At 69.6% G+C, this 461373-nt stretch carries 433 protein-coding genes, 2 tRNA genes and 1 riboswitch (2 of these 436 only partly in view); of the genes, 246 read left to right on the top strand and 189 right to left on the bottom strand.

Annotation, left to right across the window (positions count from 1 at the left end):
• Positions 1-366: the end of a tryptophan--tRNA ligase gene (gene trpS / locus OG905_RS16275; protein ID WP_328670295.1), read on the top strand. Its footprint begins 648 nt before the window's first position; only the last 366 of its 1014 coding nucleotides appear in the window; its start codon lies beyond the left edge, outside the window; its stop codon occupies positions 364-366.
• A 126-nt stretch (positions 367-492) separates the two neighbouring features.
• The gene (locus OG905_RS16270; protein ID WP_328670294.1) at positions 493-1074 is read left to right on the top strand and encodes a 2'-5' RNA ligase family protein; all 582 of its coding nucleotides are present in this window, start codon (positions 493-495) and stop codon (positions 1072-1074) included.
• Positions 1075-1089: 15 nt separating this feature from the next.
• Here the strand turns inward: OG905_RS16270 and OG905_RS16265 are convergent, their stop codons facing one another.
• Positions 1090-1845: a decaprenylphospho-beta-D-erythro-pentofuranosid-2-ulose 2-reductase gene (locus OG905_RS16265; RefSeq protein ID WP_328670293.1), complete on the bottom strand. Its 756-nt coding sequence runs from the start codon at positions 1843-1845 to the stop codon at positions 1090-1092.
• 225 nt (positions 1846-2070) lie between these two features.
• On the opposite strand from OG905_RS16265, the gene OG905_RS16260 reads away from it, so the two are divergent.
• Positions 2071-3060: a YihY/virulence factor BrkB family protein gene (locus OG905_RS16260; RefSeq protein ID WP_328670292.1), complete on the top strand. Its 990-nt coding sequence runs from the start codon at positions 2071-2073 to the stop codon at positions 3058-3060.
• On the opposite strand, the gene OG905_RS16255 is transcribed toward OG905_RS16260, so the two are convergent.
• Positions 2956-4164, bottom strand: coding sequence for a D-alanyl-D-alanine carboxypeptidase family protein (locus OG905_RS16255; protein WP_328670291.1), 1209 nt, complete (start codon positions 4162-4164; stop codon positions 2956-2958). The two genes, OG905_RS16260 and OG905_RS16255, sit on opposite strands and share 105 nt — an antisense overlap.
• A gap of 121 nt (positions 4165-4285) precedes the next feature.
• On the opposite strand from OG905_RS16255, the gene OG905_RS16250 reads away from it, so the two are divergent.
• From OG905_RS16250 to OG905_RS16240, 3 genes are all read left to right on the top strand, one after another.
• A complete protein-coding gene (locus OG905_RS16250; protein WP_328670290.1) occupies positions 4286-4537 on the top strand; it encodes an SCO4848 family membrane protein in 252 nt (83 codons plus the stop codon).
• Positions 4538-4548: 11 nt separating this feature from the next.
• A complete protein-coding gene (locus tag OG905_RS16245) occupies positions 4549-5997 on the top strand; it encodes a metallophosphoesterase (RefSeq protein ID WP_328670289.1) in 1449 nt (482 codons plus the stop codon).
• Between the two features lie 168 nt (positions 5998-6165).
• Positions 6166-7719 (top strand): ABC transporter substrate-binding protein, encoded by a 1554-nt coding sequence (locus OG905_RS16240; RefSeq protein ID WP_328670288.1) that lies wholly within the window; start codon positions 6166-6168, stop codon positions 7717-7719.
• A gap of 15 nt (positions 7720-7734) precedes the next feature.
• On the opposite strand, the gene OG905_RS16235 is transcribed toward OG905_RS16240, so the two are convergent.
• Positions 7735-9252, bottom strand: a complete 1518-nt coding sequence (locus tag OG905_RS16235) for a sensor histidine kinase (protein ID WP_328670287.1) — start codon at positions 9250-9252, stop codon at positions 7735-7737.
• Positions 9249-9935 (bottom strand): response regulator transcription factor, encoded by a 687-nt coding sequence (locus OG905_RS16230; protein ID WP_328670286.1) that lies wholly within the window; start codon positions 9933-9935, stop codon positions 9249-9251. The genes OG905_RS16235 and OG905_RS16230 overlap by 4 nt, the downstream gene beginning before the upstream one ends.
• Before the next feature lie 158 nt (positions 9936-10093).
• Between OG905_RS16230 and OG905_RS16225 the strand changes: the two genes are divergently transcribed.
• A complete protein-coding gene (locus OG905_RS16225) occupies positions 10094-12547 on the top strand; it encodes an MMPL family transporter (protein ID WP_328682390.1) in 2454 nt (817 codons plus the stop codon).
• 32 nt (positions 12548-12579) lie between these two features.
• Here OG905_RS16225 and OG905_RS16220 read toward each other — a convergent pair whose 3' ends face one another.
• The 5 genes from OG905_RS16220 to OG905_RS16200 form a co-directional block, all read right to left on the bottom strand.
• A complete protein-coding gene (locus OG905_RS16220; RefSeq protein WP_328670285.1) occupies positions 12580-13281 on the bottom strand; it encodes a TetR/AcrR family transcriptional regulator in 702 nt (233 codons plus the stop codon).
• An 11-nt stretch (positions 13282-13292) separates the two neighbouring features.
• Positions 13293-13700, bottom strand: coding sequence for a thiol-disulfide oxidoreductase DCC family protein (locus OG905_RS16215; protein ID WP_328682387.1), 408 nt, complete (start codon positions 13698-13700; stop codon positions 13293-13295).
• Between the two features lie 5 nt (positions 13701-13705).
• Positions 13706-14149, bottom strand: coding sequence for a hypothetical protein (locus OG905_RS16210; RefSeq protein WP_328670284.1), 444 nt, complete (start codon positions 14147-14149; stop codon positions 13706-13708).
• A gap of 295 nt (positions 14150-14444) precedes the next feature.
• Positions 14445-16958: a DUF4132 domain-containing protein gene (locus OG905_RS16205; protein ID WP_328670283.1), complete on the bottom strand. Its 2514-nt coding sequence runs from the start codon at positions 16956-16958 to the stop codon at positions 14445-14447.
• Positions 16959-17064: 106 nt separating this feature from the next.
• The gene (locus OG905_RS16200) at positions 17065-17994 is read right to left on the bottom strand and encodes an SMP-30/gluconolactonase/LRE family protein (protein ID WP_328670281.1); all 930 of its coding nucleotides are present in this window, start codon (positions 17992-17994) and stop codon (positions 17065-17067) included.
• A 77-nt stretch (positions 17995-18071) separates the two neighbouring features.
• Between OG905_RS16200 and OG905_RS16195 the strand changes: the two genes are divergently transcribed.
• Positions 18072-18515, top strand: a complete 444-nt coding sequence (locus OG905_RS16195; RefSeq protein WP_328670279.1) for an Lrp/AsnC family transcriptional regulator — start codon at positions 18072-18074, stop codon at positions 18513-18515.
• Between the two features lie 75 nt (positions 18516-18590).
• Here OG905_RS16195 and OG905_RS16190 read toward each other — a convergent pair whose 3' ends face one another.
• The 6 genes from OG905_RS16190 to OG905_RS16165 form a co-directional block, all read right to left on the bottom strand.
• Positions 18591-19130: a hypothetical protein gene (locus OG905_RS16190; protein ID WP_266486803.1), complete on the bottom strand. Its 540-nt coding sequence runs from the start codon at positions 19128-19130 to the stop codon at positions 18591-18593.
• A 135-nt stretch (positions 19131-19265) separates the two neighbouring features.
• Positions 19266-20024 carry a succinate dehydrogenase iron-sulfur subunit gene (locus tag OG905_RS16185; RefSeq protein WP_328670276.1) on the bottom strand — a complete coding sequence of 253 codons (759 nt, stop codon included), beginning with the start codon at positions 20022-20024 and terminating at the stop codon, positions 19266-19268.
• Complete coding sequence (gene sdhA / locus OG905_RS16180) at positions 20024-21778, bottom strand: succinate dehydrogenase flavoprotein subunit (RefSeq protein WP_328670275.1); 1755 nt, start codon at positions 21776-21778, stop codon at positions 20024-20026. Before sdhA ends, OG905_RS16185 begins: the two co-directional genes overlap by 1 nt.
• Positions 21779-21798: 20 nt before the next feature.
• A complete protein-coding gene (locus tag OG905_RS16175; RefSeq protein WP_328670273.1) occupies positions 21799-22290 on the bottom strand; it encodes a succinate dehydrogenase hydrophobic membrane anchor subunit in 492 nt (163 codons plus the stop codon).
• Between the two features lie 8 nt (positions 22291-22298).
• A complete protein-coding gene (sdhC, locus tag OG905_RS16170; protein WP_266486808.1) occupies positions 22299-22679 on the bottom strand; it encodes a succinate dehydrogenase, cytochrome b556 subunit in 381 nt (126 codons plus the stop codon).
• Positions 22680-22845: 166 nt separating this feature from the next.
• Positions 22846-23382 carry a 2-oxo-4-hydroxy-4-carboxy-5-ureidoimidazoline decarboxylase gene (locus OG905_RS16165; RefSeq protein ID WP_328682386.1) on the bottom strand — a complete coding sequence of 179 codons (537 nt, stop codon included), beginning with the start codon at positions 23380-23382 and terminating at the stop codon, positions 22846-22848.
• A gap of 338 nt (positions 23383-23720) precedes the next feature.
• On the opposite strand from OG905_RS16165, the gene OG905_RS16160 reads away from it, so the two are divergent.
• Positions 23721-25262, top strand: a complete 1542-nt coding sequence (locus OG905_RS16160; RefSeq protein ID WP_328682385.1) for a beta-N-acetylhexosaminidase — start codon at positions 23721-23723, stop codon at positions 25260-25262.
• 46 nt (positions 25263-25308) lie between these two features.
• On the opposite strand, the gene OG905_RS16155 is transcribed toward OG905_RS16160, so the two are convergent.
• Both OG905_RS16155 and OG905_RS16150 read right to left on the bottom strand, forming a co-directional pair.
• On the bottom strand, positions 25309-25740 hold the full coding sequence (locus OG905_RS16155; RefSeq protein WP_328682384.1) for a type II toxin-antitoxin system VapC family toxin: 432 nt from the start codon (positions 25738-25740) through the stop codon (positions 25309-25311).
• Positions 25741-25745: 5 nt separating this feature from the next.
• Positions 25746-25976 carry a FitA-like ribbon-helix-helix domain-containing protein gene (locus tag OG905_RS16150; RefSeq protein ID WP_328670267.1) on the bottom strand — a complete coding sequence of 77 codons (231 nt, stop codon included), beginning with the start codon at positions 25974-25976 and terminating at the stop codon, positions 25746-25748.
• Between the two features lie 183 nt (positions 25977-26159).
• Here OG905_RS16150 and OG905_RS16145 point away from each other — a divergent pair, with 183 nt between their 5' ends.
• Together OG905_RS16145 and OG905_RS16140 are read left to right on the top strand one after the other, a co-directional pair.
• Entirely contained in the window at positions 26160-27137 is a 978-nt protein-coding gene (locus OG905_RS16145) for a DUF4328 domain-containing protein (RefSeq protein ID WP_328670265.1), read from the top strand.
• Between the two features lie 236 nt (positions 27138-27373).
• The gene (locus OG905_RS16140; RefSeq protein ID WP_328670263.1) at positions 27374-27958 is read left to right on the top strand and encodes a hypothetical protein; all 585 of its coding nucleotides are present in this window, start codon (positions 27374-27376) and stop codon (positions 27956-27958) included.
• Between the two features lie 28 nt (positions 27959-27986).
• Here OG905_RS16140 and OG905_RS16135 read toward each other — a convergent pair whose 3' ends face one another.
• The gene (locus OG905_RS16135) at positions 27987-28373 is read right to left on the bottom strand and encodes a hypothetical protein (RefSeq protein WP_328670261.1); all 387 of its coding nucleotides are present in this window, start codon (positions 28371-28373) and stop codon (positions 27987-27989) included.
• A gap of 404 nt (positions 28374-28777) precedes the next feature.
• Between OG905_RS16135 and OG905_RS16130 the strand changes: the two genes are divergently transcribed.
• From OG905_RS16130 to OG905_RS16110, 5 genes are all read left to right on the top strand, one after another.
• A complete protein-coding gene (locus tag OG905_RS16130; RefSeq protein ID WP_328670259.1) occupies positions 28778-37453 on the top strand; it encodes a golvesin C-terminal-like domain-containing protein in 8676 nt (2891 codons plus the stop codon).
• A gap of 123 nt (positions 37454-37576) precedes the next feature.
• Positions 37577-38062 (top strand): hypothetical protein, encoded by a 486-nt coding sequence (locus tag OG905_RS16125; RefSeq protein WP_328670257.1) that lies wholly within the window; start codon positions 37577-37579, stop codon positions 38060-38062.
• Positions 38063-38165: 103 nt separating this feature from the next.
• Entirely contained in the window at positions 38166-38717 is a 552-nt protein-coding gene (locus OG905_RS16120; RefSeq protein ID WP_328670255.1) for a hypothetical protein, read from the top strand.
• Positions 38702-39187, top strand: a complete 486-nt coding sequence (locus OG905_RS16115; RefSeq protein ID WP_328670253.1) for a DUF1877 family protein — start codon at positions 38702-38704, stop codon at positions 39185-39187. Before OG905_RS16120 ends, OG905_RS16115 begins: the two co-directional genes overlap by 16 nt.
• 92 nt (positions 39188-39279) lie before the next feature.
• Positions 39280-39828 carry a hypothetical protein gene (locus OG905_RS16110; protein ID WP_328670251.1) on the top strand — a complete coding sequence of 183 codons (549 nt, stop codon included), beginning with the start codon at positions 39280-39282 and terminating at the stop codon, positions 39826-39828.
• Positions 39829-39891: 63 nt separating this feature from the next.
• Here the strand turns inward: OG905_RS16110 and OG905_RS16105 are convergent, their stop codons facing one another.
• On the bottom strand, positions 39892-40191 hold the full coding sequence (locus tag OG905_RS16105) for a DUF397 domain-containing protein (protein ID WP_328670250.1): 300 nt from the start codon (positions 40189-40191) through the stop codon (positions 39892-39894).
• Complete coding sequence (locus OG905_RS16100) at positions 40172-41026, bottom strand: helix-turn-helix domain-containing protein (protein ID WP_328670248.1); 855 nt, start codon at positions 41024-41026, stop codon at positions 40172-40174. The genes OG905_RS16105 and OG905_RS16100 overlap by 20 nt, the downstream gene beginning before the upstream one ends.
• A gap of 196 nt (positions 41027-41222) precedes the next feature.
• On the opposite strand from OG905_RS16100, the gene OG905_RS16095 reads away from it, so the two are divergent.
• The 10 genes from OG905_RS16095 to OG905_RS16050 all read left to right on the top strand — a co-directional run bounded on the left by OG905_RS16095 (position 41223) and on the right by OG905_RS16050 (position 48505).
• Positions 41223-41426: a hypothetical protein gene (locus OG905_RS16095; protein WP_328670246.1), complete on the top strand. Its 204-nt coding sequence runs from the start codon at positions 41223-41225 to the stop codon at positions 41424-41426.
• Complete coding sequence (locus OG905_RS16090) at positions 41426-41836, top strand: ATP-binding protein (protein ID WP_328670245.1); 411 nt, start codon at positions 41426-41428, stop codon at positions 41834-41836. The genes OG905_RS16095 and OG905_RS16090 overlap by 1 nt, the downstream gene beginning before the upstream one ends.
• A 49-nt stretch (positions 41837-41885) precedes the next feature.
• On the top strand, positions 41886-42758 hold the full coding sequence (locus OG905_RS16085) for a hypothetical protein (RefSeq protein ID WP_328670244.1): 873 nt from the start codon (positions 41886-41888) through the stop codon (positions 42756-42758).
• 28 nt (positions 42759-42786) lie between these two features.
• Positions 42787-43290 (top strand): DUF1877 family protein, encoded by a 504-nt coding sequence (locus OG905_RS16080; protein WP_328670243.1) that lies wholly within the window; start codon positions 42787-42789, stop codon positions 43288-43290.
• A gap of 346 nt (positions 43291-43636) precedes the next feature.
• Positions 43637-44554: a L,D-transpeptidase family protein gene (locus OG905_RS16075; RefSeq protein ID WP_328670241.1), complete on the top strand. Its 918-nt coding sequence runs from the start codon at positions 43637-43639 to the stop codon at positions 44552-44554.
• Positions 44555-44649: 95 nt separating this feature from the next.
• Complete coding sequence (locus OG905_RS16070; protein WP_328670240.1) at positions 44650-45102, top strand: hypothetical protein; 453 nt, start codon at positions 44650-44652, stop codon at positions 45100-45102.
• Positions 45103-45171: 69 nt separating this feature from the next.
• Positions 45172-45732 carry an RNA polymerase sigma factor gene (locus OG905_RS16065; protein WP_328670239.1) on the top strand — a complete coding sequence of 187 codons (561 nt, stop codon included), beginning with the start codon at positions 45172-45174 and terminating at the stop codon, positions 45730-45732.
• Positions 45733-45735: 3 nt separating this feature from the next.
• The gene (locus OG905_RS16060; RefSeq protein WP_328670238.1) at positions 45736-46491 is read left to right on the top strand and encodes a hypothetical protein; all 756 of its coding nucleotides are present in this window, start codon (positions 45736-45738) and stop codon (positions 46489-46491) included.
• A gap of 263 nt (positions 46492-46754) precedes the next feature.
• Positions 46755-47510 carry an RNA polymerase sigma factor gene (locus tag OG905_RS16055; protein WP_328670237.1) on the top strand — a complete coding sequence of 252 codons (756 nt, stop codon included), beginning with the start codon at positions 46755-46757 and terminating at the stop codon, positions 47508-47510.
• Entirely contained in the window at positions 47510-48505 is a 996-nt protein-coding gene (locus OG905_RS16050) for a hypothetical protein (protein WP_328670236.1), read from the top strand. Before OG905_RS16055 ends, OG905_RS16050 begins: the two co-directional genes overlap by 1 nt.
• A gap of 259 nt (positions 48506-48764) precedes the next feature.
• Here OG905_RS16050 and OG905_RS16045 read toward each other — a convergent pair whose 3' ends face one another.
• Positions 48765-49631: a L,D-transpeptidase family protein gene (locus OG905_RS16045; protein ID WP_328670235.1), complete on the bottom strand. Its 867-nt coding sequence runs from the start codon at positions 49629-49631 to the stop codon at positions 48765-48767.
• A gap of 201 nt (positions 49632-49832) precedes the next feature.
• On the opposite strand from OG905_RS16045, the gene OG905_RS16040 reads away from it, so the two are divergent.
• The gene (locus tag OG905_RS16040; RefSeq protein ID WP_328670233.1) at positions 49833-51413 is read left to right on the top strand and encodes an acyl-CoA mutase large subunit family protein; all 1581 of its coding nucleotides are present in this window, start codon (positions 49833-49835) and stop codon (positions 51411-51413) included.
• A gap of 151 nt (positions 51414-51564) precedes the next feature.
• Complete coding sequence (gene leuE, locus OG905_RS16035) at positions 51565-52218, top strand: leucine efflux protein LeuE (protein WP_328670232.1); 654 nt, start codon at positions 51565-51567, stop codon at positions 52216-52218.
• On the opposite strand, the gene OG905_RS16030 is transcribed toward leuE, so the two are convergent.
• Positions 52205-53614, bottom strand: a complete 1410-nt coding sequence (locus tag OG905_RS16030; RefSeq protein WP_328670231.1) for an FAD-dependent monooxygenase — start codon at positions 53612-53614, stop codon at positions 52205-52207. The genes leuE and OG905_RS16030 overlap by 14 nt on opposite strands.
• A 29-nt stretch (positions 53615-53643) precedes the next feature.
• Here OG905_RS16030 and OG905_RS16025 point away from each other — a divergent pair, with 29 nt between their 5' ends.
• The gene (locus OG905_RS16025) at positions 53644-54300 is read left to right on the top strand and encodes a TetR/AcrR family transcriptional regulator C-terminal domain-containing protein (RefSeq protein ID WP_443044074.1); all 657 of its coding nucleotides are present in this window, start codon (positions 53644-53646) and stop codon (positions 54298-54300) included.
• A 159-nt stretch (positions 54301-54459) separates the two neighbouring features.
• Here the strand turns inward: OG905_RS16025 and OG905_RS16020 are convergent, their stop codons facing one another.
• Positions 54460-55779 carry a polysialyltransferase family glycosyltransferase gene (locus OG905_RS16020; RefSeq protein WP_328670228.1) on the bottom strand — a complete coding sequence of 440 codons (1320 nt, stop codon included), beginning with the start codon at positions 55777-55779 and terminating at the stop codon, positions 54460-54462.
• Positions 55779-56759: a glycosyltransferase family 2 protein gene (locus OG905_RS16015; protein WP_328670226.1), complete on the bottom strand. Its 981-nt coding sequence runs from the start codon at positions 56757-56759 to the stop codon at positions 55779-55781. The genes OG905_RS16020 and OG905_RS16015 overlap by 1 nt, the downstream gene beginning before the upstream one ends.
• A 187-nt stretch (positions 56760-56946) precedes the next feature.
• On the opposite strand from OG905_RS16015, the gene OG905_RS16010 reads away from it, so the two are divergent.
• The 12 genes from OG905_RS16010 (at position 56947) to OG905_RS15955 (ending at position 70995) form a co-directional block, all read left to right on the top strand.
• Entirely contained in the window at positions 56947-58272 is a 1326-nt protein-coding gene (locus OG905_RS16010) for a DUF6716 putative glycosyltransferase (protein WP_328670223.1), read from the top strand.
• A gap of 50 nt (positions 58273-58322) precedes the next feature.
• Positions 58323-59615, top strand: coding sequence for an acylneuraminate cytidylyltransferase (locus OG905_RS16005; RefSeq protein WP_328670221.1), 1293 nt, complete (start codon positions 58323-58325; stop codon positions 59613-59615).
• Between the two features lie 12 nt (positions 59616-59627).
• Positions 59628-60551 (top strand): N-acetylneuraminate synthase family protein, encoded by a 924-nt coding sequence (locus OG905_RS16000; protein ID WP_328670219.1) that lies wholly within the window; start codon positions 59628-59630, stop codon positions 60549-60551.
• A gap of 234 nt (positions 60552-60785) precedes the next feature.
• Entirely contained in the window at positions 60786-61868 is a 1083-nt protein-coding gene (locus OG905_RS15995) for a hypothetical protein (protein WP_328670218.1), read from the top strand.
• A 173-nt stretch (positions 61869-62041) separates the two neighbouring features.
• A complete protein-coding gene (locus tag OG905_RS15990) occupies positions 62042-63265 on the top strand; it encodes an amidohydrolase (RefSeq protein ID WP_328682382.1) in 1224 nt (407 codons plus the stop codon).
• A 240-nt stretch (positions 63266-63505) separates the two neighbouring features.
• The gene (locus OG905_RS15985) at positions 63506-64564 is read left to right on the top strand and encodes a BMP family lipoprotein (RefSeq protein ID WP_328670216.1); all 1059 of its coding nucleotides are present in this window, start codon (positions 63506-63508) and stop codon (positions 64562-64564) included.
• Positions 64565-64820: 256 nt separating this feature from the next.
• Positions 64821-66359 (top strand): ABC transporter ATP-binding protein, encoded by a 1539-nt coding sequence (locus tag OG905_RS15980; RefSeq protein ID WP_328682380.1) that lies wholly within the window; start codon positions 64821-64823, stop codon positions 66357-66359.
• Complete coding sequence (locus tag OG905_RS15975; RefSeq protein WP_328670213.1) at positions 66356-67462, top strand: ABC transporter permease; 1107 nt, start codon at positions 66356-66358, stop codon at positions 67460-67462. Before OG905_RS15980 ends, OG905_RS15975 begins: the two co-directional genes overlap by 4 nt.
• Positions 67459-68730, top strand: coding sequence for an ABC transporter permease (locus tag OG905_RS15970; protein WP_328670210.1), 1272 nt, complete (start codon positions 67459-67461; stop codon positions 68728-68730). The genes OG905_RS15975 and OG905_RS15970 overlap by 4 nt, the downstream gene beginning before the upstream one ends.
• Positions 68727-69128, top strand: coding sequence for a cytidine deaminase (locus OG905_RS15965; RefSeq protein ID WP_328670209.1), 402 nt, complete (start codon positions 68727-68729; stop codon positions 69126-69128). Before OG905_RS15970 ends, OG905_RS15965 begins: the two co-directional genes overlap by 4 nt.
• 95 nt (positions 69129-69223) lie before the next feature.
• Positions 69224-70501, top strand: coding sequence for a thymidine phosphorylase (locus OG905_RS15960; RefSeq protein WP_328670206.1), 1278 nt, complete (start codon positions 69224-69226; stop codon positions 70499-70501).
• A gap of 176 nt (positions 70502-70677) precedes the next feature.
• Positions 70678-70995 (top strand): STAS domain-containing protein, encoded by a 318-nt coding sequence (locus OG905_RS15955; RefSeq protein WP_328670204.1) that lies wholly within the window; start codon positions 70678-70680, stop codon positions 70993-70995.
• A 7-nt stretch (positions 70996-71002) separates the two neighbouring features.
• Here the strand turns inward: OG905_RS15955 and OG905_RS15950 are convergent, their stop codons facing one another.
• The 3 genes from OG905_RS15950 to OG905_RS15940 all read right to left on the bottom strand — a co-directional run bounded on the left by OG905_RS15950 (position 71003) and on the right by OG905_RS15940 (position 74184).
• The gene (locus tag OG905_RS15950) at positions 71003-72013 is read right to left on the bottom strand and encodes a sigma-70 family RNA polymerase sigma factor (RefSeq protein WP_328670203.1); all 1011 of its coding nucleotides are present in this window, start codon (positions 72011-72013) and stop codon (positions 71003-71005) included.
• 67 nt (positions 72014-72080) lie between these two features.
• Positions 72081-72710 carry a L,D-transpeptidase gene (locus OG905_RS15945; protein WP_328682379.1) on the bottom strand — a complete coding sequence of 210 codons (630 nt, stop codon included), beginning with the start codon at positions 72708-72710 and terminating at the stop codon, positions 72081-72083.
• Between the two features lie 205 nt (positions 72711-72915).
• Entirely contained in the window at positions 72916-74184 is a 1269-nt protein-coding gene (locus tag OG905_RS15940) for an MFS transporter (RefSeq protein WP_328670202.1), read from the bottom strand.
• Positions 74185-74246: 62 nt separating this feature from the next.
• Here OG905_RS15940 and OG905_RS15935 point away from each other — a divergent pair, with 62 nt between their 5' ends.
• Positions 74247-75200, top strand: a complete 954-nt coding sequence (locus OG905_RS15935) for a LysR family transcriptional regulator (protein ID WP_328670200.1) — start codon at positions 74247-74249, stop codon at positions 75198-75200.
• A gap of 192 nt (positions 75201-75392) precedes the next feature.
• Here OG905_RS15935 and OG905_RS15930 read toward each other — a convergent pair whose 3' ends face one another.
• Entirely contained in the window at positions 75393-76073 is a 681-nt protein-coding gene (locus OG905_RS15930) for an alpha/beta hydrolase (RefSeq protein ID WP_328682378.1), read from the bottom strand.
• Between the two features lie 262 nt (positions 76074-76335).
• Here OG905_RS15930 and OG905_RS15925 point away from each other — a divergent pair, with 262 nt between their 5' ends.
• The 3 genes from OG905_RS15925 to OG905_RS15915 all read left to right on the top strand — a co-directional run bounded on the left by OG905_RS15925 (position 76336) and on the right by OG905_RS15915 (position 78849).
• Positions 76336-77490: an adenosine deaminase gene (locus OG905_RS15925; RefSeq protein WP_328670198.1), complete on the top strand. Its 1155-nt coding sequence runs from the start codon at positions 76336-76338 to the stop codon at positions 77488-77490.
• Between the two features lie 125 nt (positions 77491-77615).
• On the top strand, positions 77616-77999 hold the full coding sequence (locus OG905_RS15920; protein WP_328670197.1) for an ATP-binding protein: 384 nt from the start codon (positions 77616-77618) through the stop codon (positions 77997-77999).
• Between the two features lie 94 nt (positions 78000-78093).
• The gene (locus OG905_RS15915) at positions 78094-78849 is read left to right on the top strand and encodes a hypothetical protein (protein ID WP_328670195.1); all 756 of its coding nucleotides are present in this window, start codon (positions 78094-78096) and stop codon (positions 78847-78849) included.
• A gap of 34 nt (positions 78850-78883) precedes the next feature.
• On the opposite strand, the gene OG905_RS15910 is transcribed toward OG905_RS15915, so the two are convergent.
• From OG905_RS15910 to afsQ1, 5 genes are all read right to left on the bottom strand, one after another.
• Complete coding sequence (locus tag OG905_RS15910; RefSeq protein WP_328670194.1) at positions 78884-79084, bottom strand: PspC domain-containing protein; 201 nt, start codon at positions 79082-79084, stop codon at positions 78884-78886.
• A 93-nt stretch (positions 79085-79177) separates the two neighbouring features.
• The gene (locus OG905_RS15905) at positions 79178-79750 is read right to left on the bottom strand and encodes a VanZ family protein (protein WP_328670192.1); all 573 of its coding nucleotides are present in this window, start codon (positions 79748-79750) and stop codon (positions 79178-79180) included.
• Between the two features lie 80 nt (positions 79751-79830).
• A complete protein-coding gene (locus OG905_RS15900) occupies positions 79831-80451 on the bottom strand; it encodes a hypothetical protein (protein WP_443044073.1) in 621 nt (206 codons plus the stop codon).
• Between the two features lie 5 nt (positions 80452-80456).
• The gene (locus tag OG905_RS15895; protein WP_328670190.1) at positions 80457-82013 is read right to left on the bottom strand and encodes a HAMP domain-containing sensor histidine kinase; all 1557 of its coding nucleotides are present in this window, start codon (positions 82011-82013) and stop codon (positions 80457-80459) included.
• Between the two features lie 40 nt (positions 82014-82053).
• On the bottom strand, positions 82054-82731 hold the full coding sequence (gene afsQ1 / locus OG905_RS15890) for a two-component system response regulator AfsQ1 (RefSeq protein WP_175257369.1): 678 nt from the start codon (positions 82729-82731) through the stop codon (positions 82054-82056).
• Between the two features lie 259 nt (positions 82732-82990).
• On the opposite strand from afsQ1, the gene OG905_RS15885 reads away from it, so the two are divergent.
• Complete coding sequence (locus tag OG905_RS15885; RefSeq protein WP_328670169.1) at positions 82991-83725, top strand: SigE family RNA polymerase sigma factor; 735 nt, start codon at positions 82991-82993, stop codon at positions 83723-83725.
• Between the two features lie 453 nt (positions 83726-84178).
• On the opposite strand, the gene OG905_RS15880 is transcribed toward OG905_RS15885, so the two are convergent.
• Positions 84179-84883 (bottom strand): uridine kinase, encoded by a 705-nt coding sequence (locus OG905_RS15880; protein WP_328670167.1) that lies wholly within the window; start codon positions 84881-84883, stop codon positions 84179-84181.
• A 54-nt stretch (positions 84884-84937) separates the two neighbouring features.
• Here OG905_RS15880 and OG905_RS15875 point away from each other — a divergent pair, with 54 nt between their 5' ends.
• Complete coding sequence (locus OG905_RS15875; RefSeq protein WP_328670165.1) at positions 84938-85330, top strand: hypothetical protein; 393 nt, start codon at positions 84938-84940, stop codon at positions 85328-85330.
• A 100-nt stretch (positions 85331-85430) separates the two neighbouring features.
• Here the strand turns inward: OG905_RS15875 and OG905_RS15870 are convergent, their stop codons facing one another.
• From OG905_RS15870 to deoC, 3 genes are read right to left on the bottom strand one after another with little or no spacing between them, the layout of a single operon-like run.
• Positions 85431-86345: an aldehyde dehydrogenase family protein gene (locus OG905_RS15870; RefSeq protein ID WP_328670163.1), complete on the bottom strand. Its 915-nt coding sequence runs from the start codon at positions 86343-86345 to the stop codon at positions 85431-85433.
• Positions 86338-87786: an aldehyde dehydrogenase family protein gene (locus OG905_RS15865; RefSeq protein ID WP_328670162.1), complete on the bottom strand. Its 1449-nt coding sequence runs from the start codon at positions 87784-87786 to the stop codon at positions 86338-86340. Before OG905_RS15865 ends, OG905_RS15870 begins: the two co-directional genes overlap by 8 nt.
• A 5-nt stretch (positions 87787-87791) precedes the next feature.
• Positions 87792-88739, bottom strand: a complete 948-nt coding sequence (deoC, locus tag OG905_RS15860; protein ID WP_328682375.1) for a deoxyribose-phosphate aldolase — start codon at positions 88737-88739, stop codon at positions 87792-87794.
• A gap of 123 nt (positions 88740-88862) precedes the next feature.
• Here deoC and OG905_RS15855 point away from each other — a divergent pair, with 123 nt between their 5' ends.
• Entirely contained in the window at positions 88863-89498 is a 636-nt protein-coding gene (locus tag OG905_RS15855) for a PH domain-containing protein (protein ID WP_328670160.1), read from the top strand.
• Between the two features lie 428 nt (positions 89499-89926).
• On the opposite strand, the gene OG905_RS15850 is transcribed toward OG905_RS15855, so the two are convergent.
• From OG905_RS15850 to OG905_RS15840, 3 genes are all read right to left on the bottom strand, one after another.
• Positions 89927-91606, bottom strand: a complete 1680-nt coding sequence (locus tag OG905_RS15850; RefSeq protein ID WP_328670158.1) for a phospho-sugar mutase — start codon at positions 91604-91606, stop codon at positions 89927-89929.
• A 391-nt stretch (positions 91607-91997) separates the two neighbouring features.
• Positions 91998-92828, bottom strand: a complete 831-nt coding sequence (locus OG905_RS15845; RefSeq protein ID WP_328670156.1) for a purine-nucleoside phosphorylase — start codon at positions 92826-92828, stop codon at positions 91998-92000.
• A gap of 102 nt (positions 92829-92930) precedes the next feature.
• Positions 92931-93368, bottom strand: a complete 438-nt coding sequence (locus OG905_RS15840) for a gamma-glutamylcyclotransferase (protein WP_328670154.1) — start codon at positions 93366-93368, stop codon at positions 92931-92933.
• 164 nt (positions 93369-93532) lie between these two features.
• Between OG905_RS15840 and OG905_RS15835 the strand changes: the two genes are divergently transcribed.
• The gene (locus OG905_RS15835; protein WP_328670153.1) at positions 93533-94972 is read left to right on the top strand and encodes an NAD(P)H-quinone dehydrogenase; all 1440 of its coding nucleotides are present in this window, start codon (positions 93533-93535) and stop codon (positions 94970-94972) included.
• 191 nt (positions 94973-95163) lie between these two features.
• Positions 95164-96081, top strand: a complete 918-nt coding sequence (locus OG905_RS15830) for a DeoR/GlpR family DNA-binding transcription regulator (protein ID WP_443044072.1) — start codon at positions 95164-95166, stop codon at positions 96079-96081.
• 565 nt (positions 96082-96646) lie between these two features.
• On the opposite strand, the gene OG905_RS15825 is transcribed toward OG905_RS15830, so the two are convergent.
• Together OG905_RS15825 and OG905_RS15820 are read right to left on the bottom strand one after the other, a co-directional pair.
• Positions 96647-97246, bottom strand: a complete 600-nt coding sequence (locus OG905_RS15825; protein WP_328670149.1) for a TetR/AcrR family transcriptional regulator — start codon at positions 97244-97246, stop codon at positions 96647-96649.
• 113 nt (positions 97247-97359) lie between these two features.
• Entirely contained in the window at positions 97360-99114 is a 1755-nt protein-coding gene (locus OG905_RS15820) for an acetyl/propionyl/methylcrotonyl-CoA carboxylase subunit alpha (RefSeq protein WP_328670147.1), read from the bottom strand.
• A gap of 356 nt (positions 99115-99470) precedes the next feature.
• On the opposite strand from OG905_RS15820, the gene OG905_RS15815 reads away from it, so the two are divergent.
• Positions 99471-99926, top strand: coding sequence for a hypothetical protein (locus OG905_RS15815; protein ID WP_328670144.1), 456 nt, complete (start codon positions 99471-99473; stop codon positions 99924-99926).
• 122 nt (positions 99927-100048) lie between these two features.
• Here the strand turns inward: OG905_RS15815 and OG905_RS15810 are convergent, their stop codons facing one another.
• The 4 genes from OG905_RS15810 to OG905_RS15795 form a co-directional block, all read right to left on the bottom strand.
• The gene (locus OG905_RS15810) at positions 100049-100657 is read right to left on the bottom strand and encodes a nucleoside triphosphate pyrophosphatase (RefSeq protein WP_328670142.1); all 609 of its coding nucleotides are present in this window, start codon (positions 100655-100657) and stop codon (positions 100049-100051) included.
• A gap of 20 nt (positions 100658-100677) precedes the next feature.
• Complete coding sequence (gene mmpB / locus OG905_RS15805) at positions 100678-100806, bottom strand: morphogenic membrane protein MmpB (RefSeq protein ID WP_266486898.1); 129 nt, start codon at positions 100804-100806, stop codon at positions 100678-100680.
• 190 nt (positions 100807-100996) lie between these two features.
• Complete coding sequence (locus OG905_RS15800) at positions 100997-101203, bottom strand: acyl-CoA carboxylase epsilon subunit (protein ID WP_328670139.1); 207 nt, start codon at positions 101201-101203, stop codon at positions 100997-100999.
• A 14-nt stretch (positions 101204-101217) separates the two neighbouring features.
• Complete coding sequence (locus tag OG905_RS15795) at positions 101218-102801, bottom strand: acyl-CoA carboxylase subunit beta (RefSeq protein WP_328670137.1); 1584 nt, start codon at positions 102799-102801, stop codon at positions 101218-101220.
• 109 nt (positions 102802-102910) lie between these two features.
• On the opposite strand from OG905_RS15795, the gene OG905_RS15790 reads away from it, so the two are divergent.
• The 5 genes from OG905_RS15790 (at position 102911) to hutH (ending at position 109054) form a co-directional block, all read left to right on the top strand.
• On the top strand, positions 102911-103768 hold the full coding sequence (locus OG905_RS15790) for a biotin--[acetyl-CoA-carboxylase] ligase (protein ID WP_328670135.1): 858 nt from the start codon (positions 102911-102913) through the stop codon (positions 103766-103768).
• A gap of 108 nt (positions 103769-103876) precedes the next feature.
• Entirely contained in the window at positions 103877-105109 is a 1233-nt protein-coding gene (locus OG905_RS15785) for an adenylate/guanylate cyclase domain-containing protein (protein WP_443043951.1), read from the top strand.
• Between the two features lie 271 nt (positions 105110-105380).
• Entirely contained in the window at positions 105381-106175 is a 795-nt protein-coding gene (locus OG905_RS15780) for an enoyl-CoA hydratase/isomerase family protein (RefSeq protein WP_328670133.1), read from the top strand.
• Positions 106176-106248: 73 nt separating this feature from the next.
• Positions 106249-107412, top strand: a complete 1164-nt coding sequence (locus OG905_RS15775; RefSeq protein ID WP_443043950.1) for a diguanylate cyclase domain-containing protein — start codon at positions 106249-106251, stop codon at positions 107410-107412.
• A gap of 100 nt (positions 107413-107512) precedes the next feature.
• On the top strand, positions 107513-109054 hold the full coding sequence (hutH, locus tag OG905_RS15770) for a histidine ammonia-lyase (RefSeq protein WP_328682369.1): 1542 nt from the start codon (positions 107513-107515) through the stop codon (positions 109052-109054).
• A gap of 51 nt (positions 109055-109105) precedes the next feature.
• Here hutH and OG905_RS15765 read toward each other — a convergent pair whose 3' ends face one another.
• Positions 109106-109378 carry a hypothetical protein gene (locus OG905_RS15765; RefSeq protein WP_328670132.1) on the bottom strand — a complete coding sequence of 91 codons (273 nt, stop codon included), beginning with the start codon at positions 109376-109378 and terminating at the stop codon, positions 109106-109108.
• A gap of 107 nt (positions 109379-109485) precedes the next feature.
• Between OG905_RS15765 and OG905_RS15760 the strand changes: the two genes are divergently transcribed.
• From OG905_RS15760 to OG905_RS15745, 4 genes are all read left to right on the top strand, one after another.
• The gene (locus tag OG905_RS15760) at positions 109486-109848 is read left to right on the top strand and encodes a hypothetical protein (protein ID WP_328670130.1); all 363 of its coding nucleotides are present in this window, start codon (positions 109486-109488) and stop codon (positions 109846-109848) included.
• A gap of 202 nt (positions 109849-110050) precedes the next feature.
• On the top strand, positions 110051-111313 hold the full coding sequence (locus OG905_RS15755) for a L,D-transpeptidase (RefSeq protein ID WP_328670128.1): 1263 nt from the start codon (positions 110051-110053) through the stop codon (positions 111311-111313).
• A 70-nt stretch (positions 111314-111383) separates the two neighbouring features.
• Positions 111384-112373, top strand: coding sequence for a GNAT family N-acetyltransferase (locus OG905_RS15750; protein ID WP_328670126.1), 990 nt, complete (start codon positions 111384-111386; stop codon positions 112371-112373).
• 136 nt (positions 112374-112509) lie between these two features.
• Positions 112510-112869 carry a DUF1330 domain-containing protein gene (locus tag OG905_RS15745; RefSeq protein ID WP_328670123.1) on the top strand — a complete coding sequence of 120 codons (360 nt, stop codon included), beginning with the start codon at positions 112510-112512 and terminating at the stop codon, positions 112867-112869.
• Positions 112870-112878: 9 nt separating this feature from the next.
• Here the strand turns inward: OG905_RS15745 and OG905_RS15740 are convergent, their stop codons facing one another.
• The gene (locus OG905_RS15740) at positions 112879-114444 is read right to left on the bottom strand and encodes a glycosyltransferase family 87 protein (protein WP_328682367.1); all 1566 of its coding nucleotides are present in this window, start codon (positions 114442-114444) and stop codon (positions 112879-112881) included.
• Positions 114445-114544: 100 nt separating this feature from the next.
• Entirely contained in the window at positions 114545-114829 is a 285-nt protein-coding gene (locus OG905_RS15735) for a hypothetical protein (RefSeq protein WP_328670122.1), read from the bottom strand.
• Between the two features lie 466 nt (positions 114830-115295).
• On the opposite strand from OG905_RS15735, the gene OG905_RS15730 reads away from it, so the two are divergent.
• Together OG905_RS15730 and OG905_RS15725 are read left to right on the top strand one after the other, a co-directional pair.
• Positions 115296-115733, top strand: coding sequence for a PaaI family thioesterase (locus OG905_RS15730; protein ID WP_328670120.1), 438 nt, complete (start codon positions 115296-115298; stop codon positions 115731-115733).
• 440 nt (positions 115734-116173) lie between these two features.
• Complete coding sequence (locus tag OG905_RS15725; protein ID WP_328670118.1) at positions 116174-116335, top strand: hypothetical protein; 162 nt, start codon at positions 116174-116176, stop codon at positions 116333-116335.
• 405 nt (positions 116336-116740) lie between these two features.
• Here OG905_RS15725 and OG905_RS15720 read toward each other — a convergent pair whose 3' ends face one another.
• Positions 116741-117295 carry a hypothetical protein gene (locus OG905_RS15720; protein WP_328670116.1) on the bottom strand — a complete coding sequence of 185 codons (555 nt, stop codon included), beginning with the start codon at positions 117293-117295 and terminating at the stop codon, positions 116741-116743.
• Positions 117296-117385: 90 nt separating this feature from the next.
• Here OG905_RS15720 and OG905_RS15715 point away from each other — a divergent pair, with 90 nt between their 5' ends.
• On the top strand, positions 117386-117898 hold the full coding sequence (locus tag OG905_RS15715) for a PadR family transcriptional regulator (protein ID WP_328670114.1): 513 nt from the start codon (positions 117386-117388) through the stop codon (positions 117896-117898).
• 259 nt (positions 117899-118157) lie between these two features.
• On the opposite strand, the gene OG905_RS15710 is transcribed toward OG905_RS15715, so the two are convergent.
• The gene (locus tag OG905_RS15710) at positions 118158-118463 is read right to left on the bottom strand and encodes a hypothetical protein (protein WP_328670112.1); all 306 of its coding nucleotides are present in this window, start codon (positions 118461-118463) and stop codon (positions 118158-118160) included.
• Between the two features lie 719 nt (positions 118464-119182).
• Between OG905_RS15710 and OG905_RS15705 the strand changes: the two genes are divergently transcribed.
• Complete coding sequence (locus OG905_RS15705) at positions 119183-119956, top strand: polysaccharide deacetylase family protein (protein WP_328670110.1); 774 nt, start codon at positions 119183-119185, stop codon at positions 119954-119956.
• Between the two features lie 420 nt (positions 119957-120376).
• Here the strand turns inward: OG905_RS15705 and OG905_RS15700 are convergent, their stop codons facing one another.
• The 3 genes from OG905_RS15700 to OG905_RS15690 form a co-directional block, all read right to left on the bottom strand.
• The gene (locus tag OG905_RS15700) at positions 120377-120715 is read right to left on the bottom strand and encodes a hypothetical protein (RefSeq protein ID WP_328670108.1); all 339 of its coding nucleotides are present in this window, start codon (positions 120713-120715) and stop codon (positions 120377-120379) included.
• Positions 120708-121373: a peptide-methionine (S)-S-oxide reductase MsrA gene (gene msrA, locus OG905_RS15695; RefSeq protein ID WP_328670106.1), complete on the bottom strand. Its 666-nt coding sequence runs from the start codon at positions 121371-121373 to the stop codon at positions 120708-120710. Before msrA ends, OG905_RS15700 begins: the two co-directional genes overlap by 8 nt.
• Positions 121374-121466: 93 nt before the next feature.
• Positions 121467-122570: a hypothetical protein gene (locus tag OG905_RS15690; protein WP_328670103.1), complete on the bottom strand. Its 1104-nt coding sequence runs from the start codon at positions 122568-122570 to the stop codon at positions 121467-121469.
• A gap of 107 nt (positions 122571-122677) precedes the next feature.
• Here OG905_RS15690 and OG905_RS15685 point away from each other — a divergent pair, with 107 nt between their 5' ends.
• Entirely contained in the window at positions 122678-123823 is a 1146-nt protein-coding gene (locus OG905_RS15685; protein ID WP_328670101.1) for a cystathionine gamma-synthase, read from the top strand.
• Positions 123824-123928: 105 nt separating this feature from the next.
• On the opposite strand, the gene OG905_RS15680 is transcribed toward OG905_RS15685, so the two are convergent.
• The 4 genes from OG905_RS15680 to OG905_RS15665 form a co-directional block, all read right to left on the bottom strand.
• Positions 123929-124120 (bottom strand): DUF1059 domain-containing protein, encoded by a 192-nt coding sequence (locus OG905_RS15680; protein ID WP_328670100.1) that lies wholly within the window; start codon positions 124118-124120, stop codon positions 123929-123931.
• A gap of 86 nt (positions 124121-124206) precedes the next feature.
• Complete coding sequence (locus OG905_RS15675) at positions 124207-124458, bottom strand: hypothetical protein (protein WP_328670098.1); 252 nt, start codon at positions 124456-124458, stop codon at positions 124207-124209.
• Positions 124455-124931, bottom strand: coding sequence for a sigma factor-like helix-turn-helix DNA-binding protein (locus tag OG905_RS15670; protein ID WP_328670096.1), 477 nt, complete (start codon positions 124929-124931; stop codon positions 124455-124457). Before OG905_RS15670 ends, OG905_RS15675 begins: the two co-directional genes overlap by 4 nt.
• Positions 124932-124963: 32 nt before the next feature.
• Positions 124964-125476, bottom strand: coding sequence for a MarR family winged helix-turn-helix transcriptional regulator (locus tag OG905_RS15665; protein WP_266486929.1), 513 nt, complete (start codon positions 125474-125476; stop codon positions 124964-124966).
• 147 nt (positions 125477-125623) lie between these two features.
• On the opposite strand from OG905_RS15665, the gene ilvA reads away from it, so the two are divergent.
• The 3 genes from ilvA to OG905_RS15650 all read left to right on the top strand — a co-directional run bounded on the left by ilvA (position 125624) and on the right by OG905_RS15650 (position 129013).
• A complete protein-coding gene (ilvA, locus tag OG905_RS15660) occupies positions 125624-126853 on the top strand; it encodes a threonine ammonia-lyase (protein ID WP_328670092.1) in 1230 nt (409 codons plus the stop codon).
• Positions 126854-127118: 265 nt separating this feature from the next.
• Positions 127119-128156, top strand: a complete 1038-nt coding sequence (locus OG905_RS15655; protein ID WP_328670089.1) for an ATP-binding cassette domain-containing protein — start codon at positions 127119-127121, stop codon at positions 128154-128156.
• A complete protein-coding gene (locus OG905_RS15650) occupies positions 128153-129013 on the top strand; it encodes an ABC transporter permease (protein WP_328670087.1) in 861 nt (286 codons plus the stop codon). Before OG905_RS15655 ends, OG905_RS15650 begins: the two co-directional genes overlap by 4 nt.
• Here the strand turns inward: OG905_RS15650 and OG905_RS15645 are convergent, their stop codons facing one another.
• The gene (locus OG905_RS15645) at positions 129014-129745 is read right to left on the bottom strand and encodes a response regulator transcription factor (protein ID WP_328670085.1); all 732 of its coding nucleotides are present in this window, start codon (positions 129743-129745) and stop codon (positions 129014-129016) included.
• A gap of 287 nt (positions 129746-130032) precedes the next feature.
• Here OG905_RS15645 and OG905_RS15640 point away from each other — a divergent pair, with 287 nt between their 5' ends.
• Positions 130033-130404, top strand: coding sequence for a hypothetical protein (locus tag OG905_RS15640; protein WP_328670084.1), 372 nt, complete (start codon positions 130033-130035; stop codon positions 130402-130404).
• An 81-nt stretch (positions 130405-130485) separates the two neighbouring features.
• Here the strand turns inward: OG905_RS15640 and greA are convergent, their stop codons facing one another.
• Both greA and OG905_RS15630 read right to left on the bottom strand, forming a co-directional pair.
• Positions 130486-130983 carry a transcription elongation factor GreA gene (gene greA, locus OG905_RS15635; RefSeq protein WP_142213983.1) on the bottom strand — a complete coding sequence of 166 codons (498 nt, stop codon included), beginning with the start codon at positions 130981-130983 and terminating at the stop codon, positions 130486-130488.
• A 186-nt stretch (positions 130984-131169) separates the two neighbouring features.
• Positions 131170-131574, bottom strand: coding sequence for a DUF4307 domain-containing protein (locus OG905_RS15630; protein WP_328670081.1), 405 nt, complete (start codon positions 131572-131574; stop codon positions 131170-131172).
• 108 nt (positions 131575-131682) lie between these two features.
• Between OG905_RS15630 and mca the strand changes: the two genes are divergently transcribed.
• Together mca and OG905_RS15620 are read left to right on the top strand one after the other, a co-directional pair.
• Positions 131683-132564, top strand: a complete 882-nt coding sequence (gene mca / locus OG905_RS15625) for a mycothiol conjugate amidase Mca (protein WP_328670080.1) — start codon at positions 131683-131685, stop codon at positions 132562-132564.
• Positions 132557-132811 carry a hypothetical protein gene (locus OG905_RS15620; protein WP_328670079.1) on the top strand — a complete coding sequence of 85 codons (255 nt, stop codon included), beginning with the start codon at positions 132557-132559 and terminating at the stop codon, positions 132809-132811. Before mca ends, OG905_RS15620 begins: the two co-directional genes overlap by 8 nt.
• Before the next feature lie 149 nt (positions 132812-132960).
• On the opposite strand, the gene OG905_RS15615 is transcribed toward OG905_RS15620, so the two are convergent.
• Positions 132961-136170, bottom strand: a complete 3210-nt coding sequence (locus OG905_RS15615) for a tetratricopeptide repeat protein (RefSeq protein ID WP_328670078.1) — start codon at positions 136168-136170, stop codon at positions 132961-132963.
• 145 nt (positions 136171-136315) lie between these two features.
• Between OG905_RS15615 and OG905_RS15610 the strand changes: the two genes are divergently transcribed.
• Positions 136316-138328, top strand: a complete 2013-nt coding sequence (locus tag OG905_RS15610; RefSeq protein ID WP_328670076.1) for a thioredoxin domain-containing protein — start codon at positions 136316-136318, stop codon at positions 138326-138328.
• A 165-nt stretch (positions 138329-138493) separates the two neighbouring features.
• Here OG905_RS15610 and OG905_RS15605 read toward each other — a convergent pair whose 3' ends face one another.
• From OG905_RS15605 to trhA, 3 genes are all read right to left on the bottom strand, one after another.
• Entirely contained in the window at positions 138494-139129 is a 636-nt protein-coding gene (locus tag OG905_RS15605) for a TetR/AcrR family transcriptional regulator (protein WP_328670075.1), read from the bottom strand.
• A gap of 5 nt (positions 139130-139134) precedes the next feature.
• The gene (locus OG905_RS15600; protein ID WP_328670073.1) at positions 139135-140667 is read right to left on the bottom strand and encodes a DHA2 family efflux MFS transporter permease subunit; all 1533 of its coding nucleotides are present in this window, start codon (positions 140665-140667) and stop codon (positions 139135-139137) included.
• 142 nt (positions 140668-140809) lie between these two features.
• A complete protein-coding gene (trhA, locus tag OG905_RS15595; protein WP_328670070.1) occupies positions 140810-141487 on the bottom strand; it encodes a PAQR family membrane homeostasis protein TrhA in 678 nt (225 codons plus the stop codon).
• A 276-nt stretch (positions 141488-141763) separates the two neighbouring features.
• Here trhA and OG905_RS15590 point away from each other — a divergent pair, with 276 nt between their 5' ends.
• Complete coding sequence (locus tag OG905_RS15590; protein ID WP_328670068.1) at positions 141764-143587, top strand: phosphoenolpyruvate carboxykinase (GTP); 1824 nt, start codon at positions 141764-141766, stop codon at positions 143585-143587.
• Positions 143588-144034: 447 nt separating this feature from the next.
• Here OG905_RS15590 and OG905_RS15585 read toward each other — a convergent pair whose 3' ends face one another.
• The 7 genes from OG905_RS15585 to OG905_RS15555 all read right to left on the bottom strand — a co-directional run bounded on the left by OG905_RS15585 (position 144035) and on the right by OG905_RS15555 (position 150231).
• Complete coding sequence (locus OG905_RS15585; protein ID WP_328670067.1) at positions 144035-144418, bottom strand: SCO4983 family protein; 384 nt, start codon at positions 144416-144418, stop codon at positions 144035-144037.
• Positions 144419-144508: 90 nt separating this feature from the next.
• Positions 144509-145720 (bottom strand): pyridoxal phosphate-dependent aminotransferase, encoded by a 1212-nt coding sequence (locus tag OG905_RS15580; protein WP_328670065.1) that lies wholly within the window; start codon positions 145718-145720, stop codon positions 144509-144511.
• A 358-nt stretch (positions 145721-146078) separates the two neighbouring features.
• On the bottom strand, positions 146079-147197 hold the full coding sequence (gene dnaN / locus OG905_RS15575) for a DNA polymerase III subunit beta (protein WP_328670063.1): 1119 nt from the start codon (positions 147195-147197) through the stop codon (positions 146079-146081).
• A gap of 81 nt (positions 147198-147278) precedes the next feature.
• Complete coding sequence (hemC, locus tag OG905_RS15570) at positions 147279-148214, bottom strand: hydroxymethylbilane synthase (protein WP_328670061.1); 936 nt, start codon at positions 148212-148214, stop codon at positions 147279-147281.
• Between the two features lie 159 nt (positions 148215-148373).
• Positions 148374-149024, bottom strand: a complete 651-nt coding sequence (locus OG905_RS15565) for a DUF4360 domain-containing protein (RefSeq protein ID WP_328670059.1) — start codon at positions 149022-149024, stop codon at positions 148374-148376.
• Positions 149025-149265: 241 nt separating this feature from the next.
• Positions 149266-149499 (bottom strand): chaplin, encoded by a 234-nt coding sequence (locus tag OG905_RS15560; protein ID WP_324976459.1) that lies wholly within the window; start codon positions 149497-149499, stop codon positions 149266-149268.
• Positions 149500-149820: 321 nt separating this feature from the next.
• Positions 149821-150231, bottom strand: coding sequence for a rodlin (locus OG905_RS15555; protein ID WP_328670058.1), 411 nt, complete (start codon positions 150229-150231; stop codon positions 149821-149823).
• 416 nt (positions 150232-150647) lie between these two features.
• Between OG905_RS15555 and OG905_RS15550 the strand changes: the two genes are divergently transcribed.
• A complete protein-coding gene (locus tag OG905_RS15550) occupies positions 150648-151289 on the top strand; it encodes a vitamin K epoxide reductase family protein (protein WP_328670057.1) in 642 nt (213 codons plus the stop codon).
• A 102-nt stretch (positions 151290-151391) separates the two neighbouring features.
• Here OG905_RS15550 and OG905_RS15545 read toward each other — a convergent pair whose 3' ends face one another.
• Complete coding sequence (locus OG905_RS15545) at positions 151392-151802, bottom strand: rodlin (RefSeq protein WP_328670056.1); 411 nt, start codon at positions 151800-151802, stop codon at positions 151392-151394.
• A 233-nt stretch (positions 151803-152035) separates the two neighbouring features.
• On the opposite strand from OG905_RS15545, the gene OG905_RS15540 reads away from it, so the two are divergent.
• Entirely contained in the window at positions 152036-152275 is a 240-nt protein-coding gene (locus OG905_RS15540) for a chaplin (RefSeq protein WP_328670055.1), read from the top strand.
• Between the two features lie 152 nt (positions 152276-152427).
• Here the strand turns inward: OG905_RS15540 and OG905_RS15535 are convergent, their stop codons facing one another.
• The gene (locus OG905_RS15535; RefSeq protein ID WP_328670053.1) at positions 152428-152619 is read right to left on the bottom strand and encodes a hypothetical protein; all 192 of its coding nucleotides are present in this window, start codon (positions 152617-152619) and stop codon (positions 152428-152430) included.
• A gap of 744 nt (positions 152620-153363) precedes the next feature.
• On the opposite strand from OG905_RS15535, the gene OG905_RS15530 reads away from it, so the two are divergent.
• Positions 153364-153864 (top strand): DUF5949 family protein, encoded by a 501-nt coding sequence (locus OG905_RS15530; RefSeq protein WP_328670052.1) that lies wholly within the window; start codon positions 153364-153366, stop codon positions 153862-153864.
• 79 nt (positions 153865-153943) lie between these two features.
• Here the strand turns inward: OG905_RS15530 and OG905_RS15525 are convergent, their stop codons facing one another.
• Positions 153944-154183, bottom strand: coding sequence for a chaplin (locus OG905_RS15525; protein WP_328670051.1), 240 nt, complete (start codon positions 154181-154183; stop codon positions 153944-153946).
• Positions 154184-154404: 221 nt separating this feature from the next.
• On the opposite strand from OG905_RS15525, the gene OG905_RS15520 reads away from it, so the two are divergent.
• A complete protein-coding gene (locus tag OG905_RS15520; protein WP_328670049.1) occupies positions 154405-155283 on the top strand; it encodes a S1 family peptidase in 879 nt (292 codons plus the stop codon).
• Between the two features lie 66 nt (positions 155284-155349).
• Complete coding sequence (locus tag OG905_RS15515; RefSeq protein ID WP_328670047.1) at positions 155350-155979, top strand: alpha-ketoglutarate-dependent dioxygenase AlkB; 630 nt, start codon at positions 155350-155352, stop codon at positions 155977-155979.
• Between the two features lie 3 nt (positions 155980-155982).
• Here the strand turns inward: OG905_RS15515 and OG905_RS15510 are convergent, their stop codons facing one another.
• Both OG905_RS15510 and OG905_RS15505 read right to left on the bottom strand, forming a co-directional pair.
• Positions 155983-157578 (bottom strand): N-acyl-D-amino-acid deacylase family protein, encoded by a 1596-nt coding sequence (locus OG905_RS15510; RefSeq protein WP_328670045.1) that lies wholly within the window; start codon positions 157576-157578, stop codon positions 155983-155985.
• 8 nt (positions 157579-157586) lie between these two features.
• On the bottom strand, positions 157587-158867 hold the full coding sequence (locus OG905_RS15505) for an amino acid deaminase (RefSeq protein WP_328670043.1): 1281 nt from the start codon (positions 158865-158867) through the stop codon (positions 157587-157589).
• Between the two features lie 246 nt (positions 158868-159113).
• Between OG905_RS15505 and OG905_RS15500 the strand changes: the two genes are divergently transcribed.
• From OG905_RS15500 to OG905_RS15485, 4 genes are all read left to right on the top strand, one after another.
• Complete coding sequence (locus OG905_RS15500) at positions 159114-160202, top strand: sugar kinase (RefSeq protein WP_443044071.1); 1089 nt, start codon at positions 159114-159116, stop codon at positions 160200-160202.
• Positions 160199-160978 (top strand): IclR family transcriptional regulator, encoded by a 780-nt coding sequence (locus OG905_RS15495; RefSeq protein ID WP_328670041.1) that lies wholly within the window; start codon positions 160199-160201, stop codon positions 160976-160978. The genes OG905_RS15500 and OG905_RS15495 overlap by 4 nt, the downstream gene beginning before the upstream one ends.
• The gene (locus tag OG905_RS15490) at positions 160975-161385 is read left to right on the top strand and encodes a RidA family protein (protein WP_328670039.1); all 411 of its coding nucleotides are present in this window, start codon (positions 160975-160977) and stop codon (positions 161383-161385) included. The genes OG905_RS15495 and OG905_RS15490 overlap by 4 nt, the downstream gene beginning before the upstream one ends.
• A 100-nt stretch (positions 161386-161485) precedes the next feature.
• The gene (locus OG905_RS15485; protein ID WP_328670037.1) at positions 161486-162958 is read left to right on the top strand and encodes a GntP family permease; all 1473 of its coding nucleotides are present in this window, start codon (positions 161486-161488) and stop codon (positions 162956-162958) included.
• An 84-nt stretch (positions 162959-163042) separates the two neighbouring features.
• Here the strand turns inward: OG905_RS15485 and OG905_RS15480 are convergent, their stop codons facing one another.
• On the bottom strand, positions 163043-164371 hold the full coding sequence (locus tag OG905_RS15480) for a M14 family metallopeptidase (protein ID WP_328670034.1): 1329 nt from the start codon (positions 164369-164371) through the stop codon (positions 163043-163045).
• Between the two features lie 322 nt (positions 164372-164693).
• On the opposite strand from OG905_RS15480, the gene OG905_RS15475 reads away from it, so the two are divergent.
• Positions 164694-166025, top strand: a complete 1332-nt coding sequence (locus OG905_RS15475; RefSeq protein WP_328670033.1) for an Nramp family divalent metal transporter — start codon at positions 164694-164696, stop codon at positions 166023-166025.
• 13 nt (positions 166026-166038) lie between these two features.
• Here the strand turns inward: OG905_RS15475 and OG905_RS15470 are convergent, their stop codons facing one another.
• The 5 genes from OG905_RS15470 to OG905_RS15450 all read right to left on the bottom strand — a co-directional run bounded on the left by OG905_RS15470 (position 166039) and on the right by OG905_RS15450 (position 171949).
• Complete coding sequence (locus OG905_RS15470; RefSeq protein WP_328670032.1) at positions 166039-167334, bottom strand: PQQ-like beta-propeller repeat protein; 1296 nt, start codon at positions 167332-167334, stop codon at positions 166039-166041.
• A gap of 68 nt (positions 167335-167402) precedes the next feature.
• Entirely contained in the window at positions 167403-169028 is a 1626-nt protein-coding gene (locus OG905_RS15465) for a chitinase (protein ID WP_328682363.1), read from the bottom strand.
• Positions 169029-169267: 239 nt separating this feature from the next.
• Positions 169268-169705 carry a hypothetical protein gene (locus OG905_RS15460; protein ID WP_328670031.1) on the bottom strand — a complete coding sequence of 146 codons (438 nt, stop codon included), beginning with the start codon at positions 169703-169705 and terminating at the stop codon, positions 169268-169270.
• Positions 169702-170244 (bottom strand): hypothetical protein, encoded by a 543-nt coding sequence (locus OG905_RS15455; protein ID WP_328670030.1) that lies wholly within the window; start codon positions 170242-170244, stop codon positions 169702-169704. Before OG905_RS15455 ends, OG905_RS15460 begins: the two co-directional genes overlap by 4 nt.
• A 247-nt stretch (positions 170245-170491) precedes the next feature.
• Positions 170492-171949, bottom strand: coding sequence for a hypothetical protein (locus OG905_RS15450; protein WP_328670029.1), 1458 nt, complete (start codon positions 171947-171949; stop codon positions 170492-170494).
• A 406-nt stretch (positions 171950-172355) separates the two neighbouring features.
• On the opposite strand from OG905_RS15450, the gene OG905_RS15445 reads away from it, so the two are divergent.
• The 18 genes from OG905_RS15445 (at position 172356) to OG905_RS15360 (ending at position 188784) form a co-directional block, all read left to right on the top strand.
• Positions 172356-173234, top strand: coding sequence for a hypothetical protein (locus OG905_RS15445; RefSeq protein ID WP_328670028.1), 879 nt, complete (start codon positions 172356-172358; stop codon positions 173232-173234).
• Between the two features lie 120 nt (positions 173235-173354).
• Positions 173355-174068 carry a Flp pilus assembly protein CpaB gene (gene cpaB, locus OG905_RS15440; protein WP_324977847.1) on the top strand — a complete coding sequence of 238 codons (714 nt, stop codon included), beginning with the start codon at positions 173355-173357 and terminating at the stop codon, positions 174066-174068.
• 7 nt (positions 174069-174075) lie between these two features.
• The gene (locus tag OG905_RS15435) at positions 174076-175371 is read left to right on the top strand and encodes an AAA family ATPase (RefSeq protein ID WP_328670027.1); all 1296 of its coding nucleotides are present in this window, start codon (positions 174076-174078) and stop codon (positions 175369-175371) included.
• Positions 175368-175781: a TadE family protein gene (locus OG905_RS15430; protein WP_328670026.1), complete on the top strand. Its 414-nt coding sequence runs from the start codon at positions 175368-175370 to the stop codon at positions 175779-175781. The genes OG905_RS15435 and OG905_RS15430 overlap by 4 nt, the downstream gene beginning before the upstream one ends.
• A gap of 4 nt (positions 175782-175785) precedes the next feature.
• Entirely contained in the window at positions 175786-176148 is a 363-nt protein-coding gene (locus OG905_RS15425) for a TadE/TadG family type IV pilus assembly protein (protein ID WP_328670025.1), read from the top strand.
• A 29-nt stretch (positions 176149-176177) separates the two neighbouring features.
• The gene (locus OG905_RS15420) at positions 176178-177515 is read left to right on the top strand and encodes a CpaF family protein (protein WP_328670024.1); all 1338 of its coding nucleotides are present in this window, start codon (positions 176178-176180) and stop codon (positions 177513-177515) included.
• Positions 177516-177532: 17 nt separating this feature from the next.
• On the top strand, positions 177533-178471 hold the full coding sequence (locus tag OG905_RS15415) for a type II secretion system F family protein (protein WP_328670023.1): 939 nt from the start codon (positions 177533-177535) through the stop codon (positions 178469-178471).
• An 8-nt stretch (positions 178472-178479) separates the two neighbouring features.
• Complete coding sequence (locus OG905_RS15410; protein ID WP_328670022.1) at positions 178480-179355, top strand: DUF5936 domain-containing protein; 876 nt, start codon at positions 178480-178482, stop codon at positions 179353-179355.
• 70 nt (positions 179356-179425) lie between these two features.
• Entirely contained in the window at positions 179426-180772 is a 1347-nt protein-coding gene (locus OG905_RS15405; protein WP_328682360.1) for a sensor histidine kinase, read from the top strand.
• Positions 180773-180786: 14 nt separating this feature from the next.
• Positions 180787-181866, top strand: coding sequence for a response regulator transcription factor (locus OG905_RS15400; protein ID WP_328670021.1), 1080 nt, complete (start codon positions 180787-180789; stop codon positions 181864-181866).
• Positions 181867-182099: 233 nt separating this feature from the next.
• A complete protein-coding gene (locus OG905_RS15395) occupies positions 182100-182345 on the top strand; it encodes a hypothetical protein (RefSeq protein ID WP_266486991.1) in 246 nt (81 codons plus the stop codon).
• 8 nt (positions 182346-182353) lie between these two features.
• Positions 182354-182926 carry a pilus assembly protein TadG-related protein gene (locus OG905_RS15390; protein ID WP_328670020.1) on the top strand — a complete coding sequence of 191 codons (573 nt, stop codon included), beginning with the start codon at positions 182354-182356 and terminating at the stop codon, positions 182924-182926.
• 31 nt (positions 182927-182957) lie between these two features.
• On the top strand, positions 182958-183572 hold the full coding sequence (locus tag OG905_RS15385) for a hypothetical protein (protein WP_328670019.1): 615 nt from the start codon (positions 182958-182960) through the stop codon (positions 183570-183572).
• Positions 183573-183575: 3 nt separating this feature from the next.
• Entirely contained in the window at positions 183576-184202 is a 627-nt protein-coding gene (locus tag OG905_RS15380) for an OmpA family protein (RefSeq protein ID WP_328670018.1), read from the top strand.
• Between the two features lie 157 nt (positions 184203-184359).
• Complete coding sequence (locus tag OG905_RS15375) at positions 184360-186027, top strand: polymorphic toxin-type HINT domain-containing protein (protein WP_328670017.1); 1668 nt, start codon at positions 184360-184362, stop codon at positions 186025-186027.
• Positions 186024-186914: a hypothetical protein gene (locus tag OG905_RS15370; RefSeq protein ID WP_328670016.1), complete on the top strand. Its 891-nt coding sequence runs from the start codon at positions 186024-186026 to the stop codon at positions 186912-186914. Before OG905_RS15375 ends, OG905_RS15370 begins: the two co-directional genes overlap by 4 nt.
• Positions 186872-187936 (top strand): phosphotransferase, encoded by a 1065-nt coding sequence (locus OG905_RS15365; protein ID WP_443043949.1) that lies wholly within the window; start codon positions 186872-186874, stop codon positions 187934-187936. The genes OG905_RS15370 and OG905_RS15365 overlap by 43 nt, the downstream gene beginning before the upstream one ends.
• Before the next feature lie 95 nt (positions 187937-188031).
• Complete coding sequence (locus OG905_RS15360) at positions 188032-188784, top strand: hypothetical protein (protein ID WP_328670014.1); 753 nt, start codon at positions 188032-188034, stop codon at positions 188782-188784.
• Here OG905_RS15360 and OG905_RS15355 read toward each other — a convergent pair.
• On the bottom strand, positions 188777-189136 hold the full coding sequence (locus OG905_RS15355) for a DUF192 domain-containing protein (protein ID WP_328670013.1): 360 nt from the start codon (positions 189134-189136) through the stop codon (positions 188777-188779). The genes OG905_RS15360 and OG905_RS15355 overlap by 8 nt on opposite strands.
• Before the next feature lie 106 nt (positions 189137-189242).
• Between OG905_RS15355 and OG905_RS15350 the strand changes: the two genes are divergently transcribed.
• Both OG905_RS15350 and OG905_RS15345 read left to right on the top strand, forming a co-directional pair.
• The gene (locus OG905_RS15350) at positions 189243-190031 is read left to right on the top strand and encodes an A24 family peptidase (protein ID WP_328670012.1); all 789 of its coding nucleotides are present in this window, start codon (positions 189243-189245) and stop codon (positions 190029-190031) included.
• A gap of 58 nt (positions 190032-190089) precedes the next feature.
• On the top strand, positions 190090-190485 hold the full coding sequence (locus OG905_RS15345; protein WP_328670011.1) for a cupin domain-containing protein: 396 nt from the start codon (positions 190090-190092) through the stop codon (positions 190483-190485).
• 27 nt (positions 190486-190512) lie between these two features.
• Here the strand turns inward: OG905_RS15345 and OG905_RS15340 are convergent, their stop codons facing one another.
• Positions 190513-191667: a winged helix DNA-binding domain-containing protein gene (locus OG905_RS15340; RefSeq protein WP_328670010.1), complete on the bottom strand. Its 1155-nt coding sequence runs from the start codon at positions 191665-191667 to the stop codon at positions 190513-190515.
• A gap of 440 nt (positions 191668-192107) precedes the next feature.
• The gene (gene mgrA / locus OG905_RS15335) at positions 192108-193145 is read right to left on the bottom strand and encodes an L-glyceraldehyde 3-phosphate reductase (RefSeq protein WP_328670009.1); all 1038 of its coding nucleotides are present in this window, start codon (positions 193143-193145) and stop codon (positions 192108-192110) included.
• Positions 193146-193353: 208 nt separating this feature from the next.
• On the opposite strand from mgrA, the gene OG905_RS15330 reads away from it, so the two are divergent.
• From OG905_RS15330 to OG905_RS15305, 6 genes are all read left to right on the top strand, one after another.
• Positions 193354-194115, top strand: a complete 762-nt coding sequence (locus tag OG905_RS15330) for an isoprenyl transferase (RefSeq protein WP_328670008.1) — start codon at positions 193354-193356, stop codon at positions 194113-194115.
• Positions 194116-194411: 296 nt separating this feature from the next.
• Complete coding sequence (locus OG905_RS15325) at positions 194412-195734, top strand: PhoH family protein (RefSeq protein ID WP_328670007.1); 1323 nt, start codon at positions 194412-194414, stop codon at positions 195732-195734.
• Positions 195735-196140: 406 nt separating this feature from the next.
• The gene (locus OG905_RS15320; protein WP_328670006.1) at positions 196141-196833 is read left to right on the top strand and encodes a transglycosylase SLT domain-containing protein; all 693 of its coding nucleotides are present in this window, start codon (positions 196141-196143) and stop codon (positions 196831-196833) included.
• A 118-nt stretch (positions 196834-196951) separates the two neighbouring features.
• Positions 196952-198301 (top strand): AI-2E family transporter, encoded by a 1350-nt coding sequence (locus OG905_RS15315; RefSeq protein WP_328670005.1) that lies wholly within the window; start codon positions 196952-196954, stop codon positions 198299-198301.
• Positions 198302-198547: 246 nt separating this feature from the next.
• On the top strand, positions 198548-201910 hold the full coding sequence (locus tag OG905_RS15310) for an outer membrane protein assembly factor BamB family protein (protein ID WP_328670004.1): 3363 nt from the start codon (positions 198548-198550) through the stop codon (positions 201908-201910).
• A gap of 14 nt (positions 201911-201924) precedes the next feature.
• Positions 201925-203172 carry a hypothetical protein gene (locus OG905_RS15305; protein WP_328670003.1) on the top strand — a complete coding sequence of 416 codons (1248 nt, stop codon included), beginning with the start codon at positions 201925-201927 and terminating at the stop codon, positions 203170-203172.
• A 66-nt stretch (positions 203173-203238) separates the two neighbouring features.
• Here the strand turns inward: OG905_RS15305 and OG905_RS15300 are convergent, their stop codons facing one another.
• On the bottom strand, positions 203239-203772 hold the full coding sequence (locus tag OG905_RS15300) for an alkyl hydroperoxide reductase (RefSeq protein WP_328682358.1): 534 nt from the start codon (positions 203770-203772) through the stop codon (positions 203239-203241).
• 5 nt (positions 203773-203777) lie between these two features.
• Positions 203778-204347: a peroxiredoxin gene (locus OG905_RS15295; protein ID WP_328670002.1), complete on the bottom strand. Its 570-nt coding sequence runs from the start codon at positions 204345-204347 to the stop codon at positions 203778-203780.
• 189 nt (positions 204348-204536) lie between these two features.
• On the opposite strand from OG905_RS15295, the gene OG905_RS15290 reads away from it, so the two are divergent.
• The 3 genes from OG905_RS15290 to OG905_RS15280 are packed head-to-tail and all read left to right on the top strand — an operon-like array spanning position 204537 to position 208101.
• Complete coding sequence (locus OG905_RS15290) at positions 204537-205061, top strand: PadR family transcriptional regulator (protein WP_328670001.1); 525 nt, start codon at positions 204537-204539, stop codon at positions 205059-205061.
• Positions 205058-205744, top strand: coding sequence for an ABC transporter ATP-binding protein (locus tag OG905_RS15285; protein WP_328670000.1), 687 nt, complete (start codon positions 205058-205060; stop codon positions 205742-205744). The genes OG905_RS15290 and OG905_RS15285 overlap by 4 nt, the downstream gene beginning before the upstream one ends.
• On the top strand, positions 205741-208101 hold the full coding sequence (locus tag OG905_RS15280) for an ABC transporter permease (RefSeq protein ID WP_328669999.1): 2361 nt from the start codon (positions 205741-205743) through the stop codon (positions 208099-208101). The genes OG905_RS15285 and OG905_RS15280 overlap by 4 nt, the downstream gene beginning before the upstream one ends.
• 81 nt (positions 208102-208182) lie before the next feature.
• Here OG905_RS15280 and OG905_RS15275 read toward each other — a convergent pair whose 3' ends face one another.
• The 6 genes from OG905_RS15275 to OG905_RS15250 form a co-directional block, all read right to left on the bottom strand.
• Positions 208183-208614: a hypothetical protein gene (locus OG905_RS15275; RefSeq protein ID WP_328669998.1), complete on the bottom strand. Its 432-nt coding sequence runs from the start codon at positions 208612-208614 to the stop codon at positions 208183-208185.
• A gap of 5 nt (positions 208615-208619) precedes the next feature.
• Entirely contained in the window at positions 208620-208994 is a 375-nt protein-coding gene (locus OG905_RS15270) for a roadblock/LC7 domain-containing protein (protein ID WP_328669997.1), read from the bottom strand.
• Positions 208995-209036: 42 nt separating this feature from the next.
• Entirely contained in the window at positions 209037-209972 is a 936-nt protein-coding gene (locus OG905_RS15265; protein WP_328669996.1) for a MarR family transcriptional regulator, read from the bottom strand.
• A gap of 222 nt (positions 209973-210194) precedes the next feature.
• Complete coding sequence (locus tag OG905_RS15260) at positions 210195-211169, bottom strand: hydrogen peroxide-inducible genes activator (protein WP_328669995.1); 975 nt, start codon at positions 211167-211169, stop codon at positions 210195-210197.
• 131 nt (positions 211170-211300) lie between these two features.
• A complete protein-coding gene (locus tag OG905_RS15255; protein ID WP_328669994.1) occupies positions 211301-211525 on the bottom strand; it encodes a hypothetical protein in 225 nt (74 codons plus the stop codon).
• Positions 211522-212457: an SPFH domain-containing protein gene (locus OG905_RS15250; RefSeq protein WP_328669993.1), complete on the bottom strand. Its 936-nt coding sequence runs from the start codon at positions 212455-212457 to the stop codon at positions 211522-211524. Before OG905_RS15250 ends, OG905_RS15255 begins: the two co-directional genes overlap by 4 nt.
• Before the next feature lie 249 nt (positions 212458-212706).
• On the opposite strand from OG905_RS15250, the gene OG905_RS15245 reads away from it, so the two are divergent.
• Positions 212707-214926, top strand: a complete 2220-nt coding sequence (locus OG905_RS15245) for a transglycosylase domain-containing protein (RefSeq protein WP_328669992.1) — start codon at positions 212707-212709, stop codon at positions 214924-214926.
• A 63-nt stretch (positions 214927-214989) separates the two neighbouring features.
• Here the strand turns inward: OG905_RS15245 and OG905_RS15240 are convergent, their stop codons facing one another.
• From OG905_RS15240 to OG905_RS15225, 4 genes are all read right to left on the bottom strand, one after another.
• Positions 214990-216474, bottom strand: coding sequence for a catalase (locus OG905_RS15240; protein WP_443043948.1), 1485 nt, complete (start codon positions 216472-216474; stop codon positions 214990-214992).
• Between the two features lie 87 nt (positions 216475-216561).
• Positions 216562-218412: a SpoIIE family protein phosphatase gene (locus tag OG905_RS15235; RefSeq protein WP_328669990.1), complete on the bottom strand. Its 1851-nt coding sequence runs from the start codon at positions 218410-218412 to the stop codon at positions 216562-216564.
• Between the two features lie 351 nt (positions 218413-218763).
• On the bottom strand, positions 218764-219441 hold the full coding sequence (gene fomD / locus OG905_RS15230; protein ID WP_328669989.1) for a cytidylyl-2-hydroxypropylphosphonate hydrolase: 678 nt from the start codon (positions 219439-219441) through the stop codon (positions 218764-218766).
• A gap of 59 nt (positions 219442-219500) precedes the next feature.
• Positions 219501-220895: a class II fumarate hydratase gene (locus OG905_RS15225; protein ID WP_328669987.1), complete on the bottom strand. Its 1395-nt coding sequence runs from the start codon at positions 220893-220895 to the stop codon at positions 219501-219503.
• A gap of 106 nt (positions 220896-221001) precedes the next feature.
• On the opposite strand from OG905_RS15225, the gene OG905_RS15220 reads away from it, so the two are divergent.
• A complete protein-coding gene (locus OG905_RS15220) occupies positions 221002-222522 on the top strand; it encodes a ricin-type beta-trefoil lectin domain protein (protein WP_328669985.1) in 1521 nt (506 codons plus the stop codon).
• Between the two features lie 163 nt (positions 222523-222685).
• Here OG905_RS15220 and OG905_RS15215 read toward each other — a convergent pair whose 3' ends face one another.
• Complete coding sequence (locus OG905_RS15215) at positions 222686-224353, bottom strand: fumarate hydratase (RefSeq protein ID WP_328669982.1); 1668 nt, start codon at positions 224351-224353, stop codon at positions 222686-222688.
• 259 nt (positions 224354-224612) lie between these two features.
• On the opposite strand from OG905_RS15215, the gene OG905_RS15210 reads away from it, so the two are divergent.
• On the top strand, positions 224613-225269 hold the full coding sequence (locus OG905_RS15210; RefSeq protein ID WP_328669980.1) for a DUF1707 SHOCT-like domain-containing protein: 657 nt from the start codon (positions 224613-224615) through the stop codon (positions 225267-225269).
• Between the two features lie 152 nt (positions 225270-225421).
• Positions 225422-225775, top strand: coding sequence for a WhiB family transcriptional regulator (locus OG905_RS15205; RefSeq protein WP_328669977.1), 354 nt, complete (start codon positions 225422-225424; stop codon positions 225773-225775).
• A 96-nt stretch (positions 225776-225871) separates the two neighbouring features.
• Here the strand turns inward: OG905_RS15205 and glpX are convergent, their stop codons facing one another.
• On the bottom strand, positions 225872-226903 hold the full coding sequence (gene glpX / locus OG905_RS15200) for a class II fructose-bisphosphatase (protein WP_328669976.1): 1032 nt from the start codon (positions 226901-226903) through the stop codon (positions 225872-225874).
• A gap of 132 nt (positions 226904-227035) precedes the next feature.
• Between glpX and OG905_RS15195 the strand changes: the two genes are divergently transcribed.
• Positions 227036-227551: a DUF4245 domain-containing protein gene (locus OG905_RS15195; protein ID WP_443044070.1), complete on the top strand. Its 516-nt coding sequence runs from the start codon at positions 227036-227038 to the stop codon at positions 227549-227551.
• A 63-nt stretch (positions 227552-227614) separates the two neighbouring features.
• On the opposite strand, the gene OG905_RS15190 is transcribed toward OG905_RS15195, so the two are convergent.
• The 3 genes from OG905_RS15190 to xseA form a co-directional block, all read right to left on the bottom strand.
• Positions 227615-228205 (bottom strand): malonic semialdehyde reductase, encoded by a 591-nt coding sequence (locus tag OG905_RS15190; RefSeq protein ID WP_328669972.1) that lies wholly within the window; start codon positions 228203-228205, stop codon positions 227615-227617.
• A 131-nt stretch (positions 228206-228336) separates the two neighbouring features.
• Positions 228337-228579: an exodeoxyribonuclease VII small subunit gene (locus tag OG905_RS15185; protein WP_328669969.1), complete on the bottom strand. Its 243-nt coding sequence runs from the start codon at positions 228577-228579 to the stop codon at positions 228337-228339.
• 29 nt (positions 228580-228608) lie between these two features.
• A complete protein-coding gene (gene xseA, locus OG905_RS15180) occupies positions 228609-229817 on the bottom strand; it encodes an exodeoxyribonuclease VII large subunit (RefSeq protein ID WP_328669967.1) in 1209 nt (402 codons plus the stop codon).
• Positions 229818-229913: 96 nt separating this feature from the next.
• On the opposite strand from xseA, the gene OG905_RS15175 reads away from it, so the two are divergent.
• Positions 229914-230930 (top strand): 4-hydroxy-3-methylbut-2-enyl diphosphate reductase, encoded by a 1017-nt coding sequence (locus OG905_RS15175; RefSeq protein WP_443043947.1) that lies wholly within the window; start codon positions 229914-229916, stop codon positions 230928-230930.
• Between the two features lie 30 nt (positions 230931-230960).
• Positions 230961-231701 (top strand): polyphosphate--glucose phosphotransferase, encoded by a 741-nt coding sequence (ppgK, locus tag OG905_RS15170; protein ID WP_328669964.1) that lies wholly within the window; start codon positions 230961-230963, stop codon positions 231699-231701.
• A 148-nt stretch (positions 231702-231849) separates the two neighbouring features.
• Here the strand turns inward: ppgK and OG905_RS15165 are convergent, their stop codons facing one another.
• Complete coding sequence (locus tag OG905_RS15165) at positions 231850-232431, bottom strand: DUF6542 domain-containing protein (RefSeq protein WP_328669961.1); 582 nt, start codon at positions 232429-232431, stop codon at positions 231850-231852.
• A gap of 182 nt (positions 232432-232613) precedes the next feature.
• On the opposite strand from OG905_RS15165, the gene ychF reads away from it, so the two are divergent.
• The 3 genes from ychF to OG905_RS15150 all read left to right on the top strand — a co-directional run bounded on the left by ychF (position 232614) and on the right by OG905_RS15150 (position 234434).
• Positions 232614-233702: a redox-regulated ATPase YchF gene (gene ychF / locus OG905_RS15160; protein ID WP_328669959.1), complete on the top strand. Its 1089-nt coding sequence runs from the start codon at positions 232614-232616 to the stop codon at positions 233700-233702.
• Between the two features lie 199 nt (positions 233703-233901).
• On the top strand, positions 233902-234183 hold the full coding sequence (locus tag OG905_RS15155) for a type II toxin-antitoxin system Phd/YefM family antitoxin (protein WP_328669957.1): 282 nt from the start codon (positions 233902-233904) through the stop codon (positions 234181-234183).
• Entirely contained in the window at positions 234180-234434 is a 255-nt protein-coding gene (locus tag OG905_RS15150; RefSeq protein WP_328669954.1) for a Txe/YoeB family addiction module toxin, read from the top strand. Before OG905_RS15155 ends, OG905_RS15150 begins: the two co-directional genes overlap by 4 nt.
• Positions 234435-234621: 187 nt before the next feature.
• On the opposite strand, the gene OG905_RS15145 is transcribed toward OG905_RS15150, so the two are convergent.
• The 4 genes from OG905_RS15145 to OG905_RS15130 form a co-directional block, all read right to left on the bottom strand.
• Positions 234622-235071: an SRPBCC family protein gene (locus OG905_RS15145; RefSeq protein ID WP_328669953.1), complete on the bottom strand. Its 450-nt coding sequence runs from the start codon at positions 235069-235071 to the stop codon at positions 234622-234624.
• Between the two features lie 90 nt (positions 235072-235161).
• The gene (locus OG905_RS15140; RefSeq protein WP_328669951.1) at positions 235162-235488 is read right to left on the bottom strand and encodes a DUF4326 domain-containing protein; all 327 of its coding nucleotides are present in this window, start codon (positions 235486-235488) and stop codon (positions 235162-235164) included.
• Between the two features lie 18 nt (positions 235489-235506).
• Positions 235507-236046 carry a PaaI family thioesterase gene (locus OG905_RS15135; protein WP_328669949.1) on the bottom strand — a complete coding sequence of 180 codons (540 nt, stop codon included), beginning with the start codon at positions 236044-236046 and terminating at the stop codon, positions 235507-235509.
• Positions 236047-236166: 120 nt separating this feature from the next.
• A complete protein-coding gene (locus OG905_RS15130; RefSeq protein ID WP_328669948.1) occupies positions 236167-236463 on the bottom strand; it encodes a putative quinol monooxygenase in 297 nt (98 codons plus the stop codon).
• A gap of 118 nt (positions 236464-236581) precedes the next feature.
• Here OG905_RS15130 and OG905_RS15125 point away from each other — a divergent pair, with 118 nt between their 5' ends.
• Both OG905_RS15125 and OG905_RS15120 read left to right on the top strand, forming a co-directional pair.
• A complete protein-coding gene (locus OG905_RS15125; protein WP_328669946.1) occupies positions 236582-237541 on the top strand; it encodes a GlxA family transcriptional regulator in 960 nt (319 codons plus the stop codon).
• A gap of 108 nt (positions 237542-237649) precedes the next feature.
• A complete protein-coding gene (locus OG905_RS15120) occupies positions 237650-238813 on the top strand; it encodes a thiolase family protein (RefSeq protein WP_328682356.1) in 1164 nt (387 codons plus the stop codon).
• A 12-nt stretch (positions 238814-238825) separates the two neighbouring features.
• Here the strand turns inward: OG905_RS15120 and OG905_RS15115 are convergent, their stop codons facing one another.
• Positions 238826-239509 (bottom strand): hypothetical protein, encoded by a 684-nt coding sequence (locus tag OG905_RS15115; protein ID WP_328669944.1) that lies wholly within the window; start codon positions 239507-239509, stop codon positions 238826-238828.
• 52 nt (positions 239510-239561) lie between these two features.
• Here OG905_RS15115 and OG905_RS15110 point away from each other — a divergent pair, with 52 nt between their 5' ends.
• Complete coding sequence (locus OG905_RS15110) at positions 239562-240047, top strand: cupin domain-containing protein (RefSeq protein ID WP_328669942.1); 486 nt, start codon at positions 239562-239564, stop codon at positions 240045-240047.
• Here OG905_RS15110 and OG905_RS15105 read toward each other — a convergent pair.
• A complete protein-coding gene (locus OG905_RS15105; protein WP_328669940.1) occupies positions 240032-241135 on the bottom strand; it encodes a pyridoxal-phosphate dependent enzyme in 1104 nt (367 codons plus the stop codon). The genes OG905_RS15110 and OG905_RS15105 overlap by 16 nt on opposite strands.
• A 191-nt stretch (positions 241136-241326) precedes the next feature.
• Between OG905_RS15105 and OG905_RS15100 the strand changes: the two genes are divergently transcribed.
• Both OG905_RS15100 and OG905_RS15095 read left to right on the top strand, forming a co-directional pair.
• Positions 241327-242901 carry a S8 family peptidase gene (locus tag OG905_RS15100; protein WP_328669938.1) on the top strand — a complete coding sequence of 525 codons (1575 nt, stop codon included), beginning with the start codon at positions 241327-241329 and terminating at the stop codon, positions 242899-242901.
• Between the two features lie 969 nt (positions 242902-243870).
• Entirely contained in the window at positions 243871-244566 is a 696-nt protein-coding gene (locus OG905_RS15095) for a DUF4190 domain-containing protein (protein ID WP_328682354.1), read from the top strand.
• A 34-nt stretch (positions 244567-244600) separates the two neighbouring features.
• Here OG905_RS15095 and OG905_RS15090 read toward each other — a convergent pair whose 3' ends face one another.
• Positions 244601-245959, bottom strand: coding sequence for a glycoside hydrolase family 18 protein (locus OG905_RS15090; RefSeq protein WP_443043946.1), 1359 nt, complete (start codon positions 245957-245959; stop codon positions 244601-244603).
• A 155-nt stretch (positions 245960-246114) separates the two neighbouring features.
• On the opposite strand from OG905_RS15090, the gene OG905_RS15085 reads away from it, so the two are divergent.
• The 6 genes from OG905_RS15085 to OG905_RS15060 all read left to right on the top strand — a co-directional run bounded on the left by OG905_RS15085 (position 246115) and on the right by OG905_RS15060 (position 252873).
• Positions 246115-246867: a GntR family transcriptional regulator gene (locus OG905_RS15085; protein ID WP_328682350.1), complete on the top strand. Its 753-nt coding sequence runs from the start codon at positions 246115-246117 to the stop codon at positions 246865-246867.
• A 159-nt stretch (positions 246868-247026) separates the two neighbouring features.
• Complete coding sequence (locus OG905_RS15080) at positions 247027-248736, top strand: purine-cytosine permease family protein (protein ID WP_328669935.1); 1710 nt, start codon at positions 247027-247029, stop codon at positions 248734-248736.
• A 197-nt stretch (positions 248737-248933) separates the two neighbouring features.
• Positions 248934-249113: an SPOR domain-containing protein gene (locus OG905_RS15075; protein ID WP_142213897.1), complete on the top strand. Its 180-nt coding sequence runs from the start codon at positions 248934-248936 to the stop codon at positions 249111-249113.
• Between the two features lie 52 nt (positions 249114-249165).
• Entirely contained in the window at positions 249166-249597 is a 432-nt protein-coding gene (locus OG905_RS15070; RefSeq protein WP_328669932.1) for a (deoxy)nucleoside triphosphate pyrophosphohydrolase, read from the top strand.
• A 128-nt stretch (positions 249598-249725) separates the two neighbouring features.
• Entirely contained in the window at positions 249726-250142 is a 417-nt protein-coding gene (locus OG905_RS15065) for an ATP-binding protein (RefSeq protein ID WP_328669930.1), read from the top strand.
• Positions 250143-250311: 169 nt separating this feature from the next.
• Complete coding sequence (locus OG905_RS15060) at positions 250312-252873, top strand: SpoIIE family protein phosphatase (protein WP_328669928.1); 2562 nt, start codon at positions 250312-250314, stop codon at positions 252871-252873.
• 14 nt (positions 252874-252887) lie between these two features.
• Here OG905_RS15060 and OG905_RS15055 read toward each other — a convergent pair whose 3' ends face one another.
• The 5 genes from OG905_RS15055 to OG905_RS15035 all read right to left on the bottom strand — a co-directional run bounded on the left by OG905_RS15055 (position 252888) and on the right by OG905_RS15035 (position 257141).
• Positions 252888-253277 (bottom strand): hypothetical protein, encoded by a 390-nt coding sequence (locus tag OG905_RS15055; protein ID WP_328669926.1) that lies wholly within the window; start codon positions 253275-253277, stop codon positions 252888-252890.
• 73 nt (positions 253278-253350) lie between these two features.
• Positions 253351-254127 (bottom strand): succinate dehydrogenase/fumarate reductase iron-sulfur subunit, encoded by a 777-nt coding sequence (locus OG905_RS15050; RefSeq protein ID WP_328669923.1) that lies wholly within the window; start codon positions 254125-254127, stop codon positions 253351-253353.
• Positions 254124-256052, bottom strand: coding sequence for a fumarate reductase/succinate dehydrogenase flavoprotein subunit (locus OG905_RS15045; RefSeq protein ID WP_328669921.1), 1929 nt, complete (start codon positions 256050-256052; stop codon positions 254124-254126). The genes OG905_RS15050 and OG905_RS15045 overlap by 4 nt, the downstream gene beginning before the upstream one ends.
• 18 nt (positions 256053-256070) lie before the next feature.
• Positions 256071-256892 (bottom strand): hypothetical protein, encoded by an 822-nt coding sequence (locus OG905_RS15040; RefSeq protein WP_328669919.1) that lies wholly within the window; start codon positions 256890-256892, stop codon positions 256071-256073.
• A gap of 9 nt (positions 256893-256901) precedes the next feature.
• Positions 256902-257141, bottom strand: a complete 240-nt coding sequence (locus OG905_RS15035) for a hypothetical protein (protein ID WP_324986346.1) — start codon at positions 257139-257141, stop codon at positions 256902-256904.
• A 320-nt stretch (positions 257142-257461) separates the two neighbouring features.
• On the opposite strand from OG905_RS15035, the gene OG905_RS15030 reads away from it, so the two are divergent.
• The 15 genes from OG905_RS15030 (at position 257462) to OG905_RS14960 (ending at position 276039) form a co-directional block, all read left to right on the top strand.
• Positions 257462-259825 carry an ABC transporter family substrate-binding protein gene (locus OG905_RS15030; RefSeq protein WP_328669912.1) on the top strand — a complete coding sequence of 788 codons (2364 nt, stop codon included), beginning with the start codon at positions 257462-257464 and terminating at the stop codon, positions 259823-259825.
• Between the two features lie 285 nt (positions 259826-260110).
• Positions 260111-261985 (top strand): translational GTPase TypA, encoded by a 1875-nt coding sequence (gene typA, locus OG905_RS15025; protein ID WP_328669909.1) that lies wholly within the window; start codon positions 260111-260113, stop codon positions 261983-261985.
• A 398-nt stretch (positions 261986-262383) separates the two neighbouring features.
• On the top strand, positions 262384-264024 hold the full coding sequence (locus OG905_RS15020) for a peptide ABC transporter substrate-binding protein (protein ID WP_328669907.1): 1641 nt from the start codon (positions 262384-262386) through the stop codon (positions 264022-264024).
• A gap of 171 nt (positions 264025-264195) precedes the next feature.
• Complete coding sequence (locus OG905_RS15015) at positions 264196-265128, top strand: ABC transporter permease (protein WP_328682348.1); 933 nt, start codon at positions 264196-264198, stop codon at positions 265126-265128.
• The gene (locus OG905_RS15010; protein ID WP_328669905.1) at positions 265121-266074 is read left to right on the top strand and encodes an ABC transporter permease; all 954 of its coding nucleotides are present in this window, start codon (positions 265121-265123) and stop codon (positions 266072-266074) included. Before OG905_RS15015 ends, OG905_RS15010 begins: the two co-directional genes overlap by 8 nt.
• A gap of 14 nt (positions 266075-266088) precedes the next feature.
• Positions 266089-267147 (top strand): ABC transporter ATP-binding protein, encoded by a 1059-nt coding sequence (locus OG905_RS15005; protein ID WP_328669902.1) that lies wholly within the window; start codon positions 266089-266091, stop codon positions 267145-267147.
• Positions 267140-268288 carry an ABC transporter ATP-binding protein gene (locus OG905_RS15000; protein WP_328669899.1) on the top strand — a complete coding sequence of 383 codons (1149 nt, stop codon included), beginning with the start codon at positions 267140-267142 and terminating at the stop codon, positions 268286-268288. The genes OG905_RS15005 and OG905_RS15000 overlap by 8 nt, the downstream gene beginning before the upstream one ends.
• Positions 268289-268433: 145 nt before the next feature.
• On the top strand, positions 268434-268946 hold the full coding sequence (locus OG905_RS14995) for a SigE family RNA polymerase sigma factor (protein ID WP_328669897.1): 513 nt from the start codon (positions 268434-268436) through the stop codon (positions 268944-268946).
• Positions 268939-269604: a hypothetical protein gene (locus tag OG905_RS14990; protein ID WP_328669895.1), complete on the top strand. Its 666-nt coding sequence runs from the start codon at positions 268939-268941 to the stop codon at positions 269602-269604. The genes OG905_RS14995 and OG905_RS14990 overlap by 8 nt, the downstream gene beginning before the upstream one ends.
• A gap of 59 nt (positions 269605-269663) precedes the next feature.
• Positions 269664-270236 (top strand): tetratricopeptide repeat protein, encoded by a 573-nt coding sequence (locus tag OG905_RS14985; protein WP_328669892.1) that lies wholly within the window; start codon positions 269664-269666, stop codon positions 270234-270236.
• A gap of 172 nt (positions 270237-270408) precedes the next feature.
• On the top strand, positions 270409-272040 hold the full coding sequence (locus OG905_RS14980) for a peptide ABC transporter substrate-binding protein (protein WP_328669889.1): 1632 nt from the start codon (positions 270409-270411) through the stop codon (positions 272038-272040).
• Positions 272041-272112: 72 nt separating this feature from the next.
• On the top strand, positions 272113-273036 hold the full coding sequence (locus OG905_RS14975; protein WP_328669887.1) for an ABC transporter permease: 924 nt from the start codon (positions 272113-272115) through the stop codon (positions 273034-273036).
• Positions 273029-274015, top strand: a complete 987-nt coding sequence (locus OG905_RS14970; RefSeq protein ID WP_328669885.1) for an ABC transporter permease — start codon at positions 273029-273031, stop codon at positions 274013-274015. Before OG905_RS14975 ends, OG905_RS14970 begins: the two co-directional genes overlap by 8 nt.
• Before the next feature lie 10 nt (positions 274016-274025).
• Positions 274026-275000 (top strand): ABC transporter ATP-binding protein, encoded by a 975-nt coding sequence (locus OG905_RS14965; RefSeq protein WP_328669883.1) that lies wholly within the window; start codon positions 274026-274028, stop codon positions 274998-275000.
• On the top strand, positions 274993-276039 hold the full coding sequence (locus tag OG905_RS14960) for an ABC transporter ATP-binding protein (protein WP_328669882.1): 1047 nt from the start codon (positions 274993-274995) through the stop codon (positions 276037-276039). Before OG905_RS14965 ends, OG905_RS14960 begins: the two co-directional genes overlap by 8 nt.
• Before the next feature lie 59 nt (positions 276040-276098).
• On the opposite strand, the gene OG905_RS14955 is transcribed toward OG905_RS14960, so the two are convergent.
• From OG905_RS14955 to OG905_RS14935, 5 genes are all read right to left on the bottom strand, one after another.
• Positions 276099-277217 (bottom strand): ABC transporter ATP-binding protein, encoded by a 1119-nt coding sequence (locus tag OG905_RS14955; protein ID WP_328669881.1) that lies wholly within the window; start codon positions 277215-277217, stop codon positions 276099-276101.
• A 13-nt stretch (positions 277218-277230) separates the two neighbouring features.
• Positions 277231-278304 carry an ABC transporter ATP-binding protein gene (locus OG905_RS14950; RefSeq protein WP_328669879.1) on the bottom strand — a complete coding sequence of 358 codons (1074 nt, stop codon included), beginning with the start codon at positions 278302-278304 and terminating at the stop codon, positions 277231-277233.
• 9 nt (positions 278305-278313) lie between these two features.
• The gene (locus OG905_RS14945; protein ID WP_328669877.1) at positions 278314-279291 is read right to left on the bottom strand and encodes an ABC transporter permease; all 978 of its coding nucleotides are present in this window, start codon (positions 279289-279291) and stop codon (positions 278314-278316) included.
• A gap of 78 nt (positions 279292-279369) precedes the next feature.
• Positions 279370-281160 carry an ABC transporter substrate-binding protein gene (locus OG905_RS14940; RefSeq protein ID WP_328669875.1) on the bottom strand — a complete coding sequence of 597 codons (1791 nt, stop codon included), beginning with the start codon at positions 281158-281160 and terminating at the stop codon, positions 279370-279372.
• Positions 281161-281250: 90 nt separating this feature from the next.
• Positions 281251-282291, bottom strand: coding sequence for an ABC transporter permease (locus OG905_RS14935; RefSeq protein WP_443043945.1), 1041 nt, complete (start codon positions 282289-282291; stop codon positions 281251-281253).
• Between the two features lie 415 nt (positions 282292-282706).
• On the opposite strand from OG905_RS14935, the gene OG905_RS14930 reads away from it, so the two are divergent.
• Positions 282707-283726: a hypothetical protein gene (locus OG905_RS14930; protein WP_328669873.1), complete on the top strand. Its 1020-nt coding sequence runs from the start codon at positions 282707-282709 to the stop codon at positions 283724-283726.
• A 244-nt stretch (positions 283727-283970) separates the two neighbouring features.
• Here the strand turns inward: OG905_RS14930 and OG905_RS14925 are convergent, their stop codons facing one another.
• Positions 283971-286103, bottom strand: a complete 2133-nt coding sequence (locus OG905_RS14925) for a S9 family peptidase (RefSeq protein WP_328669871.1) — start codon at positions 286101-286103, stop codon at positions 283971-283973.
• A gap of 156 nt (positions 286104-286259) precedes the next feature.
• Between OG905_RS14925 and OG905_RS14920 the strand changes: the two genes are divergently transcribed.
• The 8 genes from OG905_RS14920 to OG905_RS14885 all read left to right on the top strand — a co-directional run bounded on the left by OG905_RS14920 (position 286260) and on the right by OG905_RS14885 (position 293847).
• Positions 286260-286454 carry a hypothetical protein gene (locus OG905_RS14920; RefSeq protein ID WP_142213873.1) on the top strand — a complete coding sequence of 65 codons (195 nt, stop codon included), beginning with the start codon at positions 286260-286262 and terminating at the stop codon, positions 286452-286454.
• 49 nt (positions 286455-286503) lie between these two features.
• Entirely contained in the window at positions 286504-287391 is an 888-nt protein-coding gene (gene mshB / locus OG905_RS14915; protein WP_328669867.1) for an N-acetyl-1-D-myo-inositol-2-amino-2-deoxy-alpha-D-glucopyranoside deacetylase, read from the top strand.
• Positions 287388-287762 carry a DUF6113 family protein gene (locus OG905_RS14910; RefSeq protein ID WP_328669865.1) on the top strand — a complete coding sequence of 125 codons (375 nt, stop codon included), beginning with the start codon at positions 287388-287390 and terminating at the stop codon, positions 287760-287762. Before mshB ends, OG905_RS14910 begins: the two co-directional genes overlap by 4 nt.
• Positions 287763-288067: 305 nt before the next feature.
• Positions 288068-290272 carry a hypothetical protein gene (locus OG905_RS14905; protein ID WP_328669862.1) on the top strand — a complete coding sequence of 735 codons (2205 nt, stop codon included), beginning with the start codon at positions 288068-288070 and terminating at the stop codon, positions 290270-290272.
• 155 nt (positions 290273-290427) lie between these two features.
• Positions 290428-291357: an ABC transporter ATP-binding protein gene (locus tag OG905_RS14900; RefSeq protein WP_328669860.1), complete on the top strand. Its 930-nt coding sequence runs from the start codon at positions 290428-290430 to the stop codon at positions 291355-291357.
• Positions 291354-292094, top strand: coding sequence for an ABC transporter permease (locus OG905_RS14895; protein ID WP_328669858.1), 741 nt, complete (start codon positions 291354-291356; stop codon positions 292092-292094). The genes OG905_RS14900 and OG905_RS14895 overlap by 4 nt, the downstream gene beginning before the upstream one ends.
• Positions 292091-293245: a sensor histidine kinase gene (locus tag OG905_RS14890; RefSeq protein ID WP_328669856.1), complete on the top strand. Its 1155-nt coding sequence runs from the start codon at positions 292091-292093 to the stop codon at positions 293243-293245. Before OG905_RS14895 ends, OG905_RS14890 begins: the two co-directional genes overlap by 4 nt.
• The gene (locus OG905_RS14885; RefSeq protein ID WP_443043944.1) at positions 293242-293847 is read left to right on the top strand and encodes a response regulator; all 606 of its coding nucleotides are present in this window, start codon (positions 293242-293244) and stop codon (positions 293845-293847) included. Before OG905_RS14890 ends, OG905_RS14885 begins: the two co-directional genes overlap by 4 nt.
• 156 nt (positions 293848-294003) lie before the next feature.
• Here OG905_RS14885 and OG905_RS14880 read toward each other — a convergent pair whose 3' ends face one another.
• Both OG905_RS14880 and OG905_RS14875 read right to left on the bottom strand, forming a co-directional pair.
• Positions 294004-294867 carry a transglutaminase-like domain-containing protein gene (locus OG905_RS14880; protein WP_328669854.1) on the bottom strand — a complete coding sequence of 288 codons (864 nt, stop codon included), beginning with the start codon at positions 294865-294867 and terminating at the stop codon, positions 294004-294006.
• A gap of 17 nt (positions 294868-294884) precedes the next feature.
• The gene (locus OG905_RS14875) at positions 294885-295880 is read right to left on the bottom strand and encodes a GNAT family N-acetyltransferase (protein ID WP_328669852.1); all 996 of its coding nucleotides are present in this window, start codon (positions 295878-295880) and stop codon (positions 294885-294887) included.
• Positions 295881-295994: 114 nt separating this feature from the next.
• Here OG905_RS14875 and fdxA point away from each other — a divergent pair, with 114 nt between their 5' ends.
• Both fdxA and OG905_RS14865 read left to right on the top strand, forming a co-directional pair.
• Positions 295995-296315, top strand: a complete 321-nt coding sequence (fdxA, locus tag OG905_RS14870) for a ferredoxin (RefSeq protein WP_266487120.1) — start codon at positions 295995-295997, stop codon at positions 296313-296315.
• Between the two features lie 91 nt (positions 296316-296406).
• Entirely contained in the window at positions 296407-297501 is a 1095-nt protein-coding gene (locus OG905_RS14865; protein WP_328669850.1) for a bifunctional succinyldiaminopimelate transaminase/glutamate-prephenate aminotransferase, read from the top strand.
• Positions 297502-297569: 68 nt separating this feature from the next.
• Here OG905_RS14865 and OG905_RS14860 read toward each other — a convergent pair whose 3' ends face one another.
• Both OG905_RS14860 and OG905_RS14855 read right to left on the bottom strand, forming a co-directional pair.
• On the bottom strand, positions 297570-298076 hold the full coding sequence (locus OG905_RS14860; RefSeq protein ID WP_328669848.1) for an ATP-binding protein: 507 nt from the start codon (positions 298074-298076) through the stop codon (positions 297570-297572).
• Positions 298077-298353: 277 nt separating this feature from the next.
• The gene (locus OG905_RS14855) at positions 298354-299301 is read right to left on the bottom strand and encodes a hypothetical protein (RefSeq protein WP_328669847.1); all 948 of its coding nucleotides are present in this window, start codon (positions 299299-299301) and stop codon (positions 298354-298356) included.
• 39 nt (positions 299302-299340) lie between these two features.
• On the opposite strand from OG905_RS14855, the gene dapE reads away from it, so the two are divergent.
• Positions 299341-300429: a succinyl-diaminopimelate desuccinylase gene (gene dapE, locus OG905_RS14850; RefSeq protein WP_328669845.1), complete on the top strand. Its 1089-nt coding sequence runs from the start codon at positions 299341-299343 to the stop codon at positions 300427-300429.
• Positions 300430-300499: 70 nt separating this feature from the next.
• Positions 300500-301258: a TIGR00730 family Rossman fold protein gene (locus OG905_RS14845; protein ID WP_328669843.1), complete on the top strand. Its 759-nt coding sequence runs from the start codon at positions 300500-300502 to the stop codon at positions 301256-301258.
• 123 nt (positions 301259-301381) lie between these two features.
• Here OG905_RS14845 and folP read toward each other — a convergent pair whose 3' ends face one another.
• On the bottom strand, positions 301382-302242 hold the full coding sequence (folP, locus tag OG905_RS14840; protein ID WP_328669841.1) for a dihydropteroate synthase: 861 nt from the start codon (positions 302240-302242) through the stop codon (positions 301382-301384).
• A gap of 101 nt (positions 302243-302343) precedes the next feature.
• Here folP and OG905_RS14835 point away from each other — a divergent pair, with 101 nt between their 5' ends.
• Both OG905_RS14835 and OG905_RS14830 read left to right on the top strand, forming a co-directional pair.
• Positions 302344-302697, top strand: coding sequence for a hypothetical protein (locus OG905_RS14835; protein WP_328669840.1), 354 nt, complete (start codon positions 302344-302346; stop codon positions 302695-302697).
• Positions 302694-303290: a DNA-3-methyladenine glycosylase I gene (locus OG905_RS14830; protein ID WP_328669838.1), complete on the top strand. Its 597-nt coding sequence runs from the start codon at positions 302694-302696 to the stop codon at positions 303288-303290. The genes OG905_RS14835 and OG905_RS14830 overlap by 4 nt, the downstream gene beginning before the upstream one ends.
• A 6-nt stretch (positions 303291-303296) precedes the next feature.
• Here the strand turns inward: OG905_RS14830 and OG905_RS14825 are convergent, their stop codons facing one another.
• Positions 303297-304097 carry an enoyl-CoA hydratase/isomerase family protein gene (locus tag OG905_RS14825; RefSeq protein ID WP_328669836.1) on the bottom strand — a complete coding sequence of 267 codons (801 nt, stop codon included), beginning with the start codon at positions 304095-304097 and terminating at the stop codon, positions 303297-303299.
• A gap of 323 nt (positions 304098-304420) precedes the next feature.
• On the opposite strand from OG905_RS14825, the gene OG905_RS14820 reads away from it, so the two are divergent.
• Positions 304421-304588 (top strand): DUF3117 domain-containing protein, encoded by a 168-nt coding sequence (locus OG905_RS14820; protein ID WP_003966491.1) that lies wholly within the window; start codon positions 304421-304423, stop codon positions 304586-304588.
• Between the two features lie 101 nt (positions 304589-304689).
• Here the strand turns inward: OG905_RS14820 and OG905_RS14815 are convergent, their stop codons facing one another.
• On the bottom strand, positions 304690-305367 hold the full coding sequence (locus OG905_RS14815; protein WP_328682341.1) for an O-methyltransferase: 678 nt from the start codon (positions 305365-305367) through the stop codon (positions 304690-304692).
• Between the two features lie 131 nt (positions 305368-305498).
• On the opposite strand from OG905_RS14815, the gene sigE reads away from it, so the two are divergent.
• The 5 genes from sigE (at position 305499) to OG905_RS14790 (ending at position 310328) form a co-directional block, all read left to right on the top strand.
• Entirely contained in the window at positions 305499-306269 is a 771-nt protein-coding gene (gene sigE / locus OG905_RS14810) for an RNA polymerase sigma factor SigE (protein WP_328669107.1), read from the top strand.
• Entirely contained in the window at positions 306266-307192 is a 927-nt protein-coding gene (locus OG905_RS14805) for an anti-sigma factor family protein (protein ID WP_328669106.1), read from the top strand. Before sigE ends, OG905_RS14805 begins: the two co-directional genes overlap by 4 nt.
• A 92-nt stretch (positions 307193-307284) precedes the next feature.
• Positions 307285-308931, top strand: a complete 1647-nt coding sequence (locus OG905_RS14800; RefSeq protein ID WP_328669104.1) for a S1C family serine protease — start codon at positions 307285-307287, stop codon at positions 308929-308931.
• A 138-nt stretch (positions 308932-309069) separates the two neighbouring features.
• On the top strand, positions 309070-309516 hold the full coding sequence (locus OG905_RS14795) for a sec-independent translocase (protein WP_328669101.1): 447 nt from the start codon (positions 309070-309072) through the stop codon (positions 309514-309516).
• Between the two features lie 119 nt (positions 309517-309635).
• Positions 309636-310328 carry a hypothetical protein gene (locus OG905_RS14790; protein ID WP_328669100.1) on the top strand — a complete coding sequence of 231 codons (693 nt, stop codon included), beginning with the start codon at positions 309636-309638 and terminating at the stop codon, positions 310326-310328.
• Between the two features lie 49 nt (positions 310329-310377).
• Here the strand turns inward: OG905_RS14790 and OG905_RS14785 are convergent, their stop codons facing one another.
• The 3 genes from OG905_RS14785 to OG905_RS14775 are packed head-to-tail and all read right to left on the bottom strand — an operon-like array spanning position 310378 to position 313434.
• A complete protein-coding gene (locus tag OG905_RS14785) occupies positions 310378-311511 on the bottom strand; it encodes an Mrp/NBP35 family ATP-binding protein (protein ID WP_328669098.1) in 1134 nt (377 codons plus the stop codon).
• A 44-nt stretch (positions 311512-311555) separates the two neighbouring features.
• Complete coding sequence (locus tag OG905_RS14780; protein ID WP_328669096.1) at positions 311556-312149, bottom strand: DUF1003 domain-containing protein; 594 nt, start codon at positions 312147-312149, stop codon at positions 311556-311558.
• On the bottom strand, positions 312142-313434 hold the full coding sequence (locus OG905_RS14775) for a magnesium transporter MgtE N-terminal domain-containing protein (protein ID WP_328669094.1): 1293 nt from the start codon (positions 313432-313434) through the stop codon (positions 312142-312144). The genes OG905_RS14780 and OG905_RS14775 overlap by 8 nt, the downstream gene beginning before the upstream one ends.
• Before the next feature lie 174 nt (positions 313435-313608).
• Between OG905_RS14775 and OG905_RS14770 the strand changes: the two genes are divergently transcribed.
• Positions 313609-314373 (top strand): hypothetical protein, encoded by a 765-nt coding sequence (locus OG905_RS14770; protein WP_328669092.1) that lies wholly within the window; start codon positions 313609-313611, stop codon positions 314371-314373.
• 215 nt (positions 314374-314588) lie between these two features.
• Here OG905_RS14770 and OG905_RS14765 read toward each other — a convergent pair whose 3' ends face one another.
• Both OG905_RS14765 and OG905_RS14760 read right to left on the bottom strand, forming a co-directional pair.
• Positions 314589-315101 (bottom strand): hypothetical protein, encoded by a 513-nt coding sequence (locus OG905_RS14765; RefSeq protein ID WP_328669090.1) that lies wholly within the window; start codon positions 315099-315101, stop codon positions 314589-314591.
• A gap of 13 nt (positions 315102-315114) precedes the next feature.
• On the bottom strand, positions 315115-316230 hold the full coding sequence (locus tag OG905_RS14760; RefSeq protein ID WP_328669088.1) for a magnesium and cobalt transport protein CorA: 1116 nt from the start codon (positions 316228-316230) through the stop codon (positions 315115-315117).
• Positions 316231-316675: 445 nt separating this feature from the next.
• On the opposite strand from OG905_RS14760, the gene OG905_RS14755 reads away from it, so the two are divergent.
• From OG905_RS14755 to OG905_RS14740, 4 genes are all read left to right on the top strand, one after another.
• Positions 316676-317266: a suppressor of fused domain protein gene (locus OG905_RS14755; RefSeq protein WP_328669087.1), complete on the top strand. Its 591-nt coding sequence runs from the start codon at positions 316676-316678 to the stop codon at positions 317264-317266.
• Positions 317267-317367: 101 nt separating this feature from the next.
• A complete protein-coding gene (locus OG905_RS14750) occupies positions 317368-318006 on the top strand; it encodes a DUF6758 family protein (protein WP_328669085.1) in 639 nt (212 codons plus the stop codon).
• 108 nt (positions 318007-318114) lie between these two features.
• Positions 318115-318978 (top strand): PHP domain-containing protein, encoded by an 864-nt coding sequence (locus OG905_RS14745; protein WP_328669084.1) that lies wholly within the window; start codon positions 318115-318117, stop codon positions 318976-318978.
• A 44-nt stretch (positions 318979-319022) separates the two neighbouring features.
• Positions 319023-319628 carry a MarC family protein gene (locus OG905_RS14740; RefSeq protein ID WP_328669081.1) on the top strand — a complete coding sequence of 202 codons (606 nt, stop codon included), beginning with the start codon at positions 319023-319025 and terminating at the stop codon, positions 319626-319628.
• Positions 319629-319708: 80 nt separating this feature from the next.
• On the opposite strand, the gene OG905_RS14735 is transcribed toward OG905_RS14740, so the two are convergent.
• Entirely contained in the window at positions 319709-319846 is a 138-nt protein-coding gene (locus tag OG905_RS14735) for a hypothetical protein (RefSeq protein WP_328682851.1), read from the bottom strand.
• Positions 319847-320034: 188 nt separating this feature from the next.
• Between OG905_RS14735 and OG905_RS14730 the strand changes: the two genes are divergently transcribed.
• Positions 320035-320934: an NYN domain-containing protein gene (locus OG905_RS14730; RefSeq protein ID WP_328669079.1), complete on the top strand. Its 900-nt coding sequence runs from the start codon at positions 320035-320037 to the stop codon at positions 320932-320934.
• Here OG905_RS14730 and OG905_RS14725 read toward each other — a convergent pair.
• A complete protein-coding gene (locus OG905_RS14725; RefSeq protein WP_328669077.1) occupies positions 320925-321779 on the bottom strand; it encodes an alpha/beta fold hydrolase in 855 nt (284 codons plus the stop codon). The genes OG905_RS14730 and OG905_RS14725 overlap by 10 nt on opposite strands.
• Before the next feature lie 107 nt (positions 321780-321886).
• On the bottom strand, positions 321887-323953 hold the full coding sequence (locus OG905_RS14720) for a DEAD/DEAH box helicase (RefSeq protein ID WP_443043943.1): 2067 nt from the start codon (positions 323951-323953) through the stop codon (positions 321887-321889).
• A gap of 296 nt (positions 323954-324249) precedes the next feature.
• On the opposite strand from OG905_RS14720, the gene OG905_RS14715 reads away from it, so the two are divergent.
• Positions 324250-324975, top strand: a complete 726-nt coding sequence (locus OG905_RS14715; protein WP_266487158.1) for a ferritin-like fold-containing protein — start codon at positions 324250-324252, stop codon at positions 324973-324975.
• 136 nt (positions 324976-325111) lie between these two features.
• Here the strand turns inward: OG905_RS14715 and OG905_RS14710 are convergent, their stop codons facing one another.
• The 4 genes from OG905_RS14710 to OG905_RS14695 all read right to left on the bottom strand — a co-directional run bounded on the left by OG905_RS14710 (position 325112) and on the right by OG905_RS14695 (position 326938).
• Complete coding sequence (locus tag OG905_RS14710) at positions 325112-325381, bottom strand: hypothetical protein (protein WP_328669072.1); 270 nt, start codon at positions 325379-325381, stop codon at positions 325112-325114.
• Between the two features lie 170 nt (positions 325382-325551).
• The gene (locus tag OG905_RS14705; RefSeq protein ID WP_142213842.1) at positions 325552-325779 is read right to left on the bottom strand and encodes a DUF3107 domain-containing protein; all 228 of its coding nucleotides are present in this window, start codon (positions 325777-325779) and stop codon (positions 325552-325554) included.
• Between the two features lie 123 nt (positions 325780-325902).
• Positions 325903-326574, bottom strand: coding sequence for a TetR/AcrR family transcriptional regulator (locus OG905_RS14700; protein WP_328669069.1), 672 nt, complete (start codon positions 326572-326574; stop codon positions 325903-325905).
• A gap of 145 nt (positions 326575-326719) precedes the next feature.
• Positions 326720-326938, bottom strand: coding sequence for a hypothetical protein (locus tag OG905_RS14695; protein WP_328669068.1), 219 nt, complete (start codon positions 326936-326938; stop codon positions 326720-326722).
• A gap of 123 nt (positions 326939-327061) precedes the next feature.
• Here OG905_RS14695 and OG905_RS14690 point away from each other — a divergent pair, with 123 nt between their 5' ends.
• From OG905_RS14690 to moeZ, 7 genes are all read left to right on the top strand, one after another.
• On the top strand, positions 327062-328027 hold the full coding sequence (locus OG905_RS14690; RefSeq protein WP_328669067.1) for an alpha/beta fold hydrolase: 966 nt from the start codon (positions 327062-327064) through the stop codon (positions 328025-328027).
• A gap of 8 nt (positions 328028-328035) precedes the next feature.
• Positions 328036-329337 carry a DUF3152 domain-containing protein gene (locus OG905_RS14685; RefSeq protein WP_328669066.1) on the top strand — a complete coding sequence of 434 codons (1302 nt, stop codon included), beginning with the start codon at positions 328036-328038 and terminating at the stop codon, positions 329335-329337.
• 251 nt (positions 329338-329588) lie between these two features.
• Positions 329589-331268, top strand: a complete 1680-nt coding sequence (locus tag OG905_RS14680) for a DUF3492 domain-containing protein (protein ID WP_328682339.1) — start codon at positions 329589-329591, stop codon at positions 331266-331268.
• Between the two features lie 86 nt (positions 331269-331354).
• A complete protein-coding gene (locus OG905_RS14675; RefSeq protein ID WP_328669065.1) occupies positions 331355-332683 on the top strand; it encodes a hypothetical protein in 1329 nt (442 codons plus the stop codon).
• Between the two features lie 152 nt (positions 332684-332835).
• Positions 332836-333795, top strand: a complete 960-nt coding sequence (locus OG905_RS14670; RefSeq protein WP_328669064.1) for an NAD-dependent epimerase/dehydratase family protein — start codon at positions 332836-332838, stop codon at positions 333793-333795.
• A complete protein-coding gene (locus OG905_RS14665; RefSeq protein WP_328669063.1) occupies positions 333783-334535 on the top strand; it encodes a spherulation-specific family 4 protein in 753 nt (250 codons plus the stop codon). The genes OG905_RS14670 and OG905_RS14665 overlap by 13 nt, the downstream gene beginning before the upstream one ends.
• Positions 334536-334599: 64 nt before the next feature.
• Complete coding sequence (moeZ, locus tag OG905_RS14660) at positions 334600-335778, top strand: adenylyltransferase/sulfurtransferase MoeZ (RefSeq protein WP_328669062.1); 1179 nt, start codon at positions 334600-334602, stop codon at positions 335776-335778.
• A 58-nt stretch (positions 335779-335836) separates the two neighbouring features.
• Here moeZ and OG905_RS14655 read toward each other — a convergent pair whose 3' ends face one another.
• The 3 genes from OG905_RS14655 to OG905_RS14645 all read right to left on the bottom strand — a co-directional run bounded on the left by OG905_RS14655 (position 335837) and on the right by OG905_RS14645 (position 342116).
• A complete protein-coding gene (locus tag OG905_RS14655) occupies positions 335837-337432 on the bottom strand; it encodes an alpha/beta hydrolase (protein WP_328669061.1) in 1596 nt (531 codons plus the stop codon).
• A gap of 45 nt (positions 337433-337477) precedes the next feature.
• A complete protein-coding gene (locus tag OG905_RS14650; RefSeq protein WP_328669060.1) occupies positions 337478-339046 on the bottom strand; it encodes an alpha/beta hydrolase in 1569 nt (522 codons plus the stop codon).
• 253 nt (positions 339047-339299) lie between these two features.
• On the bottom strand, positions 339300-342116 hold the full coding sequence (locus OG905_RS14645; RefSeq protein WP_328669059.1) for a lysylphosphatidylglycerol synthase domain-containing protein: 2817 nt from the start codon (positions 342114-342116) through the stop codon (positions 339300-339302).
• A gap of 215 nt (positions 342117-342331) precedes the next feature.
• Here OG905_RS14645 and OG905_RS14640 point away from each other — a divergent pair, with 215 nt between their 5' ends.
• From OG905_RS14640 to nudC, 6 genes are all read left to right on the top strand, one after another.
• A complete protein-coding gene (locus OG905_RS14640) occupies positions 342332-342682 on the top strand; it encodes an MGMT family protein (RefSeq protein ID WP_328669058.1) in 351 nt (116 codons plus the stop codon).
• Positions 342683-342858: 176 nt separating this feature from the next.
• Positions 342859-346536, top strand: a complete 3678-nt coding sequence (locus tag OG905_RS14635; RefSeq protein ID WP_328669057.1) for a UvrD-helicase domain-containing protein — start codon at positions 342859-342861, stop codon at positions 346534-346536.
• A gap of 65 nt (positions 346537-346601) precedes the next feature.
• Positions 346602-347450: a hypothetical protein gene (locus tag OG905_RS14630; RefSeq protein ID WP_328669056.1), complete on the top strand. Its 849-nt coding sequence runs from the start codon at positions 346602-346604 to the stop codon at positions 347448-347450.
• A gap of 56 nt (positions 347451-347506) precedes the next feature.
• Positions 347507-350905 (top strand): ATP-dependent helicase, encoded by a 3399-nt coding sequence (locus OG905_RS14625; RefSeq protein ID WP_328669055.1) that lies wholly within the window; start codon positions 347507-347509, stop codon positions 350903-350905.
• A 10-nt stretch (positions 350906-350915) separates the two neighbouring features.
• Entirely contained in the window at positions 350916-352313 is a 1398-nt protein-coding gene (locus tag OG905_RS14620; RefSeq protein WP_328669054.1) for a dipeptidase, read from the top strand.
• Between the two features lie 47 nt (positions 352314-352360).
• Positions 352361-353308, top strand: coding sequence for an NAD(+) diphosphatase (gene nudC / locus OG905_RS14615; RefSeq protein ID WP_328669052.1), 948 nt, complete (start codon positions 352361-352363; stop codon positions 353306-353308).
• A 13-nt stretch (positions 353309-353321) separates the two neighbouring features.
• Here nudC and OG905_RS14610 read toward each other — a convergent pair whose 3' ends face one another.
• Entirely contained in the window at positions 353322-353564 is a 243-nt protein-coding gene (locus OG905_RS14610) for a mycoredoxin (RefSeq protein WP_328669050.1), read from the bottom strand.
• Between the two features lie 44 nt (positions 353565-353608).
• Here OG905_RS14610 and OG905_RS14605 point away from each other — a divergent pair, with 44 nt between their 5' ends.
• The 5 genes from OG905_RS14605 (at position 353609) to OG905_RS14585 (ending at position 357580) form a co-directional block, all read left to right on the top strand.
• On the top strand, positions 353609-355915 hold the full coding sequence (locus tag OG905_RS14605) for an ATP-dependent DNA helicase UvrD2 (RefSeq protein WP_443043942.1): 2307 nt from the start codon (positions 353609-353611) through the stop codon (positions 355913-355915).
• 159 nt (positions 355916-356074) lie between these two features.
• Entirely contained in the window at positions 356075-356404 is a 330-nt protein-coding gene (locus tag OG905_RS14600) for a hypothetical protein (RefSeq protein WP_328682335.1), read from the top strand.
• Positions 356405-356576: 172 nt separating this feature from the next.
• Positions 356577-356945, top strand: coding sequence for a WhiB family transcriptional regulator (locus OG905_RS14595; protein ID WP_142213804.1), 369 nt, complete (start codon positions 356577-356579; stop codon positions 356943-356945).
• On the top strand, positions 356942-357265 hold the full coding sequence (locus tag OG905_RS14590; protein ID WP_328669045.1) for a hypothetical protein: 324 nt from the start codon (positions 356942-356944) through the stop codon (positions 357263-357265). Before OG905_RS14595 ends, OG905_RS14590 begins: the two co-directional genes overlap by 4 nt.
• 114 nt (positions 357266-357379) lie before the next feature.
• Positions 357380-357580 (top strand): hypothetical protein, encoded by a 201-nt coding sequence (locus tag OG905_RS14585; RefSeq protein ID WP_266487192.1) that lies wholly within the window; start codon positions 357380-357382, stop codon positions 357578-357580.
• Positions 357581-357644: 64 nt separating this feature from the next.
• Here the strand turns inward: OG905_RS14585 and OG905_RS14580 are convergent, their stop codons facing one another.
• Entirely contained in the window at positions 357645-359009 is a 1365-nt protein-coding gene (locus tag OG905_RS14580) for an ABC1 kinase family protein (RefSeq protein WP_328669042.1), read from the bottom strand.
• 65 nt (positions 359010-359074) lie between these two features.
• Positions 359075-360220 carry a ThiF family adenylyltransferase gene (locus OG905_RS14575; RefSeq protein ID WP_328669040.1) on the bottom strand — a complete coding sequence of 382 codons (1146 nt, stop codon included), beginning with the start codon at positions 360218-360220 and terminating at the stop codon, positions 359075-359077.
• 210 nt (positions 360221-360430) lie between these two features.
• Here OG905_RS14575 and OG905_RS14570 point away from each other — a divergent pair, with 210 nt between their 5' ends.
• The 4 genes from OG905_RS14570 (at position 360431) to OG905_RS14555 (ending at position 364240) form a co-directional block, all read left to right on the top strand.
• Positions 360431-361033: a M48 metallopeptidase family protein gene (locus OG905_RS14570; protein WP_328669037.1), complete on the top strand. Its 603-nt coding sequence runs from the start codon at positions 360431-360433 to the stop codon at positions 361031-361033.
• A 108-nt stretch (positions 361034-361141) separates the two neighbouring features.
• A complete protein-coding gene (locus OG905_RS14565; RefSeq protein WP_328669035.1) occupies positions 361142-362770 on the top strand; it encodes a TerD family protein in 1629 nt (542 codons plus the stop codon).
• A 14-nt stretch (positions 362771-362784) separates the two neighbouring features.
• On the top strand, positions 362785-363465 hold the full coding sequence (locus OG905_RS14560) for an AIM24 family protein (protein ID WP_328669034.1): 681 nt from the start codon (positions 362785-362787) through the stop codon (positions 363463-363465).
• A gap of 19 nt (positions 363466-363484) precedes the next feature.
• Positions 363485-364240, top strand: coding sequence for an AIM24 family protein (locus OG905_RS14555; RefSeq protein ID WP_328669032.1), 756 nt, complete (start codon positions 363485-363487; stop codon positions 364238-364240).
• Between the two features lie 72 nt (positions 364241-364312).
• Here OG905_RS14555 and OG905_RS14550 read toward each other — a convergent pair whose 3' ends face one another.
• Positions 364313-364834 carry an NUDIX hydrolase gene (locus tag OG905_RS14550; protein ID WP_328669030.1) on the bottom strand — a complete coding sequence of 174 codons (522 nt, stop codon included), beginning with the start codon at positions 364832-364834 and terminating at the stop codon, positions 364313-364315.
• Positions 364831-366261, bottom strand: coding sequence for a zinc-dependent metalloprotease (locus OG905_RS14545; RefSeq protein WP_328669028.1), 1431 nt, complete (start codon positions 366259-366261; stop codon positions 364831-364833). Before OG905_RS14545 ends, OG905_RS14550 begins: the two co-directional genes overlap by 4 nt.
• A gap of 191 nt (positions 366262-366452) precedes the next feature.
• Between OG905_RS14545 and OG905_RS14540 the strand changes: the two genes are divergently transcribed.
• The 4 genes from OG905_RS14540 (at position 366453) to OG905_RS14525 (ending at position 369642) form a co-directional block, all read left to right on the top strand.
• Complete coding sequence (locus OG905_RS14540) at positions 366453-367586, top strand: SDR family oxidoreductase (protein ID WP_328669027.1); 1134 nt, start codon at positions 366453-366455, stop codon at positions 367584-367586.
• Positions 367587-367665: 79 nt separating this feature from the next.
• Positions 367666-368127 carry a molybdenum cofactor biosynthesis protein MoaE gene (locus OG905_RS14535; RefSeq protein WP_328669026.1) on the top strand — a complete coding sequence of 154 codons (462 nt, stop codon included), beginning with the start codon at positions 367666-367668 and terminating at the stop codon, positions 368125-368127.
• A 136-nt stretch (positions 368128-368263) separates the two neighbouring features.
• The gene (locus tag OG905_RS14530; protein WP_328669025.1) at positions 368264-368434 is read left to right on the top strand and encodes a hypothetical protein; all 171 of its coding nucleotides are present in this window, start codon (positions 368264-368266) and stop codon (positions 368432-368434) included.
• Positions 368435-368553: 119 nt separating this feature from the next.
• A complete protein-coding gene (locus OG905_RS14525) occupies positions 368554-369642 on the top strand; it encodes a YlbL family protein (protein ID WP_328669024.1) in 1089 nt (362 codons plus the stop codon).
• A 153-nt stretch (positions 369643-369795) separates the two neighbouring features.
• Here OG905_RS14525 and OG905_RS14520 read toward each other — a convergent pair whose 3' ends face one another.
• Positions 369796-370353, bottom strand: a complete 558-nt coding sequence (locus OG905_RS14520; protein WP_328669023.1) for a PPA1309 family protein — start codon at positions 370351-370353, stop codon at positions 369796-369798.
• 136 nt (positions 370354-370489) lie between these two features.
• Between OG905_RS14520 and OG905_RS14515 the strand changes: the two genes are divergently transcribed.
• The 4 genes from OG905_RS14515 (at position 370490) to OG905_RS14500 (ending at position 375951) form a co-directional block, all read left to right on the top strand.
• Positions 370490-373402: a UPF0182 family membrane protein gene (locus tag OG905_RS14515; RefSeq protein ID WP_328682333.1), complete on the top strand. Its 2913-nt coding sequence runs from the start codon at positions 370490-370492 to the stop codon at positions 373400-373402.
• Between the two features lie 62 nt (positions 373403-373464).
• Positions 373465-373538, top strand: a tRNA-Met gene (locus OG905_RS14510).
• Positions 373539-373740: 202 nt separating this feature from the next.
• On the top strand, positions 373741-375810 hold the full coding sequence (locus OG905_RS14505) for a tetratricopeptide repeat protein (RefSeq protein WP_328669021.1): 2070 nt from the start codon (positions 373741-373743) through the stop codon (positions 375808-375810).
• A gap of 67 nt (positions 375811-375877) precedes the next feature.
• A tRNA-Met gene (locus OG905_RS14500) sits at positions 375878-375951 on the top strand.
• A 109-nt stretch (positions 375952-376060) separates the two neighbouring features.
• Here the strand turns inward: OG905_RS14500 and OG905_RS14495 are convergent.
• Positions 376061-376477, bottom strand: a complete 417-nt coding sequence (locus OG905_RS14495) for a Fur family transcriptional regulator (protein ID WP_328669019.1) — start codon at positions 376475-376477, stop codon at positions 376061-376063.
• A gap of 126 nt (positions 376478-376603) precedes the next feature.
• On the opposite strand from OG905_RS14495, the gene OG905_RS14490 reads away from it, so the two are divergent.
• Entirely contained in the window at positions 376604-378076 is a 1473-nt protein-coding gene (locus OG905_RS14490; protein WP_328669017.1) for a catalase, read from the top strand.
• Between the two features lie 61 nt (positions 378077-378137).
• Here OG905_RS14490 and OG905_RS14485 read toward each other — a convergent pair whose 3' ends face one another.
• Together OG905_RS14485 and hisN are read right to left on the bottom strand one after the other, a co-directional pair.
• On the bottom strand, positions 378138-378539 hold the full coding sequence (locus OG905_RS14485; protein ID WP_328669015.1) for a CBS domain-containing protein: 402 nt from the start codon (positions 378537-378539) through the stop codon (positions 378138-378140).
• Between the two features lie 160 nt (positions 378540-378699).
• Positions 378700-379500 carry a histidinol-phosphatase gene (gene hisN, locus OG905_RS14480; protein ID WP_328669012.1) on the bottom strand — a complete coding sequence of 267 codons (801 nt, stop codon included), beginning with the start codon at positions 379498-379500 and terminating at the stop codon, positions 378700-378702.
• A gap of 173 nt (positions 379501-379673) precedes the next feature.
• Here hisN and OG905_RS14475 point away from each other — a divergent pair, with 173 nt between their 5' ends.
• Positions 379674-380339 (top strand): TetR/AcrR family transcriptional regulator, encoded by a 666-nt coding sequence (locus OG905_RS14475; RefSeq protein ID WP_328669010.1) that lies wholly within the window; start codon positions 379674-379676, stop codon positions 380337-380339.
• Here the strand turns inward: OG905_RS14475 and OG905_RS14470 are convergent.
• The 4 genes from OG905_RS14470 to OG905_RS14455 all read right to left on the bottom strand — a co-directional run bounded on the left by OG905_RS14470 (position 380305) and on the right by OG905_RS14455 (position 383930).
• A complete protein-coding gene (locus tag OG905_RS14470) occupies positions 380305-380628 on the bottom strand; it encodes a DMT family transporter (protein WP_328682331.1) in 324 nt (107 codons plus the stop codon). The two genes, OG905_RS14475 and OG905_RS14470, sit on opposite strands and share 35 nt — an antisense overlap.
• A 93-nt stretch (positions 380629-380721) precedes the next feature.
• Positions 380722-381735, bottom strand: coding sequence for a ribosome small subunit-dependent GTPase A (gene rsgA, locus OG905_RS14465; protein ID WP_266487215.1), 1014 nt, complete (start codon positions 381733-381735; stop codon positions 380722-380724).
• Positions 381736-381741: 6 nt separating this feature from the next.
• Positions 381742-383082 (bottom strand): 3-phosphoshikimate 1-carboxyvinyltransferase, encoded by a 1341-nt coding sequence (aroA, locus tag OG905_RS14460; protein ID WP_266487216.1) that lies wholly within the window; start codon positions 383080-383082, stop codon positions 381742-381744.
• Between the two features lie 131 nt (positions 383083-383213).
• Positions 383214-383930, bottom strand: a complete 717-nt coding sequence (locus tag OG905_RS14455) for a M50 family metallopeptidase (protein ID WP_324982794.1) — start codon at positions 383928-383930, stop codon at positions 383214-383216.
• 49 nt (positions 383931-383979) lie between these two features.
• Between OG905_RS14455 and OG905_RS14450 the strand changes: the two genes are divergently transcribed.
• From OG905_RS14450 to def, 8 genes are all read left to right on the top strand, one after another.
• On the top strand, positions 383980-384795 hold the full coding sequence (locus OG905_RS14450; RefSeq protein WP_328669005.1) for an SOS response-associated peptidase: 816 nt from the start codon (positions 383980-383982) through the stop codon (positions 384793-384795).
• A gap of 55 nt (positions 384796-384850) precedes the next feature.
• Complete coding sequence (locus OG905_RS14445) at positions 384851-385486, top strand: alpha/beta hydrolase family protein (RefSeq protein ID WP_328669003.1); 636 nt, start codon at positions 384851-384853, stop codon at positions 385484-385486.
• 236 nt (positions 385487-385722) lie between these two features.
• Entirely contained in the window at positions 385723-386388 is a 666-nt protein-coding gene (locus tag OG905_RS14440) for a sigma-70 family RNA polymerase sigma factor (protein ID WP_266487700.1), read from the top strand.
• Positions 386385-386705, top strand: coding sequence for a mycothiol system anti-sigma-R factor (rsrA, locus tag OG905_RS14435; RefSeq protein WP_328669001.1), 321 nt, complete (start codon positions 386385-386387; stop codon positions 386703-386705). The genes OG905_RS14440 and rsrA overlap by 4 nt, the downstream gene beginning before the upstream one ends.
• 170 nt (positions 386706-386875) lie before the next feature.
• The gene (locus OG905_RS14430) at positions 386876-388300 is read left to right on the top strand and encodes an HD-GYP domain-containing protein (RefSeq protein ID WP_328668999.1); all 1425 of its coding nucleotides are present in this window, start codon (positions 386876-386878) and stop codon (positions 388298-388300) included.
• The gene (locus tag OG905_RS14425; protein ID WP_443043941.1) at positions 388297-389589 is read left to right on the top strand and encodes an HD-GYP domain-containing protein; all 1293 of its coding nucleotides are present in this window, start codon (positions 388297-388299) and stop codon (positions 389587-389589) included. The genes OG905_RS14430 and OG905_RS14425 overlap by 4 nt, the downstream gene beginning before the upstream one ends.
• Before the next feature lie 105 nt (positions 389590-389694).
• Positions 389695-390675 (top strand): tetratricopeptide repeat protein, encoded by a 981-nt coding sequence (locus OG905_RS14420; RefSeq protein WP_328668995.1) that lies wholly within the window; start codon positions 389695-389697, stop codon positions 390673-390675.
• 59 nt (positions 390676-390734) lie between these two features.
• Complete coding sequence (def, locus tag OG905_RS14415; RefSeq protein ID WP_328668993.1) at positions 390735-391364, top strand: peptide deformylase; 630 nt, start codon at positions 390735-390737, stop codon at positions 391362-391364.
• A gap of 32 nt (positions 391365-391396) precedes the next feature.
• Here def and OG905_RS14410 read toward each other — a convergent pair whose 3' ends face one another.
• Positions 391397-392365, bottom strand: a complete 969-nt coding sequence (locus OG905_RS14410) for a GlxA family transcriptional regulator (RefSeq protein WP_328668990.1) — start codon at positions 392363-392365, stop codon at positions 391397-391399.
• A gap of 82 nt (positions 392366-392447) precedes the next feature.
• On the opposite strand from OG905_RS14410, the gene OG905_RS14405 reads away from it, so the two are divergent.
• A complete protein-coding gene (locus tag OG905_RS14405; RefSeq protein WP_328668989.1) occupies positions 392448-392762 on the top strand; it encodes a hypothetical protein in 315 nt (104 codons plus the stop codon).
• A gap of 14 nt (positions 392763-392776) precedes the next feature.
• Here the strand turns inward: OG905_RS14405 and rox are convergent, their stop codons facing one another.
• From rox to OG905_RS14375, 6 genes are all read right to left on the bottom strand, one after another.
• A complete protein-coding gene (rox, locus tag OG905_RS14400) occupies positions 392777-394201 on the bottom strand; it encodes a rifampin monooxygenase (protein WP_328668988.1) in 1425 nt (474 codons plus the stop codon).
• 274 nt (positions 394202-394475) lie between these two features.
• Entirely contained in the window at positions 394476-395432 is a 957-nt protein-coding gene (locus OG905_RS14395; RefSeq protein ID WP_328682329.1) for a ribonucleotide-diphosphate reductase subunit beta, read from the bottom strand.
• Between the two features lie 113 nt (positions 395433-395545).
• On the bottom strand, positions 395546-397912 hold the full coding sequence (locus OG905_RS14390) for a ribonucleoside-diphosphate reductase subunit alpha (protein ID WP_328668986.1): 2367 nt from the start codon (positions 397910-397912) through the stop codon (positions 395546-395548).
• A 126-nt stretch (positions 397913-398038) separates the two neighbouring features.
• Positions 398039-398164: riboswitch (cobalamin riboswitch) on the bottom strand.
• Between the two features lie 272 nt (positions 398165-398436).
• Entirely contained in the window at positions 398437-400062 is a 1626-nt protein-coding gene (gene mctP / locus OG905_RS14385; RefSeq protein WP_328668984.1) for a monocarboxylate uptake permease MctP, read from the bottom strand.
• Positions 400059-400313 (bottom strand): DUF3311 domain-containing protein, encoded by a 255-nt coding sequence (locus OG905_RS14380; RefSeq protein ID WP_328668983.1) that lies wholly within the window; start codon positions 400311-400313, stop codon positions 400059-400061. Before OG905_RS14380 ends, mctP begins: the two co-directional genes overlap by 4 nt.
• Positions 400314-400664: 351 nt before the next feature.
• Positions 400665-401429 (bottom strand): GntR family transcriptional regulator, encoded by a 765-nt coding sequence (locus tag OG905_RS14375; RefSeq protein ID WP_328668980.1) that lies wholly within the window; start codon positions 401427-401429, stop codon positions 400665-400667.
• A gap of 285 nt (positions 401430-401714) precedes the next feature.
• Here OG905_RS14375 and OG905_RS14370 point away from each other — a divergent pair, with 285 nt between their 5' ends.
• The 6 genes from OG905_RS14370 to OG905_RS14345 all read left to right on the top strand — a co-directional run bounded on the left by OG905_RS14370 (position 401715) and on the right by OG905_RS14345 (position 409414).
• Positions 401715-402998, top strand: a complete 1284-nt coding sequence (locus OG905_RS14370; RefSeq protein ID WP_328668978.1) for an extracellular solute-binding protein — start codon at positions 401715-401717, stop codon at positions 402996-402998.
• A gap of 76 nt (positions 402999-403074) precedes the next feature.
• Positions 403075-404070 carry a carbohydrate ABC transporter permease gene (locus OG905_RS14365; protein ID WP_328668975.1) on the top strand — a complete coding sequence of 332 codons (996 nt, stop codon included), beginning with the start codon at positions 403075-403077 and terminating at the stop codon, positions 404068-404070.
• The gene (locus OG905_RS14360) at positions 404067-404924 is read left to right on the top strand and encodes a carbohydrate ABC transporter permease (protein ID WP_328668974.1); all 858 of its coding nucleotides are present in this window, start codon (positions 404067-404069) and stop codon (positions 404922-404924) included. Before OG905_RS14365 ends, OG905_RS14360 begins: the two co-directional genes overlap by 4 nt.
• A gap of 10 nt (positions 404925-404934) precedes the next feature.
• On the top strand, positions 404935-406482 hold the full coding sequence (locus tag OG905_RS14355; RefSeq protein WP_328668972.1) for a glycoside hydrolase family 3 protein: 1548 nt from the start codon (positions 404935-404937) through the stop codon (positions 406480-406482).
• A gap of 73 nt (positions 406483-406555) precedes the next feature.
• Positions 406556-407602 carry an SIS domain-containing protein gene (locus tag OG905_RS14350; protein ID WP_328668971.1) on the top strand — a complete coding sequence of 349 codons (1047 nt, stop codon included), beginning with the start codon at positions 406556-406558 and terminating at the stop codon, positions 407600-407602.
• Positions 407603-407941: 339 nt separating this feature from the next.
• Complete coding sequence (locus tag OG905_RS14345) at positions 407942-409414, top strand: PAS domain-containing sensor histidine kinase (RefSeq protein WP_328682327.1); 1473 nt, start codon at positions 407942-407944, stop codon at positions 409412-409414.
• Positions 409415-409574: 160 nt separating this feature from the next.
• On the opposite strand, the gene OG905_RS14340 is transcribed toward OG905_RS14345, so the two are convergent.
• Together OG905_RS14340 and OG905_RS14335 are read right to left on the bottom strand one after the other, a co-directional pair.
• Positions 409575-409832 carry a WhiB family transcriptional regulator gene (locus tag OG905_RS14340; RefSeq protein WP_003953983.1) on the bottom strand — a complete coding sequence of 86 codons (258 nt, stop codon included), beginning with the start codon at positions 409830-409832 and terminating at the stop codon, positions 409575-409577.
• A 319-nt stretch (positions 409833-410151) separates the two neighbouring features.
• Positions 410152-411120: a diacylglycerol/lipid kinase family protein gene (locus OG905_RS14335; RefSeq protein ID WP_328668352.1), complete on the bottom strand. Its 969-nt coding sequence runs from the start codon at positions 411118-411120 to the stop codon at positions 410152-410154.
• A gap of 70 nt (positions 411121-411190) precedes the next feature.
• Here OG905_RS14335 and OG905_RS14330 point away from each other — a divergent pair, with 70 nt between their 5' ends.
• Positions 411191-411610 carry a hypothetical protein gene (locus OG905_RS14330; protein WP_328668351.1) on the top strand — a complete coding sequence of 140 codons (420 nt, stop codon included), beginning with the start codon at positions 411191-411193 and terminating at the stop codon, positions 411608-411610.
• Between the two features lie 34 nt (positions 411611-411644).
• Here the strand turns inward: OG905_RS14330 and OG905_RS14325 are convergent, their stop codons facing one another.
• From OG905_RS14325 to OG905_RS14315, 3 genes are all read right to left on the bottom strand, one after another.
• Positions 411645-412586 (bottom strand): RNA polymerase sigma factor SigF, encoded by a 942-nt coding sequence (locus OG905_RS14325; RefSeq protein ID WP_443043940.1) that lies wholly within the window; start codon positions 412584-412586, stop codon positions 411645-411647.
• Positions 412583-412996 carry an anti-sigma regulatory factor gene (locus OG905_RS14320; protein WP_266487247.1) on the bottom strand — a complete coding sequence of 138 codons (414 nt, stop codon included), beginning with the start codon at positions 412994-412996 and terminating at the stop codon, positions 412583-412585. Before OG905_RS14320 ends, OG905_RS14325 begins: the two co-directional genes overlap by 4 nt.
• A gap of 241 nt (positions 412997-413237) precedes the next feature.
• Positions 413238-413498, bottom strand: coding sequence for a UBP-type zinc finger domain-containing protein (locus tag OG905_RS14315; protein ID WP_328668350.1), 261 nt, complete (start codon positions 413496-413498; stop codon positions 413238-413240).
• 57 nt (positions 413499-413555) lie between these two features.
• Between OG905_RS14315 and OG905_RS14310 the strand changes: the two genes are divergently transcribed.
• Positions 413556-415151, top strand: coding sequence for a Na+/H+ antiporter (locus tag OG905_RS14310; protein ID WP_328668349.1), 1596 nt, complete (start codon positions 413556-413558; stop codon positions 415149-415151).
• Here the strand turns inward: OG905_RS14310 and OG905_RS14305 are convergent.
• Positions 415133-416071, bottom strand: coding sequence for a 1-aminocyclopropane-1-carboxylate deaminase/D-cysteine desulfhydrase (locus OG905_RS14305; RefSeq protein WP_328668348.1), 939 nt, complete (start codon positions 416069-416071; stop codon positions 415133-415135). The genes OG905_RS14310 and OG905_RS14305 overlap by 19 nt on opposite strands.
• Positions 416072-416081: 10 nt before the next feature.
• Positions 416082-416660: an N-acetylmuramoyl-L-alanine amidase gene (locus OG905_RS14300; RefSeq protein ID WP_328682324.1), complete on the bottom strand. Its 579-nt coding sequence runs from the start codon at positions 416658-416660 to the stop codon at positions 416082-416084.
• Positions 416661-416916: 256 nt separating this feature from the next.
• Here OG905_RS14300 and OG905_RS14295 point away from each other — a divergent pair, with 256 nt between their 5' ends.
• The 4 genes from OG905_RS14295 (at position 416917) to OG905_RS14280 (ending at position 420318) form a co-directional block, all read left to right on the top strand.
• On the top strand, positions 416917-418341 hold the full coding sequence (locus OG905_RS14295) for a family 2B encapsulin nanocompartment shell protein (protein WP_328668347.1): 1425 nt from the start codon (positions 416917-416919) through the stop codon (positions 418339-418341).
• 94 nt (positions 418342-418435) lie between these two features.
• Positions 418436-419467, top strand: coding sequence for a family 2 encapsulin nanocompartment cargo protein polyprenyl transferase (locus OG905_RS14290; protein ID WP_328668346.1), 1032 nt, complete (start codon positions 418436-418438; stop codon positions 419465-419467).
• A 37-nt stretch (positions 419468-419504) separates the two neighbouring features.
• Positions 419505-419825 carry a hypothetical protein gene (locus OG905_RS14285; protein ID WP_328668345.1) on the top strand — a complete coding sequence of 107 codons (321 nt, stop codon included), beginning with the start codon at positions 419505-419507 and terminating at the stop codon, positions 419823-419825.
• A gap of 49 nt (positions 419826-419874) precedes the next feature.
• Positions 419875-420318: a DUF6304 family protein gene (locus OG905_RS14280; protein WP_328668344.1), complete on the top strand. Its 444-nt coding sequence runs from the start codon at positions 419875-419877 to the stop codon at positions 420316-420318.
• A gap of 59 nt (positions 420319-420377) precedes the next feature.
• On the opposite strand, the gene OG905_RS14275 is transcribed toward OG905_RS14280, so the two are convergent.
• Both OG905_RS14275 and snpA read right to left on the bottom strand, forming a co-directional pair.
• Positions 420378-420842, bottom strand: a complete 465-nt coding sequence (locus tag OG905_RS14275) for a group II truncated hemoglobin (RefSeq protein WP_328668343.1) — start codon at positions 420840-420842, stop codon at positions 420378-420380.
• A gap of 80 nt (positions 420843-420922) precedes the next feature.
• Positions 420923-421591 (bottom strand): snapalysin, encoded by a 669-nt coding sequence (gene snpA, locus OG905_RS14270; protein WP_328668342.1) that lies wholly within the window; start codon positions 421589-421591, stop codon positions 420923-420925.
• Positions 421592-421783: 192 nt separating this feature from the next.
• Here snpA and OG905_RS14265 point away from each other — a divergent pair, with 192 nt between their 5' ends.
• The 3 genes from OG905_RS14265 (at position 421784) to OG905_RS14255 (ending at position 425093) form a co-directional block, all read left to right on the top strand.
• Positions 421784-422746 (top strand): LysR family transcriptional regulator, encoded by a 963-nt coding sequence (locus tag OG905_RS14265; protein WP_328668341.1) that lies wholly within the window; start codon positions 421784-421786, stop codon positions 422744-422746.
• 100 nt (positions 422747-422846) lie between these two features.
• Positions 422847-423806, top strand: coding sequence for a hypothetical protein (locus OG905_RS14260; RefSeq protein ID WP_328668340.1), 960 nt, complete (start codon positions 422847-422849; stop codon positions 423804-423806).
• 111 nt (positions 423807-423917) lie between these two features.
• Positions 423918-425093 carry a low temperature requirement protein A gene (locus OG905_RS14255; protein WP_328668339.1) on the top strand — a complete coding sequence of 392 codons (1176 nt, stop codon included), beginning with the start codon at positions 423918-423920 and terminating at the stop codon, positions 425091-425093.
• A gap of 108 nt (positions 425094-425201) precedes the next feature.
• On the opposite strand, the gene sodN is transcribed toward OG905_RS14255, so the two are convergent.
• The gene (sodN, locus tag OG905_RS14250) at positions 425202-425597 is read right to left on the bottom strand and encodes a superoxide dismutase, Ni (RefSeq protein WP_215095254.1); all 396 of its coding nucleotides are present in this window, start codon (positions 425595-425597) and stop codon (positions 425202-425204) included.
• Between the two features lie 150 nt (positions 425598-425747).
• Here sodN and sodX point away from each other — a divergent pair, with 150 nt between their 5' ends.
• Complete coding sequence (gene sodX, locus OG905_RS14245) at positions 425748-426167, top strand: nickel-type superoxide dismutase maturation protease (protein WP_324973142.1); 420 nt, start codon at positions 425748-425750, stop codon at positions 426165-426167.
• On the opposite strand, the gene OG905_RS14240 is transcribed toward sodX, so the two are convergent.
• The gene (locus OG905_RS14240; protein WP_328668338.1) at positions 426071-426700 is read right to left on the bottom strand and encodes a CGNR zinc finger domain-containing protein; all 630 of its coding nucleotides are present in this window, start codon (positions 426698-426700) and stop codon (positions 426071-426073) included. The two genes, sodX and OG905_RS14240, sit on opposite strands and share 97 nt — an antisense overlap.
• Positions 426701-426792: 92 nt before the next feature.
• Between OG905_RS14240 and OG905_RS14235 the strand changes: the two genes are divergently transcribed.
• Entirely contained in the window at positions 426793-427542 is a 750-nt protein-coding gene (locus OG905_RS14235) for a class I SAM-dependent methyltransferase (RefSeq protein ID WP_328682322.1), read from the top strand.
• 103 nt (positions 427543-427645) lie between these two features.
• On the opposite strand, the gene OG905_RS14230 is transcribed toward OG905_RS14235, so the two are convergent.
• From OG905_RS14230 to OG905_RS14220, 3 genes are read right to left on the bottom strand one after another with little or no spacing between them, the layout of a single operon-like run.
• The gene (locus OG905_RS14230; protein ID WP_328668337.1) at positions 427646-428407 is read right to left on the bottom strand and encodes an amino acid ABC transporter ATP-binding protein; all 762 of its coding nucleotides are present in this window, start codon (positions 428405-428407) and stop codon (positions 427646-427648) included.
• Between the two features lies 1 nt (position 428408).
• Positions 428409-429359: an amino acid ABC transporter permease gene (locus tag OG905_RS14225; RefSeq protein WP_328668336.1), complete on the bottom strand. Its 951-nt coding sequence runs from the start codon at positions 429357-429359 to the stop codon at positions 428409-428411.
• 43 nt (positions 429360-429402) lie between these two features.
• Complete coding sequence (locus OG905_RS14220; RefSeq protein WP_328668335.1) at positions 429403-430362, bottom strand: ABC transporter substrate-binding protein; 960 nt, start codon at positions 430360-430362, stop codon at positions 429403-429405.
• A 530-nt stretch (positions 430363-430892) separates the two neighbouring features.
• Between OG905_RS14220 and OG905_RS14215 the strand changes: the two genes are divergently transcribed.
• From OG905_RS14215 to OG905_RS14205, 3 genes are all read left to right on the top strand, one after another.
• Complete coding sequence (locus OG905_RS14215) at positions 430893-432110, top strand: NAD(P)-dependent malic enzyme (RefSeq protein WP_328668334.1); 1218 nt, start codon at positions 430893-430895, stop codon at positions 432108-432110.
• A 226-nt stretch (positions 432111-432336) separates the two neighbouring features.
• Positions 432337-433302 (top strand): zinc-binding dehydrogenase, encoded by a 966-nt coding sequence (locus OG905_RS14210; protein WP_328668333.1) that lies wholly within the window; start codon positions 432337-432339, stop codon positions 433300-433302.
• A gap of 33 nt (positions 433303-433335) precedes the next feature.
• A complete protein-coding gene (locus tag OG905_RS14205) occupies positions 433336-434748 on the top strand; it encodes a glycoside hydrolase family 5 protein (protein ID WP_328668332.1) in 1413 nt (470 codons plus the stop codon).
• Here the strand turns inward: OG905_RS14205 and OG905_RS14200 are convergent.
• Complete coding sequence (locus OG905_RS14200; RefSeq protein WP_328668331.1) at positions 434726-435571, bottom strand: MBL fold metallo-hydrolase; 846 nt, start codon at positions 435569-435571, stop codon at positions 434726-434728. The genes OG905_RS14205 and OG905_RS14200 overlap by 23 nt on opposite strands.
• Before the next feature lie 71 nt (positions 435572-435642).
• Between OG905_RS14200 and OG905_RS14195 the strand changes: the two genes are divergently transcribed.
• Both OG905_RS14195 and OG905_RS14190 read left to right on the top strand, forming a co-directional pair.
• A complete protein-coding gene (locus tag OG905_RS14195; RefSeq protein ID WP_018571396.1) occupies positions 435643-435852 on the top strand; it encodes a helix-turn-helix domain-containing protein in 210 nt (69 codons plus the stop codon).
• Entirely contained in the window at positions 435852-436415 is a 564-nt protein-coding gene (locus tag OG905_RS14190) for a Clp protease N-terminal domain-containing protein (RefSeq protein WP_328668330.1), read from the top strand. The genes OG905_RS14195 and OG905_RS14190 overlap by 1 nt, the downstream gene beginning before the upstream one ends.
• A gap of 355 nt (positions 436416-436770) precedes the next feature.
• On the opposite strand, the gene OG905_RS14185 is transcribed toward OG905_RS14190, so the two are convergent.
• The 3 genes from OG905_RS14185 to OG905_RS14175 all read right to left on the bottom strand — a co-directional run bounded on the left by OG905_RS14185 (position 436771) and on the right by OG905_RS14175 (position 441591).
• Positions 436771-438744, bottom strand: a complete 1974-nt coding sequence (locus OG905_RS14185; protein WP_328668329.1) for a collagenase — start codon at positions 438742-438744, stop codon at positions 436771-436773.
• A gap of 1037 nt (positions 438745-439781) precedes the next feature.
• Positions 439782-440732, bottom strand: coding sequence for a PadR family transcriptional regulator (locus OG905_RS14180; protein ID WP_328668328.1), 951 nt, complete (start codon positions 440730-440732; stop codon positions 439782-439784).
• 1 nt (position 440733) lies between these two features.
• Positions 440734-441591 (bottom strand): DUF4097 family beta strand repeat-containing protein, encoded by an 858-nt coding sequence (locus tag OG905_RS14175; protein ID WP_328668327.1) that lies wholly within the window; start codon positions 441589-441591, stop codon positions 440734-440736.
• A 152-nt stretch (positions 441592-441743) separates the two neighbouring features.
• Between OG905_RS14175 and OG905_RS14170 the strand changes: the two genes are divergently transcribed.
• Positions 441744-442550: a hypothetical protein gene (locus tag OG905_RS14170; RefSeq protein WP_328668326.1), complete on the top strand. Its 807-nt coding sequence runs from the start codon at positions 441744-441746 to the stop codon at positions 442548-442550.
• Between the two features lie 64 nt (positions 442551-442614).
• On the opposite strand, the gene OG905_RS14165 is transcribed toward OG905_RS14170, so the two are convergent.
• Entirely contained in the window at positions 442615-442797 is a 183-nt protein-coding gene (locus OG905_RS14165; RefSeq protein WP_014176503.1) for a DUF6104 family protein, read from the bottom strand.
• A gap of 485 nt (positions 442798-443282) precedes the next feature.
• Here OG905_RS14165 and OG905_RS14155 point away from each other — a divergent pair, with 485 nt between their 5' ends.
• The 4 genes from OG905_RS14155 (at position 443283) to OG905_RS14140 (ending at position 450072) form a co-directional block, all read left to right on the top strand.
• Positions 443283-443666: a CU044_2847 family protein gene (locus tag OG905_RS14155; protein WP_328668325.1), complete on the top strand. Its 384-nt coding sequence runs from the start codon at positions 443283-443285 to the stop codon at positions 443664-443666.
• The gene (locus OG905_RS14150) at positions 443663-445663 is read left to right on the top strand and encodes a VMAP-C domain-containing protein (RefSeq protein WP_328668324.1); all 2001 of its coding nucleotides are present in this window, start codon (positions 443663-443665) and stop codon (positions 445661-445663) included. The genes OG905_RS14155 and OG905_RS14150 overlap by 4 nt, the downstream gene beginning before the upstream one ends.
• A gap of 94 nt (positions 445664-445757) precedes the next feature.
• Positions 445758-446771, top strand: coding sequence for an AAA family ATPase (locus OG905_RS14145; protein ID WP_328668323.1), 1014 nt, complete (start codon positions 445758-445760; stop codon positions 446769-446771).
• A 4-nt stretch (positions 446772-446775) separates the two neighbouring features.
• Positions 446776-450072 carry an SAV_2336 N-terminal domain-related protein gene (locus OG905_RS14140; protein WP_328668322.1) on the top strand — a complete coding sequence of 1099 codons (3297 nt, stop codon included), beginning with the start codon at positions 446776-446778 and terminating at the stop codon, positions 450070-450072.
• A gap of 76 nt (positions 450073-450148) precedes the next feature.
• On the opposite strand, the gene OG905_RS14135 is transcribed toward OG905_RS14140, so the two are convergent.
• The 4 genes from OG905_RS14135 to OG905_RS14120 form a co-directional block, all read right to left on the bottom strand.
• A complete protein-coding gene (locus OG905_RS14135) occupies positions 450149-454003 on the bottom strand; it encodes a multifunctional oxoglutarate decarboxylase/oxoglutarate dehydrogenase thiamine pyrophosphate-binding subunit/dihydrolipoyllysine-residue succinyltransferase subunit (RefSeq protein ID WP_328668321.1) in 3855 nt (1284 codons plus the stop codon).
• A 289-nt stretch (positions 454004-454292) separates the two neighbouring features.
• Positions 454293-455417 carry a HAMP domain-containing sensor histidine kinase gene (locus tag OG905_RS14130; RefSeq protein ID WP_328682321.1) on the bottom strand — a complete coding sequence of 375 codons (1125 nt, stop codon included), beginning with the start codon at positions 455415-455417 and terminating at the stop codon, positions 454293-454295.
• Between the two features lie 5 nt (positions 455418-455422).
• Positions 455423-456160: a response regulator transcription factor gene (locus OG905_RS14125; protein WP_266487303.1), complete on the bottom strand. Its 738-nt coding sequence runs from the start codon at positions 456158-456160 to the stop codon at positions 455423-455425.
• 91 nt (positions 456161-456251) lie between these two features.
• A complete protein-coding gene (locus OG905_RS14120; RefSeq protein WP_328668320.1) occupies positions 456252-456935 on the bottom strand; it encodes a spermidine synthase in 684 nt (227 codons plus the stop codon).
• A gap of 291 nt (positions 456936-457226) precedes the next feature.
• Between OG905_RS14120 and OG905_RS14115 the strand changes: the two genes are divergently transcribed.
• Complete coding sequence (locus tag OG905_RS14115; protein WP_328668319.1) at positions 457227-458045, top strand: rhomboid-like protein; 819 nt, start codon at positions 457227-457229, stop codon at positions 458043-458045.
• On the opposite strand, the gene OG905_RS14110 is transcribed toward OG905_RS14115, so the two are convergent.
• Positions 458001-458516, bottom strand: coding sequence for a hypothetical protein (locus OG905_RS14110; RefSeq protein WP_328668318.1), 516 nt, complete (start codon positions 458514-458516; stop codon positions 458001-458003). The two genes, OG905_RS14115 and OG905_RS14110, sit on opposite strands and share 45 nt — an antisense overlap.
• A gap of 130 nt (positions 458517-458646) precedes the next feature.
• On the opposite strand from OG905_RS14110, the gene lon reads away from it, so the two are divergent.
• Entirely contained in the window at positions 458647-461061 is a 2415-nt protein-coding gene (gene lon / locus OG905_RS14105; RefSeq protein ID WP_328668317.1) for an endopeptidase La, read from the top strand.
• Positions 461062-461117: 56 nt separating this feature from the next.
• Here the strand turns inward: lon and OG905_RS14100 are convergent, their stop codons facing one another.
• Positions 461118-461373: the end of a trypsin-like serine peptidase gene (locus OG905_RS14100; RefSeq protein WP_328668316.1), read on the bottom strand. It continues 620 nt past the right edge of the window; 256 of the gene's 876 nt are visible here — the last part of the coding sequence; its start codon lies beyond the right edge, outside the window; the stop codon is at positions 461118-461120.

Raw genomic sequence — 461373 nt, 5'->3', positions numbered from 1 at the left:
CCGAAGGCGACCGCCAAGAAGGTCAAGAGCGCGGTCACGGACACCGACACCGTCATCCGCTTCGACCCCGTCGGGAAGCCGGGCATCTCCAACCTGCTGACCATCCAGTCCACCCTCACCGGCAAGACCATCGCCGAGCTGGAGGCGGAGTACGAGGGGAAGATGTACGGGGCACTGAAGACGGACCTTGCCCAGATCATGGTGGATTTCGTCACTCCGTTCCGTACCCGTACGCAGGAATATCTGGACGACCCCGAGACGCTGGACTCGATCCTGGCCAAGGGCGCGGAGAAGGCCCGCGCGGTGGCCGCCGAAACCCTGGCCTCGGCCTTCGACAAGGTGGGGTTCCTGCCGGCGAAGCACTGAGTACGCACAGTTGCGTACCGATTCGTCACCGAATCAGCACTGTGTCCAAGGCCTCTGGCCACACCGGCGGTGCAGCCGCCACACTGGCGGCTGCACACCTAGCTACCGACGACTGAGGAGAACGACGTGGGGACCGTAACGCTCGGCGTTTCGATCGCGGTCCCGGAGCCCTACGGCAGCCTGCTCCAGGAGCGGCGCGCGGGCTTCGGTGATCCCGCCGCGCACGGCATCCCCACGCACGTCACCCTCCTCCCGCCCACCGAGGTCGACGCCGAGGCGCTCCCCGCCATCGAGGCGCATCTCGCCGCGGTCGCGACGACCGGCCGCCCGTTCCCGATGCGGCTGTCCGGCACCGGAACCTTCCGTCCGCTCTCGCCCGTCGTCTTCGTCCAGGTCGTCGAGGGCGCGGCGGCCTGCTCCTGGCTGCAGAAGCGGGTGCGGGACGCCTCAGGGCCGCTGGTGCGGGAGCTGCACTTTCCGTACCACCCGCATGTGACCGTGGCGCACGGCATCGCCGAGGAGGCGATGGACCGGGCGTACGAGGAGCTGTCCGAGTACGAGGCGGCCTGGACGTGCGCCTCCTTCGCGCTGTACGAGCAGGGCGCGGACGGCGTGTGGCGCCAGCTGCACGAGTACGCCTTCGGGGGCGGCATCGCGGCCGTCCCCTGTCAGGGCGCCCCGGTGGACGAGCCCGCCGCCACCCCCTGACCCCTGCTGCCCCGATCAGAGTGGCAGTCTGCGGAACAACGGACGCGGCAGATGCCGCAGCCCCGACATCACCACACGCATCGCCCCCGGCACCCACACCGTCTCCGACCTGCGCCGCAGCCCGAGCTCAATGGCCGCGGCGACCGCCTCGGGGGTGGTGGTGAGCGGCGCGGCGGGCAGCCCGGCCGTCATCTTCGTCCGCACGAATCCGGGGCGTACGACCATCACGTGCACACCCGTCCCGTGCATCGCGTCGCCCAGGCCCTGCGCGAAGGCGTCCAGGCCGGCCTTGCTCGATCCGTAGATGAAGTTCTCCCGGCGGGCGCGCTCACCGGCGACCGAGGTGAGCGCGACCAGCGAGCCGTGCCCCTGCTGCTGCAGTGCCGCCGCGCACACCAGAGAGGCCGAGAGGGCCCCCGTGTAGTTGGTCTGGGCGACGCGGACGGCCGCCGGGGGATCGGACTCGTCGTTCGCCTGGTCGCCGAGTACGCCGAAGGCGAGCAGCACCATGTCGATGTCGCCCTCCGCGAAGACCTTGCCCAGTACCTCCTCGTGGGAGCTGGGGTCCAGGGCGTCGAAGGCGACGGTGCGGACGTCGGGCCCGAGGGCACGGAGCGCGCTTGCCGCGTCCTTGAGGGACGGCGCGTGGCGGCCCGCCAGCCAGACCGTGCGGGTGCGGCGGGCGATGAGGCGCCGGGCGGTGGCCAGCCCGATCTCCGACGTGCCGCCGAGGACGAGCAGGGACTGAGGGGGGCCGAAGGCGTCCTTCATGGCTGGTGTCTCCTTGCAGGGAGGGGCGGCTCAGGGGAGCGTCGCGCGGGGAGCCGGGGCGGCGATGGCGTCGGTCCTGTGGCGGGTGTCGGCGGCCATGGCGCTGACCGTATCGCCGCGTATGCCTCAATTCGGCAATGCCTCACGGGTCCGCCGGAAATGGGTGATTAAACGATTCTGGGGACCCGGGCGCTGGTGTTGCCGCGTGGAGGGTACGCGTACGACATGGACTGGCTGATCAAGCTCCCCGTCATCGGACCGCTCGCCGTCCGGCTGATGCGCACCCACGCCTGGCGTTCGTACGAGACGCTCGACCGGGTGCACTGGACGCGGCTCGCCGCCGCGATCACCTTCATCAGCTTTCTCGCGCTCTTCCCGCTGATCACCGTGGCCGCGGCGGTCGGTGCGGCGCTGCTCGACCAGAAGCAGCTGACCAAGCTCGAGAACAAGATCGCCGAGCAGGTGCCGGGCATCTCCGACCAGCTCGACATCAACTCCCTGGTCAACAACGCGGGCACGATCGGACTGGTCGCCGGCGCGCTGCTGCTCGTCACCGGCATCGGCTGGGTCGGCTCGCTGAGGGAATGCCTGCGGGTCGTCTGGGAGCTGGACGACGAGGAGGAGGGCAACCCCGTACTGCGCAAGCTCAAGGACGGGATCATCCTGCTCGGTCTCGGCGCGACCGCGCTCGCCTCGATCGCGGCGTCGGGCCTCGGCTCGACCGCCGTCGGCTGGAGCGCCGACCGGCTCGGCATCGACAAGGGCGGAGCCGGAGGCGTACTGCTCCAGGTCGCGGGCATCGGGATCGCCGTCGTCGCCGACTTCCTGCTGCTGCTGTATCTGCTGACACTGCTGCCGGGTGTGCAGCCGCCGCGCCGCCGCCTGATGGTGGCGGCGCTGCTCGGCGCGGTCGGCTTCGAGCTGCTCAAGCTGCTGCTCGGCGGCTATATGCGGGACGTCGCCTCGAAGAGCATGTACGGCGCCTTCGGCGTCCCGGTCGCCCTGCTGCTGTGGATCAACTTCTCGGCGAAGCTGCTGCTGTTCTGCGCCGCGTGGACGGCGACGCAGAGCAAAGAAGCTGTCGAAGAGCCAAGCGGCGACGCGGCGACGCTAGCGACGGCGCAGCGGCCAGCGGCGGTTGACGAGGTAGACCCCGGCCGCCAGCACCACCAGCGCCCCGCCCGTGACGGCGAGCGCGATACCGATGCCCCCTGAGCTCTCCTTAGCGGCGACCGTCTTGGCCGGTGCGCCGTTGTTGGCCGGTTCGTTGCCGTTGGAGGCAGGCGTTGTCGCGGACCTCGGCGCGACCAGCTCGCCGACCGGAGTGACCTTCCCGGCCGCGGCGAAGCCCCAGTCGAGCAGCCGTCCCGCCTCCTTGTAGACGGCCTGGCCCTCGCCGGAGTCCGGGTTCATGACGGTGACGAGCAGCACCTTGCCGTTTCGCTCGGCGACACCGGTGAAGGTCGCGCCGGCGTTGGTGGTGTTGCCGTTCTTGACGCCCGCGATGCCCTTGTACGGGGACATGCCGTAGTCGCCGGTGAGCAGGCGGTTGGTGTTCTGGATCTCGAAGGTCGCGCGCGCCTTGCCCGGCTTCTGCTCGCCGGGGAACTTGGCGCTCGCCGTCGAGCAGTACTCGCGGAAGTCCTTCTTCTGCATGCCGCTGCGGGCGATGAGGGTCAGGTCGTACGCGGAGGAGACCTGGCCGGCGGCGTCGTAGCCGTCGGGCGATACGACATGCGTGTCGAGCGCCTGGAGCTCGTCGGCGTGCGCCTGCATGTCATGGACGGTCTTGGGAACGCCGCCGTTCATCTCGGACAGCACATGCACGGCGTCGTTGCCGGAACGCAGGAAGACGCCGAGCCACAGATCGTGGACGGAGTACGTCTGGTTCTCCTTGACCCCGACCAGGCTGCTGCCCTCGCCGACGCTCGCGAGCTCCTTCGGGTCCACCTTGTGGATCTCGGTCTTGGACAGCCGGGGCAGCACGGTGTCCGCGAACAGCATCTTGAGCGTGGACGCGGGGGGCAGCCGCCAGTGCGCGTTGTGGGAGGCCAGCACCTCGCCGCTCTCCGCGTCCGCGACGATCCAGGACCGGCCGCTCAGATCCTTCGGCAGCACGGGCGCGCCCGGGCCGAGGCTGACCTGGGTGCCCGCCCTGCCCAGTTGGGTCCCGCCGACGGTGGACATGGAGGCCGGCGGATTCGGGTGTTGTTTGCCTGCCTTGTTGTCATGGCCGTCGGCCGACGCGGGCGCGACGGCGAGTGCGGGCAGCAACGTGGCGGCGGTGACCGTCAGCGCGGTCTTCTTCAGAGCAGACACGGACGAGAACGTACAGGGCCGAGAAGGAAATATGCTCATCAGCTCGATGACCCGCCGGGAGGACCGCCGGGACAGCCCACCCCGAAGAACCCGGTCGCAGGACGGACGCGATACTGAGTCCATGAAGCTCAGCCGCCCCGTCTCCTGGTTCCTGCTCGCGTTCGGGGTGTGGAGCTGGTTCATCTGGATCACTTTCGTCAAGAACCTGTGGAAGGACGGCAGCGGGCTCGCCTTCGACGACGCGGGTGACCCGACCGGGTACTTCTGGGTCCATCTGCTGCTCGCCATTACGTCCTTTGTTCTGGGGACGATCGTCGGCGTGATCGGGTTGCGTGGCGTTCGGGCGTTGCGGCGAGAAACGCCTCAGGAATAGGGGAGCGGTCCGTGCTGGTGGTCGTCCTGCTCGTAGTGGTCGCGGTCGTCGCCCTGTTGGCGGGCGTGCACTGGTACGTCTGGCGACGGCTGGTCCGCGACACGACGGCGCGCGGGGGCGTGGCGCGCCGGGTGGGCACGGCGGCGATGTGGGTGCTGCCGCTGCTGTCGGTGGCGGCGCTGGTCTCGGGGCGGGCGGGGGCGCCGTTCTGGCTGGAGCGGGTGGTGGCGTGGCCGGGGTATCTGTGGCTGGCGGTGCTGCTGTATCTCGTGCTGGGGCTGGTGGTGGGGGAGCTTGTGCGGCCGCTGCTGCTGCGCCTGGGCGGGGTGAGTTCCCCCGCCCCGCCCCTCCCCGAAACCGGTGGCCAGGGCCCCCGGACCGCTGAGCCGTCGCTGCCCGCGCACTCCGCCGCGGGCAGTGCCGATGCGGTCGGCCGTACGCCGGTCGGCGCGGACGCGCACACGGGTGCTGCCCGTACCGACGCGGCGTCCGTGGGGACGGCCCCCGCCGAAGCCCGCACGGGTGCGACCGCAACGGCTCCCGCCGGGGCAACCCGTACAGACGCGACCGAGGCGTCCGCCGGGGCGGCTCGTACCGACGCGGCCGCAGGCCCCGGTGCCGGCGGGCAACGTACCCTCTCGCGGCGACTGTTCGTCTCGCGTGTCGTCGGCGGCGCCGCCGCCGCCGTCGCCCTGGGGACCGTCGCCCACGGGACCTACGGCGTCCTCCGTGGGCCCCGCGTGAAGCGCGTCACCGTTCCGCTCGCCCGGCTTCCGCGTGCCGCCCACGGGTTCCGGATCGCCGTCGTCAGCGATATTCACCTCGGGCCGATCCTGGGGCGCGGGCACACCCAGCGGATCGTCGACACCATCAACGCCACCTCCCCCGACCTCGTCGCCGTCGTGGGTGACCTCGTCGACGGCAGCGTGGCGGACCTCGGGCCCGCCGCCGAGCCGCTCGCGCGGCTCACCTCGCGCTACGGGTCCTTCTTCGTGACCGGAAATCACGAGTACTTCTCCGGCGCCGAGGCGTGGGTCGACCACGTCCGTGAGCTCGGGCTCAGGCCGCTCCAGAACGAGCGCGTCGAGATCGGCGGCTTCGATCTCGCCGGCGTCAACGACGTCGCGGGCGAGAGCGAGGGCGACGGTCCCGATTTCGGGAAGGCGCTCGGCGACCGGGACCGTTCCCGCGCGTCCGTGCTTCTCGCGCATCAGCCCGTCGTCATCCATGACGCCGTCGAGCACGGCGTCGACCTCCAGCTTTCCGGCCACACCCACGGTGGCCAGCTCTGGCCGGGCAACTATCTCGCCGCCCTCGCCAATCCGACCGTCGCCGGGCTCGAACGGTATGGAGACACCCAGTTGTACGTGTCGAGGGGAGCGGGCGCATGGGGCCCGCCCGTGCGAGTCGGGGCGCCCTCGGACATCACCGTCGTACAGCTCGCCTCCCGCCACGCATAACCGCCGCATGTCCTCCACATGGCGCAGGAATGGCTTTGGCATAGCCCAGGCATAGCTGTTGTCACAGTTGTCGGTGAGCCATAAAACCACCCTTCCTCTGGTGAAGGCCCCTGTGGTTGGCTGAGCGCCTTATCACGAACAGGGGTGGGCGTGAAGAGGAGCTTGGCGATGCAGTCGATCCGTCTGCGGATACTCGTCACTTGTGCGGTGGTCCTGGCCGCGGCCGTCGGAGGCTGGCAGTTATTACCCTCCGAGGAGGAAAGCAGGGCAACGATCACTGTCGGCACCACTGATGTGGTCACATCGCTCGATCCCGCGGGGGCGTACGACGCGGGCTCATGGGCCATGTACAGCAACGTCTACCAGTCGCTGCTGACCTTCAAGCCGGGCGGCGTCACGCCGGTCCCCGACGCCGCCCGCGACTGCGACTTCGTCGGGGTGACGCTCAAGACGTTCCAGTGCGAGCTGCGCGACGACCTCACCTTCGCCAACGGCCGCAAAATCACCGGCGAGGACGTCAAGTACTCCTTCGAGCGGATGCTGCGCATCAAGACGGACGTCGGCCCGCAGCCTCTCTTCTCCACGCTGAAGAACGTCACGGCCAGGGGCCAGACGGTCACCTTCAACCTCCGTACGCGCGACGCGACCTTCCCCCAGAAGGTCGCCACCGGGGCGGGCTCGATCGTCGACCGCAGCCAGTACCCGGACCAGAGCCTGCGCGAGGGCGAGAGCGTGGACGGTTCGGGACCGTACGTACTGAAGGCGTACGAGCCCGGGGTCAGGGCGCGGCTCGTGCCGAACCCCAAGTACAAGGGCGCGCTGACGAAGACCGGCGGGCCGGTACTGATCCGCTACTTCGAAGGGTCCGACCAGCTCGCGGAGGCATGGAAGGCGGGACAGCTCGACGTGACCCACCGTCAGCTCCCAGCGAAGCTGATCGCCGGTCTCGACCCGGGCGATTCGGGCATGCGCGTCAGCGTGGCGGACACCGCCGAGATCCGCAATCTCGTCTTCAACGTACGGCCCGGCTCCCCGATGGCGAAGAAAGCCGTGCGGCAGGCGGTCGCGTGGGTCATCGACCGCCCCAAGGTGGTCACTTCGGTCTATCACGCCACGGTTCAGCCGCTGTACTCCCTGATCCCGCAGGGGACCCTGGGGCACACCAACCCCTTCTTCGACGCGTATCCGAAGCCCAGCGCGAAGGAGGCCCGGGAACTGCTCGACGACGCCGGGATCCAGACACCGGTGAGCTTCACCCTGGTGCACCGCGCCGACAGCGGCCCGGCGCAGGAGGCGGCCGAGCTGCGCCGACAGCTGGAGGCGACCAAGCTGTTCAAGGTGAAGGTCGTCGCCGAGGACTGGAAGGTCTTCCAGAAGGGATACGGGGCCGGCAAGTACGACGCGTACACGATCGGCTGGATCCCGGACTTCCCGGACCCCGACAACTTCACCCAGCCGCTCGTCGGCAAGGACTCCACTCTGCGCAGCGGCTACGAGAGCAGGACCGTCGACCAGCTGATCGCCTCCACCCAGCAGTACGGCGAGCGCCCCCGCGCCACCGAGGACTTCAAATCGATCCAGCGGGAGATCGCCAACGATGTGCCGCTGGTGCCGCTGTGGCAGAAGAAGGACTACGTACTGAGCAGTGGGGACATCAGCGGCGCGCAGTACCTGTCGGACGGCACCGGCGTCTGGCGGCTGTGGGAACTGGGCTGGATCTGAGGGCCCAACTGGCCTCTACGTCTTGACCGTACGGGCGGCGGCCGGGAGCGTGACCGTCACCGCGAGGCCGTCGCCCGGCGCCGTCCTGACGGTCACCTCGCCGGCGTGCGAGGCGACCACGGCCTGCACGATCGCCATTCCGAGGCCGCTGCCCGCGGGCCCGCTGCCTTCACCGCCCGCGCGGAAGAAGCGGTCGAAGATGCGGTCCGCGTCCTCGGGGGTCATGCCGGGACCCTCGTCCGCGACCCGCAGCCGGACCGCGCCGGGACCGTGACCGCCGCCGTCCTCGCGCTCCAGCTCCACCCGCAGCGGCGCGTCGGCCGGGGTGTGGGCGCGGACATTGGCCAGCAGATTGCCGACCACCTGCCGCAGCCCCGACTCGTCGCCCTGCACGATCATCGCGCCGTTCGCCGAGACCGCGAGCGGGCGCTGCGGCTGCTGGGCCCGCAGATCGTCCGCAGCGTCCCGCACCAGTCGGCTCAGATCGACCGTGCACACGCGCAGTTGGGGCTGCTGGTCGAGGCGGGCCAGCGTCAGCAGCTCCTCGACGAGCCGCCCCATCCGGTCGGCCTCCGCCGTCATCCGGGCCAGAGCGCGGGCTCGTTCGGCGGGCTCGCGCAGCATCCCCTTGTCGTACAGCTGGAGATAGCCGCGTATCGCGGACAGCGGTGTACGCAGCTCGTGCGAGGCGTCCGCGACGAACCTGCGCAGCTGGGCCGCGCTGTGTTCGCGGGTCTCGAAGGCCGACTCGACCTGGTGGAGCATGGAGTTGAGGGCGGTCCGCAGCTGCTCGATCTCGGTGACCGGATCCCGCCCGGCGGGCACGCGCCGGGTCAGATCGCCCTCCGCGATGGCGGATGCCGTCTCCACCATGTCCTCCAGCGGCCGCAGCCGGTGCTTGGCGCCGAGCATGGTGAGCAGCGCGAGCAGCGCCAACAGGACGGTGCCGAAGGCGAGATCGAGTTTGAGCGCCTTCTTCATCGAGGAGTGCACGGACCCGGTGTCGGTCGCCAGGACGACCACCGTGCCGTCGCCGAGACTGGTCGCGACCGTGCGACAGGGATCTCCCGCCACACTCACGTCCCGCGGGCCGGGGGAGTTTGCGAGCGCGGCCGGATCGTCGACCGCGGCGGCGAGTTCACGCTGGCGCTCGGTGGGGGCGATGCCCGCGAAGGAGATCGGCTCACGGTTCGCGTCGACGGCCACCATGATCGTGTCGGAGCGCGGCAGACCGCCCGCCCCCGTCTTGCCGAACTGGGCAGCCAGCTCACTGATGGCGCTGATCGTCTCGATCTCTTTCTGAGTGAACCCCGTCCGCTGCAGCGCCGTGCGGCTGCCCATCAGCTCGGTGTCCACGCGGTCCAGCAGAAAGTGCCGCATGCCCATCAGGCTCACCGCGGTGGCCGCGACGATGCCGAGGGTCAGCACGCACACGTTCACCAGGGTGAGTTTGGCGCGCAGGGAGTGGATCGCTCGGTGGTGGTGCCTCGCGCGGGCCCCTATCCAGCGCTTGGTGCCCGTCCAGCACCTCATGCCAGCCCGTATCCGAAGCCCCGCCGGGTGGTGATCAGCGGTGGCCCGAGGGGATCCAGCTTGCGTCGCAGATAGCTGATGTAGGTCTCGACGACGGTCGACTCGATCTGGTGCTCGTACTGCCAGACATGGCGCAGCAACTGCTCCTTGGGGACGATGCGCCCGCCGTTGCGTACGAGGAAGCGCAGCAGCGCGTACTCGGTGGGCGTGAGCTGCACCGAGCGGCCCGCGCGGCGCGCCGCGTACGTCGCGTCGTCCAGTTCGAGATCGCCGTAGCGCAGCGGCGGCCGTGCGGGCAGCACATCGGCGGGCCGGGTGCGGCGCAGCACGGCCCTGATGCGGGCCACCACCTCGTCGACGTTGAAGGGCTTGGTGATGTAGTCGTCGCCGAAGCCGAGCGCGCCGACGATCTCGGCGGGCGCGTCGCGCGCGGTGAGGAAGACGAGGGCCGTCTCGGGCTGCGCGTCGCGCAGTTCACGCCCCAGCGCGCGCCCGTCGCCGTCCGGGAGCATGACATCCAGCAGCGCGACATCGGGACGCGTCTGCCCGGCCAGCTGTCGCGCCTGCCGTACGCTTCCCGCCGTAATCACCTCAAAACGGTGATAGCGCAGGGCGATGGCGAGGACGTCGGCGATGCTCGGCTCGTCCTCGACGACCAGCACGGTCGCTCCCTCGTGGTCCATGTCCTCAGTATCGGTCTGATCCCGCGCGGGGGACCGGTCACTGTCTGGGAGTTCCTTGAGAGTCATGGCCGCGCCACGCCACGGGCCGTCTCCACGGCCGATTCTGAAGACCGGCCCGGGGGAGACGGAACGACGAAGGGGCAGGAATCGTGGCGGCATTGGCACGCTGGTGCTATCGGCACCGGCTGGTGGTCCTGGTGCTGTGGGTGGGGGCGCTGTTCGGCCTGGGGGCCGCGGGCAGTTCGGCGGGCACCGACTACTCCAACAGCTTCAGCCTTCCGGACACCGACTCCACACACGCGTACGACCTGATGGTCAAGGCATTCCCGGAGAGCTCGGGCGACACCGACACGGTGGTGTGGCGGGTCTCCGAGGGCTCCGTGCGCGATACGGCGGTACGGGAGCGGATCGAGCCCGCGCTCAAGGAGATCGCGGGCATGAAGGGCGTCGGTGACGTCGCGAGTCCCTACGGCCCGGCGGGTGCGACGCAGATCAGCGAGGACGGGCGGATCGCCTACGCCCAGGTCACCTTCGCCGAGCAGGCCAACGGCGTGCCGAAGAAGCTGGTCGAGGACGTCGTCGACACCGCGCAGGACGCCGAGCGGGCGGGCCTCCAGGTCGAGCTGGGCGGGCAGGCGATCGCACGCATCCAGGAACCGCCCACCGGCACCGCCGAGATGGTCGGCATCGCCGCCGCGGCGGTCGTGCTGTTCCTGGCCTTCGGCTCGCTCTTCGCGATGGTGCTTCCGCTGGTGATCGCCATCTTCGGGGTCGGCACCGGAATGCTGTCGACGATGCTGATCAGCCACGCGACGGATGTGCCCGAAGTGGCCCCGCTGCTCGGTTCGCTGATCGGTCTCGGCGTCGGCATCGACTACGCGCTGTTCATCGTCACACGCCACCGCAAGGGCATTCTGCGGGGCATGGCGCCCGAGGACTCGGCGGTCACCGCGCTCAACACCTCCGGGCGCGCGGTGCTGTTCGCGGGCGGCACGGTGTGCATCGCACTCGCCGGAATGCTCGTGATGAACATGCGGTTCCTCGACGGCGTCGTGATCGCCACCTCGCTGACGGTCGTCCTGAGCGTGCTGGCCGCGATCACACTGCTGCCCGCGCTCCTCGGCGTCCTGGGCATGCGCGTACTGAGCAGGCGCCAGCGGCGCAGGCTCGCCGCGAACGGCCCCGAGTCCGTCGAGCCGGGCGGCGCCGCCGCCCGCTGGTCCGCGACCGTGCAGAAGCGGCCCAGGTCCATCGCGCTGGTCGCGGTCGTGGTGATGGCCGCGCTCGCGATCCCCGTGCTGTCCCTGCGGCTCGGCGCGACCGACCAGGGCAACCACCGGAAGGACACCACCACCCGGCAGGCGTACGACCTGCTCGCCGAGGGCTTCGGCCCCGGCTTCAACGGTCCGCTGCAACTGGTCGCGAAGGACGCCGAACCGGCCGCCGTCCAGAGCCTGGTGGGCAAGGTGCGTGCCACGGAAGGTGTGGCGCAGGCCGTCGCGCTGCCCTCGCAGCCGGGCTCCGGCATCACCGTGATCCAGGTCGTCCCCACTTCATCGCCGCAGTCCGAGCAGACGGACCAGCTGATCGACACCCTGCGCGACGAGGTCATCCCGCAGTCGGGCGAGGAAGTCCATGTCGGCGGAGTCACCGCGATCTTCAAGGACTTCGCGGCGGTGACCGGCGACCGGCTGCCCTACTTCGTCGGGACGATCATCGCGCTCGGCTTCCTGCTGCTCCTGATCGCGTTCCGTTCACTCGTCGTTCCGCTGACCGCCGCCCTGATGAACCTGATCGCGGCCGCGGCCTCCTTCGGCGTACTGGTCGCGATCTTCCAGTGGGGCTGGGGAGCGGAGGCGCTCGGCCTCGGCAAGGAGGGCCCGATCACCGCCTTCCTGCCGGTCATCATGCTGTCGCTGCTGTTCGGCCTCTCGATGGACTACCAGGTCTTCCTGGTCAGCCGGATGCACGAGGAGTGGGTGCATACGAAGGACAACGCGCGGGCGGTACGGGTCGGTCTCGCCGAGACCAGCCGGGTCATCAACTGCGCCGCCCTGATCATGATCTGTGTCTTCAGCGCCTTTGTGCTGAGCGGTGACATGGAGGGCGCGATGGCGGGCATCGGGCTCGCGGCGGCGGTCGCGCTGGACGCGTTCATCCTGCGTACGGCGCTGGTGCCTGCGGCGATGCATCTGCTCGGGAGGTCCAACTGGTGGCTGCCGGCGGGTCTGGAGAAGCGGCTGCCGCATCTGGCGGTGGAGCCGAGTCAGGACGCGCCGGAGTTCGCTGTCTCCGTGCCGGGTCCACGCTCCGAGCGGAGGGCCGGGGCAGGCACAGGGGCGGGCGGGTCCGTCGTGCACGGCTTCGTCCGTACGGAGTCGGGCGAGCCGGTCGCGGACGCGATCCTCACCCTCGTCTCGCCGGGCGGAAGCCAGGTCGACCGCGTGGAGTCGCTGGCCGACGGCTCGTACATCCTGTCCGCTCTGGCCGGTGGCGCGTACATGCTGGCCGTGACGGCGGGCATCCATGAGCCCTGGGTACGCCACATCATGATCGGCGGCGATCCGCTGGTCCACGACGTGGTCCTGTCGGACCTGGGCGTGAGCCGCTGAGCGATCCGGGCCCGGGGCTCCGGGCCCGGCTGCTACTTCTTGCGGGCGGCTACGGTCTCGGCCATCCCGGGCAGGAAGTCCGTGAACAGATCGTGCACTTCGTGTACGAGCGGTCGCAGCACCCGGAAGCGGGACAGCGCGACACCGCGGGTGGTCAGCCGGGCGCCGCGTTCTGCCAGCCGCCTGGTGCGCTCGCGGCCCTCCGAGCGGTCGAAGACCCAGTACAGGACGAGTCCCATCTGGGACAGCCACATCAACTCGGGCAGGGCGTCGACGAGTTCGTCGGCGACCTTGGCCTTGGAACCGGCCAGCACCTCGCGGTGGATGGACAGGGCCGCCTCGCGGGCGTGCTCCGACTCGGGGGAGAACGGGCTGAGCGGGCTCTGAGGGTCGGCGGCGTTCTTGAAGAACTGGGCCGCGAACTCGTGGTACGGCTCGGCGATCTCCAGCCAGGACGTCAACACCCCGGCGAGACGGGCCTCCAGGTCCGTCTCCCGGTCCAGGATGGGCCGGACCGCCGCCTGGTGCTCGGCGCCGATCCGGTCGTAGAAGCCCTGGACGAGGTGTTCCTTGGAGGCGAAGTAGTAGTACGCGTTCCCCACCGAGACACCGGCCTCTTTGGCGATGGACCGCATCGTCGTCCTGTCGTAACCGCGCTCCTGGAAGAGACGGAGCGCGGTCTCGAGGATGAGCGTGCGGGTCTGCTCGCTCTTGGGGGCCTTCACTTCTGTCACGGTGTCCGAGCCTAACCGGGAACGGAGCACCGGTCGTCGCAGGGCGTACCGCCGGCCCCTCCCGCCGCGGTCGCCTCGCGGTACTTGGACGCCGCGAGCATCGTCACCCGTACGAACGGCAGGCCTGCCGGGGTGGCGAGCCAGTGGGCCCTTGGACGGTACTCGGCCAGCGCCCAGAGGCAGACGATCCAGGCGGCGGGGCCGGTGTAGATCTGGCCCCTGTCGCCGATGACGGTGATCTCCCGCAGGGTCGCGGTGTGGTCGAGGCGCGGGTACCTGCGCCGCGCCTCGGCCGACCCCGCGGGCACCAGGTCCAGCGGTACGAGCTGCTTCTGCCGCCGCAGCCAGCTGCGCAGGTGGACGCAGAGGGAGCACTGGGCGTCGTACAGGACGGTCAGTCCCCGGACCGGGGTGCCCATCGCGCTCACGCCCCGGTGGGACCGGCGGCGGGCGCGGCCCACGGGCCCGGGCCCGCCTGGGTCGTCCAGCCCTGGGGCCCGACCGGCGGAGTCTGCTGGCGCTCCATCACTCCGCGCCGACGGATCTTGTTGAGGACCCAGACATTGCCGAGGTGCATCACGCCGAGCACGAGGAGTACGACGCCGAGCTTGACCGAGAGCGCCTCGAAGAGCCCGCGGGCGTCCTCGACGGCATCGGCCGCCTTGAGGTAGAGGGCGACGAAGCCGAGGTTCACGAGGTAGAAGCCGACCACCAGGAGGTGGTTGACGGCGTCGGCCAGCTTCTCGTCCCCCTGCAGGACGCTGGCGATGAAGATGCGCCCGTTGCGGCTCAGGGTCCGCGCGACCCAGATGGTGAGCGCGACGCTGGTCAGCAGGTAGACGACATAAGCAACAACAGTGAGGTCCATCCCCCACCCTCCCTTGAACGTGTTCAAAAGCTGGCAGTCATGACTGTAGACCTCCTTTTGAACATGTTCAAGCGATGGGTGTGGCGGGGCCCGGAGTCGGTCGGGCGGTCGGCTGGGGCTAGGGCGTGTTTTAGAAGTCGCGCCTGCCCCGCGACGCCTGGCACGCACACTCGCGGTGTTGTCGGAGTCGCCCAAGTACGTCCAGTACGAGGGCGATCCTCCGCCTTGCGATTGCACGCACCAGACGCCGCGGGGCCCGCCCTGCGGGCGGACGGCGCTACTTCTAAAACACGCCCTACGCGTCGCGCCGCAGTTGAGCCGTGATCGTGCGGTCGGTGATCCTGGCGTCGTCCGCCAGCACAAACGCCGTCGACAGGATCAGCGACAGCAGTCCGCCGTCCTCCTCGAAGGGCAGAAAGAGCCGCTCGCCGCCCGCGCCCGCCGCCGAACGGTCCACCACGATGCGCAGATACGCGTCATCGGACTCCATCAGGACGTTCCCCGAGCCCAGATGGATCTTGTACGTGTGCAGCTCGCCGCGCACCCTCAGGAACCGGTCGGTGAGCTCCACGCGATCGGCGATCCAGGTCCGCGGCAACAGCCGGGCCAGCGACTGGCGCCGTATCAGAGCCGACTCGGTGAGCTCGCCGAACGCCCATCGCTCCCAGTACCCGTCGTGCGCCCGCTCCTCGCCGCCGTCGCGCCACTGCGGATCCGCCCCGATCGACGCGACTGTCACGAACAGGTCGGCGTCCCGCATCGCCTCGGTCAGCACCAGCGGCGGAACGGCGGCGAGCTCGGCGAGCTCCCACGGTCCGCGCGCCCCGCGTCGCCGCTCGAAGCGCAGCTGGTCCGTGGAGCACAGCGACGCCAGTCCGCCGTCCGACTGCTGCTCGACCAGTTCGACACAGAACCTGGCGCGCCAGAACTCGCCCTCGCTCAAGGTCAGTTCACCGGCGCGCGGCAGCTCCCGCACCATCTCGGCGGCGTATCCGTCGCTGAAGTACCCCAGGTGGTTTCCGGCCCAGCCGCGCTCCACCAGCAGCGCCTTCGCCTGGCTGTAGCGCAGGATGTGACCGGCGAAGCGGTTGGAGTAGGTGCGGGTTCCCTCCTCGGCGGGGGCGAGCGGATAGGCCTCCCGGAAGCCCTGCTTGAAGGGCTGACGCAGCTCGCGCTCGGTGAGCTCCTCGCGCCAGGTCCCTGTCTCCTCGGCGTCAGCCCGGACCGGATGCCACAGCCGCAGCACGGCCCCGTCCGTCACGGGGACGGCCGTACCGTCCGCCCCGGCCAGTGCCCAGCCGCCCGCCGTACGCTCCGGCAGTCCGGCCACCCACTGCTCGCCGTCGTCCGCGCTCGCCTCCCAGATCAGGGTGCGGGCCAGGGTGCCGGTCACCGGATGGTCGATGTAGTGCCGCTCCCAGTCGGCCGCCGCCCATCGGGTGCCCGCCATCAGATGCTCTTCCAGCCGCGCGCGCTCGACCGGCATCAGTGTGCGCAGCTGCTTCAACGCGGCCCGGATGTCGTTCAGTTGCTCGCCGTACTCCTCGCGGACCGCTTTCGGCGCGGACTTCAGCACCTGGCCCTGCGGCCCCCGGAAGGACAGCGCGGGTGTCCCGGAGGCGGTGACCGACAGGACCGCTGTGTAGTCGCCCAGCGCCTGTTCGCGGATACCGCGCGCATCGAGGCCCACGGACGGCACGGCTCGCTCCCTGAGCATCGACGGGGTGATCCCGCCGCGCTCGGCCACGGCCTGCAGCGCCGCGGTGATGCCCTTGAGCACGGTGCGGTTGCGGATCTTGCGCTGCAGGCGGCCGAGCCAGTCGACGGCCTGCTCGCCCTGTATTCCGCCGAAGTCGCCGAGGACCGCGACCGCGGTCGTGGCCATCTTGCCGTTGCGGCAGTAGCCGCCGGAACCACCCGTACCCGTACCGGAGTTGAGCGCGACCGCGCCGACCGCGGGCACCACCCAGTCCGCCCCGATGTCCGCCGCGGCCCACAGCAGCCCGCGCACCAGCCGGGTGTTGCCCTCCGAGGAGATCCCCGGCCAGGTGCTGCCACTCACCCAGGCGGGCGCAGCGACCCGATGCTCACGCTGGTCGCCCATCCCTTCCAGCAGCGCCCGCACCGTCTCCCCGCCCCGCTGCGTGCCCGCCAGGAGGACCCCGGCCTGCCTGCGCCACCGCTTGGTGGCGCGCACCTGGCCCTGCGCCGCGCAGTGCTCCAGGAACGCGGCGACCCCCGGCCCGGCGAGCAGCTTCGGATGCTCCGTGCGCATCCGCGGCCCGAACTCGTCCTCGTCGTCGAGCAGGACCGGCGAAAGCCCCGTGTCATCGGAAGCCTCCGGCCCGATGAGGGCGTCCAGCCGAGCCCGCATCGTGAAGTTCTCGGATCCCTCGTCCTGCCCTCCCCAGGCCGACAGGGACACCTGACGCGCGGCCCGCAGCAGCCGCCGGTCGTGGCTGCCCGCCTCCTTCGCCGCGGCCAGCGGCAGCCGGGCGAGCGCCCCGAACTGCCGCAGCAGCTGCCCCGGATCGACCAGCGCGTCCGCCCCCACAAGGCGCCGCAGCAGCGTGTCGGCCTCCGCGGCGGTCCAGCCGAGGCGCTGCTCCGAGAGCCAGGGCACCGCCCAGTCGTCGGCGCGGTCCGCCCCGCCGTGGCACAGATTGCGGTGTATCCACAGCGCGGCCCGCCGCCGCTGGTCGAGGGTCAGGGACTCCAGCAGCTCCCGCACGGGCGTACCCCCTTGGATGCGCTGACGCACCCCCGCCTCGTACAGTCTGGTCTCCAGGCCGTCCGTCGTCACCGTCATCGTGCCGGTCCCCTCCCCGAGCTCAACTCCTCCTGACGGTACGGGCCGCCACTGACAGCCGGGTCGGCGGACCCGAATCGCCGCACTCCCGGCACCGCCGCCGAAGCTACGGGCGACGGATCCGCGCAGCCCCCGTCACCGACATCACCAGCGAGTACAGACCCGTCGTCGCCGTAATGAACAGGCGGTTGTTCTTCGGGCCGCCGAAGGCGATGTTGGAGACCGCCTCGGGGACGCGGAGCCTGCCGATCAGGGTGCCGTCCGGGTCGTAGCAGTGCACTCCGCCGTCCATGGCCGCCGCCCACAGGCGGCCCTCGTCGTCGAAGCGGATGTTGTCGAAACGGCTGACGTCGTCCGTCACTTCGGCGAACACCTTGCCGTCGGAGAGGGTGCCGTTCTCGCGTACGTCGAAGACGCGGATCTGGCCGGCGCGGGTGTCGGAGACGTACAACTGCCGCTCGTCGAGCGAGAAGACCAGGCCGTTCGGGCCGCCGAAGCCGTCGGCGACCAGCTGGACCTCGCCCGTCGCCGGGTCGGCGCGGTAGACGTTGCACGCGCCGATCTCGCTCTCGGCGCGGATTCCCTCGTAGTCGCTCGTGATGCCGAAGTCGGGGTCGGAGAACCAGACGGAGCCGTCGGACCGTACGGCCGCGTCGTTCGGGCTGTTGAGGCGCTTGCCCTCGAAACGATCGGCGAGGACGGTGATCCTGCCGTCGGGTTCGGTGCGGGTGACGCGGCGGTTGCCCTGCTCGCAGGAGATCAGCCGGCCCTCGCGGTCGAGCGTGTTGCCGTTGCTGTGCCCGGCGGGGGAGCGGAAGAGGCTGATCGCGCCGGTGGTCTCGTCCCAGCGCAGCATGCGGTCGTTGGGGATGTCGCTCCAGATCAGCTGCCGCCAGGCGGGCAGATACAGCGGGCCTTCGGCCCAGCGGCAGTCGCCGTGGAGCTGCTCCAGGCGCACGTCGCCGTTGGCGCAGCGTCCGGTTCGGAAGCGGTCGTCCAGGATCTCGTATATCGAGGCTTCGTCGATGGTGGACATGGTCAGGCCCTCCAAGCATTCAACTGAATGAGCTTCGGCCTGACATGCATATCCCGGAATGAGGTATGGTCGCAAGCGTGGATGACACTGACCGTGAGCTCGTGGCCCTGCTCCAGGAGGACGCCACTCAGGCATACGCGGCGCTGGGCAAGGCCGTTGGCCTCTCGGCGGGCGCGGCGCACGAGCGGGTGAGGAAGCTGCGTGAACGCGGAGTCATCCGCCGTACGACTGTGGAGGTGGACGCGGCCGCGCTCGGGCAGGGCGTGCTGGCCTTCGTCATGGTGGAGTCGTCGGCGTGGATGGGGGAGTCGGGGGCCGCGTTCGCCGCCATCCCGGAGATCCAGGAGGCGCACATCATCGCGGGCAGCGCGTCGGTGCTGGTGAAGGTGCGTACGGCCACGACGGAACAACTGCAGGACGTGCTGCGCCGGTTGTACGCGATCGACGGAGTCAGCGGCACTCAGGCCACGGTTTCCCTGGAGACGTTCTTCGAACGTCCCGTCTCCCCACGGGCGGGCTGACCCGACTCCCAGCCCGCCCGTCAGTGGCGGCATCTGCTCCTTGGCGTACCGGAGCTGACCCAAAACGCGTGACCGCTACATGCTGGCGAGCGAACGCGCGTAGTTGATCTGCCCCATGACCTGCTGGAACGTCTCCGGTCCACGCGCCGGGATCATCGTCGAGTGGTGCTTGCCGCCGCTCGTCACCGTGACCTGGATGAAGCCCGTGGTCTTCTTCTCCTTCATCAGCAGGAACAGCAGCCCCAGCAGGCAGAAGATGAAGAAGATGACCGCGAGCACGATGGCGTGGGTCGGCATCTTCTCCTCGGTGTGCGACATGTCGGTGGCGTTCCACACCGAGCCCCGCAACGGCAGCGTGCCCGCGGGAGTCACGATCGAGTCGCCCATGACACTGATGTCACCGATCGACACCAGCGGCGCCCCGCCCATCGCGGCCGGGGCCCCGGCCGGTACGGGGAGAGCGGGCTGCGTCTGGCTGTAGTCGGGAGCCTGATTCGGATACCCGTACCCCGGCGCCTGGTTCGGGTAGCCGTAGGCCGGCGTCCCCGGAGGCTGCGTCGGCCCCCACTTGTACTCGGGCTCTCCGTCAGCCGCGTACGGATTGGGCTCGCTCATGGTCTCGTCCCCGCTTTCCTGCTGCTCATGTCAGACGTTCCCCGATCCTGCCAGGTATCGCCTCGCCCGGTGAACCCCGGGCACCAAAGGGCCCCGCCTCATACGAAGTTGAGACGGGGCCCCGGTACCGTTCGGTCAGAAGCGACGCGTGATCAGCGCGCGCTTGACTTCCTGGATCGCCTTGGTGACCTCGATACCGCGCGGGCAGGCGTCCGTGCAGTTGAACGTCGTGCGGCAACGCCACACGCCGTCCTTGTCGTTGAGGACCTCCAGCCGCTGCTCCCCGCCCTCGTCACGCGAGTCGAAGATGAAGCGGTGCGCGTTCACGATCGCCGCCGGGCCGAAGTACTGGCCGTCGTTCCAGAACACCGGGCACGAGGACGTGCACGCGGCGCACAGGATGCACTTGGTGGTGTCGTCGAAGCGCTCGCGGTCCTCGGCGGACTGCAGACGCTCGCGCGTCGGCTCGTTGCCGGACGTGATCAGGAAGGGCATCACATCGCGGTACGCCTGGAAGAACGGCTCCATGTCCACGACCAGGTCCTTGAGGACCGTGAGGCCCTTGATGGCCTCGACCGTGATCGGCTTCTCCGGGTTGATGTCCTTGATCAGCGTCTTGCAGGCGAGCCTGTTCTTGCCGTTGATCCGCATCGCGTCGGAGCCGCAGATGCCGTGCGCGCAGGAGCGCCGGAAGGTCAGCGAGCCGTCGACGTCCCACTTGATCTTGTGGAGACCGTCGAGCACACGCTCCTTCGGGTCGATCTCGATCTGGAAGTCCTGCCACTGGGCCTCGTCGGAGACCTCGGGGTTGAAGCGGCGGATCCGGAAGGTGACCGTGATGTAGGGCGAGGCGGCGGCTTCCGCCTCCACCTTGTCCAGAGTCGGGGTAGCCATCAGTACTTACGCTCCATCGGCTGGTAGCGGGTCTGGACGACCGGCTTGTAGTCGAGACGGATCGACTCGACGCCGTCGTCGCCCACCTCGCGGTACGCCATGGTGTGGCGCATGAAGTTGACGTCGTCGCGGTTCGGGAAGTCCTCGCGGTAGTGACCGCCGCGGGACTCCTTGCGGGCCAGTGCCGAAACGGCCATGACCTCGGCCAGGTCGAGCAGGTTGCCCAGCTCGACGGCCTCCAGCAGGTCCGTGTTGAAGCGCTTGCCCTTGTCCTGGATGGACACGTTCAGGTATCGCTCGCGCAGCTCGCCGATCTTCTCGACCGCGGTCTTGATCGTCTGCTCGGTGCGGAACACCATGACATTGGCGTCCATGGTCTCCTGCAGCTCGCGGCGGATGTCCGCGACCCGCTCCTTGCCGGTGGCGTTGCGCAGCCGCTCGACCTGCGCCTCGACCAGCGAGGCCGGGTTCTCCGGCAGGTCGACGTAGTCGTTCTTCGCCGAGTACTCGGCGGCGGCGATACCGGCGCGCTTGCCGAACACGTTGATGTCGAGAAGCGAGTTGGTGCCCAGGCGGTTGGCGCCGTGCACCGACACGCAGGCGACCTCACCGGCGGCGTACAGGCCCGGCACGACGGTGGTGTTGTCGCGAAGGACCTCACCCTTGACGTTGGTCGGGATGCCGCCCATGGCGTAGTGCGCGGTCGGCTGGATCGGGATCGGGTCCGTGTACGGCTCGATACCGAGGTACGTACGCGCGAACTCGGTGATGTCCGGGAGCTTGGCGTCCAGCTGCTCCGGCGGCAGGTGGGTGAGGTCCAGGTAGACGTGGTCGCCCTCGGGACCGCAGCCGCGGCCCTCGCGGATCTCGGTGTAGATGGAGCGCGAGACGACGTCGCGCGAGGCGAGGTCCTTCATGACGGGCGCGTACTTCTCCATGAAGCGCTCACCGTCCTTGTTGCGCAGGATGCCGCCCTCGCCGCGGGCGCCCTCGGTGAGCAGGATGCCCATGCGCCAGATGCCCGTCGGGTGGAACTGGAAGAACTCCATGTCCTCCAGCGGCAGTCCGCGCCGGTAGCAGGCGGCCTGCCCGTCACCGGTCAGCGTGTGCGCGTTGGAGGTCACCTTGAAGAACTTGCCGGTGCCGCCCGAGGCGTAGATGACGGCCTTCGCCTGGAAGATGTGGATCTCGCCGGTGGCCAGCTCGAACGCGACCACGCCCGCCGACTTCTTGACGCCGTCGACCTCGATGATCAGCTGGTCCAGGACGTAGAACTCGTTGAAGAACTCCACGCCTTCCTTGACGCAGTTCTGGTACAGCGTCTGGAGGATCATGTGGCCGGTGCGGTCCGCGGCGTAGCAGGACCGGCGGACCGGGGCCTCGCCGTGGTTGCGCGAGTGACCGCCGAAGCGGCGCTGGTCGATGGTGCCGTTCGGGGTGCGGTTGAACGGCAGGCCCATCTTCTCGAGGTCCAGGACCGCGTCGATGGCTTCCTTCGCCAGGATCTCGGCGGCGTCCTGGTCGACCAGGTAGTCACCGCCCTTGACCGTGTCGAAGGTGTGCCACTCCCAGTTGTCCTCCTCCACGTTGGCGAGCGCGGCGGCCATGCCGCCCTGCGCGGCGCCCGTGTGGGAGCGGGTGGGGTAGAGCTTCGTCAGCACGGCGGTACGGCTGCGCTTGGTCGACTCGATGGCCGCGCGCATGCCCGCGCCACCGGCGCCGACGATGACGGTGTCGTACTTGTGGATCTTCATTGGTCTCGTCAGCCCCGGCTTTAGCGGATGTTCGGGTCGAAGGTGAAGATCACCAGCGTGCCCAGAAGGATGGTGAACACCGTGGCGGTGTACAGCAGGCCCTTGAGCCACAGGCGCGTGTTGGCGCGCTCGGCGTAGTCATTGATGACGGTACGCAGGCCATTGGCGCCGTGCAGCATCGCGAGCCACAGCATCAGCAGATCCCAGACCTGCCAGAACGGGGACGCCCAGCGGCCGGCCACGAACGCGAAGCCGATCTTGGAGACGCCGCCGTCCAGCACCAGCTGGATCAGCAGGTGGCCGATGACCAGGACGACCAGGACGACACCGGACAGGCGCATGAAGAGCCATGCGGCCATCTCGAAGTTGCCGCGGGTCGCCCTCGGGGTCTTGCCGGTGCGCTTGCGCGGGGCCTCGATGTACGGGGCCGGGTGGTCGACGTCGTAGGGGCTCGTGCCCTCGACGGGGCCGACGGCGGAGGTGGTGTCGGCGACTGCGTTGTTCGAAGACATTGTCTGGCTCAGCTCCCGAACAGTTCACGAACGGCGTGGCCGAGCACCGGGTACAGGGCGCCCACCATCAGCACGAACCAGATGACCATCACGATCCAGAACATCCGCTTCTGGTAGCGCGCGCCCTTGGACCAGAAGTCCACGGCGATGACACGCAGGCCGTTGAGCGCGTGGAAGAGAATCGCGGCCACGAGGCCGTATTCGAGCAGCGCGACGATCGGCGTCTTGTACGTGGCAACGACATCGTCATACGCCTCGGGGGAGACGCGGACGAGAGCGGTGTCCAGCACGTGTACGAACAGGAAGAAGAAGATGAGGACGCCGGTGACTCGATGAGCCACCCAGGACCACATTCCTTCCCGGCCGCGGTACAGCGTTCCAGCCGGCACGGAAGAACCCTCCGAAAGCGGGGATTGGGGCCATGCCGGCTTCTCTGTCGGTCTGGCCCGGCCGGGTACGGTCCACCGGCCCCGGCCATCGTAGCGACGACTTGTCGGTTCGCTCGCCCGGGGTCCGTAGGTGTGATCAAACAGGCAACAAACAGCCTCGGACGGGCTATCGGGAAGCCCCCGCGACGTCTGATTCCGGATGGTTGGCCACTACATGCGCCAGTCGGGAGCGGGCGAGGCCGCGCAGCTGCTCGGCCGAGACGGCCCGCTCCTCGTCCCGTTCGTGGCCGAGCCGGGCGCGGATTCCGGCGAGCACCTGGTCGAGGTACTCCTCGGGCCGGGATCCGTCGAGGCTGATCACGAAGGCGTGGCCGAAGCGGCTCTCGTACGCGGCGTGGGCGGCGGCCAGCGCGGTGTGCGCCGCCTGGGGCGCGCCCGGGTGGAGACCGGCGGAGGACTCGCCGGCGAGGGCCTCGGAGAGGTCGGCCTGCGAGAGGTCGTAGCTGGCCTCGTCGGCTGCGGCGAGGAGGGCGTCGACATCGGGGTAGGGGCGGTGGACGACCAGCCGCTGGGCCCAGCGGTGGCTGCCGCAGCAGGCGAGAAGGGTCGCTTCGGCCGAGTCTGCGGCCGCGGTGTTGAAGCGCTCGAGACCGGGTTCACCGCCGCGCTGGCCGGGAAGGCGGGGCGAGAGCGTGGCCGGTATGGCCGAAGAGGCGAGCGCATGCCGGGTGTGGTGGAGTGTCGGCGGTCGCTTCGGGAGGCCGGCGTGGGATTCGCTGGACAGCGTGGGCTCCTCGAAAGGGACAGCAGGACGGCTGGGAAGTGTGGGGTGGATGAGTCGTAACGCTATCCGTGGCTGCCGGAAGCTGTCCGACGGATGCGCGATTTTCACCCGGACGGGAGAGTTTCGACTCCTGTGATGGACGATGGTGGGGATGGTTCGCGGTAGTTACGCCAGATATTGGAGGTATCCGGGTGGTACGGCACTTTGGGTGTGCCAGGTTCACGGGCGTCTTCCTCGCCGCGGCAGCGGCCTTCTCGATGACGCTGACCGGCTGCTCGAGCGACGAGCCGTCCACGACGGCAGGCCAGACGCGGGGCGGAACCAAGGCCCCCGCCGCCGTGAGCCCGTCACCGAAACCAACACCCTCCAGGACCTACCCCCTCTCCCGGGCGCCCGCCACCATCCCCGCCGTACGCACGCACGAGGCGGCGCGCGGGCCGGGCTGGCGCCCGCGGCCCGGCGGAGGGGTCGTCGTCGCCAAGGGCAGCGAGGCGCTCGCCGACGAGGCGCGGCTGCTCGCCGACGAGCTGAAGCTCGGCTACCGCGGCGCCGTCGCCGCCCGCGCCGGCGATGTCGAGCTGGCGCTCGGGGCCGGGGGCGCGCGCGAGTCGTACACGGCCCTCACCAGCGGCGGACGGGTCAGAATCACCGGACCCGACGAGGCGGGTGTCTTCTACGGGACCCGGACCCTCAAGCAAGCGGTGAAATCGGGCGGAGCGATGCCGGAGGGCGTCGTACGCGACCGGCCCGACCGGCCGCAGCGCGGCCTGATGGTCGACATCGCCCGCAAGCACTTCTCCGCCGCCTGGATCGAGGCCCGGCTGCGCGAGATGGCCGACCTCAAGCTCAACCAGCTCGGCCTGCACTTCTCCGACGACCAGGGCTTCCGTATCGAGTCGGACTCGCACCCCGAGATCGTCTCCAGCCGGCACCTGACCAAGGCGGAGGTCCGCCGGATCATCGACCTGGCCGCGCGGCTGCACATCACGGTCATCCCGGAGATCGACTCCCCGGGACACCTCGGCGCGGTGCTCGCCGCCCATCCCCAGCTCCAGCTGCGGGACGCCGCGGGCAGGCCGGTGCGCGGGGCGATCGACATCGGGCAGCCCGCCTCGGCCGAGATCGTGGATGAGCTGCTGAAGGAGTACGCGGAGCTGTTCCCCGGCGCGTACTGGCATCTCGGCGGAGACGAGTACCAGGCGCTGGTCCGGCGGAACCCGGAGGCGTCCTTCCCGCAGCTGGCGGCACTCGCCCGCCAGAAGTACGGCCCGCAGGCACGGGTTCAGGACCTGGCGACGGCCTGGGTGAACGACCGCGCGGCGGTGGTGCGCCCCCTGGGCAAGAAGCCCAAGGCATGGAACGACGGGTTCTTCCGCGGCGGCGTGGTCAGGGCGGACAAGGACCTCGAGGTCGAGTACTGGACGGGCAAGGAGATCGGGGCCAGGCCACCGCTGGAGTACCTGCGCGAAGGCCGACGGCTCGTCAACGTCAACGACGAGTACCTGTACTACGTGCTCGGCCAGCCGCAGACCTTCGTCTATCCGACGGGTCGGCGGATCTACGAGCAGTGGACACCGTTCGTGATCCGGGGCACCCAGCCGGTGCCCCGGAAGTACTCGTCCCAGATCCTGGGCGGCCGCTTCGCGGTCTGGTGCGACCTCGCCAACTCCCAGACCCAGGAACAGGTGGCACGCGGCATCGCGATGCCGCTGCGGGCGACGTCCCAGAAACTGTGGGACCCGCGGACGCCGGGGCGGAGCTGGCAGCAGTTCCAGGAGCTGGCGCGGAAGCTGGGCTGAACTGGGGCCGGGCGCCCGCTGGGTCCGGCGTCCTTCGCGGGCCGTGTCAGTTGCTCCCGGGCGGGGACGACGGGGGAACCGTCTTCTCGTTGAACACCTCTACCAGGCACTTGGCCTGCTTCGCTCGTGCGCCGTCCTTGATCCGCCCGTCGCTGGTCACCAGCGGCACGTCGAAGCCTTCGGCCAGCGCGACGTAGGTGGCGTCGTACGCCGAAAGGTTGGCGTAGAGCTCGCGCACACGCGGCAACAAGGGCACGTGCTCGAGCCGTCGGACCGGCAGGACCGCAAACGCAGCAAGTGCGTCGTCCAGCTCACCCTCGGTCAGCTTGCCGCCTCGATGGCGTCCCAGCAGCGCCGAGGTCACTTCGACATCGACCAGATAAGGAGCGAGCAGTCGCTCCCCCTGGACGCGTGTGCGCAGTGCCTCGCCCACAGGTCCGGCATCGGCCAGCAGCATCACGAGCGCCCCGGCGTCCATGACGATCACTCGTGGCGCCTTCCCCGGTCGATGTCTCGCAGCACATCGCCCGTGGACAGCCGGGCCGTGGCCCGCTCCCGGATGCGGGCGACCACGTCCTCGAGGGCCGGGGTGGCGGCCTCCTGCTCAAGCAGGGTCCTCGCGTACGCCTGCAGGGACTGCCGGTTTCGGGCAGCTCTTATCTTCAGCTCGGTGAGTGCTTCCTCGGACAGATCCCGCACGTAGAGAGTGGCCATGCAACAAGAATAGTCGCAGTGCCAGCATTCTGCTAGCACGATTGGCGGGTGGCGCCAGAGGCCACGCGGCATCGCGATGCCGCTGCGGGCGACGTCCCAGAAACTGTGGGACCCGCGGACGCCGGGGCGGAGCTGGCAGCAATTCCAGGAGCTGGCGCGGAAGCTGGGCTGAACTGGGGATTCATGGTGGACGGCACCGGCCGCTGCGGCATATCGTCCGCGGGCGACCGCTTGCCGTACGGCCCGGTCTCCGCGACGCCTCTGGGGAGGGGCGTCTTCTCACCCGTGGGGGGCCGCTCGGCCATGCTCTGCTCGAAATGCCGGACCGACGCGGCGGCGACCGCCGAAGGACTCTGCCAGGCCTGCTCTGTCGGTACGGTCGACATCACACCGCCCGGGCCGTGGGCCGGGGGTGTTCTGCGTTCTCCGGTGGGCATCTCGTACGCCGTCGTGGCGCTGCTCTGCCTCGTCGTCGCGACCGACCTCTTCTCCCTCGTGGCCGCGGTCGGTCTGCGGAACCTGACGGCCACGGCCTACTCGGACACGGACCTGGAGCAAGCCACGTCGCTGATGGATACCGCGGGAGTCACTCAGGGGATCGCGCAGCTCGCCACCCTGTTCGTCTTCCTCGGTTGGTTCCAGCGGGCCCGGAACAACGCCGGTGTCTTCGCGCCGGATCTCCAGCGGCGCGGTGCGGGGTGGGCGACCGGAGGCTGGTTCGTCCCGTTCGGGAATCTCTACATCCCGCGCGCGATCACCGCCGACATCTGGGCGGCGAGCCGGCGGGACCCGTACGGAACGGGGAAGCAGGAGCCGCACACCGTCGTCAACGCCTGGTGGACCGCGTGGCTCGCCACGAATCTGATCAATCCGGTCGCGGGCAGACAGTACGCCTCGGCCGACACTCCGGACGCCTTCAGAGCGGGCGCGGACGTCTTCGTCCTCGGGGGAATCCTCGACATCGTGGCCGCGCTGCTGGCGATCGTCGTCGTCCGCAGGCTGACGCGCATGCAGAACGCCAAGGCGGCGCACAGGCGGAGCGGGTCTCGAAGGAGGCCGCGGTGTGAGCCCGCCCGGGGTGTGCGGGCCCACACCAGTCTTGGGTCGCGGCGGTCCCAACAGGGCGCTCTGCAGGCCGAGTTCCAGGTGGCCGGAATGTAACAGAGTTGTGGCGCATATGTGTGTGCTCGGCACGCGAATGTGTTCCGGATCGGATCGCCGAGACTGTGGCGGCCAGGGTGCCGGAGGGAGTACTTTTCGCCAAGCGGCCCGAGGCTGTACCCGGGGACCTTTCTTCCGATTCCTGGAAGGAATGGGTATTCCCGGCCGGCGCAGTGACGCATTCGAGCCACGGGGCGCAGTAAGAGGAAGTACTGCGTCCGCGATGGGAGGCGTCCGTGGCGTCGAAGAGCCTGAGGGAACTGATCGCACAGGCGGATGAGCGAGGCCTGGCCGCGAGCGGGCTCGCCTGCCTGGACCGCTGTCTGCCCGTGCTCGCATCCGAGGCCGACGCGCTGCGTCCGCTCTGGGCCGGTCTGGTGGAAGGCGAGGAGGACTGGTCGGGACGGCTCGCCGAGGCCAGAGCGAGCATGGAGAGCGCCGCCGTCGAGGACGAAGCCGCTGCCCTCGTACGTCAGATGCTGGGCGCCGCGCCCTCCGAGTGGGAGGCGGACCCCCTGCGGGAATGGGCGGACGACTGCTCCGTCGCCGCGCTCGAACTCCACAACCGCTTCGACGCGGGCTCGGGCGCCGACGAACCCGCCGCTGCCGACGTCGTCGACGTACTCACGCGCTGCCGCGAGGGCGAGCCGGACGGAGCGGGACCGCTCGTCGCCGGTGAACTGCGCCGCCAGATCCAGATCCTGGAGATCCTGGCCGACGCACAGGGCGGCGTCGGGCTGCGCCAGGCGCTGGATGTCTCGATCGAGGGCCAGCGCGTGCTGCGCGCGGTCGTCTCGCGACGGGCGCGCGTCAAGCGCTGAGGCGCCGGTTCGAGGGCGAGTCCGGGGGTCAGTGCTGCCCGGTCGGCAGTTGACCGGTGCAGGTGGCTCGTCCGTAGCTGCCTGACGCGGTGGCGAGTTGTACGTGCTTGCCGCGGACGGCGAGCGAGCAACTGGCCTGGCCGCCCTTCTCGTTCAGGACGAGGGCGATGGTCGGCGCCTTGCCCAGCGGTACCTGGACCGTCTTCTTCCAGGGCAGCGCAACGCGCTTCTCCACGGTCGCCTTGCCCGACTCGCTGCGCGCGAGGTACGAGAGCTCGGCCGTGCCCTGTCCGGTCACCTCGTAGGTCACCTCCGCGGTCGGGACGGCACGCGGCTTGGGCTTCTCGTCGGTGTTGAGGAAGCCGTACCCGATGAGCCCGCCGCAGGCGAGCAGTGCCACGGCGGCGATGGCCACTCCGCGCCGGTCCGGGCCGCCGCTCTTTCCGGCGTCAGCCGGGCTCGTGGCTTCAGTTGATTCAGCGGACTCAGTGGACTCAGCGGATTCAGGCGATTGTGTGGATGGCATGAGGCACCGGCTTTCAAGGAATTGACTCTCTTCGGAACCGGGCGTTTATACACGACGCGACCCGCTCGGCGCGAGCGAGCGGAAGAAACGGGCGAATCGACGCTCTTTTCAGGGGTCAACTGTCCCGATTGTCCAAGGGGTTGACTGGACGTCACTCCAGTGACTAGAAATCACGCCGCCACGTCCGTGAACTGGCAATTCGCGGTTCGTGGAGCAATGAGTCACGCCGACCGGAAACCTCCGGGTCGGCTCATTCGGCGTGCCCATTTCGCATGCGGCGAATTGGCCCGCCGATGCGGAAGGGTAACGAGGTGAAAGTTCCGTACGGGAGATATATCTCCTGTCTAGTCGTGTCGGCGATAGCGGGAACGCTGCTGCCGCAGGTCGCGTATGCGGCCCCGGCGTCGTCGTCGAATGACGACGGCAAGGGCATTGTCGACACCGTCAAGGGCTGGTTCTCGGACGACGACGAGGAGGCTGACAAGCCGCCCGTCGGCGGCAAGCTGGAGATACCCAGCCGGGAGAAGCTGCCCAGGGGCAAGAAGCTTCCGAAGGCCAAGCGGGTCAAGGAGCTGACGAACCGCCGTACCCCACAGGCGCGGTTCTGGCAGCTGTCGGACGGCCGGGTCGAGGCGGAGCTGTCGGCCGTTCCGGTCTCGTACAAGTCCGGGAAGTCCTGGAAGCCGATCGACACGGCGCTGAGGCCGACGACGGAGAAGGGCTTCGGCTTCGCCAACACGGCGAACACCAGCCGGAGCTGGTTCGGCTCCGACGCCGAGAAGCTGCTGCGTTTCGGAGCGCCGAACGGCCGCTCGGTCACGATGGGCCTGAAGGGTGCCGGCAAGTCGCTGAAGCCGCAGGCCAAGGGCGAGACCGTCACGTACAAGGACGCTGTTTCCGGCGCGGATCTGCAGTACGTGGTGGGCCGGGGACAGGTCAAGGAGAACATCGTCCTGGACGCGGCTCCGGCCGGCCCGGTGTCGTACACCTTCACGCTGAACACCGACGGCCTGACGCCGAAGGCCCGCAAGGACGGTTCGGTCGCGCTGTTCGGTGAGCTCCCGAACACTCCGGTGATGGTCATTCCGGCGCCGTACATGACGGACGCCAAGAAGGACGCGCTGTCGCCGACCGGTGGTACGTACTCCACCAAGGTCAGCCAGAAGCTGGCCCGCGACGGCGAGAACTGGAAGCTGACTCTCACGCCTGACACCAAGTGGCTGGCGGCGAAGGAGCGTCAGTACCCGGTGGTGATCGACCCGACGATCACCATCGCGCCGTCGCCGACGGACTCGCAGGACACGATGGTCCTGTCCGACCAGCCGTCGGTGAACTTCAACACCACGTGGAAGCTCTCCGCCGGCAAGACGGACACGGGCATCGCGCGCTCGCTTATTCAGTTTCCGCTGAGTGAGATCCCGGCGGGTGTGAAGGTCGATGCCGCGCGGCTGGGGATGTACTACGACCAGTCGCACACCACCAACGCCAACGCGGTGACCATCGAGGCGCACCGGGCGACGGGTTCGTGGACCGAGGCGGGTGCGAACTGGTCCAACACCAGTGCGCTGGTGGGTGAGCTGTCCGGCACCACCGTCCAGCAGGACGACGGGGACACCGGTACGGCGGCGGTCGGCGAGTGGCCGGGAGGCACCACCACCGGTGGGGCCGCGACCAATGACGACTTCGCCTACAACAAGAACGCGCTCACGGGCGAGAAGTACACCTGGCAGCCGCAGGTCCCGGAGACCGACTCCTACCGGGTGGATGTGCACTACCCGGCGGCCTCCGACGCGGCCACGGCCGCCCCGTACACCGTCACGTACAACGGTGGCACGAAGAACTACACGGTCAACCAGACCGGGACCGGTGGGGTCTGGAAGACCCTGGACGCCGCCGAGTACAGCTTTGCCAAGGGCAACGCGGGCAAGATCGTGCTGGGTGACACCGGCAGTTCGACCACGCGCAACCTGGCGGACTCGATCCGGCTGGTGAACCCGGCACAGATCGTGAAGCCGGTCGGCAAGTACAACGTGTGGCACGACTTCCCGGTCGCCGACACCGTCCAGAAGTGGGTGTCCGGTACCGCCCCGAACTACGGGTTCGTACTCAAGGCCACCGACGAGTCGGGCACCGCGCCGACCGGCGGCCCGCGCTACGAGGCGGGCGACGGCAACACCTACGGCGGCGAGACCTCGACCATTCCGCGGCTGACCGTCACCTACGGGAAGGTCGGCACGGCGCTGAACTCCCCGACCGTGGTGCACGGCACGGGCCCGGAGCTGTCCTGGCCCGCGTACAGCAACACAGGCGGCGCGACGAACGACGACATCGTCGAGTACCAGCTGCACCGCTCCACGCAGCAGGTCTTCACACCGTCCGCGGCGACCCTGATCGCCCCGATCGCGGCCACGGCCACGAGCTACACGGACACCACCGCGGTGCCGACCCCGGACTCCAGCTCCAGTGAGATCGGGAAGTCGTACTTCTACCAGCTGGCGGTCAAGACCAAGGGCGGTGAGCTGCTCGGCTCTCCGACCCGGGTGGTGGGCATCCCGAAGGCCGGCCGGACGATGAAGATCATCCAGGCGGGTCAGACGGACACCACGCTGTCCTCGCAGCAGCCGACCACCAACCAGAACGCGATCCAGTCCTTCGGCGTGGGCCAGACCTGGCTGAGCGTCGGCAACAACTCCACCACGTACGGCAAGACGCGTGCCGTGCTGAAGTTCCCCACCACCGGCATCCCCACCACCGCGACGGTGCTGGAGAACAAGATGTACATGTGGGGAGCGGAGACCACCAGCACCACCAATGGTGCGATCTACGAACTCCACGCGCTGACCCGGGACTTCACCGACACGACGGCGACGTGGAACAACGCGACGGCGACGACTGCGTGGACCACGCCGGGCGGCGACATGTCCGCCACCGTCTCGGACACCGTCCCGCAGATCACGGACGAGGTCGGGCGGCACTGGTGGGATGCCACCGGCCTGATGCAGTCCTGGGTCAAGACGCCCACGGGCAACAAGGGCGTGGCCGTCAAGCTGAAGGACGAGACCACCACCGGCCCGCAGGAGCGCACGCTGTTCCTGTCGTCGGAGGCCTCGGACCCGCAGCTGCGTCCGTACATGCAGGTCATCTACGTCGACTCGACGACCGAGGACACGTACTACGCGCCGACCACTCCGGCGCGGATGACGCCGAACTCGCAGTACACGGTGGACTTCACGGTCACCAACACCACCGCGACCGCGTGGGCCGCCGGTGAGCGGCAGCTGTCGTACACCTGGAAGCTGCCCGACGGGACCGATGTCACCACCGGCGGCAACCAGCTGTCCACCGCGATCCCGGCCCTCCTGCCGGGCAAGTCGGCCACCATCCAGGCGCAGGTCAAGACCCCCATCAACTCCGATGAGGGCAACAAGCGCCTGGACTACGTGCTCGGCTGGGACATCAAGAAGGTCGCCGACGGCACCTGGCTGTCCGCCGGTACCGGCGCCATCCCGTCGCTGAAGCAGAACGTCACCGTCGAGGACCCGACCTCCAACACCCTGGGCCTGGAGAAGTTCTACGGCTACACGGGCAAGAACACCGGCGCGGGTGCGAGCATGATGAACAACCTCGCCTCCGGCAATGTGGTGTGGTCGTACAACGCGTTCAACAACCCCGGCCGTGGTCTGAACACGTTCTTCCGGCTGGCCTACAACAGCCTGGACACCTCCGACACGGTCTCCGGCTACGGCTGGTCCTTCCAGGCATCGGGCCCGATCCGGCTCGGCGCGCCGCTGGAGTTCCACCCCAAGCCCAACCCCACCGAGGTGCGGCTGCCCGACGGCGACGGCACCACCCACGTGTTCCGCTGGGACTCGGCCACGAGCTCGTGGAAGGCGCCGGCCGGTGTGCACTACAAGCTGGCCGCCAAGGCAGGTCTGGACTGCACCCCGACCAAGGACCCGATCCCGGACGCCTGGACGATGACCCGGCCGGACGGCAGCCGCTTCCTGTTCGGCTGCGACGGATACCTGACCTCCACGGTGGACAAGAACGGCAACACCATGCTGTTCACCTACGAGGAGCGGAAGTCCAACAACAAGCCGACCAAGTTCCTGACGTACATCACCGACCCCGCGTCGCGGCAGACGCTGACGGTGGACTACTTCAAGAAGGGCGACAACTCCTACGAGTACGTCTCGAGCACCGGCACCATCGCCACGGGCTCGAACCTGACCAACTCCAAGATCTACGACCACATCAAGTCGGTCACCGACGTCTCCGGTCGTAAGATCAACTTTTGGTACACCGACAAGGGTCTGCTCGGCCAGTTCACCGACGGCGTGGGCTCTTCGCAGCCGAAGGTGTTCAAGTTCGTCTACGACGCCACGCAGGGCAACAAGAACGTCAAGATGGTGACGGCCACCGACCCCCGGGGCAACGCCACCAATCTGGACTACTACGCCCCGCAGACCGGCGACGACCCGAAGTACCACTGGTGGACCAAGACCATCACGGACCGGCTGAACAACAACACGACGTTCGCCTACCAGGCGGACCCGACGAACACGAATTTCACCGACACCAAGGTCACGGACTCCGAGTCGCACTCCACGGACTACGTCCTGGACGACTTCGGCCGCCAGGTGAAGGCCACCAACGCCAAGTCCGAGACAGTGGACATGTCCTGGGACGCGGACAACAACGTCATCCTCATGAAGGACGCGAAGGGCGCCCAGACCACCTGGACGTACGACCCGAAGACCGGCAACCCGCTGACGATGAAGGACGCGGAAGCCAACAAGAACGGCACCGCGGCGACGGTCTACACGTACCAGACCCGTGCGGACGGCTTCTCGGCCGATCTGTTCACCAAGACCTCTCCCGAGGGCCGCAAGTGGCAGTTCGGCTATGACGCCTTCGGCAACCTGAAGACGGTCACCGATCCCAAGGGTGTCGCCACCACCTCGGTGCCCGACGACTACACCACCAAGTACGACTACGACGGCTACGGGCAGTTGACCAAGGCCACCGATGCCAACGGCAACGCCACCGTCAACTCCGACTTCGACGTCATGGGCTACCCCAAGACGATCACCGACGCGGAGAGCCACGCCACCTCGTTCGTCTACGACGAGCGCGGTCAGGTCACCTCGGTGACCGACACGCTGGGCACCACCACCACCCAGACCTACGACGCCTTCAAGCGTCCGCTGGTCAACAAGCTGCCCAAGGACCAGGCGCAGGGGGTGTTCATCACCACCCCCGCTCCGCTGTACGACGCCAACGACAACGTCACCACCAGCACCGCCGCGGACGGCGTGGTGTCCACCGCGGTCTACGACTCCGCGGACCAGGTGACCGAGGCGACCGGCCCGGACAACAACCTGAGCGGTCGCACGACGCACTACACCTACGACAAGGTCGGCAACCTCAAGACCACGACCGAGCCCAAGGGCGTGGCGACGACCTCCGTCCCGGACGACTACGTCACCACCAACAACTACGACGAGATCTACCAGCTCATGTCGGTGGTGAACGCCAAGGGTGACAAGGTCTCCTACGAGTACGACAACGTCGGCAACCCGGTCACGGTCATCGACCCGAAGAGGAACGCCACCGCCGACACGACCGACTACACCTCCAAGACCGCGTACGACCTCAACCACCGCGTGACCAAGGTCACGGACGCGGCCGGCAAGTACACCACCACCACCTACGACAAGGACTCCCTGGTCGTCGAGAGCACCGACAAGGAGGGCAACAAGTCCCAGGCCGTCTACGACGAGCGCGGCAAGGTCATCGAGCAGAAGGTTCCCTACGAGGGCACAACGGTCCGGTCGACCAAGTTCGAGTACGACCAGATGGGCAACACCACCAAGGTGATCAGCCCGCGCGGCACCGCTACTGCGGCCGTGGACGACTTCACCAGCCGTACCGAGTACGACAAGCTAAACCGTCCGGTCAAGCAGTTCCAGCCCTACGACCCGGCGGACGCCCGCTACAACGACCCCAACGTCTACACCCAGACGACCTACGACGCGGTCGGCCGCACCTCGCGGGTGTCCGCGCCGCCGTCGGCGGGTCAGACGGTCCGTAACGACACCGACTACACCTACTTCGACAACGGCTGGACCAAGACGTCCACCGACCCGTGGGACATCATCACCTCCTACGGCTACAACCAGACCGGCCAGCAGATCTCGAGCACCCTCACCTCCGCCGGCGGCTCCAGCTCGCGGACCCAGGGCTGGGCGTACTACCCCGACGGCAGCCTCCAGGCCCGCTCCGACGACGGCGTGCCGGTCGGCGCCCACGTCGTGGTGGCCGACAACTCCGACACCCAGACCGTCTCGGCGACCGGCACCTGGGCCACGGCTTCGGCCACCGGCCAGCAGGGCTACGACCACCGCACCCACGCGGCGGGGACGTCGACGGACACGTTCACCTGGACTCTGAACGTTCCGCAGGACGGCACCTACACCGCCTATGCGAAGTACCCGACGACCTCGGGTGCCTCCACGGCGGCGAAGTACACCGTCACCCACGACGCCGGCACCACCGACAAGACGGTCAACCAGAGCACCGGTGGCGGCAGCTGGGTCTCGCTGGGCTCGTTCTCCTTCAAGCAGGGGAACACGTCCAAGATCACCCTGGCGACCGACGCCTCCGGCAAGGTCGTCGCCGACGCGGTGAAGATCGTCCGCCAGGTCACCGAGACGGACAACGAGAAGAAGAACTCCACCTACTCGTACGACCTCAACGGCAACCTGACGTCGATCACGGACAGTTCCTCGGGCGCCAAGATCGACACATACACGATGACCTACACCGGGCTCAACCAGGTCCAGAAGGTCAGCGAGTCCCTGTCCGGCGTCGAGAAGAAGGCCACGTCGTTCACCTACGACGCCAACGGCCAGAAGGAGACGACGACCCACCCCGACCAGTACGCGCAGTACATCTACGACCTGCGTGAGCTGGTCAAGACGGTGAAGGTCGGCAAGTCCGCCTCGGACGCCTCGCCGAAGATCACCGACTACACCTACACCGACCGCGGCCAGCGGCTGAAGGAGACGAAGGCCAACGGCAACACGGTCGACTACACCTACTACCTGAACGGCGCGCTCAAGACCCAGAGCGAGAAGAAGCCGAACGCCACCCTGGTCTCCTCGCACACCTACGCCTACGACGCCAACGGCAACCAGGCGCAGGACGTCGCGTCCAAGATGAACGCCGACAACCACGGCGCGTACCTGAACTCCACCACGGACTACACCTACGACCCGGTCAACCGGCTCGCCCAGTCCGTGAAGACGGGCAGCGCCGCGGGCACCGAGACCTACGTCCACGACGCCAACGCCAACGTCGTCACCCAGACGATCAAGAACGTCACGACCAACTACACCTACGACCGCAACCGGCTCCTCAGCTCCAACATCGGCGCCGCGACCAACAGCTACAACTACGACCCATACGGACGACTGGACACGGTCGTCGCGGGCGGCAAGGTGGTCGAGGACCGGGACTACGACGGCTTCGACCACGTGGTCAAGAACGCCAAGCTGCAGGCCGACGGGGTCACGACGAAGTCCACAACCTACGTCTTCGACCCCCTGGACCGCACGGCATCCAAGACGGACGCCGACGGCAAGACCACCGACTTCAACTACCTCGGTACCTCCAGTGAGGTGCTCAACGAGGCCGTCGCCGGCCAGGTCACCAAGTCCTACCAGTACAGTCCGTGGGGCGAACGCCTGACGCAGTTGAAGCGCAACACCGACGGCTCCGAGGAGCTCGGCGTCTACGGCTACAACGGCCACACCGACGTCGAAACCCTCACCGACACCAGCGGTGACACCAAGTCCACCTACGGCTACACCGCCTACGGCAACAACAACGACGCCGAGTTCACCGGCATCGACAAGCCCGACACCGCCCAGCCCGACAAGGAGGCGTACAACCCCTACCGCTTCAACGCCAAGCGCTGGGACTCCGCCAGCGGCACCTACGACATGGGCTTCCGCGACTACAGCCCCGGCCTGAACCGCTTCACCAGCCGGGACATGTACAACGGCGCCCTGGCCGACATGCGGCTGGGATCGGATCCCTTCACGGGGAACCGCTACGCCTTCACCGGCGGCAACCCGATCAGCAGCGTCGAGATCGACGGTCACAACTGGTGCGAAGGTGGCGCCTTCTGCCCCTGGGACGACAACTTCGCCTCTGCCTGGGTCGGCACCGTCGAGACTGTCGCCGACACGCTTGCTAGCCCCGTGATCGCCGCGGAGCCGATCCTTCGGGAGCACTGCCCCGGATGCTTCGGAACTCCCGGAAATCCCAATGGTGTGGACCTGGGCTTCGAATGGGTCTCGGGCACCGGCCCCAAGCATCGGGACTTCGGAGGAAACGACGCCTTCACGCAGTCGCTCATGGACCACTACCATGTCCAGCGCGTGCGGGAGCTCGCGGCCGACAACATCAACATCGGCAACTATAATCTGGACGCAACGGTCAAACAGGGAAAGCCGGACCCGAAGACAGGTTTCATCAAGAATAACGGCTTGAATCACTCGCTGAACACCAAGACCGTCTTCATGGACTTCACGTCGAACATGTCCGCGGCATTCCTTGGTTCATACAACATGGAATACACCGTCAAGTCCGTCGACAAGGAGGCGGGGACGGCGACCGTTCAGTTCCATGTGACCAACAGCAGCACCATGAACTCCGGAACGCATATCGCCCCGGAGCTCGGCGGGTACAGCGATTGGTGGGACAAGAACATCGGCAGTGTCCTCAACGACTATTACGATACGGGGCGTTTCGGCACGAAGGATCAGAGCATCACGTGGACGGAGACGGTCGACCTCGACGACCCCAAGGCTCCGTCGCAGTCGTCATCGTCATCGTCGTCGTCGGGGGATTCAGGTGGCTTCCTGGACACCGTGACGAGTTGGCTGGGCAGCCTCTTCTGATGGCAGCCTGACACTCTCGCTCCCGCCGGCTGTCCGGCCGGGACGCGCCCTGAAGAACGGCAGGGCCGCGCCCAGGAATCCCTGGGGGCGGCCCCGCCGCCCGGAACGACCGGAAGAGATCGCGTGAAGCTCGACGTATTTCGTACTGGTGCATGCCTTGCGGCTGTCACCTTGACGGTACTTGCCTCGACCGCGTGCGGGAAAAGTAAACCCACCGCCGTCACCCCGAAGGCCGTACATCATTCCGAACTGGTCGGTCGATGGAATGGAGGGCCGGAATGCAGATCGCCACTTCCAGTCATTCGGCTGCGTGACGATTACACCTTTTCCGTCAAGGACTTTCCGGTCGAGTGGTCCGGTCCCGGGTCGGACTCGAAGGTGACGCGCCGTTCGGACGGCGGGAAATGGCATGCGGTCAACAAGGACCCCGGTCTGACACCCTATCTGGTGCTCAATTTCGAGAACGGGAAAGACAACGAGTTTCTGCCGTTCTATGTGGAGAACGGAGAGCTGTGGATGAGCGGGAGTGTCCCGGTGTACGGGGAGCCCGACCATGCCTACTCGTGTTACTACAAGCGCACTTCTGCCGACCCTGAATTCGGCCTATAGCGGGTCTGTCAAACGAACGGCCCTGTCTGGGTGTGTCCCGCGAACGGATTTGGCCCGTAGTCAGTGGGGACGCCGAGTAGCGATGCCCGTCAAAGGTCAATGTATGGAAGAGCGTGATCTTGCAAGCCTTCGTGGCCTGGCCGATCGTGTCGAAGAAGCTTTGAAGTCCTTCAACTTCCCTCCGGCGGCTGGAGAGTCAGGCGGATTCGTTGTGGAGATCGACGCCGGTGACGATGAGGCGGTGCGCTACTCCTATTTCGAGACAACGGTCACGCTCGCCGCAGACGGCTTCGATGCGGAAACCTTCCGGGTTCCGGTTCTAGATTTCATGTACTGCCTCCTGCTGTCTGCCCAGTCGATTCGAGGAGGCGGAAAAGGGCGAGTCAGTTTCACTGAGAGCGACATGCTGATCGAACTCGTGCCGCAGGCGCCAGAGTTGAAGATCCTGAGATCCTGGGATCCGGTTCCTGGAAACTGTGGAACGGACGAGTTCGTTGTCGCGGTTACCCGGTTCACGGATGCCGGTCTGGGCTTCATTGCCGATAGATATCCGGCGTTCCGGAACAACCCTACGTACCAAAAATTGATCGACTTCAGGTCCGGCTTGGTATCAGCATCCAGACGAGACAGGAGTCCAAGATGGGTACGTCATTGAGAATGCGCCGGGTTTCAGCTGATGAGGTGGCGAAGGGCCCGGATCATCTGGAGAAGCAATTCTCGAAGACCCTCAAGAACAGGACGTTTAAGAAGGAGTTGGATTCCGGGATCCTGTGCAGTCTTGGTGAGTACTGGCAAATGGTCAACGTCCTTCTCGCCGGTGAGGACTTTCCGACCACCGGAGTCGAGTCGTTGCCCGTGCTCGGAGGTGAGCACATCGCGACTCAAGGGGAACAGGTCGACGTATTGCTCGTTCTGAAACCGGAGTTGGTCCGTGCGGCGGCTGATTATCTTCAAGGCATCGACCGTGAGGCACAGGTGCGTGAGAACAAGGGCAAGCTTCGGGTTGTCGGGGGAGCACCGGACTGGATGATCGATGCGCTGGTTGGCAAGTTTGAAGCGATGAGGAAGTTCTATCTGGAGGCTTCGGCGAGCGGCAGCGCCGTGGCCAAGCGCGTCTACAGCTGAGCGTCATCAGCGGCCCGCTGGCCTGAACCGCGGATACAGAGCCGGACTTCTTCCCGATGGAATCAGTGGCCTGAGCGCGTGGAGGGGTGCACATGGAGTGGGTTGATCGCCTGGCGGTGACTTGTTGGAGCACGGAACCCGGCAACCTCGACTGGTCCCGCACCGAAAGGGTGCTCGGCACCGCGCTGCCAGCTGATTTCAAGGAACTGCGTCGGCGCTTCCCGGAGTGGGGCGCCTTCAGTGACCACGTTATGGTGCTGGAGGCGCAAGGGGATACGGAGTCGGTGCTCGCCAATCACGAGTCCTTGCTCAGGTCCGTGCGGGGAAGCCCCGACAATCGGCGGATGTTCGAACCGTTCGAGATCCTCGGGGCGAGCGACGAGAGCGACGGCAAGGGCCTTGTCCAGTGGGGGTATTCAAGAACCGTGGCATTCCTAGAGTGGCAGCCCGGGCGGGAGTCCGGGATCGTCGCTTCGGGCGGGGTGGTGTCGGCTTCGTTCGTCGACAGAACCGAAAACGGCACGACGCAGTCCCCTGCTGGCGGGGCGGTGAATGCGGCACTCCGTAGCATCGGTGTGGTCAGTGGCGAGTGGCCGGACGAGCGTTCTGCGGTGGGACTGGAAATGCCCCTGACCTCATGACGGGGGTTACCCCGCAATCCAGTGGACCTCGCGGTTACCGCGAGTCCTGACCCGCCGCCGGGCTCACGGGGCCGACGACGCCCGGACCTCCTTGAGGGACGTGACGAAGGACGTCCAGGCGCGGGCCGTGAGCGTGAGGACTGGGCCGTGGGGGAGCTTGGAGTCGCGGACGGGGACGATGCCGGTGTGGGCGTCGCAGACCTCGACGCAGTCCCCGCCGCTGCCGTTGCTGTGGCTGCTCTTGCGCCAGTGGGCGGCGCCGGGGAACGCTTCGGCGACTTCGACGCAGTTCCCCCCGCTGCCGTTGCTGTAGCTGCTCTTGCGCCAGACGGCCGTTCTCAAGTCAATGTCTTTGCTTGCCATTTCGGTCATCCTCAGCCGTTTCCTCGATCATGGCGAGGGACGCCTCAGGTGGCAGCGCGGCGGCCCTGAGCCAATCGTACGACCGGCGGTACTCCTTCACGAGGGGCGGATCGTCGATGGTGTCGCCGGTGTGCAGCGCCTCCGTGTAGACCAGGGGCGGGGCATCCGGAAAGGTCATGATCATGACCGTGCCGAGCATGAATGGATGCGGTCCGCGGTTCCACGGAAGGATCTGTGGAAGGATCCGGCGGCTCCGCGCCAACGCCGTGATGTGCTCAAGCTGTTCGGCCATCGCCCCCGGCGGGAGGATCGGCTGGCGCAGCAGCGACTCCGGCAGGATCACCCAATACATCGGGGTCTTGTGGTCGTCCTCGAAGAGGCGGGCCCGTGCCATGCGGGCGCTGACCTTCTCCTCCACCTCCTCGTCGGGCGCCAGCGGGTGCGTCGCCCGCACCACGGCCCGCGCGTACGCGTCCGTCTGCAACAGGCCCGGAATCAGTGTCGGACACCACTCTTCGATGGTCTCCGCGTGCTTCTCCGCCTCCAGCACGCGCTCGAAGTAGCTGGCATGACCTCGCCTCTTCGCCTTCCGTACGTCCTCGCAACGCCGCTTGAAGAAGCCATCGGTGCCCAGCACCTTGTCCACGTGCTCGGCCAGTTCCGCCGGCATGCGGCGCGCACCGCGTTCGATCTCGCTGAGGTGGCTGGGGCCGTAGAAGCTGCCCTCGACCAGTTCCTGGAGAGTGAGTCCGGCCTCCTCACGTTTCCAGCGCAACTCCTTGCCGTAGAAGGTGGGGACGCTTGCCGACCCGTCGATGTCCTTGCGCTGTCCCATCGTTCACCGCTCCTGGTGCCGCTACCGCCTGTTTCCCGGCGTGTCCGCCCAAGTCCCGGCGATTCCCGTCTTCATACCAACTCGACGTCCCATACGTGCAGTTCAGGGCCGGGTGTCCGAACCTCTTTCACCGTACGCGGACCCCCGTCAGGGTGTGAGCAGTTCGTCACAGAGCGCACTGGAAGGTGTGACACCCATGCACGACCAGCCCGACGTACAGGACTGCGCCGAGGAGCCGCGGACCGCCCTCGCCGCCCACGGCATCACGCTGCCGTCCCTCGGCGTCGACCTGCCGACCTTCGCCGCCGGTTACCGCACCCCGCCCCTCATCGCGCTGGGCAACTGCAACCTGGCCACTGCGCGCGCTCTGGTCGTCGCCCTGCGCAAGGGAGTTGCGTGATGCGACCACCGCTCACCCTGGAACTGCTCGCCACCCCGAAGGAAGTGCCCGAGGTCCGCCGGGCCCTGTGTGCGTACATGGGCGGTCCCTGCGCCGACCTCCAGTTGTGCGCGAGCGAGCTGATCACGAACGTCGTCCGCCATCTCGGGGAGGGCGTACCCGTGACCGTCCGTGTGGCCTGTGGGCAGGGCCGTACGCGACTGGAGGTCACCGACCCCGACCCCCGGGCACTGCCCGTTCTGTGCAAGGCCGCAGACGACGACGAGACCGGCCGCGGCCTCGCCCTGCTCGACGCCCTGGCCCTGCGGTGGGGTGTGGAACAGGGCCCCCGCAGCAAGACCGTGTGGTGTGAGATGCAGAGCATTCATGACGGTTCGCGAGGAATGGTCGTCGGCGTGATCGGAGGCTGATCGCTGCTGTACAGTCCGCGCGCCCCGCCGTGACGTAAGGAAGAGATCCATGCGAAGTCGTTTCAGGTGCGCTGCACTGTTTCTGCCGCTCGCCTTCTCGCTGGCCGCCTGCGGCGCGGCGGAGGAGGACGGGCCGGTGGAGCCGGCCGGGGCCGAGAGCCCTGAGGCGACGCAGTCCTCCGAGGCGCCCGCGGCACCCGAGTCCCCGGAGGACTTCCTCGACCTCGCCGAGAAGGCGATGGCGGAGGAAGGCGCCTGGACGTTCTCCGTGAAGGGACAGGAAGGGCTGACGCTTCAGGGCCGGAAGAGCGCCGCGACCTACCGGGCCACGGTCCGGCGCGGCATGGAGCCGGAGGCGCTGCACTCGCAGGGCGTCAGTACCAGCAGCAAGGGAACCACCAAGAACGAGGAGATCTACGTCGTCGACGGCACGGCGCACCTCAAGGAGGGCAGCGCGCCTTGGAAGGCCGCACCCACCTCCGACCCCGAGATGCAGAACAAGGTCGAGGACGCCGTCGCGGCCATCGAGGAGTTCCGGGAGTACGCGCAGGCCGCCGGTGACGAGATGACGCTGACCAAGACGGACGGCACGATCCAGCTCCGTGTCGCCAGCGACAAGCAGAGGCTGACCGCCGTCCGGGAACGGGCCTGGGTGAAGAAGGCGCAGCGGGAGTTCGATCCCACCGCCGAGCAGCTCCGGGACGCCGGAATCCCGGTGGTCGACGCTCAGTTGACGCTGTCCGGGCTGGAGGAGGTGCTGGTCCTGGACGCCAAGACGTACCGGATCAAGAGCCACCGGTTCGAGTTCGGCTTCCTCGTCCCGTACGCCGGTGGCCGGGACATCACGTACGAGCAGGACGTACGGCAGGAGAACCAGGGCACGTTCGACGGGAAGATCGAGCTCCCCGCGGGCGTCCGGTGACCTCCGCCGCGCAGGAGGTACCGAGACCGTGAGCTTCCACATGCACCTCCGCGCCCTGCGGGAAACCGAAATTCAGGACAACTACTCCTGGCTGGAGGAGTTCATGGAGGTGGCTTGGTCCGACCACTGGGAAGCCGAGCGTGACGCAGGCATCGCCCACGCCATCGAAAAGGACTTCGGCCCTGTCCACGAACTCCACCTCGCAGCCGCGGCACTCGCAGACGGCGCCTTTGAATCGCGGGAGTGCGAATTGCCGGTTTACGGGGGCCGCCCCGTCTACCACCCCTCCCACGATCAACCACCCTTCGTCCTACTGACTGCGGCGGAGGTCCGGGCAGCCGCGGACTTCCTGACAACCGCGTCGTTCGACGCGCTGTGGGCGGCCGCGGGGGCCAAGATCGCGGCGCCGTACCGCGGCTGGGACGAAGCGGAGGTCAAAGACATCTTCCTCGGCCAGCACGCGGGCCTGTGCGCTTTCTACGGACGCGCTGCTTCAACCGGCCATGCCGTCATCAAGGCCTTCTGGTACTGAGACATTCCAGTTGAGGGCCCATGCGGTTCGGATGAATTCATTGCGGCTGTTTCCCGGTTCACGACCGACGCCCTGGAATTCATCACCGGTAAATACCCGGCCTTCTGCAAGAATCCAACCTTCCAGAAGCTGACGACCATGATGGGGCCCTCCGCCAGCAGCAATCACGGTCGGCTCGATGTTTCGTGATGAGCCGTCAGCTTCGCGCCGCGATCTCGGCGTCTAGGGATTTGACCGAAATATCCGTCGGTTCGCATTCGGGCGTCGACCTGATATAAAACCAGCCATACTCCGCCGTGCCGATCCCGGCCGTCGCGTCCTGCCCATCACCCTGAAGGGTTACTTCGTGCTGCCCTCGTCCCGTACCTTCTCCGCCGCACTGGCTGCCACCGGCGCGATATTCCTGGCCACGGCCTGCGGGCACCAGGGCAAGGACGCCCCGGCCGCCGACGCTGCCGCGGCCACCGCCACCAGCGTGACGTCGGACGCGTCCGCCTCTTCCGCCTCTCCGAGCGGTTCCGCCTCCGCGTCCGCCTCGGCGTCTGCTTCCCCCTCCACCTCCGCCTCTGCTTCCGCGACGCCGTCCGGCAGTGCCAAGCCCGCACCCAGCGGCTCCCGCAGTGCGGCGGGCGGCGGTACGGGGACGGCTCAGGCCGCCCCGACGGCCCACGCCCCCAACTTCCCCGTGCGCGTCGACGTGGCCAATGCCACCCAGGTCATCACCGTGAAAGCCAGCGGCTCCTACGCCACCGTGACGGCCTGGGCCAAGGGATCGTCCGGCTGGAAGTCCGTCATCACCGCCAGTGGCCGGGTCGGGTCGAACGGCATTGTCGACGGGTCCACCCGCCGACAGGGCACCTACACCACGCCATCGGGCACGTACACCATCACCGAAGGCTTCGGCGTCGAGTCCGGCGGCACGAACATGCCGTACACGCGGGTCAACAGCAGTCACTGGTGGGTGGAGGACCCGCAGTCGAAGTTCTACAACCAGATGCACACCGCGGCCGGAGCCGACTTCCCGCTCACCGAGACCGGTGACCGCGGCAGTGAGCACCTCATCAACTACCCGACCCAGTACGCCAAGGCCCTGGTCATCAACTTCAACCGCTGGCCCGCGACGCCCGGCCGCGGTGCCGGGATCTTCCTGCATGTCAACGGACGAGGAGCGACCGCGGGTTGCGTGTCGGTGCCGCGTTCGACCATGGACCGGATCATGGCCTGGATCCAGCCCGGCGCCCACCCGCGCATCGCCATCGGCTGACACACCGGTCAACACCGCATGGCTCGAACTCCTGTGTGAGAAGCGTCACTTCCGGACACCGTGATGTTCTGCGTCAGCATGTCGCTTGGTCATACATGGATACGGACTTTGGAGTGCTGCCCAGCGCTGCCGACATGCGCGCGTACGTCGCCGGGGTCGTCGACCGCCTCACGCAGCGCGGCAGGCTGCCGCTCGACTACTCCGTCGCCAGCCTGCGGCTCGTCGACTTCATGGTGGACGGGGTACGCCGCGGCCGTCCGGACATCGGGCAGGTCGCCGGGCTGCTCCAGGGACTTGGGGCGTACACGGGAGAGGTGATCGTCCGGCGGGCCGGTGCGAAGTGGGTGGACTTCGGGGCCGAGCAGCGGGAGTTGTTCGGGCAGCCGGCGGGCGTCCGGATGCCCGACGGGCGGGTGTGGAATCCGCTCGGCAAGGTCGTCAACCGCTTCGAACTGGGCGGTCCTGACGAGTCCGTTCAGCGCCTCTATCTCTTGCTGCACGGGCGGACGCGCAGGGCGGCCACCCCGAGGGCCGCCTGCGGACGGTGACGTTTCTCGGTCTCCGTACGCAGAGAAGTAGGGGCATGTGCCGAGGGGCGCTGGTACGGAGAGGGAAATGTGGGGGCGTACGACGCGGAACTCGGAGCTGCCGTCGAGCGGGCGCAGCAGGGGGACGAGGACGCCTTCGCCGTTGCGTACCGGCTGGTGCAGCCAGGGCTGATCGGGTATGTCCGCGGGCTTGTCGGCGACGATGCCGAGGACGTGGCGGCCGAGGCGTGGCTGGAGATCGCCCGTGATCTCGGCCGTTTCCGGGGGGACGGTGCGGGGTTCCGGGGCTGGACCGCGACCATTGCCCGGCACCGCGCCCTGGATCATCTGCGCAGGCAGAAGCGGCGTCCGCGTACCTCTTTACTCGAACAGGACGTGCTGGACCTTCCGGGCGGACAGGACACGGCCGCCGCGGCGCTCGAAACGCTCTCCACCGAGCGTGCTCTCGCGCTGATCGGCCGGCTGCCGCGCGAGCAGGCGGAAGCCGTGCTGCTGCGTGTGGTCGTCGGACTCGACGGGCCGGCGGCGGCACGGGTACTGGGCAAGCGGCCCGGAGCCGTACGCACCGCGGCGCACCGGGGACTGAAGGGACTGGCGGAGCTACTGGCCAGGGCGTACGCCGAAGGATGAGAGATGAAACCCGAACCGCAGGACCCGCGTACACCCGAGCTCGAAGGGCTGCTCGGGGCGGCGCGCCGGCCCGGCAAGTTCGATGCCGGTGCCGAGGAGCGGGCGCTCCAGGCGTTCCGGGAGGCGCGCGAGGCGGGGCTGATCACGGCGCGGGTGCGGTGGCGGCGGAGGCGGGACGACTGGCGGGCGGCCGGTGAGCAGCGCCGGGCGCGGGTCTTCAGGGCGCTGGTGGCGGGTGTCGCCGCGGCGGCGACGGTGGGCGGGGTTGCGGTCGCGGCCGGGAAGGGCGCGATCCCGTCGCCGTTCGGGGGCGGCGCGGAGCCGAAGCCGGTACGGAGCGCGCCCGCGGAACCGGGTCCCGCGGAAGAGCGGTCCCGCGAACGGCGGGAGGCGGGAGCACCCGAGAGCCCGGCGCGGCCGACGAGGCCGTCCGCGGACGCGACTCCCCATGCACGTCCGGGCACCGCGCGGGACACAGCCGCGCACTGCCGCGTGTATCTGGCGGCCGTTTCGCGACGGGGTACGCCGCCCCGGAGCGCGGCCATGGCCCGGCTGGAAGCGGCCGCGGGCGGGCCGGAGTTCGTACGGGCCTACTGCGAGCGGCTATTGGCGGGTGAGATGTCCGACACCCGGCCGACGAACCCTGCGAACGGGAGGCCGGACACAAAGCCCGCGAAGGGGAAGTCCTCGCAGAAGCAGGGCAACGGGCGAGCGGCTGGTCGCGACGGCCGGGACACACCGGCGGCCCGACCCCGCTGACCGGCGGTGCTGGACATGCAAGGACGACCGGGGCCGCCACCCCCCACAGGAGAGGCCCCGGTCGTCTTCGCCGGGGCCGCAGAGCGGCCCCGTACTTCTCTCAGCGCCGAGCGTGCGTTTTCTGTCACACCCCGCTGTGGCAGCATGATGTTGCGGGTTGTACAAAATGTGGACGTGGCCGGGTGCAAGGACGTAGCGTGCTGATTCGCGCAGGGTGGCGCGGCAGTGATGACCAGCTGCGATTCAGGACAGGGTATGGGGTAGTGCTGGGGGACGACGCGGAGTTGACCACCGCGGTGCTCGCGGCGCAGGCCGGGGACGAAGACGCCTTCCGGACTGTGTACCGCGCTGTGCATCCGCGGCTGCTCGGGTATGTACGCACGTTGGTCGGCGATCCCGACGCCGAGGACGTCGCCTCCGAGGCATGGCTCCAGATAGCCCGCGACCTCGACCGGTTCAGCGGCGACGCGGACCGCTTTCGCGGCTGGGCCGCACGGATCGCCCGTAACCGCGCCCTCGACCACATACGGATGCGTGGCCGCCGCCCGGCCGTAGGTGGTGACGAGACCGAACTGACGGGCAAGCCCGCCGAGTCGGACACCGCGGACGAGGCCATGGAGGCGCTCGCAACCGGCAGCACCATGGCGCTCATCGCCCAGCTGCCACAGGATCAGGCCGAGGCCGTCGTACTGCGCGTCGTCGTCGGTCTCGACGCGAAGAGCGCGGCCAAGACGCTGGGCAAGCGGCCCGGAGCCGTACGGACGGCAGCGCACCGCGGGCTGAAGCGCCTCGCGGAACTGCTGGGCGCGGACGGCGCGGACTATGCGGACTTCATGGACAGTCGGGACGATACGGACAGTCGGGATGCACCGAATAATTCGAACGGCTCGAACGGTTCGGCCCCCGAAGAGCGTGGCGCGGATCTGAACGGAGTACCGCCGCAGCGCGGCCCCCGGCCGGGCGCGTCGGCGCCCGCCGGTGTGACGCATTCACGCCTGCGGACGCAGAAGGACATGTGATGGCCGACGAGCAGTTCGAGTGGCTTGACAGGGAAGCGGCGGAGCGGATGCTGCGCGGCGAGCCGGTCGAGGCCTCGGACGAGCACGCCCGCATCCAGGCCGCACGACTCTCCCGCGCGCTGTACGAGGCGGGCCGGACCGAGTCTCTCGACTACGCCGGTGACGGCGAAATGCCCGGTGAGGCCGCCGCCTTGGCCGCCTTCCGCAAGGCCAGGGCGGACGCCGCGGCGCCCGCCGGGGATGCCGTCGGGGCCGTACGGCTGGTTCCTTCGCATCGGCGCCCTGCGCGCCGCCCGCGCTTCGGCCGTCCCGTGCGCTTCGGACTGGCCGCCGCTGTGGCCGGCTGCGCGCTCGGCGGCGCCGCCGTCGCCGCGACGACCGGCCTCCTGCCCAGCCCCTTCCGTGGCGATCCGCTGCCCGCGTCCTCCGTCTCGGTGGCCGCGACCCCCGAGCCGCTGGAATCCGACTCGCCCACCGGCGGGGGAGCGGTGGCTCCTCCGTACACCTCAGGATCGCCGAGCACGCCGCCCCTCTCGCCCTCGCCGAGCGACGGGACCGGGGCTCCGGATCCCGCTGTCGGCGGCACCGACGGCAACTCGGGCAAGCCGCAGGGTGACGGGGACAAGTCCCGTCAGCAGCGCGAAGAGTGGTACCGCAAGATGGTGGACGCCTGCCGCGACTACCGCAGCGGCCATATCGCTCCGGACAGCAAGCGGCGGCTGGAGGCCGCGGCCAAGGGCGCGAGTCGTGTCGAGCGCTTCTGCGACCAACTGCTGGGCGGCGACACCAAGGGCAGCGGGGACGGCAGCGGCGAGAGCGGCAGTGACAGCGGCGGCAGCAGCAGCGGTGACAGCCATGACAGTGACGGTGGCGCCGGGAAGCTTTCAAGCGGCAGCCAGTCGGGCAGCGCGACCTTGCCGCCGGTCGCCTGGACGCCCCGGCCGTCCGAAAGTGTTCCCTCGCCTTCGCCCAGCACCACGCTGATCGCGCTCTGACCTGCGCTCTATTGCCGGGGTCGAGTTTCGGACCCACCAGGTGTGACGTTTTTCGAGCCGGTGACGCAGTAGAAAGTGAGCCGACTGGTCATCGGCTGCGCCTGAGCCGGGGTTCCCCCCGTACCTACGACTCGGCGCAAATGGCGCGGGCGGGACACGTTCCCCCGGTCCCGCCCGCGCCCCTTCTTTGCGGCTAAACCGCCGCCGCTCTCGCGGACGTGGTTGCTCGCCGCGGGGGTTCCTCAATTGATGGTTGAGGTCACCAATAGATGACGACCTTGTCCCCGTTGCGGACCTGCGCGAACAGGCCGGCGATCGCTCCCTTGTCCCGGACATTGACGCAGCCGTGCGACGCGCCGTTGTAGCCACGCGCCGCGAAGTCCGCGGAGTAGTGCACCGCTTGACCGCCGCTGAAGAACATCGCGTACGGCATGGACGTGTGGTAGATCGTCGAGACGTGGTCCCGCGACTTCTGGAACACGCTGAACACGCCCTCGCGGGTCGGCGTGTACTGCGAGCCGAAGCGCACGTCCATCGTCGACCGCACCTTGCCGTCGACCACCCAGGAGAGCGTGCGGGTGGTCTTGCTCACGCACATCACCCGGCCCGTCATACAGCGCGGATCCAGCTTCGCCGACGGCTTGTTGACCGTCCTGCCCGCCAGCTCGTCGCGCGTCGGCTTCTTCGTCATACCGAGCAGCCGCTGCCAGGTCACGGTGTCCGTGTCACCGGTCGTCGGCAGCCCCCGCTTGCCCTGGAAGCCCTTGACCGAGGCGACCGTCACCGGACCGTAGGTGCCGGTCGGGGTGTCGTCGAACCAGCCGATCTGGGCCAGCCTGGCCTGCAGTTCACGCACCTGCTCGCTCTTGGTGCCGCTCGCCATCAGCACCGTGCGCTTCGGGGAAGCGGACTCACTCGGCTTCTCGCTCGGCCTCTGGCTGGGCTTCTCACTCGGCTTCACCGACGGCGTGGCCGGATCCGAAGAAGACGGCGTCTGCGTGGACGCCGTGCTCCCCGCCTTCGAATCGGCCGGGCGGCCGGTCGCGGCCTGGGCCGTGCACCCCGCGGTCACGGCGAGCACCGCGGCCGCGGCGAGTGATCTGCGTATGACGATGTTCCGAAGCATGTCGCCCCCCTGTATCTGCTGTGCCTCATGAGACAGATTCCCGCCCTGCTCGGTTGCGCAATCCCGCGCATGATGGGGAGGAAGCCGTGCGAACGGTTGTGAGCAAGGTCCCAGCGCGGGGCTCTCCATCCGTCGGGGACCCGCCGCTACAGTCCGTCGCGAGGTTGGTTACCAACGAGTAGCTTCAGCGGAGGCACAGACATGGCGCGCGAGTCCGAGTCGGGACTGCCCATCGAACCGGTCTACGGGCCGGAGGCTCTTCAGGGGTGGGACCCGACCGAGAAGCTGGGCGAGCCCGGCTCGTATCCCTTCACCCGCGGTGTGTATCCGTCGATGTACACGGGCCGTCCGTGGACGATGCGCCAGTACGCGGGCTTCGGCACCGCCGTCGAGTCCAACGCCCGCTACAAGGAGCTCATCGCCCACGGCACCATGGGCCTCTCGGTCGCCTTCGACCTGCCGACCCAGATGGGGCACGACAGCGATGCGCCGCTCGCCCACGGCGAGGTCGGCAAGGTCGGCGTCGCCATCGACTCGATCGACGACATGCGCGTCCTGTTCGGCGGGATCCCCCTGGACAAGGTCTCCACGTCGATGACGATCAACGCCCCCGCCGCGCTGCTCCTGCTGCTCTACCAGCTCGTCGGCGAGGAGCAGGGCGTGCCCGCGGACAAGCTCACCGGCACGATCCAGAACGATGTGCTCAAGGAGTACATCGCCCGCGGCACCTACATCTTCCCGCCCAAGCCCTCGCTACGGTTGATCGCCGACATCTTCAAGTACTGCAGGGCCGAGATCCCGAAGTGGAACACCATCTCGATCTCCGGCTACCACATGGCGGAGGCCGGGGCCTCTCCCGCGCAGGAGATCGCCTTCACGCTCGCGGACGGCATCGAGTACGTGCGTACGGCGGTCGCGGCCGGCATGGACGTCGACGACTTCGCGCCGCGCCTGTCCTTCTTCTTCGTCGCCCGTACGACGATCCTGGAGGAGGTCGCCAAGTTCCGTGCCGCGCGCCGCATTTGGGCCCGGGTGATGCGTGAGGAGTTCGGCGCGAAGAACCCCAAGTCGCTGATGCTGCGCTTCCACACCCAGACGGCCGGGGTGCAGCTGACCGCGCAGCAGCCCGAGGTGAACCTGGTGCGGGTCGCCGTCCAGGGCCTCGCGGCGGTGCTCGGCGGCACCCAGTCGCTGCACACCAACTCCTTCGACGAGGCGATCGCCCTGCCGACGGACAAGTCGGCCAGGCTCGCCCTGCGGACGCAGCAGGTCCTCGCGTACGAGACCGATGTGACCGCGACCGTGGACCCCTTCGCGGGTTCGTACGTCGTCGAGAAGATGACGGACGACGTCGAGGAGGCGGCGCTGGCGCTGATGCGGCGGGTCGAGGACCTGGGTGGCGCGGTCAGCGCGATCGAGCACGGCTTCCAGAAGAACGAGATCGAGCGCAGCGCGTACCGCATCGCGCAGCAGACCGACAGCGGCGAGCGGGTCGTGGTCGGCGTCAACCGCTACACGCTGGATGCGGAGGAGCCCTACGAGCCGCTGCGGGTCGACCCGGCGATCGAGGCACAGCAGGCGGAGCGCCTGTCGAAGCTGCGGGCCGAGCGCGACCAGGCAGCCGTCGACGCGGCGCTCGCGGAACTGAGCCGGGCCGCAGAGGGCACGGACAACGTGCTGTACCCGATGAAGGACGCGCTGAAGGCTCGGGCGACGGTCGGCGAGGTCTGCAACGCACTGCGCGCGGTGTGGGGGACGTACGTCCCGACCGACGCGTTCTGAGCCGCCGTTTGCGCTCCGTGGCCGTGCAGGCACCGGAGGGGTGCAGCAGCGGGACGGGGACCGGGTCGCACCCGGTGCACCTGTTTCTGATCCATTCCGCGATACGGAACACAAAGGCGGAGTGTCGTACCCATGTGCGACACTCCGCCTCATGCTGGGTGTTACCGATCTGCCGACCTATCTCGCAGGCCTTGTCCTGATCGTTCTGCTGCCGGGGCCGAACTCGCTGTACGTGCTCTCGGTCGCCGCGCGCCGAGGCGTGCGTACGGGCTACAAGGCCGCCGCCGGTGTGTGGTGCGGCGACACCGTGCTGATGGTGCTGTCCGCGGCGGGCGTCGCCTCGCTGCTTCAGGGCAATGCCCTGCTCTTCGGGATCGTGAAGTTCGCGGGCGCCGGCTATCTGACCTGGCTGGCGATCGGGATGCTGCGCGCGGCGTGGTCGATGTGGCGCAGCCGTCGGGAGCTGACGGCCGAGCAGTCGGCACCCGCCGACGAGCCCGCCGCTGAGCGGCCGTTCCGCAAGGCGCTGGTGATCAGCCTGTTCAATCCCAAGGCGATCCTCTTCTTCATCGCCTTCTTCGTGCAGTTCGTCGATCCCGGCTACGCCTATCCGGCGTTGTCCTTCGTCGTGCTCGGCGCGTTCGCGCAGCTGGCCAGCTTCCTCTATCTGACCCTGCTGATCTTCACCGGCACTCATCTGGCGGCCGCCTTCCGCCGCCGCAGGCGGCTGTCGGCGGGGGCGACGTCGGCGGCCGGTGCGCTCTTCCTGGGCTTCGCGGTGAAGCTCTCGCTCAGCAGCGCGTGACCTTCGCCAGGTAGTCGCTCAGGCCGGTCGTGTCCTCGCCCGCCCAGCCGACATAGCCGTCCGGGCGTACGAGGAAGAGGCCCTTGCCGTACGGCTCGTACGCCTCGACGCGGTGTACGTGCACCAACTCTCCCTCCAGCAGCGGCAGTTCGGCATCCGTGCCGACCGCGAGCAGGGTGAAGTGCGGGCCGCGGAAGAGATCGAAGAGCCGCCGCCCGCCGGGCAGCGGGCCGTCCGGGGCGCGGTCTCCCGCTTCCAGTGCCCCCGCGGATCCGGAGGCGAGCGGGCCGCCGCGGTAGCCGAGGCCCAGCTGCATCGTGGCCGCGCCGCGCTGCTCCTCGCCCCGGTGGATACGCGTCGACAGGCCGAGCATCTGCGCGGCGACGGGCAGCCGTTCCTCCTCGTAGGTGTCGAGCAGTGACCCGGGCGCCCCGTGGCGCAGTACCTGGCCGAGCTTCCAGCCGAGGTTGTACGCGTCCTGGACGCTGGTGTTGAGGCCCTGCCCGCCGGCGGGGGAGTGGACGTGGGCCGCGTCGCCCGCCAGGAACACCCGCCCTTCACGGAAGCGCTCGGCCATCGCCGCGCGCGGCCGGAAGTCCGATGCCAGAAGGATCTCGGTGACCTCGTCGGCGGTCAGATGGGTGCGAGCGGCGACCAGGGCCCGTACGCCCGCGGGCGAGATGTCCGGCTCGCCGTCGGTGCACTGGCCGACCAGCTGGAAGTCGTCCGTACCCGGCAGCGGGCAGACGGCGAGATAGCCGGCGCCGTCGCCGGGGAAGACGTGCCAGTTGAGCCGGTCGAGGGTGGGGATGCGGACATCGGCGACCAGCATCGGCGCCGGGTCGACGTCCTCGCCGGACATCGCGATGCCCAGCGCCCGGCGCACCGTGCTGCGGCCGCCGTCGGCCGCGACTGCGTAGGCGGCGCGCACCGTCCCGGTCGACAGCTCCGCGCTCACGCCGTGCTCGTCCTGGGTGATCCCCGTCAGGGCGGTGCCGAAAGCGACGCTGCCGCCGAGTTCGGTCAGCCGGGCATGCAGGATCTGCTGGGTGCGCCACTGCGGGAGCAGCCAGGGCTCGCCGTACGGCGCGGAATCCGTGGGCCCCGGGCGCTCGAACATGTCGTGCTCGCCCTGCCGGGCGCCGTTCTGCCAGACCATCCCGACCGGGGCCGTCCCGCCCGACGCGAGGACCGCGTCCACCACGCCCAGGTCGTCGAGGACCTCCATGGTGCGGGGCTGGATGCCCTTGCCGCGCGAGCCGGGGAAGAGGGCGTCGGACTGCTCGACGACGAGGGCGCGCACGCCGCGGCGGGCCAGATCGCAGGCGAGGGCGAGCCCGGTGGGTCCGGCTCCGACGACCAGTACGTCGGTTTCCTTAACGCTGTTAAGTTCCATGGTTGGGAGGATGCGCTTAACGCTGTTAAATTGTCAAGGTGGCCGCTGAACGACTCGACCGGACCCGGGTGGCACGGGCCGCCCTTCGCCTGCTCAACGAAGTGGGCCTCGAAGGGCTGACGCTGCGCGCGATCGCCAAGGAACTCGACGTCAAGGCGCCCGCGCTGTACTGGCACTTCAAGGACAAGCAGGCGCTGCTCGACGAGATGGCCACGGAGATGGTGCGGCGGATGGCGGCGGACCTCGCGCCGTCGGAGCCGCGGGGCGACTGGTCGGAGGTCCTCGCCGCGGCGATGCGGGGGCTGCGGGAGCATCTGCTGCGCTACCGGGACGGCGCGAAGGTATACAGCGGTACGCACTTCACGGACACGAGCTACGCCGCGCCGATGGAGGCGCATCTGCGCCTGCTCACGGAGGCGGGCTTCACGCCGGGCGCGGCGGCGCGGGCGTGGCTCACCGCGTACAGCTACACGATCGGCTACGTGATCGAGGAACAGTCGACGGGGCCGGACCCGGCGACGGGCGCGGAGGGGTACGACCTTGCGGCGCGCGCCGAGCGGCTCGCGGAGTATCCGCTCACGGCGGCGGCGGGGGAGGAGATTTTCCGCGGCCACCAGGAGGGGTTCGAGGCGGGGCTGACGGCGGTGGTGGCGGGGGTGGGAGCGGTGCTGCGGGGGCGCGCGTAGCGCCTGCGGCGGGCCTTGTCCCCGCCCCGCCCCTTCCCGAACCATGGGCTCCGCCCCTGGACCCCTGCGCCTGCTTTGCGGCGTGAACCGGGGCTTCGCCCGTGGACCCCGTATGCGACCTTCGGCCGCATGTCCTCAAACGCCGGACGGGCTGAAAATTCAGCCCAGCGCCACCCGCTTCAGGCGGCGCGCCCTGCGCACCACCCGGCGCACCGCCGCGTGCCGCGGGACCGGGATCCCTCCCGGCAGGCCCAGCACCGTCAGCCTGCGCCGCTTGAAGTAGCGCATCGTGCGCGAGTCCAGGTGGCGGCCGAGATGCGCCACCGCCGCCTCCCGCAGATCCGGCCGCAGCTGCGGCTGCATCGCGTAGCCGACCGAGGTGACCAGGCCCTTCAGCGTGTCGTCCGCCTCCTTGGGCGCGCCGGACTCGCCGAGCGCCAGGTCCGGGACCAGTGCGTCGACGAGCGTCACCGGGATCCGGTTGCTGTTCTGGTACGGCGTGAGGCGGTCGAGCAGCGGCTCCGTGCCGATCCGGGCGACGGGGATGCCGTAGAAGGTGCTCGCCGTGAAGAGCGCGGTCGAGAAACAGCCCGCCACCAGGGCGGGCCGCAGCTGACGGTAGAGCGCTTCCGCGATGATCGGCCGGTCCAGGACGGTCAGTTCCGCTTCCAGCGCCTCCGCCTCGCGCTCCAGCGCGCGCGTCCAGGACGCCGGCGCGGTGGGGTGCGGTTTGAATACGATCCGGCGGTGGCCGAGCGCGACCGCGCCCCGCACCATCCGCACATGGAGGGTCTCTTCCTCCTCGTGCGTGATGATGCCGAGCGCGGCGAGGTACTGGCCGAGCAGCAGTGCCGGGCCGTCGCCCTCGACGGGTGCCAGGTCGGTCACGGTGTCGGCGAGTTCGGCGACGACCTTGACGAAGGCCTCGGTGGGCACGACCTTCGGCTCGGCGCCGAACTCCGCGAGCAGCAGCGGCTTCAGGCCCGGTACGAGGTCCAGGTGGAAGAGCGTCCGCACCCGCTCGCCGACCAGCGGGTCGATCTTGTTGCGGGTGGGGCCGTAGCTCATGAGCCCGTCCGCGTACACGTCCAGCTTGGCGTCCGGGAAGAGCTGCGCGATCGCGAGCGCCGGGGTGACCTGGATGGACTCGACCGCCAGCTCGATGCTGTCGTCGCCGAGGTCCCACAGCATCCGCAGATACCGCTCCCACATCGGGATGTCGTCCGGGCGCGGGGACCAGCCTCCCGGATGGAAGGGGGCGATGGCCTCGTTCCAGGACAGCACCCCGTCGAAGCGGCCGCGCAGCTGCTCGAAGCCGGGCATCGCGTCGAGCGGGGGCGAAGTCTCGGGCGTCGTGGCGTTGTTGGCGACCAGGAGCAGGCGCCGGTCGGCGGTGGCGAAGGCGCCGCTGTCGATCGCCGCGGCGAGCGTGGCGGCCCCGTACAGGGAGGACGCGTAGAAGATCTGGGTCGTACGCATCAGGCCGCGGCCTCCGCCGAGAGAGAGGGGCGGCGGCGCAGCCTGCGCAGCCTGGACGCGCGCTCGGAGTCCATCGAGTCGAGCGCTTCCTTCAAAATGTCCTGCGGCATCCGCTTCAGCGCCGCCGCGCTCATCGCACGCAATTTCCGCGCCACTGCGGGTTCGAACCTCTCAACTGATCCCAGGTGGTGGGAAATAACGGCACAGTACGTTCGCACGGCTTTTGGAAGAAGGCGAGCGGAATCGGGATCCTTTGCCGTTTCTTCGAGTACCTGGTCGAATGCGCGGATGAAATCGAGCTGCCGAATGTCACCGATTTGTGTCAGGGATGATGCAACGCCGCGTCGGTAGAAGATCCCCAAGTGGCTGATCGCGGCGAAAGTCTCCGCCTCGCGGTGCAGCCGCCAGATCCACGGCCGGTCCTCGGCGGTGCGCAGTCCGTCGGTGAAGTGCAGCAGCCCGCGCTCCGCGAGCCGCCGGTGGTACATCCCCGCCCATGCCATCGGGTAGTCGACGCCGGTGGAGCGGTCGGCGGGCAGGATCGCGTCACGCGGCCGCAACACTTCGCCGCGCCGGCCGACCGGGACGCGGTGGACCGTGCGAGCCCTTGCCGTGCACTGCACGTGGTCGGTGCGGACGAAGTCGCAGCCCAGCTCCTCGATGGCCGTGAGCAGCGTCTCGTAGTGGCCGGGTGCCAGCCAGTCGTCGCCGTCCAGGAAGGTGAGGTACTCCCCGCTCGCGGCGTCGAGGCCGGTGTTGCGCGCGGTGGCGAGCCCGCCGTTCTGTTCATGTCTGATCAGCCGAGCTCCCGGAACCTCACGCTCCGCGCGCTCGAGGATCTCCGGTGTCCCGTCCGTCGAACAGTCGTCGACCAGCAGGAATTCGAAGTCCTCGCGGGCGTTCGCCTGGAGACTTCTGAGTGTGTCGGGCGCGTATGTCTGCACGTTGTAGAACGGCACGATGACGGAGAGCTTAACCACCCGCGTGAGGTTAGGTCGCCACCCGGCATTCGCCCTGTCCCTGGGAGAGATGATGGGTGAACGAAGAATGGCGGAATGGTTAACCAGCCTGATTCCCTGGCATTTTCGCCAACCGTCGACACGCTGTTAACCATCTGTTGCGGTCCAGTTGGGCCGTCAAACGGAATGCCTTTCTAACGTCCTCGACGTGCCATCAAGTACCAGCGAGGCCGTACGGGTCGCCGTGCTCGCCGACTCCGACACCCGGTGGAAATGGGGCGCGCTCACCGCGCGCCGTATCGCCCCGGACGACGCGACGAACTCCATCGAGCTGAGCGGCTTTCTGCTGCGCGGCCGGGCCACTCCCACGGCCCGCCAGCTCGCCGAGGTCGGGGTGAGCGCCGACGAGCTGCGCGAGGTCACCGGGAACGAGTTCCTGCGGGCGATACGTGACGAGGGGTACGACGTGGTCGTGCTCGCCCTCGTCGGCGGTGCCGTCCAGGCGATGCTCCACGGACTGGCCGTGCTGCGTCTGGCCGAGCGGCCCGTCGTCGTCACCGGCTACGTCGGAGTCGTATACGAAAAGCTCGCCGACGGCCTGCTGCTGCGGCACGGCGCGGATGTCGTCCTCGCCAACTCCCGGCACGACGCGGACCGTTTCCGCGCGGTGTACGAGGGCGTGGGCGCCGATGCCTCGTCCGTCACCGAGGCCGCGCTGCCCTTCCTCGGCGGCGCGCCCTACGCGCCCGAGGAAGGCCGCGACACCGTCGTCTTCGCGGCCCAGCCCTCCGTGCCCGAGTCCCGCGCCGACCGCACCTATCTGCTGCGGCGGCTCGTCGAGCACGCCAGGCTCCACCCGCACCGCGAGGTGCTGCTGAAGCTGCGCTCCAAGCCGGGCGAGCACACCACACACCTCGAAGAGCTGCCCTACCAGAAGCTCGCCGACCGGCTGCCCGGCGGACTGCCGCCCAACTTCCGCCTCGTGTACGGGCACATGGGCGAGGTTCTGGACCGTACCGACCTGCTGGTGACGGTCTCCTCGACGGCCGCGCTGGAGTCCCTGCACCGGGGCGTGCCCACCGCGGTCCTCAGCGACCTGGGCGTGCGCGAGGCGCTCGGCAACCACCACTTCCTCGGCTCCGGGCTGCTGGCCTCCTGGGACCAGCTCGACGGCGGCCACCGTCCGGTCCCCGACCAGGACTGGCTGGCGCGGCAGGGCGTCGCCGCCGACGGTGCGTACGACACGGCCTTCGACGCGGCCCGCAAGCGCGTCGCCGAGCTCCTTGAGCAGCCGGAACTTGCGCCGATCTCGCCGTACTACACCCCCGCCACCGCGCCCGGCTATCTGCCCGGCATCCTGGCCCGCCACCACCTGGCCCCCGACGGCACCCCGCTGCCGGGCGCGGCCCCGAAGGCGCAGACCAGCGGACTGAGGCGCGTGGTGCGCGACGCCGTACGCAACGCGGCGCGCGGCGCGTACCGCCACGGCGTGCAGCGCGTCGCCCCCGTCATCCGCCGGATGGGCGAACTGTGACGCCCGCCCGCACCGGCGCCACCTCTCAACTCCCTTACTCAGGAGCACCGATGACCGTTCTCGCCGTGATTCCCGCCCGGGGCGGCTCCAAGGGCGTACCGGCCAAGAACCTGGCCCCCGTGGCCGGTGTGCCGCTCGTCGCACGAGCCGTGCGCGAGAGCCTCGCCACCCGTCTGGTCACCGATGTGGTGGTCTCCACGGACGACGCGGACATCGCGGCCGCGGCACGCGCCGCGGGCGCCGAAGTGGTGCTGCGTCCCGACGCGATCGCCGGGGACACCGCCACCAGCGAGGCCGCGGTGCTGCACGCGATGGACGCCCACGAGGCGATGCACGGCGCGCCCGTGGACGTGGTCCTGCTCGTCCAGTGCACCAGCCCCTTCCTCACCCGCGAGGACGTCGAGGGCGTCGCGTCCGCGGTCATCGAGGGCGGCGCGGACAGCGCGGTCACCGTGGCTCCCTTCCACGGCTTCGTCTGGCGCGAGGACGAAAGCGACGCGGGCCCGGCGGTCATCGGTGCCCGGCGCGTCGGCGGCTCCACCGCGGTGCTCGTCGACACCGCCGGCGCCCGCGGATACGGCGTCAACCACGACGCGTCCTTCCGGCCCCGCCGCCAGGACCGGCCGCAGGACTTCCTGGAGACCGGGGCCGCGTACGCGATGTCCGCCACCGGCTTCCGGGAGGCCGGGCACCGCTTCTTCGGCCGCACGGCGCTGGTGCGCACCGACCCCGCGCGCGTCCTCGAAGTCGACGACCCGCACGACCTGGCCCGGGCCCGCGCGCTCGCGCCGCTCCTCGACACTCCCGCGCAGCCCATGCGCGAGGACGTCGACGCCGTCGTCCTGGACTTCGACGGCACCCAGACCGACGACCGCGTCTGGATCGACGCGGACGGCCACGAGACGGTCGCCGTGCACCGTGGCGACGGCCTCGGCATCGCGCATCTGCGCAGGGCGGGCCTGGACCTGCTGATCCTGTCGACCGAGCAGAACCCGGTCGTCGCCGCACGCGGCCGCAAGCTCGACATCCCGGTCCTGCACGGCATCGACCGCAAGGACCTCGCGCTGAAGCAGTGGTGCGAGGAGCGGGGCATCGCCCCCGACCGGGTGCTCTACGTCGGCAACGACGTCAACGATCTTCCGTGCTTCAACCTCGTCGGCTGGCCCGTGGCCGTCGCGAGTGCGCACGGCTCCGTACGTGCCGCGGCGCGCGCCGTCACTTCCGCGCGTGGCGGCGAGGGGGCGATCCGCGAGATCGCCTCCTGGCTCCTCGGCCCGACGCTCAACACCCCTGAGAACACCCCTGAAACCGCTGCCACGTCCCACAACTCCCCCGAGAAGTAAGGAACGACCCCCATGAGCCCGTCCCGCCTGCGCACCCTCGGCACCAAGACCGCCGGTCCCGGCCACCCCGTCTATGTCACCGGTGAGATCGGCATCAACCACAACGGCGACCTGAACAACGCCTTTGCGCTCATCGATGCCGCCGCCGACGCCGGCTGCGACGCGGTCAAGTTCCAGAAGCGCACCCCGGAGATCTGCACCCCGCGCGACCAGTGGGACATCGAGCGCGACACGCCGTGGGGCCGGATGACGTACATCGACTACCGCCACCGTGTCGAGTTCGGCGAGGACGAGTACCGCCGGATCGACGCGCACTGCAAGAAGCGCGGCATCGACTGGTTCGCCTCCCCGTGGGACACCGAGGCCGTCGCCTTCCTGGAGAAGTTCGACGTCCCCGCGCACAAGGTGGCCTCCGCCTCGCTCACCGACGACGAGCTGCTGCGCGCCCTGCGCGCCACCGGCAAGACGGTCATCCTCTCCACCGGCATGTCGACGCCGAAGCAGATCCGTCACGCCGTGGAGGTGCTCGGCAGCGACAACATCCTGCTCTGCCACGCGACTTCGACGTACCCGGCCAAGGCCGAGGAGCTCAACCTCCGCGTCATCAACACCCTCCAGGGCGAGTACCCGAACGTCCCGATCGGCTACTCCGGCCACGAGACCGGCCTGCAGACCACGCTCGCCGCGGTCGCGCTCGGCGCCGCCTTCGTCGAGCGCCACATCACCCTCGACCGCGCCATGTGGGGCTCCGACCAGGCGGCCTCCGTCGAGCCGGGCGGCCTGCAGCGCCTGGTCCGCGACATCCGCACCATCGAGACCGCGCTCGGCGACGGCGTCAAGAAGGTCTACGAGTCCGAGCTCGCCCCGATGAAGAAGCTGCGCCGGGTCGCGGGCGTCGTCGCCGAGGCCGGCGACCGCGAGCCGGCCGCGGTCTGACGGGCCGGCCACCGTGCTGTCTCACCCCGGGAAGCCTTTCCCGGACCCATCTCGAGGTGAACGTCAGTGCTGTGTCTTCCCGGGGGGCAACCCCCGGACCCCCGGTCGCAGCGGCGCTCGGGCCGTCCCGGCATCTCGAGGTGAACGTCAGTGCTGTGTCTTCCCGGGGGGCAACCCCCGGACCCCCGGTCGCAGCGGCGCTCGGGCCGTCCCGGCATCACGAGGTGAACGTCAGTGAATCTCGCTTTCGTCGAGAGTCCGGTCCAGCTCCTGAACGTCCTGGAGTGGGCCCACTCCAGGCCCGGTGCGACGCTGGACCGGGTCCCGTCACAGCCGACCGGCCCGGCAGCGGCGGCACGCCTGCCGGTCGCCGAACTCACGGTGGTCGTCCTGTCGCCCACCGACCCCATGTCGCGGGGCCAGCTGCGCCGGATGGCGGAGCTGGCCCGCGACGAGGGCTTCACGGTGCGCTGGCAGGAGGCGCGCGGCGGGACGAAGGCCCCGCTGAAGACGGTGCGGGAGCTGGCCCCGATGCTCCACCGGGCCGAGCGCATCGTCATAGGTGACCCGTTCTCGCGCTACGTACAGCTACTGCTGACCATGACCGGCAGCAGGGATCTGACCATCGTCGACGACGGCACGGCCACGATGGAGTTCGTCGCGCAGCTCGCGCGCGGCGAGAAGCTGGTGCGCTGGCACCGGCGCGGCAGGCGGGGCCCTCGCGAGCTCGTCCTCGCGCCCGTCACCTTTCTGGCCCGCCGCAGGCTCACGCCCTCCCGCAGCCGCCAGGTCGAGGTCTTCACCTCGATGCCGGTCGAGCCGCCGCCGGGGATCACCGTCACACCGAACCGCTTCGCGTGGACCCGCTCCCGCTTCGGCCCGCCCAAGATCACCCGGGGCGCGGACCTGGTGGGCACGTCCCTGGTGGAGACGGGGGTCGTGGACCTGGACCAGTATGTGGAAGCGGTTGCCGCCCTGGCCCGTACGCACGGCGCCACCCGCTATTTCGCCCACCGCCGGGAGAGCTCGGACAAGCTCCACCGCCTCGCCGTCGAGACCGGCCTGGAGATCGTCCGCCCGGACCTGCCGCTGGAGCTGATCGCCCGCCGTGGCCCGATCGGCCGTACGGTCCTCAGCTTTCCGTCGACCGTCGTGCACACCCTGCCGCTCGCCCTGGTGGGTACGGGCATCCAGGTGGCCGTCTGCGACATCGCCCCGGAGTGGCTCAGAGACAGCGCATCCCCGCGGGCGCAGGGATTTCTGGCGGGAGTGACGGGGACGGCCCGCGACGTCCAGCGGCTGCCGGCGCCCGCATAAGAGGCGCGCTCGCCCACTCGCGTTACGGTAGAGAAGAGGAGTGAGCTTACCCACACGAGCGTGCAACTATGCACCTCGCGGCCATCTTTCCTTCCCCTATCGGGTTGAACTTTTGTTGATCAGTGGTCAGTTGACCCCTGTCTGGGCCTACTCTTCAACAGGTGAACCAACTGATGTCCCGCGAGTCCGAGGCCGACCAGCCCGGGGAAGCCGCACTGCCAGGCACGCTCTCCGAGCCGCTGCGCGACGAGCTCATCGCCTTCCGCCGCGACCTGCACATGCACCCGGAACTCGGCAACCAGGAGTTCCGTACCACCGCGGCGCTCAAGGCGCGCCTGGAGCAGGCGGGCCTCACGCCGCGCGTGCTCTCCATCGGCACCGGACTCATCTGTGACATCGGCAGCTGGGACGGGGTACGTCCCCTCTTCGCGATCCGTGCGGACATCGACGCGCTTCCCATCCCCGACACCAAGACAGAGGTGCCCTACCGCTCCACCGTCCCCGGCCGGGCGCACGCCTGCGGGCACGACGTGCACACCACCACGGTCCTCGGCGCCGGGCTCGTGCTGGCCGAGCTCGACCGGCAGGGGCTGCTGCCCCAGCCCGTCCGGCTGATCTTCCAGCCCGCCGAGGAGGTGCTGCCGGGCGGCGCGCCCGACGCCATGGAGTCCGGCGTGCTGGACGGCGTCGGCAAGATCATCGCTGTTCATTGCGACCCCCGGGTCGACGCGGGCGTCATCGGGCTGCGGCCCGGACCCATCACCTCCGCCTGCGACCGCCTTGAGGTCACACTCGACGGCCCCGGCGGCCACACCGCCCGCCCGCATCTGACCACCGACCTGGTCACGGCCGCGGCGAGGATCGTCACCGACGTCCCCGCCCTGCTCGCCCGCCGCGTCGACGCCCGCTCCGGGCTCGCCCTCACCTGGGGCCGTATCGAGTCGGGCCACGCCTGCAACGTCATCCCGCAGCACGCCGAACTGTCCGGAACCGTGCGCTGCCTGGATCTGCCGGGCTGGCGCGCGGCCCCCGACCTGGTGCACGCCGCCATCGACGAGATCGCCACGCTGCACCGGGCCAAGTCGCAGATCAACTACATCCGCGGAGTCCCGCCGGTGGTCAACGACCCGGTCGTGACCGAGCTGCTGCGCGACGCTCAGACGGCTCGCCGTGGAGCATGCGCAATCGAGGACACCGAACAGAGCCTGGGCGGCGAGGACTTCTCCTGGTACCTGGAGCACGTCCCGGGCGCGATGGCGCGGCTGGGCGTGCGCACGCCCGGCGACACGACGCGCCGTGATCTGCACCGGGGTGACTTCGACGCCGACGAGCACGCGATCCAGGTCGGTGTCGAGCTCTTCACCGCCGCCGCGCTGCTGGACGCAGAGCGCGGATAGCTGCGCAGACGGGTGGCTTTGGAGAAATCCGCCGTCCTGCCGAGTAACGGGGCCGGGCGGCGGCCCGGCGGGTGTACCTTGCGTTCTTGAGCCGCTACTGCGCGCAAAGCTGATGGCCTGTTCGCGACGATACGATAACGACTCATGAACAGGGCTTTAACTGACATCTACGCGCGTTACGATCGCCGCGAAACCAGCGCCGGAACTGGCGCTTTCGGTCAGGTTTTAAGGAGCCCCTCAGTGCGCCGGATCACCAGGATCGCCACCGTGGGCATCGCGTCCGCGGCTCTCGCGCTGTCCGTCACCGCGTGTGGCGGCAAATCGTCTTCGTCTTCGTCCTCCGAGTCCAGCTCGGGCAACGGCGGCAACGTCGCCATCGCATACGACATCGGCGGCCGTGGCGACCAGTCGTTCAACGACGCCGCCTACGCCGGCCTGGTGAAGGCCGAGAAGGACCTCAAGGTCAAGGGCACCGAGGCCGAGCCCACCGAGGGCGAGGGTGACCCGGACAAGGTCTCGCGCCTCACGTCGCTGGCCCGCGCCGGCAACAACCCGGTGATCGGTGTCGGCTTCTCCTACGCCCCCGCCATCGCCCAGGTCGCGCCGAAGTTCCCGAACACCACCTTCGGCCTCATCGACGACACCTCCAAGACCGGCAAGAACATCGCCAACCTGGTCTTCAACGAGGAGCAGGGGTCCTACCTGGCCGGCGTCGCCGCCGCCAAGGTGACCAAGTCGAACATCGTCGGCTTCATCGGCGGCGTCGAGACCCCGCTGATCAAGAAGTTCGAGGCGGGCTACGTCCAGGGCGTCAAGGACACCAAGAAGAACGTCACCGTCAAGGTCCAGTACCTGACGCAGCCGCCGGACTTCGGTGGCTTCTCCAAGCCCGACCTGGGCAAGGCCGCCGCGCAGGGCCAGCTCGACGCGGGCGCCGACGTGATCTACGCCGCCGCCGGTCTGGCGGGCTCGGGCTCGATCGAGGCCGCGTCGAAGGCCGGGAAGTGGGCCATCGGTGTCGACTCCGACCAGTACAACCAGAAGGGCCTCGCGGCCTACAAGGCATCCATCCTCACCTCGGTGACCAAGGATGTTTCCGGCGCGGTCTTCAACGTGATCAAGTCGGTCAAGGACGGCAAGCCGCAGTCCGGTGAGGTCCGCTACGGCCTCGCCGCAAACGGCGTGGGCCTGGCCGCCTCCAACCCGGCCTACACCAAGATGACCGACGTGACCGCGGCGGTGGAGAAGGCCAAGGCCGCCATCACCGCCGGCACGATCAAGGTCAAGACCGCTCCGTAATCGCGGGCACGCCAGGACCTTAGGCACGCGGGTCCGGAGACGGCGGCACACAGCCGCCCCTCCGGGCCCCGGCCCGGTTTTTGGCCATCGGTTTTTGTTATTCGGCTGTGCTACGCGCGTAGAGCGCGCTGGGACGCGATAACTTCGCCCCGCCCCCTGCCCGCATTTCCACAGCCCGTCCCGCCTGCCCTCCCTACTCCTTTCCCGCCAAGGAGAGTGCGTCATCAACGCGTCCAGCCCTCCTGCCGCCGTAGAACTGCGCGGCATCACCAAGCGCTTCCCTGGCGTCGTCGCCAACCACGACATCGACATCACCGTCAGCAAGGGCACCGTGCACGCCCTCGTCGGTGAGAACGGTGCCGGCAAGTCGACCCTGATGAAGATCCTCTATGGCATGCAGAAGCCGGACGAGGGCACCATCACCGTCGACGGCGATCAGGTCACCTTCCACAGCCCTGCCGACGCCATCGCGCGCGGCATCGGCATGGTCCACCAGCACTTCATGCTGGCCGACAACCTCACCGTGCTGGAGAACGTGGTTCTCGGCGGCGAGAAGCTGTACGGCATCGGTGCCCGGGCCCGTAAGAAGATCCAGGAGATCTCGGACGCGTACGGGCTGAACGTGCGCCCCGACGCCCTGGTCGAGAACCTCGGTGTCGCCGACCGCCAGCGCGTGGAGATCCTCAAGGTCCTCTACCGCGGCGTCCACACCCTGATCCTCGACGAGCCCACCGCCGTGCTCGTCCCGCAGGAGGTCGACGCTCTCTTCGACAACCTGCGCGACCTCAAGGCGGAGGGCCTCACGGTCATCTTCATCTCGCACAAGCTGGGCGAGGTCCTGCGGGTCGCCGACGAGATCACGGTCATCCGCCGCGGTACGACGGTCGGCACCGCCGACCCGCACACCACCACCACGAAGCAGCTCGCCGAGCTGATGGTCGGCAGCGAGCTGCCCTCGCCGGAGACCCGTGAGTCGACGGTGACGGACGTGCCGATGCTGCAGGTCTCCGACCTGAAGCTGACCGTGACCGACCCCGACGGTGTCGTCCGCGAGGTCCTCGCGGGCATCAACTTCACCATTCACAAGGGCGAGGTGCTGGGTGTCGCCGGTGTCGAGGGCAACGGCCAGACCGAGCTCATCGAGACCCTGATCGGCATGCGCCTCCCGGACGGCGGTGTCATCACGCTCGACACCGACGACATCTCGCACGCGCCGACCCGCAAGCGCCGCGAGGGCGGCATCGGCTACATCCCCGAGGACCGCCACCGGCACGGTCTGCTTCTGGAGTCCTCTCTCTGGGAGAACCGCATCCTCGGCCATGTCACCGAGGAGCCCAACAGCAAGCGGGGCCTGCTCGACCTCAAGGGTGCCCGCAAGGACACCGAGCGGATCGTGCGCGAATACGACGTGCGCACCCCCGGCATCGAGGTCACCGCGGCCTCCCTCTCCGGCGGCAACCAGCAGAAGCTGATCGTCGGCCGCGAGATGAGCCACAGCCCCAAGCTGCTGATCGCCGCGCACCCCACCCGTGGTGTGGACGTCGGCGCGCAGTCGGCGATCTGGGACCAGATCCGCGAGGCGCGCCGCGAGGGCCTCGCGGTGCTGCTGATCTCCGCCGACCTGGACGAGCTCATCGGGCTCTCCGACACCCTGCGGGTGATGTACCGGGGCCGGCTGGTCGCGGACGCCGACCCCGCCACGATCACCCCGGAGGAGCTGGGCTCGGCCATGACCGGAGCTGCCACCGGCCACCTCGAAGCACCCGAGCAGCCTGAGAACGGTGAGGGCCGATGAAGAAGTTCGACAAGGACCGGCTGCTGCTGGGCATCGCCGGCCCGGCGCTCGCGCTGGTCGTGGCCTTCGCGCTCACCTCGATCGTGCTGCTCGTCTCGGACCGTGATCCGATCGAGCCGTACCAAATCATGTACGACACGGCCCAGTTCACCGACGTACAGGTCAACATCGTCAATACGACCGGTACGTACTACCTGGCCGCACTCGCCGTCGCCATCGGCTTCCGGATGAACCTGTTCAACATCGGTGTGGACGGCCAGTACCGCCTCGCGGTGATGCTCGCCGCCGTCGTCGGCGCCAACGTCGATCTGCCAAGCCCGATCCACATCCTGCTGATCGTGCTCGTCGCCATGGGCGTCGGAGCCATCTGGGCCGGTATCGCGGGTGTCCTGAAGACCACCCGCGGGGTCAGCGAGGTCGTCTCCACGATCATGCTGAACGCGATCGCCACCAGCCTGATCGCCTGGATGATCCTGCCCGCCAACCTCGGTGTGCAGCTGCCCGGTTCCAACGACCTGAACACCGGCGAGATCCCCGAGTCCGGCTGGTTCCCGGGCGTGGACGTCGACGGCGGAACCATCTACGGCTTCACGTTCGTCGCGTTCGCGCTGGGCATCGTCTACTGGTTCGTGCTCAACCGCACCCGATTCGGCTTCGACCTGCGCGCCACCGGCGCCAGCGAGTCCGCCGCCCATGCGAGCGGCGTCGACGCCAAGAAGATGATCCTCACCGCCATGCTGATCTCCGGCGCGGTCGCCGGTCTCGCCGGTCTGCCGCTGCTGCTGGGCGACACCCACACCTACAGCCTGAGCTTCCCGGTCGGTGTCGGCTTCACGGGCATCACCATCGCCCTGCTCGGGCGCAACAACCCGATCGGCATCTTCTTCGCCGCACTGCTCCTCTCGTTCCTGGACAAGGCCTCGGCCGAGCTGGACCAGCACGGCTACGAGAAGGAGATCGCCACGATCATGCAGGGCCTGATCGTGATCGCGGTCGTCGTGTCCTACGAGATCGTGCGCCAGTACGGGCTTCGCCGACAGCAGCAGAAGGTCGGCGAGGAGCTTGCCGCGCAGGCCAAGAAGAGTGAGGAGGTCGCGGCATGAGCGAGTCCACGAGCACCGTCTCGATGGTGTCCACCGCGCCCAAGAAGGGCGGCGGACGCCGCAAGCTGTCCCTGCCCGTGATCCTTCTGATCATCGCGGGCGGCCTCGCGCTGTTCTCGCTGGTCCGGGAGATCAGTGGTGCCAACGACCTCACCTCCGTCGGCCAGGTCGCCGGAGCCCTCCAGCTGGCCGTGCCGATCGGCCTCGCCGGACTCGGCGGTCTGTGGGCCGAGCGTGCGGGTGTGGTCAACATCGGCCTCGAGGGCATGATGATCCTCGGCACCTGGTTCGGTGCCTGGGCGGGCTACCAGTGGGGCCCGTGGACCGGTGTCCTGGTGGGCATCGCCGGCGGTGCGCTCGGCGGTCTGCTGCACGCGGTCATGACGGTCACGTTCAACGTCAACCACATCGTCTCCGGTGTGGCGGTCAACATCCTGGCCGTCGGCTTCACCCGCTATGTATCTAACTTCACCTTCGCCGAGGCCGAGGGCGGCTCCTCCAAGCAGTCCCCTCGCATCGACCAGATCTACGACATCACCATTCCGGGACTCTCGGACTGGCTGGCGGACCTGCAGGCCAGGCACTGGTTCTTCATCTCCGACCTGGCCGGTGCGCTCGGCGGTCTGGTGACCAACCTGTCGCTGCTGACCATCGTGGCGCTGCTGCTGGTCCCGGGGACCTGGTGGGTGCTGTGGCGCACATCCTTCGGTCTGCGGCTGCGGTCCTGTGGTGAGAACCCCGTCGCCGCCGAGTCCCTCGGCGTCAACGTCTACAAGTACAAGTACATCGCCGTCCTCGTCTCCGGTGGCCTGGCCGGACTCGGCGGCGCCTTCCTCGCCATCGTCTCCACCGGTATCTACCAGGAGGGCCAGACCGGCGGCCGCGGTTACATCGGTCTCGCCGCGATGATCTTCGGTAACTGGATGCCCGGTGGCATGGCGCTGGGCGCCGGACTCTTCGGCTTCACCGACAGCCTCAAGCTGCGCGGCGGCGCCGAGAACGTCCACGCCATGCTTCTGCTGCTGGCGATCCTGCTGGTGCTGGCCTTCGCCTGGCAGCTGTACAAGAAGAAGCACTGGCAGGCCGCGATCTGCCTCGCGGTGGCCGCGGGCCTGTACGCCTGGTACGCACTGACCGACGCGCTGCCCAGCCAGTTCGTGGACGCCGCGCCGTATGTCACCACGCTGCTGGTCCTGGCGCTGTCCGCGCAGCGGCTGCGGCCGCCCAAGGCCGACGGCCTGCCGTACAAGAGGGGCCAGGGCAAGTGAAAGACGCCGACCGGGAGTTCGACTGGGACGCGCTGCGCGAGCTGGCGCGCGAGGCGATGTCGCACGCGTACGCCCCCTACTCGACCTTCCCGGTCGGCGTGGCCGCGCGCGTCGACGACGGCCGCACGGTGATCGGCTGCAACGTCGAGAACGCCTCGTACGGGCTCAGCCTGTGCGCGGAGTGCGGCCTGGTCTCCCAGCTCCAGGCCACCGGCGGTGGCCGGCTGACGCACTTCACCTGCGTGGACGGCCGCGGCGAGATTCTGGTGCCGTGCGGCAGGTGCCGTCAGCTGCTGTACGAATTCGGCGGCCCCGAGCTGCTGGTGGAGACCCCGGCAGGGGTCGTCCCGCTCTCCGAGATGCTTCCGCAGGCCTTCGGGCCGGGGCATCTCGGTTAGCAAACCTCGCGGCCCTTCCGCTTCGTCGGAAGGGCCGTTCCCCTACGCTTTCTCTATGCGCGTAGAGCGACTCTGAGCCACTCTGGAGGAATTCCATGGACGTCATCTCCGTCATCCGCACCAAGCGGGACCGGGGCGAACTGAGCCCCGAGCAGATCGACTGGGTCATCGACGCCTACACGCGCGGTGAGGTCGCCGACGAGCAGATGTCGGCGCTGGCGATGGCGATCCTCCTGAACGGCATGAACCGTACGGAGATCGCCCGCTGGACCGCCGCGATGATCGCCTCCGGAGAGCGCATGAACTTCGACGCGCTCTCCCGCCCCACCACCGACAAGCACTCCACAGGCGGCGTCGGCGACAAGATCACGCTGCCGCTCGCGCCCCTGGTCGCCGCCTGCGGCGCCGCCGTACCGCAGCTGTCCGGCCGCGGCCTCGGCCACACCGGCGGCACCCTCGACAAGCTGGAGTCCATCCCCGGCTGGCGCGCACTGCTCTCCAACGAGGAGATGCTGCACGTCCTGGACACCACCGGCGCGGTGATCTGCGCGGCGGGCAACGGCCTGGCCCCCGCGGACAAGAAGCTCTACGCGCTGCGCGATGTCACCGGCACCGTCGAGGCCATCCCGCTGATCGCCTCCTCGATCATGTCCAAGAAGATCGCCGAGGGCACCGGCTCCCTGGTCCTGGACGTCAAGGTCGGCACCGGCGCCTTCATGAAGACCATCGAAGACGCCCGCGAACTGGCCTCCACCATGGTCGCGCTGGGCACCGACAGCGGAGTGAAGACCGTCGCGCTGCTCACCGACATGTCCACCCCGCTCGGCCTCACCGCCGGCAACGCCCTGGAGGTCCGGGAGTCCGTCGAGGTCCTGGCGGGCGGCGGCCCCGCCGATGTCGTCGAGCTGACCCTGGCGCTGGCCCGGGAGATGCTGGACGCGGCCGGTATCAAGGACGCGGACCCCGCCAAGGCCCTGGCCGACGGCTCCGCGATGGACGTCTGGCGCCGCATGATCGCGGCCCAGGGCGGTGACCCCGACGCCACGCTCCCGGTCGCCCGTGAGCAGCACGTCGTGACCGCCCCCGCCTCCGGTGTGCTCACCCGCCTCGACGCGTACGACGTCGGCGTCGCCGCCTGGCGCCTGGGCGCGGGCCGCGCGCGCAAGGAGGACCCGACGCAGGAGGGCGCGGGTGTCGAGCTGCACGCCAAGCCGGGGGAGCAGGTGACGGCGGGGCAGCCGCTGATGACCCTGCACACGGACACGCCTTCGAGGTTCGACTACGCGCTGGACTCGCTGAAGTCGGCGTACGACGTCGCCCCGGCAGGCACCGAGTTCACCGCGAACCCGATCGTGCTGGACCGTATCGCCTGACGCATTGTCAGTACGAGAACGGGAACGGGACCGGCGGCGCGAGCCACCGGTCCCGTTTTCGCGCTGGAAAGCGACGAGCCGATGAGATTCGCCCCGCCCGGCGGTCCACAGAGCAGGGCATATCCGCCCCTGCGAGGGACGGGAAGGTGGGTCATGGCCCCAGACCGGGTATCGCGATGAGTTCCGGCCGCAGGGACAGTCCCTTCGGTGTGGACGCCACGCAGCCCATCGTCGTGCGCATCGCCGGGAGAGTGGTACCGGCCGATGTGCCGCGCCTGTGTGAGGAGTTGGCCGCGCGGCTCATCCACAGCGATGCCACCGAGGTGATCTGCGACGTCGGCGAACTCACCCACGCCGACCTGGCCGCCGTGAACGCTCTCGCCCGGCTGCAGCTCACCGCCCGGCGACGGGGGTGCCGGATCGGGCTGCGCGATGCCCGGCCCGAGCTGCGGGCGCTCCTCGATCTGGTCGGCTTCGGCGAGGCCGTCGCCTGACCGCGGCCTAACCCGTCGCCTCGCCCGTGGGCGCGCCCTCCTTGTCCAGCAGCGGCGGCAGCTCGAACAGCGGGAACCAGCGCTTGGTGTCCAGGAAGAAGTCCATCCCGCCGATCATGCCGCTCCTGACCTCCAGGACGATGAGCGCCCATGGCTCGTACCCCTCGCCGCTCTGGCTCGGGTGGTAGTGCGCGAAGGCCGGGGAGCCGTTGGCCACGGTCGGGACCAGCTTCGAGCCCCGGCAGACCTCGCCGACGCCGAGCATCCAGCCCACGATGTCGTCGTGGCCGCGCAGCCACAGGTCGTAGGGCGGCATGGACATGGTCGCGTCTTCGTGGAGCAGCGCCGTCAGCGCCTTCATGTCGTACCCCTCGAAGGCAGCGACATAGCGGTCGAGGAGCTTCTGCTGCTCCTCGTCGAGCGGGTCGGCAGCGTCCGTCGTGGCCGGCTCCGACTCGGCGAGCGTCGCCCGCGCCCGCTGCAGCGCGCTGTTGACGGAGGCGACCGAGGTGGACAGCAGCTCAGCCACCTCGCTCGCCTTCCAGGCCAGCACCTCGCGCAGGATCAGCACCGCCCGCTGCTTGGGCGGCAGATGCTGCAGCGCCGCGACGAACGCCAGCCGGATCGTCTCCCGCTCCACCGCCGTCTCGGCCGGGTCGGCGACCGACGGCAGCACCCGCCCGTCGGGCACCGGCTCCAGCCAGGTGATCTCCGGGCGGGAGGTGAGCTGTGCCTGGGCCACCGGGGTGGGTGCCGTGAGGTCCATCGGGCGGGCCCGGCGGTTGCCGGCGTTCAGCATGTCCAGACAGACGTTCGTCGCGATGCGGTAGAGCCAGGAGCGCAGTGACGAGCGCCCCTCGAACTTCTCGAAATTGCGCCAGGCCCGGACCATCGTGTCCTGGACGGCGTCCTCCGCCTCGAAGGCGGAGCCCAGCATGCGATAGCAGTAACCCGTCAGCTCGCGCCGGTACTGCTCCAGCCGGGAATCGAGATCCTTCGTCGTTGCCAGATCACTCATCGGGTCCACCCCTGTCGCCCATCGGCACCAGCCCTTCGGAACCTACAGGAGGGGACTGACAGTGGGGTCAGGTTCCGGGCTTGCGCCCGTAGACGTAGACGTCGTCGCCGTTTCTCAGCAGGTTCCAGTATGCCTTCGCGTCCGCGGGCCGCATGTTCACACAACCGCCCGAGCCCGGCGGGTTGTACATGGACTTCGTGGTGGAGTGGAATGCCTGTCCGCGGTCGAAGAACTGCGAGTACGGCATCCGTACGTTGTAGAGCGTCGACCAGTGGTCGATGCTCCGCCAGTAGATCTTCTTGGCGCCGGTCCGCGTCTCGGTGCCGTCCTTGCCCGTACGCACCGGCACCGGGCCGTACTTCAGCTTCGCGCCGTCCTGGATCCAGGTCAGCTGGCGCGTGAGGTCCACGCACGCGATACGGCCCTTGTTGACCGGGCACTTGCCCGCCCTGTTGGGCGTTTTTCCGGCCGCCCGCTGCTGGAGGATCGTGTTCATGGTGCGCCAGGTGATCACGCCCGCGTAGCCGATGGCCGGCTTGATGCCGTGCCAGCCCTGGAAGGTCTGGATCGCCTTGCAGTCGGCCGCCGACTGCTTTCCGTCCACCGGGCGGCCCAGGAACTTCTCCACCTGCCTCTGGTACGGGCCCGTGGACGTCGTGCACGAGGCCGCCTGCGCGGGCGCGCTGCCGAGCGCCATCGTCAGCGGGACCACGAGCCCGGTCAGTCCGAGCGCTATCCCCGCGCGTCGCCCGTTCGTGTTCGTCACAGCCACCAACTCCCCTTCGCCGTCTGTCGGTTTGACACGCGTCGGGGAGTTGGAGTTGTACGGATTCTCTATGGAATCTCAGTGCATGTCGGCGCCGGGGTCAGTGCCCGTGGGAGCACCGGGCCAAGCGCCCGGCTCAGCGGCGGGCCGTGGCGAGAACCAGCCGGTGCTCGGCACGGGCCACCCGGGTCCCGTACAGCGTGATCGACACGACGCCGAGCACGGCGAGCAGACCGAGCAGGACCGTGCCCGCCCAGCCGCCGGAGTGGAAGGCGATCGCGCCGAGCGTTCCGCCCGCGCTGCTGCCCAGGTAGTACGCGGACTGGTAGAGCGCGGAGGCCTGGGCGCGGCCCGTCTTCGCCGTACGGCTCACCGAGGACGAGGCGACCGCGTGGCCCGCGAAGAAGCCCGCGGTGATCAGGACCAGGCCCAGCAGTACGGCGGGCAGCGAGTCCGCCAGCGACAGCAGCAGGCCCGCGGCGGTGGTGGTGACCGCGAGATACAGCGCGCCGCGGCGGCCCAGGCGGCCGACCAGCCCGCCCGCGGCGGCGGAGGACACCGTGCCGACGAGGTAGACCAGGAAGATCGAGCCGATGACGCCCTGCGGGAGACCGAACGGCGCCTCGACCAGCCGGTAGCCGATCACCGTGTAGACCGCGCCGAAGACGGTCATGAACAGCGCGCCGATCGCGTACAGCCGCAGCAGCAGCGGGTCGGCGAGATGGCCGCGGACGGTCTTCGTGAGCGCCTTCGGGTTGAGCGAACCGGGCGTGAAATGGCGGGCCTTGGGGAGCAGCGCGCGGAAGACCAGCGCGCACACCACCGCCATCAGGCCGACCGCGGCGAGCCCCGCGCGCCAGCCCCAGAGCTGGGCCACCCAGCCGGTGACGATACGGCCGCTCATGCCGCCGATGCTGTTGCCCGCGACGAACAGGCCGATCGCGGCGACCAGTGCCTTGGGGCGTACTTCCTCCGCCAGATACGCCATCGCCGAGGCCGGCAGACCGGCGAGCGCCGCACCCTGCACGGCGCGCAGCGCCACCAGCCACTCCAGGCTCGGCGCGAACGGCACGAGCAGCCCGACCACGACGGCGACCGCGAGCGAGGCGGTCATCACGCAGCGCCGCCCGAAGCGCTCGGAGAGTGCGCTCATGGGCAGTACGCACAGGGCCAGCGCGCCCGTCGCGGCGGAGACCGTCCAGCTGGCGGCGCTCGCACTCACGCCGAAGGAGGCGGAGACGGCGGGCAGCAGCGCCTGCGTGGAGTAGAGGAGGGCGAAGGTGGCCACTCCGGCGGCGAAGAGCGCGAAGCTCATGCGGCGGTAGCCGGGGGAGGAGGGGGTCAGGCGGTGGTCGGTGCGGGCGTCCACGGTGATGGTGGACGCCTTGGTACTGGCGGGAGACATGCATCGAACGTAGGCCGCGACATCTCATGCGTCCAATGCACGGAATGGCGATAATCGATCCCATGGTGCATCAACACAGCTCACAGGCGCGACTGTCACCGAGTAGTTACGAAGAAGACATCGCGTTGCTGCTCGCTCCGCGGCTCGCGTACTTCGCCGGGGTGGCCCGGCACGAGCATGTGACGCGTGCCGCGCAGGAGATGGGGGTGCCCCAGTCGACGCTCTCGCGGGCCATCGTGCGCCTCGAACAGGACCTGGGGGTCGTGCTGTTCGCCCGCAAGGGCCGCACCGTCTCGCTGACGCCGGCGGGCCGGACCTTCCTCACGTCCGTGGAGCGCGCGCTCGCGGAGGTGGAACGGGCGGCGGAGTCGGTCCAGGCGGACGCGGATCCGGCGTCCGGGAAGGTGGCCTTCGGCTTCCTCCACACGATGGGTTCCGAGACGGTGCCCGGCCTGATCCGGGCCTTTCGGGCCGACCACCCGCGTATCCGCTTCACCCTCGTCCAGAACTACGGCGAGGCGATGATCGAGCGCCTGCGGGCCGGGGAGCTCGACCTGTGCCTGACCTCACCGGTCCCGGACGCACCGGACCTGGTCGCCCGCCGCCTCGACGAGCAGCGCCTGCGGCTGGTGGTCCCGGACGACCACCGCCTGGCCGCCCGCAAGCGGATCCGCCTGGCCGAAGCGGCCGACGAAACCTTCGTCACCCTGGAGCCGGGCTACGGCCTGCGGCGCATCACCGACGACCTCTGCGCGGAGGCGGGCTTCACCCCGCGCGTCGCCTTCGAGGGCGAGGAGGCGGAAACCCTGCGCGGCCTGGTTGCCGCGGGCCTGGGCGTGGCCCTGCTCCCACCCCCGGCGGTGGCCCGCCCGGGAGTGGTCGAACTGACGGTGACGTCCCCGCGCGCGGCCCGCGAAATCGGCGTGGCCTGGCTGGACGGCCACGTGGATACGGCACCGGTGGCGGCGTTCAAGCGGTTCTTGCTGTCACGCCGGGGCCATCTGCTGCCGGACTGACGTCCGGGGGTTGTTCCCCCACCCGCCCGCCCCTTGGAATACAGGGGTACGGGGGTACCCCCGGCCCCGCGGCGCCGCAACTCCGCGCGGCGGGTGGCCAGGGCTTCGCCCGGGCCAAGCCCCGAGCCCGGCGCCGCCGGCATGGGTGCACCCCGGCCGCCCGGGCCCATTCCGCGGTCGCAGCGGACCGGCTCAGTTGCGGAGGGAGCGGCCGAAGCCTGCCGCGAGCGGCATGCGGAGGCCCAGGGGCGGCGGGGCCGCCAGGGCGTCGGCCACTGGGCGGGCGAAGGTGCGCGTGAACAGGGCGCCCAGGACGAAATCCGCCGCCAGCGCCAGGACTTCCTCATAGTGCTGGCGCAGCGCGTGGCCGTCCGAGTGGACCTCGAAGCGGCACGTGTCGCGGTTCGTCTTCTTCGCGCGTTCTGCAAGGCGGTAGGAGAGCTCCGGGTCCGTACGCGCGTCGTTCGTGCCGTGCACGATCATCACCTGGCGGCCCACCAGCTGTTTCACCGGCTCCGGCGTGGCCGCCACATCGTCCTCCGGCAGCCAGGGTGCCATCGCCAGCACCGAGTTGACCGCCGGGTGGCCCGCCGCCCGGAGGGCCGCCCGGCCGCCCATGCCGTGGCCCGTGAGGCAGACGGGGACGTCGCCGTAGCGCCGTACCACCTCCTCCACCGCCCACGTCGCGTCCGCCGCCAGGTGCGCGTCCGGGCCGTTCCAGCCGCGGCAGCGGTAGTGGACCGCGTGCACCGCCAGGCCGTCCGTGCGGCCCGCGCGGGCCAGCGTGCGGCCCAGCGGCAGCGCCGCCGCGTACGACAGCGCCGAGGGCCTGCGTACCGACTCCGGCTCGCCGTCGGGGAGGAGCAGCACCACCCCGCCCACCGCCGAGTCCGTGCCGAACGCGCGTCCGCCCGCCGGCCTTCCCAGCCGCGCACTCGGCGGCGTCCGGCTCCCTCGCGCTCCCCTTGCCACCGTCGCTGCCGCCGCGCCTTCCGGACGCCCCCACCACAGGGGCAGTGCGTGGTCTGCCATGGCAGAACAGTCTCAGAAGGACAGGTGTACTCCACCCGTACGCACGGTCACTGTTACGTATCGACGCGGCGCTCTCTACGCGCGTAGGGGCTAGAGTGCGCAGATGACGAGCCAGACCCTCAACACGCCCAACGCGGACCAGATCCGCCGCGCTCCGAAGGTGCTCCTCCACGATCACCTCGACGGCGGGCTTCGTCCGGGCACGATCATCGAACTCGCCCGCGAGACGGGCTATGAAGCGCTTCCCGAGACCGAGCCCGACAAGCTCGGCATCTGGTTCCACGAGGCCGCCGACTCCGGCTCCCTGGAGCGCTATCTGGAGACGTTCGCGCACACCTGCGCCGTCATGCAGACCCGTGACGCCCTGTTCCGCGTCGCCGCCGAATGCGCGGAGGATCTCGCCGAGGACGGCGTCGTCTATGCCGAGGTGCGCTACGCCCCCGAGCAGCACCTGGAAGCCGGACTCTCCCTCAAAGAGGTCGTCGAGGCCGTCAACGAGGGCTTCCGCGAGGGCGAGCGGCGCGCCCGCGCGAGCGGTCACCGTATCCGCGTCGGCGCCCTGCTGACCGCGATGCGGCACGCCGCCCGCGCCCTGGAGATCGCCGAACTCGCCAACAGTTACCGCGACATGGGCGTCGTCGGCTTCGACATCGCGGGCGCCGAGGCGGGCTTCCCGCCCACCCGTCACCTCGACGCCTTCGAGTATCTGAAGCGGGAGAACAACCACTTCACGATCCACGCCGGCGAGGCCTTCGGACTGCCGTCCATCTGGCAGGCGCTCCAGTGGTGCGGCGCCGACCGGCTCGGACACGGTGTGCGGATCATCGACGACATCGAGGTGTCCGACGACGGCGCCGTGAAGCTGGGGCGGCTCGCCGCATACGTACGGGACAAGCGCATCCCGCTGGAGCTCTGCCCGACCTCCAATCTGCAGACCGGCGCGGCCGCTTCCTATGCCGAGCACCCCATCGGACTGCTGCGCAGACTCCACTTCAGGGCCACGGTCAACACCGACAACCGGCTGATGAGCGGCACCAGCATGAGCCGGGAATTCGAGCTGTTGACCGAGACTTTCGGATACTCGCTCGACGACATGCAGTGGTTCACCGTCAATGCGATGAAGTCGGCGTTCATTCCTTTCGATGAACGACTGGCAATGATCAGCGACGTCATCAAGCCGGGTTACGCCGAGTTGAAATCCGAATGGCTGTTCCGGCAAACCGCCACGACCAGCGACTCTTCCCCCGTCGAGGACTGAGCGCGGGCACTCCGAAGCGGCCGGGACCGTCAACACCCGGCCGCTTCGTGGTGTTTGCGGGCGCAGACTACGGCTGGCTAGCTTGCAGAGCCGCTCGATATCCCCGTCCCAAGGACTCATCCCTGATGAAGCAGTCTGCTGCCAAGACTCTCGGTGTCGCCGCTCTCGGCGCCGCCTTCGCCGCTGCCGCCGCGGGCACCGCAACCGCCGCGCCCGCGCTCCCCGACTCCGCCACCTCGCTGGACACCGTCACCAGCGTCGCGCCCGTCCAGGAGGCTCTGACGCAGCTTCCGGCCGGTGCTCCGGAGTCGCTGGCCGGCGGCACGAGCACGCTGCCCGGCGCGGTCCAGGGGGCGGCCAGCAAGGTGCTGCCCAACGCCGACGCGGCCGACCCGGTCGGCAGCCTGCTCGGCGGCCTGCCGGTCGGCAAGGCCACGAGCGGTCTGCCCACGAGCGGTCTGCCCACGAGCAGTCTGCCCACCGGCGGTCTGCCCGGTCTCGGCGGCTGACGCACTCCGCAGACTCCGTACGCTCCGTACACGGATGTGGGGCGCACACCCGAACCGGGTGTGCGCCCCACATCCGTGTGCCAGGATCGCCGCCATGCGCGTGAAGACCGCAGGACTGACCGCACTTGTCACCGTCCCCGCGCTCCTGCTGGCCACGGCCTGTACGAGTGACGACGGCAAGCAGCCCGCCAAGGGCACGAGCAGCCCTGCCGGTACGCAGACGGGCCGCAGCCCCGACACCGCCAAGGGTGGTGCCGAGGCCTCCGAGCCGCTCAGCGGGCCCCAGTTGGAGCGGGCCGCGCTGGCCACCGGCGATCTGCCCGGCTTCCAGGTGTCCCCGGGGAAGAGCGCGCTCGCGCCCTCCGGACAGCCCGCCGCCGACAGGCACAAGTGCCAGCCGCTCGCCGACGCGATGGGCGACAGGCCGAGCCCGCAGGCGCGGGACACCGTCAACCGTGGGCTCGGGTCACTGCAGAGCCTCGGCCTCGCGGTGTCCGCCTCGCTCAGTTCGTACAGCGAGGCGGCGGCAGGAAAGCTGATGCAGTCGCTCACGTCGGCGGTCGCGGGCTGTGGCGAGGGTTTCAGCGCGACCCTCGACGGCCGCAGCGGCGACTACCGCGAGGTGAAGACCGCGGCCTTCACCGTCAGCGGCGCCGACGAGACCGTCAGCTGGACCACCGTGGGGTCAGGCGACGGCGCCCAGGTCCCGATCCATCTGGTCGTGGTGCGCAAGGGCGCGACCGTGGCGCGTTTCATGGCGCTCGACCTGGCGCGGCGTACTGTGCCGCGGGTCCCTCAGGCGGTCGCCGACAAGCAGCTGGCGAAGGTCGCCCAGGTGCTCGCCGGCTGAGAAGGGCGGCCCGGCCGGTCCGGCCGGCTGCGTACTACCAGGCCGTACTGGCGGTCTTCTCCGAGGGAAGCAGCGCCCAGAGCGCCAGGTAGATCAGGAACTGCGGTCCGGGCAGCAGACACGAGACAACAAAGATCACACGCATCGTCGTCGCGGAGGTGCTGAAGCGCCGTGCCAGCGCTGCGCACACTCCGCCGATCATGCGTCCGTCTCGGGGGCGGACAAGTGCGGCCATGGTGGGCTCCTTCGCGAGAACCTTCCGGGGAGCATCTCTGTCGTGCTCCCGATGCATCCATGGTGGCTCCGCGAGGGGGGTCAAAGCGTCGCTCTACGGGGCGATCCCGACCCTGGGAATCGTCGGGGTCGCCCCCTGAGACGCGTCATCCCGGAGCATGGCCCCGCGCTGCCGCCGGGAGGAGCCCGCCGCGGATGTCCGCCCTTGCCTGCGGCGGAGCCGGGCCCGGCCCGCGGGCACGACGGCCAGATGGGCCAGGGCCACCCCGGCCGTGTTCAGCAGCAGCGAGTCCACGTCGAGCACCCGCCCGGGGACCCCGGTCTGCAGCAGCTCGATGCCGAGCGACAGCAGGGCCCCGGCCGCGACCGTACGGGTCAGCGAGGCCAGCGGAGAGACGATGAGCTTGCCGCCCGCCATGGGCAGCAGTACGCCGAGGGGCGCGAGCAGCAGCAGACCTTCGCCGATCCGGCGCGCGGCCTCCACCGGGCCCAGCGCGATATCCGCCTTTATACCGGCGAGGGGCTCGAGATTCGCGGCCGTCACCCACGCCACATCGAGGGGGCGCAGCATCAGCCAGGAAACGAGCAGCAGATGCGCGAGGAGGAGGATGACCCCCGCCGCGCGGAAGTGGATGGCGGCACTGCCTGCCGGACCTTGACGCTGCACGCCCCCCAAGACGCACGCTTCCCGCGAATCGGTTCCGCCCGCCTCGAAGAGGAAGCTCCGCGGGACGCTCGGGGGACTCTCTACGACGCCGAGGGCAGCGCGCCGAGCGTCGGTACGGCCTCCTGGGGCCGCTCCTTGGCTCCGGCCGAGCACTGGTACCCGCGGGGCGCGTAATCCCCGGGCCCGCCCAGCAGCACCGAGCCGTCGGCCGCTCCCGCCCGGCTCTCCGCGAAGGTGCACACGATCTGGGCAAGCGCCGTCGTCGGCAGATCCTCCGGCTGGCGGCTCAGCCGCAGCGTCCCCGCCGGATCTCCCTTGCGCGCGCCGCTCAGAGTGAGGGGTCCTCGTACGTACGTCGCGAAGCCCGCCTCGTGCTCCGGCGCCGAAGGCTCCTTCTCGAGCTCGTCGAGGAGCGCCTGGGCGGCCCGAAGACGGCTGTCGCCCGCCTTCCCGTCGGACATCGGAGCCGTACGGTCCACGGACGCCAGCTGGGAGGCGCAGACCAGGTAGACGCGGACCGGGACGCCCTGCGGCTGTGCCTGGGGCGTGATGTTCTCCCCGGTCACCTCGCAGGGCACCCGCGAAGGCGCGGGACCGGCGTCGACGGGCACCTGGGTGGGCCGGATCCCGCAGCCGCCGAGGACGGCCACGCCCATGAGTACGGCGAGTGCCGCTGCCGTGCGCCGGGTACGGCCCTTCACGCGTGTCACTGCGTGCCTTCCTCTCCCCGGTCGTCCGCGGGGTCCTGGTCCGCGTCCGTGTCGCCGTGCCCGTCGCCGTCGTTCAGCGACGAGGCGTCGCGCGGCAGCCGCAGCACGAACACCGCGCCGTCGCCGTCCGCCGAATTGGCCGCGGTGATGTCGCCGCCGTGGATATGGGCGTTCTCCATCGCGATCGACAGCCCGAGCCCACTGCCCTCGGAGCGCGGCCGCGAGGCGCTCGCCTTGTAGAAGCGGTCGAAGACATGCGGCAGCACGTCCTCGGGAATGCCGGGCCCGTGGTCCCGTACCTCGATCAGCAGCTCGTGGTCGACCGGCCGCACCGACACCCGTACCGGCGAACCGCCGTGCTTGAGTGCGTTGCCGATCAGATTCGCCAGGATCACATCGAGCCTGCGCGGATCGAGCCGCGCCATGATCCCGCGCTCGGCGTCCAGGTCCACCGCGTCCAGCCAGGCGCGCGCGTCGATGCAGGCGGTCACCTGGTCGGCGACGTCGACCGTGTCCAGGACGAGCCTGGCCGTGCCCGCGTCGAAGCGGGTGACCTCCATCAGGTTCTCGACGAGGTCACCGAGCCGACGGGTCTCGCTGACCACCAGGTGCACGGCGGGCGCGATCATCGGGTCGAGGCTGTCGGCCTCGTCCTCGAGCACTTCGGCCACGGCGGTGAGCGCGGTCAGCGGGGTGCGCAGCTCGTGCGACATGTCGGCGACGAAGCGGCGGCTGGACTCCTCCCGCGCGCTCATGTCCGCGACCTTCTTCTCCAGCGACTCGGCCGTCTTGTTGAACGTCCTTGCCAGCTCGGCGAGTTCGTCCGTGCCCGAGACCCGCAGCCGGGTGTCGAGCTTGCCCTCGCCGAGCCGCCGGGCCGCCTCGCCCAGCCGGTGCACCGGCTTGAGGACGGTGGTGGCAGCGGCCTGCGCGAGCAGCGCCGAGCCGACCAGGGCAAGCGCGGTGGCGATCCCCAGCGACCAGGCGAGGGAGTTGAGGTCCTGGCGCTCCTGGTCCAGCGACTTGAACACGTAGCCGGTCGGGCCGCCGCCGATGATCCGCGTGCCGCCGACCAGATAGGGCCTGCCGTGGCGCTGGGTGCGCTGCCAGTAGAGGTGGTACGGGACGGAGTTGCCCGCGCCCACGCCCTGCCGCTCGTTGACGGCCTCCTGCAGCTTGGCCGGGACGTCGTCGAGCGTGAAGTTGTCCGGATCGGAGGCGCCGACGATCGGCTTGCCCTTGTCGCGCTCGCCGATGAGCAGCACGCTGTAGCCGGCGTTGCCTCCGGCCATCTGCTCGGCGGTCTTCTGCAGTTCGCTCTGGGTGGGCCGCAGCGGCAGCGCGGCGGCCCGGTTCTGCATCCCCTGGCGGAAGTCGCCGAGCGCCGAGTCCTGCGTACGGGTCAGCACGGCTTCCCGGTTGAGCCAGTACGCGATGCCCGAGGCGGACACGGCGGCGGTCAGTGCGACCAGGGCGAAGACGACGACGAGACGGAGCCGAAGGCTCGTCCAGCGAAGTCCGGCGAGTATCGCGCGCTTCGCGGCACCGCTCACCGAGTGCTTCCGTTCACGGGGGTCATGGCGTGCACATCTCTCACTGGGGGACGTCCAGCCGGTAACCCACACCGCGCACCGTACGGATCAGGGTCGGCGAGGACGGTACGTCCTCCACCTTCGCGCGCAGCCGCTGCACGCACGCGTCCACCAGTCGTGAGTCGCCGAGGTAGTCGTGCTCCCACACCAGCCGCAGCAGCTGCTGCCGCGACAGCGCCTGCCCGGGCCTGCGGCTCAGTTCGAGGAGCAGCCGCAGCTCGGTCGGCGTGAGCTGCAGATCCTCGCCGTTCTTGGTGACCGTCATCGCGGATCGGTCGATCACCAGCGAGCCGAAGGTCGCCGAATCGGTGGACTCCCGCTCACCGCGCCGCAGTACGGCACGGATCCGGGCATCCAGCACGCGGCCCTGCACGGGCTTGACGACATAGTCGTCCGCGCCCGACTCAAGACCCACGACCACATCGATGTCGTCGCTGCGTGCGGTCAGCAGAATGATCGGCAGCTGGTCGGTGCGCCTGATGCGCCTGCACACCTCGAAACCGTCGATCCCGGGCAGCATCACATCCAGCACGATCAGGTCCGGCCGCTGCTCACGCAGCAGTTTCAGGCCGTCCTCGCCCGTCGCCGCGGTGGCCACTCGGTGGCCCTGGCGTGACAGCGAGAGTTCGAGGGCCGTGCGGATGGCGTCGTCGTCCTCGATCAGCAACAGGAAAGGCACGGAGGTCATTCTGTCCCATGGGGGAGCCGTAGTTCGACTGCTGGTGCGCTCTCACACGACTCCTCCCCTTGTGAGAGGCGTTTCGAGCGCTTTGTTCCACGGTTCGCGAGGGGGTCCTGACCGGGCCCGGACCGCTGATCAACGAGACTCCGGTGGGCCCTGTGACAGGCCTGTGACAGTCGACGGACAGCGCCATGAAACTGCCCGGGCAATCTTTTTGGCACACGGACGGAAACAGCCACTCGACGGGGGGCGCGAGATGAACGCACTGCACAGCACCAACTCAAGCGCAGTTGTCACGCGTCTCCACGACGTCGTGAGGAGCACCGAGAAGTCCGGCGCGGTGAACGGGCGGGGGTGCGTTCGCAGCGCCGGGCGTCAGCACAAGCCGTCGTACATGACGGTCGTTGACGCGAACGTGGGGGCAAGCGGTGCGGCGTACGGAGAGGCCACGGGGGAGCGGACGAGCCTGTCGGAGGCGGAGTTCACCGCCTACGTGCAGGAACGCCGCGCCTCTCTGTACGCGACCGCGTACCACCTGACCGGGGACCGGTTCGAGGCGGAGGATCTGCTGCAGAGCGCCCTCTTCTCCACGTACCGGGCCTGGGACAGGATCAGCGACAAGGCGGCGGTCGGGGGATATCTGCGCCGCACGATGACCAACCTGCACATCAGCGCGTGGCGCCGGCGCAAGCTCAACGAGTACCCGACGGAGGAGCTGCCGGAGACGGCGAGCGACACCGACGCGATGCGGGGTACGGAACTGCGCGCGGTGCTCTGGCAGGCGCTGGCCAGGCTGCCCGAACTCCAGCGGACGATGCTGGTCCTTCGCTACTACGAGGGCCGCACCGACCCGGAGATCGCGGAAATCCTGGACATCAGTGTCGGCACGGTGAAGTCGAGCATCTGGCGGTCGCTCCGCCGGCTGCGCGAGGACGAGGTCCTCAGCTTCGGCCGTGACGAGGAAGAGTCCTTCGGCGAGCTGGTGGCCTGAGGGCAACGGGGGGAACGGGGCCGCCGTTTCGGGGGAGACGGCGGGAACGGGGGACCACGGGGGTCACGGGGGCCACGGGGGATACAGAGCGGGACCGGACAGGCCGGGGGGTCTTGTCCGGCCCCGCCGCGTTTTGCGCTGTGCCTTGCGCCTGAACCGGCGCCGCCTTCGCGGAGGCGCTTGCTCTGCGTGGGGGTTGCTCCATGGCTGCTTGCGGTACATGCGGGCGGTTTACGGCGGACGCCGGCCGCGACCGGCGCTTCCTGGCTGGTTCGGGGAGCGGGCTGAGCTCCTCCCAGCTCGGGGGCCCGGGTTTCCGTACATCCCCGCAGGCGCGCGGCGCGGGACTTCCGTACCGGCTCCGGGCGCGGCGCGAAGCTGCTGCGAACCGCGGGGGTGTGGGGGTACCCCCGTACCCCCACGGTCATGAGCGGGTGGGCGGGGAGAACCCCGTCAGGCCATCGTGCGCGCCGCAGGCGTCCGGCGGCGGCCCGCTGCCGCGGCCGCGAGGCGGCCGAGGGCCTCGGCCTTGCCGCAGGGGAACGCGCCCAGTTCCGTCTGGCGGGCCACGATGCCCCGTTCCGCGCGCATCAGGCGCCAGCCGCGGCGCAACAGGAAGCCCACCGACTTGCGGCCCTCGCGAAGATCCCGTGTCAGCCGTCGGCGGAACGTCGTCGACGGGCGGCCGCGCAGACACAGCGCGTCCGCCAGTACGCCCAGTTCCTGGCAGCGCCCGACGATGTCCGCCGCGAAGATCCCCTCCGCCACGAACAACGGCGTGCGGTCGATGGCGAACGCCTCCACATCGACGCGCGAGCTCGTGGCGATGTCGTACACGGGCACTGTCGTGCGTCCCGTACGGCACAGCTCCGCGACCGCCGCCACCGCCGCGTCCGCGTCCCACGACGCCGGGGAGTCCCAGTCGATGTCCGAACTGCCCGCGACCAGCGGGAGCGTCGGGTCGTCGCCCTCCTTGTAGAAGTCGTCCAGGCGCAGCACCGGCAGACCGGTACGGGCGGCGAGGGAGGACTTTCCGGACCCGGAGGGACCCGAGAGCAGCACGACACGAGTGGGCATGGGGGAAGAGGTCACGGGACACCAGTGTGAGGCATTGACCCGTGAAGGGGACCCCTCGGGGCGGGCGTTGGTATTGAGCATCACACCTCAACTACGCTGCGTACTCGTCCGATTACCCACTCAGTCAGGAATCCCATGGCACGTCACACAGCTCCCCAGTCCCGGCGGCTCACCCTGCTGCGTGCGGGTCTGACCGTCGCGGCGGTGGCCGCGGCCCTCGGTGCGGGTGAGGCCGCCGCGCATGCCGCGCCGACGGCACCCGTGGGCCTCGACATGCTCGACGCGGACCAGGCCCAGGGTCCGACCGGCCTGGTCACCAACTCGGTGGCCGGTGTCGGGCAGCTCAAGAGCCTCCCGCTCAACCCGCTGGCCAAGACCGGCGTCGACCCGTTGAACAACGGCGTTGCCACCCAGGTGGCCGACTTCAAGCCGGTCGGCACGACGACGGCGACGGACCAGTTGACCCAGGGCCAGGCCGTCGAGGACCTGCCGGTGGTGGGCGGCGCGTCCGCGATGCTGCCCTTTTGAGCGGGGCCTGAGCCGGGCCTGAGCGGCCTGAGCCGGGCATGAAGGAGCCCCCTGCCGCCGGACGGGGCGGCAGGGGGCTCGGCCATGGGGGCCGGACCGGTCAGTACGCCGAGCCGGACGCGCCGAGTGAGCCCGTCGGATGCCAGACCGTCTTCGTCTCCAGGAAGGCGGTCAGGCGGTGCGTGCCGGGATCGGCCGAGAAATCCACAGGCTGTGGACGAAGGACGCGCTTGAGGTTGTCCGCCGCCGCGATCTCCAGCTCCTTCGCCAGTACGTCATCGGCACCGGTGAGGTCGATGGCGTTGACGTCCTGGTGCGAGGCCAGCGGCGTGGCGATCTCCGCGGTCCGGCCCGAGAGGACGTTGACCACGCCTCCGGGAAGGTCGGACGTGGCCAGCACCTCGCCGAGCGAGAGCGCCGGGAGCGGGGACTTCTCCGAAGCGATCACGATCGCCGTGTTGCCCGTCGCGATCACCGGGGCGAGCACCGAGACCAGCCCCAGGAACGACGACTCCTGCGGCGCGAGGATCGTCACGACGCCGGTCGGCTCGGGGGTGGACAGGTTGAAGAACGGGCCCGCGACCGGGTTCGCCCCGCCCACGATCTGGCCGATCTTGTCGGTCCAGCCCGCGTACCAGACCCAGCGGTCGATCGCCGCGTCCACGACGGCCGCGGCCTTCGACTTGGACAGGCCCTCCGCGTCCGCGACTTCGCGTACGAACTGGTCCCTGCGGCCCTCCAGCATCTCGGCGATGCGGTAGAGGATCTGGCCGCGGTTGTACGCGGTCGCGCCCGACCAGCCGCCGAAGGCCTTGCGGGCCGCGACGACCGCGTCACGCGCGTCCTTGCGGGAGGAGAGGGGGGCGTTGGCCAGCCACTTGCCCTTGCCCGCCGCGCCAGCGGCTGATGTTTTCGCGGTCACTTCGTACACCCGGCCGCTCTCGGAGCGGGGGAACTTGCCCCCGACGTACAGCTTGTAGGTCTTGAGGACGCCAAGACGAGTCGCTTCAGACATCGAGGTAGGCCTCCAGACCGTGACGGCCGCCCTCGCGGCCGAAGCCCGACTCCTTGTAGCCGCCGAAGGGCGAGGTCGGGTCGAACTTGTTGAACGTGTTGGCCCACACGACACCGGCCCGGAGCTTGCTCGCGACCGCGAGGATGCGGGAGCCCTTCTCCGTCCAGATGCCCGCCGACAGGCCGTACTGGCTGTTGTTGGCCTTGGCGACCGCCTCGTCGGGCGTACGGAACGTCAGCACGGACAGGACCGGGCCGAAGATCTCGTCGCGCGCGATCCGGTGCGCCTGCGTGACGTTCGTGAACAGGGTCGGCGCGAACCAGTAGCCGGAACTCGGCAGCTCGCACGGGGCGGACCAGCGCTCGGCCCCCTCCGCCTCGCCCGTCTCGGTCAGGGCCTTGATACGGGCCAGCTGCTCCGCGGAGTTGATCGCACCGATGTCGGTGTTCTTGTCCAGCGGGTCACCCAGGCGCAGCGTGGAGAGCCGGCGCTTGAGGGAGTCGAGCACCTCGTCCTCGACCGACTCCTGGACCAGCAGGCGGGAGCCCGCGCAGCAGACCTGGCCCTGGTTGAAGAAGATGCCGGAGACGATGCCTTCGACGGCCTGGTCGATGGGGGCGTCGTCGAAGACGATGTTCGCGCCCTTGCCGCCCAGTTCCAGGGTGACCTTCTTGTCCGTACCGGCGATGGAACGCGCGATCGCCTTGCCGACGGCGGTCGAGCCGGTGAAGGCGACCTTGTTGACGTCCGGGTGCTCGACGAGCGCGGCGCCGGTCTCGCCGTATCCCGGAAGGATGTTGACGACGCCCTTGGGCAGGCCCGCCTGGCGGCAGATGTCCGCGAAGAAGAGGGCGGAGAGGGGGGTCGTCTCGGCGGGCTTCAGCACCACGGTGTTGCCGGTGGCGAGCGCCGGGGCGATCTTCCAGGCGAGCATCAGCAGCGGGAAGTTCCAGGGGATGACCTGGCCCGCGACGCCGAGGGGCTTCGGGCCCGCGCCGTAGCCGGCGTGGTCGAGCTTGTCGGCCCAGCCCGCGTAGTAGAAGAAGTGCGCCGCGACCAGGGGGAGGTCCGCGTCGCGGGTCTCCTTGATCGGCTTGCCGTTGTCGAGGGTCTCCAGGACGGCGAGCTCGCGCGAGCGCTCCTGGATGATCCGTGCGATACGGAAGAGGTACTTGGCACGCTCCTGGCCGGGCAGCGCCGACCACTTCTCGAACGCCTTGCGGGCCGCCTTCACGGCACGGTCCACGTCCTCGGCGCCGGCCTGGGCGACCTCGGCGAGGACCTCCTCGGTGGAGGGGGAGACCGTCTTGAAGACCTTGCCGTCGGCGGAGTCGGTGAATTCGCCGTCGATGAACAGGCCGTACGACGGCGCGATGTCGACGATCGACCGCGATTCGGGTGCAGGCGCGTATTCGAATACAGATGCAGATGCAGATGCCATGGTGATCAGTCCACCGTCACGTAGTCGGGGCCGGAGTAACGGCCGGTGGCGAGCTTCTGACGCTGCAGGAGCAGGTCGTTGAGCAGGCTCGACGCGCCGAAGCGGAACCAGTGGTTATCCAGCCAGTCTGCACCCACGGTCTCGTTGACCAGGACCAGGAACTTGATCGCGTCCTTGCTGGTGCGGATGCCGCCCGCGGGCTTCACGCCGATCTGGATGCCGGTCTGCGCGCGGTAGTCGCGCACAGCCTCCAGCATGAGCAGGGTGTTGGCGGGGGTGGCGTTGACCGCGACCTTGCCGGTCGAGGTCTTGATGAAGTCCGCGCCGGCGATCATGCCGAGCCAGGAGGCGCGGCGGATGTTGTCGTACGTGGAGAGCTCGCCGGTCTCGAAGATGACCTTCAGCCGGGCCGGGCCCGCGGCCTCCTTCACGGCGCGGATCTCCTCGAAGACCTTGAGATAGCGGCCCGAGAGGAAGGCACCACGGTCGATCACCATGTCGATCTCGTCGGCCCCGGCGGCGACGGCGTCGCGGGTGTCCGCGAGCTTCACGTCGAGCGCGGCGCGGCCGGCCGGGAAGGCGGTGGCGACGGAGGCGACCTTGACGCCGGAGCCCTTGAGGGCCTCGGCGGCGATCGCGGCCATGTCGGGGTAGACGCAGACCGCCGCGGTCGAGGGAGTGGTGCGGTCGGTCGGGTCGGGGTGGACGGCCTTGGCGGCGAGCGCCCGGACCTTGCCCGGGGTGTCCGCGCCTTCGAGCGTCGTCAGGTCGATCATCGAGATGGCCAGATCGATGGCGTACGCCTTGGCCGTGGTCTTGATCGAACGCGTACCGAGCCCTGCGGCGCGGGCCTCCAGGCCGACGGCGTCGACGCCGGGCAGGCCGTGGAGGAAGCGCCGCAGTGTGCTGTCGGACGCGGTCACGTCAGCGAATGCGGTGGGGATGGTGGGCATGGTCACCAGATGAGCATATCTACGCGCGTAGCGGCCTGTACAGGGGGTGGGGTCGAGGGCTTGTCCCCCGGGCGCGGGGTGGACCGGGTCGGCGGCGCGGGGACGTACGGCAGAATCGGAGTCATGACGAGTCCCCAGCAGCCCACCGAGCCCACGTACGCCGACCGGGTCTTCCGGTCGCCCGCCGGGATGGCCGGGGGAGTGCTGCTGCTCGCGCTCATCGCCTGGCTCACCGGAGACGCGGTCGTACGGGGCGAGGGGCGCACGCCGTGGGCGGCCCTCGCCGGGGCACTGTTCGCCGTCCCGCTGGTGGTCGCCTTCACGCTGCGGCCCGCGGTCTTCGCGAACGACGACCGGATGCGGGTCAGGAACCCCTTCCGGACGATCACGATTCCGTGGGCGGCCGTCGCGGATGTGCGGGCCGGGTACTCCTGCGAGGTCTTCACCCAGGAAGATACGAAGTACCAGCTCTGGGCCATCCCCGTCTCGTTGCGGGCGCGCAAGAGGGCCGCGCGGCGCCCGCTCTCGCCCGCGAACGGCGTCACGCGCGGCCGGACGCCGACAGGCGCCGACTCCACCAACTCCTCGCCGCTGATGCCCGCGGCGGACCGGGCGATGGCGGATCTGCGGGAGCTGCTGGAGCGCAATGCGGGCAAGCCGGGTGCGAAGGGTGAGCCGCAGGTCCGCTGGGCGTACGAGATCGCGGCGCCGGCGGTGGCGGGTGCGGTGCTGCTGGTCATCCTGCTGGCGACGGGCTGACGCGCAGGCTGTGCGGGGTCCGGGGCGCGGGCTGTTGGGTCCCCGCCCCGTCCCTTTCCGAAGCCCTGACGGGACCGGGGCGCTGACGCCGCTGTGCGTCCGTCGGCGGCGGCTTCGCGCCACGGGGTGCAGCGGGCGGTCTCGCGGGACTGTTTCGCTGCCTCGCGGCTTATGGCACGGCGCCCTCAGGGCCCGGGCGGCCCTGCCGTTTCGCGCCGCGAGGGCAGCGCCCCGCGCAAACGGGCCGCCCGCCCCAACACCCTTATGGCGGGCCCTTCCACACCAGCAGCATGTACGCGCCGCAGGCGACACCGGGTCACCATTGCCCGGACGATCCCGGCGAGCGGGCGCAGCCGCCTCGACTCCGAACGAGAATCACCCTTTCGGGCGGTCGGGTCTCGTGGTCGGCCTGTGGTCGCGTACCGGGGTCAGATGCCGGCGGCCTCCGCCAGATCCCGCTTGATCCCGTCCAGGATCTCGGCGGCCCGCTCGCGCGCGCCCCGGAGTTCGCTCGCGTCCGCGACCGGGACCACGACCTCCAGATAGCACTTGAGCTTGGGCTCGGTGCCGCTCGGGCGGACGATGACGCGCGCCTTGAACTCGCCGTCGAGGTGGTAGCGCAGGCCGTCCGTGGGCGGCAGCTTGTCCGTGCCCCGGTTCAGGTCCTCGGCCGAGACGACCCGCAGCCCGGCGAGCACGGTCGGCGGCTGCTCGCGCAGCCTGCGCATGGCGTTCGCGATGATGCTCAGATCCTCGACCCGCACGGACAGCTGGTCGGTGCCGTGCAGCCCGTGCGCGACGGCGAGGTCGTCGAGCAGATCGGTCAGTGTCCGGCCCTGCTCCTTCAGCTCGGAGGCCAGCTCGGCGACGAGCAGCGCGGCGGTGATGCCGTCCTTGTCGCGTACGCCCTCGGGGTCGACGCAGTAGCCGAGCGCCTCCTCGTAGCCGTAACGCAGGCCCTCGACACGGGCGATCCACTTGAAGCCGGTCAGCGTCTCCTCGTGCGGCAGCCCCGCCGCGTCGGCGATCCGCCCCAGCAGGGACGAGGACACGATCGACTCGGCGAACGTGCCGCGGGCGCCCTTGTGGACGAGGTGCTCGGCCAGCAGCGCGCCGACCTCGTCGCCGCGGAGCATCTTCCAGTCCCCGCCGTCCGGGACGGCGACGGCGCACCGGTCCGCGTCGGGGTCGTTGGCGATGACGATGTCGGGCCGGACCCGGCGAGCGGTCTCGAAGGCGAGATCCATCGCCCCCGGCTCCTCCGGGTTGGGGAACGAGACCGTCGGGAACGCCGGGTCGGGCTCGGCCTGCTCCTGTACGAGGACGGGCGCGGGGAATCCGGCACGGGCGAAGGCGGCGGTCAGCACGTCCTTGCCGACGCCGTGCATGGCCGTGTAGACGACGCGGGCGGTGCGGGGGGAGCCGGGGGTCAGGACCGCGTCCGTACGCGCCAGATAGGCGTCCAGGACCTCGTCACCGAGGGTTTCCCAGCCGCTCACGGCGCGCGGCACGTCGTCCAGACTCGCCACGGCGGCGATCTCCGCGGCGATCTCGGCGTCGGCGGGCGGCACGATCTGCGAGCCGTCGCCGAGGTAGACCTTGTAGCCGTTGTCGCGCGGCGGGTTGTGGCTGGCGGTGACCTCGACCCCGGCCACCGCGCCGAGATTCCTTATGGCGTACGCGAGCACGGGGGTCGGCAGCGGGCGCGGCAGCACGGCGGCGCGGAGCCCCGCGCCGACCATCACCGCGGCGGTGTCGCGCGCGAAGTCGACGGACTTGTACCGGGCGTCGTACCCGATGACGACGAGGCCGTCGCCCTGGCCCTTCGCCCTGAGATACGCGGCGAGCCCGGCGGCCGCCCGGATCACCACGGCCCGGTTCATCCGCATGGGCCCGGCCCCGAGCTCGCCGCGCAGCCCGGCCGTCCCGAACTCCAGCGTGCCGCTGAACCGCGCGGCGAGTTCGTCGACATCCTTCGCCTCGATGAGCTTGCCGAGCTCGTCCCGGGTCTCACTGTCCGGGTCCTCCGCCAGCCACGCGCTGGCCCGCGCGATGAGGTCCTGCTGCACGGTTGGTCCGCCTCTCGTGTGGTTTGGTCGCCCGGCCATTCTGGACGGACGTCCGCGTGTGCGGGGCGAGGTGGGGCGGGTGCATGGCTTGTTCCCCCACCCCGCCCCTTCCCGGCTGTATCGACGCGGCTGCGCCGCACGGGGGCTGTGCCCTGGCCTCCCGGGAGCGGTGCGGGGCCGCGTGCCCCGGCGCGGGCGAACCGCCCCAGACCCGGACCCCGACGGGGAACGGCGCCGGCTTCGCGTTTCCAGCATTCGTGGTGGACCTGGGCCAGGGGGCGTTGGTGGTTGCTGCCCGGTGGGTGGTTTCGCGGGCGAACCCGGAACTCGCGCCGTGCGACGGGCCCGCGCAACGGACGCCAAGACCCGCGCCGCGCGGCACCGGCGCACCCCCGACCCCGCACCCCAAAGCCCCCGCGGAGCCGGACCGTCAGATCCGGTCCAGCACCCGCGTCAGCAGCTCGCCCATCCGCGCCGCCGAATCCCGCCCCGCCTGCAGCACTTCCTCGTGGTTCAGCGGCTCCCCCGTAAGCCCCGCCGCCAGGTTCGTGACCAGGGAGATGCCCAGCACCTCAGCGCCCGCCTCCCGCGCGGCGATCGCCTCGAGGACCGTGGACATGCCGACCAGGTCGCCGCCCATGACGCGGACCATGTTGATCTCGGCCGGCGTCTCGTAGTGCGGGCCGGGGAACTGGACATACACGCCCTCCTCCAGCGACGCGTCGATCTCCTTGCACAGCGCCCGCAGCCGCGGCGAGTACAGGTCCGTCAGGTCCACGAAGTTCGCGCCGATGATCGGCGACGCCGCCGTCAGGTTGATGTGGTCGCTGATCAGCACCGGCTGTCCGGGGCGCATGCCCTCGCGCAGACCGCCGCAGCCGTTCGTCAGCACGACGGTCTTGCAGCCCGCGGCCACCGCCGTCCGCACCCCGTGCGAGACCGCGGCCACGCCACGGCCCTCGTAGAAGTGCGTACGGCCCAGGAAGACCAGCACCCGCTTCACGCCGATGCGGTACGAGCGGATCGTGCCGCCGTGGCCCTCGACCGCCGGCGGGGGGAAGCCGGGCAGGTCGGTGACCGGGAACTCGGCCTCGGGCGTACCGAGCGCGTCGACGGCCGGTGCCCAGCCGGAGCCCATCACCAGGGCTACGTCATGCGTCTCGGCGCCGGTCAGCTCGCGCAGGCGCGCGGCGGCGGCGTCGGCTGCGGCGTGGGGGTCGGCGCTAACGCCGTTGAGGTCCGGATTCACAGATGCGTTCACGCCGACGAGGGTAGCCGGTCATTTCCTACGCGCGTAGATGACGCAGCAGCCGGTCTTCGGATCGTTGCCTTGTCGTTTCCCACGAACGCGACGGTGAACGCATCAGCAAGGCCGCTTCCGCAGCTCCATCACATAGTCGTGCGGAGCGCCCGCCGAGTCCGCCGCATCGGCCAGCTCCCCCAGATAGCGCGCTGACGGCAGCCCGCCCTCGTATCCGTTCAGCACGTACACCCAGGCCGGCTCCTCGCCGTCCAGGGTGTCCACCCGGACCCGCATGCGCCGGTAGATGTCCAGGCCGACACCCTCCCAGCGGTCCATCGAGTCCTCGTCCATCGGGGCGATGTCGTACAACGCGATGAAGACCTGGGAGCGCGGCGCCTCCACGATCGTGGCCAGTGCCCCCTCCCAGCCCATCTGCTCGCCGCCGAAGGTCAGCCGCCAGCCGTTGAGCCAGCCGGTGCCGCGCAGCGGTGAGTGCGGGGCGCGGCGGGACATCAGCCGCGCGTCGAGGTTGCCGGCGTACGCGGCGTAGAGCGACATGGGATCGAGGGTACGGGAGGGGCGCGGGTGGTTGCGGTTCACCGATGAAGGGACCCGGGGCGAGGGCACTTGAACCGTGCGGGACAATGGAGGACGTACTGCAGTCCAAAGGGGCCACCCCCCGAACCCCGGCAGAACGAACGAGAGCGCGAGGCGTAACCCCAGTGACCCGGATCGTGATCATCGGCGGCGGACCCGGCGGATACGAGGCGGCCCTGGTGGGCGCCCAGCTCGGCGCGGAGGTGACCGTCGTCGACTGCGACGGCCTCGGCGGGGCTTCTGTGCTGACCGACTGCGTACCTTCCAAGACCCTGATCGCCACGGCCGAGGTGATGACGACCTTCGACTCCTCGCACGAGGAGCTGGGCATCATCGTGGCCGACGACACCCCGCCGATGGAGCAGGCCGCCCGGATCGTCGGCGTCGACCTCGGCAAGGTCAACCGACGGGTGAAGCGGCTCGCGCTCGCCCAGTCCCACGACATCACCGCCTCCGTCACCCGGGCCGGCGCCCGGGTGATGCGCGGCCGCGGCCGGCTGGTGGGCAGGCAGGCGATGGACGGCTCCCGCAAGGTGGTCGTGACCGCCGCGGACGGCTCCGAGGAGACGCTGACCGCCGACGCCGTGCTGATCGCGACCGGCGGCCACCCGCGCGAGATCCCCGATGCGCTCCCCGACGGGGAGCGCATTTTGAACTGGACCCAGGTGTACGACCTCACCGAGCTCCCCGACGAGCTCATCGTGGTCGGCTCCGGCGTCACCGGCGCCGAGTTCGCCGGCGCGTACCAGGCGCTCGGCTCCCGCGTCACCCTCGTCTCCTCCCGAGACCGCGTGCTGCCGGGCGAGGACCCGGACGCCGCCGCGGTCCTGGAGGACGTCTTCCGCCGCCGCGGCATGAACGTCATGGCCCGCTCCCGCGCCGAGTCCGCCAAGCGCGTCGGCGACCGGGTCGAGGTCACGCTCTCCGACGGCCGCGTCATCTCCGGCTCGCACTGTCTGATGGCGGTCGGCGCGATCCCGAACTCCGCGGGCATGGGCCTGGAGGAGGCCGGCGTCCGGCTCAGGGACTCGGGCCACATCTGGACCGACAAGGTCTCCCGTACGAACGCTCCCGGCGTGTACGCGGCCGGTGACGTCACCGGGGTCTTCGCACTCGCCTCCGTCGCGGCCATGCAGGGCCGTATCGCGATGTACCACTTCCTGGGCGACGCGGTGCAGCCGCTGAACCTCAAGACCGTCTCGTCCAACGTCTTCACCGACCCGGAGATCGCGACCGTCGGCTACAGCCAGGCGGACGTCGACGGGGGCATCATCGACGCGCGCGTCGTCAAGCTGCCGCTGCTGCGCAACCCGCGCGCGAAGATGCAGGGCATCCGGGACGGCTTCGTCAAGATCTTCTGCCGTCCGGGCACGGGCATCGTGGTCGGCGGCGTGGTCGTCTCACCGCGCGCCAGCGAACTGATCCATCCCATCTCGATCGCGGTCGACAACAATCTGACGGTGGAACAGATCGCAAACGCTTTCACCGTGTACCCCTCTCTGTCGGGGTCGATCGCCGAGGTGGCACGGCAGTTGCACACCCGCAAGGCGGCCGGCGAAGGGTGATGCGGGCGCAAACCCGACGAACCCCGGGCACTCCACCCGGCAACTGATCAACTCCCGGGCCGCCCATACCACTTGGCGGTCCCGTCTGTGCGCAACTTCTGTTATTCGGCGCATAGTGCTGAAAAGTATCGGTCGGTCAGGTTACTGTCAGTTTCGTGTTCGCTGCAGAACGTCGCCAATTGATCCTCGAAATGGTGCGCGCCAACGGAGCCGTGTCGCTCCGTGAGCTCGCCCGCGTCGTCCAGACCTCCGAAGTGACCGTACGGCGGGACGTGCGGGCTCTGGAGGCAGAAGGACTCCTCGACCGCCGTCACGGCGGTGCGGTACTGCCGGGCGGTTTTACGCGGGAGTCCGGCTTTCCGCAGAAATCCCTGTCCGCGACCGCGGAGAAGACGGCCATCGCCGATCTCGCCGCGAGCCTCGTCGAAGAAGGCGAGGCGATCGTGGTCGGAGCGGGGACGACGACGCAGGAGCTGGCCCGCCGGCTCGCGCGCGTCCCCGGACTGACCGTCGTCACCAACTCCCTGCTCGTCGCCCAGGCTCTGGCCCATGCCAACCGGGTCGAAGTCGTCATGACCGGCGGGACGCTGCGTGGCTCCAACTACGCGCTGGTGGGCAGCGGGGCGGAGCAGTCCCTGCAGGGCCTGCGGGTGTCCCGGGCGTTTCTCTCGGGGAGCGGGCTGACGGCCGAGCGTGGCCTGTCCACGTCCAACATGCTCTCGGCGAGCGTCGACCGGGCGCTCGTCCAGGCCGCGGCGGAGGTCGTGGTCCTCGCGGACCACACCAAGCTCGGCACCGACACGATGTTCCAGACGGTGCCGACGGATGTGATCACGCGGCTGGTCACGGACGAGCCGCCGACGCACGACGACCGGGCGGCGACGGAACTCCAGGCGCTGGCGGACCAGGGCGTCCAGATCGCGGTGGCGGGCTCGGGCGCGCCGTCGGACACGGCCGCGCCCGGCCGCCAGCCCCGCCGCGACGTCCCGCTCCCGTCCCAACGCCGCACCCGCGGCGGGGCCGGGCCGGGCCCTCAGCTGCGCAACGCTCTGACGTCGGAACCTCCGGGGGAGAGGGCGGCGAGGGTGGCGGACCTACGCCGCCGATAGGCACCGGGGTCGTGGGTGCCGTGGGCCGGGGGCGTTGGTGCGGCTTTGGGGTGCCCGGTGCCGTGTGGTGCGGGCGGCGGCTTGTTCCCCCACCCCGCCCCTTCCCGTAACTGGGGCTTCGCCCCAGACCCCCGAAGGGGGAGGGTTGGTGGGGGCTGACGCCCCCACGCCCCGAGACTCCAGCGGCTTCGCCGCGGAGTTTCCAGCGTTCGTGGCCACCCTGGGCCAGGGGGCGTTGGTGGTTGCTTTCCGGTGGGTGGTTTCGCGGGGGGACCCCGATTGGCTGCCAACACCGGGTGACCAATACGGACCCCTCATCGCCGCCGACGCCGAGGAGCCGGGGGCCTGCGCGCCGCGTCGGGCCCGAGCCGCGCGACCCCTGGGACCCGCGCACCGCGGCACGGGGCTACCCGGACCGCTCAGGCCCGAGCCGCGCGACCCCCGGGACCCGCGCACCACGGTGCCGGGCAGCCTGGACCGCCTTAGGCCCGAGGCGCGGCAGCCCGCGCACCACGGAGTCGGCAGCCTGGACCGCCCAAGCCCGGGCCACGGCACGCCGGATCGCCTAGGCCCGGGCCACCGCGCTCCCCTTCAGACCCCGCAGGGTCAGCGTCAGCAGTCTGTCCGCCAACTCCGCGTCCCCCGGCTCCTCTTCCGCCGCCAGTGCGATCGCGTTCGTCAACTGCATCAGGTCGCCGATCGAGACATCCGCCCGCACCGCCCCGCTCTCCTGCGCCCGGATCAGCAGCCGTTCGCCCGCCTCGCGCAGTGGCACGCTGCAAGCCGACAGCGCCGAAGTCTCGTCGTGCGAGGCCGACATGAGCGCTCGGGCCAGCCCGCGGTACTCACCCGCATGGGTGATGAGGGCGCGCAGCCACTCCACCAGCGCCCCGCAGGGCTGCTCCGCCGAGGCCAGTTCGCCCGAGCGCTCCAGCAGTGCGGCCAGGGCCTCCTGGAAGACCGCGCTCATCATCGCGTGGCGGTTGGGGAAGTGCCGGTACAGCGTGCCGATGCCCACGCCCGACCGCCGCGCGATCTCTTCGAGCGAGGCGTCGGTGCCGTACTCGGCGAAGACGGCGCGCGCTTCGGTCAGCAGCCGTTCGTAGTTGCGGCGCGCATCCGCCCGCATCGGCCGCGCCGAGCCGACTGCCGTACTGGTCGCCATCGCGTCGTCCTCCCTGAGTCCGCCCCCCGGCGTTCAGTGTCCAGGATGCATACGCGTGGGGCCTGCCCGTCGTCGTACCGGGCAGGCCCCACACGTACACACTCGGCCGGACGTCAGTCCTTGATCTCGCAGATCGTCGCACCCGACGAGATCGACGCGCCGACCTCGGCCGACAGGCCCTTGATGGTGCCGGAGCGGTGCGCGTTCAGTGGCTGCTCCATCTTCATCGCCTCCAGGACGACGACGAGGTCGCCCTCGTTGACCTCCTGGCCCTCCTCGACCGCGATCTTGACGATCGTGCCCTGCATCGGGGAGGCGAGGGTGTCACCGGAAGCCGCCGACGCGGACTTCTTCGCGGCGCGGCGCTTGGGCTTGGCGCCCGCTGCCAGGCCAGTGCGGGCCAGCGTCATGCCCAGCGAGGACGGCAGCGAGACCTCCAGGCGCTTGCCGCCGACCTCGACGATGACCGTCTCGCGGCCGGGCTCGTCCTCGGTGTCCGCGTCGGTGGGGGCCGCGAAGGGCTTGATCTCGTTGACGAACTCCGTCTCGATCCAGCGGGTGTGGATCCGGAAGGGGTCCGCGGTGAACGCCGGGTCGGTGACGACCGCGCGGTGGAAGGGGATGGCGGTGGCCATGCCCTCGACGTTGAACTCCTCCAGCGCACGTGCCGCACGCTGCAGCGCCTGCTGCCGGGTCGCGCCGGTGACGATCAGCTTGGCCAGCAGCGAGTCCCAGGCGGGGCCGATCACCGAACCGGTCTCGACGCCCGCGTCGAGGCGCACACCCGGACCGGACGGCGGCGCGAAGGTGGTCACCGTGCCGGGGGCCGGGAGGAAGCCCCGGCCCGGGTCCTCGCCGTTGATGCGGAATTCGAAGGAGTGACCGCGCACCGCCGGGTCGTCGTAGCCGAGCTCCTCGCCGTCGGCGATACGGAACATCTCGCGGACCAGGTCGATGCCGGTGACCTCTTCGGTGACCGGGTGTTCCACCTGGAGACGGGTGTTGACCTCCAGGAAGGAGATCGTCCCGTCGACACCGACGAGGAACTCGACGGTGCCCGCGCCGACGTAACCGGCCTCCTTGAGGATGGCCTTGGACGCGGCGTACAGCTCGGCGTTCTGCGCCTCGGAGAGGAAGGGCGCGGGCGCCTCCTCGACCAGCTTCTGGTGGCGGCGCTGCAGCGAGCAGTCACGCGTCGACACGACGACGACATTGCCGTGGCTGTCGGCCAGGCACTGGGTCTCGACGTGCCGCGGCTTGTCCAGGTAGCGCTCGACGAAGCACTCGCCGCGCCCGAAGGCGGCGACGGCCTCGCGTACCGCCGAGTCGTACAGCTCCGGCACCTCTTCGAGGGTGCGGGCGACCTTCAGACCGCGGCCGCCACCGCCGAACGCCGCCTTGATCGCGATCGGCAGCCCGTTCTCCTGGGCGAAGGCGACGACCTCGTCGGCGCCGGCGACCGGGTCGGGCGTACCGGCGACCAGCGGCGCGCCGGCGCGCTGGGCGATATGACGGGCGGCGACCTTGTCACCCAGATCGCGGATCGCCTGCGGCGGCGGGCCGATCCACGTCAGACCGGCGTCCAGCACGGCCTGCGCGAAGTCCGCGTTCTCCGAGAGGAAGCCGTATCCGGGGTGGATGGCGTCCGCTCCCGAGTCCTTCGCGGCCTGGAGCACCTTGGCCATGTCCAGGTAGCTGGCGGCCGGGGTGTCACCGCCCAGGGCGAACGCCTCGTCGGCCGCGCGGACATGCAATGCGTCCCGGTCCGGATCGGCGTAGACGGCTACGCTCGCGATCCCGGCGTCCCGGCAGGCACGGGCAACGCGGACAGCGATTTCGCCACGGTTGGCGATGAGCACCTTGCGCACGATGGCTCCCTCCTTGAAACAAGCTGAGTTTAGGGAAGCCGCACACCGTCCTTCGACCCGTCCCCAATGGTGAGCTATGCCACACGGAGCGTGATTCGAGGCTCGCGCAAGTCGCGAAATCCCTTGTCGCACCAAGGTACGACGGGTTCCTTCCTCGCACAGTAACCCCGTGGTGTGGCACAGGTCTCTGTTCTGGGCGCCAGCGGCCGGGCGCGTTTCTTTGTCGAGTCCCTACGAATGGCCCAATGATTCTTTGCTGTGAGACCGAGCGTGCCGCGCCCCTTGTCCCGCCCTTTACCCGTTAGTAGCGTTCACGATGTCGTACGTACTTCCGGTAACAGAGGGTTGGGGGCGCCGTGGCGCGCAGACCGGTGGCCGTGGTGGCCGCACTTGTTCTGCTGGTGGAGGCCATCGGCATCGTGGTGATCAACGGGATCCTCGCCACGTTCGTCGACAAGCAGAGCATGTCGCTCGCCGACCTGGACCCGGACGCGATGGTCACGGGCACATGGGTGATGGGCGGGATCTTCGGTCTCTACCTCGCCGCCTGCGGTGTGGTCCTGCTGCTGACCGGCCTGCGCGACCGGGCCCCGGGGCGCGTCGCCCGGATCCTGCTGATCTCGTGCGCGATCACGCACGGCGTGCTGGGCGCGCTCACGGTGGGTCTCGTCGGCTGGGAGGCGTTCGCGTTCATGATGGTGGTGCTCGGACTGATCGTCCTGGTGCTGCTGGCGTACGGAAATGGCGGGAAGCGACAGAAGGAAGAGACCCGCAACGAGCCCGCTCCGACGAACGGCGCCGCACCTGCCTGAGCGGGATCCGAGCCGGTCGTGAGGCGGGCCCGAGCCCGCCCTCACCGGGCCCCGAGCCGGTGTCGAGTCTGACGTGATTCTGACGCTCGACTGACGTCAACCCGCCCCGGGGCGGGGGTGCTTCAGTCCGTCCACAGATCCGTGATCGAGAAGCCGAGCTCGGCCAGCAGCGTGCGCAGCAGCGGCAGCGAGAGCCCGATCACGTTGCCGTAGTCGCCGTCGATGGAGTCGATGAACGGCGCCGAGCGGCCGTCCAGCGTGAACGCGCCCGCCACGTGCAGCGGTTCGCCGCTCGCGACGTACGCGGCGATCTCGGCGTCCGTCGGCTCGCCGAAGCGCACGGTCGTCGAGGCGGTCGCCGACACGCTGCGGCCGGTCGCCGTGTCCGCGACGCAGTGGCCGGTCTGCAGGATGCCGGAGCGGCCGCGCATGCTCTTCCAACGGGCGGTCGCGTCCTCCTCGTCGGACGGCTTGCCGAGGGCCTCGCCGTCGAGTTCGAGGACCGAGTCGCAGCCGACGACGAGCGCGCCGGAGGCCTCCGGGCGCGCGGCCACGGCGGCGGCCTTCGCCTCGGCGAGTACCAGAGCCAGCTCGGCCGGGGTCGGTGCGCTCAGCGCGTCCTCGTCCACGCCGCTGACGATCACTTCGGGGGCGAGTCCGGCCTGGCGCAGCAGATTGAGGCGCGCGGGGGAGGCGGAGCCGAGGACGAGGCGGGGGCGGTGAGCGGTCATGGGGTCATCGTAGGCGGCGGTCAGTGCAGCCCGACCACGAACATCGCCACCACCATGGCGAGGGCCAGCAGGAGGCCCGCGCGGCGCATCATCGCCTGCGTCTCGCGCAGCTCTTTCGGAGGCTCGTTCTCCGGGTCGGACCACAGCATGTCTTCGATCCTGCTGCGGGGGGCCGGGCGGCGCCTGAGTACGGGTACTCAACCGGTGGGCCGACAACGGGCCAATTTCCGGTGTCGCGAGGACTACGTGGCCTGCTGTTCTGTCAGGGGCTCATGCCCTCGATCGCCGGACCGGCTGGAATGTCAGCCCGTCCGGCGATCGAGGCACGGGGTCCGGGGCTCAGACCGGCCAGTAGCTGCGGGCCCACGCCCGCGGGCCCGGCAGCGGCCGTCGCGTGCGGGCGATCCGCGCCGGGTCCGACCACTGTTCCGGCGGCAGCGGCGCGCCTTCCACCGCCGCGGCCGTCGCCGCGGCGCGGGCCTGAACCACCGCAAGTGCGGCGGCCAGCTCCTCCGGGGTGGGATTTCCTCGTACGACCTTGATCATCGTCAGGTCCCTTCCTAGAGGGGGATGTTGCCGTGCTTCTTCGGCGGCAGGCTTTCCCGCTTCGTACGCAGCTGACGCAGGCCCTTCACGATCTGCGAGCGCGTGTCCGACGGCATGATCACCGCGTCCACGTAGCCGCGCTCCGCCGCGATGTACGGGTTGAGGAGCGTGTCCTCGTAGTCCTGGATCAGCTCCGCGCGGGTCGCCTCGACGTCCTGAGCGCCCGCGATGGTGCGGCGGTGCAGGATGTTCACCGCGCCCTGTGCGCCCATGACCGCGATCTGCGCGGTCGGCCAGGCCAGGTTGAGGTCGGCGCCCAGGTGCTTGGAGCCCATGACGTCGTACGCGCCGCCGAAGGCCTTGCGCGTGATCACCGTGATCAGCGGGACCGTCGCCTCCGCGTAGGCGTAGATCAGCTTCGCGCCGCGGCGGATGATGCCGCCGTACTCCTGGTCGACGCCCGGCAGGAAGCCGGGCACGTCGACGAAGGTCAGCACGGGGACGTTGAAGGCGTCGCAGGTACGCACGAAGCGCGCGGCCTTCTCGGAGGCGTTGATGTCCAGGCAGCCCGCGAACTGCATCGGCTGGTTGGCGACGATGCCGACCGGGTAGCCCTCGACCCGGCCGAAGCCGGTGACGATGTTCGGCGCGAACAGCGCCTGCGTCTCCAGGAATTCGCCGTCGTCCAGCACATGCTCGATGGCCGTGTGCATGTCGTACGGCTGGTTCGCGGAGTCGGGGATGAGGGTGTCGAGCTCGCGGTCCTCGTCGGTCGTCTCCAGGTCGGCCTCCTCGGGGAAGGCCGGTGCCTCGGAGAGGTTGTTGGACGGCAGGTACGACAGCAGCGACTTGACGTAGTCGACGGCGTCCTTCTCGTCGCCCGCCATGTGGTGCGCGACACCGGAGGTGGTGTTGTGCGTACGGGCTCCGCCCAGCTCCTCGAAGCCGACGTCCTCTCCGGTGACCGTCTTGATGACATCGGGTCCGGTGATGAACATGTGCGAGGTCTGGTCGACCATCACCGTGAAGTCGGTGATCGCGGGGGAGTAGACGGCGCCGCCCGCGCACGGTCCGACGACCAGCGAGATCTGCGGGATCACGCCGGAGGCATGGGTGTTGCGGCGGAAGATCTCGCCGTACATGCCGAGGGCCATGACGCCCTCCTGGATGCGGGCGCCGCCGGAGTCGTTGATGCCGACGACGGGGCAGCCCGTCTTCAGCGCGAAGTCCATCACCTTCATGATCTTCTGGCCGAAGACCTCGCCCAGGGACCCGCCGAGGACCGTGAAGTCCTGGGAGAAGACCGCCACCGGGCGGCCGTCGACCGTGCCGTAGCCGGTGACCACACCGTCGCCGTAGGGGCGGTTCTGCTCCATGCCGAAGTCCGTGGAACGGTGCCGGGCGAACTCGTCCAGCTCTACGAACGAACCCTCGTCCAACAGCAGATCGACGCGCTCACGGGCGGTCAACTTGCCCTTGGCGTGCTGCTTCTCCACCGCGCGCGCGGAACCGGCATGCGTCGCCTCGTCAACACGGCGCTGCAGATCCGCCAGCTTTCCTGCGGTGGTGTGAATGTCGATCTGTTCCGGCTCGGACATCGGGATGCGGCTCCCTGGCTGGTCACGGGGTCGGTGGCTACTGACTCGTAGCGTATCGGCGCGCATACCGTTCGGCAGTGCGTCGTTTACCACACCTAACCTGGCTTGCATGACGCCTGAGAATGCGCCCCGGAGCCGCTGGTCCGACCTCGACCGGCCGCCGCTGAACGAAGCCGCGCTGCGCCACTCGCTGCTGCAGCCGGGCGGGCTGTGGACCTCTTTCGACATCGTGCCCGAGACCGGGTCCACCAACTCCGACCTGGCGGCCCGAGCCGGGTCCCTGGAGGAGGGGGCCGTGCTCGTCGCCGAGGTGCAGACGGCCGGGCGGGGACGCCTGGACCGCACCTGGACGGCGCCCCCGCGCTCCGGGCTGTTCGTCTCTGTACTGCTCAAGCCCGGAGCGGACATCCCGGTCGAGCGCTGGGGCTGGCTGCCGCTGCTCGCCGGGGTGGCCTCCGCGACCGGTCTCGCCCGCGCCGCCGGGGTGGACATGTACCTCAAATGGCCCAATGACCTGCTGGTAAAGATCGACGGCGAGGAGCGCAAGACCGGCGGGATCCTCGCCGAGCGGGCGGGCGACGACGCTGTGGTCATCGGTATCGGCCTCAATGTCACCCTGCGTACCGAGGAGCTGCCGGTCCCGGAGGCGGGTTCCCTCGCCCTCGCGAACGCGATCTCCACCGACCGTGACCCGCTGCTGCGGGCCGTGCTGCGCTCGCTGGAGCAGTGGTACGGCGACTGGCGCGCGGCGGGCGGCGACCCGGGCCTCTCGGGGCTCCAGGAGGCGTACGCGGCTGGCTGCGCGACGCTGGGACGGAGCGTACGGGCCGAGCTGCCAGGCGAACGCTCGGTGATCGGCGAGGCGGTCGCGATCGACGGCGACGGGCGGCTGGTGCTGTCCACGGAGGGCGGGGGGCGGCAGGCGATCAGTGCGGGCGACATCGTGCACCTGCGGCCGGCCGGATGAACCGGCTGGGCGGCCGGGACGTGAGCTAGGGCACACCTGCCGTATCGTTGAGGCGATCGAGCGACAGATCGGCAGGGCAGTGCGCAGGGAACGGGCAGGAGGCGGCTGGTGACCGTCGACGACAGCACTTCCGGCGCGGGCGCGCAGCCGCCGGAGGGCTCCTCGTCCGGCGCGTCCGCCCCGTCGAATTCGTCATCGTCGCCCTCCGGCGCGTCCTCGTCCCCGGGCACGGCCTCCGGGTCGGCCGCGGTGCATCCGCCGCATCACGAGGTCGATCACACCGTGGAGCCGACCGACGACCCCCTCGCGATCCGGCTGGAGCAGCTGATCCTGGGCGCGGACCGGCGCTACACGCCGTTTCAGGCCGCCCGCACGGCCGGAGTGTCCATGGAGCTCGCCTCCCGCTTCTGGCGGGCCATGGGCTTCGCCGACATCGGCCAGGCCAAGGCCCTGACCGAGGCGGACGTACTGGCCCTGCGACGGCTCGCCGGTCTCGTCGAGGCGGGCTTGCTCAGCGAGCCGATGGCGGTCCAGGTGGCCCGCTCGACCGGCCAGACCACCGCCCGGCTGGCGGAATGGCAGATCGATTCCTTCCTGGAGGGCCTGACCGAGCCGCCCGAGCCCGGAATGACCCGTACGGAAGTCACGTACCCCCTGGTCGAGCTGCTCCTGCCCGAGCTGGAGGAATTCCTCGTCTACGTCTGGCGCCGCCAGCTCGCCGCGGCGACGGGGCGCGTGGTCCAGGCGGCGGACGACGAGGAGATGGTGGACCGCCGTCTCGCCGTCGGCTTCGCGGACCTGGTGGGCTTCACCCGCCTCACCCGGCGCCTCGAAGAGGAGGAACTCGGGGAACTCGTCGAGGCGTTCGAGACCACCTCCGCGGACCTGGTCGCCGCGCACGGCGGCCGCCTGATCAAGACGCTCGGCGACGAGGTCCTGTACGCGGCGGACGACGCGGGCACGGCGGCGGAGATCGCGCTGCGGTTGATAGAGACGATGACGCACGACGAGTCGATGCCCGCGCTGCGGGTCGGCATCGCCTTCGGGACGGTGACGACGCGGATGGGTGACGTCTTCGGTACGACCGTGAACCTGGCGAGCCGCCTGACCTCGATAGCGCCGAAGGACGCGGTGCTGGTGGACGGCGCGTTCGCGGAGGAGCTCGTGCGCACGGGGGACGCGCCGGCGTCCGAGGCGGAGGCGGCGGAGGAAGCGGCCGCGGCGGAGAAGGAGGGCGAGGAGCCCCCGTCGTACCGCTTCGCGCTCCAGCCGATGTGGCAGCGGCCGGTGCGGGGGCTTGGCGTGGTGGAGCCCTGGCTCATGTCGCGTCGCGGCGGCTGAGGTCCGACCGGGGGGTGTTCCCCGCCCGGCCCTCCCCCAGACTCCGTCCGGGGGGACCCCACGGGGCTGAGGTGTGCGGCCGAGCCGCACATTTCAGCCCGTCCGGCGTTTGAGGACACGCGAAGCGCGTACGGAGTTCGGGGCGGAGCCCCCCACGCGGCGGAGCCGCAAAATGTCACAGCGGGAAGGGGCGGGCAGGGGACAGGCCCGCCGCAGGCGCCCCGTCCCCCCTATGATCCGGTTAACCATCGTTCACCGGGAGGGTGCCCTCATGTCCGAGTCCGAGCAGCGCTTCGGGGAATTCGTCGTCGTCCGCAGGCACGAGCACGTCGCCGAGCTCGTACTCGACCGGCCCAAGGCCATGAACGCCGTCTCCACCGAGATGGCCCGCTCCATCGCCGCAGCCTGCGACGCCCTCGGTGCCGACCGGGACGTACGGGTCACCGTGCTCAGCTCCACCCATGATCGGGCCTTCTGTGTCGGCGCCGATCTGAAGGAGCGGAACTCCTTCTCCGACGCCGAGTTGGTGCGGCAGCGGCCGACCGCGCGGGCCGCCTACACCGGGGTGCTCGAGCTGCCCATGCCCACCGTCGCCGCCGTGCACGGATTCGCGCTCGGCGGCGGGTTCGAGCTGGCGCTGGCCTGCGATCTGATCGTCGCCGACGGCACCGCCGTCGTGGGGCTGCCCGAGGTGTCCGTCGGTGTCATCCCCGGCGGCGGCGGGACGCAGCTGCTCCCGCGCCGCGTCGGGGCCGCGCGGGCCGCCGAGCTGGTCTATACGGCACGCCGCGTGGAGGCCGCGGAGGCCCGGGAGTTGGGGCTCGTCGACCAGCTCGTGGACGATGCCAGGACCGGCGCGCTGGAGCTCGCCGCCAGGATCGCCGCGAACTCTCCCGTCGGGCTGCGCGCCGCCAAGCGCGCGATGAGGCTCGGGCAGGGTCTCGATCTGCGGGCCGGTCTCGAGGTCGAGGACGCGGCCTGGCGCTCGGTGGCCTTCTCCGGGGACCGGGCCGAGGGCGTTGCCGCCTTCAACGAGAAGCGGAAGCCGCAGTGGCCCGGCGAGTGACCCGCGGCAGGGCTCGCAGGGCCCGGGTTACGTCAACTGATCAAATCGGGCAAACCAGCCCTAAGCTGGGATAATGGCTGAGGATCGGCGGCTGCGAGCCGTAGTGGCGCTGGCGCAGGCAATGGCTTGTGCGCGCACCCCGCGCGAGTCCTGGCGCGCGGCGGCGCTCGGCGCGTGCGATGCGCTCTGCGGCTCCTTCGCGGCGCTGTCCGTGTGGGAGCGCGAGCTCGGACGCCTCAAGGTGCTCGTGAACGCCGGCGAACGCGCCGCCGGGGAGGAGGAGTTCCCCGAGTCCGAGACGTATCCGGTCAACCGCTTCCCGGAGATCACGGAGTTTCTGCACGAACAATGGGCCGGCGGCGGCGAGCCCGACGCCTGGGTGGAGACCGTGGACGGCCCGGTTTCGGGCGAGATCGGCTACTCCCATCAGCGCGTGGCCGCGCTGCGGAGGCGCGGGCGCGGCTGCTGTGTGGTCGCGCCCATCGTGCTGCACGGGCGGGCATGGGGGGAGCTGTATGTGGCACGCGCGGCGGGCCGGCCGGTCTTCGACCGGGACGACGCGGACTTCGCGACCGTGATCGCCTCCGTGGTGGCGGCCGGGATCGCCCAGACCGAGCGGCTGGAAGAGGTCCGCAAGCTGGCCTTCACGGACCCCCTGACCGGCCTCGCCAACCGCCGCGCCGTCGACATAAGGCTCGACGAGGCGCTGGAGCGCCACCGGGTGGACGGTGCGGTCGTCAGCCTGGTGGTGTGCGACCTCAACGGCCTCAAGCAGGTGAACGACACCCACGGCCACGCCGTCGGCGACCGGCTGCTCGAACGCTTCGGCTCGGTTCTCTCGGTGTGCGGGGCGATGCTCACCGGCGCGCTGGCAGCCCGTCTCGGCGGGGACGAGTTCTGTCTGCTCTCGGTGGGCCCGACGGCGGACGAGGTGGTCCATGCCGCCGACGAACTCTGCGTACGAGCGGGCGAGTTGGAGATGGGTGAGGGTGTCGCCTGCGGGGTCGCGTCCACCGGCGACCCGATCGGGCAGGTGCGCTCGGCCCGCCGTCTGTTCCGGCTCGCGGACGCGGCCCAGTACCGCGCGAAGGCGGCCCGCTCCCCGAAACCCGTGGTCGCGGGCCGCGACGGCACGGTGCTGCGCCTCGCGGACTCCCCGCCCCGCTCCAGGCACGAGCGCCGCACGTTCCGGGCCGCCCGGCCCGAGGACGCCCAGGAACCCTGGAGCGAGCCCTAGGGGGTGGCCGACTGGCGGGCACCCATGAGCGCGTAAGGGGTCAACCCGGCCGCCACTAGTGACAGGTTCCGATTCAATCCGTACGCTGCTGAATATGGATATGCACACAGTCGTGGTGGGGACGTCCGGTACCACCGCCGAAGACGTCATCGCCGTGGCCCGCGAGGGCGCCCGTATCGAGCTCTCCGAGGAGGCCGTCGCCGCCCTCGCCGCCGCCCGCGGAATCGTGGACGCCCTCGCCGCCAAGCCCGAGCCCGTCTACGGGGTCTCGACCGGATTCGGCGCACTCGCCAGCCGGCACATCAGCCCCGAGCTCCGCGCCCAGCTCCAGCGCAACATCGTCCGCTCGCACGCCGCGGGCATGGGCCCGCGTGTCGAGCGCGAGGTCGTCCGCGCGCTGATGTTCCTGCGCCTGAAGACCGTGGCCTCCGGCCACACCGGCGTACGCCCCGAGGTCGCCCAGACCATGGCCGACGTACTGAACGCCGGGATCACGCCCGTCGTCCACGAGTACGGCTCACTCGGCTGCTCCGGCGACCTCGCGCCGCTGTCCCACTGCGCGCTGACCCTCATGGGCGAGGGCGACGCCGAGGGCCCCGACGGCACCGTCAGGCCCGCGGGCGAGCTGCTCGCCGAGCACGGCATCGCGCCCGTCGTGCTCCGCGAGAAGGAGGGCCTCGCCCTTCTCAACGGCACCGACGGCATGCTCGGCATGCTGGTCATGGCCCTCGCCGACCTCCAGCGCCTCTACACCACCGCCGACATCACCGCCGCGCTGTCGCTGGAGGCGCTGCTCGGCACCGACAAGGTCCTCGCCCCCGAGCTGCACGCCATCCGCCCCCACCCGGGCCAGGGCGTCGCCGCGGCGAACATGAGCGCCGTACTCAAGGGCTCCGGGCTCGTCGGCCACTTCCAGGAGGAAGAGGCCCCGCGCGTCCAGGACGCGTACTCGGTGCGCTGCGCCCCGCAGGTCGCGGGCGCCGGACGGGACACCCTCGCCCACGCCCGTCTGGTCGCCGACCGCGAGCTCGCCTCGGCCGTCGACAACCCGGTCGTCCTGCCCGACGGCCGCGTGGAGTCCAACGGCAACTTCCACGGCGCTCCCGTGGCGTACGTCCTGGACTTCCTGGCCATCGTCGCCGCGGATCTCGGATCGATCGCGGAGCGGCGTACCGACCGGCTGCTCGACAAGAACCGCTCGCACGGCCTGCCGCCGTTCCTCGCCGACGACGCCGGTGTGGACTCGGGCCTGATGATCGCCCAGTACACCCAGGCCGCCCTGGTCAGCGAGATGAAGCGGCTCGCCGTACCGGCCTCCGCCGACTCGATCCCGTCGTCGGCGATGCAGGAGGACCACGTCTCGATGGGCTGGTCCGCCGCGCGCAAGCTGCGTACGGCCGTCGGCAACCTGAACCGGATCCTCGCGGTGGAGCTCTATGCCGCGACCCGCGCCATCGAGCTGCGGCGCCATCTGACCCCCGCGCCCGCCTCGCAGGCCGCGATCGGTGCGCTGCGCGCCGCGGGCGTCGAGGGCCCGGGCCCGGACCGTTTCCTCGCGCCCGACCTGGAGGCGGCGGACGCGTTCGTACGGGACGGAAAGCTCATCGCGGCCGTCGAGCCCGTGACCGGGACGCTGGCCTGACCCGGCGGCATTTCGCCGGTCGGCCCGCATGCCGGGCCGACCGGCCCCGGTTCAGGCGGGGAACCCTCCGCGGCGGTGCACCGAGTACGTCACGAAGCCCACGCCTATGCCCAGGAACGCCGTGCCACCGATCAGATACGGCGTGGTGTCCACCGTGCCCGTGTCGGCGAGAGCCAGCCCTTGCGCCGACGCCTGCGCGCCGGTCTGCTGTCTCTGCACCGCTTCCGTCTCGGCCGTGGCATTCGCCGAGGGGACGAACCACAGCGCACACAGCAGAGTCCCTGCGGCAGTGGCGGTAAGAAGCGGTCGACGTACGACGGACACGGCTCGATCCCCCTTGAGGCATCCAAGAATTGGCCGGGTGCGCTGATGCTAGTGAAAGCAGCGGGTCGTGGGAAAGCCGGGTGACCGGGCGCTCTACCCTCCGTCGTATGACCTCTTCTGAGACATCACGTTTTGTGCGGCTGCGGGTGGAATTGGTGCTGGAGATCGCCGAGCCCGAGGCGCTGACCGGCGCGGCGCTCGAGCGCATCGCGGCCGACGAGTTCATGCCGGACGAGGAGCGTGCGCACGCACGCTCGGCGGTGCGCGAGGACGAGGCCGAGGCCATCGCGTATCTCGTGGACCCCTTCGACCTGGTCAGCGAGGTTCCGGGGGTCGATCTCGCGCAGGCCTCCTGGAGCAGTGAGCAGATCGAGTACGACCCCGATGCAAAGGAGTGGGACCTCGACGAGGAAGATGGGGACTACGACGAGGACGAGAGCGACGAGAGCCCTGACGGCGCGCGGCCGTAACCTCCGCGGCCGGCCGATGGAAGGGCCCGGATCGCCAGGCCGGTGAACCTGAGCCCGGCCGTTTTCGTGCCGTACTGCAACCGGCGGGGCCACCGCTGCGTCGGTGAGAGTCGGTGAGTGGCGTATCCCACATCCCCGCCGGATGTGGAACCGGGTGGCCCGGAATGAGTGTTTCAGCAGTTGGTCAGGGGAATCGGCGACGATGGAGAAGCGTGTGATGACGGACAGCAAGCGGCGCAGGGCCCTCATGGCCGCGTCCGCGGTGCTCGGCGGCGTGCTGGTCATATCCGGCTGCAGCGGCGACGGGGACAAGGGCGGCGCCGACGGCTCGAAGAAATCGCAGGCTCAGGTCGACGAGGCCGCTGCGAAGGACGCTTCGAAGGCCCGAATAGTCATCTCGCCCAAGAACGGCGCGACCAACGCGAGCATCAACAACGCCGCCAAGGTCACCGTCAGCGACGGCACCCTCACCCAGGTCACGATGGCCACCGCCGACGGCAAGAGCGTCAAGGGCACGCTGGCCCCCGACGGCAAGAGCTGGAAGCCGGACGAGCAGCTCGACCGCTCCACCACGTACAAGATCACCGCCTCGGCCAAGGACGCAGCCGGCCTGGAGGCCCACGAGAACTCCTCCTTCACCACGGTCTCGCCCGACAACAGCTTCATCGGCAACTTCACGCCCGAGGAAGGTTCCACCGTCGGCGTCGGTATGCCGGTGTCCATCACCTTCAACAAGGCGATCACCGACAAGAAGGCCGTCCAGTCCGGGATCACCGTGACGTCGAGCAGCGGCCAGGAGGTCGTCGGCCACTGGTTCAGCGGGCAGCGTCTCGACTTCCGCCCCGACCAGTACTGGCAGGAGGGCTCGACCGTCACCCTCAAGCTGAAGCTGGACGGCATCGAGGGCGCGGACGGCGTCTTCGGTGTCCAGCAGAAGACGGTCACCTTCAAGATCGGCCGCAACCAGGTCTCGACCGTCGACGCCTCGGCGAAGACGATGACGGTCACCCAGGACGGCAAGACGATCAAGACGATCCCGATCTCCGCCGGTGCCCCCGACAACCCGACCTACAACGGTCAGATGGTGATCTCCGAGAAGTTCAAGGAGACCCGGATGGACGGCTCGACGGTCGGCTTCAAGAAGAAGGACGGCAAGGGCGAGTACGACATCAAGGACGTCCCGCACGCGATGCGGCTGTCCACGTCGGGCACGTTCATCCACGGCAACTACTGGGGCGCCGACTCGATCTTCGGCAGCGCCAACACCAGCCACGGCTGTGTCGGCCTGAACGACGTCAAGGGCGCGGGCGACCCGAACCAGCCCGCCGCCTGGCTGTTCAACAACTCGATCGTCGGCGACGTCGTCATCGTGAAGAACTCCGAGGACAAGACCATCTCGCCCGACAACGGCCTCAACGGCTGGAACATGAGCTGGAGCGCGTGGAAGGCCGGCTCCGCCGTCTGACCCATGACGCGTACGAAGGCGCGTCGAAATTGACCTGCGCGCGCTCGGGCCGGCCCGTACCGTCCCGGCTATGACGATCACCCCTCTCGCCGTCCCGCCGCCCGCGACCGCCGTCGACGCCTGGCACGACGTGGTCACAGCGGCCCACCGCCACGACCTTCCGGCCGCGGCGCCCGCGCCCGGGCGGGTCGAGACAGAGGGGAAGCTCAGCCTGTCATCGGTGCACGGGCGTACCGTCCGTCTCGCGGCGACGGCGCCGGACGGTGCGTACGACGGCGTGGCATCGCTGCTGCTGTTCACCGACGAGGGCAACCGGCACACCGCCTTCCTCGACGTGCTCGCCGTCCACCCGCGGGCCAGACGCCGCGGCGTCGGCGCCGCGCTCTGGGAGGCCGTGCGCGCCGAACTCACCGCCGACGGGCGCACATCGGTCTCCACGATGCTCGAACTCGGCGGCGGGGGCGAGAAGTTCGCGACCGGGCTCGGCTTCGAGAATGTGCTGCCGCTGGGGTGGTACGTACAGAATGTGCGCGACGCGCTCGAAGCACACCTGCGGCCGCCGGAGCTCCCCGAGGGCTATGCGTACGCCCAGTGGCCGGGCGTCGTGCCCGACACCCACGCGGACGCGTTCGCCGCGGCGCACAACGCCATGGAGGACGCCCCGAGCGGCGACATGGACGAGCAGGTGACCCCGTGGGACGCCGACAGGGTGCGGGCAGCCGCGCAGGTGATCCTGGACCGCGGCGGGGTGATCCTGTCCTCGGCGGTGCTCCACGCGGCGAGCGGTGGCAGTGTCGCCGCGTACACCGAACTGGTGCTGCGCGACCCGTCGGACGTGCGCGCCATCCAGTACGACACGGTGGTCACCCCGGACCACCGGGGCCGCGGGCTCGGCCGTGCGGTCAAGCGGCACATGCTGGGGGCGGTGAGCCTCGCGCAGCCCGGCGTACGGGAGATCGCGACGAGCGTCGCCGACGACAACGGGCCGATGCTGGCGGTCAACGAGCAACTCGGCTACCGGCGCGAGCGGACGGCCGCGGTCTTCCAGGCCAAGCTCTGACCCGGTCCGGCCGCATCGGATCCGGTGCGGCCGGACCAGAGGGCTCCCGCTGATTACCTCAGGCGTAATCGACGCTGTTGCAGGTCCCCCGGCAGGATCGAAGACATCCGACACCTGCACGCACCTGGAGGACATCGTGAACGCCTACGCCGTCGGTCATCTGCTTCCCTCCGCCCACCTCGACGACGAGATCTTCGTCTACATGGAGCGGATCCAGTCCACGCTCGACCCCTTCGGCGGTCGCTTCCTCGTCCACGGCGCGAGCGTCGAAGTCCGCGAGGGCGAGTGGCCGGGCGCGCTCGTCATCATCGGCTTCCCGGGGATGGACGAGGCGCGCGGCTGGTACGAATCCGAGGCGTATCAGGAGCTTGTGCCGCTGCGCACCCGGCACATGGCGGGCGACGTGCTGCTGGTCGAAGGCGTGGCTCCCGGGTACGACGCGTCGGTCACCGCGGACCGCCTCAGGCGGGAGCAGGAGCAGGCTGCGGTGAGCTGACCACCGCGTTCAGCAGTCCGAGTCGGCCGAGCGCGACAGGCGGTAGAGCGAGTCCAGCCGGTACTCACCGGCCCTTGGCACCGTAAGCCGCGTCCACTCGCCCTCCTGCCGCAGGCACGCCCCCCGCGCCCGCAGCCACGGCGAGTACGCCACCCGCACCGTCACCGACCCGGCCGCCGGCATCCGTACCACCAGCTCCGCGTCGTCGCCGCGCACCACCGTCGCCGGGGAGGACACGAGCGGAACCGCGTCCCGCACCCGGTAGACCGACCAGCCCTCGTCCTGCCACACCCGCTCCAGCCAGCCCGGCCCGCTCGTGACGATCGCCGCCTCGGCCTCCGCGGGCCCGTCGGGACGCCCGTGGTGCAGCACCACGAGGCCGACCGCCCACCTGTCGAGCCACTGGCGGTACGTCGCCGGGGTCAGCGACCCGTCGTAGAACAGCCGCCCGCGCTCCACGTCGAGCTGGCGGTTCCAGCCGCGCGCCATATTGATGTGCGGGGCGAGGAGGGACGCCTCGCGGTGATTGCGGGCGGGGACGACCTCGACCCGGGTGCGGCCGGCGCCGAGCCTCTGCAATTCGCGTACGACACCGTCGGTGTGCGCCGCCCACGCGGGCACGTCGTTGGAGACCACCAGGTCGTCGTTGGTCTTGTCGATCAGCCAGTACGTGTTGAGGGCGAGGGCGGCCGCGAGGACGGCGCGCAGGAACCTGCCGAGCCCTGCGGTGAGCACGGCGGCAAGCAGCACCGGCGGTCCGACGAGACCGACGAGACGCTCGACGTTCGTGCCGATCGGCGAGGCGATGAGGTAGGTCAGGACGACGCCGAGGCCGTACACGGCGGCCCCGTACCGCACCACCCGCCACTCACGCCCGCGCGGCGCGGCGACGGCGACCGCGGCCGACGCGGCCAGCGGCATCCACAGCTTGCCGGTCGCCATGGGCTGCTCGCCCTGGAAGGGGAAGAGCAGCGTCACCACGCCCACCACGACGAACGGCGGCAGCACGAGCGCGGCGGCCTTGCGCCACTGCCGGTCCAGCAGATACGCCGCCCCCGCCACCACCAGGAACAGCCCCGCGACGGGACTGGCCATGGCCGCCAGCGCCGTGCACAGCGCCGCGACCGCGGTCCTGCGTACGTACAGCAGCGCGAGCAGCCCGATCGCGACGCCCAGCGCGAAGGTCGTACGACCGGAGGCGACGTTGCACCAGAGCGCCACCGCCCCGAGAACGGCGGGCCAGACCGGCCGCGGCACTCCGCTGCGTACGAACAGACGGGCAAGCACCCAGGTCCCGGCAAGGCCGGCGGCCACGGACACGGGGCGTACGCCGAAGACGGCCATCAGCGGGGGAGCGAGGAGGCTGTAGTTGGCGGTGTGGGTGCCGCCGTACCAGGAGAGGGTGTACGCGGAGGCGGGATGCCGCTCCATGAAGCCGGCCCAGGCGAACTGCGCGGCCAGATCGCCACCGCCGGTGGCGAGCCAGAACGCCCACAGGGCGTAGAGCGGCACGACGACGGCGATCGCGACGACCGGAACGCGTGCGACGACCGGAACACGTGCGACAACCGGCAGGCGCGCGACGAGCGGGACGCGCCACCAGGGTGATGCGTCCCGCTCGCCTGCGTCACTCCGGACGCTCTCCGCCTGTTCACTGATCCCCACGGCGCAAACCCTAATGGCGGGGAGCCGGCGCCCGCCCGTCGCCGAGCCGTACGAAGGCGCGGGCGGGTATCGCCCACCCCCGCCCGTCCTGCGCGAGGACCAGCCGCCCGTTGCCCCAGGTGCCGCGCACCGCGATGTCCTCGTCCTTGAGATGGCTGCGGGTGGTGAAGGAGATACGGGCTGCTCGGCATGTGCGGCATCCTCCGGGTCGGTTGCGGTCCGCAGACCGGGCGTACGTCCGCAGGCGGAGCTGCGGGTGTGCTGGGATGTCCGTCCGGTCAGTGACGTGGATCAATGGCTCGATGGTTTCGTCTCCGGCGAAGCTCCGGTAGGAGGAGTGGCCGCCGACGACAGAAGGAGTTGGGGCAGTGAGCGGACACATCAGCTGGTCGGCGAGCGGACATCGGGAACGGGCAGAGGAACTTGCGGGTGGCCGGGACGAGTTCGTAGAGGGCGCCCGTCGGATGCTGTCCGAAGGGCAGGGGCGGCCGCTCGACGAGCGTGTGGGGAACAACGCGATTTCTGACCAGCACCGCTAACCCTGCCCGCGCCTCGCCGGAGGGGCGATCCCATCCGGGACACGGGATGCCCGAAGAGGCCGGTCTGAGCAACGCTTCTTGGAGCCCACCGTCATTCAGGTTCCGGCTGCACACCCAGCGGTCGACCGAGGTGCCGTCGATCCGGCCCAGACTCGAAACGTCATGCAGGCGCGAGGGAGCCGCCTCCCGAGGCTGTCAGTGGCGGCCTGTTCAATGTGGCTCATGGAGATGGATACGCAAAGGCGTGGGTTGTTCTGGGACGTGCAGGCAGGGCGGGTCCCACCGCCACCTGCAGCGGTGCTTCTCGGCTGGGAGCTGGTCGACGTGGATCCGGAGCAGGGGACTATCGAGGTTGCCTTTCAGGCGGGCGATCAATTCGCGAACCCTGTCGGTGTGATCCAGGGCGGGTTCTTGGCCGCGATGCTCGATGACACTCTGGGTCCGGCGCTGGTCGCGACGTTGCCGGAGAACCAGTTCGCGCCGACGCTCGATCTTCATGTTCAGTTCCTCCGCCCCGCCCGCCCCGGACGGCTTACGGGGCGGGGACGGATTGTGCAGCGCGGCAAGGACGTGTGCTTTCTCGCCGGTGAGCTCATCGGCCCTGACGACAGGCCGGTTGCTGTGGCGACCGCGACCGCGCGAATCCAGACCATTCGTTAATGGTCGTAGGCGATCACTGACCGCATCCAGCCTGTCGGCCCCCGTTGGATCGCCCGCCTGTATCCGAGCCGGTACGGGTGCTCGACGGACGCGCAGGGAACCAGCCCTCAGGCCGAACCGCTGACGCCGGGCGCCACGAAGCGCCGGTGGAGCGGCGTGAATTGGGTCTCGGGCTGCCCTGCGATGCCGCGGCTCCGGCAGACCTACATCAGCGGCCAACCCCAACGGCGGCACACGTGCCCGCCACGTGCCCGTCTGACGGGCGCGCAGCGGGGACTGGCGGGGAACGTCGGCGAATCCCGCACGAACGCCCAGGTCAGCGTTTCGCCAGCTCGGCGCCCCCCCCCGCATACGCGATCTTCCAAACTGGGGCCGGTCATCCGCGCAACCGCCACCAGGGGTAGCCTTCCCGTCCGTTCGAAGGCACCTGGAGGCTCCCTGTGCAGACCACCGTTTTCCTGCTGCGGGACGCGCTGGGTCTGGGTGGCGGTCTGGTTGGCTCCTGGGAGCTGACCCGCCAGGCTTCGGGGCCGGGCTGGAGGAAGCCGCGGGTCTTCTCTGCGATGGCGGCTTTGATTCTTGCCGCGCTGCTCGCCATCTAGAGATGGCCAGTCGGCGGGCTCTTCTTCAAGGGCCCTGTCGGGCGTGACTCGCCTGGGCAGCGGACCACAACACGTGGCTGACGGGGTCAAGCACAGCGGCTCTCGCTGACATCAGTGCCTGACACCAACAGCAGCGAACACCGGCGGTTATGGCCGATCATCCACGACCACCGAGGCCGGAGAGCCGGCTGCATCCCGGGTCGCAACTGGGATGCTGGACCGACCTGATACGGATGGGGCCACAGGTTCAAGTCCTGCGGCCGGCCAGGTGCCCTCAGCCTGACGGAAGAAGGCCTCTGGCTTGACTCGGTCATTGAGACTCCGCCGACCTCACAGGCCTCCAAGTCCTTGACACCATGGGCCCGCCTACGAGTTGATCGCCGGGCCGGGCCCGGTGCACGGAGATCATCGGACACTGGCCTTGGCCTGGACGTGAACGATGTAGCGGACGGTGAACATCATCGGGATCACGAAACCGGCGACCTGGATGAGCGTGGCGAGGGTCGAGTGGGCGTTCCCTTCGTGCGCCACGAAGGCGAGCACGACAGCAGTCAGGGCAAAGGCCGCGGTCCAGACGGCGGTGATGATGACGTTGGTCCGGATGAACGGCTTGAGCCCCCAGACCTCGCGCGGGGTGGTGCGCTTGGCGATGCCCGACGTGAAGGGCTTGCCGATGGCCAGCGAGACCCCGGCGATGACCGCCAGTGTGCCCGACGAAAGCGCCGCCGAGTAGTCGTGCACGCCCGAGTCCGGGTTGGCGAAAGCGATGACGGCCAGCGCGGTGAAAAAGACCGCGGAGCCGAGCTCGATGATCAGCGCGTCGAATCCGGCACCCGCCCGTACCTGCTGGACGATCACCGCTACCGCGACCACCAGGGCTGCCAGCGCCGCCCACTGCCAGTTCCCCGAGGGCAGCACGGCGAAGACGATCCACGGGAGGAAGGTGCGCAGGTAGGACATGAGGTCTCCGCTTCAGTGTTTCCGTTCCGACATGTCAAAACTAGAAGGTCTAATATAGACATGTCAATAGTGGAATGTAGACTGTGGAACATGAGCCTCCGACACGCACTGCTCGGGCTCCTCTCCGAGCGCCCCGCCAGCGGCTATGACCTGCTGAAACTGTTCGAGACGTCGCTGGCCACCGCCTGGCCGGCAACCCAGAGCCAGATCTACACCGAGCTGACCAAGCTGGCGGACACAGGGCTGATCATGGTGACAGCCGAGGGGCCGCGAGGCCGCAAGGAGTATGCCCTCACCGACGAGGGACTGGCCGAGCTGCGGCACTGGCTGACCGAGACCAAGCCTCAGCGGAACACCCGCAGCGACATTCTCCTGCGGGTGTTCTTTCTCGGGGTGCTGACGCCCGAGCAGGCGTGCGGCTACCTCACCGAGCTCATCGAGCTGTCCGATCAGGGGTACCAGAGTCTGCGCCGACTGGAGAAGTCCGTCGACTGGGATGACGACAATATTTCGGTCTACGGCCGGATCGCCCTGGAGTACGGCCTGCGGTTCAACGCCATGCGCCGCGAGTGGGCCGAGTGGGCGGCCAGTCAGATCACCTGACGGCTGGTGGACCGACGGGAGCGCTGCGGGAACCGGACTTCCCGCCGGGGACTGCACCCACGGCGGGGCACCACGGGCCAAGCCGATCAGCCGCGAGCAGGCACTCGCAGCCCTGATCACCCACCCGCCCGCAACCTCGCCCATCGAGTGCACTGGTCCTACTGGCGCCGCCGACACCAAGCACGAGCCCGCGCCGGCCACTGCCGGTGGTGGGCCGTCCAGCAGCCATGAAGATCACGACCCGTGCCCCGGGAGGCAGCTATGCAGGAAGGTCCTGGCCGATCGCCCGCAGGACATCGGCAAGCCACACAAGGTGGTTGGCCGTCGCACGATCCTGGTCGGCGCGCAGGTCTCGCAAATGCTGCCAGGACTCCGACAGCTGCCCGATCGTCAGGTCGTCCGGCTCCGTGTAGACGTCGTACAGCTCATCCGGAGGGACGGACCAGAAGTAGTCCTTGTCCAAGATGACGGCATCGCCGGCGGTCACGGCTTCCACATGACGCAGCAGCACGTCAAACGACTCTCGCAGCTCGGCGATGGACACGACCAAGGGTTCACCACTCACACGCCCCATCATGACGCCGAGACAAGATCGCGATCTACCAGCTGGAGTACTAGGCGCGAAGGCGATTGACGCCGGTTGGTATCCCCATCGCCTAGCACTCGTACAGCAGCGGAGCACCGCAACCACAACAACCGCTTCCGGCCGCTGCCGCCTCTCCGGGACCCTGTAGCAGCCGTTATGGCCGTCGTTGACCGATGTGGCTAGAGCTACGGATCAGATGTTCCCCGTGCCACGACCGCGCCAGATCGGGCGGGGAGCCACGGGGAACTGCGGTCGTTGACAGTGCGCGCAGCCTGCGTCCGTCGGAGTCGACGTGGCGCAGGTCAGGCCCCGAGCCGCCATGGCAGCCGGAGGTTGGACCTATGCCAGCCTCGCAGCGAAGGCAGAGGTCGACCCCAAGTCCATTGAGCGCTGCGGTCGAGGGTGAGTGTCGCGTTCATTGGCCTTCCGCCAGGCGCTGGACTGTCCACCACTGCGGCACTTCGTCGTCGGGGATGTCCGGGGAGGCTGAGTGGAACGACAGCCCGCAGAGTGGCCGCCGCCCTGGGACAGGGCCAACTGGCCCGGTTCTGGCCGCTGCCGGCCGAGTTGTCCGCGAACTCCCCCGAGATTGTCCGTGAACGGTAACGGACGCATCCCGTGGCCGCCGCCCCTCGTCCTGCCGGGTGGTCGCAATGTGACCGAGGATCGGCGAGGGACTGCGCGAAAGCGGGGCGGACATGGCACGGCACGGCGGCGGGCGGGGCTGGTACGGCAAGCTGGTGGGGGCGGCGCTCGGGGTGACGGTGCTCACCACCGGTGCCTCGGTGTGGACCGCGCAGGCCGGTGCGGTGGGCGGCTCGTCGCCCAAGGCGGCCGCGTCGGCGACACCGGGCAGTGACGTCAAGCAGGTCGCGGTGACCATCGCGCACGCCTCGGACAAGGGGACTCGCGGCGTCAACATCACCATCGACGACGGCCCCGACCCTGTGTGGACCCCTCAAGTGCTGGACGTGCTGCGGGAGTACGGGGTGAAGGCCACGTTCTGCATGGTGGGGATGCAGGCGCAAGCCCACCCGGACCTCGTGAAGAAGGTCGTCGCGGCCGGGCACCGGCTGTGCAACCACTCGTTGTCGCACGACACCACCATGGACAAGAAGCCCCAGGCCTACCAGTCGCAGCAGATACGCGACGCCGAACGCATGATCACCGAGGCGTCCGGAGGAGTACGGCCGATGTACTACCGGGCGCCCGGCGGGGCCTTCACCCCTCACAGCCGCAAGCTCGCCGCTTCCCGGGGGATGCGCCCGCTGGGCTGGAACGTGGACACCAAGGACTTCGAACGACCGGGCACGGACGCCATCGTCGCCACCGTCGAGCGGGAGCTGCCCAATGGGCCGACGCTCCTCTTCCACGACGCGGGCGGCGACCGTTCCCAGACCGTCGAGGCCCTGCGCCGGATCCTCCCCTGGCTCAAGGAGCAGGGCTACTCCTGCGGCTTCCCGGTGCGTTGAGCGGCCCTGGTCGGTCCCGGCGTTCGAGGTCCCGGCCCCGGCGCGAGCGCCACCCCCAGCCCGGGCTGGTCAGCTCAGCGGCGTCGGGCCCACAGCGTGCCCTACAGGGCGCACGACCACGGTCAGTGGCAGCCGAAGCGCCAGTCCCACGGGAGGCATGGGCACTGGCGGCAATGGAAGAAGTGGACGCCACCGCAGTCGCCCAACTGAATGTCGCCGGTGATGGTCAGAAGGTGCTCCATGCGGTGTCCGCTCTCGCAGTCCGGCCAGTCGGCAGGCTGCGTCCAGGCGGGCCAGCCGCCGACCTTCCTTCGTCCCGATGATGTCGGAGTCGGATGGCCACCTGGAGCCGCCCGTCGGCAACCGGGGTAACTGCTCTCGCTTGACCAGGGTGGGGGTTCTCGCCGCGCTGTCGGCTGCTCAGCGCGCGACGAAGCGAGGCTGCGGCCATGCGGTGATCGGCTCGCTGGACGCCGAGTAGATCTCCAAGAGCGAGAGATAGCCGTCCCTCGTGAACGCCATGACCCCGGCGTCCTCGGGCTCGACGTACCAGGCATCCGCAGCCGGATTGCCGTGCGTCGGAGCCGGCGGCACTGCGGCTCGATCCACCGCCAAATCGACCGTCACGCAGCCGCAACCGCACCTGTCCGCCACCTGCGTATGCGGAATCTGAGCGCGAAGCGCGCTGCTGACCTGATCTGAGCCGGTCAGCAGCGCCTTCAACGTCGCCGTCGCCTGCTGCGAGAGTGGCTCAGCCATCTGCCTTGGCCACGCCGATCGGGCAGGAGACCCCGGTCCCGCCGGTCCCGCAGTAGCCCGCCGGGTTCTTGTCCAAGTACTGCTGGTGATATGCCTCGGCCGGGTAGAACGGGCGGCCCTCCTCCGGCAGCAGTTCCGTCGTGATCGTGCCGTACCCCGAGCCCGTCAGGACTCGCTGGTACGCCTCGCGCGACGCCGCCGCCGTCTCGGCCTGAGCTGCCGAGTGGGTGTAGATCGCCGAGCGGTACTGCGTGCCCCTGTCATTGCCCTGGCGGAAGCCCTGCGTCGGGTCGTGGGACTCCCAGAACAGCTTCAGCAGCGACTCGTACGAGACGACCTTCGGGTCGAAGACGACGCGCACCGCCTCGGTGTGGCCCGTCAGGCCCGAGCAGGTCTCGTCGTAGGTGGGGTTCGGGGTGTGGCCGCCCTGGTAGCCGACCAGCGTCGTCCAGACGCCCTCCGTCTGCCAGAACTTGCGCTCCGCGCCCCAGAAACAGCCCAGGCCGAAGTCCGCGATCTCAAGGCCCTCGGGGTACGGGCCGAGCAGCGGGTTGCCCAGGACCGTGTGGCGGGCGGGGACGGAGAATTCGGGCTCCGGGCGGCCGCGGAGGGCCTGGTCGGGGGTGGGGAGCTCGGGGGTGCGGCGGGACAGGAACATGCGGGCTCTCCTTGAGGTGGCGACACCTGTGAGAACGATTGGTGCGGCGCCGGAATTCCCAGCGCCGCGCACCCCACGGGCACTTCCACCCGATCAGTGCGGCAGCGTCGCCGGGCTCCCGCCGTTCGCCTCGTAACCCGCCACCGCGAGGTTCCGGTACACCGTGTAGTCCGCCGCCGGGTCCCCGCTCAGCGTCCACGGCAGTGCGCCGATGTGGCCGTCGACGTGAACCACTTGGTTCATCGCCTCCGCCCACCTCTCCGACCGTACGAGGAAGAGGACGAGCAGGTGCCGTACGTGCGCGAGCATCGGGTCGTCGGGACGGGCCGCGTGCACCGCGAAGAGCGCGCCCTCCATCGCCTTGGTGACGACCTGGCTCCGGTAGAAGCTCTGCACCAGATTGACCTCGGGCAGGTGCTCGTACACCGCGAAGAGCGGCAGCGCCGCCAGCAGCGAGCCCTGCGGGGCGCGGGCCGCGGCCGTCGTCGCGAAGTGGTCCGCCTCCTCGCGGGAGCCGTGCCACTTCTCGCACCAGTAGTGCAGCGCGGCCAGATGCGCTCCCATGTGCTCGGGCGCGCGGTCGATGACCTTCGCCCACACCTGGTCGAACTGCTCGTGGGAGTAGCCGAGTCCGCGGCCGACGGCGAGTTCGGCGATGTACGGAACGGGGTCGCCGGGCGAGAGCAGGGCCGCCTCGCCGCAGACCGTACGGGCCTCCTCCAGGATGATCCGGAAGTCGTCCGTACCCGCGGTCGACGAACGCCACGCCTGCTGCACCAGGAACTCCGCGTGCACCTGCGCGCCGCCCGCGTCCTTGGGGGAGTCGAGGCGCCAGGCGCGCAGCCACGCGCCGCCGACACCGGGCTGCTGCTGGAGCTCCACGGACGCGGCCCCGGCGAAGGCCTGCACGCGCTGCCAGCGGACCTCGCCCGCCTTCGGGGTTCCGGCGAGCAGCTGGGATGCGGCGCGCCAGTCCTGGGTGCGCTGGACGACTTCGAGTACGTCGAGGAGGTCCTGGTCCGGTCCCGGCAGCCGGATGTCCAGCTCCTCCTGGCGCACGAATCCGTACGTGTCCGGGTCGGCGGCGTCGGGCGAGCCGGGCGCCACCTGCCGGATGCCGGAGCGCCGGCGCAGCACGAAGGGACCGATGACCGCGGTCAGCATGCACAGCGCGATCAGGAACCAGAGAATCTCCATGAGCCCATTGTCCCGGACGGCACCGCGGCGTCATCGGGGCGGTGGGTACCGGACAGCGTTCGGGGCCGGGCCGCGTAGTCGCTCCGGCGCGACTACGCTCGGGGCTCATGAGTGACCAGCACAGTTTCGAGACCCTCGCCATCCACGCGGGCAACACGGCAGACCCGCTGACGGGCGCGGTCGTCCCGCCCATCTACCAGGTGTCCACCTACAAGCAGGACGGTGTGGGAGGACTGCGCGGCGGCTACGAGTACAGCCGCAGCGCCAACCCGACGCGTACCGCGCTGGAGGAGAACCTCGCGGCGCTGGAGGGTGGCCGGCGCGGGCTCGCCTTCGCGTCCGGACTCGCGGCGGAGGACTGCCTGCTGCGTACGCTGCTGGAACCGGGCGACCATGTGGTGATCCCGAACGACGCCTACGGGGGCACCTTCCGGCTCTTCGCCAAGGTCGTCTCCCGGTGGGGCGTCGAGTGGTCGGTGGCCAACACCTCCGACCCGGCGGCGGTACGGGCGGCAGTCACCCCCAAGACCAAGGTGATCTGGGTCGAGACCCCGTCCAACCCGCTCCTCGGCATCACCGACATCGCGGCGGTCGCCGAGATCGCGCGGGGCGCGGGCGCGCGGCTCGTCGTGGACAACACCTTCGCGAGCCCCTATCTCCAGCAGCCGATCTCGCTCGGCGCGGACATCGTCGTGCACTCGCTGACCAAGTACATGGGCGGGCACTCGGACGTCGTCGGCGGCGCGCTGATCGCGGCGGACGAGGCCGTGGGCGAGGAACTGGCGTACCACCAGAACGCGATGGGCGCCGTCGCGGGCCCGTTCGACGCATGGCTGGTGCTGCGCGGCATCAAGACGCTGCCCGTCCGGATGGACCGGCACAGCGAGAACGCCACCCGGGTCGCCGAGATGCTCACCCGTCACCCCAAGGTCACCCAGGTCCTCTACCCGGGCCTGCCGGAACACCCGGGCCACGAGACCGCCGCCAAGCAGATGAAGCACTTCGGCGGCATGGTCTCCTTCAGGGTCCAGGGCGGCGAGGAGGCGGCGGTCGAGGTCTGCAACCGCGCCAGGCTGTTCACGCTCGGCGAGTCGCTGGGCGGCGTCGAGTCGCTGATCGAGCACCCGGGACGGATGACGCACGCCTCGGTGGCGGGCTCCGCACTGGAGGTCCCGGCGGACCTGGTGCGGGTTTCGGTGGGCATCGAGTCGGGCGACGATCTGCTGGCGGATCTGCAGCAGGCGCTGGGCTGACCCCACGGTCACCATCGCCGGACGGGCTGCGCATCGGCCCGTCCGGCGAGCACGTCAGAGGACGTCAAAGGACCGCAGAGGACGGCATGAGTCAGGCGCCGGGCGTCACGCGGTGACCGTCTCGTCCTCGAGCGATTCACGGATCTCCGAGCGCAGCTCCAGGCTGTCCGGGTGTCCATGGACGGAGACCGCGTGCTCGGCTGCTGCCCGTACGACTTCCTCTTCCTCACCGGAGATGGTGAGCGAGCAGTCCATCACGCTCGGGAACCTGCGGCAATCGGCGACTTTCCTGGTCATGGCGACCTCCTGGGCTCGGTCTGTACGCCGCTTTTTCCAGGATAGATCCGGGCCGCTCCGGCAGGTCAGGGCAGCGAAGGGGCGGCCTACCAGCCCTCCAGCGGCGGCGTCGTGTCCGACGGCGCCGCCGCCCACGGCTGCGCCACCATCGCCCAGAGGGCGAACGCGATCGCCGCGGCCACCAGCAGCAGCCACAGCGCACGGCGCAGTGCCCGATGGCGGCGCAGCAGCCGGGTGCCGTGCTCCGCGGCGCGGGCGGCGAGATCGGCCGGGACCTGCGGATGGGGGGTCTCCAGCATCCGGCGGACCTCGGTCTCCTTGCGCTCCCGGCCGCTCATGACGCCGCCTGGACCTGGGTGTGCGGCGGCGGCGTGGGAGGACTCGTGCACATCGTCCGCACCGCGCGCGTGAAGATCGCGCGGACGCGTTCCACCGGGAGCCCGATCAGCGCGGCCGTCTGTTCCTCCGCCACACCCTCGTAAAGACGCAGCACCAGAATCAGGCGCTCCTGCGGGGTGAGGCGTTCCAGCACCCCGCCGCGCACCCGGTGGTGGCGCCAGGCGCCGTGGGCGAAGCGGGCGGCGAGTTCCTGGCGGGTGCGGTCGTACGGATCCTCGCCGCGCAGCCGGTCCCATTGTGCGTACGTATGGGCGAGCGCGGCGGTCAGCAGCCGCTCGGCGTGCGGATTGGCGCCCGGGGGCTCGGCGGTGAGCAGGGTCGCGGCATGCAGCAGCCGTGGCGCCGCGCCCGCGACGAACGCCTCGAACTCCCGGGCACGGCGACGCCCTTGTGCCGTCTGCCGCTCGCTCACATCCTCATATAGGAGCAGATCAGGCGCCCGGGTCAAGAGGTCGGCGACGTCTCCGTGTCCACGGGCGGCAGACCGGCCTGGCGGGCGGAGAGAGCGGTGTTGAAACGGGTGAGCAGAGTGCAGAACGATTCGCGCTCCGTCTCCGTCCAGCCGTCTGTCACCTGTGCCATCAGCTCGCGCCGCGAGGAGCGGACCTCTTCGAGCCTGGCCTGGCCCCGCGGGGACAGCTGGAGCACGACGGCGCGGCCGTCCTCGGGGTGCGAGGTGCGCTTGACCAGCCCGGTGTCGACGAGCGGCGCGACCTGGCGGGTGACGGTCGAGGAATCGATGCCCATCCCCGCGGCCAGCGCCTTGACGCCCATCGGGCCTTCCTTGTCGAGCCGGTTGAGCAGCAGATACGCGGCACGGTCCATGGAGTTGCGGACCTGGCCGACCCCGCCGAGCCGGGTCTGTTCCGCGCGGCGTGCGAAGACGGCGACCTGGTGCTGGAGGGCATCGAGGAGGCCGGGGTCGAGATGGGTCGTCATGTCCTGAGAAGTGGGCATGGCTAGGGGGGCTCTCTCGTGCGGCGGTCGGTTGGTGGGGGACAGAGTACGCGGCAAAAACCCGGTGTGTACCAGGGCTGCGCAAACCAGTGGGGAAGCCCGGGATCCGGGCAGCCGTCGGCCCGGTGAGCTGCGATGCTTGACGTCATGAGCTTCAGTACGTCTGGCACCTTTCGCCCCGTCATCCTCGACGACATCCGGGGGGCTCAGAAGATGCTCGCGGGGGTCGCCAGGATGACCGCGATGGAGGGCAGCAGGCATCTGTCGCAGCTGGTGGGCGCGCCCGTTCATCTCAAGTGCGAGAACCTCCAGCGGACGGGGTCCTTCAAGCTGCGCGGCGCGTACGTCCGGATCTCCGGGCTCTCGCCGGTGGAGCGGGCCGCGGGCGTCGTCGCGGCGTCCGCCGGCAACCACGCGCAGGGCGTGGCACTGGCATCCTCGCTGCTCGGAGTGCGCTCCACGGTGTTCATGCCGATGGGGGCGCCGCTGCCGAAGGTCGCCGCGACGAGGGAGTACGGCGCTGAGGTGCGGCTGCACGGCCAGGTCATCGACGAGACCCTGGCCGCCGCGCAGGAGTACGCGCACGAGACGGGCGCGGTGTTCATCCACCCCTTCGACCACCCGGACATCATCGCCGGGCAGGGCACCGTCGGCCTCGAAATCCTGGAGCAGTGCCCCGAGGTGCGGACGATCGTCGTCGGCATCGGCGGCGGCGGGCTCGCGGCCGGTATCGCGGTCGCGGTGAAGGCGGTGCGGCCCGATGTGAAGCTGATCGGCGTGCAGGCGGAGGGGGCGGCCGCCTATCCGCCCTCGCTCGCCGCCGGACACCCCGTCTCGATCGACGCACCGTCGACGATGGCGGACGGGATCAAGGTGGGCTGCCCCGGAGATGTTCCGTTCAAAATCATTGGCGATCTCATCGACGAGGTCCGTACGGTCTCCGAGGACGAGCTCTCCAGTGCCCTGCTGCTCTGCCTTGAGCGGGCGAAGCTGGTGGTCGAGCCCGCCGGGGCGAGTCCGGTGGCGGCGCTGCTGAGCGATCCGCGGTCGTTCAAGGGCCCGGTCGTCGCCCTGCTGTCGGGCGGCAATGTGGACCCGCTGCTGATGCAGCGCATCCTGCGGCACGGAATGGCGGCAGCCGGCCGCTATCTGTCGCTGAGGCTGCGGCTGACGGACCGGCCAGGTGCGCTCGCCGCACTGCTCGGCTCGTTGTCAGTGGTCGACGCTAACGTCCTTGATGTGAGTCACGTAAGGACCGATCCGCGGCTCGGGCTCACGGAGGCGGAGGTGGAGTTGCAGCTGGAGACGAAGGGCCCTGAGCACTGCGAACTGGTGGCGGCGACGCTGCGCGACGCGGGTTACACGGTCATGAGCTGAGCCCGTGAGGGCGCTCTCGTGGCCTCCGGCGCGGGTGGCCTGCGCAACCTGACACAGCCTGACGCGGCGCTGACAGGCTCTTTGGACTTTCTCGGCACGGGCACTCGCAACAGTCTTGAGTATCGCGATGTATCGCGTTACGGTGAAGGTCCTGCCATGCTCCCGTCACGCTCGGGACATCCCACGCCCGCCCACATCTCCTCGTATCTCTACGCACCTCTTCGCAAGACGTGACCCACTCACCTGCCACCTTGGGAGAACCCACATGCCAGGCGCCATCTACGCCGAAGGCCTGGTGAAGACCTTCGGCGATGTAAGGGCTCTGGACGGCGTCGACCTCGACGTCCCGGAGGGCACGGTTCTGGGTCTTCTCGGCCCCAACGGGGCCGGCAAGACCACCGCCGTGCGCGTACTGACCACCCTGCTGCAGCCCGACAGCGGCAAGGCGGTCGTCGCCGGTATAGACGTCCTGAAACACCCGAACGAAGTCCGCCGCTGCATCGGCCTCTCCGGCCAGTTCGCCGCGGTGGACGAGTACTTGACCGGCCGCGAGAACCTCCAGATGGTCGGCCAGCTCTACCAGATGAGCGCACGTGACGCGAAGGTGCGGGCGGGCGAGCTGCTCGACCGCTTCAACCTCGCGGACGCCGCCGACCGGCCCGCCAAGACGTACTCCGGCGGCATGCGCCGGCGGCTCGACCTCGCCGCCGCGCTGGTCGTCTCCCCGCCCGTGATGTTCATGGACGAGCCCACCACCGGACTCGACCCGCGCAACCGGATGCAGCTGTGGGAGGTCATCGAAGAACTGGTCAGCGGCGGTACGACACTGCTGCTCACCACCCAGTACCTCGAAGAGGCCGACCACCTCGCTCACGACATCTGCGTCATCGACCACGGCAAGGTCATCGCCCGCGGCACCGCCGACCAGCTCAAGGCCCAGACGGGCGGCGAGCGCGTCGAGGTCGTCGTGCAGCACCCGGACCAGATCACCCCGGCGCGCGAGGTGCTGCTGGGCTTCGGCAAGGGCGAGGTCGCCATCGCCGAGCACACCCGCAAGCTCACCGTCCCGGTCACCGGCGGCGCCAAGCTGCTCGCCGAGGTCATCCGCGAACTGGACACCCGGGGCGTCGAGATCGACGACATCGGTCTGCGCCGCCCCACCCTCGACGACGTCTTCATATCCCTGACCGGCCATGCCGCCGAGCTCCAGGACGAGGAGAACGGGCAGTCGCGGGGCGTCAAGGACGCCAAGGATCCCAAGGACGCGAAGGCCAGGAAGTCCCGGAAGGAGCCCGTGAAGTGACCACCGCAACGGAAGCCGTGAAGCTCGCGGCACCCAAGCCGCGCGGCGGCGTCGTCCAGTCGATCAATGACTCGCTCGTCGTCGCCAAGCGCAATCTGATCCGGATGACCCGGATCCCGGAGATGATCATCTTCGGCATGATCCAGCCGATCATGTTCGTGGTGCTGTTCAGCTACGTCTTTGGCGGATCGATCAGCGTGCCCGGTTCCGGACTCAGTGCTGCCGGCTACCGGGAGTTCTTGATGGCTGGCATCTTTGCCCAAACCGTCACATTTGCGACGGCGGGCGCCGGTGCCGGCATCGCCGACGACATGCACAAGGGCCTCATCGATCGCTTCCGGTCGCTCCCGATGGCCCGCGGCGCGGTTCTCACCGGGCGCACGTTGGCCGACCTGGTCCAGACGGCATTGACGCTGGTAGTGCTTGCGATCGTCGCTGTCCTCGTCGGCTGGCGCACCCACGAGAACTTCGGCAAAGTGCTCGCCGGCTTCGGCCTGTTGCTGCTCCTTGGGTATGCGTTCTCCTGGATCGGTGCGCTGATCGGCCTTTCCGTACGCACTCCCGAGGCGGCCACCTCCGGCGGTCTGATCTGGCTGTTCCCGCTGACGTTCATCTCGAATGCCTTCGTGCCGTCCGAGAACATGCCATCGTTCCTGCAGACCCTCGCCAATTGGAACCCGTTCAGCGCCACCGTCCAGGCGTGTCGGCAGCTCTTCGGCAACCTGCCGCCCAATTATCCGGTATCGGATGCCTGGCCCATGCAACACCCGGTCTGGGCCTCGCTCATATGGTCGATCCTGATCATTGTGGCCTTCCGGACCTTGGCGGTACGCAAGTACCGCTCGGCCACAGCCTGATCATCGGCCGCCGCCCGATCTGCCGGAGCAGATGACTGGGGGGCAGTGACCGCCCGGACTGCCGGCCGGGCGGTCACTGCCCCTTGTGCTGTCCCCGAGTCCTGCCTGCCACACGATGCGCGCGGCCTGCAGTCGGCTGCGGATGCCGAGCTTCGCGTAGATGTGGTGCAGATGGTCCTTGGCCGTGTCCGCGCTGATCGTCAGGATGGCCGCGATCTCCGGGTTCGACATGCCGTCGCCGGCGAGTGCGATCACCTCTCGTTCGCGCGGTGAAAGCGCGCCGAGCAGCGCCTGTGCCCTGGCTTGCTCCGTGCCCGCGCCCGCGCCCGCGGGCTCGGTGGGAGTGTCCGCCAGGTCCCTTGCCAGCCCCGGTTCCAGGGCCAGGCCGCCATGGGCCGCCGCGTGGACCGCCCACTGCAGATGCCTGCCCGCGGTGGCCCGGTGCAGGATGCCCGCAGCGCGGAGCCTCAGGAGTCGGCGCACGCCGTCGCCGGTGAGCCGGTCGGCGAGCAGTAACGCGGCCGGGGGCATTGGTGTTTCCGTGATGCGTTTCAACGCACCGAGTGCCGCGCCCTCTTCCGGCTGGCTCACGATCACCACATCCGGGCGGGTGCGGCACACGAGGTCGCATTCCTGGCCCGGCACTCCCTCGGCGACGACGCGATACCGATGGTCGGCCTCCAGAGTGGTGCGGATCTGCGCCCTTTCCAGCTGATGCCGAGCGACGAGCACGATCCTTATCACGTGGAATTTCCCCCTTGTGCGAAACAACGCACCCATCGTGAACATGCACGCTGGTCAGGCGCGCACTTGACGCTACAACGGTGCCTTGATCGCCACTCGGCCGTGGCGTGAACACGTGGTAACTGAGGGGAATTTGAGCTTTGTGCGGCGCGTGTTGAAGATCCCCTGGGTGGGGGATATTCGAGAGCTCCCCGGGACGGAGATGCTGCCTGGGACCGAAGCCGGTCGGCCGGTATCCGGCCGGCCGGCATTGTGCTGAAACCTGGGGGTTGTCAATGAACAAGACGCGCATGGGTGTTGTCGCTGCCATGGCCTCGGCGGTGATGGCTGTGACCACGACGCAGGCGTCGGCGGCGCCGAAGCTGGAGGCGTACACGCCCCGCATCGTGCAGGGTGTGGTCGGGGGCCAGGTGTTCTACGACGGCTACAAGAAGGTCTGCGCCTCGCTTCTGGGGCAGACGCTGTCGGGCTGGGTCCAGCTGACGAGCAAGTGCGTCACGGTCTCCCCGAGGTCCTCAGGAAGCTTCAACACCACCATCAAGTGCCCGACGCGCGGCGCCTTCAAGACCTGGGTGTCGGGGACCAGGAGCAACGGCAGGGTGGATGTGAAGATGTCCGGCGGTATCTACCTCGAGTGCCGCCACTGACCACCGCGGGCAGCCGTGCGCACCACGAAGCCCCCGGCACGACGAGCCGTGCCGGGGGCTTCGCGTCGTCCGGTGGCGGGCTCAGGCGCTGTACGGCCTGGCCGCCAGGACCTTGACCGAGGCCGTCTTGCCGTTCGGCAGCTCGTACTCGGCGAACTCGCCGACCTTCTTGCCGTTCACGCCGCTGCCCAGCGGCGACTGCGGGGAGTACGTCGCGATGGCGTCGGAGGCGTACTCGCGCGAAGCCAGCAGGAAGGTCTCGGTGTCGTCCTCGTCGCCGTCGAAGGCGATCGTCACGACCATGCCGGGCGCAACGACGCCCTCGGCGGTCGGCGCCTCGCCGACCTTCGCGTTCTCCAGGAGCTGGGTCAGCTGGCGCACACGGAGCTCCTGCTTGCCCTGCTCCTCCTTGGCCGCGTGGTACCCGCCGTTCTCCCGCAGGTCGCCCTCCTCACGCGCAGCCGCGATCTTGGCGGCGATCTCCGTGCGCGCGGGACCAGACAGGTACTCCAGCTCGGCCCTGAGCTGGTTGTACGCCTCCTGGGTGAGCCAGGTGACGTTCTCGCTGGTCTGGGTCACAGGTGCTCCTCGTAGGTACTGGGAATACAAAGCATCGCCCTACCCAGAAGGATGTGCCTCCATGGATGGGCGAAACCACGAGCCTAACAATTCCGAGGCCCAAGGGGGAGGACGAAAGCCATCAGAATTACATCGCCGCAGGTCAGCGGGCGAGACCCGCCATGCGATCAGGCAGGGGATCCGCTGTCAGCGGGCGGTGCACTGCACCAGTTCGGCGCTGGTCCCGCGCGCCGTCGTGCGCACCTTGACGACCTCGTCGATACGCGTCCCGCCCTGACGGCCGACGGCGACGTCCAGGCGTCCCACCTCGGTGCCGTCCGCCGAGCGGGAACGCAGCGTGCAGGTGCCGGCGGCGTCCGCGCTCTTGCGTACTTCCAGGTGCACCTGCACCTCGGTGTCGGACGTGACGCTGAACTTGATCACTTCGGCGCTGATCTTCTGCCCGGCGATGTAGTCGTATCCGAACCAGCCGATCACCCCGAGCAGTACGACGCCAAGGCCCGCGCCCACGATCTTGAGCTTGCGGTCGGCACGGTCGTCAGCCGAGCGGCCGTAGCGGCCCTCCGGAAGCTGCTCGCGCACCGCGGCCATGACAATTCCTCTCGGGATGGGTTCGGGATGGGGCTGCCGGAATTTTCCGTCCCCCGATTCGGTCACTATAGAAGCCGCCGTACGCGACGAATCATTGAGGATCGAGTCTTGACTGAGCAGCTGCGACTGATGGCCGTTCACGCCCACCCCGACGACGAGTCGAGCAAGGGCGCGGCCACGATGGCCAAGTATGTGTCCGAGGGGGTGGACGTGCTGGTCGTGACCTGCACGGGAGGCGAGCGTGGCTCCATCCTCAATCCCAAGCTCCAGGGGGACGCGTACATCGAGGAGCACATCCACGAAGTGCGCAAGAAGGAGATGGACGAGGCGCGCGAGATCCTCGGGGTGAGCCAGGAATGGCTCGGTTTCGTCGACTCCGGCCTGCCCGAGGGAGACCCGCTGCCGCCCCTTCCCGAGGGCTGCTTCGCGCTCGAGGACGTCGACGTGGCCGCCGCGCGACTGGTGAAGTCCATCCGTTCGTACCGCCCGCAGGTCATCACGACCTACGACGAGAACGGCGGGTACCCCCACCCCGACCACATCATGACCCACAAGATCTCGATGGTCGCCTTCGACGGCGCGGGGGACGCGGAGAAGTTCCCCGAGTCCGAGTTCGGGCCCGTCTGGCAGCCGCAGAAGCTCTACTACAACCAGGGCTTCAACCGGCCGCGCACGGTCGCGCTGCACGAGGCGCTGCTGGAGCGCGGCATGGAGTCCCCCTACGGGGAGTGGCTGGAGCGCTGGAAGGAGTTCCAGCGCGCCGAACGCACGCTGACCACGTACGTACCGTGCGCGGACTTCTTCGAGATCCGCGACAAGGCGCTGATCGCGCACGCGACGCAGATCGACCCCGACGGCGGCTGGTTCCGCGTTCCGATGGACATCCAGAAGAAGGTCTGGCCGACCGAGGAGTACGAGCTGGCGAAGTCTCTGGTCGATACCTCCCTCCCCGAGGACGACCTCTTCGCGGGCATCCGCGAGAATGCCTGATATGAGCGCAAGCGCAAACCTCGCACTGACGCACCTCGTCCCTCTGGCCAAGGAGGTCGACGACAACAAGGTCACGCCCGGTGTCCTGGGCTTTCTCGTCTTCGCGGCGCTGGCCGTGGGGGTGTGGTTGCTGATGAAGTCGATGAACCGGCACATGGGGAAGGTCAACTTCGAGGAGGCGCCGGATCCGAAGGGGGACGGGGCGTCCAAGGAATCCCGGGGGACCTCGGGCCCTGCGGCGGCGTGAGGCCGTGACGGGGGCGGGTCGCCTGCGGCGGGCTTGTTCCCCGCCGCTTCCCGAACTGGGGGCAAGCCCCCAGACCCCGTATGCGACCTTCGGCCGCATGTCCTCAAACGCCGGACGGGCTGAAACTCTGCCCGTCCGGCGACTGACGGCTACGTCGACGCCGTGACCGGGACGCCCATCACCTCGCGCGCGTGGCGGTTCGGGACCATTCCCAGGTGCCAGGCCTGCCAGCCGTCCTCCAGGTGGACGCCGCGCTCCAGCATCACCGCCAGCGCCTCCGCGCAGTCCTCCAGCTTGCCGTCGCGCGAGGAGTGCGACGTACCCATCAGCTGAGCCAGCTCCTCCTGCGCCACCACCGTGCCGACCTCTATGCCGCCCGGCGACGCGAACGGCAGCAGCGTGCAGCGCAGGAAGCGTGCCCAGTCCGAGCCGCGGTCGTCGTGGTACGACGCGAACAGCTCCGTCGCCTCGTCGCACAGCGCCAGCGCCTGCGCCGCGCGGTTGTTGCCCGCGTCGATCAGAGCCAGCTCCAGACAGGTCCAGGCCTCGCCGTGCGCCACCCCGATGCGGTGGAAGTCGGCGCGGGCGTCCACCAGGAGCTGGCGGGCGAAGCCGGAGTTGCGGAGGTTGCCGGTCTGGGCCGCCCGCTGGTCGCGGGTGACGCGGCCCGAGTGGTGGCGGGCGCAGGCCAGACCGTAGACGTCACGCATCCGCGAGAACATCGTCCGGGCCCGCTCCAGCTCCCGTACCGCCTGGTCGCGGTCGCCGCTCTCCTCCAGCGCCTGGCCGAGGTAGTACAGCGTCCACGCCTCGCCGCGCGCGTCCTCGTTGTCCCGGTGCCGGTTCAGCGCCTGGCGCAGCTCATCCACCGCGGGCGCCGGGTCGCCGTCCACCAGCCGCGCCCTGGCCAGCTGGGTCAGCGCCCACGCCTCACCGCGGCCGTCACCGGTGCGGCCGTACAGATCCAGCGCCGTACGCAGCTCCGACTCGGCGCGCGGGACGTCGCCCATGCGCAGGCACACCTGTCCCAGCTGGAAATGCGTCCAGGCCTCGCCGTGGAGTGACTCGCCCTCCCGGTGCAGGGTCAGCGCCGTCGCCAGCAGGGTCAGCGCCTGGGCGAGATTGGCCCGGTCGCGTTCGACCGCGGCCAGCGCGTGCAGCGACCACGCCCGGTCCTCGGCCTGCTCGTCGGACGACTGCAGCTCGATCGCCTCGTGCAGCTTCGCCGCGGCCTCGGTGAGATTGCCCTGGTGGTGCAGGGTGATGCCGAGCGAGCAGAGCGCGAGTGCCGTACCCGAGTCGTTCTGCGCCTCGCGGTAGAGGCCGACGACGGACGAGAGGGTCGTACGGGCCTTGTCGAGCTCGCCGAGCTGGCGGGCCGCGATGCCGGTACGCCAGCGTACGGAGCGCTCCAGCAGCCCCTGGTCCACCGCCTGCGACAGCTCACTGATCTCGCCGAGGCGGTACAGGTCGCCGCGCAGCAGGCAGTAGTCGCACAGCGCGCCCAGCAGACCCAGCACCGTCTGCTGGTTCACACCCTCCGCGTGCCGCAGCGCCGAGGTGATGAAGCTCGACTCGTCGTCCAGCCAGCGCAGCGCCGCGTCCAGCGAGGAGAAGCCGTGCGCCCCGAACTGGCCCGCCCGCGTGGACATCTTGCCGTCCACCATGCGGATCACGGCCCCGGCCAGGTCCGCGTAGTTCTGGATCAGCCGCTCCTGCGCGGCCGCCCGCTCCTTGGCCTCCTCCTCGTCCAGAAGCCGGGCCTGGGCGAAGGACCGTACGGCATCGTGCAGCCGGTAGCGGCTGGCTCGCACATGGTCGATCAGGCCCGTCCTCGCCAGGTCCGAGAGCATCCGCTGAGCCTCCTGCTCGTCCGTGGCCAGCAGCGCCGCCGCCGCTGCCGCGCCCAGCGAGGCCCGTCCGGCGAGCGCGAGCCGGCGCAGCAGCCGCCGCGCCTGCTCGGGCTGGTCGGTGTAGCGCAGCCACAGGGCTCGCTCGACCGGATCCACGGGACCGTAGGCGCCCAGGTCGGCCGCGAGCTGATGCGCGGTCCGGGGGCCGAGCGAGGAGCCCGCGACACGCAGCGCCAGCGGCAGCCCGCCGCACAACTCCCGCACTGCGTCCGCCGATTGAGCGTCGTACGGACCGGACGAAGGCTCCTCGGCCGACGCCCGCAGCAGTTCCTCCGCGCCCGCCGGATCCAGCGCGTCGACCGGCAGCTGGTGCACCCACGCCGGAATGTCGTCCGCCAGGTCGAGCGGCCTGCGCGCGGTCACCAGCACAAGACTGTCCGAACGCTCCGGCACCAGCGTGCGCACCTGCGCCGCATCGCTCGCGTCGTCCAGAACCACCGTCACCGGCAGGCCCGTCAGGTGCTGGTGATACAGCTCGCTCAGGCGTCGCACCTGCTGCTCCGCCGAGGACCGCTCACGGAACAGCAACTGCTCGCGCGGCGCGCCCAGCCGGTTCAGCAGATGCAGCAGCGCGTCCCGTGTGGACAGCGGATCGGCGCTGTCGCCCCGCAGATCGACGACGCAGGCGCCCCTGAACTGGTCCTTGAGATGGTGCGAGGCCCGTACAGCCAGTGTCGTACGCCCCGAACCCGCATCGCCGTAGAGCACCACGACCGTCGGCTTCGTTTCCGTCGACGCGCGGGCCGCGTGCACCCACTGCGCGATCTGCGTCATCTCCTCCCGGCGGCCCGCGAACGGCCCCTCCGGCTCCGGCAGATGCCCGAAGGACTGCTCCAGCACGGACCGCCTGCGCGCCGCCGCGCTGCGGTCCGCGCCCCGCAGCTGGGGCGCCACGGCGGCCTTCTTCGTCGCGGTACGGGTGGAGGAGGCCAGCATCCGCTGCTGGTCCAGGAACGGACGGATGCCCCGTATCTCCAGCGCCGTCAGCCACTGCAGCCGCAGCTGTTCGGCCCCGCCCGGCTGCCCGAGCGCCCCGGCCCTGCGGTGCGCGGCCGGCCAGTGCGACGCGGTCACCTTGGCGACGGTCGTCGCCGCCCCGGCGACGGCGACGACTGCCCCGGCCCCGAGCGCGGTACCCGTGGCCGTGCCCTGCGCGACATCCGCGCCGATCGCCGCGATCGCCGCAACGGCCGTCACCAGCAAGGGAGTCGACACGTTCCGCCGACTGAACCGCTCGGCCAGCGGCTGCTGCCCGGCCTCCGCCTCAGCCAGCGCCTGCTCGTACGCGGCGTACTCCTCGTCCGCGTTCGCCGCCATGCCGTCCAGGGCGGCCCGCGCGCGTGCCAGCAGCACGGCGGAGTCCGCCCGCCCTCCCGAACGCCGTACCTCTTCCTCGACGGCGCGTACCAACAGCCGCTCGGCTTCCGCCCGATGGCTGTCCCGCATGTGCGTCCCCCTCCGAGAGCTCCGGTTCCGTTCCGGTTCCGGGCCCTCTCGGGTTCCGGTTCCGTTCCGGCGACAAGTGTCCTGCGTGCGGCGCGTCAGCGCGAGAGACTCTGACGATCATCCTCATCTGAGAGAGGATGACTACATGCCGAACCGCCTTGCCCATGAGACTTCCCCCTACCTCCTGCAACACGCCGACAACCCGGTCGACTGGTGGCCGTGGTCGGGCGAGGCCTTCGAGGAGGCGCGGAAGCGCGGGGTGCCGGTGCTGCTGAGCGTCGGCTACTCGAGCTGCCACTGGTGTCATGTTCTGGCGCGGGAAAGTTTCGAAGATGAACAAACTGCCGCCTACATGAACGAGCACTTCGTCAACGTCAAGGTCGACCGCGAGGAGCGCCCCGACGTCGACGCCGTCTACATGGAGGCCGTGCAGGCCGCCACCGGGCAGGGCGGCTGGCCCATGACCGTCTTCCTCACCGCGGACGGCGAGCCCTTCTACTTCGGTACGTACTTCCCGCCCGAGCCCCGGCACGGCATGGCCTCCTTCCGGCAGATCCTCGAAGGGGTTGCCGACGCCTGGGCCGAGCGGCGCGATGAGGTCGGTGAGGTCGCGGGGAAGATCGTCCGGGATCTGGCCGGGCGTTCGCTCGCGTACGGCGGGGAGGGTGTGCCCGGTGAGGAGGAGCTGGCGCAGGCGCTGCTCGGGCTTACCCGCGAGTACGACGAGCGGAGCGGCGGCTTCGGCGGCGCGCCCAAGTTCCCGCCGTCGATGGCTGTGGAGTTCCTGCTGCGCCACTACGCCCGGACCGGGTCCGACGGGGCGCTGCAGATGGCCGCCGAGACCTGTGCGGCGATGGCCCGTGGTGGGATCTATGACCAGCTCGGCGGCGGTTTCGCGCGGTATTCGGTGGACCGTGAGTGGGTGGTGCCGCACTTCGAGAAGATGCTCTACGACAACGCCCTGCTGTGCCGGGTGTACGCGCATCTGTGGCGGGCGACCGGTTCGGAGCTGGCCCGGCGGGTGGCGCTGGAGACCGCGGACTTCATGGTGCGGGAGCTGCGTACGGCCGAGGGCGGGTTCGCCTCGGCGCTGGACGCGGACAGTGATGACGGCGCGGGCAGGCATGTCGAGGGCGCGTTCTATGTGTGGACGCCTCAGCAGCTGCGTGAGGTGCTGGGCGAGAGGGACGGGCAGCGGGCCGTCGAGCTGTTCGGGGTGACGGAGGAGGGGACCTTCGAGGAGGGCGCGTCGGTCCTGCAACTCCCGGACGGCGAGGTGGATCCGTCGGTCAAGGAGCGGCTGCTCGCTGCGCGGGCGCTGCGGGCGCGTCCGGGGCGGGACGACAAGGTGGTCGCCGCGTGGAACGGTCTGGCGATCGCGGCGCTCGCCGAGGTGGGTGCGTATTTCGAGCGTCCGGATCTCGTCGAGCGGGCGACCGAGGCCGCCGATCTGCTGGTGCGGCTGCACATGGACGACGGCGCGCGGCTGGCCCGTACGTCCAAGGACGGCAGGTCCGGCGCGCACGCCGGGGTCCTTGAGGACTACGCGGATGTCGCCGAGGGCTTCCTGGCGCTCGCGGGTGTGACCGGCGAGGGGGTGTGGCTGGAGTTCGCGGGCTTCCTGCTGGACATCGTCGTCGACCAGTTCGTGGCGGAGGGCGGGGCGTTGTACGACACGGCCCATGACGCCGAGCCGTTGATCCGCCGTCCGCAGGACCCGACGGACAACGCGACCCCGTCGGGCTGGACGGCGGCGGCCGGTGCACTGCTTTCGTATGCGGCGCACACCGGATCCGAGGCCCATCGCACGGCCGCGGAAGGCGCGTTGGGTGTGGTGAAGGCGCTCGGCCCGCGGGCGCCGCGCTTCATCGGCTGGGGGCTGGCGGTCGCGGAGGCGCTGCTCGACGGGCCGCGCGAGGTGGCCGTGGTCGGGCCCCAAGGCGACGCGGCGACACGGGAGTTGCACCGGACGGCGTTGCTGGCGCAGGCTCCCGGCGCGGTGGTCGCGGTGGGCGAACCGGAGGGCGAGGAGTTCCCGTTGCTGCGGGACCGCGATCTGGTGGACGGCAGCCCGGCGGCGTACGTCTGCCGGAATTTCGCGTGCCGGATGCCCACGACGGACCCGGCTGAGCTCGCCGGGCAGCTCGGCGGTCGCTGAGTGCGGCGGGGCCGCAGATTCAGCCCGTCCGGCGTTTGAGGACATGCGGCCGAAGGTCGCATACGCGGTCCGGGGGCGGAGCCCCCGCAAGGGGGCCGGACCGGCGGCATACCAGTTCAGGGAAGGGGCGGGGTGGGGGAACACCCCCCGGTAACACGCCCCGGGTCAAAGCCTCAGCCCGCCCTGGATCGTCGTCAGCGCCCGGTCCAGCAGCGCGATCAGGTCGTCCTTGTGGTCCCGCGCCGCCCAGTACAGCATCACCTCGCGCACCGCCCCCAGCACCGCCGCCGTGAAGACCCGTACATCCAGGTCGTCACGGGATCGGCCCGTGCGGTCCGCCAGCGCGTGGACCAGGAGTTCCGACGTCGTCGCCATCGTCTCCGTCATCCGCGCGCGGATCGCCGGGACCTCCACCATCAGCCGGGTCCGCTGGATGACTTCGTCCCGCTCCTCCTCGACGAACGTCGCCAGGCCCTGCGTCAGCACGGCCCGGATGGAGTCCAGCGGATCCTCGCCCGCCGGCCGGGCCCGCAGCTCCGCCTCCATGATCGGGTCGTACTCATCGGTCAGGACGATGTCTTCCTTGGTCGGGAAGTAGCGGAAGACGGTCGACGGCGAGACCTCCGCCGCCTCGGCGATCTGCTCGATCGTGGTCGCCTCGTACCCCTGCTCGGCGATGAGCCGGTACGTCGCCCGGCGGATCGCGATCCGCGTCTTGAGCTTCTTGCGCTCGCGCAGGCCGGGCTGTGGCTGCGCTTCGGCAAGAGAAGCACCGGAGGGCGTACGTGGGGTGGCGGCCATGTCCGTCATTGTCCTGCATCGACCGGCGCGGGAGCCACGTCCACCTCGTCCTGCGTGACCGGCCGCCGGTTCGGCAGCAGCGCGGCGACGAACAGCGCGGACAGCAGCGCCGCCACTGCGCAGACGAGCAAGACAGTGGTCATGCCGTGCACATACGCGGTGTCGGCGGAGTCCGCGAGGCGTCCGCCGACGCCGTCGCCGAGCTGCTGGGCGACCATGTGCGCGGCGACGACGGAGTCCTGGGCCCGTTCCGCGGCCGCCGCCGGCAGTCCGGTGACGTCGAGGTCGTCGACGTACAGGGAGGCGAGCAGCGAGCCGAGGAGCGCGATCCCGATCGCGCTGCCGACCTGGCGTACGGTCATCAGCAGCCCGGACCCGCTGCCCGCGCGGTCGGCGGGCAGGGCGCCGAGTGCCGCGTCCATGGCGGGCACCATCGCGAAGCCGAAGCCGAGGCCCATGACGGACAGCCAGAGGGCCGTGAAGCCGTAGCCGTTGTCGACGGTGGTGCGGCTGCCGAGGAGCGCGGAGAAGGCGAGGACGACCAGTCCCGCGGTGATGACCCCGCGCGGGCCGAAGCGCTGGACGAGGGCCGCGCCGGCCTTGGCGGCGATCATCAGGCCGCCCATCATCGGCAGCATCCGCACCCCGGTCTCCAGGGCGTCGTAGCCGAGGACGGCCTGGAGATGGACGGGCAGCGTGAACAGCAGGCCCGCCATCACGAACATCACCAGCGTCGCGGTGAGGGTGTTGAGCAGGAAGCCGCGGTCGCGCAGCAGCGACATGTCGAGCAGGGGCCTGGCTGCCCGGCGTTCGCGCAGGACGAGTGCGCCGATGAGTACGACACCGGCGGCGAGCATGCCGACGATCAGTGAATCGCCCCAGCCGCGGTCCGGGGCCTCGATGATCGCGTAGATCAGGGTGCCGAGTCCGGCCGCGGTGAGCGCGGTGGAGACGGCGTCGACCTTGGGGGACGCGGGGTCGCTGGTCTCGGGCAGGAGCAGGAGGCAGGCGGTGATCCCGATGGCGACCATCGGGACGTTGATCACGAAGATCGAGCCCCACCAGAAGTGATCGAGGAGCCAGCCGCCGAGGATCGGGCCGAGCGGCAGGCCGAGCGCCGACGCGGCGGAGACGATACCGACAGCCCTGGTGCGGTCTTGGGGCGCGCCGAAGAGCGAAGGCAGTACGGAGAGGGCGAGCGGCATGATCAGCGCGCCGCCGATGCCCATCACGGCACGGGCGGCGATGACGGTGGTGACGTCAGCGGCCAGCGCGCCGACGAGCGAGCCGGCGAGGAAGACGCCGAGGCCGGTGACGAGCATCCGGCGGCGGCCGAAGCGGTCGCCGAGGAGGCCCGCCGGGAGCATCAGCGCGGCGAAGACGACGACGTAGGCGTCGGCCATCCACTGCTGTTCGCCGGTGGTGGCGCCGAGCTGGGCGGCCATGGTCGGCAGGGCGACATTGAGGATCGTGAGGTCGAAGCCGAGCACGAGCATGCTCGCGACGAGGGCGCCGAGCGCCCACCAGCGGCGGGACATGGCCGCCTCCTTCGAGAGTTGGTGTCAAATGACAGTAGCTCTCAAAAGATGGTGGATGTCAATGTGTGCGGCGGGTGCGAAAACGCCGAACGGCCCGTGGCGGGTGCCACGGGCCGTTCGGCGAGCCAGATGCCGGAGCGCGTCAGGAGTGCTGGTAGGCCACCAGCGAGATCCCCACGTAGTGCACGACGAACGCCGCGAGCGTGAAGGAGTGGAAGACCTCGTGGAAGCCGAACCACCGGGGGGAGGGGTTCGGCCGCTTCATTCCGTAGATCACGCCGCCCGCGCTGTAGAGCAGCCCGCCGACGATCACCAGGACGAGCACCGCGATCCCGCCGGCGCGCATGAAGTCGGGCAGGAAGAAGACGGCCGCCCAGCCCATCGCGATGTAGCAGGGGGTGTAGAGCCAGCGCGGGGCGCCGACCCAGAAGACCCGGAAGGCGATGCCCGCCACGGCCGCCGCCCAGACCGCCCACAGCAGCGTCCGGCCGGTGGAGGCGGGGAGAAGAAGCATCGTCAGCGGCGTGTACGTGCCCGCGATGATCAGAAAGATATTGGCGTGGTCGAGGCGGCGCAGTACGGCCTCGCCGCGCGGGCCCCAATTGCCGCGGTGGTAGAGCGCGCTCACCCCGAAGAGCAGGCACGCGGTGAAGACGTAGATCGCACAGGCGACCCGGGCCTTGGTGGTGTCGGCCAGTGCCGTGAGCACGAGCCCGGCGACCAGGACGGCGGGAAACATCCCGGCGTGCAGCCAGCCGCGCAGCCGCGGTTTGTGCGGTGTGGGCTCAATGTCGGTCGCTTCCGGCACGGCAGAGGTCATGGCGTGGATGTTACCTACGCAACCGTAGGTAACGAGGCTGTCTGCGGGCCTCGTTACAAGCCTCACACCGGCTTGGCGTAAACGCTCGGCGGGGGTGGCGCGATTGCGAGTGGCGATGCTCACGTGAGAGGTCCTCTGGACATATGCGCATAGGGCACCGATGATCAGATGAGTGCGGTCGGCACCGGATGAGCGCCAGAAGAGCAAGGGACCGAAGCATCCGGGTCGCAGCCCCCACGGGGCATCAACCTTCATACCCCTCACTTAGGAGCGATCGTGGCGCGCGACATCGCGGCTCCCAGCACCGTCCCCAGCAACCACCAGGAGCTCATCTCCTGGGTCGACGAGATCGCAGCAATCACGCAGCCGGACAGCGTCGTCTGGTGTGACGGATCCGAGGCCGAGTACGAGCGCCTGTGCGAGGAGCTCGTCGCCAAGGGCACCTTCAAGAAGCTGGACCCGATCAAGCGCCCGAACTCCTACTACGCCGCGTCCGACCCGACCGACGTCGCGCGCGTCGAGGACCGCACCTTCATCTGCTCCGGGAAGGAGGAGGACGCGGGCCCGACGAACCACTGGAAGGCTCCCGCGGAGATGAAAGAGATCTTCGCCGGTGAGAAGGGCATCTTCCGCGGCTCGATGCGCGGCCGGACGATGTACGTCGTGCCGTTCTGCATGGGCCCGCTCGGCTCCGAACTCTCCGCGATAGGCGTCGAGATCACCGACTCCGCGTATGTCGCCGTCTCCATGCGCACGATGACCCGCATGGGACAGCCCGTCCTCGACGAGCTCGGCTCCGACGGCTTCTTCGTCAAGGCCGTGCACACGCTGGGCGCGCCCCTCGCCGAAGGCGAGCAGGACGTCCCCTGGCCCTGCAACTCCACCAAGTACATCTCGCACTTCCCCGAGACCCGCGAGATCTGGTCGTACGGCTCGGGCTACGGCGGCAACGCCCTGCTCGGCAAGAAGTGCTACGCGCTGCGCATCGCCTCCGTCATGGCGCGCGACGAGGGCTGGCTCGCCGAGCACATGCTGATCCTCAAGCTCACCCCGCCGCAGGGCGAGCCCAAGTACGTCACCGCCGCCTTCCCGAGCGCCTGCGGCAAGACCAACCTCGCCATGCTGGAGCCCACGATCTCCGGCTGGACCGTGGAGACCATCGGCGACGACATCGCCTGGATGCGCTTCGGCGAGGACGGCCGGCTGTACGCGATCAACCCCGAGGCGGGCTTCTTCGGCGTCGCGCCCGGCACCGGTGAGCACACCAACGCCAACGCCATGAAGACCATGTGGGGCAACTCCGTCTTCACCAACGTCGCCCTGACCGACGACGGCGACGTGTGGTGGGAGGGCATGACCGAGGAGCTGCCCGCGCACCTCACCGACTGGAAGGGCAACGACTGGACGCCACAGTCCGAGACCCCGGCCGCCCACCCCAACGCCCGCTTCACCGTCCCGGCCGGGCAGTGCCCGATCATCGCGCCGGAGTGGGAGGACCCGAAGGGTGTGCCGATCTCGGCGATCCTCTTCGGCGGCCGCCGCGCCAGCGCCGTTCCGCTGGTGACCGAGTCCTTCGACTGGCAGCACGGTGTCTTCCTCGGTGCGAACGTCGCCTCCGAGAAGACCGCAGCCGCCGAGGGCAAGGTCGGCGAGCTGCGCCGCGACCCGTTCGCGATGCTGCCGTTCTGCGGCTACAACATGGGCGACTACATGGGCCACTGGCTCAAGGTCGGCAAGAACGCGGACGCGTCCAAGCTGCCGAAGATCTACTACGTGAACTGGTTCCGCAAGAACGACGAGGGCAAGTTCGTCTGGCCCGGCTTCGGCGAGAACGGCCGCGTCCTGAAGTGGATCGTGGAGCGCCTGGAGGGCAAGGCCGAGGGCGTCGAGACGCCGATCGGCATCCTGCCGACGCGTGACGCGCTCGACACGGACGGCCTCGATCTCCCCGAGGCGGACCTGGACTTCCTGCTCAAGGTCGACAAGGACGTCTGGCGCGAGGAGGCGGCGCTGATCCCCGAGCACCTCAACACCTTCGGTGACCACGCGCCGAAGGAGCTGTGGGACGAGTACCGCGCGCTGGTCTCGCGTCTCGGCTGAGCGTTCGCCGTGCCCGACAGCCAACTGAAGAAACGTCGCGGCGGGCCTGGCTGACATCCGCCCTGACCTGTGGGGTCAATCTCGGCCCGCCGCGTCCCCGGCCCCCGGAGCCCCCTCACGGCTCCGGGGGCCGGACCTGTTTTTTGCGCCTAAGCCGGCGCCGCTCTCGCGGACCTGGCTGGTCGCCGTTCGGGTTCCTCAATTGACGGTTGCGTGGGCGACTCGGGAATGTCCTGACGGATCGCTCGGGACGGCGCGTGCACCGCCCCTCGTCGAGGTAGTCGTGGAGCCTCGCGAACTCGGCGCGCAGGGCGTCGAGTTGGCCCGCCGCATCGACGAAGCGGTCTCACCGTCGGCAGTCAGCGCGGCGGCGGGGGCGGCCGGGGCGACCGTATGACGTGGGTGGCACCCGGTCCGTGCGCCTCCTCGGCACGCGGACCGGGGCCGTCAGTGGGCGCCTGCCGGTGCGAGGGCGGCGGAGTGCACGTCCATCCGCTCGGCCGCGAGGATCGCGGCGGCGGTGTCGGCGCGGGATGCCGCGACGACGAGGGCGCGGCCAGCGATGTCGTGGGCGCGGCGGTGGAGGACGCCGGCGTCGGCGGCGCTGAGGCCGGCGTTCCGGGCGGGCGGCGCGCCGCGCAGCCGGGCGACCTGCTCGGCGATGCGCTCGGCGGCCTCGTCGAGGCCCAGTTCGTCGGTGACGGCGAGGAGCGCGGACAGGTGGCCCGCGAGCTGGATGTCCAGCTCCTCCTCGCGGCTGCGGTGCGGGTAGTCGGCCTGCGCGTCGGCCTGCATGCGATGGACCGACTTGGTGCGGATCGGCTCGTACATGGGATGGCCTCCTGCGTGGGTCGTCAGGAGACCATCCTAGCTTGGATTCCGTCTAAAGTTGAGCTGGATCCGGCAATCGGGCGAGATACCTCAGGGCTGGCTGTAGCCGTCCAGGAAGGTCCCGATCCGCGTCACCGCGTCCGCCAGCTCCTTCGCCGCGGGCAGCGTCACGATCCGGAAGTGATCGGGCTCCGGCCAGTTGAAGCCCGTACCGTGCACGACCATGATCTTCTCGGTGCGCAGCAGGTCGAGCACCATCTGCCGGTCGTCCTTGACCTTGTAGACCTTGGGGTCGAGCCGCGGGAACAGATACAGCGCACCCTTCGGCTTGACGCAGGTCACGCCCGGGATCTGGGTGAGCAGGTCGTACGCGACGTCCCGCTGCTCCAGGATCCGCCCGCCCGGCAGGACGAGGTCCTCGATCGACTGCCGGCCGCCCAGCGCGGTGGCGACCGCGTGCTGCGAGGGCATGTTCGCGCACAGGCGCATATTGGCGAGGATGGTCAGGCCCTCGATGTACGAGGCGGCATGCGCCTTCGGGCCGCAGACGGCCATCCAGCCGGAGCGGTACCCGGCGACCCGGTAGTTCTTCGACAGCCCGTTGAAGGTCAGGACCATCAGGTCCGGCGCGATCGCGGCGGTCGGCGTGTGCGTGGCGCCGTCGTAGAGGATCTTGTCGTAGATCTCGTCGGAGCAGACGATCAGGTTGTGCCGGCGGGCGATCTCGGTGAGGCCGCGGAGCATCTCCTCGCTGTACACCGCGCCCGTGGGGTTGTTCGGGTTGATGATCACGATCGCCTTGGTGCGGTCGGTGATCTTCCGCTCGATGTCCGCGAGGTCGGGCATCCAGTCGGCCTGCTCGTCGCAGCGGTAGTGCACGGCGGTGCCGCCCGCGAGCGACACGCACGCGGTCCACAGCGGATAGTCCGGGGCCGGTACGAGCACCTCGTCGCCGTCGTCGAGCAGCGCCTGCATCGACATCTGGATCAGCTCGGAGGCGCCGTTGCCGAGGTAGATGTCCTCGACGTCCAGGTCAATGCCCTTGGTCTGGTAGTGCTGCATCACCGCGCGGCGTGCGGACAGCAGGCCCTTCGCGTCGCCGTAGCCGTGCGCGTCGCCGAGATTGCGGAGGATGTCCTCCAGAATCTCGGGCGGGCACTCGAAACCGAAGGCTGCGGGGTTGCCGGTGTTGAGCTTGAGGATGCGATGACCCGCTGCCTCAAGCCGCATCGCCTCCTCGAGGACCGGACCCCGGATTTCGTAACAGACGTTTGCGAGCTTCGTCGACTGGATCACCTGCATGCCCGTGAGCTTACGGGCGCGTAAAGCTGATCGCTTGGTGTTTTCGGCCACCGGGGCGTGGCATGAATGTCCGGTTTGCTGCATCGCCCGGTGAGAGCGCCCGCTTCCCTTCGAAAGGGCCACCGGCACGGTGCCTGCACCTGCGGATTGCGTTACGAGAGCCGTAGGCGGACCGGCCGGTGTTGTCCTCGTCACCTTGTCGACGCCGCCGGTTCCGCCCCGCGCGGGCTGAACGTGGGCCGACTCCTGCGGCATCTCGACGGCGGCCACGGCCGGGCGGAGGCGACCGCACGGACCGGGCGCCGGAGCCCGCCCCGGACGACACCGACCCCGCCCGATCTGGCGGTCCTGCTCTCGGTCAAACCAGTGGTTTGACCGACATCAGCAGGTGCTGATGCCGGAGCCGCGCCCCGCCGTCCGGAGCCGGCGACAGGCCGGTGAGCATGGCACGCTGCCCGGGTCCCAGCAGCTCGAAGCGGACGAGCGTCGCGCCGAAGGAGGCAAGGGCGTCGATCAAGTACGACGGGTTGAAGGCGACCGTCACCGCGTCGGGGCTCTCCATGACGGCGGGCAGTCTCTGTGAGGCGATGTCGTCCTCGTAACCGGCCTGCAGATGAACCGAGTTGCCGGAGAAGGTCAGCTGGAGCGGACTGTCGCCTTCCGCGACGACCGCGACGCGCCTCGCGGCATCGAGCAGTGGGACAAGTTCCGTCGAGGCGACGGTCGGCCGGTCCAGTGCGAACAGCTTGTCGTGCCGCGGCAGTCGGCCCTCCAGGAGGCGGGTCGTGATGCGCATCCCGCCGTTCTCGAAGCCGATCGAGCCACCGTCCAGCGCCACGCGGACCGTGCCGGACCGGTCGAGGGAGCGGGCGATCTCGGTCAGCCGCCGGGCCGATACGACGACATCGGCCGAGTGGTCGGGGGACTCGGGCTGCCAGGCGAGTGAGCGCACCGCGTAGCGGTACCGGTCCGTCGCGGCCAGGGTCATCGTCCCGCCGTCGAGGCCCACCCGGATTCCGGTGAGCACCGGCAGCGCGTCGTCGCGGCCGGCGGCCACCGCCACCTGCGCGACGGCCACGGCGAATGCCTCCGCGTCCACCACCCCGCGGAATTGCGGCAGTACGGGCAGAACCGGATAGTCGTCGAGCGGCAGCACCGAGAGCCCGAACGAGGCGCCGTCACTGGCCACGCAGAAACGCGATCCCTCAACCGCGCACTCCACCGGCCCTTTCGGCAGCACCCGGCAGACGTCGAGCAGCCGGCGCCCCATGACCAGCACCTTCCCGGGCCGTACGGTCTCCGCCTCCACCTCGATACGCGCGGACGCCTCGTAGTCGAGCCCCGAGATACGCAGCCGGTCCCCGTCAGCCTCCAACAGCAGCCCACCGAGCACGGGCACGGGCGACCGCGCGGGAAGCACGCGTGCTGCCCAGCCGACGGCATCGGCGAAGGTGTTGAGCTCTGTCCGGAACTCCATGCGTGCGACCTCTCCCACTCCTGGCAATGGTGGCCGTGACGCTATAGGCCGCCACTGACAGTTGCGGAGGGTGCGGTCCGGTCAGTGAGCGATGGAATCGATCAGTTCCCGTGCCCCTTGACGGAGCAGTGCAACGGCGACCGAGGTTCCGAGGGTTGCGGGGTCGAGCGGGCCCGCCCACTCATGGGCGTTCAGGACCCTCTTCCCGTCGGGGGCGAACACGCAGGCCCGCAGCGAAAGGTCGCCACTGCCCTCAGCGGTGGCGAACCCGGCGATCGGGCTGTTGCAGTGGCCCTGCAGCACGTGGAGCAGCATGCGCTCCGCGGTCACTTCTCGGTGCGTGTCCGGGTCGCCGAGGCCGCTGACCGTGTGGATCAGGTCCTGGTCGTCTTCGCGGCACTGGAGGGCCAGGACGCCCGCACCGATCGGCGGGCACATGACCTCGGTCGACAGAGTCTCGGCGATGACATCGGTGCGGCCGATGCGTTCCAGGCCGGAGACCGCCAGGAGCAGCGCGTCGGCTTCACCCGCGGCGAGTTTGTCCAGGCGGCGGTTGGCGTTGCCGCGCATCGGTACGCACTGAAGCTGCGGGTGGGAGGCGGCGAGTTGCGCGATGCGGCGTACGGAGGAGGTACCGATCCGGGTCCCGGCCGGAAGCTGGTCGAGCGTGAGTCCCGCCGGGTGAATGAGGGCGTCGCGGATGTCGTCCCGCTTGAGGAAGGCGGCGAACGTCGTGCCTGCGGGCAGCGGCCGGTCGGCGGGGACGTCCTTGACGCAATGCACTGCGAGGTCGGCCTCGCCGGCGAGCAACGCGGCGTCGACCTCCTTGGTGAAAGCACCCTTCCCCTCGACCTGCGCCAGATCGCCCATCCATTTGTCCCCGGTGGTCTTGACCGGGACGACCTCGGTGGCGATGCGGGGGTGGAGCGCGGCCAGTTCGGTCCGTACGCGCTCCACTTGGGCGAGTGCCATCGGCGAGTCACGGGAGACGATGCGGATCAGCTCGGGGGCGGACATGGCATCCACCATAGAGCGTCACACGCGCCCCCAACGCCCAGACCTGACGCCCATCTCGGTGTTGTCGCAAGGAGATTGGACGCCATCAGTCGTCCGGGACACCGAGTGACCCTCGCTGCCCCGGCCACCGCACATGAGCGGCCGGGGCAGCGAGCCTGCTCAGGACTCCTCGCATTCCTTCCAGGCGAGCCGATAGATGGTGTTGATGTCACCGTCCGTCGAGTCCATCGTCATGAAGCTGGTCGTTTTCTTGGGGTCCGATGTCCCGGCGTTCACACGCACTTCGGTGTTGATGTTGAAGTTGCGCTTCACTCCGCACGGCGCCCACACCAACTGACCCCATTCCGTGGAGTCCGATGCCTGCCAGTTGTCGTCCAGTGGCCCCTTGAAGGGGTGATTTCTGGCCGCCGTATCCGGCGATCCCTGGAAGTAGTACGACGCTTTCTGCATTGCCGTGGCGCCGGACTGGAGGCTCGCGAAGCCCCGGTAGTCGGCGCTTGCCACCGCGTATGTGAAGCCCTGCGGGACATGGACGACCAGGTTGAGCTGGCAGTTCTTGCGGAAGTCGGTCGGGCCTGCTCCCACGCCCACTTTCGCGAGGTACTCGCTGTACGTCACTGTGAAGGCGGTGTTGTCCTCGGACACGGCCACCGCGGCGGACCCCGGGCGACAGCCCGATCCATTGACCGTTGCGATGTCGATCGTGATTTTGTCAGGGGGTGTGCGGTTGACCGCGGAAGCGTTCTGAGCGGCCAGCAGCGAAGCGAGAATTGCCGCTGTCGCGCCGCTCGCGAAAAGTGCACGGGACATGATTCTCCCATCGGGGAAATGTGAGGGGTTCATCCCGGAACAGGCCATGGTTAACCATGGGCATGTCAACTCTTCAAACATTTCTTGGCGCTTCTCGAAGAGCCGGATCGACCTGAATGGTAGGTACCAGCGGAACGGCTGGCTAGGGCCGTAATCGGCCAGCCGCCCTCACGGCCGACCGCGCAGAAAGGCGGCCCCGAGGTGAGCTCTCGCGCTCCTCGGGGCCGCTCGGTGCTGAATGTCAGCCGATGCCGCAGGCGTTGCCCATGGCCGGGTTGAGCAGGCCGATCAGCGTCGCCGTGTTGCCGCAGGCGATCACGGGAACGTGAAGCGGAACCTGAATCACGTTGCCGGACAGGACGCCGGGGGAACCGACGGCAGCGCCCTCCGCACCCGCGTCCGCCATGGCGGGGGCGGCGCCGCCCACGGCCATGATGACGCCCGCTACGACGGCTGCAGCCTTCATGTGCTTCATCTGTGTGATCCTTTCAGCAGTGGTGCCCGTACGCAGGCGCGACCTTCGCGCGTTGCGCTGTCAGTTTCCTGTTCATGGGCACCGCCGCATGGACTGGTAACGATTGGATTCCCGCAAAGAAACCTCAATATGGCCGCCAGTTCGAGAAGTCACTCGGATGCCTCGCGGGCAGTTTATTCAACTGCCGAGTAGTTTCTTTGCGATAACGCTCTTCCCGCTTCGCGGGGCGTCATTTTCTCATTCACCGGAACATTTGACGCCCCGAAAGAGTGCACCCCCCGAACGCTCGATGCTCGGGGGGTGCACGTGTCGCAGCGAGTGTCAGCTGTCGGCGGAGCCGTTGCCGGACAGGGCCGAGATGTCGTCGAGGATGTGGGACAGCGCCTCGTCGCCCTTGGCCTGGGTCGCGTTCTCGGTGCACTGCTGGGTCTGCGGGCTCGACAGGACCGGGATGTCCTGCGCGGAGATCGGGACGACGCCGACGAGCGAGCCGACGTCGGCCTTGGCCGGCAGGCCGACGCAGGGCTTGTTGAGCGAGCCCTGGGCGAGGCCCAGCTGCGGGCTCATGTCGCCGTTGGTGACGGAGTTGCCGAACTCCTGCGAGGCGCCTTCGCCGCTGGTCGACGTGGTGCCCCCGTCGTTGCCGATGGCCATGGCCTGAGGAGCCATCGAGGCACCGACGCCCACCATCGAAGCGGTGACGGCCGCAGTCGCCAGAATCTTCTTGATCACTTTTCGTCCCTTTTCGCTTTGATCGATCGATCGTGGAGCAGACTGATCAACTGCGCCCGACGGGTTTGGTTCCGCGCATTCACCCGAATGCCGCAACGATTTGATATGCGGCCCGGAACGCAATATCGGCGGAGGGCCTCAGAAGGCCCTCCGCCGACGGGAGCAGATCGTCGCGGGCACCCGGCTGCGCCATGCCAACAGGAGACACGACTGCCCCACGACGCAATGCGCCGCCGGCTGGAGGCCTGCAACCGGAGCAGATCCCATGCACGGTCTGCACGGCCATTCCATCACCTCGGGAGAGCCGTCCAGACCCGTATTCACCCGTTTGCCGAATGAATTCTCTGCGATCGAAGCAATCCCGAATTGGGGCACAATGAGGGTGTCCAGCACGCAATCGAAGCGGTGAAAACTACATGACAATCACAGAGGACGGACCGGTGTCCGTCGGGCGGCGGAGAAGTCGAAGGACTCACGGGGGCGCGATCGGCGGGAGTCGTGCTTTCTCGTGGCTTCTGGTGATCACGGGTGCGGCGGGTCTGCTGGCGTCGTGGGTGATCACGATCGACAAGTTCAAGCTGCTGGAGGATCCGGGTTTCACGCCGGGGTGCAGTCTGAATCCGGTGGTGTCCTGCGGGAACATCATGAAGAGCGAGCAGGCGTCGGCGTTCGGGTTCCCGAATCCGATGCTGGGTCTTGTGGCGTACTCGATGGTGATCGCGATCGGTGTGGCGCTGCTGGCGGGGGCGCGTTACCGGCGCTGGTACTGGCTGGGTCTCAACGCCGGGTGTCTGTTCGGGGTGGGGTTCTGCACCTGGCTGCAGTACCAGTCGCTGTACGAGATCAACGCGCTGTGCCTGTGGTGCTCGCTGGCCTGGGTCGCCACCATCGTGATGTTCTGCTACGTCACGCTGCACAACATCGAGCACCGGATCATCAAGGTGCCGGAGGGGCTGCGCAAGGGACTGCCGGAGTTCCACTGGCTGCCTCCGGTGCTCTGGATCGGCATCATCGGGATGCTCGTCCTGACCCGCTGGTGGGACTTCTGGACCGGCTGAGCAGGACCCGTACCAACAGACCCGTACCGACAGCGAAGACCCCGGCAACCTGCAAGAGGTGCCGGGGTCTTGCTTGCTGGCTCACGCCCCGAGGGGCGGGTTTCAGCTGTCGGCGGAGCCGTTGCCGGACAGGGCCGAGATGTCGTCGAGGATGTGGGAGAGGGACTCGTCGCCCTTGGCCTGGGTCGCGTTCTCGGTGCACTGCTGGGTCTGCGGGCTCGACAGGATCGGGATGTCCTGCACGGAGACCGGGACGACGCCGACGAGCGAGCCGACGTCGGCCTTGGCCGGCAGGCCGACGCAGGGCTTGTTGAGCGAGCCCTGGACGAGACCCATCTGCGGGCTCATGTCCCCCCAGGTCTCCGCGTTGCCGTAGACCTGCGAGGCGTTGGCGCCGCTTTCCGACGTCGTGCCGGTGTCGTTCCCGATGGCCATAGCCTGCGGAGCCATCGCCGCGCCCGCGGCCGCCACGGAGAGGGTGACCGCCGCAGTCGCCATAACCTTCTTGAGCATGTTCCGTCCTTAAGTCTCGTGGATGCCCGCCAGTGGAGCTCCCTGGACAACTAGCACCTTTGAGAATTAGTTCTTCCGGTTCACTCAATTGGCCCCATGTTGCGTGCTCGTAGGGATATTGGGCCGAACAGGGGCATCGGTGGTGTCGGCCGTGTCATCTCTATGGGTAATCCGTTTCGATTTGAGTGAGCCCTAATGTTGGGCAGAACATCGAACAGAAGGTGCTATTTCCCATGAAGACTGCCAAGAAGGCCGCCCTGATCCTGGCCACCGCAGGTCTCGCCGCTGGTTCCGCGGCCGGCGCCGCGTTCGCCGACGCCGGTGCGGAGGGTGTCACCTCGAACTCGCCGGGCGTGCTGTCGGGCAACGCGTTCCAGGTCCCGGTGCACGTGCCTGCCACCGTCTGCGGGAACACGGTCGACGCGGTCGGCCTGCTGAACCCGGCCTTCGGCAACCTCTGCGCGAACGGCTGACCTCGCTCCACGCACAAGGGTGGCGCCATCGGTGCGAACCGGTGGCGCCACCCTTGTGCGGTTCCGAGCCGGGAAACAGTGAGAACGGCGGGAGGGGGTGCGGCCGCCGACGGTCGCACCCCCTCCTGAACACACAGCCACAGACGGGCGGTTCAGCCGCCCAGTTCGACGCCGCCCAGCATGGGAGTGAGCTCACCGGCCGTCTTCATGGCCTGCTGCGGGGCGTCGCCCCTGACACTGTTCACATCGGTTGCGGTGTCGGCGACATCGCTCACCACGGACCCGTTTCCGTCCAGCAGCGGCGTCTGGCTGAGGGCCTGGGCAAGACCACCGTTGAGGCTCATGGGAGGCATGGACGGCGTCGTCGCGGCCATCGCGGGAGACGCGGCCCCCATCGCCGCTACGGAGCCGGCAACGATCGCAGCAACCCTCGAGTACTTCATCTCTTCGCATCCCTTTCTCCGACGGCGTTTCTCGCCGTCGTCGACATGGGTAACGAGTCCTGGCCGGAGGAGAAACCCTGGCTCCGGGGGCCTTGCCCGACGCCACACCAACGCGTGGGCGCGGAGATTCTCGTATCACCTGCTATTGGGCCGAACCGCCCTGTGTGGCAAAGCTGTTGGAAGCCGGGTGCGGCTCGTGGAGCCAGCCCCGGCGCGGCGGCGGGGGCGCGGGGAGAATGTCGGTTTCGCCCCCCGGTTGCGATGGATAGCGGGAGAGGCGGGTCCACTCCACGTCGGGCCTGCCCGGCAGGGTGCGGCCGGCCGCGGCCCATTCCCGGGCGAGCTGTTCGTAGATGGGGCTGGTCCCGGCGGGCGGACTCGCCGGGCTCGGGGCTGAGAGCGTCTGGACGCGCTGCCATCGGGCAGAGGTGTTGGTCCTTGCCATACGACCGCCAACGCGCGCCCGCGGGCGAAGTCACTGCCGGGGTAGGGCATTGGGGGACGGGAGGAACGGTCTTTCGACCCCGTCGCACGTACCGGTGAGTTTCGCTCCCGCCGCACGATGCAGCACCTGGCGGCTCCGCATCCGCCATCCAGGTGAACGGCTTACTTCCCCTGGTCGGCAGGGCATTAGGGTGCCGAGCCATGACCACTGCTTCCCCTTCCCAGAACACCGTCCAGCGCGGCCATTTGGGCACCCTTTCCGTGCTCGCGTGGACCGGGGATCCCGAAGAGGGCCACGACATGCCCTATCTGATCGCCTACTCCCTCGGCGACGGCAAAGAAGGCGCCGAGGCGGGTGAGTCGGCCCTCCTCGCCGTGATCGACGAGCTCGGGCTCACGCCGGGCGGGAGCGTGCACGACGCCACGCAGGCGAACAACTCCCCGATCCGGCTGCTCGTCCAGGGCGGGTACGCCGTCCTCAACATGCCCTATCTGACGGCCCAGTGCCGCGCCCCGCAGGAGTGGCTCACCGCCGCCGAGCAGCGCGGCCACGCGCACTTCATGGTGGCCAGCCGCCCCTGGCCCGAGGCGGTACCGGGCAAGCCCGTCACCGAGGAGATGCTTCAGGCCTTCCTCGGTGACGAGGACACCCTCACCAGCGCGGCGCACATCCTGCTGCCGGTGAGCCGGCTGCGCCGCTGACCGGACCGGTCGGGCGGCGACGTACGACCGCGGCCTCCCCCTTTCGACAAGGGGGAGGCCGCAGTGCTCGGGGCAGCGTTCAGCCGATCGCGCACAGGCCGCCGAAGGCCGGGTTGAGCAGTCCGACGACGCTCGCCGTGTTGTTGCACACGTTGACCGGGACGTGGACGGGCGCCTGGACGGCGTTGCCCGAGGCGATACCGGGGGAGTCGGTGGCGGCGCCGAGTGCTCCGGCGTCAGCGGCGGCCATACCGGCACCGCCGGCCAGGATCGCACCCGTGCCGACGACAACAGCGGCTGCCTTCGCGATACGCGACATCAGTTCTCCTTGCGAGATGAGGGCTCGGCCGCAGGGCCTGCGGCCGTCACGATTTCAACGCCGTAACGCATGGTCGGTAACGGATGAAATGTGAAAGTCATCGCCATGGACGGCACCTGACCGGAATCCGTCCCTTGTCGGCCGACCCGGATCCCCCAACAATGCACATGACAAACCGAAGACCCACTTCGGTCACAGAAGTCGCAAGAGGGGACCCCCACATGAAGAAGCCTCTCGTCGGCACGTTCCTGGCCCTGGCACTCCTCGGGGCGGGCGCGGCGCCCGCGATCGCGGTCGCCGGCGCGGACACGGCGCCGGCCGGCACGACCGCCGCATCAGCCCGGCCCGCGGCCCATGTCACCGCCAAAGCGGTCGACTTCGCCGGGACGGTGGCGCTCAGCAACTGCTCCGGATCGGTGGTGCGGATGCCGGCATCGGAGCCCGACGACCCCGCCCTGGTGCTCTCCAACGGGCACTGCATAGAGAGCGGCTTCCCGGCCGCGGGCGAGGTCATCGTCGATCAGCCGTCCAGCCGCAGCTTCGGGCTGCTCAACTCCGCGGGCAGCAGAGTCGGCACGCTGCGGGCGAGCAAGATCGCGTACGCGACGATGACGGACACCGACATCTCGCTGTACCAACTCACCAGCACCTACCAGCAGATACAGAGCCGGTACGGCATCAAGGCGCTCGAACTGAACGCCGCGCACCCGGTGCAGGGCACGGCCATCAAGGTCGTCTCCGGCTACTGGAAGCGGATCTACAGCTGCAACATCGACGGCTTCGCCTACCGCCTCAAAGAGGGTGAGTGGACCTGGAAGGACTCGGTCCGCTACACCTCCAGCTGCAACACGATCGGCGGTACCTCGGGCTCGCCGGTCGTCGACAACACCACCGGCAAGGTCGTCGCCGTCAACAACACCGGCAACGAGGACGGCCAGCGCTGCACCGACAACAACCCGTGCGAGGTCGACGAGAACGGCCAGGTCACGGTGCGCGAGGGGATCAACTACGCCCAGGAGACGTACGGGATAGTCCCGTGCGTCGGGCTCGACAACAAGATCGACCTGGGCCGGGCGGGCTGCGCGCTGCCCAAGCCGTAGGCCCTGTCCTCGACGTCCGCCGACATAATCCGTTCGTATGTTCGAATGGGGAGCTACCCTGGAGGTATGGCAGCACATCTCCAGGGTTCGCTCTTCGACCAGACCGACGAGATACGTCTCGGTCCGCTGAAGGACGTCCGGCGGACCCTGCTCGGTGACGGGGCATGGATCGATCTGCTGCCCGGCTGGCTCGGCGGGGCGGACGCCCTGTTCGAGGAGCTGGTCTCCTCGGTGCCGTGGCGGGCCGAGCGGCGGCAGATGTACGAGCAGGTGGTGGACGTGCCGCGGCTGCTCGCCCACTACCGCGAAGGCGACCGGCTCCCGCACCCCGTGCTGGACGAGGCCCGCGCCGCACTCTCCGCGCACTACGGACCGGAGCTCGGCGAACCGTTCACCACCGCCGGGCTCTGCTACTACCGCGACGGCCGCGACAGCGTCGCCTGGCACGGGGACACCCATGGGCGCGGCTCCCGCGAGGACACCATGGTCGCCATTGTGTCCGTCGGCGCCCCGCGCGATCTGGTGCTCCGGCCGCGCAGCGGCGACCGGCTCCCCCTGCGCAGGCCGCTCGGGCACGGCGATCTGATCGTGATGGGCGGGTCCTGCCAGCGGACCTGGGAGCATGCCGTGCCGAAGACGGCGCGCTCGGTGGGACCGCGCATCAGCATCCAGTTCCGCCCGCAAGGCGTCAGCTGAGGCTCAGGCGGGTGTCCTGCGCACCGACCTGCCCGCCAGTACGTCCGTGCGCGAACCGTCCTCGATCACGAACCTGCCGTCGATCAGCACATACGGGATGCCGGCCGGCAGCGTACGAGGGGCTTCGAAGGTCGAACCCGCAGCGACCGTGTCCGGGTCGAACAGCACCAGGTCGGCCCGGTAGCCCTCGCGGACCAGGCCACGGTCCGGTAGGCGCAGCCGGGCGGCCGGGCGGGAGGTGAGGTGGGCGACGGTCTCCTCCAGGGAGAGGATGCCCAACTCCCGTGCGTACCGGCCGAGATACTGCGGGAAGGTGCCGTACGCCCGCGGGTGCGGCTTGTGGCCCTGCAGGATGCCGTCGCTGCCGCCGGTGTGGACGCGGTGGCGCATGATCTGCCGGACGTTCTCCTCGTGGCCGACGTGCTGGAGGATCGTCGAGCCGAGACGGTCGTCGATCAGGAGACGGCGGGCGGTCGCCCAGGGGGCCTCACCGCGGGCCTCGGCGGACTCCTGGACGGTCTTGCCGACACAGCTCGCGAGCGCCGGGTCGCTCACGCCGGAGATCTCGATGGTGTCCCACTCGATGGGCACACCGTGGCAGCCGTCCGAGCCGATCTCCTCCAGGTGGTGACGGATCCTCTCCGCGCTCTCCTCGTCCTGGAGGCGGGCCAGGACCGCCTCGGGGCCGCCCTCGCTCGCCCAGCTCGGCAGCATCGCGACGAGCGTGGTGCAGCCGGGGGTGTAGGGGTAGGTGTCGAGGCTGATGTCGGCTCCGGCGTCCAGGGCCTTGTCGAGCAGGGCGAGCAGACCGGGTGCCTTGCCCTTGTTCACACCGAAGTTCATGGTGGCGTGCGCGAGATGGAGGGCGCAGCCGGCCTCGCGGGTGAGATCGACCATCTCCTCGTAGGCCTGAAGCGCCCCGGCGCCGTAGGAGCGGTGGTGCGGGCAGTAGTAGCCGTCGTAGCGCGCCACCACCCGGCACAGCTCGGTCAGTTCGGCGCCGTCCGCGTACATCCCGGGCGTGTAGGTCAGGCCGGAGGACATGCCGACCGCGCCCTGTTCGAGGCCCTCGGCGACGAGCTGCTTCATACGGGCCAGCTCGGCAGGGGTCGCCGGGCGGTCGTCCCAGCCCACCGCGTACATCCGGACGGTGCCCTGCGGGACGAGATACGCGGCGTTGACCGCGATGCCCCGGTCCATGCGGTCCAGATACTCGCCGACCGTACGCCAGTCGAAGTCGATGTCGCGCCCGTCGCCGTTCCAGCCGGTGACGGCCTTGCGGACCTCGGTGAGCGTCGCGTCGTCGACGGGGGCGTACGACAGTCCGTCCTGGCCGAGGACTTCGAGGGTGACGCCCTGCGCGGCCTTCGCCTCGTGCGCCGGGTCGCGCAGCAGGGCGAGATCGCTGTGCGCGTGCATGTCGATGAAGCCGGGGGACAGGGCGAGTCCGTGCGCGTCGAGGGTGCGCGCGGCGGACAGGGCCCGGTCGCCGTCGCGCCGTATGGCACAGATACGGCCGCCGTCCAGGCCGACATCGGCGCGGTACGAGGGTCCGCCTGAGCCGTCGATGACGCGTACGCCGCGGATGACGAGGTCCATGGGCCCTCTCAGAAGAACGTGCGGATGTAGTCGGTGACCGTGCCGTCGGCCTCGACCAGCGGGATCAGCTGCCACTTGTCGAAGCTCGTGCACGGGTGGGACAGGCCCATGCCGACCCAGTCACCGACCTCCAGGTCGGCCTCCGGGGTGGTGCGCAGCCAGCCGTGCTGGTCGGACAGGCCGGTCACGGTGATACCGGCGGCCGGGCGGATCTCACCGGTGCGGGCGTCGCGGACGACCTGGGCCTCGGGGAGGTCGAGGTCGTACGCGGCGTCCCGCTTGCCCGCGTTGACGAAGGCCTGCTCGGGTGTCGGGCGGGAGACGACCTGTGCCCAGAGGCGGAAGGCGGGCTGGAGGGCGCCCTCCTGGGGGATGCGGTTGAAGGGGGTGAGGTGGCGGTAGTGGCCGTCGTCATGCGAGACGTACGCGCCCGAGCGGAGCAACTTCAGTACGGGGGACGAGAGTTCGGGGATCCGGGCGAAAACGTCGGCGACCGCGTCGAACCAGGCGCTGCCGCCCGCGCTGACCACGATCTCGTCGGCTCCCTCGAAGCGGCCGGCCTTGTCGAAGTCGGCGGCGAGGGCGGTGAGACGGCGCAGCCAGGCGTGTACGCGGTCGTCGTCGGCCTGGGGGACCTCGCCCTCGTATCCCGCGACCCCGACGAGACGCAGGGTCCGCGCGGCGGCCACGGCATCGGCGACGGCGGCGCAGTCGGCTTCCGTACGGGCTCCGGTGCGGGCGCCCTCGCCGGCGCCGAGTTCGATGACGACGTCCAGGGGGCGGGAGATGCCCTGGAGTGCTTCGTCCATCAGCTCCACGCCGCGTACGGAGTCGACGTAACAGATGAAGCGGAAACCGGGGTCGGCGTCCAGCTCGTGCGCGAGCCAGCGCAGGGCGGCCGGGTCGACGACCTCATTGGCGAGGAAGATTCGCTGGATGCCGTAGGCGCGGTAGACGCGGGCCTGGTGGGGGACGGCGGCGGTGATGCCCCAGGCGCCGTACGCGAGCTGGCGGTCGAAGAGCTGGGGGGACATGGAGGTCTTGCCGTGCGGGGCGAAGGCGAGGCCGTGACGCTCGGAGTAGGTCTCCAGGAGAGCGAGGTTGTGCTCGACGGACTCGGCGGAGAGGGCGAGGACGGGGGTGGTGAAGCCGCCGGTGAAGAGGTTGCGGCGCTCGGCGGCGAGTGCGCCGACGGTGAGGTGGGCCCTCTCCGCGTCCGGGGGGAGTGCCTTGAAGCGGTGGTCGACGGGTTCGTCGGCGAGTCGTCCGACTGTGGTGTCGCCTGCCATGGGTCCTCCCTGGGTGACGGTGTTGCAGTGTATGCAACGGTCATTGCGCATCTCGCTTACGGCTGTCTAACATCCGAGCCAACGCCCGGTCAATGGTGTTGCCCGGCGACCAACTCATGAGGAGTTTGAGGGATCGTGACCCCCGACGTGCCCGGACCTGTGGCCCCCGGACCCGTGGCCCCCGGACCCGTGGAACCCGGCTCGGTGGTACCCGGCTCGGTGGACATCGTCTGCCTCGGCGAGTCCATGGTCACGTTTCTGCCCACGGCGCCGGGCCGCCTCGCCGAAGTGCCGTCCTTCGTACGGGGCATCGGCGGAGCCGAGTCCAATGTGGCGTGCGGTCTCGCGGCGTCCGGCCACAGCGCGAAGTGGGTCGGCCGGGTGGGCGCGGACGGCTTCGGCGAGTACCTGGTGGCGGCGATGGCGTCGTACGGCGTCGACACGTCGGCGGTTCAGCGGGATCCGCTGCGGCCGACGGGGGTCTACTTCCGTACGGCGGGCGACCGCGCGTCGCACGGGCACGAAGTCCTCTACTACCGGGCGGGGTCCGCGGCGTCCGCGATGTCGCCGTCGACCGTGCGGTACGAGGACGTGTGGGCGGGGCGGATCCTGCATCTGTCCGGGATCACGGCGGCGCTGTCGGCGGACTGCCTCGCGCTGATGCGTGACCTGACGGCGCGGCGCGCGGGGCGTCCGCTGGTCTCGTTCGACGTCAACCACCGTCCCGGCCTGTGGGACGCGCACGCCGGTGCGTGCGTGCTGCTCGATCTGGCGCGGGGCGCGGACATCGTCTTCGTCGGCGAGGACGAGGCGGAAGCGGCGTGGGGGGTGCGGGGTGCGGACGCGATCCGGGAGGCGCTGCCGGAGCCGGAGGTGGTCGTGGTGAAGCGGGGGGCGCTGGGGGCGGTGGCGTACGGCCGCTGCGCGGGACCTTTCCCCACCCCGCCCTCCCCCAGACTCCGTCCGGGGGGACCCCCAAGCTCCCCGTATGCGACCTTCAGCGGCATGTCCTCAAACGCCGGACGGGCTGAAGAATCGGCCGCGCCCCGCGTCGACGTCGTCGCTCATGTCGGCGCCGGGGACGCCTTCGCCGCCGGTTTTCTCTCCGCCACCCTCCGCGGGCTGCCCGTTCACGACCGGCTGCGGCACGGGCATCTCATGGCCGCCGCCACCCTCACCGTCGCCGGGGACCTCGCCACCCCGCCCCCGCGGGCGTATGCCGACCGGCTTGTCGCACTCGACGAGCACGACTGGGGGAGACTGCGACTCGGCCCCGGCTGGACCGCGGCCGCGGAGCAGGGACCGCAGGACCCGCAGGAGGTACGTATCCCATGAGCCAGACCGTCGACCGTGCGCTGAGCATCCTCCCCTTGCTCGCCCAGGGACCCGCCGACCTAGGACAGGTCGCCGAACGCCTCGGCGTGCACAAGTCCACCGCCCTGCGGCTGCTGCGTACGCTCCACGAGCACGGACTCGTCTACCGCCAGCAGGACCAGCGCTACCGCCTCGGCGCCCGCCTCTTCGCCCTCGCCCAGGAAGCCGTCGAGAACCTCGACGTACGCGAGATCGCCCACCCCCATCTCGTCTCCCTCAACGAGCAGATCGGGCACACCGTCCACCTCGCCGTGTACGAGGAGAGCGAGGTCCTCTACATCGACAAGGTCGAGAGCCGCTATCCCGTCCGGATGTACTCGCGGATCGGCAAGCCCGTCGCGATCACGGTCGCCGCGGTGGCGAAACTGCTCCTCGCCGACCTTCCCGAGCCCGAGCGCCGTGCCCTCGCCCAGAAGCTCGACTACCCCATGTACACATCCCGTTCGATCCCGAACGCCGCCGCGTTCCTCAAGGAACTCGCCGTCGTACGCGAACAGGGATGGGCCACCGACCTCGGCGGCCACGAGGAGTCCATCAACTGCATCGGGGCCCCCATCCGAGGTGCGGACGGGCGTGTCGTCGCCGCCATGTCGGTCTCGGCGCCGAATGTCGTCGTCACCGCCGAGGAACTCCTCACCCTTCTCCCGCTGGTGCGCCGCACCGCCGACGCCATCAGCCGGGAGTACTCAGGTGCTGTGCCCGACTCAAAAACCGTCCCACCCAAGGAAGCTCCATGAGCGAGAAGATCGCGATCACGCCCGCCACCCACACCGCCCCGCCTGCGAAGTTCTCCCACGGCGTCAAGAAGGGCAACATCCTTCAGGTCGCCGGGCAGGTCGGCTTCCTGCCCGCCGTCGAGGGGGAGGCCCCCACCCCCGCGGGCCCGACCCTGCGTGAACAGACCCTCCAGACCCTCGCCAACGTCAAGGCGGTCCTCGAAGAGGGCGGCGCGAGCTGGGACGACGTGATGATGACGCGCGTCTACCTCACGGACACGGCCCACTTCGCCGAGATGAACGAGATCTACAACGCCTACTTCGAGGAGCAGGGCCTCAAGGCCCCCGCCTCCGCCCGTACGACGGTGTACGTCGGCCTGCCTGCCGGCCTCCTCATCGAGATCGACGCCCTGGCCGTCCTCGGCTGACCTTCGGTTGATCTTGTCCAACCCCCCATTGCAGGGGGCGGCGCTCTTCCCCGAAGCGCCGTCCCGCGGTCCTCCCTTGCCAAAAACAGGAGAACTCCCCATGCTCATCGCCGCTGACGCACCCCCACCGCCCCCGCCCCACACCGGAGGACTCCTCCTCCTCATCGACGGCACCGCCGGTCTGCTGACCGTCGCCGCCCTCGGTATCGCGCTGCTCCTCTTCCTCATCATCAAGGTCAGGCTGCAGCCGTTCGTCGCGCTGCTCGCCGTCTCCATAGCCGTCGGCCTCGCCGCGGGACTCTCCGTCACCGAACTCTTCGGCACCGTCCAGAAGTCCGCCGCCGTCTCGGTCATCGAGTCCGGCATGGGCGGCATCCTCGGACACGTGGCGATCATCATCGGTCTCGGCACCATGCTCGGCGCGATACTCGAAGTGTCCGGCGGCGCCGAGGTGCTGAGCTCCCGTCTGCTGCATCTCTTCGGCGAGAAGCGCGCCCCGCTCGCCATGGGCCTCACCGGCCTGATCTTCGGTATACCCGTCTTCTTCGACGTCGGCGTCTTCGTCCTCGCGCCGATCGTCTACGCGGCCGCCAAGCGCTCCGGCAGGTCCATCCTGTTGTACGCGATGCCCCTGCTGGCCGGTCTGTCGATGACCCACGCCTTCCTGCCGCCGCACCCGGGCCCGGTGGCCGCCGCCGGTCTGCTCCATGTCTCGCTCGGCTGGGTCATCCTGATGGGCATAGTCGTCGGCCTCCCGGCGGTCCTCGCCGCCTGGGGGTACGCCGCCTGGATCGGCAACCGCCTCTTCGTCGAGGTTCCGCAGGACATGGTGGAGGCCGGGGAGGACGCGAAGGCCGCCGTCGTCGCCGAGCAGAGGGCCGCGGGCCGCACGCCGCAGGAGCGCCCGGTCTCCCTCGGCACGGTGCTCACCATCATCGGTACGCCGCTGGTCCTGATCCTGGCCGCCACCTTCTCGTCCATCGCGCTGGATCCCTCCACCGCGCGCTCGGTCGTCGAGTTCTTCGGCAGCCCCTTCGTCGCCCTGACGATCGCGCTGCTGATGGCGTACTACTTGCTGGGCCTGCGCCGTGGCTGGTCCCGCAAGTCCCTGGAGACCGTGTCGACCTCCTCGCTCAAGCCCGTCGGCAACATCCTGCTCGTCGTCGGCGCGGGCGGCATCTTCGGAGCCGTACTGAAGGCCAGCGGCGTCGCCCAGGCGCTCTCCGACGTCTTCAACGACATCGGCCTGCCCGTCGTCGTGCTCGCCTATCTCATCTCGCTGGTGCTGCGCGTCGCGCAGGGTTCGGCGACGGTCGCGATCGTCACCACGGCAGGCATCGTGCTGCCGCTCGTCGAGAACGGCCACCACTCGCAGGCCTTCCTGGCGCTGGTCATCATGGCGATCTCGGCCGGTTCGATCTTCGCCTCGCACGTCAACGACGGGGGCTTTTGGATCGTGGCGAAATACTTCGGGATCTCGGAGCGGGACACGCTGAAGTCCTGGACCGTCCTGGAGTCGGTCCTGTCGGTCGCGGGCTTCGCGGTCGCGGCCGCGCTCAGTCTGGCGCTTTAGGTCGTCTCTTCAAAGTCCCGTCTGCCTGGCGGTACGGACACGAAAGGGCGCCCCGGACTCCCCGGGGCGCCCCTCAGTCGCCTATCAACTCGTGCAGTACTGCTGCTCCTTGCCGATCGAGCGGTACATGCAGTCGGAGTTCTCCAGCAGCTGGAGCACCGCGTCCCGGTTGCGGCTCGTCTCGCGTTCGATCACCTCGTCGGGCGGGTAGAAGCCGCCGCCGCCCGAGGACGGATACATCTCGAACGTGTAGCTGAAGATCTTCTGGCTGCCCCACAGCCAGTCGTCGATCGTGCCGTCGGTGATGTACAGATCGCTGGACTGCTCGGGCGTGTAGCCGTTGCTCGCGGCCATCTTCTTGCCGACGGCGGCGTACGCGTCCCGGTCGTCCTGGGTGAGCCCGGGCCCGGTGTCGTTGTAGGTGTAGCCGTACGGCCAGAGCACCAGCTCGCTGTACGTGTGGAAGTCGATGCCGGCCTTGATCTGCTGCTTGCCGCCGACGACCCGGCTGCGCACGAAGTCGGCGACGACCTTGACCTCGGGCGCGGACTCGGCGGCCGAGCCACGGTAGGTGTCGGAGGACTTGCTGCCGGAGGAGCCGCCGCAGCAGCCCCACTTGTAGGCCCAGTTGCGGTTGAGGTCCGTACCGACGTACGAGGAACCGGAGTTGGGCTGGCGGTTCTTGCGCCAGCTGCGGTACGAGCCGGTGGCGATGTCGTACTCGCCGCCGTCCGGGTTGAGGTCGGGCACGATCCAGATCTCGCGGCCGTTGACGGCGTTGGTGATCCGCGAGTCGCTGCCGTATCCCGCGCCGAGTTCGCGCACCAGATACAGCGCCATCTCGACGGTGAGGTGCTCGCGCGCGTGCTGATGGTGCGTGAAGAGCACTTCGGGCTCGGCTTCGTCGGTGCCCACATTGTCGCTGATCTTGATGGCGACGATGTCCCTGCCCTGGTACGACTTGCCGATGACGCGCTTGCTCATGATCGACGGATACTGCGCGATGCGCTGGTCGAGCTCGGTGCCCATCTCGGCGTAGTTGTGGTACTTGGAGTCGGCCCCGGGGAAGTCCATCGGGCGGACGGCCGTCCCGTCGCGGCGGTCGGGGACCTTGCCCACGGCCCGCAGCTTGTAGCCGAGGGACTTGAGCTTCGCGGCCTCCGTCGGGTCGGCGGAGACGATGACCACATGGCCGTCGGAGTCGTCGATGGTCACGCCCGTCCTGGCGAGCGCCGTGCGGGTGACCTTGTCGGCGTGGATGTCGATTTCGTACTGGCGGATGTCCTCGTCCGTCGAGACGGGGGGCGGCGCCGATGCGGTGGCGGTGCCGTTCGCGGTGAGTGGCGCGGCAAGTGCCACTGCCAGCAAGGCGGCGAGGGCCGCGGCCCTTTTGCCGCGGATGCGAAGTCGCATGCTGTCTCCTGGGTGTGGAGGTGGGGGGTTGATCAGTTGCGACGCATGTCGTGCGGGTGTGTGCGCACATGGTGGGGCTCTGGCATGACCCGGTCAAGGGGTGAACTTCGGCCAAACGGGTGAGGTGGCGGGCTCGGCCAGGGCGCGTGGGCACCGTTCATCTTGCACAGTCGCGCGGCGGGTTCGCGGTAGCGGCACGGGGCAGCAGGGGGACGCTCGTTGCACTCGCGGCAGGCGCAAAGACCCTCTTGCGCGATCTCCCGCACCCCGCTTTGGTGACCTCAGTCACAATCCTGGGACGAGCGGGAAGGCGGCCACGCACATGGCAGGCACCACCGAGCGCAGTACGACCGACGAGTCCATCTCCCGTCCGCGCAAGTCGAGTTGGAAGTACATCGGCCCGGGAATCGTGGTCGCCGCCACCGGAGTCGGCGCGGGCGATCTCGTCGCGACGCTCATCGCGGGCAGCAACTTCGGCTACACCCTCCTGTGGGCCGCCGTGATCGGCTGCGTCGTCAAAATCTCCCTCGCCGAGGCGGCCGGCCGCTGGCATCTGTCCACCGGCCGCACGCTCTTCGACGGCTGGGCGAGCCTGGGCCGCTGGACCACCTGGTTCTTCGTCGTCTACGTCGTCGTCTGGGGCTTCGTCTACGGGGCTGCCGCGATGTCGTCCAGCGGCCTCCCGCTCCAGGCGCTCTTCCCCGACGTCATGGGCCTCAAGTCGTGGGCGATGCTGACCGGCGTGGTCGGTCTGGTCTTCGTCTGGTTCAACAAGTACGACGTGTTCGAGAAGGTCATGACCGTCCTCGTCGGCGTGATGTTCGTGGTCACCGTCTATCTGGCGATCCGGGTCACCCCGAACCTCGGCGACGCCTTCGCGGGACTCCTGCCCGTCCTTCCCGATGAGAAGGACTCGATCCTCAACACCCTCGGCCTGATCGGCGGTGTCGGCGGCACCATCACCCTTGCGGCGTACGGCTACTGGGTCAACGCCAAGGGCTGGACCAACACCGGCTGGATGAAGGTGATGCGGCTCGACAACCGCGTCGCGTACCTCACCACCGGCATCTTCGTCGTCGCGATGCTGTTCGTCGGTGCTGAAATGCTGCACTCGGCGGACGTCGCCATCGCGAGCGGCGACAAGGGGCTCATCCAGCTCAGCGACATCCTGGAGGCGGAGTACGGCGGCGCCACCGCCAAGCTCTTCCTGGTGGGCTTCTTCGCCACGTCCTTCACCTCGCTGATCGGCGTCTGGCACGGCGTCAGCCTGATGTTCGCGGACTTCGTCGAGCGCTACCGCAGGGACAGGGCGGTGGGCGCCGAGGACACCGAGCTCAGCGGCGAGGCCGTGGCCGCGGGCAAGCGCGAGAGGTCGGTCCCGTTCCGGGCGTATCTGCTGTGGCTGACGTTCCCGCCGATGATCCTGCTCTTCCAGGGCCAGCCGTTCCGGCTCGTGATCATCTACGGAGTGCTGGGCGCGGCCTTCATGCCGTTCCTGGCGCTGACCCTGGTCTGGCTGCTCAACTCCGGCCGCACGCCCAGTCAATGGCGAAACGGCATCCTGAGCAACGCCATGCTGGTCGTCGCCGGGCTGCTCTTCCTGGTGCTGTGTATCAAGCAGATCGCCGACCAGCCGTGGTCGGAGTTCTTCTGAGGCCGGGCCGGTGTCAGAGGCGTACGGCCCGGACGCCCTCGGTGTTCGGGCCGTACAGCATTCCGTCCCGCACCACCGGGTCGTCCGCCAGCGCCCCGTCGCACGCGAGCCGCCACCGCGGCTCACCGGTGGCGATGTCGTACGCCCACCAGGCGGTGTCATGGCCGACGAGGGCGAGGCGCCCGGACGGGACCGGAAGTGTCCACGACGGCTGTTCGCGGTCCTGGCGCCACAGTGCCTTGCCCGTCCGGGCGGAGTGGGCGAGGACATAGCCGGGGCGGTCGTCCCCCAGCTGCCTGCCGTCCTCGCCGTGGTAGCTGTCGCCGGACGAGAGCAGGATCGTGCCGCCGTACGGAACGACCTCGTCCCGCGCGTACGGGGCGGTCGTCGCCGTCCAGGTCCGGCGGCCGTCGGCGGCGCTGTGCGCGTGCAGCCGGCCGCGGCCGTCGTGGAGGTAGAGGGCCCTGCCGTCCGGGGCCGCGGTGATCGTGCCGTCCAGGGCGGGGACGTCCCAGCGCGGGGCGCCGCCCGCCGCGTCGTAGGCGTACAGGTGGGTGTTTCCCTTGGGGCCCGAGACAAGATGGACGGTGTCGGGCCCCAGCGCGAAGGCCGGGGCCTCGGCGCCCCTGGCGCCCGGCAGGCGCCAGCGTTCTCGGCCTGTCGCGGGATCGCAGGCCGCCACGCCGTCCGGCGTGCTCCGGAAGAGAACGCCGCGCTTCGGGTCGGGTGTGAAGAGCCAGGACATGTCCGTGCGCCACAGGACCCGGCCGCTTGCCGTGTCGATGCCGCACAGCACTCCCGGCTCCAGCACCCGGCCGTCCTCGTCGCTCCGCGCGCGCAGCTGTACGCACAGCACACTGCCGAGCACGAACGGCCGGTCGGGCTCGCCCTCCTCCGCCAGCGGCCCGGCTCGCCACAGCCGCTTGCCGTCGGACGCGCGGTAGGCGTGGACGAGCCCGTCCTGACTGACCCGGAAGACCGTGCCGTCCAAGACCGCGACCATGTCGGGTTCGGTCCCGGTCGAGGTGCCGCCCTTCGCGCTCCAGCGGGTGTCGCCGGTCCTGGCGTCCAGGGCGTACAGCAGATCGGGTCCGACGGTGGGGACATAGACCGTGCCGCCGTCGACCGTGAGTTCGCCGTAGACGCTGCCGTCGAAGGTCCAGGCCGCGTCCCGCTTCTTCGGACCGTCCTCCTCCTCGGCGGTGCACGCGCCCGCGAGGCCGGCCGCGCCCGCCAGCCCCAGCACTCCCAGCGAGCCGCGCAGCACGGTGCGGCGGCTGATACCCGGTACGTCCCCCGTCGCGTTCACGGACGCAACGTACAACAGCGCCACCGGGGGAGCGGCGGCGCTGCTGTCTCAGGGTGTGGGGCTGAGAGCTACGGGAGGCCGTGCACGTGCGGGCCGACCGCGTTCGACCAGGCGTTGCCGGACTTCGCGTCCCAGTTGGTGGACCAGGTCATCGCACCGCGCAGCGACGGATAGGTCTTCGACGGCTTGAACGATCCGCAGTTGGTGCCCCGGGCGAGGCAGTCCAGCGCGTTGTTCACGATCGTCGGCGACACGTAGCCGCTGCCCGCGCCGCTGGTCGAAGCGGGCAGACCGAGTCCCACCTGGGCCGGGGTGAGGCCGCCCTCCAGCTGGATGCAGGCGAGCGCGGTGAGGAAGTCGACCGAGCCCTGCGAGTAGACCTTGCCGTCGCAGCCGAGCATCGAACCGCTGTTGTAGTACTGCATGTTGACGACGGTCAGGATGTCCTTGATGTTGAGCGCCGTCTTGAAGTACTCGTTCGACGTCGACTGCATGTCGATGGTCTGCGGCGCCATCGTGATGACGAGCTTGGAGCCCGCCTTCGAGGAGAGTGACCTGAGCGCCTGGGTCATATAGGTGGAGTTGAGGCCGTTCTCCAGGTCGATGTCGACGCCGTCGAAGCCGTACGTCTGCATCATCGAGTAGACGGAGTTGGCGAAGTTCGCCGCCGAGGCGGAGTCATTGATGCTGACGGTGCCGTTCTGGCCGCCGATCGAGATGATCACGGACTTGCCGGCCGCCTGCTTGGCCTTGATGTCGGCCTTGAACTGGTCGACGGTGTAGCCGCCGAGCCCGGCCGAGTCGAGGTTGAAGGTGACACCACCGGGTGTGCCGGTCGCGTCGGCGAAGGAGACCGCGATGATGTCGTAGTTGGCGGGCACGTCGCTGATCTTCTGGACGGTGGCGCCGTTGTTGAAGTTCTGCCAGTAGCCGGTCACCGCGTGCTTGGGCACCGTGCCGCCCCCGCCGCCGCCCGATGCGGAGGTGGTGCCGGTCACCGCTGCGGACTTCGCGGACTCACCGGCCGCGTTGGTCGCGGTCACCTGGAACTGGTACGAGGTGGAGGCACTCAGCCCCGTCGCGGTCGCCGAGGCGCCGCTGACCGACTGCACCTTGGTGCCGTTCTGGTAGAGGTTGTAACCCGTCGTGCCCGTCACCGCGTTCCAGGACAGTGCCACGGAGGACGAGGTCACGGAGCCCACCGCGAGTCCGGCCGGGGTGGCCGGCACGGTCGGCGAGGGGTCGCCGCCACCGCCGCCGTCCGGGCCGAAGACGCTCACATCATCGGCGTAGTAGGGGGCCTGCCCGTACCAGCCGTGCGTGTAGACCGTCACGGAGGTGGTGCTCGCGCCGGTCGTGAAGGTGGTGGACAGCTGCTTCCAGCCGGACGAGTCCGGCGTCCAGGTGGAGACGTCCGTGGCGCCGGTCCCGCTCGCGCCGAGGTAGGTGTACCCGCCCTGCACCCACGCGCTGAGCGTGTACGTCGAGCTGGGCTTCACCGCCACGGTCTGGGTGCACTTGGCGTTGTCCTGCCCGGCGGGAGTCCCCTTGAGCGCGGAGGCGCCGCCGTGGACGGGCGAGGCGACATTGCTCCCGCTGCCCGCGGAACAGGTCCAGTTGGCGAGCCCGGACTCGAAGCCTGCGTTCTTGGCGACATTGACGTCGGCGGCCTGCGCGGTCCCCGTGATGCCCATGAGGGTGAGGCCGGTCCCGACAGCGAGTGCGAGCACTGAGCCGAGCCATCTTCGGGAGGGGCGTCTCCGAGAGCGTGAGGTGCGGTCCACTTGCTGCCTCCGGTGGGGGAGTTGGGGGTGTGGAGGGGGTTACGGAACGGTGGCCACCGCTGGGCGTACAAACTGGTCCAGACCAATCGGGTTGTCAAGACCTGTGGCAGCGATTCGTATACACACACCCGTGCCGCACGGCCACGCGCTCAGGTCTCGTCCTGCAGCCGGTCCGCGGTGTACCCCGCAACGCACCCCACCACCAGTACCGCGTTGGACAGCAGCACCCCCTCCGCCGCCAACTCCCGCCACTGCACAGCCATGTTGAGCGCCTGCGCCACGACCGGCACCGCGAACGCCGCCGTCAGATGCCCGGGCACCGACTCCCGGAACGGCTCGCGGTGGATCCGCGCCGCAGCCCAGGCGGCCAGCGCGACGCACACCGCGTTCGGCAGATGGATCAGCAGCAGCCGGCCGCCGAAACCCTCCATGCGCGGCCCCGTCGCCAGGAGGTCGTAGACGAGCGCGGCCTGCAGATACTCGCTGAAGAGGAGGACGACGACACCGGCCGCCCAGGCCCGTACGAGCGCGAGCAGCGCCGCACCCCGCCGCTCGGGGTGCGCCCCCTGGTAGCCGTACCGCGTCATCGCTTCATGACCGTGATCGAGTCGATGATCCGCTTCAGATCGCCGTCCGCGAGCCGCCCTTCGGCCGCGTCGATCCGTACGGCGTACGCCGTGTCCCGCGCGTCCAGACCGGCCACGATCACACCCCTGATCCGCGTCCCCTGCTGCGTGAACTCGAAGTCGACCCGGCGCGCCTCCTCCTCGCCCTTCGGCCCCCTGACCCGGATCTCCCGCTGCCCCTGGAGCTTCGAACCGAGCGCGATGCCCGCCTCTGCGGCGATCGCGGCCTCCTCGGCGGAGTCGGCCTCGGTGAAGTCCAGCTGAACGGTGATCATGCCGACGGCCTTGCCGCCCGCGGCGAGGGTGGCCGCCGCCGCGTTGTGCTTGCTCCGCTGTGCGTCGCTCTGCGGTACGAAGGCGGGCGGATGGGCGACGGTGACGGCGGGCGTGCGCAGGGTGCCCCACCCTTCGGGCGCCTGGCCGACCGTGTCCGTACCGCATCCGGCGGCCAGCAGGACGGCCGCTGTCAGCCAGGCGCCCGCCCTAGGGAGTGTCTTCAAAGTCCCTCCCCCAGAGCTTCGCCTGGGAGGTACCCCCACCTGGCGACGTCTGGCACGCACGCTCGCTGCGTTGTCGTCAGTCGCCGACGCTCCGCGTGGGCTCTTTCCTCCGCCTTGCGATCGCACGCACCAGACGCCGTCAGGCCCGCCCTTCGGGCGGACGACGCTACTTTGAAGACACTCCCTAGGGGGTGTTCGGCCCCTGGTCTTCCTCTTCACCGTGTGTCCTCCCTCGCCCCTCGGCCGGTCAGTTCGCGCAGTAGCTGTACGGCACATAGTTGCGGCCATTCCCATGGGGTGCGCCCAGGAACTCGGCGGCATTGAGGGTCTCCTCCTTCTTCTCGGTGGAGACCGAGAAACCGAGGCTCAGCCCCAGATTCAGCTCGAAGCCGTACTCCGCCGCCTCCGTCTTTCCGGTGTAGGTCGTCCTGCTGGACTGCCCCTCGTCGAAGAGCAACTGCCCGAAGGGGTCGTCGGCACCCGGCCGCCGGGTAGGAGCATGGTCGTTGAACATATAGGCGAAGGGCGCGCCGCACTGCCCGCTCCCGTCCAGCCAGTCCTGCGCGATCTTCCGCCCGGCATCGCCCTCGGCGCCCGGCGGGAAGGCGAGCGAGTTGCTCACGATCTCGATCCCGGTGTCCGCGTCGCCGCCTTTCTCCCCGGCGTTGCCGCCGCGCTTGTCCTTACCCGACTTGCCGTTGTCGCCCCCGACCTTGACCCCGTCCTTGGTCGAACCCTTCTCGACGGTGCGGGTCATGTCGATACGCACCAGCTTGCCGGTCTCCTTGTCATGGGTGACGGTGATGGTCCCGGTCTGCGTGGTCGACGCGGACGCCTCCCCGCTGAGCGGCCCGGCCTCGTACCCGACCTTGGTCCCGTACTCGATCGACGCGCTGTACGTGTACGACTTGGTGCCGTTGAAGTCGTTGTCGGTCCACGTCGCCTCGGGTGTGAACTTGAACGAGCCTCCGAGGGTGGCGCCGAGCTTCTTCTCGTCCCCGGCGGAAATCTTCAGCCCGCCCGCGGCGGAGGTTTCGAGGGCGACCTTGCCGTAACTGATGTGGCGGTTGCCGAGCTTCTCCTCGATGCGCTTGCGCAGCTTCTCCTCCTCGGCGAGGGGCCCCTTGCCGAAGAGGTAGAGGATGCCGCTGCCGAGCCCGCCGCCCTGGGAGTTGGCGTGCCGGTTGGCGAGCTCGTACGTCTTGAGCGACTCCAGATCGTCCCGGAAGGCCGCGGCATCCGCCTCACTGTCGAAGACCCAGGTGTCCCCGTTGGTGACCTTGATCCCGGCCCCGAGCTCGACCTTGTCGGAGCCGAACCTGCCGACCTTGGCCCCGGGCTTCCAGTCCTTCTTGGCGGCGACGGACGCGGCATCGGTGAAGGTCATCATGACCCGCTGGTCACGGTCGTCGACGGCGCCGTCGCCGTTGACGTCGGAGTTGGCCTTGAACGTCTGCTGCTGGAAGCCGTACTCCTCGCCCCATTCGATGAAGAGGACTTTGGCCTTGGCGCCGGCCTTGTCGGTGATGGAGGAGATCTGGCAGAGAGGGGGTTCGTAGTCGGCGTCGGTTTTGGGGGTGGCGCGGGGGTTCTCCCCGGTGCCGCACGGGCCGCCGGAGATCACGCAGATGATCTTGTCGCCGATCATCCGGCCCACGTCCAGCGTCGTCACCGCGGCGATGACGGCGATGAGGACAACCAGCATTCCGATGTACTCAACGGCTGTGGTGCCCCTGTCGCGCGCAGGGTTCCGCGCCCGGCGTCCTCTCGTCCGGCTCATCCGCCGTCCCCCTCGGTGGCCGTGCCTCTCGTACAAGGAATCGGAAGTGGAGCGTACGAAGGGGGGCACCGGGCTGGCTTGGGCCCGGAGACCCAACGCGGACCCAAAACGGACCAGGGCCCTGGCGAATTCACTCCCCTGAAACGAGAGTGAACCTCTGACGCCTTCGCCCGTTTTCGCCTGTGCGGAGCGTGTGCGCGTTGTGGCCCAGAGATCTCAAAGGTGTTCTCTGCCTCGTAGGACGTGGATAAAGTGCTGGGGCAGAAGCACGGAGCAGTAGGTATCTGCGGTCGCCGGGGCCCCGGCGTCCGGGGCTGAACGGGGAACCAGCGTGCCCACCGCGATAGCTGTCACCAGCGCCGATCTGGTGCTGCCGCCCACCGACCACCAGACGCCCACCGCGGCACTGCTCCACTCGCCCGATGCCCAGCCCCTGGACGCCGCGCTCGCCGACATGAGCGTCCTGCTGGAGCAGCACGGCTCTGTGATCGTGTTGTACCCCTCGACCATCCCCTCGGCCCACGAGCGCCGACTGCACACGGTGCGGTCGGTCCTGGAGAGCGACCGGATCGCCTGTCTGAAGCTGGATCTGCCACCGCTGGGTGTGGCTGTACTCGTGCGCCAGTTACGGCAGTTGTCGATCTGCGACTTCAGCGCGGGTGTGGTGGCCTCCGCCGCCCGGCTGCTCTCCCATTACATCTATGCGGGGGCGCTGCTGAACTCCGTGACCAGGCTGGACCGCGTTCCGGTGAGCCTGAAGTCCCACGCCAAGTCCTGGGTCCCCGGTTCCCAGTTCGGTGTGCTGGCGAACCCGAATCCTCAACTGATCAAAATTGGCTCCGGTGAGCTGTCCGGCCCCGAGTTCGGCACGCAACTGCTGGTCGCGAAAGGACAGTTGCAGAGCGAGTGGGTGAGCTCGGCACTCGCTCCCGCCTGGCAGGTGCAGGGCCTGCAGGTAACCGCGCTTCCTGCTGATTCCCCCCGCTGGTGGGGCACGTCCAGACTGGTCGAATTCGCTGCCTATCTGCCTGATATCTCCGTGCTCTACCAGCTGGTTTCGTCCGTACGGCGAGAGGTGTGCACCTGGTGCGGAAGAGAACTCATCGGTGATCGCTGCGGCTTCTGCTCCGCACCGCTCGCCCCGCCCGAGAACCAAACGCACACGACCGGTGTCCTGAACCAAGGGGCCCCGATGCGTCAGGGTTCGTAACCGGCCTTCGGGCCGCTCCCCGGAGGTTCCACCTCACCGGCCCAGCCGCAGCAGCTCAGGTACGTGCACAGTTCCGACTCTGTCCGCTCCTCAACGCTCCTGAACGAGGTTGTCCCGCCCATGAATTCACGTCAGCGCCGTGGCGTCATACTTCTGCTCCTGTCGGTTCTCTGCGCCTTCGGTGTGTTCGCCGGTGTCCTGTCCGTCATCAGTGACGTGAATTCAAAGGTGGGGCCCGAGGTCGCGGCGTACCGGATCAAGACCGATGTGGCGCCCTACACGGCCCTGGATCCTGGGCAGTTCGAGAAGATTTCGATGCCCAAGCGCTGGCTGTCGCAGAATGCCGTCACCGATCTGTCCGTGGTCAAGGGCAAGATCGCCGTCACGCAGCTCAAGAAGGGCTCGCTGCTGCAGGACGACATGATGGTGAAGAAGCCCGCGGTCGGCAATGGTGAGCAGGAGATCGCCATCATGATCGACGCGGCCACGGGTGTGGCAGGAAAGATCACACCTGGCTCTCTGGTCAATATCTTCGCCACCTTCGCCGGCAAGAAAGAGGGCGAGACGGACCAGTCGCGCATCATCGTGCCCAACGCCAAGGTCATCGACGTCGGCCGGATCACCGCACTGCAGCCGGACAAGAACGACCGGGGCAGCGGACTCACCCAGGCCGTGCCCATCACCTTCGCCCTCAACACCACGGACGCCCAGCGCCTCGCCTACGCGGAGTCCTTCGCCGAGCACGTCCGGCTGGCCCTCCTCGGCAACTCCAGCCCCACCACACTGCGCCCGGGGGACAGCACCTACACCCTCGACGAAGACAAGAACAAGTGAGGGCTGCATGACCACGCGAATCATCCCGGCAGTCGGCGACGCCGACGCAGCACGGTCCATCACCACCCTGCTGAGCCAGCTCCCCGACGCGGAGCCGGCCAGCCCGGTGGGCGACTCGACCACGCTCCTCGACACCCTGGCGCGGCTGGCCGGAGAGTCGATCGACGAGCTGCCGGAAGTCGTCCTGGTCCACGAGCGGATCGGACCGGTACCGGCGCTCGAGGTCATCCGGGAAGTGGCCCTGCGTTTCCCGGCGGTCGGCGTCGTGCTCATCACCTCCGACGCCAGCCCCGGGCTGTTCTCGGCCGCCATGGACTCGGGTGCGCGGGGTCTGATCGGACTGCCGCTGAGTTACGAGGAGCTGGTCACCCGGGTCCAGGCGGCGGCCGGCTGGTCCGTCGGAGTGCGCCGCCACCTCGGCCAGGGCGCCGAGGTCTTCTCCGGTCCCGGCGGCACGGTCGTGGCCGTCGCGGGCGGCAAAGGCGGCGTGGGCACCACGCTGACCGCGGTCCAACTGGCCCTGGCCGCACAGGCATCCGGCCGGCACACGGCGCTGGTGGACATGGATCTGCAGGCGGGCGACATCGCCTCGTATCTGGACGTGCAGTTCCGACGCTCGATCGTGGATCTCGCGGGTATCCAGGACATCTCGCCGCGGGTCCTCCAGGACGTGGTCTTCCATCATGAAAGCGGCCTCGGTCTGCTGCTCGCCCCGGGTGAGGGAGAGCGCGGTGAGGAGGTCACCGACCGGGTGGCGCGGCAGGTCGTCAGCGCTCTGCGCCAGCGCTATCAGGTCGTGGTCGTCGACTGTGGTTCGCAGATGAGCAGCGCCAACGCCACCGCCATCGAGATGGCGGAAAAGGCAGTTCTGGTGACCACCCCGGACGTGGTCGCGGTGCGCGGGGCCAAACGCATGGTCCGGCTCTGGGACCGGCTGCAGATCCGCAAGGCCGAGGAGACGGTCACCGTGGTCAACCGCCACATGCGCAATACGGAAATCCAGCCGCCGCTGATCGAGCGGATCACCGGCACCCGGGTGGCGCGGATCGCCGTCCCGTCGAACTTCAAGGAGCTCCAGGGCGCTGTCGATGCCGGGCGCATGCAGGACCTGGAGGCCAAGAGCACCGTCAAGCAGGCGCTGTGGGGCCTGGCCGGAGAGCTCGGCCTGGTGACGACGGCGGAGAACGAGGGCAGGACCAGGAGCAAGGGCGGACGCACCGCGAACGACCGGGGGTCAATCGCCTTCGGACGCCGTACACGTGGCGAAGCATCGAAGGACGGGAAGTGGGGGGCAGGGGGATGAGACACAGATGGACCGATCGGGGCCGTCCGGACGGCGAACGCGACAGGGGCCAGATCGCGGTCGAGTTCGTCGGCATGCTGCCGATCATTCTCCTCACGTGTGTACTGCTCTGGCAGGCCGTGCTCTTCGGCTACGCCTACACCCTGGCGGGCAACGGCGCCGACCGGGCCGCACACGACGCGGCCGTGAACTACTTGCGGCCGGAACAGGACGCGCGGTGCCAGGAGGGCGCACGCCGGGGAGTGGCCGATCCGGACTACGACTTCAGCGCCGACTGCAGCGCGGACCTCGGGCACAACTCGATGCGGGCGAGCGTCGGTGTGAAGGTGCCCGTCCTCATACCCGGCCTGACCGACTACTCGTTCGGCACGGTGACCGGCAAGGCCAGTTCGCCGCTGGAGGAGGACTGAACCGATGACCAGGCGCAGAGAAGACAAGGGCGCGACCGCGGTCGAGTACATCGGATTCCTGCCGATCCTGATTCTCATCGGGATCTGCCTGGTCCAGTTCGGTCTGGCCGCCTACGCCATGCAGCAGGCGGGCACGGCCGCTCGCACGGCGGCCCGTATCAGTTCGCAGAGCAACGACGATGCCGCCGCCAAGGCGGCCGGTGAGGCGGCCGTCAGCGATCTCATCAAGTCGGGCACCCGCGTTGACATGAGCGGTTCTGCCGAGGACGCCGAGGCGACGGCCACCGTCGACATCCCCTCGGTCATCCCCGGGTTCAGCTTCGACCCGGTGAAGCGTACGTCCACCATGCCGCGCACCGACGAATAGACCGGCCGAGCAAAAGAGTTGGAGAACCGATGAGCCTTCTGGAGCGCCGAGGCGCCCCCGAGGAGAACGGCGGGAACCGTGAAGACGGTCATCTCGTCGCGACCTACCGGGCGAAGCTGCTTCAGGAGATCGACCTCGCGGAGATGTCGGCGCTGGCCGCGGTGGAGCGCCGCGTCCGCCTGGAGCGTGTACTGGGCCACATCATCAGCCGGGAAGGCCCCGTCCTCTCCACCGTCGAGCGCGCCCAGCTGATCCGGCGCGTCGTCGACGAAGCGCTCGGGCTCGGCATCCTCGAACCTCTGCTGGAGGACGCGTCCGTCTCCGAGATCATGGTCAACGGCCCGGATCAGATCTTCGTGGAGCGCGGTGGCCGGGTCGAGCAACTGTCGATGCGCTTTGCCTCCAACGACCAGTTGATGCAGACCATCGAGCGCATCGTCTCCACGGTCAACCGCCGGGTGGACGAGTCGAATCCGATGGTCGACGCCCGGCTCCCCAGCGGCGAGCGGGTCAACGTGATCATTCCTCCGCTGTCGCTGACGGGCGCCATTCTCACCATCCGCCGCTTTCCCAGGGCCTTCACGCTGCGCGAGCTGATCGGCCTGGAATCGCTCGACGAGCCCATGCTCTATCTGCTCTCGGCGCTGGTGCAGTCCAAGATGAACATCATCGTGTCCGGCGCCACCGGCACCGGAAAGACGACCCTGCTCAACGCCCTCTCCGGACTGATCCCGGAAGGCGAGCGCGTGATCACCATCGAGGACTCGGCCGAGCTGCAGCTGCAGCAGTCGCATGTGATCCGACTGGAGTCCCGCCCTCCGAACGTCGAGGGCAAGGGACGGATCACCATTCGCGACCTGGTACGCAACTCGCTGCGCATGCGCCCGGACCGCATCATCGTCGGTGAGGTCCGTGGCGGTGAAACGCTTGACATGCTCCAGGCAATGTCGACCGGTCACGACGGTTCACTCGCCACCGTTCACGCCAACAGCGCCGAGGACGCGCTGATGCGACTGCAGACCCTCGCCTCGATGTCCGAGGTGGAGGTCCCCTTCGCGGCCCTGCAGGACCAGATCAACTCCGCCGTCGATGTCATCGTCCAGCTCACCCGCCATGCCGACGGCTCCAGGAAGATCACCGAGATCGCGGTCCTCGACTCGCACGGGCGCGAGCCTTTCAAGATCGTCTCTGTGTGCCGCTTCCTGTCCCGGCCGATGGGAGCCGACGGGAAGATCTACGGGCAGTTCGAGTACTACCCGCTGCCCCGCCGCGTCGCCGACCGCTTCTACATGACCGGCCAGCCCGTCCCGCAAGCCTTCGGTATCGCACAGTCCGACGAACAACTCGCCTCCAGAGAAGCCAAGTAGCGAGTAGGTGCCAGGAAATGAATCGACTGGATCAGCTGACGATCGGCGCCACCCTGCTCTTCAGCGCGCTCCTGATCGCGGGCGTCCATACGTACGCCTCGGGCAAGGCCCAGCGCGCGGCGCTCGAGCATCGCCTGTCATCGACGCAGCAGATCACCACTCCCGGGCGGCGACGGCGCTTCAGGGGCGTCGACCGCAGACTCAAGCAGACGCGCTTCGGCAAGAAGATCGAGCAACGTCTCGCGGCCACCGGTCTCGATCTCACGCCTGGTGAGTTCTTCGTCTACATGGTCGCTGCCGTTGCCGGCTTCTGGCTCCTCGCCAGCTCGGTACTCGCCACCTTCTTCGGCCCGATCGCGGGAGTGATCGCGCTCTGGTCCGCGTTCGCGTTCCTCAACTGGCAGCGCCAGAAGCGCATCGAGAAATTCATCAACCAGCTGCCCGAACTCTCCCGCATCATCGCGAACGCCACCCAGGCCGGACTGGCCCTGCGGATGGCGATCAGCCTGGCCGCCGAGGAGCTGGAAGAGCCGGCGGGAGACGAACTGGCCAAGGTCGCCAACGCCCTCGCCCTCGGGCATTCGATCGACGACGCTCTCGGCGAGCTGGCGGACCGGCTGCCCTCCCGCGAACTGGTCGTCCTCGTCACCACCCTCGTCCTGTCGAACCGCTCCGGCGGCGCCATCGTCAGCTCCCTGCGCAACCTCACGGAGACGCTGGAAGAGCGCAAGGAGACCCGCCGCGAGGTCAGAACCCAGCTGTCGCAGGTGACGCTGACCGCGTACATCGTCCCCGGGATGGGCCTGGCGATGCTGATGCTCATGGACAGCGTGTGGGACGGCGCACTGGACAAGATCACCGGAAACACCCTGGGGCAGGCGGTCGTCCTGATCGCCCTCGGGCTCTACCTCGTCGGCTTCTTCCTCGTCCGCCGACTGGCCAAGATCGAAGTCTGAGGGGGGTCATGGAACTGCTGCTCGCACTCGCCGCCGGACTGTCCGTCACCGGCATGTTCTACGGGATCAGGCTCTACCGCGCCGACGCCAAACTGCCCTCGGACCTGGCACTCGCCCTCGAAATGGGCTCCACCCGCACCAGCGCCGTGGGAAGCGGCATCGACCGCCTCGGCATGCGCTACGCGCCCGCGGTGCTGCGCATGATGGGCGCCAAACGAGTCAACAAGCTGCGCATACGACTCGACATGGCGGGCAACCCCGGTGGCCTGACCGTGGACCGCTACGCAGCCCGCCGCGCGGTCTACGGCTTCATCGGCGCGCTCGGGGCATTCGCCCTGCTCATCAACGCGCACCCCGTCCTCGCCCTGCTGTTCGTGGCGTTCGGCATCTGGTGGGCGGAGGTGGGGATCTGGGCGGCCACCCGCGCGCGCAAGGCCGCCATCGAACGAACGCTGCCGGACTTCCTCGACGTGCTGGCGGTCGTCGTCTCCGCGGGCCTCGGCTTCCGCCAGGCCCTCGACCGGGTGGCGGAGCGCTACCGGGGCCCCTGGGCCGACGAGCTCAAGATCACGCTCCGCCAGATGGACATGGGGATGAGCCGCCGCGACGCCTTCGAGCAGCTGCGCAAGCGCAACGCGTCCGAGCAGGTCGCCCAGTTCGTCACCGCCCTGCAGCAGGGCGAGGAACTCGGTGCGCCCATCGTCGACACCCTGATAGCCATCGCCAACGACATGCGCCGCACGGACGCCCAGAATGCCCGCCGCCGGGCATCCAAAGCCGTCCCTCAGGCAACGGGCATCGTGACCATGCTCATGGTCCCGGCCACCATCCTGCTCATCGGGGCAGGCATGTTCCTCGGCTCGGGCATGAGCCTCGGCGGATGAGCAGGGGATCCCGGGGAAGGGGGAGAGTTCCATGGCACTGCACCAGCTGTCGACCGGACCGGCCGGCGCCATGACGGCGCACGGCCTGCTCGGCGTCGCCTCCGGCGATGTCGTTCCCGCCGAGCCCGCGCTCAGGATCCAGCTGAGCGCGCTCCAGGCCATGTGCCGCCAGGTCTTCGGATTCCGGCTGGCGATGATCGCACTGGCCACCCCCTTCGCCGTCGTGGGTGCGGCATCCGGCTGGCCGACCGTCCTCGTCGGCATCGCGATCCTGGCCACCTTCATGGGCTCGTACGTACTCTTCCGCGACTGGGAGCGCTTCGGCCCGCTGCTGCTGCGGCATCCCTGGCTGTTAGGCATCGACGCCTTCTTCGGCGCGCTGCTGCTGATCACCGCCACCCCGGCCAGCCCCCTGAGCTACGTCACCATCTGTACGCCGCTGCTGGCCGGCCTGGTCTACGGATGGCGAGGCGCCGGCGTCTTCGCCGCACTGACCATCCTGATCATCTTCGCCGCGTACGCCGCCAATACCGAGCTCCAGGTCTCCATCGCCGGGTCCACACTTCTGCCCGGCCTGTGTGCCGTGCTGGGTGCCGTCGGGGTCAGCCTGCGCCAGCTGATGCTCCGCTTCGGTACGGCGACGCAGGCACTCAGCGACGTACGCTCGCGGCTCGCGGTGACCGAGGCCGTCCAAGGTGAACGTGCCCGTCTGGCACGTGAGATGCACGACTCCGTCGCCAAGACCCTGCACGGTGTGGCGATGGCCGCGGACGGTCTGGCCTCCTCCGCCGACCGTATGGACCCACTCACCGTCAAGCACCAGGCCGAAGTGGTCGCCAGATCCGCCCGCCGTGCGGCCGCCGAATCCCGTGAACTGCTCTCCGACCTGCGCCGCCAGAGCGATATCGAAGCCGCAGGCGTCGACGTGGTCGCGGAACTCGCCGCCCGCACCGACGACTTCGCCCGGCGGACCGGGATGCGGGCCACCTTGCGCACCCACGGCGAACTGCCCGTACCCGAAGTCCCGCACGCCGTCGCGCGGCACTTACTGACCATCGTGTCCGAGTCGATGGAGAACGCCCACCGCCATGCCCGCCCCACCTGCATCGACGTGTCCGTGGGAGTCGTCGACAGAGCGCTGCGCATCAGCGTCTGCGACGACGGGTGCGGCCTGCCGCCGGGCACGTCGCTCGACGACCTCAGAAAGGCGGGCCACTTCGGACTCGTCGGCATGGTCGAGCGTGCTGCCGGAATCGGCGCCCGTATCCGCATTGGACGCGGACGGGCGACCAAGGGAACCGAAGTCCGCCTCGAAATCCCCGTCAACGCCTTGCTGCCCAGTGGCCTGCCCGCCGCCGTACACCCGCCGCTCACCGCACCAGCCAGTCCCCAGCCGCATCAGTTCCCCACACACTGAAAGGAGGCCGCACCATGCCGGACGATTCGTCGTACACATCAGGACAGCACCTGCCGGCGTCGCACGTGTCCCAGCACACGTCTTCGCACAGCACGCCCATCCGCTCCGAGCACACACCCGCCCAGGTACCGCTTCCCCCGCCGGCCGCGGCAGCCGGAGGGTTCCCCGCCCTCCCCGCTCCGGTGACGCCGACACCGCTTCGGGTCGTGGTCGCCGACGACAACCCCGTCGTACGGGCCGGGCTCCATGCGCTGCTCTCCGGCCGCGAGGACATCGCGGTCGTCGCTGAGGCAGCAGACGGACGCGAGGCCTATGAGGCCGCCCAGCAACACCGTCCTGACGTCGTTCTGCTCGATGTCAGGATGCCGGGCGTCGACGGCATCTCCGCGCTTCCGCATCTGGTGCGGATCGCCCCGGTGCTGATGCTGACGTACAGCCGAGAGAGCGAGATCGTGCACGAGGCGCTGCGCCTGGGCGCGGGCGGCTACCTGGTCCACGGAGAGTTCGCCGCGGACCAACTCGTCGACGCGGTACGGGACATCAGGCAGGGCCGGGCCCACTTCACGGCCACCGCCGCCAACGCCCTGCTCGCCCATCTGCGGGGCGAGCGCCCGCCGGCCGGGCCTCAGCAGCTTCCCGAGGGGCTGGGGCATCAGGGTGCGACTGCACATGGTTCTGCATCGCAAACCGATCCGTGCCAGACGTCCAACTTCGGGCACCAAGGCGGCTCCTATGTATCAAACCCATTGCAGCCGCTGCATGACGCTTCGCGTATGCAACCAGATGTGGGACAGTCCTTGGAGGCGCGGCAGGCGGCAGCTCCACGGGGGCCGACTCGACGCGCGGGGTCCAGGACGGAGTTCGGCCTTAGCTCGCGGGAGGTGGAGGTGATGGATCTGATCGCGTCGGGCATGACCAATCAGCAGATCGCCGCGACCTGCTTCATCAGCGAGAAGACGGTCAAGAACCACATCAACCGCATCTTCGCCAAGTTGCACAGCACCAGCCGGAGCGAAGCCATCGCGGTATGGCTCGGCACGGCACATGGCCACAGCGGTGGCGGCATGCCGAGGGGGGCGGCCGGCCATGGCTGACGGTACGGCGATGTGCGGTGCGGGCCGCCGGGCCCACAGTCGGAACGGACAGGCCCATCCCTCTCTTTGGGCCTTGGATTGGGCCCTGGGACCCTCTGCGGGGACCACCCGTCCGTCGTACGTTTCTCGCGTCGAAAGCGGCACCGGCCAGGAGGAAGCCGGTTACGCGGAAGGCACACAAGAGACGTGCGAACCGGCCGGTGTGCGGCCGGCCGGACCCGGAGGGGAACATCATGTCGAAGGACATCGCGCTCAAGGCGGCGGTTGCGACGCAGCTTCGTGTGAGCGGCTGGAAGAACACGGCGATCGAGCGGATGAACCGCAGGGCCGACAAGGGGCAGACCTCGGTCGAGTACATCGGCATGCTGGTGGCGGTCATCGCGATCATCGCGATCGTGGTGACCATGAAGGGGGACATCGGCAAGGAGATCGGCAACAAGATCAAGGACGTGATCGGCACCTCCGGCAAGTCGGGCTGATCGTCGGATTGCACACCAGGCAACGCGAGGCAGGGCAGGCTTTCCCCATCTACATCACGGTGGTGGCGGGCCTGCTCTTCCTCGCGTTTGCGTATTTCGTGGTCGGGGAGTCCGCCGACCAGCGAAATGGCGCCCAGGGTGCTGCCGACGCCGCCGCGCTGGCCGCAGCCCGGGATGCGCGGGATCAGATCGTCGAAGAACTGCTCGGGCCGAAGCTGCCCGACGACTGGGCGGACCTCATTCTCGGACGCGGGTTCGGTCCCGGCGCGGCGTGTCAAGCCGCCGATGAGTACGCGCAGAAGAATGACTCGGACAGGACCAGTTGCCAGCCGTACTACGGGGAGTACTGGGGTTTCACGGTCGGAGTCGAAACAAAGAAAACCATCGGTGATTCGGTGATCCCGGGTACGGCGGACGAGAAGGGCGAGGCAAAGGCCAGAGGCGTTGTCGTGCCGAAATGTTCGCTCAGTGGAGCGAAGCTGGATTGCGACGGCCTGGGTTCGTTGATCGATCCGGACGACCTCGGTAGCGTGCCGGACCTGGCTGATCTCTTCACCGTCCGTCTGATCGACCCGAACTGACCGAGTGACAACTAGCAGAGGAATCGCAGTGATGAGCATGCGGCAGATCTCAGGGGCGCGCAGGGCGGCGGCGGCCGTCACCGCCGCGGTGGCGCTGACCTTCACGCTGGCCGCGTGCGGCAGCGACGGTGACAAACCCGATAAGAGCTCAAATGCCGGCCAGTCGTCGACTCCTGACAACGGGGGTGCGGCCGATCAGGGTGACAAAGGGAATCCCGGAAGCGCGAACCCAGGACCGGACAAGGTCCTGACGACGCTCAAGGGCGAGGACGGGATGGAGCTGGACATCACCGCCGCCGTCCGCGACTCCGGCGGGTTTGTGACGGTCCAGGGGAACATGCGGAACACCACGGACAACGACTTCAACCACACATCCGACTGGTCCGGTTCCGAACTCGACGTCAATACTGCGGTCGGCGGTGGCTCAGTGGCCGGCGCCACCCTGGTGGATGCCAAGGAGAAGAAGCGCTACTACGTCCTGCGTGACACGGAAAACCGGCCGCTGGTCACCACAGTCAGCAGCGTCAAGGCCAAGTCGTCGACTCCGGTCTTCATGCAGTTCCCGGCGCCGCCCGAGACCGTGAACCAGGTGACGTTCTCGCTGCCTACCTTCCAGTCTGCGACGCTCCGGCTCGGAAGCGAGTGAGGCATGCGAACCAGTACCGGATTCGTGCGTGGCAGGGCCGTAATCATCGGCTCCATTGCCCTTGCTCTGATTGTTGTTGCCGTTCCGTCGGCAGGAGCCGACGACGGACCGCGCCCCAAAGCGACCTCCGTGTACGAGGGGAAGATCGACGTCAGCGACCCGGACCTCAAGATGGTCGACGGTGCCACGCTCGCCGCTGCCAAGGTTCTGGAGATCAAGCAGGTCGTCGGCGACGAGGCGGGCAATGAGCAGCGCGAGGACTCGAATTCCGAGGTCAAGTTCAGCCTGCAGGCCGAGGTCCTCTTCGGCAAGGACAGCGCAAAGCTGAGCAGCGATGCAGACGCCCGTATCAAGGCGATTGCCGAGGAGATCAAGAAGCAGAACGCCAAGAAGGTACGGGTGTTCGGCTTCACGGACGACCTGGGCTCGGCCGAGCACGGTGATGTGCTGTCCAGGCAGCGCGCCGCCGCGGTGCACGGTGTGCTCTCGCAGGAACTCGCGGCCGTAGGCATCAGCTACGAGATCCGGGGATACGGCGAACAGTTCCCGATCGCCGAGAACAACTCCGAGGAGAACCGCCGGAAGAACCGGCGTGTGGAGGTCTCCTTCCCGCGAGGCACTGCCTCCTAGACTCCGGGGACGGGGAGCGATTCTCGGTACGAAGCTCAGTGGGCTCCGCCGCAATCACCTTGCAGCGGGGCCCACTTCATGTGCCGGGCAGTAGTGAGCCCGACTTTGGGTCCTGGGGCCCACGACTGAGCATGCACCGCGCCTTAGCGTCGTGTGCATGTCGCGTATGGGGGTAGTGCGTCAGCTTCGCCGGCGGATGCGTGCGCTGTTGCCGCGCACCGATGCCAGGGCACTCGGGCTGCGGAAGTCGCAGTCGGGGCAGACCGCGGTGGAGTACATCGGTCTGGTCGTGGTGGTGATCGCCATCATTGGCGCGCTGGTGGCGACCGGTGGTGTGCCCGAGGTGGGGAAGACCATCGGGAACAAGATCTGCCAGGCGGTCGGCGGCAGTTGTGGCGTTGGTGGCGGCGGTGATCCCCAGGCGGGCGACGACCCGGCCGCCGACGATCAGCCACCATCCGATGACGGAACCGACGGGTCCGACGACGATCCCGGCGCCGGCCAGAAGCCCCAGTCCCAGATCGACTACGAAAAGGCCCTCAAAGAGCTCCAGGACGCCCAGACCGCCGAGAAGTCCGATCAGGACAAGGCCATCGAGGCCGCCAAGGAGCTCGCGAAGATTCTTGCCGATGAGCTCGGGATCACCGATGCGCTCGACTGCATCACCAAGGGCGACATGGGCGCCTGCACCGAGACGCTCGTCAATGTGCTGCTCAGCCTGATCGGCGGCGCCGTCGGGAAGCTTGCCGCGAAGTACGGGGCGCCCTGGAAGTGGAAGAAAGCCGTCGAGCTTGTCAGAAAGCTCAAGAAGCACGGCGGGGAGCTGTACGACGCGCTCACGGGTCTCATCAAGAACCGCAAGCGCGTCAAGGATGCCGAGAAGGCGCTCGAGGACGCGCGGAAGAAGTGGGACCCCGAGAAGCGGAAGAAGCCCGACAAGCCGACCTGTCCTGCCGGCCACAGTTTCCTTCCCGGCACTCGGGTTCTGCTTGCGGGCGGGGTCAGGGTTCCGATCGAGTCGGTGCGCGTGGGGGACCGGGTGGTTGCGACCGATCCGGTCAAGGGGGTCACCGCGTTGCGGCGGGTCACGGACACCTTCACGACGTACGACGACAAGCACTTCACCCGGCTGAGCACGCCGGCGGGTACGGTCACCGCCACCGACACGCACCCGTTCTGGCTCGTGGACGAGCGGCGGTGGGCGGACGCGGGCGAGATCGTGGCCGGGGACGAGCTGAGGGGGCCGGGCGGGAGTTCGCTGAGGGTCGGGGCGGTTTCCCGGTACGCCGTGCGGCAGACGACGTACGACCTGGCGGTCGCCGGTATCCATGCCTACTACGTGGGCATCGGGTCCTCGTACGCCCTCGTGCACAACAACAACCCCTGCAAGGAGTGGGACGCGGATCCGAGCGTCAAGGGCCCCGCTGCCGGGAAGAAGCTCAAGCCGCCGCATCCGCGTCACACCGTCGCCGGGGCCAGGAACGGCATGGTGAAGGAGAAGAACACGGTCATCCTCAAGGGGCGCGAGGCCGAGATCGAAGGCGATATCCAGGGCATCGCCGAGGGCAAGGCGAAACTTGTCGACAACGGCAGTGCGTATGAGATCAACGGCCGCAAATACGGCGTCGAGGAGAACGGGCGGACCTTCCCGATCTCCGGCAACGGGCTCGTCGAGCTGAACCGGAACGAATACGCGGCTCTCAAGGAGATTGCCAAAGCGGGTGGGCGAACGGACGTGCCTGCGTTGACTCGGAACCCGCGGTTCGCGAACAATCCAGGTGCCGTGGAGAAAGCCAAGAAGATCTACGACGGGACGTACCCGTGACGGGTGACCTGTTCACCGTGGGCCTGCTCGAGCCCGACGTGCTCGTCGCCGTGCTCGCCGGAGCCGTCGGCGTCGCACCCGCCGAAGTCGATGTGGCCGACGCGGACGCGGACCCGGAGGCGAGGAGCTGGGACGCCCCCGTGCTCTGCGCCTACACCCGGCTGCCCGCCGGGGGGCTCGGCCTCCTGCTCGACGTGTATGTCGCCGACGGGACGGACGGGACCCTCGACGAGGCCGAGCTGGCGCGCCGGTTCGCGGCGCGGGCCGGGACGACGGTGCTCTACCCGGCCGAAGCCTTCCCGCCGAGCGCGTACTGGGCGGTGACCGCCGACGGGCTGGTGACGCGGGCCAGGCTCTACGAACCGGACGAGAACGAGGACCCGTATGTCGTCGACGCCGTCGAGGCGCCGGTGCCGGATCTGCCGGAAGTCCAGGTGACCCTGCTGCCGGAGATCCTGCGCGAGGAACGCATCGACCTCCCGGTGACCGATGCCTTCAATGCCGCCGTCCCGGACAGTTCGGCGGGCAGCGAGGCCGACGCGGCCCGCATCGGGCTGGTGACGTGGGAGCGGCTGGTGCGGAGGCTGGAGCGGGACTGGGCGCCGTCGGGGCGCTACCGTCCGGATCTGTACGAGGAGGACCTGGCCGAGCGTGACGAGCTGGAGGTCCTGGAACCGAGGCTTCCGGAGGCGTATGTGCAGCCCTTGCGGACGGCCCTCGGGCAGCTCGACGCCCTCTTCCGTACGTATACGGTTCCGATGGCCGACGCCGACGAGGCGCAGTGGTGGCGGGGCAGGCGGCCCCGGCACGTCCCCTGGGAGGACGACGCGGAAACGGCCGCGGAATGGGACGCGGAAAGGGACGCCGCAACGGGGGATCAGATGTGAGAGTGCCTTTCGGCGCCCGGCTTCGTGACGAACTGGGTGTGCCGCGGCGCGCCCGGCTGCTGGAGAGCAGCCCGCGGTCCGCGGTGTGGCGCGTCGAGCTCGACGGGGGCACGGCCGTCGTCAAGCAGCTCGTCGCCGGTCAGGGCGCCGATGAGCGCTACGCGCGCGAGGTGGCCGCGCTGCGGCTCGCTTCACCGGTCCAACCGCCCGTTGTGCCCAGCCTGTGGGGTACGGACTGTGCCGAGCGCGTACTGGTGCTGGAGTACGTGGAGCACAGGCAGCCGCGCGCGGGATGGGAGGTCCGGTACGCGGCAGCGCTCGCCCGGCTGCATGCGGCGGGCGCGGACGGGGGCGGCGCGGAGCTCCCGCCGTGGGCAGGGCCCGACGCGAAGGACATCGTGTCGTTTCTGGGACTCGCCGACGCGCTCGGGGTCCCGCTCCCGGACGGGGTCCAGGACGAACTGGCCCAACTCCTCGACAGACTGGCCGCATTGGACGGGCCGCGCGCCCTGCTGCACGGCGACCCGTGCCCGGGCAACGACCTGCACACCGAGGACGGCATTCGCTTCATCGACTTCGAGCAGGCATGCCTCGGCAATGCGCTGATGGAACTGGCGTATCTGCGGATCGGCTTCCCCACCTGCTGGTGCGTGACCGCCGCCCACGAACCGCTGCTCGCACAGGCCGAGTCGGCCTACCGCACGACCTGGCGGGAAGCGACCGGTACTGATGTCGAGGGTGAGCTCGCCGACGCCTGTGCGGGGTGGCTGATCCGGGGCGACGCGCTGGTTCAGCGCGCGGAGCGCGGGACAGTCGACCAGTTGGCCCGGGTCATGGACGGGGACTGGGAGTGGGGGACGGTGAGCGCGCGGGAGCGGCTGGTGCACCGGCTGGGGGTGGTGGCCGGGATGAGCGGCGGCACAGAAGCCCTGGGCGGCCTCGGGCGGCTCGGCGCGGACATGCGGCGGGCCATGCTCGACCGCTGGCCCGGACTCCGAGGCGCGCCGAGCCGAAGGCCTTAGCGGCAGGCCTTTGGGTCCGTGGGCCCATGCGGCGGCGCGGACACCGCTGTTAGCGTGCGGCGACCGGACCCCGACATCGGACGAGGTGGGCACGGATGACGCAGCGGCGCACGGCGGTGGCGGCAGCAGCGCTTGCCCTTGCCGTGGGGCTCACGGCCGGCTGCGGCGGCGAGGACGACACTGCCGGAAAACCGCAGCAGCCGAAGAAGGAGACCGCCGCCGCGAGGCCCGCCACCCAGGACCCGACTCCGGAAGCACCCGCGTCGCCGTCCCCCGCCACTGCCCAAAAGGACCTCTCCAAGGCCGAGTTGGAGCAGGCCATCCTCGCCAAGGGCGATGTCCCGGGCTTCGACGTCGGCTCCCTGGGCGCCCCGCCGTCCCAGGGTGAGAGCGCCGACAAGCCCGAGTGTGCCCCGCTCACCGCCGTCATCAACGGCAAGCCGGAACCCCTCGCCCAGGCCTCGGCCTATCGTCAGCTCACCGGCGCCAAGGACGACCGGCCCGCAGTCTCCGAGTTCCTCACCGCCCACGGGGCGCAGGGCGCGGCGACAGTGCTCAGCCGGTTGCGTACCGCCGTCGAGGCCTGCAAGGGCGGCTTCGCGGCGAGCGGCGGCGAGGGCCCTTCGACGTACAGGAGCGTGAAGGCGCTGCCCGTCGCCAAGGTGGGCGACGACGCGTTCGCCTATCAGGTCACCGGTGACTTCGAGGGCGATCCCGTGCCCCTGGTCTTCCAGGTCGTACGTTGCGGCGGCACGCTCGCGACGTACTACACCGCGAACTTGGAGGGCCCGGCGACCCCGCGGATCCCGCGCGTCCTGCTCACCGCCCAGGTGGCGAAGCTCAGTTGATCGTCACCAGCACGCCCGGGACCAGGCCCCATCCCGCCATCGCCCCGGCCTCCGCCTCCAGCACATGCCGTGCCCGAAGGCGCGGCAGACCGAGCCGTCCCGGCTTCATGGTGTGGACGTGGACGACCCTCAACTCCTTGTCCAGGTAGGCCACATCGATGGTGAAGCGCATCCGGAAGGTGTGCACGCTGTTGCACGGTGTCAGCAGGATCGCGCCCGCGATCCCGTCCCGCCCCAGCAGCCCGCGCCGCCGCGGCCCGTAGGTCGCCGCGATCTCCACCGGGACACTGCTCTCGTGCCCGGCCACGGTCAACGTCCCTGTGCCGCCCAGCCATTGACGCCGTCCACTCATGGACGTAGACCGTAGCGCCCGGCACACCCCCTGTGGGCCCCGGACCGGCAGGAGTGGGCCCCAGGGCCCATGACCGGCCCGCCCATCCCGGCCTACGCTCGCTGCCGTGTACGCCACGCTGATCGCCGTCGCCGCCCTGTGGGGCGCGGGCGCCGGGCTGCTCCTGCCGCGCGCCGCCTACCGGCTCTCCGTCGAGCCGGAGGAGGCGTGGCGCGACGCCTGCGCCGAGGGGCACCCGTTCACCGGGCCCGCGCGGGGGTGGATCGGCGGGGCGCGATGTGTAGCTTGCGCCACGGCCGTTCCGGCCCGTACGGCACAAGGCACAGCGCAAGCACAAGGCGTGCCCGCACCCCGCCCCCAGCCGCTCGTTCCGCTCACCACCGCCCTCGTGTGCGCGGCCCTCGCCGCCGCCACCGGGCCCCGCCCCGAACTGGCCGTCTGGCTGCTGCTCACGCCCTTTGCCGTACTACTGGCCCTCGTCGACCGAGCCGTCCACCGCCTGCCCGACCAGCTGACCCTCCCGCTCGCCGTCGCGGCCGCGGCCCTCCTCGGGCTCGCCGCGCTGCTCCCCGGCGACGGCGGCTCCTGGCCCACGGCGCTGTTCGGCGGGCTCGTCCTCGGTGCCGCCTACTTCGTGCTCTTCCTGATCCACCCGAACGGCATGGGCTTCGGCGACGTCAAGCTCGCCCTCTCGCTCGGCGTCGTTCTCGGCTGGTACGGCTGGGCGATCCTCTTCGCCGGAGCCTTCGCGGGCTTTCTGCTGGGTTCGCTGTACGGGCTCGGGCTGATGGCCCTGCGCCGCGCGAGCCGCAAGACCGCGATCCCCTTCGGGCCGTTCATGACCGTGGGCGCGCTGGCCGGAGTACTGCTCGGAGCCCTGGCGGCGCTGCCGTAGAACCGGGTCCCCGTATACGTACAAGACAACGCGGCCTTCGCCGGGCAGTATCGGCCGTATGGACTACAAGCCGGTCAATCTCACCGAAGCCCTGGCCTCCTTCGACGAGGTCTACAGCCCTCGCATCGTCGCCCGTATGAACGACTACGACGTACGGATCGCCCACACCGCCGGAGAGCACGTCTGGCACGTCCACGAGGACACCGACGAGTTCTTCCTCGTACTCGACGGGCGCTTCGACATCGCCCTGCGTGCCGCCGACGGCACCGAGTCCACCGTCGAGCTCCGCCAGGGCGACACCTTCGTCGTACCGAAGGGCACCGAGCACAAGCCCTCGTCGCCCGGCGGCTCGATCCTTATGTTCGAGCCCTCCGGTACGAGGACGACGGGCGACCGGCACGAGGGCGAGATCCCGGGGCATGTCGACAGCACCACCGGACACACCCTGTCGTGACAGCGCTGCCAAGCCCGACCCGGTGCCTCAGGCATGAGGGCCGACCGTGACCCTGCCCACCGTCAACTCGGCCCGCCCCTGAAGGATTTCGCCCACCCGCTCGGCCTGCTGCTCCAGCTCCCGGCGGCGCTCGGCGGTCTTGAGCGCATTCCCGACCGGTTCCACCGTCACGGCGATCCGCCGCCCGGACCGGCGCTGGTGCCAGACGCCGGCGACGGTCCCGTCGACGAGCACCACCGGGAAGTTCCCGGCCTGCCCGCCGGCCAGCGCCCGCTCGTAGGCGACACCGGGGAAGAGCAGCTCGCGCGGCTGCGAGGCGATCGTGTACGCGTCGAAGTACGGCAGCAGCCGCACGCCCCGGGCACGCTCGTCCGGAAACCCGGTATCGCCCGAGGCCACCCACGCCGGGCTGCCCTCGAACACGACCTCCTCGATCCGTCCCTTGTCCGCGAGTGAGGTGAACAGGCCGTCGGCCCAGGCCTTCGGCGCGGCCAGCCACTTCGCGAAGTGCGTCGGCGTCGCGGGCCCGTAGGCACGCAGATAGCGGTCCACGAGGGCGGCCGAGGCGGCAGGCCCGTCCATGGGGGCGACGCACGGGCTGGTGTAGGTCGCCTTGCGGCCGCGGTTGGGCGCGAAGCGGAGCACCCCGCGGTGCGCGGCCCTGTGCATGACCTGACGCCAGCGCGGCCACTTGTCCTGGAAGGCGTCCATCACCCGGTCGCCGGCCCAGGAGCCGGTGCGCGCGACGATCGCCTCGGTCAGCTCGTCGATCGTCAGCTCGGCGCCGGCGAGTGCGTCCCCGATGGCCGCGACGACCTGCTCGGTCTGCTCGGCCGTCATCCGTACATCCGCGGGCATCGGGCTCGGACCGGCCGGGATCGCGGACAGCGCCCCGGTCCACAGCGGAAGATCGGCCGCGGCCAGCAGATGAACGGTGCCGCGGGGCCCGTACGTCTTCACCAGGCTGCCCTCGCTCCACAGCGCCTCGCGCACATCGGCCCGGGTCGCGCCGCCGTCCAGCCGCAGCGCGAGCGACAGCTCGGCGGCGGACAGCACCTGGGCATGCGCTCCGAGCATGGCGGCGGCGATCCCCGCCGGAGAGCTCTTGGCGGGAGCAGCCAGTCCCTGTCGCTCCAGGCGCCGGGCGCCTGCCTCGCTCCACGTCACTCTGTGTGTCGTCATGCGGACGACTCTAGGAGCCATATAGGTCAGCTTCTGTCCTCCTTACCCCACCGATGCGGACCACAGCTGCGGTCTCGATGCCGCCGTGGACGTCGTCGGCAGAAAGTGGAAGCCCTCATCTGGGGCAGATCCTCGCCAGCAAAGCCAAGGAGCGGGCTGTCTGACGGGACGTAGGACCTGCGGCGTCAACGGCGCGCCCGCGGCCGGGTCCCTCTTGGGGGCTACGGCTCCGGGGCGGGCGCGGGGCCCGCAGGCCGCCGCTTCCGGGCCCGGGCCTGGGGCGCCCCACCGTGTCCGCATATCCGGAGCGTGGTTACGGCATGGCGTGGCACTCGGCACCGCTTACGAAGGGTTATGGTGGAAACCCCCCCTCGGGCCGGTCCGTATCCCCCCCACGGACCGGCCCGTTTTATGTTCCTCTCCGCCTTCCCGGCGCTCCCTCAGCTCCGTCCGGCCCAGATATTGGTGCCCGCGGTGTCCACGGCGAAGGTGTCGATCTCCTTCAACTCCTCGGCGCTCAGCGGTGGTCCGGCCGGCGCCGCGACGTTCTCCTCCAGCTGCTGCACGCTGGAGGCGCCGATCAGCGCCGACGTCATCCGCGGATCCCGCAGCACCCAGGACAGCGCCAGCTGGGCGAGCGACTGACCGCGTGACGCGGCGATGTCGTTCAGGCCGCGCAGCCGCCGGGTGACCTCGTCGGAGAGCAGGTTCGGGTCCAGGGACTTGCCCTGCGTGGCCCGCGAGCCCGCCGGGATGCCCTTCAGGTACTTGTCGGTAAGCAGCCCCTGGGCGAGCGGTACGAAGGAGATGCAGCCCATGCCCGCGTTCTCCAGCGTGTCGAGCAGGCCGTCGTCCTCGATCCAGCGGTTGATCATGGAGTACGAAGGCTGGTGGATGAGGGCCGGGACGCCCATGTCCTTCAGCAGGCCGGCCGCCTCGGCGGTCTGCTCCGCGTTGTACGAGGACACGCCCACGTACGTCGCCTTGCCCTGCTGCACGGCGGAGGCCAGCGCGCCCATCGTCTCCTCGAGCGGAGTGTCCGGGTCGAAACGGTGCGAGTAGAAGATGTCGACGTAGTCCAGACCGGTCCGCTTCAGGGAGGCGTCGAGGGAGGACAGCAGATACTTCCGCGAACCCCACTCGCCGTAGGGTCCGGGGTGCATCAGATAGCCCGCTTTGGTCGAAATGACCAGTTCATCGCGATATGCAGAGAAATCCTGTGCGAAGATCTTTCCGAAGTTCAGCTCGGCCGAACCGGGCGGCGGCCCGTAGTTGTTCGCCAGGTCGAAATGCGTCACACCCAGGTCGAAGGCGCGGCGCAGAATCGCACGCTGCGAGTCCAGGGAACGGTCGTCGCCGAAGTTGTGCCAAAGACCGAGGGAGATCGCGGGGAGCTTGAGCCCGGAGCGGCCACTGCGCCGGTACTCCATCGACTCGTAGCGGTCCGCGGAGGCTCGGTAGAAAGGGGAATCAGTCACGCATCCCTCCTTATCACGGACTTGTGACAGACCAGGTTGGGCCGCCGTGGCCCGTGCGCAGTACTGTGGCGGCTTCGGGGACTGCCGCACACGGGGGTCAGGGACTGTGCTGCATCTCCCGGGGTCTGAGACATCAGCGGCCGGCGCCGCGGAGCCCCCGGACCCGACAAAGGGCCGGTGCGCCCGACAGAACCGAGAGGTGAACTCAGTGAACTTGCGCGACCTGGTGTACGGGCTCTACGCACGCCGGGTGGAAGGCCGCCTCGACCACGCCCAGGTGCCCAAGCACATCGGCGTCATCCTCGACGGCAACCGTCGCTGGGCCAAGGCGTCCGGCGGTACCGCCGCGCAGGGCCACAAGGCCGGGGCCGACAAGATCTCCGAGTTCCTCGGCTGGTGCCACGAGACCGATGTCGAGGTCGTCACGCTGTGGATGCTGTCCACGGACAACTTCGACCGGCCCGAGGACGAGTTGATCCCGCTGCTCGGCATCATCGAGGACACGGTCCGCGACCTGGCCGCCGACGGCCGCTGGCGCGTCCACCACGTGGGCACGCTCGACCTGCTGCCCGCCCGCACCCAGTCCGTACTGAAGGAAGCCGAGCAGGCGACCGTAGGCATCGACGGCATACTCGTGAACGTCGCCGTCGGCTACGGAGGCCGCCAGGAGATCGCGGACGCCGTCCGCTCCCTGCTGCTGGAGCACGCCAGCAAGGGCACGAGCTTCGAGGAGCTCGCCGAGATCGTCGACGTCGAGCACATCTCCGAGCACCTCTACACCCGCGGCCAGCCCGACCCCGACCTGGTCATCCGCACCAGCGGCGAGCAGCGTCTGTCCGGATTCATGCTCTGGCAGAGCGCCCACTCCGAGTACTACTTCTGCGAAGTCTTCTGGCCGGCCTTCCGCAAGGTCGACTTCCTGCGCGCGCTGCGCGACTACGCGGCGCGTCACCGCCGCTACGGCTCCTGACGGGATTCCCGCGGCTCACGTACACCCGGGTGAGTGCTGTTACCCCCTGTTCATCCATGCGCCGTCATATGCCATGGCATGGCTGCGCGTGTTCGAGGGAATATCCCTTCCAGAGTGAGTGGCATGGAGTCCGCTCACCCGGGAGGCCCTTTGCACCAGGACGACCGTGCAGCACCTGCACGGACGACGGGGAGGGCCGGTGTTCGGCCCGCGCATCGGCGCCCGAGCCCGGCCCCATCCCCCCGCGACGCCGTCGCAGTCGCACCCCGACCTGATCCGAGGGGGTACGTCCTTCCGTGGTGACCAGCACAAAGCGCCGCATGCCCGACAGGCGCACCTATGTTCTCGACACCAGCGTCCTGCTGGCCGACCCGAACGCTCTGACCCGCTTCGACGAGCATGAAGTCGTGCTCCCGATCGTGGTCATCACAGAGCTGGAGGCCAAGAGGCACCATCCGGAGCTCGGTTACTTCGCCCGCCAGGCGCTGCGCCTGCTGGACGACTACCGGATCCGGTACGGACGCCTCGACGCCCCCATCCCCATGGGCGACCTCGGAGGCACGCTCCGTGTCGAGCTCAACCACTCCGATCCCGGCGTCCTTCCGGCCGGCTTCCGATTGGGGGACAACGACTCACGGATCCTGGCGGTAGCACGCAACCTCCAGGCCGAGGGGTACGACGTCACGGTCGTCTCCAAGGATCTGCCCCTGCGTATCAAGGCCTCGTCCGTCGGCCTGCTCGCCGAGGAGTACCGCGCCGAGCTCGCCATCACCGACTCCGGCTGGACCGGTATGGCGGAACTGCCGCTGTCCGCCGAACAGGTGGACCTGCTGTACGGAGAGGAGACGCTGTACGTCCCCGAGGCGGCCGAATTGCCCGTCCATACGGGCCTCGTCCTGCAGTCCGAGCGGGGCAAGGCGCTGGGCCGGGTCTCGGCCGAGGGCAATGTGCAGCTGGTGCGCGGCGACCGGGAGGCCTTCGGCATCCACGGCCGCAGCGCCGAGCAGCGCATCGCACTCGATCTGCTCCTCGACCCGGACGTCGGCATCGTCTCGCTGGGCGGCCGGGCCGGCACCGGAAAGTCGGCGCTGGCCCTGTGCGCGGGTCTCGAGGCGGTCCTGGAGCGCAGGCAGCATCAGAAGGTGATGGTCTTCCGGCCGTTGTACGCCGTGGGCGGGCAGGAGCTCGGCTATCTGCCCGGCACCGAGGCCGAGAAGATGAGCCCCTGGGCGCAGGCCGTCTTCGACACGCTCTCGGCCGTGGCGGGCCGAGAAATCATCGAGGAGGTGCTGGGGCGGGGCATGCTCGAGGTCCTGCCGCTCACGCACATCCGGGGCCGCTCGCTGCACGACGCGTTCGTCATCGTCGACGAGGCCCAGTCCCTGGAACGGAACGTCCTGCTGACTGTTCTGTCCCGTATCGGGGCCAATTCCCGGGTTGTTCTCACGCATGACGTGGCACAACGGGACAATCTGCGCGTAGGCCGATATGACGGAGTAGTCGCCGTCGTCGAGAAGTTGAAGGGCCATCCGCTCTTCGCGCATGTCACTCTCACCCGCTCCGAGCGCTCCCAGATTGCCGCGCTTGTGACCGAAATGCTGGAGGACCGCCAGATCTAGTACGGAATGCAAGCGGTTGGGGCAGTACGGCAGTTGGCGCCGCCCGGCAAAGCGCAAGAGCGTAGCCGGGCGGCGTCGTGCTGTCCGCCGGTTTCCGTAAAACCCCTGGCCCAAACGGCATGTGACCTTTCACACGTAACGAAGAATTGCCTTGCGGCGTCGGCTTCCGGCAGAGTCTTGCTTCCGTCAGGCCCCGCATACGGCACACCAGTACCACCAGGTGCACCGCACCACACAACTCAAGATCTGCCGTCGTATGCCGCCCGCGAGCATCATGCGGCTTCTCCCGGAGGGGAGTTGCCCACCGGGCCAGCGCCTCCCGTGACCCAAGCAAGGGGAGGCCAGCGTCAGGGGCACGATTGCGCCCGCGAGGTCACCTAAGCGGGAGCTGCTGGAAGGAAACCGTGTGAGCCGGATCTCGGTCCGGGGATTCGCGGTGGCATCTGCCACTGCGGTCACCACCGTCGGCGCCGTCGTGGGCGTTGCGTCGGGCAATGTCCAGCCCTCGGGCGACAACCTCGAGGCAACGGCAGCCGACGCGACTCTCCTCGCAGACATACCCGTGGGCCAGCAGGCCCAGATTCAGGTCTCGTCCCTGACGCAGCAGGCCGACGCACAGGCCGCTGCCGCCGACGCGGCCGCGCAGAAGTCTGCCGAGGAAGCCGCCCGCATCCAGGCTGCCAAGACCGCCAAGGCGAAGAAGGAAGCCGCCGAGGAGAAGGCGGAGCGCGAGGCCGAGGCGAAGGCCGAGCGTGCCAGCCGCGACTCCGTACGCGACGCGTCGAGCTTCTCCGCGAAGAGCTCCTACTCGGTGTCCGAGGTCCAGGCAATCGCTCGGCAGATGATCCCCGGTGACCAGTTCCAGTGCTTCAGCAACATCGTGGACCACGAGTCCAGCTGGAACTACCAGGCGCAGAACGCCTCTTCCGGCGCCTACGGTCTCGTCCAGGCACTGCCCGGCTCGAAGATGTCCTCGGCCGGCGACGACTGGCAGACCAACCCGGCAACCCAGATCAAGTGGGGCCTGAACTACATGAACGACCGCTACGGCAGCCCTTGTGGCGCGTGGTCGTTCTGGCAGGCCAACAACTGGTACTAGATGCGGCCGCCGCTCAACTTCGCGGAGCCCCTCACCGTCATACGGTGGGGGGCTTCGTGCGTGTACCGTCGGGTTCGAAAAAGCTCCGGGGGGAGTGGTGGGGGGAAGAGGGAAGATCATGTCAAGACTGCCAGGATGGCTTGCCGGTATGGGCGCCTCTCTGACCCGGATCGGCGAGCACCTGGAGGAGCGGCGCACCGAGGCGGCCAAGGACGACGTGCCCGATGTCGCCGTGGCTGACGTTGTCGTGCCCGATGCCGCGCCGTCGGCTTCGGGAAGCGTCCCGCCGCCGCCCTCGTACGCCCCCGCCATAGCCGCGAGGCCCGATCCCGTCGCGGCCATCCCCTGGGGCATCCGCGTCGCAGCCGAGGCCGGCTGGCGGCTGCTCGTACTGGCAGGCACGCTCTGGGTGTTGATCCGCATCATCAGCGCGGTGCAACTGGTCGTCCTCGCCTTCGTCGCCGCGCTGCTCGTCACCGCGCTGCTCCAGCCCACCGTGGCCCGGCTGAAGAGACTGGGCCTGCCGCGCGGACTGGCCACCGCCGTCACCGCGATCGCAGGCTTCGTCGTCATGGGCCTGGTCGGCTGGTTCGTGGTCTGGCAGGTCATGGACAACCTCGACGATCTCTCCGACCGGGTCAGGGACGGTATCGAGGAGCTCAAGCGCTGGCTGCTCGACAGCCCCTTCCATGTCACCGAGCAGCAGATCAGCGACATAGCCAAGAACCTCAGCGACACCATCGGGACCAACACCGAGGAGATCACCTCGGCCGGTCTGCAGGGTGTGACGGTGATGGTGGAGATCCTCACCGGAATACTGCTGGCGATGTTCTCCACGCTCTTCCTGCTGTACGACGGCAAGCGCATCTGGCAGTGGGTGCTCAAGCTGGTCCCGGCGCAGGCCCGCGAGGGTGTCGCCGGAGCCGGTCCGCGGGCCTGGCGCACGCTGACCGCCTATGTGCGCGGCACGGTGATAGTGGCGCTGATCGACGCGATCTTCATCGGCTTCGGGATCTATTTCCTCGATGTCCCGATGGCCGTCCCACTGGCCGTGTTCATCTTCCTGTTCGCCTTCATCCCGCTCGTCGGCGCGGTCGTCTCGGGCGCGCTGGCGGTCGTCGTCGCGCTCGTCACCCAGGGCGTGTTCACCGCGCTGATGGTGCTGATCGTCGTGCTGGCCGTGCAGCAGATCGAAGGCCATGTGCTGCAGCCGTTCATCCTGGGCCGCGCGGTGCGGGTCCATCCTCTCGCCGTCGTCCTCGCCGTCGCGGCGGGCGGCCTGACCGCGGGCATCGGCGGCGCGGTGGTGGCGGTGCCGCTGGTGGCGGTGACCAACACGGTCGTCGGCTACCTGCGCGCGTACAGCAAGGAGCAGGCGCTGCGGGCCGCGCAGCCGCTGTACGGTGCCACGACGATCGAGCTCGCCCCTACTCCGGTGCCGGTCCCTCCGGGGGCGCAGGGGGAGTAGCCGCACGCGGCTTGAGTCTCCCCGTCGTCCAGGCCCGCTGCGATGAAGGGCCGCATGAGCTTGGTGAGTGCCCGGGCGTGGGGCCGTCTGCTGGTGGGGCCACGGTGATGACACCTCCTGTCCGGTGCGTAATGCGCAACTGACCGCACGAACGGTGAACCGTGCGCTGAACTCTTCCGAACAGCCTGGTGAAAGTCGTTCATTACTGACCGGAAACCGAACAGCGGCTGGCTAGCGTCCGCTGCCATGAAACACATACGCACAGCAGCCGGGCTCAGTCTCGCGCTGCTGTTCCTCGTGCTGGGCATCGGCGCCCAGCCCGCCATGGCGCACGTCTCCCGCGAGCATGCCGAACTCGTCGTCGCCACCGGTGAGAACGTCACCAGCGGCCGTCTGATCGTGCACCGCGATCTGATCTCCCCGCAGGCGGCCGGAGCCTGGGCATCCTCGACGCTGCAGGCCCGCTGCCCGGCCACCGGCTCGGGCGTGCCCGGCGACGACGGCGGGGTCCCCGGTGGTGTCGTCATCGAACTGGCGTGGAGCTGCCACATCGACGCGCTCGACCTGAGCGCGCTGATCGAGAACGGCGGACTGACCAAGGTCGTCGTCGAGTTCGACGGCACCGCGGTCGACGCCTCCGCCGCCACACCTCTCGTCGACGCCAAGGGCGCCCACGCCCTGCCGACGTTCCCCTGGCTCACCGTCGCCCTCGTGGTGGCGGCCGCTGCCCTGCTCGTCGTCGCCGTCCGGCGGCTCCCGTCCCTGGCGCGCGGGCTGCGCTCACGCCGTCACTTCCGGCTCGCGACCGCGGGAGCAGTCGCCCTGTCGTGCCTCGCGCCCCAGGCCGCGTTCGCCGATGACGCGGCACCGGCCACTGTCACCGTCGAGGGCACCGTCTTCAAGGACCTCAACGGCAACGGCCGGCGGGACGAGGGCGAGACGCCCATGCCCGGTGTCGATGTCACCGACGGCGCCGCGTGGACCACGACTCGCGCGGACGGCTCGTACACCCTGGACATCGATCCGGCCCGGCGCGAGACCGACCTCGTCAGCATCGTCTCGCCCGACGGGTACACCCCGGCCCTGCGCAAGGACTACGTCCCGCAGTTCTTCCACAAGGTCCCCGAGAGCGGCGGCAGCGGCATCGACTTCGCGCTCGTCCGGGACCGCAACGCCTCGAACCCCACCGAGACCTGGGTCATGAACTCCGACCCCGAGGTCGGCAACCGCACCGACGCCGAGGCGCGCACGGCACTGCCGCAGTGGACCGGCCAGGTGCAGGCCATGTCCGAGGTCGACGGCGCGACGATGCAGATCGCGACCGGCGACCTGACCGTCACGGACTACGCGGCGGAGCCGCGCAGGCAGGGCGCGTACGACCTGTTCAGCAAGGGCCTTGAGCAGGGGCGGCTCGGCCACCCCTTCTATCCCGTGATGGGCAACCACGACTTCGGCGGCACGGCCACGTCCCAGGGCTACGCGGGCAGCCTCGAGTACTACCGCCGCAACCTCGCCCCCGAGTGGTACAGCTTCGACCGCAACGGCCGCCACATCGTCGTACTCGAGGACAATTACGACGCGAGCGGGCTGGAGCCGCAGCTGGAATGGCTGCGCAGGGACCTGGCCCAGCACGCGGTCGGCAAGCAGGTGTTCGTCTTCGCGCACCGCTCGCTGTTCACCCAGTGGGGACCGGGCGCCGGCATGCAACCGACCGTCGACGAGCTGGCCAAGTACGACGTACGGTTGGTCGCCGCAGGTCACAACCAGCAGGCCGAGTTCCGGCGCGGAGCCTTCAAGCGGTCCGTGGAGATCAACAACCAGGGCACGTACGGAATCGACGGCGCCCACCCCGACTACAAGGTCCTCGACTTCAGCGCCATCACCGACGATCCGCGCACCTACCGCGACGAGGACACCGGTCATGTGACCGGCATCCACCGGCAGTTCGACATCGACGACGACTCCGCGCTGGTCAGCCCCGCGCAGGGCAGCGTCCACGGCGCAAACGCCTCGGTGCCTGTCGAGGTGTACGCGGAGGACGACGGCCGTACGCCCGCTCGTGCGACGCTGACCGTACGGGACAGCCGCGGCCATGTCGTCGAGCGTGCGAGCCTGCCCTTCGGCAGGGGAGCGGCGCGTCCGGGTATCGAGAACTGCTACACCCCGCCCGGCGGGGACCCGGAGCGCTGCCCCGACGCGCGCGGGGCGTGGACCCGGGCGAGCGGCAGCCTGCGCGGGCTCTGGCCCGGCACGTACACCGCCGAGACGGTCGTGTACGACACCCGGGGCACGGCGTTCTCCGCGCTTCCCGCGGCGAAGTCCACCTTCGAGGTCGTACGCGACTCCGAGCTGCCCCGGCCGGGCACCGGCCAGGACTGGCTGCGGCAGGGTGGCGACGAGGCGGGACGCTCGGCGAGCGGCGACGAGCCGGGGGACACGCTCGACCTCAAGTGGGCCCGGCACACGGGCGAGCAGTTCAACCTGAACGGCTCGGTGATCGCGGACGGCAGGCTGATCGTCTCGTCCCGTGCCTTCGACTCCCCGTACAGCATGATGCTCGCGTACGACATCAGGACCGGCCGCGAGATCTGGCGCACCTATCTGGACGGCGACGCCGAATCGGCGCCGACGCTCCACGACGGGCGGGTCTATCTGACGACCGGTGTCGGACGGATCTACGCGCTGGACGCCGAGGACGGGCACATCGCCTGGGAGTCGATCGACCGTGAGGAGCGGCACGGCGACACCGTGCGCCGTTACGGTCGCGCGGGCGGACCGGTCTCCGTGTTCCCGCTCGCGCGCAAGGACCGCACCGTCGCCGTCTACCAGGACGCGAACACGATCCGCTGCCGCGACGCCGAAACCGGCAAATTGCTGCCCGGCGGATTCGGGGCCGCGTTCTCCTGGGGCCAGGCCCACAGCACCGCGATCCGCGAACCCGGCTCCGACACCGCGTATCTGCACTCCATGTCGAGCAACACCGTCATCGCGATGGACCTCGCGAGCTGCAAGCAGCTGTGGGTCAAGGACACCGCGGGCGACATCGACAGCCACTCCTCGCCCGTGCTGACGCAGCCCGCGTCGGGCCCGGCGAAGCTGGTCACGTTCACGGCGTCCGGCGTCCGCGGGCACGACCCGCAGACGGGCGCGGTGACCTGGGAGTCCAAGGTGGGCGGCGCCAGCACCTGCGAGCCGGGCCGTGCTCCGCTCACCAGCCCCGCCGTGTGGGGCGACATCGCCTATGTCGCGGGCCGCGACGGTGTCGTACGCGCCTATGACACGAGCGCGGCCGACCCGTCGAAGCCGGTGTGGGAGACCAAGTCCGGCTACCTGGCGGGCGAGAGCCCGCTGGACGACAAGTGGCGCGTCGCCATGGGCTGTTCGGTGGGCGCCGGTTCGCCGACGATGCATCCGCTGGTCACAAAGTCCCTTGTGTACGTGGGGACGTGGGACGGGCGCCTGCTCGTCCTGGACCGGGGGAGCGGCAAGCAGCTCGCCGCGTACAACCTCGGCGCGGGAGTGGCTTCGGCGCTTGCCATCAGCGGTGACTGGGTCGTCGCCCTCACGGACGACGGCACGGTCCACGCGCTGGCCGCGCGCCGGGACTGAGAGGAAGCACCACCGTGCGAACACTCCGCACCGGGGTGCTGCTTGTCCTGGCCGCCGTCCCCGCGCTGCTCTTCGGCAGCGCGGGGACGGCCCAGGCGCACCCCTTCGGCACACCGCCCGTCGTCCGGGTCGAGGCGAAGGGCTCGGCCGTGGACGCGGCCTGGTCCGGGCAGAAGGACGATGTCGCCGTCCTGACGAAGGAGTCCGGCGGCGATGTGGCGGGCTACCTGCGCTCGCACATCGTCGTACGCCAGGACGGCAGCCCGTGCCGCGTCGAGGGCGCGGAGGGGACGAAGCTCCATTTCGTCTGCCCGCGGCCGGTGGACAGGATCACTTTGACGGTCACGGCGCTGACGGACATCGACCCTGCGTACCGCACGCTCTCCGTGACGGATCTGGGCGGCGGGGGACTGCACACGGCGAAGGAGCCCACGCGGGAACTCTCCCTCACATCGGCGGAGGGAGGGAACAACTCATCTGCGTCCGACGGCAGTTGGACCACCGACCTGGCGCCGCTCCTGGACCGCGGACCGGCCGTCCCGGTGGCGCTGCTCCTCTCGGCGGCCGTGGGCGCGCTGCACGCCTGCGCGCCCGGGCACGGCAAGTCGCTGGCCGCCGGGTACCTGGTGGGCGCCGGTGGCAGACCGTGCGACGCGGTGTGGCTGGGCGGCATCGTCGCCGTGATGCACACGCTCTCGGTCGCGGTCCTGGCCGTCGGCTGGTGGCTGGCGGCGAAGAGCACTCCGGACATGGCGGCCGTGACGGGGTGGCTGCAGCTGATCGCGGCGCTGGTGGTTGCGGGGGTGGGGGTGAGCCTGCTGCGGAAGCATCTGCGCCGGCGCAAGCACCATCACGACCACGACCACGACCACGGGCACGACCACGGGCACGACCACGGGCACAGCCATGAGATCCCGGACGCGCCCTCCCTGCTCACCTGGCGAGGCCTCGTCCTCCTCGGCGCATCCGGCGGACTGCTGCCCTCGCCGTCCGCCTTCCTGGTGCTGCTGACCGGGCTGCTCACCGGCAAGGTCGGCATCGCCCTGGCGATGGTCGCCGCCTTCGGCGCCGGTATGGCCCTGACGCTCACCGGCGTCGGCCTGATCGTGCTGCGCGGCCGCGACGCGCTGCTGGACCGCGTCTCCCGGTCCCCGGCCCTGCGCACCTGGACGCGGAGGGTTCCCCTCTTCGCGGCCTGGGCGGTGGTGGCCGGGGGCACGCTCGCCTCGGCGCTCGCGGCGGGCCAACTCCTCGTGCCATAGCGGTCGTTACGACAAAGGCGCCTCCGCCCGGCTCGAAGCCGGGCGGAGGCGCCTTCGTACATCGGCCTACTCGGCCAGGACGGCTTCCGCGTCCAGGGTCGTACCGACCGCCTGGATCACCGCGGCGATCTTGAAGGCCTCCTGGATCGTCTCGCGGTCCACACCGGCCTTACGGAGCACCTGCTCGTGCGAGTCGAGGCACTGACCGCAGCCGTTGATCGCGGAGACGGCGAGCGACCAGAGCTCGAAGTCGACCTTCTCCACACCCGGGTTGCCGATGACGTTCATCCGCAGACCCGCGCGCAGCGTCCCGTACTCCGGGTCCGACAGCAGGTGCCGGGTCCGGTAGAAGACGTTGTTCATCGCCATGACGGCAGCGGCCGACTTGGCGGCGGTGTACGCCTCGGGGGAGAGGTTGGCCTTGGCCTCGGGCTCCAGCTCGCGCAGCACCTTCGGCGAGCGCGAGGCGATCGCGCAAACCAGGACGGTGCCCCAGAGCTGCTGCTGAGGCAGCCCGCTGTTGCCGATGACCGAACCGAGGTTCAGCTTCAGGTCCTTGGCGTAGTCCGGGACCGCGGACTTGAGGGTGTCGAGAGACATCTCGATCACTCGCCCGACAGGAGCGCGACCGGGTCGAGGGTGTTCTCGCCCTTGGTCCAGTTGCACGGGCACAGCTCGTCGGTCTGCAGGGCGTCCAGCACCCGCAGGACCTCCTTGGGGTTACGGCCGACGGAGCCGGCGGTCACCATCGTGAACTGGATCTCGTTGTTCGGGTCGACGATGAAGACGGCGCGCTGCGCGAAGCCGTCCTCGCCCTCGATGCCGAGGTCGCTCATCAGCTCGTGCTTGGAGTCGGCCATCATCGGGAAGGGCAGGTCACGCAGGTCGGCGTGGTCCTTGCGCCAGGCGTGGTGGACGAACTCGGAGTCGCCGGAGAAGCCGAGGACCTGGGCATCGCGGTCGGCGAACTCGTCGTTCAGCTTGCCGAAGGCCGCGATCTCGGTGGGGCAGACGAAGGTGAAGTCCTTGGGCCAGGCAAAGACCACCAGCCAGCCCTTTTCATCGCGGTTGCGCTTCAGCCAATCGCGGTCGATGCGCTCGAACTCCTTGCCCGTGTCCAGGGACACGCAGGCCATGAGGTCGAACTCGGGGAACTGGTCACCGACGGTGAGCATTGCACTCCTTGAAGCGTCGCAAGCCTCGAAGGACTTGCGTGAGGGGTTGGACTGAGGCTCACCCTGTCATGAGGGCTATTGATCACAGAAATAGGCCAAGTCACTCCAATTGATCGATGTTACTTATGGCCGAGCACTATTCACCCCGGCTATACACAAAGCGTATACACCGCGTGTAGAGTGCGGACCATGTCCATCGGTCACACACTGCTAGGACTCCTCGAGTCCGGCCCGCGCCACGGCTACGACCTCAAGCGCGCCTTCGACGAAATGTTCGGCCACGACCGGCCCCTCCACTACGGGCAGGTCTACTCGACCATGTCCCGCCTCCTCAAGAACGGCCTCGTCGAGGTCGACGGCATCGAGGCCGGCGGCGGGCCCGAGCGGAAGCGGTATGCCATTACCGACGCCGGGATCACCGACGTGTCGCAGTGGCTCGCCCAGCCGGAGAAGCCCGAGCCCTATCTCCAGTCGACCCTGTACACCAAGGTCGTCCTCGCCCTGCTCACCGGCCGCAGTGCCGCCGATCTGCTCGATACCCAGCGGGCCGAGCACCTGCGGCTCATGCGTATCCTCACCGACCGCAAGCGCCGCGGTGACCTCGCCGATCAGCTCATCTGCGACCACGCCCTCTTCCACCTCGAGGCCGATCTGAGGTGGCTGGAACTGACCGCCGCCAGGCTCGAGCAGCTCGCCGAGGCGGTGCGCCGATGACGCCCGCGGGCTCCCTCCTCGTCGCCGAGGGTCTGCACAAGGCGTACGGCGCCACCCCGGCGCTCGACGATGCGTCGTTCTCCATCCACGCCGGCGAAGTCGTCGCCGTGATGGGGCCCTCGGGCTCCGGGAAGTCGACCCTGCTGCACTGTCTCGCCGGGATCGTCCGGCCCGACGCGGGCACCATCACGTACGGCGGGCGCGATCTCACCGCGATGCCCGATGCCGGACGCAGTGCGCTGCGCCGCAGCGAGTACGGCTTCGTCTTCCAGTTCGGCCAGCTCGTCCCCGAGCTGAACTGCACCGAGAACGTCGCCCTGCCGCTGCGCCTGAACGGCACCCGGCGCAAGGAGGCCGAGCGCACCGCGCAGGAGTGGATGGAGCGTCTCGAAGTCGCCGACGTCGGGGACAAACGGCCCGGCGAGGTGTCCGGCGGCCAGGGTCAGCGCGTCGCGGTCGCCCGCGCGCTGGTCACCTCGCCGCGCGTGCTCTTCGCCGACGAACCGACCGGCGCGCTCGACTCGCTCAACGGCGAGCGGGTGATGCGGCTGCTCACCGACGCGGCCCGCGACACCAATGCCGCGGTGGTCCTTGTCACCCACGAGGCCCGGGTCGCCGCGTACTCCGACCGCGAAGTCGTCGTCCGCGACGGGAAGCTGCGCGACATGGCGGGCGTGGCATGAGCGGCAGCTGGATACGTGACCTGACCCTGGGCGTCCGGTTCGCCGTCACCGGAGGCCGGCGCGGCTGGACCCGTACGGTCCTCACCGCCGTCGGCGTCGGCCTCGGCGTGTCCCTTCTTCTGGTCGCAGCGTCCGTTCCGAATCTCATCCAGAGCCGGGACGACCGTGAGTCGGCCCGCGTGGTGACCTTCGACAATGACGTGAAGCGCTCCGAGCGCTCCTTCCTCATGGCTGCCACCGGCACGCTCTACCACGGCGACACGATCAAGGGCACTCTGATCCGGCCGGACGGCGACCACGCGCCCGCCCCGCCCGGCCTGGCAAAGCTGCCCGGGCCCGGCGAGATGGCCGTGTCCCCCGCCCTCGCCGAACTGCTCGCAGCCCCCGAAGGCGCACTGCTCAAGGACCGGCTGCCGTATCGCATCACCGCGACCATCGCGGACCGCGGCCTCATCGGCCCGGGCGAGCTCCTCTATTACGCGGGTAGTGGCACTCTCTCCGCGGACACGGCCGACTCGCGCTCGGTCGGGTACGGCGGCAATGAGGGCAAGCCCGAACCGCTGAACGCCGTGCTCCTGCTCATGATCGTGATCGCCTGTGTGGCTCTGCTCCTGCCGGTGGCCGTGTTCATCGCCACCGCCGTCCGCTTCGGCGGCGAGCAGCGCGACCGGAGGTTGGCCGCTCTGCGTCTTGTCGGCTCCGATCAGGCGATGACCCGGCGGATCGCGGCCGGTGAGTCACTGTGCGGCGCGCTGCTCGGCCTGGCCGCGGGCGCCGGATTCTTCGCGCTGATACGGCAGTTGGCGGGCTCGGTGACGATCTGGAACATCAACGCGTTTCCGTTCGACATCGTGCCGAGCACGGCGCTGACCGCGCTGGTCGTCCTCGCCGTACCGGCCTCCGCGATCGGGGTCACCCTCTTCACGCTGCGCGGTGTGTCCATTGAGCCGCTCGGCGTCGTACGGAACACGGCTCCGCGGCGCCGCCGGCTGTGGTGGCGGCTGCTGCTGCCCGCGGCCGGGCTCGCCCTGCTGCTGCCCCAGGCGGGCCAGGTCGACATGGCGGGCACCGAGATCGCCACCTACCAGATCGCGGGCGGCGCGCTGCTGGTGCTGATCGGGGTCACGGCGCTGCTGCCGTGGCTGGTCGAGGCGGTGGTCGGCCGACTGCGCGGCGGCCCGGTGTCCTGGCAACTGGCCGTTCGACGGCTCCAGTTGAGCAGCGGCACGGCGGCGCGCGCGGTCAGCGGCATCGTCGTCGCGGCGGCCGGAGCCATCGCGCTGCAGATGCTGTTCGCCTCCGTACAGAGCGACTTCATGAAGCCGACCGGCATGGACTCGGCTCGCGCCCAGTTGGAGACGCACGCGGGCGCCGCGGACGGCTCCGTGGCGCACGAGATGATCCAGAAGTACTCGGCGACCAAGGGCGTCTCGGGCGTGATCGGGATCATCGAGGCAGGCGTCGAGCGGGCGGGACCGCAGCGCTCGGGCGAGGACTTCATCCCCACCACTCAGATCACCGTCGGCGACTGCCCGTCGCTGCGGGAGCTGGCGAAGCTGGCCTCCTGCAAGGACGGCGACGTTTTCCTCGCCCGTACGCGCGGCGGCGACGGACCCCCCGACGACTATCTCGCCAAGACGGCCAGGCCGGGCGCCCAGGTCAACCTCCACCCGGATGCGTACTCCTCGGAGGGTGAGCCGGAGAAGACCGAGCCGGTGCTGTGGCGTATCCCCGCCTCCGCCAGGACAGTCGACTCGCGCACCGACCCGATGGGGCAGAAGTCCTTCGGCATCCTGGCCACACCGTCCACCGTCGATGTGTCGAAGCTGCGCAGCCCCAGCGCCAGGGCGATGATCCGGCTCGACCCGGCAGTCCCCGATGCGGCGGAGTACGCGCGCAACACCGCGGCGGCCATCGACCCGCTGACCCGGGTCTCCACGCTGCAGAACTTCGAGCGCGACAGCATGTTCTCCAGCGTGCGCACCGGTCTGTTCGTGGGTGCGACGGCGACGATGCTGCTGATCGCCGCATCGCTGCTCGTCTCCACACTGGAGCAACTACGTGACCGCAAGCGGCTGTTGTCGGTGCTGGTCGCCTTCGGCACCCGCCGCGCCACACTCAGCTGGTCGGTGCTGTGGCAGACGGCCGTGCCGATCGCGCTGGGCCTCGCCCTCGCGGTCACCGGCGGCATCGGGCTCGGTCTCGTCCTGCTGAAACTGGTCGGCAAACAGGTCGCCGACTGGTGGGCCTTTCTGCCGATCACCGGCGTCGGGGCGGCGCTGATCCTGCTGGTGACGCTGCTCAGCCTGCCGCCGCTGTGGCGGATGATGCGGCCGGACGGACTGCGGACCGAGTAGACGCCGTGGCCGGTGCCCGGATGCGGTGCGGCCCCTTCCCGTCGGCGGGGGAGGGGCCGCACCCCGGCGGCGTGAGTGGGATCAGATCCCGCCGAACTCCTTCATCACCCGCCTGGCCTGGGCGAAGAGCATGCCCACGTTCACCGATTTGCGGCACACCGCGACCACGACGACGTCCTGGCTCTCGTTCATACGGATGAACAGATGGGTCAAGTTGTCGCTGTTCACCAGGATTTCCTGGAAGTAGTGCTGATCGGAGTTGACGCCCCTGCGCTCCTTGAAGACGTCCTCGATCATCACCACCGTGCGCCCCTGGAACAGGTCCAGCGTCGCTCCCGCGAGCAGGTCAAGAACCTCCGGCGGGTGACTGTCGACGGTCTCGTACGACAGGAGCATGCCGGTTGCCAGGTCGACGACACCGGCCGCCAGACAGTCGGGTGTCTCGGACCTCATGGCCTTCACCAGGGCCATGACTTGGTCCGAGAACCCCTGGGCCATGCGTTTCGTCGCCATGCGCGCTACTTCCCTCCGGACAGGATGTCTCCGATGCGGTTCAGCATCGGCTGGGATTCGAGGTGGAGCCGTTCGACGTCGAGTCCTTCGTCGCCGAGCACCACCATCAGGGCGGTGTCACCCACCGCGTACACGGCCGCACAGCCCCGGTTTCCGTAGGCGACCGTGCGCCGCAGGGATCCGCGGCCCGTGGCCGCTGCCGTACGCCGGGCAAGGCCGAGGCCGGCCGCGGCGAGCGCGGCGAGGCCGTTCGGTTCGATGGCATCCTCTGTGTCGGCCGCGATGAGCAGCCCGTCGACGGCCACCACCGCCGTATCGGTAATTCCTGGTATCTGGTCGCGAAGTCCCTTCATTTCCCCGGCCAGAGCCTTATGATCCATTCACTGAACCCCCTCGCACATGTGCATGTTTTCCCCGGCCCTTCAGGAGTCCGCGACCCCGGAATTCGCTGTCCGGGTACGGCTTCGAAATCGGAAGAGCCCTTTCCAGCTCGTCGCGGAAACGTCCGCGGCGAGAGTCTTCTCCGTAATCCCGCTGGCCCCGGGGGTGCGGCGGGGCAGCTCCCCGGTCGCGTCCCCACCGTGCGGCGCGACGGCCGGACGTCGCGGCACCGGAGCCTGCGTCGCCCACACGCGCGGAACGCCGGTCCCCCCGTTGCGAGTGGCCCGCTCCAGCAGCCCCTCGGCGAGCATCCGGGAGATCTCGACGGTCACGTGGTAGACGCCCCGGCCGATCATGAAGGCGATGTCCCGTGGGGTGCGCCTGCCGTCGGCGAGAAAGAGGATCGCCTTCCTGTGGGGCGCCAGGTCCTCGGCCGGGCCGTCGACGCCGCGGCGGACGACGACCCGCTCCCGGTCGGGCAGGACTGCCTGGGGCATTGCGGCGAGAGCGGCCAGTTTCCTGACCGCGTCGTCGAGCAGCCGCAGCGGGTCCTCACCGGGGCCGACCGGGACCAGCGGGCCGCTCTCGGGATCGGCGAGGCAGTCGCCCATGTCTCCCGCGAGGACGGCGAAGACCGCGTCCTGCAGAGCCATCGCGGATACGACCTGAAGTTCGGCGGCGCCGATGTGCCCGCGCGCCACCAGTTCGGCGACGGGCCTGCGCGAGTCCATGCCCGCCGGGACCAGCTCGGCCCAGTCCGACTCGCTGATCCGGCCGGAGCGCAGCAGCAGCGTCTCGATTCCGGGGGCGCCGGGGCTCTCGACCGCGACCACGCCGCCCTGCCGGAGGTGGAACACCCCGCCGGGCCGGCCGCACACCCGCAGGACCATGGTCGATCCGGCCGCACGGCACTGGGCCAGCGCGAGAGAGAGCACGCCGTGTCCGGCGCGGTGAAGGGATTCGCGAATGTCCGGCATCACTCCCCCTTGGCAGCCGCGCCCATCGATTCAATGCACATGAATTTCAGCGCACACGAATTGCAGGGCACATGAATTTCGCACTGGTGCCTGACATATGACACCGAGGGGGTATGTGTATCAGCCGCGGAGGCGCATCTTCCGCCAGTCATGCAATATGACCGAAGCTGCAATGTCCCCGCCGGTCAAAGACCGTCGTCGATCAGAAAAGCGACCGCCTACTTAAGAGTCAGCTCCGCGCCTCGGGACCCCGGTGGACAGCACCCGGACCGGGAGCACCGCCATCGCCTCCCGCAGCGCCTGCGCGAACTCCACGAACTCGCCCTGTCGTGCCGCACCCGCACGCATCGCCAGGGCGATCCGGCGCGCGGGAGCGGGCTCCGCGAAGTACCCCGTCTGCAGCCGCCCGCCCCGGCCGGTTTCGACGTCGACCGCCGTACGCGGCAGCAGCGTCACACCGAGCCCGCCCGCGACCAGCTGCACGAGCGTCGACAGGCCGGCAGCCGTCGTGGTCACCGGGGCACCCTCGGTACGTCCGGCCTCACGGCAGATGTCGAGGGCCTGGTCGCGCAAACAGTGCCCCTCGTCGAGCAGCAGCAGATGCAGCTCGCGCAGTGCCTCGCGCGGGATGTCCTGTCGGCCGCCCAGCCAGTGGTCCTCGGGCGTGACCAGCACAAAGTCCTCGTCGAACAGCGGCAGTTCGGTCACCCCGGGCACCCCGAGCGGCACGGCGAGCAGCAGCAGATCGAGCCGCCCGGCCCCGAGCCCCTCCAGCAGCGAGGAGGTCTGCTCCTCGTGGACCTGGAGATCGAGGTCCGGGTAGCGGTCGTGCACGAGCCGCAGCACGTTCGGCAGAAGATAGGGAGCTACGGTCGGGATCACACCAAGCCTGAGGACCCCGGTGAAGGGGGCGCGTGCCGCCTCGGCCTCCTCCATCAGCTCACCGACCGCCTCCAGCACCGCCCTGGCTCGCACCGCGAGCCGCTCCCCGGCCGGGGACAGCAGCACCTTGCGGGTCGTACGCTCCAGCAGCTGGACACCCAGTGCCACCTCCAGGGCGGACACGGCCCCGGAGAGTGCGGGCTGACTCATCCCGATTGCTGCCGCGGCGTCCCGGAAGTGCAGATGCTCCGCCACGGCCGCGAAGGCGCGCAGCTGCGCGAGGCTCGGCTGTTTGCCCCTGTCCGCCGTACTCACTGACACCCACTGATAACTAGGTCCTATCGCGATGACCAGTCTAAGTGGGTGAAAGCGGACGCCTTCGGTGGGGAATGAAAAGCAGACCCGCGCCGAAACCGGCGCGGGTCCATTCCCCCGGCGGGCCCGGGCTACTCCGCTTCGTCCCGCGGCGCAGCCGCCGGTGGGCGGCCCCTCCGCGGGAGCGGCCCGACGCCGCCCGGCAGGCGGCCCGCGTCCGACAAGGCGCGGCGCAGCACGAACTCGATCTGCGCGTTCGCGCTGCGCAGCTCGTCCGACGCCCACCGCGCCAGCGCCTCGTAGACCGCCGGGTCGAGCCGCAGCAGCACCTGCTTACGCTCGGGCGGCGGCGTCACTGGTAGAGCGTGCCCGTGTTGAGGACCGGCTGGGGCGCGCGGTCACCGCACAGCACCACCATCAGATTCGACACCATCGCCGCCTTTCGTTCCGCGTCGAGCTCCACGATGTCCTGCTCCTGGATCCTGGCCAGCGCCGCCTCGACCATGCCGACCGCGCCGTCCACGATCTGCCGCCGTGCCGCGACCACCGCGCCCGCCTGCTGGCGCTGCAGCATCGCGGACGCGATCTCCGGCGCGTACGCGAGGTGCGTGAAGCGGGACTCGATGATGTGGACGCCCGCCGCCTCCACGCGCGCGTGCAGCTCGATCGCCAGCTTCTCCGTGATCTCTTCCGCGTTGCCGCGCAGCGACAGGCCGTCCTCGTCGTGCGCGTCGTAGGGGTACTCGATGGCGATGTGCCGTACGGCCGCCTCGGTCTGCGTCGAGACGAACTCCAGGAAGTCGTCGACCTCGAACAGCGCCTGGGCGGTGTCCTCGACCTTCCACACCACGACCGCGGCGAGTTCGATCGGGTTGCCGTACGCGTCGTTGACCTTAAGGACCGCGGTCTCGTGGTTCCGCACCCGCGTCGAGATCTTGGTCCGCGAGGTGAGCGGGTTGACCCAGCGCAGTCCGTCCGTACGGATCGTGCCCCGGTAGCGCCCGAAGAGCTGGACCACCCGCGCCTCGCCCGGCGCGACCGTGTTCAGCCCGCACATCGCGAAGAACGCGGCGACCGCGATCACGATCCCGAGGACTATCAGTGCCGCCTTCGTGCCGGCCGCGCCGGCGGAGGCGCCGGTCACGATGAGTGCCACTCCGCCGCCGAGGCCGAGCAGCCCCAGCAGCAGCGCCAGTCCTCCGCCGATGCTGTGTGCCGGAATTTCCCGGACCTGTGGCGTCGGCATCTGCGGCAGGTCGTCCACGGTCGAAGTACTGGTGGCAGGCATGTTCGCTCCCCGTTTGTGCCGTCGGCGACCCCCGCCGACCTCTTAGCATAGTGATATCACTTTAACTGCCTTCGCAACCTTGCGCACCTCTCATGAGTCGGTTCCATGAGACGGGGTGCTGATTCTCACGTCCGGAAAAGACCGGATCGGTTGCCCTTTGTCTGTACGAGCGGTGTTAGCTTTCTGAGCTGATTCCGGGCCGATTCCGGCCACGCGACCACAGAAAACGACGAGCGGAGCAACGAAGCGATGGGCCGAGCGGAAGAGCGGCAGGCCCGGCAGCGCGGCGCGCGCCGGGCGAAGAAAGCCAAGCCCACCGGCATACGGCGCTTCTTCACCTGGAGGAAGCTGCTGGGCACCTTCTTCGGCCTCTGCCTGCTGGCGATGGGCGCGTTCTTCGTGATCTATCTGATGGTGCCCGTGCCCTCGGCCAACGCCCAGGCGGAGATGCAGAGCAACGTCTACAAGTTCAGCAACGGCAAGATCCTCACCCGCACCGGCAAGATCAACCGCGAGATCGTCGGGCTGGAGAAGATCCCCAAGGACGTCCAGTTCACCTTCGTCGCCGCGGAGAACAAGACCTTCTTCAAGGACTCCGGAGTCGACTTCAAGGGCACCGCCCGTGGCCTGATGAACACCCTTACGGGCGAGGGCAAGCAGGGTGGCTCGACCATCACCCAGCAGTACGTCAAGAACTACTACCTGAACCAGGACCAGACGGTCACCCGCAAGCTCAAGGAGCTGGTGATCTCGCTCAAGGTGGATCAGAAGAAGGAAAAGAGCGAGATCCTCGCGGGGTACATCAACACCAGCTACTACGGCCGCAATGCGTACGGAATCCAGGCCGCGGCCCAGGCGTACTACCGCAAGGACGCCAAGGACCTGAACGTCGCCGAGGGCGCGTATCTCGCCGCCCTCCTCCAGGCCCCCAGCCAGTACGACTGGGCCGTCGCGTCGGAAACCGGCAAGAAGCTGGTCAAGGAGCGCTGGGACTACGTACTCGACAACATGGTCGAGGAGGACTGGCTCGAATCCGGCAAGCGCACGGGCCTGAAGTTCCCCGTGCCCAAGGAGCCCAAGGCGGCCCCCGGCATGGAGGGCCAGACCGGTTACCTCGTCGATGCGGCCAACGCCGAGCTGGAGCGCCGGGGCATCAGCGAGGAGGAGATCAAGGCCGGCGGCTGGACGATCACCCTCAACATCGACGAGAAGCGCCAGAAGGCCCTGGTCAAGGCGGTCGACAAGCAGCTCGAGGCCAGGCTGGAACGCAAGAAGGACAAGCGTGACGCGACCGTCCAGGCAGGCGCGACCTCGGTCGACCCGAAGACCGGTCATGTCGTCGCGCTCTACGGCGGCGTCGGCGCCACCGAGCACTGGCTGTCCAACGCCACCCGCCGCGACTACCAGCCCGCATCGACCTTCAAGCCCGTCGTCCTCGCCTCCGCCCTGGAGAACGATGCCGAGACCCAGGACGGCGTGAAGATCGGCCTCAACACCAAGTACGACGGCACGAGCAAGCGGCCCGTCGAGGGCAGTGACGTCCCCTTCGCCCCGGAGAACGAGGACGACCGGGACTACGGAATGGTCAGCGTCCAGCGGGCGACGAACAGCTCGATCAACTCCGTCTTCGCGCAGATGATCGTGGACGTCACCCCGGCCAAGGCGAAGAAGACCGCGCTCGCCATGGGCATGAAGGAGGGCAAGGGCTGGCCGGAGCAGCCCGCGATGTCGCTCGGCACGATGGGCGCATCCACCTGGGACATGGCCGGGGTGTACGCGACCCTCGACAACCACGGCAAGCACCTCACGCCCATCATCGTGAAGTCCGCCGAGCACCAGGTCCGTGACGATCACCTCGATACCGACGAACCCAAGCAGGCCGTAAGCCGCGAGGCTGCGGACACCACGACCGCGGCCATGACGGGCGTCGTGAAGTCCGGCTCGGGCACCAACGCGGCCGGCGACTACGAAGCGGCGGGCAAGACCGGTACCTCGGAGAACAACCGCTCGGCCTGGTTCGTGGGCTACACCCCCGAACTGGTCACCGCTGTCGCCCTGTTCGGCGAGGACCCCAAGGGCGGACAAGTCACGCTGACCGATACCGTCAACGAGGGCCGCGCCAACGGCGGTGGTGTCCCCGCGAAGATCTGGAAGCAGTACACGACGGGCGCGCTCAGCGACGAGGCCGCCGCCGCCGAGTTCGACCTGGAGGTCGAGGAGGGCGCCACCGCGGACCCGGACCCGACGCCGACCCAGACCCCGTCCGAGTCGCCTTCTCAGACCCCGTCCAAGGGGCCGACCAAGACTCCGACGAAGAAGCCGACCAAGACTCCGACGGACAAGCCGACCAAGACTCCGACGGACGAGCCGACCGGGACACCGACGGAATCGCCGACGATCACCCCGCCGACCGATCCGGCCGACGGTGACCCCGGCGGGCCGAACGGCAATCCCGTCATCAAGCCGTAGCTGTTGCAGTACGACAGTGCCGCGGATCGTCCGATCCGCGGCACTGTCATGTGCGGTGCGGGCTCAGCCGCCGTTCACCCGGCTGGCGATACGGTCGCCCAGCTCCTTGTCGATATTGCGCCAGTACTGCAGCGCCCGGTCCACAACCGGCCGGGAGACGCCCGCGAGCAGATGCCCGCTGACATTCGACACCAGCCGGTCACGGGCCGCGTCGTCGAGCACCTGGCGGACCATGGTGCCCGGCTGGCCCCAGTCGTCGTCCTCGCGGTGCAGCGTGTACGCCTCGCGCACCATCTCGCCGGCCTCCGTCGCCCAGCCCGCCGGCTCGCCGAAGTTCCCCACGTCGGCCGCCGGGCCGCCGTAGGAGTTCGGGGCGTAGGGCCGCGCGGTGTTCGCGGCCTCGTAACGCATCGGGCCGTCCTTGGCGTACGAATTCACCTGCGAGCGCGCCCTGTTGGGCGGCAGCTGGTTGTAGTTAGGGCCGATGCGGTACCGGTGGGTGTCCGGGTACGAGAAGAGCCGGCCGAGCAGCATCTTGTCCGGCGACGGGCCGATGCCGGGCACCAGGTTCGAGGGCTCGAAGGCGGCCTGCTCGATATGGACGAAATAGTTCTCCGGGTTCTTGTCGAGCGTCATCCGGCCGACCTCGATCAGGGGGTAGTCGCCGTGCGGCCACACCTTGGTCAGATCGAAGGGGTTGAAGCGGTAGCCCGGGGCATCCTCGAAGGGCATGACCTGGACGTTCATAGTCCAGCTCGGGGCGTTGCCGGACGCGATCGCGTCGTACAGATCGCGGCGGTGGACGTCCCCGTCGCGGCCGGCCAGATCGTCGGCCTCCGCCTGGGTGAGGAAGTCGATGCCCTGGTCGGTCTTCACGTGGTACTTCACCCAGAACTTCTTGCCGCCGCCGTTGACCCACAGATAGGTGTGCGAGCTGTAGCCGTTCATGTGGCGGTAGTTCTTGGGGATGCCGCGGTCGCCCATCAGCCAGGTCACCATGTGCGCGGACTCGGGGGACAGCGTCCAGAAGTCCCACTGCATGTCGTTGTCGCGCAGCCCGCTGTCCGGGCGCCGTTTCTGCGAGCGGATGAAGTCCTGGAACTTCTGCGGGTCGCGTACGAAGAAGATCGGCGTGTTGTTGCCGACCAGATCGTAATTGCCGTGCTCCGTGTAGAACTTGAGCGCGAAGCCGCGGGGGTCGCGCCAGGTGTCCGGGGAGCCCTGTTCACCCGCGACCGTGGAGAATCGGGCCAGCATCTCGGTCTGCTTGCCCGGCTGGAACAGGTCGGCTTTGGTGAACTGGCTGACGTCATTGGTTACTTCGAAGATCCCGTACGCTCCCGCGCCCTTGGCGTGGACCACCCGCTCGGGGACCCGTTCCCGGTTGAACTGGGCCATCTTCTCGATGAGGTAGTGGTCCTGGAGCAGGATCGGGCCGTCGGCGGTGATGGTGAGCGAGTGCTCGTCGCTCTCCACCGGGATGCCGGAGTTGCTCGTCGTGTACGGAGTCTTGGGGGATGTCTCGGTCACGAGCGTCCTCCCATCCATAAAAGGGACTGTGGTCGCTTCGGCCGTGTGCTCCAGTCAACTCCGCAGCTGCGATGTGGGCAACCTTGGACGAGGTCCAGAATTGGGCTACGTATGGGTAGGCAGCTCGAACCAGACAACCTTGCCGGTCGACAGGCGGGTGGCCCCCCACCGCCTGGCCAGCCGGTTCACCAGGAACAGTCCGCGTCCGCCCTCGTCGGTGTCCCGCGCCCGCCGCTGTCTGGGCAGCTGCGGCGAGTCGTCGCCGACCTCGCAGCGCAGTACGTCCGTACGCAACAGCCTCAGCGTCACCGGCCGCTCCGCATACCGCACGGCATTGGTCACCACCTCGCTGACCAGCAGCTCCACCGAATCGCTCAGCTCCTCCAGGCCCCAGCGGGCCAGTGCCCTGCGGGCCAGGCGGCGGGCGCGGCTCGGGGCGGCGTCCTCCGGCTCCAGGAACCAGTACGCGACATCACTTGGCGCGATCCCGTCGAAGCGGGCCGCGAGCAGCGCGATGTCGTCGTCCCGGTCACCCGGGCCGAGCATGTCGAGCACGTCGTCGCACAGGGCCTCCAGCGGCGGGGAGTGGTCGGGCCCGGTCAGCTGGGCGGTGGCGGCAAGACGCTCCCTCAGCTGCTCGATCCCCGTCCACACATCGCGCAGCCGGGACTCGACCAGGCCGTCGGTGTACAGCAGCAGGGTCGCGCCGGCCGGGGCGTCCAGTTCCACGGCCTCGAAGTCCACCCCGCCCACGCCGATGGGCGCTCCCGGCGGCACGCGCAGCACCTCGGCCCGCCCGCCCAGGTGCAGCAGGATGGGCGGCGGGTGGCCGGCGTTGGCGATGGTGATGCGGTGTGCGACGGGGTCGTAGACGGCGTACAGGCAGGTCGCCATCCGGTCGGTGCCCAGCCGCTGGGCCTGCTCGTCGAGGTGGTGCAGGACCTCCTGCGGTGGCAGGTCGAGCCCGGCGAGGGTCTGTGCGGTGGTCCGCAGCTGGCCCATGATCGCGGCCGAGGTCATGGAGTGGCCCATGACATCGCCGACGACCAGTGCCACCCGGCTGCCGGGCAGCGGGATCGCGTCGTACCAGTCGCCGCCGACGCGGGCCGTCTCGGCGGCCGGCAGATAGCGCGAAGCGAGCCGGACACCGGTCGGCTGGGGCAGCGAGTCCGGCAGCATCGTGCGCTGCAGCTCGTCGGCGATGTACGCCTCGCGTCCGTACAGCACGGCCTTGTCGATGCCGAGGGCGGTGTGGGTCGCCAACTGGGCCGCGACCAGAAGGTCGTTGGGCTCGAAGGCGGGCCGGTCGGGACGGCGCAGGAAAACGGCGGCGCCGATCACCCGGCGCCTGCCGCGGAGCGGGGCCAGTATCGCGCGATGGCCGCTGGGCACCGTACGGCCGTCGCCCAGCAACTCGGGCAGCGCGGCCCGGGCCGCCGCGGAGTCGCCGAAGACCGGCCGCACCCCGCGCAGCACCTCGGAGAGCGCACCGCCGGACCGCACCTCGCACAGCTCTGCGGTCGGCGAGAGGTCGGTCTGCGGGTCCAGGACAGGGATCGGGACAGCGGTGCCGAGATCGGCGTCCTCACCGGCTAAACGCAGCCTGTCGGTACGGCGCAGGCGCAGTACGAACGGCGAAACGGGCCGCTCGTCGCCCACCGGCAGCGGGTCGCGGAGGTAGACGAGGATCGCGTCGGAGAAGGTCGGCACGGTCGCCCTGCACAGCCCGAGGACGATCTCGTCCAGATCTATCCCGCGTGCGATGCGCCGCGTCGCCGCGCCCACGAAACGCAGCCGGTCGCCTTCGCGGCGCGCCGTCCCCGCCAGGTCCTGCGGGGGACCGGCCGGCGAGGGCACGGCCGATGGGCCGGGCGCCTCCGATCGCGGCCGGGTGCGTTCGTGCGGCCGGGCAGCCAGGGGCTGCCGGCCTTCGTGGGAGGTGGGCTGCTCCGTCACTCGTGGGGTTCCGTCCGTCCGGGCCGGTTGTGCGATGCGATCACCTCGTGGAGCGGTGCTGTGCTACCTCGGGGGATAACCCCCGAGCCCCCGGGCGAAACAACCGCTCTGCGGGCGGCGTCGACAGGATGGCGGGCATCCGGCACAGCTCCACCCCCTCGGCACTGCCTCGTGATGACTTACGGTCAGGTCGTGTGCTGCGCTCAACGGTTGCCGAAACGGCGCAGCCTTGCGGACGACGATCCTACGTTTGCCCCCAGGGGGCGCATCAAGAGTCTCATGAGGTCGCATGTGCCGGAGGGTGTTCCCGTACCGGAACCAGCCACACCGCTCATCGCCCCCGCCGCGGACTCAGGACGTGAGCTGCGCGGGTCTTTGGTCCCAGTCCGCGGGCAGCTCGGGAACCCGCCAGGAAGGATCGGGCCGCCAGTGCTCCCAGCCGTCCGAGAACGGCGCTCCCCAGGCCCTGATGACCTCCACGGCCGCCTCGCCCGCCTCCCGCACCCGCGCCGCCTTCTCCGCGTCCATCAGGCCGACGAGCTGGGCCTGGCCGAACTCGTCCTCGTCGTGCCAGCGCCAGCTGCGGTCCGGGTGCACCGAGAGGTCCAGGAAGTGGTCCTCGGAGTCGACACCGCCCGCCCAACGCGCGCGTGGCTCTTCGAGGTTGACGTACCAGTTGCGAAAGCGCCAGCCGCGATCCCAGAAGAGCCACACCGACCACGGCTCCCCGGGCCGCGCCAGCTTCAGCACGCCCGCGCCGGACCAGCGGGCGCGGGTGACGGTGCGCGGAGCGGTGTAGCGGGTGGCGAGGGGCTCCTCGTGGACCGGCGTGCCGTCGGCGAGCACCGGCTTCACGCACTCCGTGCCCGGCGCCATCCACACGGCGAGCAGTTCCGCGGCGTCCTCCACGACGGTCACGGGGCGGCAGATGTGGACGGCGGCGCCCGACAGGTCCGGGGCATGGCCGCGATAGCGCCAGAGGATGTGGTCCCCGGGCGTCCAGCGTGCGATGCGTTCGATGCCTGTCATGAGCAGAATCTTAGGAGGACGGCCGGGGTCCTGCTGCGACCCAGGTCACGGCTGTCCGGTCACGGATACGTCATACGCAGCACGTCGAGGGCCTCGTCGAGCTGCTCGACGGTCAGCGCTCCACGCTCCACATAGCCGGACTCCAGGACGACCTCGCGGATCGTCTTGCGCTCGGCCAGTGACTTCTTGGCGACCTTGGCCGCCTCCTCGTAGCCGATGTACTTGTTCAGCGGGGTGACGACCGACGGCGAGGACTCGGCGTACTCCCGGGCCCGCTCGACATTGGCCGTGATGCCGTCGACGGTACGGTCCGCCAGCAGCCGGGAAGCATTGGCAAGCAGCCTGACCGACTCCAGCAGATTCCTGGCGATCACCGGGAGCATCACGTTCAGCTCGAAGTTCCCGGCGGCGCCGGCCGCGGCGACGGTCGTGTCATTGCCCGTCACCTGGACCGCGACCATCAGCACGGCCTCGGGGATCACCGGGTTGACCTTGCCGGGCATGATCGACGAGCCGGGCTGCAGGTCGGGGAGGTTGATCTCGGCCAGTCCGGTGCGCGGGCCGCTCGCCATCCACCGCAGATCGTTGGAGATCTTGGTGAGCGAGACGGCGACGGTACGCAGCTGGCCCGAGGTCTCGACGAGCGCGTCACGCGCGCCCTGGGCCTCGAAGTGGTTGCGGGCCTCGGTCAGCGGCAGCCCTGTGGCGCGGGCGACCTCGGCGATGACCTCGGCCGAGAAGCCGGGCGGGGTGTTGATCCCGGTGCCCACCGCCGTACCGCCCAGGGGGAGTTCGGCGAGGCGGGGCAGCACGGACTCTAGCCGTTCCACGCCGTAGCGGATCTGCGCGGCGTAGCCGCCGAACTCCTGGCCCAGCGTGACCGGGGTGGCGTCCATCAGATGCGTACGGCCCGACTTGACGACGGCCGAGAACTCGGCGGACTTGCGCTCCAGCGAGGCGGCCAGATGATCCAGCGCCGGGATCAGATCCCGCGTCACGGCCGCCGTCGCGGCGACGTGGATGGAGGAGGGGAAGACGTCGTTGGACGACTGGGAGGCGTTCACGTGGTCGTTGGGATGGACCTCGCGGCCGAGACGCTCGGTGGCGAGTGTCGCGATGACCTCGTTGGCGTTCATGTTGGATGACGTCCCGGATCCGGTCTGGAAGACGTCCACCGGGAAGTGCTCGTCCCAGCGGCCGTCCGCGACCTCGGCGGCGGCGTCGGCGACGGCGCCCGCGATGTCCTTGTCGAGCACGCCCAGTTCGGCGTTGACCAGGGCGGCGGCCGCCTTGATCCGGGCCAGGGCCTCGATATGGGCCCGCTCCAGACGCTGGCCGGAGACGGGGAAATTCTCCACGGCCCGCTGGGTCTGGGCCCGCCACTTGGCGTGCGCGGGGACCCGCACCTCACCCATGGAGTCGTGCTCGATCCGGTACTGGTTCGCGTCAGTCATCTCTCTCGTGCCTCCCGAAAAGATGAGCACTTGTCTTGTTCCGTCTATTCCCATCTGCGCTACCGGCCAGTAAATACCCCAGTCAACGACAAACCGGGGAGGCGCAATGAGGCGCACGAGACGAAGACTTCGCTGTACGGTCGCGGCCGCGGCCGCACTGGCGGCCGGACTTGGCGGGATGACCACCACCGCTCGGGCCGCTGCCGACGAGACGCGAGTGGCCTTGTCCGTACCGCTCCCGCCCGAGCTGGAGTCCATCCGCGCGGCCGAGGCCGTCAAGCTCTACGGCAGCCCCGCCGAACGCCCGCACGCCGAGCGCAGGACCGGCCTGATCTCGCTCGGCGACAGCGAGATCTCCGGCGAGGGCGTCGGCACGTACGAACCCGGCACCAACGGCCCCGACAACTGGTGCCATCGTTCCCCCGACGCCGCCATCCACCGTACGGGCATCGCGGCGGACGTCACATACAACGTCTCCTGCTCCGGCGCGTACACCGGCAACATCAGGATCGGCGGCTCGAAGCAGTACGCCGACGAGCTGGTCCAGAGCGACAACCTCGCGATCAAGGCGCGCAACACCCGTATCAAGATGGTGCTGTTGGTGGCCGGAGCCAACGACGACCTGCAGTTCGGTCCGGTGATGACCGACTGCGTCACGCGCTATGTGCTGATCCAGGGCCCCTGCGAGCCGAAGTACGCCCCCGGCTGGCAGGCCCGCGTCGACGGGCTCGTCCCCAAGGTCGAGCAGACGGTGCGCGACCTGCGCACCGTGATGCACGACGCCGGCTACGCCGACGGCGACTACAAACTGGTCGTCATGGGCTACCCGAGCCCCATCGGCCCGGACTTCCGAGACAACCCCGGCTTCCCCGGCAAGCTGATCTGCGGCGGCATGGGCTACGACTCCGACACCGTCTGGGGCCGCAACACGGCCGTCCCCGCCTTCGAACGCGGCATGCGCAGGGTGGCGCAGTCCACGGGAGCGGTCTACCTGGACAACTCCCGGCTCTTCCACGGCCATGAGGTCTGCATGGAGGACACCTGGGCGCGCGGACTGTACATCGACCTCTCCAACCCCTTCCCGCCGGACTCCAATTCGGTCCGCCAGTCCTTCCACCCCAATGTGCGCGGGCACGCGGCCTTCGCGTCCTGCCTGACCCAGCTCTACAACTCGGGTCTGCGCGAGGCGAGTTGCGCTGACGTCGCGTCCAGCGGAAAGCCCGCGCTGTACGCGGGGGCGTGGGACGACGCGTACAGGCCGCTGAGGAACGAGGCGACGGGCACGTGCGTGGACGTCGCGGGTGCGGTGAGCCGCAACGGGACCGGCGTCGTGGGCTGGGACTGCCACGGCGGGCGCAACCAGGGATGGTGGTACGACGAGGCGCGCAGATCACTGCACACGGAGCTGACGCAGGACAGGTGCCTGGACGTCCCCGGCGGCAGCTATACGGCCGGTACGGCGGCGATCGTGTGGAACTGCCACGGCGGCGCGAACCAGCAGTTCGTCCGCACGGGCGGGACGGTGCGGCCGGCGTCGGCGACTGGGCTGTGCCTGACGGTGGCGGCGGCGCGGGATGCGGTGCGGTTGCAGCCGTGCACGGGCGCGCCGAACCAGCGCTTCGACTGAGGCTGTCTGGGGGCTCCGCCCCCGGACCCCCGCGCCTCAATCGCCGGCGGGGCTGAATATCAGCCCGTCCGGAGATTGAGGACACGCCCGAAGGGCGTACGGGGTTCGGGGCGGAGCCCCGATTCGGGAAGGGGCGGGTAGGGGACAAGGCCCGCCGCAGGCGTTACGCCAGCCCCGGCCCCCGCACCGGGATCGACGTGAACGTCGGCGCCGGCGCCGGCTCAGTGAAGAAGTCGTTCCCCTTGTCGTCCACCACGATGAACGCCGGGAAGTCCTCCACCTCGATCCTCCACACCGCCTCCATCCCCAGCTCCTCGTACTCCACGACCTCGACCTTCTTGATGCAGTCCTGCGCCAGCCGCGCCGCGGGCCCGCCGATCGAGCCGAGGTAGAAGCCGCCGTGCGCCCCGCACGCGTCGGTGACCTGCTTGGAGCGGTTGCCCTTGGCGAGCATGACCTTCGAGCCGCCCGCCGCCTGGAACTGCTCGACGTAGGAGTCCATACGGCCCGCCGTCGTCGGGCCGAAGGAGCCGGACGCGTAGCCCTCGGGCGTCTTCGCGGGACCGGCGTAGTAGACGGGGTGGTCCTTCAGGTACTGCGGCATCTCCTCGCCCGCGTCGAGGCGTTCCTTGATCTTGGCGTGCGCGATGTCGCGCGCCACGACCAGCGGGCCGGTCAGCGAGAGCCGGGTCTTGACCGGGTACTTGGTGAGCTCGGCGAGCACCTCGTCCATCGGCCGGTTGAGGTCGACGCGCACGACGTCTCCCGCCTCGTCCAGGTGCTCGTCCGTCGTGTCCGGCAGGAAGCGCGCCGGGTCGGTCTCCAGCTGTTCCAGGAACACGCCCTCCGCGGTGATCTTCGCGGTGGCCTGGCGGTCGGCCGAACAGGAGACGGCGATCGCGACGGGCAGCGAGGCACCGTGCCGCGGCAGCCGGACCACGCGCACGTCGTGGCAGAAGTACTTGCCGCCGAACTGCGCGCCGATGCCGATCTTCTGGGTGAGCTCGAAGACCTTCTCCTCCAGCTCCTTGTCGCGGAAGCCGTGGCCGGTGGGGGAGCCCTCGGCGGGCAGCTCGTCGAGGTAGTGCGCGGAGGCGTACTTCGCGGTCTTCAGGGCGAATTCGGCGCTCGTACCGCCGACGACGATGGCCAGGTGGTACGGCGGGCACGCGGCCGTGCCGAGCGAGCGGATCTTCTCCTCCAGGAACTTCATCATGGAGGCCTCGTTCAGGACCGCCTTGGTCTCCTGGTAGAGGAAGGACTTGTTGGCGGAGCCGCCACCCTTTGCCATGAAGAGGAACTTGTACGCGCCGCCGTCGGTGGCGTACAGCTCGATCTGGGCGGGAAGGTTGGAGCCGGTGTTCTTCTCCTCCCACATGGTGAGCGGAGCCATCTGCGAGTACCGCAGGTTGAGCTTGGTGTACGCGTCGTAGATGCCGCGGGAGAGTGCTTCCTCGTCGCCGCCCTGCGTCAGGACGTTCTGCCCGCGCTTGCCCATGACGATTGCCGTGCCGGTGTCCTGGCACATCGGGAGCACGCCCGCGGCGGCGATGTTGGCGTTCTTGAGCAGGTCGAGCGCGACGAACTTGTCGTTGGAGGAGGCCTCCGGGTCGTCGATGATGCGGCGCAGCTGCGCGAGGTGGGCGGGCCGCAGATAGTGCGAGATGTCGTGCATGGCCTCGGCGGCGAGCTTGCGCAGCGCCTCCGGCTCGACCTTGAGGAACGTACGGCCGTCGGCCTCGAAGGTGGAGACTCCCTCGGCGGTCACCAGCCGGTAGGGCGTGGCGTCCTCTCCCAGCGGGAGCAGATCGGAGTACGCAAACTCTGGCATTACGGCCATTCCTCACTCGGCAGACAGCGACGCGGCCTCCATTGGCAGCGCGCCCTCCAGCGTAGAACGCGGTTCGCTGCCGCGGTCTGTGAGGTAAGGCTCACCCGGAGCCCCGGCGGTAGGCGGCGCGCCCGACCCCGGGCAGGGTCCCAGGTCGTGTCTTCGAAGTCCCGGCTGCCTGGCCCGCCCTTCGGGCGGACGACGCTACTTTGAACACACTCCCTAGTCGCGATCTATCGCGTTTCGCTACGCTGAATCCGTGGACCTCGACAAGCACTCCCAGAAGCCGGCCCCCGCCGAGCCCGGCGACGCCATCCGTGCCTCCGATGCCGACCGCGACCGGATCGCGGACATCCTCAGGGATGCCCTGGCCGAGGGCCGGCTGGACGCCGAGGAGCACTCCGAGCGGATCGACGCCGTCTACCGCGCCAAGACGCTCGGCGAACTCGAGCCGCTCGTCCGGGACTTGCCCGCGACCCGTAAGCGCCCCGATTCGCCCGCGTACGCCTACGGGCCCGACGAGCCCGCCGGACCGGCCGAGAATCTGGTCGCCGTCTTCTCCAGCTCCACCCGCAAGGGCCGCTGGCGCGTCGGCCGCCGGACCAACGCCTTCTCGCTCTTCGGCACCATCGAGATCGATCTCACCGAGGCGCTGTTCGGGCAGCGGCTGACCGTGATCAACGCGACCTCCATTTTCGGCAATGTCGAGATCCGCGTCCCCGAGAACATCTCGCTGCGCGGCAGCGGCACCGGTTTCTTCGGCAACTTCGAGGTGCTCACCCTGGAGGCCGCCGACCCCGAGGCCCCGGTCGTCGTCGTCAACGGGTATTCGGTTTTCGGCAATGTCGAAGCCAAGCCGAAGCGGGGCCGGTTCATCGCCGATCTCCATGACCGCCTGCGCAAACACCTCGGCTGACGGCTCCGCCCCGGAGCGCTTTCCGGCCGCGAGCGCCCATCCCGCAATTCCGTACCCCGGAACTCAGTGCCACTCAGTGAATAGGCGTGCGCACAGCGGGTAGGGAGTGCTGCATCGTCTCTCGCTCGCGAAGCCGTCGTCAGGAGTAGACCGTGCTGCAACTGCCGCATCAGTCCTTGCAGGTGACCGCCCTTCCGCCCCAGCGGATTCCCGCTCGGGAAGATCAGGCCGGACCCTGGCACGCGGAGGCGGTGTGCCGCCGGGACGAGGCCGGACTGTTCTTCGCCCCGTCGAAGGAGCCGACGGCCGCGCGGCTGTCGCGGGAGGAGGCTGCGAAGCGGGTCTGCGCCCGCTGTCCGGTGATGGTCGAGTGCCGGGAGCACGCGCTGCTCCAGCCCGAGCCGTACGGAGTGTGGGGCGGACTGACGGCCGCCGAGCGCCGTGTGGTGCTGGCCCGTCGCAGGCGGCGCGAGGTCGAGCTGAAGAAGCCGGCGTCGGCGGCCTGATCCGGGCGAACTCCGCCTGAGACGCGTACATACGGGAAGGGGCGCCCCACCGCACATGGGGCGCCCCTTCCCGTGTCTGCCGCTCCGTCGCGCGTACTACTTCGCGCGGTCGAAGTCGATCGCGCTGTACGCACGGAGCTTGGACAGCCGGTGCGTCGAGTCGATCCGCCGGATCGTGCCGGACTTGGAGCGCATCACGAGCGAGGACGTCGTGGCGGTCTCCGCGCGGTAGTGAACGCCGCGCAGCAGTTCGCCGTCCGTGATGCCGGTGGCGACGAAGAACACGTTCTCGCCGCTGACCAGGTCGTTCGTGTGCAGCACCCGGTCCAGGTCGTGCCCGGCGTCGAGCGCCCGCTGCCGCTCGGCGTCGTCCTTGGGCCAGAGCTTGCCCTGGATCGTGCCGCCGAGACACTTGATGGCGCAGGCGGAGATGATGCCCTCGGGCGTGCCGCCGATGCCCATCAGCATGTCGACGCCCGTGCCCTCGCGTACGGCCATGACCGAGCCCGCGACATCGCCGTCCGAGATGAACTTGATGCGCGCGCCGGTCTCGCGGATCTCCTTGACGATGCCCTCGTGGCGGGGGCGGTCCAGGATGACGACAGTGACGTCCTCGGGGGACATGCTCTTGGCCTTGGCAACCCGGCGGATGTTGACCGACGGCGGGGCGGTGATGTCGACGAAGTCGGCCGCTTCCGGGCCGACGACGAGCTTGTCCATGTAGAAGACCGCGGACGGGTCGAACATGGTGCCGCGGTCGGCGGCGGCCAGGACGGCGATGGCGTTGGGCATGCCCTTCGCGTTCAGGGTGGTGCCGTCGATCGGGTCCACGGCGATGTCGACCTCGGCGCCGGTGCCGTCGCCGATCCGCTCGCCGTTGTACAGCATCGGGGCTTCGTCCTTCTCGCCCTCGCCGATGACGACGACGCCGTTCATCGAAACGGTGGCGACAAGGGTCCGCATGGCCCGGACTGCCGCGCCGTCCGCGCCGTTCTTGTCGCCGCGGCCGACCCACCGGCCCGCGGCCATGGCGGCGGCCTCGGTGACCCGGACGAGCTCAAGGGCGAGGTTGCGGTCGGGGGCCTCGGGGGAGACCTCGAGCTGGGACGGGAGAGAATGCTCGGTCATCGGAGCGCACCTTTCTGTACGACGACGGCCGGAAAAGAGGGTGATGCGACTCTATCCGTACGTCGACAAATTGAGCAGAGGGGGCCACGTTTGAGCACGCACCCTTGATGCGACGATGGGGGCGTGGCAGGTATGCGAGGCAGACAGACGGTGCGCGACATGGTGCTGTCGATGGCGGTGATCGGCGCCGTCGTCGCAGTGATCTATGTATTCATTCCGCACGACGAGAAGGCGGACCCGATCAAGGCGGTCGACTACCGCGTCGAGCTGCTGACGGCACGGCGCGCGGCGCCGTATCCGGTGGCGGCCCCGCAGGGCCTGACCAAGGAGTGGAAGCCGACCTCCGTCTCGTACAAGGGAGCCGACGGCGACGCCTGGCACCTGGGCTTCCTGGACCCGGATGGCGAGTACGTCGCCGTGGAGCAGTCCACTGCCCCCGCCGGGAAGTACATCCCGCAGGTCAGCCAGCAGGCCACGAAGACGGGCCGCACCCAGCAGATCGCGGGCGTGACGTGGCAGCGCTGGGAGGGCCCGAAGTACGACGCGCTGGTGCGCGAGGACAAGGGCTCGACGACGGTCGTGACGGGCACGGCGTCCGACGAGCGGCTGGCGTACTTCGCCGCCGCGCTGGAGTCCAAGAAGACCTGACGGGCGTACGGCAAAGGCCGCCGCACCCCGGAGCGGGGTGCGGCGGCCTTTTCGTGCGACGGCTCAGACGGTGGTGACGACCTCGTCGTACGCCAGGCGCGGCGAGCGCGGGAACGAGGCGTCCTCGCCCGGCCTGCCGATGTTGACGATCATCAGCGGGGTGTGGTCACCGTCCAGGAACTCCTTCTGGACGCCCGCGAAGTCGAAGCCGGTCATCGGGCCCGCGGCCAGACCAGCGGCGCGGACGCCGACGATGAAGTACGCGGCCTGCAGTGCGGCGTTGAAGCCGGCGGCCTGCTCGCGGACCGGGCGCTCCGCGAAGAACATGTCCTTGGCCTGCGGGAAGGCCGGGAACAGGGCCGGAAGCTCCTCGTGGAACTCGTTGTCGGCGGCCAGGATCGCGACCAGCGGGGCGGACGCGGTCTTCGCCCGGTTGCCCTCGGCCATGTGCTGGACCAGACGCTCGCGGGCCTCCTCGGAGCGGACGAGGACGACGCGCAGCGGGCTCTGGTTGAACGCGGTCGGGCCGTACTTCACGAGGTCGTAGATGGCCTGGACCTGCTCCTCGGTCACCGGCTCGTCGGTGAACGTGTTGGCGGTGCGGGCCTCGCGGAACAGGAGGTCCTGGGCGGCGGAGTCAAGGGCGAGCGTCATGGGGGCGTACCTTCCGGGGCGTGCAGATGTTGACGCCCGGTCCAACCGCACCCCAGTAGATTAAATTTCAACTACAGCCCGATGGTGACCCGCCTCACACCGGAGACCGGTCCGGGTGGCCCCTGACCTGCTCAGTCCTCGGTGTCACCGGCCGCTGCGTCCTGGTCCTCACCCTCGGACAGTGCCGCGTCGAGGCGCGCGCGGGCGCCCTCCAGCCAGTGGCGGCAGACCTTCGCCAGCTCCTCGCCGCGCTCCCACAGAGCCAGCGACTCCTCGAGCGTCGTGCCACCCGCCTCCAGGCGGCGTACGACCTCGATCAGCTCGTCCCGCGCCTGCTCGTAGCCGAGCGTGCTCTCTTCCGTCTTGGCTGCCATGCCGCCCACCCTATTCGCCCCGTTCGTACTCACTCGGACACCCGTACCGCGAACTCGCCCTCCGCGACCCGCGCCCTCAGCTCGTCGCCCGCTGTGACCTCCTCAGGCGAGCGGACCACCGCGCCGTCCGTGCGCTGAAGCACCGCGTACCCCCGCTCCAGCGTCGCAGCCGGGGACAGCGAGACCACGCGCGCCCGGGTGTGCGCCAGCTCCGAGTCCGCGCGGTCCAGGAGATGCCCCAGCACCCGGCGGCTACGGGCGACCAGGGCGTCGACCTCCGCCTCGCGCTCGTCCACCATCCGGTGCGGATGCTCCATCGACGGGCGGGCCAGCGCATGGGCGAGACCGCGCTCCTCGCGGTCGATCAGCCCCCGCACCGTGCGCAGCGCGCGGTCGCGGAGCTGCCGCACCCGGTCCATCTCCTCGCCCACGTCCGGGACGACCTTCTTCGCCGCGTCCGTCGGCGTGGACGCACGCAGGTCCGCCACCAGGTCGAGCAGCGGCGAGTCCGGCTCGTGCCCGATCGCCGACACCACCGGTGTGCGGCACTCGGACACCGCCCGCACCAACTGCTCGTCCGAGAACGGCAGCAGATCCTCCACGCTGCCGCCGCCCCGCGCCACGATGATCACGTCCACGTCCCGGAGCTCGTCCAGCTCCTTGACCGCCTGCACGACCTGGGCCACCGCGTGCACACCCTGCACCGCGACATTGCGCACCTCGAAGCGGACGGCGGGCCATCTGCGCCGCGCCACCTCCAGTACGTCACGCTCGGCCGCGGACGCCCGACCGCACACCAGACCCACCCGGTGCGGCAGGAACGGCAGTGCCTTCTTGCGGTCGAGGGCGAACAGCCCCTCCGCGCCCAGGGTCCGCTTCAACTGCTCCAGGCGCGCCAGCAGTTCACCGATCCCGACCGGCCTTATCTCCACGGCACGCAGCGACAGCTGCCCCCGAGGCGCGTACCACTCCGGCTTGGCGTACACGACGACGCGCGCACCCTCCGCCACCACGTCGGCGACAGCGTCGAAGACCTGCCGGAAGCAGGTGACGCCCACCGAGATGTCGTACGAGGGATCGCGCAGCGTCATGAAGACGACGCCGGCGCCCGGCCGTCGCGACAGCTGGGTGATCTGCCCTTCCACCCAGACCGCGCCGAGCCGGTCGATCCACCCGCCGATGAGCCGTGACACCTCGCCGACCGGCAGAGGAGCTTCCGCGGACGTGTTGAGAGCCATACGGGCGAGCGTATCGGCCGCGTACGACAACGCCGCCGCCACAGGCGCGGTCTTGCCGCGGCGGGTGATCTCTTGCCTCTTCGACGCGGCCTTACGATGGGGGGCATGACTGCTACGACTGCCGCCCGACGCGTCCTGCTCGCCGCTCCCCGTGGCTACTGCGCGGGCGTGGACCGTGCCGTGATCGCCGTCGAGAAGGCCCTTGAGCAGTACGGGTCGCCGATCTACGTCCGCCACGAGATCGTCCACAACAAGTACGTCGTACAGACCCTGGAGAAGAAGGGCGCGATCTTCGTCGAGGAGACGGCGGAGGTCCCCGAGGGGTCGATCGTCATGTTCTCCGCGCACGGCGTGGCGCCGGTCGTCCACGAGGAGGCGGCGCAGCGCAGGCTCGCGACCATCGACGCGACCTGCCCGCTGGTGACCAAGGTCCACAAGGAAGCCGTCCGCTTCGCCAACGAGGACTACGACATCCTGCTGATCGGCCACGACGGCCACGAGGAAGTCATCGGCACCTCCGGCGAGGCACCCGAGCACATCACGCTCGTGGACGGCCCCGAGGACGTCGCGAACGTCTCCGTACGCGACGAGTCGAAGGTCGTCTGGCTCTCCCAGACCACGCTCTCGGTCGACGAGACGATGGAGACGGTCGACGCCCTCAAGACGAAGTTCCCCCAGCTGATCTCGCCGCCGAGCGACGACATCTGCTACGCCACGCAGAACCGCCAGATCGCCGTCAAGCAGATGGGCGCCGAGGCGGACCTGGTCATCGTGGTCGGCTCCAAGAACTCCTCGAACTCCGTCCGGCTGGTCGAGGTGGCGCTGGGCGCGGGCGCGCGCGCCGCCCACCTGGTGGACTTCGCCGACGAGATCGACGAGGCCTGGCTGGAGGGCGTCTCCACGGTCGGCCTCACCTCCGGTGCCTCGGTGCCCGAGGTGCTGGTCGAGGGAGTCCTGGAGTGGCTGTCGCAGCGCGGCTTCGAGGATGTCGAGATCGTCAAGGCGGCGGAGGAGTCGATCACCTTCTCGCTGCCGAAGGAGCTGCGCAGGGATCTGCGCGCGGAGGCGGCGGAACTGTCGGGCCGGCCGTCCGGGCAGGCGTCCGGGGAGTGACTGTCAGCGGCTGCCCGTAACGTTGTGTCCATGAACGTGTTCGGAGTGGACATCGGCGGATCCGGCATCAAGGGCGCACCTGTGGACCTTGAGCGCGGCAAACTGGCGCAGGAGCGCCACAAAGTTCTGACCCCACACCCGTCGACACCCGACGCGGTGGCGGACGGCGTCGCCGAGGTGGTGAGCCAGTTCGACTGGGCGGGCCCCGTCGGCATCACCTTCCCCGGCGTCGTCACGAGCGGGATCACCCGCACCGCGGCCAACGTCGACAAGGGCTGGGTCGACGTGGACGCCGCCACGCTGCTGGGCGACCGACTCGGCGGCCTTCCGGTGACGATCCTCAACGACGCTGACGCGGCGGGCATCGCGGAGATGACCTTCGGCGCGGGCCGCGGCCGCAAGGGCACGGTGATGCTGCTGACCTTCGGCACGGGCATCGGCAGCGCGGTCTTCATCGACGGCCGTCTGGTCCCCAACACCGAGCTGGGCCACCTGGAGCTGCACGGCCACGACGCCGAGAAAAACGCGTCGACGAGGGCCAAGGACGACGAGGGCCTGAGCTGGCACCACTGGGCGCACCGGGTGCAGAAGTATCTGCAGCATGTGGAGATGCTGTTCTCTCCGGAGCTGTTCATCATCGGCGGCGGGGTGAGCCGCAAGGCGGACAAGTTCGTGCCGCTGATCAAGGGGATCAGAGCGGAGATCGTCCCGGCGGAACTGCAGAACAACGCGGGCATCGTGGGCGCGGCGATGGCGGCGGCCGGAGGGTAGCGGCCGAGCCCGGGGCCGCCCGGGCCGCCGTCCCCCGGCCCGGGTGCACCACGAACGCTGGAAAGCGGGGGTTCGCCCGCGAAGCCCACCACCGGACAGCAACCACCAGCGCCCCCGGCCCAGGTGCGCCACGAAGGCTGGAAACGGATCAGCGGCTGCGGGGCGGGCCCCCGGGGCGGCTGTTGCGCCGCCGGCGGCGACTCATCACCCGTACCTTCCGTACGCACGTGATGAGGCCCGCGACCAGCGTGCCGCCGTACAGCCATCCGGCGTGCACCGCGAGCGAGGTGATCACGGCCATCGTCTGCCCGCCGATGCCCCCGGTCCCGCCGGAGATCGGCACGACCCCGACCGCGAAGGCGATCGGGACGCTGATCGGCGCGGTGACCAGGTCGGCCTCCCGCACCCACAGCGCGGTCAGCGCGCTGACCGGCAGGAACAGCAGCCCGTACACCACCGCGGCACCGCCGAACAGCAGCTCGTCCAGGCAGCCGAGCACAAACATCGCCGCGGCCCCGAAGAGCCCGCCGCCGATGCCGGTCAGCCGAGGATTGGGCAGTCTGCGCAGGGCGAGCACGACGGGGGGCGCGGTCCGCGCGGGCCGGGTGGCGACCCGGTACACGGCGGGGCCATCGGCCAGCGCGCCCTGCGGGGCGAGGGGGCTCTGCGGGGAAAGAGGGGGCTGCGGTCGCTGTCGGCCCCGAGGGTGACTTGTCCTGTGCTGCTCCACCCGAACAACGTAGGTCGCATCCAGGGAGGAAGCAGGCATGAGACACGCGCTTTGGGTGACCTTGGCGTTGAGTTCGACTCCCGGCCACCGTCGCTGCCCGGCCCCACCCGCCCGTAAACTGAGGGATCGGCCCACCTGGGTCGTAGGCCAACAGCCAGTCCTCACTTCAGGAAGTCGCCAACGTGTCGCTCTCGATCGGAATCGTCGGCCTGCCGAATGTCGGCAAGTCGACCCTGTTCAACGCCCTGACCAAGAACGACGTGCTGGCGGCCAACTACCCGTTCGCCACGATCGAGCCGAACGTCGGCGTCGTCGGCGTCCCGGACGCCCGCCTCGCCAAGCTGGCCGACATCTTCGGCTCGCAGCGGATCCTTCCGGCGACGGTGGACTTCGTCGACATCGCGGGCATCGTGCGCGGCGCGAGCGAGGGCGAGGGCCTGGGCAACAAGTTCCTCGCGAACATCCGTGAGTCCGACGCGATCTGCCAGGTCATCCGCGCCTTCAAGGACGAGAACGTCGTCCACGTCGACGGCAAGGTCTCGCCGAAGGACGACATCGAGACGATCAACACCGAGCTGATCCTGGCGGACCTCCAGTCGGTCGAGAAGGCGCTGCCCCGCCTGACGAAGGAGTCCCGCCTCCAGAAGGACAAGGTCGCGGTCCTGGCCGCGGTCGAGGAGGCGCAGAAGATCCTCGAGGCCGGGACGACGCTCTTCGCCGCGGGCATCACCGCCGGCACGGAGAGGGGCCGCCTGCTGCACGAGCTGCATCTGCTGACCACCAAGCCCTTCCTCTACGTCTTCAACGTCGACGAGGACGAGCTGGTCGACGAGGACTTCAAGAACGAGCAGCGCGCGCTGGTCGCCCCCGCCGAGGCGATCTTCCTGAACGCCAAGATCGAGTCCGAGCTGATCGAGCTCGAGGACGACGAGGCGCTGGAACTGCTCCAGTCGATGGGCCAGGAAGAGCCGGGCCTGGCGACGCTGGGCCGCGTCGGCTTCGACACCCTGGGCCTCCAGACGTATCTGACGGCGGGCCCGAAGGAGACCCGCGCCTGGACGATCAAGAAGGGCGCGACGGCTCCCGAGGCGGCCGGTGTGATCCACACCGACTTCCAGAAGGGCTTCATCAAGGCCGAGGTGATCTCCTTCGCCGACCTTGTGGAGATGGGCTCGGTGGCGGAGGCCCGCGCGAAGGGCAAGGCGCGGATGGAAGGCAAGGACTACGTGATGCAGGACGGCGACGTGGTGGAGTTCCGCTTCAACGTCTGAGCGGATGAAGTAACACCACGTCGGCGGCTCAGTAAACATGCAGGTCACATGGGGTCGGCTCGTCCGCGAGTCGACCCCTGGCTGTTTTCCGTGCCGGGATGGTGCGGGGCTTCCTAACGGTGTGTCACTTTTTTGGTTGCGCGCGAGGCGACTGATAGTGGTACGTTATTTGGTACCACTTGATGTAGGGAGTTAGCCCGTGTCGATAACTGCGAGCGAAGCCCGCAAGGCCCTCTTTCCGCTGATCAAGAAGGTCAACGACGATCACGAGGCCATCGAGATCGTCTCCAAGCACGGCAATGCCGTGCTTGTCTCGGCCGAGGACTATGCGGCACTGCGCGAAGGCTCGTACCTTCTGCGCTCCCCAGCGAACGCCCGCCGACTGCTAAAGGCATACGAGAACGCCCTGGGCAACATCAACGTGTCGGAGCGTGAACTGATCGATCCGGATGCGACGGACGCTGCTGCGGGGGCCGCGTGAGGCTTGTCTTCGAGGACCAGGGCTGGGAGGACTACACGTCCTGGCTCAAGAACGACCGCAAGATGCTCGCTCGGATCAACAAGCTCATCGAGGACGTCAAGCGTGATCCCTTCACGGGGATCGGCAAGCCCGAGCAGCTGAAATACCACTTGCCCGGAGCATGGTCCCGGCGGATCGACGACGAGCACCGCCTCGTCTACCTGGTCACGGACAAGGAGATCGTCATCCTTGCCGCCCGCTACCACTACTGATCGCAGCGCGTTCGGTTGTGCTGGCATGCGGCTACCGTGCTGGGATTGGCGCTGGGACGGACCCTCTCGAGGTCGCATCTCTGTGCCACACGTTCCGCTTCAAAGTGTGACGCGGCGCGAAGGGGGCGGGTCCGTCGGGGCCCGCCCCCTTCGTCATGTCCGTGGGTCCGTGGAGGCCCCTGAGGCCCTACGCGGCTCCGCTTTCGAGCAGGCCCTTGAGCGTCTGCTCGTTCTTCGGCATCTCCTTCCGTGCCTGCGGGCGCACGACCAGCGGCACCAGCAGCTTGCCCATCCCGTGGGCCTCGAAGTCGAGGTCGAGCGTCAGGCGTGACCGCTCGCCGTCGCCGAGGGGCTCGATCGTGCCGTGGACGTCGCCCCTGACGGGCCCGTCAACACCGTGCATGTGCCAGCTGCGGGGAGGGTCGAACTCGGTCACCTCCATGGTCATCGGGAACGTCCGGCGCCCGAGGCGCCGGGTCACGACCATCCGGGACCCCACGCCCATCGGGGCGTCGCCGAGGGGCTGTACGGATACGGCGCTTTCCTGCCACTCGGTGAGGTGGGAGGGGTCAGTCACGTAGGAGTAGACATCCTCGGGTGGACGGGCGATGTCTACGCTCTCCTTGATGGTGGACATTTCGCCTCCTGTGTGAGGTTCTGCCACAAATATCCCACCCCGGTGACCCCCGCACCAGAACCCGAACCCGAGCCCGAGCCCCCCGCGGAGTCAGCGACCCTCGCCCGGCCCCGCCGCGTCGGCCAGTTCCGCCAGCACCTCCGCGTGGCAGCGTTCCGGGACGCACCAGCAGCCGAGGCGGTGCCCGCGCAGGGCGGGGAGCCGGGTCAGCAGGTCGGGGCGCGAGAGCAGATACGCGCGGTACTTCTCGACGACCTCCTCGCGGGTGCCGTCCGGACCCGGGCGGAAGGGGCTGGCCAGGGGAGAGGCGTCGAGGTGCCAGCCGCCGCGGTGCATCGCGCGGCCCACGTAGACCACGTCCGCGTACTCGGGGTCGTCGCGGTGGCCCTTGAGGTTGACGACCGTCGTCCGGTCCATGGGCTGGATCCTCCGTCCTCAGGCGTCGCCCGGCAACGCGAAGACCGCGCAGGTCGTCGTGCCGTGGGCGTACAGCTTGCCGTCGTCTCTGCCGGTCACCCGCGCCTCGGCGGTCGCGGTCGTGCGGCCGGTGTGGATGACGGTGCCTTCGCAGCGCAGCGGCTGGGTGTCCGCGTACACCGGGCGGACCAGGTTCACTCCCAGCTGGATGGTGGTGTAGCCGCGGCCCGCAGGGAGGGTCGTCATCACCGCGCTGCCGAGCGCCGAGTCGAGCAGTGTGGCCAGGAAACCGCCGTGGACGCTGCCCATCGGGTTCAGCAGATGCTCATCGGGCTCGCCCTCGAAGACCGCGCGGCCCTCGGTGGCCTCCACGAGCCGGAATCCCACTGTGCTGCTGAACGGGGCCTGCGGGACCTCGCCGTCCAGGATGAGACGGAGGAGCTCCAGGCCGGAGCGATTGCCGGCCTCCGCGAGGCTCCTCGGCGGCTCCCAGGTGTGGGTGCGCGAGCGGGTCGCGCTGGTGTCGCCCGTGGCGGGCCTGCTCGTGAGCCGCGTCATGATGACGTCTCCTCAGGGGGATCTCGGGGGATGGAACTCGTCGACGCCGGGGCGGTCTCGCCCCGGCGCCGCCGGACAGCGGACAGGCGGATCGTGGCCCGCCGGACCGGGAGAACGGGCTCAGGGAAGCTTGACCGCCAGCAGGTCCACAGGACGGATGTCGGGGGCGGAACTCAGCATCGTCTCCGCCGCCTCCATCAGCGCCGCCGCGATCCGGCCCTGCAGATGACCGGTCCGTCCCTCCTCGTTCTCGAAGGTGTCGAAGACGCCGAAGGTCGTGGCGCTCTCCCGGAAGGCGAACCAGGTGACCGTGTGCTCCTCCTCGCGGGCGAGCTGGAGCGCGCCCCGCAGCAGCGCCTCCACCTTGTCGGCGTACTCGGGCTTGGCCTCGATGCGGGCCAGCAGGCCGATGTTCATCGTGAGTCACTCCGTAGGTCGGCTTCGGTGTCCTCGTCGTCGGGGACACCACCAACCGTAGGCCGGTCACTCCCGCCGCCCCAGTGTCGTAAACGACGTGTCGGATACGGTTTCCGTCATGGATGTATCGGTGCTGGTCTACGACGGGGTCTTCGACTCCGGACTCTCGGCGATCCTCGACGTGCTCGAAGGGGCGAACGCCATGCGCGGTGAGCTTCCCCACCCGCCGCCCGCCTGGCAGGTCACGACCGTCGGTTTCCGCCGCCGTGTGCGCACCGGCGCGGGGCACATCGTCACCACCGAGCCCGCCGCCGACGCCAAGCGCGCCGACCTCCTCCTGGTGCCCGCACTCGCCGAGCGGCGGCCGGACGCCCTGCTCGCCCATGTCTCGGGCCCCGCGTCGGCGGCGGTACGGGACCTGGTCGCCGAGACTCGTGAGCGCGGCACCCCCGTCGCCTCGGCCTGCACGGGAACCTTCCTGCTGGCCGAGTCGGGCGTGCTCGACGGCCGGAAGGCGACCACGAGCTGGTGGCTGGCGCCGGTCTTCCGTCAGCGCTACCCGGCCGTGACGATCGACGAGACCACGATGGTCACCACGTCGGACGGGGTGACGACGGCGGGAGCGGCCTTCGGGCACGTCGACCTGGCGCTGGCGATCGTACGGATGAGCAGCCCGGCCCTGGCCGGCCTCGTCGCCCGCTACCTGGTCGTCGACGAGCGCCCCTCGCAGTCGGCGTACACCATTCCGAGCGCGCTTGCCCAGAGCGATCCGCTTGTCGCCGCCTTCGAGCGCTGGGCCAGGCAGCGTCTGGACGAGCCGGTCAGCATTGTCGACGCGGCGCGCTCGCTCGGCGTCAGCGAGCGCACTCTCCAGCGGACCGTGCGCCGCGTACTGGGCACCTCTCCCGTGCGTTTCGTCCAGGATCTGCGCGTCGAGCATGCCTCGCACCTGCTGCGGACCACCGACCTCTCCCTGGAGTCCATCGCCGGCAAGGTCGGCTACGAGCATGCGAACACGCTGCGGATCCTGCTGCGCGAGCGCACGGGCAGTACGGCGGGCGCCCTGCGCGGCCGCTGATGCCCGCGCCGGGCCTCCTCGGTTGGAATTGACAACCCACCTTCGCCGGGGCAGGCTGGCACCAGGAGGGTTTGAATTTCAAACCCATAGCTTGGGGAGGTTGTCGTGGTGCGGGACGCGGTGATCGTCGAGGCGGTTCGTACGCCGGTCGGCAAGGGCAAGCCGTCAGGGGCGCTGCACGACGAGCTCCCCGTGGACCTGCTGGCCCGCACGCTCGTGGCGCTGGTGGAGCGGGCCGGGATCGATCCCGCACTCGTCGACGACGTCATCGGCGGCTGCGTCACGCAGGTCGGGGACCAGTCGTTCAACATCACCCGCAACGCCGTGCTGGCCGCCGGGTTCCCCGAGAGCGTGCCGGGCGTGACGGTGGACCGGCAGTGCGGTTCGTCCCAGCAGGCCGCGCACATCGCGGCGCAGGGGGTGATCAGCGGGGCGTACGACATCGCGATCGCGTGCGGCGTGGAGTCGATGTCCCGGGTGCCCATGGCGTCCAACGTGCTCCCTGGCAGCGACCCCTTCGGGCCGAGGCTGAGCGAGAGGTATCCCGGAGGTCTGGTCGGGCAGGGAATCAGCGCGGAACTGATCGCGGCCCGCTGGAGGATCTCCCGGGAGGAACTGGACGCCTTCGCGCTTCAGTCGCACCGCAGGGCCGCGGACGCGTGGGAGCGCGGGGAGTTCGACCGCGAGGTCGCCTGGACCGGGCAGCGGGACGAGTCCGTACGGCCGGAAACCTCGGCCCAGGTGCTGGGCGGGCTCAAGCCGGCGTACTACGACCCGGCCATGGAGCGGCGGTTCCCCGAGATCGGCTGGCAGATCACCGCGGGCAACAGCTCACCCGTCAACGACGGCGCGGCGGCGCTGCTGATCATGGGCTCGGATGTGGCGGAGCGGCTGGGGCTGCGCCCGCGGGCCCGCTTCCACTCCTTCGCCGTGGTCGGTGACGATCCACTGCTGATGCTGACGGCGATCATGCCGGCGACCGAGAAGGTGCTTGCCAGGGCCGGGCTGGGGATCGGCGACATCGACTTGTTCGAGGTGAACGAGGCCTTCGCCTCGGTCGTGCTGGCCTGGCAGCGGGAGACCGGTGTGGAGGCGGACAGGCTGAATGTGCGCGGCGGCGCGATCGCGATCGGGCATCCGCTCGGCGGCAGCGGGGCGCGCATCATGACGACGCTGCTGCACAACCTGGAGGACCGGGGAGGGCGGTACGGGCTGCAGACGATGTGCGAGGCCGGAGGAATGGCCAACGCGACCATCATCGAAAGACTTTGACCGGCGCGCTCGTCAGGGCTGCTGCGGGTAGCCGATCGAGGCGATGTCCTCGCCGAGTTCGGCCGGCGTGAGATGGGGATTGAGCGCCGCGACCACCTCGGCGGTCAGCGGGCGCAGCGCGTACACATGGCGTACGGCAGCCAGGTCGACCGGCACCTCGTAGTAGTCCTCGGCGAACTCCTGGTAGGCCGAAGGGGTCCCGGCGGTCAGCATCGCGAACAACTCCCCGGCGCCGTCCGCGTCTTCGCAGTCCTCGGGGAAGTCGATCGTCCCCGTCCGCCAGCCGTCGTCGGCGGGCTCGCGCCACAGACAGGCCGTCGCGACGGGCATGCCGTCCTCGTCCGTGAAGGCGGGTTCCTGGACGCAGGGGCGGAAGACCTCAGGGACCTCGTCCAGCACGCCGGGCCACGGTCCGTCGGAGGCGTACGGGCTCATCGGGGACTCGTGGGAAAAGCCCCGGACGAACGCGCCGGCGGGCGAGAAGACGATGGCGTACTCGTCGCCCGAGCCGTTCAGCATCGAGGCCATCTCCTCCGACGAGGACCAGTGCGCGTCGAAGGAGTAGAGCCGGTCCTCCCACTCCGGGCTGAGGATCGCCTCCAGCATGGCGATCGAGCGGCACAGGTCACGCACGACGGGGACGGCGGGCAGCTTCCGGGCGACATCGAGAACACTCACGCCCTCATCCAACCTCATGGCTCCCTAAGCTGATCCCCCCAGGCGCGGGACTGAGGAGGAGGAGAGGGACATGTCGTACCCCGACCCGAAATACATCGACGGCAAGGGCGAGATCAGCGCGGAGTTCCGGCCCGCGGCCACCGAGCCGGATCTGCGCTCCCGCACCGGGAGCAAGACGCACTATCTGGCCACCGCCGCCTCCACGGGCGGGGAGTTCGGGCTCTACCGGCTGGACATGGCGCCCCGGGCGGGCGGCCCGAAGACGCACTTCCACAAGTCGATCTCGGAGTCCTTCTTCATCATCGAGGGGACGGTGCGGCTCTACAACGGCGAGAGCTGGACCGACGCCACCGCGGGCGACTTCCTCTATGTACCCCAGGGCGGACTGCACGCCTTCCGCAACGACTCCGACGCGCTCGCCTCGATGCTGCTGCTCTTCACGCCGGGCGCTCCGCGCGAGGAGTACTTCGAGAAGGTCGCCGAGGTCGCCACCGAGTGGTCGCCCGAGCGGCAGGCGGAGTTCTTCATCAAGCACGACACCTACTGGACCGACTGAGGCGCGAGTCCCGTCTTCAGGCCCGCGCCGCAGAGCGGGACGACGGCCGTGCCCTCGCGCCAGGCGCCCGCGGCCGCCCAGCACGCGACGCCCGTGGACTCGACGAACAGTCCGCGGGCGGCGAGGTCCAGCTGCGCGGCCCGGATCTGGTCCTCCGTCACCGTCAGGAAGGTGCCGCGGGACGCGCGGACGGCGCGCAGGATCTGCCTCGCCCGCGGCGGGCGGGGGATCGCGATGCCTTCGGCGAGCGTCGGCGCGAGCGGCGTGGGCTCGTCGAGCAGCGTGTCGGCTCCGGCGTGGAAGGCGGCGGCCAGGGGGGAGACGGCCTCGGCCTGTACGGCGATGAGGGCGGGCCGCTCGGAGATCAGGCCGTGTGCCTGGAGTTCGCCGATGGCGAGGTCGGCGCCCAGCAGCAGTGTGCCGTTGCCGACGGGGACGACGATCGCGTCCGGGAGCGTGCCGCCGAGGTCCTCCCACAGCTCGTAGACGTACGTCTTCGTGCCGTGCAGGAAGTACGGGTTGTAGACGTGGCTCGCGTAGAAGGTGCCGGGTTCATCCGCTGCCGCGCGGGCCGCCTGCGCGGTGGACTCGCGGTCACCGGGGACGAGTTGGAGGTGCGCGCCGTGCGCCCGGATCTGCTCGACCTTCTTGGCGGAGGTGTCCTCGGGGACGTACACCGTGCAGTCGAGACCGGCGCGTGCGCCGTACGCGGCGATCGCGGTGCCCGCGTTGCCGCTGCTGTCGGCGATCACCCGGCGGGGTGCGAGACGGCGGGCCAGCTCCGCCAGCATCACCGCGCCCCGGTCCTTGAAGGAGAGCGTCGGCATCAGGAAGTCGAGCTTGGCGGAGACGGTTTCGGTGAGTGCGACCAGCGGGGTGCGGCCCTCGCCGAGCGAAACGGCCGGTGCGGCGAGCGGCAGTGCCTCCTCGTAACGCCACAGTGAATTGACCCTGGCGGGCAGGGACTTGAGGCTGATCGCCGATGGCGTGAACTCAAGGTCCCAGGGGCTGCGGCAGTTCGGGCAGCGCCAGTTGGCCGTCTCGACGGGGGAGCGGGTGCCGCATTCGGGGCAGTTGTACGAGCTCATGGGCCGCCAGCATGGCAGTTGTGTGGCGCATGTGTTACGCACCGTCCCGGACCCTTGTGTGATTCCTATGGATCGGTCAATCTTTGGCTCGGCAGGCGGGACAAGGGCAGGGGAAATTCAGCCGTTCCACCTTGTCATGCACCTGTCGTTTCCCCCACAGCAGCGCACCACCAATGAGGAGGACCCCTCACATGTCTGTGATGCGTAATTCGCGTCGAAGACTCGCCACGGGCGGCGTCATAGCCGCCGCCGCGCTCTCGCTGGGCGTGGCATCCGCCCTCACGGCCACCGCGGCCGAGTCGGCTCCCGTAGGCGTCATCCAGAACGCGGGCGCGCCCGGAGTGATCGCGGGCAGCTACATCGTCACGCTCGACGCATCGGCACCCGACGCCGGCTCCAAGGCCGGCAAGGCGCTCGCGGCGGAGTACGGCGCGAAGATCAGGAAGACGTACAACGCGGCGCTGAACGGGTACTCCGTCCAGCTCACCGAGGCGCAGGCCAAGAAGTTCGCCGCCGACCCGGCTGTTGCCTCCGTCGTGCAGAACCGCGTCTTCAAGGCGACCGGCACGCAGCCGAACCCGCCTTCCTGGGGCCTGGACCGGATCGACCAGAAGGCCCTCCCCCTGAACCAGAGCTACACCTACCCGGACACCGCGGGCGAGGGGGTGACCGCCTACATCATCGACACCGGTGTACGGATCACCCACACCGACTTCGGCGGCCGGGCGTCGTACGGCTATGACGCCATCGACAACGACAACACCGCGCAGGACGGCAACGGCCACGGCACCCACGTGGCCGCGAACGTCGCCGGCTCGTCCTACGGCGTGGCCAAGAAGGCCAAGATCGTCGGCGTCCGCGTGCTCGACAACTCCGGCTCGGGCACGACCGAGCAGGTCGTCGCGGGCATCGACTGGGTGACGCAGAACGCCGTCAAGCCGGCCGTCGCCAACATGAGCCTCGGCGGCGGGGTCGACACCGCGCTCGACACGGCGGTACGCAACTCCATCGCCTCCGGCGTCACGTACGCGGTCGCCGCGGGCAACGACGGCGCCAACGCGTCCAACTACTCGCCCGCGCGGGTGGCCGAGGCCATCACCGTCGGCTCCACGACCAGTTCGGACGCGCGCTCCAGCTTCTCCAACTACGGCAGCATCCTGGACATCTTCGCTCCGGGCTCGTCGATCACGTCGGCCTGGAACTCCAGCGACACGGCGACGAACACGATCTCCGGCACGTCGATGGCGACCCCGCACGTCACCGGCGCGGCCGCGCTGTACCTCGCGGCGAACAAGACGGCGACCCCGGCGCAGGTCTCCTCGGCGCTGACCACGGCCGCGACGACCGGCGTGGTGGGCAACCCGGGCACGGGCTCGCCGAACCGCCTGCTGTACGTGGGCGGCGGCACGACGCAGCCGCCGGGGCCGAAGTTCGAGAACACCGCGGACTACACGATCAGTGACTTCGCCACAGTGGAGTCGCCGGTCACGGTCAGCGGAGTCACCGGCAACGCGCCGGCGAGCCTGAGCGTGCCGGTGGACATCAAGCACACGTACATCGGCGACCTGCGCATCGACCTGGTCGCGCCGGACGGTTCGGTCTACAACCTGAAGGCGTACGGTGCGGGCGGCAGCTCGGACAACGTGATCACGACGTACACGGTGAACGCGTCGTCGGAGGTCGCGAACGGCACGTGGAAGCTGCGGGTGAGCGACAACGCGGCGTACGACGTCGGCAAGATCGACGCGTGGGCGCTGCAGTTCTGATCACCGGGTAGCCGGGAGGGGCGGCCGCGACGGCGACCGCCCCTTTCGTTTTGCGGGCGTTGGCGCGGGGGGCCGTGGCTCGGGCTTGGGGGTCCGCTGCGCGGGTCCGCCGCGAGGCGTGGGCCTGGGCGGTCCGGGGTGCGCCGGTGCCGTGTGGTGCGGGTTCCGGGTCTCCTACGGGCTCGACTCCTCGGCGTCGGCGGCGATGAGGGGTTCGTAGGGGCATCCGGTGTTGGCCGCCAATCGGGGGTTCGCCCGCGAAGCCACCTACCGGAGAGCAACCACCAACGCCCCCTGGCCCACGTTCACCACGGACGCTGGAAACGTGGGGACGACCCTTCACGGCCCCTCCCCACGGGGAGGTGTCGCGCTGCGCGGGGGTTCGCCCGCGAAGCCACCCACCGGGCAGCAACCATCAACGCCCCCTGGCCCACGCTCACCACGGACGCTGGAAACGTGGGGACGACCCTTCACGGCCCCTCCCCACCGGGCGGGTTGCGGTGCGCGGGGGTTCGCGAAGCCACCCAACGGGCAGCAACCGCCAGCGCCCCACGGCGGCGCGAAGCAGCCGAATGGGGTGTGGGCCCCCGTCTTTCACTCCGCGGCGAAGCCGCCGGAGCACCAGGGGTGTGGGGGCGTCAGCCCCCACACCGCCCTCGCCTGGGGTCCGGGGCGGCCCCGGACCCGGGTCTCGTCTCCGCGGCGAAGCCGCTGGAGCACCGGGGGTGTGGGGCGTCAGCCCCCACTAACCTTCCCCCTCCTCGGGGGTCTGGGGGCGCAGCCCCCAGTTCGGGAAGGGGCGGGGTGGGGAACAGGCCCCGCGCGGCGGCCCACCCCCGCAACGGCCCCACCGGTCCGCGCCCACCGCACGGGCGCACCCCGAACCTCCGCCCCCCACCCCCGTCGCATAGGATCCGCGCCCGTTCGCACCACTCCGTGAGACCCCGACGAGGAGCCCCACCCGTGGCCATGTACCCCCCGCCCCCCTACGCCCCCGCCAGACCCCCGAATCCCCCCGTCAACGGGCTCGCCATCACATCCCTCGTCGTCGGGATCGTGTGCTGCATACCCCCGCTCGGCCTGATCCTCGGTCTGATCGCCCTCTCCCAGATCAAGCGGAACGGCCACCGTGGCAAGGGCATGGCCATCGCGGGCAGCATCCTCTCCGGGATCAGTACCGCGCTGGTGCTGGCAGGTCTCCTCACCGGGGGGATCAGCGACGCCCTCGACGGTTTCAAGAAGGGCGTCAAGGAGGCCGCCCGGTCCCGGAGCACGCTCGATCTGCGCAAGGGGGACTGTTTCAACGTCCCGGGCACCGAGCTGGAGCGGGAGACCGCGAGCGTCAGGGTCGTCGACTGCGCCAAGCCGCACGACGGCGAGGTGACCGGCTCGTTCAAGCTGGAGCAGTCCGGGGCCTGGCCCGGGGAGGCCGCGGTCGAGCCGATCGCCGAGAAGCGCTGCACCGAGCTGAACGACGCTTATGTGTCGGACCCTTCCGCCGTGCCCGACAACGCGTCGACGTACTACTACATGCCGAGCAAGAGGAGCTGGCGCCTGGGCGACCACACGGTGACCTGCTCCTACGCCGCAGTCGACGGCAAGCTCACCGGCTCGCTGCGGGCAGGGCCCGGCAGCACGCCGTCGGCGGGTGAGTCCGGCGCCTGAGCCGCCGACGGCCCGGGCGCCGGACTCGTCCGGACTAGTGGCGTGAGAGCCCGCGGTCGACGGCGGTCATCAGCTCGCCGTCCTCGGTGTCTCCGTCCAGCGACCAGAACATCGCCCCGCCGAGGCCCCGTTCACGGATGTACGAGGTTTTGGCGCGCAGCACCTGCGGGTCGTCGTACGTCCACAGGGTGGTGCCGTCGAAGAGCCACGCGTGTCCGTTCCGCCGATCCCGGTGGAGGGTGTACGTGCCCGAGTCGGCGAGCTTCTTGAGGGCCTTGTAGTCCTCGTAGCCCGCCGCCCAGGTCGCCGGCGCGGGCGCCGTCGCCGGCTGGCCGAGGCCGTCGCCGCCGCCGGTCACCCCCGTCCAGCCCTGGCCGTAGAAGGGCATGCCCATCACCAGCTTGCGGGCGGGCGCGCCCCGGCGCAGCCACTCGCGGACGGTCTGGTCGACGCTGAAGTCGCCGCGTGCGTACAGGGCGGACTGCTGAGCGGTCGTCTTCTCGCCCGAGACATGGAAGTCGTAACCCTGCAGGTTCACGAAGTCCAGGTCACACATGATCTTGCGTACTTCGAACCCGGCGTCGATCTTGGCAGGCGCGGTCGGCACGAAGGCGCTCAGCTCGTAGTGCTTGCGCTTGCCGCGCTGCGAGGTCGCGTACGCGTCGAGCTGGGTACGGAACTCGTGCACGAGGGCCGTGAAGTTCTGCTTGTCCTCAGGCCGGTAGACGGTGTCCGTGTCGCCCGCCGAGCCGGGCCACTCCCAGTCGAGGTCGACGCCGTCGAAGAGCCCGGCCGCCGCGCCGGCTCCGCCGCGTGCTCCGTCGACGGGCAGATTGCCCTTGATGTAGAGGTCGATGCAGGAGGAGACGAACGCCTTGCGGGAGGCGGGGGTGCGGGCCGCGTCGGAGAAGTGGGTGGACCAGCTCCAGCCGCCCAGTGAGATCAGCACTTTGAGACCGGGATGCTTGGCCTTGAGCTCGCGCAGCTGGTTGAAGTTGCCCGCGAGCGGCTGCTCGGGGGTGTCGGCGACACCGTCCACCGAATCGGCGGCGTCCAGCGGGCGGGCGTAGTCGGCCCAGGCGTCCGCCTCGCCGGGGACGTTGCCGGTGAAGCATCTGCCGTCAGAACTCACATTGCCGAAGGCGTAGTTGATGTGGGTGAGCTTGGCGGCCTGGCCGCTGGTGTCCATGTCCTTGACCTGGAAGTCCCGGCCGTAGATGCCCCATTGGGTGAAGTAGCCGACGCGCTTGTACGCCTCGTGGTGGTTCCCGTGGGCCCAGGCGCTGGGCGCGAGCGCGGCGAGGAGGGAGAGGGAGCAGGCGGCAACGGCCGCCCCGGCAAGGGATCTTCGGCAGTTTCGACGCATGGCCAGGAACATATTGGTCTGGACCATTGAGGTCAAGCGTGGAGGCGGAATTGACGTCCATGTCTGCGGTAAGTGCCTGCCTAAACCCAACTCATCACTTCGAGTGAAACCCTGGCCCATGCTTGCGGCATCAACCGACGGTTGCCAGGCTGTTGCTGTCTGTCAACCTGTTGGGAGTGCCAGTGACATTCGGTGAGCAGCCCGCCTATCTGCGCGTTGCGAGCGACCTTCGCCAGAAGATCGTCAACGGCTCGCTGCCGCCGCACACCCGGCTTCCCTCGCAGGCCCGTATCCGTGAGGAGTACGGAGTCTCCGACACCGTCGCCCTGGAAGCGCGCAAGGTCCTGATGGCGGAGGGCCTGGTCGAGGGCCGCTCGGGCTCCGGCACCTATGTCCGCGAGCGGCCGGTCCCGCGCCGGATCGCCCGCTCCGGCTACCGCCCGCCGTCCGGAGCCAACCCCTTTCGTCAGGAACAGGCCGAGGAGGGGATCCGGGGCACCTGGGAGTCCAGCAGTGAACAGGAGGGCGCGAGCCCGGAGATCGCCGCTCGCCTCGGCATCCCGCTCGGCGACCGGGTGATGCGTACGCGCTATGTGTTCCGCGACGCGGGCGAGGCGATGATGCTCTCCACCTCCTGGGAGCCGCTCGAAGTCACCGGCCGCACACCGGTGATGCTGCCCGAGGAGGGCCCGCTCGGCGGCTGCGGAGTCGTCGAGCGCATGGCCGCCATCGACGTCGTCGTGGACAACGTGGCGGAGGACGTCGGCGCCCGGCCGGGGCTTGCGGAGGAGCTCCTGGCACTCGGCGGCGTACCGGGCCATGTGGTGATGGTCGTCGAGCGGACGTACTACGCGTCTGGGCGTGCGGTCGAGACGGCGGACCTCGTCGTCCCGGCGGACCGCTACCGGATCGCATACCACCTTCCGGTGAAGTGACCGTTAGCCGGACAGCACGTCCGGCCCCCGTGATCACGAGTTAACCGCGCCCGGCGTCCCGTAACGCACGGGCAATCGCACGCTGCGACGGGCCGTCATGTCCCGCTCCTACCTTCCCGTCCGTACCCGCGTACCGGACTGACGAACGGGATGTTGCCGATGACTGACACCGCCACCCCCACCACGAAGGCTCCGGAACAGCCGCCCAGGCGCAGTTACGCGAAGCTCGCCGCCGACGAGAGTCGCGAGGACTACTCGCTGCGCTATGCACCGCACTCGTTCAGGCGCTGGTCGCCCGCGATGGTCGCGGGCACCGCGCTCGGCGGCATCGCCTATCTCGCGGACTTCGCGATCGGCGCGTCGATCGTCTTCACCTACGGCTTCACCAGCGGCTTCGCGTCGATCCTCACCGCCGCGGTCATCATCTTCCTCACCGGCATTCCGATCGCGCGGGCCTGCGCGAAATACGGCCTGGACATGGACCTCGTCACGCGCGGCGCCGGGTTCGGCTACTTCGGCTCGACCCTCACCTCCCTCATCTACGCCTCCTTCACCTTCATCTTCTTCGCCCTCGAAGGCTCGATCATGGCCCAGGCCATGCACCAGGCCGTCGGACTGCCCGTCGAGATCGGCTATCTGGTCACCACGCTGATCGTCATCCCGATCGTCTTCCGGGGCATGGGCGCACTGGCGAAGGTGCAGGCATGGACCCAGCCGGTCTGGATCATCGGCATGGTGCTGCCCTTCCTCGTGCTGGCCTTCGAAGCCCCCGACGCCTGGGGCGCGTTCGGCTCCTTCGGGGGTACGGAAGGGGCGGGCTCGGGCTTCTCCTGGATCGGCTTCGGCCTCGGCACGGGCGTCGCACTGTCCCTCATCGCCCAGATCGGCGAACAGGCCGACTACTTGCGCTTCATGCCCGCCAGGACGGAGGCGAACAAGCGCCGTTGGAACCTCGCCGTGCTCGCCGCCGGACCCGGCTGGGTCATCATCGGAGCCGCCAAACAGCTCGGCGGCGCCTTCCTCGCCTTCGTCGCGCTGGAGGCCGTCGGCAAGACCCACGCCCTGGAGCCGATCACACCGCAGATCGAGGCGCTCAAGCCCTGGCTCGGCTCGTTCGCCCTGCCCGCCGCGGCGGTGTTCGTGATCGTCTCCCAGATCAAGATCAATGTGACCAACGCCTACAGCGGTTCGCTGTCCTGGTCGAACTTCTTCTCCCGCATCACCCACAAGCACCCGGGCAGGGTCTGGTACATCTTCCTCAACCTCGCCATCGCGCTGACGCTGATGGAGATGAATATGTTCGCGATGCTGGGCAAGCTGCTCGGCTTCTACTCGAACGTGGGCATCGCCTGGATCGCGGCCGTCGCCGCCGACCTGGTCATCAACAAGCGCATCGGGCTGAGCCCCAGCTACATCGAGTTCAAGCGGGCGTATCTGTACGCGGTGAACCCGGCCGGCTTCGGCGCGATGGTGATCGCATCGACCGTATCGATTCTGGCGTTCTTCGGGCTCTTCGGTACGTACGCGGAGGCGTTCTCGACCTTCATCGCCGCCGGACTCGCCCTCGTCCTCTGCCCGTTGATCGCCTGGGCGACGAAAGGCAAGTACTACCTGGCCCGGCCGAACCCGGTGAACGGCCCCGGCGTCGAGATCGAGGACATCACCGCCACCCACACGTGCACCGTGTGCGAGACGGCCTACGAACTGCCCGACATCGCGGACTGCCCCGTCCAGTCGGGACCGATCTGCTCACTGTGCTGCTCGCTGGACGCGGAGTGCGGGGACATCTGCCGCAAGAATCCGGCGGACGGCTCGGCGGCCGGTCCGGTGCTGATGCCGGTGCCGACGATGCCGGTCCGCGGGGCATGACGCGGGGCGGAGCCGAGGCTCAGTGAGGCCCGGAATCGGCCAGCGGGGGGCGTATCCAGCCGGGTGCGCCCTCTTTCATATCTCTTTGTGTAAATCCGTATCCGCTGAGTAAAGGTCAGGCGTAGGCTCGGGCATATGCGTAGTGCGGTTTCCTGGCGATCCTTACAGACCTGCAGGCCGGCCCGGGGAGGGGCGCGATGAACGACAGCCCCGCTCTGCTCCCCTGGCTCGTCATTCGGCAGGACGACAACGGCAATCGCTACCGCGTCGGACGGTACGCGACCCGGGACGAGGCCCAGCAGATCGCGGACACCCTCGACGGCCGCGGACACAAGCAGCTGTACTGGGTCGAGCGCATAGGCCAGACGACGCATTAGCCGAGTACGCGCCGGAGCCCAGTACGCGCCGGAGCCCAGTACGCTCCGGCGCATGAAGGATCGTGTTGTGGTGGCCGGCGCCGTGTGCGACAAGGGGCGGCTGCTGGCCGCACGCCGCAGCGCACCCGAGGAGCTCGCCGGCCGCTGGGAACTGCCCGGCGGCAAGCTGGAGCCGGGGGAGAGCCCCGAGCAGGCGCTGGTGCGCGAGTTGCGTGAGGAGCTGGGCGTCGAGACCGAGCCGCTGGAGCGGATCCCCGGCGAGTGGCCGCTCAAGCCCGGCTATGTCCTCCAGGTGTGGACCGCCCGGCTGCTCTCCGGGGAGCCCCGGCCGCTGGAGGACCATGACGAGCTGCGCTGGCTCGCCCCCCATGAGACCGATGCCGTCGACTGGCTCGACCAGGACCGGCCCGCCGTGGCGGAGGCCGCACGGCGCCTGCGCGCGGGCGAGCTGCGTGGAAGCGAGCGGGGCGGCGCCCGCGACTGAGGCCTACGCCGTTCGTGCCACGGTGTGCACCTTGCCGTACCGACCGGGATACCTCCCACCAAATATCGGGTATGTGCTGATTAACCCCGAAATAGGACGTGGGTCTGCTGGGCTGCCGGTCTGGGGAAGTGAGCGGCGTGATCGACACCGAGGGTGAATGCGTCGAGTGGACCTTCCCTGCGGAGCCCGACTCCGTGCGCGCTGCCCGGCACGCCGTGCGCGACACCCTGCGAGCCTGGAAGCTTGATTCGGTGATCGGCGATGTGACCGTGCTGCTGGTCAGCGAGCTGGTGACCAATTCTCTGCGGTACGCATCGGGCCCCATCGGGGTCCGTCTGGTCCGGCCCGAACCGGGCGACTCCTCCCCGTCGCTGCTGGTCGAAGTCTCCGATCCCCTTCCGGATCCGCCTACCGAGCGCAGCGCACTGCCCGACGACGAGGGCGGACGCGGGCTTCAGCTGGTGGCTGGTTCCGCTCGTAGGTGGGGCACCAGGCGCGGGAGAACGGGCAAGACGGTGTGGTTCGAGCTCCCGCTGACTGGTTAGAAGAGTGGGGGGACGACGATCACGCCACGCACGGTTCCGACCTGGCCGGGAGTAGGCCGAAAATGAACGAGACCGTGCTGTGATCGTGAACGCCGTGCCGGTCTGGCCCGTAGTGCTGAATACTGCGGTCATGACCGGTCCGGTGCGGTGAGCTGGAGGGGACGGTCGCGTGAGCGAAATACCTGAGACGGCGAGCACTGTCGTGTGGCAGAGCAGCCCGCCTGGCTCGATCTATGACTACATAAAGGTCGCTTCTTTCTCGATCGGCCCCGACGGGCTGGTCGACCAGTGGAGTCGGCGTGCGATTGATCTCTTCGGCATCACCGCAGACGAGGTCAGGGGAAGGGACCCGGTCGAGGTCTTCATGCCCGCCGAGCTGCGCCCGCGCGGCCACCGGCACGTGGCCGAGATACTCGATGGCAAGGAGTGGACGGGCCTCGTTCCGTTCCGGATGCCGGGGGCGGGCGGCGCGCACGGCATCGCCGAGGTCTATGTGATGCCGACCGAGACGGAGAGCGGCGACAGGGCTGCGCTCTGTATCGTCGTCGACGTCCGCGCACTGCGCCGGATCGAGACCGATCTTGCAGCTTCGCAGGCGATTTTCGGCCAATCTCCTTTTGGGTTCCTCCTGTTCGGTACGGATCTCACCGTGCAGCGCGCCAACCAGCGCTTCGCGACCGTCTTCGGAGGCACCGCAGACGATCACCGCGGACGCACCGTCCACGACTATCTCTCCCGCGCCGAGGCCGACCGGATGACCGCCTCGCTGCGCCGGGTGCTGGAGACCGGCGAATCCGCCATCGACCTCCAGATCGTCGGCGCGGCACCCGGCAGCGCGGACCGCAGGCACTGGTCGATCAACCTCTACCGCGTGCACAGCGGATCCGGGCGCCCGATCGGTGTCGCCGGGATCGGCACCGATGTCACCCGTCGTCAGATCGCCGCCCGCGAGGCCGCAAGCGCGCGCCGTAATCTCGCCCTCCTCAACGAGGCGAGCGCCCGCATCGGCAACTCCCTCGACCTGGAGACCACGGCCCGCGAACTGCTCGACGTCGCCGTCCCCGGCTTCTGCGACCTCGCTTCCGTCGACCTCTGCCAAGGACTCCTGAGCGGCGACGAGGCACCTCCCGGCAGATGGGGATCCCCGCACGCCGAGGGATACGGCGGCGGGAGCGCCGAACTGCGTCGGGTCGCCTTCGCCAGCGCCGTGTCCGACGCACCGCTGTTGGCCACCCCGGGCTGCAACCCGGAGGGCACCGCCCCCATCGCCCTCGGTGCGGTCCACCGCTATACCTTCAACTCGCCCTGCGCCAGGGCCCTGCGCACCGCCCGCGTCCAGTCGATCCCGGGCGAGGACGGCAGCCTCGTACAGTCCACCCTCGCCGTCCCGATGGTCGCGCACGACACCGTCGTCGGCCTGGTGCAGTTCTCCCGTACGAAGGGGAGCGAGCCCTTCGGGGAGCGGGACATGGCGCTCGCCGTCGAACTCGCCGCCCGGGCCGCGGTCTGTATGGACAACGCACGGCTCTACCGCAGGGAGCACGAGCGGGCACTGATCCTCCAGCGCAGCCTCCTGCCGCCCGGCGACCCCGAGGCCGCGGGCCTGGACATCGCCTGCCGCTATCTCCCGGGCAACACGGCCACCGAGGTCGGCGGCGACTGGTTCGACGTCATCGAACTGCCCGGCCACCGCACCGCCCTGGTCGTGGGCGATGTGATGGGCCGCGGACTGCGGGCCGCGGTCGCCATGGGCGAACTGCGCACGGCCGTACGGACCTTGGCGCTGCTCGACCTGGAGCCGGCCGAGGTGCTTTCCGCGCTCGACGAGATCGCCCGCGGGCTCGGCACCCCCAGCGGCGCCCAGCAGGCCTCGCGCGTCGCCCACAAATCCCGCGACGCCGACCTCTCCGAGGTCTATCTCGCGACCTGCGTCTACGCCGTCTATGACCCGGTCACCCGGCGGTGCACCTTCGCCAACGCCGGCCATCTGCCGCCCGTCCTCGTCGAACCGGGCGAGGAGGCACTGCTGCTCGACGTGCCGCCGGGGATGCCGCTCGGCGTGGGCGGCGAGCCCTTCGAGGAGGTCGAGGTCGAGCTCGCGGAGGACGCGCTCCTCGCCCTCTACACCGACGGGCTCGTCGAATCCCGCGACCACCCCCTCGACGAGGGGCTGCGCGCCTTCCGCACCGCGCTCACCAATCCGGTACGACCCCTCGAGGACGTCTGTGACCATGTGCTGAGCACGCTCGACACCCGGCACGGTGAGGACGACATCGCGCTGCTGATGGCCCGGATCCAGGGGCTGCCCGTCGACGCCGTCGGCGACTGGCGGCTGCCCCGCGAGCCCCGCTCCGTCGGCCGTGCCCGGGAGCTGGCCCGTGCCCAGCTGGTCACCTGGGACCTCGAGGCGCTCGTGGACACGGTCGAGCTGCTGGTGAGCGAGCTGGTCACCAACGCGCTGCGGTACGGCGAGGGCGAGATACGGCTGCGGCTGCTGCGTGACCGCACTCTCGTCTGCGAGGTGTGGGACGCGGGCCTGGTGCAGCCGAGACGGCGCCGGGCACGCGACACCGACGAGGGCGGCCGCGGACTGCAGCTGGTCGGGCTGCTGAGCGCGGCCTGGGGCTCGCGCCGGACGCCGCGCGGCAAGACGGTCTGGTTCGAACTCGCCCTGCCCGACGGGGACTCGACGGCGGAGCCCACGGTCGAACAGCTGCTGAGCATGTTCTGACACAGCCCCACCCGTCATCCGGTCCTGCGCCTGCGCCGACGTGGCCAAGGCCACCGGTTCGTCCGCCTGGTCTCGGCGTCGAGGGTCTCGGCGTCGAGGTCGGCCGGTGGCTTCTCGTGCGCCTGCCGCGGCGGGCCCCAGCCCTCCTGGCCGCCCTGAGGTGTGGTGCGCGTCGCGGTCCGCCTCCGGCGCTTGGCGGAGCTGTACGCGGCGATCGCACCGGCCGCGGCGACGAGCGCGATGGGCAGCACCAGATCCGCGGCCCACGACCCGGCCCCGGTGATCCGACCCTCGCCGGACAGGCCGGCCGGATCGTCGGCGAGCGCGCATCGAGCGGCGGGCACCACCAGCCACCACGCCGCCACCAGCACGGCCAGGAGGGCCCGGGCGGCTATTCGCGTCACATTTGGGAGGCTATGTCGCCCGATGGGCCTCCGCGACCGGACTCGCGCGCCCGGCAAGATCGGCCGGACAGACCTAGTCAGCCGCCCCGCGCCGCGTGATCTTGTTGCCCAGCCACACCAGCGGGTCGTACTTACGGTCCACCGCCCGCTCCTTGAGCGGGATCAGCGCATTGTCGGTGATCTTGATGCCCTCGGGGCACACCTCCGTACAGCACTTCGTGATGTTGCAGTAGCCCAGCCCGTGCTCGTCCTGGGCCGCCTTCTTGCGGTCCAGGCCCGTCTCGGCCGCCGCGTCCAGCGGGTGCATGTCCAGCTCCGCCACCCGCATCAGAAAGCGCGGACCGGCGAACGCCGTCTTGTTCTCCTCGTGGTCGCGCACCACATGGCAGGTGTCCTGGCACAGGAAGCACTCGATGCACTTGCGGAACTCCTGTGAGCGGTCCACGTCCATCTGCTGCATGCGGTACTCACCCGCCGTCACCCCCGGCGGGGGCACAAAGGAGGGGATCTCCCGTGCCTTCGCGTAGTTGAAGGACACATCCGTCACCAGGTCCCGCACCACCGGGAACGCCCGCAGCGGCGTCACCGTGATCGTCTCCTCGCGCGAGAAGACCGACATTCGCGTCATGCACAGCAGCCGCGGCCGCCCGTTGATCTCCGCGCTGCACGAACCGCACTTGCCCGCCTTGCAGTTCCAGCGGACGGCGAGATCGGAGGCCTGGGTGGCCTGGAGGCGGTGGATGATGTCCAGGACCACCTCGCCGTCGTTCACCTCGACGGCGAAGTCCTCAAGACCCCCGCCGTCCTGGTCGCCCCGCCAGACCTTGAAGGCCGCTGTGTAGCTGCTCACTCGTAGAGCTCCTCTTCGGCGAGGTACTTGACCAGCTCCTCCTTCTCGAAGAGGGCGAGCAGGTCGGGACGGATGGGCTCGGTCGTCTTGCGTACGAGCGCGATCTGGCCGCTCACCGGATCGGCGGCCGCGAGCCCGCCTGTGGGGTCGACGAGTTGGCACAGCAGATTGATCCGCCGCCACTCGCGCTCCATGGCCGGGCAATCCTCGCGGGTGTGCCCGCCGCGGCTCTCGGTTCTCTCCAGTGCCGCCCGCGCGATGCACTCGCTGACCAGCAGCATGTTCCGCAGGTCCAGCGAGAGGTGCCAGCCGGGGTTGAACTGCCGGTGGCCCTCGACCCCGGCGCGCCGTGCCCGCACGCGCAGATTCGCCAGCTTGTCCAGCGCCTGCGCCATCTCCGCCTCGCGCCGGATGATGCCGACCAGGTCGTTCATCGTCTGCTGGAGTTCCTGGTGGAGGGTGTACGGATTCTCCGGCTGTGCGCCCTCGTCGGGGCCCTCGGCGCTGAACGGACGCAGCGCCTCCGCCGCGGCGGCGTCGATCTGGGCCTCCTCGACGGCCGGGCGGGCGCTGAGCCCCTCGGCGTACTCGGCCGCGTGCAGCCCCGCCCGCCGACCGAAGACCAGCAGGTCGGACAGGGAATTGCCGCCGAGCCGGTTGGAGCCGTGCATCCCGCCGGCGACCTCGCCCGACGCGAACAGGCCGGGAACGCCGACCGCCGCCGCGGTGTCGGACTCGACGGCGATGCCGCCCATCACGTAGTGGCAGGTCGGTCCGACCTCCATGGCCTCCGCCGTGATGTCGACGTCCGCCAGCTCCTTGAACTGGTGGTACATCGACGGCAGCCGGCGCCTGATGACCTCGGCCGGCATCCGGGTGGAGACATCCAGGAACACGCCGCCGTGCGGGGAGCCGCGGCCCGCCTTCACCTCGGAGTTGATGGCACGGGCCACCTCGTCGCGCGGCAGCAGCTCAGGAGGACGGCGGTTGTTGTCCGGGTCCTCGTACCAGCGGTCGCCCTCCTCCTCCGACTGCGCGTACTTCTCCTTGAAGACGTCGGGCACGTAGTCGAACATGAACCGCTTGCCCTCGGAGTTGCGCAGCACCCCGCCGTCGCCGCGCACCGACTCCGTGACGAGGATGCCCTTCACCGACGGCGGCCAGACCATCCCGGTCGGATGGAACTGCACGAACTCCATGTTGAGCAGCGGAGCACCCGCGAGCAGCGCCAGCGCGTGCCCGTCCCCGGTGTACTCCCAGGAGTTCGACGTCACCTTGAAGGACTTGCCGATCCCGCCGGTGGCGAGCACCACCGAAGGGGCCTCAAGCACGAAGAAGCGCCCGGACTCCCGCTCGTAGCAGAAGGTGCCGCTCACGCGGTCACCGTCCTTGAGGACGCGCGTGACCGTGCACTCCTGGAAGACCTTCAACCGGGCTTCGTAGTCCCCGAATTCGGCCTTGTCCTCCTGCTGCAGCGAGACGATCTTCTGCTGGAGGGTACGGATCAGCTCAAGGCCCGTCCGGTCGCCGACATGCGCGAGACGCGGGTACTCGTGCCCGCCGAAGTTGCGCTGGGAGATCTTTCCGTCGGCCGTGCGGTCGAAGAGCGCGCCCCAGGTCTCCAGCTCCCACACCCGGTCGGGCGCCTCGCGCGCGTGCAGCTCCGCCATCCGCCACTGGTTGAGGAACTTTCCGCCGCGCATGGTGTCGCGGAAGTGCACCTGCCAGTTGTCCCCGGCGTTCACATTGCCCATGGAGGCCGCGATACCGCCCTCGGCCATGACGGTGTGGGCCTTGCCGAAGAGGGACTTGCAGATCACCGCCGTACGGGCGCCGCGCTCGCGTGCCTCGATGGCGGCCCGCAGGCCCGCACCGCCCGCGCCCACCACCACGACGTCCCACTGCTGCCGTTCGAGTTGCGTCATGTCAGAACGCCCCACCCATCAGAAGAACCTCGGATCGTCGAAGGCACCGGACGCGACGAGATAGACGTAGAAGTCGGCGAGCGCGACGCTGATCAGCGAGGCCCACGCGAGGAGCATGTGCCGTTCGTTCAGCTTGCCGACCCAGCCCCACAGGCGATAGCGCACCGGGTGCTGTGAGAAGTGCTTCAGCCGGCCGCCGATGATGTGCCGGCAGGAGTGGCACGAGAGGGTGTACGCCCAGATCAGCGCGATGTTGACCAGGAAGACCACCGTGCCCAGACCCATGTGTCCCCACGCGTAGTGCTCGTCGCGGAAGGCGAGCACGGTGTCGTACGTGAGGATCCCGGCGACCGGCAGCGCCGCGTAGAAGAAGTACCGGTGGATGTTCTGCAGGATGAGCGGGAAGCGGGTCTCGCCGGTGTACTTCTTGTGCGGCTCGGCGACCGCGCAGGCCGGTGGAGAGGCCCAGAAGCCCCGGTAGTAGGCCTTGCGGTAGTAGTAGCAGGTCAGCCGGAAGCCCAGCGGGAAGATCAGGATCAGCAGCGCGGGGGACAGGCCCCACCAGCTGCCGAAGATCTCCCAGTTGGGGCCGCCCCGCATCGTCGCGCAGTTCTCCGCCAGACACGGGGAGTAGAACGGCGAGACATACGGCGCCGCGTAGTAGTCGGCGTTGGCGAACGCGCGCCAGGTCGAGTAGACGATGAAGGCGAGCAGCCCGCCGGCGGTCAGCGCGGGCGCCAGCCACCAGCGGTCGGTCCGCAGATGTCGCGGGCTGATGGCGGCGCGCGTCGCGCCGTGCACGCCTGTATTGATTTGTGGTGGTTCAGTGCCTGTGGCCAACGAGATCTCCTAGGGGGCGTGCCGGTCCTGGACGCCCAGGCCCTCGTCGTCCGAGTCCGTCCACAGGGCGTGGTTGTACGGCACGTCGGGGATGGTGACCAGCTCGGGGCGCTCTGGTGTCTTCGACTCGGCGGGCGCGGCCGGGCCGGCGCCACGCAGCTGATCGACGGTCCGTTCCAGATCGCCGACACGCTGGACGAGCTCGTCGAGGCGCTGCTGGATCGCCGTCAGATCTTCCTGCTGGGACATGACTCGCCCTCACTTCCGCAGGGTGCGGTGGCTTCGCTCATGCGCCTGCGAGTGTCGCGCGTCACATCCCCGCTTGTGAAGGGGACGTACGGGGATTCCCGGCGCATGCGCTGTCAGCGCGCCCTTGTGGTTCGAACCTCACTCCCCTCATTTTGTCCCTTTTGGTGGCGCTGTGCCGGATTCCCCCTTGGGCCGCACGGGTGACCTTGAGCCGACCCGCGCCGTGTCGCCACCGACTGCCCGGCTTCGTCCACTTCAGTGGACGGGAATCGGTGTGATCATCCCTAAATTCCGCAAAACAGGACGATGAGGTACAAGCCATGCCCGAGGTCGACGCGCCACGCGGGAGGACATGCTCCCGGACGCTCCGTTCCGTCGCGCTTCTCACCAGTGGGGTGCTCGCTCTGCCCGTCCTGTCGGGCTGCGGCTCCGGCGATACGGACGGCGACGCCAGAGCCGCGGCCCAGGACATCGCGCCCGCCGGGCGTGACCTGATCGCCGAGGGCGGCACGCTGCGCTGGGCCATCGACGCGATGCCCACCACGCTCAACACCTTCCAGGCCGACGCGGACGCCGCCACGACGCGTATCGCCGGTGCCGTGCTTCCCGCCCTGTTCACCCTCGACCGGCGCGGACGGCCGCAGCGCAATCCTGACTTCGTCGAGTCCGCGAAGGTCGTCAAGCGCGAGCCCAAGCAGGTCGTCCTCTACAAGCTCAACCAGCAGGCGGTGTGGAGCGACGGCAGGGAGATCGGCGCGGCCGACTTCGTCTCGCAGTGGCGCGCGCTGAGCGGCAAGAACTCGGCGTTCTGGACGGCCCGCAACGCGGGCTACGAGCGGATCGAGAAGATCGAACGAGGCGCCGACGACCTCGAAGTCAAGATCACCTTCAAGAAGCCGTACGCGGACTGGAAATCCCTCTTCACACCGCTCTACCCCAAGGAAGTGACCGGGACCCCGGCCTCCTTCAACGACGGAGCACGCACGGCGCTCAACACGACGGCCGGCCCCTTCCAGCTGAAGGGCCTCGACCCCAAGGCGGGCACGGCCACCCTCGTACGCAACCCGCGCTGGTGGGGGTCCAGGGCCAAGCTGGAGCAACTGGTGCTGACCGCCGTGCCGCGCGACAAGCGCGCCGCGGCCCTCGCCGCCGGCAGCCTCGATCTCGCCGAGATCGACCGCGCCACGGCGGACCGCATCGCCCTCGCCCGGAAGAACAAGGGCGCGGCCGGCCAGCCGCTCAGCCAGGGGCCCGGCGCCGCCGTCACCCCGTCCGGGGCGCTCAAGTCCTGGGCAATGGCCAACGGCTCGAACAAGCAGCAGGCCGAGGCCGCCGGGCTGGCCCGCAAGCAGACCGCCGAGGCGATCAGTGAGTACGCCACCGCACAGAACGCCCTGCGCGGCTATGTCGTACGCAAGTCACTGGAGCCCGCCTACACCCAGCTCGCGCTGAACGGCGAGTCCGGACCGCTCGCCGACGACCGGGTACGCCGGGCCGTGGCCCGCGCACTGGACCGCGAGGAGCTGGCCGAAGCCGTGCTGACTCCACTCGGCCTGCCCGCCACCCCGCCCGGGAGCCATCTGGCGCTGGCCGGGCAGCGGGCGTACAGCGACAACAGCGGCGCGCTCGGAGACCAGAACACCCAGGAGGCGCAGGCGCTGCTGGCCGACGCCGGCTGGACGCCCGCGGGGGCGCGCATGAAGCCCGCCCCGGCCAAGGCGGGTGGCGAGGGCGAAACCGACAGGAAGAAGCCCCCCGCCACCGCGGCCTCCGACAAGCCTTCACCCAAGGCCGGGCCCAACCAGGCGCCCAAGGAAGCCGCCAAGGAAGCGGCCGAGAAGAAGAAGGAAGAGGACGTCGCGTCGAACGAGGGGCTGTACATCATCGGCGACGACAAGCCCGACAGCGCCGGTCACGGCCCCGAGAGCGGCTCGACCGGTTCGCACATCCTCGCCCCCGCGCCCGCCGCTGCCAACCAGGGCATGGCCGTGCAGCGCCAGGCCGAGTCACTCGACGACGACGCCGCCGGGTCCAGGACGGGCGCCCAGCAACGGAACGGCGCCGTCGCCGGGGCGTACGCCCCGCGCGGTACCGCCGCCCCCGCCCGCGCAGCCACCACCGTCGGCAAGAACGGCAAGCCGCTCAACCTGCGCTTCGTCCTCCCCTCGGGCCCCGGCTCCGAGGCGCTGCGCACCGTCGGAAACAAGATCGCGCAGATGCTGGACCGCATCGGCGTGCACACCGAGATCACCAAGGTCTCCGACGACAGCTACTTCAAGGACCACATCGCCTCGGGCGACTACGACATGGCGCTGTACTCCTGGCCCGCCACCGCCTACCCGGCGACCGACGCCCGCCCGATCTACGCCAAGCCCGAGCCCGCCACCGACGGCTCGCTGCTGGTGGAGCAGAACTACACCCGCGTCGGCTCCGACTACATCGACCAGCTCTTCGACCAGGCGGCCGCCGAGCTGGACGAGAGCGCGGCCCGTGACCTGATGCGCAGGGCCGACGCCCGGATCTGGGCGGCGGCCGGGTCCATTCCGCTCTATCAGCGACCCGAGCTGGTCGCGGCCAGGCCCAAGGTGGCCAACGCCGGGGCCTTCGGCTTCGCCGCTCCCCGCTACCAGGACATCGGATTCAAGATGCCGACGGCCGGGGCCCCGAAGAACATCAAGAAGTAGCGGGAAGCAGCGGCTCACAACCTCAGAACTGGCTCAATTTCCTTGCCCGCCGGCGCCGCCGGCGGGCAGGATCGTCTCACCCTTGACCCAGGCTTTCAGATCCCGGTTTCACCGCTCCCCACAGAGCTCCCGACTGACGCAGGAACCTTCTCCCGATCGGCCCGGGAAGCCCCCGGCGCGGCGGCCCCGTACCATGGGACCAGCCGAGGCGTGTCCGCCCGGCGGGCGGACGAGGCTACGACCATCAAACGCCTGATCCCACGATCGAGAGAAGCCCCAGCCAGCATGCCCACGCGCCACGACATCCGTAACGTTGCCATCGTCGCCCACGTCGACCACGGCAAGACCACCCTGGTCGACGCCATGCTGAAGCAGGCCGGCGCCTTCGCCGCGCACGATGCCGAGCACCTCGACGACCGCATGATGGACTCGAACGACCTGGAGCGTGAGAAGGGCATCACGATCCTGGCGAAGAACACCGCCGTGAAGTACCACCCCAAGGTCGGCGGGGCCCCGATCACGATCAACATCATCGACACCCCCGGCCACGCCGACTTCGGCGGCGAGGTGGAGCGCGGTCTGTCGATGGTCGACGCGGTCGTCCTGCTCGTCGACGCCTCCGAGGGCCCGCTTCCGCAGACCCGCTTCGTGCTCCGCAAGGCGCTGCAGGCCCGGATGCCCGTCATCCTCTGTATCAACAAGACGGACCGCCCGGACTCGCGGATCGACGAGGTCGTCAACGAGACCTACGACCTGTTCCTGGACCTGGACGCCGACGAGGAGCAGATCGAGTTCCCGATCGTCTATGCCTGTGCCCGTGACGGCGTCGCCTCGCTGACCAAGCCGGAGGACGGCACCGTCCCGGCCGACAGCGAGAACCTTGAGCCGTTCTTCACCGCGATCCTCGAGCACGTCCCGGCTCCCGAGTACGACGAGGCCGCGCCGCTCCAGGCCCATGTCACCAACCTGGACGCCGACAACTTCCTCGGCCGTATCGCGCTGTGCCGCGTCGAGCAGGGCGAGCTGCGCAAGGGCCAGACCGTCACGTGGATCAAGCGTGACGGCACGAAGTCCAATGTCCGCATCACCGAGCTGATGATGACCGAGGCGCTCACCCGTAAGCCGGCCGAGAAGGCGGGCCCGGGCGACATCTGTGCGGTCGCCGGATTCCCGGACATCATGATCGGCGAGACTCTGGCCGACCCCGAGAACCCGATCGCGCTGCCGCTGATCACGGTCGACGAGCCCGCCATCTCCATGACCATCGGTACGAACACCTCGCCGCTGGTCGGCAAGGGCGGCAAGGGCCACAAGGTCACCGCCCGCCAGGTGAAGGACCGCCTGGACAGGGAGCTCATCGGTAACGTCTCGCTCCGCGTCCTGGACACCGAGCGCCCCGACGCCTGGGAGGTCCAGGGCCGTGGTGAGCTCGCGCTCGCCATCCTGGTCGAGCAGATGCGCCGTGAGGGCTTCGAGCTGACCGTCGGCAAGCCCGAGGTGGTCACCAAGGAGATCAACGGCAAGACGCACGAGCCGATCGAGCGCATGACGATCGACTCTCCCGAGGAGCACCTCGGCGCCATCACACAGCTGATGGCGACCCGCAAGGGCCGTATGGAGACCATGACCAACCACGGCTCGGGCTGGATCCGCATGGAGTGGATCGTCCCGTCGCGTGGCCTCATCGGCTTCCGTACGGAGTTCCTCACCCAGACCCGTGGCACGGGCATCGCGCACTCCATCTTCGAGGGCCACGAGGCGTGGTTCGGCGAGCTGCGCACCCGTCACAACGGTTCGCTGGTGGCGGACCGATCCGGTTCGGTGACGCCGTTCGCCATGGTCAACCTCCAGGAGCGCGGTGTCATCTTCACCGAGGCCGGCACCGAGGTCTACGAGGGCATGATCGTCGGCGAGAACTCCCGGGCCGACGACATGGACGTGAACATCACCAAGGAGAAGAAGCTCACCAACATGCGCGCCGCGTCCGCGGACACCACCGAGAACGTGGTGCCGGCCCGGAAGCTGTCGCTGGAGCAGTCCCTGGAGTTCTGCCGCGAGGACGAGTGCATCGAGGTGACCCCGGAGACCGTACGCATTCGCAAGGTCGTCCTGGACCAGAAGGAGCGCGGCCGCACCGCCTCGCGCGCCAAGCGCAACTGACGCTTCGTCACAAACGGCTCGGCCCCCTCGGCGACACGGAGGGGGCCGAGCCGTTCGTCAACTCCATTTTCCGGCTCGATCGTCCGTATATCGGACGCTGATCTCCGGAACGTGTGTTAAGGGTCCGTTTCGCGTGTGTCTGTCTGTGCTCAGTTTGTCCGGATTTCGGGCACTCGGGGTCCGGCGATGTTGTCAAAACGAGACCCATAAAGTGTGGTTAATGGCCCGGGCGTACTCAATAGTTGGCTCCATTGAGCTCGGGTCAACGGGTCAGGCGCTGTGGGGAGTGCCGACTCACGAGCACACTCGGGGCACTTGACGTTCACGCTGTCAGGGGTGTCAGCGCGCGTAGAACGTGCCCCTCTTGTAGTGACAAGTGGACTCATGAGGAGGAACCCATGCGCGGTGCCAAGAGCGCCAAGTGGGTAGCGGGTGCAATAGTCGTCGCCCTGGCAGCAACCGCCTGTGGTGGCGGAGACAAGGACAGTGGTTCCAGCGCCAAGGGTGGAGTTGACCCGAACGGGATCTTCTCGATCGAGCTGGGTGAGCCGGAGAAGCTCCTGCACACCGGTGACACGATGGAGTCCAACGGCTCCGCGGTCATGGCCGGCCTGTTCTCGACCCTGGTCGACTACAAGGCTGACGGCTCGCTGGAGATGATCAACGCCGAGTCGGTGGAGACCACCGACTCCAAGAAGTGGACCGTCAAGCTCAAGAAGGGCTGGACCTTCCACGACGGCACCCCGGTGACCGCCAAGTCCTATGTGGACGCGTGGAACTGGAACGCCAACATCAGCAACGCCCAGGGCCTGGCTTCCTGGTTCGCGGACATCAAGGGCTTCGACGCCCTGCACCCGGAGAAGGAAGGCGCCAAGCCGACCGCCCAGGCCATGGAGGGCCTGAAGGTCGTCGACGACAGCACCTTCACCATCGAGCTGAAGAGTGCCGTCCCGGCCTTCGGTCACAAGCTTGCCTACATCGTCTTCGCGCCGCTGCCGGCGTCCTTCTACAAGGACCCCAAGGCTGCGGGCGAGAAGCCGGTCGGCAACGGTCCCTACAAGTTCGAGAGCTGGGACCACAAGAAGCAGATCAAGATCGTCCGGTACGACGCCTACAAGGGCTCGAACAAGGCGAAGAACGGCGGTGTGGTCTTCAAGAACTACACCACCCTTGAGGCCGCCTACGAGGACCTGAAGTCCGGCAACGTGGACGTCCTGCGTCAGATCGGCCCGAAGGACCTCCCGGTCTACCGCCAGGACCTCGGCGACCGCGCCGTCGACCAGGCGTACTCCGCGATCCAGACGCTGGCCATCGCCTTCTACGCGGACCAGTGGAAGAAGCCGAAGGCGGTCGACCCGAAGGTCATCCAGGGTCTGTCCATGGCCATCGACCGCAACACCATCACCAAGACGGTGCTGCAGGGTACCCGCGAGCCGGCCACGGGCTGGGTCGCCAAGGGCGTCGTGGGCTACCAGGAGAACGCCGCGGGCGACGTCACCAAGTTCGACCCCGCCAAGGCCAAGGAGCTCATCAAGGCCGGCGGCGGCGTCCCGAAGAACGAGATCTTCATCCAGTTCAACGCGGACGGCGGCCACAAGGAGTGGGTCGACGCGGTCTGCAACAGCATCACCCAGGCGACCGGCGTCAAGTGCACCGGTGACAGCAAGCCGGACTTCCAGGCCGACCTGACCGCTCGTAAGAGCCAGCAGGTCAAGTCGATCTACCGCTCCGGCTGGGTGCTTGACTACCCCGTCAACTCCAACTTCATCAGCGACCTGTTCCGTACGGGCGCGGCGGGTAACCAGGGCGGATTCTCCAACAAGGCGCTCGACGCCAAGATCGCGGCTGCTGACAGCGCCGCGACGCTCGACGACTCGGTGAAGCAGTTCCAGGCCATCGAGAAGGACCTGGTCAACTACATGCCGTCGATCCCGCTCTGGTACTACAAGGTCAACGCGGGCTACTCGGAGAAGGTCTCCGGCGTGAAGTACGGCCAGGACGGTGACCCGATCCTGACCGGCGTCGAGGTCAAGAAGTAATCGCCCAAGCGTAGTCCGCACGCCGGTGCAGGGCTGACGACAGGTCAGTTCCCACACCTGGCTCTTACGCAGCGGCTGGGGGGCCCTTCCACGGCATTCGTGTACCCACTGGGGTGCGGATGCCGTGGGAGGGCTCGTCGGCTGCTGCTGTCACATCTCAACGGAGGCATGATGGGGCGCTATGTCGCACGACGACTGCTCCAGATGATCCCGGTCTTTCTCGGGACAACCTTTCTGATCTTCTTCATGGTCTACAGCCTCCCGGGCGACCCCGTGGCGGGGTTGTTCGGCGACAAGGGCGTCGACCCGGCGACTCTCGCCGCGAAGAGACACGAACTGGGGCTGGATCTCCCAATCTGGGAGCAGTACTGGAACTACATGACCAATATCGTCCTGCACTTCGACTTCGGTAACCAGATCCGCAATGGGCGGCCGGTCACCGACGTGCTGGGCGACGCGTTCCCCATCACCCTGCAACTCGCGGCGCTGGCTTTCGCCTTCGAGCTCATCTTCGGCATCGGCCTCGGCGTCATCGCCGGTCTGCGGGCCGGCCGCCTCGCCGACAACGGGATCCTGATCTTCACTCTGCTGATCATCTCGATTCCGGTGTTCGTCCTCGGCTTCATCATCAAGCTGGTCTTCGCCTTCGAGCTGGGCTGGATGTCGCCGAACGTGAGCAACGAGCAGAAGTGGTCCGAGCTGATCGCGCCGGCCATCGTGCTCGGCGGCCTCTCGCTCGCCTACGTCGCCCGGCTCACCCGCACCTCGATGGCGGAGAACCTGCGCGCCGACTACATGCGCACTGCCGTGGCCAAGGGTCTGCCCAAGCGCCGGATCATCGGTGTCCACCTGATGCGCAACTCGATGATCCCCGTCGTCACCTTCCTCGGCACCGACATCGGCGCCCTGATGGGCGGTGCGGTCGTCACCGAAGGCATCTTCAACGTCAAGGGCATCGGCGGCGTCATCTACGAGTCGATCAGCCGACGTGAGGGCACCACCCTGGTCGGCCTCGTCACCATCCTGGTGCTCGTCTACCTCGTCACCAGCCTGCTCATCGACCTGCTGTACGCGGTCCTGGACCCGAGGATCCGTTATGCCTGACGTGACCAAGACCGCGGCTGTCGCGACCGAGGACGCCATCGCGCCGCCCTCCGCCGCCGCCCCCGCGCCCCAGAAGCCGGAGAAGGCGCGCAGCCTGTGGGGAGACGCCTGGGCGGATCTGCGCCGTAACCCCTACTTCCTGGTGTCGTCGGTTCTGATCTTCTTCCTGCTGGTCATCACGGCCTTCCCGGGCTGGTTCACCAGTGCCTCGCCCACGGTCGGCGACCTGGTGCACCACTACCTCGGCAAGCCGGAGCTCGGCAGCGTCGGCTCGGAGGGCTGGCTCGGCTACGACGGCCAGGGACGCCCGGTATACGCCCGACTGATCTACGGCACCCGTGCCTCGGTCATCGTCGGCATCTGCGTCACCCTGATCACCACCATCGTCGGCGGCATCATGGGCATGATCGCGGGCTACTTCGGCGGCATCGTCGACGCGATCCTCTCGCGGGTCACCGACATCTTCTTCGGTATCCCGTTCCTGCTCGGCGCCATGGTCGTGCTGCAGTCCTTCACCCAGCGCACCATCTGGGTGGTCGTCTTCGCCCTCGCGTTCCTCGGCTGGACCCAGATCACCCGCGTCATGCGTGGTGCGGTGATCACCATCAAGCAGGCCGACTACGTCCAGGCCGCCAAGGCCCTCGGCGCCGGCACCACTCGGATCCTGTTCCGGCACATCCTGCCGAACGCCATGGCCCCGGTGATCGTCGTCGCGACCATCGCCCTCGGCGGCTACATCTCGGCCGAGGCGACCCTGTCGTACCTGGGTCTGGGCCTGTCCTCGCCCATCGTTTCCTGGGGCGTCGACATCTCCACCGGTGTCCAGCAGATCCGGACGGCGCAGCACATCCTGCTGTACCCCTCGATCATGCTGAGCATCACCGTTCTGGCGTTCATCATGCTCGGCGAAGCCGTCCGCAACGCCCTCGACCCCAAGCTGCGCTGAGGAGGGCGTACGACATGACCATCATTGACAAGACCGCGTCTGTCCCCGCCCCGCGCGACGGCAACGACTACGAGGGCTCGCTCCTCGAAGTCCGCGACCTGCACGTGGAGTTCCACACCCGTGACGGTGTGGCCAAGGCGGTCAACGGCGTCAACTACAGCGTGAACGCCGGTGAGACGCTCGCCGTGCTCGGCGAGTCCGGCTCCGGCAAGTCCGTGACCGCGCAGGCGATCATGGGCATCCTCGACATGCCGCCCGGCAGGATCCCGCAGGGAGAGATCTTCTTCCGCGGCCAGGACATGCTCAAGATGTCCTACGAGGAGCGCAGGCAGATCCGTGGCCGCAAGATCGCCATGATCTTCCAGGACGCGCTCTCCTCGCTGAACCCGGTCCTCACCGTGGGCTACCAGCTCGCCGAGATGTTCCGGGTCCATGAGGGCCTGTCCAAGAAGGAGGCCAAGGCCAAGGCCGTCGAGCTGATGGACAGGGTCAAGATCCCGGCCGCCGCGGCCCGGGTCAACGACTATGCCCACCAGTTCTCCGGCGGTATGCGTCAGCGCATCATGATCGCCATGGCGCTGGCCCTGGAGCCGGACCTGATCATCGCCGACGAGCCCACCACGGCTCTTGACGTGACGGTCCAGGCTCAGGTCATGGACCTGCTCGCGGAACTCCAGCGCGAGTACAACATGGGTCTGATCCTGATCACCCACGACCTCGGCGTGGTCGCCGACGTCGCGGACAAGATCGCGGTCATGTACGCGGGCCGGATCGTCGAGACCGCCCCGGTGCACGAGCTCTACAAGCGCCCCGCGCACCCGTACACCCGCGGCCTTCTCGACTCCATCCCGCGCCTGGACCAGAAGGGCAAGGAGCTCTTCGCCATCAAGGGTCTGCCGCCCAACCTGCTGCGCGTACCGTCCGGTTGTGCGTTCAACCCGCGCTGCACGATGGCGGAGGACATCTGCCGCTCCGAGATCCCGGCACTGCTTCCGGTCTCCGAGCAGGACGGCACGGAACTGGTCGGCCGCGGCAGCGCGTGCCACTTCTGGAAGGAGACGATCCATGGCTGAGCTCAACAAGTCCGACGAGCCCATGGACGCCACCCCGAACGTCACCGACGTCGAGACGGTCGACGCCGCCACCGAGGCCGAGGCGGTCGCCGCCATCGAGGCGCCCGTTTCGCAGGGTGAGCCGATCCTTCAGGTCCGTAACCTGGTCAAGCACTTCCCGCTGACCCAGGGCATCCTGTTCAAGAAGAACGTGGGTGCGGTCAAGGCCGTGGACGGGATCTCCTTCGATCTCTACCAGGGTGAGACGCTCGGCATCGTCGGCGAGTCCGGCTGTGGCAAGTCCACGGTCGCCAAGCTGCTGATGACGCTGGAGCGGGCGACCGCCGGCGAGGTCTTCTACAAGGGCCAGGACATCACCAGGCTGTCCGGCCGCGCGCTGAAGGCCGTACGCCGCAATATCCAGATGGTGTTCCAGGACCCGTACACCTCGCTGAACCCGCGCATGACGGTCGGCGACATCATCGGGGAGCCCTTCGACATCCACCCGGAGGTGGCGCCCAAGGGTGACCGCCGCCGCAAGGTCCAGGAGCTCCTGGACGTCGTGGGTCTCAACCCGGAGTACATCAACCGGTACCCGCACCAGTTCTCCGGCGGCCAGCGCCAGCGCATCGGCATCGCCCGCGGCCTCGCGCTCAACCCGGAGATCATCATCTGCGACGAGCCGGTCTCGGCCCTGGACGTCTCGGTCCAGGCTCAGGTCATCAACCTGATGGAGAAGCTGCAGGACGAGTTCAACCTCTCCTACCTCTTCATCGCCCACGACCTGTCGATCGTCCGGCACATCTCGGACCGGGTCGGCGTGATGTACCTCGGCAAGATGGCCGAGATCGGTACGGACACGCAGATCTACGACCACCCGACGCACCCCTACACCCAGGCGCTGCTGTCGGCGGTCCCGGTTCCCGACCCGGCCGCCCGCGAGGGCCGCGAGCGGATCATCCTCGTCGGCGATGTGCCGTCGCCCGCGAACCCGCCGTCCGGCTGCCGCTTCCGCACCCGTTGCTGGAAGGCCGAGGAGAAGTGCGCCACGGAGGTCCCGCTGCTGGCGATCCCCGAGCGCTTCAAGGGCGCCGACACCCCGGCGGCACACGAGTCCGCGTGCCACTTCGCCGAGGAGAAGGACGTCGTCCACGCGGCGTAGTGCTCTGTGCCTGAACGAAGGGCGCCCGGACCATGTGGTCCGGGCGCCCTTCGTTGCGTACGGCCCGAAAAGTCGTGCGTAACATCCGTCGGCTCCCAGGCGTGTTCATGGCAGAAGGGACGAACGGACAAGGAGCGGAGGGAAGATGCCGACGCAGTCGGACGAGTTCGACGCGTTCTACGCGGCTACGGCCAAGCGCGTGGTTGCCACGATCTATGCCGTCACCGGCGATCTCGCGGAAGCCGAGGACGCCGTGCAGGAGGCGTACGTGCGCGCCTGGCAGCGGTGGGACCGGCTGACCCGTGAGGGGGATCCGCTGCCGTGGGTGCGCACGGTCGCGGCACGGCTGGCGATCAGCACCTGGCGCAGGACCCGCAACCGTCTGCTCGCGCATCTCAGACACGGGCCGCCGGGGAACTCTCCCGAACTGTCCGCGGACCGTGTGGCGTTGATCGGGGCGCTGCGCGAACTGACCCCGGACCAGCGGCAGGTGGTGGTCCTGCATCACCTTCTCGACCTGCCGGTGGAGCAGGTGGCTCGCGAGACGGGCGCCTCCAGCGGTGCTGTACGCACCCGGCTCAGCCGGGCCCGGAAGATCCTCGGCGAGCGGCTCGCCGATACCACTGTCCCGTCGGAGGGGGTTGTCAGCCATGGCTGAGGTCGAGGAGCTGCTGGACGACGTCACACTGCGGATGCCGAGCGCCGCGGAGGTACGTGCGCGGGGGAACCGGCGGCGCGTGCGGCTGCGGGCAGGCGTGGCCGCCGTGGCGGTTGGTCTGGCGGGAGGGATGTCGTGGGCGCTGGCGCAGGGCGGCGGGCAGCAGGAGGTGCGGCCCGCCGGGATGCACACACCCCCGCCGGTCGCCGACCGTAACCCGTACAAGACGGGCGAGGAGTTCACTGAAGTGGCTGACCGCGATGTGCCGCTGTACGACACGTGGCACTGGAAGCTGGACGACAAGCCGGCCGGTGAGACCGGTGACCGGTTCCCGCGCGTGGGCTTCAACGACGCCTGCCCGGTGGCGCCTCCGGCCTCGCCGGACAAGCTCGACCAGGTCGCGTACACCGCCGTCTACCAGGGGGACGGTGGGGCCGTCGCCCGCCACCGCTATGCCGACTACGGCAGCGCCGCCCAGGCTGCCCGTGAGCTGGAGCGGCTGAAGGACGCACTCGCCGCCTGCGGTCTGGGGCCCCTGGGCACGGGCGCGGATGCCTCCTACGCGGGCACAACCAGAGGCGGTCCGTGGCTGCGGGTCGACATCGACACCGGCCCGAAGTGGATCTCGGTGATCGAAGTGCAGACCGGCAAGGAGTGAGCGGACCGGATGTCCTGACTGCATGCAAGGGCGGCCCATTCCCCCGGGATGGGCCGCCCTTGGGTCTGTTGGTTCATGCCTGGCGCGGTGCGATCCGTCACATCACCGCGAGGCCGTGTCGAAACCAGACCTGCCAGGTCGATTCGCTCACCGGAATGGCAGGGGCGGAACTGTCTCTCGGCCGCATCGACAGCGCTGAGGCTCATATCGAGGCGGCACGGAAGATCGCCGAGGGCTCGGATGTGAGCCGCGTCGGGATACGCATGGTGAGTGCGAGGGTTCACCACCGGTTTGGGCGGTACCGGCAGGCGCAAGAAGAAGCCGGGCCGGCTCTGCAGGAGGCGCTCAAGGGCAGCCCCCTTGATCTTCCCAGGCTGCATGGGCTGATCGGCGCCATCCACCTCGGTATGGGCGACGGGGAACAGTGCTTGCGGTCGTGCGATCTGGCGTTGGAACTCGCGTACCGGTCGGGGCAGCGCCTCGAGCACGCCCGCACCCTCATCACCCTGGGGCATGCGCGCAGGGCGGCCGGTGATGAGCAGGCCGCTCAGGCCGCCTGGCGGCAGGCGCACGGCGTGTTCGGCATTCTCGGTACTCCTGAGCAAGAGGACACGGCGGCACTCGTGCGGTGAACGACGCGGGCGCTCGCCCTGTGCACGGGACGGCCCTGCGGTACGCCGTCGACACGCGGGAGGTCACTCGCCCGGCAGCGTTACCATCCACCTGGATGCCCTGAAAGTGCGTTAAGTCGCGCATGGAGTGATATTCGGTCCTAAGTAAGGCTCAGGACTCGGGAGGCACTCCATGCGTGGAGCCACGCACGCCAGATTCGCCGCATGCGCGGTGGCTGTCGCCCTCGCGGCGACGGCCTGCGGCGGCGGCAGCGACAGCGGCGGCGGCGGTGGCGCCGACGGGATCGTGAAGTCCTCCTGGGGTGATCCGCAGAACCCGCTGGAGCCCGCGAACACCAACGAGGTCCAGGGCGGCAAGGTCCTCGACATGCTCTTCCGCGGACTCAAGCGGTACAACGCGAAGACCGGCGCGGCCGAGGACATGCTCGCCGAGAAGATCGTCACCACGGACTCGGTCAACTTCACGATCACCGTCAAGGACGGCTGGACCTTCAGTAACGGCGAGAAGGTCACGGCGAAGTCCTTCGTGGATGCCTGGAACTACGGCGCCCAGCTCAAGAACAACCAGAAGAACGCCTACTTCTTCGGCTATATCGACGGCTACGCCCAGGTCCACCCGGATACAGGGCAGGCCACCGCCCAGACGCTCTCCGGGCTGAAGGTCGTCAACGACCAGACCTTCACGGTCAAGCTGAACCAGAAGTTCTCCACGTTCCCCGACACCCTCGGCTACTCCGCCTTCTCGCCACTGCCCCAGGCGTTCTTCGACAACCACGACACCTGGCTCTCCAAGCCCATCGGCAACGGCCCGTACACGGTCGCGTCGTACGCCAAGGGCTCGCAGCTGTCCATGCGCACGTGGGACGACTACCCGGGCACCGACAAGGCGCAGAACGGCGGAATCGACCTGATTGTCTACACCGACAACAACACCGCCTACACCGACCTGACCGCCGGCAACCTCGACCTCGTCGACGATGTGCCGGCCGCGCAGCTCAAGAATGTCTCGGCGGACCTCGGAGACCGGTACATCAACACCCCGGCCGGCATCATCCAGACCATCGCCTTCCCGTACTACGACAAGGCCTGGGACACCCCGAACGCCGCCAAGGTCCGCACGGGCCTGTCCATGGCGATCAACCGCCAGCAGATCACCGACACGATCTTCCAGAAGACGCGTACGCCCGCGAAGGACTGGACCTCGCCGGTGCTCGGTGCGGACGGCGGCTTCAGCGAGACCCTGTGCGGTACGGCCTGTGAGTACAACCCCACCGAGGCGAAGAAGCTGGTCACGGAGGGGGGCGGCATCCCGGGCGGCCAGCTGAAGGTCTCGTACAACGCGGACACCGGCTCGCACAAGGAGTGGGTCGACGCCCTCTGCAACAGCATCAACAACGCGCTGGGCAACGACCAGGCCTGCGTCGGCAACCCCATCGGCACCTTCGCCGACTTCCGCAACCAGATCGGGCAGCACAAGATGCCCGGTCCGTTCCGCGCCGGCTGGCAGATGGACTACCCGCTCATCCAGAACTTCCTGCAGCCGCTCTACTACACCAACGCCTCGTCCAACGACGGCCTGTGGACCAACGCGGAGTTCGACAAGCTCGTCGACAAGGCCAACGCCGAGACCGACACGGCGAAGGCCGTCGAGATCTTCCAGCAGGCCGAGGAGGTCGTGCGCGACCAGATGGCCGCCATCCCGCTCTGGTACCAGAACGGCAGCGCCGGCTACTCGGAACGTGTCTCCAATGTCGCGCTGAACCCCTTCAGCGTGCCCGTCTACAACGAGATCAAGGTCAGCTGACGGCGGAAGGAAACCGGCCCGGCGTCCCCTGCGCGCCGGGCCGTCCCCCTTCCCACGACCCCCGGAGCCCTGATGGGACGTTATGTGATCCGGCGTCTGCTGCAGATGATTCCGGTCTTCTTCGGCACCACGCTGCTGATCTTCCTCATGGTGAACGTCATGGGCGACCCCATCGCGGGCCTCTGCGGCGACCGGCAGTGCGACCCGGCGACGGCCGCACAACTGCGCAAGGAGTTCGGCCTCGATAAGCCGGTGTGGCAGCAGTACCTGACCTACATGGGCAATGTCTTCACCGGCGACTTCGGCACCGCGTTCAACGGCCAGGAAGTCACCGAGCTGATGGCCGAGGCCTTCCCGGTCACCATCCGGCTCACCCTCGTCGCGATCTTCTTCGAGATCGTCATCGGCATCACCCTGGGTGTGATCACCGGGCTGAAGCGCGGCCGTCCCGTCGACTCCGGCGTGCTGCTGCTCACTCTGGTGGTCATCTCGATCCCGACCTTTGTCATGGGTCTCGTCCTCCAACTGCTGCTGGGCGTCGAGTGGGGCCTCATCAAGCCCGCCGTCTCACCGGAGGCGCCGCTGGGCGAGCTGCTGATCCCCGGCCTTGTGCTCGCCTCGGTCTCGCTCGCCTACGTCACCCGGCTGACACGGACCTCGATCGCCGAGAACGCCCGCTCCGACTACGTCCGCACCGCGAAGGCGAAGGGGCTCCCCAGAGGGCGGGTCGTCCGCCGCCATCTGCTGCGAAACTCACTGATCCCGGTGGTCACCTTCATCGGCGCCGACGTGGGCGCCCTGATGGGCGGCGCGATCGTCACCGAGCGCATCTTCAACATCCACGGCGTCGGCTACGAGCTCTACCAGGGCATCGTGCGCCAGAACACCCAGACCGTCGTCGGCTTTGTGACCGTGCTCGTCATCATCTTCCTGGTGGCGAATCTGCTGGTCGACCTCCTGTACGCCGTACTCGACCCGAGGATCCGGTATGCCTGAGCCGAAGCAGCCGTACTCCAACGGCGGGGCCATGGCAGGCACCGGCGCGGGTGGCACGATGGACCTCGCGACCACCGAGGGTGAGACGCTGGAGAAGACTCCCGGCGGCCCGATGGGCACCGGGCCCTCCGAGAAGCCCCGCAGTCTGTGGTCCGACGCCTGGCGCGATCTGCGGACCAACCCGATCTTCATCATCTCCGGCCTGATCATCGTCTTCCTGGTGATCATCTCCATCTGGCCTTCGCTGATCACGACGCAGAGTCCACTTCACTGCGATCTCGCCAAGGCTCAGCAGGGTTCCCAGCCCGGTCACCCCTTCGGCTTCAACGGGCAGGGCTGTGACGTGTACACCCGTACTGTCTACGGCGCCCGGGCTTCGGTCACGGTCGGCGTCTGCGCCACCGTCGGTGTCGCGCTGATCGGTTCCGTCCTGGGCGGTATCGCCGGCTTCTACGGCGGGGCACGGGACGGGCTCGTGTCCCGGCTCACCGACATCTTCTTCGGCATCCCGGTGATTCTTGGAGGTCTGGTCTTCCTGTCCGTCGTCTCCAGCTCCACCATCTGGCCGGTCGTCGGCTTCATGGTGCTGCTCGGCTGGCCCCAGCTCTCCCGTATCGCGCGCGGCTCGGTCATCACGGCGAAGCAGAACGACTACGTCCAGGCGGCGCGGGCGCTCGGCGCGTCCAACTCCCGCATGCTGCTGCGGCACATCGGCCCCAACGCCGTCGCTCCCGTGATCGTCGTGGCGACCATCGCGCTCGGCACCTATATCTCCCTGGAGGCGACCCTGTCGTTCCTCGGTGTCGGCCTCAAGCCGCCGACCGTGTCCTGGGGCATCGACATCTCCTCCGCCTCGCCGTACATCCGCAACGCCCCGCACATGCTGCTCTGGCCGGCGGGCGCGCTGGCGATCACCGTGCTCGCCTTCATCATGCTCGGCGACGCGGTGCGCGACGCCCTCGATCCCAAGTTGCGCTGAGGAGCCCGCCATGTTGCTCGAAGTGCGCGATCTGCACGTGGAGTTCCGTACTCAGGACGGGGTGGCCAAGGCCGTCAACGGCGTCAACTACACCGTGGACGAGGGGGAGACCCTTGCCGTGCTGGGCGAGTCGGGCTCCGGAAAATCCGTCACCGCACAGGCGGTCATGGGCATCCTGGACATGCCCCCGGGGAAGATCACCGGCGGCGAGGTCCTCTTCCAGGGACAGGATCTGCTGAAGCTCAAGGAGGACGAGCGGCGCAAGATCCGCGGGGCCGGGATGGCCATGATCTTCCAGGACGCGCTCTCGTCCCTGAACCCGGTGCTGAGTGTGGGCGACCAGCTCGGCGAGATGTTCACCGTCCATCGCGGGATGTCGAGGAAGGACGCGCGCGCCAAGTCGGTCGAGCTGATGGAGCGGGTGGGCATCCCCGCGGCCAGGGAGCGGGTGGGGCAGTATCCGCACCAGTTCAGCGGCGGTATGCGCCAGCGCATCATGATCGCCATGGCGCTCGCGCTGGAGCCCTCGCTGATCATCGCGGACGAGCCGACGACCGCGCTGGACGTCACCGTCCAGGCACAGGTGATGGATCTGCTGGCCACGCTCCAGAGCGAGCTCAACATGGGGCTCATCCTGATCACCCACGACCTCGGTGTCGTCGCGGACGTCGCGGACAAGATCGCGGTGATGTACGCGGGACGGATCGTCGAGACCGCCCCGGTCCACGACATCTACAAGGCCCCCGCCCATCCGTACACCAGGGGGCTGCTCGACTCGATCCCGCGTCTGGACCAGAAGGGCGAGCAGCTGTACGCGATCAAGGGCCTGCCGCCGAACCTGATGAGAATCCCGCCCGGCTGTGCCTTCAATCCGCGCTGTCCGCTGGCCCGGGACGTGTGCCGGACCGACGAGCCGCCGCTGTACGAGGTGTCCGAGAACCGCAGGAGCGCCTGCCACTTCTGGGAGGAGCAGCTCAATGGCTGAGGCGATCCTTCAGGTCCGCGGCCTGGTCAAGCACTATCCGCTCACCCAGGGCATCCTCTTCAAGAAGCAGGTGGGCGCGGTCAAGGCGGTGGACGGCGTCGACCTCGATCTGGTGGCGGGCGAAACGCTCGGCATCGTGGGTGAGTCGGGCTGCGGAAAGTCCACGCTCGCCAAGATGCTGGTGCATCTGGAGGAGCCGACGGCAGGGACGATCCGGTACAAGGGCGAGGACGTCACCAGACTGTCCGGCCGCGCCCTGAAGGCGGTCCGGCGGAACATCCAGATGATCTTCCAGGATCCGTACACCTCGCTCAATCCGCGGATGACGGTCGGGGACATCATCGGTGAGCCGTACGAGATCCATCCCGAGGTGGCGCCGAAGGGCGACCGGCGGCGCAAGGTCCAGGATCTGCTCGACGTCGTCGGGCTCAACCCCGAGTACATCAACCGCTATCCGCACCAGTTCAGCGGCGGTCAGCGCCAGCGCATCGGCATCGCACGCGGTCTCGCGCTCCAGCCGGAGATCATCGTGGCCGACGAGCCCGTCTCGGCGCTCGACGTGTCCGTGCAGGCCCAGGTGATCAACCTGCTGGACAGTCTGCAGAGCGAGTTCAGCCTGAGCTATGTCTTCATCGCGCACGACCTGTCGATCGTGCGGCACATCTCGGACCGGGTCGGCGTGATGTATCTGGGGCGGGTGGTGGAGATCGGCAGGGACGAGGAGATCTACGACCATCCGACCCACCCCTACACGCAGGCGCTGCTGTCCGCGGTCCCGGTGCCGGACCCGGAGGCGCGCGAGCACCGCGAGCGGATCATCCTGTACGGCGACGTCCCCTCCCCGGCGAACATCCCCTCGGGCTGCCGGTTCCGTACGCGCTGCTGGAAGGCGCAGGAGAGGTGCGAGCTGGAGGTGCCGCTGCTGGAGGTGCCCGCGGTGTTCCGGCTGGCGGAGGGGCCGGCGAAGCATGCGTCGGCGTGCCACTTCGCGGAGGAGGTACGCGTCGTGCCGGGGGAGGACGAGCTGGGCGGGGAGTGACGCGGGCCGGCGCCGCCGTTCGGCAAGGCGGGCCGGCCCTACGGCGGGCTGAGCGCGGCTCAGTCGTCGGCCAGGTCCTCCGCCGCGCGCAGCGCCGGGTCGAGGATGACCTCCTCCTCCCGTTCCCGCGTCGGGTCCTCCGGGAAGTGGCAGGCCGTCAGATGGCCGTCGCGGTTCCCCTCGATCCGCACCAGCGGCGGCTCCTCGGCCGCGCACTTCTGTCGAGCCTTCCAGCAGCGCGTACGGAAGCGGCAGCCCGACGGAGGTTCGATCGGTGACGGAACGTCACCCGCCAGCCGGATCCGCTCCTGCGAGTGCGCCTCCGCCTCGTCCGTCAGTGCCGCCTCCGGGACCGCCGACAGCAGCGCATGGGTGTACGGATGGCGGGGACGGTAGTAGATCGACTCACGGTCGCCCACCTCGACCACCTTGCCCAGGTACATCACCGCGACCCGCTGCGAGAAGTGCCGTACCACCGCCAGGTCGTGGGCGATGAAGAGGAACGCGATCCCCAGCTCCCCCTGGAGCTCCTGAAGCAGATTGACCACCTGCGCCTGGATGGAGACATCGAGTGCGGACACCGGCTCGTCCGCCACGATCAGCTTCGGCTCCAGCGCCAGCGCCCGCGCGACGCCGATCCGCTGGCGCTGACCGCCGGAGAATTCGTGCGGGAAGCGGTTGTAGTGCTCGGGATTGAGACCGACGATCTCCAGCAGCTCCCGCACCCTGTTCTCGCGGCCGCCTCGCGGCCGGATGTCGTTGATCTCCATGGGGCCGGAGATGATCTTGCCGACCGTCTGGCGGGGGTTCAGCGAGGAGTAGGGATCCTGGAAGATCATCTGGATCTGGGAGCGGACCGGTGCCAGCTGTTTGCGGTCCGCGTGGCTGATGTCCTGGCCCCGGTAGGTGATCTTCCCGGCGGTCGGCTCGAGGAGACGGGTCAGCAGACGGCCCGTCGTCGACTTGCCGCACCCCGACTCGCCGACGAGCCCGAAGCTCTCGCCCTCGTACAGCGTCAGATCGATGCCGTCGACCGCCTGTACCGACCCGATCCGCCGCTTGAACGGAAACCCGCCGAGGATCGGGAAGTGCTTGGTCAGGCCCTGCGCCGTCATCAGGACGTCGCCGCCCGCGGGCGCCCGGTCACGGGGGGCCGGGATGGTGGCTTCGTGCGCCATGTCGCGTCTCTCCCTAACCCAGCCGGGGCTTGATCTGCTCGATGAAGACCGTTCGCTTCTGCTCGTCCGTCAGATGGCAGGCGGAGCCTCGTCCCGGGGGCAGCTCCGGCCGTTCCTCCTCACACCTAGGGGGTGTCCCTGCGCCACCGACCATCGACGGGTAGCCGCAGCGCGGATGGAACGGACAGCCCGACGGCGGCGCGAGCAGACTCGGCGGCGCCCCCGGAATCGGCGTCAGCAGCTCCGAGACGTCCGAGCCGAGCCGCGGCATCGACCCCAGCAGACCCCAGGTGTACGGATGCTGAGGATCGCGCAGAATCTCCCGTACCGAACCCCGCTCGACCGCCCGCCCGGCGTACATCACCAGCAGATCGTCGGCGACATTCGCGACCACGCCCAGGTCGTGCGTGATCAGGATGATCGCCGAGCCGAACTCCTGCTGGAGATCGCGCAGCAGATCGAGAATCTGCGCCTGCACGGTGACATCCAGCGCCGTCGTCGGTTCGTCGGCGATCAGCAGCTCCGGATTGCACACCAGCGACATGGCGATCATCGCCCGCTGCCGCATGCCACCGCTGAACTGGTGCGGATAGTCGTGCGCCCGCAGTTTTGCCTGCGGAATGCCGACCTTCTCCAGCATCTGAACCGCCCGGGCCCATGCCTCCCGCTTGGAGGCTCCCGTGTGCTTGCGGAACGGCTCCGAGACCTGCCGTCCGATCGTGTAGTACGGCGAGAGCGCGGTGAGCGAGTCCTGGAAGATCATCGCCGCCTTGTTGCCGCGCAGCCGCTCCAGCGTCCGCTCCCCGGCTCCGGTCAACTCCTCGCCGTCCAGCACGATCTCGCCCCAGGTCTCGGTGAACTTCGGATCGTGCAGACCGAGGATGGAGAGATTGGTGACGGACTTCCCGGAGCCGGACTCACCGACGATGCCGAGCGTCTTGCCCCGCTCCAGATCGAACGAGATCCCGTCGACCGCCTTGACGATGCCGTCCTCCGTGGAGAAGTGGACGTGCAGATCGCGTACGGAGAGAAAGGGGCCGTCGGCCGCGGGGGATGCCGGCTGATCGGTCTTGGTCAGCGTGGTCACTCAAGACTCCTATGCCAGCCGCACACGCGGATCGAGCAGGGCGTAGACGGCGTCCACGACGATGTTGAAGAAGACGATGGCCGCCGCGCTCACCAGCATCACGCCCATCAGCATGGGCAGATCGGTGAGCTGGACGGACTGCACGGCCAGCCGGCCGATGCCGTGCAGCGTGAAGGTGACCTCGGTGATCATCGCGCCGCCCAGCAGCGAGCCGAGGTCCATGCCGAAGATGGTCAGCACCGGGGCGACCGCGCCCCGCATGGCGTACCGGAAGAACACCGTCCGGCGGGCGAGCCCCTTCGCGCGGGCCGCCCGGACATGCTCCTCCTGCAACTGCTCGACCATCAACGACCGGGCCAGCCGGCTGTAGTTGGCGACGAAGATCATGGAGAGCACCAGCCAGGGCAGGATCATCCCGGTGAACCACCCGGCCGGATCCTCGGTGATCGGGCGGTACTCGGGCTGGTCCAGCCAGCCCAGATTGGAGACGAACAGCGCCAGACAGAGCACGCCGACGAAGTAGATCTGCAGCGACGAGCCGAGCAGCGACAGCGAGCTGAAGAACTTGTCGACCCAGGTGCCACGGCGCGCGGCGGCCAGCAGACCGATACCCACGCCGACCGTGAGGAAGACGGCCGCGCCGCCGAAGGCCAGCGAGAGCGTGGTGGGGAAGCGGTCGAGGATCGTGCCCCACACCGATTCCTGATTGACGAACGAGTAGCCGAAGCAGGGCGCGTCGCAGTGCCCGACGGAGAAGTCGCGGCCCGCGAAGATCCCCACCATGAAGTCCCAGTACTGCACCGGAACCGGCTTGTCGAGGCCGAGGTTGCTGTTGATCAGCGCGAGCGCGGCGGGATCGCAGTTCTTTCCGCAGGCCAGCCGGGCGGGTTCGGCGGGCAGCGCGAAGAAGAGGAAGAAGGTGACCGCGCTGATCACCAGAAGGATGACGAGGGCACCGAGCGTGCGGCGGACGAGGAATCTCAGCATGGCTTCGCGGGCTTCCGGTGAGAGGGACCGGCCCCCGCCCCAGGAGCGGGCGGGGAGCCGATCCGGTGTTCCGGTCGGTTACTTGACGAAGACGGCGGTCGGGTCCACGGCCCCGTACGGCTCGTGGAACTTCACCCCGCCGAGGCCCGAGCCCCACAGCGTGAACAGCCGGTTGTAGAAGATCGGCACCTGCGGCACCTCGTCGGTGAGAATCTTCTGACTGATCTTGATCCACTCATTGCCGGCCTGGTCGATGTCGCCGATCTTCTCCGCCTTGGCGATGTCGGCGTTGATGGCCGGGGCGTTGAGGTGCGAGTAGTTCGCCGAGTCGTCGTAGATGTTCTTGCCGTCGTACAGCGGCGGCACGACCGTCGAGGCGGACGGCCAGTCGGCGCCCCACGAGGAGCGGTAGGCGTCGAACTGGTTCTTCACCTTGCCGATCTGTGTGTAGTACGTGGTGGAGTCGATCTCCTTCTTCTCCACCTGGAATCCGGCCTTCTCCAGCGCCCGCTCGACGACCACCGCGGCGTTCTGGGCGGGACCGGTGTTGGCGTAGGCGTAGACGATCGTCTTGCCCTCCTGGCCGGCCTCCTTCAGCAGCGCCTTGGCCTTCTCCGGGTTGCCCGCCGGGTACTTCTTCTTCTGATACGGATCGAAGGGCTGGTAGCCCTTGAGGGTCGGGCCGACCAGGCCGCCGGCGACCTCGCCGGCCTTCACGCCGCCGTACTGCTGGAGCACCTGCCCGGACGGCCAGGCCCAGGCCAGCGCTTGACGTACCCGCTTGTCCTTGAGCCGGTCCATGTTGAAGCTGACGACGTCCACGTAGGGCTGGGTCTTGGTGAACGACCTCGCCATCGCCTCCTTGTTCCCCAGCACCGTCGAGATCAGTGACGGGTCGACCGCGTTGGTGAAGCTCATGCCCGTCTTGTCGGCGCCCTGCCCGGCGACGAGCCGGCGGGTGGAGTCCACCCACTGGTGCCCGAAGGTGACCGAGAACTTGTCCGCGTACTGATGGCGTACGGCGTCCGTCTTCGGGTCCCAGTTGGTGTTCCTGACGAACTCGATGCTCTTGTCGGGCTTGAAGTTCTGGATCTTGTACGGGCCCGAGGCCACCGGCGCCTTGTCGTACTTCTCCTGGGTGTCCTTGGCCGCAGGCACCGCGGTGATGTTCGGCATGGCGACCGCGAAGGGCACTTCGGCGCGCGGCTGACCGAAGTGGAAGACAACGGTCTTGTCGTCCGGCGTGGCCAGCACGCTGTCGGGCAGATGCTTGCCCTTGTACGGGCCGTCCGGCAGTGCCTTCCGGAAGGTCTGCCCGGATCCCGAGAGCCACTGCTGCAGATAAGTCGGGCCGCTGACCTGGTACTTGGCGTACAACCGCTCCACGCCGTGCCGTATGTCCTTCGAGGTGATCGGCGTGCCGTCCTCGAACTTCAGCCCGTCCTTGAGGGTGTACGTCCAGGTCTTGCCGCCGTCCGACGACTTGCCGGTGTCCGTGGCGAGGTCGCCGACCAGCGTCACCTTCCCGGTCTTGTCGTCGATCTTGTAGGTGGTGAGCGTGCGATTGAACAGCGTCTGCATGATCAGCTCGTCGCTGACATAGATCTGGCCGGGGTCCAGATGCTCGAAGGCGTCACGCTGGAGCACGGAGACCGTGCCGCCCGGCTTGGCGCCCGGGAGGTCCGGGGCGGGCCCGGTGGAGTCCTGGGCGGTGCCGATGCTGATGGTCTGCTGCTTGAGCTCGGGTTCCTTGGACTGTTTGTCCTTGCTGTCACCCCCGCCGCCGCTGCTGCACGCGGACAGCACAAGCGCTCCGGCGGCGACCGAAAGGGCCGAGATCCGCACTCTTCGCTGAATGGTGGACGTCATGGTCTCCATGCACCTGCCTCGTCGGACGGAACACTCAGTGCCTTGCGACGTGCCTTGCGCTGTGCCTCGCGACGTGCCCAGGGATGTACGTCAGTGCTTGGTCTTCGGGTCGATGGCGTCCCGGACCGAGTCCCCGAGCAGGTTGAAGGCGACCACGAAGATCACCATCGCGATGCCGGGGAAGAACATGTAGGTGATGTCGCCCTCGTAGAAGTCGGCGCCTTTGGCGAACATCCGGCCCCAGTCGGGCGTCGGCTCCACCAGGCCCACGCCGAGGAACGAGAGGCCGGCCTCCAGGGTCACGAAGTTGGGCAGCATCAGCGTGGACTGCACCAGGATCGGCGTGGTCACATTCGGCAGCAGCTCCTTGCGGATGATGCGCCAGGGCGGGGCCCCCGTGACCTTGGCCGCTTCGATGAACTCCCGTTCGCGCAGGCTCAGTACCTGGGCTCTCAGCAGCCGCGCGAGGGTCATCCAGCCCAGCAGCCAGAGCACAAGGACCAGCGCGGTGACCCTGAAGTAGGTCGGGGTCTCCTTCTGCGGGCTGACGAACAGCGCGGTCACCACCGGCATGAAGGCCACGAAGAAGAGCTGCTGCGGGAAGGAGAGCAGCAGATCGATGAACCGGCCCAGGAAGTAGTCGGTACGGCCGCCCATATAGCCGGCGGTCACTCCGACGAGGATTCCGGTGACGGTGGACAGAATGGTCGCGGCAAGACCGATCAGCAGCGAGGTGCGGATTCCGTACACCAGCTGCATGAGGACATCGCGGCCCAGCCTCGGTTCGATTCCGAACCAGAATTCACCGTCGATGCCGCCATTCGGTTTCACCGGATAGCTGGTGATCGGATCGAGCAGTTCAGGTCGGTCGAGGCCATAGGTGGTGTACGGATCCTTTCCGTACAGCCAGCCGATCACCGGGGCGAGAGCCGCGACGACGAAGAAGAACAGCACGATGTACGCGGCGAGTACGCCGGTACGGTCGCGTTTGAAGCGGCGCCATGCCAGCTGGCCGGGGGACCGGCCGACCAGGGTCTGCTCCTGCTTGGTCAGGGCGGCAGGGAGCGGACCGGCCGCGGTGGCCGGATCGGTGGCCGCTTCGGCCAACTCGCCACGGGATGGAATCGTCACGTTTCTGCTCGCCCCCGCAATTCATGACTCGCGGTTCATGACTGACGTACTGTCAAGAGGTCGGAAAACGCTGCTGGTTGAGCGGACTGTGGCAATCGTTGTCAGTGCCAGTCAAGAGCCAGGAGGCGAAAGGCGGGATGTCGGTGCGCTTCTTGAGCGAACGTTTTGCAGATCGAGGTGGCGACGTGCTTGACACTCGGTCGGGGTGGGCGACATAGCTCAATAAATGCCCATCAAATTCGTTAACATGCAGGCAACTTGACTGTCGCAACTCCGATATACGAACGCGCCACGCTGAACAGCGTACGGCCGTGCGGGTGCCGTAGACCGGCTGGGGCTCGCCATGTGGCTCCGGCCGGTCGCCCGCGCCGTGCGGGCCCTTGTTCAGCGCAGTGGAGCGATGCAACATCGCACTGTGACTTTTACGCGGGGGGCCCGGATCACCGGCACCGTGCTGTGCGCCGCCCTCGCGATCGTCGTCGGTGTGTGGATCGCCCGCGATCTCACCACCGTGGACGACCCGCTCGACCTGTGGCGGTTCTGGACCGGGAACGCGGGCGGCGTCAGTGCCTCCGCCCCGATGACGACCACCCTCGAGGATCTGGTGCTGCTCGCGGTGTACCTCACCGTGGCCGTCGCCGCTCTGCGCTCACCCGTCGCGGCTGCCGCGCTGGTGGCGGCCGGAGTGGTCACCCTCGCCGTCCGGCTCCCCGGGCTGTGGGTGCTCAGCTCCTCCTGGATGGGACAGCGCGCCACCGACGAGCTGCGCACCAGGGCGCTGTACTGCGCCTTCGCTGCAATGGGGCTCGGCCTGGGGCTGATCATCACGGCCGCCGCGGGACGGCGGGCGCCCGCTGCGTACGACCCGTACACCGTGCGTGGCCCCTTGGCGGCCCACGAACGGACGCCGACCAGGCCCACGCAGGGGGTGTCCGTGCTCGCCTTCCTGCTCCTCGGCACGGCGGCGGCGGTCCTGGCGGCCTGGGAGGTCTACACGGCGCGGGAGATCGGCGGCTCGCGCTCTCTCGACCGCTTCACCGGCAACGACACGGTCTTGATGCCGCTGCTCGGGACACCGCCCGGGTGGCTGACCGCGGTGACCGTGGCGCTCGCGCTGGTCGCGGCGATCGGCGCGCTCTTCCACACGGTCTACTCGCGGCCGCTGGGCCTGGTGGCGGGGGTGCTCGTGCTCGGCACGGGCGGCCGGGGTGTTGACATCGCGGTACGGAACGACCTCTTCACCCGGCTCGGTGATCTGCCGACGCGGGATCAACTGCTGGTGCTGTCCTGGCTGTTCGAGGTGGCGGCGGGGATGACGCTGCTGGTTGCGCTGGGGCGGCGGGGGGAGGAGGACGGGGTGGCGGATGCGCGGCAGGTGGGGTCGGCCGGGGTGTTCGGGCCACCGCCGCCGAGCTCGCCACCGCCGGGGTGGTAGCGGGGGGTTGTTCCCCACCCCGCCCCTTCCCGTAACTGGGGGCAAGCCCCCAGACCCCGTACGCGCTTCGCGCGTGTCCTCAAACGCCGGACGGGCTGAAAATCCAGCCCCTTGGGGGTCCCCCCGGACGAAGTCTGGGGGAGTTTGAGGGGGGTCCGGGGGCGGAGCCCCCGCAAGGGGTCCGGGGCGGAGCCCCGGTTCGGGAAGGGGCGGGGTGGGAAAAGGCCCCGCGCAGCGGCACCGCCTACCGCAGACCCAGCGCGCGCTTCAGGAACTCCACCTCGAGAAGGAGCCTGTTCTCCGCGATCTGTTCCTGCGGAGTCATGTGCGTCACCCCGCTCAGCGGCAGCACCTCATGCGGCCTCCCCGCCGCCAGCAACGCCGACGACAACCGCAACGTATGCGCCATCACCACATTGTCGTCCGCCAGACCGTGAATGATCATCAGCGGCCTCGCCGGGTTCTCCGGCGCTGTCAACCCGTCGTCCGTGACAAGGGAGTTCGCCGCGTACACCTCCGGCTGCTCCGCCGGATCGCCGAGATAGCGCTCGGTGTAGTGCGTGTCGTACAGCCGGAAGTCCGTCACCGGCGCCCCCGCCACCGCCGCGTGGAAGACGTCCGGGCGGCGCAGGACCGCGAGAGCCGCCAGGTAGCCGCCGTACGACCAGCCGCGGATCGCGACGCGGTCCAGATCGAGCGGGAACGCCCCGGCGAGCGAGTGCAGGGCCTCGATCTGGTCGTCGAGGGTCAGCGGGAAGTTGTCCTTGATCGCCTTCTCCCAGCGGGGGGAGCGCCCGGGAGCCCCCCGGCCGTCCGCGACGATCACCGCGAAGCCCTGGTCGGCGAACCACTGGGAGGTGAGATACGGATTGTGTGCCGCGTACACACGCTGGCCGTGGGGTCCCCCGTACGGATCCATCAGTACGGGCAGCAGCCCGTCCGCCTCCCGGTAGCCGGTCGGCAGCAGCACCGCGCAGGGGATCCGCCGCCCGCCCTCCACCAGCCGCACCCGCGCGGACAGTACGGGCTGCTCGGCGTACGAGGCCACCGTCGCGACCGGCTTGCCGTCCCGCAGCACCTGCACGGACGTCCCGCTCACCTCCGTGCGTGAGGAGGCCAGTACCGTCACCCCGCCGGAGCGTACGGCCGAGTGCACGCCGGCCCCTTCCGAGACGCGCTCGATCCCCAGCTCGTTGACCCTGTACACATGGATCTCGCCGATCTCCGGATCCGCGGCCTCCTCGCCCGCAGCCGCGGACACCAGAACATCGTTCTCGCCGATGTCGAGCACCGCCCGCAGCTGCAGCTGTGCCCCCGTCAGCGTCCGGTCACCGACCGCGAGCACCCGGGCGCCGCCCTCGTCCGCGATCCGCACCAGGCGCCCGTCCGGCGCCCAGGCAGGCACCCCGGGGAACAGATCCAGCCACACCGCGTCCTCGTCGACATGAACCGTCCTGGTGGTGCCCGTCTCCGGGTCCACCGCCAGATACAGCTGGGTCCGCTGGTCGCGCGCCTGGACGAGCAGCAGCGGAGCGCCCGCCGCCGACCAGTGCACCCGGGCCAGATACGGATAGCGCGACCGGTCCCAGCTCACCTCCGTACGCTCCCCGTCCAGCGTGAGCAGGAACAGCCGCACCTCGGCATTGGACGTGCCCGCCGCCGGATACCGCACCTGCTCCGGCTCCCGGTCCGGATGGGCGGGGTCGGAGATCCACCAGCGCCTTACGTCCCGTTCGTCCACGCGCGCGACGAGCAGCCGGTCCGACTCGGGCGCCCACCAGAAGCCCCGCGAGCGGTCCATCTCCTCGGCCGCGACGAACTCCGCCAGGCCGTACGTGGTGTGCTCGTCCTCCGGCTCGGCCAGCGCCCTGTCCCCCTCGCCCTCCGCGCCGGTCAGGCGCAGTTGGCCGCGCGTCACATAGGCGATGTGCCGGCCGTCGGGGGAGGGTCGGGGGTCGATCACCGGTCCGGGCACGGGCAGTTCGCGGGCGGTACCGGCCCGCAGTTCCGCCGCGTACAGCCGCCCGGAAAGGGTGAACGCCGCCAACTCGACCGCCTGGTCCACCGCGTAGCCGACGATGCCCGCCGAACCCTCGCGGCTGCGCTCCCGCCGGGCCAGCTCCTCGGCCGAGAGCTTCTCCTTCGCCCCGCCGAGCAGCGCCTGCGGATCGGCGGCGAGCCGCTCCTGGGGCCTGCGTGCCTCGCCGTCGAGATCCAGCACCCAGAGCCGGCCCGTCCGGTCGGTCCCGGAGGGCGACCGGAGGAACACCACGCGGGAGCCGTCCGGCGACACCGTGAAGGAGCGCGGGGCGCCGAGAGTGAAGCGCTGGGTCCTGGCGTACTGACGCGGGAAGGAGAGCTGCAGCTTCGTCGTCATGCGACCGAACCTAGCGTTCGTGCGCCCCCGTGTGCTGCTGTGCACCGATCGATGCGTGGGAACGGATAGTTATGATCCGTAGCGCAAGGTGGGTATGAACCCCCTGGCACATGCAACCTGCCCGTCCCGACCAAATATCTGTGGAGGTGAACCGCCGTGGCACTCTCGATTTCGGCGGTGGTGCTGCTGGCGATCGTCGTCTTCCTGCTGGTCCGGAAGTCCGGGCTGAAGGGTGGGCATGCGGCGGTCTGCGTGTTGCTCGGGTTCTATCTCGCAAGCTCGTCCATCGCCCCCACGATCAACGAACTGACCACGAATGTGGCCGGGATGATCGGGGGCATCAAGTTCTAGCGCGGCGGGCCAGGCCGCGGGGGCTGTCCGGCCTCGTAGGCTGTCCCGTATGAAGGATCTTCCCGCCCGCCGTCTGCTGCTGGTGCACGCGCACCCGGACGACGAGTCGATCAACAATGGCGCGACGATGGCCAGGTACGCGGCCGACGACGCCCGGGTCACGCTGGTGACCTGCACCCTCGGGGAGGAGGGCGAGGTCATTCCGCCGGACCTCGCCCACCTCGCGCCCGACCGGGACGACCGTCTGGGGCCGCATCGCATCGGCGAACTGGCCGCCGCGATGAAGGAGCTGGGCGTCACCGACCACCGCTTCCTCGGCGGGCCCGGCCGCTTCCGGGACTCCGGGATGATGGGCGTCCCGCAGAACCATCGCGCGGGAGCGTTCTGGAACACCGACGTGGACGAGGCCGCTCCGTATCTCGTCGAGATCATCCGTTCGGTGCGGCCCCAGGTCCTGGTGACGTACGACCCCAACGGCGGTTACGGACATCCCGACCATATCCAGGCACACCGCGTCGCGATGCGCGCCGCCGAGCTGGCCGCCGATCCCGCTTTCCGGCCCGATCTCGGCGGCGCGCACTCCATCGCCAAGATCTACTGGAACCGGGTACCGCGCTCGGTGGCCGCGGAAGGCTTCGCGCGGCTGCGCGCCGCCGGAGTGGACTTCCCGGGCATCGCGGAGATCGACGACATTCCGGGTGTGGTCGACGACTCCGAGATCACCGCGGAGATCGACGGCATGCCGTACGCGGAACGGAAGGCGGCGGCCATGCGCGCCCATGCCTCCCAAATCGCCGTGGACGGCCCCTTCTTCGCACTCTCCAACGATCTGGGGCAACCGATCTTCGTGACGGAGTACTACCAGTTGGTGCAGGGCGAGCCGGGCGCGCCGCCCGGAGAGCGTGAGCACGATCTCTTCGCGGGAGTGGCGGCATGAGCGTCAGCGGCGGCCGGATCGCCGGTTACCTCTCTCTCGCGGTGTTCGGCGCGCTCGTCGGCATCGCGGGCTCACTGGTCCAAGGGGCATGGCTCCCGGCCGGGTTGGTGCTCGGGCTGCTCGCCACGGCCGGGCTGTTCTACGGCGCGCTGTTGCTGACCGGCACCCAGCTCGGCGTGCTGGCCCCCGCCGTGGGCTGGCTGTTGGCGATCGTGGCGCTGAGCATCGGCCGCCCGGAGGGCGACGGCATGTTCGGCGCCGGCGTGGGGCCGCTCGTCTTCATGCTCGGTGGAATGGCGATCGCTGTGATGTGCGCCACCCTGCCGCGGCTCGCGCAACCGGGCCGCGACCCCGGCCGACTTGGCAAGTAACGGCAGGGCGAGGTACCTCTTCCACGGTTGTGTGCCGGTCCGGGGCCAATGTGCCGCACACCGCTCTCACCTCGGGCGGGACCCCCGACGCACACACCGCGCGGCGGGCCCCTAGGGTGGGTCGCCCCCAGGGGGTGGGAAGGCACTGAACTGACCATGCCCGTACGGTCGGCGGAATGTCGCTTTCCACAGTCCCGGGGTGTCTGTCGGCGGCGGCCAGTATGGTGGTGCGCGCCGCCGAGCCGCCCGCAGCAGAGCACGTACTTGTAAGAATCGGGCGGCGGAGCCAACCGGGAGAACCTGCTTTGAGTCGTGAAACTGACAGTTCGTCCTCCGGCCCCCAGGGGCGCGGTGGAGCCGCGTACCCCTCGGGAACACCGCCGTACGGATCCCGCCAGTATCCGTCGCTGCATCCCACGCAGGACGCTCCGGACGAGACCGCCGCGCCCGCAGAGCCGCAGCCGGACGAGCCCAGGACCGAGACCACGCTGACCACCCGCATCCGGATCAACATCCCGGGTTCGCGGCCGATCCCGCCGGTCGTCATGCGTACGCCGATGAGCGAGGCGGAGGCGGACGCCCACGCGGCCGCATCCGGTGGCCAGGACAACGAGCGCACGGGCAGCACGCCCCGGCCGGACGTCGCGCACGACGCCGCGGCGGCGGAGCCGCAGGCCGAGGAGAAGGCCCCGGCGAGCGACTGGTTCGCGCCGCGGAAGTCCTCGTCGTCGAGTACGAACGGGGCGGGGCTTTCGGTATCGGGCGCCCAGTCGTCCGCGCCCGCGGGTCCGGCCGGCGGGTCCGGCGCGGCTGCGAACGGCGGTGGTCCCGGGGCGGGGCTCCCGTACTTCTCCGACGGGCAGCAGTCCGGCGGGCGTCCGTCCAGCCCGGGTCAGGCCCCTCACGGTTCCGGCCCCGGTTCCGAGGCGCCCGCGCCGCGCCCGCGCAGCGCGCTCAGCGACCTGGCGGCGAACACTGACGGGCCGCCCGCGGGTACGAACGGCTTCGCTCCTGGGGCTCCCGGGGGCAGCACGCCTCCACCGGGCGCACGGCCGCCGAGCGGCCCGACCGGGGGCCCGGTCAAGGGCAGCATGCCGATCCGTCCGCGTACGGGCGGCCAGGGCGCGCCTCAGGGCCCCGGCCCCGGCATTCCCGGGCAGGGCCCGGGCGCACCCGGCTCCGGCGGACCTGGCTCCGGCGTACCTCTGATGTCCGACGACACCGCCGTGCTGACCCCGCAGAAGCCCGCAGGACCGGCCTCCGAGCCCCCCGGTGGTCATGTCTCCGGCGACACGCTCACCAGTGGGATCCCCGTGGTCCCCCCGGAGCACCGCTCGCCCTTCCCGACGTTCGCCGGCCCCGGACCCGCCGGCGGACCTGGCACCGGGCCGAACCCCCTCGCGACCCCGATCATCGGCGGCCCCGGCCCGCAGGACCCCGACGCCGGTTTCTCCGCGCCCGAGTTCCCGGCCGGTACGAGCGGTACCCCGGGTGGCCCGGTGGTGCCCGTTCCCGCGCCCGCCGAGGCCCGGCCCGCCCCGGCCCCCCGTTCCGCGCCCGCCAAGAAGGGCCGCTCCAAGCTGGTGCTCGCCGGCGTGGGAGTGTTTGCCCTGCTCGGCATCGCGTACGGCGCGGGTCTGCTGATGAACCACTCCGACGTACCGAAGAGCACCACGGTCCTCGGTGTCGACATCGGCGGCGGCACCAAGGAGGACGCCGTCGGCAAGCTCGACGCCGCTCTCGGCAAGCGCGCGGCCACCCCGCTGCAGCTCTCCGTCGGCGGCAAGAAGGAGCAGCTCGCACCGGACAAGGCCGGGCTCTCGCTGGACAGCCAGGCCACCGTGCGTAACGCCGCGGGCAGCGACTACAACCCGGTCTCGGTGATCGGCTCCCTCTTCGGCGGCGAGCGCGTCGCCGAGCCGGTGATCCTGGTCGACGAGGAGAAGCTGAGCGTCGCGCTCACCGACCTCGCGGGCGTCTCGGGCTCGGCCACCGAGGGCACGATCAGGTTCGAGCCGGGCAAGGCCGTGGCCGTACCGGGCAAGTCGGGCCAGGCGCTGGACGTCGGACGCTCCATGCTCTCCGTCAAGGACGCGTACCGCGCCCAGGTCGAGACGGGCAGGCCGAACCTCGTGGAGCTACCCGTCGCCACCCGCGAGCCGACCATAAGCCAGACGGAGCTCGACCGGGCGATGAAGGCCTTCGCGGAGCCCGCGATGGCCGACCTGATCACGATCAAGGCGGGCGGCAAGCAGATCCAGTTCGGCCCCGCCAGGTCGCTGCCGAAGATCCTTTCCATGAAGGCGATCGACGGCAAGCTTGTCGAGGTCTATGACAAGAAGGCGATCGACGAACTCCTGGACGGCGTCTTCGACGGCGTCATGATCACCAAGGGCGACGGCAAGAAGCACCAGGTCTCCGCCGACGATGTCGCGCAGGCCATGGGCACGGCGCTGCGCGGCAAGACGCCCGAGGAGCGCACCACGGTCATCGAGCTCAACCCGAGCTAGCTGCCACCGCTTCGTCGCTGATCAGAGCCCCTGCCCGGACCGGGCGGGGGCTCTTGTCGCAGCCGGGGTCATGGTGGGGGCCATGACATCTGTCATCCCGGAGTCACGACCGACGACACTGACGGCGGACCCTGTCCGGCGGCCAGTCTGAACACATGACGACAACAGCCGCTCCCACCCGCACAACTCCGGTGGTGAGCTTCGAGAATGTGAACAAGAGCTACGGCACGGTCCGCGCCGTGGCCGACCTCTCGCTGACGCTCCACCCCGGCGAGACCGTCGCCCTCCTCGGCCCCAACGGCGCGGGCAAGTCCTCCACGCTCGATCTGCTCCTCGGCCTGCGCCCCGCCGACACCGGCTCCGTACGGCTCTTCGGCACGAGCCCGCAGCGGGCCGTCGCGGCCGGCCGGGTCGGCGCGATGCTCCAGAGCGGCGGCCTGATGGAGGAGGTCAGGGTCCGCGAACTGGTGAAGCTCGCCTGCGCCCTGCACCCCAGGCCGTACCCCCTCGACCAGGTGCTCGCCCAGGCCGGGATCGGCCAGATCGCCGACCGTATGGTCAACAAGCTGTCCGGCGGCCAGGAGCAGCGCGTGCGGTTCGCGCTCGCGACCGCCGGTGCCAACGATCTGATCGTCCTCGACGAGCCGACCACGGGCATGGACGTCCAGGCCCGGCACTCCTTCTGGGCCACCATGCGCGAACAGACCGAGCAGGGACGTACGGTCCTTTTCGCCACGCACTATCTGGAAGAGGCCGACGCGATCGCCGACCGGGTGCTCGTCCTGCACCGGGGCCGTCTCCTCGCCGACGGCACGGCCGCCGAGATCAAGGCCAAGGCGGGAGCCCGGCGTATCTCCTTCGACCTGGAGGGACCGCTCGACGAGGCCGCGCTGCGCCGACTGCCGTTCCTGTCCACGTTCTCCCTGTCCGGCCGTACGGTCCGCATGCAGTCGCACGACGCGGACGCGACCGTCCACGCGCTGTACGGACTCGGGGTCTACCCCCGCAATCTCGAAGTCGCAGGACTGGGCCTGGAGCAGGCTTTCGTCGCCATCACGGAGGCCGAGGAGGCCAAGGCGCTGTGAACACTCTCATCAAGCTGGAGATCACCCGCACCCTGTGGAACAAGAAGTTCATGTTCTTCTCGGTGATCTATCCCTCCGCGCTGTTCCTGATGATCGCGGGCACCCAGGATTCCGCGGCCAAGGTCCCGCACACCGAGCTGACGATGCCCGCCTTCTACATGGTCGCGATGGCCTCGTTCGGCGCGCTGACCGCCGTCCTGATGGGCAACAGCGAACGCATCGCCAAGGAGCGCGAGAAGGGCTGGGTCCGCCAGCTGCGGCTCACCTCGCTGCCCGGCCGTGGCTATGTCCTGGCGAAGATCGCCGGTGCGGCCGTGGTCACCCTGCCTTCGATCCTGATCGTCTTCGTGGTCGCCGCCCTGGCCAAGGACGTACGCCTGGAGACCTGGCAGTGGTTCGCGCTCACCGGTGCCATCTGGGCCGGCAGCCTGGTCTTCGCCGCGCTGGGTGTGGCCGTCGGCTATATCGCGAGCGGAGACGCGGTCCGGCCCGTCACGATGATGCTGTACTTCGGGCTCTCGATCCTCGGCGGTCTGTGGATGCCCACCACCGTCTACCCGCAGTGGCTGCAGAACATCGCGGAATGGCTGCCCACGCACGCGTACGCGGGGCTCGGCCAGGCCATCGAGCTCGGCAACTCCCCGCATCTGAAGGACATCGCCATCCTCGGGACGTACTTCGTGCTCTTCGCGGGGGGCGCGGCCTGGCTGTACCGGAAGGACACACTGAAGGCGTGAACGAGGAAACCTTCGCCAGGATCGGGCGCCCGCCGACCACCCGCCGCCAGGCCGCGGTGAAGCTGCTCTGGATCTGCATCTGGCTGGTCTTCATGGGCGCCCCGGTCAGCGACCTGCTCCGTGGCGAACACACGGGCCGGTCCACCGCACTTGGGTGGCTCGGCCTCGTGTCCTTCGTCGCCGTCTATCTGGTCCTCGTCTTCCGCCACACCTCCAAGCCGGTGACCAGGACCATCGTGCATGTCACGCTGGCCGTGCTGTTCGCCCTCGCGGCGGTCCTCACCCTGAGCCTCGGCTCCGCGTGGCTGGTGCTGTTCGTGTACGTCTCGGTCGCGGCCGGAGCGACACTGCCGCTGAACCAGGCCCGCGTGGTCATCCCGGGTATCACCGCGGCAATGGTCCTGATCGGCCTGAAGACCGACAACCCGGGGGACGTCCTCCCGGCCGTCGTCATCCCGGCCCTGCTCGGTGGCTTCGCGCTGACGGGAGTGCGCCAGTTGGTCGTGACGACCAAGGCGCTGCGTGAGGCCCGCGCCACTGTGGCCCAGCTCGCGGCGAACGAGGAACGGCTGCGGCTCGCCCGCGACCTGCACGACCTGCTCGGCCACTCCCTCTCCCTGATCACCCTCAAGAGCGAGCTCGCCGGGCGGATGCTGCCGGACCAGCCGGAGCGGGCCGCGCAGCAGATCGCCGACATCGAGAAGGTCAGCCGCCAGGCACTCGTCGACGTACGCGAAGCGGTCACCGGCTACCGGCGGCCCACGCTGCCGGGCGAGTTGGCCGGCGCGCGCACCGCGTTGGCCGCCGCCGGAATCACGGCCGAGGTTCCCGCCGACGCCCCGGAGGTCGCCGAGAAGCAGGAGGCGGCACTGGCCTGGTCGCTGCGGGAGGCGGTGACCAATGTCGTACGCCACAGCGGCGCTCACCGCTGCGTCGTCGCGCTGACCCCGCGCCAGACGCTGGACGGCCCGGTCCTCGAACTGACGGTTGAGGACAACGGCCGTGGCGGCAGCGCGTCGTTCGGCAACGGCCTGACGGGCCTGAGCGAACGCATCACGGACGTCGGCGGCACGGTCGACACCGGCTCCGGCCGAGGCTCTCAGGGCGGCTTCACGCTCACCGTGCGGGTCCCTCTAGGATCCGCCTCGTGATCCGACTCCTCCTGGCCGAAGACCAGTCGATGGTCCGCGAGGCCCTTGCGGCACTGCTCGGCCTGGACCCGGACTTCGAGGTGGTCGCCCAAGTGGCACGCGGTGACGAGGTGTTGGCGGCGGTGCGCGCCCACGAGGTGGACGTTGCGCTGCTCGACATCGAGATGCCGGGCAGGACGGGCATCGAGGCGGCGCGCGAACTCCACGCGGAGTTCCCCGCGGTGAAGATCGTCATCCTCACGACCTTCGGCCGCCCCGGCTATCTCCGTACGGCGATGGAAGCGGGCGCGGACGCCTTCCTGGTCAAGGACGCCCCCGCGGCCCAACTGGCCGACGCGGTACGCAAGGTGCTCGCCGGCGAACGCGTCATCGACCCGACCCTGGCCGCGGCGGCCCTGGCGGAGGGCGCGAACCCGCTCACCGACCGCGAGCGCGAGGTCCTGCGGGCGGCGGGGGACGGCGCGACGAACGCGGAACTGGCCGCGCACCTGCACCTGTCCCAGGGGACGGTGCGCAACTACCTCTCGACGTCGATCCAGAAGCTCGCGGTCAGAAACCGGGCGGAGGCGGTGCGGACGGCACGGGAGAAGGGCTGGCTGTAGGCCGCCGGGACCCGTCACTTCGAGTGAGCGCACCGCGGGCAGGCGCAGGGCGAGTGGCGCAGCGCGGACTCGATCTTCTACGGGATGAGAGTCGCGACCGCGCGCGAGTGTGACACGGGGCACCCGGGATACCCGAACATCCAGGACGTCCGGGACTCAGTTCAGCATCGCCCGCGCCGCCCGCGCACGCCCCTTGATCGTGTCCGCCGCGGCCCGGTCCACCGCCGCCACCAGGTCCGCGTACGCATCCAGTTCCGCCGCGCCCGTCAGGAACTCCCCGCGCTGTACGAGCAGTTGCGCCCGCTCGTAGCGCAGCCGTGCCGGATGCGAGGGCAGCAACAGGGACAGGTCCACCGCCCACAGGGCGACGTCCGAGCGTTCCGGGCGGGTCGACGCCCAGGCGCGGATGTTGTTGAGGATGCGCAGCACCACGTCGAGCGGATCCGCCGCCGACAGCATCGACGGGTCGAGCGGCGCGCCCGTCGCGCCCGCGACCAGCAGGTCCGCGTCCGATCCCGTCAGCAGCCGGCCGCCCGCGAAGGGGTCCACGAGGACCTGCTCGTCCGTAGCGGCCGGGTCGCCGAAGCCGACCACGAAGTGGCCCGGCAGGGCCACCCCGTACACCGGCGCCCCCGCACGGCGGGCGACCTCGATCCAGACCACCGACAGCAGGATGGGCAGGCCCCGACGGCGCCGCAGGACTTCGTGCAGGAGGGAGGACTCCAGGCGCTGGTAGTCAGGGGGTGAGCCCCTGAAGCCGAGGCGTCCGCCGAGGAGGTCGGCCAGCGCCGTCGCCCAGGCGTGGGGAGCGGAGAGACCGAAGGGGAGCAGTCCGGCCAGACGGTCCAGTTCGATCTGGGCCGCGTCCAGGGCGGGGTCGTCCACGGCCGGGTCGGCCACCGCGCCCACCAGCAGGCACAGCGCCGCGAGGTCGGGTCGCTCGGAGCGGGCCTCCTCGGCGAACTGCTGCCGCCGGTCGGCGGACCGGTCGGCGGGCATGTCGGGGGATTCGTCGTGCATACGCGTTTCGTACCCGCCTACGCGGGCCGGAAGTGGTGATAACGGTGATGGGTCGCGAAGCCCATCCCCTCGTACAGCGCACGCGCCCCGTCGTTGTCCGTCTCCACCTGCAGCCACGCGGCCGACGCGCCCTCCTCCAGCGCGCGCCGCGCCAGCGCGGTCATCACCGTGGTGGCCAGGCCCTGACGCCGGTACGCCGGGTCCACCTCCACAGCCATGAAGCCCGCCCAGCGTCCGTCGACCACACACCGCCCGATGGCCGCAGGCACCTCACCCTCGCCGGGCACGGTTGCGAACCATACCGAAGGGCCGCTTTCCAGGACGTGAAGCACGTGCGGCCCGGGCACACCGGACCGCTGGTAGCGCCGCAGCCACGCCTCGTCGACAGAGCGCGTGAGCCGCACCCGCTCCACCTCCGCGTCCAGGTCGCCGATGGGCGCCAGGCCCCCGATCCGCACCTCCGCCGACACCTCGCGCAGCCAGCCGCGCGCCTCCAGCTGCGCGCAGAGCTCCTCCTGGGTGCCCGCCGCGCCGGTCGCCGTCTGTATGTACGCGGGCAGTCCCCGGCGCTCGTACCAGGTGCGCACCTGCGCGAGCGCCTCGTCGAGAGGCAGCCCCGGGTCGCCGAGCGGCAGCACCGAGTTGGCCCGCCGCGTGAAGCCGGACGACGCCCGCAGCGTCCACTCGCCCAGCCGCTCGCTCTCCACCGGCCGCCAGGCGCGCGCCATGACCCGCGCGAGCTCCTCGAAGTCCGCCGCGGGACCCCGCCGCCGAGCCGGCGCGGCAGGGACGACCTTGCCCGCGACCAGGGACGATTCCGCGATACGGACACTCTCTCCGGTCCGTCGTGTGATCAGCAGCACACCCTCCTTCCAGGATGTGAGAACGCCAACCGTGTCGGTGAACTTCGTCAGCCCGCTGTCAGCATCGGTCAGGCGCCGGACTGATACACGTTTGCCCACGTCAGCGGGTGTAATACGGACCTCGAGCCGTCCGCCGCCGGTGAATTCCACAGGTCTGCGCGCCCCTCCTGTTCGGATCGTCCCCAGGAACGGAGATACTAGGGGCGGGCATCGACGACGCCGCGCTCCCGCGCAATGCCAGCCCTACCGAGGAGGAACGACAGCGTGACCTACGTCATCGCGCAGCCTTGTGTCGACGTCAAGGACAAGGCGTGCATCGAGGAGTGCCCCGTCGACTGCATCTACGAGGGCTCCCGGTCCTTGTACATCCACCCGGACGAATGCGTCGACTGTGGTGCTTGTGAGCCGGTCTGCCCGGTCGAGGCGATCTTCTACGAGGACGACACCCCCGAGGAGTGGAAGGACTACTACAAGGCGAACGTCGAGTTCTTCGACGATCTCGGTTCGCCCGGTGGTGCTTCCAAGCTCGGCCTGATCGAGCGCGACCACCCCTTTATCGCCGCACTTCCGCCGCAGAACCAGTAGGACCCGCGGCGGGTGCTCCCCCGGTCCCGTACGGCTTCGTCGTCCGTACGGGACCGAAGCGTTCAACCCGGAAAGACAGAAAGAGAAGCCCGTGTCCGCAGTCTCTTCGCGCCTTCCCGTCTTCCCCTGGGACAAGCTCGAGCCGTACAAGGCGACGGCCGCCGCCCACCCCGACGGCATCGTGGACCTCTCCGTCGGCACTCCGGTCGACTCCGTCCCGGACCTGATCCAAAAGGCCCTGGTCGCGGCCGCCGACTCGCCCGGCTATCCGACGGTGTGGGGCACGGTGGAGCTGCGGAACGCGCTCACCGGCTGGGTCGAGCGGCGCCTCGGCGCGGTCGACGTCGCGCACACGAACGTCCTGCCCGTCGTCGGCTCGAAGGAGCTGGTGGCATGGCTGCCGACCCAGCTGGGTCTCGGCCCGGGCGACAAGATCGCCCACCCGCGGCTCGCGTATCCGACGTACGAGGTCGGCGCGCGGCTGGCCCGCGCAGAGGCCGTCGTCTACGACGACCCGACCGAGCTCGACCCGGCCGGGCTCAAGCTGCTCTGGCTCAACTCGCCCTCCAATCCGACCGGCCGCGTGCTGGCCAAGGACGAGCTGACCCGTATCGTCGCGTGGGCGCGCGAGCACGGCGTGCTCGTCTTCAGCGACGAGTGCTATCTGGAGCTGGGCTGGGAGGCGGAGCCGGTCTCGGTTCTGCACCCGGATGTCTGCGGCGGTACGTACGAGGGTGTCGTCGCCGTCCACTCGCTCTCCAAGCGCTCCAACCTGGCCGGCTATCGCGCGGCCTTCATCGCCGGTGACGAGAGCGTGCTGGGCGAGCTGCTGCAGATCCGCAAGCACGGCGGCATGATGACGCCCGCGCCGGTGCAGGCCGCCACGGTCGTGGCGCTCGGCGACGACGTCCATGTCAGCGAGCAGAGGGCGCGGTACGCGGCCCGGCGTACCGCTCTGCGCACCGCACTGGAGGGGCACGGCTTCCGGATCGAGCACAGCGAGGCCAGCCTCTATCTGTGGGCGACGCGCGACGAGCCGTGCTGGGACACGGTGGCGCACCTGGCGGAGCTCGGCATTCTGGTGGCGCCGGGCGACTTCTACGGGACGGCCGGTGAGCATTTCGTACGGGTGGCCTTCACGGCGACCGACGAGCGCGTCGAGGCGGCGGTCAAGCGCCTGGGCTGAGTCCGGCCGAGAACGTGCGAAGGGGCCCCGGGAGCACAGACTCCCGGGGCCCCTTCGGTGTGTACGGACTAGCCGAGCGGGGACGCCACGGGCAGCTGCTCGGTGGGCAGGCCGCCACCGACGGGGAGGTCGCCTCCGCCGGGAAGGTCGCCTCCGCCGGGAAGGCCGCCACCGACGGGGAGGCCGCCGAGCGACTGCGTCGCGGTGCCGGCGGTGCCGCCCACGACCTCGCCGGCGCTGCCCGCGGTGTCACCGGCCACCTCCTGGGCGGTGCCGGGCGCCGACTTGCCGGTCTTTCCGACGGTCTTGCCGGCCTTGTCGACGGCCTTGCCCGCGGTCGGAACGGCCTTCTTGACCGCATTGCCGCCGGTCTTGCCCGCCAGGTCGGTGGTCTTCTGCGACGCACCGTCGACCGTGTCGCCGAGGCCGTCCGTGTCAAGCGCGGTCAGGCCGCCCACCGGGGCCTGCGGAAGTTCCACGGCGCTTGCGGAGCCGGCCGCACCGACCACGGGGGCTGCTCCCGCCGCGATGAGCAGCGCGGCACGGGCGATCCGACGGGTCAGGGGGAGGGACATGATGCTCCTAGAGACGAGAAGGACTTTGGTTCGGACGCAGTGACAACCGCCGGAAGGGCGGCAGAAGTTGCGGTGCCCCGAGGTAAAGAGTTTGCAATGCGTCGCATTATCGGCTTCGGATAAAGACGGGCAAACATTCCATTGCGCAACCGTCTGCCGAACCGTCACTTCCCGTTGCTTGCAAGGGAATTGAGGGATCGGTCGTACGTGGGTCGAACAGCCGCGAGTGTTCCTGTCCCGAGATGAGTGGAGTGCCTCGTTCGAGGGAGTGTCCGGATCAGCGTGCGAGGCGAATTCGTACGTCGGCGGTACCGGATTCCGCCGCGGACCCCTCCGACGGCGGGTTCTTACCGGCGGAATGCCAGCCCTTCCCGGAATTGCGCGCGCTCCACACCCGGCCCCGGTACGAGACCTCCTCGATGCGCAGCCCGTCCGCCCGCGCAACGGCCCAGTGCGCCAGCTCCCAACCCCGCTGGGTGGCCCCGCCGCCGTACGTCCCGGCCGTCGACGGCACCGGTACGGACACCTCGCGCGGGCCGGGCGCTCCCGTCCGGCCCGAGGTCCGTGCCGTCGGCAGCACCTCGGGACCGAACGCCCGCACCAGCTCGGCACGGACCTTCCCCGGGTCGCCCGCCGTGTCGTCCTCGCGCGACTCGCAGGTCAGAGCCCCGCCCGCGCGACCGGTCAGAGCCGCGGCCAGCAGCGTCGCATCGGGCTCGTGCTTCGCGTACGCCTGCGGGAAACCACTGCGCTGGACGCGCTGCGCGGCGACCGTCAGCGGGAGCCGCGAATAGCCGGGGACCTCGGCGAGGTGCTCGTAGAACTTCCCTGCGGAGTAGACGGGGTCGAGGATCTGGGCGGTCGTGCCCCACCCCTTCGAGGGGCGCTGCTGGAAGAGGCCGAGCGAGTCCCGGTCCCCGTGCCCGAGGTTGCGCAGGCCCGACTCCTGGAGAGCCGTCGCGAGCGCGATGGTGACCGCGCGCTCCGGCATGCCGCGGGTCGTGCCGACCGCGGAGATCGTCGCGGCGTTCGCGGCCTGCTCGGCGCTGAGTTCGTACCTGGGGCCGCCGTCCTCGCCCTGGGGCGCCCGGACCGTGCAGCGCGGAGTGCGGCCGCCGGTGACGTGCTGCACGACGACGTAACCGATCAGTGCCAGCAGCACGGCGAACGCGGCCGCGATACGCAGGAGGCGGCCGCGCCGGACTGGGGAGGCGGTCTCGGACACGCTGCCCACCGTACTGGAGCCCGCGTTAAGGTCGGAGCCATGCCCGACACCGTGCTTGACCTCACTCTTGATGCCCCGGCGCTCACCGCAGCACTCGTCGACTTCCCGTCGGTCAGCGGCACCGAGAAGCCCCTGGCCGACGCGATCGAGGAGGCCTTGCGCGAACTGCCGCACCTCACCGTCGACCGGCACGGGAACAACATCGTCGCCCGCACCCACCTCGGGCACAGCGAGCGGGTCATCCTCGCCGGGCACATCGACACCGTCCCGATCGCGGACAACGTGCCCTCCCGGCTGGACGGGAACGGGGTGCTCTGGGGCTGCGGCACGAGCGACATGAAGTCGGGCGTCGCGCTCCAGCTGCGCATCGCCGCGACCGTCCCCGAGCCCAACCGTGATCTCACCTTCGTCTTCTACGACAACGAAGAGGTCGCCGCACACCTCAACGGTCTGGGTCATGTGGCCGAAGCCCACCCCGACTGGCTGGAGGGTGACTTCGCGGTCCTTCTGGAGCCCTCCGACGCCCAGGTCGAGGGCGGCTGCCAGGGCACGCTGCGGGTCTTTCTCCGTACGACGGGGGAGCGGGCGCACTCAGCGCGCAGCTGGATGGGGTCCAATGCCATTCACGCCGCGGCCCCGATCCTGGCCCGCCTCGCCGCGTACGAGCCGAGGCGGCCGGTGATCGACGGCCTCGAGTACCGGGAGGGGCTCAACGCCGTAGGCATCGAGGGCGGCGTCGCCAGCAACGTCATCCCCGACGAGTGCACCGTCGTCGTCAACTACCGCTACGCGCCCGACCTCACCGAGGAGGAGGCCCTGGCGCATGTCCACGAGGTCTTCGCGGACTGCGGCGTCGAGGAGTTCGTGGTGGACGACCACTCGGGCGGAGCGCTGCCGGGGCTCTCGCACCCGGCCGCGGCAGCGTTCATGGAGGCCGTCGGCGGCAGCGCGCAGCCCAAGTTCGGCTGGACGGACGTCTCACGTTTCAGCGGGCTGGGGGTGCCCGCGGTCAACTACGGACCGGGCGACGCGCTCTTCGCCCACAAGCGGGACGAGCACGTCTCCGTCGAGAAGATCACGCACTGCGAGACGCGGCTCCGCGACTGGCTCACTGCCCGACAGCCCTGATTTCACATGTCGTAACGTTCGCCGACCTACCCTGGGCCGAAGCATTGATGTTCGGCGGAGGGAGCAGGTCATGGGCAACCCCGAGGGACCCGAGGGTTTGCGGGCGCTGGCGGAACAGCGACTGGGACCGGTGCTGCGCCGCAGGCAACAGGTCCAGCCCGGCACCACCGACCAGCGGCTGCTGGACACCGAGGGCGACTCCGAGTGGGTGCACACCGACCCCTGGCGGGTCATGCGTATCCAGTCGGAGTTCGTTGAGGGCTTCGGCGCGCTCGCCGAACTGCCCAGCGCGATCAGCGTCTTCGGCTCGGCCCGCACGGCGCCGGGAACCCCCGAGTACGAGACGGGTGTCCGCATCGGCAGGGCCCTCGTCGACGCCGGTTTCGCGGTGATCACGGGCGGCGGCCCGGGCGCGATGGAGGCGGCGAACAAGGGCGCGCGGGAGGCCGAGGGCATCTCGGTCGGCCTGGGCATCGAGCTCCCCTTCGAGCAGGGGCTCAACCAGCACGTCGACATCGGCGTGAACTTCCGCTACTTCTTCGTCCGCAAGACGATGTTCGTGAAGTACGCGCAGGGCTTCGTGGTCCTGCCGGGCGGCCTCGGCACGCTGGACGAACTGTTCGAGGCGCTCACCCTGGTCCAGACGCGGAAGGTCACGCGCTTCCCGATCGTGCTGTTCGGCACGGAGTACTGGAGCGGCCTGGTGGACTGGCTGCGGAACACGGTGGTGGCGCAGGGGAAGGCGTCGGAGCACGATCTGCTGCTGTTCCATGTCACGGACGACGTGGAGGAGGCGGTCTCGATGGTCACGAAGGAGACGGGCCGGTAGTTCTGGCGGGCTTCAAACGCCGGACGGGCTGCAGTTCAGCCCGTCCGGCGTTTTGCGGGTAGGGGAACAGGCCCGCCGCAGGCGCCCCGAACCCGCACCCGGTACCGCACCCGCACCGCCCGCCTACGCCAGCCCCCGCCTCGCCACCGCCGGCCCCCGGCGCCCCGCGATCGTCGCCACCATGTCCAGCACCTGCCGCGTCTCCGCCACCTCGTGCACCCGGTACACCTGCGCCCCCAGCCACGCCGACACCGCCGTCGTCGCCAGCGTCCCGATCACGCGCTCCTTCACCGGCTTGTCGAGCGTCTCGCCGACGAAGTCCTTGTTCGAGAGCGAGACCAGCACCGGCCATCCCGTCGCGACGAGCTCCCCGAGCCGCCGTGTCGCTTCCAGCGAATGGCGTGTGTTCTTCCCGAAGTCGTGCCCCGGATCGATCATGATCCCGTCCCGGCGCACCCCGAGCCCCACCGCCCGCTCGGCCAGCGACAGCGTCACCCGCAGAATGTCCGCGACCACGTCGTCGTACGCGATCCGGTGCGGCCGGGTCCGCGGTTCCGCGCCGCCGGCGTGGGTGCACACCAGGCCGGCGCCGTACCGCGCGGCCACCTCCGCCAGCTTCGGGTCGACGCCGCCCCACGCGTCGTTGAGCAGATCCGCGCCGGCCTCGCAGACCGCCTCGCCCACCTCGTGCCGCCAGGTGTCGACGCTGATGACGACGTCCGGGTGCCGCCTGCGGACCTCGGCCACGAAGCCGACCGTCCGCCGCGCCTCCTCCTCGGCAGTGACCTCCTCGCCGGGACCGGCTTTCACGCCACCGATGTCGATGATGGCGGCGCCCTCCGCCACGGCCTGCTCGACGCGGGCGAGCGCGGGCTCGTCGCGGAACGTCGCGCCCTGGTCGTAGAAGGAGTCAGGCGTACGGTTAACGATCGCCATGATCACCGGCTCGTGCACGTCGAATTCGCGCCGTCCCAGCCGCAGCATCAGCGGTTTCCTCCTCAGGTCGTCCGCCTGCGACCCTAACTGTCAGAGGGTCGTGGCACGATCAGCACCGGACAGTTTCCGCTCCGGGGAGAGGGTCGCTCGTGTTCTTGTTCTTGCTGATCGCGATGGTCGTGGTCGTCGCCGCGGTCACACTCGCCGTGGTCGGCGGCGGCGACAGTGCGGCTCTGCCGGAGGTGGCGCCCGAGCAGCTGGTGGATCCGCTGCCGGTCTCCCGCCCCGTCGGCCGGGCCGATGTCGACGCGCTGCGGCTGCCGGTCGCACCGCGTGGCTACCGGATGTCCGATGTGGACGATGTGCTGGGCCGCCTCGGCGCGGAGCTCGCCGAGCGGGACGCGCGCATCGCCGAACTGGAGTCCGCGCTGGCCGGTGCGCAGGCCGCCGCGGGGGGCAGGCGCGACCTGTTCACCAAGCCCGGCGAGGAGCCCGAGCAGTGACGGGCGGCGCCGTCCCCGGGCCTGACGGGAAGCTGCGCTGCCCCTGGGGCCTGTCCGCCGACGAGTACGTCACCTACCACGACGAGGAGTGGGGCCGCCCGGTCCACGGCGACGACGCGCTGTTCGAACGGCTCTGCCTGGAGGCGTTCCAGTCGGGCCTGTCCTGGATCACCATTCTGCGCCGTCGTGACAGCTTCCGTACCGCCTTCGAGGACTTCAAGATCGCATCCGTTGCGGAGTTCACCGACGCCGACAAGGAGCGACTGCTCGCCGACCCCGGGATCATCCGCAACCGCGCCAAGGTCGAGGCGACCCTCGCCAACGCGCGTGTGCTCGCCGACTGGCCGGCCGGCGAGCTGGACACGCTGATCTGGTCGTACGCCCCGGATGCGGCGAATCGGCCGGCTCCGCGCACGATCGCCGACGTGCCCGCGGTCACCGACGAGTCCACGGCGCTGGCGAAGGCCCTGAAGAAGCGCGGTCTGCGCTTCATCGGGCCGACCACCGCGTACGCCCTGATGCAGGCGTGCGGGCTCGTCGACGACCATCTGGGCGACTGCGTCGCCCGCGGGGCCGCCTCCCTGGCCTCCTAGGTCCTGCTAGCGGCCGAGGTACTTCGGCTTCTCCTTGCCGATGAACGCCTGGACCGCGATCGTGTGGTCCTCCGAGGCGCCCGCCCGCGTCTGGAGCTCGTCCTCCTTCTCGAGGGTCTCGCCGAGCGTGTGGCCCGCACCGTAGGCCAGGGACTCCTTGAGCGCCGCGTACGCCACGGTCGGCCCCTCGGCGAGGGCACGGGCCACGGCCGCCGCCTCGGCGGCCAGGTCGTCGGCGGGGACCAGCTTGTTCGCGATGCCCCACTCGTACGCCTCGTGCGCGGAGAAAGACCGCGGGAAGAGCAGCAGGTCGGCAGCGCGGCTCTGGCCGATCAGCCGGGGCAGCGTCCAGGACACCCCGGAGTCCGCGGTGAGCGCGACACCCGCGAAGGACGTCGTGAACTTGGCGGTGTCGGCGACGACCCGGTAGTCCGCGGCGAGTGCGAAGCCGAGACCCGCGCCCGCGGCGACGCCGTTGACCCCGGCCACGACCGGCTTCGGCATCTCGGTCAGGGCCCGCACGATGGGGTTGTAGTGCTCGCGCACGGTGGTCATGACGTCGCCGCTGCCCGCTTCGCGGGCGGCGGCGAGGGTCCCGATGTGCTCCTTGAGGTCCTGGCCCACACAGAAGGCGCGCCCGGCCGCGGTGAGCAGTACCGCCCGTACGGAGGGGTCCGCGGCGGCTGCCTGGGCCGCGTCCCGGAGGGCGACCTTGGCCTCGGTGTTCATCGCGTTCATGGCCTCGGGCCGGTTGATCGTGATCGTCGCGAGTCCGTCGCTCACCTCGTACAGAACGGAGTCGGCCATGGCAGGGTCCCCTTTGCGGCTCAAACGGCGTTGTTCAGGCATCTTCGGCGAGTGTTCAGGCCCAGCATGGCGGAGATCGCCGGGACCGAACATGTGACCTGCGTCAAACAATCTTCGGGCCCGGCCCGGTGCGCGGCGGCGAAGTATCGCAGGCGGATCGCCGAATTGAGTGGTTTTGAGAGAGCGCGTTGCGCAAGCGATGCCGACCGATGTTGGTCATCGGGTCCCGCCATGCGGGATAATGACCTGGAAGCAATGTGTTCGATGCCGGTGACACCTGGGTTGTCGGCTGCGATGAGCTGGTTTCAGGAAGGGGAACGAGCATGGCGGCCATGAAGCCGCGGACGGGCGACGGCCCGCTCGAGGTGACCAAGGAGGGGCGGGGCATCGTCATGCGCGTTCCGCTCGAAGGCGGCGGTCGGCTTGTTGTCGAGCTGACTCCGGACGAAGCCGATGCCCTCGGCGACGCCCTGAAGAAGGTCGTCGGCTGACGCGGAAGCGCCCACACTTTTCATTGCCCCGGCACTGACGTGCCGGGGCAATGCTGTTTCCCGGGGCCATGCGGTTTTCGGGGCGGAGCTCCGGCCTGGCGTCAGCCGCGCCGCACCGCGCAGAGGAGGCCGTCGCCCACCGGGAGCAGGGACGGCAGCAGCTCCTGGCTCTCGCGGACCGCCCGCAGCAGTTCCCGTACGCGCAGCACCTCCGCCGGCTGGGCCGCCGAGTCGACCGTGCGGCCCTCAGAGAAGACGCCCTCGAAGCAGACCAGACCGCCAGGTCGCAGCAGGCGCAACGATTCAGCGAGATAGTCCAGCGACTCCATCCGGTCGCCGTCGCAGAACACGAGGTCGTACCCGCCGTCCGCCAGGCGCGGAAGGACATCCAGCGCCCGGCCCGGGATGAACCGGGCCCGGTTCCCCGCGAAGCCCGCCGCGCGGAACGCCTGCTTGGCGAACTGCTGACGGTCCGGCTCGGGGTCCACCGTGGTCAGCACGCCGTCGGGCCGCATGCCCTGCAGCAGATAGATCCCGGAGACACCCGTCCCCGTACCGATTTCGGCCACCGCTTTCGCGTCAGCCGTGGCAGCCAGCAGTCGCAGCGCGGCACCCGTGCCTGGCGACACCGAGGGGAGCCCTGACTCCCGGGACCGGTCACGGGCCCAGCGCAGCGCGTCGTCCTCGGCGACAAAGGCGTCGGCGAACGCCCAGCTCGTCTGCCGGTTGGCGGTAATGACCCTCTCCTGTCCCCGTAGTTGGCGCGACGCTGACTGTATCCGCTGTGCCCGGGAACCCGCAGATGGGACCAGGCGTTATGAAAGACGGGGGTAAGCGCATGGATCAAGACCGGAAGCAGCACCCAAATTCGCGTAAAGATTCTTATCCGGAGCTAACGGGCGAGGTGGCTATGGTAGGGGCTCCGCTGGACACCACCAGAGCCGACAGGGGAGGTGCGGCTGCACCTGCGGATCGGAGAGGAGTGCTGAGGCGCTTCCTCAGGTCGTCGGGTGAGCCGAGATCCGTGACCGACATTGCTGACCAGTCCCGCACCCACGACTCCGCAGCAACCGCGACGTTCGCATCGGATGCGGAATCGCAGGCATGGACCCCTCCCTCCTGGGAGGAGATCGTCAGCACGCACAGCGGCCGGGTCTACCGCCTCGCTTACCGACTGACGGGCAACCAGCACGACGCCGAGGACCTCACTCAGGAAGTCTTCGTCCGCGTCTTCCGCTCCTTGTCGACGTACACCCCCGGCACCTTCGAGGGCTGGCTGCACAGGATCACCACGAACCTGTTCCTGGACATGGTCCGCCGCAAGCAGCGCATCCGCTTCGACGCGCTCGGCGACGACGCGGCCGAGCGGCTGCCGAGCCGTGAGCCGTCCCCGCAGCAGGTCTTCAACGACACCCACTTCGACGCCGATGTGCAGCAGGCGTTGGACACCCTCGCCCCGGAGTTCCGCGCCGCCGTGGTCCTCTGTGACATCGAGGGGCTGTCGTACGAGGAGATCGCCGCGACCCTCGGCGTCAAGCTCGGCACCGTCCGCAGCCGCATCCACCGCGGCCGGTCCCATCTGCGCAAGGCCCTGCAGCACCGTTCCCCGGAGGCCCGTGCGGAGCAGCAGCGCACGCTGACGGCCGCGGTGGGCCTGGCAGGGGAGGGCGGACCGGCGTGACTGGCTCAAGTCCCACCCCCGCGGAGCAGCACCTGGGGGACCGGCTTGCCGCGCTTGTCGACGGCGAGCTGAAACACGACGTACGGGACCGGGTACTGGCCCATCTGGCGACCTGTCCCAAGTGCAAGGCCGAGGCCGATGCCCAGCGCCGCCTGAAGAACGTCTTCGCGCACACCGCGCCGCCGCCGCCCTCCGAGGGGCTGCTCGCGCGGCTCCAAGGGCTGCCCGCCGGCCCCGGAGGTGACGACGACCGGGGGGGTCCCTTCGACGGGGGGCGGATCGCCGACTCCGTATTCGGAGCGCTGAACCCCTCGTCGGGACAAGCCCCCGACTCCCGCACCCAGACCTTCGGGTACGTCCCCACGGGCCCGCACGCGTCCGTGCTTCCCGACAGGTCCGGCGGCTTCCGGATCCATGACGTGGGGCGTTCGGAAGCGGAGCGCTCGCCCTGGCGCGGGCGCCGGTTCGCTTTCGCGGCCGCGAGCGCCGTCTCGTTCGCGGCGATCGCCCTCGGCGGGGCCATGCCGCTCGACGCTCCACTCCAGGCAGGGCCCGGAGGCGAGGGCTCGGGGAACAACGTCACGCCACTGCGTACGGCCACCGGTTCGGGTTCCGGGGTGACCGGCATCAGGACCACGGATGCCGAGCGCCCCCGCAGCGGGGGCGGCGGCCTTGGCAGACCCGACAGTCGGCCGGTCGTCGCCGCGGAGCCCAGCCTGCTGGCCCCGGCCGCGCCGCACAACCAGGCCTTCTCCGCACCGATGCTGACGGACACCTCGCTCTCCGGCCCCCCGCTGATACGTCCGACGGGCTCGGCGTTCCAGCTCGCCACCGCGCCCGGTCTCACCCCCACGGCCACACCCGTTCCCACACATATCGCTGCTCCGACGCATCCTGCTGCGCCCCGGTCACCCCGCCACTGACGGGGACCTGCGCGGAGATTCGCAAACCTGGTTGAATCCTCTGAGGGGTGCCCCACAGGGGTGCGCAGTGGTCGGCAGTTTGCGGGGAGAGCATGGACGACGGGAAGCCCACCGGACCCAAGGCGAAGTGGTGGAGCCGGCCCAGCGCGGGACGTGCGAACCACCCCGAGGCGCAGATTCAGGAGCTGGTGACGGTTCCTGAACCTGCTCTGGTGGCCGCGCCCGAGGAGGTACCGGACACCGAGGTCACGGCGGAGCTTCCGCCCACGCCTTCGTCGCCTGCTTCTCCGTCGCCCACTGCTCCGCCGGCCAGGCCGAAGCCGCTGCACGAGCCCGACGAGTACAGCACCCCGCCGTACGGCGGTCCCGGCCCGTGGGCCCCCGCACCGCCCGTACAGCGGCCGGTGCCGACCCCGGCACACGGCACGCCCATTCCGCCGCAGTACAGCGCGCCGAACGGCCCGGCACCGGCAGCGGGCGGCGGCGGATACGCCCCGCCGCCCCAGCCTCAGCCGCATGGGCACCCCCAGCCTCAGGTCCCGGCTCAGCCGGGGCCCTCCCTCTGGCTGCAGTACGACCCGTGGAGCACCCCGGGCGGGCCGCTGACCCACGTCGGCGAGCCCGCCAGGAAGAAGCGCCGTGGATCGCTGCTGGTGGGGGCCGTCCTGCTGGCGCTGGTCGCCGGCGGGATCGGCGGCGGCATCGGCGCGTACATCGAACGCAACGGCGGCATCACCGACATCGAACTCCCGCAGGCGCCCAAGGACAACGGTCACCGCGCGCCGGACAGCGTCGCGGGCATCGCCGCCAGCGCGCTGCCGAGCGTCGTCACCCTCCATGTCAGCGGCAGCGGCGCACAGGGCACCGGCACCGGCTTCGTACTCGACCAGCAGGGCCACATCCTGACCAACAACCATGTCGTGGACCCGGCAGGCTCCGCCGGGGAGATCTCCGTCACCTTCAGCGGCGGCGAGACCGCCAAGGCGACCCTCGTCGGCAAGGACAGCGGCTACGACCTCGCAGTCGTCAAGGTCACCGGTGTCTCCCACCTCAAGCCGCTGCCCCTCGGCAACTCCGACAGCGTCCAGGTCGGCGACCCGGTCGTGGCCATCGGCGCGCCCTTCGACCTCCAGAACACCGTGACCTCCGGCATCATCAGCGCCAAGGAGCGCCCCATCACGGCGGGTGGCGAGAAGGGCGACGGCAGCGATGTCAGCTATGTCGACGCGCTCCAGACCGACGCCCCGATAAACCCCGGCAATTCGGGCGGCCCGCTCGTGGACACCAAGGCTCATGTCATCGGCATCAACAGCGCCATCCGTGCCGCCGACACCGGCGCGGGCCCCGAGGGCGGCCAGGCGGGCTCCATCGGGCTCGGCTTCGCCATCCCCATCAATCAGGGCAAGCGCGTCGCCGAGGAACTGATCAACACCGGCAGGGCGAACCATCCGGTGATCGGCGTCAGCCTCGACATGAAGTACACCGGCGACGGCGCGCGGGTCGGCGAGAAGAGCAAGGACGGCACCCCGTCCGTCTCCCCCAAGGGCCCCAGCGCCAAGGCCGGTATCAAGCCCGGCGACGTCATCACCAAGGTCGACGGCCAGCGTGTCCACAGCGGCGAGGAACTGATAGTGAAGATCCGGTCCCACCGCCCCGGCGACCGGCTGGAGCTGACCCTCGTCCGCGGTGGGCGTGAACGGACGCTGACGCTCACACTCGGCTCCGCGTCCGGGACATGACGTACAGCGAAACGCCGGCGGCACAGGGCCTGGCACGGGCCGCGGGAAGGTACCGCGCGGACAGTTCGGGCGGGTACCGTGGATCGGGCCCGGACCCCATCCGACCTGCGGGCCGCACAGAACACAAGGAGCAGCAGGGTGTTCAATGACATAGGCGCACTGGAGCTGGTGGCGCTCGTGGTGCTCGCCGTGCTCATCTTCGGCCCGGACAAGCTGCCGAAAGTCATCCAGGATGCCACCCGCTTCATCCGGAAGATCCGCGAGTTCTCCGAGAGCGCGAAGCAGGACATCCGCAGCGAACTGGGGCCGGAGTTCAAGGATTTCGAATTCGAGGACCTCAACCCGAAGGCGTTCCTCCGCAAGCAGCTGAACGAGAACGAGGACCTGAAGGAACTCAAGGACCTCCGCAGCAGCTTCGACCTCAAGAAGGAGATGAACGAGGTCGCGGACGCGGTGAACAGCAAGGAATCCGGCACCTCGGTCCCTGCCGCCGTCAACGGCTCGCCCGGCACCCCCGACCTGCTCAAGAAGCGCGAAAAGCTCGATCAGGACGAGCGCCCGCCCTTCGACGCAGACGCCACCTGAGTACCGTCAATCCCTGCGAGCCGGGACAGGGTGGCTATTCTCCATCTGTCCGGCAGTGAGGACGCCCGAGGGGGGCGGGTCCGCTCCGGGCCTCGGACACAGAGGAGGCGGCCGGGTAGATGGAGACGACAAGTCGGCTGGCGGCGCAAGGCACGGTCAGCGATTCCCCTGCCCCCGGTGGGCAGCGCCCGCTCGCGGCGGCACCCGCGGGGACGCCGGCCCGGCGCGCGGTCGACGGATACCTGCGGGCGTCCTTCCCCTGGTACGGCCTCGACGAGGCCTTCACCGGTCCGCGCTGGCTGATGCAGGTCGGCGCCGCGGCGGACGGTACGGTCCAGCACGGCGCGATCGGCCACGGCGCCGAGCCGTCGATACGGTCGGAGGCCGGCGGCGCGGAGAGGGAGCGGTTCGCGGCGGTCATCACCGTCGTGGCGAGCCCGGTGCGCGGCAGCGGTGACGGCACGGGTGTCCTGGACGCCACCTCGGTCTCCTCGGCGGCCTGGCTGGCCGGCTCGGGACTGCTGGCCCACACCTGGCCCGCCCAGATGGACCACTCGCTGCGCGACGACTGGCTGGACCAGCAGACGGAGACCGCGTTCGAGCTCGCCGACGATCTGCACGGACCGGCCTGGTCGGTGCTCTCGCTGCCGGTGGACGGTGTGCCGACGTCCTTCCACTACCGCGAGTCGGAGTTCGGCTGGGTGCTGGCGGGATCGACGCTGGCGGGCGTGCACATCGGTGCGTACGGGCGCGGGATGAGCGCGTACGGGCTGGCCTTCTCGGTGGTCCAGGACCTGGGCGCGTACGCCTAGGGCGAGCTGGGGGTCCGGGGGCGCTGCCCCCGGACCCGGAAGGCCCGCCTCAGAACTTGTTGCGCGGCGTGATGCCCAGCGACATGCCCGACAGCCCACGCGCCCGGCCGCCCAGCTTGTCCGCGATCGCCCGCAGCGCCGCGCCCGCCGGGGATTCCGGGTCGGTCAGGACGACCGGCTTGCCCTCGTCGCCGCCCTCGCGCAGCCGGACGTCGATCGGGATCGAGCCCAGCACCGGCACATTCGCGCCGGTCGTCTTCGTGAGCCCCTCGGCGACCCGACGGCCGCCACCCGAGCCGAAGACGTCGATGATCTCGTCGCAGTGCGGGCACGGCATGCCCGACATGTTCTCGACGACGCCGACGATCTTCTGGTGGGTCTGTACGGCGATCGAGCCGGCCCGCTCGGCCACCTCGGCCGCGGCCTGCTGCGGGGTCGTGACCACCAAGATCTCGGCGTTCGGCACCAGCTGCGCCACGGAGATCGCGATGTCGCCGGTGCCCGGCGGCAGGTCGAGAAGCAGCACGTCCAGGTCGCCCCAGTACACGTCCGCGAGGAACTGCTGGAGCGCGCGGTGCAGCATCGGGCCGCGCCAGACCACCGGGGCGTTGCCCGGGGTGAACATCCCGATCGAGATGACCTTCACGCCGTTCGCGGACGGCGGCATGATCATGTTCTCGACCTGGGTGGGACGGCCGTCCGCACCGAGCATGCGCGGCACGCTGTGGCCGTAGATGTCCGCGTCCACGACGCCGACCTTCAGCCCGTCGGCCGCCATGGCCGCCGCCAGGTTCACGGTCACGGAGGACTTGCCGACGCCGCCCTTGCCCGAGGCCACCGCGTACACCCTGGTCAGCGAGCCCGGCTTGGCGAACGGCACCTCGCGCTCGGCGGTGCCGCCGCGCAGCGAGGCCGCCAGCTCGCGCCGCTGCTCGTCGCCCATCACGTCCAGCGTGACGTCGACGCGCGTGACGCCCTCGACGCGCGCGACAGCGTCGGTCACATTCTGGGTGATCGTCTCGCGCATCGGGCAGCCGGAGACGGTGAGATACACCGTGACGGCGACCGCGCCGTCCGCCCCGATCTCGACCGATTTGACCATGCCGAGGTCGGTGATCGGGCGGTTGATCTCGGGGTCGTTCACCGTCGCCAGTGCCTCAAGCACCGCGTCTTGTGTAGCCATACGGACGATGGTACGGCGCGGGGTGCCACCCCCGGTAAGCCCTGTCAGCGGTCGCCTTCGTCACTCCGGTCCCGGCGCTCGTACGGGAATAGCCGCCGCTCGTCCATCTCCTTCATCAGATCCTGGAATTCGGAGCGGATCCAGTCCCGCGTTGCGACCTCGCCGAGGCCCATCCGGAGCGCGGCGATCTCCCGCGTCAGATACTCCGTGTCCGCGATGGAGCGCTCGCCCTGCTTGCGGTCCTGCTCGTAGGTGACCCGGTCCCGGTCGTCCTGCCGGTTCTGCGCCAGCAGGATCAGCGGGGCCGCGTAGGACGCCTGAAGCGACAGCATCAGCGTCAAAAAGATGAACGGGAACTCGTCGAAGCGCAGCCCCTTGGGCGCGAAGACGTTCCAGAGGAGCCACACGATGATGATCACCGTCATCCAGACGATGAACCGCCCGGTCCCCAGGAAGCGGGCGAACCGCTCGGAGAACCTGCCGAAGGCCTCGGGGTCGTACTGCGGCAGCAGCCTGCGCCGCGGCGCGCGCGGCTGGTCGAGCCGGACGCGGTGACGCGGCAGGGCACTCGCCCCGGAGGGCGTCCGCTCCTTCTGCTCGCCGCGCTCGCCCGCCCCGTGCTCGCTGCCGCTACCCATGTGCGGACTCCTCGCGGGCGGCCCCCTCGTGGGCGGACTCCTCGAAGTCCGTCTCGCGCCAGTCCTCCGGCAGCAGGTGGTCGAGTACGTCGTCGACGGTCACCGCCCCCAGCAGCGATCCGCTCTCGTCGACGACGGGCGCCGCCACCATGTTGTACGCCGCGAGATAGCTGGTCACCTCGGGCAGCGGGGTGTCCGGTGCGAGCGGTGGCAGATCGCTGTCCACGATCGAGCTGACCAGTGTGAACGGCGGGTCCCTGAGCAGCCGCTGGAAATGCACCGTGCCCAGGTACTTGCCGGTCGGCGTCTCGTCGGGCGGCCTGCACACGTACACCTGCGCGGCGAGCGCGGGGGAGAGGTCCTGCTGGCGTACGCGCGCCAGCGCGTCCGCGACCGTCGCGTCCGGCCGCAGCACGATCGGCTCGGTGGTCATCAGACCGCCCGCCGTCCGCTCCTCGTACGACAGCAGTCGCCGCACATCGGCGGCGTCGTCCGGCCGCATCAGCGCGAGCAGCCGCTCCTTGTCCTCCTCGGGGAGCTCCGAGAGCAGGTCGGCCGCATCGTCGGGGTCCATCGCCTCCAGGACGTCCGCAGCCCGCTCCTCCTTGAGCTTGCCGAGGATCTCCACCTGGTCGTCGTCGGGCAGTTCCTCCAGGACGTCCGCGAGCCGGTCGTCGTCGAGCGCGGCCGCGACCTCGGCACGGCGCTTCGGTGACAGATGGTGCAGCACATTGGCGAGGTCGGCGGGGCGCAGCTGCTCGAAGGTCGCCAGCAGGCTCTCGGCGCCCTGACCGTTCTCCTCCAGTGAGAAGCCGGTCACGGCCGACCACTCGACGGTCAGCGTCTCGCCCTTGCGGCGCAGCGCCCCGGGCTTTCCCTTGCGTACGAAGACCTTGTCGATCTCCCAGTCGCGGCGGGCGGGCAGCTGCTGGATCGAGACGTCGAGGACGGCCACCTCCTCACCGGTGTCCACGAGGCGTACGCGCCGGTCCAGCAGCTCGCCCAGCACCAGCCGCTCGGTGGGGCGCTGCTCGAAACGGCGCATGTTCAGTACGCCGGTGGTGATGACCTGGCCCGACTCCACACCGGTGACCCGGGTCATCGGGAGGAAGATCCGGCGGCGGCTGAGCACTTCGACGACCATGCCGAGCAGGCGCGGCGGGCGGCGGCCCACGCGCAGCATCGCGACCAGGTCGCGCACGCGTCCCACCTGGTCTCCGTGGGGGTCGAACACGGGCACACCGGCGAGGTGGGAGACAAAGATCCGAGGGGCGCCTGCCGCCATGCTCCGCACCTCCTTTTTTGCCCGTGAATACCGCTGTTTGAGGGCTTCAGGCTAGCCCGTACCGTTCCGGGCCGCCCTGGCTGGACGTCCGGACGGGACCCTTCCGATCGATGCCCTCGGCACGGGTACGCTGCGACCTGCCACCACGACAAACAGATGAGAGGCAGTGCGCTTGTGACTCCCCTCCCTCCGGTTCTCCGGGCCCGCCGGGCCGCGCTCTCCGTGGCGCTCTGCGCCGTGCTGACCGCGGTACTCACGGCGTGCGGCGAGGACCCGGACGCGGGGACCAACGGCATCGCCAAGCTCTCCGCGGCCGAGATCGAGACGAAGGCGCGCGCGACGGCGGACGCGGCCACGTCGGTACGGCTCTCCGGGACGCTGGTCAGCAAGGGCGGCACGTACAAGCTCAACATGCGCCTCAAGCACGACGGCGGCACCGGCTCGGTCACCTCGAAGGACAACACCTTCGAGCTGCTGCGGATCGGGGACGCGCTCTACCTCAAGGCCGACGCGGGCTTCTGGACCCACGTGGACGGCGAGGGCGACGAGAAGCCGGCCAAGAAGGACTCGGAGGCGGCGGGCAAGCTCAACGACAAGTACGTGAAGGTCCCGAAGGGGGACCCGGCGTACAAGCAGTTCCGCGGCTTCACGGACATGGATGTGCTGCTGGAGGGCCTGCTCGGGATGCAGGGCGACCTCAGCAAGGGCGACCGTACGCAGGTGGGCGGCGTCCGCACGATCAAGGTCATGGCGGGCGGGGGCACGGGCGGCACGCTCGACGTCTCGCTGGAGGGCAAGCCGTATCCGCTGCAGTTCGCGCGGGCGGGCGGGGCGGGTGTGCTGACGCTGGGGGACTGGGACAAGAACTTCACGCTGGCGGCGCCGTCGAAGGACGAGACGGTCGACTACGGCCAGAAGCTCCCGAAGACGAGCGACTAGGGCGTGTTTTAGAAGTCCCTCCCCCAGAGCTTCGCCTGGGAGGTACCCCCACCCCGCGACGCCTGGCACGCACACTCGCGGTGTTGTCGGAGTCGCCCAAGTACGTCCAGTACGAGGGCGATCCTCCGCCTTGCGATTGCACGCACCAGACGCCGCGGGGCCCGCCCTGCGGGCGGACGGCGCTACTTCTCAAACACGCCCTAGGCCCCGTCCGGCTAACCGCTCTTCCGCTTGCGCTTCATGAGCAGCCGCGGCAGCCCCGCAGGCACAGGAAGGCGCGTCGTCGCCGTCGTCGGCAGCGGCGCCGCCGCTCCCGAGTCGGGCGGGAAGTCGGTGTTCGCATCCTGCGGCTCCAGGCGCAGCACCCGGCACTCACTTGCCCAGCGCTCCGTCATCTGCTCGGCGTCCGGCGCGTTCAGCCGCTTGCCCTTCAGTTCGGCGACGGCCGACTCCCAGCCCTCGGAGTGCGGCTCCAGTTCGCTCACCGTCGCCGTCCAGGCGACCAGCCGGCCGCCCTTGTCCTTGCTGCGGACCGTGACCTCGGCCGTCGCGCCGTTGGCCAGCTGCGGCAGGGGCTGCTCGCCCGGCCCGTCGCCCACGACATGCGCGGCGCCCTCGTGCCAGACGTGCCACAGGGCCCGGGCGGGACCCCCGCCGCGCACCCAGATGAGGCCGGACTTCTTCGTGGCCTCCTCGACGAGCGCCTGGCCGAGCAGCTGTTCTGTCATGCGGGCAGCCTACCTACAGCCAGCCGTTGCGCTTGAGGGTGCGGTGGATCGCGAGGCAGAGCCCGATGATGCCGGTGAGAACCATGGGGTAGCCGTACTTCCAGTGCAGCTCCGGCATGTGGTCGAAGTTCATGCCGTACACCCCGCAGACCGCCGTGGGCACGGCGATGATCGCCGCCCAGGAGGTGATCTTGCGCATGTCCTCGTTCTGCGCGACGGTCGCCTGCGCCAGATTGGCCTGGAGGATGGAATTGAGCAGCTCGTCGAAGCCGATGACCTCTTCCTGCACCCGGACGAGGTGGTCGGCGACATCGCGGAAGTACTTCTGGATGTCCGGGTCGACCAGCCGCATCGGCCGCTCGCTCAGCAGCTGCATCGGCCGCAGCAGCGGAGACACGGCCCGCTTGAACTCCAGCACCTCACGCTTGAGCTGGTAGATCCGCCCCGCGTCGCTGCCCCGCGGGCTGCCTTTCGCGGGCGCGGAGAAGACGTCGATCTCGACCTCGTCGATGTCGTCCTGCACCGCCGCGGCCACCGCGATGTAGCCGTCGACGACATGGTCCGCGATGGCGTGCAGCACCGCCGACGGCCCTTTGGCGAGCAGTTCGGTGTCCTTCTGCAGCCCGTGCCGCAGCGCCCGCAGCGAGCCCTTGCCGCCGTGCCGCACCGTGATGACGAAGTCCCGGCCGGTGAAGCACATCACCTCACCGGTCTCGACGACCTCGCTCGTCGCCGTGAGCTCGGCGTGGTCGACGTAGTGGATCGTCTTGAAGACGGTGAACAGCGTGTCGTCGTACCGCTCCAGCTTGGGCCGCTGGTGGGCGTGGACCGCGTCCTCGACGGCCAGCGGGTGCAGCCCGAACTCGGCCGCGATCCCCGCGAATTCGGCTTCCGTCGGCTCATGCAGCCCGATCCACGCGAAGCCGCCGGCCTCGCGCACCCGCAGCATCGCCTCGTGTGGCGTCTGGCAGGCGCCGGTGTCCAGCCGCTTCCCGTCGCGGTAGACCGCGCAGTCGACGACGGCGCTGGAGGCGGACGGGTCGCGGGTGGTGTCGTACGTGTTGTACGGGGCGCTGCTCTTGCGCAGGGCAGGGCGCACTGCTGCGCGCAGGTCACGGATCATCGACATGGCGGGCTCCTTCACGGAGAGGCCGTCGGCGAGTGGCGTGGCACAGCCCGGAATGGGGACGTGATGCATACGTCCGCAAAGCGGGCGGCACCGCGGGATTCGCGGTGACGGCGTTCGCTACAGACAGGCAAAAACGAAGTGCTCTTCCGTCGTGCGAAAAGCCGCGGGCCCCGTGCGGGAAGGCCTCAGATCACCAAGGAGAGGTGTCGTGCGGAAGAGCGGTTGGTACTGCACGGTCGACTTCGATCCACCGCAGACCCCACCTCCTCCGGCCGGTCCCCCGTAGGGGATGACGTGTCGTCGGGACTTAAGAGCGACTCCCCCAGAGCTCCGCCTGGGGGTTCCCCCTCATCAGCGTGCCGTCCCGACCAGCGGCCAAGACTATCAGCCGACAGAGGGTCAATCCCTTGTTTTGCCCGTTCCATACGCGCTTTATGCTCGCGACATGGAAGATGTTCTTGCTCTGGTCGAGGCCAGGCTGCGCACGGCACTTGGCGAACCGGACGCGCGCGCCGCGGTGACCTTCCTCGGTACGGACCGCATCGAGGTGCTGCGGTTCATGGACCGCGACGGGGACATCGTTCGCTACGCCACCCTTGGCATGTCCGCGCACCCGATGGCGGACCCCACGGCGGCCCTCGCCGACCCGGTGAAGGGGCCGCGCGCGGAGCTGGTCCTCTCCGTACGGGGCGGGCTCGCCGACACCGACAAGGTGCTGCGCCCGCTCGCCGTGCTCGCCGCGTCACCGCAGGTCGAGGGCGTGGTGGTGGCGCCCGGCGCCTCGCTGGACGTCGGCGATCCGCTGTGGCCGTCCGCGCCGTTCAGCTCGGTGCTCGTCGCGGAGCCGGGCGGTCTTGTCGAGGATCTGGAACTGGATGCACCGAGGGACCCGGTGCGCTTTTTGCCGCTGCTGCCGATGACGTCGAACGAGGCGGCCTGGAAGCGGGTGCACGGCGCGCAGGAGCTCCAGGAGCGCTGGCTGACGCACGCCACGGACCTGCGCGATCCCCTGCGCAGGTCCGTCACTCTGGACTGAACTCCTGACTGAACGCCGGACTGCCGAAAGCGGATGGGAGCACACGCCGGACGGGTGATCGTCCTTGACGCGACGACGGCCGGGGAGGACCGTGGGGCGCTATGAGGGGCGAACCCAGTTGCCCGAAGTGCGGTGGCCGGGTCAGGGCGCCCGGTCTCTTTGCCGACTCCTGGCAGTGCGACGTGCACGGTGCCGTGCACCCGCTGCAGCCGGTGATCCCGCCCAGCGTCGAGGCCCTCAGTGTCGTCGTGCACCGCGCGAAAGTCCCTGTCTGGATGCCCTGGCCGCTGCCCGTCGGCTGGCTGTTCACCGGGGTCGCCTACGCGGGCGACGACCGCAGCGGAGGCCGCGCGACCGCGGTGGCCTGCTCGGGCCCCGGCCCCCTCGGCGGCATAGGTGAACTCCTGCTGGTCGCCGAGGAACTGGGCGTCGGCCTCGGAGCGCGCTACGCGGGGACGGACGGCCCCGACCCCGGCCCGCACATCTGCGTCGACAAGCCGTCACAGGCCAAGGTCCTCGCCGCCGGCCGCCCCACCCCGCTGTGGCATGTCGCCGATGCGCCCGACGACCGGGCGGTGTTCGCCGGCGAGGCCCGCGGGCTGTGGCTGTGGGCGATCGTCTGGCCCGAGCAGTCCGGGCTGCTCATGTACGACGAGCTGGTGCTGACGGATCTGCGGGACGCGGGCGCGGAGGTGGAACTGCTGCCCTGCGGGGCGCTGTCGCCCCGCCTGCTGTCGTGAACCGGGGCTGACCGGGGTTGTTCGAATCCCCGATACACTTGACCGTCCCCTGTCCGTCTTCCCCCAGAGCTTCGCCTGGGAAGTGCCCCCACCCTGGAGTCACGCGCCGTGCGCATCGATCTGCACACCCACTCCACGGCATCGGACGGCACGGACACCCCGGCCGAGCTGGTACGTAACGCCGCAACGGCCGGACTGGACGTCGTCGCGCTCACCGACCACGACACCACCCGCGGCCACGCCGAGGCGATCGCCGCGCTCCCCGAGGGCATGACCCTGGTCACCGGCGCCGAACTCTCCTGCCGTATCGACGGGGTGAGCCTGCATCTGCTGGCGTATCTCTTCGACGCCGACGAGCCGGACCTGCTGCGCGAGCGTGAGCTCGTACGGGACGACCGGGTGCCGCGCGCCCAGGCGATGGTGGCCAAGCTCCAGGAGCTGGGTGTCCCCGTCGAGTGGTCGCAGGTCGCCCGTATCGCCGGAGAGGGCTCGGTCGGCCGCCCGCACATCGCGTCCGCGCTGGTCGAGCTCGGCGTCGTGCCCACCGTCTCCGATGCCTTCACCACGGAGTGGATCGCCGACGGCGGCCGTGCGCACATCACCAAGCACGAGCTGGACCCTTTCACAGCGATCCGGCTGGTCAAGGCCGCCGGCGGCGTCACCGTCTTCGCGCACCCGCTCGCCGTCAAGCGCGGCCGCACCGTGCCCGAGAGCGCCATGGCGGAACTGGCGGCGGCGGGTCTCGACGGCATCGAGATCGACCACATCGACCACGACGAGGCGTCGCGCGCCCGGCTGCGCTCACTGGCCGCCGACCTCGGCCTGCTGGGCACCGGATCCAGCGACTACCACGGCAGCCGCAAGACGTGCCGGCTCGGGGAGTTCACCACCGACCCGGAGATCTACGGCGAGATCACGCGCCGAGCGACGGGCGCGTTCCCGGTGCCGGGCACGGGCGGACGTCCCGCGTAGCCTCCTCGCCCTCCCTCTATTCCTCTTCTCGCTAGGCCCTCACTGTGTTCGACGCTGCCATTTTCGGCTCTCTCTTCCTGACTCTTTTTGTCATCATGGATCCCCCCGGGATCACTCCGATCTTCCTCGCGCTGACCTCCGGCCGGCCCGCCAAGGTGCAGCGCCGCATGGCCTTGCAGGCCGTCGCCGTCGCCTTCGGTGTGATCACCGTCTTCGGCATCCTCGGCCAGCAGATCCTGGACTATCTGCATGTCTCCGTGCCCGCGCTGATGATCGCGGGCGGTCTGCTCCTGCTGCTCATCGCGCTCGACCTGCTGACCGGCAAGACGGACGAGCCCAAGCAGACGAAGGACGTCAATGTCGCGCTCGTACCGCTGGGCATGCCGCTGCTCGCCGGGCCCGGCGCGATCGTCTCGGTGATTCTGGCCGTGCAGCACGCCGACGGCGCCGCCCAGCAGCTGTCCGTGTGGGCCGCGATCGTCGCGATGCATGTGGTGCTCTGGCTGACCATGCGCTACTCCCTGCTGATCATCCGGCTGATCAAGGACGGCGGCGTGGTGCTGGTGACCCGGCTCGCGGGCATGATGCTCTCCGCGATCGCCGTGCAGCAGATCATCAACGGCATCACCCAGGTGATCCAGAGCTCCTGAGCCGCCGCCACAACACAGTGCGCCCCCGTACGGTGATCCGTACGGGGGCGCGGTGCGTCACATCACAACGTCATGAAGCGTTACGAGGCCGTGGTTTCGGCGGGTCGGATGTAGATGCGCTGGCCGATCGAAGCGGCCTGCTGCACGATCCGGTTGACGGAGGCGGCGTCTACAACGGTGGTGTCCACGGCGGTGCCGTCGACGTCGTTGAGTCGCATGATTTCGAAGCGCAAGGCTTCTCCCTTCGTCTGATCCTCCTGCTGGAGAACTGATGGCGACGGATGCCCGTCAGTGTTCTGTACTCGTTCAACGGTATGCACCCTGCAAACATTCCCTACGCTAAGGAAATTTTTTGGATGCCTAACTACTGGCAGGTAGAGGCGGGGCCACGGAGAATGAGCCTCGTATGAACGATGCAGAGATCAACGAGATCAGCGCCCGCCTGGAGCGGACCAACGAGCTGCTCCATCGCATGCTCGCCGAGGTCGCCAAGACCCCTTCGACACATGCCATCTTCGTGGACGCCGGTTACGTCTATGCTGCGGCCGGGTTGCTTGTGGCGGGCACCGAGGACCGGCGCTCCTTCGACCTGGACGCCGAGGGGCTGATCGAGGCCTTCATCGACAAGGCCCGCACGATCTTCGCGGACAGCAGACTGCTGCGGGTGTACTGGTACGACGGCGCACGCCGCCGTATCCACACCCCCGAGCAGCAGTCCATCGCCGAGCTGCCGGACGTCAAGGTGCGCCTGGGCAATCTCAACGCGAACAACCAGCAGAAGGGCGTCGACTCACTCATCCGTACGGACCTGGAGTCACTCGCCCGGCACCGCGCGATCAGCGACGCGGCGCTCGTGGGCGGCGACGAGGACTTGGTCTCGGCGGTCGAGGCGGCGCAGGGGTACGGGGCGCGGGTCCATCTGTGGGGCATCGAGGCGGGGGAGGGACGCAATCAGGCCGAACCGCTGCTGTGGGAGGTCGACAGCCAGCGGACGTTCGACCTCGACTTCTGCCGTCCCTACATCACCCGCCGCCCGGTCACGACGTACGAGAACGAGGGCGCTCCGCCGCCGTCGCGCGACGAGGTGCGCTTCGTGGGGGCGCAGATCGCGGCGACGTGGCTGGCGGAGCGGGGGCGGGAGCCGATGGCGGAGCTGCTGCCCGGCCATCCCTATCTGCCCGGCCCGGTGGACCAGGACCTGCTCATCGAGGCGGAGAGGGTCCTGCAGCGCTCGCTACGGGGGCATGCGGTGCTGAGACGTGCGCTGCGGGACGGGTTCTGGCAGCACCTGCAGGCTCAGTACTGATCCCAGAACGACAGCAGGGCTGCGGCCGTCTCGGCGGGACGGTCGGTGTTCGGTGAGTGCTCGGCCCCGGCGATGACCGTCCGACGGGCATCCAGACGCCGTGCCATCGCGTCGAGCAGCGGCACCGGCCAGGTGTCGTCGCGCTCGCCCGACACCACGTGCTTGGGCAGCGGCTGTACGGCGGCGAGCGCGTCGACCCGGTCGGGCTCCACGGTCAGGGCGCGGCCGGTGGCGATCAACTGGGACGGGTTGTGCCGCAGCCAGCGTCGGCGCAGGTCCTCGCCGTTGGTGGGGTCGGTGTCCGCGTCCTCGGGCGGGTCGAGCGCTTTCATCGCCTGCCACACCTCGTCCATGCTCATCACCGCGAGCGCGTCGCTGAGCATCTTCACCTTCTGCTGCTGGGCGGGCGAGATCTGTGCGGGCCCGGAGGACATGAGGGTCAGGGTGCGGAAGGGGGCGGGGGCGACGAGGACGGCGGCGCGGGCGATCTGTCCGCCGAGCGAGTGCCCGAGGAGGTGGACCGGGCCGTCCTGGACCGCCTCGGCCTGGGCAAGCACGTCGCGGGCCAACTCGGCCTGGGCGTACGCCTGTTGGTCCTCGGGGCCGTCGGTCTCGTACTGCCCGCGCCCGTCGACGGCGACAGCGCGGTAACCGGCCATGGCGAGGGGCTCGAGCAGCGCGATGAAGTCCTCCTTGCTCCCGGTGTACCCGGGCAGGAGGAGGGCGGTGCCCTTGTGGGGCTGACCGCTCGGCCGCGAGTCGAGCACGGCGAACGTGCCGCGCGCGGTGGGGAGGTCGCGGGGGAGGGCGCAGGGGGGCGGGGTGAAGGTGGGCGGCCGGCTCATGCGACGAGGCTAACGGGCCACCGTTTGCCACACGCCGATGGCCCGGCCCCCCACAAAGGGGGCCGGGCCATCCGGTTCGTGCGTCAGCTCTCGGGCTTGTTCGTGCGTCAGCTCTCGGGCTGGGTGGCCTTCGGCGCCCGCGTACGGCGCCGAGGCTTCACAGCCGCCTCAGGGGCCTCGGCCGCCTCGGCCGTCGCGACGGCCTCGACCGGCTTGGCGGCACGCGTCCGGCGGCGGGGCTTGGTTTCCGCCTCCGGCTCGGTCGCGGGTGCGATCTGGAAGTCGACCTCGGCCTCGACCGGCTTGACGGCGCGGGCGCGGCGGCGGGGCTTGGTCTCCACCTCGACCTCGGTTGCCACAGCCTCGACGGTGTCGACGGCCTTGACGGCGCGGGTGCGGCGGCGGGGCTTGGTTTCCGCCTCCGGCTCGGTCGCGGGTGCGATCTGGAAGTCGACTTCGGCCTCCACCGGCTTCGCGGCACGCGACCGGCGACGGGGCTTCGGCTCCGCCACAACCTCGGGCTCGGCCACGACCACCGTGTCGACCGACTCGACCGTGTCCACGGCCGTCGTCGCCGCTCCCACCCGGGTGCGGCGGCGGCGCCGCGGAGTGCGGGGCTCCGCAGGGGCGTCCGTGGTCTCGGGCATCGCCTCGGTCGTCGGCTCCGCCGTCTGAGGCGTCGAGCCGCCGCGCGTACGGCGGCGCTGCCGCGGAGTGCGCGGCGCGCGCTCCTCGGTGGCCGGCGCGGACTTGCGGCCGCGGCCGCCCGTCTCGCCCAGATCCTCGACCTCTTCCGCCGCAAGACCGGCGCGGGTGCGCTCGGCGCGCGGCAGGACACCCTTCGTGCCCGCAGGGATGCTCAGCTCCTCGAACAGGTGCGGCGACGTGGAGTACGTCTCGACCGGGTCGCTGAAGCCGAGGTCCAGTGCCTTGTTGATCAGCTGCCAGCGCGGGATGTCGTCCCAGTCGACCAGCGTGATCGCGATGCCCTTGGCTCCCGCGCGGCCGGTGCGGCCGATGCGGTGGAGGTAGGTCTTCTCGTCCTCGGGCGACTGGTAGTTGATGACATGCGTCACACCCTCGACGTCGATGCCGCGCGCGGCGACATCGGTGCAGACGAGGACGTCCACCTTGCCGTTGCGGAAGGCACGGAGCGCCTGCTCGCGCGCGCCCTGGCCGAGGTCGCCGTGGACCGCGCCGGAGGCGAAGCCGCGGGTCTGCAGCTGCTCGGCGATGTCGGCCGCCGTGCGCTTGGTGCGGCAGAAGATCATCGCGAGCCCGCGGCCGTCGGCCTGCAGTATGCGGGAGACCAACTCCGGCTTGTCCATGGAGTGCGCGCGGTACACGTACTGCGCGGTGTTCGCGACGGTCGCGCCCTCGTCGTCCGGCGAGGTCGCGCGGATGTGTGTGGGCTGCGACATGTAGCGGCGGGCGAGGCCGATGACCGCACCCGGCATGGTCGCCGAGAACAGCATCGTCTGGCGCTTGGGCGGAAGCAGCTGGATGATCTTCTCGACGTCGGGCAGGAAGCCCAGGTCGAGCATCTCATCAGCCTCGTCGAGGACGAGTGCGCGCACATGCGAGAGGTCGAGCTTCTTCTGGCCGGCCAGGTCGAGCAGCCGGCCCGGGGTGCCGACGATCACGTCGACGCCCTTCTTGAGCGCCTCGACCTGGGGTTCGTACGCACGGCCGCCGTAGATGGCGAGCACGCGGACGTTACGCACCTTGCCGGCGGTGAGCAGGTCGTTGGTGACCTGCGTGCACAGCTCGCGGGTAGGGACGACCACCAGAGCCTGCGGGGCGTCGGTCAGCTGCTCGGGCTTCGCCCGGCCGGCCTCGACGTCCGCGGGGACGGTGACGCGCTCGAGCAGCGGCAGGCCGAAACCGAGGGTCTTGCCCGTGCCGGTCTTGGCCTGGCCGATGACATCGGTGCCAGTGAGCGCGACGGGGAGCGTCATCTCCTGGATGGGGAAGGGGGACATGATGCCGACGGCCTCAAGGGCCTCGGCGGTCTCGGGGAGGATCCCAAGATCCCGGAAAGTCGTAGTCAGGGTGCTGCCTCTTCTGTGAGACGCGGCACGAGGCGAACGATGGGGGTCGTACCGCACCTGGGTACTGGGCCGGCCGTGGGTTGGCCGGATGGCGCGGGACCACTGCCGTCGCTCGAGCGTCATGCCGCTGAGGGGGCCCCTCATCTGCGGTCGTACGCAACTGTGCGCACGGTCCGCGTGGAGGGCGGTCGGTTCGGAGCCGATCGTGCCACCGACCGGGCATCCTCAAGGGGACTCTGGGGAACAAACCCCCAGTCATACACTGCGATCGCCCGCCGAGTAGCTAAAACGCTCGACAGGCGCATTACCACTGTACCCCGGAATCGCGCATGTGTGTTGGGCGAATTCGTAGGAACCTCACTACGGGCGAGGCTGACCAGGCCCTTCCGCCCTGCGGTGAGCGGGCTATTGTGCGCTTCATGGAGACGCCTGACAACGCCACTGAACCCACCGGAATCGCCGCCCAGGACTGGGCCACGGCGTCCGCCGACCCCCAGTACCGCGCCGCTGTCGTGGATCTGCTGGGCGCGCTCGCGTACGGCGAGCTGGCGGCCTTCGAGCGGCTCGCCGAGGACGCCAAGCTGGCACCGACGCTCGGCGACAAGGCGGAGCTGGCGAAGATGGCCTCCGCGGAGTTCCACCACTTCGAGCAGCTGCGCGACCGGCTCACCGCCATCGACGCCGAGCCGACCGCCGCGATGGAGCCCTTCGCCCAGGCCCTGGACGACTTCCACCGCCAGACCGCGCCGTCCGACTGGCTCGAGGGCCTGGTCAAGGCTTACGTCGGCGACTCGATCGCCAGCGACTTCTACCGCGAGGTCGCGGCCCGCCTGGACACCGACACCCGCGGGCTGGTGCTCGCCGTGCTCGACGACACGGGCCACGGCAACTTCGCGGTCGAGAAGGTGCGCGCCGCGATCGAGGCCGAGCCGCGCGTCGGCGGACGCCTCGCGCTGTGGGCGCGCAGGCTGATGGGCGAGGCGCTGTCGCAGGCTCAGCGGGTGGTGGCGGACCGCGACGCGCTCTCCACGATGCTCGTGGGCGGTGTGGCGGGTGGCTTCGACCTCGCGGAGGTGGGCCGGATGTTCTCACGGATCACCGAGGCGCACACCAAGCGCATGGCGGCCCTGGGGCTGGCGGCCTAACTTTCGGTCGATTCGGGCGGCTTGGGCGGCTCGCTCGGCTCGGAGGACTCCGGTGCTTCGGGCGACTTGGTCGACTCCGGAGCTTTCGGCGGCTTCCGCGGCTCCTCGGGCTTCGCGGAAGCCGCTTCGGGCGGCCTCAGAAAGGGAACGCCCGGCGCAGCCGGCCCGTCGACGGCCTGATCAGCAGCGAGAGCAGCACGGCTCCGACAGCCACCGCGCCCACCAGTACCGCCAGGGTGTGTCCCGGACCGAGCGCCGCATGCGTCACATACGCGCCGAACAGGGCCCCGAGCGGACCTGAGGTGAGCACCACGCGGCGCGACGGGAGACGGTCCGGCAGCTGCCGGACCGCGGCCCAGGCGAGGGCGAGTCCGAGCAGGACTGAACCGAGCGCTTCCAGCAGCACTGCTGATCACCTCACGGATGCCGGTGCGGGCAAATCGGTCGTAGCCCGTACTACCCGGCGGTCGTGGGGTACAACCCTCCCTGAGCAGCGGAAGAGGGCCCGGCCGGGAATTCCCGCCGGGCCCTCTTCGTGCTGCTTCAGTAGTACTGCTTCAGTGACGTCGCGGCGCCCTACAGCGCGCCGAAGCCAACGCGCCGTACGGCCGGCTCGCCGATCTCGACGTACGCGATCCGGTCGGCCGGCACCAGGACCTTGCGGCCCTTGTCGTCCGAGAGGCTGAGCAGCTGCGCCTTGCCGGCCAGAGCGTCGCCCACCGCGCGCTCGACCTCCTCGGCGGACTGCCCGCTCTCCAGAACGATCTCCCGGGGCGCGTGCTGCACGCCGATCTTGACCTCCACGGCTATGTCCCTCCGAACGGTCAGTGCGTTGCGCGGTCAGCCGCGCTGTACGCAGCACACACTAGCCCGGCGAACGGACAGGGCAGGCGTCCGAGGTGAACGCCAGGAGCGAACACCGGCCGGTCAGTCTCCCTGCTGGTCGGTGCCGTGCCCTCCGTGCTGGTCGGTGCCGTGCAGCGGGAAGCCCGCGATTCCCCGCCACGCGAGCGAGGTCAGCAGCTGTACGGCCGTATCGCGCGGAATGGCGGAAGCACTGGAGAGCCAGTACCTGGCCACCACCTGCGAGACCCCGCCGAGGCCCACGGCCAGCAGCATGGACTCCTCCTTGGACAGGCCCGTGTCCTCGGCGATCACGTCCGAGATCGCCTCGGCGCACTGGAGCGAGACCCGGTCCACGCGCTCGCGCACGGCGGGCTCGTTGGTCAGGTCGGACTCGAAGACCAGCCGGAAGGCACCACCCTCGTCCTCGACGTATGCGAAATAGGCGTCCATGGTGGCGGCGACGCGCAGCTTGTTGTCGGTCGTCGACGCGAGCGCCGTACGGACCGCGAGCAGTAGCGACTCGCAGTGCTGGTCGAGCAGCGCGAGATAGAGCTCGAGCTTGCCCGGGAAGTGCTGGTAGAGCACCGGCTTGCTGACGCCTGCCCGTTCGGCGATGTCGTCCATGGCGGCCGAGTGGTAGCCCTGGGCCACGAAAACCTCCTGGGCAGCGCCCAGAAGCTGGTTCCTGCGGGCTCGGCGTGGCAGGCGTGTGCCCCGTGGGCGCGCTGCCTCTGTCTGCTCGATGGCTGTCACGCCGCCTCCCAAAATCGTTCCGTGCGCGCTGTGCGCAGCGCCGCCATCGTACTTTTGGGTAACCCGGCTGTGCGTGCTGCGAGCGCAGAATTTCACGGACCGGACAGTCGCGGTAGCTCCCTACTCGGGGGCAATCAGGGGCAGGTCACCGGTAGTCGTCCTCGTCGAGGGCCACCACCCGGGCCTGTTCCACGGCGTCGGCCACGTTCGCAGAGTCCAGCCCATTGGGGCTGACCTGGTCGTCCTGCTCGGATTGCAGGTCCTTGAGCTGTTCCGCCGCATCGGCCTCCGGGACCTCCTCGTCGAGTGCGGCGGCCTGGTCGTCTTCTTCGAAAGTTTCCGGGTCGGTGGGATCGACAGCCATGCGGCACCGCTTTCCATGGAGAGCGCCTTTCCTACGAGCGTAGGAGCTACTGATTCGCGGCGCTACGCGATGTGTGATGCCGAACACACGAACCACGGCGTGATCGTCTCGTAACATTGCCGCATGTCTTCGACCGAGCTGCCGGGAGTCCGCGCCGCGACCGCTGCCGTGGCCCCCAAGGTCGCGGCCGTACGGGTCGCCGAGGGGGAGGAGCTTCGCTCCGTAACGCTGCCCGGTCTGACGCTCAACGTCAGATCGCGTCCCCCTGCGCGTTCCGGGTTGCCGCACGCGCTGTACGTTCACGGCCTGGGCGGTTCCTCGCTCAACTGGTCCGCGCTGATGCCCCTGCTCGAGGATGTCGTGGAGGGAGAGGCGCTGGATCTGCCCGGTTTCGGGGACTCCCCGCCGCCGGACGACGGCAACTACTCGCTCACGGGACACGCCCGGGCCGTGATCCGTTTTCTGGACGCCGCGGGCCACGGGCCCGTGCATCTGATCGGCAACTCGCTGGGCGGCGCGGTCTCCACCCGAGTCGCTGCCGTCAGGCCCGATCTGGTGCGCACGCTCACCCTGATCTCGCCCGCCCTTCCCGAGCTGCGCGTCCAGCGCTCGGCCGTGCCCACCGCGCTGCTGGCGCTGCCCGGTGTGGTCTCGCTCTTCACCAAGCTCACCAAGGACTGGTCGGCCGAGCAGCGCACAAGAGGCGTGCTCGAACTGTGTTACGGCGACCCCACGCGGGTCACCGACGAGGCGCTGCGCAATGCTGTGGAAGAGATGGAGCGGCGCATAGAGCTCCCGTACTTCTGGGACGCCATGGCCCGCTCGGCGCGCGGAATCGTCGATGCGTACACCCTGGGCGGTCAGCACGGACTGTGGCGGCAGGCGGAGCGGGTGCTCGCGCCGACGCTCCTGGTGTACGGAGGACGCGACCAGCTCGTCGCGTACCGTATGGCGCGCAAAGCGGCGGCGGCTTTCCGGGACTCCCGGCTGCTGACACTCCCGGACGCGGGGCACGTCGCCATGATGGAGTACCCGGAAACGGTCGCCCTGGCCATCCGGGAGCTGCTCGACGACTGCGGTGGGAGCTGATCCGGGGCGTGGGACGACATAGTCGCAAGGGCCCCGCACCCAAGGGCTCCGATTCGGACAGCACGTCCGGCATAGGGACCGATCGGGCCGGTGGGCGGCGCAGCCGCCCCGCCGCACCGGGTGCCGAGCAGCACGCCCCTTCCGGCTACGGCATACCGCAGGCCAGGGGCGGACACCCCGAGCAGCGCGAGCCGGGCGGTGGCTGGGGCGTACCGCAGCAGTACCAGAACTGGCAGGGCGCCCCGGGCGGGCAGCGGGCGCAGACGCCGCTCCCGCCGCCTCGTACGGTGGCCGGCGGGGCGCGAATACCGGGCCCACGACGGGAGTTCGTCGAGGCATTCGACCAGCCCCAGCCGGGCAGGCAGCAGGGCAGGGGGCCGCAGGACGATCCGTACGCCTCCACCACCGCCTGGGATATCGAGCCCGATGCGGCCTTCGACGCGTACATGGACGGCGCGGACGAGGACGGTGCGCCCGAGGAGCGGCCCGCCAAGGGCGGCAAGGGGCGCACCTTCACCGGGATCGCCGCCGCCGCGGTGACGACCGTGCTCGCGGTCGTCGTGGCCGGCCAGGTGGCAGCCGACAATCACGGCCACTCCAGCGCCCAGTCCGCGGACCAGGACCGCGGCGGCGCCGAGAGCCCGGCCTCCCGTTCCGAGAACCGGCAGGCCCCGCAGAAGGGCGGGGCCGCCGCTCCCGCGGCCCCGGTCTCGTACCGGCAACTGATGGCCACACGGTTCGCGATGGCCCCCAAGCTGAAGGCGAGCGGGAAGTTCGAGGCCGTCCCCGGCTTCGACAAGGCGCCCGGCAAGGGCCGCAAGATCCGCTACCGGGTTGATGTCGAACAAGGCCTCGGACTCGACGGAGCGCTCTTCGCCAAAGCGGTCCAGGAGACCTTGAACGACGACCGCAGCTGGGCGCACGGCGGGGCGATGACCTTCGAGCGGATATCCTCCGGCGATCCCGAATTCGTCATCACGCTCGCCAGTCCCGGCACCACGCACGAGTGGTGCGACAAGTCCGGGCTGGATACGGCCGAGGGCAATGTTTCCTGCGATTCCGCGCAGACCGAACGCGTGATGATCAACGCGTACCGCTGGGCCCAGGGATCCGAGACGTACGGCCCCCAGGCGATGCTCACGTACCGTCAGATGCTCATCAATCACGAGGTCGGGCACCGGCTCGGACACGACCATGTGAACTGCCGTACGCCGGGAGCGCTCGCGCCGGTGATGCAGCAGCAGACCAAGTCCCTCGACATCAACGGCATCAAGTGCAGGCCCAACCCCTGGGTGTACCCCGGCAGTTGAGTCCGCCGTGCGGGATGGGTGTCTCAACCCCCCGCGCCCGGCGCGTCGGCAGAGGCAGCTGGGTTCATTACTGAAACCGCACCGTAGCGCGACAGAACGCAACCGGCACGCGAAAGTTACGTGCATTCACCCCTTCCGGTGGCGCGATGGACAACCGTCCGTCGCGCCACCGTCGTACCGGCTTAACGTCGTCACGCTGCGAGTCGCCGGACCAACGGCGGCCGCCCACAAGGGAGATCGGGGGTGTGCTCGTGCGGATCGGACTGCTTACGGACGGTGGTTATCCGTATGCGACGGGTGAATCCAGGCTGTGGTGCGACAGGCTTGTGCGCGGGCTGGCGCAGCACGAGTTCGACATCTACGCGCTGAGCCGCAGCGCACAGCAGGAAGACCACGGCTGGATCCGGCTCCCGGCGCAGGTGCAGCGCGTGCGCACCGCCCCGCTCTGGGCGCCCGAGGACGACGGGCACACATACGGCAGACGCGAACGACGGCGCTTCGTCGGCCACTTCACGGAACTCGCCTCCGCCGTCTGCGGACCGGGCGAAGGCTTCGCGGACGGCCTCTACGGCCTCGCCGAACTCGCCCGCGAACGTGGGGGCCTCTACGCCGCGCTCCGCTCCGAACTGGCCGTGCGCGCCCTCGAATCCGCCTGCCGCGCCCCCGGCGCGCGCCGCACCGTGCACGCCGCCACCGTCCCCGACTACCTTGCCTTCGCCGACCAGCTGGAGCGTGCCCTGCGCCCGCTCTCTCTTGACTGGTACGGCGACGACGGGCTCGGAGCCGTCGATCTCTGCCATGCCGCGTCCGGCGGATCCGCGGCGCTGTCCGGCCTGTTGGCCAAACGCTTCTTCGGGGTTCCGCTGCTGGTCACGGAGTACGGCGTTCAGCTGCGCGCGCACTATCTGGCCGCGAGCGAGGGCGAGCTGACCGCGCCCGTACGCGCCCTGCTCGCCGCCTTCCAGGGCCGACTCGCGGCCGAGGTGTACGCCCAGGCCTCCGTCATCACCCCCGGCAACACGCACGCCCGGCGCTGGCAGGAGAAGTGCGGCGCCGATCGCGCCAAGCTGCGGACCGTCTACCCGGGCATGGAGGCGGATCGGTTCGCCGCGGTCGGCGACGGCGACGACAGCGGTGACGAGCACACCCTGGTGTGGGTCGGGAGGTTCGAGCCCGCCAAGGACCTCATCGCGCTGCTCCACGCCTTCGCCGAGGTGCGCAAGGAGGAGCCGCAGGCGCGGCTGCGGCTGTTCGGGGCGCCGGTGCACGGGCCCGAGGCCGCGACGTATCTCGCCCACTGCAAGGCTCTGGCCGCCCAGCTCTTCCCCGACGAGGCCGCCGACGCCCACGCCGTTGGCGACAACCCCGTCTCGTTCGAGGAGATCGGCGGGCCCGAGGCCCCCGAACTCGCCGACGCCTACGCGTCCGGCGGCGTGGTCGTCCTGTCCAGCGTCGTCGAGGGCTTCCCGATCAGCCTTGTGGAGGCGATGTTCTGCGCCCGCGCGACAGTGTCGACGGACGTCGGCGCGGTCGTCGAAGTCATCGGCGGTACGGGCCTGGTCGTGCCCCCGCGCAATCCGCGGGCGCTCGCGGACGCCTGCCTCGCGCTGCTGCGCGACCCGGAGCGCCGGGAACGGCTGGGCGCCGCCGCACGCGCCCGCGCACTCGAACTGTTCACGATCGAGCAGAACCTGACGGCATTTCGCGGCATTTACCTGGAGCTGATCTCGCACTCCCCGGTGAAACGCGAAGCCGTCGACGAGGACGGCGAGCCGCTGCCCTTCGCCCACCCCGCCGAGGCGCATGTCCCGGGCCACTGGACGGGCGGCGGTACCGCCTTCAGCGGCCGCACCCCGCGCTGGGCGGACAGACAGGACCGGGTCGGCGGCCTGGTCGGCGCGGCCGTGACCCCGAAGGAGGCGCGCGCATGAGTACGTCGCGGATCACTGAGAGCGCGGGGAGCGCGTCGGGCGCCCGCGCAGGAGAACACGTGAGCACCCGGGGTGCAGGAGAGCACGTGAGCATCCTCGGCGCCGCGAACGCCTGGGGTGCCGACAGCGCTCCGGGCGCCGGCCCCGATCCGAGTGCCGGAAGAACCGGCAGTTTACGGACGACCGGGACCACCGCAGGCACCGGCAGCGGGCCCTCCAAGGAGCGCTCCGCCCTCGACGGGGCCTGGCCGCCCGCCGACGCCGACGCGCGGGACAGCCGTGGCGACGCCCTCCTCGCCGACGTCCGGGACGTTGAGCCGGCGAAGACACGCAAGCCCCCCGCCCCCCGCCGCGGCCCCGCCGACCCCGTCAAGGCGCTGATGCATCGCCACCGGGAGCTGTGCGAGCGCGCCGTCGACCCCCTGGAGATCGCCGCGGGTCTCGAAGCCCACGGCATCACCGACCGGACCGCCGCCCGCTTCCGTCACCGGGATGTCTTCTCGCTCGCCGAGGAGCTGTACGCCCGCGTGCCGCGGGGAGCGGAGTCGGCGGATGCCGCCGGCCGTCCGGCGCGCGCGGCCCAGGCGCGCGCCGGACGCCGCCCCCAAGCCGCCGGGCGCGCACTCCTCACACTCCTGCCAGGCGCAGCCTGCGCCCTCGCCGTCATCGGTACGGAAGCGATGGACGGCGGTGCCCGGATCGCCATCGTGGGCGCGGGTGCGATCGGCGTCGCCGTCGCGCTCACGCTGTGTCTGCGGCGCGGACCCCTGCGCGCCGAGGGGCGCACGGTCCCCGCCGTACGCCTGTGGACGCTCTGGCTGCTGGCGTACGCCGCGTACGGAGAAGGCCTCCTCGACGAGATCGTCGCCGGGGGCCCGGACGGCCCGCTGCCCATGAGCCCCGCCCCGCTCGTCGCCCTCGCCCTCGCCGTCGCCCCCGCGGCCGGGTGCGCCCGCCTCTTCTCCTTACAGGCACGGCGCAGGCTGGACGGCAGCCGGGGCCTGGAGGAGTTCGCGTCCGGGATGCGCCCGCTGCTGCTGGGAGTCGTCGCCCTGTACGTCGCTGCCCTCGGCGCGCTCCTCATCCTGGCCGGCCTGGTATTTCCCCATCGGGCCCTCGTTCCCGCCGTCGCCCTCGGTGCCCTGCTCTTCCTGGCCAGGCTGCTGATCGTCCACGGCTACCCGGCGTCCGCGTCCGCAGGACTCGCCGTCGCCTGCGGTGCCGAGGCCCTCGCCCCCGCCCTCCTGCTGGCCGGACGCCTGCCCGGCTGCGAGGTCCTGGCGAGTCCCGTCGAGGCGGCCGTCGGTGCCTGGGGCGCCGGTGCCTTACCGGCCATCGCCTGCTCGGCCGCGGCGCTCGGCCTGCTGGCCCATGCCACCGCTGCCCTGGCCCGGGCCTCGGCGCACAGCGTCTGACCACCCGCGGAGCCGACATCGCGGGCGCATCCGGCACCCGTGTCTCCACGGGTTCCGGCACCCCTTCCGCACCGACAGCAACACCCCTAAGGAGAAAGCGACATGACGCCCCAACCCCCAACAGAGGCCCGTCGGCACACAGGGGCCGCGCGATGAGGGTGCTCCTGCTCGGTGCCAATGGATTCCTCGGCCGCTTCGTCGCCGACCGGCTGCTCGCCGACCCCGCCGTGCACCTGACCGCCCTCGGGCGCGGTGACGACGCCGACGTACGCTTCGACCTCGCCGGAGGCAGCCCGGGCGCGCTCACCCGCTTCCTGGGCGCCGTCCACCCGGGCGTCGTCATCAACTGCGCGGGCGCCACCCGCGGCGGCGCCCGTGAGCTGACCCGGCACAACACCGTCGCCGTCGCCACCGTCTGTGAGGCCCTGCGCCGCAGCGGCTGTGGCGCCCGGCTCGTCCAGCTCGGCTGCGCCTCCGAGTACGGTCCGTCCCAGCATGGTTCGTCGACCGCGGAGGATGCGATTCCGCGCCCGGGCGGCCCGTACGGCGTCAGCAAGCTCGCCGCCACCGAGCTGGTACTCGGCGCGGGCCTGGACGCCGTCGTGCTGCGGGTCTTCTCGCCCGTCGGTCCCGGCACCCCGGCTGGCTCACCGCTCGGCCGTCTCGCCGAGGCGATGCGCCGCGCGATGCAGTCCGGCGACGGTGAGCTGAAACTCAGCGGCCTCGGCGTGCAGCGCGACTTCGTCGACGTGCGGGACGTGGCGCGGGCCGTGCACGCCGCCTCGCTCTCCGCCGCGCAGGGCGTCGTCAACATCGGTACGGGACGTGCCGTACGACTGCGCGACGCGGCCGCCGTCCTGGCCCGGGTCGCGGGCTACGCGGGCGCGCTGCACGAACTCGACGCGTCCCCCGGCCGCCCCTCCATCGGAGCCCCCCGCTCCGAATCCGTGCTGGAGCAGCTCTCCGCGAACCCGGCCCCCTACCCCGACGGCTGCGGCAGCTGGCAGCAGGCGGATGTGCGCACCGCCCGCGACCGCCTCGGCTGGCGCCCCCGCATCAACCTCGAAGAGTCCCTCGCCGATATCTGGATGGAGGCGGCATGCCGCATCTGACCACCACGGGTACCAAGCTCTCCGCGACCGGCGCGGAGCGACTCGGCTTCGGCATCCCCGGCTATGCCCACCCGCTGCTCGCCCCGGTCGAATGGGCCGAACTGACCCGCCCGGGAACGCCCCTGCACTGGGTCGTCCTCAATGTCGACGGCGGCCCCGGGGACCGCCCCGACCCGCACTGCCTGGAGGCCGCGGGCAAGCTGCGCAATGCGGGCGTGCGAGTTCTCGGCCATCTCGACATGGTCCACGGCTCGCGCTCCTTCGGCGACCTCGTCTCCGACGCGCACCTCTACCTCGAGTGGTACCGGGTCGACGGCTTCCTGCTGGACCGCTGCCCCACGGACCGCGCCGATCTGCAGGAGGTGCGGCGTACGACGGCGACGCTGGAGGCCGTTCTCGACGGCGGTCATCTCGTCCTCGGGCACGGCTCGCATCCGTACCCGGGCTACGCGGAGGCCGCCGACCAGCTGGTCACCTTCTCCGGGCCATGGACGGATTACCGCTGGTCACAGGTGGCGGAGTGGACGGCGGACCATCCGCCGGAGCGCTTTGTGCACTTCGTGCACGGGGTGCCGCGCACCCACCTGGAGGAGGCCACCCGAATCGCCCGCTGGCAGGGCGCCGGGACGATCTTCTTCACCGATCGCACGGACCAGTGGGGACAAAACAGTCCATTCGAGGCGCTGCCCGGCTACTGGGACGAAATCGTCTCGCGGATCGGACCGGGTGTCTCGGAATGAGGAGGGCCGTGGCAGTGTTACGGGGAGAACAACCGTACTGACTTATCGACGCAACGGAGTCCCCGTGTCGCTGCCACCCCTGGTCGAGCCAGCTGCTGAGCTCACCGTCGACGAGGTCCGCAGGTACTCCCGCCACCTGATCATCCCGGATGTCGGGATGGACGGGCAGAAGCGGCTGAAGAACGCCAAGGTGCTGTGTGTGGGCGCAGGCGGCCTGGGTTCGCCGGCCCTGATGTACCTCGCCGCGGCCGGTGTCGGCACGCTCGGCATCGTGGAGTTCGACGAGGTCGACGAGTCGAACCTGCAGCGCCAGATCATCCACAGCCAGGCCGACATCGGCCGCTCCAAGGCCCAGTCCGCCAAGGACTCGGTGCTCGGCATCAACCCGTACGTGAACGTGGTCCTGCACGAAGAGCGGCTTGAAGCCGAGAACGTGATGGACATCTTCGGCCAGTACGACCTGATCGTCGACGGCACGGACAACTTCGCGACGCGCTACCTGGTCAACGACGCGTGCGTGCTGCTGAACAAGCCGTACGTCTGGGGCTCGATCTACCGCTTCGACGGACAGGCCTCCGTCTTCTGGTCCGAGCACGGTCCCTGCTACCGCTGCCTCTACCCCGAGCCCCCGCCGCCGGGCATGGTCCCCAGCTGCGCCGAGGGCGGCGTGCTGGGTGTGCTCTGCGCGTCCATCGGCTCCATCCAGGTCAACGAGGCCATCAAGCTGCTCGCGGGCATCGGTGAGCCGCTGGTCGGCCGACTGATGATCTACGACGCCCTGGAGATGCAGTACCGCCAGGTCAAGGTCCGCAAGGACCCGGACTGCGCGGTCTGCGGCGAGAACCCCACCGTCACCGAGCTCATCGACTACGAGGCCTTCTGCGGCGTCGTGTCCGAGGAGGCCCAGGAGGCGGCGGCCGGTTCGACGATCACTCCCAAGCAGCTCAAGGAGTGGATCGACGACGGCGAGAGCATCGACATCATCGATGTCCGTGAGATCAACGAGTACGAGATCGTCTCGATCCCCGGCGCCAGGCTGATCCCGAAGAACGAGTTCCTGATGGGCACCGCTCTCCAGGACCTGCCTCAGAACAAGCGCATCGTCCTGCACTGCAAGACGGGTGTCCGCAGCGCGGAAGTCCTCGCCGTGCTCAAATCCGCGGGCTTCGCGGACGCGGTGCACGTCGGCGGCGGTGTGATCGGCTGGGTCAACCAGATCGAGCCGGACAAGCCCATCTACTGACGCAGATGTGTGCAGGGCCCCGGACCGCAGCGCTGGTCCGGGGCCTTTCGCCGCGCTGCTACGAGCAGGTCTTGCCGTTCGCCGGGACCGTGCCGTCCAGCAGATACGCGTCCACCGTCCGCGTCACGCAGGCGCCGTTTCCGTAGGCGCCATGGCCCTCGCCCTTGTTGGTCAGCAGTACTCCGACTCCCGCGCCGAGCTCGTCCGCCATCTTCTTCGCTCCCTCGTACGGAGTCGCCGGATCGCCAGTGGTGCCGACGACCAGGATCGGCGCCGCGCCCGCGGCGGCCACCTCGGGAGTGTCGGACTCGCCGGGCACCGGCCAGTCGGCGCACCAGCCCGCCAGGTCCCAGGCCAGATACGGGCCGAAGACCGGCGACACCTTGGTGAACTCGGCGAGATGACGGGACCTGACCTCGGCGGCCGTCACCCGGCCCTTGGTGTCCGCGCAGGATATGGCGCGCTGGGAGTGGTCCTGGGTGCTGTAGTGGCCCGTCTGGTCACGGCTGTTGTACGCCTCCGCCATGATCAGCAGACGCGTGCCGTCGCCGTTCTCCGCCTCGTCCAGCGCCTGGGTGAGGTAGGGCCAGCTGTCCTTCGAGTACAGCGGGAAGACGATTCCCGTGAGCGCCAGGCTCTGGGTGAGCGTGCGCCCCTCGTGGGTGGGCAGCGGCTTGCGGTCCAGCCTGTCGAGGAGCTTCACGACCCGCTCGGTGCCGTCCTTGGAGCTGATGTCCCGGCTCTTGAAGTAGTTCTCCAGGGCGCGTTGGAAGCCCAGCGCCTGGCCGCGCGAGTGCCCGGCGTAGTCGGCGGTGGGATCGACCACGGCGTCCAGAACGAGGCGTCCGACGTTCCTGGGGAACAAGTGGGCGTAGACACCGCCCAGTTCGGTGCCGTAGGAGAAGCCTAGATAGTGCAGCTTGGCGTCGCCGAGGACCTGGCGTATCAGGTCCATGTCGCGCGCGGCGTTGGTGGTGCCGACATGCGGCAGTATCCGGCCGGACTTCTTGGCGCAGCCGGCGCCGAAAGCCACGGAGTTGTCGATGTACGCCTCCTCTTCCGAGGGGGTGTCGGGGGTGAAGTCCAGCCGGTGCGCGGCCTCGATCTCCCTGTCACCCCGGCAGGTCACCTCGGCGCTCTCGGCGACACCTCGCGGATCGAAGCCGACCAGGTCGTAGCGGCTGTGCAGCTTCTTGAACTGATCTGCCGAGCCGGGCAGCGCGGCGACACCCGAGCCGCCGGGGCCGCCGAAGTTGAACAGGAGTGAACCGATCCGCTTGGACCCGTCCTCGGCCTTCGAGCGGATCAGGGCGATCCCGATCGTCTCGCCCGTGGGCTGCCTGTAGTCGAGGGGGGCTTTGAGCCGGGCACACTGCCACTGCCCGCCCGGTCTCTTCGCATAGCTGCCCTCCGCCTTCACGGGCGCCTCGCAGCGCTTCCAGTCGAGCTTCTGACCGGTGAGCGCGGCGGGCAGAACCGGCTCGCTCGGCGTGCTCGGAGCCGCCTTGCCCGGGGAGTTCTGCGAGGCGGAGGGCCCGGCCGTGTTCTTGCCGTCGTCACCCGCCTTGTCCTGACCGCTGTCACAGCCGACGGCCAGACCGGCCACCAGCAGCGCGCTCACGGCCACGGCCCCCGCCCGTACCCGAATCGCCATACATGCCCCCGCGCTTCGAAGATTTTTTCGACATCCTAGGCGGGGCTACTGACACACCGTGCCCGCGGCAGGCACCTTGCCCTCCAGGAGGTACGAGTTCACCGCCTGCTGCACGCACGCGCTGCCGCCGTTGTACGCGCCGTGTCCCTGACCCCGGTAGGTGAGCTCGATGCCGACCCCCTTGCCGAGGGCGTCTGCCATGGCCTTCGCTCCCTCATAAGGGGTCGCCGGGTCACCGGTGTTGCCGATGACGAGGATGGGCGGTGCGCCGGGGGCCGACACATCGGGTGTGTCCCAGGTGCCCGGCAGCGGCCACTCGGTGCAGCCCATCAGGCCCCACCCGAGGTAGTCGCCGAAGACGGGGGACGCCTGGCGGAACTCGGGGAGCTTCGCCTTCGTCTGCTCCAGGGTCCAGCGGTCCTTGAAGTCGACGCAGTTGATGGCCGCGTTCGCCGCCTGGATATTGCTGTAGTGGCCGTTCTCGCCCCGTCCGTTCAGCGAGTCGGCGAGTGCGAGCAGCAGCCCGCCGTTGCCGCCGTCGGCCTCGTCGAGACCCTGCTCCAGGTACTGCCAGTACTCCTTGGAGTACAAGGCCTGCGCGATGCCGCTGGCGGCCTGGCTCTGGGTCAGCATCCGGTCGCCGCTGGCGGGGATCGGCTTCTTCTCGAGCTCGTCGAGGAGGGCGATGATCCAGGCCTCGACCTCCTTCGCCGTGGAGCCGGGCAACAGGCACTTGTCGCCGCGGTTCACGCAGTCCTGGGCGAAGTTGTCGAGGGCCAGCTGGAAGCCCTTCGCCTGGCCCAGGGAGCCCTCTTCGGAGTTCTTGGTCGGGTCCACGACGGCGTCGAAGACCGCCCTGCCGACCTTGGTGGGATACAAGTGGGCGTAGACGCCGCCCAGTTCGGTGCCGTACGAAATGCCGAAGTAGTAGAGCTTGTCGTCGCCGAGGACTTGGCGCATCAGGTCCAGGTCACGGGCGGCGTTGACGGTTCCGACGTAGGGCAGTTGGTCCCCGGAGTTCTTCTCACAGGCCGCTGCGAAGGACTTCAGACCCTCGGTGAAGGTCTTCTCCTCGGCGGTGTCGTCGGGCGTCGAATCCTGCTGGTAGTACGCGTCGAGCTGCTTGTCGTCCTTGCACTCCACCGCGGCGCTGCGGCCGACCCCGCGCGGGTCGAAGCTCACCAGGTCGTAACGGGTGCGCAGGGCTGCGTAGTCCGCGGCGGCGGGCGGCAGACCGGCGACCCCGGAGCCTCCGGGTCCGCCGAAGTTGAATATGAGGGAGCCGATGCGCGTGGACTGGTCGCGTGCCCTGGCGCGTATGAGAGCGAGCTCGATGGTGTCGCCGCCCGGTTTGGCGTAGTCGAGCGGGGCGTCCATGAAGGCGCACTCCCAGACCGTGCCGCCGGGCAGAGGCGACGGCGGGGTGCCGCCGCCCTCCGCGTCCGAGGGGGCCGGGCACGCCTGCCAGTCCAGCTCCTGGGAAGCGAGCTCCTTCGCCCGGTCCTGGTCCGTCTCCTTGCCCTTGCCGCCGTCGTCGGAACAGCCGGCGGCGGCCAGCAGCGCGGCGACACAGGCGCTGATCGCGACGGCGCGGGCGACGGAGGAAGGGGGCATGCTGCCATGGTGCGCCGCGGGTGCGGGCTGCGCCCGCGACGACGGTCCATGCGGGTGGTTCATTACCGGGCCTCGGACTCCCGGCTGGATGTGCGGCCGGGCCGCACATCCAGCCCGTCCGGCGTTCGAGGACACGGCCGAAGGCCGTACGGGGGCTCGGGGGCTTGCGCCCAGTTACGGGAAGGGGGTACCTCCCACGGCCGCCAGGCCGTAGGGGGAGGGGCGGGTAGGGGAAAATCCCCCCGGGCACCCCCTACAGCGCGCCCTTGCGCGTCAGGTGGTTGAACGCGAACCACCCCGGCAGCACCGGCAGCCACAGCGTCATCATCCGGTACAGCAGCACCGCCGGCGCCGCCACCTCCTTCGGCACCCCCGCCACGATCAGACCGAAGGTCAGCGCCCCCTCCACCGCACCCACACCGCCCGGCGTCGGCGCCGCCGACCCCAGCGCGTTGCCCGCCAGGAACACCACGGCGATGCTGGCGTAGCTCAGCGGCTGGTGGCCGTTGTCGAAAGCACGGATCGACGCGTCCAGACACATCACGAAAAGCCCGGTCAGCAGCAGCATCCCGCCGATGCCGGTGATCAGCTTCACCGGCCGCTGCAGTACGTCGAGCATGCGCGGCACGACCCCGGCGAACAGCGAACGCAGCCGCGTCGAGACGAACTTCCGCAGGAACGGGATCGCGGTCACCACCAGCACCAGCACCGCGACCGTCAGCAGCCCCGCAATCACGGTCCTGGACGGGGTGAACGACGCCGTGCGCTCCGTACCGGTCAGATAGCCGAAGGCGAGCAGCAGCATGACGTGCGCGCCGAGCCCGAAGAGCTGGGAGGCGCCGACACTGGCCACGGCGAGCCCGGGGCGTACCCCCGAGCGCTGCAGGAAGCGGGTGTTCAGCGCGACACCGCCGACCGCCGCCGGGGCGACGATCTTGACGAAGGATCCGGCGACCTGAGCGACGACGGTCCGCAGGAATCCCACCCGCTCGGGCACGAAGCCCAGCAGGCTCATCGCCGCGGCGAAGTAGCTGAGCGCGGAGAAGGCGACAGCGGCCGCCACCCAGCCCCAGTGGGCCTGGCCGAAGACCGTGCCGAAGTCGATGCCCGCGAGCTGCGAGAGCAGGAAGTACGCGGCGACTGCGCCCGCGATGAAGCTGACGAGCGTGCGCGGCCTGATCCGCTCCAGACGGACCGGTTCGACCGGCGCCTGCGGCCTGATCAGCAGCATCTGGGCGCGGATCTGGGAGAGCAGATCCTCCTCGCGCGCCTCGTCCATGGCCACGTCCATGGCCCTCTTGTCGGCCTGCTTCTCAGCGCGTTCCGTCTTGCGTACGACCTTGGGGTCGGCGTGCGCCTCTTCCGTACGGGCCCGCTTGGCGGCGGCCGACGCCTCGAGGACGGCATCCCGCTCCCGCTGGGACCGCTCACGTGCGAGCTTGCGCAGCGTCGCCCGGGTCGAGCGGCTGAGCGCGATGGGCTGGAGCAGTGGCAGGCAGTCGGCGACCGGGTCCGGGCCGAGCACCTCGACCGCGGTGGCCACCGCACGCTCGGCACCGACGCGCAGGCCGATGGTGGTGAGCAGCTGCGCGATGTCCATGCGCAGCACCACGTCGCTGGCCGCGATCTCGCCGCCGCGCAGATCCGTGAGGATCACCTTGCCGGAACGATCCACCAGAATCGCGTCGCCGGTCAGCCGCCGGTGCGCGATGCGCCTCGACTGGAGCGCCTTCACCTGTCGCCAGGCCCCGCGCACCACGTCGTCGGTGACTTCGGCGTCGTCCAGGGAGTCGAGGGAATGGCCGCCCAGGTGCTCGTAGACCAGCATCACGGCGTCCGGGCCGAGCTCGGAGGTGGCGATCAGCTTGGGGGCGTTGGCTCCGGCCGCGATCGCCGCGTACGCGAGCAGCGCCTCCTGCTCCAGCGCCTGGCGCAGCGACTGGATGGAGCGTCGGGTGGTGATGGAGCGCAGCGTGAGGCGCCGCCACACGCGGTAGAAGAAGCCCTGGGCCTGCTGCTCGCGGTCGACGACGGTGACATCGAGCGGCGAGCCCTCCTCCAGCGTGACCAGGTAGCGGCGGCCGCGGTCGCCCTGGTCGGCGGTGTCGGGGATGTCCTCGGCCCGCATGGCGGTGACCGGGCGGAAGCCGACATGGCGCAGACCCGCGAGCAGGGTCTGGCCGGTGGGGCGTACGTTCGGCGAGCCGACGGCGTACAGCGTTCCGTACGCCACGGTCCAGCCGAGCAGCACGGTGAGGATGATCGAGAACGGTGTGGTGTACCCGGCGACCAGCATCGCGAAGGCGTCGAGCAGCAGCACCACCCACAGGACCACCCGCCATCGCGGTCTTCGGGACATGCCGACGGCCGTCATATAGGCGATGACGGGCGCGAGATATCCGTGAACGGGATCGGTGAGCCCGCCGCCGGTCTGTGCCTGCGTCAGGGCTTCCTGGAGGGTGCCGGGCGCGGCCCTGGCGACCCAGAGATCGGTGGCGAGAGTGGCTCCGTGCGCGAGGACGGCGGCCAGTACGCCGTCCGCGATCCGCAGACCGTCGCGTTTGATCAGCCGCTCGATGGCGAAGGCGACCGGGACGAGCAGTACGGCGATGCTGGACACCAGACCGGCGATCTTGACGAACAGGTCGGGGGCCTGGTCGGTGCCCTTGTCGATGTCCTGTGCGAGGCCCGTCGTGGTGCCCTGGGCGAAGGCGGCCACGGCGAGGACGATCGCGATCGCGAGGATGCCGATGAGCAGGCGCATCAGATCGGAGGGCCGGTGGACGCGGGCGGCCAGCAGCGGCTCGTCCCCGGAGACGCGGTCGACGCCGGCGACGTCGGTCACTTCGGCCGCGTCCGCCGCCTTGCCCCCGGCTGCGGCCGGCGTCTTGTCGGCCGTCTTGTCGGCTGCCTTCTCTCCGGCTGCCTTCTCTGCGGCTGTCTGGTCCGCGGCGGCGTCGGACGCTGCACCGGCACCCGCCGCCGCCTCGTCGCTCGTGTCCGGCTGCGGAACGGGCGCGTCCGGGTACGACTCGGCCTCAGGGGTGCTTGCCACCTTCGGAGGCTGCACGCCCTGCTCCCTCGCCGTCTCGGTCTCTTCTTGATCTCGTATCACCAGTCACCGCCCGCATGATGGTGGCACGACCGGACGACAGAGGGGGGCATCAGGGTGCATCGCGGGGACGGGAGGTGCGCGAGATACGCCCCTTTGCCCGTCGGAGCCGACCGCCCGCGCGGCGCCCGCTGCCCGGGGCGTTGTCGGTGGCGTGCGGCAGGATGAGCCGGATGGAAGAGCTGCCGGAGTACGCGGAGCGGGTGCTCGAGGTCGCCGAGCTGATCCCGCCCGGCCGCGTGATGACTTACGGCGACATCGCCGAATGGCTGGAAGAGGGCGGCCCGAGGCAGGTCGGCCGGGTCATGGCGCTGTACGGGGGCGGGGTGCCCTGGTGGCGCGTCGTGCGCTCGGACGGCGCGCTGCTGCCCGGCCATGAGCTGAGCGCCCTGGCGCACTACCGCAGCGAGGGGACGCCCCTGCGCGAGGCGGCACGAAGCGCCGACAGCCATGTGCCGCGCCTCGACATGAAGCGCGCGCGATGGGACGGCGACGAGGGTGCCGGCGACAGCGCTCACATATGACAGCTTCCGCCAATCGGGGGCGCCACGGGGAATCGGGGGACCGTACGGAGTACCGGGACTACAGGCGGTACGCGACGGACTCACTGCGTTCCCGCCACGCGCTGGCGTAGCGTCGTCAGCGCGCGGCACGAACCGCTCCATCACCACCAGCACACCCACCAGGACCGGCGATCCACGTGAGCTCCTCCTCCACCACCGGGCGTACGCCGTACCAGCACCAGGTACGGCGTGGGACCCCCGGCGCGTACCGACTGGTGCGTACCCCGCCGGGCCCGGTGGATCCCCCTCTCCTGGACGCAGCGCAACGCGCTGTGGTTGACCACGATCACGGTCCGTTGCTCGTTCTGGCAGGTCCCGGCACAGGCAAGACCACGACGCTGGTCGAGGCGGTCGCCGCGCGCGTGGCCAAGGGGGCGGATCCGGAGCGGATCCTGGTGCTCACCTTCAGCCGCAAGGCGGCGGTCGAACTGCGCGACCGGATGGCGCTGCGGCTCGGCGGCACGAAGGGGCCGCAGGCGACGACCTTCCACTCCTTCTGTTACGCACTGGTCCGCGCGCACCAGGACGCCGACCTTTTCTCCGAGCCGCTGCGGCTGCTGTCCGGTCCCGAGCAGGACGTCGCCGTACGTGAACTCCTGGCAGGCCAGATCGACCTGGAGGCGGACGGGCTGGCGCGCAACGAGTGGCCCGACGAGCTGCGTGCCTGTCTGACCACGCGCGGCTTCGCCGACGAGGTACGCGCGGTGCTCGCCCGGAGTCGTGAACTGGGCCTGGGACCCGATTCCCTGGCCCGCTTCGCGGCCCGCACCGGCCGTCCCGACTGGGGGGCGGCCGCGTCGTTCCTCGCCGAATATCTGGACGTTCTGGACATGCAGGGGGTGCTCGACTACGCGGAACTGGTGCACCGGGCGGTCCTGCTGGCGGAGCGTCTACCGTTCGGGTTCCCCTACGACGCCGTGTTCGTGGACGAGTACCAGGACACCGACCCGGCTCAGGTCCGGCTGCTCCAGGCGCTGGCCGGCAGGGGCCGAACGCTGGTCGCCTTCGGCGACCCGGACCAGTCGATCTACGCCTTCCGCGGCGCGGACGTGAACGGCATCCTCGACTTCCCGGACGCCTTCCCGCGCGCGGACGGCAGCTCGGCGGGGGTGGCGGTGCTGACTGCATCCCGCCGCAGCGGATCGAAACTGCTGGAGGCGACCCGCCTGCTGACGCGCAGGATGCCGCTGCCCCGCCTTCCGTCGGAGAAGGTCCGGGCGCACCGGGAACTGGGCGCCGTCCGCGAGGGCGGCCGGATCGAGACGTACACCTACCCGACGGCCTCCACGGAACTCGACAACATCGCGGACATCCTGCGCCGGGCCCACCTGGAGGAGGGCGTCCCATGGGGAGACATGGCAGTCCTGGTCCGCGCGGGAGGCCGCACGATCCCCTCGGTCCGCCGCGCCCTGACATCGGCGGGCGTCCCCCTGGACATAGACGGCGACGACGTCCCTCTCCGCCACGAACCGGCGGTCGCGCCACTGCTGACGGCGTTGCGCGCGGTGGCGGAGGCGGCGATTGGACGGGGCGGCGCGGACGTCACGCCAGCTTCGGCGGCTGCGGGTTCGCCGATCGAGGCGGTCGCGGCGGCGGACGCTTCGGCCGAGATGGGCTCGGGCCGGGGTGCGTTGGCCGTGGCGGACGGGCCGAGTACGGCCCCGCGGACGCACGGCGTTGCCGACGCCGAGGGGGGCGCACCGGTGGGCTCGGACGCGTCGCCGGACGGCGTGGCCGCCGACGGTCACGAACCCGCGCCCGAGACGTCGGCGCCGAGTGCGGCCCGGACGGACGCGGAAGGAGCCGAGCAGCGCGAGACCGAACTGCTCTGGGGCAGGGCGGGACCGGGGCACACCCGCCAGGGCGACGCGCCCGCACAACCGGCCGGCGCGGAGCCGCGCGACCCCGGGAGCCCCGCGCAGGGGAACACCCCCGCCACCCCCTGGCTCCGCACCGAGACGGCCCTCGACCTCCTCGCCTCCCCCCTCGGCGGCATGGACACCGCCGACCTCCGCCGCCTCGGCCGCGCTCTCCGTGACGAAGAGCGCGCCGGCGGCAACAAAATCCCCCCGCCCTCCGACGAGCTCCTCGCCCGCGCCCTTGCCGAGCCCGAGCGCCTCGTCGCCCACGACCCCGCGTACGCCCGCGGCGCGCAGCGGCTCGGCGCGCTCCTGCGCAAGGCGCGTGAGCTCCTCGAAGGCGGCGGCACCGCCGAGGAGGCGCTGTGGGAGCTGTGGGCCGGCACCCCCTGGCCGCAGCGCCTGGAACGCGCAGCCCTCCGCGGCGGCGCGGCCGGCCGCAATGCCGACCGCGACCTCGACGCCGTCTGCGCGCTCTTCGACACCGCCGCCCGCGCCGAAGAGCGCACCGGCGGCCGCGGCGCCCTGAACTTCCTCGAGGAGATCGACGCCCAGGACATCGCCGCCGACACCCTCTCCAAAAGAGAGGTGCGTTCCGACGCCGTACGCCTGATGACCGCCCACCGTTCCAAGGGCCTCGAATGGAGCCTCGTGGTCGTGGCGGGCGTACAGGAGGGCCTGTGGCCCGACCTCCGCCGCCGCGGCTCACTCCTGGAGGCCGACCGCATCGGCCGCGACGGCCTCGCCGAGCCCCTCACCCCCGGCGCGCTCCTCGCAGAAGAGAGAAGGCTCTTCTACGTCGCTGCCACCCGCGCCCGCGACCGCCTCGTCGTCACCGCCGTCAAGGCACCGGCCGACGACGGCGATCAGCCCTCCCGTTTCCTCACCGAACTCGGCGTCGAGCCGAAGGACATCACCGGCCGCCCCCGCCGCCCCCTTGCCGTGGCCGCGCTCGTCGCCGAGCTGCGCGCCACCACGGTGGACCCGCAGGCGAGTCCCTCGCTGCGCGACGCCGCCGCCCGCCGCCTCGCCCGACTCGCCGCGCTCACCGACGACGAGGGTCAGCCGCTCGTGCCCGCAGCCCACCCCTTCCGCTGGTGGGGCCTGTACGAGCCGACCCACAGCCGGCTGCCCCTGCGCGACCGGAACGAGCCCCTCACCCTCTCCGGCAGCGCGCTGGACCAGCTCGCCAACACCTGTGCCCTGCAGTGGTTCCTGGGCCGCGAGGTGAAGGCGGACGCCCCGGCCACCGCGGCCCAGGGCTTCGGCAATGTTGTGCACGTACTGGCCGACGAGGTCGCCTCCGGACAGACCCCCGCAGACCTGGCCGTCCTCATGGAACGCCTCGACTCGGTCTGGAACGCGCTCGTTTTCGACGCCCCATGGAAGTCGCAGCAGGAGAAGGGCCACGCGCGCGTGGCGCTCGAACGCTTCCTGCGGTGGCACGTCATGGACCGTGGCGGCCGCACTCCCGCCGCCACCGAGCACGGCTTCGACGTCACCCTGGAGGCCGGTGCGTACGAGGTACGCATCCGGGGCTCCATGGACCGCGTCGAGCAGGACGCCGAAGGACGCGCGTACGTCGTCGACTTCAAGACCGGCAAGCAGTCCCCCACCCGCGACGAGGTCGCCCGGCACCCCCAACTCGCCGTCTACCAGCTCGCCGTGCGTGAGGGCGCGCTCGACGAGGCCTTCGGCGGCCGCCGCCCCGAGCCGGGCGGCGCCGAGCTCGTACAGCTGCGACAGGCCGCCGCGAAGAAGGAGGGCGGTGAGGACCTGCCCAAGGTCCAGGCGCAGGAGCCGCTGGCGGGGGAGTGGGTCGGTGAGCTGCTCGCCACCGCAGCGGGCCGGGTCCTCGACGAGCGCTTCACGCCGACCGCCGGGCAGCACTGCACCCACTGTGCCTTCCGCGCGTCATGCAGCGCACAGCCGGAAGGCCGCCAGATAGTGGAGTGAGCGGCGCTGTGACGCGGGTCACGACGGCCGCTGCGACGGACCACGTGAACTGCGAGGAGAGGTACATGGCGGCCAAGCGGAAGTTCCTGGTCATGGCGGTGGTCTGGGCGGCCGCGATCGCCGGACTGGCGGGCTGCTCCACCGGCGACGAGCTCGAGGCCCAAAGCGGCACCGAGAAGATCGAGGCCGTGGACGCCGCGGCCACGAAGGCTTCGGGTGACCCGTTCGGCGGCCTCAGCGCCGACCAGATCGCCGGCAAGGCAGTCGCGGCCACCAAGTCCGCGCGGTCCATGCGGATCGCGGGCAGGGTCACGGGCGACGGCGAGCTGCTGACCGTCGACTTCGCGGTGGACAGCAAGGGTTCCTGCACCGGCAAGATCGGGATGAAGGGCGGCAACGCCGAGCTTCGCCAGGTCGGCAAGGTCATGTACATCAAGGGCGACGAGAAGTTCTGGACGGCTTCGGTCGGTGCGCAGGCCGACGGCATCACCGACCTGCTGAAGGGCCGCTGGATGAAGGTGCCGCAGGGCGCCTCCACCAGCATGGAAGGCGTCTGCGACCTCAAGGCGATGATCGCCGACATGGGCAAGGACAAGTCGGAGCTCCGGGGCATGACCAAAGGGCCCGACGCGGTGGTCGGCGGCAAGCCGGTGGTGACCCTGGTGAAGAAGAAGCCGGGCGGCGAAACGCTCACCATGTATGTCGCCAAGGAGGGTGCGCCGTATGTGCTCAAGGTCGTCAGGAAGGGCGGCGTCGAGCCCGGGACGCTGACGTTCTCGGACTACAACAAGCCGGTGAAGGCCGTGGCCCCGCCGCCGGACCAGGTGGTGGACGTGGACAGCCTGGGCTCTGCCGCCGCGCTCTCGGCCACAACCGCGTCAGGCTCCCGCTCCGGTACCGCCGCGGGGGCCTGACGCGGTGAGGCCGATGGGGGCCATCGCTGTCAGTGGTCCCCATTAGCCTCACTGAGGTGACCGCACGCATCAACGACCCCGAGCAGCTCACGGAGCTCCTCGGCATCCCCTTCACCCCGGAGCAGACGGCCTGCATCACCGCGCCGCCTGCCCCGCAGGTCATCGTGGCCGGAGCCGGGTCAGGGAAGACGACGGTCATGGCCGCGCGGGTGGTGTGGCTCGTGGGGACCGGCCAGGTCGCCCCGGAGCAGGTGCTCGGTCTCACCTTCACCAACAAGGCGGCGGGCGAACTCGCCGAGCGCGTCCGCACCGCGCTCGTACGGGCCGGGGTGACGGACGCCGACGTCATCGACCCGGACAACCCGCCGGGCGAGCCGCGCATCTCCACGTACCACGCTTTCGCCGGGCAGCTCCTGACCGACCACGGGCTGCGGATAGGTCTGGAGCCGAGCGCCCGCCTGCTCGCCGACGCGACCCGCTATCAGCTCGCCGCGCGCGTGCTGCGCGAGGCGCCCGGGCCGTACCCCTCGCTGACCAAGTCCTTTCCCTCCCTGGTCAGCGACCTGCTGGCGCTCGACGCGGAGCTGGCGGAGCATCTCGTACGCCCCGGGCAGCTCGCCGCGTACGACGGGGAACTGCTGCGCACCCTTGCGAGCGCGCGGCTCAGCAACGCCGAACTCCGCAAGGTCCCGGAGGCCGCGGCGGCCCGCCGTGAGCTGCTCGATCTGACCGTCCGCTACCGCGAGGCCAAACGCGCCCGCGACCTCCTCGACTTCGGCGACCAGATCGCGCTCTCCGCCGAGCTCGCGCTGACCAGGCCCGAGGTCGGGACGATCCTGCGGGACGAGTTCCGGGTTGTCCTGCTCGACGAGTACCAGGACACCTCGGTGGCCCAACGGCTGCTGCTGTCCGGCCTGTTCGGCCAGGGCACCGGTCACGCCGTGACCGCGGTCGGCGATCCCTGCCAGGCCATCTACGGCTGGCGCGGAGCCTCCGTCGCCAACCTCGACGACTTCCCGGCGCACTTCGCCCACGCCGACGGCAGCCCGGCCACGCGCTTCTCGCTCAGCGAGAACCGCCGCAGCGGGGGCCGGCTGCTGCACCTCGCCAACGGCCTGGCGGAGCCCCTGCGCGCCATGCACGCGGGCGTGGAGGCGCTGCGCCCCGCGCCCGGGGCCGAGCGCGACGGATCCGTGCGCATCGCCCTCCTCGACACCCACGCGCAGGAGATCGAATGGCTCGCCGACTCGATCGCCCACCTGGTGCGTACGGGCAAGGAACCCGGCGAGATCGCGGTCCTGTGCCGTACGGCGGGTGACTTTCCCCAGATCCAGGGCGCGCTGGTCGCCAGGGACATCCCGGTGGAGGTCGTCGGCCTGTCCGGGCTGTTGCACCTCCCCGAGGTCGCCGACCTGGTCGCGATGTGCGAAGTCCTCCAGGACCCGGGGGCCAATGCCTCGCTCGTACGACTGCTCACCGGTCCGCGCTGGCGGATCGGCCCGCGCGACCTGGCCCTCCTCGGCCGCCGGGCCCGGCTGCTCGTCCACCGCACCCAAGCCGACGGCACGGACCCGGACGAACGGCTGGCCGCGGCCGTCGAGGGCACCGATCCGGCCGAGGTCGTCTCGCTCGCCGACGCGCTGGACACCTTCCTGGAGTCGGCCGGCGGGGAGGACGACGACCTTCCCTTCTCGGCTCAGGCCCGGGTCCGATTCGCCCGCCTCGCCGCGGAACTGCGCGATCTGCGCCGCTCCCTGGCCGACCCGCTGATGGACGTTCTGCACCGCGTCCTTGGCACCACCGGCCTGGAGGTCGAACTCTCGGCGTCCCCGCACGCCCTGGCCGCCCGCCGCCGCGAGACCCTCGCCAACTTCCTGGACACGGCCGCCGGTTTCGCGGCGCTGGACGGCGAGGCTTCGCTGCTGGCCTTCCTCGCCTTCCTGCGTACCGCCGCGCAGTACGAGAAGGGCCTCGACAACGCCCTGCCGGGCGGCGAGAACACCGTCAAAGTCCTGACGGCCCACAAGTCCAAGGGCCTGGAGTGGGACGTCGTGGCGGTCCCCGGCCTGGTCGCCAAACACTTCCCGAACGATCAGGCGCGCGAGGCCTGGACCTCCCAGTCCAAGGTCCTGCCGCACGCACTGCGCGGCGACGCGGGCACGCTTCCCGACGTGCCGTCCTGGGACGCGAGAGGCCTCAAGGCCTTCAAGGACGCCATGAAGGACCACCAGCACACGGAGGAACTACGCCTGGGCTACGTCACCTTCACCCGCCCCCGCTCCCTGCTCCTGGGCTCGGGCCACTGGTGGGGGCCGACCCAGAAACGCCGACGGGGCCCGTCGGCGTTCCTGCAGGCGCTGTACGACCACTGCGGTGAGGGCTTCGGCGAGATCGAGATCTGGGCGGACGAACCGGAACAGGACGCGGAGAACCCGTCCCTGCGGGAGTCGGCGCAGGACCATGCCTGGCCGCTTCCTCTGGACCCGACGTCGCTGTCCCGCCGCCGTGAGGCGGCGGACACGGTGCTGTCGCACCTGGACGCGCTGACGCTGCTTCCGGCCGAGCCACAGGAGCCGGAGCCCCACGACGACGAGCCGCTGTGGGACGACGAGCCGCGCTGGGACGAGGACGCCCCGGAGCCGGAGTGGGAACAGGCCGCCCCGTCGGCGGACCTGCCGCACCAGCGCAGCGAGCCGTCCTTGCGTCGCGAGACCGGCGCTCCCGGGGGTGTGGGGGCAACCCCCGAGGACCTCCGCACCATCGCCTCCTGGGACCGCGACCTCACCGCCCTCACCGGCGAGCTCCGCCGCACCCGCGCCACCGTCCGAGACGTAGTCCTGCCGCCCTCCCTGTCCGCCTCCCAGCTCATGCGCCTCGCCGCCGACCCCGACGGCTTCGCCCATGAGCTGGCCCGCCCCATGCCCCGCCCTCCGCAGCCTGCCGCCCGCCGGGGCACCCGGTTCCACGCCTGGGTGGAGTCCCGGTTCGAGGAGCTGCCGCTGCCGATGCTCGGCCCGGACGAGCTCCCCGGGGGCGAGGCCGGCGATCCCGAGATCGTGGACGAGCGCGACCTGACCGCGCTCAAGGAGGCCTTCGAGCGCACCCCGTACGCCCGCCGCACCCCCTACCGCGTGGAGTCGCCGTTCCAGCTCACCCTCGCGGGCCGCGTGATCCGGGGCCGTATCGACGCCGTCTACCGCGACGACGAGGACGGCACGTACGAGATCGTCGACTGGAAGACCAGCCGCACGCGCACCGCGGACCCGCTGCAGCTCGCCATCTACCGCCTCGCCTGGGCCGAGCAGCACGACCTCCCCCCGGAAGCCGTCAAAGCAGCGTTCGTCTACGTCCGCAGCGGCGAAATCGCGCGCCCCACCGCCCTCCCCGGCCGGGCCGATCTTGAGCGCATCCTGCTGGGCGAGACGGCCGACGAGACAGCAGCCGAGGCCCGTTAGGCTCACCTGCATGAGCGACACCCCGGACAGCGCCGTCCGTACGTACATCGAGGAGCACCGCGCCGCCTTCCTCGACGACCTCGCCGACTGGCTGCGCATCCCGTCCGTGTCGGCCCAGCCCGATCACGCCGCGGACGTACGGCGCAGCGCCGACTGGCTCGCGGCCAAGCTCAAGGAGACCGGCTTCCCGGTCACCGAGGTCTGGCCCACGCCCGGCGCTCCCGCGGTCTTCGCCGAGTGGCCCTCCGGCGACCCGCGCGCGCCTACCGTGCTCGTCTACGGCCACCACGACGTCCAGCCCGCCGCCCGCGAGGACGGCTGGCACAGCGACCCGTTCGAGCCGCTGATCGCCGACGGCCGGATGTACGGGCGGGGCGCGGCCGACGACAAGGGCCAGGTGTTCTTCCACACCCTGGGTGTACGGGCCCATCTCGCCGCCACCGGCCGCACCGCCCCCGCGGTCAACCTCAAGCTGCTCGTCGAGGGCGAGGAGGAGTCGGGTTCGCCGAACTTCCGCGCACTCGTCGAGGCCAACGCCCACCGTCTCGCCTCCGACGCCGTGATCGTCTCGGACACCGGTATGTGGTCCGAGACGACCCCCACCGTCTGCACCGGCATGCGCGGCCTCGTGGACTGCGAGATCGACCTGAACGGACCGGACCAGGACATCCACTCCGGCTCCTTCGGCGGCGCGGTCCCGAACCCGGCCACCGTCGCCGCCCGCCTTGTCGCCGCGCTGCACGACGCCGACGAGCAGGTGACGATCCCCGGCTTCTACGACGGCATCGCGCCGCTCACAGGCGCCGAGCGCGAACTGCTTGCCGAATTGCCCTTCGATGAGGCGTCCTGGCTGAAAACCGCCAAGTCGCACGGCACCCTGGGCGAGGCCGGATACACGACCCTGGAACGCATCTGGGCGCGCCCGACCGCCGAGCTCAACGGCATCGGCGGCGGCTACCAGGGCCCCGGCGGCAAGACGATCATCCCGTCGTCGGCGCAGCTGAAGCTCACGTTCCGGCTTGTCGCGGGACAGGATCCGGACACCATCGAGAAGGCCGTCGGCGCATGGGTCGCGGATCTCGTCCCGGCCGGAATCCGCCACGAGATCCGGTTCGGCGCCTCGACCCGCCCCTGTCTGACCCCGCTGGACCACCCCGCTCTGCAGTCGGTCGTGCGGGCCATGAGCCGCGCCTTCGACGGGCAGAAGATCCGCTTCACGCGCGAGGGCGGCTCGGGACCCGCCGCGGACCTGCAGGACGTCCTGGCGGCCCCGGTGCTGTTCCTCGGCATCTCCGTACCGTCCGACGGCTGGCACGCCCCGAACGAGAAGGTCGAACTGGACCTGCTCGTCAAGGGTGTCGAGACGACCGCCCACCTGTGGGGCGACCTCGCCGAGGCCCTGCGCTGAACTCCGCTGACACGACACCCAATCCACCCGGGGGAGTTGGAAATACCGTGAGCACCAACAGCTACGCCACCGCGGACCGCCCGATCGCTCTCACCGCGCCGACCGGCATCGACCGCGAGGCGCACCACCGCCTCGACGAGGCCTGGCTCGCGGCGGCCTGGAGTCACCCCACGACCCGGGTCTTCGTGGTCTGTGGCGGCCAGGCGCTGATCGACGACACCCCCGACGGCCGTACCGAACTGGTGATGACCCCAGCTTTCGAGGCCCCGGTCACCGAGACCCACCGCTACTTCCTTGGTACGGACGAAGAGGGCGTGCGCTACTTCGCGCTCCAGAAGGACGCCCTTCCCGGGCGTATGGACCAGTCGGCCCGTCCCGCGGGCCTGCGCGAGGCAGGACTGCTGCTGTCTCCGCGCGACGCGGGGTTGCTGGTCCACGCCGTAGCGCTGGAGAACTGGCAGCGGCTGCACCGTTTCTGCTCACGCTGCGGCGAGCGCACGGTCATCGCGGCCGCGGGCCACATCCGCCGCTGCCCCGCCTGCGGCGCCGAGCACTACCCCCGTACCGACCCTGCCGTGATCATGCTCGTCACCGACGAGCAGGACCGCGCGCTGCTGGGCCGCCAGGTCCACTGGCCGGAGGGACGCTTTTCCACACTCGCGGGCTTCGTCGAGCCGGGCGAGTCGATCGAGCAGTCGGTGCGCCGCGAGGTCTTCGAGGAGGCGGGTGTCACGGTCGGCGACGTCGAGTACATCGCCAGCCAGCCCTGGCCCTTCCCCTCCAGCCTGATGCTCGGCTTCGTGGCGCGGGCGACGTCCGCGGAGATCAACGTGGACGGCGAGGAGATCCACGAGGCGCGCTGGTTCTCCCGGGACGACCTGCGGGCCGCCTTCGAGTCCGGGCAGGTGCTGCCTCCCTACGGGATCTCGATTGCGGCCCGCCTGATCGAGCTCTGGTACGGAAAGCCGTTGCCCAAGCCCGGTGACGTCGGCTGAGAGACCTTGCGGCTCAGACGCCGATCTTCTGCTTGACCTGCGCCAGCGAGGGGTTGGTCAGCGTCGAACCGTCCGAGAAGAGCACGGTCGGGACGGTCTGACTGCCCCCGTTGGCCTTCTCGACAAAGGCCGCAGACTGCGGGTCCTGCTCGATGTTGATCTCGGTGTACGCGATGCCCTCGCGGTCCATCTGGCTCTTCAGCCGACGGCAGTAGCCGCACCACGTGGTGCTGTACATCGTCACAGTGCCCTGCATCGTCTCTCGTGCTCCTCTGTCTCGCAATGCGATCCCTTTGCTCGATGCGTATTCGCACCGGGTACTTGAACGTACGCGACCTGTCCACCATTCCCGCATTAGTACGACTGCCCAGGGGCCCCTGTGGACAACGGCCACGGCAGCCTCTTGCGACCTGGCAGCATGGCGGTGTGACAGCAGCAACGCACTCCTCCCTTTTCCCGCAGGTCCCCGAGTCGGCGGACGCGGTGCTCGACGGGCTCGACCCCGAGCAGCGCGAAGTGGCGACCGCTCTGCACGGTCCGGTGTGTGTGCTGGCAGGCGCCGGCACGGGCAAGACACGCGCGATCACGCACCGCATCGCGTACGGCGTGCGCGCCGGCATACTCCAGCCCGCCAGTGTGCTGGCCGTCACCTTCACCAACCGCGCCGCGGGCGAGATGCGCGGGCGGCTGCGCCAGCTCGGCGCGGGCGGTGTGCAGGCACGCACCTTCCACTCCGCCGCGCTGCGCCAGCTCCAGTACTTCTGGCCGAAGGCGGTCGGCGGTGAGCTGCCCCGGCTGCTCGAGCGCAAGATCCAGCTGGTCGCCGAGTCGGCCGCGCGCTGCCGTATCCGGCTCGACCGCAATGAGCTGCGGGATGTGACGAGCGAGATCGAGTGGGCCAAGGTCACCCAGACCGTCCCCGCCGACTACCCGGCCGAGGTCGCCAAATCGCATCGCGACGCCCCTCGCGACACGGCCGAGATCAGCCAGATCTATGCGATGTACGAGCAGCTCAAGCGCGACCGCTCGGTGATCGACTTCGAGGATGTCCTGCTCCTCGCGGTCGGCATCCTCCAGGACCGGCACGACATCGCCGACCAGATCCGCAGCCAGTACCAGCACTTCGTGGTGGACGAGTACCAGGACGTCAGCCCGCTCCAGCAGCGACTGCTCGATCTGTGGCTGGGCGACCGGGACAGCCTCTGCGTCGTCGGCGACGCCAGCCAGACGATCTACTCCTTCACCGGCGCGACCCCCGACCATCTGCTGAACTTCCGCACCCGCCACCCCGGCGCGACGGTCGTCAAGCTCGTCCGCGACTACCGCTCCACGCCACAGGTCGTCCATCTCGCCAATGGCCTGCTGAGCCAGGCCCACGGCCGAGCCGCCGAGCACCGCCTCGAACTGATCTCGCAGCGCGAGGCAGGCCCCGAGCCCGCCTACACCGAGTACGCCGACGAGCCGGCAGAGGCCGAGGGCACCGCCCGCCGTATCCGCGACCTGATCGCCGCGGGGGTCCCGGCCGGAGAGATCGCCGTGCTCTACCGCGTCAACGCCCAGTCGGAGGTCTACGAACAGGCGCTGGCGGATGCCGGAGTCCCCTACCAGCTGCGTGGCGCCGAGCGCTTCTTCGAACGCCAGGAGGTCAGGGAGGCGGGCATCGCCCTGCGCGGAGCCGCCCGCGCCGGAGGCAATGACGCCCTGCTCGACGACGTCGGGGATCTGCCGTCCCAGGTCCGGGCCGTGCTCTCCACGAAGGGCTGGACCACCGAGCCGCCCGCCGGATCGGGCGCCGTGCGCGACCGCTGGGAGTCCCTGGCCGCGCTGGTCCGCCTCGCCGAGGACTATGTGCGGGTCAAGCCGCAGGCGACCCTCTCCGATCTGGTGGCCGAGCTCGACGAACGCGCCGCCGCCCAGCACGCTCCCACCGTCCAGGGTGTCACCCTCGCCTCGCTCCACTCGGCGAAGGGCCTGGAGTGGGACGCCGTGTTCCTGGTCGGCCTCACCGAGGGCATGATGCCGATCACCTACGCCAAGACCGACGAACAGGTCGAGGAGGAGCGCCGACTGCTCTATGTCGGCGTGACCCGGGCCCGGCTCCATCTCTCGCTGTCCTGGGCGCTGTCGCGTTCCCCCGGCGGCCGCGCCTCCCGCCGCCCCACGCGCTTCCTCAACGGGATGCGCCCGGGATCGGTCGCCCCGGGCGCCCGTGGCGCGGGCGGTGGAGGCGGTGGAGGCGGCATCGAGCGCGGCGCCGGCCGGCGCAAGCGGCGCGGACCCGTGTTGTGCCGTGTCTGCGGCAAGACGCTGACGGACGCGGGCGAGATGAAGCTGATGCGCTGTGAGGACTGCCCCTCCGACATGGACGAGGCGCTGTACGAGCGCCTTCGGGAGTGGCGCTCGGAGCAGGCGAAGGAACTGGGCCAGCCCGCGTACTGCGTGTTCACCGACAAGACGCTGATGGCGATCGCCGAGGCCGTGCCGGGCAGCGAGGGGGAGTTGGCCCAGATCTCCGGCGTCGGCGGACGCAAACTTGAGCGTTTTGGAGCCGATGTGCTGGTCATCTGCGCAGGTCAGGAAGTTGGAGAGGCCGACGAGGAGGACTGATACAAACTCGTCGAGAAAATAGTTTGCGCGCGCCCCAGCCAGCCCCATAGGTTCTTAACCACGGGAACAGCGACTTCTCTGAAGCCCTGTCCTCGTGCTGTACTTATCCGAATACGCGCGATCGGCCCCGGCCGGTCCTCTAGACGCCGAGAGGAGGCGATTCCAGTGATCAGCACCAAGACCCGCTTCACCAGCACCAAAGTGACCGATCGCTCGGTCGTCTCCGCCTGCACGCTCGGCTTCTCCGCGGCGTTCAACGGCACCGGTCTGTCCGGCTTCTCCGCCGTGCTTCCGGTGTCCGGCCTGGGCGGCCTCCCCGTCCTGGAGCGCAATGAGCGACCGACCAAGGCACTGGAAGCAGGAGTAGCAGCGGCAGAGGCTCAGGCCTATGCCATTGCCGCGGCCAGTGCCGAAACCCAGAAGCAGACGACGCAGCACCACACGATGTGGGCCTTCCGTGGGCTCGAACCCTGGAGTGATCCAGCCTGATCCAGATCAGGCCGGCGCCTTCAGGGCCGCGGAACCCCACCCGGGATCCGCGGCCCTTCTGTTTTCCCCGAACAGGGACGACAGAGCGAAGGGGCCTCGGGACAAGCAGCACCCGGTACCAGCCGACACCCGGCCAACAGGCCGGAACCGACCAGACGAGGAAGACACGACCGTGCAACTCGAAGCGCACGCCCCGTCCGTACCGCCTTCCGAGACGATCCCCCCGCCCGCCCTCACGGAGGACTCCACCTTGACTCCGCTCACCGCGCTCTCCGCGCTCGACGACGCCATCGAGAACCTCGGCGTACCCGTCCCCTGCCGTGCTTACGACCCGGAGGTCTTCTTCGCCGAGTCCCCGGCCGACGTCGAGTACGCCAAGTCCCTCTGCCGCACCTGCCCGCTGATGGAGGCCTGCCTCGCGGGCGCCAAGGAGCGGCGTGAGCCGTGGGGCGTCTGGGGCGGAGAGCTCTTCGTCCAGGGCGTGGTCGTCGCCCGCAAGCGGCCGCGTGGCCGCCCGCGCAAGAACCCGGTCGCGGCATGACCGTCATCGGAACCATCGACCGCCCCATCACGCACGATCCCCAGAAGCTGGCCCCCATGACCTCTTCCACCAGCGAGCCGTCAGGCTCCGCCACCCCAGACGTCACCACCATCGGCGCGAACGCCTCGCGTCAGAACAGGACCCGTGAGATGCAACTCATCCCAGAAGCCATGGCTCGCGCGCATATGCACGAGCGCCTGCGCGAGGCCGAGGCCGAAAGCCAGGCCGTGCGCCTGGTCGCCGCCCGGCGGATGCAGCGCCGCGCCGAGCGCGCCTCGCTGCGTGCCCGCCGCGCGCTGGCCATGGCCGTCATGCACTGATCGCGCAAGCGCTCCGCCACGTATGCACTGAACCCGCGGGGCCCGGTCCGAACGGACCGGGCCCCGCGGTGCGTTGTCCCTGCGGCACGTCCGTTACGGGGTTATCGTCACGAGGTGGACCAGCAGCAGACTCCTCACCCTGCGCAGGCGGGTGCCGAGAGCATCGTGTGTTCCCACTGCGGCACCGTCGCCGAGGGACCACCGCCGACCTGGACCTGCTCCGTGGAGAACGGCACCCGTCACTACTTCTGCGATGACTGTGCACGCGCCAACATCAGAGCGATCGAGGGCAGACTCGACTCCGCCTGGTGGTGATCGCCGCCTGACACGGTGCCGCCCGCGACGGACTACCGATGGCGGCGCGCCCTGCGGCGACCGTTCACGCCCGCGCCTCGACCGCCGTGCCGTCCTCCTCGTCCTCCGGCAGGAAGCCGGGCAGCCACGACTCGAGTTCGTCCCGCAGCCGCACCGCCGCGTTCAGCTGGCACAGCACCCCGATCGTGCTCAGCGTCACCCGGTGTATCAGCAGATACGAGGGCGGCAGATTGAGCTGCTTGCCCAGCTGATGCGCGGGGGAGCGGATATCGGCGATCCGGGCCGCCTGGTTGCGCATCCAGCTGCGGCTGAACGTGAACTCCCCGACCTCGGCGGGCTCGATGATCGGCAGCAGATACTCGAGCACCGCGTCCGGGTCCAGCTCTATCGACTCCTTGACGAAGCCCGCCTCGCGCAGCAGCTCGTAGACCGCCTCGGCCTCGCCCTCCAGCGTCATCCGCAGACAGTCTCCGATGGTCTGCGGCAGCCCGCCGGGCAGCCGGTCCACCGTGCCGAAGTCCAGCACGCCGAGCCGCCAGCCCTTGCCGTCCTCCTCCGGAAGCAGCCGGAAGTTCCCCGGGTGCGGATCGGCGTGCAGCAGTCCCGTGCGCGCCGGGCCGGAGAAGAGGAAGCGGGCCAGCAGCTGCCCCGCGCGGTTCCGCTGCTCGTCGGTGCCGTCGGCGATCACCTCGGCAAGGGGGATCCCGTCGATCCACTCCGTCACCAGCACCTGATCGCTCTGGTGCACCACATCCGGCACCAGAACATCGGGATCGTCGGCGAACTCGGCGGCGTGCTCCCGCTGTGCCTGCGCCTCCAGCTCGTAGTCCAGCTCCTCCGAGACCCGGTCGCGGAGTTCTGAGATCAGAGGCTTGATGTCCATGCCCGGGATCAGCGGCCCGAGCAGCCGAGCGAAGCGGCTGAGCTGAGTGAGGTCGGACAGCAACGCCTCCCCCGCCCCCGGGTACTGCACCTTCACCGCGACCTCACGCCCGTCGTGCCACACCGCTCGGTGCACCTGGCCGATGGACGCGGCGGCCGACGGTTTGTCCTCGAAGTTCAGGAACAGCTCCCGCCAGTCCTCGCCCAGCCGCTCAGCGAGGACCGTGTGGACCGTACGCGTCGGCATCGGGGGCGCGGCGTCCTGGAGCTTGGTGAGAGCCGCGCGGTAGGGGCCCGCGACCTCCTCGGGAAGGGCAGACTCGAAGACGGACATGGCCTGCCCGAACTTCATCGCACCGCCTTTCAGCTCGCCGAGCACTTTGAAAAGCTGCTCCGCCGTGCGCTGTTGCAGCTCCCTGGCCACGATCTCCGCGGACTTCCCGCCGATCCGCTTTCCCAGACCCCAAGTGGCCCGCCCGGCGAAGCCCAGTGGCAGCGAGGCCAGCTTGGCGGTCCGGGTGACCGCCTTCCGGGGAAGATCAGACATGTGCCCCTCCAAATCCCAGACAGCCGTGCCGCGTGTGCCTTACGGCATTGCTCCGTTGACGGCCGTTACCCGGCCATTGTCTCGTGCGGCGACCCGAACTTTGAGGTGTGTCCCCCCTCACTCTTCCGTCTCGCTCCGCAGGCACAGTGAAGATGCGGCGTGATTGTTTCCGAGCGCCACTCCAGCAGCGGCAGCGAAACCTCCCAGCGCGCTCCCGTGCTCGCGGGCAGCTCTCCGTCGAGAAAGGACAGCGCGTGCGCCGCCGTCATCCCCGCAACGGCCGTGGCCAGGGCGACATCGCAGGCCGGTAACGCGCGGCGGCGGCCCGACCGCCACTGCGCGAGCAGCCTCGCCCTGCCCGGATCCCGCTCCACGCCGTCCAGCTCCAGGCAGCTCGCGCACGCCGTGCCGCCGGGCAGCACCAGCGGGCCGACCACACCGGTTGCTTCGACAACTCCCGCATACATATGGGGTGTCCCGCCGACGATCCAGTCCGCGGCGCCGGCCGGGTCGGGTGCGTATGCCGCCAGACCGTCCCGTGGGGCCACCACGACCAGAGAGAGACCTGGCTCACCGCAGCCTGGTGCCGTCGTGTACTCGGCCGCGCGTGGCGGGCGGTCGGGCGCGGTCCGCCGCACCAGCTGCCGGGCCGCCGCCTCCCGCCGCTCACCGATCGCCTCGGCCGGCAGCCCGCCGGGCGCCACGTCCCATGGCTCCGTGCACCCGCTGTCGAGCACTTCGACCCGGCCCACCCCCGAGGCGGACAGCACTGCGGCGACCGTCGCACCCACTCGGCCCGCGCCCCGGACCTGGACGCGCATCGCGCGCCGGGCCGCCAGGCGCCGTATCCCGCCGCCCGGTTCCGGATCGACCACGGACAGCGATGCCAGATCGGGGCGCAGCCGGTCGAACGTGCCCGTCCGTTTCCGTAACGCGTCCGCCGCGGGCCCGCCGGCCGTCGGATCGTCGAGCAGCCCGGCCGATGTCAACCGCTTCACCAGCGCGTCCACTTGTCCTTCCGGCAGCCCTATTTCCCGCGCCTCCTGACGCAGCAGCGGCAGCCCCCGCGTCCCGTCGAAGAGCTCGAGCAGGGCTCCCGTCGCCGTGTCCACCGGGCCGACCATCACCGCATGCGCGGGCGTCGTCCCGAACTGCACCGTCTGCCGCTCCCGCCATGCCCGCTTCAGGGCAGGCTTCACCATCGGATGCATTTCCACGTCCCCCGTTCCAACTTCCCCGTTAAGTCTTGTCGGATCTCTCCGCTGATCTGTTGTCAGAATGCACGGCCGCGCCGAGGGATGTGAAAAGTTATCCACAGGCATGGGGTATTAGTCGTTCAAATGGTGCAGCCATGGAGTGGATCAAGCTCGAACCGTCCCGGAGGCGGGACTTCCCCCACTGACAGCGGGTAACGTCGGGGCGTGTCCGTCGATCCGTCCCCTCGCTTCGCTGGGGAGACCCCACAGCGCAGCACGAAAAGCCGACCGCCCCGCGGATCGGGGACGAGTGCGGTCGAGGTCCGAAGGAGCACCCGGCGCAGCAGAACGGTCTCGGCTTACCGCGAGGGTGACCGCACCATTGTCCTCATCCCTGCCCGGATGTCCGAGGCGGAGGAGCGGCGCTGGGTCACCGTGATGCTGGACAAGCTCGCCGCTCAGGAGAGCAAGCGCATCCTCGGCGACAACGAACTGGCCGAGCGCGCCGAGCGTTTGTCCGCCCAGTACTTCGACGGACGCGCAAGACCGACATCCGTGCGATGGGTGACGAACCAGAACACCCGCTGGGGCTCCTGTACCCCGGCGGAGGGCAGTATCCGCCTGTCGCACCGCCTGCAGGGGATGCCCGAGTACGTCGTCGACTATGTGCTCGTCCATGAACTGGCCCATCTCCTCGTGCCGGGACACGGACCGCGCTTCTGGCGACTCCTTGAGGCGTATCCGCGCACCGAACGCGCGCGGGGCTATCTCGAGGGCGTCGTCGCGGCCGACCGGCTGCCGCACCTGCCGGCCGCACGCGAAGAGTGACCGGCGGCCGTCCTGTACCGAATCTGTACCGGCTTGGCTCAATGTCGTACTGAGCCGTTAGCCTGGCGCGACGGATTCACATTTCGGGATGGGGGACGGTCGTTACGCATGGCCAGGGAATTCCAACGCGGCCACAAGGCCAAGATCAGTGATCTCACGCCGGGAACGGATCTGTACATAGGTGTGCAGATCGCCGCTCCTGGGCTGACCTTCGACATCAGCTGCTTCGGACTCGACGCCAACGAGCAGCTTTCGGACGACCGGTACTTCATCTTCTTCAACCAGCCGAAGTCACCCGAGGAGTCCATCCAGCTGCTTGGCGCGCAGTCCGGTGACACCGAGTCATTCCGCGTCACTCTGGACCGCATTCCGGCGAACATCCACCGGCTCTCCTTCACCGCGACGATCGACGGCGCCGGACAGATGTCGCAGGTCGGCCCCGGGTACGTCCGTATCGTCGCGGGTGGCGAGGAGGTCGTCAGGTACGCCTTCACCGGCTCGGAGTTCACCACCGAGCGCGCGGTGATGCTGGGCGACTTCTATCTGAAGGACGTCTGGCGCTTCGCCGCCATCGGCCAGGGCTTCGACGGCGGACTCGACGCACTGCTCAAGAACTTCGGCGGCGAGGTCGCCGAGGAGCAGCCGGCCGCGCAGCAGCCCCAGGGCGCCGCGCCGTCGTTCGCGCCGCCCCCGCAGGCCACCGCGCCCCCGGCGTTCGGCGCACCGGCCGCACCGCAGGCGCCTCTGGCCCCGCAGCCCGCGCCCTCGTTCGGCGCACCCGCGGCCCCGGCGCCTGCCCCTGCCCCTCAGCTGAACCCGCAGATGCACGCCGCGCCCACCATTGCGGCCCCGATGAGCCCGCCCGCCGGCACGGTGCCGCCGCCTGCGCCGGCTCCGTATGGACAGCCGCCCCAGCAGCCGCAGTACGGCCAGGTCCCGGGACAGATGCCGGGTCAGGTCCCGCCGGGCGCGCCCTCGCCGTACGGACAGCAGGCACCCTCCCCGTACGGACAGCAGCCTCCGGGCATGCCGCAAGGGGTTCCGCAGGGCGTCCCCCAGGGCGTCCCGCAGGCAGGGGCCGGTCTCCAGGCCGCCCTCCAGCCGTACCGCGAGACCGCCACCGGCCAACGCTGGACTCCGCAGAACCAGCAGCTCATGCGGGTCGATCTGACCATGGGGGGCATGCCCGTGCTGGCCCGTCAGGGCAGCATGGTGATGTACCAGGGCAAGGTCGACTTCAGCTACAAAGGCGCCGGTTTCGCCGGCCGCATCGTCGGCAACGCCACCGGCCAGGAGATGCAGCTGATGCGCTGCAGCGGCCGAGGCCAGGTCTTCCTCGCCGAGAACGGCGCGCATCTGCACTCCATCGAGCTGCAGGGCGACGGCATTTGCGTCTCCGCCGAGAACGTCCTCGCCTTCGACGAGTCCCTGCAGCACGAAGTCCGCAGGATCGAGGGCCACGGCATCCCCGGCGGCGCGCTGTTCACGATGATGTTCCAGGGCACCGGCACGGTCGTCGTGAAGACCCAAGGCGTCCCCGTTGTCCTCCCGGTCACGCCGACGACCTTCGCCGACTGCAACGCGGTCGTCGCCTGGTCGGCAGCGTCCCAGGTGATCCTTTCCAGCCAGGTCCGGCTTCGCCGCAACGCGTACCCGGGACACAGCGGAGAGACCGTCAACCTCCAGTTCCGGGGCGCCCCCGGCAACTTCATCGTCGTCCAGCCGTACGAGGTCTGAGGGAGCCCGAAGAAATGAACCAGCAACTCGCGGGCTTCGCCCCGACACCGATCGCGGCCCGGATGGAGAACCACGGCCGCGCCATGCTCAAGGTCGCCATGTCCAGCGGCCAGGACCTGTACGCGCGCACCGGCTCGATGGTCGCCTACGAAGGCTTCGTGCAGTACGAGCCGAACCCGCCGGCCGTCCGCCAGATCGCCTCCCAGTGGGTGACCGGAGAGGGCGCGCCCATCATGAAGTGCTCCGGCGACGGACTGCTCTACCTCGCCGACTACGGCGCGGATGTCGTCGTCATCAACCTCAACAACGACTCGCTCTCGGTCAACGGGACCAACCTGCTTGCCTTCGACGCGCATCTCCAGTGGGGCGTCGAGCGGGTCAAGGGCCTGGCCAAGTTCGCCGGCCAGGGCCTGTGGAACGTCGAGGTGGCGGGCACCGGCTGGGTGGCCCTCACGTCGCGCGGCACGCCGATCGTCGTCGACTGCGGCCGTGGCGAGGACGAGACGTATGTCGACCCGGACGCCCTTGTCGCCTGGTCCCCGAACCTGAAGGTGAAGGGCAAGCGCAGCTTCAAGGCTTCCTCGCTGATCGGGCGGGGCAGCGGAGAGGCGTACCAGATGGCCTTCTCGGGCCAGGGCATCGTCGTCGTACAGCCGAGCGAGGACAGTACCGACCGCCTGCGGATCCGGAACTGAGGGGGAGCGAGAACACACCATGCAGAGTCCGCTTTTCAGCAACACGGAACAGCAGTCCCAGGACCGGTACGTCGTGCAGAACCCGCAGCTCCTGCGGGTCGCGCTCACCGGCCACGACGACGTCCTCGCCCGCAAGGGCGCCATGGTCGCGTACCAGGGTCTTGTCGACTTCGACGGCGAGTACCAGACGGGCAATCAGCGCCGTGCCCGCGCCAACACCGGCGAGGGCCTGGATCTGATGCGCTGCTCCGGGCAGGGCACCGTCTACTTCGCCAACCTCGCGCAGTACATCCATGTCGTGGACGTCGACCAGGAGGGCATGACGGTCGACAGCGCCTATGTCCTGGCGCTCGACTCCACGCTGCACACCGAAGTCATCGCGGTGGACAGCCAGTACGGAATCTCCGGCTCCGGGAAGTACCAGCTCAATATCTCCGGCCGGGGCAAGGTCGCGCTGATGACCTCCGGCCAGCCGCTGATGATGCAGGTGACGCCCGACAAGTACGTCAGTGTCGACGCCGATGCCATCGTCGCCTGGTCGTCCGCCCTGCGGGTGCAGATGCAGGCGCAGACGCACTCCTCCGGTGTACGACGCAGGCGTGGCAACACCGGCGAGGGCTGGGAACTGAGCTTCCTCGGCCAGGGCTTCGCGCTGGTGCAGCCCAGTGAGGTCATGCCGCCGCAGAGCGCGGAGATCGGACAGGGCCTGCGTGCGCAGTACGGCATGGGCCAGCACGGTGCTCACGCCCAGAACCAGAACAACGCCTGGAACTGACGTCATAGGGCACAGGTAAGGGGCGGCCTCCCTGGAGGCCGCCCCTTACGCGTCGCTGCGTACCTTGGCTCGCTACAGAGCCGCGCGCGTCAGCTCAAGCAGTCGTACGACCGACTTGTCAGCCACGTCCGCCACCTCGTCGTAGGCGAACCAGCGCAGATCCAAAGACTCCTCGCTGATCTCCTCGACCGCTCCGGACGGAGCCAGCGCCGCGTACTGCACATCGAGATGCCAGTGGCAGGGCGCCGGAATCGGATGCCGGTCCAACCGTACGGGGCCGCCGGGCAGCAGCGTCAGGCCCCTGATCCCCGACTCCTCCGTGGCCTCGCGCAGCGCGGCGGCCGCCAGCGTCGTGTCGTCCGGCTCGCAGTGGCCGCCCATCTGGAGCCACATGCCCAGCTTCTTGTGCAGGGTCAGCAGCACCCGCCCGCGCTCGGGGTCGACGACCAGCGCGCTCGCCGTGACATGGCCCGCCCCGCAGGCCTTCCACATTCCGTCGGGATGCGCCGCCAGATGGTCCAGATAGAGGCGGCGCAGCTCCTCCTGGTCCTCGTAGCTCTTCAGTACGAGGACCGCGTCGTCGTGCAGGCTCACTTGTCCTTGTCGCCCTCGTCGTCGTCCTTGCCGAGGTCCTTGTCGAGATTCGGCTTGTTGCCGCCCGCGGCCTCGCCGAGCATCTTGTCCAGCTCGGAGAAGTCGAGCTGCTCGCGGTGGACGAAGCCGTCGGGGTCGTCGAGATCGTTTGCCGTCGGCAGCATGTCAGGGTGCGCCCACAGGCCGTCACGCCCGTCCACGCCCCGGGCGTCGGTGAGCGATGCCCACAGCCGCGAAGCGTCCCGCAGCCGCCGCGGACGCAGCTGAAGGCCGATCAGGGTCGCGAACGTCTGCTCGGCGGGACCGCCTGATGCCCGCCGCCTGCGCAGCGTCTCGCGCAGGGCGTCCGCGGAGGTCAGCCGCGTCGATGCGGCCTCGTGGACCACCGCGTCCACCCAGCCCTCGACGAGGGCAAGCGCGGTCTCCAGACGGGCAAGCGACGCCTTCTGCTCGGGGGTGTCCTCCGGCTGGAACATGCCCTGCTGGAGAGCTTCCTGGAGTTGCTCGGGATTCTGCGGGTCGAATTGGCCGACCACGTCCTCCAGCTTGGACGTGTCGACCTTGATTCCGCGTGCGTACGCCTCGACCGCGCCGAACAGATGCGAGCGCAGCCACGGCACATGCGCGAAGAGCCGCTGGTGGGCGGCCTCGCGCAGCGCGAGATACAGCCGCACCTCCTCCTTGGACACGCCAAGGTCCTTGCCGAGCGCCTCGACGTTCAGCGGCAGGAGCGCGGCCTTGCCGGCCGGGCCGAGCGGCAGACCGATGTCGGTCGAGCCGACCACTTCGCCCGCCAGCACGCCCACGGCCTGCCCGATCTGCTGGCCGAACATCGCGCCGCCCATGGAGCGCATCATGCCGATCAGCGGGCCTGCCATGGCCTGCATCTCCTCGGGCAGTACATCGCCCATGGCCAGACCGACGCGCTCGGCGACCGGGTCGACGAGCTGCTGCCACGCCGGGAGGGTCGCCTCGACCCACTCGGCGCGGCTCCACGCCACGGCCGAGCTGGCGCCGGAGGGAAGCGAGGTCGCTCCGTCCAGCCACAGGTCGGCGAGGCGGACGGCCTCCTCGACCGCGGTGCGCTCGGCCGGGCCGACGCTCTGGTCCTTGGTGCCGTCCGGCGTGCCCTGGGACACCGTCTGGCGCGCGATCTGCTTGGCCATGTCCCAGTTCACGGGACCGCCCTCGTAGCTCAGCATCTGGCCGAGCTGCTGGAAGGCCGCACCCAGGTCGTTCGGGTTCAGGGAGCCGAACATCGCGGCGAACGGGTTGTCCGCGCCGTCCCCAAAGCCGAAACCGAAAGGATTGGCAGGCGAAGGCCCGCCGGAGCCCTGGCCACCTCCGGCGGGATCCTTCTTCTTGCCCTCGTCGCCGTTCTCCGGCTCCTCCGGCGGAAGGCCGAATCCGAATGGGGTGTCACTCACGGGTTTCCTCGGCTCGTAGGGCCACCGGCTTCCTGCCGGCGGCGGCTGCCCGACAACACACCCAGCGTAGACATGCGGGTCGCATATGGGCTCAGTGCTCCGCCGACCTTTGGCCTGCGGCAGGATGGAAGCCACCTGGTACGTACGCGTTCATTCGCTCACGTACTGAAGACAACCGCTGGAGACGCCTGGTGAGTTCCCCAGATCCGCAGGTTCGCGCAGCGCGAAACCGCTCAACCCAGACCTCGGCCCCGGGCCGCGGGTCGGCCGGCCGTGGCCCCGTGGTCGCGATCACCGGTGCCGCCACGGGCGTGGGTGACCTGCTCACCCGGCGCCTCGCCGGGTCCGACGAGATCAAGCAGGTCATCGCGATCGACGAGCGCCGGGGCGAGGTCTCCGAGGCGCAGTGGCACATTCTCGACGTACGCGACCCGGCCATCGCCGAGAAGCTGCGCGGCGCTGACGTGGTCGTGCACCTGGCGCTCGACCTCGACCTGGAGACCGACCCGGCCGCCCGCACGGCATACAACGTGCGCGGTACACAGACTGTGCTGACCGCCGCCGCGGCTGCGGGCGTCCACCGGGTCGTCCTGTGCACTTCGGCAATGGTCTACGGGGCGCTGCCCGAGAACGACATCCCCCTCTCGGAGGACGCGGAGCTGCGCGCCACCGCCGAAGCCACGGGCGTCAGTGACCTGCTGGAGATCGAACGCCTGGGCCGCCGTGCGCCGCGCGCCCACCCCGGGCTGAACGTCACGGTGGTAAGGCCCGCCGTCCTGGTGGGCGGTACTGACACCGCGCTGACCCGCTACTTCGAGTCGCCGCGCCTCCTTGTGGTCGCCGGATCTCGTCCCACCTGGCAGTTCTGCCATGTCGAGGACCTGGTGACAGCCCTGGAGTACGCCGCGTTGGAGAAGGTCGACGGCGAGCTGGCCGTCGGCTGCGACGGCTGGCTCGAACAGGAGGAGGTCGAGGAGCTCAGCGGCATCCGCCGGATGGAGCTGCCTTCTGCGGTCGCCCTGGGCGCTGCGGCTCGGCTCCACCGGATCGGCCTCACCCCGTCTCCGGCCGGGGATCTGGCGTACACGATGCACCCCTGGGTGGTCAGTGTGAGCCGGCTCCACGATGCGGGCTGGCGTCCTCAGTGGACCAACGAGGAGGTCCTGGCTGCGCTGCTGGAGGAGGTGGAGGGCCGCCACACGGTCGCGGGCCGCCGCCTCGGCCGCAAGGACGCGACCGCGGCCGGCGCCGCGGGTGCGACGGTGGCGCTGCTCGGTACGGCCGCGCTGGTGCGACGTGCGCGCAAGGCCAGACGTCGTATGTAGGAGGCTCCAAGCCGGTGCCGCCCCGGCCGGTCGAATGGGCTATTTCTCGATGTCAGTGGCGTACGGCACGATGGACGGCATGGCAAGCACGTACGACCACCCCGGTGAGCAGGCGGCCCAGGACCCCATCCGTCTGCTCGCGATCCGCGACACGCCGCTCTCCGTCGACGAGGTCTTCGCGGCCGTCGGCGACGACGCGGCGGGTGGCACCGCGCTCTTCGTCGGCACCGTGCGCAATCACGACGGCGGCGCGGATGTGGACACGCTGGGGTACTCCTGCCATCCCACGGCGGAGGCCGAGATGCGCCGTGTCGCCGAGAAGGTGGCGGCGGAGTTTCCTGTACGGGCGCTTGCCGCGGTCCATCGTGTGGGTGACCTGGCGGTCGGCGATCTGGCGGTCGTCGTCGCCGTGTCGTGCCCGCACCGGGGAGAGGCCTTCGAGGCCTGCCGGAAGCTGATCGACGACCTCAAGCACGAAGTGCCGATCTGGAAGCACCAGAAGTTCTCCGACGGCTCGGAGGAGTGGGTCGGCGCCTGCTGAGGCAGGATCGGCTGAAACCCGGAGAGTTACCAAGCGCCTGATTTGCGTAACCGCCCCCCTGCCATGAGTGTTGAACTCGCAGACACTAATCTGCTGATCACTCAGTTGCGTACGTTCATGGGGTAAGGGGGTCGCGATGGCGGCACTCGCTTGGCTGCTGATTCCGCTTTTCGCTGCCGTGGGTGCTGCGATATGGGGAAGCTGGGCTTCACGTAACCGGACGTCGGGGGATGTTGCCGAGCTTGCCGGATATGCGCGGTTCCGCGATGCGATGGAGAAAGCGGGCTCCGGTACCGACGCCGCCTGACGCGGCCGACGCCGCGTGACCCAGGGGGACCCGGCCGCTGACCGTACGCAGTTGCCAAGACGCCACGTACGGACTGGCCCCGGCGGTGCACTGACAGACCCGTCCCGTACTGTCGTTCCATGCCACGCCGCACCGCGACGATGCTCGCTTCCACCCTGATTTTCATCGCGCTGCTCTGCGCCGGGGTGTTCATTACAGTGCCGTATTCGGAGATGTCGCCCGGGCCGACGGTCAACACGCTCGGCGCGGCCGGTGGCGAGCCGGTCCTGCAGATCTCCGGCCGCAAGACGTACCCGACGAGTGGCCATCTCAATATGACGACGGTCAGGGTCACCGGCGCGGACTACAAGATGAACCTCGTGGAGGCGGTGTACGGCTGGCTGGCCCACGACAACGTGGTGGTGCCGCACGACACGCTCTACCCGGACGGGAAGACCGAGGAGCAGTCGACACAGGAGAACGCCGAGGAGTTCACCCAGTCGCAGGAGAGCGCCAAGGTCGCGGCGCTCCAGCAGCTGAAGATCCCGGTGAAGTCGCGGGTCGTGGTCTCCACGGTCCTCAAGAACACACCTTCGGAGAACCGGCTGCACGCGGGGGATGTGATCCGCGCGGTGGACGGTACGGCGGTGAAGGAGCCGGGCGACGTCGCGAAGCTGGTCGTGAAGCACAAGCCCGGCCAGGACGTGGTCTTCACGATCGTGCCCGCGAAGGAGGCGGCCGCGGCGGAGAAGGCGGGCAAGGAGCCGGACGCCACGCGGAAGGTCACGATCACCACGGTCAAGGCGGACAAGGAGAACCGGGCGATCGTCGGCATCCAGGCGGGTACCGATCACACGTTTCCGTTCAGCATCGACATCAACCTGGCGGATGTCGGGGGCCCGAGTGCGGGCCTGATGTTCGCCCTCGGGATCGTCGACAAGCTGACGCCGGCGGACCTGACGGGCGGGAAGTTCGTGGCGGGCACCGGGACGATCGACGACAAGGGGAAGGTCGGTCCGATCGGGGGGATCGAGATGAAGCTGGTGGGGGCGCGGAACGCGGGGGCGCAGTATTTCCTGACGCCGAGCGAGAACTGCGCGGCGGCCGTGTCGGACATTCCGGACGGGCTGACGCTGGTGAAGGTGAACACGATCGCCGATGCGACGAAGTCGCTGGAGAAGATTCGGTCGGGGGACACGGCGGGGTTGGTGGGCTGCGCGGCGGGCTGAGCGGGGGTCCGTTCCCCAGGCCCGCCCCTTCCCGAAACTGGGGGGTGCCCCCAGATCCCCGGGATGGTGCCCTGGCGATCCGACCCGCGGTGCAACGAGAGACACCGCCGTAGCCGGACCTCGCGACCCGGTACGGCGGTGCCGCAGAACTGATTACGCCGCGAACGTCGCCGAGAGCGCCTCCGCCAGGCCCGGGACCAGGGCGGAGCCCGTCAGGACCTCCTTCGGGGAGTCCTTTTCGCGCAGGCGCAGCGCCGATTCGCGCGTGCCGTCGCGCAGGACCGCGACCGTCATGCGGACCTCCTGGCGGTCGGGGTGGGACGAGACCCACTTGGTGAGGGCCTTGTCGTCGAGGCCGGCCGGGACCGAGGACTCGGCCGAGGGCGGGAGCATCTGGCGCTCCACCGTCAGCGCGCAGCCCGCCACCGCGTCCGGCCAGGCGATCGTTGCGAGGAACTCGTCCAGCGGGGTGCCGGCCGGAATCTCGTCCTGCTCGATCGGGGTCAGCGGCGCGGCCGCTTCGTCGGCGTCGAGGCCGAGCTGGGCCGCGAGGCCAGGTTCGTGGGAGCGCAGATGTGCGGTGTCGACGAGCGCGAAGAGCCTGGCCGGCTGGTCCCAGCCGAGGCCGGACGCGTACTCGTCGATTTCGAGCACGGCGCGGGTCAGCGGGCTGGCGGCCATCGGGGGGCCGGAAGGGGAAACGTTGGGCATGGCCAATATCCTGCCTCCTTCCGGCCCCAAGACGGGAACTAGGTAAAGCCTCAGTAAGTTGCAGTAGTGGGCTCTACGATCGCGGGGCCCGTTTCACACGACCGCGAACTTCGAGGTGCGCACGTTGGCTTTCCAGATGCCGGACCGCGGCGGAGGCCCGACAGGGCCACGGATCAGAGTGGGCCGGCCGTCCCGGCGGGTCCGCACCCTGCTCATGACGCTGGGCGTCCTGGCCGTTCTGGCCATGGCGTTCGTCATGTTCGCCGGGTTCTGGACCGACTGGCTCTGGTACCGATCGGTGCACTACTCCTCCGTCTTCACCACCACCCTGTGGACCAAGGTCGGACTGTTCGCCGTCTTCGGGCTGCTGATGGCCGCGGCCGTCGGCGTCAACATCTGGCTCGCTCACCGGCTGCGCCCGCCGCTGAGCGCGATGTCGCTGGAGCAGCAGAGCCTCGACCGGTACCGGATGGGCATCGCGCCGTACAAGAAGTGGGTGCTCCTCGGGATCACCGCTCTCGTCGGGCTGATCTCCGGAGCCTCGGCCACCGGTCAGTGGCGCACCTGGCTGATGTGGGTCAATGGCGTGTCCTTCGGCCAGAAGGACCCGCAGTTCCACATGGACGTGTCGTTCTACGCGTTCGATCTGCCCTGGTACCGGTTCCTCCTCGGCTTCGGCTTCGCGGCCGCTGTGCTCTCGCTGATCGCCGCCGCCCTGACGCACTACCTGTACGGCGGGCTGCGCATCACCAGCCCCGGCGCGCGGGCGACCGGCGCGGCGACCGGGCATCTCTCGGTACTGCTGGGCGTCTTCGTCTCGCTCAAGGCCGTGGCGTACTGGCTCGACCGGTACGGCCTCGCGGTGAAGTCCAGCGACTTCAAGGCCACCGGCAACTGGACGGGCCTGCGGTACGTCGACGCCAACGCCTACCTCCCGGCGAAGACGATCCTGTTCTGTATCGCCGTCATCTGCGCTCTGCTGTTCTTCGCGACGCTGTGGCGCCGCACCTGGCAGCTCCCGGTGATCGGCTTCGGGCTGATGGTCCTGTCCGCGATCCTCATCGGCGGCCTCTACCCGGCGATCGTGCAGAAGTTCCAGGTCCAGCCGAACGAGCAGGCCAAAGAAAGCCCGTACATCAAGAAGAACATCGAGGCCACGCGTCACGCGTACGGCATCGACAAGGCCAACCCCGAGGACTACTCCGGCAAGGGTGACCCCAAGCGGAAGGCCCAGCAGCGCGCTGCCGCACCTTCGGCGGCGAGTTACCGACTCGTGGACTCGAACGTGGTCTCGCCCGCCTTCCAGCAGCTCCAACAGGAGCGCAAGTACTACCAGTTCCCCGCGACCCTCGACGTGGACCGGTACACCGGCCCCGACGGCAAGCCGCAGGACACGGTCATCGGTCTGCGTGAGCTCAACATCACGGGCATCCAGAAGCGCAACTGGATCAACGACCACTTCACCTACACCCATGGCTACGGCGCGATCGCGGCCAAGGGCACGAACACCATCACGGACCCCGACAAGGGCACCGTCGGCTCGCCCGACTTCACCGAGTCCGGAATGCCGACCGGCGGTCAGCTCGGCACGTACGAGCAGCGGATCTACTACGGCGAGAAGACGGAGCAGTACTCCATCGTCGGCGGCCCGCAGAAGGAGCTCGACTACGAGGCGAGCGTCGGGCCCACCAAGTACACGAGCTACAAGGGCAAGAGCGGGGTCAACCTCTCCAACCCGCTCAACCGCGCTGCGTACGCCGTCGCCTTCAGCGAGCCGCAGATCCTGTACTCGGGAGCCGTCGGCGAGGGCTCGCGGATTCTGTACAACCGCACGCCCAAGGAGCGCGTCGAGGCGGTCGCCCCCTGGTTGACCATCGACGGCGACGCCTATCCGGCGGTCGTCGACGGCCGGATCCAGTGGATCGTCGACGCGTACACCACGACCAACGGCTACCCCTACGCCTCGCGTACGACGCTGGGCGAGACCACTGCCGACTCGCTGACCACCAATCAGCGCGCCGTGGTCGCCCAGCAGAACCAGGTCAACTACATCCGCAACTCGGTGAAGGCGACCGTCGACGCGTACGACGGCACGGTCAACCTGTACCAGTGGGACACCCAGGACCCGGTGCTCAAGACCTGGATGAAGGCGTTCCCGGGCACGGTGAAGGCGAAAGACGAGATCTCGCCGTCGCTCAAGGCCCATCTGCGGTACCCGCAGGACATGTTCAAGGTGCAGCGTGAGCTGCTCACCCGGTACCACGTCACCGAGCCCGAGCAGTTCTACAGCGGCTCGGACGCCTGGCAGGTGCCGGACGACCCCACGAACAAGGACACCAGCGCCGTCCCGCCGTACTACCTGAGCCTGAAGATGCCCGGCGACCAGACGCAGAAGTTCTCGCTGACGACGACGTTCACGCCGGCCGGGCGTCCCAACCTGGGTGCGTTCATGGCGGTCGACGCCGATGCCAACAGCGACAAGTACGGCACGATAAGGCTGTTGAGAGTCACCGAGACCGTGCAAGGTCCACAACAGGTGCAGAGTGAGCTCAACGGCAATGACGACGTCGCCGAGTTCGTGAGAAACCTCAGAGGCACCGACTCGGACATCGAGTACGGCAACCTGCTGACGGTGCCGCTCGACGGCGGTTTCCTCTATATCGAGCCGGTGTACGCACGGGGCGGCAGCGCGAACTACCCGCTGCTGAAGAAGGTGGCCGCCGCCTACGGCGGAGGCAAGCCGGTCTTCAAGGACAGTCTCTCCGAAGCACTTGACGCGGCCTTCGGACAGGTCGGCACCGAGCAGCCACCGCCGACGACGACACCGCCACCGGGCACCAAGCCACCGGCGACCGGTGACGCGGCGACGAAGGCTGCCATCGCGGATGCCCTGAAGGCGCATCAGGACGCCGAGGCGGCACTGTCGAAGGACCCGAAGGACTGGGAGGCGTACGGCAAGGCCCAGGAGGCTCTTGACGACGCGCTGCGCAGGCTCTCCGAGGCGCAGTCCAAGCCCAGCCCGACGGCCACCCCGTCCAAGGGTGGCTGACCGTGGCTGAAGGCGGCTGAGCAGGCACCATCCCGCGCCGTGGTACGGTTGCAACACAACGGCGCGGGGTGGAGCAGCTCGGTAGCTCGCTGGGCTCATAACCCAGAGGTCGCAGGTTCAAATCCTGTCCCCGCTACTGAAATGAAGAGGGCCCGGATCCTTTGAGGATCCGGGCCCTCTTCGTGCGTATGTGCTGCTGGTGAGAACTGTGTGCCGCGTGGCGCGAGTTGGGGTTCGGCGTGTTTGACTTATCTCTCTGTGGGCATGTCGACAAAACGCTGAAGTGACCTCGCTGGCTGCGGTATACCAGGTGTACGCGGGTTGCAGGTGGTGCGACGATGGAATTTATGGGGGACAGGGCAACTCTGTTGGAGACAGGGCGGTTTGTGCAGCGGCATGCCGGAGACGTGGCGGATGCGACCAGTTCTGCCGTAGCCGCTGGCAACGTTGACGGCGCCGGCAGTGGTGGAAGTGCCGACTCGGTGGAGACCGCCGGGGCCGAGGCACGGCACCGGCGCGCGGCCGAAAGCGGCGACACCGCGTCGATGAGCGTGCTCGGCGCGCTGTTGCTGCGCCGTGGCGACCTCGACGGCGCCGAGCCGTACCTGCGTGCCGCGACCGCCGAAGGCGACCGCGCCGCCGCCAACAACCTGGGTGTCCTGCTCCACCAGCGCGGGTACGCCGACGAGGCGGCCGGATGGTGGCGTATCGCCGCCGTCGCCGGTTCCGCGGCCGCGGCGCATGCGCTGGGGCGCCACTTCCGCGAGCGCGGCGACGAGCCGGCCGCGGAGTACTGGCTGCGCCAGTCCGCCGAGCAGGGGCATGCGCTGGGGGCCTACGCCCTCGCCGACCTGCTGGAGCACCGCAGCGACGTGGGTGCGGAGCGCTGGCTGCGCGCTGCGGCCGAGCAGGGACACCGTGAGGCGGCCTACCGGCTTGCCCGCGCGCTGGAGCGCCGGGCGGCGGAAGAGGCACGCGCGGGCGGGGACGTGGGCCTGGTTCTGGGGCGCACGGAGAACGCGGCGCGGGTGCAGGCGCAGGGTCGTGCGGGCGGCGGGGACGCGGTCCCGGCGGTCGGCGCGGTTTCGGGTACGTCGGCTACGTCGGGTGCCGGTGGCGGCGCAGGCGGTCGCGCTGCGGATGCCCCGGCATCCGCTGTCCACGCGCCCCTCGTCGGCGGCGAGGGCGGCGAGCTCTCCGTACTCGACGAGGCCGCTCAGTGGTACCAGCAGGCCGCCGCGCGTGGGCATCGGCGGGCCGCGCTGCACCTCGGCGCGATCCTCGAGAAGCGCGGCGAGCTCAAGGAGGCCGGTCGCTGGTACCTCACCTCCGCCAAGGACGGTGAGGCCCGCGCCGCCTGCGCGCTCGGATTCCTGCTGCGCGACGCAGGCGACGAGGAGAGCGCCGCCGTCTGGTGGCTGCGCGCCGCGCAGGACGGTGACGGCAATGCCGCCAACGCCCTCGGCGCGCTGCATGCCGCCCGCGGTGAGCAGCAGACCGCCGAGCGCTGGTACCGCGCCGCCATGGACGCGGGTGACGTCAACGGTGCGTACAACCTGGGGCTGCTCTGCGCTGCCCAGGACCGTACGCCGCAGGCCGAGCAGTGGTATCGCCGCGCCGCCTACGCGGGTCACCGCGAGGCCGCCAACGCGCTCGCCGTGCTGCTTCTGCAGGCCGGGGACGCGACCGGCGCCGAGCCCTGGTTCTCCAAGGCCGCCGAGGCGGGAAGCGTCGACGCCGCCTTCAACCTGGGCATCCTCTACGTCGGCCGGGACGACGACCGTACGGCCCTGTCCTGGTACGAGCGGGCAGCGGCCGCCGGGCACACCGAGGCAGCCCTCCAGGTGGGTATCGCGCTGCTCAGGGACGGCGACGAGCAGGCCGCCGAGCGTCATCTGCGCTGCGCGGCGGGCGGCGGCAGTGCCGAGGCCGCGTTCCGGCTCGCCACCGTGCTCGACTCCCGCCAGCCGCCGCCGGGCCCGCCCGCGCTCGGTGAGCCGATGGCGGAGAAGAGCGAGTGCGAGGAGTGGTACGAGCGCGCTGCAGAGCAGGGGCACCGGCGTGCCCAGGTACGGGTGGGGATGCTCGCCGCGACTCGCGGAGACATGGCCGATGCCGCACGCTGGTACCGGGAGGCCGCCGAGGCGGGCAGCCGCAACGGCGCTTTCAACCTCGGGCTGCTCCTGGCCCGCGAGGGCAATGAGCGCGAGGCGGCCCTGTGGTGGGCCCGTGCGGCCCGCGCGGGGCACGGCCGGGCGGCGCTGCGCCTGGCCCTCCTCGCGGCCCGCAGGGGCGAGCTGACCGAGGGGCAGCGGTGGTGCGCACGTGCCGTCGAACTGGGTCCCGCCGAGGTGGCGGAGCGTGCGGCGCGGCTGCGCGACGCGCTCCACCAGGAGCTCACGGCGTAGCGACGGATGCAGAGACGAATATCGATTTGCGCTGGTCGGCGGGGTGACGTAGTGTTGCGTTCATCGACGCGGGGTGGAGCAGCTCGGTAGCTCGCTGGGCTCATAACCCAGAGGTCGCAGGTTCAAATCCTGTCCCCGCTACTGAAGACGAAGGCCCGGATCCATCAGGATCCGGGCCTTCGTCGTGTGTCGAACGGGTACGCGAAAGGCCCGGCACCACGAGGTGCCGGGCCTTCGGAAAACCTCAGCGTCAGGCCGACGCGCAGTTCGGGCACGTGCCCCGGTACGTCACCTCGACGTCCGAGATCGTGAAGCCGAAGCGCTCCGAGTCCGGGAGGTCCGCCAGCGGGTTGCCCGCGGGATGGACGTCGCGGATCGCGCCGCACTGGGCGCAGACCAGGTGCTGGTGGGGGCGGTGCGCGTTCGGGTCGTACCGCTTGGCGCGGCGGTCCGTCGAGACTTCGAGGACCTCGCCGAGGCTGACCAGCTCGCCCAGGGTGTTGTACACCGTCGCCCGGGAGATCTCGGGCAGCCTCGTCACGGCGCGCGCATGCACCTCGTCTGCCGTCAGGTGGACATGTTCGCCGTCGAGGACCTCAGCCACGACACGCCGCTGCGCCGTCATGCGCCAGCCACGTCCGCGAAGTCGTTCCAACAGGTCACTCATAAGGACCAGCCTAACAGTGGTTCGACCCAGATACGGAACGGGTGTGACTTTGGATACTCGTTTGACTTAGACAAAGTCCATTGTAGGATCAAGTCCGGCAAACGCCGAGGGACAGGACTTGCAGGTATGACGCAGGAGGCGCACGTGACGCAGGGACCGCTCACCACGGAGGCCGGCGCGCCGGTCGCCGACAACCAGAACAGCGAGACCGCGGGCGTCGGCGGGCCGGTTCTGGTTCAGGACCAGCTGCTGCTCGAGAAGCTCGCGCACTTCAACCGTGAGCGCATCCCGGAGCGCATCGTCCACGCGCGCGGTGCCGGTGCGTACGGCACCTTCACGCTGACCCGCGACGTCTCGCAATGGACGCGTGCGAAGTTCCTCTCCGAGGTCGGCAAGCAGACCGAGACCTTCCTCCGCTTCTCCACCGTGGCCGGAAACCTGGGTTCGGCGGACGCGGTGCGTGACCCGCGCGGCTTCGCGCTGAAGTTCTACACCGAAGAGGGCAATTACGACCTCGTCGGCAACAACACCCCGGTGTTCTTCATCAAGGACGCCATCAAGTTCCCCGACTTCATCCACACGCAGAAGCGCGACCCGTACACCGGCTCGCAGGAAGCCGACAACGTGTGGGACTTCTGGGGCCTGAGCCCCGAGTCGACGCACCAGGTGACCTGGCTCTTCGGCGACCGCGGCATACCCGCGACGCTGCGCCACATGAACGGCTACGGCTCGCACACGTACCAGTGGAACAACGAGGCCGGCGAGGTCTTCTGGGTCAAGTACCACTTCAAGACGGACCAGGGGATCAAGAACCTGACCTCGCAAGAGGCCGCGATGCTCGCCGGTGAGGACCCGGACTCCCACCAGCGCGACCTGCGCGAGGCCATCGAGCGCGGCGAGTTCCCGTCCTGGACCGTGCAGATCCAGGTCATGCCGGCGGCCGAGGCGGCGAACTACCGCTTCAATCCGTTCGACCTCACCAAGGTGTGGCCGCACGAGGACTACCCGCCGGTCGAGATCGGCAAGCTGGAGCTCAACCGCAACCCGGAGAACATCTTTGCCGAGGTCGAGCAGAGCATCTTCTCGCCCGCCCACTTCGTGCCGGGCATCGGTCCCTCGCCGGACAAGATGCTCCAGGGCCGTCTCTTCGCGTACGGAGATGCCCACCGCTACCGCGTCGGCATCAACGCCGACCACCTGCCGGTGAACCGCCCGCACGCCACCGAGGCGCGTACGAACAGCCGTGACGGCTACCTGTACGACGGCCGCCACAAGGGCGCCAAGAACTACGAGCCGAACAGCTTCGGCGGCCCGTTCCAGACGGACAAGCCGCTGTGGCAGTCGACCGCCGACTTCATGGCCGGCACGGGCAACCACGAGGCCCCCTCGCACGCCGAGGACAACGACTTCGTGCAGGCGGGCAACCTCTACCGGCTGATGTCGCAGGAGGAAAAGGGCCGCCTCATCGAGAACCTCGCCGGGTTCATCGCCAAGGTGTCGCGCGACGACATCGCCGAACGCGCGGTCGACAACTTCCGTCAGGCCGACGGAGACTTCGGCAAGCGGCTGGAGGCTGAGGTCCAGGCATTGCGTGCCTGAACTACGCTCCTGAACCACCTCACGAGAGCCGGATCCCAGCCCGGGGATCCGGCCCTCCGGCCTATCCGGCGAGCGTTGCCGGGTGTCGCCGTGCCGGGGCCCAGCAGCGGATGATGTCGCGTACGGAGACGATGCCGACAGGTCCGCCGTCGTCGAGCACGATCAGATGCCGGAAGCCGCCGTGTGTCATGGCTTCCGCAGCCTCCTCCAGGGTCCATGAGGGCGCGGCGAAGACGACGTCGGTGGTGGTGTGGGTGCCGGCGGGTTCCAGATCGGGGTTCTGCCCCGCACCCACCGAGTTCAGGATGTCGCGCTCGGTCAGAATGCCGAGGCCGCCCGCGTCGCTGTCGAGGACGACGGCGGCGCCGACGCGGCGCGCGGCCATCAGGCGGGCCGCCTGGCGGAGTGTGTGTGCGGGTCCGATGGTGAGGACCACCGTGCTCATGGCGTCACGGACGAGCATGGATGGAGCCACCTCCTTGGTGGATCGGTCGTTCGGGAACCGATTCACAAGTTCACAAGTGGGGGGACTCTCAGAGTCGCAGCCCTGGGGCGGGGCAGCAAGAGGGCGCGCACGGGCGGAAAAGGGTGTATATACCCGTCAGTTGGCTGTCCGCTGACCGTCAGTAGCGCTGGTTGAGATATCCCAGCAGCTCTTCGTGGAGCAGACCGTTGGACGCGGCGGCGTTGCCACTGTGCGGACCAGGGCGTCCGTCCAGGCCGGTGAAGGATCCGCCCGCCTCCTGGACGACGATCGCTGTGGCCGCCATGTCCCAGAGTGACAGCTCCGGCTCGGCACAGATGTCCACCGAACCCTCGGCGACCATCATGTACGGCCAGAAGTCGCCATAGCCGCGTGTGCGCCAGCAGGCCCGGGTCAGATCGAGGAAGCCGTCGAGCCGCCCCTGCTCCTCCCAGCCGCTCAGCGAGGAGTACGCGAACGAGGCGTCCCGGATCCGGCCGACCTTGGAGACCCGCAGCCGGCTCGCCGAGCTCAGACTGCGCCCGGTGTACGCGCCGCCGCCCTGCGCCGCCCACCAGCGGCGGCCGAGCGCCGGGGCCGACACCACGCCCACGACGGGCTGGTAGCCGCCCTCGCCCTGCACCATCAGCGAGATCAGCGTCGCCCAGACCGGCACTCCACGCACATAGTTCTTGGTGCCGTCGATCGGGTCGATCACCCAGCGCCGGGGGCCCGTGCCCTCGATGCCGTACTCCTCGCCGAGGATCGCGTCACGCGGCCGCGCCCGCTGGAGCTGTCCGCGGATCAGCTCCTCCGCCGCCTTGTCGGCCTCGCTCACCGGCGTCATGTCCGGCTTGGTCTCGACCTTCAGGTCCAGAGCCTTGAACCGGTCCATCGTGGCGGCGTCGGCGGCGTCCGCGAGGACATGGGCAAGACGCAGATCGTCGTGGTAGTCGGGCATGGCCGTCACTCTATCCGGGCTCAACGTGGCCGCCCGGGGCCCTGTCCCGCCCGGCTTCCGGGCCCTGTCCGGCATGGCTATTGACAGTGGATGGCCGCGCGTCAACTCTGAGCGCAGTGCCGCACGGCCTCACAGGCGCACGGCCGCAGAGCCGTACGGCCCGGGAGGCGACGATGCCTACAGCGCGCGAGTCCTTGCTGAACGCCGCTCTTGCGGCGCTCGCCGATCTGCCCTGGTCAGGGGTGCGGATGGTCGATGTCGCCTCCGCCGCCGGGGTCTCGCGGCAGACCCTCTACAACGAGTTCGGCAGCAAGGACGGTCTCGCCCGCGCGCTGGTGCGGCGCGAGGCCGACGCTTATCTCCATGGCGTGGAGCGGCTGCTGGCCGAGCGGACCGGGGCCGCGGACCGGCTGGTCTCGGTCGCCGAGTGGACCGTCGCCGAGGCGCGCGCGAAGCCGCTGCTGCGGGCCCTGCTCACGGCCTGCTGGGGCGAGCGGCTGCCCGCGCCGAGGCCGGCCCGGCGCGGTGCAGTGCTGTCCGGGGTGCCCGCCCAGCGGCGCGCCGACGCGGGGCCGCCGTCCCCGGCGGATCTGGTCGCGGCGGTACGGGACCGCTCGGTGGCCGCTCTGGAACAAGGGCTGTCCGACGGGCGGACGAAGGAGGAGTCGGCCGACGTGGCGCGCCGCTGCGAGCTGGCGGCGCGGCTCGCGCTCGCCCATGTGGTCGCGCCCGTCGGCGAAGAGGTCGGGCAGCTGGTGCGCACGGCCGTGGGCGGGGCCGCCGGCGAGTGGGTCAGTGGCTCCGTCAGTGCGACGAGCCCGACAGCTGGAGACCGATGACGCCGACGATCACCAGCGAGATCGAGACGATCTTGAGGGTGGACACCAGGTCGCCGAGGAAGATCATTCCGTAGATCGCGGTGCCCGCCGCGCCGATGCCCGTCCACACCGCGTACGCGGGACCGACGTCGAGCTTCCTCAGGGCGAGCGTCAACAGACCGAAGCTTCCCAGCGCGAAGGCGGCGAAGGCGATGGTCGGCCACAGTCTGGTGAAGCCGTGCGAGAGTTTGAGACAGACCGCGAACCCCGTCTCCAGGATTCCGGCGACCACCACCAGCAGCCACGCCATGGTCTGTGCCTCCCGCATCAGTCGGTGACTGCTTCGTCGGACTTGGTGCGATTATGCACTTACCAACTGCCGCGGGCCGCAAACGTGCGGGAGTCAGTCCCCCTCGCGTCGTTCCCTGGTGGCCAGCAGACGCCGCAGCGAATAGAGCCGCGCCGGATCCGCGTGCCCCTCGGCGACCCACTCGTCCAGCGCGCAGTCCGGCTCGTCATGACTGCATGCCCGCGGACAGCCCTCCGTACCCGGTACGAGATCGGGGAAGGCGAGGATCACGCGGGACGGATCGACATGGTGCAGACCGAAGGAGCGCACGCCCGGGGTGTCGATCACCCAGCCGCCCTCCTTGCCCGAGAGCGGAAGGGCCAGCGCCGATGTGGTGGTGTGCCGGCCGCGGCCCGTGACCGCGTTGACAACGCCCGTGCTGCGTCGACGGTCCTTCGGGACAAGGGCGTTGACCAGGGTCGTCTTGCCGACGCCGGAGTGACCGACGAACACGGTGGTCCTTCCCCGGAGGTGCTCGTAGACCCGGTCGGCCGCGGCGCCGTCCACGAACTCGTCGCGCGTGGTGACGATATGGGGGACGCCCAGTGCGCCGTACTTCTCCAGCAGTTCGTCGGGCGAGGCCAGATCCGACTTGGTCAGTACGAGGAGCGGGGTGAGCCCGCCGTCGTACGCCGCGACGATGCAGCGGTCGATCAGCCGCGGGCGCGGTTCCGGGTCGGCCAGCGCCGTCACGATTGCCAGTTGGTCGGCGTTGGCGACGACCACGCGCTCGTACGGATCGTCGTCGTCGGCGGTCCTGCGCAGCACCGACTTGCGCTCCTCGATGCGCACGATGCGCGCGAGGGTGTCCTTCTCGCCGGACAGATCGCCGACGATGCCGACACGGTCGCCCACCACCGCGGCCTTGCGGCCCAGTTCGCGGGCCTTCATCGCCATCACCACGCGGTCCTCGACGAGACAGGTGAGCCGACCCCGGTCGACGGTCAGGACCATGCCCTCGACCGCGTCCTCGTGCTTGGGGCGAATGTTGGAACGGGGCCGGTTGCCCTTGCGGTTGGGGCGGGAGCGGATGTCGTCCTCGTCGGTGTGCTTGCCGTAGCGGCGCATCTGTCGTCAGGCCCCGAGCATTCCGGCCCACATCCGCGGGAAGTCGGGCAGGGTCTTGGCGGTCGTCGCCACGTTCTCGATCTGAACGCCCTCGACGGCGAGGCCGATGATCGAGCCCGCCGTGGCCATCCGGTGGTCGTGGTACGTGTGGAAGACGCCGCCGTGCAGCGGGCGCGGGCGGATGTGCAGCCCGTCCTCGGTCTCGGTGACATCGCCGCCGAGCTCGTTGATCTCCTTGGTCAGGGCCGCGAGGCGGTCCGTCTCGTGGAGGCGCAGATGTGCCACGCCGCGCAGCGTGGAGGGGGAGTCGGCGAGCGCCGCGACCGCCGCGATGCCCGGGGTCAGTTCGCCGACCTCGCCGAGATCGACGTCGATGCCGTGGATACGGCCCGTGCCGGTGAACGTCAGACCCGACTCGGTCAGTTCGCAGGAACCGCCCATCTCGGTGAAGATCCGGCGCAGCGCGTCACCGGGCTGGGTGGTGCGCTCGGGCCAGTCGGGGATGGTGACCCGGCCGCCGGTGATCAGCGCGGCGGCGAGGAACGGCTGGGCGTTGGACAGATCCGGCTCGACCGTCAGATCGCGGCCGAGCAGGGCGGAGGGGGAGACCCGCCAGACATTGGGCTCGCCGCCGGTCTCGGGCTCGTCGACCTGGGCGCCGACCGCGCGGAGCATGTCGACGGTCATCCGGATGTGCGGCATGGAGGGGAGGGTGCCGCCGATGTGGCGTACCTCCACGCCCTGGTTGAAGCGCGGTGCGGACAGCAGAAGAGCGCTGACGAACTGCGAGGACGAGGAGGCGTCGATCTCCACCGGGCCGCCGTCCAGCGCGCCGCTGCCGAACACGGTCATCGGGAGCGAGCCGCGGCCGTCGTCGTCGATACGGGCGCCGAGTACGCGCAGCGCGTCGATCACGCCGTTCAGCGGGCGCTCGTAGGAACGGGGGTCGCCGTCGAAGCGGACCGCGCCGTCGGCCAGTGCGGCGACAGGGGGCAGGAAGCGCATCACCGTACCGGCGTTGCCGACGTCGATCGTGGCGGGCCCGTGCAGACCGGCGGGAATGACGCGCCAGGCCTCGCCCTCGCCGTCGTGGCTGCCCGCGACCGTGGAGCTGGAGGACACCGTCTCCTCGATGCCGACGCCCAGCGCGCGCAGGGCCTCTGCCATCAGAAGGCTGTCCCGGGAGCGCAGCGGGCGGCGCAGCCAGCCGGGTTCGGCCGCCAGGGCAGCCAGCACCAGGGCCCGGTTGGTGACCGATTTGGACCCGGGCACGGTCACCGTCGCTTCGACGGCTCCGGTCGCGTAGGGGGCGGGCCACAGGGCGGGGTGCACGGAGCTTTCGGTCATGGCCATCACTTTAGTGGCTCCGCGAAGACCAGGATCTTGATCAAAAGTGGCGAAATAGGGGCGTAACCGGGGAGTGATAGGGGCTCGGCGGTCAGGTTTCCCGGCCCGTCCGCCCACCGGACCGCGGGTGTTCAAAGGCCCAGCAGCCAGCGGCCGCCGCCGATCAGTGAACACAGTGACACGGCATGGAACAGGAACAGCCACATCGCCGCCGGTACATGGGTCAGCCGGGACAGCTGATCGGCGTCCGAGTCCGGGGCCCCGCCGTGGCGGCGCTTGGACTGGAGCTCGAAGGCCGGTCGTACGCCGCCGAGCAGCAGGAACCACACGGCGGTGTAGGCGAAGGCGGCCTGCACCTCCGGTTCTGTCAGCCAGGAGACAAGGAGGAAGGCGGCTCCGGTGAGGATCACCGTAAGCGCGCCGTACGCGTTGCGGATCATCACCAGCATCGCGATGAGCAGGGCGGTGGCCAGCCAGAGAAGCAGCGTGATGTGGTGCGCGGCGAGCAGCCAGGCGCCGCCGAGGCCCAGGAGCGGCGGCGCGGTGTAGCCCGCGGCCGCCGTGAGGATCATGCCGAGACCGGTGGGCCTGCCGCGGCTGACTGTGAGGCCGCTGGTGTCGGAGTGCAGCCGGATGCCGTCGAGCCGACGGCCGGTGAGCAGCGCGACGAGGCCGTGGCCGCCCTCGTGGGCGATGGTGATGGCGTTGCGCGAGATCCGCCATATCGGGTGGGGTGCGACGGCGCCGAGAGCGATGACGCCCGCGACGAGGACGAGCCATTCGTCGGGGGCGGGCTGAGAGCCGAAGACGCGGTCCCAGAGATCGGTGGCGGACTGTGTGATGGCCATTTCTCGGGCGGCTCCTCGGGCGGCGGGCAGGAGTGGCAGTCTGGCACTCATGTGCGGACGGTATGCAGCGAGTCGTAGGCCCGAGGATCTCGCAGGACTCTTCGAGGTCGAGAAGTGGGATCCGGAAGAGACGCTGGCGCCCGACTGGAACGTGGCCCCCACGAAGGACGTCTACGCGATTCTCGAGCGCCCTGTGAAAGACGCCCCGGACCCGCGTCCGGTTCGCCAGCTGCGGGCGCTGAAATGGGGGCTCGTGCCGTCGTGGGCCAAGTCGCCCGAGGGCGGGGCGCGGATGATCAACGCGCGGGCCGAGACGATTCACGAGAAGCCGTCCTTCCGTAAGCCCTTCGTCTCGCGGCGCTGCATCCTGCCCGCGGACGGCTATTACGAGTGGGTGACCGGGGCGGGCGAGCGGGAGCTCGAGGTCGAGGGCAAGAAGAAGCGCCCGCGGAAGCAGCCGTACTTCGTGACGCCGGCGGACGGATCGGTGTTCGCGATGGCGGGGCTGTATGAGTTCTGGCGGGACCGGACGCTGCCGGACGATCATCCGCTGGCGTGGTGGGTGACGTGCTCGGTGATCACGACGGAGGCGGAGAAGGGCCCGCTGGGGGTGGCCCCGGCACAGGGCCCCCGGTCGCTCTCCGACATCCACCCGCGGATGCCGCTGATGCTGACACCGGACCGGTGGGACGCGTGGCTGGACCCGTCGCGGACGGACATGGACGAACTGCGCAGGATGCTGGAGCCGCCGCCGGAGGGGCTGATGCGGGCCTATGCGGTGACGACTGCGGTGAGCAATGTGCGCAACAACGGGCCGGAACTGGTGGAGGAGCTGGCGGCGCCGGAGGTGGGGACGCTGTTCTGACGGCACCCCGTCGCGGCGCAGCCGTGTCGCACGCTTCGCGCGGCAGGATGGAAGCGTGAGTCGGATCGAGATCGTGGAGACAGACGCCGGTGAGGCCCGTGTCACCTGGCATGCCGCCAAGCGGGCCCGGCTGGTGCTGGGGCTCGGGCATGGCGCCGGGGGCGGGATCGAGGCGCGGGATCTGCAGGCCGTCGCCCGTGGCCTGACCGCGGACGGGGTCACCGTCGCGCTGGTGGAGCAGCCCTGGCGGGTGGCCGGGAAGAAGGTCGCCCCCGCGCCGACGACGCTCGACGTCGGATGGCGCGGCATCTGGCCCGTACTGGCGAAGCCCGGGCTGCCCGTCGTCGCCGGAGGGCGCAGTGCCGGGGCCCGTGTCGCCTGCCGGACCGCGGTCGAGCTCGGGGCTGTCGGGGTGCTCGCGCTGAGTTTTCCGTTGCATCCGCCGGGCCGTCCCGAGAAGTCCCGCGCCGACGAGCTGCTCGGCGCAGGCGTGTCCACCCTCGTCGTACAGGGCGGCAACGATCCCTTCGGGAAGCCCGCGGAGTTCCCCGAGGGGGCGTACGAGCTCGTGGAAGTCGCGTACGGAGATCACGGCTTCGCCGTCCCCAAGCGGGCCGGGATCAGCGAGAGCGAGACGCTGCGGGTGATCACGGACGCGGTGCGGGACTGGGCCCGCGGGCTCCGGGAATGATGCGCGCGCACACACTGTTGTGGCGGTTGTCGGGACGTCAGTCACAGAGCATGGAGTAGGGAGTCCACCGCATGGGTTCGACCATCTGCCCGAGCCGCTCGAACACCGCTGACCTGGAGTGGACGGTGCTTTCCGCGGCCAAGACCGTCCCTGTCCGGGCGGCGGGCGGAGCGGATCGTCGTCTATCCTCCGAGTCGAGCGGGTCCGCATTCGGTCTCGCCACAGCGTTGGAGGAGGTGGGTCCGGTCACTGGGACCGACGCAGGGACCGACGACGGCCAGGCGGGGCAGTCCGAGGAGACGACTGCCGAGCGCAATGCCCGTTTCGAGCGGGACGCTCTCGGCTTCCTCGACCAGATGTACTCGGCCGCGCTGCGTATGACGCGGAATCCGGCTGATGCCGAGGATCTCGTGCAGGAGACGTATGCCAAGGCGTACGGATCCTTCCACCAGTTCCGCGAGGGCACGAACCTCAAGGCGTGGATGTACCGGATCCTCACGAACACCTTTATCAACTCTTACCGCAAGAAGCAGCGCGAGCCCCAGCGCAGTGGCGCCGAGGAGATCGAGGACTGGCAGCTCGCGCGCGCCGAGTCGCACATGTCGACCGGGCTGCGCTCCGCCGAGTCGCAGGCTCTCGACCACCTGCCGGACTCGGACGTCAAGGCAGCGCTGCAAGCCATTCCCGAGGAGTTCCGTATCGCGGTCTATCTCGCCGACGTAGAGGGCTTTGCGTACAAGGAGATCGCGGACATCATGGGAACACCCATCGGGACGGTTATGTCCCGCCTGCACCGGGGCCGTCGTCAACTGCGCGGCATGCTTGAGGATTACGCGCGCGAGCGCGGACTCGTACCCGCCGGTGCGGGGGAGTCGAACAACGCGAAAGGCTCGGGCTCATGAGCTGCGGAGAGCCGCACGAGACGGACTGCTCAGAGGTCCTGGACCATCTCTATGAGTTTCTCGACCGTGAGATGTCCGAGAGCGACTGCACGAAGTTCGAGGTGCACTTCGAGGAGTGCTCGCCGTGCCTGGAGAAGTACGGTCTCGAGAAGGCCGTGAAGAAGCTGGTCAAGCGTTGCTGCGGACATGACGACGTGCCCAGCGATCTGCGGGCCAAGGTCATGGGGCGCATCGATCTCATCCGCTCGGGGCAGGCCGTGCCCGACCAGGATGTGACGGTCTCCGGCGCGAACCTCCCGGGTCTCGCCCAGGAGTAGCCGACGAGCGCAAGCTCGTACACGTGTGCAGGGTGTGTCGCGATTCTCCCGGTGCACCCTGCTCGTATGTTCACCCACGTGTCACCCGTGGGTGCGAACAGAGTGCATCCGCCTTCCGTTCACCCCTCAACTCGCTAGCCTGGCGCTCGATTTGAGGAGGGGGCTGGGCGGTGACGGCCATACCGACGGCGGCACGTGCGTACATTCTCGGCACCGTGCTCTGCGCTGCGGCCTGCGCGCTGCCGCTGCTGCCCGCCGTGCGGCCCGGCGCCTCGGTGCCCTGGAGCGCGCTTCTGCTGGCCGGTCTGTACGCGGTGTGCGAGATGCCCGCCCGCTGCCGCTGCCCCCGCGACTGGGTGCCGGTCGGCGCCGGGTCCTTCTTCCCCGTGCTGCTCGCCGCGGCCTTTGTGCTGCCGCCCCCCGCGGCCGCGCTCGTCGCGGTGCCCGGCGCGCTGCTGGGGCGGGTGGACCAGCGGCCCGCGGGTGTACGGCGGATCTGGCGTGCCGCCCGGCTCTCGCTCGCGACCTGGGGCGCGGCGCAGGCGTATCTGCTGCTCGGCGGCGGGCGGACGCTGGGCGTACCGGACTTTCCGTATGCGCTGCTGCCGGCCGCGGCCGGAGCCCTCGCCTTCTGTCTGGTGCTGACCGCGCTCGACGGCGGCATCCTCGCCACCGCGGAACGGCTGCCCGTACGCAGCGCCTGGCGCGGGCCGCTGCTGCGCTCACTGGCGCCGCACCTCGTGCACGGGCTCGCCGGGCTGATGATGGCGGTGCTGTGGCGCAGTCCGTACGGGCCGCTGTCCGCGCTCCTCGTCCTGCTGCCGATGTACATCTCCTGCTGGATCTTCGCGCAGTACCACCGCGAGCGGGCCGCGCATCAGGCGACGATCCGGGCGCTGGTGCAGGCGGTCGACATCAAGGACAAGTACACCCGCGGGCACAGCGAGCGGGTGGGGCGCGCGTCCGTGCTGATCGCGCGCGAACTGAGCATGGACGAGGGGCGCCTGGAGGTGCTCAGGTTCGCCGGGATCCTGCACGACGTGGGCAAGCTCGGGGTGCCGACGCGGGTACTGCGCAAGGACGGTCCGCTGACGCCGCAGGAGCGGCGGGTGATCGAGCTGCATCCGGAGTACGGGCACGAAATGGTGCGCGGGATCGGATTCCTGGGGGAGGCGCGGGCGGCGATCCTGCACCACCACGAGCGGCTGGACGGCAGCGGATATCCGTACGGTCTGGTGGGGCCGCAGATCCCCGAGTTCGCGCGGGTGGTTGCGGTGGCGGACGCCTTCGACGCGATGACCTCGACGCGTTCGTACAGCCGGGCGCGCCCGGTGGCCGCGGCGCTCGAGGAGCTGGAGCGGTGCGCGGGGACGCAGTTCGACCCGCAGATGGTGCAGGCGCTGGTGCGGGCGCTCGCCCGGCACGGCTGGGAGACCTCGGTGACATCGGACGAGCCGGTCGTGCAGGCGGCATGCGGAAACGTCCCGCCACGGCCGGAGCCAGGGTCGGAGCCACAGCCTGAGCCGCAGCCGGTCCGGGTGCCTGTCAGCGGGCCGCTCCCGGGGCGTGACGGTGCGCCGGGCGGATCGGGGTGAGCCCGGCGGCCGGGGTCACCGTTCGCGGGGTGTACGTCGCCGCCGCCCTGCTCACCGGTGGGGCCCTCGCCCTGACCCTGTGGCACGGGCTCGAGCAGCCCCTGAACGCCCTGGCCTTCGGGGCGTTCATCGCCGTCGGGGAGCTGGCCCGCTGGGGTGCCCTGCCCGGGGAGCGCGAACCAGCGCCCCTGGGCGCCGCCGGAGCCCTCGCGTACGCGCTGCTGGGAGAGTGCGCCGGGCAGCCCACCACGCACGGCGTGCTGCAGGTCGTCGCCGTCGTCGTCGCGGCCGCGCTCGCCGGTGCCGTGCCCCATGTGGCGCGAGGGAGCGGGCCCGCGCTCGATCATGTGGCGCGGCGGGTGCTGACCGTCTCCTTCGCCGCCGCCTGCTTCCAGCCGCTGTACAACTCCGGCGAGTTGGAGCGCTGGGTCGGACACGGGGCGTACTACCCGCTGTTCCTGGTCGTCCTGCTCCTGCTGACGGCCCTGTGCGACGCCGTACTGGCCGCCGCGATGCTGCAGGCCCGCACCCTTCCCCATAGCGCCAAGCGCATGGGAGGTGCCCCCATCCCGTACACACCGCTGCTGCGTGAGGAGCTCAGAGCCCTCCTCGGCATCGGTTCGGCCGTCTGTGCGACCGGAGCAGTGATGGCGCTCTCCGTCGCCGTCGCAGGGCTCTGGGCGCTTCCCGTGTTCTGTGTGCCGCTGCTGCTGACGCAGCTGTCCTTCCGCCGGTACGCGGCCGTGCGCACCACCTACCGGCAGACCATCGCCTCCCTCGCCCGGTCAACCGAGATCGCCGGATACACCCAGCCGGGCCATGCCCGCCGCGTCGCGGCGCTCTCCACCGCCGTAGGGCGCGAGCTGGGGCTCTCGGGCTCCGAACTGACCGTTCTGGAGTACGCGGCCCTGATGCACGACATCGGGCAGCTCTCGCTCGTGGACCCCGTTCCGGACGGGGCCACCGCGCTGCTGCCCGTCGCCGAGCAGCGGCGGATAGCCCTGCTGGGGGGTGCGGTCGTGCGCCAGACCGGAGTCCCGGCCGCCGTCGCCGTCGTGGTGGAGCTGCAGGCCGATCCGTACCGAGAGCAGCCGCTGCCCGCCCGGATTGTCCGCGCCGTCAACGCATACGACGATCTGACCGGGGGAAGCGGACGAACAGCGGGCGGAGTACTCGGCGCACTCGAACAGCTGCGTCTGGGCACAGGGCGGGACTACCAGCCAGAGGTCGTCGAATCGCTCGCCAGAGTCCTCGCCCGAGGCGGTCTGGCCCCGGTGCCGCCTGGGTAACCCATGGGTAATGAGCGAGCCTCCAGCTCGGCATGGTTGGATGCGAAGGAAGGCACAAAACACGTGTCCGGGGGCAGTGACCCGAGCGACCGGCAGGCGGGAATCGTGAGGATCTTCGGGAAGGTACGGCATCGGCCCTCCGCCTCTTGGCGGCAGGCCACCGACCGCGCGTTCACGCTGATCGGCGACGGCCGGTACGAGGACGCGGGCGCGCTGTTGACAAGGGCGGCGGACCTCGAGCCCTGGCTCTCGGAGTCCTGGTTCAACCTTGCACTTCTGCACAAGTTCCGGCACGACTGGGAGCAGGCCCGCGCCGCCGGCCTGCGGGCCGTAGCGCTGCTGGACAAGGAGACCGGCGCCCCCGACTGGTGGAACGTCGGGATCGCCGCCACCGCCCTGCAGGACTGGCCGCTGGCCCGCCGCTCCTGGCAGGCCTACGGACTCAAGGTGCCCGGCGCGGCCGCGGCGAACGGCGAGCCGGTCGGCATGGAGCTCGGCAGCGCCGCCGTACGGCTGTCGCCCGAGGGCGAGGCCGAGGTGGTGTGGGGCCGCAGGCTCGATCCGGCACGGATAGAAGTGCTCTCGATCCCGTTGCCGTCCTCCGGACGGCGCTGGGGCGAGGTCGTCCTGCACGACGGCGTGCCGCACGGCGAGCGGACCACCACCGCCGGGCCTTCGTACCCCGTGTTCGACGAGATCGAGCTCTGGGCGCCCTCTCCCGTCCCCACCTGGGTGGTTCTGCTGGAAGCCGCGACCGAGGCCGACCGGGACGCCCTGGAGCAGCTCGCCTCCGACGCGGGCTTCGCCGCCGAGGACTGGTCCTCCTCCGTGCGGCTGCTGTGCCGGGCCTGCTCCGAGAGCCGGATGCCCAGCGCCGAGGGCGAGGGCGAGCACCTGGACCCGCACGACCACAGCGAGCCGGGCCACCCGGGACCGCTGGGCCACCGCACCGCGGGCGATCTGTGGTCGCCGGAGCGCGAGTGCGGGATCGCCGCCCCCGCCGGACTGGTCCGGGGCCTGCTGGACGGCTGGGTCGCCGACAGCCCGGGCACGCGCGAGTGGCGGGATCTCGAAGAAGTCTGCTGACCGCTGGCCGTAGGCTGTACGGGATCGATTCGGGTTCCCAGGAAGGCGCAGAAGCGGCCATGGCGCAGCAGCAGACGGACGAGCAGGTGAACGACGGCTTCGTCGTCGACACGGAGAACTGCGAGGAGCGCGAGCTGGCGTACCGCGAGCGCGGCACGGCCCGCCCGATCACGGTCGTCGGCAACCCCGTGCTCCACAAGGAGTGCAAGGACGTCACGGAGTTCGACGACAAGCTCGCGGCTCTGATCGACGACATGTTCGCCAGCCAGAAGGCGGCGGAGGGCGTGGGCCTTGCCGCCAACCAGATCGGCGTCGACCTCAAGGTCTTCGTGTACGACTGCCCCGACGACGACGGTGTACGTCACACCGGTGTCGTCTGCAACCCCGTCCTGGAGGAGCTGCCGCCGGAGCTGCGCGTTCTCGACGACGCCAACGAGGGCTGCCTCTCCGTCCCGACGGCCTACGCCTCCCTGGCCCGCCCCGACTACGCGGTGGTGCGCGGCCAGGACGCCGAAGGCAATCCGATCAAGGTGCGGGGCACGGGCTACTTCGCCCGCTGCCTCCAGCACGAGACGGACCATCTGTACGGCTACCTGTACATCGACCGGCTCTCCAAGCGGGACCGCAAGGACGCGCTGCGCCAGATGGAAGAGGGCACGCCGCGCTACGAGACCGTCCCCAACGACTGATCCTGCCGGGGGCGCCTGCCCGGCGTGGTGCCTCACGCGACGCCGTGCAGCGGGCCCCGGAAAGTGCGGCGGTAGGCGTGTGGCGTGGTGCCGAGCGTACGCAGGAAGTGGTGGCGCAGGACGGCCGCATTGCCGAAGCCGGCGCGGCCCGCGATCGCGTCAACCGTCTCGTCCGTCGTCTCCAGCAACTCCTGTGACAGCAGCACCCGTTGGCGCAGCAGCCAGCGGTAGGGAGTGGTGCCCGTCTCCTGCTGGAAGCGGCGGGCGAAGGTGCGCGGCGACATATGGGCCCGGGCGGCGAGCTGCTCGACGGTCAGCTCGACGTCCAGATGCCGCTCCATCCACGACAGCACCTCGCCGACCGTGTCGCACGAAGTGCGCGGCAGCGGGCGGTCGATGTACTGCGCCTGGCCGCCGTCGCGGTGCGGCGGCACCACCATGCGGCGGGCGATGGCGTTGGCGGTCTCGGGGCCGTGCTCCTGGCGTACCACATGGAGGCAGGCGTCGATCGCCGCCGCGGTGCCGGCCGAGGTGATCACCGGCCCCTCGTCGACGTACAGCACATCGGGGTCGACGAGGGCGCGCGGATGGCGCTCGGCCAGGTCGCGGGCGTGCCGCCAGTGGGTGGTGCAGCGGCGGCCGTCGAGCAGCCCGGCAGCACCGAGGACGAAAGCGCCGGTGCAGACGCTCAGCACGCGCGCACCACGGTCGACGGCTCGGCGCAGCGCGTCGAGCAGCTCCTCCGGATACTCGCGGGTCGGGTACGAACCGCCGGTGGGCACGGCGATGAGATCCGCGTCCTCCAGTCGTTCGAGGCCGTACGGAGTGCTGATGGTGAACCCGGCATGCGTGCGCAGGACGGGGCCCTCGGCGGAGACCGCCGCGAAGTCGTACACGGGCAGTCCGTCGTCGCTGCGGTCGAGGCCGAAGACCTCGCTGACGACCCCGAGCTCGAAGGGATGCACGTCCTCCAGGAGGACGGTGGCCACGTTTTTGAGCATGGAACCATTGTGGCAGTAATTCGATGATTCATGACAGTCCTGCCACTGACTTTCTTGGCGCGCGAGGACGACAGTGGAGCGCATGAACACATTCTTCGACTACCTCTTCGTCATCGCCCTCTTCGGGCTCATCCTCCTTCCCGCACTGGTGGGGAACGTCAGGGAGCGGATCGTCGACCGCCAGCTGCGCGAGGCGGAGCTGGGCCGGGAGGACGTGCGCCGTGCCAGGCTGCTTCAGGCCGAGCTGCGAGAGGCCCGGCGTCGTTCCTCGACCAGTGCTCCGGTCCGTACGCCGGTGCGCACGCCAGTCCCGTCGAGGACGATCGTGAGCCCGAAGTCCACGCCCGTGCCGCGCCGGGACGCGGCAGCGGTGAAGACCCCGTGCACTGCGGAGTAGCGGTCCGTGTGCCGTCAGGCCGATGGTGCGCCGAACCACTTGGGCAGCCGGCTGAGCAGGTCCTGCTGATCGTCACCGACCCACGCCACATGGCCGTCCGGCCGCAACAGCACCGCGGGCACGTCCAGTTCCTCGCTGACGTCGACGACGTGGTCGACCCGGTCCGCCCAGCCCGCCACCGAGAGCCCGCCGGTCTGGTCGAGCAGCAGCCCGCGGCCGCCGTGCATCAGCTCGTAGAGGCGCCCCTGCTTCAGCTTCACGTCCCGCAGCCGCCGACCGAGCAGTTCATGGCCCTCGCCGAAGTCGTAGCGGACCCCGATCGCGGTGATCTTCTCGATCAGGTACCGGTTCACGTCCTCGAAGTCCATCAGTTCCGACACCAGCCGGCGCACTGACCGGGAACCCGGCTCGGGGGACATCAGCAGCATCTGCGCGCGGGTGTTGTCCAGCACGTCGGCGGCCACCGGGTGCCGTTCGGTGTGGTAGCTGTCCAGCAGCCCCTCCGGTGCCCAGCCGCCCACATCGGCGGCCAGTTTCCAGCCGAGGTTGAACGCGTCCTGGATGCCGAGGTTGAGCCCCTGCCCGCCGGCCGGCGGGTGGATGTGCGCCGCGTCGCCGGCCAGCAGCACCCGGCCGGTCCGGTAGCGCTCGGCCTGCCGGGTGGCGTCGCCGAAGCGGGAGAGCCAGCGCGGCGAGTGCACGCCGAAGTCGGTGCCGGCGAACGCCCGCAGCTGCTGCTTCACCTCCTCGAGGGTCGGCGGGACCGAGCGGTCCTCCGCCACCCCCTCGGCGGGCACGACAATGCGGTACACCCCCTCCCCGAAGGGCACGGCGCCGAACCGAAGTTGGGTCTTGCGGACTTCGGCCACCACGGCGGCCAGCGTCTCCGGCGGTACGGCCACCTCCATCTCGCCCAGCAGCGTCTCGACCCTGGTGGGCTCACCGGGGAAGCCGACGCCGAGTAGCTTGCGCACCGTGCTGCGGCCGCCGTCGCAGCCGACGAGGTAGCGCGAGCGCAGCTGCGTGCCGTCGGCCAGCTCGGCGGTCACCCCGTGGTCGTCCTGGGTCAGCCCGACCAGCTCGCAGCCGCGCCGGATATCGACGCCGAGTTCGGTGGCGTGCTCGGTCAGCAGGCGGTCGGTGGTGGTCTGCGGAATGCCGAGGACGTACGGATGTGCGGTGTCCAGGTCCGGCGACGGCTTGGTGATGCCGGCGAAGAAACCTCCGACCGGGTACTGCCGGCCGAGCGCGAGGAACCGCTCCAGCAGGCCGCGCTGGTCCATCACCTCGACGCTGCGCGCGTGCAGACCGAGCGCGCGGACATACCTGGTCGGCTCCATCTCCTTCTCCAGCACGAGCGCGTGCACGCCGTGCAGCCGCAACTCGCAGGCCAGCATCAAGCCGGTCGGTCCACCGCCGGTAACGATCACGTCAATCATAAGAATCCCCCAAAAGGCACGTACTTCGCGAACCCCTGATTTCCGCAGGTTCTGGCTACGGCTGACGATTCTGTGTGACGGCCCGGGTCTTGCCGCAAGGCCCCCTGTGCGCTATATGTTGAAAGTGGCAAGGAGTGGGTAACCTCCTTGCCTTTACTTTTGTCGGCGAGCGGTACGAACAACGAAAAGCCGGGCGGATGCACCCCTGCATCCGCCCGGCCGTTCTCCCGTCCCCCCGTGACGGGAGAGATCTGTGAGGTCTCGACGTGAGGGCCTAGAAGTCGTCGTCGAAGCCGACCGAGCCCTCCACCGCCACCTGGTAGGCGGACGGACGGCGCTCGAAGAAGTTCGTCAGCTCCTGGACGCCCTGCAGCTCCATGAAGGAGAACGGATTCTCCGAGCCGTACACCGGGGCGAAGCCGAGCCGGGTGAGCCGCTGGTCGGCGACGCACTGCAGGTATTCGCGCATCGACTCGGTGTTCATGCCGGGCAGACCCTCGCCGCACAGATCGCGGCCGAACTGCAGCTCCGCCTCGACGGCCTCCCTCAGCATGTCGGTGACCTGCTGCTGGAGTTCGTCGTCGAAAAGCTCGGGCTCCTCCTTGCGGACCGTGTCCACGACCTCGAAGGCGAAGTTCATGTGCATGGTCTCGTCGCGGAAGACCCAGTTGGTGCCGGTGGCCAGGCCGTGCAGCAGGCCGCGGGAGCGGAACCAGTAGACGTACGCGAACGCGCCGTAGAAGAACAGCCCCTCGATGCAGGCCGCGAAGCAGATCAGATTCAGCAGGAAGCGGCGGCGGTCGGCCTTCGTCTCCAGCCGTTCGATCTTCTCGACCGAGTCCATCCACTTGAAGCAGAACTGGGCCTTCTCGCGGATGGAGGGGATCTCCTCCACCGCGTCGAACGCGGCCGCGCGGTCATCCGGATCGGGGAGGTAGGTGTCGAGCAGCGTCAGATAGAACTGGACGTGCACGGCCTCCTCGAAGAGCTGACGGCTCAAGTAGAGCCGCGCCTCGGGGGAGTTGATGTGCTTGTAGAGCGTCAGCACGAGGTTGTTGGAGACGATCGAGTCGCCGGTCGCGAAGAACGCGACCAGCCGGCCGATCATGTGCTGCTCGCCCGGCGTGAGCTTGGCGAGGTCGGCGACGTCGGAGTGGAGGTCGACCTCCTCGACGGTCCAGGTGTTCTTGATCGCGTCGCGGTAGCGCTCGTAGAAGTCCGGGTAGCGCATCGGACGCAGGGTCAGCTCGAAGCCCGGGTCGAGGAGGTTCTTCTGAAGAGGAGCGGTGTCGGAGCGAAGCGCCGTCGTTGAGGGGCGGTGGTCGGGTGACGGGTGGGGGGTCATTACTGGCAGGCCTCGCAGGACTCGGGGTTTTCGAGGGAGCAGGCGATCGCGTCGGCGTCGGGCGCGGATGCCTGCTGTACGGGGATGGTCGCCTGCGACTGGGCGGCGCGGGCGATCCGGGTCGCCGGGCGTGAGCGCAGGTAGTACGTCGTCTTCAGGCCCTGCTTCCAGGCGTACGCGTACATCGAGCTGAGCTTCCCGATGGTCGGCGTCTCCAGGAACAGGTTCAGCGACTGCGACTGGTCCAGGAACGGAGTGCGGGCGGCGGCCATGTCGATCAGGCCGCGCTGCGGGATCTCCCACGCCGTGCGGTACAGCGCGCGGACGTCGGCGGGGATCCAGTTGAAGCCCTGCACCGAGCCGCTGGACTCGCGCAGCGCCTCACGGGTCTGCGCGTCCCATACGCCCAGCTGCTTCAGCTCCTCCACGAGATAGGCGTTGACCTGGAGGAACTCACCGCTGAGCGTCTCGCGCTTGAACAGGTTGGAGACCTGAGGCTCGATGCACTCGTACACGCCCGCGATCGAGGCGATGGTGGCGGTCGGCGCGATGGCGAGGAGGAGCGAGTTGCGCATGCCGCTCTTCGCCACCCGCGCGCGCAGGGCGTCCCAGCGCTCAGGCCAGATGACTTCGACGTCGTAGTGGTCGGGGTGCAGCACGCCACGGGCCGCGCGGGTCTCGGACCAGGCGGGCAGCGGGCCGTTGCGCTCGGCGAGCGAGCAGGACGCCTCGTACGCGGCGAGCATGATCCGCTCGGCGATCTTCGTGGAGAGCGCCTTCGCCTCGGGGGAGTCGAAGGGCAGGCGCAGCTTGAAGAAGACGTCCTGGAGGCCCATCGCGCCCAGGCCGACCGGACGCCACCTGGCGTTGGAACGGCCCGCCTGCTCGGTCGGGTAGAAGTTGATGTCGACGACCCGGTCGAGGAAGGTCACGGCGGTACGGACGGTCTCGTCCAGGCGCTCCCAGTCGATGCCGTCGCCCGCGACGAACGAACCCAGGTTGACCGAGCCGAGGTTGCAGACGGCCGTCTCGCCGTCGTCCGTGACTTCGAGGATCTCGGTGCACAGGTTGGAGCTGTGCACGACCCGGCCGGGCTCGGCGGTCTGGTTGGCGGTGCGGTTGGAGGCGTCCTTGAAGGTCATCCAGCCGTTGCCGGTCTGGGCGAGCGTACGCATCATCCGGCCGTACAGCTCGCGAGCCGGGATGGCCTTGCGGGCCAGGCCCTCGGCCTCCGCCTCGCGGTACGCGGCGTCGAACTCCTCGCCCCACAGGTCGACCAGCTCGGGCACATCGGCGGGCGAGAACAGCGACCAGTCGGCGTCGGCCTCGACGCGGCGCATGAACTCGTCAGGGATCCAGTGCGCGAGGTTGAGGTTGTGCGTACGCCGAGCGTCCTCACCGGTGTTGTCGCGCAGCTCCAGGAACTCTTCGATGTCCGCGTGCCAGGTCTCCAGATAGATCGCGGCCGCGCCCTTGCGCCGGCCGCCCTGGTTCACGGCGGCGACCGAGGCGTCGAGGGTCTTCAGGAACGGCACGATGCCGTTGGAGTGCCCGTTGGTGCCACGGATCAGCGAACCGCGGGCGCGGATACGGGAGTACGAGAGACCGATGCCGCCCGCGTGCTTGGACAGGCGAGCGACCTGGTGGTAGCGGTCGTAGATCGAGTCCAGCTCGTCCAGCGGGGAGTCCAGCAGATAGCAGGACGACATCTGCGGGTGGCGGGTCCCGGAGTTGAAGAGCGTGGGCGAGGAGGGGAGGTAGTCGAGCCTGCTCATCAGCCGGTAGAGCGCGGCGACCTCGTCCAGGGCGCGGGTGCTGTTGTCCTCCGCGAGGCCCGAGGCGACGCGCAGCATGAAGTACTGCGGGGTCTCGATCACCTGACGGGTGATCGGATGCCGCAGCAGATAGCGGCTGTAGAGGGTGCGCAGACCGAAGTAGCCGAAGCGGTCGTCCGCGTCCCGGTCGATCAGCGCGTCCAGCCGGGCGGCGTGCAGCGCCACGAACTCGGCAGTGCGGTCGGCGATCAGGCCCTCTCGGTGGCCGACCGCGACCGAGGCGGAGAAGGAGACCGCGCCCTGTCCGGCTGCCTCGTCGGCGATATGACGGGTCAGCAGGCGGGCAGCGAGCCGGGAGTAGGCAGGGTCCTCGGAGATCAGCCCCGCGGCCGCGTCGGTGGCCAGGCCCCGGAGCTCGGCCGCGTCCGAACCGGCGTGCCGGCCGCGCAGCGCGGCGGCGGCGACACGGCCGGGGTCGGTGTCGGGCAGATCGGCGGTGAGACCGGTCAGGGTCCGCAGAAGCGCGGTCCCGGGGCCGTCGGCCACCTGCTCGGAGATGCCTGAAGCCGGATCGGCTGGCGCGATGGTCACGTGGTGCTCTCCCTCGCTCGGCTCTGGGCCGGCGGGGGAGGCGTCACGGGCGCGCGTCACGGGGACGGCTCACCGCGTCCACCGGCCCAACCGCGAGGCCCGGACGTGTCGGCACCCGGTTCGGTCGAGCCGGATGCGCCGTCGGCAGGTCTTCGGACTAGTGGGGTGCGACAAAGCGCACCGCATCACACCGTTGCGGGACAGTTCCGGATTCGCACCGGATTCCCCTGCGGCGACAGCGAGCATGAGCATACATGTGGGGGCGGGGAGTTGCCGCACCCACCACATGTTGTGTCGGGGCGGCTACGGGGTGCGGGTGCGCCTGCGGCGGGCTCTGCCCCCGTCCCGTCCCTTCCCGAATCGGGGCTCCGCCCCGAACCCCGCATACGACCTTCGGCCGCATGTCCTCAAACGCCGGTCGGGCTGAACTTCAGCGCGGGGTGGGGGAACAAGCCCCGAACAAGCCAAAGGGCCGCCATGCCCCCCGCCAGGGGACGCGGCGGCCCTCGCGCCAAGTCCGACCGTCAGTGACCCGCGTCCGCCGTCGCCGACGGCAGTTCCGCCTTCACGCCCGGATCTCCCGCGTCCGCCGTGTAGTCCGACGGCGACGTCTCGTCGACGCCCTCCGGCGCCTTCACCGCCCGCAGTGCGAACGTCAGCACCACCGTCACCACCACGTTCAGCACGAACGCCGTCAGACCGATGTACCCGATCTCGCCGAAGCCGGGAATCTCCGCGGACGAGCCGCCGAAGTGCTTCTGCGTCGGGCTGGCCACTCCGTACGCCGCCGCCGTGCCGTAGATCATGCCCACCGCCCAGCCCGCCAGCAGCGCCCAGCGGTGGAACCAGCGGGTGAACAGGCCGCCCACCAGCGAGGGGAAGGTCTGGAGGATCCAGATGCCGCCCAGAAGCTGGAAGTTGATGGCCACCGTCTTGTCCATCGTCAGGACGAAGACCAGCGCGCCGACCTTCACCAGGAGGGACACCAGCTTGGAGACCTTGGTTTCCTGCGCGGGCGTCGCGTCCGGCTTGATGAAGTCCTTGTAGATGTTCCGCGTGAACAGATTCGCCGCGGCGATCGACATGATCGCCGCCGGCACCAGCGCCCCGATGCCGATCGCCGCGAAGGCGACACCGGCGAACCAGTCGGGGAACATGTTCTCGAACAGCTGCGGGATGGCCAGCTGACCGTTCTTCACCTTCACGCCCGCCGCGATCGCCATGAAGCCGAGCAGCGCCAGCAGGCCCAGCATCAGTGAATACAGCGGCAGAATCGTGGTGTTGCGCCGGATCACGTCACGGCTGCGCGAGGAGAGCGTCGCCGTGATCGAGTGCGGATACATGAACAGCGCCAGGGCGGATCCGAGTGCCAGCGTGGCGTATCCCCACTGGCCCGCCTCCGCCGGTGCCAGCGCGCCCCGTGGCTTGTCGGTCGCCGGGTTGATCTGCGCCAACGCGTCGCCCGCCTTGGCGAAGATGTCGTCGAAGCCGCCGAGCTTGATCGGGATGTAGATGATCGCCACCGCGATGACGATGTAGATCAGCGTGTCCTTGACGAAGGCGATCAGCGCGGGGGCCCGCAGCCCGGAGGAGTACGTGTACGCCGCGAGCACACCGAAGGCGATCAGCAGCGGCAGGTCCTTGACGAACCAGTTCGTCGTCTCGCCGCCGCCGACACCCATCACGTCGAGTACGGCCTGGATGCCGACCAGTTGGAGTGCGATGTACGGCATCGTCGCCAGGATGCCGGTGACGGCGACCGCGAGCGACAGGCCCTTCGAGCCCCAGCGTCCGCGGACGAAGTCCGATGTGGTGACGTATCCGTGCTTGTGCGAGACCGACCACAGCCGCGGCAGGAAGGTGAAGATCAGCGGGTAGACGAGGATCGTGTACGGGACGGCGAAGAAGCCCGCCGCGCCCGCCGCGTAGATCGCCGCGGGGACGGCGACGAAGGTGTACGCCGTGTAGAGGTCGCCGCCGAGCAGGAACCAGGTCACCCAGGTGCCGAACGACCGGCCGCCCAGGCCCCATTCGTCGAGGCTGTCGCTCTCGGCCTTGCGCCAGCGCGCGGCCAGGAAGCCCATGACCGTGACGGCCAGGAAGAAGAAGATGAAGACGCCGAGTGCGACGCCGTTCACGCCGTCGTTCACTTCGACGCACCCCCCTTGCGGGCGCGCTGGTCGCGCTGCCACAGCTTGTAGGCGACCACGGTGAGCGCGGTGGAGATGAGCACCCAGAGCATCTGGTACCAGTAGAAGAACGGGATGCCGATGAACGTCGGCTCGGTCTTCGCGTACGAGCCGACCCAGAGCATCGCGACGAACGGCGCGAAGAGGCAGAGGGCGACGATCGCGCGCACCGGCGTGATCACTGGTTGTTTCTCGTCCGTCACATCTGACATACGGCGGCTCCGTCCCCTCACGTATCACCAGTTGTAATGCGCAGGAAATCTAGGGGAGGGTTCTGACCAGCGTCACCCCCGTCCGCATATCGGTACGGCAACGACTCGGCGCCAACGTCTCGTCAGCAGGCCGAACCCCGTGGCGGGGTCCGGCTTCTGTCGGTCCGTCCGATCCGAGCGCACCGGATCGTCCTCCCGTCGCTCGCGATGACGGGAGGACCGTAGAGCAGGAAGTACGCCCCGCGCTACACCACGTGCCGTGCTCAGTCCTTCGGCCGCTGGAGCCTGGCCACGCCGCAGTCTCCCGCGGGACAACCCCCGGACCCCCGGCAAGGCCGGCTGGGCGCCGCGTCAGTCCTTCGGCCGCTGGAGCCTGGCCACGAACTTGTACCGGTCGCCGCGGTACACCGAGCGCACCCACTCCACCGGCTCGCCCTGCGCGTCCAGCGAGTGGCGCGAGAGCATCAGCATCGGCAGGCCCACGTCCGTGCCGAGAAGCCCGGCCTCGCGCGGGGTGGCGAGCGAGGTCTCGATCGTCTCCTCGGCCTCGGCCAGATGGACGTCGTACACCTCCGCCAGCGCCGTGTAGAGCGAGGTGTACTTCACCAGGCTGCGGCGCAGCGCCGGGAAGCGCTTGGCCGACAGGTGCGTCGTCTCGATCGCCATCGGCTCGCCGCTCGCGAGCCTCAGCCGCTCGATCCGTAGCACCCGCCCGCCGGTCGAGATGTCCAGCAGTCCGGCCAGCGTGTCGTCGGCCGTGACATAGCCGATGTCCAGCAGTTGCGAGGTGGGCTCGAGGCCCTGGGCCCGCATGTCCTCGGTGTACGAGGTGAGCTGGAGGGCCTGCGAGACCTTGGGCTTGGCCACGAAGGTGCCCTTGCCCTGGATGCGCTCCAGGCGGCCTTCGACGACCAGTTCCTGAAGCGCCTGGCGCACCGTGGTGCGCGAGGTGTCGAACTCGGCCGCCAGTGTGCGCTCCGGCGGCACGGGCGTGCCAGGCGGAAGCGTTTCGGTCATGTCGAGCAAGTGGCGCTTGAGCCGGTAGTACTTGGGCACGCGCGCGGTACGGGCCACTGCCCCGCCCTCGGCTTCGGTGCCGCCCCCGTCCGTCGTCATGGCCCGCCTTCCCGACTCCTGTGATGCTGCCGTCACCGGCTCCTCCGTCTGTTGCGGCTCACATGGTGGCACGGGCACGGTCACGGGTCCTCGCCTGCCCTCAGGTGTCGGTCCGATAACGGACGCGACAGCCCTTCTTATACACCCTTGACACCCCTAAAGGTCTAGGCCAAGCTCCGGGTACTGGTCTAAACCATTAAAGACCAGGTCCCAGCCCCACGAGCAGTACTCGTCGTATGTCTTCGCGGTGGGCGGGGGGTTGCAGGCATCCCTGAGGAGGGTGGCGTGAAGCGCAAGCTCATCGCGGCGGTAGGCGTCGCGGGCATGATGATCGGCCTGGCGGCCTGTGGCGATTCGGACAAGGGCGGGGACAAGACTGCCGGCGGCGACGCCAAGGAACTGACCGTCTGGCTGACGGTCGACGCGCAGAACAACTGGCCCGATCTGGTGAAGGCCGCCGACGCGGCGGTCGTCAAGAAGCACCCGGGCATCAAGATCAAGCACGAGTACTACGGCTGGCCGGACAAGAACGCCAAGCTCGACGCCGTACTCGCCACGGACAAGGCTCCGGACGTGGTCGAGATGGGCAACACCGAGATGCTCGGCTACATGACCAAGGGCGCGTTCGCCGAGGTCGACCCGAAGAAGTTCGAGCAGTCGGACGCGTGGCTGGACGGCCTCAAGGAGTCCGTCACGTACGAGGGCAAGACCTACGGCGTCCCGTACTACGCCGGCGGCCGTGTCGGCACCTGGCGCAAGGACATCGCCACCGAGGCCGGCGTGAAGGCCGCCCCGAAGACGTACGCGGAGCTCACCGCCGCTCTGGACAAGATCCAGGAGAAGAAGGGCGACAAGTTCAGCGCCTGGTACCAGCCGTCGCCCGACTGGTACGCCGCGATGTCCTTCGTGTACGACGCCGGTGGCTCCATCGCCAAGAAGGACGGCGACCAGTGGAAGGCCAACCTCTCCTCGCCCGAGTCCCTCAAGGGCCTCAATGAGTACAAGTCGATCCTCGACAAGTACATGCACGGCGACAAGACGAAGGACGAGTCCGACCGTCCGGTCGTCTTCGGCCAGGGCAAGTCCGCGACCATCTTCAGCGCGGCCTGGGAGGGTGGCACCGCCGCCGCCCCGGAGAACGACAAGGTCGGCAAGCTCGCCGACAAGATCGAGAACTTCGTGATGCCCGGCCCGAACGGCAAGGCCCTGCCGGTCTTCCTCGGCGGCTCCGACCTGGCCGTCCCGGTCAAGTCCAAGGCGCAGGACGTCGCGGCCGAGTGGATCAACGCCTTCACCGGCGCCCAGGGCCAGAAGGGTCTGCTCGCCAAGGGCAATCTGCCCAACAACAAGACGGACCTCGCGACCCTGAAGAACGACCCGAAGACGGTGGTCCCGGCCACCGCCGCCGAGTCCAACTGGTTCGTGCCCATGGCACCGGGCTGGGGCCAGGTCGAGAAGGCCCAGACCCTCAAGACCATGCTGCAGGAGATCGGCACCGGCAAGAAGTCGGTCGCTGACGCCGCGAAGGCCGCGGACGCCGCGATCGACAAGGTCATCAACACCAAGTGACCTGTGGGCAGGGCCCCCGTCACCGCGACGGGGCCCTGCCTTTCGTACCGGGAGAGGGACTGCTGAGGAGCACGGGATGAGTGCCGCAGAGACAACCACCGCCACGGTGCCGCCGACGTGGCCATCGCCACCACCGGGGACCGGCGCAGCCACCCCCGCGAAGCCCGGCAGAAAGCAGACCAGAGGCGGGGCAGGAGTGCCCTGGCTGCTGCTCGCGCCCTGCCTGCTCATCCTGCTGCTCGTCCTCGGCTATCCGCTGGTACGGCTGGTCACCCTCTCCTTCCAGAAGTTCGGCCAGCCCCAGCTGTGGGGCTTCAAGGACCCGGAGTCGGTCGGCTTCGACAACTTCTCCAAGATCCTCGGGGACAGCGAGTTCTGGACCGTCGTCGTTCGGACCGCCGTCTTCGCCTTCAGCGCCGTGGTCCTCACCATGGTCATCGGCATGCTGGTCGCCCTGCTGCTGCAGCGTGTCTCCGGCTGGGTGAAGACCCTGATCAACATCGCGCTGGTGGCGAGCTGGGGGATGCCCATCATCGTCGCCACCGCGATCTTCAAGTGGCTCTTCGACGCCGACTACGGCGTACTCAACTGGCTGCTCTCCCGGCTGCCCGGGGTCGACATGATCGGCCACAACTGGTTCGCCAGCGGCCCCCAGGGCCTCTCCGTGATCATCCTGCTGGTGGTCTGGGGCGCCGTGCCCTTCGTCGTGATCACGCTCAGCGCCGGCCTCACGCAGGTACCCAAGGAGCTCGAAGAGGCCGCCCGGCTCGACGGCGCGGGCGCCTGGGGCGTCTTCCGCTTCGTCACCCTGCCGATCCTCAAGCCCATCATCGTGATGCTCACGACGCTCTCGGTGATCTGGGACATGGGCGTGTTCCCGCAGGTCTTCGTGATGCGCAACGGCCATCCCGAGGCGGAGTTCCAGCTGCTCACCACGTACTCGTACGACAAGGCGTTCGTCGTCAACGACTACGGAACCGGCTCGGCGATCGCACTCGTCACGGTGCTCCTGCTGCTCGGTGTGGTCGCGGTCTACATGCGCCAGATGCTCAAGATCGGAGAGGTGGAGTGACTTCGACCGCCGCGGCTCCCGCCGCCACCCGCCGTCCCAGGAAGAGCCGGCTCGGCTGGAATCTGCTCGGCCTGCTCGTCTTCGTCACCGCGGGCTTCCCGGTCTACTGGATGCTGAACACGGCGTTCAAGCCCGCCAAGGACGCGATCGACCCGGACCCGCATTTCTTCCCCAACGTCTTCACGACGGACAACTTCCGCCGCGCACTGGACATCGCCGACTTCTGGGGACCCGTCGGACGCAGCCTGACCGTCTCGCTCGTCGTGGTCGTCATCGGCATCGCGGTCGGCATGCTCGCCGCACTCGCGATATCCCGCTTCGCCTTCCGCGGCCGCAAGATCGTGATCGTCGGCATCCTCGCGGTCCAGATGATCCCGCTGGTCGCCATGATCATCCCGGTCTTCCTGCTGCTGAACGACCTCGGTCAGTACGACAGGCTCACGGGCCTGATCATCACGTACCTGACCTTCATCCTGCCCTTCACGGTCTGGACGCTGCGCGGATTCATCGTCAACATCCCCAGGGAGCTCGAGGAGGCGGCGATGGTCGACGGCTGCACCCGCACCGGCGCGTTCATCCGCGTGGTGTTCCCGCTGCTCGCCCCGGGCATGGTCGCCACCTCGGTCTACGGCTTCATCCAGGCGTGGAACGAGTATCTGTACGCACTGATGCTGATGAGCCAGCAGAACCAGACCGCCACCGTGTGGCTGGGCAACTTCACCACCAAGAACGGCACCGAGTACGCCCCGATGATGGCGGGCGCCACGATGATGGCCATCCCCATCGTGATCCTCTTCCTCCTCGTCCAGCGCAAAATGGCCGCGGGTCTGACGGCCGGCGCAGTGAAGGGATGACGCCGTCCCCATGACAACTCTCGTACGCACAGACACCCTGACGCGCGACGCCCTCGCCGTCCTCCAGCCGGGTTTCGTGGGAACCACCGCACCCGACTGGCTGCTCCGCCGGATCGGTGAAGGCCTCTCGGCCGTCGGCCTGTTCGGCCGCAATATCCTCTCGCCGAATCAACTGGCCGCCCTCACCGCACAGTTGAGGGCCGAGCGGGACGACGTGCTCGTCGCGATCGACGAGGAGGGCGGAGACGTCACCCGCCTGGAGGTACGCGCCGGCTCCTCGTTCCCCGGCAACTACGCGCTGGGCACGGTGGACGACGCGGACCTCACCCGGGCCGTCGCCCGTGAACTGGGCCGCAGACTCGCCGAATGCGGGGTCGACCTCAACTGGGCGCCGTCCGCGGACATCAACTCGAACCAGGACAATCCGGTTATCGGTGTACGGTCTTTCGGCGCCGACACCGCGCTCGCCGCCCGCCACACCGTCGCGTACATCGAAGGTCTCCAGGCCGCCGGAGTCGCCGCCTGCACCAAGCACTTCCCCGGACACGGCGACACCAACGTGGATTCGCACCACGCGCTGCCCCGGATCGATGTGGATCTCGACACGCTGCACGCCCGTGAACTGGTGCCTTTCCGCGCAGCGATCGCGGCGGGTTCCAAAGCGGTGATGAGCGCGCATATCCTGCTTCCCGCGCTCGACCCTGATCGCCCGGCGACACTGAGTCCGCAGATCCTCACCGGTCTGCTGCGCCAAGAGCTGGGCTACCAGGGCCTGATCGTCACCGACGGCATGGAGATGCAGGCCATCTCGGCGGTGTACGGCATCGAGCGCGGCTCCGTCCTCGCGATCGCCGCGGGTGCCGACGCGATCTGCGTCGGCGGCGGCCTGGCCGACGAGGAGACCGTACTGCGACTGCGCGACGCGCTGGTCACGGCGGTACGGGACGGCGAACTGCCCGAGGAGCGACTGGCCGACGCGGCCGCGCGGGTGCGCGCGCTCGCCGACTGGACGCGACGGGCCAGGGGGGCCGCAGCGGAGCCGGGCGCGGCTTCACAGGAGGGGACCGCGCCCGGCACCGACACCGGACTGGCCGACATCGGTCTGGTCGCCGCGCGGCGGGCCGTACGGGTGACGGCGGCGGAGCCGTTCACGCCCCTCACGAGCGCCCCGTACGTCGCGGCTCTCGCCCCCGTCGCGAACATCGCCGTCGGGGACGAGACTCCCTGGGGCCTGGCGGCCGAGCTGGCCGCGATCCTGCCGGGCACGACGACCGACACCTATGCCGCCACGACCGAAGCGTCGGCCCTGGTGGCACATGTGCTGGGTGTCGCGGGTGACCGTAGGATCGTCGCTGTAGTGCGCGACGTTCACCGCCACCCCTGGATGGCGGACGCCCTGGACGCCCTGATCGCGGCCCGCCCCGACACGGTCGTGGTCGAGATGGGGCTGGACCGGGCCGAGCCGAGGGGGGCCCTGCACATCGCGACCCATGGCGCCGCCCGCGTCTGCGGACGGGCCGCCGCGGAGGTCATCACCGGCAAGGGCGCCGGAGCCTGACCGAAGCGGACCGTGCGGTGCCGGGCCGGCCTGTCCGTCCCGGCACAGGGAATGCCACATGGAGGCACCTCGCATGTCCGAAAAGCCGGGCGAGATCATGGCCGGTGAGATGGCGGAGCAGCCGATGGTGCTGCGGCGCATCCTGGAACAGGGCGCGCCGAGGATCCGCGAGGTGGCGGCGGCGATCGCGGCGCGCAGCCCGCGCTTCGTGCTGCTCACCGCCCGCGGCACGTCCGACAACGCCGCGCTGTACGCGAAGTATCTGCTCGAGATCCGGCTCGGTCTGCCGTGCGGGCTGACCTCCATGTCCACGACGACGGCGTACGGCGCGCGGCCCGACCTGACGGACGTTCTGGTCATCACGGTCAGCCAGTCCGGAGGCTCACCGGACCTGGTCGCCTCGACGAAGGCGGCACGCGAGGGGGGCGCGATCACGCTCGCGGTCACGAACAACCCCGACTCCCCGCTGGCGGCGGTCTCCGAGTTCCACATCGACATCCTGGCCGGTCCCGAGAAGGCGCTTCCGGCGACGAAGACGTACACGGCGTCGCTTCTCGCGCTCTATCTGTTCGTGGAGGGGCTGCGCGGCGGTGACGGCGCGGCGGCCAAGGTCCTTCCCGACCTGGCCTCGCAGGTCCTTGCCCGCCAGGACGAGATACGGCACCTGGCCTCCCGCTACCGCTTCGCCGAGCGGATGGTGATCACGTCGCGGGGTTACGGCTATCCCACGGCGAAGGAGGCCGCGCTGAAGCTGATGGAGACGAGCTACATCCCGGCGCTCTCGTACTCCGGCGCGGACCTGCTGCACGGTCCGCTGGCGATGGTGGACAACATCTCCCCGGTCATCGCCGTGGTCACCGACGGCAAGGGCGGCGAGGCCCTCCAGCCGGTCCTGGACCGCCTCCGCGGCCGCGGCGCGGACCTCGTGGTGGTGGGCCCGGCTCGCCAGGCAGAGGCGGCCTCGGCGGGCTTCGTCCTGCCGACGGAGGGCGTCCCGGAGGAGCTCCAGCCGATTCTGGAGATCCTGCCGCTGCAACTGCTGGCGTACGAGGTGACGATCGCCCGGGGCCAGGACCCGGACGCGCCGAGGGCACTGGCCAAGGTGACGGAGACGCACTGAAACCCGCGGGCCGCGGCGCCTGACGGGACCCTCAACCCGTCCGGCACCGCAGCCCGGAGTCGCTCCGGCCGGCAGGTGTGCGGTCCCGCGCGGCCGGTTGGAGGTCTCGGCGCAGTCAGGGCAGAGAGCGCCGTGGACCTCGGTCCACCCTCCTGTGCGGGGAGGGCGGAGGTATCAGGATCGGGGGTCGCCCCCGGAGTCATACAGCTTGATTCATTGTGGACTAGACCATTCTCCACTGTCCATCCATTTGAAGAGCATAGTTCTCGTCCCATGCTCCGGCACGGGCGGGCAGGTCGACCGGTTCACCCCGCAGGTACGCTCGCAGTTGTGCCCTCCATGAACGACCTCGTACGCCAGCACACAGCCCTGAGTGAATCCGACCTCGAGTGGCTCCATCTGCTGGTCTCGGAGTGGCAGCTGCTCTCCGACCTCTCCTTCGCCGACCTCGTCCTGTGGGTCCCCACCCTCGACGGCACCCGCTATGTCTCCGTGGCCCAGATGCGGCCGAACACCGGCCCCACCTCCTATCAGGACGACATGGTCGGCCATCTCGTTCCCCGCGGCCGGCGCCCGCTGCTCGACGCCGCGCTCGACGAGGGGCGGATCGTGCGCGAGGGCGACCCGGAGTGGCGCGAGGAGGTGCCGGTACGGGTCGAGTCCATCCCCGTACGCCGAGAGGGCCGCGTCCTTGGAGTCATCGCCCGCAACACGAATCTGCTGACCGTAAGGACCCCGTCCCGGCTGGAGCTCACCTACCTCCAGTCCGCGTCCGACCTCGCCCAGATGATCGCCGCGGGCTCCTTCCCCTTCCCCGGCCAGCAGGTCGACATGGACGCGTCCCCGCGCGTCGGCGACGGGCTGATCCGGCTCGACGCCGACGGCGTCGTCCAGTACGCGAGCCCCAACGGCCTCTCCGCGTACCACCGCCTCGGCCTCGCCTCCGACCTCGTCGGACACCACCTCGGCCAGACCACCGCCGAACTCGCCCCCTCCCGCGGCCCGGTCGACGAGGCCCTGGTCAAACTCGTCAGCGGTTACGCGCCCCGCGAGACCGAGGTCGAGGGCAACGACGGCGTCATTCAGCTGCGCACCATCCCGCTCAAGCCCAAGGGCACCCACATCGGCTCGCTCGTACTGCTGCGCGACGTCACAGAACTGCGCCGCCGCGAGCGCGAGTTGATCACCAAGGACGCCACCATCCGGGAAATCCACCACCGGGTGAAGAACAACCTCCAGACGGTGGCCGCGCTGTTGCGGCTCCAGGCCCGGCGGATGGATTCAGTTCGTGGCCGCGAAGCGCTCAACGAGGCGGTGCGACGCGTCGGTTCGATCGCGATCGTGCACGAGACCCTCTCCCAGAACCTGGACGAGCGCGTCGAGTTCGACGAGATCGCCGACCGGGTCATCGCGATGGTCGCCGAGATCTCCCCGGGCAAGGTCGCCTGCCGCCGTACGGGCCGCTTCGGCATTCTCGACGCCGAGGTCGCGACCCCGCTGTCGATGGTCCTGACCGAGGTGCTGCAGAACGCCCTGGAACACGCCTTCGCTCAGGGGGAACACGGCTCGGTCGAGGTCGCGGCCGTACGCAGTGACCAGCGCACCGACGGCCGGCTGCTGATCACCGTGCAGGACGACGGCTGCGGACTGCCCGAGGGCTTCGACGCGCAGCGGGCCGGGAATCTGGGCCTGCAGATCGTACGGACCCTGGTGGAAGGGGAGTTGGGCGGCGGCTTCGACATGGTGCGGGTGCCGGAGCCGGGGCGGGGCACGCGGGTCGTGCTCGACATCCCGGTCCAGGGCGACAAATAAGCGATGAGCCCCGGACCGTGGAACGGTCCGGGGCTCGAAGCTTGTGTTTGCTCACGCTGCGATTGCGATGCGCATCGGGGGCACTGCGCGCTGCGGCTCGGGGGCGGTGAGTGCGTACTCTCTGTACGCGCCGCCAGAGCTCAGGCTCGTATCAGGGGCTTCAGGCGCTGGCGTTACGCGCCCGGTTGCGAGCGGCACGGCGCTTCATAGCGCGGCGCTCGTCCTCGCTGAGGCCACCCCAGACGCCGGAGTCCTGGCCGGACTCGAGCGCCCACTGCAGGCACTGCTCCATAACGGGGCAGCGACGGCAGACGGCCTTGGCTTCCTCGATCTGCAGCAGCGCAGGACCAGTGTTGCCGATGGGGAAGAAGAGCTCGGGGTCTTCCTCGCGGCAAACGGCGTTGTGACGCCAGTCCATGGCTGCTACCTCTCCTTGGTATTACATGCAGGTTGCTTGTGAATGTGAACGCTTTCACGAATCCCCCCGCAAGGGAAGGGCCGACTGCCAGTTGCACTGGCGTGGTCCTGAAGTTCTGAGGAGGGGTTCTGGCGGTCTGTGGGGCCGATGTTGCGGGCCGTCCCGATCGCCATGTAGAGATTCGCAAACCTCGGCGGCGGATACAACCCCTTCCGGAAACTTTTTTTTGATTCCTCGGTGTCGACTAGGTCACAGCCGTACTTCTATGGGGTGGAGCCCAGTCCGTACGTTCGAGATAAAGGACTTCCGGCCCTTCCGCTCACACAATCACACGCAGTGCACGGCGTACGCCTGTGAACGTCACGCTGGTGCGCAGTCCCAGGTGGTCACCGTCCATCTGGAACGGGAGCGGGACCTTGGAATTCAAGGTGAAGTCGGTCAGGTCGTGAAGAGTGACCGCGTGCTTACCGCGTGGTCCGCGCTCGGGGGTGGATGTGAGCAGCTGGGTCGCATAACGAGCCACGGCGGGAGTCGACAGCTTGGACAGCGCGACGACGTCCAGGGCCGTGTCGAAGGAGGCCTCCGGGGAGGCGTACACGGGGCGATTGCCCAGGTAGGTCCAGGGGGTCGTGTTGCAGATTATGGACAGCACAAGATTGCTGACCGGGTCCTCGCCGGGGCGCTCGAGCGTGATCGGGCCCCGGCGGCGGTGGGGCTCGTCCAGAAACTGGCGTACCACCTGGCGCATATAGAGGGCGTGCGTGGACCGCTTGCCGCGCTCCCGCTGCTGTTCGACCCTGCCGATGACGCTCGCGTCGAAACCGAGTCCGGCGCAGAAGGTGAACCAGCGGGCCGGGACGCCCTCGTCCTCCGTGCCCGGGGTGCCGGCCGCGAGCCCGAGGCCGACGGTGCGCTCCGTCTGATCACGCAGCGCGTCCAGAATCGCGCCGGTCGCCTCCACGGCGTCGTTCGGCAGCCCGAGGGCGCGGGCGAAGACATTCGTCGAGCCGCCGGGGACGACGGCGAGGCGGGGGAGGTGGTCGGGATCGGGGCCGTTGTGCAGCAGACCGTTGACGACCTCGTTGACGGTGCCGTCGCCGCCGAGGGCGACGACGAGCTCGATGTCGTCGGAGTCGGCGGCCCGGCGGCCGAGGTCTCGGGCGTGTCCGCGGTACTCCGTGGTGACCGCTTCCAGCTTCATCTCGCTGGCGAGGGCATGGATGAGTACGTCACGAGTGCGGGCACTGGTGGTGGTTGCTGCCGGATTGACCACGAGAAGTGCGCGCATGCGCAGCAGCGTACCCAGTGGTGTGTACCTGGCCCAGCCCAGGGCTGCGCACGGCCGCTACCCTGCTGGAATGAGCACTGACCAGACCCCCCGCCCCGCCCGCCTGACCGCCGCGGCCGCGGTGTCCGGCCTGGAAGGGCTGGTACTGGTCGCCGGCGGCGTCTCCATGCTCGTACTGGGGCTGCTCGGCCGGCCGGACAGTCCCTCGCAGGCGGAGATGGGCGGGGTGACGCTTGTCGCACTCGGCGCGATTCCGCTGATCGCGGCGAGGGGTCTGCTGCGCGCCCGCAGCTGGAGCCGGGGCCCGGCGATCATCACGCACCTGATGGCCCTGATCCCGGCCTGGACCCTGCTGCGCTCGTCGGGCGCGCTGATCCCGGTGGGCATGGTGCTGGCGGCGATGGCGGTGACGGGCCTGGTGCTGCTGGTGAACCCGGCGACGGCCCAGGCCCTGGGAATCCGCGGCAGCGCGGGGGACGCGCAGCGGTAGCGGGCCCAGGCGCGGGCCGCGCTACCGCGGGGCCTTACTCCTCCACCAGGAGCTTCTCCCGGAGCTGAGCCAGCGTTCTGGCCAGGAGGCGGGAGACATGCATCTGGGAGATGCCCACCTCCTGCGCGATCTGCGACTGGGTCATGTTGCCGAAGAACCGCAGCAGCAGGATCCGCTTTTCCCGCGGCGGGAGGTCCTCCAGCAGCGGCTTCAGCGACTCCCGGTACTCCACGCCCTCCAGCGCCTCGTCCTCCGCGCCCAGCGTGTCCGCCACCGCCGGGGACTCGTCGTCCGTGTCGGGGACGTCCAGGGACAGCGTGGAGTACGCGTTCGCGGACTCCAGGCCCTCCAGCACCTCCTCCTCCGAGATGCCCAGGCGTTCGGCCAGTTCGTGGACCGTGGGGGAGCGGCCGTGCTGCTGGGACAGTTCCGCCGTCGCCGTCGTCAGGGCGAGCCGCAGTTCCTGGAGGCGACGCGGCACCCGCACCGCCCACCCCTTGTCGCGGAAGTGGCGCTTGATCTCGCCGACCACCGTCGGGGTCGCGTATGTCGAGAACTCGACACCGCGCTCCGGGTCGAACCGGTCCACCGACTTGATGAGGCCGATGGTCGCGACCTGCGTCAGATCGTCCAGCGGCTCGCCACGATTGCGGAAGCGCCGGGCCAGGTGCTCGACCAGCGGCAGATGCATCCGCACCAGCTGGTTGCGCAGCTCCGCCCGCTCCGGCGAGCCGTCGGGCAGCTTGCGCAGCTCGATGAACATCGCCCGCGCCCCGCTGCGGTCATGTGGATCGTGGTGCTGCTGCTCGTTCACGTGCTCGCTCATACGGTCCGCCTGCCCTGCCTGCGCCTGCGCCTGCTCCGCCGCGGCCGTCTGGCCGTCCAGCCCGTCCTCCGGGTGCGGCCGCGCCTGCTGCTCCGGGAAGCCCGTCACCGCGGGTGGCTCCTTCCGCACCGGACCGTCCCCGTTCCTCACGCCGGACCGGGTCCCGCGCCGCGCTGTTTGTACAGGCTGATGGTGACCGTACGGTCGTCGGCGACCGATGAGTCGACCTTGCCCGCCAGCGCGGAGAGCACCGTCCAGGCGAAGGTGTCACGCTCCGGCGCGCGCCCGTCGGTCGTCGGTGCCGAGACCGTGACCTCGAGCGAGTCGTCGACGAGCCGGAACACGCAGCTGAGGACGGAACCGGGAACGGCCTGCTGGAGCAGGATCGCGCACGCCTCGTCGACCGCGATCCGAAGATCCTCGATCTCGTCGAGGGTGAAGTCCAAGCGCGCCGCGAGACCGGCCGTGGCCGTACGCAGCACGGACAGGTAGGCACCCGCAGCGGGCAGCCGGACTTCCACGAAGTCCTGAGTCCCGGGCTCGCCTGCGATCTGGGACACCCTCACCTCCAAGGTGGCACAAGCTCAAACGGGGCTACGGGAGGGGAGATCCCGAAGCCGTCGCTACGTTTCGTACGTAGCCGGTACTGGCCCGGCGACGCTATCGCGATCCATGGTGCCCTGTCGCCGGGACCTCCAGTCGATGGGTGTCACTCATGGTAAGCACATGAGTACGCACAGTGGCTAGAGGTCTGCGCGGCCCAATTGCGAGGAACCGGCGGAGGGTTGACGTACCCACGCGTCAGACGATCGAACCGTCGACGAAACACCATCGCCAGGGAGCGCCCGGCTCCAGGCTCTGCATAATCGGATGCCCCGTCTGTCTGAAGTGCCCGCTCGCATGCCGGTGGGGCGACGAGTCACAGCACCCTACATGCCCGCACACCAGGCAGATGCGCAACTGCACGGGATGGCTGCCGATCGCCAGACACTCCACACAGGTCTCGCTCTGCGGGGCCGACTGGGGGCGGGGCAGTTCGGCTACGTGTGGACACTCGCTCATGATTGCCAGATTACGACGCGGGTTACGGACATACGTACGGACAAGGGGATCGGCGAGATGGACGCACTGCCACTGGTCGCGCTGATCGCGGTGAGTGCCGCGATCGCCGGGGCGGCCCGGAGAACACCGGTGCCCGCGCCCCTGCTGCTGGTGGCGGCCGGGCTGCTCGCCGCCTATGTGCCCGGGGTGCCCGACTACACGCTCGACCCGCACATCGTGCTCCCGCTGATCCTGCCGCCGCTGCTGTACACGGCCGCGGTCGACAGCTCGTATCTCGATCTGCGGGCGAACGCGCGGCCCGTCGCGATGCTCTCCGTCGGTTATGTCCTCTTCGCGACCGTCGCTGTCGGTTACCTCGCCTATCTTCTGGTGCCGGATCTGCCGCTGGCGGCCGCCCTGGTACTGGGCGCGGTCGTCGCGCCGCCGGACGCCGTCGCGGCGACCGCGATCGCCCGGCGGCTGGGCCTGCCGAACCGGATCACGACGATCCTGCAGGGCGAGTCCCTGGTGAACGACGCGACCGCGATCACCGCGTACAAGGTGGCGCTCGCCGCGGCCGTCGGCGAGGGCGCTAGCTGGGCAGGCGGCATCGCGGAGTTCGCGCTGGCTTCGCTCGGCGGGGTCGCTGTCGGCCTGGTGCTGATGGTGCCGATCCACTGGCTGCGTACACATCTGAAGGAAGCGCTCCTGCAGAACACGCTCTCGCTCCTCATCCCGTTCGTCGCCTACGCGGCTGCCGAGTGGATCGGTGCGTCCGGGGTGCTCGCCGTGGTCGTCGTCGCGCTGTATCTCGGGCACCACGCCTGGCAGGTCGACTTCGCGACCCGGCTGCAGGAGGAGGCGGTCTGGAAGATGGTCGCGTTCATCCTGGAGACGTCCGTCTTCGCGCTGATCGGGCTGCAGTTGCCGTACGTGATCGAGGGCCTGGGCGGGTACGGCGTCGGCGAAGCCCTCTGGTACGCGGCCGGCGTCTTCGCGGCCGTGGTGGTGGTGCGGTTCGTCTGGGTCTTCCCGGCGACGTTCCTGCCGCGCGGCCTGTCGAAACGCGTCAGGGAGCGCGAACCGGACACCAACTGGACCGCGCCGGTGATCGTGGGCTGGGCCGGAATGCGCGGAGTCGTCTCGCTCGCGATCGCCTTCTCGATCCCGCTGGCGACGGCGGACGACGAACCGTTCCCGGCGCGGAACCTGGTGCTGTTCCTCACCTTCACGACGGTCATCGGCACGCTCGTGATCCAGGGGCTCACGCTGCCGCCGCTGATCCGGGCACTGAAGCTGCCGGGGCGCGACGCGTACGCCGAGACGCTGGCCGAGGCGCAGGCCCAGAGCGAGGCCTCGCAGGCGGCGGAGCGGCGGCTGGAAGAGCTGCTGGCCGACGAGCGCAACGCGCTGCCGCAGCCACTCGCGGACCGGCTGCTCACCGTGCTGGAGCGGCGCCGGAACGCCGTCTGGGAGCGGCTGGGGGCCGTGAACGAGCTGACCGGCGAGTCCGCGGACGATACCTACCGGCGACTGTCGAGGGACATGATCGACGCCGAGCGCGAGGTCTTCGTACAGCTGCGCGACCAGCGGCGGATCGACGACGAGATGATGCGTACGCTGCTGCGCCGACTGGACCTGGAGGAGGCGGCGGCCTATCGCGAGGAGTCCTGACCGGTGATCACCGCGGCGATCGTGGTGCCGGGCGGGAAGGCGCCTTCGGCGGCCAGCGCGGTGAGGCCGTAGAGCATCTTGGCGACGTAGACGCGCTCCACGGGGAGATCGTGACGGGCTTCGAAGTCGTCGGCGAAGGCGGTGAGTTCGGGGGTGGTGCGGGCGTACCCGCCGAAGGTGAAGCGCTCGTCGAGGGACCAGTCGCCCGCGCGGTCGCCGAACGCTTCGTGCTGGAGACGGGATATCGCGTCGGTGAGGAAGCCGCCTTCCAGGACGGGAAAGCCGATGGCGCGCCGGCCGGGTGGGAGACCGGCGGCGAGCCCCGCCAGGGTCCCGCCGGTGCCGCAGGCGACGGTGACGACGTCGGCGACGCCGCCCAGCTCCCGACCGAGGTCGGCGCAGCCACGGGCGGCCAGTGCGTTGCTCCCGCCTTCGGGGACGACGTAGACGTCCCCCGGTATCCCGGCCCTGTCGGCGCTCGATGCGCGAGCCACGTCCAGGATCGCTGCCAGCCCGTCCGGCTCGGACTTACGGCGGTACAGCGAGCGGGAGACGAACACCAGCCGCATACCGTCCGCCGCGCACCGGACCAGGGACGGGTTCAGGGGGCGCGAGGCCAGTTCGTCGCCGCGGACGATGCCGGTCGTCCCGAAGCCCAGCAGGCGGCCCGCGGCGGCGGTCGCCCGCAGATGGTTGGAGTAGGCGCCCCCGAAGGTCAGGAGCGGGCGGCCCGCTGCCGCCTGAAGGTTGCGGGAGAGTTTGCGCCACTTGTTGCCCGGGAGGTCCGGGTGGATCAGATCGTCCCGTTTGAGCAGCAGACGTATCCCGTGCCGGGTGAAGCGCTCGTCCTCGACCGGCTGCAGCGGCGACGGCAGTCGCGGCTGCAGGGCGGTGGTGAGGTCGAGCGCTTCCCTGGTCACGCACCCATTGTCACTTCAGGCGGTCATGGATGCGTGCGCGCATGGCGTCCATCGTGAAGCCCCGGGGGTCGACCTTTCCCGGCTGCCATTCGAGGTGGCCGATCACCGAGCGGGCGGTCCAGCCGTGGTGGCGGCAGACCGCCGCGGCCGCCCGCTCGATCGCCTCCAGCTGGACCTCGGGCCAGGGGTCCTGGCCGTCGCCGAGGTTCTCGCACTCGAATCCGTAGAAATGGCGGTTTCCGTCCGTGTTCGCCTCGTTGTCGGCAGGCAGAGCCTTCTCCGCGATGACTGCGCTGAGGACATCGTCGTCACCGAGCCCGGCGTGGTTGGCGCGGCCGTAGCCGACGAGATGGACCGTGCCGTCCTTGGCGATCACGCCGTGGCACAGCGGCCCCGGCAGCGCCTCGAAGCCGTCCCTGCAGATACGGACGGTGTTCGCGGTGCCTTCGGTGACGGTGTGGTGGATCATCACGCCGTGCACCGGGCCCCAAGGGCCCTTGTGGTTGCGGTTGTGCGTGCGCCATTCGCCGACCTCGACGACTGTCAGCCCCTCGTCGCGCAGTGCGTCGAGGAAACTGCTCGCGGGCATGGGTGGGGACACGGCTGTCTCCTTGGGGATGTGAGGGGGTGCGCGCTAAATGTGCCGTACTGCGCTTTTACCCCCAACTCCCATGGAATGACCATATGTTGGTACGGGGGTGCGAACACATCCGGCCAGCGGGCGACCGGCCGCACCTGCCCCACCGAGATCGAACTAGTCCCATCCATTTGTGTAATGGTGCGAGGACTCTCCGTACTGGAAGGCTTGCAGACGCAGGTCAGACCCGTGATCGAGAGGGAGTCCCATGTCGGTTGGCTCGGTTGGTTCTGTCGGCGACGAAGTCCGCGAACAGCAGACGCCGAAGCAGCAGAGTCTTGGTACGGCCGCTGCGCGGAACCTGGCGACAACCACGAAGTCCGCCCCGCAGATGCAGGAGATCACCTCCCGATGGCTGCTGCGCATGCTGCCGTGGGTGCAGGTACAGGGCGGTACCTACCGCGTGAACCGCCGCCTGAGCTACTCGGTCGGCGACGGGCGCGTGACGTTCGTGCAGACCGGCGACCGGGTGGCGGTCATCCCCGCCGAGCTCGCCGAGCTGCCCGCCCTGCGGGAGTTCGACGACGAGGCGGTCTTCTCCGAGCTGGCGAACCGCTGCGAGCAGCGGGAGTTCGCGGCCGGCGAGGTGCTCGCAGCCTCCGGTGCGGCGGCGGACCGGATCTTTCTGCTGGCCCACGGCCGGGTGGAGCAGATCGGCACCGGTCCGTACGGCGACGAGACGGTGCTCGGAGTCCTCGCCGACGGCTCGTACTTCGGCGACCACGCGCTTCTCGACGGGGACGCCCCCTGGGAGTACACCGCACGCGCCGCGACCGCGTGCACGGCGCTCGTGCTGACCCGGGCCGATGTGCTGAACCTCGCGGAGCGCGCGGGGTCGCTGCGTACGCATCTGGACGGGCTGGCGTCCCTTCCGCACCAACGCACCAACAAGTACGGCGAGGCGGCGATCGACCTGTCCGCGGGCCATGTCGGCGAAGCCGTCGTCCCGCACACCTATGTCGACTACGACGCGGCGCCGCGCGAGTACGAACTGAGCGTCGCCCAGACCGTGCTGAAGGTCCACAGCCGGGTCGCCGACCTCTACAACCAGCCGATGAACCAGACCGAGCAGCAGTTGCGGCTCACGGTCGAGGCGCTGCGCGAGCGCCAGGAGCACGAGCTGGTCAACAACCGCGAGTTCGGCCTGCTGAACAACTGCGACTACGGCCAGCGGCTGCAGCCGCACGACGGGGTGCCCAGCCCCGACGACATGGACGAGCTGCTCTCGCGGCGGCGCGGTTCGAAGCTGTTCCTCGCCCATCCGCGGGCCATCGCCGCCTTCGGGCGCGAGTGCAACAGGCGCGGACTGGTCCCCGACAGTGTGGAGGTCGCGGGGCAGCATGTGCCCGCCTGGCGAGGTGTTCCGATCTTCCCCTGCAACAAGATCCCGATCACCGAGGCCAGGACCACCTCGATCATCTGCATGCGTACGGGCGAGGCCGACCAGGGCGTCATCGGCCTCCAGCAGAGCGGGATCCCCGACGAGATCGAGCCCAGCCTCTCCGTCCGCTTCATGGGCATCGATGAGCAGGCGATCATCTCGTACCTCGTCACGGCCTACTACTCGGCGGCCGTGCTGGTGCCGGACGCGCTCGGTGTCCTGGAGAACGTCGAGGTGAGCCGCTGGCGGTGACCCGGCCGGCCGGGGGCGCGGTACCGCACCCGGGCCCCCGGTCCCGTTCCCTGAGCACCTGGTCCAACGCCTGGAAAGGACTGCCCGGTTGACCATGTCCGACACCGTCGTGGCCGGTGAGGCCGTCGCCCTCCTCGAACGCACCCGTATCGCCGTCCATCCCCAACTGCGCACCGCCGTGGAGTCGCTGCCCGGATCCATGCGCCGTGTCGCGATGTACCACTTCGGCTGGGAGCACGCGGACGGCACCCCGGCCGCGGGCTCGGCGGGCAAGGCCATCAGGCCCGCGCTCGTGCTGGCCGCGGCCCGGGCACTGGGCGGGGACCCGCAGCACGCGGTGCGGGCGGCGACCGCCGTCGAGCTGGCGCACAACTTCACGCTGCTCCACGACGACGTCATCGACGAGGACCCCACCCGCAGGCACCGCCCCACCGCCTGGACGGTCTTCGGTGTTCCGGACGCGATCATCGCGGGCGACGCCATGCTCGCCCTCGCGCTGCGGCTGCTGGCCGAGGACCGGCATCCCGCGGCCGGCGCCGCGTCTGAGCGGCTCGCGGCCTGTGTGATCGAGCTGTGCGCGGGGCAGCAGGCGGACTGCGCCTTCGAGGAACGTGCCCCGCACGAGGTCTCGCTCGACGAGTGCCTCGCCATGGCGACGGCCAAGACCGGGGCGCTGCTGGGCTGCGCCTGTGCGCTCGGCGCCCTGTACGCGGGAGCGGGCGAGGAGGAGGCCGCTGCCATGGACGCCTTCGGCCGGGAGGCCGGGCTAGCCTTCCAGCTCATCGACGATCTGATCGGGATCTGGGGCGACCCGGAGCGTACGGGCAAACCGGTCGGCGCCGATCTGGCCGCCCACAAGAAGTCCCTGCCGGTGGTCGCGGCCCTGACCTCCAGAACCCCGGCAGCGGCAGAACTGGCCGAGCTCTACCGCCGCCCCATGAACGCCGCGGCGGTGCGCCGGGCCGCGGACGCCGTGGACAGGGCGGGCGGCCGTGACTGGGCGCAGCTGCAGGCGGCGGACCGGATGGCCCGGGCCGTCCACGAGCTCGCCCGCGCGGTCCCGGATCTGGCGGCGGCGGGCGATCTGCTGTCCCTGGCGGAGTTCGTCACCCGGCGCACGCGCTGAGCTGTCGGGGTTGCCCAAACCGCCATATCCTGGAGGCGTGGGCAGCCAAGGACGTGAGATCCTTCATGACCCGCAGGCCGAGCATGTGTGCCCGGCGTGCGGACAGCCTGTCGTCACGGTCGTGAAGCGGCACAAGACTCTCGGGACGTACGTCCCCCTCTGGGGGCCGGGCCCCTGCCACAACCCCGAATGCCCTCAGTCCGTCGACACCCGGGGAGAGCATCCGGGCGGGCAGCGGGGTGAGCAACGAGGCGGACAGCGGAGCACGGAGCACACCGATGCGCCCGGCGGTGAGGCGGGCGACGGGCCCGGTGGTGAGGCGGGCGACGAGCCCGGCGCCCCGGTCGGGACCGCTTGAGGGATCCCGCCTGTTCAGCGGAGGGGTGCGTACCGCTACAGTCCGCGCCATGTCATCGGAGTCGACGGAAGTGTGGGCGGGCTGGTACCGCGACCGCACGGGCGCGGAAGCGGTCTCGATCGCCGCCAGCGGGCGCCAACTGCGCACGCGTATCAAGGGTGTTGAGTACGAGGGGGAGACCTTCGCCGCTCTGGAGCCGGTGGGCGCGGACGGGGTGCTGTCCTCCTGCGTACTGGAGTGGGACATGCCGCTGCCCGTGCAGTCGGACGGGAGGGTCGAACAAGCCACGCTCAGCTGTCTGTTGACGCTCGGCGAGTCACCGCAGGACGGCGGGCCGCTCGACCGCGCGGACCTCAATCTGACCCTGCACTACGGCGGGGCGGCGTACGAATCCGGTGTCGCCGGGGGCGACTTCGGTGATGCGCTCAGCCGGATACGCAGGCAGCTGCCGCCCGGCGCGGAGTTCGTGGTGCGGACGCCGGTGGGTGCCTGACGCCAAACGGTGACGGCCATACGGTGATGGCCATAGGCGACAGCCGCACGGTGACGGCCTCAGCGCAGGCCGTTCCAGCCCCAGCGCGGGGTCGGTCCCGGGTCGCCGAGGTCCGTGCCCACCGGGTCGGCCGAGACCGACCGGGCGATCTTGGTACCCCAGTCGAAGTACTCCATCACCCGGCGGCGCAGCAGCTCGTCGTCCGGGAGCTCCTTCTCCACCGCCGCGCTCATCAGCTCCATCCAGCGCAGTCGCTGCTCCTCGGTGATCGAAAGCCCGAGGTGGGCCCGGAGCAGAGTCTGGTGTCCGCCCAGTTCGGCGGTGAAGCGGGCCGGGCCGTCGAAGATCTCGGCGAGCCAGACGGCGACATGCTCGATATGGGTGGGCGTGAAGTCGGCGAAGACGGGGGCGAGCAGCGGATCGGCGAGGACCGCCTCGTAGAAGGTGTTGCTCAGCCGTCGCAGGGCGTCCATGCCGCCCACGGCCTCGTACAGCGTCTCGGGACGCTCACTCGGGCTCGTCATGCGACCACCCTAAGCGCGAAGCGGCGGAGGGGCGCCCCTCACTTTCGTGGAGGGACGCCCCGGCGTTCGTGGAGATCCGGTCAGGAGACGCGGGCGATCGCCGCTGCCAGTCCGTTCGCCCACAGCTGGTTCACGCGGGAGCGCTCCTGCGCGTTCGGGTAGGCGTTCTGGCAGGAGGTGCCGGGGCCGCCGCCCGACATCAGCTCGCTGCACGGGCCCGAGTAGTGGTCCGGCAGGCCCAGCACGTGTCCGGTCTCATGGGCCGTGACGCGGGTGGAGTTGTACTGCTGGTTCTGCCGGTAGTCGAGGAAGATGTAGCCGCTGCCGTGTCCGTCGGTGCTCGCGTAGGAGCCGCGGGAGTCGTTGCCCTCGTAGTACCGGAAGTCGGGGTTGCTGCCTTCCTGGAGCTTCACATTGCTGACCGAGCTGTTCCAGATCTGGGTGCTCCGGGATATCTGGCTGCGGAAGCTCGGGGCGTTGCCTGCGCTGTAGATGACGGTCACGGCCTGCGCGCCGGGGTTCGCGGCGCGCTTGTGCGCGACCGACTTCACGACGGCGTCGAAGAAGGCCTTGGTCGCCTTGGCGTCCTCGGCGGACCCTTCGTAGGCGGCGTAGGACTGGGCGGCGGCGGCCTCAGGGGAGTTGACCGACGTGCCTGTGTTCGTGGCGGCGGTGGCGGGCACCGCGCTCAGCGCGGCGGCGAGACCGAGGCCGAGTGCGGCGGAGAGTAACGTTCTCTGGTGACGCATGTGGGGGGCTCCTACGTGTCCGGTGAACCCCGGCGGATGGGGTTCGGTACGGCAGAGTTTCGGGGAGCCGGCCCCTCTCGGGGATGATGCCAATGGCCGATAACACGAGCGCATCGCCTTGTCCCGGTCAGTCCTTTGTGCCCCAACTACGGTGTCTGGTGTGACTGTTGGGGCTGGCTTTACTCTCTGGTCATGGAGCTCGAGGTGAGGCACCTCCGTGCGCTGTGCGCCATAGCGGACACCGGCAGCCTGCACAAAGCCGCCCGGCAACTGGGCGTCAGCCAGCCGTCCTTGACCACCCAGCTGCGGCGGATCGAGAACTCCCTAGGCGCGGAGCTCTTCTCGCGTGAACGCACCGGCTGCCGGCCGACCCCGCTCGGCCGATCCGTCCTGAGCCGTGCCCGCCCACTGCTGGCCGAAATGGCCGCCCTCGTCGTCGAGGCCAAGGCGTCAGCCGCCCGGGCAGGTGGCCCCAGGCTGCGCATCGGCTCCACCGCCAGCCGGGTGCTTGCCGGCTGGCTGCGCCGACTGCGGCAGCGGCTGCCCGGCACCGACATCTCGCTGCATGTGGATGTCTCCGCGAACGCCCTGCTCAGGATGGTCGCGGCGGGCCAGCTCGACGTGGCCTTCGTGCACGAGGTGGAGGGATGCCCCCTTCTGGTCCCGGACGCCCTGACCTCACGCGTACTGGTCGAGCGCGAGCCGCAGTTCATCTCCATGGCTCGCGACCATCCGGCCGCCGCCGCGCCCGTCGTGGAACTCGCAGATCTGGCCGAGGACCGCTGGATGGTCGACCCGACGGTGGACGGCGAGTGGGACGGCCTGCGCCGCGTCCTGCGAGCGGCGGGGCTCAACCCGCCGGTTCTGCACGGCGATTACCACACAGCGGCGTCCCTGATCGCGATCGGCGAGGCGGTGGCGCCCTGCCAGCCGACCTCGGGCCCGCGCGAGGACATGGCGATCCGTCCGCTGCGGGGCGACCCACTCGCCGTACGGCTGCTGCTGTTCCGAAGACCCGGAGCCTGCGAGGAACTGCACGAGGCGGTGTACGCGGAACTGGCGGCCGCCTACCGGGAGGCGGCGCTGCGCGCGGCCGCCTACCGGCAGTGGCTGCTTGGGCACAACAGCCCTCTGCTGCACGCGCCCGCGGCCTGACCTCTGCTCTCCGATGGCCGCAATCATGGGGCGGCGTCAGCGCGGCTGAGGTTTTCCACAGGCCCGAGCGCGTGTCGGTGGCGGCCTGCATCATTGCCTCATGACCGATCTTGAGTCGCTGCACGATTCGTTGCTCTTACGGCGCGCGCTCTCGCGTGTCTGGCTCGTCTCGTTGGCCTTCTCGTTGGCCTTCTTGCTGACCGGGTGCGGGCTCGGCTCCGGGAGCGAAGCCAAGGCGCCCTTCGCGGCAACTGAGGCGGACATACCCCCACTGCCCCTGGACCGCTATCAGTTGGGCACCAAGGAGTACGAGCGCCTCACCCAGGCACGGCACCGCCTGGTGCAGCGCTGCATGGTGGGCTTCGGGTACGCCGAATTCCCGCTGGACCCGAAAGACCCGCAGCGCGGGATGGCGGCGCTCGTGTCGGTGCTGGTCTCCTCGAGTCCTTTCGGAATGCTCGACCTCGACGACGCCCGCCGCTGGGGATACGGCTGGGATCCGAAGAAGAGCATGGAATGGAAGCCCAAGGACCGTGTGATGACCGAGGAGGAGTACGGCGTCGTCCACGGCCCAGGCAGCGGCGGCGCGGCCACGATCCACGGCCGCAAGGTCCCGGAGAACGGCTGCTCCGGCGAGGCGGACAAGCAACTGATCGGCGGCGTCAAGGACTCCACGCGCATGTGGTCCTACGTCTCCGGACGCGAACACAGCCTGACCGGGACGGAACCCAGGAACGGACGGATACGCCAGGCCTGGGACACCTGGTCCCAGTGCGTCGTGGACAAGGGGCTCGGCCGGTACCAGAACCCGGACAAGGCGTTCGCGGACAAGGCCTGGCAGCGGGGAAGCGGCGGCAATACGACCCGTACGGAGCGGGAGTTGGCGACGGCGACCGCCGATGTCGAGTGCAAGCGGAAGCACGACACGGTGCGGGTGTGGTGGGAGGTCCGCGCGGAGATACAGCGTGCCGATGTCGAGCGGAACAAGGCGACGTACGAGGCGGTGCGCCGGGATCTGGACGTGGTGAGGGCCAACATCCGGCAGGCACTGGACGAGTGATGAACGGTTGCGGAGCCCGCATCGTCGGTATCGTTCCGCCCGGAATCAGCCGACCCAGCGATGGGCGCCGGAGGGGGAGAGGCCGTGCCACCAGGTAGAGAGCGTTCCCGGATGATCGCCACAGAGGGCGGTCACCGGGTGACGCCTGCCGAGCTGTTCTTCGACTTGGTGTTCGTGTACGCGATCACGCAGGTCACAGCTCTGATGGCGGCGGACCCCTCCCTGCTTCGGCTGCTCGGCGGGGGAGTTGTGCTCGCCCTGCTGTGGTGGTGCTGGTGCTGCTTCGCCTGGCTGGGCAATGTCGTCCGGGCCGACTCCGGGGCGATGTTCGCCGTGCTGGTCGCCGTGATGGCGGTGGTGCTGGTCGTCACGGTGACGGTGCCGGAGGTCTACGACGACCTGCCCGGCGGCCTGTACGCACCGCTCGTGTTCGTCCTCTGCTACGGCGCGGTCCGCGTCCTGCACTTGGTCACGTACTGGATCTCCAGCCCCGGCGACGAGGCGCTCCACGCCACGCTGCGCCGTACCGCGCTGCTCTCGGTGGCACCGCCGTTCGTCCTGCTCCTGGTCGGCAGCGCCTTCACCGGCCTGACACAGGTGCTCATCTGGCTCGGTGCGGTCGTCATCGACTACGGCGGCATCTACATCACCGGCTCCTCGGGCTGGCGGGTCGCCTCGCCGGGCCACTTCGCCGAACGGCACGGACTGATCGTCATCATCGCGCTGGGCGAGTCGATCGTCGCGATCGGGGTGGGGGTGTCCGGCCCTCCCATCTCCACACCGGTGCTGGCCGGGGCCGCCGCGGGCCTGTTGGTCGTCGCCGGGCTGTGGCGCCTGTACTTCCGCCAGATCAGCGAGCCCGCCGAGGAGCGCCTGACCGCTTTGGAGGGTGACGACCGCACCCGCCTGGCACGCGATGCGTACACCTTCCTGCACCTGCCGCTCGTCGGGGGCATCGTGCTCACCGCGCTCGGCATGAAGAAGGTGCTCCATCAAGTTGCGGACAGCGAGCACTACGACCTGTCCGAGCCGCTGCACGGCGTGGTGGCGTGGGCGCTGACCGGCGGCGTGGGCATCTTCCTGCTCGCGGCGGCGGCGATCCTCCTGCGCACCAGCGGTCGGCGCTCCCTCGTCTTCATCATCGGCGGCCTCGCCTGCCTGGCCGCGGGCGCGCTCGTCGTCCTGCTTCCCGCCCTGCTCGCTCTGGCGCTGCTGGCCGCGGCGGTGCTCGGCATGGTGCTCCTGCACAGACGGCGGACCGGGTCCGCGGAGGAAGCTGCGGCATAACGCTCACCGCGAACACGACCGCACCCGGCCTCCCGTGACGGGGACCGGGTGCGGACAAATCGGCGATGCGATACGTGAGAAGCTCGCGGGTCGCGCCGCTCGGGCGGATCAGGCCTTCTTGGTCTCCCAGAAGATCTTGTCGATCTGGGCGATGTAATCCAGCGCCTTCTGGCCGGTCGCCGGGTCCGTCGATGCCTTCGCGGCCGACAGCGCCTTGAGGGCGTCGTTGACCAGCTGGTGCAGCTCCGGGTACTTCTCGAAGTGCGGCGGCTTGAAGTAGTCGCTCCACAGCACCGAGACGTGGTGCTTGGCGAGCTCCGCGCGCTGCTCCTTGATGACCGTGGCGCGGGCCCGGAAGTGCGGGTCCTCGTTGGCCTGGAACTTCTCCTGGACGGCCTTGACCGACTCGGCCTCGATACGGGCCTGGGCCGGGTCGTAGACACCGCAAGGCAGGTCGCAGTGGGCGCTGACCTTCACCTTCGGGGCAAACAGGCGGGAGAGCATTGAGCTGTCCTTCCTCGTGATCGTCTTCTCAGGTGGGACATTACTCCGTGAGAGACGTGTTTTTGCGAGTGCCCCCTAGGGCTTAGGACAAAAGTCCAGGGTCAGTATGGGACTGGTGGGCGAACATACCGTGGGACTCGGAGGTGGCGGATGACCGATCAGGGGCGGGAGCCGAAAGTGCCGTTCGGGGTCGCCGAAGTGACAGGTCCTTCCATGTACCCGACGCTCAAGCACGGGGATCAACTGCTGGTGCACTACGGCGCGGAGGTGCGGCCCGGCGATGTCGCCGTGCTGCGTCATCCGCTCCAGCAGGACCTGCTCATCGTCAAGCGGCTCGTCGAGCGGCGCGAGGACGGCTGGTGGGTGCTCGGCGACAATCCGGGGGCGGAGGGGGACAGCCGACTGTTCGGCACGGTGCCCCATGAGCTTCTCCTGGGGCGGGTACGCGGCAGGTACCGGCCGCTCGCGCGGGATCAGCGATCCGTGCGCGGGGTCGCCGCCTGGGCGTTCTCGGCGGTGAGGCCGGTGCTGTCCGACCGTTCCGTCTCGAGGCGTTTGCGGGCGCGGTAGGCGGCCACATTGGCGCGTGTCGCGCAGCGGTCCGAGCAGTAGCGGCGAGAGCGGTTGGTCGAGGTGTCCAGATAGGCGTTGCGGCACGGCGCTGCCTGGCACAGGCCGAGCCGGTCGACTCCGTACTCGGTGAGATGGAACGCGAGCCCCATCGCGGCGATCGCGGCGTACCCCGCTGTCGCGTTGGACGGATGCTCGGCCAGGTGCATGTGCCACTTGGGGCGGCCGTCCTCGTCCCGGTAGTCGTGGCCCGAGATCTGCGGGTTGACGGGGAACTCGAGCAGCAGTGAGTTGAGCAGGTCGACCGCCTGGGTCTCGTCGCCCGCGTCGGCCGCGGTGAAGACCGCGCGCAGCCTGGCCCGTACGGACCGGAAACGGGTGACGTCCGCGTCGGTGGCGCGCCGTGCGGCCGGGGCGGAAACGCCGAAGAGTTCCCGGACGGCCTCGACCGAGGTGAGGGAGTCCTTGTTGCGGGCCGGCTCCTCGGTGTTGACCAGGCGCACGGCATAGTCCGAGTAATGGGCCAGTTCCACTTGTAGTCCTTACCGCGGCGGTCTAGTGTCGGCGTAACAGCTGCTATTGCTTCGAGGGTATTACGGACGGGAGGGTTCCGGTGTCGGAGACGATGACGGGAGCAGACTGGCGGGCCTGGCAGCAGAGCTGGGACCGGCAGCAGGAGTGGTACATGCCCGATCGCGAGGAGCGGTTCCGGGTGATGCTCGACATGGTCGAGGCGCTGGTGGGACCCGAGCCCCGGGTGCTGGACCTCGCGTGCGGTACGGGAAGTATTACGGACCGGCTCTTGCGCCGGTTCCCGAAGGCCACCAGTACCGGGGTGGATCTGGACCCCGCTCTGTTGACCATCGCCCGGGGCTACTTCGAGGGCGACGAGCGGGTCGGCTTCGTGACGGCCGACCTCAAGGATCCCGACTGGGTGACCAAGCTGCCGTACGACTCGTACGACGCGGTCCTCACCGCCACCGCCCTGCACTGGCTGCGCAGTGGACCGCTGGCCACGCTGTACGGACAGATCGCGAGGCTCGTGCGCGAAGGCGGCGTCTTCATGAACGCCGACCACATGATCGACCGCGACACCCCCCGCATCAACGCCGCCGAACGCGCCCACCGCCACGCCCAGATGGACCGGGCCAGGGCCGCGGGCGCGCTCGACTGGTCCGAGTGGTGGGCCCTGGCCGCCAAGGACCCCGTACTCGCCGGACCGACCGCCGAGCGCTACGAGATCTACGGCGAGCATGCCGACGGGGAGATGCCCTCCGTACGCTGGCACGCCGAGACGCTGCGGAACGCCGGATTCGGGGAGGCCCGGGACGTATGGGCCTCGCCCTCCGACACGCTGCTGCTGGCCGTCAAGTAGCCCGGCTGTCAGCGACACGACACAGCGGAAAGGGCGGTACGGACACCAGGTCCGTACCGCCCTTTCCGTGCTGCTCAAGGGTGCTGCTCAAGGGACCTTCGAGTTACAGGACCTTGGAGAGGAAGGCCTTGGTGCGGTCGTGCTGCGGGTTGTTCAGGACCTCGCGGGGGTGGCCGGACTCGACCACGACACCGTCGTCCATGAACACCAGCGCATCGCCGACCTCACGCGCGAAGCCCATCTCGTGCGTGACGACGATCATCGTCATGCCCTCTTCGGCGAGGCCGCGCATCACGTCGAGCACCTCGCCCACCAGCTCCGGGTCGAGCGCCGAGGTGGGCTCGTCGAAGAGCATCAGCTTCGGCTCCATCGCCAGCGCGCGGGCGATGGCGACGCGCTGCTGCTGGCCGCCGGACAGCTGGGTGGGGTAGTGCTTGCCCTTGTCGCCCAGGCCCACCCGGTCGAGCAGACGCTCGGCGCGAGCACGGGCCACGGCCTTGGACTCGCCCTTGACCTGTATCGGCGCTTCCATGACGTTCGCCAGGGCGGTCATGTGCGGGAAGAGGTTGAAGCGCTGGAAGACCATGCCGATGTCCCGGCGCTGGGCCGCGACCTCGCTGTCCTTCAGCTCGTAGAGCTTCTCGCCCTTCTGGCGGTAGCCCACCAGCTGGCCGTCGACCGACAGCCGGCCGGCGTTGATCTGCTCCAGGTGGTTGATGCACCGCAGGAACGTCGACTTGCCGGAACCGGAGGGGCCGACCAGGCAGAACACCTCCTGCGGAGCGACCTCGAGATCGATGCCCTTGAGGACGTGGGCCAGACCGTACGACTTGTGTACGCCCTCGGCCTTCACCATGGCGGTCATGTCACACCCCCCTGGGGCTGCTGCGGAACGACAGGTTCTTCTTGATCTTCTGCCACGGCGTGAGCGGTAGCTGGCGCAGAGAACCGCGGGCGTAGTACCGCTCCACATAGTACTGGCCGACGCTGAAGACGCTGGTCAGAGCCAGGTACCAGACCGAAGCGACCAGCAGCATCTCCATGACCGCGAAGGACGTGGAGCCGATGTTCTGCGCCGCGCGCAGCAGCTCGGTGTACTGCACCGCGGACACCAGCGAGGAGGTCTTGAGCAGGTTGATGAACTCGTTGCCGGTCGGCGGCACGATCACCCGCATCGCCTGCGGAAGAACGATCCGCCGCATGGTCCTGCTGCTGGACATGCCCAGCGCGTGCGAGGCCTCGGTCTGGCCCTCGTCGACCGACTGGATGCCGGCCCGGACGATCTCGGCCATGTAGGCGCCCTCGTTCAGGCCCAGCCCCAGCAGGGCCACCACGAACGGGGTCATCACGTCGACCATCTCGTCCTTGTAGAACCCGAGGTTCAGGACGGGGAAGATCAGCGCGAGGTTGAACCACAGCAGCAGCTGCACGAACACCGGAGTGCCGCGGAAGAACCAGATGTACAGCCAGGCCACCGCACCTGTGACCGGGTTCTTCGACAGCCGCATGACGGCGAAGACGACACCCAGTACCAGGCCGATGAGCATCGACAGCACGCTGATCAGCAGCGTGTGCCACATGCCGGTGACGATTCGGGGGTCGAAGATGAAGTCCCCGACCGTGCCCCAGTTGACGTCGCCCTGAGAGAACGAATAGACCAGCAGGGCCAGCAGCGCCAGGACCACGACGCCGCTGATCCAGCGGCCCCAGTGCCGTACCGGGATGGCCTTGATCTGCTCAGGGTGTGACGCCACCTTGACGACCGCTGAGTCCTTTGGGGGCTCGTCGGCAGGCGTCTTGTCGAACTTGTCAGTCACAGTGACTGCCCTTCAGTGAAACGCTTGAGGCGGACGGCAGGGATTACTTGCCGGCGTTGATCGTCGCCTCGGTGACGGCGCTGTTCTTGACGTCCCACTTTTCCAGGACCTTGTTGTACTCGCCGTTCTTGATGATCGCGGTCAGGGCTTCCTTGAGCGCGTCGCGCAGCTGGGCGTTGTCCTTGTCGACAGCGATGCCGAACGGGCCGGCCTCGGTCTGGTCGCCGGCGACCTCGAAGTCGTTGCCGCCGCCCGCGGTCTTCGCGATGTACGCGGAAACCGGGTAGTCGTTGAGGTCGGCGACCGCGCCGCCGGACTTCACGCGGGTCTGGGCCTCGGCGTCGGTGTCGAACGCCTCGATCGTGAGCTTGCCCTTGCCGTCCTTGCTGCACTTGGCGGCCTGGGTCTTGAAGGTCTCTTCGTAGATCGTGCCGCGCTGGACGGCCACCTTCTTGCCGCACAGGTCGTCGAACGACTGGATCTTCTCCGGGTTGCCCTTCTTGACCAGGAGCGAGACGCCGGAGGTGAAGTAGTCGACGAAGTCGACGCCCTCGCCGACCTTCTTGCCCTTGTCGTCCAGGCCCTGCTGGCGGGCCTTGGTGTCGCTCATGGACGACATGATGATGTCCTGGCGGCCGGTGTTCAGCGACGAGATCAGGCCGTCGAAGGTGCCGTTGACGAACTGGAGTGTGACGCCCAGCTCCTTGCCGAGCGCGGCGGCGATGTCGGGGTCGACACCGACGATCTTGCCGCCCTCCTCGAACTCCATCGGTGCGTAGGCGGCGTCGGTGCCGACCTTGATCACCTTGGAGTCCTGGTACTTCTTCGGCAGCTTGCTGAACAGCGCGGCGCTGCTCTCGGAGGTGCCCGTGGACTCCTTGGAGCCCGAGGCGGTCTGGTCACCACAGGCGGTGAGCATCAGCGACCCGGCGACCGCGATCGCGCCGACCGCGGCGATCCGGGCCCTGGTGGCGGTCGTACGACAGGTGTTGCTTGCGGTCATGGTCGTGATCCTCCGGCGGATGAGGGTGCTGCCATTTTGGACATTTCGAGTCGTTCCACTCATCTTCGAGTGTCGCGACCTTGAGTGTTTTCGGCATCTTGCCATTCGGACTAGCCCAACCAGGGGGCCACGCATGTCAAAATCGGGTAACGGGACACCCCCGAACCCCACGAGGCCGGTACATCAAGGCCGGACCTTTCACTGGAATACCTTCTTTCGGCCGGAAAATCTGCGGCCCGACCGGTGCTTCGCACCGGTTTCCGGGTGCGTAGCTGACGTGTCCTGACATGGGGCAATGAGTCCTGTCAGCAAGCTGATATCGACTCGTCGCCGGGGCCGTCGGTCCGGTAAGAAGGACGCTTACACCCCTCATCCGGGGCTCAGGGCGCGTGTGCGGCGCGCCCGCGCGTACGTACCTCCCCCGCCGGGCGGGCCAACCGCCGAGGCGGGGCACGTACGCGGTGCCCGCCCACCCCTCCTCAACCAGGAGTGGCCACCCTCAACTGATGAAGACTTAAGGGGTCAACAAAATGGCAGCGGAGATCGTCAATCCTCGCAGCGACAGCGAAAACGGTGCGGAGAGTGCTCCCGAGGAGCCCTTCGATCCGGCCTTCGCGCTGCACCGCGGCGGCAAGATGGCCATCCAGGCCACGGTGCCGGTGCGAGACAAGGACGACCTGTCCCTCGCGTACACACCCGGGGTCGCCAAGGTGTGCAGCGCGATTGCCGAGCAGCCGGAGCTCGTCCACGACTACACCTGGAAGTCGCAGGTCGTCGCAGTTGTGACGGACGGCACAGCGGTGCTCGGTCTCGGCGACATCGGGCCGGAGGCGTCGCTTCCGGTGATGGAGGGGAAAGCCATCCTCTTCAAGCAGTTCGGCGGGGTCGACGCGGTGCCGATCGCGCTCGCCACGACCGACACGGACGAGATCATCGAGACCGTGGTCCGGCTCGCGCCCTCGTTCGGCGGAGTGAACCTCGAGGACATCTCGGCGCCGCGCTGCTTCGAGATCGAGCGCAGGCTGCAGGAGCGGGTCGACATCCCGGTCTTCCACGACGACCAGCACGGCACGGCCGTGGTGACCCTCGCCGCGCTGCGTAACGCCGCCAAGCTGACCGGACGCGGTCTGGGTGACCTGCGCGCGGTCATCTCCGGCGCCGGCGCCGCGGGTGTGGCCATCGCGAAGTTCCTGCTGGAGGCGGGTATCGGCGACGTGGCCGTGGCCGACCGCAAGGGCATCGTGAGCCTGGACCGCGACGACCTGACGTCCGTGAAGCGCGAGCTCGCGGAGATCACGAACAAGGCCGGTCTCTCGGGCTCCCTGGAGACCGCGCTGGCCGGGGCGGACGTCTTCATCGGCGTCTCCGGCGGTACGGTCCCCGAGGAGGCGGTCGCGTCGATGGCGCCGCGTGCCTTCGTCTTCGCGATGGCCAACCCGAACCCCGAGGTCCACCCGGACGTCGCGCACAAGTACGCGGCCGTGGTGGCGACGGGCCGCAGCGACTACCCGAACCAGATCAACAACGTCCTGGCCTTCCCCGGGATCTTCGCGGGCGCGCTCCAGGTCCGGGCCTCCCGGATCACCGAGGGCATGAAGATCGCCGCGGCGAACGCGCTGGCGGACGTGGTGGGCGATGCCCTGGCGGCCGACTATGTGATCCCGTCCCCCTTCGACGAGCGGGTGGCCCCGGCGGTCACCGCGGCGGTGGCGGCGGCCGCGCGCGCGGAGGGCGTCGCGAGGCGCTGACGCCGGGCACTGTTGCGGGGCGCGACAGCCCGCCGCCGATTCATCCGTACGGGCCGTGCGGCACTCCTGAGGGGGTGCGGCACGGCCCGTCGGGCGTGGAGCGCGAAATTTCTGTGCGGGTTTGCGCCGAACAGGTGGATCGGCCGCCGCCGGTGCGTGGGACGCGGTGCGTGTCACACCTCTGCGTGGTTCCGCCGCGTCCGGCCGCCGTCCTATCGTCATGGTCATGTTCGCCGCCTACGCAGCCCGCATCGACCGTGACGCCCCGCTCAACGGCCTGGAGCTGGGTGAACGCCCGGCCCCCGAGCCCCGGCCCGGCTGGAGCACCGTCACCGTCAAGGCCGCCTCGCTCAACCACCACGACCTCTGGTCGCTGCGGGGAGTGGGCCTCGCCGAGGACAAGCTCCCGATGATCCTCGGCTGCGACGCCGCGGGCATCGACGAGAACGGCAACGAGGTGGTCCTCCACTCCGTCATCGGCCAGAGCGGCCACGGCGTCGGGCCCGACGAGCCGCGCTCCATCCTCACCGAGCGTTACCAGGGCACATTCGCGGAACAGGTCTCCGTCCCCACCTGGAACCTGCTGCCCAAGCCCAAGGAGCTCAGCTTCGAACAGGCCGCCTGCCTGCCGACCGCCTGGCTCACCGCGTACCGCATGCTCTTCACCAACGCCGGGGTGCGCCCCGGTGATTCGGTCCTCGTCCAGGGCGCGGGCGGCGGCGTCGCCACCGCCGCGATCGTCCTCGGCAAGGCCGCCGGACTGCGGGTGTACGCGACCAGCCGCGACGAGGCCAAGCGCAAGCGGGCCGTCGAGCTCGGCGCGGAGGAGGCCTACGAGCCCGGGGCACGGCTGCCGCGGCGAGTGGACGCCGTCATCGAGACCGTCGGCGCCGCGACCTGGTCGCACTCGGTCAAGTCGCTGCGGCCCGGCGGCACGCTGGTGATCTCCGGCGCGACCAGCGGCGACCGCCCCTCGCACGCCGAACTGACCCGGATCTTCTTCCTGGAGCTCAAGGTCGTCGGCTCGACGATGGGAACCAAGGACGAGCTGGAGGATCTCCTCTCCTTCTGCGTGGCTACCGGCGTACGTCCCGTGATCGACGAGGTCCTGCCGCTGGACCGGGCCCGGGAGGGCTTCGAGAAGATGGCCGCGGGCGACCTCTTCGGGAAGATCGTGCTGACGCCCTCTTGATGGACCGTCAGGTGGGCTGATGGGATCCGTCCCATGCCCACGCGCCGAACGATCCCGGTACTGATCGGCTGCTGTCTCCTTCTGGTTCTGGCGGCGGTGGCTCCGGCCTCCGCCGCCACCCCCTCGGACCCGGCCGGCATTCCCCGTCTGACCGACGACCGCGGCCGGACGCTCACCGTGCGCGGCTGGAACGTCGAGGACAAGACGAACCGCGGCGACCGGGCGCTGTCCGCCATCACCGAGAAGCACTTCCGCGACATGCGCGCCCAGGGCTTCAACTTCGCCCGTCTGCTGGTCTTCTGGGACGACCTGGAGCCCCGGCGCGACCAGTACAGCGCCGCGTATCTCCGCAAGATCGAGCGGATTCTGGACTGGGCGGAGACCTACGGCATCCAGGTGCTGATCGATTCCCACCAGGACGTGTTCGGCCCGGCCTTCGGGCATCGCGGAATCCCGGAGTGGGCCACCCGGACCGACGGGCTGCCTTTCTCCCCGCATCCTGACGACTGGTTCTCGGAGTACTTCGAACCGGCCGTGCAGCGCGCCTTCAGCCACCTCTACGAGGACGAGGACCTGCGCCACTCCCAGGCGCGGATGTGGCGGGTCCTGGCCGACCGCTTCGAGGACCACCCGGCCGTTCTCGGCTACGACCTGATCAACGAGCCGATGGGTGAGCTGCGCGCGGGCGAGGACCTTCCCACCGCGGCCCGCCGCATCGAGCGCGATCAGCTCACGCCGATGTACAACCGCCTTGCCGACGCCGTCCGTTCGGCTGACGACGGCAACTGGGTCTTCGTCGAACCGACCCCGATCGTGGGCGAGGGCCTCCCGACAGGCCTCGGAAGGATCATGGACCCCAAGGTCGTGTACGCACCGCACTTCTACAACACCGCGATGGAGGCGGGCGCGGACTACGACCCCTCGGCGGGCTGGATCGAGTCGTACGAGGCGGCCGTGACCGCCTACCCGAAGGAGCAGCGGATCCCGGTCGTGGTGGGTGAGTGGGGTCCCCTCAACAACTCCCTTCCGAACATGGGCCGTTTCTACCGTGAGGCGCTGGCATCCCTGAGCCGCTACAGCTCAGGCTGGGCCGGCTATGTCTGGTGCTACGGCGGCGGCTACTGCGCGGTCGACGAGCGCGGTCTCTTCCGTACGAACAAGGAGCAGACCGCAGCGCCGTATGCGGCGGCCGTCGCGGGGCGGGTCGTGGCCGAAACGTACGTCCCGGGGTCCGGGACGTACCGCTTGGTCTACCGGGCGCACGGGCGGCGGGGCGCGACGGAGATCTCGCTGCCGCCGAGCGCGTCCGGCCGGCGTATCGCCCTGGACGGCCCGGCGTGGACGGACACCCGGACGGTGCCCGCGGGCCGGGCGTGCACGGTGCGGGTACTGGCGCTGCCCGGCTCGCGGATCACGGTCACCGTCAGTCCCCGTACACCACGATGAAGTCCCCGCTGTGGGCCCTGCGTTCGGAGAGGGCATCGCGCAGCCGTCGCAGATGCGCGGTCGTCAGCTGGAGCGGAGGCTCGTCCGGCTGATGCGTGGTGCCACGGGGGTAGTCCTTGTCCGGGGTTCTCGTCATCTCTATGTGGCAGCCGAGGACATGGGTGACCGGGGTGGTCTCGCAGAAGGCGAGCAGCCGGTCGACGGTGGCGGCGAACACCTCCGTGTCCTGGACATACAGCCGGCCGGGGTAGAGCGAGTCGCCGGTCAGCAGCAGCCCGGTGTGCCGGTCGTGGAAGACGACGGCGGCCTCCTGGTGCCCGGGCCCGGGCACCAGGTCGAGCACCCGCCCGCCGAGGTCCAGCTCGGCACGGCCGTCCGGCCAGTCCGTCAGCCCGAAGAACTCCCGCACCTCGCCGAGCGACGGTTCGACGACCTCGGTGTGCGGCCGGTCCGCGAACTGGGGGTCGCCCGCGATGTGGTCGCTGTGGCCGTGCGTGTGGGCGACCACCAGTCCGTACCCGGAGCGGGGATGGCGGGCGAGCCACTGCTCGATCAGCGCGTCGACGGTGGCGCGCAGGGGGAAGCAGGCGGGGTCCGGGGTCGCGCCGGTGTCCAGCAGAAGCGCCCGTTCGTTCCCGAACAGCAGGAAGAGGAACGGGGCTTCGAAGTGCACGGACTTGTTCTGCCGCAGGATCACGGTGTGTTCGGAGTAGGCATGCACCTGTATCTCCGGAGCCGGGTCGTGCTTCGGAGAGGGCCAGCCGGCGTGCCACTGGACATTGAGGCTGCCGGTCACGGGTGCGGACGTACGGAAATCGATCACGGGACCACGGTACGGCGAGATGTTGTCAACGGGGGTTGACTGTGGACAACTGTCAATGTAGGTTGACATGCATGACCGAAGCAACCGATCTCGCCGAGCGGGCGGGCGACCGTGACCCGCGGGTCGGGCTGCGAGCCGTCGCCGCGCTGCGGCGCCTTCTTGAGCAGCTTGAGGCCGTACAGGTACGCAGTGCCCGCAATCAGGGCTGGTCGTGGCAGGAGATCGCGGCCGAGCTGGGCGTCAGCCGGCAGGCCGTACACAAGAAGTACGGGAGGCAGTGATGTTCGAGCGCTTCACCAAGGACGCCCGTGAAGTCGTCACGGGCTCGGCCGAACACTCGGAACGGGCGGGCGCGGACTCCATCACAGAGGAGCATCTGCTCCTGGCAATGCTGGATCAGGAGGGAACGCGTACGGCGTTCGCCTTCGCGTCCCTCGGGATCACCGACCGGCGCGGCTCGGTGGAAAAAGCGCTCGCGGACGCGCGGCGGCGTGGGGGCCTGTCCAAGGCGGACGAAGAAGCGCTGGCGGGGCTCGGCATCGACGTGGCCGAGATCGTCTCGAAGATCGAGGAGACGCATGGGGCGGGCGCGCTGCAGGTGGTCCGGAAGCCGAAGCGATGGTGGTCGGGGCACCGGGCCTTCAGCCCCTCGGCGAAGGACACGCTGGAGAAGTCGCTCCGCATCGCGGTGGGCCGGGGCGACCGCCACATCGGGGGCGAGCACTTTCTGCTGGCGCTGACGGCGCGGCCGGGGGTGGTGGCGGAAGTGCTGGCGGAGCATGGGGCGACGTATGAGGCGGTGGAGCGGGCGATGTTTGGGGGTGGGGCGGCGCGGGCGGGGTGAGGGGTGTTTGTTCCCCACCCCGCCCTTTCCCGAAACTGGGGGCTTCGCCCCCAGGCCCCGGGGAGGTTCACGTGGGGCTGACGCCCCACACCCGAAGCGGCAGCTTCGCGCCGCGGGCGCGGGCCCGGCGGGGTTGTTTCCCCCACTCCGCCCCTTCCCGAAACCCTGACGGGAACCATGGGGGCTGGCGCCCCCCCCGGCCCCCGAGCGGCAGCGCCGCAGCCCGCAGCCTCCACGTTTTCAGGGGATTGACAGGTGAACCGGGACAGTTGAGAAGCCTGGTGTCCCGCGCACGAACGATGCGCGGGACACCAGGCTCTCCTGGCTCAGTTCTTGCCGGTGACCGAGGCCCCGGTCAGCGGCCGCTCCGGGCCGGAAGCCGGCCGCAGTCGCCGCCGGCGCACTTGCTCAGCCAGTCGGCGAAGTCGGCGTCGTACTTGGTGCCGATGGTGTCGCGGAGCAGGCTGTGGGCCGCGTCGTACTCGCCTGCGCGGTAGTGGCCGAGCAGGGTGGCCACATCCTCGGGGTGTGACTGGAGCATGTATCGGACGCCCAGGTAGCCCCACTGGTAGATACGGGTGGTGTCGGCATTCTCGTAGGTGGTACCGAAGAGCTGGCTGAGCTTGTAGGTGTTCTTGCCCGCCTCCTCGATCGCCCGGTCGTAGGTGACGCCGCGGTACGAGTAGGAGACGTACTCGGCGAAGCCCTCGACCCACATCACGGTCGGGGTGGTCTGCCCGGCTGCGAAGTCGCCGTGCATGTCGAAGCGGCCGTCGAGGTAGTGGGTGTACTCGTGGTTGAGGTTCCAGATCTGGAACGCGCCGTCCTGGGCCGGCTGCTCGTAGGCGATGAAGCGCGGCTGGTTGCCCTCAGCGGCCGGGTCGCCCTCCAGGTACATGCCGCCGTTGTTGGTGTCGATGCCGAAGACGACACCGGCGTAGGTCTTGTAGTCGGTGCTGGAGTTGAAGGCGACAATCTCGATGTTGGTGTTGTTGTCGTCCTTGACCGGGCCGTTGTCCTTGACGATGTTGTGGAAGACCGGGTCCTGCTTGAGGATGCTGTCGCATGTGGCCGAGAGTTCCGACGCGGTCAGCTCCTGCGCGAGGATCTTCGCGCTCGGACCGCATTCGTGCTTGATCGTCAGCACGGCGTCGCGCACGCGGTTCTGCAGGTCACAGGTGTCGTACTCGGCGCAGTTCTCCTTGTCGAACTCATTCGTCATCTCGGCGAGGCCGACCCAGAGCGGGGCGGTGCGCCCCGTGATCTCGCTGCGGCCGAGCAACTCCTTGAGCAACGGCTTGACGGTGTCCTTGAGGGCGGCGTGCTGCAGGAAGCGGCCGAGTTCGCGTCCGGCGTTGCTGGCCAGGTAGGACTTGTCGGTGCCGAGCAGATCGTCGTGGGCGACGGCGAAGTCACGTAGTCCGGTGAGGACGCTCGGGTCGGCCTGCACGGCTTCCGCGAACTCCGGCAGCTGGTGGCCGCGGAACAGCACGGTGTAGGTGTTGTTGACCGCCGCGACCATCCCGTAGAACTCGTCGTACGACGAGTTGTAGTCCTTCTGCAGACGCTTGACCACGTCGAGGTGGCGGGCGTTCTCTCCGGAGCTGTCGATCAGGGTGACCGTCTCGGCCAGGGTTTCTCCGTTGGCCTCGGTGACGTCGAAGGCGTGGGACGAGCCGAAGAAGGCATCCAGGGCGCCCTGAATGGCGCTCTTCAGCGTCGGGCCGTATTCGCCGACGTTCTCCGGCTGGTTGTACTGGATGTAGTAGCCGGCGCGCAGGTACAGCACCACCTGGGTTGCGAAAGTGCTGTTGTCCCCCGGGTAGTTGGTCGCGACATCCTTGAGTGCGTTCGCCACCGTGACCATCTGTTCCTCGCGGAAGAGGGCCTTGGAGTCCTCACCGGTCACGCTGAACAGCGTGTTGATGCAGGTGGTTTCCGACTGCTTGATCTGCTCGACCAGGGCAGCGCCGGTCTTCGAGGTGAAGTCGCTGACGTTGCAGTCCGCCGCGGCCCTCGCCGCAGAGCGGGCCTGCTTGCGCTCTGCGGCGTTCTGGGCCGCGGGGAGCGGAGGGCGTTGCGCGGGGTTCGAGGTCTTCGTGGCCGATCGCGCGGGGTCGACGGCGTGTCCGGGTGCGAGATCGGCGGCAAGCACGGTGGCGGAGGCGGGCTGCGGGGCGGGGGCCGACCTCGGTGCGGGCTTGGGTGCCGCGGCGCCGGCCGGGGCCGCCGCGCCATTGGGGGCGAGCATGGTGAGCGCGAGGCCGGCGGCGGCCACGGTAGGTATCACCAGTTGGGCGAGTTTCCTGAGGGTGGGGGGTTTGCGCATGCGATGGCCTCCAGGCCGGTCGGCTGCCGTGCGTGGGGCACGGCGGTGGGGGGTGCGGACCGTGATGGCAACGGAAGTTGAGCACTCCCGGAGCTGTCAGGGCCGCCGAAAGTGTGACCGTACAATTTCACAGTTCACATGGCAGTGAAAGAGGCTTGCAAGCAACAGAAGAAACTGATGAGCCGTCAGAAGTGAATCCCGTAGGGGGCCTTGGGATTCCTGGACGGAACTACATGATCGCTGGGCATGCTCATGCCGGTTTGGAGGGGTGACCGTCGTCCCTGAGGCGAGCCGGTGCCCCTCCATCCCGCTCTGTGCGCGGATTCCGCCCCGGACCGCGTGGGTGACGCGCGAGCAATCCCGGTGGCACGACGGCGACATGGGTACGGGACCGGCTGGACGGGCCGTCGGGTGACGAGGACTTCGCCGGCTGGTCGCAGGCGAAGATGCGGACGGCGACGGCGGCTTCAGCCTCGTACTCGCCGCGGGCGCTCCGGGCAATGTTTCCGGCAGGGTGAACTTCACCCTGCCGGAAGGTCACGGGTGCTGGCGTGGGTGGAGGGTGGCGTACTCGGGCCGGTCGGGGTCGTGTCCGGGCCGGGGCCGGTGGGGTGCTGCTCGTGCCGCACCACGCCGAAGGCACGACCATGGAGGTCTGCCCGCCGACTACCAGCGGATCCTGCGTGCCGTGGAGGGCAAGGGCGGGCAGCCGGTGATGACGCGGGAGGTGTGTGAGGCGCAGGGCATGGGGGTGCAGCGCAGCAGACCGAGCAGAGGCGGGGCAAGCTCAAGCGGCTCGCGGGCGTAAGGCGGCGCAACTCGCGCGAAGCGCGGTGACCACGCGGCGGAGCCGCATAGCGAATGCAGCGCAGTTCAGGACACGAGCCCCGTAGCTCCCCCAGACGGTGCGCACTCGGCGCGGGTTAGCCCGTAACCCGCAGCCCGGCTTCCTGGGCCAAACCGCCCCGGGCGCGCCCGAAACCCCCGCCCCGAAACCCGCGCCCCGGAACCCCCGCCCCGGACCCCCGCCCCGCGGGCTACGCCTCCGGCTTCCGCAGCAGCGCGCCGATATGTGCCGCCGCCGTTGACAAGTGGCTGCGGGCCTCGCCCAGTTGGGCGGCCGTGACTCCGTGGTCCCTCGCCGCGTCGCGGATGTCGTCGCGGAAGCGGTCCAGCAGGCGGTCCAGGTCGCGGGCCGGGTCGTCCGAGTCGGCCGGGTCCTTCGCCCATTCCGGGGGCTCTTGCGCCGGGTCCGGCTTGATGTAGGGGGGCCATGCCGTGCCCCGTGCCAGGCCGCCCAACTGCGTGCTCAACTCCGACAGGCCCTCCCGTACACCCGTCGGCCAGTCGCCCCGCGCGAAGTGGTCCTGCACCTGGTCCTGGACCTGCTTGGCGATGCGCTGCATCTCCCGGCGGGCAGTCTCCTGCGCCTCCTTCGCCTGGCGGCGCGCCTGCTGCGCGTCCTCGCGGGCCCGGCGCGACTCGTCCTTCGCCCGCCGCGCCTGCTCCTTCCACTCCTGCTTCGCCTTGCGCAGCTCTTCCTTCGCCGCGCGCCACGACTCCTTGTCGCCCCAGTCCGTCTCCGCCCCGCCGGATGTCGCGCGTGTCTCGGACGCCGCCGCGCGCATCTCGCTGCGCAGCTTGCCCGCCGCGCCGCGCACGTCGTCGCGGATCTCCGCGGCCAGCTCGGAGACCGACTCGCGGATCTCCAGTTCGAGGTCGGCCAACTCGCCGCTGCGCCCGGCCAGTTCCTCCCGGCCCGCCTCGGTGATCGAGTAGACCTTGCGTCCGCCCTCGGTGGCATGGGTGACCAGGCCTTCGGCCTCCAGCTTGGCCAGGCGTGGGTACACCGTTCCCGCCGAAGGCGCGTACAGGCCCTGGAAGCGCTCCTCCAGCAGCCGGATCACCTCGTAGCCGTGGCGAGGGGCCTCGTCCAGGAGTTTCAGCAGATACAGGCGCAGACGGCCATGAGCGAAGACGGGCGGCATGTCAGAGCACCTTTCCGGTGGGGGCTGCGTCGTGCGGTTCGTCCTCCGCGGAAGGCCGGCGCAGCAGGGCGATCGAGCCGGACACGGTCGTCGCCTTGAGCGTCCCCGTGCCCGCGCCCAGTCTCCCGGTGATCTTCTTCGCGCCCCACTGGCCGCTGACCCGCAGGTCGTCGAAGGCGTTGGAGACCGCTCCGCTCGCGGTGTTCGCCTCGACGCGCGCGTCCGCGGGGTGCGGGAGCCGGATCGCGACCTCGCCGGAGACGGTGGTCAGCCGGATGTCGGTGGGCTTGCCCGCGGGGTCGAGGTCGATGACCATGTCGCCGCTGACCGATTCGGCCCGTACGGAGGTTCCGGCGCCCTCGATCACGGTCAGATCGCCGGAGACGGAGTTGTAGCGCAGATCGCCGGTGACGGACTGGGCCTCCAGATTCCCGGAGACGGTGTCGGCGCGGACCGCGCCGGAGAGGCCGACGAGTGTGGTGTCGCCGCTGACGCCGCGTACTGCCGTCGTGCCCTGGATGCCGGATACGAAGGCTGCCGCGCCGACCACGCCGACCTCGACCGCCGAACCGGTCGGCACGGCGAGGGAGACGACCGCGCTGCGGTGCCAGCCCTTGCGGTCGAGCCACTTGAGAAAGCCCTTCCAGGGCAGATCCTCGTACGCCACGGTCAGTGTGGAGCCCTGCTGGGTCACGATCAGCGGGGGGCCCTCGATCTCGGAGACCTCGAGGCGGGCGGAACCTTCGTCCGTGCCCACGACGTTGACCGTTCCGTTGACTATGCGCACGTTGAGTGCCGTCACGGGGTCGTCGAAGGTGAGCTTCTTCGGCTCAGCGACTTCCCACGTCGACTCTGCCATGGTGCTGACCTCCCTGGGGCGGGCTTGACGCAACATATCGCGTCTCTTGGTAGATACGATATATCGCGAATAGGGGATGTCAAGCGTGGCAGCGGGCGCGTGAGGGGGCGCATAACGGTTGTACAGGGGCAAATTGGCCTAGCGTATGAGCCATGAACGCGACATCCGCGGGCGCGCTGCTGCTCTGCCGGGCCGAGCCGGCTGCGGTACGGCACCCCGCCCATCTGCTGCGCGAGCAGCAGCTGCTCGCACCGGCCGGCGAGGAGTGGAGCGTGCTCGTCCCCGAGGGAAAGCCCTGGCTGGACGGCGGCGAACCGGTCGACCGGGTGCTCGGCGGCTGGGCGTCGGCCGTCGCCGTCGGCACGAACTGGCCGGTGCTCGCGCTGTGGTGGGACGGCGACCGGAGCGGCTTCACCCTCGCGTCCGGCTTCCGCAGGCCCGTCGGATACGTCTGGCTCGCGGACGGTACGCCGGTCGGCGAGGACGAGGCGATGCGGACCTTCGCGGCTCGCCTCGGGCTCGATCCCGTACTGGATCTGCAGGCGCTGGAGCCGCTCACGCTGCCCGACCCGGAGTCGGACGGGCGAGCCCGGCTGCTCGGCCTGATCGCGGTCCTGGCGCGGTCCGGACTGGCCCTGCCCGCGGGCCTGGCCCCCGGCGAACCGGCCGACCGGCTGCGGTCGGCCGCCCACGCGCTGGGCGCGGAGCCGGTGGAGTGGTCGGGCTGGCGCGATGCGGTACGAGCGGAATTCGACGCGGTCGAGGAGGGTCCGCTCGGACCGTGGCTGCGCGGCCCGACGGCCCGGCTGCTGAGCGCGGCGCAGCTGGCGGCGGGAGTGCCGATGGTGGCGCGGGGGGTACGGCGGCGGAGCGGAGGGTGGGCGGTGGCGGGGGCGGTGCTGATCGTGCACGGGGCGCTGGGGCTGGTGTACGACCGGGTCCGGGGGCGTCGGGGGTAGGGCCAGTCCCGCCCCTTCCCGAAACCGGGGCCCGTGCGGCCCGCGCCGCAGGCGCAGCAGCCCCCTACTCGTCCTCGTCCTCGTCGTCCAGCCGCGCCAGCCACGTGGCCAGCCGCTCCACCGGGACCTCGAAGTCCGGGTTGAGGTCGACGAACGTGCGCAGCTGCTCGGCGAGCCACTCGAAAGTGATCTCCTCCTCGCCGCGACGTTTCTCCAGCTCCTCGATGCCGCGATCGGTGAAGTACAAGACATGCTCCTGGTACGGATGGGGTCAACCTCATCAGCCTAATCTTTGTGGAGCCCCGGGGGCTCCAAACCAAGTCCGCCCGCCGGCGCGCACAACGCAGGCGTCGCAAGGAGGCGCGGCGGGCGAGGGACATCAATCACAAGATCGCGAAGAAGACCGTGGCCGAGGCTGAACGCACCTCGCGCGGGCGCGGACCGGAACGGCTCCCGCAACATCCGCGCCCGTGCGTGGCAGTTGTGGCGAAGCGGGGTCCGGTCAAAGGCCCCCGCCATCACGAAACCTCGGGTGGCTGGACGCGGACGACGCATCGCCGCCGGTGATGCCGCGTACCGCAGGCCCGGTCGCTTCAGTGGCGGGTTCTTGACATTACGGCGACTTCCGTCTCTCCCCTGCAACCGCCCGGGCCAGTAACGTCGTCGCCATTCGCACAGCACCCAAGTGCAGTGACACTGGGACGAGTTGGCCGTGCAACGACGGGGGGAACCGTGACCGGACGCGTCCAGCAGATCGAACTTCCCGGGGGAGCCGTCGTGCTCGCCCGGCTGTCCACTCCCGGCGGCGGATACGGCGAGGACGACGAGGACGTCGGCTTCGTCGACAACGCCACCGCCAAGGTCCAGCAGCTCCAGCAGCTGATCACCCAGGTCGGTGCCTCCGTCCTGGATGCCGCGGCCGCCGCCAAGCCGGACGAGGCGAGCGTCACCTTCGGCGTCGAGCTCACCGCCAAGTCCGGCGTCGCCCTCGCCGTACTGGCGGCGGGGGAGGCCAAGGCGTCCGTCCAGGTCACCCTCACCTGGCAGCTCAAGGACCGGCCCACGGATCAGCCGACGAACCGGCCCACGGCTCAGGCCCCCGCAGACCCGACATGAGCGACCCCGACTCCGACTCCGTCATAGACGCCCTGACCCGCGCGGCCACCGTCCACTTCTCGCACCGGCAGGACGACTCCCCGATGTGGGGCAGCGGCTTCTTCGTCGCCCCCGGCTGGGTCCTGACCTGCGCCCACGTACTCGCCCCCCACCTCAAGGGCGACCCGGCCAGGACCTTCCGCCTCTGCGGCAGCGAGGTGAACGACGGCGAGCCGCTGGATGCCCGGCTCGTCTCCTGGCTGCTCGACGGCGAGCCGCGCGCCGAGCAGCGCGTGCCCGTGGAGCAGGACCTCGCCCTCGTACGCCTCGTCGACGAGTGCGTCGAGCACGAGTGCGTCTGGCTCACCGACCGCACCGACTACCCGGGCGGCCGCGGGATCGTGCAGGGCTACCGGCCCGAGGACGACCCCGTGCGCCAGGTCCGGCGGGCCGTGCGCTGGAAGGCCGGTGCCAGGATCAACGGCTTCGACGACGACTACGGGATGCGTTTTCGGCCGGAGGCCGAGTTCCCCAAGGGCGGTTCCGGATCACCAGTGCTCGACGCCCACACCGGCGCCGTCGTCGGCATCCTCAAGTCCCGGCGGACCGGCCGGGACGGCGGCATGGCCATCGCCGCCACCGCACTGCGCCGCTTCGGCCCCGCGTACCAGACCCTCATGGCCGCGCACGACCGCTGGCACGGCCAGTCCCCTAAGGTCACAGGCCACAACTGGATCGAGCGCCAGCACCAGCTCCCGGGCGCCGGTGTGCACACAAGCGGCGACCAGTGGAGCCCCCGCGACCGGCGTGAGGCGCTGTCTCTGCTCTCGGGCGTGCACCCGCCGGCCGCCATCCGTCCCGTCGTCGAACTCGCCAAGAAGGCCCGCGGCGGCGTCGCCGCGCCGCCCGGCCAGCTGCTGCCGCGCATCTGGCGCGACGGACACGGCCTGCTGTACGAGGCCGGGCAGCCCGTCGCCGCCATCGCCGCGCTCCACTACCTCCAGCTGGTCGTCGAGTACGAGCGCAGCCGCGGCGGCGACCCCGTCGCGCTCGCCGACTGGGTGGCCCGGCGGCTGCAGGACGTGCCCCGCATCGTGCACACCGTGGTCACCCAGGCGACGCTGCCGCCCGGACTCGTCCATCAGCGCACGGCCGACGGGCAGGACCGGATCGTCGTCCGCTATCCGCGGCCCGGCGACGGGGCAGCCGTCGTCATCGTCGAGCTGGAGCCGGTCTGCGACGCCCGCCCCGCCCGCTTCTACTGGCGGATCCGTGTCGACGACGGCCAGGACGTGAACGAGCCGCTGCACGAGGAGCAGACCGGCGACGGCGTCCCGCCCGAGCAGATCGTGCAGCGGCTGCGCGGCCCGCTGGAGGAGGTCTTCGCCTCCGTGGACTCGCCCGGTGCCCCGGCTCCCCTCGAAGTCGCCCTGCCCGTCGATCATTTCGACACCGCTGTGCACCGCTGGCAGCTCACTGAGATGGCCCGGCTGCACCATCCGGCGTATGTGGGGGTACGGCGGATGGTGGTGCTGCGCGATCTCGCGAGACGAGGGAAACCGGACGCCGTCTGGCAGCGCCGCTGGGAGGGGACGCTGACCGCCGAAGTGCTCACGGCGGCCCGTACGCCGCCGCAGCGGCAGGTCCCGCGCCCGCGGCACTTCGAGGAGATGCCGGCGTCCACGGTGCCCGTCCTGTGCCGACCCGCAGGCAGCGGCGTCGGACGGCGGGCCATCGGGATGGCGCTGCAGGCCGGGCACGGCATCGCCCTGTGGCACACGGACGGCCATCCCGACCTCAGTTGTACGGAGTTCTGCGAGGAGATGCAGCAGGGCGCCGCCCAATTGCTCGCCCAGAGCGTGGGGGTGATTGAGCTTCCCGACCGGCTTCGCCGTATCAGGGACGACATCAGCGGATCGAGGAACAGCAGGCACTGGGCGGAAGGGGTGGCCATGCTCTACGACGACCCGAGCCGCCCTCTGCCCGCCGACGACTCCGGACCGGTGGACTCACCATGAGAAGCCGCGTCCGAGCAATCAGAAGTCCGGGGGGTGGGTACATACCCCCCGTGGTCCGCCACGGGTCCCACCGGCCGCCTACGAGGAGCGAGCGATGGACGACTGGCTGATCTACCGAGGCGTCGGCGCACCGGATCCCGGCCGGATCCGCCACCTACCACCGCCGCCCCCCTGGCGTGCCTTCTCCGGGGTGCCGCTGCCCGACCCGGCGCCGCCGATCGACAGTTCGTCGACGCGGCGGCTCGGCGCGCGCGTGGGAGCCCCGCCCGCCCAGGACGCCGAAGCGCTCGAACTCATCAACGCCGCCCTGTACTTGAGGCGTCCGCTGCTGGTCACCGGCGAGCCCGGCTCCGGCAAGTCCACGCTCGCGCACTCGGTCGCGTACGAACTCGGGCTCGGCCGGGTCCTCCAGTGGCCCATCGTCAGCCGCGCCGAGCTGAAGGACGGCCTGTACACCTACGACGCCATAGGCAGGCTCCAGGACGCGCAGCTCGCCGAGCGCGGTGCCGAGCGGGGATCCGACGACATCGGCCGGTACATCAGGCTCGGGCCGCTGGGCACCGCGCTGCTGCCCGCCGAACGGCCCCGGGTGCTGCTCATCGACGAGCTCGACAAGAGCGACATCGATCTGCCCAACGACCTGCTGAATGTGGTGGAGGAAGGGGAGTTCGCCCTTCCGGAGCTGGAGCGGATGGCCGACCGGCCGGGGCACGACGAGGTGCGGGTGCTCACCGACGACGGCCGCCGGGTGCCCGTCAGGGACGGCAGGGTGCGCTGTCACGCCTTCCCCTTCGTCGTGATGACCAGCAACGGCGAGCGCGACTTCCCCGCACCGCTGCTGCGCCGCTGTATCCACCTGCACCTGGACCCGCCGCGCGACGAGCGGCTCGCCGCGATGGTGCAGGCCCACTTCGGGGCCGGGGCGGACGAGCTGAACCTCGATCTGATCGGGCAGTTCACCCGGGAGGACGGCGACGGCGAGCTGCGGCCCACCGACCAGCTGCTCAACGCCATCTACCTCACGCAGCAGGCGGTACGGGCGGAGTCGGGGCGGCGTGAGGAAATCGCCGAGCTGCTGATCCGTCCCCTCGACACCCGGCAGCGGTGATCGAATGAACGCGGCCGTTCCGCCTCCCACTCCCGTTCCGCCTGCCGTTCCGCCTCCCGCCGCGCTGACCGCGCTGGTCGCCCGACTGCGCGAGGCCGAACTGAAGCCGACGGCCGAGGAGTTGGCGGACGCGCTGTGGCTGTCCCGGCATGTGCCGCCCGCCCCGTCCAGGCCGCCGGGCGCGATACCCGAGGGTCAGTCCGGGACACGGCCCGCGGACCGTCCGCCGGTGGAGGCGGCGCAGCCGCCCGCACCCTCCCCGTTCCGGGCGGGACCGACGCCGGGCCCCCGCATCGACCTGTACGGACCGGCGCAGACGGAGGGCGTACCAGCAGGCGTATCGCCCGCCGGTATGCGCAGGGTCCCCGTGCCGGCCGCCGCCGCGCTGCCCGACGCCCCGGCACTCCAGCGCGCGCTGCGGCCCCTGCAGCGCTACCGCCCGCCCATGCGCCCGGTCCGCCGCGAGCTCGACGAGGTCGCGACGGCCGACCGCGCCGCCGACACCGGCCTCGTGGTGCCGGTGCTGCGCACGGCCCGGCGGCGCGAGGCACGCCTTGCCCTCGTCATGGACGTCTCCTCGTCGAACGTCGTATGGGAGAGGGCACTCGAGGAGCTGCGGCAGGTCTGCGAACGCGCCGGGGCGTTCCGCGAAGTCGCCGTCCACCACCTGCGCGAGCACGCGCCCACGCCCGCCCAGCTCGGCGACCCGACCGGCCGCCAGCTGACCCTGGTCCTCAGCGACTGCGCCGGCCCCATGTGGCGCAGCGGCCGGATGCAGCGGCTGCTGTACACCTGGGCGTCGACCGCGCCGGTCGCCGTGGTGCAGCCGCTGCCGCAGCGGATGTGGGGGCGTACGCACCTTCCCGCGCGGCCAGGGCTGCTGCGACGGCGCGAAGGACCCGCGGGACGGCTGGAGTTCACCCCGAAACAGCCCGGACCGGCGGCCCTCGACCGGGGCATACCGGTGCCGGTGCTCGCCCTGCGACGCTCCTCGTTCGACGCCTGGACCAAGCTGGTGGCGGGCGCGACCGGTCAGTCGCTCGACGCCGCCGCGGCGCTGGTGCGAGCCCGCCACGGACCCGCCGCGATCCGGTCCCGCACGGCCCGGCACATCGAACCCGCCCAGCGCGTCCGGGCCTTCCGCAGGACCGCCTCGCCGGCGGCCGCCCAGCTCGCCGTCTATCTGTCGGCGGTCCCGCTGGTGCTGCCCGTGATGCAGCTCGTCCAGCGCGCCATGCTGGTCCGGGGCGGCCCCGATGTGCTCGCGGAAGTGCTGCTCAGCGGCCTGCTGCGGCGGGACGAGGACGGGCCGGCCGAGCAGGAGGGCGGCCCCGCGTACGTCTTTTTGGACGGGGTCCGCGAGGAGCTGCTCGGCCAACTGGGAGCGAGTAGCGCGGCATTGGTGCTCAAGCACTGCTCCGAGTACGTCGAGAGCCGCTACGGGCGTACGGTGCGCAACTTCCCGGCCATGGCCGCCGCCTTCCTCGCCGGTTCGGTGGACCCGCACCCGGCCGCGCCCGGCGGCCCCGGCAGCCGCAGCCAGTGGGCCTTCGCCCAGGTGTCGGCGCAGGTGCTGCGGCGGCTCGGCGTCCCCGAACCCGCCGCGCCCCCCGGCGGTCTGCCCAAGGACGGCCCGGCGGGTCTGCGGGCGCAGGCCCGCGCCTGTCTCGCGCACTTCGGCGAGTACGGCACCGTACGCGACCTCGACGAGGCGATCAGGCTGCTCGGCTCGGCCACCCAGGCCGAACGGCGCACCGCCGAACGGGCCGTGCTCTACGGGGAGCTGGCCGATGCCCTGCTGCGGCGCTGGCTGGTGCGGCCGCTGCCCGAGGACCTGCGCGAGGCCCTGGACGCCGCCCAGAACGCTCTCACCGGCAAGCCGCAGGCGTATCTGACGCTGGCGCAGGTGCTCGAAGCGATGGCCGACGAGGTGGAGTCGGGCCGGCTGAGCACCCTGCTGATGCCGGAGTGGGTACGGCTGCAGGCGGCGGCCGGAGCCGACGATGTGCGTCTGGTGGCGTCGGTCCTGCTGTCGACCGCGGATGCAGGGCTCGCCGAACTGACCGACAGCCGACCCCGGTTCGACGACGTTCCCGGGCTCAGGGAAGCAGCGGCGGCCGCCAGGATCCGGGTGCTGCGGCGGCTCGCCGTGACCGGCGCCCCGTACGGACTGCGCGGCCCGGTCCGGCCCGAGGACTGGTTCACCGAGACCACGCAGACCGCGCTGGCCGTCGTACAACTGCTGCTGGACGACGAGCGCCCCGAGTCCGCGCTGCTCGTCGAGGGCGGGCTGCTGCTGGAGCTGGCCCGGCACTACCGCGGCGAGGGCCCCGTCGCCAGGGCCGCCGACGAGGAGGACCGGATCGCCTCCCGCGCCTACGCCGAGCGCGCCGACGAGGACCTGCACGCGGGCATCGACGGACTCGACTGGGAGGCGGTCTCCGAGACGCAGCTCTGCCGCGCCTGGCTGGACTACGCCGACGCCATCGAATTCGCTCACGAGACCCCGGACGACGACGACAGGCTGCGCATCCTCCAGGCCCTGGACCAGGCACGCCAGCACGTCGGCAAGGACGAGGACGCCCTGGCCGACATCCTGCTGCGGATGGCCCGTGTCCTGGAGCAGCGCTACCTCTCGACGGGAGGCTGGGCACACCGCGACTCGGCGATCGCGGCCTGGACCGAGGCGGTGCCGCTGCTGCCGTGGAACGACCCGGGCCGTGCCGTGGTCCTGACCTCGCTCGGCAGGCAGCTGACCGAGCGCGGTGTGGACAAGGACTCCTCGGCCGACATCCACGCGGCGGTACGGGCACTGCGCGGCGCTATCGAGCAGACGTCGGCGGCCGACCCGGAACTCCCGCGCCGCCGTGCCCTGCTGGGCCACGCCTACATCGAGCGCTTCCGTGCCGACGAGACCGTCGCCGACCTGCACGAGGCGGACTGGGCTCTGGGAGCCACGGCCCGGGCGGCCGGCGATCCCGAACTGGCCGCGTACGCCTGGTGGTACCGCGCCCTCGCCTCGGCCCTGCTCGCGCAGCGCACCGCCTCGTACCCCAAGCTCCAGGACGCCGCCGCCCATTACCGCCGCGCCGCGGCCCAGATCGGCGCGGGCGAACTGTTGGAGCGGGCGACGGCCGCCCAGTGGATGCGGGCGACCCGCATGGAACGCACGGCGGGCCCCGGGCGAGCCCTGGAGGAGCACCGGGCAGTGCTGTCTCTGCTGTCGGCCGCGGGCGCCTCGCGCACGCAGACCGCCGGCCTCATCCGGCAGGAGGTCGACCGGCTCGAGGACAGCCCCTGACAGCCCGAAGGGCCCTGCCCAGCGCGGTGTGCGCTGGGCAGGGCCCTTCGGTTCGTACGGTCAGTCGGTCGGCCGGTCAGGCCTCGAAGACCTCGTTGAGCAGCTGCTGCTGCTCCGCCTGGTGACGCTTGGCCGAACCGACCGCCGGGGACGAGCCGTGCGGACGCGAGATGCGGCGCAGGCGCTCGCCGTGCGGGACGTCCGCACCGACTGCCAGGTCCAGGTGGTCGATCAGGTTGAGCGCGATGAACGGCCACGCACCCTGGTTCGCCGGCTCCTCCTGCGTCCACAGGTACTTCTCGGCGTTCGGGAACTTGGCGATCTCCGCCTGGAGCTCGGCACCCGGCAGCGGGTACAGGCGCTCGAGGCGGATGATCGCGGTGTCCGTGTTGCCGCGCTTGATTCGCTCGGCGTCCAGGTCGTAGTAGACCTTGCCGGTGCAGAAGACGACCTTGCGGACCGCGTTCGGGTCGACCGAGTCGTCGCCGATCACCGGGCGGAAGCCGCCGTTGACGAACTCCTCCGCCTTCGACGCCGCGGCCTTCAGACGCAGCATCGACTTCGGCGTGAAGACGATCAGCGGCTTGTGGTGCGGGTTGTGGACCTGCCAGCGCAGCAGGTGGAAGTAGTTCGACGGCAGGGTCGGCATCGCGACCGTCATGTTGTTCTGCGCGCACATCTGCAGGAAGCGCTCAGGACGGGCGGAGCTGTGGTCCGGGCCCTGGCCCTCGTAGCCGTGCGGCAGCAGCAGCGTGACGCCGGAGGTCTGGCCCCACTTCTGCTCGGCCGAGGAGATGAACTCGTCCACGACGGTCTGCGCGCCGTTGACGAAGTCACCGAACTGCGCCTCCCACATGACCAGTGCGTCCGGGCGGGCCAGGGAGTAGCCGTACTCGAAGCCCATCGCCGCGTACTCGCTCAGCAGCGAGTCGTAGACGTTGTAGCGGGCCTGGTCCTCGGAGAGGTACAGCAGCGGGGTGTAGTCCTCGCCGGTCTCCTGGTCCACCAGCACCGCGTGGCGCTGGCCGAAGGTGCCGCGGCGGGTGTCCTGGCCGGACAGCCGGACCGTGGTGCCCTCCATCAGCAGCGAGCCGATGGCGAGCGTCTCCCCCATGCCCCAGTCGATCGTGCCGTCCTCTACCGAGGCCGCACGGCGCTGCATCTGCGGCATGAGACGCGGGTGGACCGTGATCCGGTCGGGGATGTTGACCTGGGACTCGGCGATCCGCTTCACGACCTCCTGGGAGACCGCGGTGGTGACGGACACCGGGAACTCGGCCTGCGCGTCCGGGACATGGGCCGGGGCCGGGTGGCTGGTGGCCTCGCGGACCTCCGCGAAGACCTTCTCCAGCTGGCCCTGGAAGTCCTGGAGCGCCTGCTCCGCCTCTTCCAGCGTGATGTCCCCGCGACCGATGAGCGACTCGGTGTAGAGCTTGCGCACCGAGCGCTTCTTGTCGATCAGGTTGTACATCTGCGGGTTGGTGAACTGCGGGTTGTCGCCCTCGTTGTGACCGCGGCGGCGGTAGCAGATGAGGTCGATCACGACGTCCTTGTTGAACGTCTGGCGGAACTCGAAGGCGAGCCGCGCCACGCGGACCACGGCCTCCGGGTCGTCGCCGTTCACATGGAAGATCGGCGCCTCGATCATGCGGGCCACGTCGGTCGCGTACATGGACGAACGCGAGGACTCCGGGGCGGCGGTGAAGCCGACCTGGTTGTTGATGACGATGTGGACCGTGCCGCCGGTGCGGTAGCCGCGCAGCTGCGACATGTTCAGCGTCTCGGCGACGACACCCTGGCCGGCGAAGGCCGCGTCACCGTGCAGGGCGACGGGCAGCACCGTGAAGTCCGTGCCGCCCTTGTTGATGACGTCCTGCTTGGCGCGGGCGACACCCTCGAGAACCGGGTCGACCGCCTCCAGGTGCGAGGGGTTGGCGACCAGCGAGACCTTGATCTGCTCGCCGTCGAGACCGGTGAAGGTGCCCTCGGCGCCCAGGTGGTACTTCACGTCGCCGGAGCCGTGCATCGACTTCGGGTCGAGGTTGCCCTCGAACTCCCGGAAGATCTGCGCGTACGACTTGCCGACGATGTTCGCCAGGACGTTCAGGCGGCCGCGGTGGGCCATGCCGATGACGACCTCGTCGAGGCGCGACTCGGCGGCCGAGTCGATGACCGCGTCGAGCAGCGGAATGACGGACTCGCCGCCCTCCAGCGAGAACCGCTTCTGACCGACGTACTTGGTCTGCAGGAAGGTCTCGAAGGCCTCCGCGGCGTTGAGACGGCGCAGGATCCGCAGCTGCTCCTCGCGCTCGGGCTTGGTGTGCCCGCGCTCCACCCGGTCCTGGATCCACTTGCGCTGCTTCGGGTCCTGGATGTGCATGAACTCGATGCCGGTGGTGCGGCAGTACGAGTCGCGCAGCACGCCCAGCACGTCGCGCAGCTTCATCAGGGACTTGCCGGAGAAGCCGCCGACGGCGAACTCGCGCTCCAGGTCCCACAGCGTGAGTCCGTGCTCGGTGATGTCCAGGTCGGGGTGCTTGCGCTGGCGGTACTCCAGCGGGTCGGTGTCGGCCATGACATGGCCGCGGACCCGGTAGGAGTGGATCAGCTCGAAGACGCGGGCCGCCTTGGTGACGTCGTCGTCGTGGCTGGCGTCGATGTCCTTGAGCCAGCGGACCGGCTCGTAGGGGATGCGCAGCGCCTCGAAGATGTCGTCGTAGAAGCCGTCCTCGCCGAGGAGGAAATTGGCGACGATCCGCAGGAACTCGCCGGAGGCGGCGCCCTGGATGACCCGGTGGTCGTACGTGCTGGTGAGGGTCATCACCTTGGCGATGCCCAGCTTGTTCAGCGTGTCCTGGGAGGTGCCCTGGAACTCCGCCGGGTAGTCCATGGAGCCGACGCCCATGATGACCGACTGTCCGGGCATCAGACGCGGCACGGAGTGGACGGTGCCCAGCCCGCCGGGGTTGGTCAGCGAGACGGTGACGCCGGTGAAGTCGTCCATCGTCAGCTTGTTGTTGCGGGCGCGCCGGACGATGTCCTCGTAGGCCTGCCAGAACTCGAAGAAGTTCAGCGTCTCGGCCTTCTTGATGCCCGCGACGACCAGCTGGCGGTCGCCGTTGGGCTTCACCAGGTCGATGGCCAGGCCGAAGTTGACGTGCTCCGGCTTGACGAGGGCCGGCTTGCCGTCCTTCTCCGCGTACGACCAGTTCATCGACGGCATGGCCTTGATGGCCTGCACCATCGCGTACCCGATGAGGTGCGTGAAGGAGACCTTCCCGCCGCGGGCGCGCTTGAGGTGGTTGTTGATGACGATGCGGTTGTCGAAGAGCAGCTTCACCGGCACGGCGCGCACGGACGTGGCCGTGGGCATCTCCAGCGAGGCGTTCATGTTCTTCGCGACGGCGGCGGCGGGGCCGCGCAGGGGCACGTACTCCGGGCCCGCCGGGGCCGGCTCAGCTGCCTTGTCGGCGGCAGCCGCCGGCTTGGGGGCGGCGGGAGCCGCGGCGGGCTTCGCCGCCGCGGGGGCGGCCGGGGCCTGAGCCGCGGGCTTCGCCGGTGCGGCGGGCGCGGCCTGCGCAGGTGCGGCGACGGGCTTCGCGGCCGCCGGGGCGGGGGCCGCGGTCGGTGCCGCTGCGGTGGCACCCGTAGCCCCCGCGGCTACGGCGCCGGACTGCGCGGCGGCCGGGGCATCCGTGGCAGGGGCCCCGTCGACCGGCTTCGCCCCTGCGGCGGCAGCACCCGCGCCGCCCGGCTTGTAGTCGGCGAAGAAGTCCCACCAGGCACGGTCGACCGAATTCGGGTCCTGGAGGTACTGCTGGTAGATCTCGTCGACGAGCCACTCATTGGGGCCGAACGCGGCGGCAGGGTTCTTACCCTGCCCGCCTTGGTCGGTCGAGATGCTCGAGTTACTGGGGGACTGAGACGACACGGCGGCAACCGCCCTCTTCCGCTTCACAAGGTGATGGACAGCGGAAATAAAGGCTACGCCTCCCTGGCCGAGAGGTGCAGGCCGGGCGGGTCATCGTCGCGCAAGTCACACCGATCGGCGGGTTTCGGGGCAAGGAATGGCGGGAAACTAGCTCGGTTCCGTTTTCCGCGGGTACGACTCACCGCGGCTGCGACCCACTGCCTCGCACCCAGGACGGCGTACCGGCCGCATTTCGGCCGTGCCCTCACCACGTACACGCAGAATGCGCGCTTCCGGTTCGAACCCTACGTCAACCGCGTGCCGAGGGGATCCCCGGAAGGGTCACGAGAATGCGGCAGCCGCGGGACGATTCGGCCACCCCGATGCGTCCGCCGTGCAGATCGACGGCCCAGCGCGCGATCGCGAGGCCCAGGCCCGTACCGCCGTCGCTGCCCTTGCCGTGCGGGGCCGTGACGCTGCCCCGGTTGAACCGCTCGAAGACCCGGTGGCGCTCCTGTTCCGGGATGCCGGGGCCCTCGTCGACCACTTCCAGGTCGAGGGACTCCGGCAGCGGGCCGCGCCGGGCCCGTACGGTCACACGGCCGTGCGGCGGCGAGTGCTTGACCGCGTTGTCGATCAGATTGGCCACCACCTGGTGGAGCCGCTCCGCGTCCGCGTGCGCGGTCAGCTCCGGCGGCGACACGTCCAGGTGCAGATGGACGTCGGTACGGGTGTGGTGGCCGGACCCCGAGGTGAGACCGCGCTGGGCGGCGGCCAGATTGGCCTCCTTCAGCACCCCGGACAGGTAGGGCCACACCTCGAATCGGCGGGCCCGCAGCGGTACGACGCCGTTGTCGAGCCGGGACAGATCCAGCAGCGTCTCGACCAGGCGGCCCAGGCGCTCCGTCTGCTTCAGCGCCGTACGCATCGTCTCCGGGTCGGCGGCCGAGACCCCGTCGACGACGTTCTCCAGCACGGCGCGCAGCGCGGCGATCGGGGTGCGCAGCTCGTGCGAGACGTTGGCCACCAGCTCCTTGCGGTGCTGGTCCACGGCCTCCAGATCGTCGGCCATGCGATTGATCGTGGACGCGAGGTCGCCGAGCTCGTCGCGGCGGTCCGCGCCGCGCACGCGGCGGGTGTAGTCGCCGTGCGATATGCCCTTGGCGACCGTGTTCATCTCGTCCAGCGGGGCGGTCAGGCCGTGCGCCACGAACTGGGTGATCAGCAGCGTGGCGATCACCGAGAAGACGGTGATGAAGCGCAGCTCGGTCTCGGTGCGCAGGGCGACCAGCAGCAGGCCGGTGGTGATGAAGACCGAGACGACGACGAGCGTGCCCAGCTTGGTCTTGATCGAGATCGAGATGGAGACCGAACGCAGCCAGTTCCGCCAGCCCTGGCGAGCGGGCAGCCCGTCCCAGGGCCGCCGCCGTCTCATGGCGCTCATGGCGCCGGCGTCTCCAGCGCGTAGCCGACGCCGTGGACCGTACGGATGCGCTCGGCGCCGATCTTGCGGCGCAGGGCCTTGATGTGGCTGTCGACGGTCCGGGTGCCGGACGCGTCGGCCCAGTCCCACACCTCGGCGAGCAGCTGCTCGCGGGAGAGGACGGCGCGGGGGGTGTTCGCCAGGCAGACCAGCAGGTCGAACTCGGTCGGGGTGAGGTGCACGTCCTCGCTGCGCACCCGGACCCGGCGCTGGGCGTGGTCGATCTCCAGCTCGCCGAGGCGAAGGATGCCGCTGCGCGGCGTCACGGCGGCGAGTGCGGCGCGCTCGACGCGGCGCAGCAGCACGTGCACGCGTGCCGCGAGCTCCCGCATCGAGAACGGCTTGGTCATGTAGTCGTCGGCGCCGACACCGAGGCCGACGAGCATGTCCGTCTCGTCGTCGCGCGCCGTGAGCATCAGCACGGGGACCGGGCGCTGGGCCTGGACCCGGCGGCAGACCTCCAGGCCGTCGAAGCCCGGCAGCATCACGTCGAGCACCATCAGATCGGGCTGCCAGGCCTCGGCCGCGTCGACGGCGGCCGGTCCGTCCACGGCCGTCTGGACGAGGAAGCCCTCGGCCCGCAGACGGGCGGCGATGGCATCGACGATCGTCGAGTCGTCCTCGACGACCAGCACGCGGCGCTGGGCGCCGGGTGTGGCCGCGACGCCGTTGTGCGTGGTGTGTGTCTGCTCCATGGCCCCGCCCCTGTACGCGTTCTCGCGAGCTGCATGCCGGTGTAGATCCCGTGTGTAGGTCAGCAGCGTAAGGGCATCGACCGCGTCCCGGCTACGCAGGGCGAACAGCGAGATGGACCACGTCGGGTACTCCTCGGGCAACCCGGATCTCTTCGGTTCTTACCCCGGTGAATCCGGCATTCCGCAATGCGTCCTCAAATGCGGGGGAGGGCTTGGCAGACCAGACGGCGAGCACGCCGCCGGGCTCCAACCGCCCCTGGCAGGCGGCGAGTCCGGCCGGTGAGTAGAGATTTCCGTTGTCGTCGGTGACGGTCCAGTCGGGCCCATTGTCGATGTCCAGACAAAGTGCGTCGTAGCGGTCCGTGGTCGTGCCCAAATGGGTGACGAGGTCCGTGTGCAGGATCACGCTGCGGGGGTCGGCGAGCGCGTCGCCGGAGATCCGCGCGAGCGGTCCCGATCGGTGCCAGTCGATGATCGCCTGTTCGCGCTCGACGACGGCGATACGTCGCCAGTGGGGGTTGGCCGCGGCGCGGGCGAGAGAGAAGCCGACGCCGAGTCCGCCGATGAGGAGGGAGGGGGCGGTGCGGCCCATGGCGGCCAGCGCGTCGTAGGCGGCGTCGACGAGAAGACGCTCGGAGCGGCCGTCGGAGGTGTCCATGAGGAAGCACCCGTTGGCGATGATCTCGTGGTGCCCGCCGCGCTGCCGCAGTACGACCTCCCCGTGGGGCCCCTCACGGCGGTCGAGGGTGACGGGTGCGTCGGCATGAAGCGGCATGGCGGTGACCTCCTGGCGACGGGGCGGACACGTGTCGGTGGCCATGGTGCCGGGGTGGGGCGAGCGGGACAAATGGTTTAGGCCGGCCTGGCTCCGGCCGTTCCACAATCGCTTCCCGGTGGATTCACAGCTGATCCACAGTGGACTCACAGCTGGTCGGCGGAGTGTGGCGTGCACACGACGCTCGAGGTGGCGCGAAGGTTGCCTCGTGTGGCGCAGGTCATAGACGGGGGTCATGGTGATCGCGTTGGGTGGGGGTTCGTTCGGGCTTGGACGAGAGGGGCCTCACGCGTGAACCAGCTTTCGACGCGCGACCCGGCCACGGGCCAGGAGCTGCTGGGCGGTATTCCGGCCCAGCGCACGGTGACGCGGGCGGCGGCACCCGCACTCGCGCCCCCACCAGCCCAGACGCACGCCCCCTGTGTACGACGGCCCCTGTGGCGCCGAGCGCTGCGGCTGCTGCCCACGCCGACCGGGACACCGTTCACCTTCGGCTATGCGCTCGTCCTGATCGCCACCTCGCTCTTCGTGGAGTACGGCGACCCGGCGACCGTCTCCTCGCTGCTCCATGGATCCAGTACCGATGTCGCCCATTTGGCCCACACCCCGCTCCTTGTTCTGGGAGCCAGCGCCCTCTGGGTCGCGGGGGGCCTGGCGTCTCCGTACGCCGTCGCCTTCCTCTTCACCCTCACCGCGCTGGAGCGCCGCATCGGCGGCCGCCGCACCGCGGGGGTGTTCCTGCTGGGCCATGTCGGGGCGACCCTGGCCACCGAGATACCCGTGGCGGTCTCCGTCATGGCCGGGCATCTGCCCGCCACGTCGCTGCACCGCCTCGACTACGGCATCAGCTTCGGCCTGATGGCGAGCATCGGCGCCCTCGCCGGACTGCTCGGCCCCATCCAGCGCGGGACGCTGCTCGGCTTCGTCGTCCTGATGCAGGTCCAGGACCTGCTGGCCTTCGCGGACCCGCTCACCAACTGGGGCCACCCGCTCGCGCTGCTGGCCGGTATCGCCTGCTGGCCCGCCGTACGCCGCTGGTCGCGAGGGCGTGCGTGGGTGCGCCCGTCAGTCGTCGGGCAGCGCGGCGAATACGTCCCGCAGGGCGGGTAGTCGCATCGTCTCGTCCGTGGTGACGGTATGGCCTGCGTACCTGATCCGGTAGGTGAACCCGTCCGCGACGGGACTGCCGGTGGCCTCACCGGGAAGCCGCGCGAAGTCGGCCTTCTCCAGAGCCCGCCGCAGCTCGGCCAGCTCGGCGGGCGTCATCCTGCCGGAGCCCTTGGGGCCGGTTTTTGTGGACGTGGTGTAGGTGCCGTCGTCCCGGACGAGAAGGTCGTTGCGTACGCCGGCGATGCCACCGGTGACGGTCACGTGGACGAGCGGCCGCGCGACGGCGGGCGTCGTGGGCGCAGAGGACCCCGCGCGGGTTGAATCCCCGCCACCGTCCCCGCCCTCGCCGGACGCGCACCCCGCCGCCAGCAGGACACCCAGCAGCACCCCGGCGGCCCCGCATCCGCTCCATCTCATCCACCGCTGCCGGCCCATCGAGCCCCTGGCGGCGGTAATGGCTGAACTCCGCATGCGCCTAGTCCATCCCTCCGGCTACCGGGCGCGAGAGCTGATCGCTGAGAGCGAACGCCCCCTGGGGAACAACTCCGCGGCTTCCTGCATTGAGTCCATACAGCTCAACTTGACTGCCTAAGGGGAGATCATGGCTTCGACGTCCACACCGCTCACGCTGCCTGTGCTGCCGCTCGACGACGAGGTCGTGCTGCCCGGAATGGTGGTGCCGCTCGACCTGTCCGACAACGACGTACGAGCCGCGGTGGAGGCCGCTCAGGCCGCCGCGCGTTCCAGTGGTGCAAGCAAGCCGACCGTGCTGCTTGTTCCACGCGTCGACGGGACGTACGCAGCGACCGGCGTGCTCGGGACCGTCGAGCAGGTCGGCCGGCTCTCGGACGGCGACCCCGGCGCGCTCATCCGCGGCCGCGGCCGGGTGAACATCGGCGCGGGGACCACGGGCCCGGGCGCCGCGCTCTGGGTCGAGGGCTCCCGCGTCGAGGAGACCGTGCCCGACCCGCTGCCCGGCTCGGTCATCGAGCTGGTCAAGGAGTACAAGGCACTTGCCACCGACTGGCTGAAGAAGCGCGGCGCCTGGCAGGTCGTCGACCGCGTCCAGCAGATCGACGACGTCTCGCAGCTCGCCGACAACTCCGGCTACTCACCCTTCCTGACCACCGCCCAGAAGATCGAACTCCTCGAGACCGCCGAGCCGGTGGCCCGCCTCAAGCTCGCCACCCAGCAGCTGCGCGAGCACCTCGCCGAGCAGGACGTCGCCGAGTCCATCGCCAAGGACGTCCAGGAAGGCGTCGACAAGCAGCAGCGCGAGTTCCTGCTGCGCCGCCAGCTCGAAGCCGTGCGCAAGGAGCTGCGCGAGCTGGGCGGCGAGGGCGGCGAGGACGAGTCCGACGACTACCGGGCCCGTGTCGAGGCCGCCGACCTCCCCGAGAAGGTGCGCGATGCCGCCCTCAAGGAGGTCGAGAAGCTGGAGCGTTCCAGTGACCAGAGCCCCGAGGGTTCCTGGATCCGCACCTGGCTCGACACCGTCCTCGAACTGCCCTGGAACGAAAGAACTGATGACAGCGCGGCCGGGTACGACATCCAGGGCGCCAAGGCGGTCCTGGACGCCGAGCACTCGGGTCTGCAGGACGTGAAGGAACGGATCACCGAGTACCTGGCGGTGCGCAAGCGACGCGCCGACCGGGGGCTGGGCGTGGTCGGCGGGCGGCGCGGGGGCGCGGTTCTGGCGCTCGTCGGCCCGCCCGGCGTGGGAAAGACATCCCTCGGCGAGTCCGTGGCACACGCCATGGGACGCAAGTTCGTACGGGTCGCGCTCGGCGGCGTACGGGACGAGGCGGAGATCCGCGGCCACCGGCGCACCTACGTCGGCGCCCTGCCCGGCCGGATCGTCCGGGCGATCAAGGAGGCCGGTTCGATGAACCCGGTCGTCCTGCTCGACGAGATCGACAAGGTCGGCTCGGACTTCCGCGGCGACCCCGCGGCCGCCCTGCTCGAAGTCCTGGACCCGGCGCAGAACCACACCTTCCGCGATCACTACCTGGAGGTCGAACTCGACCTGAGCGATGTCGTCTTCCTGGCCACGGCCAATGTGCTGGAGGCGATCCCGGAGGCCCTGCTCGACCGGATGGAGCTGGTCAGGCTCGACGGCTACACCGAGGACGAGAAGGTCGTCATCGCCCGGGACCACCTGCTGCCGCGCCAGCTGGAGCGGGCTGGCCTGGAGCCCGGCGAGGTGATCATCGAGGAGTCGGCGCTGCGCAGGCTCGCGGGCGAGTACACCCGTGAGGCGGGCGTGCGGAACCTGGAGCGATCGGTGGCCCGGCTGCTGCGCAAGGTGGCGGCCCAGCACGAAATGGGCGACCAGGAACTGCCGTTCACGGTCGGCGCCGAGCAGCTGCGCGGCCTGATCGGGCGGCCGCACCATGTGCCCGAGTCCGCGCAGGACCCGGCCGAGCGCCGTACGGCCGTACCGGGCGTGGCCACCGGCCTCGCCGTCACCGGCGCGGGTGGCGACGTCCTGTTCGTCGAGGCCTCTCTCGCCGACCCGGAGACGGGCGCGGCGGGGCTGACGCTGACCGGACAACTCGGCGACGTGATGAAGGAGTCCGCGCAGATCGCGCTGAGCTTCCTGCGCTCGCACGGCGCGGAGCTGGAGCTTCCGGTCGCCGACCTCAAGGACCGGGGCATGCACATCCACTTCCCGGCGGGCGCAGTCCCCAAGGACGGGCCGAGCGCGGGCATCACGATGACGACGGCGCTCGCGTCGCTGCTGTCCGGACGCCTGGTGCGTACGGATGTGGCGATGACGGGTGAGGTGTCGCTGACCGGGCGGGTCCTGCCGATCGGCGGTCTGAAGCAGAAGCTGCTCGCCGCGCACCGGGCGGGCATCACGACGGTCGTGATCCCCAAGCGGAACGAGGCGGACCTGGACGACGTCCCGGCGGAGGTCCTCGAGAAGCTGGACGTGCACCCGGTCACGGATGTGCTCCAGGTGCTGGAGATCGCGCTCTCACCGGCGGATGTGCCGGTGCAGGCCGCGGCCTGACCACGATCGGCGAGCCGCGGGGGGAAGGTCTTTGACCTTCCCCCCGCGGCTCTGCGCTACTGCTTCGCGGCCTTGTCGTACAGCTTGCGCGCGTTCGCGTTGAAGCGGACCGCCGTTGACACACTGTCCGTGTCGCCGCCGCTGGTCACCCCGATGAGGCGGCCCGGATGCTTCGGGTCCCGGTAGCCCGCGAGCCAGGGACCGCCGCTCGTGCCGTCCCAGAAACCGGAGCAGTCCATCCGTACGGATCCGGCCAGTTCGGGATCCGGCTCGGTGTCGGTGGTGCAGGCGATCGGGCGGTTGTCCGGATTG

The sequence above is a fragment of the Streptomyces sp. NBC_00322 genome (assembly GCF_036147535.1).
Classification (GTDB): Bacteria; Actinomycetota; Actinomycetes; order Streptomycetales; family Streptomycetaceae; genus Streptomyces.
Note: the sequence above shows the minus strand (reverse complement) of the source record. Positions and strands in the feature narration are given on the sequence as shown.

Coding starts and splice junctions, on each gene's coding strand:
- OG905_RS16265 (WP_328670293.1), bottom strand. CDS start 1,845: ATGAAGGACGCCTTCGGCCCCCCTCAGTCCCTGCTCGTCCTCGGCGGC.
- OG905_RS16260 (WP_328670292.1), top strand. CDS start 2,071: ATGGACTGGCTGATCAAGCTCCCCGTCATCGGACCGCTCGCCGTCCGG.
- OG905_RS16250 (WP_328670290.1), top strand. CDS start 4,286: ATGAAGCTCAGCCGCCCCGTCTCCTGGTTCCTGCTCGCGTTCGGGGTG.
- OG905_RS16240 (WP_328670288.1), top strand. CDS start 6,166: ATGCAGTCGATCCGTCTGCGGATACTCGTCACTTGTGCGGTGGTCCTG.
- OG905_RS16235 (WP_328670287.1), bottom strand. CDS start 9,252: ATGAGGTGCTGGACGGGCACCAAGCGCTGGATAGGGGCCCGCGCGAGG.
- OG905_RS16230 (WP_328670286.1), bottom strand. CDS start 9,935: ATGGACCACGAGGGAGCGACCGTGCTGGTCGTCGAGGACGAGCCGAGC.
- OG905_RS16215 (WP_328682387.1), bottom strand. CDS start 13,700: ATGGGCACCCCGGTCCGGGGACTGACCGTCCTGTACGACGCCCAGTGC.
- OG905_RS16210 (WP_328670284.1), bottom strand. CDS start 14,149: ATGGACCTCACTGTTGTTGCTTATGTCGTCTACCTGCTGACCAGCGTC.
- OG905_RS16205 (WP_328670283.1), bottom strand. CDS start 16,958: ATGACGGTGACGACGGACGGCCTGGAGACCAGACTGTACGAGGCGGGG.
- OG905_RS16200 (WP_328670281.1), bottom strand. CDS start 17,994: ATGTCCACCATCGACGAAGCCTCGATATACGAGATCCTGGACGACCGC.
- OG905_RS16190 (WP_266486803.1), bottom strand. CDS start 19,130: ATGAGCGAGCCCAATCCGTACGCGGCTGACGGAGAGCCCGAGTACAAG.
- OG905_RS16185 (WP_328670276.1), bottom strand. CDS start 20,024: ATGGCTACCCCGACTCTGGACAAGGTGGAGGCGGAAGCCGCCGCCTCG.
- sdhA (WP_328670275.1), bottom strand. CDS start 21,778: ATGAAGATCCACAAGTACGACACCGTCATCGTCGGCGCCGGTGGCGCG.
- OG905_RS16175 (WP_328670273.1), bottom strand. CDS start 22,290: ATGTCTTCGAACAACGCAGTCGCCGACACCACCTCCGCCGTCGGCCCC.
- OG905_RS16160 (WP_328682385.1), top strand. CDS start 23,721: ATGACGCTGACCGGCTGCTCGAGCGACGAGCCGTCCACGACGGCAGGC.
- OG905_RS16155 (WP_328682384.1), bottom strand. CDS start 25,740: ATGGACGCCGGGGCGCTCGTGATGCTGCTGGCCGATGCCGGACCTGTG.
- OG905_RS16150 (WP_328670267.1), bottom strand. CDS start 25,976: ATGGCCACTCTCTACGTGCGGGATCTGTCCGAGGAAGCACTCACCGAG.
- OG905_RS16145 (WP_328670265.1), top strand. CDS start 26,160: ATGGTGGACGGCACCGGCCGCTGCGGCATATCGTCCGCGGGCGACCGC.
- OG905_RS16130 (WP_328670259.1), top strand. CDS start 28,778: ATGCGGAAGGGTAACGAGGTGAAAGTTCCGTACGGGAGATATATCTCC.
- OG905_RS16120 (WP_328670255.1), top strand. CDS start 38,166: ATGGAAGAGCGTGATCTTGCAAGCCTTCGTGGCCTGGCCGATCGTGTC.
- OG905_RS16115 (WP_328670253.1), top strand. CDS start 38,702: ATGGGTACGTCATTGAGAATGCGCCGGGTTTCAGCTGATGAGGTGGCG.
- OG905_RS16110 (WP_328670251.1), top strand. CDS start 39,280: ATGGAGTGGGTTGATCGCCTGGCGGTGACTTGTTGGAGCACGGAACCC.
- OG905_RS16105 (WP_328670250.1), bottom strand. CDS start 40,191: ATGGCAAGCAAAGACATTGACTTGAGAACGGCCGTCTGGCGCAAGAGC.
- OG905_RS16100 (WP_328670248.1), bottom strand. CDS start 41,026: ATGGGACAGCGCAAGGACATCGACGGGTCGGCAAGCGTCCCCACCTTC.
- OG905_RS16095 (WP_328670246.1), top strand. CDS start 41,223: ATGCACGACCAGCCCGACGTACAGGACTGCGCCGAGGAGCCGCGGACC.
- OG905_RS16090 (WP_328670245.1), top strand. CDS start 41,426: ATGCGACCACCGCTCACCCTGGAACTGCTCGCCACCCCGAAGGAAGTG.
- OG905_RS16085 (WP_328670244.1), top strand. CDS start 41,886: ATGCGAAGTCGTTTCAGGTGCGCTGCACTGTTTCTGCCGCTCGCCTTC.
- OG905_RS16070 (WP_328670240.1), top strand. CDS start 44,650: ATGGATACGGACTTTGGAGTGCTGCCCAGCGCTGCCGACATGCGCGCG.
- OG905_RS16060 (WP_328670238.1), top strand. CDS start 45,736: ATGAAACCCGAACCGCAGGACCCGCGTACACCCGAGCTCGAAGGGCTG.
- OG905_RS16050 (WP_328670236.1), top strand. CDS start 47,510: ATGGCCGACGAGCAGTTCGAGTGGCTTGACAGGGAAGCGGCGGAGCGG.
- OG905_RS16045 (WP_328670235.1), bottom strand. CDS start 49,631: ATGCTTCGGAACATCGTCATACGCAGATCACTCGCCGCGGCCGCGGTG.
- OG905_RS16040 (WP_328670233.1), top strand. CDS start 49,833: ATGGCGCGCGAGTCCGAGTCGGGACTGCCCATCGAACCGGTCTACGGG.
- leuE (WP_328670232.1), top strand. CDS start 51,565: ATGCTGGGTGTTACCGATCTGCCGACCTATCTCGCAGGCCTTGTCCTG.
- OG905_RS16030 (WP_328670231.1), bottom strand. CDS start 53,614: ATGGAACTTAACAGCGTTAAGGAAACCGACGTACTGGTCGTCGGAGCC.
- OG905_RS16020 (WP_328670228.1), bottom strand. CDS start 55,779: ATGCGTACGACCCAGATCTTCTACGCGTCCTCCCTGTACGGGGCCGCC.
- OG905_RS16005 (WP_328670221.1), top strand. CDS start 58,323: ATGACCGTTCTCGCCGTGATTCCCGCCCGGGGCGGCTCCAAGGGCGTA.
- OG905_RS16000 (WP_328670219.1), top strand. CDS start 59,628: ATGAGCCCGTCCCGCCTGCGCACCCTCGGCACCAAGACCGCCGGTCCC.
- OG905_RS15990 (WP_328682382.1), top strand. CDS start 62,042: ATGTCCCGCGAGTCCGAGGCCGACCAGCCCGGGGAAGCCGCACTGCCA.
- OG905_RS15975 (WP_328670213.1), top strand. CDS start 66,356: ATGAAGAAGTTCGACAAGGACCGGCTGCTGCTGGGCATCGCCGGCCCG.
- OG905_RS15970 (WP_328670210.1), top strand. CDS start 67,459: ATGAGCGAGTCCACGAGCACCGTCTCGATGGTGTCCACCGCGCCCAAG.
- OG905_RS15960 (WP_328670206.1), top strand. CDS start 69,224: ATGGACGTCATCTCCGTCATCCGCACCAAGCGGGACCGGGGCGAACTG.
- OG905_RS15955 (WP_328670204.1), top strand. CDS start 70,678: ATGAGTTCCGGCCGCAGGGACAGTCCCTTCGGTGTGGACGCCACGCAG.
- OG905_RS15950 (WP_328670203.1), bottom strand. CDS start 72,013: ATGAGTGATCTGGCAACGACGAAGGATCTCGATTCCCGGCTGGAGCAG.
- OG905_RS15945 (WP_328682379.1), bottom strand. CDS start 72,710: ATGGCGCTCGGCAGCGCGCCCGCGCAGGCGGCCTCGTGCACGACGTCC.
- OG905_RS15940 (WP_328670202.1), bottom strand. CDS start 74,184: ATGTCTCCCGCCAGTACCAAGGCGTCCACCATCACCGTGGACGCCCGC.
- OG905_RS15935 (WP_328670200.1), top strand. CDS start 74,247: ATGGTGCATCAACACAGCTCACAGGCGCGACTGTCACCGAGTAGTTAC.
- OG905_RS15925 (WP_328670198.1), top strand. CDS start 76,336: ATGACGAGCCAGACCCTCAACACGCCCAACGCGGACCAGATCCGCCGC.
- OG905_RS15920 (WP_328670197.1), top strand. CDS start 77,616: ATGAAGCAGTCTGCTGCCAAGACTCTCGGTGTCGCCGCTCTCGGCGCC.
- OG905_RS15915 (WP_328670195.1), top strand. CDS start 78,094: ATGCGCGTGAAGACCGCAGGACTGACCGCACTTGTCACCGTCCCCGCG.
- OG905_RS15910 (WP_328670194.1), bottom strand. CDS start 79,084: ATGGCCGCACTTGTCCGCCCCCGAGACGGACGCATGATCGGCGGAGTG.
- OG905_RS15885 (WP_328670169.1), top strand. CDS start 82,991: ATGAACGCACTGCACAGCACCAACTCAAGCGCAGTTGTCACGCGTCTC.
- OG905_RS15880 (WP_328670167.1), bottom strand. CDS start 84,883: ATGCTCAATACCAACGCCCGCCCCGAGGGGTCCCCTTCACGGGTCAAT.
- OG905_RS15875 (WP_328670165.1), top strand. CDS start 84,938: ATGGCACGTCACACAGCTCCCCAGTCCCGGCGGCTCACCCTGCTGCGT.
- OG905_RS15870 (WP_328670163.1), bottom strand. CDS start 86,345: ATGTCTGAAGCGACTCGTCTTGGCGTCCTCAAGACCTACAAGCTGTAC.
- OG905_RS15865 (WP_328670162.1), bottom strand. CDS start 87,786: ATGGCATCTGCATCTGCATCTGTATTCGAATACGCGCCTGCACCCGAA.
- deoC (WP_328682375.1), bottom strand. CDS start 88,739: ATGCCCACCATCCCCACCGCATTCGCTGACGTGACCGCGTCCGACAGC.
- OG905_RS15855 (WP_328670160.1), top strand. CDS start 88,863: ATGACGAGTCCCCAGCAGCCCACCGAGCCCACGTACGCCGACCGGGTC.
- OG905_RS15850 (WP_328670158.1), bottom strand. CDS start 91,606: ATGGCCGGGCGACCAAACCACACGAGAGGCGGACCAACCGTGCAGCAG.
- OG905_RS15840 (WP_328670154.1), bottom strand. CDS start 93,368: ATGTCGCTCTACGCCGCGTACGCCGGCAACCTCGACGCGCGGCTGATG.
- OG905_RS15830 (WP_443044072.1), top strand. CDS start 95,164: ATGGTGCGCGCCAACGGAGCCGTGTCGCTCCGTGAGCTCGCCCGCGTC.
- OG905_RS15825 (WP_328670149.1), bottom strand. CDS start 97,246: ATGGCGACCAGTACGGCAGTCGGCTCGGCGCGGCCGATGCGGGCGGAT.
- OG905_RS15810 (WP_328670142.1), bottom strand. CDS start 100,657: ATGACCGCTCACCGCCCCCGCCTCGTCCTCGGCTCCGCCTCCCCCGCG.
- mmpB (WP_266486898.1), bottom strand. CDS start 100,806: ATGCTGTGGTCCGACCCGGAGAACGAGCCTCCGAAAGAGCTGCGCGAG.
- OG905_RS15800 (WP_328670139.1), bottom strand. CDS start 101,203: ATGATCAAGGTCGTACGAGGAAATCCCACCCCGGAGGAGCTGGCCGCC.
- OG905_RS15795 (WP_328670137.1), bottom strand. CDS start 102,801: ATGTCCGAGCCGGAACAGATCGACATTCACACCACCGCAGGAAAGCTG.
- OG905_RS15790 (WP_328670135.1), top strand. CDS start 102,911: ATGACGCCTGAGAATGCGCCCCGGAGCCGCTGGTCCGACCTCGACCGG.
- OG905_RS15780 (WP_328670133.1), top strand. CDS start 105,381: ATGTCCGAGTCCGAGCAGCGCTTCGGGGAATTCGTCGTCGTCCGCAGG.
- OG905_RS15775 (WP_443043950.1), top strand. CDS start 106,249: ATGGCTGAGGATCGGCGGCTGCGAGCCGTAGTGGCGCTGGCGCAGGCA.
- hutH (WP_328682369.1), top strand. CDS start 107,513: ATGCACACAGTCGTGGTGGGGACGTCCGGTACCACCGCCGAAGACGTC.
- OG905_RS15760 (WP_328670130.1), top strand. CDS start 109,486: ATGACCTCTTCTGAGACATCACGTTTTGTGCGGCTGCGGGTGGAATTG.
- OG905_RS15755 (WP_328670128.1), top strand. CDS start 110,051: ATGGAGAAGCGTGTGATGACGGACAGCAAGCGGCGCAGGGCCCTCATG.
- OG905_RS15750 (WP_328670126.1), top strand. CDS start 111,384: ATGACGATCACCCCTCTCGCCGTCCCGCCGCCCGCGACCGCCGTCGAC.
- OG905_RS15730 (WP_328670120.1), top strand. CDS start 115,296: ATGGAGATGGATACGCAAAGGCGTGGGTTGTTCTGGGACGTGCAGGCA.
- OG905_RS15720 (WP_328670116.1), bottom strand. CDS start 117,295: ATGTCCTACCTGCGCACCTTCCTCCCGTGGATCGTCTTCGCCGTGCTG.
- OG905_RS15715 (WP_328670114.1), top strand. CDS start 117,386: ATGAGCCTCCGACACGCACTGCTCGGGCTCCTCTCCGAGCGCCCCGCC.
- OG905_RS15705 (WP_328670110.1), top strand. CDS start 119,183: ATGGCACGGCACGGCGGCGGGCGGGGCTGGTACGGCAAGCTGGTGGGG.
- OG905_RS15700 (WP_328670108.1), bottom strand. CDS start 120,715: ATGGCTGAGCCACTCTCGCAGCAGGCGACGGCGACGTTGAAGGCGCTG.
- msrA (WP_328670106.1), bottom strand. CDS start 121,373: ATGTTCCTGTCCCGCCGCACCCCCGAGCTCCCCACCCCCGACCAGGCC.
- OG905_RS15690 (WP_328670103.1), bottom strand. CDS start 122,570: ATGGAGATTCTCTGGTTCCTGATCGCGCTGTGCATGCTGACCGCGGTC.
- OG905_RS15685 (WP_328670101.1), top strand. CDS start 122,678: ATGAGTGACCAGCACAGTTTCGAGACCCTCGCCATCCACGCGGGCAAC.
- OG905_RS15680 (WP_328670100.1), bottom strand. CDS start 124,120: ATGACCAGGAAAGTCGCCGATTGCCGCAGGTTCCCGAGCGTGATGGAC.
- OG905_RS15675 (WP_328670098.1), bottom strand. CDS start 124,458: ATGAGCGGCCGGGAGCGCAAGGAGACCGAGGTCCGCCGGATGCTGGAG.
- OG905_RS15665 (WP_266486929.1), bottom strand. CDS start 125,476: ATGCCCACTTCTCAGGACATGACGACCCATCTCGACCCCGGCCTCCTC.
- ilvA (WP_328670092.1), top strand. CDS start 125,624: ATGAGCTTCAGTACGTCTGGCACCTTTCGCCCCGTCATCCTCGACGAC.
- OG905_RS15655 (WP_328670089.1), top strand. CDS start 127,119: ATGCCAGGCGCCATCTACGCCGAAGGCCTGGTGAAGACCTTCGGCGAT.
- OG905_RS15640 (WP_328670084.1), top strand. CDS start 130,033: ATGAACAAGACGCGCATGGGTGTTGTCGCTGCCATGGCCTCGGCGGTG.
- OG905_RS15630 (WP_328670081.1), bottom strand. CDS start 131,574: ATGGCCGCGGTGCGCGAGCAGCTTCCGGAGGGCCGCTACGGCCGCTCG.
- OG905_RS15620 (WP_328670079.1), top strand. CDS start 132,557: ATGCCTGATATGAGCGCAAGCGCAAACCTCGCACTGACGCACCTCGTC.
- OG905_RS15615 (WP_328670078.1), bottom strand. CDS start 136,170: ATGCGGGACAGCCATCGGGCGGAAGCCGAGCGGCTGTTGGTACGCGCC.
- OG905_RS15610 (WP_328670076.1), top strand. CDS start 136,316: ATGCCGAACCGCCTTGCCCATGAGACTTCCCCCTACCTCCTGCAACAC.
- OG905_RS15605 (WP_328670075.1), bottom strand. CDS start 139,129: ATGGCCGCCACCCCACGTACGCCCTCCGGTGCTTCTCTTGCCGAAGCG.
- OG905_RS15600 (WP_328670073.1), bottom strand. CDS start 140,667: ATGTCCCGCCGCTGGTGGGCGCTCGGCGCCCTCGTCGCGAGCATGCTC.
- trhA (WP_328670070.1), bottom strand. CDS start 141,487: ATGACCTCTGCCGTGCCGGAAGCGACCGACATTGAGCCCACACCGCAC.
- OG905_RS15585 (WP_328670067.1), bottom strand. CDS start 144,418: ATGTACGAGCCGATCCGCACCAAGTCGGTCCATCGCATGCAGGCCGAC.
- OG905_RS15580 (WP_328670065.1), bottom strand. CDS start 145,720: ATGCAGGTGATCCAGTCGACGAAGCTCGCAAACGTCTGTTACGAAATC.
- dnaN (WP_328670063.1), bottom strand. CDS start 147,197: ATGGAGTTCCGGACAGAGCTCAACACCTTCGCCGATGCCGTCGGCTGG.
- hemC (WP_328670061.1), bottom strand. CDS start 148,214: ATGTCCGCCCCCGAGCTGATCCGCATCGTCTCCCGTGACTCGCCGATG.
- OG905_RS15565 (WP_328670059.1), bottom strand. CDS start 149,024: ATGTCCCGTGCACTTTTCGCGAGCGGCGCGACAGCGGCAATTCTCGCT.
- OG905_RS15560 (WP_324976459.1), bottom strand. CDS start 149,499: ATGAAGCACATGAAGGCTGCAGCCGTCGTAGCGGGCGTCATCATGGCC.
- OG905_RS15550 (WP_328670057.1), top strand. CDS start 150,648: ATGACAATCACAGAGGACGGACCGGTGTCCGTCGGGCGGCGGAGAAGT.
- OG905_RS15545 (WP_328670056.1), bottom strand. CDS start 151,802: ATGCTCAAGAAGGTTATGGCGACTGCGGCGGTCACCCTCTCCGTGGCG.
- OG905_RS15540 (WP_328670055.1), top strand. CDS start 152,036: ATGAAGACTGCCAAGAAGGCCGCCCTGATCCTGGCCACCGCAGGTCTC.
- OG905_RS15535 (WP_328670053.1), bottom strand. CDS start 152,619: ATGAGCCTCAACGGTGGTCTTGCCCAGGCCCTCAGCCAGACGCCGCTG.
- OG905_RS15530 (WP_328670052.1), top strand. CDS start 153,364: ATGACCACTGCTTCCCCTTCCCAGAACACCGTCCAGCGCGGCCATTTG.
- OG905_RS15525 (WP_328670051.1), bottom strand. CDS start 154,183: ATGTCGCGTATCGCGAAGGCAGCCGCTGTTGTCGTCGGCACGGGTGCG.
- OG905_RS15520 (WP_328670049.1), top strand. CDS start 154,405: ATGAAGAAGCCTCTCGTCGGCACGTTCCTGGCCCTGGCACTCCTCGGG.
- OG905_RS15515 (WP_328670047.1), top strand. CDS start 155,350: ATGGCAGCACATCTCCAGGGTTCGCTCTTCGACCAGACCGACGAGATA.
- OG905_RS15510 (WP_328670045.1), bottom strand. CDS start 157,578: ATGGACCTCGTCATCCGCGGCGTACGCGTCATCGACGGCTCAGGCGGA.
- OG905_RS15505 (WP_328670043.1), bottom strand. CDS start 158,867: ATGGCAGGCGACACCACAGTCGGACGACTCGCCGACGAACCCGTCGAC.
- OG905_RS15500 (WP_443044071.1), top strand. CDS start 159,114: ATGGTCACGTTTCTGCCCACGGCGCCGGGCCGCCTCGCCGAAGTGCCG.
- OG905_RS15495 (WP_328670041.1), top strand. CDS start 160,199: ATGAGCCAGACCGTCGACCGTGCGCTGAGCATCCTCCCCTTGCTCGCC.
- OG905_RS15490 (WP_328670039.1), top strand. CDS start 160,975: ATGAGCGAGAAGATCGCGATCACGCCCGCCACCCACACCGCCCCGCCT.
- OG905_RS15485 (WP_328670037.1), top strand. CDS start 161,486: ATGCTCATCGCCGCTGACGCACCCCCACCGCCCCCGCCCCACACCGGA.
- OG905_RS15480 (WP_328670034.1), bottom strand. CDS start 164,371: ATGCGACTTCGCATCCGCGGCAAAAGGGCCGCGGCCCTCGCCGCCTTG.
- OG905_RS15475 (WP_328670033.1), top strand. CDS start 164,694: ATGGCAGGCACCACCGAGCGCAGTACGACCGACGAGTCCATCTCCCGT.
- OG905_RS15465 (WP_328682363.1), bottom strand. CDS start 169,028: ATGGGCATCACGGGGACCGCGCAGGCCGCCGACGTCAATGTCGCCAAG.
- OG905_RS15460 (WP_328670031.1), bottom strand. CDS start 169,705: ATGACGCGGTACGGCTACCAGGGGGCGCACCCCGAGCGGCGGGGTGCG.
- OG905_RS15450 (WP_328670029.1), bottom strand. CDS start 171,949: ATGCTGGTTGTCCTCATCGCCGTCATCGCCGCGGTGACGACGCTGGAC.
- cpaB (WP_324977847.1), top strand. CDS start 173,355: ATGAATTCACGTCAGCGCCGTGGCGTCATACTTCTGCTCCTGTCGGTT.
- OG905_RS15435 (WP_328670027.1), top strand. CDS start 174,076: ATGACCACGCGAATCATCCCGGCAGTCGGCGACGCCGACGCAGCACGG.
- OG905_RS15430 (WP_328670026.1), top strand. CDS start 175,368: ATGAGACACAGATGGACCGATCGGGGCCGTCCGGACGGCGAACGCGAC.
- OG905_RS15425 (WP_328670025.1), top strand. CDS start 175,786: ATGACCAGGCGCAGAGAAGACAAGGGCGCGACCGCGGTCGAGTACATC.
- OG905_RS15420 (WP_328670024.1), top strand. CDS start 176,178: ATGAGCCTTCTGGAGCGCCGAGGCGCCCCCGAGGAGAACGGCGGGAAC.
- OG905_RS15415 (WP_328670023.1), top strand. CDS start 177,533: ATGAATCGACTGGATCAGCTGACGATCGGCGCCACCCTGCTCTTCAGC.
- OG905_RS15410 (WP_328670022.1), top strand. CDS start 178,480: ATGGAACTGCTGCTCGCACTCGCCGCCGGACTGTCCGTCACCGGCATG.
- OG905_RS15405 (WP_328682360.1), top strand. CDS start 179,426: ATGACGGCGCACGGCCTGCTCGGCGTCGCCTCCGGCGATGTCGTTCCC.
- OG905_RS15400 (WP_328670021.1), top strand. CDS start 180,787: ATGCCGGACGATTCGTCGTACACATCAGGACAGCACCTGCCGGCGTCG.
- OG905_RS15395 (WP_266486991.1), top strand. CDS start 182,100: ATGTCGAAGGACATCGCGCTCAAGGCGGCGGTTGCGACGCAGCTTCGT.
- OG905_RS15385 (WP_328670019.1), top strand. CDS start 182,958: ATGAGCATGCGGCAGATCTCAGGGGCGCGCAGGGCGGCGGCGGCCGTC.
- OG905_RS15380 (WP_328670018.1), top strand. CDS start 183,576: ATGCGAACCAGTACCGGATTCGTGCGTGGCAGGGCCGTAATCATCGGC.
- OG905_RS15375 (WP_328670017.1), top strand. CDS start 184,360: ATGTCGCGTATGGGGGTAGTGCGTCAGCTTCGCCGGCGGATGCGTGCG.
- OG905_RS15365 (WP_443043949.1), top strand. CDS start 186,872: ATGGGACGCGGAAAGGGACGCCGCAACGGGGGATCAGATGTGAGAGTG.
- OG905_RS15360 (WP_328670014.1), top strand. CDS start 188,032: ATGACGCAGCGGCGCACGGCGGTGGCGGCAGCAGCGCTTGCCCTTGCC.
- OG905_RS15355 (WP_328670013.1), bottom strand. CDS start 189,136: ATGAGTGGACGGCGTCAATGGCTGGGCGGCACAGGGACGTTGACCGTG.
- OG905_RS15345 (WP_328670011.1), top strand. CDS start 190,090: ATGGACTACAAGCCGGTCAATCTCACCGAAGCCCTGGCCTCCTTCGAC.
- OG905_RS15340 (WP_328670010.1), bottom strand. CDS start 191,667: ATGACGACACACAGAGTGACGTGGAGCGAGGCAGGCGCCCGGCGCCTG.
- OG905_RS15315 (WP_328670005.1), top strand. CDS start 196,952: ATGTCAAGACTGCCAGGATGGCTTGCCGGTATGGGCGCCTCTCTGACC.
- OG905_RS15310 (WP_328670004.1), top strand. CDS start 198,548: ATGAAACACATACGCACAGCAGCCGGGCTCAGTCTCGCGCTGCTGTTC.
- OG905_RS15300 (WP_328682358.1), bottom strand. CDS start 203,772: ATGTCTCTCGACACCCTCAAGTCCGCGGTCCCGGACTACGCCAAGGAC.
- OG905_RS15295 (WP_328670002.1), bottom strand. CDS start 204,347: ATGCTCACCGTCGGTGACCAGTTCCCCGAGTTCGACCTCATGGCCTGC.
- OG905_RS15290 (WP_328670001.1), top strand. CDS start 204,537: ATGTCCATCGGTCACACACTGCTAGGACTCCTCGAGTCCGGCCCGCGC.
- OG905_RS15285 (WP_328670000.1), top strand. CDS start 205,058: ATGACGCCCGCGGGCTCCCTCCTCGTCGCCGAGGGTCTGCACAAGGCG.
- OG905_RS15280 (WP_328669999.1), top strand. CDS start 205,741: ATGAGCGGCAGCTGGATACGTGACCTGACCCTGGGCGTCCGGTTCGCC.
- OG905_RS15275 (WP_328669998.1), bottom strand. CDS start 208,614: ATGGCGACGAAACGCATGGCCCAGGGGTTCTCGGACCAAGTCATGGCC.
- OG905_RS15270 (WP_328669997.1), bottom strand. CDS start 208,994: ATGGATCATAAGGCTCTGGCCGGGGAAATGAAGGGACTTCGCGACCAG.
- OG905_RS15265 (WP_328669996.1), bottom strand. CDS start 209,972: ATGCCGGACATTCGCGAATCCCTTCACCGCGCCGGACACGGCGTGCTC.
- OG905_RS15250 (WP_328669993.1), bottom strand. CDS start 212,457: ATGCCTGCCACCAGTACTTCGACCGTGGACGACCTGCCGCAGATGCCG.
- OG905_RS15245 (WP_328669992.1), top strand. CDS start 212,707: ATGGGCCGAGCGGAAGAGCGGCAGGCCCGGCAGCGCGGCGCGCGCCGG.
- OG905_RS15240 (WP_443043948.1), bottom strand. CDS start 216,474: ATGGATGGGAGGACGCTCGTGACCGAGACATCCCCCAAGACTCCGTAC.
- fomD (WP_328669989.1), bottom strand. CDS start 219,441: ATGACAGGCATCGAACGCATCGCACGCTGGACGCCCGGGGACCACATC.
- OG905_RS15225 (WP_328669987.1), bottom strand. CDS start 220,895: ATGACTGACGCGAACCAGTACCGGATCGAGCACGACTCCATGGGTGAG.
- OG905_RS15220 (WP_328669985.1), top strand. CDS start 221,002: ATGAGGCGCACGAGACGAAGACTTCGCTGTACGGTCGCGGCCGCGGCC.
- OG905_RS15215 (WP_328669982.1), bottom strand. CDS start 224,353: ATGCCAGAGTTTGCGTACTCCGATCTGCTCCCGCTGGGAGAGGACGCC.
- glpX (WP_328669976.1), bottom strand. CDS start 226,903: ATGACCGAGCATTCTCTCCCGTCCCAGCTCGAGGTCTCCCCCGAGGCC.
- OG905_RS15195 (WP_443044070.1), top strand. CDS start 227,036: ATGCGAGGCAGACAGACGGTGCGCGACATGGTGCTGTCGATGGCGGTG.
- OG905_RS15190 (WP_328669972.1), bottom strand. CDS start 228,205: ATGACGCTCGCCCTTGACTCCGCCGCCCAGGACCTCCTGTTCCGCGAG.
- OG905_RS15185 (WP_328669969.1), bottom strand. CDS start 228,579: ATGGCAGCCAAGACGGAAGAGAGCACGCTCGGCTACGAGCAGGCGCGG.
- xseA (WP_328669967.1), bottom strand. CDS start 229,817: ATGGCTCTCAACACGTCCGCGGAAGCTCCTCTGCCGGTCGGCGAGGTG.
- OG905_RS15175 (WP_443043947.1), top strand. CDS start 229,914: ATGGGGGGCATGACTGCTACGACTGCCGCCCGACGCGTCCTGCTCGCC.
- ppgK (WP_328669964.1), top strand. CDS start 230,961: ATGAACGTGTTCGGAGTGGACATCGGCGGATCCGGCATCAAGGGCGCA.
- OG905_RS15145 (WP_328669953.1), bottom strand. CDS start 235,071: ATGTCCACCATCAAGGAGAGCGTAGACATCGCCCGTCCACCCGAGGAT.
- OG905_RS15140 (WP_328669951.1), bottom strand. CDS start 235,488: ATGGACCGGACGACGGTCGTCAACCTCAAGGGCCACCGCGACGACCCC.
- OG905_RS15135 (WP_328669949.1), bottom strand. CDS start 236,046: ATGACGCGGCTCACGAGCAGGCCCGCCACGGGCGACACCAGCGCGACC.
- OG905_RS15130 (WP_328669948.1), bottom strand. CDS start 236,463: ATGAACATCGGCCTGCTGGCCCGCATCGAGGCCAAGCCCGAGTACGCC.
- OG905_RS15125 (WP_328669946.1), top strand. CDS start 236,582: ATGGATGTATCGGTGCTGGTCTACGACGGGGTCTTCGACTCCGGACTC.
- OG905_RS15115 (WP_328669944.1), bottom strand. CDS start 239,509: ATGAGGTTGGATGAGGGCGTGAGTGTTCTCGATGTCGCCCGGAAGCTG.
- OG905_RS15110 (WP_328669942.1), top strand. CDS start 239,562: ATGTCGTACCCCGACCCGAAATACATCGACGGCAAGGGCGAGATCAGC.
- OG905_RS15105 (WP_328669940.1), bottom strand. CDS start 241,135: ATGAGCTCGTACAACTGCCCCGAATGCGGCACCCGCTCCCCCGTCGAG.
- OG905_RS15100 (WP_328669938.1), top strand. CDS start 241,327: ATGTCTGTGATGCGTAATTCGCGTCGAAGACTCGCCACGGGCGGCGTC.
- OG905_RS15095 (WP_328682354.1), top strand. CDS start 243,871: ATGTACCCCCCGCCCCCCTACGCCCCCGCCAGACCCCCGAATCCCCCC.
- OG905_RS15090 (WP_443043946.1), bottom strand. CDS start 245,959: ATGGTCCAGACCAATATGTTCCTGGCCATGCGTCGAAACTGCCGAAGA.
- OG905_RS15080 (WP_328669935.1), top strand. CDS start 247,027: ATGACTGACACCGCCACCCCCACCACGAAGGCTCCGGAACAGCCGCCC.
- OG905_RS15075 (WP_142213897.1), top strand. CDS start 248,934: ATGAACGACAGCCCCGCTCTGCTCCCCTGGCTCGTCATTCGGCAGGAC.
- OG905_RS15070 (WP_328669932.1), top strand. CDS start 249,166: ATGAAGGATCGTGTTGTGGTGGCCGGCGCCGTGTGCGACAAGGGGCGG.
- OG905_RS15045 (WP_328669921.1), bottom strand. CDS start 256,052: ATGACGCAACTCGAACGGCAGCAGTGGGACGTCGTGGTGGTGGGCGCG.
- OG905_RS15035 (WP_324986346.1), bottom strand. CDS start 257,141: ATGTCCCAGCAGGAAGATCTGACGGCGATCCAGCAGCGCCTCGACGAG.
- OG905_RS15030 (WP_328669912.1), top strand. CDS start 257,462: ATGCCCGAGGTCGACGCGCCACGCGGGAGGACATGCTCCCGGACGCTC.
- typA (WP_328669909.1), top strand. CDS start 260,111: ATGCCCACGCGCCACGACATCCGTAACGTTGCCATCGTCGCCCACGTC.
- OG905_RS15020 (WP_328669907.1), top strand. CDS start 262,384: ATGCGCGGTGCCAAGAGCGCCAAGTGGGTAGCGGGTGCAATAGTCGTC.
- OG905_RS15015 (WP_328682348.1), top strand. CDS start 264,196: ATGGGGCGCTATGTCGCACGACGACTGCTCCAGATGATCCCGGTCTTT.
- OG905_RS15010 (WP_328669905.1), top strand. CDS start 265,121: ATGCCTGACGTGACCAAGACCGCGGCTGTCGCGACCGAGGACGCCATC.
- OG905_RS15005 (WP_328669902.1), top strand. CDS start 266,089: ATGACCATCATTGACAAGACCGCGTCTGTCCCCGCCCCGCGCGACGGC.
- OG905_RS15000 (WP_328669899.1), top strand. CDS start 267,140: ATGGCTGAGCTCAACAAGTCCGACGAGCCCATGGACGCCACCCCGAAC.
- OG905_RS14995 (WP_328669897.1), top strand. CDS start 268,434: ATGCCGACGCAGTCGGACGAGTTCGACGCGTTCTACGCGGCTACGGCC.
- OG905_RS14990 (WP_328669895.1), top strand. CDS start 268,939: ATGGCTGAGGTCGAGGAGCTGCTGGACGACGTCACACTGCGGATGCCG.
- OG905_RS14980 (WP_328669889.1), top strand. CDS start 270,409: ATGCGTGGAGCCACGCACGCCAGATTCGCCGCATGCGCGGTGGCTGTC.
- OG905_RS14975 (WP_328669887.1), top strand. CDS start 272,113: ATGGGACGTTATGTGATCCGGCGTCTGCTGCAGATGATTCCGGTCTTC.
- OG905_RS14970 (WP_328669885.1), top strand. CDS start 273,029: ATGCCTGAGCCGAAGCAGCCGTACTCCAACGGCGGGGCCATGGCAGGC.
- OG905_RS14965 (WP_328669883.1), top strand. CDS start 274,026: ATGTTGCTCGAAGTGCGCGATCTGCACGTGGAGTTCCGTACTCAGGAC.
- OG905_RS14960 (WP_328669882.1), top strand. CDS start 274,993: ATGGCTGAGGCGATCCTTCAGGTCCGCGGCCTGGTCAAGCACTATCCG.
- OG905_RS14955 (WP_328669881.1), bottom strand. CDS start 277,217: ATGGCGCACGAAGCCACCATCCCGGCCCCCCGTGACCGGGCGCCCGCG.
- OG905_RS14945 (WP_328669877.1), bottom strand. CDS start 279,291: ATGCTGAGATTCCTCGTCCGCCGCACGCTCGGTGCCCTCGTCATCCTT.
- OG905_RS14940 (WP_328669875.1), bottom strand. CDS start 281,160: ATGACGTCCACCATTCAGCGAAGAGTGCGGATCTCGGCCCTTTCGGTC.
- OG905_RS14925 (WP_328669871.1), bottom strand. CDS start 286,103: ATGACGACGAAGCTGCAGCTCTCCTTCCCGCGTCAGTACGCCAGGACC.
- mshB (WP_328669867.1), top strand. CDS start 286,504: ATGAAGGATCTTCCCGCCCGCCGTCTGCTGCTGGTGCACGCGCACCCG.
- OG905_RS14910 (WP_328669865.1), top strand. CDS start 287,388: ATGAGCGTCAGCGGCGGCCGGATCGCCGGTTACCTCTCTCTCGCGGTG.
- OG905_RS14900 (WP_328669860.1), top strand. CDS start 290,428: ATGACGACAACAGCCGCTCCCACCCGCACAACTCCGGTGGTGAGCTTC.
- OG905_RS14880 (WP_328669854.1), bottom strand. CDS start 294,867: ATGCACGACGAATCCCCCGACATGCCCGCCGACCGGTCCGCCGACCGG.
- OG905_RS14860 (WP_328669848.1), bottom strand. CDS start 298,076: ATGTCCCTCCCCCTGACCCGTCGGATCGCCCGTGCCGCGCTGCTCATC.
- dapE (WP_328669845.1), top strand. CDS start 299,341: ATGCCCGACACCGTGCTTGACCTCACTCTTGATGCCCCGGCGCTCACC.
- OG905_RS14845 (WP_328669843.1), top strand. CDS start 300,500: ATGGGCAACCCCGAGGGACCCGAGGGTTTGCGGGCGCTGGCGGAACAG.
- folP (WP_328669841.1), bottom strand. CDS start 302,242: ATGCTGCGGCTGGGACGGCGCGAATTCGACGTGCACGAGCCGGTGATC.
- OG905_RS14825 (WP_328669836.1), bottom strand. CDS start 304,097: ATGGCCGACTCCGTTCTGTACGAGGTGAGCGACGGACTCGCGACGATC.
- OG905_RS14820 (WP_003966491.1), top strand. CDS start 304,421: ATGGCGGCCATGAAGCCGCGGACGGGCGACGGCCCGCTCGAGGTGACC.
- sigE (WP_328669107.1), top strand. CDS start 305,499: ATGGTAGGGGCTCCGCTGGACACCACCAGAGCCGACAGGGGAGGTGCG.
- OG905_RS14800 (WP_328669104.1), top strand. CDS start 307,285: ATGGACGACGGGAAGCCCACCGGACCCAAGGCGAAGTGGTGGAGCCGG.
- OG905_RS14790 (WP_328669100.1), top strand. CDS start 309,636: ATGGAGACGACAAGTCGGCTGGCGGCGCAAGGCACGGTCAGCGATTCC.
- OG905_RS14785 (WP_328669098.1), bottom strand. CDS start 311,511: ATGGCTACACAAGACGCGGTGCTTGAGGCACTGGCGACGGTGAACGAC.
- OG905_RS14780 (WP_328669096.1), bottom strand. CDS start 312,149: ATGGGTAGCGGCAGCGAGCACGGGGCGGGCGAGCGCGGCGAGCAGAAG.
- OG905_RS14775 (WP_328669094.1), bottom strand. CDS start 313,434: ATGGCGGCAGGCGCCCCTCGGATCTTTGTCTCCCACCTCGCCGGTGTG.
- OG905_RS14765 (WP_328669090.1), bottom strand. CDS start 315,101: ATGACAGAACAGCTGCTCGGCCAGGCGCTCGTCGAGGAGGCCACGAAG.
- OG905_RS14760 (WP_328669088.1), bottom strand. CDS start 316,230: ATGTCGATGATCCGTGACCTGCGCGCAGCAGTGCGCCCTGCCCTGCGC.
- OG905_RS14755 (WP_328669087.1), top strand. CDS start 316,676: ATGGAAGATGTTCTTGCTCTGGTCGAGGCCAGGCTGCGCACGGCACTT.
- OG905_RS14750 (WP_328669085.1), top strand. CDS start 317,368: ATGAGGGGCGAACCCAGTTGCCCGAAGTGCGGTGGCCGGGTCAGGGCG.
- OG905_RS14735 (WP_328682851.1), bottom strand. CDS start 319,846: ATGCGACTCAACGACGTCGACGGCACCGCCGTGGACACCACCGTTGTA.
- OG905_RS14730 (WP_328669079.1), top strand. CDS start 320,035: ATGAACGATGCAGAGATCAACGAGATCAGCGCCCGCCTGGAGCGGACC.
- OG905_RS14725 (WP_328669077.1), bottom strand. CDS start 321,779: ATGAGCCGGCCGCCCACCTTCACCCCGCCCCCCTGCGCCCTCCCCCGC.
- OG905_RS14720 (WP_443043943.1), bottom strand. CDS start 323,953: ATGACGCTCGAGCGACGGCAGTGGTCCCGCGCCATCCGGCCAACCCAC.
- OG905_RS14715 (WP_266487158.1), top strand. CDS start 324,250: ATGGAGACGCCTGACAACGCCACTGAACCCACCGGAATCGCCGCCCAG.
- OG905_RS14695 (WP_328669068.1), bottom strand. CDS start 326,938: ATGGCTGTCGATCCCACCGACCCGGAAACTTTCGAAGAAGACGACCAG.
- OG905_RS14690 (WP_328669067.1), top strand. CDS start 327,062: ATGTCTTCGACCGAGCTGCCGGGAGTCCGCGCCGCGACCGCTGCCGTG.
- OG905_RS14670 (WP_328669064.1), top strand. CDS start 332,836: ATGAGGGTGCTCCTGCTCGGTGCCAATGGATTCCTCGGCCGCTTCGTC.
- OG905_RS14665 (WP_328669063.1), top strand. CDS start 333,783: ATGCCGCATCTGACCACCACGGGTACCAAGCTCTCCGCGACCGGCGCG.
- OG905_RS14655 (WP_328669061.1), bottom strand. CDS start 337,432: ATGGCGATTCGGGTACGGGCGGGGGCCGTGGCCGTGAGCGCGCTGCTG.
- OG905_RS14650 (WP_328669060.1), bottom strand. CDS start 339,046: ATGCCCCCTTCCTCCGTCGCCCGCGCCGTCGCGATCAGCGCCTGTGTC.
- OG905_RS14640 (WP_328669058.1), top strand. CDS start 342,332: ATGGAAGAGCTGCCGGAGTACGCGGAGCGGGTGCTCGAGGTCGCCGAG.
- OG905_RS14630 (WP_328669056.1), top strand. CDS start 346,602: ATGGCGGCCAAGCGGAAGTTCCTGGTCATGGCGGTGGTCTGGGCGGCC.
- OG905_RS14620 (WP_328669054.1), top strand. CDS start 350,916: ATGAGCGACACCCCGGACAGCGCCGTCCGTACGTACATCGAGGAGCAC.
- OG905_RS14610 (WP_328669050.1), bottom strand. CDS start 353,564: ATGCAGGGCACTGTGACGATGTACAGCACCACGTGGTGCGGCTACTGC.
- OG905_RS14605 (WP_443043942.1), top strand. CDS start 353,609: ATGCGTATTCGCACCGGGTACTTGAACGTACGCGACCTGTCCACCATT.
- OG905_RS14590 (WP_328669045.1), top strand. CDS start 356,942: ATGACCGTCATCGGAACCATCGACCGCCCCATCACGCACGATCCCCAG.
- OG905_RS14580 (WP_328669042.1), bottom strand. CDS start 359,009: ATGTCTGATCTTCCCCGGAAGGCGGTCACCCGGACCGCCAAGCTGGCC.
- OG905_RS14575 (WP_328669040.1), bottom strand. CDS start 360,220: ATGCATCCGATGGTGAAGCCTGCCCTGAAGCGGGCATGGCGGGAGCGG.
- OG905_RS14565 (WP_328669035.1), top strand. CDS start 361,142: ATGGCCAGGGAATTCCAACGCGGCCACAAGGCCAAGATCAGTGATCTC.
- OG905_RS14560 (WP_328669034.1), top strand. CDS start 362,785: ATGAACCAGCAACTCGCGGGCTTCGCCCCGACACCGATCGCGGCCCGG.
- OG905_RS14555 (WP_328669032.1), top strand. CDS start 363,485: ATGCAGAGTCCGCTTTTCAGCAACACGGAACAGCAGTCCCAGGACCGG.
- OG905_RS14535 (WP_328669026.1), top strand. CDS start 367,666: ATGGCAAGCACGTACGACCACCCCGGTGAGCAGGCGGCCCAGGACCCC.
- OG905_RS14530 (WP_328669025.1), top strand. CDS start 368,264: ATGGCGGCACTCGCTTGGCTGCTGATTCCGCTTTTCGCTGCCGTGGGT.
- OG905_RS14525 (WP_328669024.1), top strand. CDS start 368,554: ATGCCACGCCGCACCGCGACGATGCTCGCTTCCACCCTGATTTTCATC.
- OG905_RS14520 (WP_328669023.1), bottom strand. CDS start 370,353: ATGCCCAACGTTTCCCCTTCCGGCCCCCCGATGGCCGCCAGCCCGCTG.
- OG905_RS14515 (WP_328682333.1), top strand. CDS start 370,490: ATGCCGGACCGCGGCGGAGGCCCGACAGGGCCACGGATCAGAGTGGGC.
- OG905_RS14505 (WP_328669021.1), top strand. CDS start 373,741: ATGGAATTTATGGGGGACAGGGCAACTCTGTTGGAGACAGGGCGGTTT.
- OG905_RS14495 (WP_328669019.1), bottom strand. CDS start 376,477: ATGAGTGACCTGTTGGAACGACTTCGCGGACGTGGCTGGCGCATGACG.
- OG905_RS14490 (WP_328669017.1), top strand. CDS start 376,604: ATGACGCAGGAGGCGCACGTGACGCAGGGACCGCTCACCACGGAGGCC.
- OG905_RS14485 (WP_328669015.1), bottom strand. CDS start 378,539: ATGCTCGTCCGTGACGCCATGAGCACGGTGGTCCTCACCATCGGACCC.
- hisN (WP_328669012.1), bottom strand. CDS start 379,500: ATGCCCGACTACCACGACGATCTGCGTCTTGCCCATGTCCTCGCGGAC.
- OG905_RS14475 (WP_328669010.1), top strand. CDS start 379,674: ATGCCTACAGCGCGCGAGTCCTTGCTGAACGCCGCTCTTGCGGCGCTC.
- OG905_RS14470 (WP_328682331.1), bottom strand. CDS start 380,628: ATGGCGTGGCTGCTGGTGGTGGTCGCCGGAATCCTGGAGACGGGGTTC.
- rsgA (WP_266487215.1), bottom strand. CDS start 381,735: ATGCGCCGCTACGGCAAGCACACCGACGAGGACGACATCCGCTCCCGC.
- aroA (WP_266487216.1), bottom strand. CDS start 383,082: ATGACCGAAAGCTCCGTGCACCCCGCCCTGTGGCCCGCCCCCTACGCG.
- OG905_RS14455 (WP_324982794.1), bottom strand. CDS start 383,930: ATGGCCATCACACAGTCCGCCACCGATCTCTGGGACCGCGTCTTCGGC.
- OG905_RS14450 (WP_328669005.1), top strand. CDS start 383,980: ATGTGCGGACGGTATGCAGCGAGTCGTAGGCCCGAGGATCTCGCAGGA.
- rsrA (WP_328669001.1), top strand. CDS start 386,385: ATGAGCTGCGGAGAGCCGCACGAGACGGACTGCTCAGAGGTCCTGGAC.
- def (WP_328668993.1), top strand. CDS start 390,735: ATGGCGCAGCAGCAGACGGACGAGCAGGTGAACGACGGCTTCGTCGTC.
- OG905_RS14410 (WP_328668990.1), bottom strand. CDS start 392,365: ATGCTCAAAAACGTGGCCACCGTCCTCCTGGAGGACGTGCATCCCTTC.
- OG905_RS14405 (WP_328668989.1), top strand. CDS start 392,448: ATGAACACATTCTTCGACTACCTCTTCGTCATCGCCCTCTTCGGGCTC.
- rox (WP_328668988.1), bottom strand. CDS start 394,201: ATGATTGACGTGATCGTTACCGGCGGTGGACCGACCGGCTTGATGCTG.
- OG905_RS14395 (WP_328682329.1), bottom strand. CDS start 395,432: ATGCGCTACCCGGACTTCTACGAGCGCTACCGCGACGCGATCAAGAAC.
- OG905_RS14380 (WP_328668983.1), bottom strand. CDS start 400,313: ATGTCAGATGTGACGGACGAGAAACAACCAGTGATCACGCCGGTGCGC.
- OG905_RS14375 (WP_328668980.1), bottom strand. CDS start 401,429: ATGACGACGGACGGGGGCGGCACCGAAGCCGAGGGCGGGGCAGTGGCC.
- OG905_RS14365 (WP_328668975.1), top strand. CDS start 403,075: ATGAGTGCCGCAGAGACAACCACCGCCACGGTGCCGCCGACGTGGCCA.
- OG905_RS14355 (WP_328668972.1), top strand. CDS start 404,935: ATGACAACTCTCGTACGCACAGACACCCTGACGCGCGACGCCCTCGCC.
- OG905_RS14350 (WP_328668971.1), top strand. CDS start 406,556: ATGTCCGAAAAGCCGGGCGAGATCATGGCCGGTGAGATGGCGGAGCAG.
- OG905_RS14345 (WP_328682327.1), top strand. CDS start 407,942: ATGAACGACCTCGTACGCCAGCACACAGCCCTGAGTGAATCCGACCTC.
- OG905_RS14340 (WP_003953983.1), bottom strand. CDS start 409,832: ATGGACTGGCGTCACAACGCCGTTTGCCGCGAGGAAGACCCCGAGCTC.
- OG905_RS14335 (WP_328668352.1), bottom strand. CDS start 411,120: ATGCGCGCACTTCTCGTGGTCAATCCGGCAGCAACCACCACCAGTGCC.
- OG905_RS14330 (WP_328668351.1), top strand. CDS start 411,191: ATGAGCACTGACCAGACCCCCCGCCCCGCCCGCCTGACCGCCGCGGCC.
- OG905_RS14315 (WP_328668350.1), bottom strand. CDS start 413,498: ATGAGCGAGTGTCCACACGTAGCCGAACTGCCCCGCCCCCAGTCGGCC.
- OG905_RS14310 (WP_328668349.1), top strand. CDS start 413,556: ATGGACGCACTGCCACTGGTCGCGCTGATCGCGGTGAGTGCCGCGATC.
- OG905_RS14300 (WP_328682324.1), bottom strand. CDS start 416,660: ATGCCCGCGAGCAGTTTCCTCGACGCACTGCGCGACGAGGGGCTGACA.
- OG905_RS14295 (WP_328668347.1), top strand. CDS start 416,917: ATGTCGGTTGGCTCGGTTGGTTCTGTCGGCGACGAAGTCCGCGAACAG.
- OG905_RS14290 (WP_328668346.1), top strand. CDS start 418,436: ATGTCCGACACCGTCGTGGCCGGTGAGGCCGTCGCCCTCCTCGAACGC.
- OG905_RS14280 (WP_328668344.1), top strand. CDS start 419,875: ATGTCATCGGAGTCGACGGAAGTGTGGGCGGGCTGGTACCGCGACCGC.
- OG905_RS14275 (WP_328668343.1), bottom strand. CDS start 420,842: ATGACGAGCCCGAGTGAGCGTCCCGAGACGCTGTACGAGGCCGTGGGC.
- snpA (WP_328668342.1), bottom strand. CDS start 421,591: ATGCGTCACCAGAGAACGTTACTCTCCGCCGCACTCGGCCTCGGTCTC.
- OG905_RS14265 (WP_328668341.1), top strand. CDS start 421,784: ATGGAGCTCGAGGTGAGGCACCTCCGTGCGCTGTGCGCCATAGCGGAC.
- OG905_RS14260 (WP_328668340.1), top strand. CDS start 422,847: ATGACCGATCTTGAGTCGCTGCACGATTCGTTGCTCTTACGGCGCGCG.
- OG905_RS14255 (WP_328668339.1), top strand. CDS start 423,918: ATGATCGCCACAGAGGGCGGTCACCGGGTGACGCCTGCCGAGCTGTTC.
- sodN (WP_215095254.1), bottom strand. CDS start 425,597: ATGCTCTCCCGCCTGTTTGCCCCGAAGGTGAAGGTCAGCGCCCACTGC.
- sodX (WP_324973142.1), top strand. CDS start 425,748: ATGACCGATCAGGGGCGGGAGCCGAAAGTGCCGTTCGGGGTCGCCGAA.
- OG905_RS14235 (WP_328682322.1), top strand. CDS start 426,793: ATGACGGGAGCAGACTGGCGGGCCTGGCAGCAGAGCTGGGACCGGCAG.
- OG905_RS14230 (WP_328668337.1), bottom strand. CDS start 428,407: ATGACCGCCATGGTGAAGGCCGAGGGCGTACACAAGTCGTACGGTCTG.
- OG905_RS14220 (WP_328668335.1), bottom strand. CDS start 430,362: ATGACCGCAAGCAACACCTGTCGTACGACCGCCACCAGGGCCCGGATC.
- OG905_RS14215 (WP_328668334.1), top strand. CDS start 430,893: ATGGCAGCGGAGATCGTCAATCCTCGCAGCGACAGCGAAAACGGTGCG.
- OG905_RS14210 (WP_328668333.1), top strand. CDS start 432,337: ATGTTCGCCGCCTACGCAGCCCGCATCGACCGTGACGCCCCGCTCAAC.
- OG905_RS14205 (WP_328668332.1), top strand. CDS start 433,336: ATGCCCACGCGCCGAACGATCCCGGTACTGATCGGCTGCTGTCTCCTT.
- OG905_RS14195 (WP_018571396.1), top strand. CDS start 435,643: ATGACCGAAGCAACCGATCTCGCCGAGCGGGCGGGCGACCGTGACCCG.
- OG905_RS14190 (WP_328668330.1), top strand. CDS start 435,852: ATGTTCGAGCGCTTCACCAAGGACGCCCGTGAAGTCGTCACGGGCTCG.
- OG905_RS14185 (WP_328668329.1), bottom strand. CDS start 438,744: ATGCGCAAACCCCCCACCCTCAGGAAACTCGCCCAACTGGTGATACCT.
- OG905_RS14180 (WP_328668328.1), bottom strand. CDS start 440,732: ATGCCGCCCGTCTTCGCTCATGGCCGTCTGCGCCTGTATCTGCTGAAA.
- OG905_RS14175 (WP_328668327.1), bottom strand. CDS start 441,591: ATGGCAGAGTCGACGTGGGAAGTCGCTGAGCCGAAGAAGCTCACCTTC.
- OG905_RS14170 (WP_328668326.1), top strand. CDS start 441,744: ATGAACGCGACATCCGCGGGCGCGCTGCTGCTCTGCCGGGCCGAGCCG.
- OG905_RS14150 (WP_328668324.1), top strand. CDS start 443,663: ATGAGCGACCCCGACTCCGACTCCGTCATAGACGCCCTGACCCGCGCG.
- OG905_RS14145 (WP_328668323.1), top strand. CDS start 445,758: ATGGACGACTGGCTGATCTACCGAGGCGTCGGCGCACCGGATCCCGGC.
- OG905_RS14140 (WP_328668322.1), top strand. CDS start 446,776: ATGAACGCGGCCGTTCCGCCTCCCACTCCCGTTCCGCCTGCCGTTCCG.
- OG905_RS14130 (WP_328682321.1), bottom strand. CDS start 455,417: ATGAGACGGCGGCGGCCCTGGGACGGGCTGCCCGCTCGCCAGGGCTGG.
- OG905_RS14125 (WP_266487303.1), bottom strand. CDS start 456,160: ATGGAGCAGACACACACCACGCACAACGGCGTCGCGGCCACACCCGGC.
- OG905_RS14120 (WP_328668320.1), bottom strand. CDS start 456,935: ATGCCGCTTCATGCCGACGCACCCGTCACCCTCGACCGCCGTGAGGGG.
- OG905_RS14110 (WP_328668318.1), bottom strand. CDS start 458,516: ATGCGGAGTTCAGCCATTACCGCCGCCAGGGGCTCGATGGGCCGGCAG.
- lon (WP_328668317.1), top strand. CDS start 458,647: ATGGCTTCGACGTCCACACCGCTCACGCTGCCTGTGCTGCCGCTCGAC.